The organism is Erythrobacter sp. JB3-1 (genome assembly GCF_057364995.1).
In genome coordinates this window covers 706852-1161048 of the sequence record NZ_CP200289.1, presented here as the reverse complement: position 1 = coordinate 1161048, position 454197 = coordinate 706852, and the positions used below count along the sequence as shown (strand labels likewise).

425 protein-coding genes, 4 tRNA genes and 5 pseudogenes (2 of these 434 cut by a window edge) are annotated in these 454197 nt (G+C 58.8%); 209 read left to right on the top strand and 225 right to left on the bottom strand.

Annotated elements, in window-relative coordinates:
- From wecB to AC0V6M_RS05450, 10 genes and pseudogenes are all read right to left on the bottom strand, one after another.
- Window positions 1–1077: the 5' portion of a non-hydrolyzing UDP-N-acetylglucosamine 2-epimerase gene (gene wecB / locus AC0V6M_RS05495; RefSeq protein WP_486137841.1), read on the bottom strand. It extends 75 nt beyond the left edge of the window; only the first 1077 of its 1152 coding nucleotides appear in the window; it begins with the start codon at window positions 1075–1077; the stop codon falls past the left edge of the window.
- A 192-nt stretch (window positions 1078–1269) separates the two neighbouring features.
- Window positions 1270–1887 (bottom strand): hypothetical protein, encoded by a 618-nt coding sequence (locus tag AC0V6M_RS05490; RefSeq protein WP_486137840.1) that lies wholly within the window; start codon window positions 1885–1887, stop codon window positions 1270–1272.
- 76 nt (window positions 1888–1963) lie between these two features.
- On the bottom strand, window positions 1964–2485 hold the full coding sequence (locus AC0V6M_RS05485) for a demethoxyubiquinone hydroxylase family protein (protein ID WP_486137839.1): 522 nt from the start codon (window positions 2483–2485) through the stop codon (window positions 1964–1966).
- Window positions 2482–2958: a disulfide bond formation protein B gene (locus AC0V6M_RS05480; RefSeq protein WP_486137838.1), complete on the bottom strand. Its 477-nt coding sequence runs from the start codon at window positions 2956–2958 to the stop codon at window positions 2482–2484. Before AC0V6M_RS05480 ends, AC0V6M_RS05485 begins: the two co-directional genes overlap by 4 nt.
- Before the next feature lie 21 nt (window positions 2959–2979).
- Entirely contained in the window at window positions 2980–4323 is a 1344-nt protein-coding gene (locus AC0V6M_RS05475) for a S41 family peptidase (RefSeq protein ID WP_486137837.1), read from the bottom strand.
- Window positions 4324–4653: 330 nt separating this feature from the next.
- On the bottom strand, window positions 4654–5718 hold the full coding sequence (locus AC0V6M_RS05470) for a murein hydrolase activator EnvC family protein (protein WP_486137836.1): 1065 nt from the start codon (window positions 5716–5718) through the stop codon (window positions 4654–4656).
- 21 nt (window positions 5719–5739) lie between these two features.
- A complete protein-coding gene (locus AC0V6M_RS05465) occupies window positions 5740–6159 on the bottom strand; it encodes a 23S rRNA (pseudouridine(1915)-N(3))-methyltransferase RlmH (protein ID WP_486139573.1) in 420 nt (139 codons plus the stop codon).
- 146 nt (window positions 6160–6305) lie between these two features.
- Entirely contained in the window at window positions 6306–6653 is a 348-nt protein-coding gene (gene rsfS / locus AC0V6M_RS05460) for a ribosome silencing factor (RefSeq protein ID WP_486139572.1), read from the bottom strand.
- 132 nt (window positions 6654–6785) lie between these two features.
- Window positions 6786–7440, bottom strand: a pseudogene (locus tag AC0V6M_RS05455) (nicotinate-nucleotide adenylyltransferase).
- A 16-nt stretch (window positions 7441–7456) separates the two neighbouring features.
- Entirely contained in the window at window positions 7457–8740 is a 1284-nt protein-coding gene (locus AC0V6M_RS05450) for a glutamate-5-semialdehyde dehydrogenase (protein WP_486137835.1), read from the bottom strand.
- Window positions 8741–9049: 309 nt separating this feature from the next.
- Here AC0V6M_RS05450 and AC0V6M_RS05445 point away from each other — a divergent pair, with 309 nt between their 5' ends.
- Genes AC0V6M_RS05445 through AC0V6M_RS05435 form a run of 3 tightly spaced genes read left to right on the top strand, consistent with a single transcriptional unit; the run spans window position 9050 to window position 10662 of the window.
- Window positions 9050–9463, top strand: coding sequence for a DUF5930 domain-containing protein (locus tag AC0V6M_RS05445; protein WP_486137834.1), 414 nt, complete (start codon window positions 9050–9052; stop codon window positions 9461–9463).
- A 1-nt stretch (window position 9464) separates the two neighbouring features.
- A complete protein-coding gene (locus tag AC0V6M_RS05440) occupies window positions 9465–10220 on the top strand; it encodes a M23 family metallopeptidase (RefSeq protein ID WP_486137833.1) in 756 nt (251 codons plus the stop codon).
- A gap of 28 nt (window positions 10221–10248) precedes the next feature.
- The gene (locus AC0V6M_RS05435) at window positions 10249–10662 is read left to right on the top strand and encodes a bactofilin family protein (RefSeq protein WP_486137832.1); all 414 of its coding nucleotides are present in this window, start codon (window positions 10249–10251) and stop codon (window positions 10660–10662) included.
- A gap of 111 nt (window positions 10663–10773) precedes the next feature.
- Here AC0V6M_RS05435 and AC0V6M_RS05430 read toward each other — a convergent pair whose 3' ends face one another.
- The 4 genes from AC0V6M_RS05430 to AC0V6M_RS05415 form a co-directional block, all read right to left on the bottom strand.
- Window positions 10774–12477: a long-chain-fatty-acid--CoA ligase gene (locus AC0V6M_RS05430; RefSeq protein WP_486137831.1), complete on the bottom strand. Its 1704-nt coding sequence runs from the start codon at window positions 12475–12477 to the stop codon at window positions 10774–10776.
- A 182-nt stretch (window positions 12478–12659) separates the two neighbouring features.
- Entirely contained in the window at window positions 12660–13472 is an 813-nt protein-coding gene (locus AC0V6M_RS05425) for a cell cycle transcriptional regulator TrcR (RefSeq protein ID WP_486137830.1), read from the bottom strand.
- 187 nt (window positions 13473–13659) lie between these two features.
- A complete protein-coding gene (locus AC0V6M_RS05420) occupies window positions 13660–14289 on the bottom strand; it encodes a glutathione S-transferase family protein (RefSeq protein ID WP_486137829.1) in 630 nt (209 codons plus the stop codon).
- Window positions 14282–15304 carry an NAD(P)H-quinone oxidoreductase gene (locus AC0V6M_RS05415; RefSeq protein ID WP_486137828.1) on the bottom strand — a complete coding sequence of 341 codons (1023 nt, stop codon included), beginning with the start codon at window positions 15302–15304 and terminating at the stop codon, window positions 14282–14284. The genes AC0V6M_RS05420 and AC0V6M_RS05415 overlap by 8 nt, the downstream gene beginning before the upstream one ends.
- Window positions 15305–15440: 136 nt before the next feature.
- On the opposite strand from AC0V6M_RS05415, the gene AC0V6M_RS05410 reads away from it, so the two are divergent.
- The 4 genes from AC0V6M_RS05410 (at window position 15441) to AC0V6M_RS05395 (ending at window position 20940) form a co-directional block, all read left to right on the top strand.
- Window positions 15441–15644 (top strand): DUF1192 domain-containing protein, encoded by a 204-nt coding sequence (locus tag AC0V6M_RS05410; protein ID WP_486137827.1) that lies wholly within the window; start codon window positions 15441–15443, stop codon window positions 15642–15644.
- Between the two features lie 175 nt (window positions 15645–15819).
- On the top strand, window positions 15820–18246 hold the full coding sequence (gene clpA / locus AC0V6M_RS05405) for an ATP-dependent Clp protease ATP-binding subunit ClpA (RefSeq protein WP_486137826.1): 2427 nt from the start codon (window positions 15820–15822) through the stop codon (window positions 18244–18246).
- 66 nt (window positions 18247–18312) lie between these two features.
- A complete protein-coding gene (locus AC0V6M_RS05400; protein WP_486137825.1) occupies window positions 18313–19344 on the top strand; it encodes a ligase-associated DNA damage response exonuclease in 1032 nt (343 codons plus the stop codon).
- Window positions 19345–20940, top strand: coding sequence for a cisplatin damage response ATP-dependent DNA ligase (locus AC0V6M_RS05395; protein WP_486137824.1), 1596 nt, complete (start codon window positions 19345–19347; stop codon window positions 20938–20940). It begins immediately after the preceding gene.
- On the opposite strand, the gene AC0V6M_RS05390 is transcribed toward AC0V6M_RS05395, so the two are convergent.
- The 5 genes from AC0V6M_RS05390 to AC0V6M_RS05370 form a co-directional block, all read right to left on the bottom strand.
- Window positions 20937–21509 (bottom strand): gamma carbonic anhydrase family protein, encoded by a 573-nt coding sequence (locus AC0V6M_RS05390; protein ID WP_486137823.1) that lies wholly within the window; start codon window positions 21507–21509, stop codon window positions 20937–20939. The genes AC0V6M_RS05395 and AC0V6M_RS05390 overlap by 4 nt on opposite strands.
- Entirely contained in the window at window positions 21506–22063 is a 558-nt protein-coding gene (locus tag AC0V6M_RS05385; protein WP_486137822.1) for a GNAT family N-acetyltransferase, read from the bottom strand. The genes AC0V6M_RS05390 and AC0V6M_RS05385 overlap by 4 nt, the downstream gene beginning before the upstream one ends.
- Window positions 22056–22613, bottom strand: a complete 558-nt coding sequence (locus AC0V6M_RS05380; RefSeq protein WP_486137821.1) for a GNAT family N-acetyltransferase — start codon at window positions 22611–22613, stop codon at window positions 22056–22058. Before AC0V6M_RS05380 ends, AC0V6M_RS05385 begins: the two co-directional genes overlap by 8 nt.
- Complete coding sequence (gene hemB, locus AC0V6M_RS05375; protein ID WP_486137820.1) at window positions 22606–23601, bottom strand: porphobilinogen synthase; 996 nt, start codon at window positions 23599–23601, stop codon at window positions 22606–22608. Before hemB ends, AC0V6M_RS05380 begins: the two co-directional genes overlap by 8 nt.
- Window positions 23602–23691: 90 nt before the next feature.
- The gene (locus AC0V6M_RS05370) at window positions 23692–25056 is read right to left on the bottom strand and encodes a peptidoglycan DD-metalloendopeptidase family protein (RefSeq protein ID WP_486137819.1); all 1365 of its coding nucleotides are present in this window, start codon (window positions 25054–25056) and stop codon (window positions 23692–23694) included.
- Between the two features lie 668 nt (window positions 25057–25724).
- Between AC0V6M_RS05370 and AC0V6M_RS05365 the strand changes: the two genes are divergently transcribed.
- From AC0V6M_RS05365 to AC0V6M_RS05335, 7 genes and pseudogenes are all read left to right on the top strand, one after another.
- Entirely contained in the window at window positions 25725–28337 is a 2613-nt protein-coding gene (locus AC0V6M_RS05365) for a helicase-related protein (protein ID WP_486139571.1), read from the top strand.
- Window positions 28337–28438: pseudogene (locus AC0V6M_RS05360) on the top strand (S4 domain-containing protein); the annotation flags it as partial. The gene AC0V6M_RS05365 and the pseudogene AC0V6M_RS05360, both read left to right, overlap by 1 nt.
- Before the next feature lie 3 nt (window positions 28439–28441).
- Complete coding sequence (locus AC0V6M_RS05355) at window positions 28442–28594, top strand: hypothetical protein (RefSeq protein ID WP_486139665.1); 153 nt, start codon at window positions 28442–28444, stop codon at window positions 28592–28594.
- A 47-nt stretch (window positions 28595–28641) separates the two neighbouring features.
- The gene (gene fdxA, locus AC0V6M_RS05350) at window positions 28642–28980 is read left to right on the top strand and encodes a ferredoxin FdxA (RefSeq protein WP_486137818.1); all 339 of its coding nucleotides are present in this window, start codon (window positions 28642–28644) and stop codon (window positions 28978–28980) included.
- 295 nt (window positions 28981–29275) lie between these two features.
- Window positions 29276–29812, top strand: a complete 537-nt coding sequence (locus AC0V6M_RS05345) for a CarD family transcriptional regulator (RefSeq protein ID WP_472643741.1) — start codon at window positions 29276–29278, stop codon at window positions 29810–29812.
- A 152-nt stretch (window positions 29813–29964) separates the two neighbouring features.
- A complete protein-coding gene (locus AC0V6M_RS05340; RefSeq protein ID WP_486137817.1) occupies window positions 29965–30765 on the top strand; it encodes a head GIN domain-containing protein in 801 nt (266 codons plus the stop codon).
- A 52-nt stretch (window positions 30766–30817) separates the two neighbouring features.
- Complete coding sequence (locus tag AC0V6M_RS05335; protein WP_486137816.1) at window positions 30818–31162, top strand: hypothetical protein; 345 nt, start codon at window positions 30818–30820, stop codon at window positions 31160–31162.
- On the opposite strand, the gene AC0V6M_RS05330 is transcribed toward AC0V6M_RS05335, so the two are convergent.
- Window positions 31159–32091, bottom strand: a complete 933-nt coding sequence (locus AC0V6M_RS05330; protein WP_486137815.1) for an L-threonylcarbamoyladenylate synthase — start codon at window positions 32089–32091, stop codon at window positions 31159–31161. The two genes, AC0V6M_RS05335 and AC0V6M_RS05330, sit on opposite strands and share 4 nt — an antisense overlap.
- A gap of 91 nt (window positions 32092–32182) precedes the next feature.
- Here AC0V6M_RS05330 and AC0V6M_RS05325 point away from each other — a divergent pair, with 91 nt between their 5' ends.
- Window positions 32183–33925, top strand: coding sequence for an acyl-CoA dehydrogenase family protein (locus AC0V6M_RS05325; RefSeq protein ID WP_486137814.1), 1743 nt, complete (start codon window positions 32183–32185; stop codon window positions 33923–33925).
- A 73-nt stretch (window positions 33926–33998) separates the two neighbouring features.
- Here AC0V6M_RS05325 and AC0V6M_RS05320 read toward each other — a convergent pair whose 3' ends face one another.
- Window positions 33999–35480 carry a PQQ-dependent sugar dehydrogenase gene (locus AC0V6M_RS05320; protein WP_486137813.1) on the bottom strand — a complete coding sequence of 494 codons (1482 nt, stop codon included), beginning with the start codon at window positions 35478–35480 and terminating at the stop codon, window positions 33999–34001.
- 66 nt (window positions 35481–35546) lie between these two features.
- Here AC0V6M_RS05320 and AC0V6M_RS05315 point away from each other — a divergent pair, with 66 nt between their 5' ends.
- Together AC0V6M_RS05315 and AC0V6M_RS05310 are read left to right on the top strand one after the other, a co-directional pair.
- The gene (locus AC0V6M_RS05315) at window positions 35547–36041 is read left to right on the top strand and encodes a GAF domain-containing protein (RefSeq protein WP_486137812.1); all 495 of its coding nucleotides are present in this window, start codon (window positions 35547–35549) and stop codon (window positions 36039–36041) included.
- 191 nt (window positions 36042–36232) lie between these two features.
- Window positions 36233–37192 (top strand): glycine zipper 2TM domain-containing protein, encoded by a 960-nt coding sequence (locus AC0V6M_RS05310; RefSeq protein WP_486137811.1) that lies wholly within the window; start codon window positions 36233–36235, stop codon window positions 37190–37192.
- Between the two features lie 236 nt (window positions 37193–37428).
- Here the strand turns inward: AC0V6M_RS05310 and AC0V6M_RS05305 are convergent, their stop codons facing one another.
- The 6 genes from AC0V6M_RS05305 to AC0V6M_RS05280 form a co-directional block, all read right to left on the bottom strand.
- Window positions 37429–38442, bottom strand: coding sequence for a ParB/RepB/Spo0J family partition protein (locus tag AC0V6M_RS05305; RefSeq protein ID WP_486137810.1), 1014 nt, complete (start codon window positions 38440–38442; stop codon window positions 37429–37431).
- A complete protein-coding gene (locus tag AC0V6M_RS05300; protein ID WP_486139570.1) occupies window positions 38439–39215 on the bottom strand; it encodes a ParA family protein in 777 nt (258 codons plus the stop codon). The genes AC0V6M_RS05305 and AC0V6M_RS05300 overlap by 4 nt, the downstream gene beginning before the upstream one ends.
- 130 nt (window positions 39216–39345) lie before the next feature.
- Window positions 39346–39987 carry a 16S rRNA (guanine(527)-N(7))-methyltransferase RsmG gene (gene rsmG / locus AC0V6M_RS05295; protein WP_486137809.1) on the bottom strand — a complete coding sequence of 214 codons (642 nt, stop codon included), beginning with the start codon at window positions 39985–39987 and terminating at the stop codon, window positions 39346–39348.
- Window positions 39984–41849: a tRNA uridine-5-carboxymethylaminomethyl(34) synthesis enzyme MnmG gene (gene mnmG / locus AC0V6M_RS05290; RefSeq protein WP_486137808.1), complete on the bottom strand. Its 1866-nt coding sequence runs from the start codon at window positions 41847–41849 to the stop codon at window positions 39984–39986. The genes rsmG and mnmG overlap by 4 nt, the downstream gene beginning before the upstream one ends.
- Window positions 41850–41970: 121 nt before the next feature.
- Entirely contained in the window at window positions 41971–43248 is a 1278-nt protein-coding gene (gene mnmE / locus AC0V6M_RS05285) for a tRNA uridine-5-carboxymethylaminomethyl(34) synthesis GTPase MnmE (RefSeq protein WP_486137807.1), read from the bottom strand.
- 37 nt (window positions 43249–43285) lie between these two features.
- On the bottom strand, window positions 43286–43561 hold the full coding sequence (locus AC0V6M_RS05280) for a DUF6489 family protein (RefSeq protein ID WP_486137806.1): 276 nt from the start codon (window positions 43559–43561) through the stop codon (window positions 43286–43288).
- A 159-nt stretch (window positions 43562–43720) separates the two neighbouring features.
- On the opposite strand from AC0V6M_RS05280, the gene AC0V6M_RS05275 reads away from it, so the two are divergent.
- Window positions 43721–44125, top strand: coding sequence for a nuclear transport factor 2 family protein (locus AC0V6M_RS05275; RefSeq protein WP_486139569.1), 405 nt, complete (start codon window positions 43721–43723; stop codon window positions 44123–44125).
- 18 nt (window positions 44126–44143) lie between these two features.
- Here the strand turns inward: AC0V6M_RS05275 and AC0V6M_RS05270 are convergent, their stop codons facing one another.
- The 5 genes from AC0V6M_RS05270 to hemE all read right to left on the bottom strand — a co-directional run bounded on the left by AC0V6M_RS05270 (window position 44144) and on the right by hemE (window position 48113).
- On the bottom strand, window positions 44144–44548 hold the full coding sequence (locus AC0V6M_RS05270; protein WP_486137805.1) for a BLUF domain-containing protein: 405 nt from the start codon (window positions 44546–44548) through the stop codon (window positions 44144–44146).
- A gap of 119 nt (window positions 44549–44667) precedes the next feature.
- Window positions 44668–45060 carry a BLUF domain-containing protein gene (locus tag AC0V6M_RS05265; RefSeq protein WP_486137804.1) on the bottom strand — a complete coding sequence of 131 codons (393 nt, stop codon included), beginning with the start codon at window positions 45058–45060 and terminating at the stop codon, window positions 44668–44670.
- 15 nt (window positions 45061–45075) lie between these two features.
- On the bottom strand, window positions 45076–46341 hold the full coding sequence (gene rho / locus AC0V6M_RS05260; RefSeq protein WP_486137803.1) for a transcription termination factor Rho: 1266 nt from the start codon (window positions 46339–46341) through the stop codon (window positions 45076–45078).
- Between the two features lie 269 nt (window positions 46342–46610).
- Window positions 46611–47054, bottom strand: coding sequence for a CopD family protein (locus tag AC0V6M_RS05255; protein ID WP_486137802.1), 444 nt, complete (start codon window positions 47052–47054; stop codon window positions 46611–46613).
- 42 nt (window positions 47055–47096) lie between these two features.
- Window positions 47097–48113 (bottom strand): uroporphyrinogen decarboxylase, encoded by a 1017-nt coding sequence (hemE, locus tag AC0V6M_RS05250; RefSeq protein WP_486137801.1) that lies wholly within the window; start codon window positions 48111–48113, stop codon window positions 47097–47099.
- A gap of 383 nt (window positions 48114–48496) precedes the next feature.
- On the opposite strand from hemE, the gene AC0V6M_RS05245 reads away from it, so the two are divergent.
- The 10 genes from AC0V6M_RS05245 (at window position 48497) to AC0V6M_RS05200 (ending at window position 55148) form a co-directional block, all read left to right on the top strand.
- A complete protein-coding gene (locus AC0V6M_RS05245) occupies window positions 48497–49342 on the top strand; it encodes a pyruvate, water dikinase regulatory protein (RefSeq protein ID WP_486137800.1) in 846 nt (281 codons plus the stop codon).
- Window positions 49339–49941 carry a Maf family protein gene (locus AC0V6M_RS05240; RefSeq protein WP_486137799.1) on the top strand — a complete coding sequence of 201 codons (603 nt, stop codon included), beginning with the start codon at window positions 49339–49341 and terminating at the stop codon, window positions 49939–49941. Before AC0V6M_RS05245 ends, AC0V6M_RS05240 begins: the two co-directional genes overlap by 4 nt.
- A complete protein-coding gene (gene aroE, locus AC0V6M_RS05235) occupies window positions 49938–50795 on the top strand; it encodes a shikimate dehydrogenase (protein WP_486137798.1) in 858 nt (285 codons plus the stop codon). Before AC0V6M_RS05240 ends, aroE begins: the two co-directional genes overlap by 4 nt.
- On the top strand, window positions 50792–51391 hold the full coding sequence (gene coaE / locus AC0V6M_RS05230; RefSeq protein WP_486137797.1) for a dephospho-CoA kinase: 600 nt from the start codon (window positions 50792–50794) through the stop codon (window positions 51389–51391). Before aroE ends, coaE begins: the two co-directional genes overlap by 4 nt.
- A gap of 106 nt (window positions 51392–51497) precedes the next feature.
- Window positions 51498–52211 carry a DNA polymerase III subunit epsilon gene (gene dnaQ / locus AC0V6M_RS05225; protein ID WP_486137796.1) on the top strand — a complete coding sequence of 238 codons (714 nt, stop codon included), beginning with the start codon at window positions 51498–51500 and terminating at the stop codon, window positions 52209–52211.
- 63 nt (window positions 52212–52274) lie between these two features.
- Window positions 52275–52841, top strand: coding sequence for a ribosome hibernation-promoting factor, HPF/YfiA family (gene hpf, locus AC0V6M_RS05220; protein WP_486137795.1), 567 nt, complete (start codon window positions 52275–52277; stop codon window positions 52839–52841).
- A gap of 130 nt (window positions 52842–52971) precedes the next feature.
- Window positions 52972–53433, top strand: a complete 462-nt coding sequence (locus AC0V6M_RS05215) for a PTS sugar transporter subunit IIA (protein ID WP_486137794.1) — start codon at window positions 52972–52974, stop codon at window positions 53431–53433.
- Window positions 53434–53440: 7 nt separating this feature from the next.
- Window positions 53441–53944 (top strand): PaaI family thioesterase, encoded by a 504-nt coding sequence (locus tag AC0V6M_RS05210; RefSeq protein WP_486137793.1) that lies wholly within the window; start codon window positions 53441–53443, stop codon window positions 53942–53944.
- A 1-nt stretch (window position 53945) separates the two neighbouring features.
- Entirely contained in the window at window positions 53946–54281 is a 336-nt protein-coding gene (locus AC0V6M_RS05205; RefSeq protein WP_486137792.1) for a DUF1491 family protein, read from the top strand.
- 204 nt (window positions 54282–54485) lie between these two features.
- Complete coding sequence (locus AC0V6M_RS05200; protein WP_486137791.1) at window positions 54486–55148, top strand: cell wall hydrolase; 663 nt, start codon at window positions 54486–54488, stop codon at window positions 55146–55148.
- A gap of 154 nt (window positions 55149–55302) precedes the next feature.
- On the opposite strand, the gene xth is transcribed toward AC0V6M_RS05200, so the two are convergent.
- From xth to AC0V6M_RS05185, 3 genes are all read right to left on the bottom strand, one after another.
- Window positions 55303–56112 carry an exodeoxyribonuclease III gene (gene xth, locus AC0V6M_RS05195; protein WP_486137790.1) on the bottom strand — a complete coding sequence of 270 codons (810 nt, stop codon included), beginning with the start codon at window positions 56110–56112 and terminating at the stop codon, window positions 55303–55305.
- 38 nt (window positions 56113–56150) lie between these two features.
- Window positions 56151–56480: an iron-sulfur cluster insertion protein ErpA gene (gene erpA, locus AC0V6M_RS05190; RefSeq protein ID WP_486137789.1), complete on the bottom strand. Its 330-nt coding sequence runs from the start codon at window positions 56478–56480 to the stop codon at window positions 56151–56153.
- A gap of 63 nt (window positions 56481–56543) precedes the next feature.
- Window positions 56544–56975, bottom strand: coding sequence for a CBS domain-containing protein (locus AC0V6M_RS05185; RefSeq protein WP_486137788.1), 432 nt, complete (start codon window positions 56973–56975; stop codon window positions 56544–56546).
- Window positions 56976–57141: 166 nt separating this feature from the next.
- On the opposite strand from AC0V6M_RS05185, the gene AC0V6M_RS05180 reads away from it, so the two are divergent.
- Window positions 57142–57456 carry a hypothetical protein gene (locus tag AC0V6M_RS05180; protein WP_486137787.1) on the top strand — a complete coding sequence of 105 codons (315 nt, stop codon included), beginning with the start codon at window positions 57142–57144 and terminating at the stop codon, window positions 57454–57456.
- Window positions 57457–57472: 16 nt separating this feature from the next.
- Here AC0V6M_RS05180 and AC0V6M_RS05175 read toward each other — a convergent pair whose 3' ends face one another.
- From AC0V6M_RS05175 to AC0V6M_RS05155, 5 genes are all read right to left on the bottom strand, one after another.
- A complete protein-coding gene (locus AC0V6M_RS05175; RefSeq protein WP_486137786.1) occupies window positions 57473–57892 on the bottom strand; it encodes a (2Fe-2S) ferredoxin domain-containing protein in 420 nt (139 codons plus the stop codon).
- Window positions 57889–60060 carry a S9 family peptidase gene (locus AC0V6M_RS05170; protein WP_486137785.1) on the bottom strand — a complete coding sequence of 724 codons (2172 nt, stop codon included), beginning with the start codon at window positions 60058–60060 and terminating at the stop codon, window positions 57889–57891. The genes AC0V6M_RS05175 and AC0V6M_RS05170 overlap by 4 nt, the downstream gene beginning before the upstream one ends.
- Window positions 60061–60135: 75 nt before the next feature.
- Entirely contained in the window at window positions 60136–60642 is a 507-nt protein-coding gene (locus AC0V6M_RS05165; RefSeq protein ID WP_486137784.1) for a DUF2497 domain-containing protein, read from the bottom strand.
- Window positions 60643–60710: 68 nt separating this feature from the next.
- Window positions 60711–62174 (bottom strand): TolC family outer membrane protein, encoded by a 1464-nt coding sequence (locus AC0V6M_RS05160; protein WP_486139568.1) that lies wholly within the window; start codon window positions 62172–62174, stop codon window positions 60711–60713.
- A gap of 36 nt (window positions 62175–62210) precedes the next feature.
- Window positions 62211–62795 carry a protein-L-isoaspartate O-methyltransferase family protein gene (locus AC0V6M_RS05155; protein WP_486137783.1) on the bottom strand — a complete coding sequence of 195 codons (585 nt, stop codon included), beginning with the start codon at window positions 62793–62795 and terminating at the stop codon, window positions 62211–62213.
- A gap of 145 nt (window positions 62796–62940) precedes the next feature.
- Between AC0V6M_RS05155 and fumC the strand changes: the two genes are divergently transcribed.
- From fumC to AC0V6M_RS05140, 3 genes are all read left to right on the top strand, one after another.
- Window positions 62941–64368, top strand: coding sequence for a class II fumarate hydratase (gene fumC, locus AC0V6M_RS05150; RefSeq protein ID WP_486137782.1), 1428 nt, complete (start codon window positions 62941–62943; stop codon window positions 64366–64368).
- 140 nt (window positions 64369–64508) lie between these two features.
- On the top strand, window positions 64509–65738 hold the full coding sequence (locus tag AC0V6M_RS05145; protein WP_486137781.1) for a sensor histidine kinase: 1230 nt from the start codon (window positions 64509–64511) through the stop codon (window positions 65736–65738).
- Window positions 65731–66486: a LytR/AlgR family response regulator transcription factor gene (locus AC0V6M_RS05140; protein WP_486137780.1), complete on the top strand. Its 756-nt coding sequence runs from the start codon at window positions 65731–65733 to the stop codon at window positions 66484–66486. The genes AC0V6M_RS05145 and AC0V6M_RS05140 overlap by 8 nt, the downstream gene beginning before the upstream one ends.
- A gap of 149 nt (window positions 66487–66635) precedes the next feature.
- On the opposite strand, the gene AC0V6M_RS05135 is transcribed toward AC0V6M_RS05140, so the two are convergent.
- On the bottom strand, window positions 66636–66944 hold the full coding sequence (locus AC0V6M_RS05135) for a UrcA family protein (RefSeq protein WP_486137779.1): 309 nt from the start codon (window positions 66942–66944) through the stop codon (window positions 66636–66638).
- 209 nt (window positions 66945–67153) lie between these two features.
- Between AC0V6M_RS05135 and AC0V6M_RS05130 the strand changes: the two genes are divergently transcribed.
- The 3 genes from AC0V6M_RS05130 (at window position 67154) to AC0V6M_RS05120 (ending at window position 68592) form a co-directional block, all read left to right on the top strand.
- Window positions 67154–67441, top strand: coding sequence for a hypothetical protein (locus AC0V6M_RS05130; RefSeq protein WP_486137778.1), 288 nt, complete (start codon window positions 67154–67156; stop codon window positions 67439–67441).
- Window positions 67442–67504: 63 nt separating this feature from the next.
- Window positions 67505–68260: a metallophosphoesterase family protein gene (locus AC0V6M_RS05125; RefSeq protein WP_486137777.1), complete on the top strand. Its 756-nt coding sequence runs from the start codon at window positions 67505–67507 to the stop codon at window positions 68258–68260.
- Window positions 68261–68391: 131 nt separating this feature from the next.
- On the top strand, window positions 68392–68592 hold the full coding sequence (locus AC0V6M_RS05120) for a hypothetical protein (protein ID WP_486137776.1): 201 nt from the start codon (window positions 68392–68394) through the stop codon (window positions 68590–68592).
- Between the two features lie 126 nt (window positions 68593–68718).
- Here AC0V6M_RS05120 and rpsI read toward each other — a convergent pair whose 3' ends face one another.
- From rpsI to AC0V6M_RS05095, 5 genes are all read right to left on the bottom strand, one after another.
- Window positions 68719–69246, bottom strand: a complete 528-nt coding sequence (gene rpsI, locus AC0V6M_RS05115; RefSeq protein ID WP_486139567.1) for a 30S ribosomal protein S9 — start codon at window positions 69244–69246, stop codon at window positions 68719–68721.
- 53 nt (window positions 69247–69299) lie between these two features.
- Window positions 69300–69779: a 50S ribosomal protein L13 gene (gene rplM, locus AC0V6M_RS05110; RefSeq protein WP_486137775.1), complete on the bottom strand. Its 480-nt coding sequence runs from the start codon at window positions 69777–69779 to the stop codon at window positions 69300–69302.
- 238 nt (window positions 69780–70017) lie between these two features.
- The gene (locus tag AC0V6M_RS05105) at window positions 70018–70740 is read right to left on the bottom strand and encodes a hypothetical protein (RefSeq protein ID WP_486137774.1); all 723 of its coding nucleotides are present in this window, start codon (window positions 70738–70740) and stop codon (window positions 70018–70020) included.
- 21 nt (window positions 70741–70761) lie between these two features.
- Window positions 70762–71112: a divalent-cation tolerance protein CutA gene (gene cutA / locus AC0V6M_RS05100; protein ID WP_486137773.1), complete on the bottom strand. Its 351-nt coding sequence runs from the start codon at window positions 71110–71112 to the stop codon at window positions 70762–70764.
- A gap of 27 nt (window positions 71113–71139) precedes the next feature.
- Window positions 71140–72219 carry a COX15/CtaA family protein gene (locus tag AC0V6M_RS05095; protein WP_486137772.1) on the bottom strand — a complete coding sequence of 360 codons (1080 nt, stop codon included), beginning with the start codon at window positions 72217–72219 and terminating at the stop codon, window positions 71140–71142.
- Window positions 72220–72397: 178 nt separating this feature from the next.
- Between AC0V6M_RS05095 and AC0V6M_RS05090 the strand changes: the two genes are divergently transcribed.
- The 3 genes from AC0V6M_RS05090 to AC0V6M_RS05080 all read left to right on the top strand — a co-directional run bounded on the left by AC0V6M_RS05090 (window position 72398) and on the right by AC0V6M_RS05080 (window position 74749).
- Window positions 72398–72769 (top strand): MerC domain-containing protein, encoded by a 372-nt coding sequence (locus AC0V6M_RS05090; protein ID WP_486137771.1) that lies wholly within the window; start codon window positions 72398–72400, stop codon window positions 72767–72769.
- Window positions 72770–72890: 121 nt separating this feature from the next.
- Window positions 72891–73883 (top strand): sulfur carrier protein ThiS, encoded by a 993-nt coding sequence (thiS, locus tag AC0V6M_RS05085; protein WP_486137770.1) that lies wholly within the window; start codon window positions 72891–72893, stop codon window positions 73881–73883.
- Between the two features lie 335 nt (window positions 73884–74218).
- The gene (locus tag AC0V6M_RS05080) at window positions 74219–74749 is read left to right on the top strand and encodes a hypothetical protein (RefSeq protein ID WP_472645780.1); all 531 of its coding nucleotides are present in this window, start codon (window positions 74219–74221) and stop codon (window positions 74747–74749) included.
- 74 nt (window positions 74750–74823) lie between these two features.
- On the opposite strand, the gene AC0V6M_RS05075 is transcribed toward AC0V6M_RS05080, so the two are convergent.
- The 4 genes from AC0V6M_RS05075 to AC0V6M_RS05060 form a co-directional block, all read right to left on the bottom strand.
- Window positions 74824–75579 (bottom strand): hypothetical protein, encoded by a 756-nt coding sequence (locus AC0V6M_RS05075; protein WP_486137769.1) that lies wholly within the window; start codon window positions 75577–75579, stop codon window positions 74824–74826.
- Between the two features lie 100 nt (window positions 75580–75679).
- Window positions 75680–77521: an AMP-dependent synthetase/ligase gene (locus tag AC0V6M_RS05070; protein WP_486137768.1), complete on the bottom strand. Its 1842-nt coding sequence runs from the start codon at window positions 77519–77521 to the stop codon at window positions 75680–75682.
- 140 nt (window positions 77522–77661) lie between these two features.
- Window positions 77662–79392: a gamma-glutamyltransferase gene (gene ggt / locus AC0V6M_RS05065; protein ID WP_486137767.1), complete on the bottom strand. Its 1731-nt coding sequence runs from the start codon at window positions 79390–79392 to the stop codon at window positions 77662–77664.
- Between the two features lie 10 nt (window positions 79393–79402).
- Window positions 79403–80449, bottom strand: a complete 1047-nt coding sequence (locus tag AC0V6M_RS05060) for a quinone-dependent dihydroorotate dehydrogenase (RefSeq protein ID WP_486137766.1) — start codon at window positions 80447–80449, stop codon at window positions 79403–79405.
- Window positions 80450–80718: 269 nt separating this feature from the next.
- Between AC0V6M_RS05060 and AC0V6M_RS05055 the strand changes: the two genes are divergently transcribed.
- The 14 genes from AC0V6M_RS05055 to AC0V6M_RS04990 all read left to right on the top strand — a co-directional run bounded on the left by AC0V6M_RS05055 (window position 80719) and on the right by AC0V6M_RS04990 (window position 91505).
- Window positions 80719–81648: a helix-turn-helix domain-containing protein gene (locus tag AC0V6M_RS05055; RefSeq protein ID WP_486137765.1), complete on the top strand. Its 930-nt coding sequence runs from the start codon at window positions 80719–80721 to the stop codon at window positions 81646–81648.
- Between the two features lie 73 nt (window positions 81649–81721).
- Window positions 81722–83569, top strand: a complete 1848-nt coding sequence (locus tag AC0V6M_RS05050) for a DUF885 domain-containing protein (RefSeq protein ID WP_486137764.1) — start codon at window positions 81722–81724, stop codon at window positions 83567–83569.
- A 150-nt stretch (window positions 83570–83719) separates the two neighbouring features.
- Window positions 83720–84130, top strand: a complete 411-nt coding sequence (locus AC0V6M_RS05045) for an SUF system Fe-S cluster assembly regulator (protein ID WP_486137763.1) — start codon at window positions 83720–83722, stop codon at window positions 84128–84130.
- Window positions 84131–84177: 47 nt separating this feature from the next.
- Window positions 84178–85638, top strand: coding sequence for a Fe-S cluster assembly protein SufB (sufB, locus tag AC0V6M_RS05040; RefSeq protein WP_486139566.1), 1461 nt, complete (start codon window positions 84178–84180; stop codon window positions 85636–85638).
- On the top strand, window positions 85635–86015 hold the full coding sequence (locus tag AC0V6M_RS05035; RefSeq protein ID WP_486137762.1) for a hypothetical protein: 381 nt from the start codon (window positions 85635–85637) through the stop codon (window positions 86013–86015). The genes sufB and AC0V6M_RS05035 overlap by 4 nt, the downstream gene beginning before the upstream one ends.
- Complete coding sequence (locus AC0V6M_RS05030; RefSeq protein WP_486139663.1) at window positions 86012–86134, top strand: hypothetical protein; 123 nt, start codon at window positions 86012–86014, stop codon at window positions 86132–86134. Before AC0V6M_RS05035 ends, AC0V6M_RS05030 begins: the two co-directional genes overlap by 4 nt.
- On the top strand, window positions 86134–86826 hold the full coding sequence (locus AC0V6M_RS05025) for a hypothetical protein (RefSeq protein ID WP_486137761.1): 693 nt from the start codon (window positions 86134–86136) through the stop codon (window positions 86824–86826). The genes AC0V6M_RS05030 and AC0V6M_RS05025 overlap by 1 nt, the downstream gene beginning before the upstream one ends.
- A complete protein-coding gene (locus AC0V6M_RS05020) occupies window positions 86823–87332 on the top strand; it encodes a DUF559 domain-containing protein (protein WP_472643811.1) in 510 nt (169 codons plus the stop codon). Before AC0V6M_RS05025 ends, AC0V6M_RS05020 begins: the two co-directional genes overlap by 4 nt.
- 42 nt (window positions 87333–87374) lie before the next feature.
- A complete protein-coding gene (sufC, locus tag AC0V6M_RS05015) occupies window positions 87375–88151 on the top strand; it encodes a Fe-S cluster assembly ATPase SufC (RefSeq protein ID WP_486137760.1) in 777 nt (258 codons plus the stop codon).
- Window positions 88148–88906 (top strand): SufD family Fe-S cluster assembly protein, encoded by a 759-nt coding sequence (locus AC0V6M_RS05010; protein ID WP_486137759.1) that lies wholly within the window; start codon window positions 88148–88150, stop codon window positions 88904–88906. The genes sufC and AC0V6M_RS05010 overlap by 4 nt, the downstream gene beginning before the upstream one ends.
- The gene (locus AC0V6M_RS05005; protein WP_486137758.1) at window positions 88903–90147 is read left to right on the top strand and encodes an aminotransferase class V-fold PLP-dependent enzyme; all 1245 of its coding nucleotides are present in this window, start codon (window positions 88903–88905) and stop codon (window positions 90145–90147) included. Before AC0V6M_RS05010 ends, AC0V6M_RS05005 begins: the two co-directional genes overlap by 4 nt.
- Complete coding sequence (locus AC0V6M_RS05000) at window positions 90144–90656, top strand: SUF system Fe-S cluster assembly protein (protein WP_486137757.1); 513 nt, start codon at window positions 90144–90146, stop codon at window positions 90654–90656. Before AC0V6M_RS05005 ends, AC0V6M_RS05000 begins: the two co-directional genes overlap by 4 nt.
- Window positions 90657–90870: 214 nt before the next feature.
- A complete protein-coding gene (locus AC0V6M_RS04995) occupies window positions 90871–91146 on the top strand; it encodes a GNAT family N-acetyltransferase (RefSeq protein WP_486137756.1) in 276 nt (91 codons plus the stop codon).
- Complete coding sequence (locus AC0V6M_RS04990; protein WP_486137755.1) at window positions 91143–91505, top strand: HesB/IscA family protein; 363 nt, start codon at window positions 91143–91145, stop codon at window positions 91503–91505. The genes AC0V6M_RS04995 and AC0V6M_RS04990 overlap by 4 nt, the downstream gene beginning before the upstream one ends.
- Window positions 91506–91562: 57 nt before the next feature.
- Here AC0V6M_RS04990 and AC0V6M_RS04985 read toward each other — a convergent pair whose 3' ends face one another.
- The 3 genes from AC0V6M_RS04985 to AC0V6M_RS04975 all read right to left on the bottom strand — a co-directional run bounded on the left by AC0V6M_RS04985 (window position 91563) and on the right by AC0V6M_RS04975 (window position 93728).
- Window positions 91563–92504 carry a hypothetical protein gene (locus tag AC0V6M_RS04985; RefSeq protein WP_486137754.1) on the bottom strand — a complete coding sequence of 314 codons (942 nt, stop codon included), beginning with the start codon at window positions 92502–92504 and terminating at the stop codon, window positions 91563–91565.
- An 83-nt stretch (window positions 92505–92587) separates the two neighbouring features.
- Window positions 92588–93016, bottom strand: coding sequence for a hypothetical protein (locus AC0V6M_RS04980; protein ID WP_486137753.1), 429 nt, complete (start codon window positions 93014–93016; stop codon window positions 92588–92590).
- A complete protein-coding gene (locus AC0V6M_RS04975; protein WP_486137752.1) occupies window positions 93009–93728 on the bottom strand; it encodes an EI24 domain-containing protein in 720 nt (239 codons plus the stop codon). Before AC0V6M_RS04975 ends, AC0V6M_RS04980 begins: the two co-directional genes overlap by 8 nt.
- A 145-nt stretch (window positions 93729–93873) precedes the next feature.
- Here AC0V6M_RS04975 and AC0V6M_RS04970 point away from each other — a divergent pair, with 145 nt between their 5' ends.
- Window positions 93874–94878, top strand: coding sequence for an adenosine kinase (locus AC0V6M_RS04970; RefSeq protein WP_486137751.1), 1005 nt, complete (start codon window positions 93874–93876; stop codon window positions 94876–94878).
- A gap of 919 nt (window positions 94879–95797) precedes the next feature.
- Window positions 95798–95998, top strand: a complete 201-nt coding sequence (locus AC0V6M_RS04965) for a KTSC domain-containing protein (RefSeq protein ID WP_486137750.1) — start codon at window positions 95798–95800, stop codon at window positions 95996–95998.
- A gap of 32 nt (window positions 95999–96030) precedes the next feature.
- Here the strand turns inward: AC0V6M_RS04965 and purD are convergent, their stop codons facing one another.
- On the bottom strand, window positions 96031–97314 hold the full coding sequence (gene purD / locus AC0V6M_RS04960) for a phosphoribosylamine--glycine ligase (protein ID WP_486137749.1): 1284 nt from the start codon (window positions 97312–97314) through the stop codon (window positions 96031–96033).
- On the opposite strand from purD, the gene xseA reads away from it, so the two are divergent.
- From xseA to AC0V6M_RS04940, 4 genes are read left to right on the top strand one after another with little or no spacing between them, the layout of a single operon-like run.
- Window positions 97313–98824 (top strand): exodeoxyribonuclease VII large subunit, encoded by a 1512-nt coding sequence (gene xseA / locus AC0V6M_RS04955; RefSeq protein WP_486137748.1) that lies wholly within the window; start codon window positions 97313–97315, stop codon window positions 98822–98824. The two genes, purD and xseA, sit on opposite strands and share 2 nt — an antisense overlap.
- Before the next feature lie 23 nt (window positions 98825–98847).
- Window positions 98848–99051: a DUF2093 domain-containing protein gene (locus AC0V6M_RS04950; protein WP_472643826.1), complete on the top strand. Its 204-nt coding sequence runs from the start codon at window positions 98848–98850 to the stop codon at window positions 99049–99051.
- A complete protein-coding gene (locus AC0V6M_RS04945; protein WP_486137747.1) occupies window positions 99048–100022 on the top strand; it encodes a M23 family metallopeptidase in 975 nt (324 codons plus the stop codon). Before AC0V6M_RS04950 ends, AC0V6M_RS04945 begins: the two co-directional genes overlap by 4 nt.
- A 32-nt stretch (window positions 100023–100054) precedes the next feature.
- On the top strand, window positions 100055–101110 hold the full coding sequence (locus AC0V6M_RS04940) for an esterase-like activity of phytase family protein (protein WP_486137746.1): 1056 nt from the start codon (window positions 100055–100057) through the stop codon (window positions 101108–101110).
- An 85-nt stretch (window positions 101111–101195) separates the two neighbouring features.
- On the opposite strand, the gene rpmB is transcribed toward AC0V6M_RS04940, so the two are convergent.
- Window positions 101196–101486, bottom strand: coding sequence for a 50S ribosomal protein L28 (gene rpmB / locus AC0V6M_RS04935; protein ID WP_472640163.1), 291 nt, complete (start codon window positions 101484–101486; stop codon window positions 101196–101198).
- Between the two features lie 152 nt (window positions 101487–101638).
- On the opposite strand from rpmB, the gene AC0V6M_RS04930 reads away from it, so the two are divergent.
- Entirely contained in the window at window positions 101639–102094 is a 456-nt protein-coding gene (locus tag AC0V6M_RS04930) for a nucleoside deaminase (protein WP_486137745.1), read from the top strand.
- Window positions 102095–102123: 29 nt separating this feature from the next.
- On the opposite strand, the gene AC0V6M_RS04925 is transcribed toward AC0V6M_RS04930, so the two are convergent.
- From AC0V6M_RS04925 to AC0V6M_RS04840, 18 genes and pseudogenes are all read right to left on the bottom strand, one after another.
- Window positions 102124–102630: a hypothetical protein gene (locus AC0V6M_RS04925; RefSeq protein WP_486137744.1), complete on the bottom strand. Its 507-nt coding sequence runs from the start codon at window positions 102628–102630 to the stop codon at window positions 102124–102126.
- A 416-nt stretch (window positions 102631–103046) separates the two neighbouring features.
- Window positions 103047–103637 (bottom strand): hypothetical protein, encoded by a 591-nt coding sequence (locus AC0V6M_RS04920; RefSeq protein ID WP_486137743.1) that lies wholly within the window; start codon window positions 103635–103637, stop codon window positions 103047–103049.
- Between the two features lie 90 nt (window positions 103638–103727).
- Entirely contained in the window at window positions 103728–104240 is a 513-nt protein-coding gene (locus AC0V6M_RS04915) for a SixA phosphatase family protein (protein WP_486137742.1), read from the bottom strand.
- Window positions 104241–104267: 27 nt separating this feature from the next.
- Entirely contained in the window at window positions 104268–104978 is a 711-nt protein-coding gene (locus AC0V6M_RS04910; RefSeq protein ID WP_486137741.1) for a ribonuclease T2 family protein, read from the bottom strand.
- Window positions 104962–105408, bottom strand: coding sequence for a hypothetical protein (locus AC0V6M_RS04905; protein ID WP_486137740.1), 447 nt, complete (start codon window positions 105406–105408; stop codon window positions 104962–104964). The genes AC0V6M_RS04910 and AC0V6M_RS04905 overlap by 17 nt, the downstream gene beginning before the upstream one ends.
- A gap of 13 nt (window positions 105409–105421) precedes the next feature.
- A complete protein-coding gene (gene nadC / locus AC0V6M_RS04900) occupies window positions 105422–106282 on the bottom strand; it encodes a carboxylating nicotinate-nucleotide diphosphorylase (RefSeq protein ID WP_486137739.1) in 861 nt (286 codons plus the stop codon).
- A gap of 288 nt (window positions 106283–106570) precedes the next feature.
- Window positions 106571–107368 (bottom strand): LytR/AlgR family response regulator transcription factor, encoded by a 798-nt coding sequence (locus AC0V6M_RS04895; protein ID WP_486137738.1) that lies wholly within the window; start codon window positions 107366–107368, stop codon window positions 106571–106573.
- Window positions 107365–108624 carry a sensor histidine kinase gene (locus tag AC0V6M_RS04890; RefSeq protein ID WP_486137737.1) on the bottom strand — a complete coding sequence of 420 codons (1260 nt, stop codon included), beginning with the start codon at window positions 108622–108624 and terminating at the stop codon, window positions 107365–107367. Before AC0V6M_RS04890 ends, AC0V6M_RS04895 begins: the two co-directional genes overlap by 4 nt.
- Before the next feature lie 229 nt (window positions 108625–108853).
- The gene (locus AC0V6M_RS04885) at window positions 108854–109804 is read right to left on the bottom strand and encodes a M48 family metalloprotease (protein ID WP_486137736.1); all 951 of its coding nucleotides are present in this window, start codon (window positions 109802–109804) and stop codon (window positions 108854–108856) included.
- A 71-nt stretch (window positions 109805–109875) separates the two neighbouring features.
- Complete coding sequence (locus AC0V6M_RS04880) at window positions 109876–110589, bottom strand: DsbA family protein (RefSeq protein WP_486137735.1); 714 nt, start codon at window positions 110587–110589, stop codon at window positions 109876–109878.
- Window positions 110590–110646: 57 nt separating this feature from the next.
- Window positions 110647–112038 (bottom strand): M48 family metalloprotease, encoded by a 1392-nt coding sequence (locus tag AC0V6M_RS04875; RefSeq protein WP_486137734.1) that lies wholly within the window; start codon window positions 112036–112038, stop codon window positions 110647–110649.
- A 10-nt stretch (window positions 112039–112048) separates the two neighbouring features.
- Window positions 112049–113005 carry an alpha/beta hydrolase gene (locus tag AC0V6M_RS04870; RefSeq protein ID WP_486137733.1) on the bottom strand — a complete coding sequence of 319 codons (957 nt, stop codon included), beginning with the start codon at window positions 113003–113005 and terminating at the stop codon, window positions 112049–112051.
- Window positions 113006–113150: 145 nt separating this feature from the next.
- A complete protein-coding gene (locus AC0V6M_RS04865) occupies window positions 113151–114494 on the bottom strand; it encodes a hypothetical protein (protein ID WP_486137732.1) in 1344 nt (447 codons plus the stop codon).
- A gap of 88 nt (window positions 114495–114582) precedes the next feature.
- A pseudogene (locus tag AC0V6M_RS04860) lies at window positions 114583–115179 on the bottom strand (PAS domain-containing protein); the annotation flags it as partial.
- A 244-nt stretch (window positions 115180–115423) separates the two neighbouring features.
- Window positions 115424–115867 carry a DUF2141 domain-containing protein gene (locus AC0V6M_RS04855; RefSeq protein WP_486137731.1) on the bottom strand — a complete coding sequence of 148 codons (444 nt, stop codon included), beginning with the start codon at window positions 115865–115867 and terminating at the stop codon, window positions 115424–115426.
- An 11-nt stretch (window positions 115868–115878) separates the two neighbouring features.
- On the bottom strand, window positions 115879–116625 hold the full coding sequence (locus tag AC0V6M_RS04850) for a sterol desaturase family protein (protein ID WP_486137730.1): 747 nt from the start codon (window positions 116623–116625) through the stop codon (window positions 115879–115881).
- Window positions 116626–116708: 83 nt separating this feature from the next.
- Window positions 116709–117230: an MmcB family DNA repair protein gene (locus AC0V6M_RS04845; protein WP_486137729.1), complete on the bottom strand. Its 522-nt coding sequence runs from the start codon at window positions 117228–117230 to the stop codon at window positions 116709–116711.
- A 63-nt stretch (window positions 117231–117293) separates the two neighbouring features.
- Window positions 117294–117701 (bottom strand): hypothetical protein, encoded by a 408-nt coding sequence (locus tag AC0V6M_RS04840; RefSeq protein ID WP_486137728.1) that lies wholly within the window; start codon window positions 117699–117701, stop codon window positions 117294–117296.
- Window positions 117702–117839: 138 nt separating this feature from the next.
- On the opposite strand from AC0V6M_RS04840, the gene AC0V6M_RS04835 reads away from it, so the two are divergent.
- A tRNA-Arg gene (locus tag AC0V6M_RS04835) sits at window positions 117840–117916 on the top strand.
- A 122-nt stretch (window positions 117917–118038) separates the two neighbouring features.
- On the opposite strand, the gene AC0V6M_RS04830 is transcribed toward AC0V6M_RS04835, so the two are convergent.
- From AC0V6M_RS04830 to AC0V6M_RS04750, 17 genes and pseudogenes are all read right to left on the bottom strand, one after another.
- On the bottom strand, window positions 118039–118530 hold the full coding sequence (locus AC0V6M_RS04830; protein WP_486137727.1) for a hypothetical protein: 492 nt from the start codon (window positions 118528–118530) through the stop codon (window positions 118039–118041).
- Between the two features lie 154 nt (window positions 118531–118684).
- Window positions 118685–119155: a hypothetical protein gene (locus AC0V6M_RS04825; protein WP_486137726.1), complete on the bottom strand. Its 471-nt coding sequence runs from the start codon at window positions 119153–119155 to the stop codon at window positions 118685–118687.
- Window positions 119156–119180: 25 nt separating this feature from the next.
- Window positions 119181–119951 (bottom strand): TIGR04255 family protein, encoded by a 771-nt coding sequence (locus AC0V6M_RS04820; RefSeq protein WP_486137725.1) that lies wholly within the window; start codon window positions 119949–119951, stop codon window positions 119181–119183.
- A gap of 83 nt (window positions 119952–120034) precedes the next feature.
- Window positions 120035–120193 (bottom strand): annotated as a pseudogene (locus tag AC0V6M_RS04815) (hypothetical protein); the annotation flags it as partial.
- Complete coding sequence (locus tag AC0V6M_RS04810; protein ID WP_486137724.1) at window positions 120126–120818, bottom strand: hypothetical protein; 693 nt, start codon at window positions 120816–120818, stop codon at window positions 120126–120128. The pseudogene AC0V6M_RS04815 and the gene AC0V6M_RS04810, both read right to left, overlap by 68 nt.
- Complete coding sequence (locus AC0V6M_RS04805) at window positions 120815–121591, bottom strand: hypothetical protein (RefSeq protein ID WP_486137723.1); 777 nt, start codon at window positions 121589–121591, stop codon at window positions 120815–120817. The genes AC0V6M_RS04810 and AC0V6M_RS04805 overlap by 4 nt, the downstream gene beginning before the upstream one ends.
- Window positions 121592–121594: 3 nt before the next feature.
- On the bottom strand, window positions 121595–121777 hold the full coding sequence (locus AC0V6M_RS04800; protein ID WP_486137722.1) for a helix-turn-helix domain-containing protein: 183 nt from the start codon (window positions 121775–121777) through the stop codon (window positions 121595–121597).
- Between the two features lie 100 nt (window positions 121778–121877).
- On the bottom strand, window positions 121878–122702 hold the full coding sequence (locus AC0V6M_RS04795; RefSeq protein WP_486137721.1) for a hypothetical protein: 825 nt from the start codon (window positions 122700–122702) through the stop codon (window positions 121878–121880).
- Complete coding sequence (locus AC0V6M_RS04790) at window positions 122695–125532, bottom strand: DNA methyltransferase (protein ID WP_486137720.1); 2838 nt, start codon at window positions 125530–125532, stop codon at window positions 122695–122697. Before AC0V6M_RS04790 ends, AC0V6M_RS04795 begins: the two co-directional genes overlap by 8 nt.
- 200 nt (window positions 125533–125732) lie before the next feature.
- Entirely contained in the window at window positions 125733–126368 is a 636-nt protein-coding gene (locus tag AC0V6M_RS04785; protein WP_486137719.1) for a tyrosine-type recombinase/integrase, read from the bottom strand.
- A 706-nt stretch (window positions 126369–127074) separates the two neighbouring features.
- Window positions 127075–129243, bottom strand: a complete 2169-nt coding sequence (locus AC0V6M_RS04780) for a hypothetical protein (protein ID WP_486137718.1) — start codon at window positions 129241–129243, stop codon at window positions 127075–127077.
- Window positions 129240–131258, bottom strand: a complete 2019-nt coding sequence (locus tag AC0V6M_RS04775; RefSeq protein ID WP_486137717.1) for a hypothetical protein — start codon at window positions 131256–131258, stop codon at window positions 129240–129242. Before AC0V6M_RS04775 ends, AC0V6M_RS04780 begins: the two co-directional genes overlap by 4 nt.
- Window positions 131255–132118, bottom strand: coding sequence for a hypothetical protein (locus tag AC0V6M_RS04770; RefSeq protein ID WP_486137716.1), 864 nt, complete (start codon window positions 132116–132118; stop codon window positions 131255–131257). Before AC0V6M_RS04770 ends, AC0V6M_RS04775 begins: the two co-directional genes overlap by 4 nt.
- Window positions 132115–132900 carry a hypothetical protein gene (locus AC0V6M_RS04765; RefSeq protein WP_486137715.1) on the bottom strand — a complete coding sequence of 262 codons (786 nt, stop codon included), beginning with the start codon at window positions 132898–132900 and terminating at the stop codon, window positions 132115–132117. The genes AC0V6M_RS04770 and AC0V6M_RS04765 overlap by 4 nt, the downstream gene beginning before the upstream one ends.
- Window positions 132897–135458: a poly-gamma-glutamate biosynthesis protein PgsC/CapC gene (locus AC0V6M_RS04760; protein WP_486137714.1), complete on the bottom strand. Its 2562-nt coding sequence runs from the start codon at window positions 135456–135458 to the stop codon at window positions 132897–132899. The genes AC0V6M_RS04765 and AC0V6M_RS04760 overlap by 4 nt, the downstream gene beginning before the upstream one ends.
- 12 nt (window positions 135459–135470) lie before the next feature.
- The gene (locus AC0V6M_RS04755; protein WP_486137713.1) at window positions 135471–135878 is read right to left on the bottom strand and encodes a response regulator; all 408 of its coding nucleotides are present in this window, start codon (window positions 135876–135878) and stop codon (window positions 135471–135473) included.
- Complete coding sequence (locus AC0V6M_RS04750) at window positions 135878–138517, bottom strand: hypothetical protein (protein ID WP_486137712.1); 2640 nt, start codon at window positions 138515–138517, stop codon at window positions 135878–135880. The genes AC0V6M_RS04755 and AC0V6M_RS04750 overlap by 1 nt, the downstream gene beginning before the upstream one ends.
- A gap of 434 nt (window positions 138518–138951) precedes the next feature.
- Between AC0V6M_RS04750 and AC0V6M_RS04745 the strand changes: the two genes are divergently transcribed.
- From AC0V6M_RS04745 to AC0V6M_RS04715, 7 genes are all read left to right on the top strand, one after another.
- Window positions 138952–139719: a response regulator gene (locus AC0V6M_RS04745; RefSeq protein ID WP_486137711.1), complete on the top strand. Its 768-nt coding sequence runs from the start codon at window positions 138952–138954 to the stop codon at window positions 139717–139719.
- The gene (locus AC0V6M_RS04740) at window positions 139716–140693 is read left to right on the top strand and encodes a hypothetical protein (protein ID WP_486137710.1); all 978 of its coding nucleotides are present in this window, start codon (window positions 139716–139718) and stop codon (window positions 140691–140693) included. Before AC0V6M_RS04745 ends, AC0V6M_RS04740 begins: the two co-directional genes overlap by 4 nt.
- 231 nt (window positions 140694–140924) lie before the next feature.
- Window positions 140925–141491: a hypothetical protein gene (locus tag AC0V6M_RS04735; protein WP_486137709.1), complete on the top strand. Its 567-nt coding sequence runs from the start codon at window positions 140925–140927 to the stop codon at window positions 141489–141491.
- A gap of 81 nt (window positions 141492–141572) precedes the next feature.
- Window positions 141573–141950, top strand: coding sequence for a hypothetical protein (locus AC0V6M_RS04730; protein WP_486137708.1), 378 nt, complete (start codon window positions 141573–141575; stop codon window positions 141948–141950).
- A gap of 161 nt (window positions 141951–142111) precedes the next feature.
- Window positions 142112–142684, top strand: coding sequence for a C39 family peptidase (locus AC0V6M_RS04725; protein WP_486137707.1), 573 nt, complete (start codon window positions 142112–142114; stop codon window positions 142682–142684).
- Window positions 142684–143196, top strand: coding sequence for a hypothetical protein (locus AC0V6M_RS04720; protein ID WP_486137706.1), 513 nt, complete (start codon window positions 142684–142686; stop codon window positions 143194–143196). The genes AC0V6M_RS04725 and AC0V6M_RS04720 overlap by 1 nt, the downstream gene beginning before the upstream one ends.
- Before the next feature lie 37 nt (window positions 143197–143233).
- Window positions 143234–144697, top strand: coding sequence for a transporter (locus tag AC0V6M_RS04715; RefSeq protein ID WP_486137705.1), 1464 nt, complete (start codon window positions 143234–143236; stop codon window positions 144695–144697).
- Between the two features lie 123 nt (window positions 144698–144820).
- Here AC0V6M_RS04715 and AC0V6M_RS04710 read toward each other — a convergent pair whose 3' ends face one another.
- On the bottom strand, window positions 144821–146071 hold the full coding sequence (locus AC0V6M_RS04710) for a M20 metallopeptidase family protein (protein ID WP_486137704.1): 1251 nt from the start codon (window positions 146069–146071) through the stop codon (window positions 144821–144823).
- Between the two features lie 214 nt (window positions 146072–146285).
- On the opposite strand from AC0V6M_RS04710, the gene AC0V6M_RS04705 reads away from it, so the two are divergent.
- Together AC0V6M_RS04705 and AC0V6M_RS04700 are read left to right on the top strand one after the other, a co-directional pair.
- Window positions 146286–147335, top strand: coding sequence for a diacylglycerol/lipid kinase family protein (locus tag AC0V6M_RS04705; protein WP_486137703.1), 1050 nt, complete (start codon window positions 146286–146288; stop codon window positions 147333–147335).
- Window positions 147332–148246, top strand: a complete 915-nt coding sequence (locus AC0V6M_RS04700) for a hypothetical protein (RefSeq protein WP_486137702.1) — start codon at window positions 147332–147334, stop codon at window positions 148244–148246. Before AC0V6M_RS04705 ends, AC0V6M_RS04700 begins: the two co-directional genes overlap by 4 nt.
- Before the next feature lie 3 nt (window positions 148247–148249).
- Here the strand turns inward: AC0V6M_RS04700 and AC0V6M_RS04695 are convergent, their stop codons facing one another.
- Window positions 148250–148756, bottom strand: a complete 507-nt coding sequence (locus AC0V6M_RS04695; protein ID WP_486137701.1) for a DUF2141 domain-containing protein — start codon at window positions 148754–148756, stop codon at window positions 148250–148252.
- A gap of 284 nt (window positions 148757–149040) precedes the next feature.
- Here AC0V6M_RS04695 and rpe point away from each other — a divergent pair, with 284 nt between their 5' ends.
- From rpe to AC0V6M_RS04645, 10 genes are all read left to right on the top strand, one after another.
- A complete protein-coding gene (gene rpe / locus AC0V6M_RS04690) occupies window positions 149041–149703 on the top strand; it encodes a ribulose-phosphate 3-epimerase (protein ID WP_486137700.1) in 663 nt (220 codons plus the stop codon).
- Entirely contained in the window at window positions 149703–151649 is a 1947-nt protein-coding gene (locus tag AC0V6M_RS04685; protein ID WP_486137699.1) for a heparinase II/III family protein, read from the top strand. Before rpe ends, AC0V6M_RS04685 begins: the two co-directional genes overlap by 1 nt.
- Before the next feature lie 19 nt (window positions 151650–151668).
- Window positions 151669–153291, top strand: a complete 1623-nt coding sequence (gene purH, locus AC0V6M_RS04680; RefSeq protein WP_486137698.1) for a bifunctional phosphoribosylaminoimidazolecarboxamide formyltransferase/IMP cyclohydrolase — start codon at window positions 151669–151671, stop codon at window positions 153289–153291.
- Window positions 153292–153715: 424 nt separating this feature from the next.
- Window positions 153716–153901 carry a hypothetical protein gene (locus tag AC0V6M_RS04675; protein ID WP_486137697.1) on the top strand — a complete coding sequence of 62 codons (186 nt, stop codon included), beginning with the start codon at window positions 153716–153718 and terminating at the stop codon, window positions 153899–153901.
- Window positions 153901–154581: a peptide-methionine (S)-S-oxide reductase MsrA gene (msrA, locus tag AC0V6M_RS04670; protein WP_486137696.1), complete on the top strand. Its 681-nt coding sequence runs from the start codon at window positions 153901–153903 to the stop codon at window positions 154579–154581. The genes AC0V6M_RS04675 and msrA overlap by 1 nt, the downstream gene beginning before the upstream one ends.
- Before the next feature lie 37 nt (window positions 154582–154618).
- The gene (locus tag AC0V6M_RS04665; protein ID WP_486139565.1) at window positions 154619–155089 is read left to right on the top strand and encodes a Fur family transcriptional regulator; all 471 of its coding nucleotides are present in this window, start codon (window positions 154619–154621) and stop codon (window positions 155087–155089) included.
- 115 nt (window positions 155090–155204) lie between these two features.
- Complete coding sequence (gene dxs / locus AC0V6M_RS04660; RefSeq protein ID WP_486137695.1) at window positions 155205–157157, top strand: 1-deoxy-D-xylulose-5-phosphate synthase; 1953 nt, start codon at window positions 155205–155207, stop codon at window positions 157155–157157.
- A gap of 63 nt (window positions 157158–157220) precedes the next feature.
- Window positions 157221–157514, top strand: a complete 294-nt coding sequence (locus AC0V6M_RS04655; protein WP_486137694.1) for a hypothetical protein — start codon at window positions 157221–157223, stop codon at window positions 157512–157514.
- Window positions 157515–157598: 84 nt separating this feature from the next.
- Window positions 157599–158396, top strand: a complete 798-nt coding sequence (locus tag AC0V6M_RS04650) for a crotonase/enoyl-CoA hydratase family protein (protein ID WP_486137693.1) — start codon at window positions 157599–157601, stop codon at window positions 158394–158396.
- Window positions 158397–158402: 6 nt separating this feature from the next.
- Window positions 158403–159233: an alpha/beta hydrolase gene (locus AC0V6M_RS04645; protein ID WP_486137692.1), complete on the top strand. Its 831-nt coding sequence runs from the start codon at window positions 158403–158405 to the stop codon at window positions 159231–159233.
- On the opposite strand, the gene AC0V6M_RS04640 is transcribed toward AC0V6M_RS04645, so the two are convergent.
- Window positions 159230–159904 (bottom strand): NnrU family protein, encoded by a 675-nt coding sequence (locus tag AC0V6M_RS04640; RefSeq protein WP_486137691.1) that lies wholly within the window; start codon window positions 159902–159904, stop codon window positions 159230–159232. The two genes, AC0V6M_RS04645 and AC0V6M_RS04640, sit on opposite strands and share 4 nt — an antisense overlap.
- 61 nt (window positions 159905–159965) lie before the next feature.
- Entirely contained in the window at window positions 159966–160418 is a 453-nt protein-coding gene (locus tag AC0V6M_RS04635; protein WP_486137690.1) for a PaaI family thioesterase, read from the bottom strand.
- 113 nt (window positions 160419–160531) lie between these two features.
- Between AC0V6M_RS04635 and AC0V6M_RS04630 the strand changes: the two genes are divergently transcribed.
- Window positions 160532–160885 (top strand): winged helix-turn-helix transcriptional regulator, encoded by a 354-nt coding sequence (locus tag AC0V6M_RS04630; protein WP_486137689.1) that lies wholly within the window; start codon window positions 160532–160534, stop codon window positions 160883–160885.
- Window positions 160886–160904: 19 nt separating this feature from the next.
- Here the strand turns inward: AC0V6M_RS04630 and AC0V6M_RS04625 are convergent, their stop codons facing one another.
- Genes AC0V6M_RS04625 through AC0V6M_RS04610 form a run of 4 tightly spaced genes read right to left on the bottom strand, consistent with a single transcriptional unit; the run spans window position 160905 to window position 165789 of the window.
- On the bottom strand, window positions 160905–161408 hold the full coding sequence (locus AC0V6M_RS04625; protein ID WP_486137688.1) for an FKBP-type peptidyl-prolyl cis-trans isomerase: 504 nt from the start codon (window positions 161406–161408) through the stop codon (window positions 160905–160907).
- 3 nt (window positions 161409–161411) lie between these two features.
- Window positions 161412–162707, bottom strand: a complete 1296-nt coding sequence (locus AC0V6M_RS04620; RefSeq protein ID WP_486137687.1) for an amidohydrolase family protein — start codon at window positions 162705–162707, stop codon at window positions 161412–161414.
- On the bottom strand, window positions 162704–164095 hold the full coding sequence (locus AC0V6M_RS04615; protein ID WP_486137686.1) for an amidohydrolase: 1392 nt from the start codon (window positions 164093–164095) through the stop codon (window positions 162704–162706). The genes AC0V6M_RS04620 and AC0V6M_RS04615 overlap by 4 nt, the downstream gene beginning before the upstream one ends.
- A gap of 41 nt (window positions 164096–164136) precedes the next feature.
- Window positions 164137–165789, bottom strand: a complete 1653-nt coding sequence (locus tag AC0V6M_RS04610; protein WP_486137685.1) for a peptide MFS transporter — start codon at window positions 165787–165789, stop codon at window positions 164137–164139.
- Window positions 165790–165997: 208 nt separating this feature from the next.
- Here AC0V6M_RS04610 and AC0V6M_RS04605 point away from each other — a divergent pair, with 208 nt between their 5' ends.
- From AC0V6M_RS04605 to AC0V6M_RS04565, 9 genes are all read left to right on the top strand, one after another.
- The gene (locus tag AC0V6M_RS04605; RefSeq protein ID WP_486137684.1) at window positions 165998–166345 is read left to right on the top strand and encodes a GntR family transcriptional regulator; all 348 of its coding nucleotides are present in this window, start codon (window positions 165998–166000) and stop codon (window positions 166343–166345) included.
- 235 nt (window positions 166346–166580) lie between these two features.
- Window positions 166581–166862, top strand: a complete 282-nt coding sequence (locus AC0V6M_RS04600) for an integration host factor subunit beta (protein WP_486137683.1) — start codon at window positions 166581–166583, stop codon at window positions 166860–166862.
- 186 nt (window positions 166863–167048) lie between these two features.
- Window positions 167049–167134 (top strand) — tRNA-Leu (locus tag AC0V6M_RS04595).
- Between the two features lie 148 nt (window positions 167135–167282).
- Window positions 167283–167834 carry an RNA polymerase sigma factor gene (locus AC0V6M_RS04590; protein WP_486137682.1) on the top strand — a complete coding sequence of 184 codons (552 nt, stop codon included), beginning with the start codon at window positions 167283–167285 and terminating at the stop codon, window positions 167832–167834.
- A 32-nt stretch (window positions 167835–167866) separates the two neighbouring features.
- Entirely contained in the window at window positions 167867–168817 is a 951-nt protein-coding gene (locus AC0V6M_RS04585) for a FecR family protein (protein WP_486137681.1), read from the top strand.
- A 495-nt stretch (window positions 168818–169312) separates the two neighbouring features.
- On the top strand, window positions 169313–171295 hold the full coding sequence (locus AC0V6M_RS04580) for a TonB-dependent receptor (protein ID WP_486137680.1): 1983 nt from the start codon (window positions 169313–169315) through the stop codon (window positions 171293–171295).
- 130 nt (window positions 171296–171425) lie between these two features.
- A complete protein-coding gene (locus AC0V6M_RS04575; protein ID WP_486137679.1) occupies window positions 171426–172808 on the top strand; it encodes a vanadium-dependent haloperoxidase in 1383 nt (460 codons plus the stop codon).
- Window positions 172809–172812: 4 nt separating this feature from the next.
- On the top strand, window positions 172813–173853 hold the full coding sequence (locus AC0V6M_RS04570; protein WP_486137678.1) for a hypothetical protein: 1041 nt from the start codon (window positions 172813–172815) through the stop codon (window positions 173851–173853).
- Window positions 173854–174195: 342 nt separating this feature from the next.
- The gene (locus AC0V6M_RS04565; RefSeq protein ID WP_486137677.1) at window positions 174196–174828 is read left to right on the top strand and encodes a PilZ domain-containing protein; all 633 of its coding nucleotides are present in this window, start codon (window positions 174196–174198) and stop codon (window positions 174826–174828) included.
- A gap of 24 nt (window positions 174829–174852) precedes the next feature.
- On the opposite strand, the gene msrB is transcribed toward AC0V6M_RS04565, so the two are convergent.
- The 4 genes from msrB to AC0V6M_RS04545 form a co-directional block, all read right to left on the bottom strand.
- Window positions 174853–175359, bottom strand: a complete 507-nt coding sequence (gene msrB, locus AC0V6M_RS04560) for a peptide-methionine (R)-S-oxide reductase MsrB (protein ID WP_486137676.1) — start codon at window positions 175357–175359, stop codon at window positions 174853–174855.
- A gap of 98 nt (window positions 175360–175457) precedes the next feature.
- Window positions 175458–176813 carry a cytochrome P450 gene (locus tag AC0V6M_RS04555; RefSeq protein WP_486137675.1) on the bottom strand — a complete coding sequence of 452 codons (1356 nt, stop codon included), beginning with the start codon at window positions 176811–176813 and terminating at the stop codon, window positions 175458–175460.
- Between the two features lie 92 nt (window positions 176814–176905).
- On the bottom strand, window positions 176906–178195 hold the full coding sequence (locus AC0V6M_RS04550) for an ABC transporter permease (RefSeq protein WP_486137674.1): 1290 nt from the start codon (window positions 178193–178195) through the stop codon (window positions 176906–176908).
- Window positions 178195–179178, bottom strand: coding sequence for an ABC transporter ATP-binding protein (locus AC0V6M_RS04545; protein ID WP_486137673.1), 984 nt, complete (start codon window positions 179176–179178; stop codon window positions 178195–178197). The genes AC0V6M_RS04550 and AC0V6M_RS04545 overlap by 1 nt, the downstream gene beginning before the upstream one ends.
- A gap of 46 nt (window positions 179179–179224) precedes the next feature.
- Between AC0V6M_RS04545 and queG the strand changes: the two genes are divergently transcribed.
- Window positions 179225–180283: a tRNA epoxyqueuosine(34) reductase QueG gene (queG, locus tag AC0V6M_RS04540; RefSeq protein WP_486137672.1), complete on the top strand. Its 1059-nt coding sequence runs from the start codon at window positions 179225–179227 to the stop codon at window positions 180281–180283.
- A 10-nt stretch (window positions 180284–180293) separates the two neighbouring features.
- On the opposite strand, the gene AC0V6M_RS04535 is transcribed toward queG, so the two are convergent.
- The 9 genes from AC0V6M_RS04535 to AC0V6M_RS04495 all read right to left on the bottom strand — a co-directional run bounded on the left by AC0V6M_RS04535 (window position 180294) and on the right by AC0V6M_RS04495 (window position 191393).
- On the bottom strand, window positions 180294–181448 hold the full coding sequence (locus AC0V6M_RS04535) for a CaiB/BaiF CoA transferase family protein (protein WP_486137671.1): 1155 nt from the start codon (window positions 181446–181448) through the stop codon (window positions 180294–180296).
- Between the two features lie 45 nt (window positions 181449–181493).
- Complete coding sequence (locus AC0V6M_RS04530) at window positions 181494–182723, bottom strand: NAD(P)/FAD-dependent oxidoreductase (RefSeq protein WP_486137670.1); 1230 nt, start codon at window positions 182721–182723, stop codon at window positions 181494–181496.
- Window positions 182724–182793: 70 nt separating this feature from the next.
- The gene (locus AC0V6M_RS04525; protein ID WP_486137669.1) at window positions 182794–187527 is read right to left on the bottom strand and encodes an NAD-glutamate dehydrogenase; all 4734 of its coding nucleotides are present in this window, start codon (window positions 187525–187527) and stop codon (window positions 182794–182796) included.
- Window positions 187528–187648: 121 nt separating this feature from the next.
- The gene (locus tag AC0V6M_RS04520) at window positions 187649–188644 is read right to left on the bottom strand and encodes an LLM class flavin-dependent oxidoreductase (RefSeq protein WP_486137668.1); all 996 of its coding nucleotides are present in this window, start codon (window positions 188642–188644) and stop codon (window positions 187649–187651) included.
- 13 nt (window positions 188645–188657) lie between these two features.
- Window positions 188658–189515 carry a tetratricopeptide repeat protein gene (locus AC0V6M_RS04515; RefSeq protein ID WP_486137667.1) on the bottom strand — a complete coding sequence of 286 codons (858 nt, stop codon included), beginning with the start codon at window positions 189513–189515 and terminating at the stop codon, window positions 188658–188660.
- A gap of 12 nt (window positions 189516–189527) precedes the next feature.
- Window positions 189528–190259, bottom strand: a complete 732-nt coding sequence (locus AC0V6M_RS04510; RefSeq protein WP_486137666.1) for an alpha/beta fold hydrolase — start codon at window positions 190257–190259, stop codon at window positions 189528–189530.
- Between the two features lie 143 nt (window positions 190260–190402).
- Window positions 190403–190594, bottom strand: a complete 192-nt coding sequence (locus tag AC0V6M_RS04505; RefSeq protein WP_486137665.1) for a helix-turn-helix transcriptional regulator — start codon at window positions 190592–190594, stop codon at window positions 190403–190405.
- Complete coding sequence (locus AC0V6M_RS04500; RefSeq protein ID WP_486137664.1) at window positions 190591–191220, bottom strand: hypothetical protein; 630 nt, start codon at window positions 191218–191220, stop codon at window positions 190591–190593. Before AC0V6M_RS04500 ends, AC0V6M_RS04505 begins: the two co-directional genes overlap by 4 nt.
- On the bottom strand, window positions 191217–191393 hold the full coding sequence (locus AC0V6M_RS04495; RefSeq protein WP_486137663.1) for a hypothetical protein: 177 nt from the start codon (window positions 191391–191393) through the stop codon (window positions 191217–191219). Before AC0V6M_RS04495 ends, AC0V6M_RS04500 begins: the two co-directional genes overlap by 4 nt.
- Before the next feature lie 97 nt (window positions 191394–191490).
- Here AC0V6M_RS04495 and AC0V6M_RS04490 point away from each other — a divergent pair, with 97 nt between their 5' ends.
- From AC0V6M_RS04490 to AC0V6M_RS04480, 3 genes are all read left to right on the top strand, one after another.
- Entirely contained in the window at window positions 191491–191676 is a 186-nt protein-coding gene (locus AC0V6M_RS04490) for a hypothetical protein (RefSeq protein WP_486137662.1), read from the top strand.
- Between the two features lie 84 nt (window positions 191677–191760).
- The gene (thrS, locus tag AC0V6M_RS04485) at window positions 191761–193791 is read left to right on the top strand and encodes a threonine--tRNA ligase (RefSeq protein ID WP_486137661.1); all 2031 of its coding nucleotides are present in this window, start codon (window positions 191761–191763) and stop codon (window positions 193789–193791) included.
- A gap of 21 nt (window positions 193792–193812) precedes the next feature.
- Entirely contained in the window at window positions 193813–194556 is a 744-nt protein-coding gene (locus AC0V6M_RS04480) for a sulfite exporter TauE/SafE family protein (RefSeq protein ID WP_486137660.1), read from the top strand.
- Here the strand turns inward: AC0V6M_RS04480 and AC0V6M_RS04475 are convergent.
- From AC0V6M_RS04475 to AC0V6M_RS04460, 4 genes are all read right to left on the bottom strand, one after another.
- Entirely contained in the window at window positions 194553–195311 is a 759-nt protein-coding gene (locus tag AC0V6M_RS04475; RefSeq protein ID WP_486137659.1) for a DUF1223 domain-containing protein, read from the bottom strand. The genes AC0V6M_RS04480 and AC0V6M_RS04475 overlap by 4 nt on opposite strands.
- A gap of 78 nt (window positions 195312–195389) precedes the next feature.
- Window positions 195390–195524, bottom strand: a complete 135-nt coding sequence (locus tag AC0V6M_RS04470) for a hypothetical protein (protein ID WP_486137658.1) — start codon at window positions 195522–195524, stop codon at window positions 195390–195392.
- Between the two features lie 55 nt (window positions 195525–195579).
- Complete coding sequence (locus AC0V6M_RS04465; protein ID WP_486137657.1) at window positions 195580–196563, bottom strand: agmatine deiminase family protein; 984 nt, start codon at window positions 196561–196563, stop codon at window positions 195580–195582.
- Between the two features lie 37 nt (window positions 196564–196600).
- Window positions 196601–198310 carry a M28 family metallopeptidase gene (locus tag AC0V6M_RS04460; protein WP_486137656.1) on the bottom strand — a complete coding sequence of 570 codons (1710 nt, stop codon included), beginning with the start codon at window positions 198308–198310 and terminating at the stop codon, window positions 196601–196603.
- A 124-nt stretch (window positions 198311–198434) separates the two neighbouring features.
- On the opposite strand from AC0V6M_RS04460, the gene glnE reads away from it, so the two are divergent.
- The 8 genes from glnE to AC0V6M_RS04420 all read left to right on the top strand — a co-directional run bounded on the left by glnE (window position 198435) and on the right by AC0V6M_RS04420 (window position 208917).
- Window positions 198435–201152 (top strand): bifunctional [glutamate--ammonia ligase]-adenylyl-L-tyrosine phosphorylase/[glutamate--ammonia-ligase] adenylyltransferase, encoded by a 2718-nt coding sequence (glnE, locus tag AC0V6M_RS04455; protein WP_486137655.1) that lies wholly within the window; start codon window positions 198435–198437, stop codon window positions 201150–201152.
- Window positions 201149–201622, top strand: a complete 474-nt coding sequence (locus tag AC0V6M_RS04450) for a peroxiredoxin (protein WP_486137654.1) — start codon at window positions 201149–201151, stop codon at window positions 201620–201622. The genes glnE and AC0V6M_RS04450 overlap by 4 nt, the downstream gene beginning before the upstream one ends.
- A 6-nt stretch (window positions 201623–201628) precedes the next feature.
- On the top strand, window positions 201629–202420 hold the full coding sequence (locus AC0V6M_RS04445) for a ferritin-like domain-containing protein (RefSeq protein WP_486137653.1): 792 nt from the start codon (window positions 201629–201631) through the stop codon (window positions 202418–202420).
- Window positions 202421–202503: 83 nt separating this feature from the next.
- Entirely contained in the window at window positions 202504–203202 is a 699-nt protein-coding gene (locus AC0V6M_RS04440) for a M23 family metallopeptidase (RefSeq protein ID WP_486137652.1), read from the top strand.
- A gap of 232 nt (window positions 203203–203434) precedes the next feature.
- Complete coding sequence (locus AC0V6M_RS04435; RefSeq protein WP_486137651.1) at window positions 203435–204982, top strand: acyl-CoA synthetase; 1548 nt, start codon at window positions 203435–203437, stop codon at window positions 204980–204982.
- The gene (locus AC0V6M_RS04430; protein WP_486137650.1) at window positions 204982–206274 is read left to right on the top strand and encodes a cytochrome P450; all 1293 of its coding nucleotides are present in this window, start codon (window positions 204982–204984) and stop codon (window positions 206272–206274) included. The genes AC0V6M_RS04435 and AC0V6M_RS04430 overlap by 1 nt, the downstream gene beginning before the upstream one ends.
- A gap of 141 nt (window positions 206275–206415) precedes the next feature.
- Complete coding sequence (locus tag AC0V6M_RS04425) at window positions 206416–207114, top strand: YqiJ family protein (protein ID WP_486137649.1); 699 nt, start codon at window positions 206416–206418, stop codon at window positions 207112–207114.
- 36 nt (window positions 207115–207150) lie between these two features.
- Window positions 207151–208917: a flotillin family protein gene (locus AC0V6M_RS04420; protein ID WP_486137648.1), complete on the top strand. Its 1767-nt coding sequence runs from the start codon at window positions 207151–207153 to the stop codon at window positions 208915–208917.
- Window positions 208918–209038: 121 nt separating this feature from the next.
- On the opposite strand, the gene AC0V6M_RS04415 is transcribed toward AC0V6M_RS04420, so the two are convergent.
- Complete coding sequence (locus AC0V6M_RS04415) at window positions 209039–209935, bottom strand: UTP--glucose-1-phosphate uridylyltransferase (RefSeq protein WP_486137647.1); 897 nt, start codon at window positions 209933–209935, stop codon at window positions 209039–209041.
- A gap of 102 nt (window positions 209936–210037) precedes the next feature.
- Here AC0V6M_RS04415 and murA point away from each other — a divergent pair, with 102 nt between their 5' ends.
- The gene (gene murA, locus AC0V6M_RS04410; RefSeq protein ID WP_486137646.1) at window positions 210038–211318 is read left to right on the top strand and encodes a UDP-N-acetylglucosamine 1-carboxyvinyltransferase; all 1281 of its coding nucleotides are present in this window, start codon (window positions 210038–210040) and stop codon (window positions 211316–211318) included.
- A gap of 13 nt (window positions 211319–211331) precedes the next feature.
- Here murA and AC0V6M_RS04405 read toward each other — a convergent pair whose 3' ends face one another.
- On the bottom strand, window positions 211332–211748 hold the full coding sequence (locus AC0V6M_RS04405; RefSeq protein ID WP_486137645.1) for a GNAT family acetyltransferase: 417 nt from the start codon (window positions 211746–211748) through the stop codon (window positions 211332–211334).
- A 1-nt stretch (window position 211749) separates the two neighbouring features.
- The gene (locus AC0V6M_RS04400; RefSeq protein WP_486137644.1) at window positions 211750–211983 is read right to left on the bottom strand and encodes a ribbon-helix-helix domain-containing protein; all 234 of its coding nucleotides are present in this window, start codon (window positions 211981–211983) and stop codon (window positions 211750–211752) included.
- A gap of 98 nt (window positions 211984–212081) precedes the next feature.
- On the opposite strand from AC0V6M_RS04400, the gene AC0V6M_RS04395 reads away from it, so the two are divergent.
- Together AC0V6M_RS04395 and AC0V6M_RS04390 are read left to right on the top strand one after the other, a co-directional pair.
- Window positions 212082–212687, top strand: a complete 606-nt coding sequence (locus AC0V6M_RS04395) for a DNA-3-methyladenine glycosylase I (RefSeq protein ID WP_486137643.1) — start codon at window positions 212082–212084, stop codon at window positions 212685–212687.
- A 77-nt stretch (window positions 212688–212764) separates the two neighbouring features.
- The gene (locus AC0V6M_RS04390; protein WP_486137642.1) at window positions 212765–213496 is read left to right on the top strand and encodes a DUF4019 domain-containing protein; all 732 of its coding nucleotides are present in this window, start codon (window positions 212765–212767) and stop codon (window positions 213494–213496) included.
- 7 nt (window positions 213497–213503) lie between these two features.
- Here AC0V6M_RS04390 and phbB read toward each other — a convergent pair whose 3' ends face one another.
- Together phbB and AC0V6M_RS04380 are read right to left on the bottom strand one after the other, a co-directional pair.
- Window positions 213504–214226, bottom strand: a complete 723-nt coding sequence (gene phbB, locus AC0V6M_RS04385; RefSeq protein WP_486137641.1) for an acetoacetyl-CoA reductase — start codon at window positions 214224–214226, stop codon at window positions 213504–213506.
- 131 nt (window positions 214227–214357) lie between these two features.
- Window positions 214358–215125 (bottom strand): hypothetical protein, encoded by a 768-nt coding sequence (locus AC0V6M_RS04380; protein ID WP_486137640.1) that lies wholly within the window; start codon window positions 215123–215125, stop codon window positions 214358–214360.
- 352 nt (window positions 215126–215477) lie between these two features.
- Here AC0V6M_RS04380 and AC0V6M_RS04375 point away from each other — a divergent pair, with 352 nt between their 5' ends.
- The 5 genes from AC0V6M_RS04375 (at window position 215478) to AC0V6M_RS04355 (ending at window position 221606) form a co-directional block, all read left to right on the top strand.
- The gene (locus AC0V6M_RS04375) at window positions 215478–215954 is read left to right on the top strand and encodes a DUF3576 domain-containing protein (RefSeq protein WP_486137639.1); all 477 of its coding nucleotides are present in this window, start codon (window positions 215478–215480) and stop codon (window positions 215952–215954) included.
- Between the two features lie 24 nt (window positions 215955–215978).
- Window positions 215979–218525, top strand: coding sequence for a leucine--tRNA ligase (leuS, locus tag AC0V6M_RS04370; protein WP_486137638.1), 2547 nt, complete (start codon window positions 215979–215981; stop codon window positions 218523–218525).
- On the top strand, window positions 218525–219058 hold the full coding sequence (gene lptE, locus AC0V6M_RS04365) for an LPS assembly lipoprotein LptE (RefSeq protein ID WP_486137637.1): 534 nt from the start codon (window positions 218525–218527) through the stop codon (window positions 219056–219058). The genes leuS and lptE overlap by 1 nt, the downstream gene beginning before the upstream one ends.
- Entirely contained in the window at window positions 219055–220095 is a 1041-nt protein-coding gene (gene holA, locus AC0V6M_RS04360; protein ID WP_486137636.1) for a DNA polymerase III subunit delta, read from the top strand. Before lptE ends, holA begins: the two co-directional genes overlap by 4 nt.
- A 107-nt stretch (window positions 220096–220202) precedes the next feature.
- Window positions 220203–221606, top strand: a complete 1404-nt coding sequence (locus tag AC0V6M_RS04355) for a sugar transferase (RefSeq protein WP_486137635.1) — start codon at window positions 220203–220205, stop codon at window positions 221604–221606.
- 7 nt (window positions 221607–221613) lie between these two features.
- Here the strand turns inward: AC0V6M_RS04355 and AC0V6M_RS04350 are convergent, their stop codons facing one another.
- The 3 genes from AC0V6M_RS04350 to AC0V6M_RS04340 are packed head-to-tail and all read right to left on the bottom strand — an operon-like array spanning window position 221614 to window position 223484.
- Entirely contained in the window at window positions 221614–222180 is a 567-nt protein-coding gene (locus AC0V6M_RS04350) for an LptA/OstA family protein (RefSeq protein ID WP_486137634.1), read from the bottom strand.
- Entirely contained in the window at window positions 222177–222842 is a 666-nt protein-coding gene (gene lptC, locus AC0V6M_RS04345; RefSeq protein ID WP_486137633.1) for an LPS export ABC transporter periplasmic protein LptC, read from the bottom strand. The genes AC0V6M_RS04350 and lptC overlap by 4 nt, the downstream gene beginning before the upstream one ends.
- 24 nt (window positions 222843–222866) lie before the next feature.
- Entirely contained in the window at window positions 222867–223484 is a 618-nt protein-coding gene (locus AC0V6M_RS04340; protein WP_486137632.1) for a ribonuclease D, read from the bottom strand.
- Between the two features lie 82 nt (window positions 223485–223566).
- On the opposite strand from AC0V6M_RS04340, the gene ung reads away from it, so the two are divergent.
- The 3 genes from ung to AC0V6M_RS04325 all read left to right on the top strand — a co-directional run bounded on the left by ung (window position 223567) and on the right by AC0V6M_RS04325 (window position 224755).
- Window positions 223567–224253: a uracil-DNA glycosylase gene (ung, locus tag AC0V6M_RS04335; RefSeq protein ID WP_486137631.1), complete on the top strand. Its 687-nt coding sequence runs from the start codon at window positions 223567–223569 to the stop codon at window positions 224251–224253.
- A gap of 188 nt (window positions 224254–224441) precedes the next feature.
- The gene (locus tag AC0V6M_RS04330; protein WP_486137630.1) at window positions 224442–224642 is read left to right on the top strand and encodes a hypothetical protein; all 201 of its coding nucleotides are present in this window, start codon (window positions 224442–224444) and stop codon (window positions 224640–224642) included.
- Complete coding sequence (locus AC0V6M_RS04325) at window positions 224618–224755, top strand: TraR/DksA family transcriptional regulator (RefSeq protein ID WP_486139564.1); 138 nt, start codon at window positions 224618–224620, stop codon at window positions 224753–224755. Before AC0V6M_RS04330 ends, AC0V6M_RS04325 begins: the two co-directional genes overlap by 25 nt.
- On the opposite strand, the gene AC0V6M_RS04320 is transcribed toward AC0V6M_RS04325, so the two are convergent.
- The 6 genes from AC0V6M_RS04320 to AC0V6M_RS04295 all read right to left on the bottom strand — a co-directional run bounded on the left by AC0V6M_RS04320 (window position 224752) and on the right by AC0V6M_RS04295 (window position 236259).
- A complete protein-coding gene (locus AC0V6M_RS04320) occupies window positions 224752–225576 on the bottom strand; it encodes a hypothetical protein (RefSeq protein WP_486137629.1) in 825 nt (274 codons plus the stop codon). The two genes, AC0V6M_RS04325 and AC0V6M_RS04320, sit on opposite strands and share 4 nt — an antisense overlap.
- Window positions 225563–226663: a carbohydrate porin gene (locus tag AC0V6M_RS04315; protein ID WP_486137628.1), complete on the bottom strand. Its 1101-nt coding sequence runs from the start codon at window positions 226661–226663 to the stop codon at window positions 225563–225565. The genes AC0V6M_RS04320 and AC0V6M_RS04315 overlap by 14 nt, the downstream gene beginning before the upstream one ends.
- Window positions 226664–227225: 562 nt before the next feature.
- Window positions 227226–228662 (bottom strand): glutamate synthase subunit beta, encoded by a 1437-nt coding sequence (locus AC0V6M_RS04310; RefSeq protein WP_486137627.1) that lies wholly within the window; start codon window positions 228660–228662, stop codon window positions 227226–227228.
- A 16-nt stretch (window positions 228663–228678) separates the two neighbouring features.
- The gene (gene gltB, locus AC0V6M_RS04305; RefSeq protein ID WP_486137626.1) at window positions 228679–233331 is read right to left on the bottom strand and encodes a glutamate synthase large subunit; all 4653 of its coding nucleotides are present in this window, start codon (window positions 233329–233331) and stop codon (window positions 228679–228681) included.
- Window positions 233332–233825: 494 nt separating this feature from the next.
- The gene (locus AC0V6M_RS04300) at window positions 233826–235001 is read right to left on the bottom strand and encodes a hypothetical protein (RefSeq protein ID WP_486137625.1); all 1176 of its coding nucleotides are present in this window, start codon (window positions 234999–235001) and stop codon (window positions 233826–233828) included.
- Window positions 234994–236259 (bottom strand): TIGR04063 family PEP-CTERM/XrtA system glycosyltransferase, encoded by a 1266-nt coding sequence (locus tag AC0V6M_RS04295; RefSeq protein ID WP_486137624.1) that lies wholly within the window; start codon window positions 236257–236259, stop codon window positions 234994–234996. Before AC0V6M_RS04295 ends, AC0V6M_RS04300 begins: the two co-directional genes overlap by 8 nt.
- A 112-nt stretch (window positions 236260–236371) precedes the next feature.
- Between AC0V6M_RS04295 and AC0V6M_RS04290 the strand changes: the two genes are divergently transcribed.
- The 4 genes from AC0V6M_RS04290 to AC0V6M_RS04275 all read left to right on the top strand — a co-directional run bounded on the left by AC0V6M_RS04290 (window position 236372) and on the right by AC0V6M_RS04275 (window position 239874).
- Window positions 236372–236590, top strand: coding sequence for a hypothetical protein (locus AC0V6M_RS04290; protein WP_486137623.1), 219 nt, complete (start codon window positions 236372–236374; stop codon window positions 236588–236590).
- Complete coding sequence (locus AC0V6M_RS04285) at window positions 236591–238012, top strand: DUF5935 domain-containing protein (protein ID WP_486137622.1); 1422 nt, start codon at window positions 236591–236593, stop codon at window positions 238010–238012.
- 109 nt (window positions 238013–238121) lie between these two features.
- On the top strand, window positions 238122–238571 hold the full coding sequence (locus tag AC0V6M_RS04280; protein ID WP_486137621.1) for a MaoC family dehydratase: 450 nt from the start codon (window positions 238122–238124) through the stop codon (window positions 238569–238571).
- Between the two features lie 121 nt (window positions 238572–238692).
- Entirely contained in the window at window positions 238693–239874 is a 1182-nt protein-coding gene (locus AC0V6M_RS04275) for an acetyl-CoA C-acyltransferase (protein WP_486137620.1), read from the top strand.
- A 202-nt stretch (window positions 239875–240076) separates the two neighbouring features.
- On the opposite strand, the gene AC0V6M_RS04270 is transcribed toward AC0V6M_RS04275, so the two are convergent.
- The gene (locus tag AC0V6M_RS04270) at window positions 240077–241081 is read right to left on the bottom strand and encodes a DUF1176 domain-containing protein (RefSeq protein ID WP_486137619.1); all 1005 of its coding nucleotides are present in this window, start codon (window positions 241079–241081) and stop codon (window positions 240077–240079) included.
- Between the two features lie 78 nt (window positions 241082–241159).
- On the opposite strand from AC0V6M_RS04270, the gene AC0V6M_RS04265 reads away from it, so the two are divergent.
- Window positions 241160–241750 (top strand): DUF4126 domain-containing protein, encoded by a 591-nt coding sequence (locus AC0V6M_RS04265; protein WP_486137618.1) that lies wholly within the window; start codon window positions 241160–241162, stop codon window positions 241748–241750.
- A gap of 95 nt (window positions 241751–241845) precedes the next feature.
- On the opposite strand, the gene AC0V6M_RS04260 is transcribed toward AC0V6M_RS04265, so the two are convergent.
- Together AC0V6M_RS04260 and AC0V6M_RS04255 are read right to left on the bottom strand one after the other, a co-directional pair.
- Entirely contained in the window at window positions 241846–242238 is a 393-nt protein-coding gene (locus tag AC0V6M_RS04260) for a RidA family protein (RefSeq protein ID WP_486137617.1), read from the bottom strand.
- 116 nt (window positions 242239–242354) lie between these two features.
- Complete coding sequence (locus AC0V6M_RS04255) at window positions 242355–243602, bottom strand: polyhydroxyalkanoate depolymerase (protein ID WP_486137616.1); 1248 nt, start codon at window positions 243600–243602, stop codon at window positions 242355–242357.
- Between the two features lie 373 nt (window positions 243603–243975).
- Between AC0V6M_RS04255 and AC0V6M_RS04250 the strand changes: the two genes are divergently transcribed.
- The 4 genes from AC0V6M_RS04250 (at window position 243976) to AC0V6M_RS04235 (ending at window position 249336) form a co-directional block, all read left to right on the top strand.
- The gene (locus tag AC0V6M_RS04250; RefSeq protein ID WP_486139563.1) at window positions 243976–245706 is read left to right on the top strand and encodes an ABC transporter transmembrane domain-containing protein; all 1731 of its coding nucleotides are present in this window, start codon (window positions 243976–243978) and stop codon (window positions 245704–245706) included.
- 271 nt (window positions 245707–245977) lie between these two features.
- On the top strand, window positions 245978–248176 hold the full coding sequence (locus AC0V6M_RS04245; RefSeq protein WP_486137615.1) for a M13 family metallopeptidase: 2199 nt from the start codon (window positions 245978–245980) through the stop codon (window positions 248174–248176).
- Window positions 248177–248217: 41 nt separating this feature from the next.
- Window positions 248218–249063 carry an undecaprenyl-diphosphate phosphatase gene (locus tag AC0V6M_RS04240; protein ID WP_486137614.1) on the top strand — a complete coding sequence of 282 codons (846 nt, stop codon included), beginning with the start codon at window positions 248218–248220 and terminating at the stop codon, window positions 249061–249063.
- A gap of 21 nt (window positions 249064–249084) precedes the next feature.
- The gene (locus AC0V6M_RS04235; RefSeq protein ID WP_486137613.1) at window positions 249085–249336 is read left to right on the top strand and encodes a hypothetical protein; all 252 of its coding nucleotides are present in this window, start codon (window positions 249085–249087) and stop codon (window positions 249334–249336) included.
- Between the two features lie 139 nt (window positions 249337–249475).
- On the opposite strand, the gene phhA is transcribed toward AC0V6M_RS04235, so the two are convergent.
- A complete protein-coding gene (gene phhA, locus AC0V6M_RS04230) occupies window positions 249476–250414 on the bottom strand; it encodes a phenylalanine 4-monooxygenase (protein WP_486137612.1) in 939 nt (312 codons plus the stop codon).
- Between the two features lie 64 nt (window positions 250415–250478).
- Here phhA and ppk2 point away from each other — a divergent pair.
- The 3 genes and pseudogenes from ppk2 (at window position 250479) to AC0V6M_RS04215 (ending at window position 252450) form a co-directional block, all read left to right on the top strand.
- Window positions 250479–251253: pseudogene (ppk2, locus tag AC0V6M_RS04225) on the top strand (polyphosphate kinase 2).
- A gap of 56 nt (window positions 251254–251309) precedes the next feature.
- On the top strand, window positions 251310–252227 hold the full coding sequence (locus AC0V6M_RS04220; protein WP_486137611.1) for an SPFH domain-containing protein: 918 nt from the start codon (window positions 251310–251312) through the stop codon (window positions 252225–252227).
- A gap of 22 nt (window positions 252228–252249) precedes the next feature.
- Window positions 252250–252450 carry a type II toxin-antitoxin system antitoxin gene (locus tag AC0V6M_RS04215; RefSeq protein WP_486137610.1) on the top strand — a complete coding sequence of 67 codons (201 nt, stop codon included), beginning with the start codon at window positions 252250–252252 and terminating at the stop codon, window positions 252448–252450.
- Window positions 252451–252457: 7 nt separating this feature from the next.
- On the opposite strand, the gene AC0V6M_RS04210 is transcribed toward AC0V6M_RS04215, so the two are convergent.
- From AC0V6M_RS04210 to AC0V6M_RS04185, 6 genes are all read right to left on the bottom strand, one after another.
- Window positions 252458–253309 (bottom strand): HTD2 family dehydratase, encoded by an 852-nt coding sequence (locus AC0V6M_RS04210; RefSeq protein WP_486137609.1) that lies wholly within the window; start codon window positions 253307–253309, stop codon window positions 252458–252460.
- Window positions 253309–254535, bottom strand: coding sequence for an acetyl-CoA C-acetyltransferase (locus AC0V6M_RS04205; RefSeq protein WP_486137608.1), 1227 nt, complete (start codon window positions 254533–254535; stop codon window positions 253309–253311). Before AC0V6M_RS04205 ends, AC0V6M_RS04210 begins: the two co-directional genes overlap by 1 nt.
- 103 nt (window positions 254536–254638) lie before the next feature.
- Complete coding sequence (locus AC0V6M_RS04200; RefSeq protein WP_486137607.1) at window positions 254639–255871, bottom strand: CoA transferase; 1233 nt, start codon at window positions 255869–255871, stop codon at window positions 254639–254641.
- Window positions 255872–256076: 205 nt separating this feature from the next.
- The gene (locus tag AC0V6M_RS04195; RefSeq protein WP_486137606.1) at window positions 256077–257264 is read right to left on the bottom strand and encodes an acyl-CoA dehydrogenase family protein; all 1188 of its coding nucleotides are present in this window, start codon (window positions 257262–257264) and stop codon (window positions 256077–256079) included.
- Window positions 257265–257299: 35 nt separating this feature from the next.
- Complete coding sequence (locus tag AC0V6M_RS04190) at window positions 257300–257608, bottom strand: hypothetical protein (protein ID WP_486137605.1); 309 nt, start codon at window positions 257606–257608, stop codon at window positions 257300–257302.
- 8 nt (window positions 257609–257616) lie between these two features.
- Entirely contained in the window at window positions 257617–257970 is a 354-nt protein-coding gene (locus tag AC0V6M_RS04185) for a hypothetical protein (RefSeq protein WP_486137604.1), read from the bottom strand.
- Window positions 257971–258161: 191 nt separating this feature from the next.
- Between AC0V6M_RS04185 and AC0V6M_RS04180 the strand changes: the two genes are divergently transcribed.
- Window positions 258162–259103: a right-handed parallel beta-helix repeat-containing protein gene (locus AC0V6M_RS04180; RefSeq protein WP_486137603.1), complete on the top strand. Its 942-nt coding sequence runs from the start codon at window positions 258162–258164 to the stop codon at window positions 259101–259103.
- Window positions 259104–259114: 11 nt separating this feature from the next.
- Here the strand turns inward: AC0V6M_RS04180 and AC0V6M_RS04175 are convergent, their stop codons facing one another.
- The 3 genes from AC0V6M_RS04175 to AC0V6M_RS04165 all read right to left on the bottom strand — a co-directional run bounded on the left by AC0V6M_RS04175 (window position 259115) and on the right by AC0V6M_RS04165 (window position 261491).
- Window positions 259115–259615, bottom strand: coding sequence for a GNAT family N-acetyltransferase (locus tag AC0V6M_RS04175; protein WP_486137602.1), 501 nt, complete (start codon window positions 259613–259615; stop codon window positions 259115–259117).
- Window positions 259612–260610, bottom strand: coding sequence for a GTP cyclohydrolase II (ribA, locus tag AC0V6M_RS04170; protein WP_486137601.1), 999 nt, complete (start codon window positions 260608–260610; stop codon window positions 259612–259614). The genes AC0V6M_RS04175 and ribA overlap by 4 nt, the downstream gene beginning before the upstream one ends.
- 77 nt (window positions 260611–260687) lie before the next feature.
- The gene (locus AC0V6M_RS04165; RefSeq protein ID WP_486137600.1) at window positions 260688–261491 is read right to left on the bottom strand and encodes an exodeoxyribonuclease III; all 804 of its coding nucleotides are present in this window, start codon (window positions 261489–261491) and stop codon (window positions 260688–260690) included.
- Window positions 261492–261626: 135 nt separating this feature from the next.
- Between AC0V6M_RS04165 and AC0V6M_RS04160 the strand changes: the two genes are divergently transcribed.
- Window positions 261627–263081, top strand: coding sequence for an alkaline phosphatase (locus AC0V6M_RS04160; protein ID WP_486137599.1), 1455 nt, complete (start codon window positions 261627–261629; stop codon window positions 263079–263081).
- Between the two features lie 343 nt (window positions 263082–263424).
- On the opposite strand, the gene AC0V6M_RS04155 is transcribed toward AC0V6M_RS04160, so the two are convergent.
- From AC0V6M_RS04155 to pabB, 5 genes are all read right to left on the bottom strand, one after another.
- The gene (locus AC0V6M_RS04155; RefSeq protein ID WP_486137598.1) at window positions 263425–264096 is read right to left on the bottom strand and encodes a LolA family protein; all 672 of its coding nucleotides are present in this window, start codon (window positions 264094–264096) and stop codon (window positions 263425–263427) included.
- Window positions 264097–264319: 223 nt separating this feature from the next.
- The gene (rpmG, locus tag AC0V6M_RS04150; RefSeq protein WP_472639973.1) at window positions 264320–264487 is read right to left on the bottom strand and encodes a 50S ribosomal protein L33; all 168 of its coding nucleotides are present in this window, start codon (window positions 264485–264487) and stop codon (window positions 264320–264322) included.
- Between the two features lie 157 nt (window positions 264488–264644).
- Window positions 264645–265061 (bottom strand): alternative ribosome rescue aminoacyl-tRNA hydrolase ArfB, encoded by a 417-nt coding sequence (arfB, locus tag AC0V6M_RS04145; protein WP_486137597.1) that lies wholly within the window; start codon window positions 265059–265061, stop codon window positions 264645–264647.
- On the bottom strand, window positions 265054–265779 hold the full coding sequence (locus AC0V6M_RS04140) for an RluA family pseudouridine synthase (RefSeq protein WP_486137596.1): 726 nt from the start codon (window positions 265777–265779) through the stop codon (window positions 265054–265056). The genes arfB and AC0V6M_RS04140 overlap by 8 nt, the downstream gene beginning before the upstream one ends.
- 14 nt (window positions 265780–265793) lie before the next feature.
- Window positions 265794–267665, bottom strand: a complete 1872-nt coding sequence (gene pabB, locus AC0V6M_RS04135; RefSeq protein WP_486137595.1) for an aminodeoxychorismate synthase component I — start codon at window positions 267663–267665, stop codon at window positions 265794–265796.
- Window positions 267666–267812: 147 nt separating this feature from the next.
- Between pabB and AC0V6M_RS04130 the strand changes: the two genes are divergently transcribed.
- On the top strand, window positions 267813–269399 hold the full coding sequence (locus AC0V6M_RS04130; protein WP_486137594.1) for a helicase HerA-like domain-containing protein: 1587 nt from the start codon (window positions 267813–267815) through the stop codon (window positions 269397–269399).
- Window positions 269400–269515: 116 nt separating this feature from the next.
- On the opposite strand, the gene AC0V6M_RS04125 is transcribed toward AC0V6M_RS04130, so the two are convergent.
- From AC0V6M_RS04125 to AC0V6M_RS04095, 7 genes are all read right to left on the bottom strand, one after another.
- Entirely contained in the window at window positions 269516–270598 is a 1083-nt protein-coding gene (locus AC0V6M_RS04125) for a glutathione S-transferase family protein (protein ID WP_486137593.1), read from the bottom strand.
- 28 nt (window positions 270599–270626) lie between these two features.
- Window positions 270627–272126, bottom strand: coding sequence for a sensor histidine kinase (locus AC0V6M_RS04120; RefSeq protein ID WP_486137592.1), 1500 nt, complete (start codon window positions 272124–272126; stop codon window positions 270627–270629).
- Window positions 272123–272866 carry a response regulator gene (locus AC0V6M_RS04115; RefSeq protein WP_486139562.1) on the bottom strand — a complete coding sequence of 248 codons (744 nt, stop codon included), beginning with the start codon at window positions 272864–272866 and terminating at the stop codon, window positions 272123–272125. Before AC0V6M_RS04115 ends, AC0V6M_RS04120 begins: the two co-directional genes overlap by 4 nt.
- A gap of 97 nt (window positions 272867–272963) precedes the next feature.
- Window positions 272964–273695 carry a hypothetical protein gene (locus AC0V6M_RS04110; protein WP_486137591.1) on the bottom strand — a complete coding sequence of 244 codons (732 nt, stop codon included), beginning with the start codon at window positions 273693–273695 and terminating at the stop codon, window positions 272964–272966.
- Window positions 273696–273973: 278 nt separating this feature from the next.
- Window positions 273974–274369 carry a cupin domain-containing protein gene (locus AC0V6M_RS04105; RefSeq protein ID WP_486137590.1) on the bottom strand — a complete coding sequence of 132 codons (396 nt, stop codon included), beginning with the start codon at window positions 274367–274369 and terminating at the stop codon, window positions 273974–273976.
- Between the two features lie 21 nt (window positions 274370–274390).
- Window positions 274391–274771, bottom strand: a complete 381-nt coding sequence (locus tag AC0V6M_RS04100; protein ID WP_486137589.1) for a VOC family protein — start codon at window positions 274769–274771, stop codon at window positions 274391–274393.
- 120 nt (window positions 274772–274891) lie between these two features.
- Window positions 274892–276709 (bottom strand): aminopeptidase P family protein, encoded by a 1818-nt coding sequence (locus AC0V6M_RS04095; RefSeq protein ID WP_486137588.1) that lies wholly within the window; start codon window positions 276707–276709, stop codon window positions 274892–274894.
- Between the two features lie 132 nt (window positions 276710–276841).
- Between AC0V6M_RS04095 and AC0V6M_RS04090 the strand changes: the two genes are divergently transcribed.
- Genes AC0V6M_RS04090 through AC0V6M_RS04075 form a run of 4 tightly spaced genes read left to right on the top strand, consistent with a single transcriptional unit; the run spans window position 276842 to window position 281033 of the window.
- A complete protein-coding gene (locus tag AC0V6M_RS04090; RefSeq protein ID WP_486139561.1) occupies window positions 276842–279085 on the top strand; it encodes a S9 family peptidase in 2244 nt (747 codons plus the stop codon).
- A 6-nt stretch (window positions 279086–279091) separates the two neighbouring features.
- Window positions 279092–279364: a hypothetical protein gene (locus AC0V6M_RS04085; protein WP_486137587.1), complete on the top strand. Its 273-nt coding sequence runs from the start codon at window positions 279092–279094 to the stop codon at window positions 279362–279364.
- Window positions 279361–279765 carry an acyl-CoA thioesterase gene (locus AC0V6M_RS04080; RefSeq protein WP_486137586.1) on the top strand — a complete coding sequence of 135 codons (405 nt, stop codon included), beginning with the start codon at window positions 279361–279363 and terminating at the stop codon, window positions 279763–279765. Before AC0V6M_RS04085 ends, AC0V6M_RS04080 begins: the two co-directional genes overlap by 4 nt.
- Complete coding sequence (locus AC0V6M_RS04075) at window positions 279765–281033, top strand: NADH:flavin oxidoreductase/NADH oxidase family protein (protein ID WP_486137585.1); 1269 nt, start codon at window positions 279765–279767, stop codon at window positions 281031–281033. The genes AC0V6M_RS04080 and AC0V6M_RS04075 overlap by 1 nt, the downstream gene beginning before the upstream one ends.
- Here the strand turns inward: AC0V6M_RS04075 and AC0V6M_RS04070 are convergent.
- On the bottom strand, window positions 281030–282742 hold the full coding sequence (locus AC0V6M_RS04070; RefSeq protein WP_486137584.1) for a GGDEF domain-containing protein: 1713 nt from the start codon (window positions 282740–282742) through the stop codon (window positions 281030–281032). The two genes, AC0V6M_RS04075 and AC0V6M_RS04070, sit on opposite strands and share 4 nt — an antisense overlap.
- A 290-nt stretch (window positions 282743–283032) precedes the next feature.
- Between AC0V6M_RS04070 and AC0V6M_RS04065 the strand changes: the two genes are divergently transcribed.
- Window positions 283033–284406, top strand: a complete 1374-nt coding sequence (locus tag AC0V6M_RS04065) for an OprO/OprP family phosphate-selective porin (protein WP_486137583.1) — start codon at window positions 283033–283035, stop codon at window positions 284404–284406.
- Between the two features lie 114 nt (window positions 284407–284520).
- Entirely contained in the window at window positions 284521–285585 is a 1065-nt protein-coding gene (locus tag AC0V6M_RS04060; protein ID WP_486137582.1) for a substrate-binding domain-containing protein, read from the top strand.
- An 81-nt stretch (window positions 285586–285666) separates the two neighbouring features.
- On the opposite strand, the gene AC0V6M_RS04055 is transcribed toward AC0V6M_RS04060, so the two are convergent.
- The 4 genes from AC0V6M_RS04055 to AC0V6M_RS04040 form a co-directional block, all read right to left on the bottom strand.
- On the bottom strand, window positions 285667–287289 hold the full coding sequence (locus AC0V6M_RS04055) for a saccharopine dehydrogenase family protein (protein ID WP_486137581.1): 1623 nt from the start codon (window positions 287287–287289) through the stop codon (window positions 285667–285669).
- Window positions 287286–287711: a thiol-disulfide oxidoreductase DCC family protein gene (locus AC0V6M_RS04050; RefSeq protein ID WP_486137580.1), complete on the bottom strand. Its 426-nt coding sequence runs from the start codon at window positions 287709–287711 to the stop codon at window positions 287286–287288. Before AC0V6M_RS04050 ends, AC0V6M_RS04055 begins: the two co-directional genes overlap by 4 nt.
- A gap of 11 nt (window positions 287712–287722) precedes the next feature.
- Window positions 287723–290098, bottom strand: a complete 2376-nt coding sequence (locus AC0V6M_RS04045; RefSeq protein WP_486137579.1) for an FtsK/SpoIIIE family DNA translocase — start codon at window positions 290096–290098, stop codon at window positions 287723–287725.
- A 123-nt stretch (window positions 290099–290221) separates the two neighbouring features.
- A complete protein-coding gene (locus AC0V6M_RS04040) occupies window positions 290222–290782 on the bottom strand; it encodes a thiamine phosphate synthase (RefSeq protein WP_486137578.1) in 561 nt (186 codons plus the stop codon).
- 35 nt (window positions 290783–290817) lie between these two features.
- Between AC0V6M_RS04040 and AC0V6M_RS04035 the strand changes: the two genes are divergently transcribed.
- Both AC0V6M_RS04035 and AC0V6M_RS04030 read left to right on the top strand, forming a co-directional pair.
- The gene (locus AC0V6M_RS04035) at window positions 290818–291483 is read left to right on the top strand and encodes a YggS family pyridoxal phosphate-dependent enzyme (protein ID WP_486137577.1); all 666 of its coding nucleotides are present in this window, start codon (window positions 290818–290820) and stop codon (window positions 291481–291483) included.
- A gap of 5 nt (window positions 291484–291488) precedes the next feature.
- Complete coding sequence (locus AC0V6M_RS04030; RefSeq protein ID WP_486137576.1) at window positions 291489–291965, top strand: hypothetical protein; 477 nt, start codon at window positions 291489–291491, stop codon at window positions 291963–291965.
- A 27-nt stretch (window positions 291966–291992) separates the two neighbouring features.
- On the opposite strand, the gene AC0V6M_RS04025 is transcribed toward AC0V6M_RS04030, so the two are convergent.
- Complete coding sequence (locus tag AC0V6M_RS04025; RefSeq protein WP_486137575.1) at window positions 291993–294773, bottom strand: [protein-PII] uridylyltransferase; 2781 nt, start codon at window positions 294771–294773, stop codon at window positions 291993–291995.
- Window positions 294774–294798: 25 nt separating this feature from the next.
- Window positions 294799–296505, bottom strand: coding sequence for a class I adenylate-forming enzyme family protein (locus AC0V6M_RS04020; RefSeq protein WP_486137574.1), 1707 nt, complete (start codon window positions 296503–296505; stop codon window positions 294799–294801).
- Window positions 296506–296711: 206 nt separating this feature from the next.
- On the opposite strand from AC0V6M_RS04020, the gene lgt reads away from it, so the two are divergent.
- Window positions 296712–297596 (top strand): prolipoprotein diacylglyceryl transferase, encoded by an 885-nt coding sequence (lgt, locus tag AC0V6M_RS04015; protein WP_486137573.1) that lies wholly within the window; start codon window positions 296712–296714, stop codon window positions 297594–297596.
- Window positions 297593–298654: a class I SAM-dependent methyltransferase gene (locus AC0V6M_RS04010; protein ID WP_486137572.1), complete on the top strand. Its 1062-nt coding sequence runs from the start codon at window positions 297593–297595 to the stop codon at window positions 298652–298654. Before lgt ends, AC0V6M_RS04010 begins: the two co-directional genes overlap by 4 nt.
- Before the next feature lie 134 nt (window positions 298655–298788).
- Here AC0V6M_RS04010 and AC0V6M_RS04005 read toward each other — a convergent pair whose 3' ends face one another.
- From AC0V6M_RS04005 to AC0V6M_RS03995, 3 genes are all read right to left on the bottom strand, one after another.
- A complete protein-coding gene (locus tag AC0V6M_RS04005) occupies window positions 298789–300324 on the bottom strand; it encodes an ABC transporter permease/substrate-binding protein (protein ID WP_486137571.1) in 1536 nt (511 codons plus the stop codon).
- On the bottom strand, window positions 300321–301079 hold the full coding sequence (locus AC0V6M_RS04000; RefSeq protein WP_486137570.1) for an ATP-binding cassette domain-containing protein: 759 nt from the start codon (window positions 301077–301079) through the stop codon (window positions 300321–300323). The genes AC0V6M_RS04005 and AC0V6M_RS04000 overlap by 4 nt, the downstream gene beginning before the upstream one ends.
- 115 nt (window positions 301080–301194) lie before the next feature.
- Entirely contained in the window at window positions 301195–302697 is a 1503-nt protein-coding gene (locus tag AC0V6M_RS03995) for a sensor histidine kinase (RefSeq protein ID WP_486137569.1), read from the bottom strand.
- Between the two features lie 160 nt (window positions 302698–302857).
- Here AC0V6M_RS03995 and AC0V6M_RS03990 point away from each other — a divergent pair, with 160 nt between their 5' ends.
- The 6 genes from AC0V6M_RS03990 to AC0V6M_RS03965 all read left to right on the top strand — a co-directional run bounded on the left by AC0V6M_RS03990 (window position 302858) and on the right by AC0V6M_RS03965 (window position 308311).
- Window positions 302858–304024, top strand: a complete 1167-nt coding sequence (locus AC0V6M_RS03990; protein WP_472644018.1) for an isovaleryl-CoA dehydrogenase — start codon at window positions 302858–302860, stop codon at window positions 304022–304024.
- The gene (locus AC0V6M_RS03985; protein ID WP_486137568.1) at window positions 304024–304695 is read left to right on the top strand and encodes a TrmH family RNA methyltransferase; all 672 of its coding nucleotides are present in this window, start codon (window positions 304024–304026) and stop codon (window positions 304693–304695) included. The genes AC0V6M_RS03990 and AC0V6M_RS03985 overlap by 1 nt, the downstream gene beginning before the upstream one ends.
- A complete protein-coding gene (locus AC0V6M_RS03980; RefSeq protein WP_486137567.1) occupies window positions 304692–306335 on the top strand; it encodes a carboxyl transferase domain-containing protein in 1644 nt (547 codons plus the stop codon). The genes AC0V6M_RS03985 and AC0V6M_RS03980 overlap by 4 nt, the downstream gene beginning before the upstream one ends.
- 8 nt (window positions 306336–306343) lie before the next feature.
- Entirely contained in the window at window positions 306344–306820 is a 477-nt protein-coding gene (locus AC0V6M_RS03975; RefSeq protein WP_486137566.1) for a hypothetical protein, read from the top strand.
- An 89-nt stretch (window positions 306821–306909) separates the two neighbouring features.
- The gene (locus AC0V6M_RS03970) at window positions 306910–307548 is read left to right on the top strand and encodes a lysophospholipid acyltransferase family protein (protein WP_486137565.1); all 639 of its coding nucleotides are present in this window, start codon (window positions 306910–306912) and stop codon (window positions 307546–307548) included.
- A gap of 124 nt (window positions 307549–307672) precedes the next feature.
- Window positions 307673–308311: a hypothetical protein gene (locus AC0V6M_RS03965; protein ID WP_486137564.1), complete on the top strand. Its 639-nt coding sequence runs from the start codon at window positions 307673–307675 to the stop codon at window positions 308309–308311.
- Here the strand turns inward: AC0V6M_RS03965 and AC0V6M_RS03960 are convergent.
- From AC0V6M_RS03960 to AC0V6M_RS03945, 4 genes are all read right to left on the bottom strand, one after another.
- Window positions 308308–309090: a M50 family metallopeptidase gene (locus tag AC0V6M_RS03960; RefSeq protein ID WP_486137563.1), complete on the bottom strand. Its 783-nt coding sequence runs from the start codon at window positions 309088–309090 to the stop codon at window positions 308308–308310. The two genes, AC0V6M_RS03965 and AC0V6M_RS03960, sit on opposite strands and share 4 nt — an antisense overlap.
- A complete protein-coding gene (locus AC0V6M_RS03955) occupies window positions 309090–310292 on the bottom strand; it encodes an AI-2E family transporter (RefSeq protein WP_486137562.1) in 1203 nt (400 codons plus the stop codon). Before AC0V6M_RS03955 ends, AC0V6M_RS03960 begins: the two co-directional genes overlap by 1 nt.
- Window positions 310293–310405: 113 nt before the next feature.
- Window positions 310406–310528 (bottom strand): hypothetical protein, encoded by a 123-nt coding sequence (locus tag AC0V6M_RS03950; protein WP_486137561.1) that lies wholly within the window; start codon window positions 310526–310528, stop codon window positions 310406–310408.
- A gap of 25 nt (window positions 310529–310553) precedes the next feature.
- On the bottom strand, window positions 310554–312953 hold the full coding sequence (locus tag AC0V6M_RS03945) for a DNA gyrase subunit B (RefSeq protein WP_486137560.1): 2400 nt from the start codon (window positions 312951–312953) through the stop codon (window positions 310554–310556).
- A 218-nt stretch (window positions 312954–313171) separates the two neighbouring features.
- Here AC0V6M_RS03945 and AC0V6M_RS03940 point away from each other — a divergent pair, with 218 nt between their 5' ends.
- From AC0V6M_RS03940 to AC0V6M_RS03900, 9 genes are all read left to right on the top strand, one after another.
- Window positions 313172–314719, top strand: a complete 1548-nt coding sequence (locus tag AC0V6M_RS03940; RefSeq protein ID WP_486137559.1) for a class I adenylate-forming enzyme family protein — start codon at window positions 313172–313174, stop codon at window positions 314717–314719.
- Window positions 314720–315182: 463 nt separating this feature from the next.
- Window positions 315183–315512: a hypothetical protein gene (locus AC0V6M_RS03935; protein ID WP_486137558.1), complete on the top strand. Its 330-nt coding sequence runs from the start codon at window positions 315183–315185 to the stop codon at window positions 315510–315512.
- Between the two features lie 226 nt (window positions 315513–315738).
- On the top strand, window positions 315739–317313 hold the full coding sequence (gene guaA, locus AC0V6M_RS03930) for a glutamine-hydrolyzing GMP synthase (protein WP_486137557.1): 1575 nt from the start codon (window positions 315739–315741) through the stop codon (window positions 317311–317313).
- 3 nt (window positions 317314–317316) lie between these two features.
- Window positions 317317–317868 carry a hypothetical protein gene (locus tag AC0V6M_RS03925; RefSeq protein ID WP_486137556.1) on the top strand — a complete coding sequence of 184 codons (552 nt, stop codon included), beginning with the start codon at window positions 317317–317319 and terminating at the stop codon, window positions 317866–317868.
- A gap of 7 nt (window positions 317869–317875) precedes the next feature.
- Complete coding sequence (locus tag AC0V6M_RS03920; RefSeq protein WP_486137555.1) at window positions 317876–318418, top strand: metal-dependent hydrolase; 543 nt, start codon at window positions 317876–317878, stop codon at window positions 318416–318418.
- Window positions 318396–319103, top strand: coding sequence for an endonuclease III domain-containing protein (locus AC0V6M_RS03915; protein ID WP_486137554.1), 708 nt, complete (start codon window positions 318396–318398; stop codon window positions 319101–319103). The genes AC0V6M_RS03920 and AC0V6M_RS03915 overlap by 23 nt, the downstream gene beginning before the upstream one ends.
- Window positions 319100–319954 (top strand): DMT family transporter, encoded by an 855-nt coding sequence (locus tag AC0V6M_RS03910; RefSeq protein WP_486137553.1) that lies wholly within the window; start codon window positions 319100–319102, stop codon window positions 319952–319954. Before AC0V6M_RS03915 ends, AC0V6M_RS03910 begins: the two co-directional genes overlap by 4 nt.
- Window positions 319955–320080: 126 nt before the next feature.
- Complete coding sequence (locus AC0V6M_RS03905; RefSeq protein WP_486137552.1) at window positions 320081–321058, top strand: NAD(P)H-dependent flavin oxidoreductase; 978 nt, start codon at window positions 320081–320083, stop codon at window positions 321056–321058.
- Window positions 321059–321346: 288 nt separating this feature from the next.
- Window positions 321347–322009 (top strand): hypothetical protein, encoded by a 663-nt coding sequence (locus AC0V6M_RS03900; protein WP_486137551.1) that lies wholly within the window; start codon window positions 321347–321349, stop codon window positions 322007–322009.
- Between the two features lie 12 nt (window positions 322010–322021).
- Here AC0V6M_RS03900 and AC0V6M_RS03895 read toward each other — a convergent pair whose 3' ends face one another.
- Together AC0V6M_RS03895 and AC0V6M_RS03890 are read right to left on the bottom strand one after the other, a co-directional pair.
- Window positions 322022–322456: a hypothetical protein gene (locus tag AC0V6M_RS03895; RefSeq protein WP_486137550.1), complete on the bottom strand. Its 435-nt coding sequence runs from the start codon at window positions 322454–322456 to the stop codon at window positions 322022–322024.
- Between the two features lie 137 nt (window positions 322457–322593).
- On the bottom strand, window positions 322594–322854 hold the full coding sequence (locus AC0V6M_RS03890; RefSeq protein WP_472639917.1) for a zinc-finger domain-containing protein: 261 nt from the start codon (window positions 322852–322854) through the stop codon (window positions 322594–322596).
- A gap of 118 nt (window positions 322855–322972) precedes the next feature.
- Between AC0V6M_RS03890 and AC0V6M_RS03885 the strand changes: the two genes are divergently transcribed.
- Window positions 322973–323917 (top strand): ABC transporter ATP-binding protein, encoded by a 945-nt coding sequence (locus tag AC0V6M_RS03885; protein ID WP_486137549.1) that lies wholly within the window; start codon window positions 322973–322975, stop codon window positions 323915–323917.
- Between the two features lie 27 nt (window positions 323918–323944).
- A complete protein-coding gene (locus tag AC0V6M_RS03880) occupies window positions 323945–324949 on the top strand; it encodes an MBL fold metallo-hydrolase (protein WP_486137548.1) in 1005 nt (334 codons plus the stop codon).
- Here the strand turns inward: AC0V6M_RS03880 and AC0V6M_RS03875 are convergent.
- On the bottom strand, window positions 324946–325470 hold the full coding sequence (locus AC0V6M_RS03875) for a hypothetical protein (protein ID WP_486137547.1): 525 nt from the start codon (window positions 325468–325470) through the stop codon (window positions 324946–324948). The two genes, AC0V6M_RS03880 and AC0V6M_RS03875, sit on opposite strands and share 4 nt — an antisense overlap.
- A 122-nt stretch (window positions 325471–325592) precedes the next feature.
- On the opposite strand from AC0V6M_RS03875, the gene nadB reads away from it, so the two are divergent.
- The 5 genes from nadB (at window position 325593) to AC0V6M_RS03850 (ending at window position 331137) form a co-directional block, all read left to right on the top strand.
- Window positions 325593–327179, top strand: a complete 1587-nt coding sequence (nadB, locus tag AC0V6M_RS03870; protein ID WP_486137546.1) for an L-aspartate oxidase — start codon at window positions 325593–325595, stop codon at window positions 327177–327179.
- A gap of 152 nt (window positions 327180–327331) precedes the next feature.
- Window positions 327332–328366 carry an alpha/beta hydrolase family protein gene (locus tag AC0V6M_RS03865; RefSeq protein WP_486137545.1) on the top strand — a complete coding sequence of 345 codons (1035 nt, stop codon included), beginning with the start codon at window positions 327332–327334 and terminating at the stop codon, window positions 328364–328366.
- A 47-nt stretch (window positions 328367–328413) separates the two neighbouring features.
- Window positions 328414–329163 (top strand): hypothetical protein, encoded by a 750-nt coding sequence (locus tag AC0V6M_RS03860; protein WP_486137544.1) that lies wholly within the window; start codon window positions 328414–328416, stop codon window positions 329161–329163.
- Between the two features lie 25 nt (window positions 329164–329188).
- Complete coding sequence (locus tag AC0V6M_RS03855; protein WP_486137543.1) at window positions 329189–330154, top strand: TraB/GumN family protein; 966 nt, start codon at window positions 329189–329191, stop codon at window positions 330152–330154.
- Window positions 330155–330228: 74 nt separating this feature from the next.
- Window positions 330229–331137 carry an alpha/beta fold hydrolase gene (locus tag AC0V6M_RS03850; protein ID WP_486137542.1) on the top strand — a complete coding sequence of 303 codons (909 nt, stop codon included), beginning with the start codon at window positions 330229–330231 and terminating at the stop codon, window positions 331135–331137.
- Here AC0V6M_RS03850 and nrtS read toward each other — a convergent pair.
- Window positions 331134–331355 carry a nitrate/nitrite transporter NrtS gene (gene nrtS / locus AC0V6M_RS03845; protein ID WP_486137541.1) on the bottom strand — a complete coding sequence of 74 codons (222 nt, stop codon included), beginning with the start codon at window positions 331353–331355 and terminating at the stop codon, window positions 331134–331136. The genes AC0V6M_RS03850 and nrtS overlap by 4 nt on opposite strands.
- Window positions 331356–331901: 546 nt before the next feature.
- On the opposite strand from nrtS, the gene AC0V6M_RS03840 reads away from it, so the two are divergent.
- From AC0V6M_RS03840 to AC0V6M_RS03815, 6 genes are all read left to right on the top strand, one after another.
- On the top strand, window positions 331902–333959 hold the full coding sequence (locus tag AC0V6M_RS03840; protein WP_486137540.1) for a ribonucleoside-diphosphate reductase subunit alpha: 2058 nt from the start codon (window positions 331902–331904) through the stop codon (window positions 333957–333959).
- Window positions 333960–334140: 181 nt separating this feature from the next.
- On the top strand, window positions 334141–334470 hold the full coding sequence (locus AC0V6M_RS03835; RefSeq protein WP_486137539.1) for a hypothetical protein: 330 nt from the start codon (window positions 334141–334143) through the stop codon (window positions 334468–334470).
- 87 nt (window positions 334471–334557) lie between these two features.
- Complete coding sequence (locus AC0V6M_RS03830; protein ID WP_486137538.1) at window positions 334558–334905, top strand: PilZ domain-containing protein; 348 nt, start codon at window positions 334558–334560, stop codon at window positions 334903–334905.
- Window positions 334906–334941: 36 nt separating this feature from the next.
- Complete coding sequence (locus AC0V6M_RS03825; RefSeq protein ID WP_472644056.1) at window positions 334942–335145, top strand: hypothetical protein; 204 nt, start codon at window positions 334942–334944, stop codon at window positions 335143–335145.
- A gap of 2 nt (window positions 335146–335147) precedes the next feature.
- Window positions 335148–335333: a hypothetical protein gene (locus tag AC0V6M_RS03820; protein ID WP_472644057.1), complete on the top strand. Its 186-nt coding sequence runs from the start codon at window positions 335148–335150 to the stop codon at window positions 335331–335333.
- Complete coding sequence (locus tag AC0V6M_RS03815; protein ID WP_486137537.1) at window positions 335330–335620, top strand: hypothetical protein; 291 nt, start codon at window positions 335330–335332, stop codon at window positions 335618–335620. Before AC0V6M_RS03820 ends, AC0V6M_RS03815 begins: the two co-directional genes overlap by 4 nt.
- A gap of 32 nt (window positions 335621–335652) precedes the next feature.
- On the opposite strand, the gene AC0V6M_RS03810 is transcribed toward AC0V6M_RS03815, so the two are convergent.
- Complete coding sequence (locus tag AC0V6M_RS03810; RefSeq protein ID WP_486137536.1) at window positions 335653–337101, bottom strand: GGDEF domain-containing protein; 1449 nt, start codon at window positions 337099–337101, stop codon at window positions 335653–335655.
- A 265-nt stretch (window positions 337102–337366) separates the two neighbouring features.
- On the opposite strand from AC0V6M_RS03810, the gene AC0V6M_RS03805 reads away from it, so the two are divergent.
- Both AC0V6M_RS03805 and AC0V6M_RS03800 read left to right on the top strand, forming a co-directional pair.
- On the top strand, window positions 337367–338416 hold the full coding sequence (locus tag AC0V6M_RS03805; protein WP_486137535.1) for a ribonucleotide-diphosphate reductase subunit beta: 1050 nt from the start codon (window positions 337367–337369) through the stop codon (window positions 338414–338416).
- An 11-nt stretch (window positions 338417–338427) separates the two neighbouring features.
- Window positions 338428–339321: an AbiTii domain-containing protein gene (locus tag AC0V6M_RS03800; RefSeq protein ID WP_486137534.1), complete on the top strand. Its 894-nt coding sequence runs from the start codon at window positions 338428–338430 to the stop codon at window positions 339319–339321.
- A 296-nt stretch (window positions 339322–339617) separates the two neighbouring features.
- Here the strand turns inward: AC0V6M_RS03800 and AC0V6M_RS03795 are convergent, their stop codons facing one another.
- The 3 genes from AC0V6M_RS03795 to AC0V6M_RS03785 all read right to left on the bottom strand — a co-directional run bounded on the left by AC0V6M_RS03795 (window position 339618) and on the right by AC0V6M_RS03785 (window position 341343).
- Window positions 339618–339971: an endonuclease domain-containing protein gene (locus tag AC0V6M_RS03795; RefSeq protein WP_486137533.1), complete on the bottom strand. Its 354-nt coding sequence runs from the start codon at window positions 339969–339971 to the stop codon at window positions 339618–339620.
- 102 nt (window positions 339972–340073) lie between these two features.
- A complete protein-coding gene (locus AC0V6M_RS03790) occupies window positions 340074–340358 on the bottom strand; it encodes a hypothetical protein (RefSeq protein ID WP_486137532.1) in 285 nt (94 codons plus the stop codon).
- A gap of 34 nt (window positions 340359–340392) precedes the next feature.
- On the bottom strand, window positions 340393–341343 hold the full coding sequence (locus AC0V6M_RS03785; RefSeq protein WP_486137531.1) for a hypothetical protein: 951 nt from the start codon (window positions 341341–341343) through the stop codon (window positions 340393–340395).
- 123 nt (window positions 341344–341466) lie between these two features.
- On the opposite strand from AC0V6M_RS03785, the gene AC0V6M_RS03780 reads away from it, so the two are divergent.
- Window positions 341467–341955, top strand: coding sequence for a hypothetical protein (locus AC0V6M_RS03780; RefSeq protein ID WP_486137530.1), 489 nt, complete (start codon window positions 341467–341469; stop codon window positions 341953–341955).
- A gap of 185 nt (window positions 341956–342140) precedes the next feature.
- On the opposite strand, the gene AC0V6M_RS03775 is transcribed toward AC0V6M_RS03780, so the two are convergent.
- From AC0V6M_RS03775 to AC0V6M_RS03755, 5 genes are all read right to left on the bottom strand, one after another.
- On the bottom strand, window positions 342141–342890 hold the full coding sequence (locus tag AC0V6M_RS03775) for a hypothetical protein (protein WP_486137529.1): 750 nt from the start codon (window positions 342888–342890) through the stop codon (window positions 342141–342143).
- A 39-nt stretch (window positions 342891–342929) separates the two neighbouring features.
- The gene (locus AC0V6M_RS03770) at window positions 342930–343403 is read right to left on the bottom strand and encodes a thermonuclease family protein (RefSeq protein WP_486137528.1); all 474 of its coding nucleotides are present in this window, start codon (window positions 343401–343403) and stop codon (window positions 342930–342932) included.
- 195 nt (window positions 343404–343598) lie between these two features.
- Complete coding sequence (locus AC0V6M_RS03765) at window positions 343599–343997, bottom strand: DUF4870 family protein (protein ID WP_486137527.1); 399 nt, start codon at window positions 343995–343997, stop codon at window positions 343599–343601.
- Between the two features lie 99 nt (window positions 343998–344096).
- Window positions 344097–344564 carry a thermonuclease family protein gene (locus tag AC0V6M_RS03760; protein WP_486137526.1) on the bottom strand — a complete coding sequence of 156 codons (468 nt, stop codon included), beginning with the start codon at window positions 344562–344564 and terminating at the stop codon, window positions 344097–344099.
- A 169-nt stretch (window positions 344565–344733) separates the two neighbouring features.
- Window positions 344734–345066 (bottom strand): BufA1 family periplasmic bufferin-type metallophore, encoded by a 333-nt coding sequence (locus tag AC0V6M_RS03755; protein ID WP_486137525.1) that lies wholly within the window; start codon window positions 345064–345066, stop codon window positions 344734–344736.
- A 249-nt stretch (window positions 345067–345315) separates the two neighbouring features.
- Between AC0V6M_RS03755 and argB the strand changes: the two genes are divergently transcribed.
- The 5 genes from argB to AC0V6M_RS03730 all read left to right on the top strand — a co-directional run bounded on the left by argB (window position 345316) and on the right by AC0V6M_RS03730 (window position 348944).
- The gene (gene argB, locus AC0V6M_RS03750; protein ID WP_486137524.1) at window positions 345316–346218 is read left to right on the top strand and encodes an acetylglutamate kinase; all 903 of its coding nucleotides are present in this window, start codon (window positions 345316–345318) and stop codon (window positions 346216–346218) included.
- Between the two features lie 108 nt (window positions 346219–346326).
- Window positions 346327–346620, top strand: a complete 294-nt coding sequence (locus tag AC0V6M_RS03745; protein WP_472640829.1) for a YggT family protein — start codon at window positions 346327–346329, stop codon at window positions 346618–346620.
- A 31-nt stretch (window positions 346621–346651) separates the two neighbouring features.
- Window positions 346652–347545, top strand: coding sequence for a bifunctional methylenetetrahydrofolate dehydrogenase/methenyltetrahydrofolate cyclohydrolase FolD (gene folD, locus AC0V6M_RS03740; RefSeq protein ID WP_486137523.1), 894 nt, complete (start codon window positions 346652–346654; stop codon window positions 347543–347545).
- Window positions 347542–348300 (top strand): hypothetical protein, encoded by a 759-nt coding sequence (locus AC0V6M_RS03735; protein ID WP_486137522.1) that lies wholly within the window; start codon window positions 347542–347544, stop codon window positions 348298–348300. Before folD ends, AC0V6M_RS03735 begins: the two co-directional genes overlap by 4 nt.
- A 5-nt stretch (window positions 348301–348305) precedes the next feature.
- Window positions 348306–348944 carry a MarC family protein gene (locus AC0V6M_RS03730; protein WP_486137521.1) on the top strand — a complete coding sequence of 213 codons (639 nt, stop codon included), beginning with the start codon at window positions 348306–348308 and terminating at the stop codon, window positions 348942–348944.
- Window positions 348945–348973: 29 nt separating this feature from the next.
- Here AC0V6M_RS03730 and AC0V6M_RS03725 read toward each other — a convergent pair whose 3' ends face one another.
- The gene (locus tag AC0V6M_RS03725) at window positions 348974–349603 is read right to left on the bottom strand and encodes a TetR/AcrR family transcriptional regulator (RefSeq protein WP_486137520.1); all 630 of its coding nucleotides are present in this window, start codon (window positions 349601–349603) and stop codon (window positions 348974–348976) included.
- Between the two features lie 177 nt (window positions 349604–349780).
- Here AC0V6M_RS03725 and AC0V6M_RS03720 point away from each other — a divergent pair, with 177 nt between their 5' ends.
- Entirely contained in the window at window positions 349781–350863 is a 1083-nt protein-coding gene (locus AC0V6M_RS03720) for a serine hydrolase domain-containing protein (RefSeq protein ID WP_486137519.1), read from the top strand.
- 47 nt (window positions 350864–350910) lie between these two features.
- Here AC0V6M_RS03720 and AC0V6M_RS03715 read toward each other — a convergent pair whose 3' ends face one another.
- Together AC0V6M_RS03715 and AC0V6M_RS03710 are read right to left on the bottom strand one after the other, a co-directional pair.
- On the bottom strand, window positions 350911–351519 hold the full coding sequence (locus tag AC0V6M_RS03715) for an LON peptidase substrate-binding domain-containing protein (RefSeq protein ID WP_486137518.1): 609 nt from the start codon (window positions 351517–351519) through the stop codon (window positions 350911–350913).
- A 7-nt stretch (window positions 351520–351526) separates the two neighbouring features.
- Window positions 351527–352453: a tetratricopeptide repeat protein gene (locus AC0V6M_RS03710; RefSeq protein WP_486139560.1), complete on the bottom strand. Its 927-nt coding sequence runs from the start codon at window positions 352451–352453 to the stop codon at window positions 351527–351529.
- A gap of 262 nt (window positions 352454–352715) precedes the next feature.
- On the opposite strand from AC0V6M_RS03710, the gene AC0V6M_RS03705 reads away from it, so the two are divergent.
- A tRNA-Gly gene (locus tag AC0V6M_RS03705) sits at window positions 352716–352790 on the top strand.
- Window positions 352791–353018: 228 nt separating this feature from the next.
- Window positions 353019–355187: a TonB-dependent receptor gene (locus tag AC0V6M_RS03700; RefSeq protein WP_486137517.1), complete on the top strand. Its 2169-nt coding sequence runs from the start codon at window positions 353019–353021 to the stop codon at window positions 355185–355187.
- Window positions 355188–355282: 95 nt separating this feature from the next.
- Here AC0V6M_RS03700 and AC0V6M_RS03695 read toward each other — a convergent pair whose 3' ends face one another.
- Complete coding sequence (locus AC0V6M_RS03695) at window positions 355283–356458, bottom strand: saccharopine dehydrogenase family protein (protein ID WP_486137516.1); 1176 nt, start codon at window positions 356456–356458, stop codon at window positions 355283–355285.
- Between the two features lie 157 nt (window positions 356459–356615).
- Between AC0V6M_RS03695 and AC0V6M_RS03690 the strand changes: the two genes are divergently transcribed.
- Complete coding sequence (locus AC0V6M_RS03690; RefSeq protein ID WP_486137515.1) at window positions 356616–357503, top strand: hypothetical protein; 888 nt, start codon at window positions 356616–356618, stop codon at window positions 357501–357503.
- A gap of 51 nt (window positions 357504–357554) precedes the next feature.
- Here the strand turns inward: AC0V6M_RS03690 and dcd are convergent, their stop codons facing one another.
- Window positions 357555–358109, bottom strand: a complete 555-nt coding sequence (gene dcd / locus AC0V6M_RS03685) for a dCTP deaminase (RefSeq protein WP_472644081.1) — start codon at window positions 358107–358109, stop codon at window positions 357555–357557.
- Window positions 358110–358373: 264 nt separating this feature from the next.
- Between dcd and AC0V6M_RS03680 the strand changes: the two genes are divergently transcribed.
- Window positions 358374–358877 carry an SMI1/KNR4 family protein gene (locus AC0V6M_RS03680; protein WP_486137514.1) on the top strand — a complete coding sequence of 168 codons (504 nt, stop codon included), beginning with the start codon at window positions 358374–358376 and terminating at the stop codon, window positions 358875–358877.
- Between the two features lie 141 nt (window positions 358878–359018).
- Here AC0V6M_RS03680 and AC0V6M_RS03675 read toward each other — a convergent pair whose 3' ends face one another.
- The 4 genes from AC0V6M_RS03675 to AC0V6M_RS03660 all read right to left on the bottom strand — a co-directional run bounded on the left by AC0V6M_RS03675 (window position 359019) and on the right by AC0V6M_RS03660 (window position 364475).
- Window positions 359019–359546 (bottom strand): hypothetical protein, encoded by a 528-nt coding sequence (locus AC0V6M_RS03675; protein WP_486137513.1) that lies wholly within the window; start codon window positions 359544–359546, stop codon window positions 359019–359021.
- Window positions 359547–359572: 26 nt separating this feature from the next.
- A complete protein-coding gene (putA, locus tag AC0V6M_RS03670; RefSeq protein WP_486137512.1) occupies window positions 359573–362719 on the bottom strand; it encodes a bifunctional proline dehydrogenase/L-glutamate gamma-semialdehyde dehydrogenase PutA in 3147 nt (1048 codons plus the stop codon).
- A gap of 112 nt (window positions 362720–362831) precedes the next feature.
- The gene (gene mtnP, locus AC0V6M_RS03665; protein ID WP_486137511.1) at window positions 362832–363704 is read right to left on the bottom strand and encodes an S-methyl-5'-thioadenosine phosphorylase; all 873 of its coding nucleotides are present in this window, start codon (window positions 363702–363704) and stop codon (window positions 362832–362834) included.
- Window positions 363705–363770: 66 nt separating this feature from the next.
- Window positions 363771–364475 carry a glutathione S-transferase family protein gene (locus tag AC0V6M_RS03660; RefSeq protein WP_486137510.1) on the bottom strand — a complete coding sequence of 235 codons (705 nt, stop codon included), beginning with the start codon at window positions 364473–364475 and terminating at the stop codon, window positions 363771–363773.
- A gap of 175 nt (window positions 364476–364650) precedes the next feature.
- Between AC0V6M_RS03660 and AC0V6M_RS03655 the strand changes: the two genes are divergently transcribed.
- Window positions 364651–366078 carry an aldehyde dehydrogenase family protein gene (locus AC0V6M_RS03655; RefSeq protein ID WP_486137509.1) on the top strand — a complete coding sequence of 476 codons (1428 nt, stop codon included), beginning with the start codon at window positions 364651–364653 and terminating at the stop codon, window positions 366076–366078.
- Between the two features lie 42 nt (window positions 366079–366120).
- The gene (locus tag AC0V6M_RS03650; protein ID WP_486137508.1) at window positions 366121–366891 is read left to right on the top strand and encodes a M48 family metallopeptidase; all 771 of its coding nucleotides are present in this window, start codon (window positions 366121–366123) and stop codon (window positions 366889–366891) included.
- A gap of 404 nt (window positions 366892–367295) precedes the next feature.
- Here AC0V6M_RS03650 and AC0V6M_RS03645 read toward each other — a convergent pair whose 3' ends face one another.
- Window positions 367296–368636: an alpha/beta hydrolase family protein gene (locus tag AC0V6M_RS03645; RefSeq protein ID WP_486137507.1), complete on the bottom strand. Its 1341-nt coding sequence runs from the start codon at window positions 368634–368636 to the stop codon at window positions 367296–367298.
- Between the two features lie 94 nt (window positions 368637–368730).
- Here AC0V6M_RS03645 and AC0V6M_RS03640 point away from each other — a divergent pair, with 94 nt between their 5' ends.
- The 4 genes from AC0V6M_RS03640 (at window position 368731) to AC0V6M_RS03625 (ending at window position 375468) form a co-directional block, all read left to right on the top strand.
- Entirely contained in the window at window positions 368731–370077 is a 1347-nt protein-coding gene (locus tag AC0V6M_RS03640; RefSeq protein ID WP_486137506.1) for a phosphotransferase, read from the top strand.
- Window positions 370078–371364: an acyl-CoA dehydrogenase family protein gene (locus tag AC0V6M_RS03635; protein ID WP_486137505.1), complete on the top strand. Its 1287-nt coding sequence runs from the start codon at window positions 370078–370080 to the stop codon at window positions 371362–371364.
- Window positions 371365–371388: 24 nt separating this feature from the next.
- Window positions 371389–372075 (top strand): hypothetical protein, encoded by a 687-nt coding sequence (locus tag AC0V6M_RS03630; RefSeq protein ID WP_486137504.1) that lies wholly within the window; start codon window positions 371389–371391, stop codon window positions 372073–372075.
- A 66-nt stretch (window positions 372076–372141) separates the two neighbouring features.
- A complete protein-coding gene (locus tag AC0V6M_RS03625; protein ID WP_486137503.1) occupies window positions 372142–375468 on the top strand; it encodes an amidohydrolase family protein in 3327 nt (1108 codons plus the stop codon).
- 3 nt (window positions 375469–375471) lie between these two features.
- Here AC0V6M_RS03625 and AC0V6M_RS03620 read toward each other — a convergent pair whose 3' ends face one another.
- Window positions 375472–376212 (bottom strand): sigma-70 family RNA polymerase sigma factor, encoded by a 741-nt coding sequence (locus tag AC0V6M_RS03620; protein WP_486137502.1) that lies wholly within the window; start codon window positions 376210–376212, stop codon window positions 375472–375474.
- Window positions 376209–377135 carry an FHIPEP family type III secretion protein gene (locus tag AC0V6M_RS03615; protein ID WP_486137501.1) on the bottom strand — a complete coding sequence of 309 codons (927 nt, stop codon included), beginning with the start codon at window positions 377133–377135 and terminating at the stop codon, window positions 376209–376211. The genes AC0V6M_RS03620 and AC0V6M_RS03615 overlap by 4 nt, the downstream gene beginning before the upstream one ends.
- Here AC0V6M_RS03615 and fliD point away from each other — a divergent pair.
- Together fliD and AC0V6M_RS03605 are read left to right on the top strand one after the other, a co-directional pair.
- Window positions 377124–378245 (top strand): flagellar filament capping protein FliD, encoded by a 1122-nt coding sequence (fliD, locus tag AC0V6M_RS03610; RefSeq protein ID WP_486137500.1) that lies wholly within the window; start codon window positions 377124–377126, stop codon window positions 378243–378245. The two genes, AC0V6M_RS03615 and fliD, sit on opposite strands and share 12 nt — an antisense overlap.
- Window positions 378246–378255: 10 nt before the next feature.
- Window positions 378256–378669: a hypothetical protein gene (locus AC0V6M_RS03605; protein WP_486137499.1), complete on the top strand. Its 414-nt coding sequence runs from the start codon at window positions 378256–378258 to the stop codon at window positions 378667–378669.
- 20 nt (window positions 378670–378689) lie between these two features.
- Here AC0V6M_RS03605 and AC0V6M_RS03600 read toward each other — a convergent pair whose 3' ends face one another.
- The 15 genes from AC0V6M_RS03600 to AC0V6M_RS03530 form a co-directional block, all read right to left on the bottom strand.
- Entirely contained in the window at window positions 378690–379559 is an 870-nt protein-coding gene (locus tag AC0V6M_RS03600; protein WP_486137498.1) for an alpha/beta fold hydrolase, read from the bottom strand.
- A 24-nt stretch (window positions 379560–379583) separates the two neighbouring features.
- Window positions 379584–380792, bottom strand: a complete 1209-nt coding sequence (gene nhaA, locus AC0V6M_RS03595; protein ID WP_486137497.1) for a Na+/H+ antiporter NhaA — start codon at window positions 380790–380792, stop codon at window positions 379584–379586.
- Window positions 380793–380913: 121 nt separating this feature from the next.
- The gene (locus tag AC0V6M_RS03590) at window positions 380914–381591 is read right to left on the bottom strand and encodes a cytochrome b/b6 domain-containing protein (RefSeq protein WP_486137496.1); all 678 of its coding nucleotides are present in this window, start codon (window positions 381589–381591) and stop codon (window positions 380914–380916) included.
- An 80-nt stretch (window positions 381592–381671) separates the two neighbouring features.
- A complete protein-coding gene (locus AC0V6M_RS03585; protein WP_486137495.1) occupies window positions 381672–382178 on the bottom strand; it encodes a c-type cytochrome in 507 nt (168 codons plus the stop codon).
- Window positions 382179–382527: 349 nt separating this feature from the next.
- Entirely contained in the window at window positions 382528–383313 is a 786-nt protein-coding gene (locus AC0V6M_RS03580; RefSeq protein WP_486137494.1) for a hypothetical protein, read from the bottom strand.
- 3 nt (window positions 383314–383316) lie between these two features.
- Complete coding sequence (locus tag AC0V6M_RS03575) at window positions 383317–383655, bottom strand: hypothetical protein (RefSeq protein WP_486137493.1); 339 nt, start codon at window positions 383653–383655, stop codon at window positions 383317–383319.
- 48 nt (window positions 383656–383703) lie between these two features.
- Complete coding sequence (locus AC0V6M_RS03570) at window positions 383704–384225, bottom strand: LuxR C-terminal-related transcriptional regulator (protein WP_486137492.1); 522 nt, start codon at window positions 384223–384225, stop codon at window positions 383704–383706.
- A gap of 204 nt (window positions 384226–384429) precedes the next feature.
- Window positions 384430–385806: a transporter family protein gene (locus AC0V6M_RS03565; protein ID WP_486137491.1), complete on the bottom strand. Its 1377-nt coding sequence runs from the start codon at window positions 385804–385806 to the stop codon at window positions 384430–384432.
- 49 nt (window positions 385807–385855) lie between these two features.
- Entirely contained in the window at window positions 385856–386449 is a 594-nt protein-coding gene (locus tag AC0V6M_RS03560) for a peptidoglycan-binding domain-containing protein (RefSeq protein ID WP_486137490.1), read from the bottom strand.
- Window positions 386450–386477: 28 nt separating this feature from the next.
- On the bottom strand, window positions 386478–387329 hold the full coding sequence (locus AC0V6M_RS03555) for a hypothetical protein (protein WP_486137489.1): 852 nt from the start codon (window positions 387327–387329) through the stop codon (window positions 386478–386480).
- A 27-nt stretch (window positions 387330–387356) separates the two neighbouring features.
- Window positions 387357–388088 carry a C39 family peptidase gene (locus tag AC0V6M_RS03550; protein WP_486137488.1) on the bottom strand — a complete coding sequence of 244 codons (732 nt, stop codon included), beginning with the start codon at window positions 388086–388088 and terminating at the stop codon, window positions 387357–387359.
- Window positions 388089–388231: 143 nt separating this feature from the next.
- Entirely contained in the window at window positions 388232–389269 is a 1038-nt protein-coding gene (locus AC0V6M_RS03545) for a hypothetical protein (protein WP_486137487.1), read from the bottom strand.
- Between the two features lie 23 nt (window positions 389270–389292).
- Window positions 389293–389904 (bottom strand): hypothetical protein, encoded by a 612-nt coding sequence (locus AC0V6M_RS03540; RefSeq protein ID WP_486137486.1) that lies wholly within the window; start codon window positions 389902–389904, stop codon window positions 389293–389295.
- Entirely contained in the window at window positions 389901–390401 is a 501-nt protein-coding gene (locus AC0V6M_RS03535; protein WP_486137485.1) for a hypothetical protein, read from the bottom strand. Before AC0V6M_RS03535 ends, AC0V6M_RS03540 begins: the two co-directional genes overlap by 4 nt.
- 336 nt (window positions 390402–390737) lie before the next feature.
- Window positions 390738–391388 (bottom strand): helix-turn-helix transcriptional regulator, encoded by a 651-nt coding sequence (locus tag AC0V6M_RS03530; RefSeq protein WP_486137484.1) that lies wholly within the window; start codon window positions 391386–391388, stop codon window positions 390738–390740.
- Window positions 391389–391964: 576 nt separating this feature from the next.
- On the opposite strand from AC0V6M_RS03530, the gene AC0V6M_RS03525 reads away from it, so the two are divergent.
- The 11 genes from AC0V6M_RS03525 to AC0V6M_RS03475 all read left to right on the top strand — a co-directional run bounded on the left by AC0V6M_RS03525 (window position 391965) and on the right by AC0V6M_RS03475 (window position 422896).
- On the top strand, window positions 391965–393713 hold the full coding sequence (locus tag AC0V6M_RS03525) for an alpha/beta fold hydrolase (RefSeq protein WP_486137483.1): 1749 nt from the start codon (window positions 391965–391967) through the stop codon (window positions 393711–393713).
- Window positions 393714–394085: 372 nt separating this feature from the next.
- On the top strand, window positions 394086–398099 hold the full coding sequence (locus AC0V6M_RS03520; RefSeq protein ID WP_486137482.1) for a beta strand repeat-containing protein: 4014 nt from the start codon (window positions 394086–394088) through the stop codon (window positions 398097–398099).
- A 446-nt stretch (window positions 398100–398545) separates the two neighbouring features.
- Complete coding sequence (locus tag AC0V6M_RS03515; RefSeq protein WP_486137481.1) at window positions 398546–400756, top strand: type I secretion system permease/ATPase; 2211 nt, start codon at window positions 398546–398548, stop codon at window positions 400754–400756.
- Complete coding sequence (locus AC0V6M_RS03510; protein WP_486137480.1) at window positions 400753–402252, top strand: HlyD family type I secretion periplasmic adaptor subunit; 1500 nt, start codon at window positions 400753–400755, stop codon at window positions 402250–402252. Before AC0V6M_RS03515 ends, AC0V6M_RS03510 begins: the two co-directional genes overlap by 4 nt.
- A gap of 276 nt (window positions 402253–402528) precedes the next feature.
- Entirely contained in the window at window positions 402529–403362 is an 834-nt protein-coding gene (locus AC0V6M_RS03505) for a hypothetical protein (RefSeq protein ID WP_486137479.1), read from the top strand.
- 44 nt (window positions 403363–403406) lie between these two features.
- Window positions 403407–417092: a putative Ig domain-containing protein gene (locus tag AC0V6M_RS03500; RefSeq protein WP_486137478.1), complete on the top strand. Its 13686-nt coding sequence runs from the start codon at window positions 403407–403409 to the stop codon at window positions 417090–417092.
- Window positions 417037–417429 (top strand): hypothetical protein, encoded by a 393-nt coding sequence (locus tag AC0V6M_RS03495; protein WP_486137477.1) that lies wholly within the window; start codon window positions 417037–417039, stop codon window positions 417427–417429. The genes AC0V6M_RS03500 and AC0V6M_RS03495 overlap by 56 nt, the downstream gene beginning before the upstream one ends.
- Before the next feature lie 424 nt (window positions 417430–417853).
- Window positions 417854–418780: a zinc ribbon domain-containing protein gene (locus tag AC0V6M_RS03490; protein WP_486137476.1), complete on the top strand. Its 927-nt coding sequence runs from the start codon at window positions 417854–417856 to the stop codon at window positions 418778–418780.
- Between the two features lie 255 nt (window positions 418781–419035).
- Entirely contained in the window at window positions 419036–419572 is a 537-nt protein-coding gene (locus AC0V6M_RS03485; protein WP_486137475.1) for a hypothetical protein, read from the top strand.
- Window positions 419573–421807 (top strand): type IV secretory system conjugative DNA transfer family protein, encoded by a 2235-nt coding sequence (locus tag AC0V6M_RS03480; protein ID WP_486137474.1) that lies wholly within the window; start codon window positions 419573–419575, stop codon window positions 421805–421807.
- A gap of 120 nt (window positions 421808–421927) precedes the next feature.
- On the top strand, window positions 421928–422896 hold the full coding sequence (locus tag AC0V6M_RS03475; protein ID WP_486137473.1) for a replication-relaxation family protein: 969 nt from the start codon (window positions 421928–421930) through the stop codon (window positions 422894–422896).
- 494 nt (window positions 422897–423390) lie between these two features.
- Here the strand turns inward: AC0V6M_RS03475 and AC0V6M_RS03470 are convergent, their stop codons facing one another.
- A complete protein-coding gene (locus AC0V6M_RS03470) occupies window positions 423391–423690 on the bottom strand; it encodes a hypothetical protein (protein ID WP_486137472.1) in 300 nt (99 codons plus the stop codon).
- 163 nt (window positions 423691–423853) lie between these two features.
- Window positions 423854–424207 (bottom strand): helix-turn-helix transcriptional regulator, encoded by a 354-nt coding sequence (locus AC0V6M_RS03465; RefSeq protein WP_486137471.1) that lies wholly within the window; start codon window positions 424205–424207, stop codon window positions 423854–423856.
- Window positions 424208–424561: 354 nt separating this feature from the next.
- Here AC0V6M_RS03465 and AC0V6M_RS03460 point away from each other — a divergent pair, with 354 nt between their 5' ends.
- Both AC0V6M_RS03460 and AC0V6M_RS03455 read left to right on the top strand, forming a co-directional pair.
- Window positions 424562–425719, top strand: coding sequence for a type IV secretory system conjugative DNA transfer family protein (locus tag AC0V6M_RS03460; RefSeq protein ID WP_486137470.1), 1158 nt, complete (start codon window positions 424562–424564; stop codon window positions 425717–425719).
- Window positions 425720–425915: 196 nt separating this feature from the next.
- On the top strand, window positions 425916–427466 hold the full coding sequence (locus AC0V6M_RS03455; RefSeq protein WP_486137469.1) for a recombinase family protein: 1551 nt from the start codon (window positions 425916–425918) through the stop codon (window positions 427464–427466).
- Between the two features lie 434 nt (window positions 427467–427900).
- Here AC0V6M_RS03455 and AC0V6M_RS03450 read toward each other — a convergent pair whose 3' ends face one another.
- A complete protein-coding gene (locus tag AC0V6M_RS03450; protein WP_486137468.1) occupies window positions 427901–430024 on the bottom strand; it encodes a hypothetical protein in 2124 nt (707 codons plus the stop codon).
- A gap of 282 nt (window positions 430025–430306) precedes the next feature.
- Between AC0V6M_RS03450 and AC0V6M_RS03445 the strand changes: the two genes are divergently transcribed.
- Window positions 430307–432073 carry a bifunctional helix-turn-helix transcriptional regulator/alpha/beta hydrolase gene (locus tag AC0V6M_RS03445; protein ID WP_486137467.1) on the top strand — a complete coding sequence of 589 codons (1767 nt, stop codon included), beginning with the start codon at window positions 430307–430309 and terminating at the stop codon, window positions 432071–432073.
- 387 nt (window positions 432074–432460) lie between these two features.
- Here AC0V6M_RS03445 and AC0V6M_RS03440 read toward each other — a convergent pair whose 3' ends face one another.
- The 4 genes from AC0V6M_RS03440 to AC0V6M_RS03425 all read right to left on the bottom strand — a co-directional run bounded on the left by AC0V6M_RS03440 (window position 432461) and on the right by AC0V6M_RS03425 (window position 435324).
- Window positions 432461–432814, bottom strand: coding sequence for a potassium channel family protein (locus AC0V6M_RS03440; RefSeq protein ID WP_486137466.1), 354 nt, complete (start codon window positions 432812–432814; stop codon window positions 432461–432463).
- A gap of 22 nt (window positions 432815–432836) precedes the next feature.
- On the bottom strand, window positions 432837–433274 hold the full coding sequence (locus AC0V6M_RS03435) for an SRPBCC family protein (RefSeq protein ID WP_486137465.1): 438 nt from the start codon (window positions 433272–433274) through the stop codon (window positions 432837–432839).
- A 126-nt stretch (window positions 433275–433400) separates the two neighbouring features.
- Window positions 433401–434414 carry a hypothetical protein gene (locus tag AC0V6M_RS03430; RefSeq protein ID WP_486137464.1) on the bottom strand — a complete coding sequence of 338 codons (1014 nt, stop codon included), beginning with the start codon at window positions 434412–434414 and terminating at the stop codon, window positions 433401–433403.
- 385 nt (window positions 434415–434799) lie between these two features.
- Window positions 434800–435324, bottom strand: coding sequence for a hypothetical protein (locus AC0V6M_RS03425; RefSeq protein ID WP_486137463.1), 525 nt, complete (start codon window positions 435322–435324; stop codon window positions 434800–434802).
- Window positions 435325–435435: 111 nt separating this feature from the next.
- Between AC0V6M_RS03425 and AC0V6M_RS03420 the strand changes: the two genes are divergently transcribed.
- Both AC0V6M_RS03420 and AC0V6M_RS03415 read left to right on the top strand, forming a co-directional pair.
- On the top strand, window positions 435436–435810 hold the full coding sequence (locus AC0V6M_RS03420) for an RcnB family protein (protein WP_486137462.1): 375 nt from the start codon (window positions 435436–435438) through the stop codon (window positions 435808–435810).
- A gap of 241 nt (window positions 435811–436051) precedes the next feature.
- Complete coding sequence (locus AC0V6M_RS03415; RefSeq protein ID WP_486137461.1) at window positions 436052–436996, top strand: hypothetical protein; 945 nt, start codon at window positions 436052–436054, stop codon at window positions 436994–436996.
- Between the two features lie 89 nt (window positions 436997–437085).
- Here AC0V6M_RS03415 and AC0V6M_RS03410 read toward each other — a convergent pair whose 3' ends face one another.
- The 7 genes from AC0V6M_RS03410 to AC0V6M_RS03380 all read right to left on the bottom strand — a co-directional run bounded on the left by AC0V6M_RS03410 (window position 437086) and on the right by AC0V6M_RS03380 (window position 446755).
- On the bottom strand, window positions 437086–438759 hold the full coding sequence (locus AC0V6M_RS03410; protein ID WP_486137460.1) for a putative bifunctional diguanylate cyclase/phosphodiesterase: 1674 nt from the start codon (window positions 438757–438759) through the stop codon (window positions 437086–437088).
- Entirely contained in the window at window positions 438716–439474 is a 759-nt protein-coding gene (locus tag AC0V6M_RS03405; RefSeq protein WP_486137459.1) for a hypothetical protein, read from the bottom strand. Before AC0V6M_RS03405 ends, AC0V6M_RS03410 begins: the two co-directional genes overlap by 44 nt.
- A gap of 234 nt (window positions 439475–439708) precedes the next feature.
- Window positions 439709–441979: an nSTAND3 domain-containing NTPase gene (locus tag AC0V6M_RS03400; protein ID WP_486137458.1), complete on the bottom strand. Its 2271-nt coding sequence runs from the start codon at window positions 441977–441979 to the stop codon at window positions 439709–439711.
- A gap of 127 nt (window positions 441980–442106) precedes the next feature.
- Complete coding sequence (locus AC0V6M_RS03395) at window positions 442107–443963, bottom strand: ATP-binding protein (protein ID WP_486137457.1); 1857 nt, start codon at window positions 443961–443963, stop codon at window positions 442107–442109.
- A 228-nt stretch (window positions 443964–444191) separates the two neighbouring features.
- Window positions 444192–445328, bottom strand: a complete 1137-nt coding sequence (locus tag AC0V6M_RS03390) for a tyrosine-type recombinase/integrase (RefSeq protein ID WP_486137456.1) — start codon at window positions 445326–445328, stop codon at window positions 444192–444194.
- Window positions 445329–445464: 136 nt separating this feature from the next.
- A tRNA-Leu gene (locus AC0V6M_RS03385) sits at window positions 445465–445551 on the bottom strand.
- Between the two features lie 118 nt (window positions 445552–445669).
- Window positions 445670–446755, bottom strand: a complete 1086-nt coding sequence (locus AC0V6M_RS03380; protein WP_486137455.1) for a zinc-ribbon domain-containing protein — start codon at window positions 446753–446755, stop codon at window positions 445670–445672.
- Window positions 446756–446828: 73 nt separating this feature from the next.
- On the opposite strand from AC0V6M_RS03380, the gene ftsE reads away from it, so the two are divergent.
- Genes ftsE through AC0V6M_RS03360 form a run of 4 tightly spaced genes read left to right on the top strand, consistent with a single transcriptional unit; the run spans window position 446829 to window position 449753 of the window.
- Window positions 446829–447563, top strand: a complete 735-nt coding sequence (ftsE, locus tag AC0V6M_RS03375; protein ID WP_486137454.1) for a cell division ATP-binding protein FtsE — start codon at window positions 446829–446831, stop codon at window positions 447561–447563.
- On the top strand, window positions 447560–448504 hold the full coding sequence (locus AC0V6M_RS03370) for a cell division protein FtsX (protein WP_486137453.1): 945 nt from the start codon (window positions 447560–447562) through the stop codon (window positions 448502–448504). The genes ftsE and AC0V6M_RS03370 overlap by 4 nt, the downstream gene beginning before the upstream one ends.
- Window positions 448501–449046 (top strand): YdcF family protein, encoded by a 546-nt coding sequence (locus AC0V6M_RS03365; protein WP_486137452.1) that lies wholly within the window; start codon window positions 448501–448503, stop codon window positions 449044–449046. Before AC0V6M_RS03370 ends, AC0V6M_RS03365 begins: the two co-directional genes overlap by 4 nt.
- Before the next feature lie 11 nt (window positions 449047–449057).
- Entirely contained in the window at window positions 449058–449753 is a 696-nt protein-coding gene (locus AC0V6M_RS03360; protein WP_486137451.1) for a lysophospholipid acyltransferase family protein, read from the top strand.
- 145 nt (window positions 449754–449898) lie between these two features.
- Here the strand turns inward: AC0V6M_RS03360 and AC0V6M_RS03355 are convergent, their stop codons facing one another.
- Entirely contained in the window at window positions 449899–450810 is a 912-nt protein-coding gene (locus tag AC0V6M_RS03355) for a prephenate/arogenate dehydrogenase family protein (protein WP_486137450.1), read from the bottom strand.
- Window positions 450807–451907, bottom strand: coding sequence for a histidinol-phosphate transaminase (hisC, locus tag AC0V6M_RS03350; protein WP_486137449.1), 1101 nt, complete (start codon window positions 451905–451907; stop codon window positions 450807–450809). Before hisC ends, AC0V6M_RS03355 begins: the two co-directional genes overlap by 4 nt.
- Before the next feature lie 84 nt (window positions 451908–451991).
- Here hisC and metX point away from each other — a divergent pair, with 84 nt between their 5' ends.
- From metX to metW, 3 genes are read left to right on the top strand one after another with little or no spacing between them, the layout of a single operon-like run.
- Entirely contained in the window at window positions 451992–453119 is a 1128-nt protein-coding gene (gene metX / locus AC0V6M_RS03345) for a homoserine O-acetyltransferase MetX (RefSeq protein WP_486137448.1), read from the top strand.
- On the top strand, window positions 453112–453543 hold the full coding sequence (locus AC0V6M_RS03340; RefSeq protein ID WP_486137447.1) for a GNAT family N-acetyltransferase: 432 nt from the start codon (window positions 453112–453114) through the stop codon (window positions 453541–453543). Before metX ends, AC0V6M_RS03340 begins: the two co-directional genes overlap by 8 nt.
- Window positions 453540–454127, top strand: a complete 588-nt coding sequence (gene metW / locus AC0V6M_RS03335; protein ID WP_486137446.1) for a methionine biosynthesis protein MetW — start codon at window positions 453540–453542, stop codon at window positions 454125–454127. The genes AC0V6M_RS03340 and metW overlap by 4 nt, the downstream gene beginning before the upstream one ends.
- Before the next feature lie 39 nt (window positions 454128–454166).
- Here metW and AC0V6M_RS03330 read toward each other — a convergent pair whose 3' ends face one another.
- Window positions 454167–454197: the 3' end of a VOC family protein gene (locus tag AC0V6M_RS03330; RefSeq protein ID WP_486137445.1), read on the bottom strand. The gene runs 359 nt beyond the window's last position; only the last 31 of its 390 coding nucleotides appear in the window; its start codon lies off the right edge, out of view — the gene reads right to left on this strand; the stop codon is at window positions 454167–454169.

The window sequence follows — 454197 nt, the reverse complement described above, 5'->3', positions numbered from 1 at the left end:
ACCATAAGGATTGTGCGCGCGCGCCATCACATCATAGGCGTCTGTATTGTCCAGCAGAGCCGTCACCTCGTCCACGATCAGCTGCGCATCTGTGCCGACCAGCTTGACCGTCCCAGCGTCCACCGCTTCGGGCCGCTCGGTCGTGTCCCGCATCACAAGCACCGGCTTGCCAAGCGAAGGAGCTTCTTCTTGCACGCCGCCAGAATCGGTGAGGATTATATCAGCGCGGCGCATCAAATGGACGAACGGCAGGTAATCCTGCGGTGGGATCAGCGTCACCCGGTCTAAAGCGCCGAGGCTTTGTTCGACCGGACCTTTTACATTTGGGTTGAGGTGCACCGGATAGACAATCTGGATGTCTTCGCGCTTAGCCAATTGTGACAGCGCATCGCAGATCCGCTGGAAACCATCGCCAAAGCTCTCCCGCCGATGGCCAGTCACTAAGATCACGCGGCGATCGGGATCAATTCCGAATTCCTGATCAAACGCCTGACCGATTGCTGGGTCCGCGCCCAATTTCGCTGACACCTCAACCAGCGCATCGATCACCGTATTGCCCGTTACGTGAATGTGATCGGGGTCCGTGTTTTCCGCGAGCAGGTTCTGTTTCGACTGCTCGGTCGGGGCAAAATGCAAGCGCGCAATTGTGCCCGCAACCTTGCGGTTTATCTCTTCTGGCCAAGGCGAGTAGATGTCGCCAGTGCGCAATCCGGCCTCAACATGGCCAACCGGCACGCGCTCATAATAGGCGGCAAGCGAAGCAGACAGCGTAGTCGTGGTGTCGCCGTGCACCAGCACCAGATCAGGTGAAGCTTCTGCAAGCACACCCTTCAACCCCAACAGAGCGCTGGATGTGATCTCGAACAACCCCTGTCCCGGCTTCATCAGATTGAGGTCATAATCCGGCTCAATTTCAAACAGTGCGAGGACTTGATCGAGCATTTCCCGGTGCTGCGCGGTGACACATACCTGGGCCTCGATCTGCGGCGCTGCTTGCAGTGCTTTGATGACAGGGGCCATCTTGATCGCTTCCGGGCGCGTGCCGAAAACCACCAAGACTTTGATTGTTTTTGCCATTTTCGCCGCTTGAACCTGCCAATTGCGCATGAGTGTCGATCATCTGGCCACTCCCACTTTAATTGGAGCAGCCGAGAAGGTCGCTTGGTTAACACCGCGCGCCTAAAAAGTAATTAAACCAGATTTTTAGCGACAAGATTTGCGGCTAGGCAGAGCAAGCGTAGTTCGCCGGGTAACCGCTCACTAACGAACTCAGCCCTGCGGTGCTTCCTCAGCAGGTGTGTCAGCCGGCTCGGGCTCAGTCAAAGCGGGTGGTCCGTCTTCGCCTGGCAGCGACTGCGAGCGTTCTCGCTCGAGCCGCTCCAGATATTCGCGTTCGATCTGTTCAACCCGGCGCTGCTCGGCGGCGGCATCGACGTCAATGTTCGACAAGCGCTCTTGCCGCGCTTGCTCGATCAGCTCGCTAAAACGGACATCCTGACCTTCGGCGCGGTCCTTGTAGGCATCGTTGATGAGCTGCTGCGTGCAACCAGTCAGCCCGCCCGCGCCAGTTGGACTGCACGACAGAGTGCCAAATGCGCCAACCAATTCAAGGCTTTCAACCCTGCGTGACCATGCCGTGTTTTGTGGATTGTCCGAAAAGCGCAAGGCAGGCGGAATGCGGAACCGGTCGTCTTCCGGCAGGCGCGCGATCACGCAAATCGTACCCTCTGGGCACGGCGGCGCGTCATCATCGCCGTAAACATAGGCGGTTTGCACATCATCAGGCAGCGCCTCATCTTCCTGAGCCGAAGCAGGCACAGCAGCAAGCATGGCAGAGGCGCCGAGCGCGAGACTTGCGATCAGGGTCTTACGGGGCAACGACGTCATCGGATGTTCCTCACATGAATTTCTAAGCTTCATATCACACCATCGGCCGTGAACCATGGCTGAAGAGCCGCGCGGGCTAGATCCGCTCGCTGATCTTGATCGCCGCGCGGCAACCCAGCCGGATCGCGCCGGAGAGCAGACCGTAAGCGGGCGCTTTTTCCGCGCCGTGGGTAATCGCGGCATCGTGGTGCTCGCGCTCTTCCTCACGGAATTTCTCAATCATTTCAGCCAGCTCTGGGTCGGCATTGTCCGCTTCTAGCTCGTCGAGCTGATCCGAATAATGCTTGTCGATCTCGGTTTCGACCGCTGCGGTGCAGGCCATCGCCGCCTCTGGGCCGAGCAAAGCTGTGCCAGCGCCCAAGGCATAACCAGCCATTGACCAAAACGGTTGCAGCGCGGTCGGGCGAACGCCGCGCTTTGCCATAAGCGCATCGAATTTCTCGCGGTGGACCTTCTCTTGCTCGGCCATGTGGGCGATTTCTTGGCTGTGCGGTCCGCGATCGCCCATGACTGCCAGCCGGCCTTCATAGATCCGCGTCGCGCCGAATTCGCCAGCTTGGTCAACCCGGATCATGCGGTGGATGTCTTCGCGTTTCATGCTCGCTCCTGCTTGGCTGTCAGCCCCAAGATGGTGATCCCACCGAGGCATGAAAAGAGGAAATTCCAACCCGCCAGCGAAATGCCAAACAGGCTCCATGGCGCAGCATCACAGCGTACCAGCGGCATGCTGGTGTCCATAACGGAGGCCGCCGCTCCCGGTCCCGAAGGAATGGTCGCGCAGCCGGTGATGCCTTCCCACCAGCCATATTCCACGCCTGCGTGAAATCCACCGATCAAGCCGGAGACGATCACCGCCAGTCCGGCGAGAGTGAGCCAAAGGCGCTTTGGCGCGGCAAAAAGTCCCAGCACCGCAAAACCAAGCGCGGCGAAATGCGGCCAGCGTTGCCACCAGCACATTTCGCATGGGAACAGATCAAAACCATATTGCGACACATACGCACCGCCGAGCAAGCCCGCCGGGAGCGCAAATGCCAGGGTCTGAGCGGCCTTCAACCGTAAGAAATCAGCCATAACGCGCCCGCTTTAGGCAGCTTAATCGCGCAGCGCCACCGAACTTGCCGTCGTGCGGCGCAAAGTTTCCAACGCATAGTGCAGTTGGAAATCCTCAACGCCCTGTTCTTCCAGCTGTTCAGCGGTGAGTTTAAAGCGCGGATCATCGATCTTATCGCCCTCAAGCTCATCGTCCTTAAGGCCCAGTTCGTTGACCAGATGCCCGCGCAAATCGCTCTCACGCGTCACATATTTGCTGCGCAGCGCGTAGTCCGGATCGGACAATTGCGGCACGGTGATATCGGGCTTAATCCCGCCTTCTTGCACCGAATGACCCGACGGCGTGTAATAGCGCGCCGTGGTCAGTTTAAGCGCGGTGTCACGGCCCAGCGGGAGCAACGATTGCACGCTGCCTTTGCCAAAGCTGCGATCGCCCATCACCAGCGCCCGGCGGTGATCTTGCAAAGCGCCTGCGACAATTTCAGAGGCTGAGGCAGAGCCCGCATCGATCAGCACGATTACCGGAGTGCCCTCTGCCATATCGCCGCGGAACACAGTTTCGGCATCATACAGCAGGGTTTCGCCGCGAGCGCGGCCTCGTTGTGAGACGATCCTGCCCTTGTCGAGGAACAGGTCGGACAGAGCGACTGCTTCGTCCAGACTTCCGCCCGGATTGGAGCGCAGATCAAGGATCAATCCGCTGACCCGTCCGGTCGCTTCGGTTTGGATGGCTTGCCATGCGTTGAACACGTCCTGGCCAACATCGGCGGAGAATTCGTTGACCGAAATCACGCCGACATTCCCGGCTTCCAGCTTATGCGTGACCGGCTCCAGCTCGATCACGCCGCGTGTCACGGACACTTCCAGCGGCTCCTCGCGCCCGGCCCGGAAAATGGTCAGCTCAATCGAAGTGCCAGCCTGGCCGCGCATACGCGCAACAGCATCATCCAGCTCGCCGCCATAAATCAGCTCACCATCGAGGTGCGTGATGAAGTCGCCCGCCTTGATACCCGCTTCTTCTGCGGGGCTGCCGCGAAATGGTGAGATCACCTTTACCGCGCCATCTTCCATTACCACAGACAGGCCAAGACCAGAGTAATTGCCGTCAATCATGGTGTTGAGGCGCTGCAGGCTGCTGCCATCGAGATAGGCGGAATGCGGATCAAGCGCCGCCAGCATCCCGTCAATCGCACCGCGAACCAGAACCTCGTCCTCGACATCCTCCACATAACTCGCCTTGATCCGTTGATATGTGGCGAACAATTTCGAGAATTCTGGACCGGCGCGGCCTTCCACCTGAGCCATGCTGGCCGTGGCGGTCGGGATAAGCGCAATGGTGGTCACGAGCGCTGCACTTTGCAGCAATGCGAAAAACTTCTTGGGCACGCAGGGCTCCTTTAGCGTAATATGCCATGTGTATCGCGCAAACTGTCTGAATGCCAGATGAGAGCGACCACATGAGTTTTGTGCATCAGAGTGTGCGGTTTTACGCGGGGCGCGGTATCTGGGAGGCAGTATTTAGGTCGGCCGGCGCGCCTTAGTTTCTAAAGGAATTGCAGCGGGTTAACTGGCTTTCCAGCGCGGCGAAGCTCAATCGTTATCGCCGGATTCTGACTTGCGGCGACCCCCAAAGGACTGCCGCTGACGAGCTGATCGCCGACCTCCGCATCGCTGGTCGCGAGCCCTGTGACGAGGCTGATCCAGCCATTTTCGTGCTCAATAATGACGATCTCGTCCGAACCCGCGATAGGGCCCAGAAAACGCTACACGGCCAGCAGCGGGGGCGATCACTTGCGCTCCTGCAGCGGGCGCAATCACCACGCCGGTGCTGCGCGACCCGCTATCGCGAAGTGCGCCAAACCCAGCAACTGTCCGGCCTTGCACTGGAAGCTGAAAATCTGCTGGCGGAATCACTTCATTCGCGGCCTGTGACGGAGTCGCCGAAGGTTCGACCGACACTTGCGATGCGCTTGGCTGAGCAGGCCGAAGGACCGGCCCCGATAGTGCCGCTAGCTCCCTGCGCAATTCACTCGCATTGCCTAGCTCTCCGATCAGTCCATCGAGATCGCGCGCATCCTCGGCCAGGGCGAGCGCGCGTTCATTCTCACGCGCGGCGATCGCACGGGCTTCGCTGGATGCCTGTCGCTGGCTCGCCTCCAACCGCGCGAGAGCTGCTCTGCGTTCCTGCAAGACGCCTTCGCTGCCGCGCAGATCTGCGAGCGATTCGCGCGCCTGATCCTCCAGCGCACGCCCCTCGTCCAGATCGCTGCGCAAGGCGGCGGTGCGCGCCCGCACTTGCGGCACGGCGCTGTCGAGGACCGCGCGCACATAGACGGTTTCTCGCAAGGAGCCTGGTTGCAAAGCAGAAAGTACCAGTGGCCGGCGAGACATTGCCTGCAGCGCGCCAGTTAGACGGACCAGCGGCTCTTGCCGCTCCGCCAAGCGGGCACCGAGCTCTGCGCGGCGCGTTTGAGCCAAGGAATAGCGCGCCTGAGCCGCTGCAATCTCTGCCTCGGATTGCTGGACCTGCGCCGCCAAGGCCGCCGCCTCGCTCGCAGTCTTCTCTGCCGCCAGCGCGGAGTTCTCTGCTCTTTCGGTCAATTCAGCGGCGCGTTTCTGCGCATCCGCCGCTGCTCGCTGAGCGCGGGCCAATTGCTGGCGCGCTTCAGCCGGATCGAGCAGAGCAATATCGCGCTGCGCATTGCCATCAGGGATAAGCGCCGCAAAGCCAGCAATCGCCAGGGTCATAGCGCCTGCGGTAGCTAGGATTTGCCTCTTCATGTGCGCCCTTTTGCCCGATCATTAAGAGCGATGATAGGGGTGACCTGCAAGAATGGTGGAGGCGCGGTAGAGCTGCTCCATCAACATCGCGCGGGCGAGCAGATGCGGCCATGTGGCCGGGCCAAACGCGAGCAAGAGATCCGCCTCAGCGCGCTCTTCGCGGCTGTGCCCGTCCGCCGCGCCCAGCACAAAGCGGGCCTCGCGAATGCCGTCATCACGCCAGCGGCCCAGTAGCGCCGCGAAATCTTCTGAACTCATGGTTTTGCCGCGCTCATCAAGCAGCACAGTCTTCAGCGGGGCCTGAGGATCAGGAATTTTCCCGCCGGTTTCCGGCAATTCGGTGAGTTTGACCGGCCACGTCAACCGCTTTTCATAGCGCGCAACCAGCTCCGCCTCTGGCGAGCGGGCGATCTTTCCGCGAGCGATGACGTGAAGGAGAATGGTCAGAACTCCATTTGCTAGCGCTGGTTCGGTTCGCAAAGCGGACCGCAAGGCCAAATGGCCGCCCGCAGCGATGCGATCTTTGATCGCGTGAGCGAGGATAGCCGAGGCGGCGGATGCCGCCGCTGGCGCTTGAAGCTAGAAAACTACGCCTTACCCATGCCGACTTCGCCGTCGAACGCCCACATCCGTTCCAGATTATAGAAACTGCGCACTTCGGGGCGGAACAGATGCACCACCACATCACCGACATCGACCAGCACCCAATCGGCCGCTGGCAGTCCTTCGATGCGCACGGGGCCATGCCCGGCCTGCTTGACCGTTTCAGCCAATTTCTGCGCGATAGCTGCCACTTGCCGGGTCGAACGACCCGATGCGATCACCATGTGATCGGCAATCGAGCTCTTGCCCTCAAGCGGGATCGAGACGATTTCTTGCGCCTGATCATCGTCCAGCCGACGCATCACCAAATCGTGCAATTCGTGGCTAGCCATGTCGGCTGCGCCGCCTGCTGGCGGGGCCACATTGGCATTGGACGCGGAAGTTTGTGCCTGATTCATAGGCGACCATAGAACTCCAGATACTGGGGTGGGTAAATGCAGGAATTGAAACGCCAAATATGCGCCTCATACTCCCTCCGATGTCTGAATCCGTCTGAACGTCAGCCGGTCTCGCACGCCTGTTTGCGAATATTGCGCCGCCCAATCCGCATTGGCACGGCGAATTGCCGTGGCCGAACGCGTGTCAGGATCGAAACGCAATAACACCAGTGCAGGTGCGCTCCATCGCCCCCGTTTTTGAAAGCTGGCGGCGGGCACTCGGTAGCGCCTGAGCCAGGCCATAGCGGGGCTCGCCATAGCCTGACGAGTATAGCCGGGCCTTGCGATCACCGCAATCGGCATTGTGCGCGCTATATCGCGCCAGGCCTTCCACCGGTGGAACTCAGCCAGATTGTCCGACCCCATCAGCCAGATAAACTCACGTTTGGGATAGCGGCGTTTCAGCGCGCGCAGAGTATCAAGCGTGAAGCGCGTGCCGAGTTGTTGTTCGATAGCCGTGGGCACAATCCGCGCGCGGCGCGCCTGCTTTTGCGCCGATTGGACGCGAGCCGACAGCGGCGCCATGCCCTTGCGCGGCTTTAGCGGGTTGCCGGGCGAGACCAACCACCAAGCCTCATCGAGGCCCAGCGCATCAATAGTGAACAAAGTGATCTCGCCGGTGCCCGCCATGCGCAGGATTGAAACTGCCGCCCAGCAGCCCCGTTCGCAGGCCTCTCTGCATGACGCGTGCGATCGGCTTAGGGCCGCGCTTGACCAGTGCCGCGCACCAGCCATTTGTAAGTGGTCAGCCCCTCCAGCGCGACGGGTCCGCGAGCGTGCAGCCGCCCGGTCGCAATGCCAATCTCTGCGCCCAGGCCAAATTCCGCCCCATCGGCAAATTGCGATGAGGCATTGTGCATCACAATCGCGCTGTCGACGCTGGTAAAAAACCGCTCTGCCGCTGATTGATCTTCGGTGATGATCGCATCGGTGTGCGCGCTCGAATGCGCCGCAATATGTGCCAGCGCCTCCCCCATATTGTCGACGATTGCCGCGGAGACGACTGCATCGAGATATTCCGTGTCCCAATCCTCTGGCTCAGCGGGTTCGACACGCGGATCAAGGCTCTGCGCCCGGCCATCACCGCGCACTTCACAGCCGGAAGAAAGCAGGGCTTTGACAAGCCCCGCAGCCTTGGGAAAGCGCGCGTCGATCAGCAGCGTCTCCATAGCGCCGCAAATCCCTGTGCGCCGCATTTTTGCATTCAGGACAATCTCTTGCGCCATCTCGGGGTCCGCATCAGCGTGAACATAGGTGTGGCAAATACCGTCAAGATGGGCGAGCACGGGAACGCGTGCATCGGCCTGAACCCGCGCGACCAATCCCTTGCCGCCGCGCGGCACGATCATGTCGATCAAGCCGCTGGCAGTCAGCATCGCACCGACCATCGCCCGGTCTTGGGTTGGCATGATCTGTACAGCCCCCGCTGGCACGCCGCCTTGGACAAGGCCTGACGTCATTGCGGCGTGGATCGCGTGATTCGAATGAACCGCCTCGCTCCCACCGCGCAGCAGGGCCGCATTGCCAGCCCGCACGCACAGCGCCGCCGCATCAGCCGTCACGTTGGGACGGCTCTCATAAATCAATCCAATGACGCCAATCGGCACGCGTATGCGCGACAGTTTCAGCCCGTTGGGCCGCTCGCTGTTGTCAATGATTTGACCCACCGGATCAGACAGCCGCGCAACCGCATCCACCCCGCCTGCAATGCCCTCGATCCGCGCCTCATCCAGCGCCAGCCGGTCAAGCATTGCCTCGGGCAGTCCTGCAGCTTTTCCGGCAGTAAGATCCTTCGCATTCGCCTCCAGGATTGCGCTGACGTCGCGGCGCAATTGATCCGCCGCATGATGCAACGCCGCGGCGCGCGCTTCGCTCGGCATTGAGGCAAGCTGTCGTTGAGCCGCGCGGGCGGTTTGGGCCAGCTCTGTGACGCAATCAGCGGCGCTGGCTGGCTGAGGCAAAGTGGGAGAAATTGCAGTCATAATCTGACGGCAATAGCACCGAGAAACAGCCCTGTCAGTCCTGATGACGTCAAAGGTAGAGACAAAGCGAATCGGGCGCTCAAAATTCCCTGAAACTGCCAATTTGAGCAATTCTCTCAGCATTAATCCCTAGGCGCAAACCCTAAGAAAATCGCCGCCTAGCGGACATATTTCTTCAAGATGAACGTTTCATCGCGTTATGTTCACACTTCGCCCGGCCTATTAATCTTTGGATTCGACCTCACGCACCCCGCTTGTTAGCTCCATAATCAATAAATTTCGGGGCAGAGAGAGATAAAAGGGTTCGCCTTGCCAAATGCAGGTTCCACCGCCAGCTGGCGTGACCAGCTGGAGAAGTGGTTTCCTGACCGTGAGTTTTTTATGCGCTCACAGGGTCAGGTCCGCTTCATCACATTCACATCGCGCATGCAGAAGATTGCGGCGGCAACGATTGTCGTGCTCGTCGTCGGCTGGGCAGTGACGATGGGCGCGATGGCGTGGTCTAAATATCAAGCGGATGCAGACCGGCTCTCCCTACTCGAAAACGCAGCAAAAGTGGCCACGGCGCAGGAGCGCTTAGACACTTATGGCGATGACCTGAGCGCTGTTGCAGAGGATCTGACTGCTCGGCAGAATTTCATCGAGCAAATGACCGAAGCGCTGCCTGCTGATGTGAAAGACACCAGCGGCACGGTGACCGATCTCGACCACCGAAACCGCTGAAATGATCGAAAAAGTCAGCGCCTCCTTCCCAGAAGCGGCGTCTCTAGCCAAAATCGAAGCGCGGCAGCTTGCTTATGTCGAGCGGGTCACCCGCTTTGCCGATGACCGTGCCAAGCGCGCTGAGACTGCGCTGCGCAAACTTGGCTTCGACCCCAAATCCATGGTGGAAAGCGCTGACATGTCAGCCGTCGGTGGTCCGCTGGAAATTCTCGCGACCTCTGCTGATGGCAGCATCGATCCGCGTTTTGAGCGCCTCGGCCTCAGCCTCGCCCGTATGGCGGCGCTTGAGCGGGGGCTTGAATCCGTACCGCAGTTCACGCCAACCGATCTGTCGAAGACGACGGTTTCATCCGGCTTCGGCTATCGCCGCGATCCGTTCAATGGCGGCGGCGCAATGCATGGCGGCCTGGATTTCAAAGGACCGACCGGAACACCAATCTTTTCAGCCGCCAAAGGCGTGGTCACATTTGTGGGCCGCAAATCTGGCTATGGCAAAGTCGTCGAAGTAAGCCATGGCAATGGCGTGACGACGCGCTATGCTCACATGTCGCGGTTTGACGCCGTCGAAGGCAAGCAAGTTGTCGCTGGCGAAACCATCGGCGCAATCGGCAGCACTGGCCGTTCGACCGGACCGCATCTGCACTTTGAAGTGCGTATCAATGACCGCGCGGTAAACCCGCGCCCTTTCCTGGAGACCGCCCCCGATGTTCTCAAAGAAGCCCGCGGAGCCGAACCAGCCCGCACCGCCTCAAACTAATCCCCAAGACAAGCCCCGAGGAAAATCCATGCCATCCAATTCTTCAACATTCTCGGTGATCGGTTCTGACGTTTCGATCAAAGGGAATGTTTCCGCCTCTGCCGACCTGCACGTTGATGGTTCGGTTGAGGGCGACATCAAATGCACCTCTCTGGTTCAAGGCGAGACCTCGCTGGTAACCGGCGGGATTATGGCAGAGACCGCACGCCTTTCTGGCCGCGTAACAGGCTCTATCAATGTTCGCGAATTGGTGATCCTGAAGAGCGCGCAGATCGAAGGCGATGTGCATTATGATGCGCTGACCATTGAGCAAGGCGCTCAGGTGGATGGCCGTTTTGCCCCAAACGATCGGCGCAAGCCTGAGGCGAAGCAAGCTGCTCCCAAAGCGAGCGGCGCGAAGCCAAACGGCGATGAAGAGCCGCAGCTGAAGATCGCGCAATAGCGAGCAGCGACACGCTCAGAGTATAAGAATAAGAAAGGGCCTCGGATTTTCTGGGGCCTTTTTGTTTGGCAAGACTTGAACTCGGTTCGCGCTCGGTGCGCGCGCGAAGGCTCAGGTGATCACTTCAGCGCGCAAAGCCTTGCGGTCGAGCTTGCCAATCATCGTCTTGGGCAGCTCATCGCGGATGACGATTTTGTCGACCCGCTCGTGCTTGCCGACCCGGCCATTCAGCCAATCGCGCAATTCCGCCGCCGCTTTCTCCCGATCAGCGCCCGTGTCCGCCAACGTTACAAAGGCGCGCGGCACCTCGCCTTTGTAATCGTCAGGCATGCCGATTACGAGCGCCTCCTTCACTGCATCGTTTTCTAGGATCACGTCCTCAACCTGGCTCGGGAACACTTTAAACCCGCCGACCGCGATCATATCCTTGATCCGGTCAACGATCTGCAGGAACCCGTCCTCGTCAAAGGTCGCGACATCGCCAGTGCGCAGCCATTGCCTGCCATTGTGCTCAATGAATACGTCGGCCGCCGCCTCTGGCCGGTTCCAATAGCCGCGCATGATCTGGGGACCAGCAATGGCGAGTTCGCCGGGTTCGCCCGCCGGCGCGAGTGTGGCCGGGTCTTCCTTGTCGAGCAGCAGGATCTCTGTGCCTGCGACAACCTGGCCGATGGTCCCGCGCTTGCGGGTACCGGCATAGGGATTAACCGAAACAACGCCAGAGCTTTCGGTGAGGCCATAACCCTCGACCAGGCGCACGCCCGTAACCTCTTCAAACTTGGCGTGCACCGGGGCCGGCATCGGCGCGCCTCCGGAAATGCAGACCTTGAGCGAGGACACGTCGGTCTTCGCAAGATCAGGATGATCGAGCAGCGCCTGAAACATGGTTGGAACGCCGGGAAAGCCCGTGGTCTTATATTTCTGGATCGTTTGCAGCACCTGCTTGGTTTCAAACCGAGGCACAATCGCAATCGAGGCGCCGCTCGCAACCGCGTGGTTGAGCAAGGCGGTGTTGGCAAAGACATGGAAGAACGGCAGCGCGCCCATGAACACCTCATCAGAGCCTTTGCCGAATGGGTTGATCGCGGCGACTTGCTGAGCGTTCTTCACAAGCTGCGCATGGCCCAGCATCGCGCCTTTGGGCCGCCCGGTCGTGCCGCCAGTGTATTGCAGCAGCGCCAAATCTTCGCCTGCGTCAATCGCAGGCAGGCTAGATGCCGCTCCCGCTTCCCAACCGCTCCAATCCCAATCCCCCAGCGTTTCGGCCCAGCTTTTCACATTTGCGCTGAATTGGACTTTCGCGAGCTTGCTACGCCCGAGGGTTTTTAGCGCGAAGCTCTTCAAGCCAGGCAGCATATCGGGCAGCGAGCCGACGATCAGCGTTTCGAGCGCAGAGCCGCTGAGGACTTTGGAGGCGGTCTCATAAAGTTCTGGAACGCCGAGCGTTACCAGTGCGCGCGTGCCCGAATCCTCAACCTGCCAGGCGAGCTCTTCCACCGAATAGAGCGGTGAGAAATTCACGACGATCGCGCCCGCCATCATCGCCCCGTAATAGGCCGAGGCGTAAATCGGGACATTGGGCAGAAACAGGCCAATCCGGTCGCCCTTTTCGATACCCATCGCCTGCAGGCCGGCCGCGAACCGCTGAGCCTCGGTAAATATCTCGCGATAGGAAAACGTGCGGCCCAGAAAATGCAACAAAGGCGCGCCGGGATCGCTGCGCACTGAGCGTTCGAGCAAGTCCGGCAGGCTCATCAGCTCAAATTGCGAGTCCCATGGGGCGGGATGGTGATACGGCGCGTTATTGACATTCATGTCAGTAGAATGGCGTATCCCTCCGCAAGTCACAAGCGATTCTGCGTCCCGCCTCATATCTTTTTGCGCCATTTTGGTCGCTGCTGCGCGAAAGGCATGAAAATACGAAAAGGCCGCCACACAGGTGATCCTGCAGGCGGCCTTTCAATATGGCTTGAACTGAAACGCCAAATGGCCCGGGATCAGTCGTCTTTAGTCTCTTCGTCCTCGGCTGCGGGAGCTGGCTCTGCTTCCGGCTCAGCTGTCGGCTCTTCTGCATAACCTGGCACCGTCTCCGCAATGTCGCCGCTCTCTTCCGCTTCGCGCTTGGCCGCCAGCCATGCTTCGGCTTCGGCCTCTTGCGCGGCTTCTGCGGCGGCTTTTACATTGGCGTCGCGCTCTGCGCGCAACTCTTCAATGAGCTTTTCCTTGTCGCTGCGATCATCGCCGTCGGTTAGCACTTCTTCCGCAACCACGCCGGCACGCTTGGCCGCTTTGGCAACAACCGCATCAAGCTCGCGCTGCGAACACAGCCCCAGGGTCACTGGGTCTTTCGGCTGGATGTTCTGGATGTTCCAGTGCGAACGCTCTTTAATCGCGCCGATCGTGTTGCGAGTCGTCCCGATCAATTTTGAGATTTGTGCATCAGACACCTCAGGATGGCTGCGCAGGATCCAAGCGATACCATCAGGCTTATCCTGACGCTTCGACACTGGGGTGTAGCGCGGGCCCTTGGTCCGGGTCACTTCAACCGGGGCCTTTTGCATCACCAATGCGTAATTGGCGTCCGCCTGACCTTTGTCGATCTCTTCCTGGTTCAACTCACCGGCGTGAACCGGATCGCGGCCAGTGTATTTGCTGCCCGCAAGATCATCAGCCATCGCTTGAACTTCGAGAATGTGCAGGCCGCAAAATTCAGCGATCTGTTCAAACGACAAACCCGTGTGATCAACCAGCCAAGTGGCGGTCGCATGCGGCATGAGCGGCTTGGGTTGTTCCTTTGGCGCTTGGGCCATGAGGCAAACTCCGTTAAAAATTAAAAGGGCCGCCCCTTGCGGAGCGGCCGTTGCGAGACTGTAGATAGGCAATTGCGCGGCATTGAGCAAGCGAGTTCAGCACATGACGCCGCATGACACGCAATTCCGCCTGCAATTCTTGAAAATATGGCGCCGGATTGAGCGCGAGAACGCGCCCACCAGTGGCTCAAGCCATGGGCGTGAAGCCTGGCAATCCCTCGATGCGGTCAACCCAGGCGCACACGTTGCCGAAACCTTCAAGATCAATCCCGCCCTGATCCGCAACATGGGTGTAGGGGAACAAGACAATGTCCGCCAAAGTCACTTCATCGCCGCATAGAAATGCCGAATCGCCCAGCTGTTGATCCAGCAGCGCAATCGCCGCCTCGCCAGCCGCCCTTTTGGCCTCAATTTGAGCGGATTGCTCTGAAGACAGATTGGCCTCGCCCACAATTGCCAGCCAAAACCGCAGAGTCGCGACATTGGGCTCGTGGTTGTATTGCTCAAAGAACATCCAACGCAGCATATCTGCCTGCGCAAAGCGGTCTTGCGGGATGAACGGTGAGCCCGACGCCAAGTACCAGCACGCCGCATTACTCTCTGGTAAAAAGCGCGCTCCTTGGTCTCCGCCGATTTGAAGAACCGGGATGCGGCCATTGGCGTTGATGTTCTGAAGAAAGCTTGGCGTGCGTGTTTCACCTTGCAGAATATCATATTGAGTTGAGGTGATCTCGTGCCCGACCAGCGCTGCGGTCAGCTTGATCTTATAACAATTCCCGCTGCGAGGGTCCTCGTGCAGGTGATAGGTTTCAGCCACCGCATACCTCTAGCACAATCTTGCCGATGTGATTGCCTGCCTCCATCCTTGCATGGGCTGCGGCGGCCTCTGCGAGTGGAAAGGTTTGATCCATGATCGGGGCGAGTTCTTCGCTCACGAACAATGGCCAGGCATGACGCGTGATCTCTTCAGCCAGCGCCGACTTGAACGCATCAGAGCGCGGGCGCAGCGTCGATCCGGTCAGCACCAAGCGGCGCATCATCACAAACGCCATGTTGATCTCTGCCTTTGCGCCGCCAAGAATGGCAATCGTCACATGCCGCCCATCCTCCGCCAAGCATTTGAGATTTCGCGGAACGTAGCCGCCAGAAACCATGTCGAGCACGATGTTCACGCCCCCTCCATTGGTGTGCTGCTTGATCACATCGACAAAATCTTGCGTCCGGTAATTGATCGCCAGATCTGCGCCAATCTCGCGCGCGGCGGCGCATTTCTCATCATCGCCGCAGGTCACGATCACTTCCGCGCCAAACGCCTTGGCCAGCATGATCGCCATGGTGCCAATGCCAGAGGTGCCGCCGTGAACCAGCAGTCGCTCGCCGTCGCAGGCTAGCCCGCGCTCAAACACATTGTGCCACACCGTGAACAAGGTCTCCGGCAAAGCCGCAGCTTTTTCGAGCGGCATGTTATCGGGCACGGGCAGGCAATGCTGCCACGGGGCGGTGCAATATTCCGCATATCCGCCGCCCGGCGTCAGCGCAGCAACGCGATTGCCGAGCATCTCAGGCGGAACTTCAGTCCCCACCGCCACAACTTCGCCCGCAACCTCCAGGCCCAGAATCGGCGAGGCCCCAGCAGGCGCGGGGTAATTTCCCGCGCGCTGAATACAGTCAGGCCGATTGACTCCGGCAAAAGCCACGCGGATCAGAACATCTTGCGGACCGGGCTGCGGAACGTCCGCTTGCTCCAGAACCAGAACGTCGGGTCCGCCCGGCGCCGTGAAACCAATCGCCTGCATATGCTGCGGAAGTGCCGCCGAATTGTGATCGACCATCGTGTTCGCCCCTTGCCACGCTTCATTGGCCTACCCCTTGCCCCGGGGTCAGACGCGAGAAACTTCGGTAGTGGTGGCGATTAACGATGGCGCGGATTGACAGCAAGCCGTTCTGCTTGCGATGTTGTGAACCAATATGGAAGACGACGACCAGCCACGCGCAAAAGGAGACGCGGCGAGCAAGCTCGCAGCGGAGGATTTGGCGCCCTATTCGCAAGACGAATTGGACGAGCGAATTGCTCTGTTAGAGGCTGAAATCGCTCGGGTTTCTTCGCATTCTGCGAAAACCGCCGCGCATATGCAGGCAGCCGATGCCCTGTTTAAGAAGCCGGGCGGATAGTCTTATCCCACAGCCCGCCGCCCGATTTATGCCGTCTTGTGGGTTTAGCCCATGTGCAGAGTCGCAATTGAGAAAGGGCGTCCCATATATGCTGAAAGCGCCCAGGTCAGCGCATCCGCGCGGACCAACAGCCAGCCACACTGAATAAAGCCCAAAGCCAGAGACAATCAGACCCATGCCCAGTTTTGCCCAGAACCTAGAAAAAACGCTGCACCACGCACTTGGCCATGCGTCGGAGCGTCGCCACGAATATGCCACGCTGGAGCATTTGCTGCTCGCGCTGATCGATGATGAAGACGCAGCCCAAGTGATGGCTGCATGCGGGGTCGATCTGGCGGAGCTTGGCGAGGTTGTAAAACAGTATCTTGATCAAGAATATCAATCACTTAAGACCGAGGAAGAGGCTGATCCGCAACCAACCGCTGGGTTCCAGCGGGTGATTCAGCGCGCTATTTTGCATGTGCAATCCTCGGGCAAGGATACGGTCACAGGCGCCAATGTGCTGGTCGCGCTGTTCTCTGAACGTGACAGCTATGCCGTCTACTTCCTGCAGCAACAGGATATGAGCAGGCTCGATGCGGTGAGCTATATCAGCCACGGCATTGGCAAGGGTGGCCGCCAGCTGGAGGCAAAATCTGCGCAGGGCTCTGAGGAGCCTCAGCCGGAAGGCGGCGAGAAGCCTGCTGAGGCGGCGAAGAAAGAAACCGCGCTCGATCAGTTCACCGTCAATCTCAACGCCAAGGCGGAGGCCGGCAAAGTCGATCCGCTGATCGGCCGCGGTCCCGAGGTTGATCGGACAATCCAGATCCTATGCCGCCGCAGCAAGAACAATCCGCTCTATGTCGGTGATCCCGGCGTTGGCAAAACCGCGATTGCCGAGGGGCTCGCGCGCAAGATTGTCGAAGGTGAAGTACCAGAAGTGCTGAACGAGGCGGTGATCTACTCGCTCGATATGGGCGCTTTGCTGGCGGGCACGCGCTACCGCGGCGATTTTGAGGAGCGTTTGAAGCAGGTTGTGACCGAGCTTGAAGGGATGCCGCATGCGGTGCTCTTCATCGATGAAATTCACACCGTTATCGGCGCGGGCGCGACCAGCGGCGGAGCGATGGACGCCTCCAACCTGCTGAAACCAGCCCTATCCGGCGGCACCATCCGCTGCGTCGGGTCGACCACCTACAAGGAATTCCGCAATCACTTCGAAAAGGATCGCGCGCTGCTGCGCCGGTTCCAGAAAATCGATGTGAATGAGCCAACGGTCGAGGACACCGTGAAAATTCTCAAAGGCCTGCGCAGCGCCTTTGAAGAGCATCACAATGTGAAATACACACCAGACGCGCTGAAAACGGCGGTCGAGCTGTCCGCGCGATACATCAATGATCGCAAATTGCCGGATAAGGCCATCGACGTGATCGATGAGGTTGGCGCGATGCAAATGCTGCTGCCGCCAAGCCGCCGCAAAAAGAAGATCACTGCGCGCGAGATTGAGCAAGTGATCGCGACAATGGCGCGGATCCCGCCGAAATCGGTCAGCAAGGACGACAAGAAAGCGCTCGAGAACCTCGAACGCGATCTCAAACATGTCGTGTTTGGCCAGGATGAAGCGATCCACCGCTTATCGACGGCGATGAAACTGTCCCGCGCCGGTCTGCGAGATCCAGACAAGCCGATTGGCAGCTTCCTGTTCAGCGGTCCTACCGGTGTTGGTAAGACCGAGGTTGCGCGTCAGCTTGCCTCGATCATGGGCATTGAGCTGAAGCGTTTCGACATGTCTGAGTACATGGAGCGCCACAGCGTTTCGCGCCTGATCGGTGCACCTCCGGGCTATGTTGGTTATGATCAAGGGGGCCTTTTAACCGATGCGGTTGATCAGAACCCGCATTGCGTCCTGCTTTTGGATGAGATTGAGAAGGCCCACCCAGACCTGTTCAACATCCTGCTTCAGGTGATGGATAATGGCCGTCTGACCGATCACCACGGCAAAACGGTCGATTTCCGCAATGTTGTGCTGATTATGACGACCAATGCCGGCGCATCCGACATGGCGAGCCAGGGCATCGGCTTTGGTGACGTGTCCAAGGAAGACGCAGGCAGCGAGGCTGTGAAGAAAATGTTCACGCCGGAATTCCGCAACCGCTTGGATGCGATCGTGCCATTCGCCTATCTCGGCAAGAGCACTGTTGCCCGCGTGGTCGACAAGTTCATCCTGCAGCTCGAACTGCAGCTGGCCGAGCAAAATGTGCATATCCAGTTTGACGGTGATGCGCGCGATTGGCTGGCTGAGAAGGGCTATGACAAGCTCTATGGCGCGCGGCCAATGGGCCGTCTGCTGCAAGATAAGATCAAGCAGCCGCTCGCCGAGGAACTGCTATTCGGTAAACTGACCGATGGCGGCGAAGTGCATGTCGGTATCAAGGACGGTAAGCCAACTTTCGAGCTCACCCCCGCCCCGCCCAAGGCCAAGCCGAAGCGCAAGGCCCCGGCGAAGAAAAAGCCCGCCGCGAAAAAGGCACCGCCCGCAAAAGATAGCGGCGACTCTAAGCCCGAGGCCTCTGGCAGCGATAGTGGTGGCAGCGACACGGGAGGCGGCGATAGCGAGAGCTAAGCCTACCAAACCAAAGAAAAGGGCGCGCGCCAGCATACGGTTCGCGCCCTTTTTCGTATCTAACCCATGAGCGCCCCATTTTCCTGGATCCGGCCCGAGCCATGGGGCGTGCAGATCGTCCCTGCAGATTGCTGGATCGATCCAGGGCGCACCGTCGACCGAGCGCTCGTCACCCATGGCCATGCGGATCACGCGCGCGGCGGGCATGGGGAGACCATCGCCACGCCAGAAACCTTAGCGATCATGGCTCTGCGCTATCGCACTGGCATTGAGAACGGCGAGGGCGAAAGGCCCTCAAAGGCCACGCCAGTGCAATATGGCGAAACGATCAGCCTACCCGGCGGCGTGAAGGCGACTTTTGCCCCGGCAGGCCACGTGCTTGGCAGCGCGCAAATCCTGCTGGAGCACGCAGGAGAGCGGGTGGTAATTACGGGTGACTACAAGCGGCGTCACGACCCCACCTGCGCCCCCTTCGAAGTGGTGCCGTGCGACATGTTCATCACCGAGGCGACCTTTGGCCTGCCCGTGTTCGTGCATCCGCCGATTGAACAGGAAATGGACAAATTGCTCGGTGTGCTTGCCGCCAATCCCGACCAATGCGTCGCAGTGGGCGCCTATGCCTTAGGCAAAGCGCAGCGGGTGATCGTGGAATTGCGCGCAGCGGGCCATCACCAGCCGATCTACCTCCACGGCGCGATGGAGAAAATGTGCCGTCTCTATGAGGAACACAGCGTGGATCTGGGCGAACTGCGGCTGGTCGCCGATGCGGACAAGGATGATATGCGCGGGCGCATCGTCATCGCGACGCCGGCTGCGCTGAGCGATCGCTGGTCTCGCCGTTTGCCCGACCCGATCACCGCCATGGCGAGCGGCTGGATGCGGGTGCGCGGCCGGGCTCGGCAACGCGGCGTTGAATTGCCGCTTATCATTTCTGACCACGCCGATTGGAATGAGCTGACCAGCACCATCGAAGAAGTGAATCCGACCGAAACCTGGATCACGCATGGCCGCGAAAAGGCGCTGTTGCGGTGGTGCGAGCTGGGCCAGCGAAAGGCGCGTGCGCTCGCAATGGTTGGGCGCGAGGAAGAGGCGGAGTAGGTGGAAGAATTCGCCGCCCTACTGAATGCGCTGGTCTATACGAGCAGCCGCAACCGCAAGCTGGCCCTGATCGCGGCCTACTTGCGCGAGACGCCCGATCCCGATCGCGGTTGGGCACTGGCGGCGCTAACGGGATCGGTCGATTTCCAAGCAGTGAAGGCAAACACCTTCCGAAATCTCCTAAAGGAGCGCGTCGACCCGGTGTTATGGACGCTCAGCCGCGATTTCGTCGGCGACACGGCGGAAACGGCGAGCCTGCTGTGGCCAGAAGGCAGTACGTCATCGGAAAATTCACCCAGCATCGCCGAAGTGGTAGAGACACTCTCCGCCCTAACCCGAGCCAGCGCGCCCACCGAACTGCCCAAACTGCTCGATCGGCTCGATGAGAATGGCCGCTTTGCCCTGATCAAGTTCGCCACTGGCGGCATGCGGATTGGCGTGTCTGCCCGGCTTGCGAAGACCGCCTTTGCGCAGAGCTTTGATGTCTCAGTCGAAGAGGTAGAGGAATATTGGCACGCGCTGGTGCCGCCCTATGCGGAACTGTTCGCCTGGGCCGCCGATGGCAGCGATCCGCCAGATGTCACGAACCGGCCCATGTTTCGCCCTTTCATGCTCGCCCACCCCCTCGAGGACGAGGAGTTGGACCTGAGCGACTACGCGGCGGAGTGGAAATGGGACGGCATCCGTGTGCAATTGGTGCGCGTGAACGGGCAAACCCGGGTCTATTCCCGCTCTGGCGACGACATTTCCGCGACATTCCCCGAATTGCTCGATGTCTTGCCGATTGATGCCGTGGTGGATGGCGAATTGATGGTGCGCGGATCAGTCCAAGGCGGGGAGACTGGCGGTGCGGCCAGCTTCAACGCCTTGCAGCAGCGCTTGGGCCGCAAGAAGGTGAGCAAGAAGATGCTCGCCGAGCTGCCGGCCTTCGTAAGGCTCTATGACGTCTTGCTGCTAGAGGGTGAAGATCTGCGCGAGCTCGGTTGGGAGCAGCGCCGCGCGGCGTTGGAAGCGGTAATGCCGCGCCTACCTGATAGTCATTTCGACATCTCCCAAATAGTTGCGGCGCGCGACTTTTCACACCTTGCCGAAATCCGTGAAGGCGCGCGCGAAAATGCCATTGAAGGCCTGATGCTGAAGCGCAAGGACGCACCCTATATCGCCGGGCGTAAGGTCGGGCTGTGGTACAAATGGAAACGCGATCCGCTGCTGGTGGATTGCGTGCTGATGTATGCGCAGCGCGGCTCTGGCAGGCGGTCGAGCTTCTATTCCGATTACACCTTTGGCTGTTGGGACGGCGATCCAGACGCGGGCGCGGAACTGCTACCCGTGGGCAAGGCCTATTCGGGGTTCACCGATGCGGAACTGAAGAAGCTCGACAAGCTAGTGCGCCAAACCACCCTAAACCGCTTTGGGCCAGTGCGCGAGGTGGAGCGAACGTTGGTGTTCGAGGTCGCTTTTGACAGTGTTCACTCAAGCAAGCGCCACAAGAGCGGCCTAGCCATGCGTTTCCCGCGCATCCACCGCATTCGCTGGGACAAGCCAGTGCATGAGGCGGATCGGTTGGACAACCTAAGGTCGCTCATCAGGGACTAAAGCGCCTCTCCCACGGCCTCAGCATGATGTTTCGCATTCTCTGCATAATGCGCGACCCCCATCCGCATCCCCGCAATTGCTGCATCGTTTAACTCGCGCAGCGGCTTAGCTGGGCGGCCCGCCCACAGCATGCGCGGCTCCATCACCTTGCCCTCGGTCAGCATTGCGCCCGCTGCCAGCATGGCGTCGGATCCGATCACGGACCTGTTCATCGCAATCGCGCCCAGCCCCACAAAGCCGCGGTCCGCAATCGTGCAGCCATGCACCATCGCCATATGACCGATCAGCACGTCATCCCCGATGATCAGCGGACAGCCATCTGGATCGCCCGGCTTTGGCCCGTCGCAATGCAGCACGCTGCCGTCTTGCACATTGGTGCGTTCACCAATGCGGATTGCCGCGACATCCGCGCGCAGCACGCAATTGTACCAGATCGAGCTGCCCGCCCCGATTTCGACATCGCCGATGATGGTGCATCCGGGCGCGATAAACGCGGTTTCGTGGATCTTGGGCGTTTTGCCGTGGATCGCGATGATATTGGCACCGGGGTGCGGCTGGGCGGAGCTCATCTATGGTTCTCCCATTGCTCGCGGGTGAGCGAGAATTGAATGGTTGGATTGTGTTCGGGGGCGAAAAACGGATCGTCAAAGTCGAGCTCCGGGCGGCGCTGCATGCCGAGCTTTTCCATAAGTTTCCAACTGCCAATATTGCTCTCGCTGGTGAGCGCAACCAGATGCGGGGCGTTATGCGTGTCAAACGCCCATTGGATCACGGCGCGCATCGCTTCTTCGGCCAGGCCCTGGCGCCAGCGATCTTCGCGCACGAGCCAGCCGATCTCATGATCGCCGATATTAGGCGCGAGCGGATTGGAAACGCGTTTCATCCCGCAATGCGCGACTAGCTCGCCGGTCTTGCGGTCGCGCGCAAACATAAAGCCAAACCCATCCTGCGCGAAACCAGCTCGCGAGGCCTCGTGCTTCTCCGCCAACTGCTCAGCCGTGCGCGGACCGCCGAGCTTGGCCATCACAGCCGGGGAATTGAGATGCTTTAAGTGCGATTCAAGATCATTTTCACCAATCTGGCGCAGGTACAATCGCTCGGTCGTCAGCACAATCTCACCCATTTTGCGCTTCCCAATCGTGCTTCTCGATACGGTAGACGATTATGTTTTCGCCTTCCGCCCAAGAGACCGTGTCCGGGAAATCCATATCGGGCCGGCGCTGCATCCCGAGCTTTTCCATAAGGCCCCAGCTTGCAATATTGCCCTCCACCGTAAGAGCGATGACATGGGGCGCACCAAATTTGCGAAAGGCGACCTCAAGCGAGGCCTGAGCCGCTTCTTTCGCGTAGCCCTGGCCCCATGCGCTTTCACGCAGACGCCATCCGGCCTCCATATCGCCGATCGGGCCCTTGGGTTCGTTGCATCGCTTTAAGCCGCAAAATCCGAGGATTGCTCCGTCTGATTTGCGCTCAACCACCCAGAATGTATGCCCGTGATCGGCATGATACCCCTCTAACCGCCGGCGCGCACTGTCCTGACTAGATTCGTCGATTACGCCGCCCAGCCATTCCATCACCGCTGGCGTGTTGGTGCCTTCCCAAAACTCAGGCCAATCCTCTTCCCGCCAATCGCGTAGGATGAGCCGCTCTGTCTCGTGGCGAAAGTCAGCCATTAAGAAGGCGCGCAGCGTGCGCGGCATGATAGGTGAGTATTCCGGAGCATCCTGCCCGCTTGAACGCCAGCAGTGTCTCCAGTACCAGCGCATCGCGGTCTCCCGCACCCGCCGCCACGGCGGCCTCGATCATCGCATATTCGCCGCTGACCTGATAAGCGAATACGGGAACGCCAAATTGGTCCTTCACGCGTGTTGCAATATCCAAATAGGCGATACCGGGCTTCACCATTACACTGTCGGCGCCCTCCGCCAGGTCAAACTCCACCTCGCGCAAGGCCTCCAGAGTGTTAGCCGGATCCATCTGATAGCTTTTCTTATCACCCTTTAGCAGACCGCCAGAGCCAACCGCGTCGCGGAACGGCCCGTAAAACGCGCTCGCATATTTCGCGGCATAGCTCATGATCTGGACATTGGTGTGCCCGCCCATTTCCAGCGCCATGCGGATCGCGTGAATGCGCCCGTCCATCATATCTGATGGAGCGATAATATCCGCGCCTGCCTCCGCCTGATTCAGCGCCTGATCGACCAGCATCGCGACCGTTTCGTCATTCACGACATAGCCCGCATCATTGAGCAGGCCGTCCTGTCCATGCGCGGTGTAGGGATCGAGCGCGACATCGGTGAGCACGCCGATCTCATCGCCGCATTCTGCCTTGATCGCGCGGATCGCACGGCACATCAGATTGTCGGGATTATGCGCCTCTGCGCCATCATCGCTGCGCTTATCCACCTGAGTGTTGGGGAACAGGGCGATCACCGGAATACCCAGAGCGATCGCCTCTTTCGCGCGCTCGACGATGCCGTCGACCGACCAGCGCGAGACGCCGGGCAGCGTAGCAATCGGCTCTTCCACTCCCTCGCCATCGGTCACAAACAAAGGCCAGATCAAATCCGCCGAAGTCAGCATTGTTTCGCGGTGCAAGGCGCGGCTCCATCCAGTGGAGCGAGTGCGGCGAAGGCGGGTGTTGGGATAGCTGCCAGTCATGGGCAACCTGTTGCCGTAATTTTGGAGCGCGTGCAATCACGACGCAATTTCCGGAGCTTGGTGGAGGAACAGCCACGCCAATGAGGCGGGCTATTCCACCTCTTTGACGCTGTCGAGCTTCTCGATCTCGCGCAGCGGCGCTTCCACCTCTTCGCTGGTCGGGGCCAGGTCTTTCAGCGCAAGACCCGGCTCAACCGTTTTCAAACGACCAAGGGCGGCGCGGAATTTCTTGAGTTCTTCACCGGACAATTGCGCCCGGGTGACGAATTTGACGCTGGCCGGATTAATCGCGCGGCCGCCGCGGTACATTTCATAGTGGAGGTGAGGCCCAGTCGAGAGGCCAGTTGAACCAACATAGCCAATCACTTGCCCGCGCCGGACATTCTGCCCTCGGCTCACCGACATTCGGCTCATATGGCAATAGCGGGTCGACAGATTGCCGCCGTGATCGATCTTCACCGCATTGCCGCAGCCGCCGGCGCGGCCAGCCGACGTCACGCGCCCATCGGTAACAGCGACAATCGGCGTTCCGTGGCGAGCACGGAAATCCATGCCTGAGTGCATCCGGCGATAGCCAAGAATCGGGTGGCGACGCATGCCAAAGCGCGAGGAAATCGGGCCAGGCACAGGGGCGACCAATCCGCCCCGCTGTTCACCCACACCAGAGGCCTCGTAAAAACGGCCATCTTCGCCCCAGCGCATCAATTGAGTCTTTGACGCTCCGCCGCGATCAACACCGGCATAGAGCAATTTGCCCGCCTGGCGTTCGCCCGTGGCGGCGCGGCGATATGAGATGATCATGTCGAACTCGTCGGTCGAGCGAACCTCGCGGTCCATATCGATCTGCTCATCAATCGCCTTGATGTATTCTTGCACGGCGCTGGCCGGAGCGCCCGCTGCGCGCATGGAGCGGTAGAGGCTGTCTCCGACAATCCCGCGAATGCGCAAAGGTGTCTCATCCACGCGAATGATGTTGCGCTCTAGCGCCAAGGCGCCGCTTTCCCGAGTGATCGCCAATTCCAAGTCGAACCGAGCGCGGAAGGACAGCTCATCGAGCGGACGAGGCGCACCATCCGCTTCGCGCCGGCCCAAGATAATGTCCATTTGCGTGCCAGCACCAATCTCGCTGAGCGGCATTGCGCCAGACACAAGCTCGCTCACCCGGCTAACGTCGCTGGAGGAAAGGCCTGCGCGGCGGAGCATGCTTTGGAAGCTGTCGCCTTCCGCCAAAGTCGAAACGAGCTCAATTTGTGGGCGCTCAGGCGCGCTGGCGAGCGGAATAACCTCAGGGGTTGGGCTCATCCGGCGGCCGGAATCGGCACCCAGCGCCAGCGGCATAATCATCTGACTGCGCAGCTCATCCTGGGCGGCCCCATCGATTTTCATGGCTGGCCGAGCCTCAAGCGGGCTCATATCCGGCCAGAATGCGAGCGCCACAGCGGCGAGGCCGACCATAGTGCCAAACCCGCGGAGCCACCTGCGACTGCCGATATTGCTCGCCAAATCGGGGGTAAGATCAATCGCGGCGAGGCGATCTTCAACCGAATGCTTCCATTCGTCATAGCGATCACGCCAAGTGCCTGCGCGCGTGAGCGAAACCTTGGTCGACAGGGAGGTGCCAGTGTCGTCCGTTTCCGGAGTTTTGTCGCCAAAATAGCCAAACAGGTCCGCGTCATCATGCGCTTCACACGCGCCCGCATCGGGAGCGGCAAGATCTCGCGTCAGCCACGTCCATCAGATCCGCAGAATCTGCAGAGCTGGCGATTTCGCCATCAGCAATGTCTCGTGCGTGATCCAACTCGCATCCTAAAACTGGCAAGGCTTGCTAATCTGCGCGCCTGACCCGAATCTGGCGGCGCATTACCTCTATTGGCGGATTTCCTGCACGATTAAAGTAAACGCCGCCTTAACTCACGACCAAAGGACTCGCCCAAGCGGTGACTTGTGGAGAACCTGTCTAAGGGATTGGCCCTAGGACATTGCAGCAGGGCGGTCGCAGTGACACAAGCGAGGACGTGACTGCCCGACCCTCTTGGAACCCCAGCCAGAATCACGGCGACGGCCGCGTTCGAGCGGTCCTTGGACCGACCAACACTGGCAAGACGCATTTGGCGATTGAGCGGATGTGCGCCCATTCCAGCGGGATGATGGGCTTTCCGCTGCGGCTGCTGGCGCGGGAGGTTTATGACCGGGTGCGCGCAATCAAAGGCGATGCGCAAGTCGCGCTGATCACCGGTGAAGAGCGGATTGAGCCGGCAAACGCGCGCTATTTCTGCTGCACAATGGAGGCGATGAACCGCACAGGCGGCAACCACGCCTTTGTCGCGATCGACGAGGCGCAGATCGGCGCAGATCCAGAGCGCGGCCATATCTTTACAGACCGACTGATCAATGCGCGCGGCCGGGAAGAGACGATGATCCTGGGTTCGGCCACGCTGGAGCCGATCGTCAAACAACTGATCCCGCGCGCTGAGCTGGTCGAGCGCCCGCGTTTCTCCACCCTCACCCATGCCGGACAGACGAAATTGTCCCGCCTGCCCCCGCGCAGCGCGATCGTCGCCTTCTCTGTCGAGCAAGTGTACGCGATGGCGGAAATGCTGCGCCGGTTTAGAGGCGGGGCAGCGGTGGTGATGGGCGCGCTCTCCCCACAAACCCGCAATAAGCAGGTCGAATTGTTCCAGAACGGCGAAGTTGACTACATCGTCGCCACCGATGCGATTGGCATGGGCCTCAACCTCGATCTGCATCATGTGGCCTTCGCCGCGCTGAGTAAGTTTGATGGCCGCCGCAAACGCCGCCTTACCCCTGCTGAGATGGCGCAGATTGCGGGCCGCGCTGGGCGGCACCAGACCGACGGCAGCTTCGGCACGCTCACAGGTGGCGGCACGCGCAATGGCGCACCGCTCGAATTTGCTGAGGAAGAGATTTACGCGATTGAGGAGCATCAATTCGCGCCACTGACCAAGCTTTTCTGGCGGGAGGCTGAGCCGCGCTTTGACAGTATTGGCACCTTGATCGGGGATCTGGAGAACAAGCCTCAAAGTGATGTTTTGACGGCAGCTCCAAGAGCGATTGACCTCGCCGTTCTAAAGCGTCTGGCCGAGGATGATCTGGGCCGCACTGTTCGCGGCAGCGGTCAGGTCCGGCGGTTTTGGGAGGCCTGCTGCCTTCCTGATTTCCGCCAAATCGGCCCCGACAATCATTCCCGTTTCGTCGCGCGGCTCTGGCAAGATATGGCCGATGGCTATATCGGCGCAGACTTTGTCGCTGCGCGGATTGCAGAGCTGGACCGTACGCAAGGCGATATTGATACATTACAGGGTAGGATCGCCGCGATTCGATCCTGGGCCTATATTTGCCAGCGGCCCGATTGGGTGCTGGCGCGAGATGAGATGGCTGCGCGCGCCCGCGCGGTCGAAGCAAAATTATCGGATGCGCTGCACGGGCGGCTCACCGAGAGGTTCGTCAATCGGAGGACGACAATACTTATGAAGTCGCTGGGACAGGATGCCGACGCATTGCCAGTAACGCTGGAGCCTGATGGCCAAATGTGCGTTGAGGCTGAGCCGATAGGCAGGCTCGATGGGTTCCGCTTTGTGGTTGACCCCAATGCCACAGTTGCCGACCGCAAAATGTTGCTCGCTGCTGGAGAAAAGGCGCTGCCGACGATCCTAACCCAGCGGGCCAATTGGCTGCTGGCCGAGGGGCTTGGCGAATTGGAACTCTCTCGCGGAGCGATCCGTTGGCAGGATCGCACTTTGGCCGAGATCAGCTTTTCAGCCAATTCCGGCCCAGAGGATTTTGCAGCGCCGCGCCTGATATTGGCTCGCGATATCTCGACCTTGCCAGAAGCGCCCAGGACCGCGCTCGAGGCTGGGCTGACTCAATGGCTGGCAGGGCAGTTGGAACCGCTTGAGCCATTGCGCAAGCTGGCAGAGGCAGCGCGTGATCCAGAGGCTGGATCGCAAGCGCGCGCATTGCTGCATATCCTGATCGATGCACGCGGCGTTGTGACGCGCGAAAAGGCTGGGCTCGAACATCTGCCCAAGGAAATGCGCCCGTTCCTGCGCAAATTGGGCGTGACTTTCGGCGCGCTCGACATTTTTGCTGCGCCGTTGCTTAAGCCAGCCCCACGGCAATTGCTGCATGCGCTGGGCGTGGACAAGCGGCCGCTGAACCCCTCCATGTTGCCGGTGATCCCCGAGGCAAAGGGCCTGCCTGCTGGATATCGCCCAGCCGGCGCTCAAGCGATCCGGGTTGATCTGGCGGAGAAGATTTTTCGCGCGGCCTTCGATGCCCGCGCCAAAGCTCAAGAAAAGGCGGGCAAGCAGCGCAATCTGAAATTTGCGCTCGATCTGGCGCTGCCGATTTCAATTGGTCTGGAAGAAGACAATGCACGCCGCCTGCTGAGTGCGGCTGGTTTCCGGGTCCAGCGCGCCCGCACACTCGCCGAGGGGGCATTTGGACCTCCCGCGCCGGACAGCCGGACCTGGCGACCCAAGCGCGCTAGCGATGACCATCCGCGCCGACGCCGCCCTAATACCAACGGCAACGAGGCTGGCGCAGACAACAAGCGCGAACACGGCAAACGCAAGGGCGCAAAACACGGCAAAGGGGGCAAAGGCTCACCGCAAGGGCGGCCACAGGGCAAACCGCAAAACCGCAGCAAGAAGCCCGACACTGGCCCAGCCAAGGCTAGCGGCGCCTTTGATGCTTTGGCGGATCTCCTGCGCTAATGCGGCTCGACCGGCTGCTGGTCTATCTCAGATTCGCGCGGACCCGATCCCGGGCACAAAAGATGATCGCAAGCCGCTCTTTACGTTGCAATAGAAAGCATGTGATGCGCGCGTGCGAAGATGTTGTAGCAGGCGATGTGCTGACTTTAGCAATCGGTAATGAAGTACGCGTAGTTGAGATCATCTCGTTGCCAATGCGGCGCGGGTCGCCCGACGAAGCACGCACGCACTACCGCGAGCTTGACCGCGCTGGGTAAAGCGCACTAGCAGCGCTCGAAACGGTATCGAAAGAAAGCCTTACCTCATGACTTACGTCGTCAACGACGCTTGTATCAAATGTAAGTACACCGATTGCGTCGAAGTGTGCCCGGTCGATTGCTTCTATGAAGGCGAAAACATGCTGGTCATCAATCCCAGCGAGTGCATCGATTGCGGCGTGTGTGAACCGGAATGCCCGGCAGAAGCAATTCTGCCTGATACCGAAGACGGCCTTGAGAAATGGCTGGAGATCAACACCAAGCTATCCGCTGAATGGCCGAACATCACGAGCCAGAAAGAACCGCCTGCTGATGCCGATGATTTCAAAGGCGTCGAAGGCAAGTTCGAGAAGTACTTCAGCGAGGCACCCGGCGAAGGCGATTAACGCCTGAAGTCCGGCCCGAGCGAGAGCGCAACAAAGAACCTGCTGGAGCATCCACTCCCATAGCTCAAAACGCTGACAGGCGACCAATAGAGTTGCGATTCGCAATTTTGTTGCAGTTGTGCTATGCGATGACGCAACCGCGTTGGTTGGTCCCGGCGCCGGGTCGAAAAACAGGAAGGTTTCAGACCAGTAGCAACAGATCTGGCAATGAATAGACGGCGTTTGCACATTGCAGCGCCGCTCAAAGACATGCCAGCTATGTGCAATTGAACTGAGCCAATTGAAAGGAACACGCATGGCAAGCAATGTGCCTGCATTTACCGTTGGCGACTATGTCGTTTACCCCAAACACGGCGTTGGCCGCGTGATCGAACTTCAGAACGAAGAGATCGCCGGCATGCAGCTCGAATTGTATGTGCTGCGCTTTGAAAAAGAGCGAATGACCCTGCGGGTGCCCACCAATAAGGTCGAAGCAATCGGCATGCGCAAGCTGTCGAGCGACAAGACTTTGAAAGAAGCGATGGAAACGCTCAAAGGCAAGCCAAAGGTCAAGCGCACCATGTGGTCGCGCCGCGCACAAGAGTACGAAGCGAAGATCAATTCTGGCGAAATCGTGCTAATTGCTGAGGTTACTCGCGATCTGTTCCGCCCTGAAGATCAGCCGGAGCAGAGCTATTCTGAGCGGCAGATCTTTGAAGCAGCCTCCAGCCGCCTGGCGCGGGAACTCGCCGCGATGGAAGAGACCGACGAGCCGACCGCGCTTGAGAAGATTCTCGACGTTCTGCGCGAACATGCGCCGCAATATTACGATAATCCGGACGAGGAAGGCTAAACCCTCCCTTACTATTGCAACGTTCTAAAGGGGCTGCCTGACCAAGGCGGCCCCTTTTCATTTGCCCGCCAGCAACGAACCAATGCTTGAACCTTCGTATCTAGTGTATTATATCACTAATACGCCATTCAAATACTCTTGGAGGATCCCCCATGCTGACACCCATTTCGAAACGCATCGCGCCCATCTTCGCCCTCGTACTGGGAGTCGGCCTGTCAGGCTGTGATGTGGACATCAATGTAGGCGGTGACGGGGTGCCATTAGCCGAACTCGAAATGACCGGAGCAGCACCCGACACGCTATCCATTGCTGGACCGGACAAGGTCATCATCACGGAGGGCGAGACGCTCGACATAACGGTCAAAGGCGATGGGGAAGCCGTCGAGACGCTGCGCTTTGATCTCGATGGCAGCGATCTCTCCATTTACCGCGAAGACGGCTGGGACAGCGGCGGTTCGACAACCGTTCGCATCACCATGCCTGCCCCGCGCGATATCAATATCGGCGGCAGCGGCAATGTCGAAACCCCGGTTATGGCGGATAGTGCATCGATCAATATCGGCGGATCGGGCAGCGTAAGCGTTGCTAAATTCGATGCGAGCAAGCTGGACGTAAACATTGGCGGATCAGGCACGGTGAACGGTGCGGGTTCTGCCAGCCGGTTGGAAGTGGTGATTGGCGGCAATGGCAATGTAAATCTCGATGACCTGATGACCGAGCGCGCTAGTGTGACAATTGGCGGCTCGGGCGATGTGGCTTTCTCATCTGATGGCACAGTCGAGGCCACAATTGCCGGGTCAGGCGATATCAACGTGTTCGGCAGCGCCAAGTGCGAGCTCAATTCGGTTGGCTCAGGCGACCTCAATTGCGCGCCGCGCTCAGCCGCAGAACCGGCCGCAGATGAGCCAGCAACAGAAACAGAAACACCGCAAGACGAGGCTGACGAGAGCTAATCCGGCGCATCCCTCACTTGCCAAGCCGCAGGATGCGCGCAACAAGGGTGACATGCGCGTACCTTCCCCTGCCTCGACCCTGGCCCTCGCCCTTATTTCAAGCATCGCTTTGAGCGGCTGCCTTGCCCGCACTGCGCTCGACGTAGTGACGGCGCCGGTCAAGGTCGCTGGCAAAGCGGTGGATGTGGCAACCACCAGCCAATCTGAGGCTGATGAGAACCGAGGGCGGGAAATTCGTCGCCGTGAAGAAAAACTCGGCAAGCTTGAGCGCCAGTACGACAAGCAAATCGAGGAATGTCGTGAAGGCGATGATGCGGCATGCGATGAGGCTCAGGCGACCTATGCTGAGATGCAGGAAATCCTGCCCACTGTCCCGCTGGAGCCGGAAGACGATTAGTCGGGCGGAGTCGCCGCTCTGCGTAATCTATCATTGATGGCAAAACCAATGCCGTCCTCTGGGATGGGTGCAATGGCGATGCGCGGCTTGTCGGAAGCGGCGCCCCGATGAAGGCAATCATAGAGGCGGGAGGCTGCCTCGGTTAAATCGCCTACCGCTGACAATGTGCAATCGCCCAATACGGCGCTGAACCCGATAAGAAACTCATCCGCCTCTGCGTGAGCAGCGTTTAGACGCACTGGTTTGCCCGGCGCATAATGGCTGGCGAGCTGACCGGGGGCCTCAATACCTTTTGCCTCGGCTCGATGCGCGCCCGCCATCATCACCGGGCCTGGCCGCAATTCTTCTAAACCGCCATCGCCGCGAACCGCGACAATCGTCGATTCAACCCCGGCCTGGGTCGGCCCGCCATCGAGCACCAGATCAATTCGGCCATCGAGCGAGGCAAGCACATGGTGTGCACTCGTCGGGCTGATAAACCCGCTGCGATTGGCAGACGGTGCGGCAAGCGGAAAATCCACCGCCTCCAACAGGGCTTGCATCGCAGGGTGAGCGGGCGCTCGCAGCGCTACCGTGGGCAGACCTGCCGTCACTGCGCCAGCGAGCTTTGCCTCCGGCCTGCAGGGCAAAACCAATGTCAGCGGGCCCGGCCAATGCTGATCGGCCAGCGACCGCGCCGTATCTGAAATCTCGGCCAGCTCACCCGCTTGCTCTATGTCACGCACATGCACGATCAGCGGGTTGAAATCGGGCCGCCCCTTGGCCTCATAGATCTTCGCGACAGCCTGCGCGCTATCAGCGCGCGCTGCCAGCCCGTACACGGTCTCGGTCGGCACTGCGACAAGTCCGCCCGAATCGAGAATCGCTGCCGCACGCGCAATCCCCTGCGCATCCGCATCCAGCACTTCCGTAAGGTTCTTGTCGCTCATGCGATCTGCGCTATATTCAAGCGCAAGCCCTGCCAAGAGGCAGGCGGCCTCCAGCCGAGAAATGCACCCAATCAAAGGACGACCCACGCCCGTGACCCCTTACACGCCCCCTACCCAAGACCAATTGCTCGCCATCCGAGTGAACGCCGGGATCGAAGAGCTGGCGGAAAGCGAGCGCTTTGCCAATGCAGAGGCCGATTTGGTCGAGGCGATTGTCGATGGCGTGGGTCAGTTTGCCGCTGGCGAGTTTGCGCCGCTCAACCGCGTGGGGGATCTTGAGGGTGCGAAGCTGGAAAACGGCGTGGTGCGCCTGCCAGAGGGATTTGAACCCGCCTACCACGCCTATGTCGAGCAAGGCTGGAACGCAATTGCGTCACCAGAGGAATTTGGCGGCCAAGGCCTGCCCTTCACTCTGTCTTGCAATGTGCTGGAGAACCTCGGGTCCGCCAATATGGCCTTCACGCTGCTGCCGATGCTGTCGGTCGGCGCGATTGAAGCGATTGGCCACCATGGCAGCAAGGATCAGCAGGCAAAGTATATGCCCGATCTGGTCAGCGGCAAATGGTCTGGCACCATGAACCTCACCGAACCGGGCGCAGGCAGCGATGTGGGCGCGCTGCGTTCTACCGCAGAACCGATCAAAGAAGGTGAACACGCCGGGAAGTACAAAATTGCGGGCCAGAAGATCTACATCACCTGGGGTGAGCACGACCTGGCTGAGAACATCATCCATCTTGTGCTCGCACGACTGCCTGATGCACCTGAAGGTTCACGCGGCATCTCGCTGTTCCTCGTCCCTAAATATCACGTCAATGACGACGGATCGCTCGGCAATCGCAACGATGTGCGCTGCGTCAGCCTGGAGCATAAGCTCGGCATCAACGCCTCGCCCACTTGCGTGATGAGCTATGGCGATAATGGTGAGTGTATTGGCGAACTGGTCGGTGCGGAGAACCGCGGCCTGATGGCCATGTTCACGATGATGAACAATGCGCGGATCAATGTCGGCAACCAGGGTGCGCAAATCGCTGAGCGGGCGACGCAGCAGGCGATCTATTATGCAATGGACCGGGTGCAATCGGCCCGCGCTGGTTCGCCTGACAAAACCCCAGTTGCGATCATCGAGCATCCCGATGTGCGGCGCATGATCCTGCGCATGAAGGCCCTGACCGAAGGCGTTCGCGCCCTGCTCTATTACTGCGCCGGCCAAGTGGATCGCGGCACGATTGGCGATGAAGCCGCTGGTGAACGCGCCGAAGTGCTAGTCCCGCTGGTCAAGGCCTGGGGCACAGACATCGGCGTCGAGGTGTCGGGTATCGGTATCCAAGTGCATGGCGGCATGGGCTTTGTTGAAGAGACCGGCGCGGCGCAGCACTGGCGCGATTCCAAGATCGCTCCGATCTATGAAGGCACCAATGGCATTCAAGCCGCCGATCTGGTGACGCGCAAGCTCGGCATGTCGGGCGGCGAAGCTGTCATTGGCTTGTTTGAAGAAATCGCCCGAGACGCGAGCGACGAAACAGGCCTTGCTGGGCTCGCGAGCGATTGCGCGAATATCGCCCACTGGATGCGCGATGAGGCAAGCCTTGACGATCGCTTAGCTGGCAGCACCGCGTTCTGCACCATGGCTGCGGTCGCGGTCGCCGGGTGGCAAATGCTGCGCCAGGTTCGCGCCGTGGCCGAAGGGGCCGCGCCTGCTCTGGCGGAGACCAAGCCGGTGACAACCCGCTTCTTCCTCGATCATATCGTGCCAGAAGCCTCTGGCTTGAAGGCCAGCGCGATCAGCGGCTCAGACCTGCTCTACACCCTGAGCGCAGACAAACTCGCAAGCTAAACGGTGCGGTAGGTCCACGTGGCAAAGTTGCGCCGTGCGACTTTTGCGCGAAGCCCCCGTCTGTACCTAGGCGTTAATCGGCGGGCTGGATGCGAGCATAGTCGTCTTCGCCAAAGCTTGCGGTGGGGCTACCGCTGAGCTCGCGTTGAGGCTCCAAACGGCGCCCCTGCAAACGTTCGATCCCCGCACCGGCTGCTGCGCCGGGCGCAACAGCGCGCCAGATGATCCCCGCAGTGTCGTCTGACACCAACAAAGAGCCATCACCACCCCATTCAACCCAAGTTGGCCGGCCCTTTGTCGTGCCGTCCTCGTTCAAAAAGCCGGTCAGCACGGGCACAGGCTTGCCGGTAGGATTTCCGCGCTCGTCAAAGGCGACATAGACAACGTCATAGCCAGATGGCGGCTTGCGATTCCACGAACCATGGCGCGCAATGAATGCGCCGCTGGCAAATCCATCCCCCATGCGGTGGCCTTCCTTAGTGAAGACCAGACCCAGCGCAGCGACATGCGGACCAAGCGCATATTCGGGATAGCGCGCATATTCCATCAGATAGGCCGGCATCGGTGCCTCAACCCGGCGATCGATGTTGGTGCGATAATACAGCCACGGCCAGCCATATTGCGCGCCAACCGGCACATTCGTAAGATAATCCGGCACCAGGTCAGAACCAAGCATGTCGCGCTCATTCACCGTGGTCCATAGCTCGCCCGACCACGGGCTAAAGTCGAGACCATTGGGATTGCGCAGACCGACGGCAAACTGGCGTTGGCGCCCAGCCGTCAGATCATATTCCCAGATCATCGCCCGGCCTTCTTCGACCTCCATCCCACTTTCGCCGATATTGCTGACCGAACCGACCGCGACATAGAGGCGATTGCCATCCGGATGCAGCTCCATATTGCGCATCCAGTGCCCGCCGCCCGGCGCGAGATCCATCAGCTTGGTCGGCTCACCCGTCACCGCATCCGCACCCAGCTCATAAGGGAACGCCAACACGGCATTGTGATTGGCAACGTAAAGCGTACCATCGTTCCAGCTCATGCCGGATGGGGAATCGAGCCCTTCCGACAGGATCACGGTCTGCTTTTCAGCAACGCCGTCACCGTCCTCATCGCGCAGCAGAACAATTTGGTTCGGCGAATCGCCCGCGGCGCCCGCTTCTGAGAACAGATATTCTGCGACCCATCCGCGAATGCTGGCCATGATACCACCGTCGCCATCATCCTCCGCCTTGGGCGCCCGGGTCAAAGTGACCAGCACATCGCCATTCGGCAGGCCATAGAGTACGCGGGGATGGTCCAGGCCTTCGGCAAAGCGCGTCACAGCCAGCCCCTCAGCCGCCACTGGCAATGCGCCCTCTTCCCAGCCGACCGGTTTTGCAATCTGCACTGTCGGGAAACTCTCCGGATCGGGCTCTTCCAAGGTTGGATCCGTGCCCGCGACCTCGTCAACCGACAGCTCAGCGGTGTCGCCGCGCGTCAAAAAGAAACCGACAATGCCCAGGATCACAAGCAGGACGACCAAAGCGATGAGAATTTTGCGAATAATAGCCATAGGTGTCCGCGATATAAGAGCGTTGCCCTTGCGGCAATGGGGGAAGCGATTAGACAGCCAAGCGCCATGTATGATTTCAAACCAGACGAAACCCTCGCGCCAGCCGAACTTTATCGGCAATTGGGCGATGCCGCCGACGCCCTTACCATCGGAGAAAGCGATGGCATTGCCAATATGGCGAATGCTGCGGCGCTGATCTGGGAATTTGTACCCCGCCTCAATTGGGCAGGATTTTACCGCGTGGTGCAAAACGGGACGAAAAAGGAGCTGGTGCTTGGGCCGTTTGTCGGCCGCCCGGCCTGTATTCGCATTCCTTTCGGCCAAGGTGTGTGCGGCGCCGCGGCGGCAACTGGCGAAACCCGGCTGGTGGAGGATGTTCACGCTTTTCCCGGGCACATTGCCTGCGATGCTGCCAGCCAATCCGAGGTTGTCGTGCCTGTGATGCGCGATGGCGAAGTGATCGCAGTGATCGATTGCGACAGTCCGGAGGCTGCGCGCTTCACGCGAGAGGATGCTCTTGGGTTAGAGGCCCTTGCCGCTTTATTGAGCGACCGAATTTAACCCTCTTTCAACTTAAATCTTCGTCTGGTCACTCAGACAACGCACGCAATCGCCCCGAAAAGAGACAGTTCCGCTGTTTATCTGGTTTGGTGTGTTAGTTGATAGTAACTAACAATCTGCCATGGGCTCGGCGTGCGAATCGCACAATATCGTGCCGCATGATCGCTCTATAAGCACAGGGGAAACTTTTGATGTCGACACTCCATTTCGCGCTTCGCAGCCTCAGCGCTCCGGTCGCTGGACTGGCTTTGGCCAGCGCTGCACCTGCTTTGGCACAGGCCGAGGTTGTGATGACCGAGGGAGAGATTCAATCGCTCCCGGCTGATCTTCAAACCGCGCCAGCCCCAATGCCAGAAACCTCGATCGCCCCTGCGCAGACCGGTGGGCGGACCCTGGGTGAGACGGAAGAGATCATCATGGGCGAAGACGGGGTCGAAACCGTCATTCGCACGCGTTATATCACGCCGCGCACGGCAACCCGCTCAATTCCCCCTGCAGACACAGGTTTTGGCCAGCCCGCTCCGGTTCAATATTACCAAGCGTCTCAGCCAGTGGTGTTTGAACGCGAACAATGGCTGGCCGAATGCCGCCGCCGCACCGACGGCCGCGATGGCAAGGAAAAAGGCGGTATCATTGGCAGTCTGCTCGGCGCGATCACAGGCGGTATCATCGGTAACCGCGTATCCAGCGGCGAGCGTCTGGCTGGCACCTTGATCGGTGCGGGCACAGGCGGCTTAGCTGGCCTGGCTATCGGCACCCTGATTGGCGATGGTGACGATGATGATGGCTATGATTGCGAGGCAGCACTCAACGATTATCTTCAGCAGAACAACGGGCTGGTCTCTGCACCGCCTCAGCGTTTTGCCAGCAGGACAATCGCTGCGCCAGCTTATGCGTATCCGCAATATGCACCTGCACCCGTCGCCTATGGCTATCGGGGCTGCAACTGCTACCAAGCACAACCAGTACAGCAAACGGTCCTGGTTCCGGTACAGACAACTCAACGCCAGCGCGTGATCGTGCGTGAGAATGTCCGCGAGGAGTTTGTGCCAGAGCCAGTGCGTGAGCGCACAATTCCGGAGCCACAAATGATCAAGCAGCCCACACGGGTTGCGCCGGCACCGCGCCCGGTCAAAATGATCAAGAATTAAGGTGGCAGAGCGGGTTTAGCCGCCGCGAAATACCGATATATCAGCGCGCGGGACTCTCAGTGGGTCTCGCGCGTTTCTGTTTAGTCGTCCGCAAACGAAAGAGCGTCCAACAAACCTAGAAAAGGGGTGCGCAGTTGCGCGGCGCAACTTTAGGACACAATCCAATCGCGCTATGAAAGCAGTTCAAAGCATTGATTTAGTGGTTTTTTTAAGAATGACTTGCAGCGAAATTGGCCTTAGATATCGCCACCGGTCAGCCTCTGGCACACCAAATCCAATTGATCGAGCGTCCGGTAGCGGATCGTAACCGCACCGGAACGCGGATCCGCGTCGGCCTTAATGCGCACAGTCAGGCCCAGAAATTCCTCTAGGTGGCGCTGGACCGCTTCGATATCGGCATCATTCGCCGGATCGCGCCCGCCCACCTGCGCTTTTGGAGCCTTGTTCGCCACTTTGCCAGCGACCTTGCGCACCATACGCTCAATCTCACGCACGGAGAGATTGTCGTTCACCGCCTGCTGAGCGAGGCTTGCGGCATTCTCCTGCCCAATAAGCGCGCGCGCATGCCCCATCGACAGCCTGCCGGTCTCGACAAGATCAAGCACAGCGCTCGGCAGGCCCAAAAGACGCTGAAAGTTCGCCACATGACTGCGGGATTTGTCGACCATGCGAGCGATTTCCGCCTGGGTCATACCCTCACTGTCGGCAAGACGCTGATAAGCGCGCGCTTCCTCTACGGGATTGAGATCTTCGCGCTGAATATTCTCGATCAGCGCAAGTGCCATCACCTCGCGGTCATTGAGCTCGCGAACAAGCGCTGGAATCTCATGCAAGCGCGCCTTCTGCGCGGCACGCCAGCGGCGTTCGCCCGCGACCAATTGATAGCGGCCCTCGCCGCGCGGCCGAACGATAATCGGTTGGATCACACCACGCGCCGCGATCGACGCCGCCAGCTCTGCAAGCGCCGCATCATCAAAATGCTTACGGGGCTGCCCTGGCAGTGGACTAATGGATGCAATTGGCAATGCAGCTAGCCCAGAAACGGGCTGTGCATTTCCATTTTCAGCCTTTTTATCAGAAACTTGCGATGCATCACCTCGGACGAGCGGCTCCTCACGCTGAGTTTCGCCCAATAACGCTCCCAGACCCTTGCCGAGCTTTTTCTTCCGGTCGCCAGGTCCACGGTGCGGTACAGAGAATTCGATTTTCTCGCCAGATGGGTTCGGGTTTTGCTTCACATTGCGGCTCATGCGGCTTTCCTTTCTGGCGGGAATCGTCCGATTAATTCGCGGGCCAGCGCGATGTATGCTCGGCTGCCCGTACAGGAATGATCATAAACAAGCGCTGGTAGCCCATGGCTGGGCGCTTCCGACAGACGGACGTTGCGCGGAATAACAGTTTCAAACACCAAATTACCGAGGCAATCGCGCACATCGTCAGCGACTTGATCAGTCAAACGGTTGCGCCGGTCGAACATCGTGAGCGCAACACCGATAATGCCCAGATTAGGATTGAAACGCTGTTGAATACGTTCGACCGTCTGAAGCAATTGGCTAAGACCCTCGAGCGCGAAGAACTCACATTGCAGTGGCACGAGCAGAGTATCCGCGGCGCATAGAGCGTTGAGCGTTAGCAAACCCAACGACGGTGGACAGTCGATAAAGCAAATATCGTGCTCACCGTGATTGGCCAGCGCCGCCTTGAGCCGTCCGGTCCGCTCTTCGACAGAGACGAGCTCAACCTCAGCCCCGCTCAAGTCCACTGTAGCTGGAACCAGATCCAAGCCGGGTATGCTGGTTGGTACGACCGCATCTTCCAGAGCAATTTCATCAACTAAGAGGTCATAACTCGACAGGCCGCGATCGTTCGCATCGACACCCATGCCCGTCGACGCATTTCCCTGAGGATCAAGGTCGATCAGGAGTGTCCGCCACCCCGTTGCCGCCATCGCTGTTGCAATATTGATGGCAGTGGTGGTCTTCCCAACCCCTCCCTTCTGGTTTGCAATTGCGATTGTCAGCATCTTTACGCGTTCCTTATTCATGCTCGAACCGGCAAAACTCTAAGCACAACGACCGCCCATTGTCGGGGATTTGCGCTCAAGCGAGTCCAAAATCGCTGTAACCGAGGCCATTCGACGCCGCGATCTCAACTCACAAACTGACGATGATACCTGCGTCGCGATCGGTCAATGATTGTTCCACGTGGAACTTCCGCCGATTACGAGCTTTTAGTCCCGCCAATTCATCCGATGCAGACCGGCCTTTGGGGAGAACGTAACGGGTATGCGCGGTGCAAAACGGGTGCGAAAGGCGAAGGAGCTTGTCCAGCGGGGCAAAGGCGCGTGCGGTTATCACATTGACGGGAAATGGTTTTATCTTTTCCAAACGCTCACCAACCACGCGGCATCGCTTGAGGTCTAGTTCGCTGACCACACGCTCCAAGAACTCAACGCGGCGGGCCCGAGATTCAACCAAAACCATTGGGATGTTAGGTAACAAGCTAGCCAAAATTATCCCCGGAAAGCCTGCGCCTGTTCCTAGATCGAGCCAAGGAGTTCCGCTGCGGTCTTCGCGTGTTTCACGTGAAACATGCTGTAAGAGCTGTACGCTATCGGCGATATGGCGTTGCCAAAGCTGACTTTCTGAAGGCTTCGAAATCAAATTTTGTTGTTTGTTTTCAGCACGAAGGAGCGTTGAAAAGCGTTCTAATCGCTCGATTGCTGCAGCGTCAGCCCACTCAGCAACAAACGCACGTGCCTGCTCTTCAGTCTCAATGATGGCGCGATCGCTCATGCAGCGGTTTGCCACCGGCGTGCGTAAACCAGCAAAGCCGACAAAGCTGCCGGCGTGACGCCGGGCACACGGCCCGCAGCGGCCAATGTGGGAGGACTGGCAGACGTCAGCCGTTCGATCATTTCTGAAGAGAGCCCGGGAACCTCAGCAAATGGGAAGTCCCCTGCAAGCGCCAGGTTCTCACTGGCACGCAGGTCTCGCAGTTCCGCATCCTGACGCGCGAGATAGGGTTCATAAGCCGCATCCTCAGCCATCTCATCGGCCAGGTCTGCATTCGCATGAAGCGCCTCGGCAAGTTCAGCATCAACCCAAGTGAGCAGGTCTGCAAATTCGACACCGTCATGGCGAAGCCACTCGGAGACGGGCTTTTCGCCGCCATCACGCCGAACCGGTAGGCCTGCGTCTGCCAGATCTTTCGAATGGAGCTTTTGCGCGAACAGAGGCGCCAACACCTCTCGCATAGTTTCACGTTGCTCAAACCAATTCGAACGCTCGTCGCCAACGCACCCAGCATCAGTGCCCAATCCTGTTAGGCGCGTGGAAGCATTGTTCGCCCGCAACCGTAAGCGGTATTCAGCGCGCGAGGTGAGCATCCGATACGGCTCGCTCACCCCTTGCAGGGTGAGATCGTCCACCATCACCGCGATGTAAGAGTTCGCGCGATCCAAGACAGGAGCTTCGCGGTCAGTCTCAGCAGCGGCTGCGTTAAGGCCTGCGATCAGGCCCTGCGCGGCCGCTTCCTCATAACCCGTCGTCCCGTTAATCTGACCGGCGCAATAGAGCCCTGGGATAGCTCGCAACTGAAGATCAGGTGTCAGCGCACGTGGGTCAATGTGGTCATACTCGACGGCATAGCCGGGTTCGACGATTTCCGCGTTAGACAGACCCGCCATTGCCCGAACCATGTCGTGCTGAACATCGACCGGCAGCGAGGTGCTGATCCCATTTGGGTAGACCAGATGCGTGTTGAGGCCTTCCGGCTCCAGGAAAACCTGATGACCGTCGCGATCACCAAACCGGTGGATCTTGTCCTCGATTGAGGGGCAATAGCGCGGGCCCGCTGCATCAATTGCTCCCGAAAACAGCGGAGAGCGATGCAGGTTCGCGCGAATGGCGTCATGCGCTGCTTCCGTGGTCCTTGTGATCGCGCAAAACACCTGAGGGTTTACCCGCTTCTTGGTGAGCGCCGACATAGTCCAGCTCTCATCGTCGGAGGCTTGCTCTGGTAAGGCAGCCCAATCAACCGTGCGCCCGTCGATACGCGGCGGCGTCCCTGTCTTGAGCCGCGCCATTGGCAGGTCGGCGCCGCGCAATTGCTCGGCTAAACGCTGAGCGGAATTTTCACCAATGCGCCCGCCGGTAAATCGCTCTTCGCCGCGAAACAAAGTCCCACCGAGGAAAGTACCGGTGCAAAGGATAACCCGCGGCGCATCCAGCGCCGTCCCATCAGCCAGCTCTAGGCCGACAACACACCCACCCTCTAACCGGAGCGCAGCAGCCTCTCCCGCTATTAACGTCAGATTCGCTTGCGCTTTAACGATCCGTTGGACCTCAGCTTTGAAGAGCACACGGTCAGCCTGAACACGCGGGCCCCAGACGGCGCTACCCTTCGAACGATTGAGCATCCGGTAGTGGATGGCGCCCGCATCTGCTGCGCGGCCAATCACGCCGTCGAGCGCATCGACTTCGCGAACCAGGTGGCCCTTGCCCAACCCGCCAATCGCCGGATTGCAACTCATCGCGCCAATGGCTCCGAGATCGAAGCTGACCAGCCCAGTGCGCGCACCCATGCGGGCCGCCCCACAGGCAGCCTCCACACCGGCGTGACCGCCGCCAATAACCAGGACATCAAAGCTATGCATTCTGCGCCAAATAGGGTGTCACGCCGCTTGGGTCAAAGCTGTTTCACGTGAAACACCGCTCGGTTTGACTGATTTGTTTTGAGGTACGCCACTATCGAAGGTCTTTCTCCGCCGAGAAAGCCTACTTCCCGATGCAGAAGCGCCCAAACAGCGTGTCCAGCATATCTTCCGTAGTTGCACGGCCAATGAGCCTATCAAACGCGCTCCGGGCCTGTCTCAGCTCCTCAGCGCACAATAGCGGATCGCGTTGACCAATCGCTCCGTGCAGCGCCTGAGCAGCGTCTGATAGGACCGAATGCTGCCTCGCGTTCAAAGCCGCTTCACCGGGCTTTGGCAAAGCCGCCCTCGCCGCCGCGACCAGACCCTGTTTTAGCACATCGACACCGGTACCTGTTGTTGCCGAAAGCACGTAATCGGCAGAGGGCTTCGCCTCATAATCATCCGAGTCGCTCTTGGCCGCCACTTCCCAAGCCCCATCCGGGCCTTCGCCTTCAGCCCCAAGCCACAGAACCGTATCCGCCCGTCCAAGCTGTTCACGAGCGCGGTCGATACCAATCCGCTCGATGGCATCCTCACTCTCTTTCCTAAGGCCTGCCGTATCGACGAAATTAAACGGGACACTCGCAATAGCTACGTTGCGCTCAATCACATCACGCGTAGTGCCGGCAATGTCCGACGTTATCGCCGCTTCGCTCTCAATCAGAGCATTAAACAGCGTGGATTTTCCGGAATTGGGCGGCCCGGCGAGCACCACTCGGTAGCCCTCGCCCAGTTTCTCGGCTCGCGCGCGGCTTAGCCACCCATCCAGCTCTTGTGACAACACCTCGATGCCATCGGCAAATTGCGGGGGCAATTCTGACACATCGTCTTCATCCGAAAAGTCGAGCGCTGCCTCCAATTGCGCGGAAAGCCGCAAGACGGATGTGCGCCATGCCTCTACCTGGGCTGAAAACGCGCCGCCTGCCATTTGGATCGCGGCGGCTCTCTGAAGCTCTGTCTCAGCGCTAAGCAGCTCGCCCAGACCCTCCGCTTCGGCCAAATCAATCCGCCCATTGGCAAATGCGCGGCGGGTGAATTCGCCTGCTTCTGCTGCTCGAAGGCCTGGAATCGCCCCTAAAGCATTCGAAACAGCGGCCAAGACCGCCCTGCCCCCATGGCAATGCAGTTCTGCCAAATCTTCGCCTGTCGCCGTCCCTGGCCCGCGGAACCATAAAACGAGTGCCTGATCGAGTGGCCGACCGATCGCGTCTCGCAACGTCGCAAGTGATGCGCGGCGCGGCGTGAACTCACGCCCAGCCAGTTTGCGCAAGGCATCACCTGCTTCAGGACCGCTGATCCTGATGACCCCAATCGCAGCAGGGGGCGCACCGCTGGAGATCGCAAAGATGGTGTCACTCATTCAATGCAGGCCTAGGTAGTTGTTTTCATTCAATGCTTTAGTCGTCTGATTTGTCTTTTTTAGAACGCGACGATCCGCCCATCGTCCCTGCCCGCATGCCATTCTCAACAAAGTTCTGGAACATCTTTAGCCCCATCTGACCCATCGGCGCCAAGGCCTGAGCATATTCCTGCAATTGATCTGGGCTGCTCACGCCCTTCATCGCTTTGGTGATGTTATCGACGTAGGCGTTGTTGGCTTCCGTCACATCGGGCAAGCCCATGAAGCTGCGCGCTTCTTCTGGCGTGCAATCAATCTCAATATTGACCTTCATTAGGTGTTCTCTCCATCCTCACGGGGCTCATCGCCCATGGCATTTATGCTCTGCTTTGCGCTGTAACATTTGGTTTGGCATTGGCGAAGCGCAATGCATAGTATCAACCGGACACCAAACGAAATTAATGATCCCGGGACGCCTTCCGATATGACAAGCATGACCGCCCATGAGGCACTCAAAAAGTGGCATCAAATCGCCGAAAACGGTAGCAAAGCGTCTGAATTAGCCAGCATCATGCGCGACGATGCCGTATTTCACTCCCCGGTCGTGCACACGCCGCAAGAAGGACGTTCAATCGTCGTCGCCTATCTTTCGGCTGCCGGGCAAACACTCGGCAACGCCAGTTTTCGCTATATTCGCGAAGTTGTTAGCGACAACACAGCAGTGCTTGAATTCGAGACCGAAATGGACGGTATCAAAGTGAACGGCATAGACATGATTACCTTCGATGAGGAAGGAAAAATCAAAGATTTCAAAGTTATGGTCAGGCCGCTAAAGGCCGTGAACAAGGTCTGGGAAATGATGGGCGCGCAATTGGCGGCCCAAAAGGCGGCAAGCTGAACGGACGAAACCTCGCGTCTATGCTGCTTTGGCTGAGGCCGTTCCCAAGAAGTCTTCAACAAATGGCAAAATGCCGGCGTGCCGAACGGGTTCTTCCAAGGCCCCAAGACTGGCCGCCCAATCATCATCACTTTGGACGGCAATCCGCTGCATAGCCCAGCGATCAAAATGTGTCCTCTGAACAGATTGATCGCACAACACCTCGATCTTCTCATGGCGAGGATCTTTGCAAATTATTTCAAAGACATCGCTTACCGCATCGCCCGGCCCTTCAAGGACCTGAAAAAACGATCGGCCTGAATATATGAGAAAGCCGCGTAGCTCTTTTGCAGTGTTGTTGCGCACGGACGTCTGGATAATTTCAAACACACCGCCTTCGCCAAGTTCAGGCGTTTGGACACTGCTGTAGATGATTTGACGCACGGCTTCTTTCCCCTTATTTGGGCGCCGAATACCGTCTTAGTGAAAACGATCAGTTAACACAGGTAAAACGGTTTGCCGCTGACAGTGTCTATAAAAACACCAGCTTTGGCAGCCGGAAGTCAGTTCAAAATCGCGAAATTGACGATCAATTTGCGCATTTCAGGCTGCAAATCTTGCGGAAGCTCAGCCTCGAGCAAGCGCTGACGCTCTTCAACAGGTTCTGCGATCAAAATCCGCTTCATCGCCCAATCCGAGCATGACCTCTGAGCAATATCGCGCCGATCAAGCAAGGAAACGCCGGAATGGCGCGGATCATAAGAAATCCGCAGCATCAGATCGACCAGCTCCGCCTCTTCCCCCTCAAGCAGTTGGAGGAAGTTTCGGCCGTTATACAGCAGTAGGCCCGTCACCCCACGCGCGGGATTGTTACGAGTGCTGCTGTTTAAGATCGACTCCACTTCCTCACGCGAAAGGCTCGGCGCGGTGCTGATGTAGAGATATTGCCGCAGCATATCGCCAGCCAGCTTCTATTGGTTCATCGTTTCGAAGAAATCTTCGTTGGTCTTGGAATCCTTCATTTTGTCGAGCAGGAATTCCATCGCATCGACCGTCCCCATTTGCATCAGGATCCGGCGCAGCACCCACATCTTGGAGAGCTTGTCCTTCTCGACCAGCAGCTCTTCCTTACGCGTGCCGGACTTACCAACATCGAGTGCTGGGAAGATGCGCTTATCGGCAACCTTACGGTCCAGCACGATTTCAGAGTTACCGGTGCCTTTGAATTCTTCAAAGATAACCTCATCCATCCGGCTGCCGGTGTCGATCAGCGCGGTCGCGATGATGGAAAGCGAACCGCCCTCCTCAATGTTACGAGCGGCACCAAAGAAGCGCTTAGGGCGCTGTAGCGCGTTGGCATCCACACCGCCGGTCAGAACCTTACCAGAGCTTGGCACGACCGTGTTGTAAGCCCGGCCAAGGCGCGTGATGGAATCGAGCAGGATCACCACGTCGTTCTTATGCTCGACCAAGCGTTTTGCCTTTTCAATAACCATTTCAGCGACTTGCACGTGTCGATTGGCTGGTTCGTCAAAGGTCGATGAGATCACCTCCCCCTTCACGCTACGCTGCATGTCGGTGACTTCTTCCGGGCGCTCATCGACGAGCAGCACCAGAAGGTGCACTTCAGGATGATTGTCGGTGATCGCCTTGGCGATGTTTTGCAGCAGAACCGTTTTACCCGTCCGAGGCGGCGCAACGATCAATGCGCGCTGGCCCTTACCCTGAGGTGAGATGATATCGATCACCCGGGCGGATTTGTCTTTAACAGTCGGATCGGCCTGGTCCAGCGTCAGCTTTTCATCCGGGTAAAGTGGTGTCAGATTGTCAAAATTGGTGCGCATCCGCACCTTTTCGGGGCCTTCAAAGTTGACGCTGGTGAGATCAGTTAGAGCGAAATAGCGCTCCCCCTCTTTCGGCGCGCGAATTTGCCCCTCAACGGTGTCGCCTGTACGCAGGCCCCATTTGCGAATTTGGTTCGGCGAAACATAGATATCGCCCGGACCAGCGAGGTAATTCGCCTCCGGCGAGCGCAAAAAACCAAAGCCGTCCTGCAGCACTTCGATCGTGCCGATCCCCATAATGTCTTCGTTGTATTCTTCGTCCTCAGCGAGCTCGCGCAGAATGCTGAACAGCAGATCTTGCCGGCGCATAGTTGAGGCACTTTCAACGCCCAATTCTTCGGCCATCTGGACGAGTTCAGCGGGGGTTTTCAGTTTTAAGTCTTTAAGATGCATAGTAATTTAGGTTCCGTCTTGGAGATGACCGGCGGGTCAGTGCCTCTTTTGAAAAGAGGTGCCAGATCGCAGATTTGCGAGCAGGCTTGGGCTTGGAGAAAGCAGACCTGATAACGCGATTGCCGCGCCATCAAAGCCGGGTTAATGAATTGCAAAATATGAGAGCGACGCGCTCAGGTCAATTGCCGAATTGCCGCTGGTCTGAAAAAGGCAAGTGTAAGACGCCGGATAAGTCTGAGGAAAACCCGACCAAGCAACAATCGCCGCGCTTAGAACGGCCGCGTGTAGACCAGCACCACGACCACAACGAGGATCAGACCGGGCACCTCACCGAACATGCGCAATTGCTTTTCAGTGAGCGGTCGCTCGCCCCGAGCCATCTTTTTCGTCTGGCCCACCAGCCAGCCGTGATAGCCCGTCAGCACCAGCACCAGAGCCAGTTTCGCGTGGAACCAGCCTTGCGTGAATGCGCTGGTGGAATAGGCCAAAGTCAGCCCCAAAACCCATACTATTATCAGACTGGGGGTCATGATGATTTTGCGCAGCTTGCCCATGCGCTCGGCCCATTTCGCCTCGCCTTCAGAGCCGCTGGCGTGGTCGAGAATGTAGATGCATTGGCGCGGCAGCATGAACAGCCCCGCCAGCCAAAACACCATGAAAATCACATGGCCTGCTTTGAGCCACACGTACATCAACGAAAGAGGATCCTGCATGCAGCCTGTGTAGGGAGACTTGGCGTGAATTTCATCCCCTGATCAGCCCCGAATAGTTTCAAGCAAGCTTTCAACATGCTCGATCGGCGTGAATTGGCCAATGCCGTGTCCCAGATTGAAGACATGCGGACGCTCGGCGAAGGCGCGAAGGATCAACTTTGCTCTTGCGCCAACGGCCTCGCCGCCCGCCTCGAGCAACAATGGATCAAAATTGCCCTGAACCGGCATTCCATCGGGCAAAACCGATTGGACCCAGTCTGGATCCAGCGTCTCATCCAACCCGATCGCATCAACCCCGGTCTCGCGAGCATAGCCGGGCAGTTTCGCACCCGCCCCCTTCGGAAATCCAATAATCGGCGTGTCGGGATGGGATTGCTTCATCGCTGCAACGATCTTCGCGTTCGGCGTGATAACCCAGCGCTCAAACTCATCTGGCGCGAGACTGCCTGCCCAGCTGTCGAACAATTGAACCGCCTCTGCCCCAGCGTCGATTTGGCCGCGCAAATAGCCGATGGTCACATCGATGATCGCGTCTAAGATCGCCTGCATACGGGCCGGATCGCGGTACGCGAGCAAGCGCGCTGGTCCCTGATCTTTGCTACCCTCGCCAGCGATCATATAGGTTGCAACGGTCCACGGACTGCCCGCAAAACCGAGCATGGTGACCTCATCGCTGATCATGCCGCGTGTCAGCCGCACGGTCTCATAGATTGGATTAAATCGCTCTGGTGCCGCAGTGAAATCCTCAAGTTTCGCCTCCAGCAAAGTGGGGCTCAGTTTGGGTCCCTCGCCTGCGAGAAATGCGAGGCCTTGGCCCATAGCATGGGGAACGATCAGAATATCGGAAAACAGGATGGCCCCGTCAAAGCCGAACCGGCGAATGGGCTGAACCGTGATCTCAGCCGCTGCTTCGCTGTCGTAAACAAGCTCCAGAAAACCACCCTTTTCGGCACGCAACTCCCTGTATTCGGGTAAATACCTACCGGCTTGCCTCATCAGCCAAATGGGAACCTTTTCCTGTTTGGTTCCTTTAAGAGTATCGAGCAAAATGCCCGGCATAGAACGGCTCCAATCAATAAATATATATATTTATATAAGGTTTGTAGGAGTTTGTTGGCCCTGTGGAAATCGGGAATTACCAGCCTCTGCCTGATTTCTCCGGCTCTGAACAGACCCAAAGGAGAACGCGAATCTAGGTATTTATGCGGTCAAGCCATTCTTATCCCCGCTCTCCCCAGCCTGTTTAAACTTGCTGTCCCGTGTCGACAAATGGGCAGCCCCAAGCCTGTCACTGGGCATGAATCCCATCCCCGATCTTGTCGACCGTTTTCTCCCGTGGTTTATACCTATGTCTATCAACATGCTCTCGCTGCTGATAAAGCATAGCGACCAAGCAGCATGAAATTGGCACTGCGCCGACCAGGGATCAAACACCAAACGCTATGAACCGGCTGAATCTGCATCTCGTATCGGATTCCACCGGCGAAACCTTGGAGATGATCGCTAAGGCGGCTTTGGCTCAGTTCGATGATCCCGAAGTAAACCGTCACTTTTGGCCTATGGTGCGTTCGCGCAACCATCTCGACCGGATTGTACCTGACCTGGCCAATAATCCTGGCCTGGTCCTGTTCACACTCGTCAATACGGATACCCGCACCCGGCTTGAGGAGCATTGCCGCCAGCTTGGATTGCCAGCGGTTCCTGTGCTGGATGGCGTCACGGCGGCGCTAGAGGCACAATTGGGCGAAGAGGCGCACGGACGCCCGGGCCGCCAGCACCTCATGGATGAGGCCTATTTCAAGCGGGTTGAGGCGATCCAGTTCACCATCGCACATGATGACGGCATTGGCTGGGAAAATTGGGAAGAGGCGGACATTGTCCTGGCCGGGGTCTCGCGCAGCTCAAAGACACCGACTAGCATCTATCTCGCTAACCGCGGCTATAAGGTCGCAAATATCCCACTGGTCGTGGAAAGCCCCCCACCCAAAGCGCTGTTTGGCCTGCGGCATCCCTTGGTCGTCGGCCTTACCACAGCGCCAGAGCGTTTGGTGCAAATCCGGCGCAACCGCCTGCTGTCGCTCAATGAGGGCACAGAGACCTCCTACGTTGATGGCGACCGGGTAAAGGATGAGCTGCAATTTGCCCGCCGGATGTTTGCCGACAATGGCTGGCCCGTGATCGATGTGACGCGCCGCTCGATTGAGGAAAGCGCGGCAGCGATTATTCGACTGGTCCAAGAGCGGGAGCGCCGCGATCGACCGGTTGATGGGACGGCAAAACCGATATGAACGCGCCTTCCCCGAAACTCATATTGGCTTCTAAATCGGCCTCTCGCCGCGCGATGCTCGATGCGGCGGGTGTAGAGTATGATGCGATCCCGGCGAATATTGATGAGCGGGCAGTGGAGCGGTCGTGGAACGGTGATGAGCAAGACCATGTCGTTGCAGGACTGTCCGCGGCAAAGGCGCTGGCGATTGCCTCGAAGACTGATGCAGAGTTTGTCCTAGGTTCGGATTCTCTGGTCATTGTGGAAGGCAAGCGTTTCGATAAACCAACATCGCGAGAAGAAGCGGCAGATCACCTGCGCTTCTTTTCCGGCAAAACGTTAGAACTTTATGCGGGTGCTGCACTCGCCCGAAATGAAACTTTGAAGTGGGACAATTGGGATTGCGCTAGGCTTCAAGTCCGCGATCTCAGTGATTTATTTATCGAGAATTATCTCGACCAAGAATGGCCTGCTGTTTCCGGATGTGTGGGTGTCTTTCGGATCGAAGCAATCGGGGTGCAATTGTTCGACTCAATCGAAGGATCGCATTTTACAATTCTGGGAATGCCTCTGATGCAGGTGCTTTGGGCGCTGAGGCAGTTTGGTGTTATCGAGAGATGAGCATTAAGTATGCCGAGGTGATTGGCGATCCGATTGCGCAGTCGAAATCGCCTCTGATCCATGGGTTTTGGCTTAAACAGCTTGGGATTGAAGCAGATTATCGCTCTCACCGGGTCACCAGCGCTGATCTGGCCAGCTATATCGCTGAGCGCCGCGAGGATCCGGCCTGGCGTGGCTGCAATATCACCATGCCACTGAAACAAGAGGTGATCCCGCTCCTTAACAAGGTGGTGGGTGATGCGCAGAAGATTGGCGCGGTCAATACGGTGTATCGCGGTGACAATGGAGAGCTGATCGGCACCAACACCGATGCGGTGGGCTTTACAGAGCCCCTGCAGGATATTTTGGCCAGCGAGCACCTGTTTCGCATGGCGCGCATCATTGGGACCGGCGGAGCGGCCAGGGCGATCATCACTGCCCTCACCGCGCATGGCTTCACCCTCGTGATCGCCGCGCGCAACCAGGCGAAGGCAAAGCAATTGCTGAAAGAACTACACCCTGAGGGTGAGCATTACATCGCCCCGCTCGATCATTTCGCGGAGCCCACAGACTTTGCCTTTGATGACCGCGACAGGTGCCTTGATCTGGTGGTGAACGCATCACCTTTGGGCATGCGGGGCAGCCCCGAACTGGTGTTTGACTGGAGCCATGCGCCGCCCGGAAGCATCGCCTATGATATTGTCACTGACCCGGTTGAAACCCCGTTTTTGCAGCGCGCGGCCAAGGCAGGATTTCCGACAATTGATGGGCTATCCATGTTGATTGGACAGGCAGCAGCGGCGTTTGAGAAGTTTTTCGGGCAGGCCCCGCCACGCGATCACGATGCACAGCTGCGCGAGGTCATATCTCAGTGAGCAAACCCTTTATCCTCGGCCTCACCGGCTCAATCGGTATGGGTAAGTCGACCGTAGCCGCCATGTTTGAGGCGCAAGGCGTGCCCGTATTCGATGCCGATGCGCAGGTGCGCGCGATGCAGGGCCCCGGCGGATCCTTGCTGCCTGCTATTGAGGCCGCCTTTCCCGGTTCAACTGGCCCAAATGGCGTTGAGCGAGAGGCGCTGGGCAAACTGGTGTTTGCTGAGCCGGAAAAGCTGCGGCAGCTAGAGGGCATTGTGCACCCGGCGGTTGGTCGGAAACGCGCCGAGTTCCTGCAAGACAATGCTGGCGCTCCGCTGCTGGTGTTTGACATCCCGCTCTTATTTGAGGGTGGCGGCAATGAAGCGGTTGATGCCGTTATGGTTGTCTCCGCCCCGGCCGAGACTCAGCGCGAGCGGGTGCTTGCCCGCCCCGGCATGACGGCGGAGAAATTTGAGCACATTCTCGGCCTGCAAGTGCCCGATAGAGAAAAGCGCAAACGCGCCGACTATGTGATCGGTACAGGCACTTCGCTGGAGAAAACTGAGGCGGCGGTGAGCGATTTGATTGCGCAGCTTACCACTAACGCCGCCTGACGCGCCGCGCGCCTTGGACTAACCGCCACCTAATGGCACCAATTTGGGTTAAGCTGCTGCAATTGACCTCTTGCGCCTTCGCAATCTTGGTCCGATAGTACTGCAAATGCGCGAAATCGTCTTTGATACTGAAACCACCGGCCTTGATCCTAAGACAGGCGACCGGATGGTCGAAATTGGCTGTGTTGAGATGGTGGGGCGGGTGCCAACGGGCGCCAGCTATCACGCCTACTACAATCCTCAACGCGATATGCCCCAGGCCGCAGAGGCGGTTCATGGGCTGTCGATTTCTTTCCTCGAGACAAAGCCCTTGTTCAAAGACACGGCGGGCGAATTGCTGGAGTTTCTGGGCGATGCGCCGCTCGTTGCGCACAATGCCAGCTTTGACTTTGGCTTTTTGAACAATGAGCTGGTGCTGATCGGGATGGAGCCGATCTCATTGGACCGGATGGTTGATACGGTTGCACTGGCGCGTAAGAAACACCCTGGTTCCAAGCTGTCATTGGATGCACTTTGCACGCGTTATGGCATTGATCGCAGCCACCGGGTGAAGCACGGGGCGCTGCTCGATGCGGAACTGCTGGCGCAGGTCTATGTTGAGCTAACCGGTGGCCGCCAAATTGGCTTGGGGCTCGCAGCAGACGCAGGATCTGACATGGCAAGCGGCCGGGAAGATGTCAGCGTGCCAGCGGCAGCTTTGGCCGCAGCGGCAAAGCGGCGCGATCGCCGCGAACCGCGCCCGCATGCAGCTACGGCAGGGGAATTGGCGCGGCACAAGGCGTTCGTAGACGAAATTGAAAAGGCAATCTGGGCGCGTTGAGTTCTCTCACATCATAACGCGCGTAGTGCATTTGGGTCGAAAACAACAAAGGAGACAGCCACAATGGATATCCGGGTTTCAGGGCATCAAGTGGAAACTGGCGCGGCATTGCAGGAGCATGTCGAAGACCGTTTAGGCGGCATCGTCGATAAATATTTCGACCGAGCGATCTCCTCTCATGTCACTTTTGGCAAAGCGCCAGGCGGCGCATTCTCATGCGACATTGTGACGCATGTGATGCAGGGCCTGATCCTGAAGGCTCGGGCGGATGCGCATGACGCCCACCAAGCGCTGGATAATGCCGCGGCCAAGATTGATAAGCAGCTGCGCCGCTACAAACGCCGTCTCAATGACCGGCATGAACAAGCCGACCATGCGAAGCGTGAAGAAGAGGCGGCCTACACTATCTTTGCTGCCTCCGAAGAGCCCGAAGAAGAGGTTGTGGCGGACGCGCCGCTGGTGGTCGCAGAAACCAGCACAGACATCCCATCTTACAGCGTAGCGGACGCTGTTATGATGCTGGATTTGCGCGATACGAACGCATTGTTCTTCAAAAATGCTGGCACTGAGAGGCATAATATGGTTTATCGACGCTCAGATGGCTCAATCGGTTGGGTTGAGCCGCGATAGGGCAGCGCAGCACACCTGCTGACAGAATTGCCCCTTCATGACCGCAGGAGAAACGCCGCGCAGAACAGCGGCAACCCCAGTGATGTGGTTATGACATGCGAGTGACTGAATTAGGATCACGATTTTTGCGATGGATGTAAATCTGAGATTGCTGCCCGAGGCGGTTGCCTCGGCTCGTTTGGAAACGCGCCAGCAAGTCCTGAGCCAGATTGCCGAGATGTTCTCGGAGGTTCATGGGCTTGATCGTGTGGATATCCTAGAGCGTTTGGAAGAGCGTGAGGCGCTTGGTAGCACCGGCTTTGGTCGGGCTGTCGCGATTCCGCACTGCCGCTCCTCTGAGGTCAAGCGCCCCACTGTTGTTTTGCTACGCCTGGAACAGCCCGTCGATTTCGCTGCGGCTGATGCCATGCCTGTCAGCCTGATTTTCGGCCTGGTATCGCCAGAAGATGCGGGCGCGACTCACCTGCATGCTTTGGCGACTATTTCGCGGTTGATGCGCGATGATGCGATCCTAGATGCTGTGCTAGAGGCGCCGGATGCTGACGCGCTCTATTCTGTTCTGACCAACCAATTCCTGCGTGATGCCGCCTGAGGATCATATGAGTGAGCCTGCGACGGGTTCGGGCGCAGAGGCTTCTTCGGGAGGCGCTGAGCGCCATTACCGCGCGCTCGAAGGGCTGTATAACTCAGCCCCGATCAACGCTAAGTTCGCCTCTAAGCTTGCGATTGTCGAAGAAGGACGCTCGCGCCTTACCTTCACCATCACCGACGATGTGTTTCACGCCGCAGGCGCGGCCCACGGCACGATCTATTTCAAAATGCTCGATGATGCGGCCTTTTACGCGGCCAACACGCTGGCAACCGACCGCTTTTTGCTCACGACCAGCTTCAACCTGCATTTCACCAAGCCTGTGCGGACGGGCGAAGTTGTGGCTGAGGGGCGCTGGGTCAGCGGAAAGCGCCGGGTGTTTGTCGCCGAATCGCGGCTGGTCGATGCAGAGGGCGATGAGATTGGCCGCGGCACGGGCACATTTATGCGCTCGCGGATCGCGCTGTCCAGCCTGCCTGGCTACACTTCTGACCAGGACAGCTCAGGTCAGTAAAATGGACGCGCGGCTGCCCGCCCATATCGAAATCACCGGTTTGATCCGCGCTGCCGAGGCTGAAGGCGGCACGGCAATGGTCCTTTCGAAGGGAGAGAGGGACGCTGGAACGATCCTCGTGGTAACCATGTATCGCGGTGAAAACGCAACACTTTATGAGCGGATGCCGCAGCTAGACGGGTCACGCTCTTTCGTTGCGACAAAGGTTCAAAATATTGAAAAACCTTATGAATTTACCGAATACTTGGATCGGCGAGGCGCGCAAGACCCCGATAATTGGATCCTAGAGGTGGACGTCGCGGACCCGGAACGCTTCGTCGCATCCAACCTCCATTAACTTGACATGGTTGCAGCTGTGACTATTTGCCCCGACAGCTTCCAAGAGCGTAGGCGGTTTGACGCGGCGATACGGCCGGCGGACCAGCACGCAGACGGGGGGCAGCCGGTAGGCACACTAGACCCCTCTCTTAATCCGCGAACACACTCGCAACAGGTCTAAGCCTGCGTCGGAGCTTGCTCACCGCACAGAATGTGATTGTTCATGAGTCGTAAGACTTATTCTTTGAGTGCAGCCGCGGTTGTCGCGATTGGCACCATCAGTTTCTCCAGCGCCGACATGTCCGGTGCTGTCGCTCAGGAAAGCGACGCCGAAGTGGTGTCCGTTCCTGAGGTCGCTGAGAGCAGCGAGGCCGTCTTCATTTCGCAGGAGGTGGTTCAACCACTGGCCGCTGAGACACTGGAAGACGACGACAAAGCTTCTTTGATCCCTCAAGCGGCACCAACAGCGGACTCGTTGCGCCAGCTTGTCGGTCAAATCGATACCACTGGCACACTATCCGAAGAACTGCGCTGCCTCGCTGGCGCGGTTTACTTCGAAGCGCGCGGTGAACCACTTGCTGGCCAGCTCGCCGTTGCAAAGGTTGTAATGAACCGCGCAGATGATCGCCGCTTCCCGGCAAGCTATTGCGGCGTTGTATACCAGCGTGCGCAATTCTCCTTCGTAAAGGGCGGACGGATGCCAAACATTCGCACCGGTACCGCTGCATGGAAGCGCGCCAAAGCGATCGCTCAAATCGCGCATGACGCGATGTGGGAGTCCGAAGCGGACGATTCGCTCTATTTCCATGCGAAATATGTGCGCCCCTCATGGAGCCGCAAAAAGACGCAGCGCGCCTCGATCAACACCCATATTTTCTACCGGTAGTTTGATCTTCAAAAATTTAGCAGGCCCTCGCTAGAAACAGCGGGGGCTTTTGTTTTGGAGAACCACCGCCACGTGCGCCCTCCATCCTTCCCCCGGAGCCTACCGGACACTATTCCGGGCGGAAGGGTGGAGGGCGCGGGTGGCGAGGTCGAGGCTAAACCAAACTGGCCCAGACAGGCGCATGATCGCTGGCCTTCTCGCGCCCGCGATGTTCCTTATCGACGCCCACAGCACTTAGGCGATCCGCCATCTCCGGCGAGAGCAGGATATGGTCGATCCGGAAGCCATGGTCGCGTTGCCATGCGCCGGCTTGATAGTCCCAATAGGTCCACACGCCGCCGCGCGGATTAAGCGTGCGCACCGCATCGGTCCAGCCATCGCCCAGCAATCTGGCATAGGCGGCGCGCGATTCCGGCTGCATTAGAGCGTCGCTGGCCATTGCTTTGACCGCGAACACGTCATCATCCTCTGGGATCACGTTGTAATCACCCAGCACCGCAGCAGGGACTTCCTCAGCCCAGATTTCGCCCATGCGGGCCCGCAGTTTTTCCATCCAGGCCAGTTTATAGTCGAACTTCGGCCCGGGCAGCGGATTGCCATTTGGCAGATAGAGACACACGATCCGGGTTGTGCTTCCGTCCTTGTCCGTTATGTCGGCCTCAAGATAGCGCGATTGCTCGCCCTCGCCGTCCTTTGGGCCATCAATGCCGAGGCCGCGCTGCACTTCCTTTGGCGGTTCATAGCCGGCTTTGCCATCGGTCAGGATAGCAACGCCGTTGAAGCTCTTCTGGCCATGCCAGATGGCGTGATAGCCCAGCTCTTCAAACTCGCTCGCTGGAAAGCCTTCATCCTGGCTTTTGATCTCTTGTAGACAGGCCACAGAGGGGCGTGTTTCAGCGAGCCATTCCTTTAGGCGCGGCAGGCGGGCTTTGATCCCGTTGATATTGTAGGTAGCGATTTTCATGAAAGCCGTAATGGCCCAAAGTGCCGCGCGGGTCTAACTCAAATCCCGAAGCTGGAGCCGCAGCCGCATCCGGCCGCCGCATTGGGGTTTTCGACCTTAAATGCCGCTCCGCCCAGTGATTCGACGAAATCCACCACGCTGCCGCCGACAAGATCAAGGCTGACCGGATCGACGACCAGCTTCACGCCGTCTGTCTCGCTCACGCTGTCGTCATTGTCAGGCGCATTAGCCAAATCAAACTTGTACTGAAAGCCAGAGCATCCCCCACCCTCGACGGACAGGCGCAGAATAGCGGGCGCTTTCTGCTTCTGCGCGATCAGCGCAACGCGCTTCGCAGCGGAAGGTGTGAGTTTGAGTGTTTCGGCCATTATATGTTCAATTTAGGCGGCCTTGCCCCATTCCTCAAGCACTACCGGGCCACCGGCCCTGTATTAGCTGGTTTGGATATAGGTCCGCAGAGCCTCTGCCTCGTGTTCAACCTCGTCAATTTTGCTCTTCACTAGGTCGCCGATGGAGATGAAGGCGCACAGCGCGCCGTTGTCGATCACTGGGAAATGGCGGAACCGCCGCCGGGTCATCAGCGCGAGGGCATCGTCGATTGTTGTCGAAGGCTCAACCGTCACCGCAGGTGAGGTCATGATTTGTCCAACCGTTCTGCTGAGACAGTTCGCACCTTCTTCCGCCATGCGGTAAATCACGTCTCTTTCGGAAAGAATCCCGGCGACCGCGCCATTATCGAGCACTGGCAAGGCCCCGATCTTTTTGCCTGCCAGCATCGCCACTGCTTGCGAGACCGGCGTATCAACATTGCAGGCAATGATATCCGAAGCGGATCGGTTGGGTATGATTTTGGCGATGGTCATGTTGCGCGGCCTCCTGTGACGACTTGCAAAACATGCCACTTGAATCGCAAAAAAGCGAATCTGGTGTGTCACTTAGGGCGCGGGAAAGGCGTGAGCCGCCTCAAACAGCCTTCAGGTCCACCGCAAGCCTATTGAATCCTCCCCGGCCCCGGCGCATGTGGGGGCCATGGTCAACAAATCCCCGCTCGACGATCCAGAAAACGCCGCTTACGCTTGGGCGCGCTATCGCCGCATCATGCGTTTGCTGATGGGGGTGACGATTGGCGTCGTGGTGATCGCGCTGGCGCTCTTGTATAAGTTCAACGGCGCAATTTCTGTCCATTTTTACATCGCGGTGGCGCTCGGCATCAGCTTCACGATGCTACTCGGCGGCGGGCTGATGGGGCTGGTGTTCCTGTCCAATGGGACGGGGCATGACGAATCGGTCGACAACAAACTGCCCGATCCTGATGAGCTGTGGGGCAGACGCGACGAGGATTGAGCGCTAGCTCAGCTGGCTAAACCACGCGCGGTGCTGGCTGCAGGCGGAATTCTTCGACTGGCTCTCCGCCGATCAGATGCTGAGTGATGATCCGCTCCAATACGGCTGGCGAGCAGGAGTGGTACCAGACCTCATCCGGCCACACGACGGCAATTGGCCCGTGGGAGCAGATCTGCAAACAATCGGCTTTGCTTCGCTGAACACCGCCGCCCGGCCCGCGCGGATGCTCTGACGTACGCTTGGGTCCGATCAGGCCAAGCTCTTTCATCCGCGTTTTCAAGAAGGTCCAGGCTTCCTCGCCTGCCTCTGGTGAGCAGCACTTTTGCTTTTCGCTGAGCGCGCACAGGAAGATATGACGCTCAGTCTCAGCACCGTATTTCTTGGACAACGCGGTTTGCGCCGCGAGCAGGCTCAGTTCGTTCGGGCTTTCCGTCATTCTTTGACTGTCTCGACGTTCTGCACCAGCCATTGGTCGAGCCAATTGAACACGGTGCCATGCCATTGCAGCGAGTTTTCAGCGCCCAGAACCCAGTGGTTCTCATCCGGGAACACCAGCAATTGTGAGGGGATGCCGCGCTCTTGCAGCGCGGTGAAGCTCTGCAGGCCTTGGCTGTACGGCACCCGGTAGTCTTTCTCACCCGTGATCACGAGCATCGGCGTTTGCCATTTATCGACGTGATTGACGGGGTTCCAGCGCTCATAGGTTTCGCGCGCTTCGCTGTATGATCCGCCGAAATCCCAGCGGGGGAACCACAATTCTTCCGTAGAGTAATAGAAGCTGCGCATGTCGAACAGGCCGTCATGCTGGATCAGGCAACTGAAGCGATCTGGCCAATTTCCAGCGATCCAATTGACCATATAGCCGCCGTAGCTCGCGCCCATGGCGCAGGCATTGCCGCCATCGATTTGACGGTCGAGTTTCAGCGCTGCTTCAAGGCCCAGTTGCAAGTCTTCCAGTGGTTTCCCACCCCAATCCTTGTTGATCGCATCCATGAAGTCCTGGCCATATCCTGCGGATCCATGGAAATCGACCGAGATTACTGCGTAGCCCTGGCTTGCAAGAACGCGCGGGTTCCAGCGGCTGGACCATCCATCGCGGAATGTGCCCTGCGGGCCGCCGTGGATGTAGAGGATCGCCGGGATGGGGCCGGTCTGCTGCTCCAACCGGGTGATCTGGCCCCAGACAGTCTCACCGCCTGCACCGGGAAAGCTGAAACGCGTGGTCACCGTTGATGCCATCTTGCCCGTGCGGGTGGTGGCGACATCGGTCAGTGGCCGGGCCTGCCCATATCCGTCTGAAAGGAACAATTCCGCAGGCGCGCCAATCGAATCGCGCGTGAACAGCAAACGGTTATCGGGCAGCGGCGTGACATTGCCGATATGCGCCTCATTGCCGGCCATCAGATCAAGCTTTTCGACCACGCCGGTCTTTGGATCGATCCTGAACACAGGGGTGTCGAGAACATCGGCGGCGGTGGCTAGAATGGCTTTGCTGTCTGGCGTCCAGGATAACCCGCCAAAGCTGCGATCATAGTCCTGAGTGAGTGCGCGGGTCTCGCCGGTCTTGAGATCGCGAAGATGCACGACCGTGCAGTCAGATTCGTAGCCTGGCCGCGCCATGGCGACATAGGCCAGATATTTGCCATCAGGCGATGGCACCGGGCCGGTATCGACCGCTTGGTTTGCGGCGGTCAGCTCGCTTGGCGCTCCGCCCGAAAGGTCAGAGAAATAGATGTCGAGATCGGTCGAGGCGGGCTCTGCCGCGCCGCTCTTTCGGGCAACGAAATAAATGCCCGACCCGTCCGGCGTCCAGACAATATCCTCGCCCCCGCCAAACGGCATAGTGGGCGTGTTGCCGGTGAGACCGGTTTCCGGATCAATGCCGTCAATCGGAACGCCGCCGATTACCTGTCCACGGTGAATATCGAATACGAACACGCGGTTATAGGTGCCCGGCGTCGACCAAGTGTCCCAATGGCGGAAGAACCCTCCATCGCCCTCGTAGAGCCTACCAGTGCCCGGTCCGGGCAGATGGGCTTCACCATCACCTTCGCAGCCAAATGTCGGACAATCACGAGCGATTGGTGCCCACAGCGCGATCCGGTCGCCATCGGGCGACAGTTTGAAGCCGTGAATATCGGCGAGCGGCATGTCGGCGACCAAACTCGGGCCAGTGACATTGCCATCAGCCTTTAGTGCGACCTTCCATACGCGGCTGCGCTCTTCCTCGCTTTCGTCTGTGTGCTCAGAGGAGAGAAAATAGAGGTTGTCGTCGGAGCCGAAGGCGAGCGAATTGGCCGAGAGCCCTAGCTCCAGAGAAACAGGAGCCTTGCCCGGCTCTTTCAGGTCCAGCAGGTAGAGGCTCGGCGTGCGCTCAAAACTCTCCGGATCGGTGCTCGTGACCTGGTAAATCGCAAAGCGCCCATCATTCGTCACGATCGGCCCGCCAAGACGCGGCGTAGAGATTAAGTCCTCCGCCGACATAGGGGCGGTTTCCACTCCCGGAATGACCTTGGCATGGTCATCAGCGGCGGCGGGCGAATGCGTGAAGAGAGCGATGCAAAGCGCAGCAAAAGCGGCGCTGCTGGGCATGAATTTCGTCATGGACACGGGGCCTAACGCCTCGCTTCGTCTCTGGCTAGAGTTTCACGCGCGGCGAAGCGCGCGCAGACGCACAAATTAGCCGCGCTTGCCAGCGATCCGTGCGATTTCAGCTTGGACGAGCTTCTCAACGATTCCGGGCAGGTTTTTCTCAAGCCATTCGGCCAGCATTGGACGCATCAGATCGCGGGTCAGCCCCTCGAGTGAGGTCTCGCCAGAGCGAACGATCTGCGGCTGAGCGCCGGGCTCGGCCAGCATGGCCAAGGCTTCCAGGTTTTCGCGCATTGCGCCGCGCACGGCCTCATTGGTCGGCTGCGGATCGTGATCTTCGCTTTGGCTGGCGCTCAGCAAAAACTCACCATCGTCGCCCGCCTGATCATCGGCATCCACGTCTTCAACAAATTCCATTTCTGCCAAGTCGAGCACTTCGTCAGCGTCTTCAGCAACAGTGGCTGTATCTGCGCGCTCAGCCTCTTCCTCGCGCCGACGGCGCGCTTCCAGCGCACCTTCGCGGTTGTCGCGGGCGATCACCTTCTTGATTGATTCGAGGATTTCCTCGACCGAAGCTTCGTTATCTTGCGCCATTTTGTGCTCGTAGCTCGCTGATACTGTTAACTAAGTTTCAGACGCAGTTACGGATAGTTAGCCGCGTGTCAATTGACTTCGTCTGAATCCAATGTGGGCCCGATTGTCGCGTCGGCTGCCGGAATGTCAACGGTTCTGGTCGAATTTGGCGAAGGTTCTGGGTCGCGGTCAAAGTCCCAGATCTTACCGCGCACCCGCTCATAGTTAACTTGCGGATCGTAAAGCACACCGCCAGTATCCAGGTTAAGATCGCGCGCTTCGGCCTGCCCCATCAAGGCGAGCAGGGAGAAGCCAGCGACATAGGCGTTGCGCCGTGCGGTCACCAATTGCGCTCGGGCAGAGAGCAATTCCTGTTCAGCATTGAGCACATCGAGGATTGAGCGATTGCCAATCGAATTTTCCGCTTTCACGCCTTCCAGGCTGAGCTCAGCAGCCTCTACGGCCACTTGCGAGCTTTCGATCACCGCGTTGGCGGCCTGCCAATTGGAATAGGTTGAGCGGGTTTCCTGGATGACGCTGCGTTCAGAGGCGATCACCGCCTCTAGGGCCGATGTCTCGCGGGCGCCCGCTTGACGTTGCCGTGCGGCGGTCTGTCCGCCCTGAAAGATCGGGATCGTGACCCGGACGCCGACATTTGCGGTCTTCTCGCTTTGTGAAAAGTCGGATGAAACCGGACCGCCGAGTGTTCCGAAGAAATCGCTATAGTCGCCATTGGCGAACAGGCCGACGGTGGGAAGACGCCCGGCGCCAGCAACCTCAGTATCGTATCCAGCAGCCTCAGCGCGTTCTTTCGCGGCGATCAGATTGGGGTTGTTCTCAAGCGAGGCTACGATGGCCTCTCCAACATTCTGAGGTAGTCCAGGCAGCGGCGGCGGCGCCATCAGCGTGCCGGGCGCTTTGCCAACCAATTGGAGATAAACCTCGCGCGCGGAGATGACATTGGCCTCGGCCAGTCTCAGATCGCCTTCGGCCAGCGCCAGCCGCGATTGCGACTGTGCGACGTCCGTGCGGGTCAGATCGCCGATCTCAAAGCGGTCGCTGGTCGCCTCGAGATTGATGCGCAGCACTTCGACCTGATTGGCACTGAGCGCAACCAGCGATTCGGTGCGCAGTACATCCATATAGGCGGCAACGACTTGGCTGAACACGGTGCTCTCGGTGTTTCGCAAAGTGGCTTGGCCAGCGGCCACTCGCTCTTTCGCGGCGCGCACCGCATTGCGCACTGCACCGCCGGAATAGACCGGGACGAGCAATGCCGCATTGACGCCAAGGTTGCGTTCCGGCGCAGTAAACGAGTTGGCGGAGCGGCGCACAAACTCGATATGCGTCGCTGTTACTGTCGCGGTGGGCAATCCGTTGGCGCGATTGATTGGCACGTCTTCATCGGTCGCGCGCTGATCGGCTCGTGCGCCTTGCAGCGTGGGGTTGGTGTTATAGGCTTCTACCAAGGCATCGCGCAGCGTATCCGCCTGTGCCGGCACAGCTATCGCCCCGGCGGCGAGCGCTGCAGCAATACTGGCCAGAGAGCTCATTCGGCGGATGTTGGGCAGGCGCGCGCGTGTCATGCGTTAAAAGCTCCAGCTTTTCGCTTGGTCAAATTCGTGCAGGACCGGGATCCCGATATCGTGCACCGCTTGCAGGGTAACTGCACCAGCCACTTTGCGGCCCGATGCGATCCGGGTGATGCCGTTCTCAACGATACCGGTAACGATCCGGCCATTTTCCGCGAGGCGTTTGGCAAGCCCATCTGGCAAATGCTCAATCGCGCCATCGACCACGACCAGCGAGAATGTCTTGCGCGAATTCTTGGCCAAAGCCTCTTCGGCGGTGATTTGCTGCACGTCTGCTACCAGCGGTCCGATTAGCTCCGCAAAATATTGCGTTCCGCATTCGACCACCAGAACGCTGTCGTTCTTGGTCGGTGCGGCCTCGGTCAGCATCATCCCATGCACGACCGGCGATGAGAGATAGCGGCCATCGCCCAGCGGTACTGCGCGGTCCATATAAGCAATGGGACGCGCCTCAGCCGGCACGAAATTCTCGCGCGGCACGGCATTCATGCGCGCCAGCACATATTCTTCATTCACGCCGCTGGTCCGCAGCTGACTGTCAATCATAGCCTTGCGGGCGACAGGTGCATTTAACTCAGTCATGTTCACTCCACGAGAGCTGTATTACTCCAGCAATACAGCGCGTCAAGACGTTTAGCTGTTCGCACCGCTAGCGCCAAGGGCTTTGACGTTCACGATTAGCAGTGCTTATGGGAGCCTAAAATAGACCGAATGGAGTATGTCTTCGATGAGCGACGTTAAAAATATGGGTGCAGCAGGGGAAGGCGCAGTGCGCGTTGAGACCGATTCGCTCGGTGAGGTCTCTGTTCCGGCTGACAGCCATTGGGGCGCGCAAACCCAGCGCAGCCTCGCAAACTTCGCAATTGGCGATGAGATTATGCCTGCGCCGTTGGTAAAGGCGTTGGGTATTCAGAAGAAATCCTCAGCGCTCGCCAATATGGAGCTGGGCGTGCTCAATGCAAAACTGGGCGAGGCGATCGTCGCGGCGGCTGATGAAGTGATTGATGGCACTTTGGCCAATCAATTCCCGCTTTCTGTCTGGCAAACCGGCTCTGGCACGCAGAGCAATATGAACGCCAATGAAGTGATCGCCAGCCGCGCGAATCAAATTCTAACCGGTCAGCATGGCGGCAAAGAGCCGGTTCACCCCAATGACCATTGCAACATGGGCCAATCCTCAAACGATACCTTCCCCACGGCGATGCATATTGCCGCGGCGAGCGAAACGGTGGAGCAGCTCATACCGGCGCTCGGAGCGCTTCACACTGCGCTTGACGCCAAGGCTCAGGCGTTCGCGGATATCGTCAAGATTGGCCGCACACACTTGCAAGACGCCACCCCGCTGACCTTGGGTCAGGAATTCTCAGGCTACGCGAAGCAGGTTGAATATGGCATCGCCCGGCTCGAAAACGCTCTGCCGCGCGTTTTGGAACTCGCCCAAGGTGGGACTGCGGTCGGGACCGGGATCAATTCTAAGGCCGGCTTTGCGGAGAAATTTGCGGCTCATGCAGCGAAATTGACCGGGCATGATTTTGTAACCGCAGCGAACAAGTTTGAAGCTCTGGCGGCGCATGATGCGCTGGTGGAGCTCTCTGGTGCGCTGAACTCAATCGGCGTCAGCCTGATGAAAATCGCCAATGACATTCGCCTGCTCGGCTCTGGCCCGCGTAGCGGACTTGGCGAAATTGCCCTGCCAGCGAATGAGCCAGGCTCTTCGATTATGCCGGGCAAGGTCAACCCGACTCAGTGCGAGGCGCTGACCATGGTCTGCGCTCAGGTGATGGGCAATCACACGACGGTTAGCATCGCGGGATCGAACGGGCATTTGGAGCTCAATGTCTTCAAGCCGGTCATGATCTACAATGTGCTGCAATCGATTCGTCTGCTGGCCGATTCGGCGCGCAGCTTTACCGATAATTGCGTGACCGGGATCACCGCGAATACTGATCGGATCGATAAGCTGATGAACGAGAGCCTGATGCTCGTTACCGCGCTCAATCCGCATATCGGCTATGACAATGCGGCCAAAATCGCGAAAAAGGCTCATGCTGATGGCACGACTCTGAAGGAGGCGGGCATGGAACTTGGCCTGCTTACCGAAGAGCAATTTGCGCAATGGATCGTGCCTGCGGAAATGATCAAGCCAAGGGCATAGTGATTGCGCTGTCGCGGGAACTCTGGTCCGAATGCCGGTTTTAAGAGGCGATCCGCTTAGACTGGCATTCGACCAATGCATGACCATGTCCGACGAGAAATTGGCCATACTTTCCCGCGCGCGCTATCTGCGCAAGTCTAATGATTATCTCTAAAACTTTCGAAAAGCGGCCCACCGTGCCTTTCCGCATGGTGCTGCTGTCGATGATCGTGATGTGGGCGACCTATTTCGTCCTCATCACCATGCGCAGCTTCGTCATGGACTACGAGCTCCAGGTTGAAATGGCGTGGCGACGCGGCATCGTGACTATGGTGGGCATAGCGCTGACGATTGCCCTGTGGGGCATGCTGCGCCTGTTCGATCACAAAGCGGTATGGATCAAGGTGATGGCTGCGATCATCCTGTCGGTTCCGGTTGCGATTGCGATTGGGAAAACCAATCATCTGGTTTTCCAAGACATGCAGGAAGTGGAAGAACGAAAATACGCTGAGAAGAACGGCATCAATCTGCGCCGTGATGAGGCGGGAAATCTGATGGTTGATGTGCCGGTGACGCGCGTAGCGCCAGATGGTGCGAATGGCGCCGATACGATCCTTGATTCCGAAAGCGTGATCCTGGTGCCTGCGCAAACCAGCGCGGACGTGTGGAAGGCCGTGTTCGATATTGCGCTGGGCCGCTATTTCCTGCTGCTTGCCTGGGCGTCGCTCTATTTCGCTATTCTAGCGGGGTATCAGGCGCGGGCAGCGGAGCGGCGCGGGCAGGAATTCAGGTCCGCTGCAGAGGCGGCCGAGCTGCGATCTCTGCGCTATCAGGTCAATCCGCATTTCCTGTTCAACACGCTAAACTCGCTATCCGCTCTGGTGATGACCGGCAAGGCAGAGCGTGCGGAGCGCATGATCCAGACCATGTCGCGGTTTTATCGCCACAGCCTAGCGGACGAGCCAACCTCTGACGTTCAACTAAGGGACGAATTTGACCTCCAGCAGCTCTATCTTGACATTGAGGCGGTGCGCTTCCCAGAGCGGTTGGTCTGCGATTTTGACCTCCCTGATGATCTTGCGGATGCGCGCGTGCCGGGCATGATCTTGCAGCCTCTGGTTGAAAATTCAGTCAAATATGCGGTGTCCGCCGTAAACCGACCGGTGACCATTACGGTCAAAGCGCGCGAAGAGTTTGATCGGCTGGTTGTGACAGTTAGCGATGATGGACCCGGCGTTCCTGAAAATGCAAGCCACGGCTTTGGCATCGGTCTTGCCAATGTCCGCGACCGGTTGGAGGCGCGCTTCGGTTCAGACATTGTTCTAAGCTCAAGCCCTATTGAGGGCGGATACAAAACAGAACTGCGGATACCACTGACCAAAAATGGCTGACAACGAAGAAACCAGCGGTGCCTTGCGCACCCTCATTGTCGATGATGAGCCTCTTGCGGTTGAGCGCATTCAGGTGATTTGCGCTGAACTTGGTTCAATCAATGTGGTTGGCACGGCCAGCGATGGGGCTGCGGCCTTGCGGCTTGTCGAGGCGCTGACCCCGGATTTGATCTTGCTCGATATGACCATGCCAGAGCTCGACGGCCTTGGGGTCGCCAAGAAGCTCGGCAAAATGAAAAATCCGCCCGCGGTTATCTTTGTCACGGCGCATGATGACTTTGCAGTTGAGGCTTTTGACCTCGAGGCGATCGACTATGTTCTGAAGCCCGTTTCTGCTGACCGTTTGGGCCGCGCGATTGAGCGCGCCGTAGCCCGCCACGGCGAGACGGGTAAGAAGGCCAGCAAATGGCTTGATGAGTTATGGGTTCCGCATCGCTCCGAATTGCTGCGCGTCGCGGTTAGCGAAGTCCATCAGATCGATGCTGAGCGCGATTATGTGCGGCTCCATATCGGCACTGACGAAGCGCCTCAGTCTTATCTATTGCTCCAAACGATCGCTGGGCTGGAAAAGCGGTTGGATCCCGATGAATTCATCCGCATTCACCGTTCGACCATTCTGCGGCGCGATAACATTCGCGGCCTGCGCCATGATGGTTTGGGAGTTTGGTCTGCCGAGCTTCAGAACGGTGACGCCTTGCGGATTGGCCGGACCTATCTCTCGAAAGTGAAGGGTATGGCGGGGCGCTAAGGTGTCTTTCGTGTGATGCAGAAGTGATTCTGGGCAGCCCCTTTGTCGATACTAAAAGACGACTCGAACCCTGGGACTGGATAGGGTCCGAGCCGTCATCTATGGACCTGAATTCAGGCTCATAGGGGTCTTGCTATGGTGTTTGCGGATCAACCGCCGCGTTGCTGCGCTTCCACTAGAGTGGCGACTTGCTGTTCGGCGCTTTTCATCGCCTTGGCATAGCAACGCTTGCTGTCCATTGATGGGATCCGCGAGCCAGAGCGGCGTTTGTTCACTTCACAAATGCTTTGCGCGGCTTTCCTCACGCGGCGATCGAGCTGTTTTTGGCCTTCCGGAGTGCCAAGATTGATATCTGCAATTGCAATTTCAACGCTCGGAACATCAGTCGGGCCAGCGAGAGCGGGGGTTGATACGACTGCAAGGCCAAGGGCCGCAGTGGTCAAAGTAGTCTTCAGCATAGTTTCCTCCATTTGCAAGAAGCGGCTCGGTTCGAGCGGGGGTTCGAATGGGGGTGCCGAAACCGCCCTTGCACAATCAGAAATAGGAAAAGCGAGGCGCTTGGTCATTCGATGCTCGTTCGCCGCAGAATGCCGCTCGACTGGTGCGGCGTGTTCCAGACAGATGGGATAAACTGACCGACGAATGACCCTTTCCAGCAGACCAGCGTTTGCGCCATAGTGCCGCTGTGCTGCCTGTGATCATCATTTTTGCCCTTGGCGTGGGAAATTTCGCTTTGCATCAGGCGGTGCTGAAGAGTGGCCACCCAATGCTGGGGCAAATGCCTTGGTTTGTGCATATGCTCGGCGGAAAGCTAACGCTTGCGACCGAATTTATGGTTTTGCTCGCCGCGATGATGCTGGCTGCCAATGGCTGGCCCATGCTCGTCTGGGTCTATCTAGGGTATAGCGGTCTCAATGCGCTGGCGGCGTGGTTGATCCTGTCCGATCAGATCTAAGGGGTAGACCAAAGACAGATTGGGCTTGCGCTTTTGCCGCAATCCCGCTTGTCACTTTGGATTATGGCGACGCGGCTCTTTCATATCAGCGATGTGCACTTTGGTGTTGAGGATCGCGGTGCGCTGAGCGCAGTGGCCGCTGCGGTAGAGCAAGAGCGCCCCGATGCGGTGGTTTGCACAGGCGATCTGACCCAGCGGGCCAAGCACAGCGAATATGCCGATGCCGCGCAGTGGTTTCGTTCACTCGGCGTGCCGACAGTGTTGCAAGCCGGCAATCACGACATGCCCTATTACAATTTGTGGGAGCGTTTTACCGATCCCTATGGGCGCTATCGCGCGCTGAATGATCAGGCTGGCGCACAGCTCAAGTCTGATGATGTTGTGCTTGTTCCTCTGGTCTCCACCGTGCGCGCGCAGCCACGATTTCCATGGTCAGATGGGTTCGTGCGTAAGCCGCCCTTGGCCCGCACGGTAGCGCTTCTCGAAGAGTTGAAGGGCGATCCGCGTACGAAGATCGTGATGTGCCATCATCCGCTGCTCGGACCAGAGAATGCGGGCGGCAATCCGACGATTGGCGGTGATGAAGCCTTTGCCGCTATCGCCACTGCCGGCGCGCATGCCGTGATATCGGGGCATGTGCACACGCCGTTTGACGAGGTGCGTTCTCGCGGTGGGCATTCCATGCGGATGATCGGCATTGGTACGCTCTCGACCCGCCTACGCCACGGGGCACCCCCATGCTATCAAGTGTTGGAGTGTGAGCCGGGCGGATCAATTGCGGTGGAATTGCGCGTGGTGGGCGATCCTCCAGCGGCCTAACTGAGCGCTGCGCTTGGTTTGCCAATGAACGTCTTGGAAACCAGATGTTAGGCATATCTCGCTAGTCCTTCGGCGAACCGCAGAATTGCGGCACTATGGATCGTATGTGATTTGGCTGAGGAGTGGTGGTCATGAATGCTATCAAAGCGATGATTTTGGGCGGCGTGCTGACTTATGTTGTTGCGCTGGTGATTGGCTCACAAGGGACCAGTGGGGGTTTTCTGGCCATCCACAATATGCGCATGGGCGACTATGCCGTCTTATGGTCTTGGCCGCTGTTCTTGGCTGGCACTGGTCTCGCTTGGGCGATGACGCTGCTGCAACCAGAGTAAATGATTGCTGAGCGGTGGTGATCGGATAGGACTGCGCCTTCACTAGTTATTATATAGCGCAAAGAAAAAGGGCGGCCCTCCCATCGGAGAGCCGCCCTTTTCGTATTTGGTTCGCAGTGAACGCGATTAGCGTTTCGAGAACTGGAAGCTCCGGCGGGCTTTCGCGCGGCCATATTTCTTACGCTCAACCACGCGGCTGTCGCGGGTGAGGAAGCCAGCAGCTTTCACCGTAGAGCGCAGCGCAGGCTCATATTTTGTCAAAGCCTGACTGATGCCGTGCTTCACCGCACCAGCTTGGCCGGACAGGCCGCCGCCGCGAACGGTAGCAACGATGTCATACTGGCCTTCACGCTCAGTGATTGAAAACGGCTGGTTGATGATCAGACGCAGGGTCGGGCGTGCAAAATACACTTCTTGCTCGCGGCCATTGATCGTTACCTTACCTGTGCCAGGCTTCAGCCAAACGCGGGCAACCGCGTCCTTACGACGGCCAGTGGCATAAGCGCGGCCATATTGGTCAAGCTCCTGCTCGCGCAGAGGCGCAGCCGGGTTCTGAGCGATTTCCGCGGCATCGGCTGCAGGAGCATCACCAGCGATGTCTTTCAGATCTGCAAGATCAGACACGGTTTCCGTCGCGGTTTCCGTTGCTGGCATTTCAGTCGCAGCTTCTGGCGCGGTTTCGGTTTCGGTGTTCTTTTCATCGGCCATTATGCAGAGACCTTATTCTTGCGGTTCAGGGATGCCACGTCGAGCATAGCTGGGTTCTGCCCATCATGTGGATGCTCGGTGCCGTTGTAGAGGTGCAGCGCACGCATTTGCGCACGGCCCAACGGGCCACGCGGGATCATACGCTCGACAGCTTTTTCAAGCACGCGCTCAGGAAAGCGACCTTCCAGAATCTTGTTCGGGGTCGTTTCTTTAATACCGCCCGGGTGGCCGGTGTGCTTGTAATAAATCTTGTTGGCCATCTTGTTGCCGGTGAATTTCACCTTGTCGGCATTGATGACGATCACGTGATCGCCGCAGTCAACGTGCGGGGTGTAGCTCGGCTTGTGCTTGCCGCGCAGGATATTGGCGATGAGAGAAGCGACACGGCCAACGACCAGTCCTTCGCCATCAATAATATGCCATTTCTTATCGACCTCGGCCGGTTTGATCGACCGGGTCTGCTTGCTGAGCGCCTTCATGGGCTTTTCCTTAAACCAAAGGCCGCCATTCGGGAGAAAAGAGGCCTGAAAAATCAAAACAGCCGGGCGTTTGGGCCGCGGCTGCGAATCGAAAGGCGCGCGTTGGAGCGCATCCCCATCGATATGAAGCGCGATTTGTCGCTAAGACGGCTCAAAGTCAAGCAAAACCGGGCGTTTCAAGAGAGGTAAAATAATACCTCTGTAACTTTGCATCGGCTGAGAAGGGCTTGGCTGCATGCTAAGCGTTCAGGGCCCAGGTCTCGCTGGAGCGGCGTTCATCATCCCCAATACGGGTAATTATTTGTCGCTTGGCATGCGCAAGCCAGCGCTCGCCCGGCGCGCAGCGGGCCAAAAAGCTAAATTCAAACTCGCCTTGTGAGCCATCGGGTAGATTGACTGGCTTTATCGAATGAACCTTCTCTTCGCTGGGGCAAAAGAGATCGCGCGGCATTTGTTCAAGCAAGGTGCCGCCAGCTTGCTGCAATTGCGCCAGATGCGCCATGCGCTGTGCCTGCTGCGTGGCGGAGCTGCTGGTCCGCTTGATCATCGATTCGGCCTCTTTGATCGCCGCATCCATATCTTCCTGCTTGGTTGATATCCCAGCGGCTAGGATTTCTCCGGCTCCGCCCAGCATGATTGGAAACATGCTGTCGGTTGAGCGCGCTTCTTCGATCGCGGCGAGTTGAGCCAGCTGCTGCGGTGCATCGACCCTCGCGAATATCTGCTGGCCATTGATTACAATGCCGCGGCCTTGCGGGGTAAAGTCCACCTGCCATTCACGGGTTACGGTCAGCATTCGGCCATCGCGCAGTTCGCGCTCAATCCTCCGCATAAGCCGCATGGAATTTGCTGGGATTGTTAGACGCCCTGCTGCCATTGCTGGCACGCCAAACGCGGAGGCCCCCACCACACACGCTCCGAGCGCCGAGCCTAGCGCGGTCCGGCGAGTAAAGTTAGTCATGATCCCCCGTCCTAATTCGTTCTAGACTGGCCCAAGAGCAGCCAGCCATAAATCCGTTTTTTCGTGAGTCGCATCACAATTCCAGCCAAGTATTGCCGGGCTATCATAGGGATGCAATACACCAAGTCGCTCAATAGTGCGATCGAGCAATCCGCTGCGTGTCTTTAGCAACACTGCCACTTCGGCGCTGGTCTCGACTTTATCTTGCCATTTGAAGATCGATTCGACACCGTCAATGATATTCGCGCAGCCAATCAAGTCCTCTTCCAGCAATATGCTCGCTGCGCTGCGCGCTGCGTCGCGATCAGAGAATGGGCACCATATGAGTGCAGGTGAACTGTCGGAGTTTGTGTTGGGCGTTCGGTCAGTCATTGACCCCGTGTAGCGAAATTTTAAACGCTATGCGCGCGCTCTTGCTAGTGCATTCTGGCCGTCGCTGTGCATCGCCCAGGCAAGGCTGGCGACCAGTAGAGCCCCAGTGAGTTGGTGGGCGACCGCAATCCAAAGCGAAACCTCGCTGAGCACAGTGGCAATGCCAAGCAGCACCATAACGCCGAATGTGCTATGCACGGCAACGGATGCTATACGGTGCGTCTTGCGCACGCGGCGCGCGATCCAAACGAGCGCTGCAACGGCTATCCAGGCCCACCAGCGGTGCAGCCAATGCAGCAGAAACGGATCATGGGTTAGGGTCCAGAGCACACCTTGTGAGAAATTGACCTCAGGGATCAGCTTCCCGTTCATCAACGGCCAATCGTAGGCGGCATGGCCAGCATTAAGTCCTGCAACCCATGCGCCGAGTAGCAATTGCACGAACAAAATACCGGCAACGATCATCGCTGGGCCGGTAAGCGGCGCGGGCGTCGCCTGCGGATCGCGCGCCAAAGCTCTCAGATCAAGCGCCGTCCACACCAATCCTCCCAGCAAGAAGAAGGCGGTGAGCAGATGCGCTGAGAGGCGAAAATGGCTGACATCGGTAAGGTCCGTGCCCACGCCCGATGACACCATGTACCACCCCAGCGCTCCTTGAAAGCCAATCAAGGAAAGCAGCGCGAACAGGCGGCCCTTGTATCCTGTAGGGATCGCACCTTTGATCCAGTACCACGCAAGTGGGAGCGCGAACGCCATCCCAATCAATCGCCCTAGATTGCGGTGGAACCACTCCCAGAAATAGATGAATTTAAACGCTTCCAAATCCATGCCGGCCGGGCCGCTTTCAAAGCGGTATTCGCCCGTTTGGCGGTACAGCTCAAACTCAGCCTGCCACGCCTCTTCACTCAGTGGCGGGAGCACGCCGGAGACCAAATCCCATTGGGTAATTGAGAGACCGCTCTCTGTTAGGCGCGTGATACCGCCGACCATCACGATGATCACAACCATCGCAGCAACAACCATCAGCCAGCGCACAAGCGCCAATGGGCGGCCTAACACAATGCCGAGTGCTGGAGAGGATGGTGCAGGATGAAGCGAGGATGCCATTTCGAGCGCCTAACTGTCCCGCGAGGCAGCGAAGTGCAAGCCTGTAGATCGCAAATGACCTTGCGCGCGCTGCAATTAGAGCAGTGCAGCTCCTAAAGTTCATCTGACGCTTCTTCAGATCTTCGGAGGTTGCGCTTGCAGAATGGTATAATGTTACATACATAGCGCACGGTTGCCCATGAACGACACCAACACCTCGATTCGCGGCCGGTTTGACCGGGCCGGCATTTGGCTCTCGGGCCTATGCGCGCTGCATTGTGTCGCAACAATTTTCATCGTATCCGGTCTAGGTGTGGGCGGGCAGTTCTTGCTTGCGCCTGAGCTTCACCGTTTTGGCCTCGCGATCGCTCTAATCGTGGCAGCGGTGGCAATTGGTTGGGGCGCGCTTAAACACCGCCAAGCTGCTCCCTTTGTGGTCGCTATGACGGGTCTTACATTCATGGGCGGGGCCTTGGCCGTACCGCATGGCATTCAAGAAGCCGTGCTGACGATTATTGGCGTTTCGCTTGTGACCTGCGGACATGTGCTCAATTTACGGCATGCCCACTAATTGAGCAGTACCGCAATAGCATACTGATTTCGCTGCTAATTTCTGTCATCACAGAGCATCCCCGACGATCCAATTTGCGCTTATGCTTGCGCCGCGCGGCGATGCCATTATCTCGGCGCGCATGACTGCACAAAAAAGCATCACCCTCAATGGTGACACCCGCCAGACCAGCGCCAACACAATCGCGAACCTTGTGCGCGAATTGGAGCTGTTGCCTGAAAAAGTGGCAGTGGAGCGCAATGGCGAAATCGTGCCGCGCTCAACCCTTGAACAAGCGGCGTTGGCTGATGGGGACACCCTAGAAATTGTGCATTTCGTCGGCGGCGGTGAGCAAAGCACCTCTGGCGATGACAGCCGGAGCGTGGCGGGCCGGACCTTCCATTCGCGGCTGATCGTGGGCACGGGCAAATACAAAGATTTTCAGCAGAACGCGGATGCCTTGCAGGCAAGCGGAGCGGAAATTGTCACCGTTGCCGTCCGCCGGGTCAATGTGAGTGATCCTAAAGCGCCGATGCTGACCGACTTTATCGATCCGAAGGTCACCACCTATCTTCCCAACACCGCAGGCTGCTTCACCGCGGATGATGCGATCCGCACGCTGCGCCTGGCGCGCGAGGCGGGCGGTTGGGATCTGGTGAAGCTCGAGGTACTGGGCGAAGCGCGCACGCTCTACCCGGATATGCGCGAGACCCTGAAAGCTACCGAAGTGCTGGCCAAAGAGGGCTTTCAGCCGATGGTTTACTGCGTTGATGATCCGATTGCGGCCAAGCAATTGGAAGAAGCGGGCGCGGTGGCGATCATGCCGCTCGGCGCGCCAATTGGCTCTGGCCTCGGCATTCAAAACCAGGTGACGATCCGCCTGATCGTTGAAGGCGCAGGTGTGCCGGTCCTGGTCGATGCCGGGGTTGGCACGGCGTCTGATGCGGCGGTCGCGATGGAGCTCGGCTGTGACGGAGTGCTGATGAACACCGCCATTGCTGAGGCGAAAGATCCGATCCGCATGGCGCGTGCGATGAAACTGGCGGTCGAGGCCGGGCGCGAGGCCTATCTGGCGGGCCGCATGGGGCGGCGCAAATATGCCGATCCCAGCTCGCCTTTGGCAGGGTTGATCTAAGAACCGCCGATCTGGTTTAGCGTGCCATAGCCACCCGCGCCCTCCACCCTTCCACCCGGATAGTTTCCGGTAGGCTCCGGGTGGAAGGGTGGAGGGCGCGGGTGGCTTGGCCTCTGTTGTACTAACTGACTGGCTTGGTCGCGGAGCACGGTTCACGTTAGTGAGTCGCAAGGCCGACGGGCCGCCCGCAGCGATGCGACCTTCAGGTCGTATGAGCGAGGATAGCCAAGAGAGCGAATGCGAACGCCGGCGCCTGAGGCGTAAAAAAATGCCTACAGGTTACTACCTATTAACCAAGTTCCGCGATGACCGTCTTCAACGCAGAGGAGACTTTCATGGCGACCGTGGGCAGTACATCAATGGCAATCGGCGAAATGCGCGAGTTCGCAGGCTTTAGCGCCGCTGAGCAGCGCTACATCAAGTGCAGCCTCGACATTGGTCTGAGCCGCAAGGACGCCTTTAAGCTGTGGGCCCGCGATGCGCGTGAAAACGCCGCAATCCGCCGCCAATATGTCGCCTATCAGGACCTAAAGTCTCTGCGCGCGCTGATCCCTGCCCAGCACGGCATGGCCGATACCGAAGTCTTCATCGGCAAGTTGATCCGCATGGCGACCTTCGACCTGCAAGCCGACGCGATCACCAGCTTTTCAGCGTTTCGCTTCCTCTACGAGCGCTTGCTCGGCGCAGAGGCGCGCCCGTTTCTGCCCGCTGCCTTCTGTGCTGCCAGCGCTCTGCCGCAAATTCAGCCGGAACGCCGCAAGGTCCTGTTGCAATCCTTAAGCGAAGCAGCAGCAACCGCGCCAGCATGGTCAGATGAAACGCCGAGCTTCTATCCGGAATATGTCGAGGAAGCTGAACTGGTTTGAGGCAACCGTCCAATAAAGACTAATTAGCACAAGAGTTTAGAACTCACTCGCCACTCTATCGGCTTGCGCGCTTCTCAGTTAAAATTCCATTCGAGAAGATCAATCCGCCCAAGCGACGCTTCAAAGTCAGGGTGTTGATGAGCAAGGGCTTTGGCCGCCTTTCTTAGATCCTTGCGCAGGTGAGGTTTGAGCGAGCGTTCAGCGGCATCGAGCGAATATCCATGAAGCGCTGCGAACATAGCTGTAGCAGTGACACGTGCTTGCTCAGATAAATATCCGGCCGTCCAGCTACGCCAACCAAATCCGGCCACATCGACAAAATTCTCAGTCTGCCTTGCAGAATTCGCGAGTATTACTCCAAACCCTAGATAGATTGCCGCACAGTCAGTTGAGTGCTCCATCAAATCCGGCCCTCCCGGTGGATCGCCAGCGTGGGCAAGAAGATAATGACAAAGCTCGTGAGCAAACGTGCCTGCCAATGCGTCCGGCTGCTTCAGCATGTCAGACCTGTAACGAATAACTGCCCGACCATTCTCGACGGAGAATGTTCCCGTGGCACCACAATTCTCAACAAGCTGTAAGTCCGGTGCGTCCTCCCGAGCCGTCACCAACTCAAGTTTGCAGTCCCAATCTTGCATTCCAGCGAAACCGCGAACTGCGTCAAAAAGCTCTGGTCCGGTCTTTGCCGAAACCAAAGACTGATGATCTGGTGTTACAAGTTCCGGTCTGATGTCACCATCATCTAGGACTGTACGGAGCCATGCGAAACAAGCATGTAACCAGTCAAACTCATCCTGATCGATTGGCGGCTTTGGACGGAAAAATAACATGCTTGCAAAGTGGCTTAGGAGCTAATTTCCGTCAATCTATCTTCTTTCAGTATAGAGCATCTAGGGTGCTCAACTCCAGCTCAAGAGCCGACCACGAAGCTCACCCCCGATAAAGCCCATTGATTTTATCCTGATAGCGATCGCGGATCTTATGACGCCGGATTTTCATGCTGGGTGTCATTTCCTCGTTCTCGATTGAGAACGCTTCGTCAGCAAAGGTGAATTGGCGCACCTTCTCGATCACGGACAAATCCTTGTTCACCCGGTCAACCGCTGCGCGAACGGCGGTCTTGAAGGCGGGTAGGTCTTGTAGGGCGGCCATGTCGAACTTCTCGTCATTGGCGCGTGCCCATTCCACCGCCCATTCCGCATCCGGAACAATCAGGCCCACGACATAAGGCCGCTTGTCACCGCTCACCATCGCCTGCGCGATTTCCGGTTGCAGGGTCAACATGCCTTCGATCTTTTGCGGGGCGACATTGTCACCCTTGTCGTTGACGATCATGTCCTTCTTGCGGTCGGTGATGACGATCCGGCCCGCTTCATCGAGATGCCCAATATCGCCAGTGTGCAGCCACGGCGCACCATCGGGATCACCTGGATCTTTCATAAGCGTGCGCGCGGTTTCGGCGTCATTCTGCCAATATCCATGCATCACCAGCTCGCCGCGGCACAGGATCTCGCCATCATCAGCGATCTTGATCTCCACCCCACGCATCGGCGGGCCAACAGTGTCCATCTTCAGGCCGGTCGCCGGGCGGTTGCAGCTGATCACGGGGCCGCTTTCGGTTTGGCCATAGCCTTGCAGCATGGTGAGGCCCATCGCCTCAAAGAATGTGCCAACGTCCGGGTTAAGCGGCGCTCCGCCAGACACCATCGCTTTGATCCGACCGCCAAATTTGTCGCGGATTTTCGGGCGCAGAGTGCGCTCGACGATGAAGTCCATGGGCTTATCGCGCTTGCGCTTGTTCCCGCGCTCGGCGGCTTTCTCACTAATCGTCAGCGCGCGGTCCATCAGGTAATTGGCGAGCTTGCCTTGCTTTTGCACCTGCTTGAGGATCCGGCTGCGCAGCACCTCGAACAGGCGCGGGACGACGACCATGATGCTCGGGCGCACTTCCTCGATATTGCTGGCGAGTTTCTCCAAGCCTTCGGAATAATAGATTTCTGCCCCGACCGAGATTGGCAGATATTGCCCGCCAGTGTGTTCATAAGCGTGGCTGAGCGGCAAGAACGACAAAAAGCGTTCGTCGGAGATGCCAAAGTCATTAATCAGGATTTCCGCCGCGCCGCTCGCATTGCACAGGATTGCGCCGTGGTGCTGCTTCACCCCGCGCGGCGCGCCGCCGGTGCCGCTGGTGTAGATCAGACATGCGGTGGTGTCCCGGGTGATGCCCTTCAGGCGCTCTTCCACGGCTGCGCGGGCTTCAGCCGGATCGCCCGCGAGCATGCTGTCCCAGTTGTGATACTCAAAGCCGCTTGATTGCTTGCGGTGCAGGTCTTCGATGTCAATCACATGGTCGGCAATACCGGTCGACTGGATCGCGCCATGCACCGGGGCGAGCAGCTTTTCGGTCGAGACGATCACCGCGCGCGCGCCAGAATTGTCCAAGATGTGGCAATGATCGCGTTCGGTGTTGGTGATGTAGGTCGGCACGGTGATGCAGCCTGCGGCCATCACGGCGAGGTCAGAAATGCACCATTCGGGACGGTTTTCTGACACCAGAGCGACGCGGTCGCCGTCTTTGAGGCCAATCCGGCGCAGACCCTCCGCCAGCAAGCAGACTTGCTCTGCCACTTCGCGCCAGCTTTGCGTGGTCCATTCCCCATTGGCTTTGCGGCCCAGAAACGGCGCATCGCCTTTTTCATCCGCGCGTTTCAGGAACAATTCGACGAGATTGTTCGCATTATCGATGTCGTTGAGATGCGTGTCTTGCGGCACTGAAATTTGGCTCCCCCACCAGTATTCTTGTTTTGCGCAGATTAGGCGCGCCCAGCGTTAGCGCAAGCGCCAAAGGCGCTCGCGGGTGTGGAGAGGTAATGCACTGGCGGTGAGCCGAGTTCCCCAGCCGGGCGAAAGCCCTAGCGGGTGTAGACCAGCTTCGGCGCGATGCGCGGGTCGGTGGCCACTTCCCAGCCGTCATTTGTGCGGCGCAAGGCATTGGCTTTAAGCGGCGGGCCAAAGGCGCGGATTTGCGAATGACCCAGCGCGGTCAGCTCGTCCTGCATTTCCTCCAGCATGGTGCCTTGCTCGATCACAGCGGTTTCGCCGAATGACATGATCAGCGGCAGGGCCAGCGCATCCTGCGCGCTCAGTCCAAAATCCACCACGCCGATTATGGACCGTGCGACCTGCACTGGAATGGTCGGTCCGCCTGCCGCGCCGATCACCAGAACGATCTCGCCGTTTTGATCCAAGACGATTGTTGGCGCCATGGAGCTGCGCGGGCGTTTGCCGCCCTCAACCGCATTGGCCACGGGCTTGCCATCGACCACTGGGGTGGAGCTGAAATCGGTAAGCTCGTTGTTGAGATAGAACCCGCCAAAGAACAGGCCTGATCCAAAGGCGCCCTCGACGGTTGAGGTGTAGCTGACCGCATTGCCCTCGCCATCTACCACGGAGAAATGGGTCGTGCCTTGCTCGAGCGGCTCGTCGCCATCTGCTCTGGCGAGCGGCGCCCCCGGAGGCGTGCCTGGTTTGAGGTCGGTGATAGTGGCCGTCGGGCTGATGAGCGCGCTGCGGCTCGCGACATAGGTAGGATCGACTAGCCCTTTCACCGGCACGCTTACGAAATCGCTATCGCCAATGTAGAGCTCACGGTCGGCATAGGCGACGCGTTGGGATTCCAGAAAAAGGTGCAAGAATGTGGGGCTTTCTGGGCCAAGCGCGGCGATATCAAAACGTTCTAGCTGCCCCAGCATTTGCGCAACGGCAACGCCGCCCGATGATGGCGGACCCATGCCGCAGATCTGATATTCGCGGTACGGCGCGCACACCGGATCGCGCAGTTTGGAATGATAGCTGGTGATGTCCGCCGTGGTCATCTTGCCATCTTGCGGGGTCTTTTCGGCGATATATTCCGCTAAATCCTCTGCGTTGCGGTCATACAATGCCTCTGCGCCGGTTTCTGCCAAATCGGTGAGGGTCTCCGCCAGCTCGCCATTGCGAACCATTGAGCCGACTGGCAGCGGTTCGCCGTCCGCGCCAAAAAACACGGCGCGCGCTTCCGCAGTCAGCCCAGCACGCCCCTTGTTGCGGCCAGACAGCGATTCGTTGAGCCGCACATTCATGCGGAAACCATCCTCAGCCAGTGCGATGGCTGGCTCGAACAGATCGGCCCATGGCAGTTTGCCGTGCGCCGCGTGAGCTTTCGCAGCGAGCGCCAGATTGCCTGGCACACCCACACTGAGACCGGAAAGAACACGCAATTCGCGCGGTAAGCGTTCGCCGTTTTCATCAAGGAAGCGCGTGCCAGTCGCCGCAGCAGGTGCGGTTTCGCGGCCATCATAGGTCAGTAAATCTCCGCCTGCGCCATCTGCCCGGACCAGAAATCCGCCCCCGCCAATGCCGGAGCTTTGCGGTTCCACTACGGTCAACGCCAGCATCACTGCAATCGCGGCGTCGGTGGCAGAGCCGCCTCTGGCCAGGATCGCCTCGCCAGCGGCGGTTGCGCGCGGATCGGCACTGCTCACTGCGCCTCCGCGTGAAAAATCAATATTCTCGACACCCTCCAGCGGAACGGTCTGTTGTGCGGTCGAACAACTGGAAAGGAGAAGGGCTGAGGCGAGACTTGCAGAAAGGCGTTTGATCATGGCGCCTTCGCTATTCGGTTCCGACCGCCTCTTCAAGCCGCGTGAAACCATCGCGCTGCATAAGCTGATCAATTCCGCGCGCAATCTGAGCGCCAAGGCCCGGGCCTTCATAGACCATGGCGGAATAGAGCTGGACCAGACTGGCGCCGGCGCGAATGCGCTCCCACGCGTGCTCTGCGCTGGCAATGCCGCCAACACCGATCAGCGGGATGGCACCGCCGGTCGCTGAACGGAAATCGCGCACGCGCTGCAACGCCAGGTCGCGCAACGGTGCGCCTGACAATCCGCCGGTTTCGCCTGCATGGTGTGAACGCAGCGCTGGCCGCGAAATGGTCGTGTTGGAGACGATCAGCGCGCCAAGCTTCTTGTCCAGAGCGATCCGGGCGATTGCATCAATATCATCCTGCATCAGGTCAGGGGCGACCTTCAGGAAAATCGGCGGCAGTTTGGGAAGGCTTGCGCCCGCCTCTTCGCGCGCTTCTATCACAGCGTCGATCAATGCGCTGAGCGCGCCCTCATCTTGTAGAGCGCGCAGCCCTGGAGTGTTGGGGCTGGAAACATTCACTGCCAGATAGCTGGCGAGCGGTGTCATCATCCGCGCCATCGCCGCATAGTCGGCAATGCGGTCCTCTGAGTCTTTATTCGCGCCGATATTTATGCCGACGATCCCGGGTCTGTCTTTGCGCCGCTCAAGCCTTGCAAGCGCCGCTGCGCCGCCACCATTGTTAAAGCCCATGCGATTGATAACCGCCTTATCCTCGACCAGACGGAACAGGCGGGGCTTTGGATTGCCAGCTTGCGGGCGCGGCGTGATCGAGCCGACTTCGGTAAAGCCAAAGCCAAGACCGAGTAGCTGATCGGGAACCTCTGCATCCTTATCAAAGCCCGCCGCCACACCGACCGGATTGGGAAAATGGAGCCCTGCAATCTCGATTGCGCCGGGACCTGTTCGCGAGCTGGCACGAAGCGGCGATGCCTTCAGCGCGGCGACACCGAGTCGGTGAGCCTGTTCCGAATCAAGCGAGAAAATTGCGGGGCGTAAAAGGCGAAACAACATAACTGCGCGCTATCGCAATATTCGTGTTCTTGTCGAGGGCACTTGCGCAATAGAATTCAGAAAAATTTTGGGAGAGGCGGCAATTTGTCGTTTGCATACAATTATTCGCCGCATTTCTATCCTACATAATGCGTGCGACCCGAAGGGCTCGGAGCAGCAATGCGAAGAGTTCCTCAACTTCAATAGGGCGGTTCTCGTTTGAGAGCCGCCCTTTTTTTGTGTTAAATCATAGGGGAAGCGGCTAGGCCTGCGTCCATGAGGCGCTCGTAATGGTTGACCATCACTTTTCAGCAGCGGGTCAAAGCGAGCCGGATTTTGGTGAGACCGATTCCGAGTTTGCGCTCACTCCGGCATCACTTATCTCTATCGACTATATCGCGCCGCCATCCGCGATCAGTGATTTTGTGACGACTCTTTATCATTTCCGCTGCGAAGAAGCGGAGATCCGGGACATTCAGCCTGCCTCGATCGGTCATCTCTCGCTGTTCCCCTATGGCAAAGGCGAAATGCTGTTTGCCAGCGGAAGGCGTGACCCCAATCCAGAAATCGCGATGCTTACACCGCTCTCAACCGCGACGCCGATTGTTGTTGACGGACCGTTTCATGTTGTCGGCGCGGCGCTCACGCCGCAGGGCTGGGGCGCGCTCACCGGATTGCATGCGGGCGAGCATCGAGACCGGATGATCGAGGCGCGCACTGTGCTGGGCAGCGAAGTTGTCGCCTTGGGCGAACGCCTGAATGCCGGATACCGCGCGGGCAAATTTAGCGGCCGCGAATGTGCGCTGGAACTGGGCGTTTTCATAGGGGGCCGTGCGCGGCCGCTCAACGCACGCCACAATGAGCTTATCCGAACTGTTAATCAGTGGCTGGGCGCATCGCTCAATCCCGATTTGGCGGACCTAATGGCGGCGGCATCCTATTCTGAGCGGCAGGTTCAGCGCCTGGTTGAGCGATACTTTGGCCTCCCACCACAAGCGCTCGCGCGCAAATATCGCGCCTTGCGAGCCGCGGCATGGCTGTCATTCCCGCAGCTTACGCCCGAATATGAAGCGCAATTGGCCGATGCATTTTTTGATCAATCGCATATGATCCGCGAGATTCAGCGGTTTGCCGGACGCACACCGGCGCGGCTGAGCGATGATGACAGTCCGTTCTTGAATGAAATGATCGACCTGAAGAATTTTCGCGAATTGGGTTAGGAACTGGCGGTGATTTGCACCGCGATGCCCGCTTCCGGCAATACACTATGAATTTAGAACCATGAGGATATCTATGCGTCGCTCCGCTATCGTGATCAGCTCCACCCTTGCACTGGCCGCCGCTGCCTGCGCCCCAACCGCTCAGCAACCGCTCGCCAGCGCAGATAAGCCCGCGCAGGCCGCCGAGGCCCCACCGGCGATGAGCGTGTTTTTCAAGCAGTATGATGCGGAGCAATTGGCACTCTCGCCTGAAGGCAAGGCATATCGCGGCATCCGCGATGCATCTTATGGCGAATGGGATGATTACAGCGATGCGGGCGCGGTAGCGCAGCAGCGATTGCTGCAAGACGCCGTCAATGAGATGCGCGACACCTACAATCTCGAAGGTTTGCGGGGCGATGATGCGCTGTCTTTCCGCCTGTTTGAGGCGATGGCAGAGCGCAGCGCTCGCACATATAAATACCGTAAGAATGTCTATCTGTTCAATCAGATGCGCGGCGCGCAGAGCGGTTTACCAGCGTTCCTGATCAATATTCACCGGGTCTCATCGCACGATCATGCCATGGCTTATGTCAATCGGATTGAAGGCATGGGGGCTGTGCTCGACACGCTGACCGCGGAGGCGCGGGAACGGGCCGAAAATGGCGTGATGCCTCCCAAATGGGTCTATCCTTATGTCATCTCGGATATTGAGAACCTGCTGAATGCCGGTGATGAGAACGCGGTCTTAGTCGACTTCAAAGCCAAGGTGGCAGGGCTACCGGATGTTGATCAAAACAACGCTGCCGAGGCCGCCGAGGCATCCATCCTTTACGAACAAGCGCGCGATGCGTGGAAGGGTTCTGCTGAGTCCGCACTCCAGCGCCTGCTGGTTGAAATGAAACGCCAGGAAGCGATCGCGCCAACCGATGACGGTGTGTGGCGTCTGCCAGAGGGCGCCAATTATTACAGCGCCCTACTCAAGAACTACACCACCACCGATCTGACCGCGGATGAGATCCACAATATTGGCCTCAGCGAAGTGGAGCGGATCCACGGCGAGATGCGCGCGATCATGGCCAAGGTTGGGTTTGAGGGCAGCCTGCAGGACTTCTTCAAATTCACCCGCAATGATGACCGTTTCTTTTACACCAGCCGCGAAGATTACCTCGCCGATGCGAATGCGGCGCTGCGCAAGCTAGAGGCCAAACTGCCAGACTATTTCGGCCGCTTGCCCAAGGCTCCCATGGTGATCAAACCGGTTGAGGCGTTCCGCGAAAAAAGCGCGGGCAAGGCTTTTTACCAAAGCCCCGCGCCGGACGGATCGCGCCCTGGCACCTATTACGTGAACCTCTATAATCTGCGCGATATGTCTAAGAACGAGCTGGAGGCTCTGGCCTATCATGAGGGGTCGCCCGGCCACCATCTTCAGCGGGCGCTTCAGACCGAAATGGGCGACCTGCCGCCCTTTCGCCGCTTTGGCGGGGTGACCGCCTACACCGAAGGCTGGGGCCTCTATTCTGAAGAGCTGCCGAAAGAGATGGGTTTCTACACCGATCCCTATTCCGATTTTGGCCGGCTTGGCATGGAGCTGTGGCGGGCCTGCCGCCTCGTGGTCGATACAGGCATTCATGACAAACGCTGGAGCCGCGAGAAGGCGATCCAATATCTCACCGACAATACGCCCAATCCCGATGGTGACATTCGCAAGGCGATTGAGCGCTACATCGTCTATCCGGGCCAAGCGACCGCTTACACCATCGGCAAGCTGAAGATTATGGAGCTGCGCGAGCAGGCCAAGACCCGGCTGGGCGTTCAGTTCGACATCCGCGAATTTCACGACGTGGTCTTGGAATCCGGCCCGGTTCCGCTCGATCTTCTAGAAGAGAATGTTGAGGGCTACATCAACAAACGCTTGGCAGTTACGCCAGACGGGTCCTGATCAGAGGCAAAAGGCGCGCCAGGCGCTAACGACTCGCAACAGGCGCATTTGCGTTGAATTCGGACAGTTTCGCTCCTAATTGCAATTCGGAACGAATCTGTCCGATTAAGAGTTTTGGCTCTGCCAGTACTCTGTAAAACGTAGCGAGCCATGCGCCTTTCAAACCTTGCCGATTACGCTGTGATTATCATGCGTCAGGCCGCCAGCCATTGCGGCGATGGGCGGGTGAGCGCGGCTGAATTGGCGAAGGAATCGGGCCTTCCCGTGCCCACGGTTCAGCGGCTCGTATCAAAGCTTACGGCTGCGCATCTGCTGCGCTCGGTTCGCGGCGCGCATGGCGGATTGCAATTGGCGCGCCCGGCCGCCGCGATCAGCGTGGCCGACATCATCGAAGCGGTCGAAGGGCCGATTGCCCTTACCGCCTGTATTGATTCCAACGATTGCGACTTTGAGGCCGCTTGCGAAATGAAACCGCATTGGCCGATCATCAACACCGCATTGCGCGGCGCCTTGGCGGATATCCCGCTGACGCAGCTGGTGCATGCAGAGGAACTGGCATGAGCGATAATCTCGATATTCAGGAAAACCCACTTTCCGACGCGCCCGAAATGGACGCCGAGGCCAAAGAGGCAGCGGCCAATGCGGCGGAATATGAGCATGGCTGGTCGGCGGAAATCGACACCGAGTTTGCCGAAAAAGGCCTCACTGAGGATACCGTGCGGTTTATCTCGGGCAAAAAGGGCGAGCCGGAATGGATGCTCGATTGGCGGTTGAAGGCGTTCCGCCTGTGGGAGCAGATGGAAGAGCCGGATTGGGCCAAGGTTGGCTATCCAAAAATCGACTATCAAGACGCCTATTATTACGCCGCGCCGACCAAGAAGGTTGAGCTGGATTCGCTCGATGATCTCGATCCCGATATCAAGGCGGTCTACGACAAGCTCGGTATTCCGCTGGGCGAGCAAGAAGTGCTGGCCGGGGTCAAAGGCGCGAAAAAGGTCGCGGTGGACGCCGTGTTTGACAGCGTCAGCGTTGCGACAACCTTCCGCGAAGAGCTACAGAAGGCGGGCGTCATCTTCCTGTCGATTTCCGAGGCGATCAAAGAATATCCCGAGCTGGTCAAAAAATGGCTCGGCAAGGTCGTGCCTCAGCGCGACAATTACTTCGCGACGTTGAACTGCGCGGTCTTTTCTGATGGCACCTTCGTCTATGTGCCAGAGGGCGTGCGCTGCCCGATGGAGCTCAGCACCTATTTTCGCATCAATGCGGAGAACACCGGCCAGTTTGAGCGGACCCTGATCATCGCTGAAAAGGGCTCTTACGTCTCCTATCTCGAAGGCTGCACCGCGCCGATGCGCGATGAGAACCAGCTGCACGCCGCGGTGGTCGAATTGGTCGCGATGGAAGATGCCGAGATCAAATATTCGACCGTGCAAAACTGGTATCCCGGCAACAGCGAAGGCGTGGGCGGGATCTACAATTTCGTGACCAAGCGCGGGCTGTGCCAGGGCGACCGCTCCAAAATCGGCTGGACGCAGGTTGAAACCGGCTCTGCTGTGACGTGGAAATATCCCTCCTGCGTGCTCAATGGCGAAGACAGCGTGGGCGAGTTCTATTCGGTCGCCGTCACCAACAATTTCCAGCAGGCCGACACCGGCACGAAGATGATCCACAATGGCAAGGGCTCACGCTCGACCATCATCTCCAAAGGTATTTCGGCGGGCAAATCGAACAACACCTATCGCGGCCTTGTGCGGATTGGCCCCAATGCCGACGGCGTGCGCAATTTCACACAGTGCGACAGCCTGCTGCTTGGCGATGAATGCGGCGCGCACACGGTGCCCTATATCGAGGTGAAAAACCCCGGCGCTCAGATCGAGCACGAGGCGACCACCAGCAAGATCAGCGAAGAGCAAATGTTTTACGCGCAGCAACGGGGGCTGGACGAGGAAGAGGCTGTGGCGCTGATCGTCAACGGCTTTGCCAAGGACGTGCTCAAAGAGCTGCCGATGGAGTTTGCCGTTGAGGCGCAGAAGCTGCTGGCGATCTCGCTTGAGGGGAGCGTGGGGTGATCGAGCTTCTAGCCGCCGTCCCAGCCACCGAAATGCTCAATCGCCCCTTGTTGCAGTGGCGTGTCCATGAGTTTGTGGGCTATGGATACGTGGCCGCTGTCCTTGCGCTACCGTTTCTTGCTGGTTTTCTTCACCACCGGAATTGGAAAGCATGCGCTGCATGGTCGTTCTGTATCGCGAGTGTTGTCAGCTTTTGGTTCGTGGGAACCGAGATTACCGAGGCTCGATTTCATGAATATGGTATTGATGAATCTGACATGCTGTTGGTCGCGGTCAAACGTGCGCTTTTGCCATCAATAGGTGCAACGTTTGGCGGTATCGCGGTTGGCACCCTGACCTTTCGAATCTTCAAGAATAAGGCGGAAGCCACTACATGACCGACCGCAAAACCCTAGGCCTGCGCGAGCCCTCTGACGAAGCCCCCGAGCTGCCGATGGAGTTTGCGGTTGAAGCGCAGAAGCTGCTGGTGATCTCGCTTAAGGGGAGTGTGGGCTAGTGAGTCTTTGCTACGAAGTGGCTGTCCCGCAGGGCAAATGGCCGAGCTTTGGCCAGATGAATGCGGCGCTGCAGCAGCGCGGCTACCCTTTGCGTGTGCTGCTTCAAGGCGATCAAAAACTCGATGATCCGATGCAGGAATTTGACGGCTTCCTCAGCTTCCATGTTGAGTTCATGGGCGAGCATCAGGAGATGGAAGTTTACTGCCAGCCCTATGGCCCCAAATTTCCGGATCACCGGGTTACTGAAGACACCAACGAACATCTCGAAGAGATCGGTTCTGAATTTCGCGTCAATGATGGCGATCACAATATGAATGTCGGCTTTGGCCCTCGCATTCCGCAAAAATACTTTGCGCCCTATTGCCTGCTTATGGGAACTTTGGTGCGCGATTTTGGTGGTTATGGCTATGAAGGCCAAGGCCCGTCTTTTGGGCAGATGGACTGGGCGCAGGAGCTGCTTGATAACGCCGAGAGCACCATTGAGTACGAGCGCACGCAGGCTGCCAACGCTGCTGCAAAAGCACGAGAAGACGCCGATGCCGCTTTGGTCGCACAGACAAATGCGCAAGCCGCCGCCCAGCAGAAAAAGGGCTTTCCGCTATGGCGCACTTTGGCCGTAATCGTGGTCATGCTGCTGCTGGCCGAATTCGTTGACAAGAACATCTACAATTTCACTGGAGCGGGCGCATGACCGAACGAAAGAAACTCGCCCTCAAGCCTTCTGACGAGGCGATTGATCCTGAGACCCTCAACAAAAAGGGTCGCGGGTGGAAAATCTCGGACAAGCGTCTCGACGCGCTGCATGATCGTGCGCGCGAAATGCGGCGCTTCGCCTCGCCCGCCAACAAGGCGCTCGCTAAGCGGTTCGCGGAAGCCGACATGGGCAAATACACTTTCAAACGGTTCGCCGTTGTTGGCAGCGCGATTGTCGACTTCAACTGCCACAATTTGGGCATGGCGATCATCATCGAGGAAGAAGATGATGATCTGGCGATCTCCAAGCGCCGCGACAAAAGCCTGGAGGCGGTCGGCATCCGTGTGATGCGGATCAAGGCTGAGCATATCCTGGAAAATATGGATAAGGTGCTGGAACGCATCACGATCGGCATGCGGATGCGCATTGGCGATAGGAAAGACGCCGCGCGGGCCCACCGCGAAGAAAACCCCAACCAAGATTACCCCCGCCGCCGCGATTGAGCCGGGCTGGCGACCAAATATTTTGCAAAGAGAACAATTCCAATGCTGAAGATTGAAAACCTCCACGCCGAAACCGCCGGCAAAGCGATCCTGAAGGGGCTGAGCCTCGAGATTCGCCCTGGTCAGGTGCATGCGATTATGGGCCCCAATGGCGCGGGCAAATCGACGCTCGCCAATGTGCTGGGCGGAAAGCCGGGTTACGAAGTGACCGGCGGCAGCGTGGAATTCATGGGCCAAGACCTGCTTGATCTGGATCCGCATGAGCGCGCCGCCGCTGGCCTGTTCCTCGGCTTCCAATATCCGGTTGAGATCCCCGGTGTTTCCAATGTGCAATTCCTGCGCGAGGCGCTGAACGCTCAGCGTAAAGTGCGCGGCGAAGAGCCTTTGTCTGGCGGCGAGTTTCTGAAGCTCGCTAAGGAAAAGGCAGGACTGCTTGGCATGGATATGGACATGCTAAAACGGCACGTGAATGTCGGCTTTTCCGGCGGCGAGAAAAAGCGCGCTGAAATGGTGCAAATGGGCATTCTCGCCCCGTCGCTAGCGGTGCTGGACGAGACCGATAGCGGCCTCGATATTGATGCGCTGCGCGTTGTGGGTGAGGGCATCAATGCCATTATGCGCCCACAAGGCGGCGCGGCGGATAAGGGCGTGCTGCTAATTACTCACTACCAACGTTTGCTTGACGTCGTGAAGCCTGACCTCGTCAGCGTGCTGGCCGATGGCCGCATTATCGAAACCGGCGGTCCAGAGCTGGCTCTACGGCTTGAGAACGAAGGTTATGACGCGGTTATGGCCGAAAACCTTGGGGCGGCGGCGTGAGCGAACTGGCCACTCTTCCAACCCGGCACGATGAGGCCTGGCGCTATGCCGATATTTCAGCGGCAGAGGCGATTGGTGCTGAAGCGCTGAACGCTTGGCGCGAGGTTTCGGTGGCCGCGGGCGAGACCCACCGCGAGACCTTTGTGCTGGACGGCGATGCGCCTGCGGTTACGCGGCTTCGCGTGGCGCTGGGCGAAGGCGCGCGGGCAGAGTTCTTCGCGGTCAACGCAGCCAGCGGCTCAGCCCGGCTAGAGATCGAGGTGACATTGGCACGCGCGGCGCATTTCGAGTTTGGCGGCGTGACGATTGGCGGCGGCGATGCCACCCGCGAGTTCGTAACCAAGACCATTCATGCAGAGCCCGATGGGACCAGCAATCAGACCGTGCGCAGCGTGCATTGGGGCACCGCCTCGGGCAATTTCCTGGGCGAGATCAACGTCGCGCGCCATGCGCAAAAGACCGATGCGGCGCAGGACTTCAAAGCGCTGCTGCTGGAAAAAGGCGCGAGCGCAAACGCCGTTCCTCAGCTTGAGATTTTTGCCGATGATGTGAAATGCGCGCACGGCGCGACCATGGGTCAGCTCGACGAGAGCGCACGCTATTATATGGCCGCACGCGGTATTGCTCCTGATGTGGCGCAGCGGCTGCTGGTGCAGGCCTTTCTCGGCGATGCTCTCGTCGCAATGGGCGACTCTAATGCGCAGGGCGAACTGCTGGATGTGGCGCTGGCTGCGTTGGAGGGGAGTGCGCTGTGAACGCGCCCGCTTCTTTGACCCGCGACGCTGGCGATCTGCGCCGCGCTGACTTTCCTGGCCTGGTTGGCCGGGACGGTGCGCCATGGCATTATCTCGACACGGCAGCGACCTCGCAAAAGCCGCAGGCAGTGATTGATGCGATGGCCCGCGCGATGGGTGAGGATTATGCGACCGTTCACCGCGGCGTCTATGCGCGCTCAGCGGAAATGACGGCGGCCTATGAAGGCGCGCGGCGCACGATTGCGCGCTTCATTGGCGGTCAGGAAAACGAGCTAGTGTTTACGCGCGGCGCGACCGAGGCGATCAACCTTGTCGCGAACACCTGGGGCGAAGCCAACATTGGCGCTGGCGACCGGATTTTGCTGTCCCAGCCGGAGCATCATTCCAATATTGTACCGTGGCAAATGCTCGCCGAGCGTGTCGGCGCGCATATTGATGTGTGCCCGCTGACCGATGATCACCAGATTGATCTGAACGCCGCCGAAGCGATGCTGACTGAGCGGCACAAGCTCGTCGCGTTTGGCCATGTCTCCAATGTTTTGGGCTCTGTTCTGGACGCGAAACGCGCTGCTGATCTGGCGCACAATGTCGGCGCGAAACTGCTGCTCGATGGTTGTCAGTCGGCCCCACATATGCCGGTCGATGTCGCGGCGCTGGCTTGCGACTTCTACGTCTTCTCCGCGCATAAACTTTACGGCCCGACCGGGATCGGCGCGCTGTGGGCGAGGGCGGACATTCTGGATGCCATGCCCCCGTGGGAGGGCGGCGGCGCAATGATCGACCGCGTGACCTTTGAAAAGACAACTTATGCCCCTGCGCCGCAGCGGTTTGAGGCAGGCACGCCGGCCATTACGGAGGCGATCGCCTTTGCGGCAGCGGCTGATTATGTCAGCGAAGTGGGCCTACACCACATCCACGCGCGAGAAAGCGCTTTGGTCGCGCGGCTGCGCAACGAGCTGGGCGCGATGAATGATGTGCGCCTGTTCGGCCCTGCGGACAGCGCGGGCATCGTCAGCTTTGCGATCGACAATATTCACCCGCATGACCTCGGCACGATCCTCGACGAGGCGAATGTCGCGATCCGGGCGGGACACCATTGCGCACAGCCGCTGATGGAGCATCTGGGCGTGCCAGCAACAGCGCGGGCCAGTTTCGCGCTCTATTCGAATGATGATGATGTTGATGCGCTGCTCGAAGGCATTGCGCGGACGCGTCGTTTGTTTTTGGGAACTTCGCAATGAACAAGCCAGAAAATGACACCGAGTTTGTCGCGGCCCCTGCGCCGAATGAAGACGTAATAGTTAATAAGCCAAAGCGCGCACGGGTGGACGATGCGATTGATCCCGATGCTGAGGCTCAGGCGGCCTCTGACGAGCCGCGCAAGCGCGACTATCTAGAGGGCTTTCTGGCTAAGGCACCGGCCACCGGCGAAGTCGGCGGCGCGGGTAGTGATCTGCAACAGGCGGTCGTCAATGCGCTCAAGGAAATTTACGATCCTGAGATACCCGTGAACATCTATGACCTTGGCCTGATCTACGGCGTGGAGGTCGATGACGAGGCCGATGTGACCGTCACCATGACGCTGACGACGCCGCATTGCCCGGTTGCCGAAACCATGCCGGGTGAAGTGGAGCTGCGCGCTGCCAGCGTGCCGGGCATTCGCGATGCCGAAGTTGATCTGGTATGGGATCCGCCTTGGGGCCCGGACAAGATGACGGATGAAGCGCGGCTTGAGTTAGGAATGCTGTGATGAGTGCAGTGACAATCAAAAAAGCCGACTATGCTGACCGACAGGATGCCGCAGACCTGGTTGATTTGCTGGGCTATTATGCGCTCGATCCAATGGGAGGAGGAGCCCCCCTCGATCCCGAAGTTCGCGCGAATCTTGCTGCGCGTCTGCAGGAGCAACAGAACGCTTTCTCCCTGATAGCGTATTGCGATGGGGAGCCCGCAGCGCTGGCAAATTGTTTTTTGGATTCTCTACGTTTTCGGCAAGGCCACTCGTCAACATTCACGATATTGTGGTCAAAACGGCCTATCGCGGGAAGGGCTTGGGCAAAGCATTGTTTGCCGAGATTGAGAGTATCGCAGCCAAAAATGGAGCGTGCAAAGTTACGCTGGAAGTTCTGAGCGGGAATGAGCCTGCCAAGGCCTTATACGGCTCTTTGGGTTACGGCGATTATCAACTGGACCCAAACAAAGGCCATGCTTTGTTTTGGCAGAAGGAGCTGGTGGCATGACCGACACCAAAACGAAAACGCGCAAAATCCCTGCGGCTGTCACCCTGACCAAGGGCGCAGAGGCCCGCGTGGCCGAACTGATGAGCAAAGCGCCGGAGGATGCGATTGGTGTGAAGTTGTCGACGCCGCGCCGCGGCTGCTCAGGCCTTGCCTATTCGGTTGATTACGTGACCGAAGAGGTCGCAATGGACGAGAAGATCGAGACACCCGGCGGCACCTTCTACATCGACGGCGCGAGCGTGCTCTATCTGGTCGGCTCAATCATGGATTGGGTCGAGGATGACTTCACCGCTGGGTTCACCTTTGAGAACCCCAATGCCAAAGGCGCTTGCGGCTGCGGCGAGAGCTTTATGGTCTAGGCTGCGCCAGGGCCGGCTGCAAAAGCAGCTTGCCTGAGCTTCTCCAAAGCAGGGCGTTTAACCTTCTTCGCTCAGGCGTTTGATCAGGGCTTGTTCAAGCGCATCTAATTCGCCGTCTGCATCGACCATAGCTTGGAGCCAGGCGTTCTCGTTTTCAGTCACGATATTGCCTTCTGCGGCGCGTGCTTCGAACTGAGAATTTGAACCCTTTTTGCCGAACACTTTGCCAAAATTGTTGGCGACGTCTGGCGCTGCTTTCGCCATTCTGCCCATGAAGCGGCCGACATTCGCTTTGTTGTCGGCGATGAATGCTTCGAGCTCTTTGGCACGTTCGTGGCTGATCTGAGCATGGGCGAGGTGGAAGCCTTTGAGATAGTTCGCGATGCCATCGACGAACAGATCGGCCCATTCTGGCGCGTTCGCATCGTCTTTGGTCGCGTCTTTCAGGCGGAACAGCATCTCTGCGTCAAACCGGGTGACGGCCGCTGTGCCGTGGCCGCCGCTGGCAAAGATCAGGCGGCGCAGGATCTTGCATTCGGAGGCGCTGATATGTGTATCCGACAATTCGCCGCCATCGCGGGTAGGGCCAGTGCCGGTCAGCACTTCGTTTTCAACCTGCTTCAGCGCATAGTGCTTGAGCGTGTCAGGCACGTTTTGCGCGCGCTCAACGATGCGAGCGATCGCTTCGAGCTCGGCCATGCTGTTGACTTTGCCGTCATGATCGATCTGAGAGATCAGCCATTTGGCTTCGTTTTCATCGCACATCAGGCGCGGGTCGGTGCCATTGAGGACAAATTCGCCAATCGCCTCCACGAAGAAGTCGGTCCATTCCGGGCTAGGGTTTTCGACCACATTGTTGATCGCGAAAATCGCTTCGGCTTCTGCGCGGTGGATGATGCCGTCGCCCCAGCCAAGCTGGCGCAAGGAAAGCAGTTCCTCAGCAGAGATGTGCCCGTCTTCACTGGCACGGCGGGCGAGATCGGCAAATTGGGTTGTCATGGCGTGTCAAAGTCCCTTCGCAATTGCGCGAATTCTTACCGCAAAAGTGCTTAAAGTCGGGTTACCATAGTGCTCGGGGGCCGTTAGCGGCGCGCCAAATCGCGCACGCAGCTCGCCTCATCCACGCTGGTGCCGCCCTCGGGGTTGCGCGCCTCAACATAGGTTGCTGTTGGCGTTTGCCCTGGCTCCAACGGATAGAGGAAGACGTCGAGCACACAGCCTTCGCCTGCAAATTGCAGCTTGCGCGCATCCCCTTCGACCAGGTCAATGCGGGCATCGCCAAAGCTGGCGGTGAGCTGTTCTGCGCGTGCACCGATTACGCCGCCCAGATTGCCGGCATTTTGCACCGTCGGCGGTCTGAACCCGCCGCCTGCCGGCTGATCTCCGCCGCGTACTGTGGTGGTGAGCGGCCCGGTGCGGGTGACGCCCGGCGTGTGCGTGGCTCCGCCGCTGGAAGTGCTGGCGCAGGCGCCAAGCAGCAATGTTGCCGCAAGGCCAAGCTCTTTACGCATCAACGGCATCCCTTTGATTAAGGCCCGTGCGACCGCGAGCATGGTGGGTCAAATGGGTTCCTGCAGCGGCGCCCAGAATTGGGGCAAGCAGATTTGCAAAAGGCACCAGCATCAATCCCGCAATCACACCGCCCAGCGCCAATCGCTGAAGCGAGCCCACCGGAGTGCCGGTATCATCCGGCTGACGGTGCCGAAGCCACGCCATATCAGTGAGTTCGCGCCCCAATAGCACCGCGTTGACGATTAGGAAAACCAAGGCGGGACCAATGGCTGTGAACAACAGGATGATCGCGACGGGTAGGGCAAGCAGGTTGAAGCCCAAGGCTCGGCCAATCCCGCGCAGACTGTTGCTGAGGTCTTCTCGAAACGGCAGATCGCGGGCAGTGCTGGCGGCGTCTGGATAGTGGCGCTGCTCCACCGCGCGCACGATCTCATCGGCGAAGAACTGCAGCACGGCGAAGGCGACGATCCTGAAGGTGAGCCAAAATGCGATAAGCCATAAAACCACGGCTAAGAACGCAGCAGCTGGGCCCTCAAACCCTTCTGGCAAGATGGGTAGCAGTGCCCATTCCAGCGCATCCATCAAGAACAGCCACATCACAACGCCGATGCCGCCGAAGATCAACAGGGTCACTAGAAGGCTTTTGACCAGAACACGCAGAATGGCCGGATCGCTTAGCTGCGCGAAGGCTTTGGCAAGGGATGCAATCACAAGACTCATCGCCTTTGCGATGCGGGGTCAGTGCGATCAAGTCAAATGCTGATGCAAGCGCGCGCTCCACAGGGCTTGGCCTGCGCCCTCAAGCGGGCTAGGCGCTGCGGCGCAATTCAGACTTTTAGCCAAACAGGACTTTGCTGTGCCAGAACCCGTAAACGAGCCGCGCTATGATGTGATCGCCATTGGCAATGCAGTGGTGGATGTGATCGCCGCTTGCGAAGAGGAGCTGATCGAGGAGCTGGGTCTCAATCGCGGCGGGATGACCTTGGTCGACGAAGCGCGCGCCGATGAGCTGTACGAGGCGATGCCACCTGCGCGTGAGGTGTCTGGCGGATCAGCGGCGAACACGCTCGCGGGGCTTTCCACTCTGGGCATGCAATGCGCTTTTATCGGCCAGGTTGCGGGTGATCAGCTGGGCAAGGTGTTCCGCCACGATATGCGCGCCACCGGCATCGATTTCGACACGGCTGCGCGCAGCGGAGAGCCTGCCACGGGGCGCGTCCTCATCTTCGTAACGCCGGATGGCGAGCGGACGATGAACACCTTCCTTGGCGCAGGCCAGTATCTGCCGGCCTCAGCGCTCGATGAAGAGCTGATCGCAAGCGGTGCGATCCTCTATCTTGAGGGCTATCTGTGGGATCCGGAAGAGCCGCGCCGCGCGATGCGCCGCGCGATCGAGGTCGCGCGCGCAGCGGGCCGCAAGATCGCCTTTACCGCGAGTGAGAGCTTTGTGATTGATCGCCACGGCGACGACTTCCGCGAGATGATCGAGGCGGGCCTGATCGACATCCTGTTCGTCAATGAGAGCGAGCTTGCGACGCTAACCGGCGAAGCTGAGTTTGAGGCGGGCGTCGCCGCGGTTGCTGGCAAGGTGCCGGTTCTGGTCGCCACCCGCGGCGAGAAGGGCGCTATCGCGATTGCGCATGGCGAGCGCGCTGAGATCGCCGCTGTGCCGATTGACAAGGTCGTCGACAGCACGGGGGCTGGCGATCAGTTCGCGGCGGGCTTCCTCTCTGGCTATGCCAAGGGTGAGCCGCTGACGCGCTGTCTGAAACGCGGTGCGATCACCGCTGCGGAGGTGATCTCTCACTATGGCCCGCGTCCTGAGGCGGACATGAAGGCGATGATGGACGAGAGGCTTTGATTTTGCGCAGGTCCATCCGGACCTGCGGTTTCCTCGCTCATGCGGCCTAAAGGCCGCGTCGCTGCGGGCGGCCAATGCGGCCTTGCGAACCCTGTAGGGTTCGAACTGGCTCATGGTAGCACGACTGGGGAGCCTTACTCCATTCACCGCTGGTGAGGCACGCTTGGAACGGCTGGAACACAGTCCTGGGCCGAAAGTGCATTCGATTAATGCAGGCGCGTATGATCGGATTTTTCGATCAAAAGTGGCTGGGGTCTGACAATGTGAAAGAGCGCGGGCTACCTAGCAAAGCCGACCTGAGTAGGAAAATTCACCACGAGCCGTCGCCTCCCAGATCTGGGGGCAGCTACAGAGAATCGCTGCTTTTATGAAAGTCGATTTTGACCCACGGGAGTCAAGATTTAGCTTACTTTGAAGACCCTCAAACGAGGCATCGTTGCGGCTCCCCTGTGGACAATATGACTTATCCACCGGAAGTGACAAAGCGGCAAAAGGTTCGAGAGTTCAGGATTTCAAACGAGTCGCGCCATTCGCATACGATCCCAAAATGTTCGATCGCCTTTTTCCGAGATATCCCCGAAGTTACACCTCTTGCGTCCAATCGTGAGGTTATTCAACATACTGATTGACAGCGAAAAGCCGGACCCCAAAAATGAGGCCCGGCCTATCGTTTGCCGGGGTAGTTTCGAGGCCACCCGGTGCAAAGCGGCTGTGTCTAGCAGCATTCGCAAACTGCGGATGTTACCTGTTTTGGTCAAGGTCTCTTTTTAGAAGGAGCCCTTACTATGGGACAAAAAATAAGGCGCCAGACAGCGCATCGTAGCTCTGTAAACGGTCAGTTTGTCACAGAGAATTATGCCAAAAGAAACCCACGTGAAACCGAGAAAGAGCGGATCAAGCGTCCGGACTGGAAGCGCTAATGCTGTCCGCCTCTTTCAATTCGTCGGCTATTTCTAGCGCGACATACAGTCCGGCCAATGGTGACCTGCACATCGTGTTCACTAGTGGAAGAGGTTATGACTTCTGCGGTGTCCCAATGCGCGTTTGGCAGGGGCTTTGCTCCGCAGGTTCAACTGGCAGTTATTACAACGCTGTTATAAAAGATAACTATCAGTGCTGAGACAGTGGTGGGGGCGACTTAACTCGCTCCCATCATTGCCCCTCCCGCTCAACCTCACGCCAGCCAATATCCCGCCTGCAAAAGCCGCTCTCAAAATCCAAAGCATCAACCGCGCCGTAAGCGGTTTTCTGGGCTTCGGTGGCGCTCATGCCTTTGGCCGTTACGTTCAGCACGCGGCCGCCATTGGCGACCAGCTCCCCATCGACCATCGCCGTGCCCGCGTGGAAGACCTTGGCCGCGCCGCCATCGCGCAGTGCCTCTGCCAGGCCCAGATTGATCTGCCCGCCTTTTTCCGGCGTGCCGGGATAGCCCTTGGCCGCCATCACCACCGTCATCGCCGTGGCGGGTGAGAAGTTTGCCTCGCATCCCGCCAGCTCGCCCTTCGCGCAGGCCAGCATGATCTCGGCCAGATCGCTGGTCAGCCGGGTCATCAGCACCTGACATTCCGGATCGCCAAAGCGGCAATTGTATTCGATCAGCTTTGGCCCCGCCTCGGTCAGCATCAGGCCCGCATAGAGCACGCCGGAATAGGGCATGCCCTCCGCCCGCATGGTCTCAACCGTGGGTTTGATGATCTCGTCCATCACGCGCGTTTGAAGCTCTGACGTCAGCACGGGGGCCGGCGAATAGGCGCCCATGCCGCCAGTGTTGGGCCCGGTGTCGCCTTCACCCACGCGCTTGTGATCCTGAGCGGTGCCAAACGGCAGGATCGCGGTGCCATCGGTGATCGCGAAGAAGCTCGCCTCCTCGCCGCGCATAAACTCCTCGATCACCACCTCTGCGCCCGCCGCGCCAAAACGCCCGCCGAACATATCGGCCAGCGCCGTCTCCGCCTCTGCGCGGGTTTCAGCGATCACCACGCCCTTGCCCGCCGCCAGCCCGTCGGCCTTCAGCACGTATGGCGCGTCAAATTTGGCGAGTGCAGCTTCCGCCTCATCCAGCGTGGTCGTGCGGACATAGCCAGCGGTGGGGATACTCGCCCGGTCGCACAGCTCCTTGGTAAAACCCTTGCTGCCTTCCGGCTGAGCGGCGGCGGCAGAGGGGCCGAATACGGCGGTGCCGCCTTCGCGCAGGCTATCGGCCAGGCCATCCACGAGCGGGGCCTCTGGCCCGATCACCACCAGATCAATCGCCTTTTCCGCGCAGAACGCGGCGACCGCCAGATGGTCTCTGGCATCGAGCGTGACCAGCTCTGCTTCCTCGCCAATGCCGGGATTGCCGGGGGCAGCGTATAGCTTTGTGCATGACGGGGATTGCGCCAGCTTCCACGCTAACGCATGTTCGCGCCCGCCCGACCCAAGTAAAAGGATATTCATGGCTTCCCCGCCGATTGATAGTGACAAACAGGCCAATCTCGTAGCGCGAGAGCGGGAGGGCGACAACGCTCAGCCGCTGTCGATCACCGAGATTTCTGGTCTGCTGAAGCGCACGGTTGAGGATCGCTTTGGCTATGTCCGGCTGCGCGGGGAAATGTCGGGCGTAAAGCGCGCGGCCTCGGGCCATATGTACCTTGCGCTGAAAGACGAAAAGGCCGTGATCGACGGGGTGATGTGGCGCGGCAACACGTCGAAGCTGGCGTTCAACCCGGAAGATGGGCTGGATGTGATCGCGAGCGGCAAGCTGACGACCTATCCGGGCCGCTCAAAATACCAGATCGTGATCGACAATCTGGAGCTGGCGGGCGAGGGCGCGCTGCTGGCGCTGCTGGAAAAAACCCGCGCGAAACTGGCGGCAGAGGGCCTGTTTGCCAGCGAACGCAAGCGGGCTTTGCCCTATCTGCCGCGCGTGATTGGCGTGGTGACGTCGCCCACCGGCTCTGTGATCCGCGATATTCTGCACCGGCTGGCAGATCGTTTTCCCAGCCACGTGTTGGTGTGGCCGGTGTTGGTTCAGGGGCAGGGGTCTGCATCGCAAGTCGCGGGCGCGATCCGGGGCTTTTCAGAAATCGAGCAAGGCGGTCCAACCCCGCGTCCCGATCTGCTGATTGTGGCGCGCGGCGGCGGCTCAATCGAAGATCTATGGGGCTTTAACGAGGAAGAGGTGGTGCGCGCGGTCGCCGACTGCTCGATCCCCGTAATCTCGGCGGTCGGGCACGAGACCGATACGACGCTGGTGGATTATGCGGCGGATCGGCGCGCGCCGACCCCCACGGCGGCGGCGGAGATGGCCGTGCCTGTGCGGGCAGACCTTGCCGCGACCCTCTCTGACTTTGCCACCCGTCAACGCCGCGCGGTGCACCGCCCGGTGGAGCTGGGCCGCGAACGGCTGGAGGCGCGCGTTCAGCGCCTGCCGCTGCTGGAAAACCTGCTTCAGCCGCAGACCCAGCGGCTCGATGATTTGGCTGACCGCCTGCGGCGCGGCCTGACGATGAGCGCGGGCCAAGGGCGAGAGGCGCTGGCTGGGGTTTCGGCGCGGCTGTCGCCTGCCATCTTGCGGCGCGGGGCGCAGGATGCGCGGCGCAGGCTCGATCAAGTGCGGCTCGTGCCAGCCCTGGTGGTGCAGCCAATGCAGCGAAAGCGCGAGACTTTGGATGCGCTGGCGCGGCTCGCCAGCCAGTTTCATCCCGAAAAACCGCTGGAACGCGGCTATGCGATTGTTCGCGACGCAGCCGGGCGGGCGCTCACCGGCAAAGCGCAGGCGGAGCAGGAAACAGCGCTTAAGCTTCAATTCAAGGACGGCGAGCTAGGGGTGAACACAGGCGGTGAAGCTGACCCCTCTGCGCAGTCTGCACCGCCACCTGCACCGCCGTCCGCGCCTAAGCCTGCAAAACGGCGCGCGAAACCGTCTAAACCCGGGAACGCGGCGCAAACGGATTTGTTTGATTAACGCGTCATGCTAGAGAAAAAACCATGTTGATGTCATCGGGCGATAACGCCGCAAAACTCCATTACGGCCCCTCCACCTTTCGGGTTCTGAGGCCCGGCAAGCACGTGCTGTGCGCGGTGAGCGGTGAGGCCATTCCGCTCGAAGAGCTGCGCTATTGGAGCGCGGATCTGCAAGAGGCTTATGCGACTTGCGAGATCTCAACCAAGCGTCTGCTGGGCGAGATATGATCGCGATGCTGGGCATCCTTCGGGGCGCTGGCCTCGCTGCGGCGCTTGGCCTGCTCGGCTGCGCCTCGGGCGAGGCGAGCACGCCGGAAACGGCGGGCGCTGAGCCAGCCAAATCGCAACCAGCCTACACCGCGACCATCGAAGACGCGCGGCCGCAGCCGAAACCGGCCTCTGAGCGGATTGGCACTGCACCGGCCTCTGTTATGGCGAAGACCAAGCCGCAGGTGACTTTCTCAGGCGAGCTCACCCAAGGCGGCTATATCCGCGGGCGTTTGCCTCGCGGGACGGTGTCGGCGACCTTGGGTGATCAGCCGCTTAGCATTGGCGAGGGCAGCGGCAATTTCTTCGCCGCTTTTGACCGGGACAGCCCCGGCAATCTGACTTTGTCCGCGACCTTGGAAAGCGGCGAGACCGTTACCGAAGAGCTGACCATCTCTCCGCGCGAATGGGAGATCCAGCGCGTCAATGTGGCGCGCGGAACGGGCCGATCGAGCGAGGCTTGGTGGAAAAAGCGTGAGCCGGAATGGCTGGCGATCAAGGCGGCGCGGGAGAAGGTGACCGGCGCTGAGGGCTGGAAGCAGGACTTTATCTGGCCGGTGAAGGGGCGGATTTCGGGTCTATTCGGGCGTCAGCGGATTTATCGCGGTGAACCGGGCTCTTATCACTCCGGGATTGATATTGCACCGGGGGGTGGCGTGCCGTTCGTCTCCCCCGCCGATGGCGTGGTGGTGCTGGCGCGCACCGGCTTTAGCCTGGAGGGCGGCCTGATCATTATCGACCACGGCGCAGGGCTCAACAGCGCGTTTCTGCACGCCTCCAAGATCGCCGTGCGCGAAGGGCAAGCGGTCAAGCAAGGCGAATATATCGGCAATGTCGGCGCCACCGGACGCGCGACGGGTCCGCATTTGCACTGGGGCCTGAAATGGCATGACACCCGCCTCGACCCGCTGCTGTTTACTGGCCCGCAGTAAAGCGGCTCAAACGGCAAGGACATTCAGCCACAATGGGGCGCAAATTCCTGATATTAGCGGTGGCGCTTGGCCTTGCGCCGGGCACGTGGCTGCGCACCAATCTGTCGACCTCGTTCGATACGCCGATTGAAGTGATCGACATTGATCAGCGCTCCGGCGTGACCGGGCCACTGAGGATAACTGGCGCGTGGCAACTCGATTCGCAAAACGCGCATTTCGGCGGCTATTCCGCGCTCATCTTGCTGGGCAATGGTGACTTGTACGCAGGCAGCGACCGCGGCCGGATCATGCAATTGCGGATGGTCGATGGTGCACCGGTTTCCGAGGGCACAGTGCTCGATTTCCCGCCGGGGCATGGCGAGGTGCGGCGCGGCATCGCCGACCTAGAGGCGTTCACCCGCGATCCCGAAACCGGCACAATCTGGGCGGCCTATGAGCATGGCAATGTGATTGAGCGGATCACGCCCGACGGCACCATTACGCGCGCCAAACCGGCGCAAATGGCCAGCTGGTCACGCAATAGCGGGCCAGAGACCATTGTTCGGCTGGATGACGGGCGCTTTCTGGTTCTGGGTGAGGCTCCGGAAGGCGAGGGGCGCACCAATCGCCCCGGTCTGCTCTTCTCCGGCGATCCGGTCGACGGGGCCGAGGCGATAGAATTCCGCTTCTTCACGACGCGGGGCTATTCACCGGTCGATGCCGCGCTGCTGCCGGATGGCGATGTGATCATTCTGGAGCGCCGGGTCGAATACGCCTTCCCAGCCAAGTTCTACGCCCGCCTCGTGCGCGCTGACCCCAATGAGATCGCCGAGGGTGAAGTGTGGGGCGGCGGCGTGCTGGCAACGCTTGGCCGGGCCTATTGGGGCGAGAATTTTGAAGGCATCGAGTTCGTGCCCGATCCCACCCTTGCAGAAGATGCCGAGGATGAGGGCGCAGCCCAAACCGGCTCGCTCTATCTCATCGCCGATGACAATGTCTCCGCGTTTCAGCGCACCTTGCTGCTAAAGCTGGCTTGGCCTCCGGACGAACCGCAAGGCGACGCGGCCCGCCCGCAATCGGGCGAAAGCGAATCTACCGCAGACAAATGAAAAGGCGCGCAAGGCCTTCGCCCGCACGCCTTTTTCATAATCCGTCAAGGAAACGCAGCCGGTAAACCCGGCCCGCCTGCCAGCCTTAAGCGGCGGCTTTTTGCGCCTTGACCAATTCACGCTTCACTTTGCGTGCATTGGCAGACAGCTTGTCGTCCTTGGTCTTCAGCAGCCAATTGTCGAGCCCGCCATTGTGCTCAACCGAGCGCAGACCGTGGGTCGACACGCGGAATTTAAAGCCCCGCTCCAGCGTTTCGCTAAGCAGAGTGACGTGCTGCAGGTTCGGCAAGAACACGCGCTTTGTCTTGTTGTTGGCGTGGCTAACGTTGTTGCCAGTCAAACGACCTTTGCCGGTCAGTTCGCAAATGCGCGACATGATATCTCTCGTCTGTTCACAGTGACAGGTGGCCAAGTGATTCGGCCGCCTAAAAAGTTCGGGTGTTCCCGGAAAGGCGCGCGGATAGCCTTCACAATGCGAGATCGTCAAGCAAAGTTGCGCCTATTCGCCGCGCCGTATAGCGACCGCTTATGACTCGCTGGCCCATTCCGCAACCGATGATGCGCGCTCTAGAGGCAGCGCGCGAGGCCGCACGCGCAGGCGAGGTGCCGGTCGGCGCGGTGGTGATGCAGGGGGACACAGTGATCGCAGTGGCGGCGAATGCGACGCGCGAGCCGCCCGATCCCACCGGGCATGCAGAGATCCGGGCCTTGCGCGAAGCCGCGACAAAGCTGAGGCAAGACCGGCTGGACTCATGCGATTTGTACGTCACTCTGGAGCCATGCGCGATGTGCGCAGGCGCGATCAGCCACGCGCGAATTGCGCGGGTCTATTACGGCGCGAGCGATCCCAAAGGCGGCGCGGTGGAGCACGGCGCGCGCGTGTTTGAACATCCGCAATGCTTACACCGGCCCGAGGTCTATTCCGGCATGGGCGAGGCAGAGGCGGCGGAACTGCTCCGCGCGTTTTTCAAGGAGCGACGGTGAGCGCCTGTGTTTGCCCCTAGGAATTGAATTCAAAAATCCACGTTAGGTTTTGACGCAGGTTTCTTGTTTCGATCATCCAAATACTCTGCGCCATAGACGTCCATTCTCAATGATCGCTCCCTGAGAACTAGCTTGCCTGTACGAAAGCACCAAGTTTGCTCTATGGAAGCGAACTCTCCACCTCTGCGATTTTTCACCGCTTTCTGCTCTATCTTACAAGGCTGGCCGTATTTTGCTTCAAAGGCTCTGCTTACTGCTGGCCAGCCGCTTCTGTCACCGTAAAAGAATATTCGCGACAAGCGTGCATTGTAAATTTCATACCCAGAAATAAGCGTATTCGTACCCGCAACCACGGGGAATGCTCGATCACATGTAACACCATTTGGTTCGGTGCGCTCACAGTTGCGTTGGTTGAAAGCCTCTGCTGACATGTCAAAATTGGCGTTGGATTTAAATTCCTGAAATTGAAATTCTGGCAAAGCGGCATTGCCAGCTTGCGCCATGAGTAAAAGCATAACAAAGTTTGAAAATTGCATCTAGACCCCCGAATAAAAAGACGCTTCTCAGTTTACTTGAATAATTAACTATCTCAATACGTAACTTGCTCGTATGACAGCCCGCATCAGATCTTCGCGCGTACCCTTGGACTTTAGCAGGGATGCATTTGTTGCAGCGAACCGCCTACTCTACTTCAAACTCACTCACATTCCCCGCCTCATCCACCACAAACAGCGTGCCGTATCCTGCTCGGTCAGCTCTGGCGCGGAGTTGCCGCCGAAACGTGTCACTAGGTCGCCAACGGTGTTGCTATGGCCGACCACCAGTACTGACCCTTTGCCAGCGGCAGAGGCGAATCGAGCAAAATACGTTATGCCTCATGGGACAAAGAGACCAATAATGAGAAAGAGCCGCACTAGCGGTTAGCGGCGAAAAGCTTATAGTGCACCGAAAGTTAACTAGACATATTGCCACTATTATCGAAATAATTGTCCGATGGCTGCAATCGCAATGTCGATACTATCCCTGGACGCGCAAGTGGTGTCGATTTGGTCTTTCTCGATCTGACAACAGCCATTGTCTCGTTATCACTCGCTTCGCAAACAACGACAGCTTCGCCCTCACGAAGAGTGTGCAGTCTGTTCTCAGTTGCCACTAGATCAACCGGCCCAAGTTTCTCGCATAGCTCTTTCAACGAAACCAATTCATTTTCCACGGTCCGAGGCGATTCTGACAAGGTCAAGTTTACCGAAAACACTCGAATTGAATCCGTTTTACCGTCGCTATCATTATCCCAATGGGAAGAAGCGATGGTCGTACCGCCATATGAGCCACCGCTCTTGATGATCGCTAGGTCGCCCCCTGGCAGCGAGACTTTTACGTCTAGAAATTCGTTTGTGCCCCAAAAATCGCTTGTGTCTTCACGAAGCCTACCGCCTTCACCTTCAACCACAGCGTTTTGATTGAACTGAGACACAGGCATTCCCACGTAAACTTCAAGGTCTCTAGATGCGGTCATACAAGCAACTAAAAACATAAGGGCCATAAATGAAAGAAAAGCTCTCCTAGGTCTCATTTCGTGTCACCCTCATCGCCCGTGTCAGATGTTCATATGCGTCTGTTCGCAGCGAGCCCACTACTCCACCTCAAACTCCCTCACATTCCCCGCCTCATCCACCATAAACAGCGTGCCGTAATCCTGCTCGGTAAGCTCCGGCGCAGTGTTGCCGCCGAAACGCGTCACCAGGTCGCCAACGGTGTTGCTATGGCCGACCACCAGCACTGATCCTTTGCCAGCAGCAACCTCAGCGACCAGAGCATCGGGATTGCGGGGATCGTACGGTGTGATTTGGGCGCCAGTCTGGCCCGCGAGCGGTGCGCCCGTCTCCATCGCGCGGCGCGTGCGGGTGGCGTAGACCGCGGTGATGTTTGCGTCCGCCAGCATGGCGGCAAGGCGCTGAGCGTTTGCGGCTCCCTCGCTTGTGAGGACTGGATCGTCGCCTTTCGCCTTTTGCAGATGCCTGATGATGTAAACCGCGCTTGCATCTGTGTTGGATGCGCTTGCATCCAAGCGGCCCGATGAAGCCGGCGCCATGCATGCTCCCAGCGAGAGCACCAAAAGCAAGAACATCGCTCGCAATTTGGTCATAGCATGTCTCCGTTTTGCTGGGCACTCTTACAAGCCGCGCCAGATCTTCGCGCGGACCCCGTCCTTTGCGCCGTAGCGGCTCGATGTGCAGCGGGCCGGGCGGAAGCGTTTGTTGTAGCACAGGCGGATTTCCTCCAGCCAGCCTTGGCGGTTTAGCTTTACGCCGACTTGGCTGGCGCTCCACCCGCCATTGGCATCGGCGAATGCTTGGCGGATGCGCCCGGCGGTGAGGCCATCCTCGCGGCTGATCCGGTCATAATCGGGAATGCGCAGGCTCTCCCACAAAATCCGTGTGACCTTGAAATAAGTGTCGGGCCGCTTGGTCATGCGGCTGCCGTGTTTCGCCCATTGCCGTGCGACCAGCCGGGCGCTGGGCATCATGCACATATTGCGGCGCGTTTCGGTGGGGGTCAGGCGGCCCTGTGTCGGGCACCATTGCGGCCATGTCCGCCCGCTTTCCGGCCACAGACCGTGGACGATCAGGCCAAAACTGCCGTTGTCTCCGCTGCATTGCGTGGCGTGAGAGCGATTGTCCTGCCGCGTGCGGCAAAAGGCCGGGGACCAGCTCAGCGCCATAGTGTAGCCCGTGATCGGCAATGTGCGCGTTTGTCCGTTCGCCGAGACTTGCGGCACGCTGCTGATCCGGGGCATCTGGCATTGATAGGCCTGGGCGCTGGCCTGAGCCGGGAGGAGGGAGAGCAGCGCGCCAGTGCAAAGGGCGCTAGTCAAATACCGCAAGATCAGGCTCCTTAGTTTGGCGAAACCAGCGATTGGCGCTTGGCGTGAACAGCATGATGAGCGCGAGCGCAATCAAGACTGGTTCGCGCAGATACATGATATTGATGTATGGGTCTGAGACCCACAGCATGAACATTCGCGGGAAGCTTAAGAGTTTGAGCAGTGAGAACCCGGTAACAAGCCAGCGCGCCACCCGGCTCGCGCGCAGATAAATCCATGCCACAGGAATGAAAGCAATGGAAAGGATCGCGGACAGGGCAACGATCGTCCAATCTTGTGACCAACCCGGCCAGGGAAGATAGAGCGCAAATATCTCTTGCTGGATCGGCAGATTGGTCAAATTCAGGACATAAGTCGATATCGCTGCGGTCAGGAAGAACGCCGCAAACAGCTTGATGGATAGCGGGCGGGGGCCTTGCGCCAGTTTCATCGCTGACCCTGCCTTAAACCGGCTTGAAATCGAGACCAATATCCGCCGCAGGAGCGCTTTGTGTCAGGCGCCCGACCGAGACGAATTGCACACCAGTGGCTGCCTTCGCCTTGATCGTGTCGAGATTGATCCCGCCCGATGCCTCGCACGGCACGCGGCCATCGACCATCGCTACCGCCTCGCGCAGGGTCTCTGGCGGCATGTTGTCGAGCAGCAGGTGATGCGCGCCCGCTTGTAGGGCCGGGCCAATCTGGTCGAGCCGGTCGACCTCGCAAATGATGTGTTCCACGCCTGCTTCCCATGCCCGGCGCACCGCTTCTCCGACAGAGCCCGCGACGGCGACATGGTTGTCCTTGATCATCGCGGCATCCCACAGACCCATGCGGTGATTGCTCGCCCCGCCCATGCGGGTGGCGTATTTCTCCAGATGGCGCATGCCTGGAATGGTCTTGCGCGTGTCGAGCAGGGTGCAATCGGGGTTATCCATCGCGGTCACATATTCGCGCGCCATGGTGGCAATGCCGGAGAGATGCTGGACCGTGTTGAGCGCGCTGCGCTCTGCGGTGAGGAGGCCGCGCGCATTGCCGGCAAGCCGCATGAGGTCGGTGCCCGGCTCCACCGCATCTCCATCTTGCACGAGCAGTTCGATCTCGATCTCTGGCTCCAGCGCGCGGAAAAACGCCTCGGCAATGGGCAGGCCGGCGACAACGATCGCATCGCGGCTGTCCATTACGCCGGCAAAGCGGGCATCAGCGGGGATCACGCTTTCCGAGGTGACGTCGCGCCCACCGCCGATCAGTCCTTCGCCCAAGTCCTCTGCCAGCGTGCTGCGGACGAATTGGTCGAGATCGAAGCCAGGGATGGTGAACGTCATTAGGTATCTCCGTTCGCCCTGAGCCTGTCGGAGGGCAGTTTTTCAACTTATGCACGAAGCTAAGAGGAAAAGCAGTGCTTCGACAAGCTCAGTACGAGCGGTTTTGCAAAAAAGGGCCTTAAAACCTGCCCTTGCGGTGCGGCGCGCCGAGCTCCGCCCTCAAGCTAGCTAGCTCGCGCCGGTTCGAACCCGATTGGGTTCGCAAGACCGACTGGCCGCCCGCAGGTGCACCGTAGCGAAGCGGAGAGACTGCAGCGAGGAGTTCGCCCGGATGGGCGGACACAAAAATTAATGCACAAACCGCGCGACGACATCGCGGTAGCTGCGGCTCACCTTCACCTCAGCACCCGAATCCAGCACCAGGAAGCATTCGCCATTGGTATGCGGCTTCACTTGGCGGACCTGATCCAAATTGACGATGGTGGAGCGGTGCACACGCTGGAACTTGCGCGGGTCAAGACGGCGCTCCAGATCCTTCATCGTCTCGCGCAGGATCAGCGAATTGTCGCCGGTGTAGATGCACATGTAATCGCCAGCCGCCTCGATGTGTTCGATCGACTCGACCTCCACGCGGAAGATCTGTCCGCGATCTTTCACATTGATCAGTTTCTCAAAGCGTTCAGCGGTCTCCGCTGCGGCTTCGCAGAACTCATCGGCTTTGTCGGGGGCGACTTCGGCCAGAACGTCTTTCAGCTTCTCGGCCTCTTCCGCCGATTTCTTCTCTGTAATGCGTTGGCGCACCCGCTCCAGCGTATCGGCGAGCTTATCCTCGTCGACCGGCTTCATCAGGTAATTCACCGCATTGGTCTCAAACGCGCGGATCGCGTGTTCTTCAAAGGCGGTGACGAACACGAAAAGGGGCGGTTCGATTTCCATCACGCCTTTGACGACAGAAAATCCGTCGAAGCCGGGCATTTGGATGTCGAGAAACACCAGATCGGGCTTTTGCGTCTTGATTTTGCGAATGGCTTCGCGGCCGTTTGAGCAGGTGTCGATAATTTCGACATCGTCAAACGGCTCGAGCCTCAGTTGCAGGCCTTGAATGGCCAGTTTCTCATCGTCGACTAGGATTGTGCGTATGGTCATGCAGCAGGTCCAATGGCGCGTCTGGGATTAAGGGTAATCACCGACGCTGGCTGGGGGTTGGTGCCGGGGGCGGCAGAATTGGCATCCGCGGGGTCGGAGCCGGTTGCGCTTGCGCCTTGAGCATCAGGGCCAAGTGCAAATTCGTCTTCCATCTGGAAGGGGATTTCAATCGTTACGGCAAAGCCGCCGCCGGGATCAGAGTGGGTCTCAAACTTATGATCCGGGCCGTAAGCCTGCATCAGGCGGTTGCGAATATTGGCCAGCCCCACGCCGGTGGAGACTGGCTGGTTCGCTTTGTCTTGCTCATAATCGAGCAGCTCGTGCCGAACCGGGGCATCGGTGCCGGGGCCAGTGTCTTCCACCATGATGCGCAAGCGCCCGGCCATGATCCGGGCGGACAGAGTGATCTGCGCGCCTTCTTCCTGCGCAGACACGGCGTATTTCACCGCATTTTCGACCAAGGGTTGAAGCAGCATGGAGGGCAGGCGCGCATCCATTGCGTCGTCTTCGATGGCGAATTTGGTGCGCAGCCGCTCTTCAAACCGCATCCGTTCAATATCGAGATAGAGTTGCAGCGTTTCGACCTCTTGCGCCAGGGTCACCTGACTGCCGGGTTCGCTGACCAGAGTGTGGCGCAGGAAGCTGGAGAGGCGGGTGAGCATCGCATTGGCGGGCTCGGTCTGTTTCAGCAGCACCAAAGTGCTGATTGAATTCAATGTGTTGAACAGGAAATGCGGATTTAGCTGATAACGCAGCATCGCCAGCTGAGCGCTGGTCGCTTGCGCCTCGAGCCGCTCTAGCCGGTCGGCCTGTTCTTCAACGGTGAGGAAGTAGCTGATCGCGTAATACAGCGCGCTCCACCCGCCCAGCAGGGTCAGTGGGATGAAGGAACTGCCGATCAGGCGCTGTGCGAAGCTCGTCTCGCTCGCGCCGCCGATATAGAGGTTTTGCACCCAGGCATCGATCGAGGCGTGGATCATAACCGCCACGAACACCGCGACAGCCGTTGTTCCCCAGGTGACGATGGGCTGGCGCCCAATCGGCTGGCGATAAATCACCGACAGCACCAGCGTAATGGAAAAGCCAGTAATGGTCGTCAGCAGCAGCAAGACCACCAGATCGAGCGGCTGATCATTGGCCACCGCGACAACGGTTCTCAGCAGAAAATACCCACCCCAGCCGGAGAGCTGGAGAGTCCAAAACGCTCTGTTCTTGCTGGCAAAGAACGGCGTAGGCTGAATAGGTAGCATTGCCATGGCCGACCCTTGTAGACGAATTGTGCGATGGATGGCAGCTAGTTTTGCTTGCGGGTGATCGCGTTGGCCGCACTTTCTGCCCCGGAAAACCGCCGATTGCGCAGAGAATTGAGCGGTTTGGCCTGCCTAAAGGTTAGTCAGTTAGTCGCTTTGCGGGTGGCCTTGATGTGGGTGCTGCCTGAAAATTGGGCACACCGTGAGCTGCGAATTGCAGGATTCCGCACACTGCCTATTTCTTAGGCGCAGAGCCGGGATCAATTTCGCGGCGGAAGCCTGTTCGCCAATCGGCGCCTTCAATTGTGGGTGATTGTTGCAAGGCTTCAATCAATTCGACCTCTGTCTGAATGAACTCGGCGCGCTCGTCCCAGCCGTCATGTGTGCGCCCGCGAAACAGCCCGCCATCGTGCTTTGGCCCCCATCGCAGCATAAACCGATGTGCCGCGCTCGGCTCATAGCCTGCATTGGCGAGCAGCCACGGCATTAGCCGGTCGGCCTCGCGCTCTGTCAGGCGCACATTCTTGCGCCCCCGGCCATTGGCATCGAGCCATGCCCGGTGGCCCAGCAGATTGTGCGCCAGCTCATGCGCAACCGCGGCGGCGAATTCCTCCTCCGCATAAGCAAAGCCGACAAATTTCGAGCCTATGACAACGCGCGACCCCTCTGCCAGCGCGCGCTTGCTGCCGCCTGCAAGTTCAAAGCGGGTGGCGCAGACTTTTTCTGATGGGATCAACAGATCGCCGCCGCCCGCCAGCCTGATCGCGATCTTTCCATCCTCGGCGAGCACGGCATCAATATAGTCATGCGCGCGGGTCAGGCGCTGCCAATGGGAGCTATTTTCCGCGGGCCACTGATTGATCTCTTGCGCGTTCAGCCGCGTGATTTCTCTGCCAAAGCTGAGGCCCCCTGCATTGGAGGCGGGCGATCCGCGAGCGGCCGTCTGGACTGCGAAATCGCCGGTAAGGCCAAGGGCAGCGCGCGGTTCGCTCGGCTTTTTAAAGGCGACCATATCCTGCAATTGCAGACCGATCGACTGCACAGTTTTTGAGCAGTAATCGGCATTGCCGCGCACCAATTTCCAGCCAACATCCTGCAGCCTTTGGTCGAGCGCGTGATATTCTTGGAGTGCGGTCAGTTTTGCGGAAGGCTTCAGCTCGAAAGATGCGACCTCATTCTGCGCCAAGCCCGGCGTGCCTAGCAAACAGGCAGCCAAGCCAGCCAGCGCCCAGCGCCGAAATTGACCCTGCCTAAGCATTAGGCGCCAGAGGTATATTGCGCTTCTGCGCCGGCCTCGCTCAGCGCTTCTTTCAGCCCGTCATAGCCGACCGCGCCGCCGATCACTTGATTGCCGGTCACCCAAGCGGGCGTGCCGGAAAAGCCAAGCTGCTGAGCAAGCGAAAGATTGCGGGCCAGCTCTACGCTGACCGGATCGGAAACCGCGTCTGCTTGCGCCTTTTCCCAGTCCAGTCCCGCTTCGCGAGCGGCCGCTTCAACCGTTTCAGGCGTTGCCGGGCCAAGGCGGAACATCGCCTCGTGAAAAGCCACGTATTTGCCTTGCATTGCCGCGGCCAGCGCCATGCGCGCGGCGCCTTCGCTGCCGTCAAAGATCGACCATTCGCGCACGACGACTTTCAATTCCGGGTCTTCCGCGACCAGACGGTTCACATCCTCAAGGCTCGCCTCGCAATAAGGGCAATTGTAATCAGTGAATTCGACCAGAAGCTTGCTGCCATTGGGATTGCCGATCACCGCGCCGGGGAAGGGGGTGACCACTTCTTCGCGGACATCGGCCAATTGCTCGGCGGATTCTTTATTGCGCAGCGCCTCGACCATTTCAGGCAGCATTTCGGGATTTTCCATCATGAAAGCCCGGGTGCGATTGTCGGCAAGTCCGGTGTAGGACCAGATCGCCGCGCCCAGAAAGCCAAAGACGAGCGCCAGAAACGCGGTTGCGAGTGTCTTGATCAAAATGCTGTTCCCAGTGTTTGCGCGGCCAGCAAAAGCATGACCGCTCTTGGCCGCGCTTTAGCGGCTATCGCGCAGGCGTTCCAGTTCGCTGCGCGCTTGTAGCGAAATGTCCTGCGCTCTGATCCAATCGGGCGTGCCTACGGGCAATCCTGCCTCGGCGGCCTGCGCGCTGCGCAAGGCCTCAGGGTAGCGGCGGGTCATCACCTGCTGCTCTGCGCTGGCGAGGCGCGCACGCGGCATGTCTCCACGCGCGGCATAGACCACGCCCAGTTGATACCAGGCGAAGGGATTGAGCCGGTCGCGCGATACGGCGGCGCGCAGCACGCGCTCTGCCTCGGCAAAGTTCGCCTCATCCTCGGTCGCGATGAGAGCGTGGCCAAACATGGAGGCGATCAGCGGTTGGTTGAGCGTGATATCGGTCGCGCGGCGCAGCGGGATCAGCGCCTCTTCCGGCTTGCCGGATTCGAGCAGGATTTGCCCCTTCACTTCGAGGAAATACGGGTTGTCTGCGTTGATCGCGAGCAAGCCGTCAGCCTCCGCCAAAGCGCGTTCGATTTGCGCATCCTTGTGATAGGCATAGGCGCGGGCATAGCGCGCCGCGACGCTGGTGTCGCTCTCGGGGAAGCGGTTCAGCGTGCGCTTGGGATCTTGCAAAAAGCCATAAAGCTTGGCCTTCACGCGCTCGAACCGGGCTTGAAGCGCCGCGTCGTCGGGTGTGTCCCACGCGGGATCAACCGTGTAGACCTCGCGCAGGCGGGCGATGCGATTGCTGGACAGCGGGTGGGTGCGGGTGAATTCGGCTTCGTCATCGCGGGCATAGCCATAACGGCGCGCCTGACCTTGCAGCTTTTCAAAGAATGCGATTGAGCCGCGGCCCGAAATGCCCGCTTCTGAGAGGTAACGTGCGCCCGCGGCATCAGCGGCGCTTTCTTGCACTCGGCTAAACGCGAGGAACCGGCCGAGTGCTGCGCGCTGGCCCGCCATAATCGCACCGATCGCGGCATCGCCGGCCCCGGCCAGAGCCGCGCCAACGCCGATCAGCAGTGAAAGGATGGAGATGTTGCTCGCCGCGGTGGTGCCTTCGTTAAAGCGCACAATGTGCCCGCCTGTGATGTGGCCGAGCTCGTGCGCGATCACGCCCTGCACTTCGTTGGCGGTGTCCGCCGCGTCGATCAGGCCGGAATGGATGTAGACCACCTGCCCGCCCGCGACGAAGGCGTTGATCGAAGGGTCATTGATCAGGACAATATCGACATTGCCCGGCTCCAGCTCAGAAGCCTCAATCAGCGGTGCTGCCATGTCGGCCAGCAGGGCCTCGGTCTCGGCATCGCGCAGGATCGATTGCGCAGAGGCGGTCTCTACCGCCAGCGCAAAACTGGCAATCAGCGCAAACGCTGCGGCCGCGAGGCGAGAGGAAGGCTGGGCGAAAGGGTGCAAAAGCGCGCGCATGCCCGCAGGACTAGCGCGATTCGTCCTGAACCGGAACTGAAGTCTTCGCCTGCGCGGCAACTTCTTTCGCAAATTGCGCGATTGTATCGTCCACATCGCGCGAATTTCGCCATGGTGCGGCCACCGACACCAGCGGGGCGGTGTGGTCCATGTCTGGGTAGAATTTGGTCTGCACGCTGCCGCCGGCTGCCGTAATCCGCTTCTCCAGCTCGCGGGTGTTACGCGGATAGACCACCGTGTCCGCCTCCCCGTGGATCAGCAGCATGGGCGGGGCATCCCCGCGGATATGATTGACCGGCTGGGTCGCTTTTGGGTCTTCAGCGGGGCCGAAGGAATTGATCGTCGAATCGCTGTCGAACGGATAGAAGTCGTAGGGGCCGGACAAGCCGACCACACCGGCGATGTCGCTAGCGGCCAGCCCGCGCGCGCCGAGCCATTGCTCCTCCAGCGCCGCCATCATCACATTGTACGCTCCGGCGGAATGGCCAGCGACCACGATTTGCTCTGGATCGCCGCCAAATTGCTCAATCTCCGCCTTGGTCCAAGCGATTGCTCCAGCGGCGTCTTCCAGCATGGCGGGATAGACCGCCTCTGGGTGCATGCGGTATCCGGCCAGCACGACGACAAAGCCCTTGGGGACGAAGGCGCGGCCGATAAAGCCATAATCCGCTGGATCGCCGGAGCGCCAGCTGCCCCCGTGAACGAACAATAGAACCGGGCGCTTCGCTGCGTCCTCGGCCGCATTTTCAGGGCCCCAAACAAACAGGTTTTGTGCCTCGCTCTCGCCGAAAGAGGCCTCGGTTAGCAGCGCGACATTGTCTGTGCCGCCGGTCAACCGGTCAACCACGGTCAGCACGGCGGGGCCATTGCGCGAAATCGCAAATTGCAGCGCCAACCCGCCCACCAAAACCAGCGCCACGATCGCGGCAAGCACCCACAGCATAACGCGCACCTTCTTGCTCTTCATTGCATGCCCCAAAAGGCCTTTGGCGCCGCTATCGTGCCAAGAGGCTCTCGATTGAATTGAGCGCGCGCGATAACGCCTCCGACCCTATGCGTATAGGGCCGAAGGCGTCAAAAATTCGCGAGGCTGTAAGTTCGCTCTGGCGGTGTTAGCCGACCAGCTTGCGGGCAGCGCGCTCGATCATTGGAATGTCTTGCTCGATCTCGCCCAGCAGCTCGACTTCGCCGAGCTCATTGCGGCGGACCATGACCAGGCCAAATTCTGGCCCTTCATGTCCCAGCGCTTCCAAGGTGAGAGCTTCGAGCTCACGCAGCTTGTCGGCCAGCTCAGCGCGGACCTTGCCAGCGTCTTCAACCGGCTTGCCCGCTTCTTCGCGGCGCAGACGGCGCTCTGTGCTGACGACGCCTTTGAGGCCGCCGTCCGCTTCGCGCAGGAAGCCAGCGAGGCTGCCCCGTTCCAGACCAACGCGGTGCGCATGGGTCAGGACGGTGGCATATTCGGTGAGACGCGTTTTGTCGTAATCGCTGCCAAACACCAGTTTCACAACCGGGGTCATCGGCGCGCGTTCTTGGACGGTTAGGCCGCTTTCCGCGATCAGGTCAGCATAATCCTCTGGCGCATCCTTAGCGGCGAGCGAGAAGTCATAGGCGCGGCCAACAGCGGCATACAGTGCCTGGCGGCTGCGATCTTCTGAGGCGTTTGCGGTCTCAGCGAGTTCGCGCGCTGAGGCGAGGCAATCGTAAAGGCCTGCGTCTTCTGGCAGTTCGTCGGCAAGGCTGATCGCATCGGCCACTGCGTCGAGCGAAGTGGTTTGCGGCACTGCGGGTGCGGCTGGTGTTTCTTCCGCCGCTGGAGCAGGCGTTTCAGCCACAGTTTCGGCTACTGGCTCAGGCGCTGCGATCTCTGGTTCTTCAGCGATAGCCTCTTCAGCCACAGGCTCAGGCTCGCTGACAACAGGTGCCGCAGGAACAGGATTGAGCGGACGCAAGTCATTTGCTGGCTCATCATGCTCTGGCTCTGCGTGATCATCGGCGTAATCCGCCGCATCATCATTGCCAGCATTGTATTCTGCCGGAGTGAAATCGCTCGGATCGTAATCGGCTGGATTGTAATCGCCCGAACCCATCTCAGCGTTTTCGCTTTCGAGCTCGTCTGGATCCATTTCCAGCGCTTTCGCCTTTTTGGTCGGCGCTTCGATGTAATCGGTCAGCGAGGCAAAGCTGTAATCGGCTGAGGAATCTTCTTCCTCGTCCTCTTCTTCCGGCTCGTCGAGCCCGTATTCGCCAAAGGCGGGCATGGGCAGGTCTTCGCTGTCCTCTTCGCCGTAGTCCTCGTCTTCGTCGTCATAGTCGTTCGTAGAACCTACCGCGCCGCCAATGGAGGCCATGCTGGCAAATTCACCGAGGTCGAGCGGTGACTTTTTCTCTTCAGCCGTCTTATTCAGCTCCAGCACTTCTGGTTCTGCAGCTTCGGCGTTTGCAGCTTCGCTCATTTCGGTCGCAGGCAGAATCGGCCCATTCGGACAGAGCGTCGGCAGCGTGCTTTTGCGGTTCATCCGCTTCGGCTTCGATTTCTTCTTCGCTTTCCAGAGCCTGATCAATCTCAAGCAGCAGCTCATCGGCTGTCACTTGGTCGGCCATTTCCTTCCAATTGATCACGCCATAGATGAAATCGATGGTGTCATCATTGCTGGAAAACGGCAGCAGGATGCCGCGATACAGGATCGCAATGCCGCGCTGGTTTACAAACTCTGCTTCAAAACCAATCGGGGCCTGATTGGCGAGAATTTGCATGTAGTGATCGGTGATCCGGCTCAGCAAAGAGCGCGGCGGAACATCGGAAAGCTGCGAGATATGGCCTTCTGCGCCGCATTCTTCAGCGAGCAGGCCGCCCAGAAAACGCACAGCGGGATCATCAATGCCGCCCGAGAAATCTAGCACGACGGAATAGGGCCCGAAATCTGGCAGGTTTTCCGGCTCTAGCGAATCAATCGCAGGGAAATTGCGCTCGCCCAGCAGGCTGGCCCAGTGATTATAGGCGCGCACTTGCATGCGGCGCTCATCCTGGCCGATCGAATCCGGCGGCAGGTCGCGTGCGTCCTGCTCTTCACCAGTATCCCAATCCTGATTGTCGTCGGCTGGTTCCGTAGAATCGAAAGCGCCCCGAAGATTGTCCATGGCCCGTATTTGCCCCTTGTTAAACGGTTCTTGGAAGCGTTTTGAAGGTGCATGGTAAACATGTCGTTAAGTTGCGCGGGAAAGTTGTGCCGTCATCAAATTTGACATCTTCGCGCGGGATAGCCGCCGCTTTGCTGGATTGACGTCGCGGGGTTTTACCTAGTCTGCGGTTAAGATTGGGCCGCGCCCTAATGCTTTTCCGGCGCGTTGGCGTCAGCCAGCCAATTTTCCGTGCCTCACCGGCTCACAGCATATAGCGCATCTTGATCGTCATCGCCTGCTTGGCGGTGCCATGCTCAAACACGGCGTCCTTATATTTGGGCGGGCCCATGCGAACCTTGGCGTCGCGCGAAAAGCCGAACCCTTCCTTGGGCATCATGCCAAGCGCTCGGTCTGCTTTGCCATTGTCATTCTCATCATGCAGCAGCGCGATCGCATAGCTGCCCGGTGCAACGCCAGTGAAGCGGATCTTCGCATTCTTGGTGGCGGGCACGACCACGCGCAGGGCGTTCGGGTCTTTGCGGCAATTGGGAAAGCTCTGTTTCTGCTTGGTCAGGCAGGCCCGCACCACGCCCTTGGTCGAGCGCATATTGGTGACCGAAATCTCCACCTCGCTCGCCTGAGCCGGGGCGGCCATGCCGGTTGTCGCAGTGCCTGCGATTAGGCCGGCGGCGATGATCCGGCTCATACCGGCGCGCGTCAGGCCTGTTCGACTATGCGGCGCGACAATCCGGAATCGGTTTTGCAAATTCTGTCCCATATTCTGAAATAAAGCCCGAAATTGCATCGATAATCCTCATGATGTCGCTCGTGATGGCTGGCTGTTATCACCCAATTCCCCAACGCAGAGTGAACAACCCAGCGCGGAAATATCTCCCAACCCATGTGATTGGTCACCCCCATCACCGTCATCACGGTCAGGACAATGCCCAAAGTCACGACGTGAATGGGGATCACAAACATCAGCAGCGGGATGATCACCGCGCCGCTCACCGCCTCAATCGGGTGAAAGCTCATCGCGGTCCAAGCGGTCGGTGGGCGGCTGTCATGGTGGATGCGGTGCGCCAGCTTGAACCAGCGCGGACGGTGCATCAGCCGGTGGGTCCAGTAAAACCAAGTGTCATGCGCCAGCAGGTACAGCATCAGCGAGACCGGCAGATACCACAGCGGATAATCGCTCACATCGCTGTAGAGAAGTGTGAGGCCGTGATGCCGCCAGCTCCAAATCGCAGCGGCGGCGGGTACGCCGAATATTCCAGCCGACAGCAGCGACCAGCGTATCTCGCGCGCGATCTGCTTTCCTTGGCCATCATAAAGGCCAGGCCGCACCTTGCGGGTTATGAGGTCAAACAAACCGCTGGTCAGCAGATAGCGCAGGGCAATGATCACCGTCACCGCCGCGCTGCCCAGCGCAATCGTCACCGGGATGCTGTAGCCTTCAATCATAAACCGTGCCCATTGGCGCGAGTATGACCGAGAATAGCCGCTTTGCCTATCAGCTTATGCGGCCCGGTCTGCTGCTTACGGGGCTAGCCGAGTGCCAGATCACTGCAATCAGGATCGAGTATCGCAGTGTGCCGCCGCATCGCCGCTCTGGCCAGGCGTTCCACCTGCGCTTTGCGGCGCGCAGGGGCGAGCGGCTGTAACGGAGCATGGCGCAGGATTTCAGCGTCATATCCATCGGCAACGATCACGCCGCAGACATCGGGTTGATAGGCCTCATTGTCCAGCGGGCTGCGATCCAATCCGGGGGCAAGGCCCCAGAAAAAGCGGTCGCAAAAATCTAGGTAATCGGGCCATTTGCTATCGCCGAGCAAATCACTGCGCGCGACCTTGATCTCGACGATTACAATCTGCCCCTTGGCATCGACCCCCATCAAATCCGCGCGCTGCCCGTTTTTGAGCGGCATTTCCGGCAGACACCAAATACCATTGCGCGCAAACAGCCGCATGATCCCGCGCGCCGCGTCTTTGGCGGTCACAGGAGGCGGGCTGGCCGCCGCGCCACCGGGGCGCCGCGAATCGATAATGGTGGAGGTCTCACTGGTCATTCAGCGAAACTGGAACATAGCAAGAACTTGGTCAAGCCTCTTGCATCATATTCGGCTCAATTTTCAGGCGGCATTGCGCCCGATAGCGGCGCCGCGATCTGCGCCGGTCAGACGCAGGATCGCGCCGCGAGCGCAATGAAATTCACGCCACAGCGCCAGCGCCGGTACGGACGCATCTTGGCCGCGCGCGGTGATCGTGCGCAGAGCCGTCAGCCCGGGTTGCAGCATTGCATCAATGTCCTCGGTCCCCTGCCAGGCGAGTTCTTGCGCTACTTCACCAGCATCACAGAGGTGACCGGGGAATGCGGCAATCTCGCCCACGAACTTCTCGCGGGACAGCCTGGCAAGCTCCGCCACTTCGCCAGCCTGTTCGTGCAGACGCTGCCAATCTTGCGCAAATTGAGCGTGTGGCTTGGGCGCGGCGGCGGTGCGGCACATGGCGCGGGCTTGGTCGGGATAGAATGCTGACATAAGACCATCAGGACTAGCTTGCGCGAGTTGCCGATCGGTTAACCGCGCGCGGCCAAATACGCGCTAGCACGCGTTTTTGGGTGGTGCGGCGCTGAGGAGCTTGCTAGAGGCGCGCCCCAGATGCCATGAGGCGTCGCGGCACCCGTAGCTCAGCTGGATAGAGCGCTGCCCTCCGAAGGCAGAGGCCAGAGGTTCGAATCCTCTCGGGTGCGCCATTATTTCAATGGGTTAGAGAAGGCACTTTCTGCTCGTACGGAAAGAGTATGGAAAACAAGGGGGCGTTTCCAGTGGCGGTTGCTACGCCAAACATGTGGACTCTTGTCCTTTGTGAACTAGCCTAGGCGGCGGAAAGATCGGCCCTAATCTGGTCGGCTGCGACCCTGGCATCTTGGAATTGAACTGGCCAAGGAGCAGTAGCTGCGGCGCCGACGATTTCATCTGGCCTAACTCTTTTCGCGCCAACGCTTTTTTCGACAAGAGAAATGTGCTCTGAGCTCGCACGGCCACGCAACGGCCTCAATATGGATTCTTGCCATGCCTTATCATCTTCCCGTTGAGGCCACGATGTGAAGTCGATGCATTCAAATCCGTATGTACGGAAGGCGGCTACGACAAAAGTTGCGCAAGTTAGCCCCGTTCCCGGCGGCGCATTCGATAATTCTCCTGTGTTGCGATCAAAGCAGATGCCATCAAAATTGAAGGCATAAGGAACGCCGGAGTCGCCTCCTGCCACCTTCGATAAGAATACGGCGAACACCAGCTTATTATCCTCATCGAGACTAATGTCCGCCCATCTAACCGGAGGTGCGGCGACCTCATCTGTTAGCATATGATGGAATCTCAAGTGCAAGAAGTGGGTGGGCTCTTGGCCCCTCTGGTAGACCAACCCACAATGGAGCTGGCCCCCTCGTGATTCCTGCACTCCAACACCTACGTGGTCCAGACTGTCGAACGGCTCATCCGGCCCTCGAAGCAATGGCATGTTACCCGATAAGCCCGGCCAAAAGCTTCGGAGAATCTAGTCCACGACTTTGGAACACCTCTGCAGTCTTTTGCACAAAAGGGCGCCACCGGGGCAGCTTCCAACGAACGGGGTAGGTGCCCCGAGCCAATGCAAGTAGAATATGGCGACTCATGGTACTTGGGTCTGCGTTGCCCAAAACTCGATCAATGAATCTGAAAGATTCTTTCGCGATTTGGTTATTCAGTCCATCGACGACGGCATCGAGATATTCAACACCATCCTCGTCAGTTGCCTTCATCGCATCAAAAACCCATCCATCATCATGAGGTTTAATCTCAGCCGACCTCTGGCTAGTCGCGAGAATGTGACAGGTGATCTCCGTTGCTCCGGTTTCCTCGACAGTCCAGGTCGGGAAATGTGACATTCTCTGCGGGTCTTCTTTCTCATACCAGCCGCCATGACGAACTATTTGACCGTCGATTACCAGCAAGCCAGAGCCTTCCGCAGCCCCTGTGTCACTTTGGAGTCGTGGGACCCAGCGCGTCATGCAGTCTGTCGAGAATGATCCAACGGAATGCCTGTCCGGCTTGTCGATTAAATCTGTCGCATACATCGATTGCATCTTTTATTCCTTTGTCCGGCTCGACTTCGAAAAAGTCGCAATCAAAAAGAAACAACAAGTCACCGCTAATTTCATCATTCTTGGCTATTCCTGAACGAATTGCAACTTGTCCGCCTTGGTCCAAACCCAAAACCGTAGCTGATCTCAATTCAGTTACGCTTCCCGTTGGCACGTCGGACTCTGCAAAAAGACCAAGTGCAGATGCGCGGATTAGTTCATTCCATTTGACGCCTTCAAGCTTCAGCTTTTCCCTCGAAATAAGGTCGATATACCTTAAGCCGATTCTGGCGACCTTCGCTACTGCATAAGAAGTTTCAAGAGCTCCAAGAGCCGTAACAATATGCGGCTTAAATTGCTCCCAACAAGCGTATTCCTCGGTTCGTACTGAAACATATTCACTGCATAGAGTGATGCTGACGTGATCATCTTTGGACTTGAAAACGTAATGTGTCTGCGCTGACGGCGCGGTTTGATCTCCCAGCCCAACCGAAAACTGCGTCACATTTTTTGTCTCAACGAAAGGATAATCGGTACCGAGCGTTTCTTGGAACCGCACCGGCAACTGCTCATCGATTGCTAGAATGCGCGGAAAGCGGATCTGGCAAACAACCTCGACAAGTGGATTCTCTGTATAAATTACTCGATCGAAATCAGGAAAATTCATCCGTTACCTCCGAGAGACGGGGAGTTAGTATTCCATTGTCGGAACGTCTACCCTGACGAACAAGCTTGCCAACACTGAAGGGTTTAAGTGTTGTGGGCAAGTGCCTCCTGAAGCGCACGTAGTCGGTTAATTGCCAGCCGCATCTCAGCGGACCTCGCACCATGCTTCCAAGCATTACGATTTCCCTTCGGTGCTCCGCCGCCCTTGCCGCCGTGCATTCTGCACCTTTTCTTCCCCCGTAGCGCGGGAGCTTGGCACTCCGTTCCCTTGCGTGTCCGGGCTAGACAGCGAGCCGCCTTCGCCGGCTGCTCCGGTTGCATGGGGTTGTTTGCTGCTTTTTCCATTTTTTTCACCCCCAGTGTGTTGGTGGAAATTGTCAGCCACGACGGCCTGCCCGCCTTGATTGACATGAACATGCCGCACAGTTTGCTCACGTGGTTGGTGGAGCTTTGCCAATGACTCCAGTGCAGCGCGGCTGTTTGACTGTGCTTTAAATGCAAGCCGTGCGTAACGTTCCGCTGCCAGCGGATAGTCGCCAAGGTTTATCGTCGCGCGCCTCAGCAGTTCAGTCATCATGGCGTCGAGTGTTAGAGCCTGTGCGGTCAGCAATTCGCTCGCCAATGTTAAGTCGCCTTGCCGGGTCCTCGCCGTTTTCGTTTTCAGGACATCGCCAAAATCATCAAATCGCGGTTCACCTGGTAAATCACCAACGGCTTTTTTCGCCAGATCGGCTCCTACAATTCCATGCCGAAAATATGGATCGACCATCAAACGGGCCATTGTGACCGCATTCGTTTCGTCTCTCTCGGCTTTGACGCTCAACGGTCTAGGTTTGTTCTTCTTCGCGTTCTTTGCAGGTTTGCTCATGCCGCCCTTCCTTGCGCGCAGGTGATGCGCAAAGGCGATGCACCCAGTGAAGCTGAATACGCCAAGGCCATCATGGAGGAGGTCCAATCCGGCTGCCACCATCCAGTTACATAGCCTCGTGATCCATTACCCATGGTAACAGCCGTATGTGTGGCGAAATCCGGAATGCGGCTGTTTGGCAGATTTCTGCTATTCTCTGGGTTCAGCGTATTGGTATCCAGTACCGTTCCGGCTGGCCTATCTGTTACTTTTGGCTCCATCGTATTGCCATCCAATACCGGGAAATGACCGCTCCCTTTCGCTTGACGATAGGCTTTCAGTGACCGCAGCCCGCGCTCCATTCGCTTTCGAGCTTGGGTTTTGGATTCCGGCTCTCGCTTCAGGAATTCCATGGAAGGGCCTTTGCGCCCGGGGCCTGCAAGCCATGTTAAGCGCCAACATCTCGCACGCGATTGGTCCGACGCTTTGACTCTGAAATACGCGTCCTGCGTCATTTCGATAAAGCCCAGCTCGGTCAGCTCATTAAATGCTCGGGTTGCCGCTGTCAGATCGGCTACGCCCATTCGGTGTGCTCCATCACGGACGCTCAAATAGAGACTCCCATTGTTTTCGCCGTTTTCAAGCGAAGTCAGCTCCACGAGCAGCGAGCGGGCATTGGGTGTCAGGCCGCGATAGGCATTGCTATGCAACAGACGGAAATCCAGCCGTGCAAAGCGGCTTGTCTGGTTCCGGCCTGTCGCGTTGACTCTGTTGCGTTTGCGTCGTCTGCTCATGGGTTAGCCTTCGCCCATAATCAAAGCGCGCAGCGAAGCGGCTGGTATGAGGGTCCGTTTGCCCACCTTGCGGGCCTCCAAGCGTCCTTCACCAATAAGCTGGTAAAGCCGGGTGCGGCCTAAAGTCGAGACTCGGCACGCCTCATTGATTGAGTAGACGAGTGGTTCAGGTGGAGTAGTATTCACAGTGCAATCTCCGTTCAGTTGCGAACGGGTGCATTCTGCGTCGGTTGGCTTCGGCTGGTCAGCCGGAAAGGGTCAGAAACCAGCAGCAACCGGGTTTCTGTTAGTCGCGCTCCCAAGCTCTAAATGCCTCAAATATCGGCTTTGCGTGGTTTGCGAGCGTGGAATCTGACGGGTGAATATCAGTCTCTGCCAAATAGGCTGCCAGCTCACGTTGAACGTCCGCTTTGGTGGCGGGCTTGAAATCGCCCTTGTAGTAGCGGCCTGCCAGCTCAAGCGCAGCTTGCTCCCAATTTGCGGCTGGTGGTCGACCGCCTTTGTCATGGTCAGAAGCTAGTTTTCCCGGCGGAAATTGGTCCAGATCGTTTATGTCGCTGTAGTCAGTAGGCATGTAGATTTCTAGGTTCGTAGCTGAATACGTTTCCTCGAAATATTCTGGTTTAAAGCGGCCCGCATCACTGCTCTTTTGAAGGGTCGAAAATTCTCCTTGGTAATGGTCCCAACTGAATGCGGGCCATTCCCCGCTTCCAAGCATGGGCAGGACTACTTTCGGTAATGGCTCATCAAGTTTTGACAGCCGCCTTTGGCTCTCTTCCATTAGATCAAACAACACTCGCCATCTAGCGGGTGGCACATCGGCAGCGCTGCCGCTCAGTTCGTAGTGCTCGCCATCGGAAAACTTGCGCCATAGGTAATCCCCGCGTGCGCGAATCTCGCCACTGCAAAGCAACTTTAGAATGTCCTGCTTGGGCGCTGCCTGCCCTTCCATTGCTAGGCGGTTGACCAATTTGCCCAAGCTCATCGAATCAGAGACTCTTTCGCCATCGGGATCGGAATAGCCCCACTGCCACTGCCGCATGATCGAAAGCGCCGCGTTTGCCGTTTTATCGTCCGGGTGAACCGGTATAGGTTCATTGCTGTCAGCCATCGCTATCAGTTTTCGCCTTCGCCTTTCGGCTTACCCGCTTGTTCTTGGCTGCGCCCAGCCGCTCTAGGGGGTTCACAAGGGCCTCGTAGCGGCCAAATAGGTGTTCTACGCGGTCACGGTCCGTTTCGAAGGGCGCGGCGCGGTAGAGGCGGTCTACGGCCTTATCCAGCGCATTGTGAGCGCGGCGCAGATCGGCTGGCATCGTATCGGGATCATATAGGTCGGCTAGACTGGAGGTAGAATGCGCGGCGCGGGCATCCAAGACAGCCTGCGCCAAGGTTTCGATCTTTGCGCGCTTTGCAGGGCTGGCATCGGGCCATGGGAATGTGTTGTAGACTAGGCCAATCGAATAGCGAAAATCGCTCTTTAGTCGCCCGCCCATATGAGCGAGCCACGCCATATGCGCTCGGCTAGTCAGGACCCCGAACTCATGCTTGCTTGCTTCAGTGAGCAAAAAAACCAGATCACTTGGAATGGTGGGGGGGCCAAGATAACCAAGCGGGACATAGTCGCGTCTCTCGGAACTAACCTTCGGAACCACTAGAAAGTCTGTTTCGGGAATGACGGACATTCCAAATTCGGCTGGGTTTTCTGCTGCCCGTAGAGTGCTTTTGCGTTTGCTCCTTGATCGGAAATCACGAACAGCCCTTATCCGTTGAAGAACCATTGGCATCGCTCTTAGATCGGCTGGCGATGCGTTATGCAGTGATAACACCCAGCGCTCACCGCCGTTTATAAAGTCCTGAGCCGCCAAATATGGGTGCAGAAACCTTGAAGCGTTTGGCTCATCTCGAAGAAACTGCGCCTTATCTGCGGCGCTGAGGATGTAGTTGCCATCGTCTATTGGCTGACTGCCAGTAATGATACGGGCGGCGCCATTGATAGGTTTGCGTTCTTCTCTCACTACTAGGTGTCTGTTGGTTACGCCTTTGGCATCGAACAAATAGGCTGTCAGCGCCCTATGCCGCGTCTCGACTGGATCGCTTTTAATGTCGGGGTAGGAGAACAAACGTTTTTCAGTAGGCTCGTGATCACCGTGGGCGAGCCCAATAATTACCACATGAACTTGGGCCTTGCCGCGCGCTTCGCTGCCCCATGCAAAAGTGCGATGGGCGAAGGCGATTTCCAGCTTGTAGCGGTCAAACAGGATCGGCCAGAGTTGCGCTACCTGTTCGCCTTGTGTGATCGAATTGGTGGACACAAATGCCAGCCGGATGTGGGCATTAGTTTGTAGAAACTGCCCTGCCTTAATAAACCATGCTGCGACATAATCGAGCGTTCCGCCACTGCCACCTAGGTTGGCAATGCGACGCACCTGCGCACGCTGTTCTGGGCTTTGAAATTTAGCGCCAATGAAAGGCGGATTGCCCATAATATAGCTGCATTTCTCTGGCGGTAGTAGATTGGACCAATCCGTCTCCAGCGCATCGCCATGCAGAATATGGGCGCAGTCTTTCAGCGGGATTCGCGCGTAGTTTAGCGAGAAGCTCTCATTCAGAGCATTGTTAGCGATGTGGTCCATCATCCACATTGCGACCTCAGCAATCCGGGCCGGAAACTCCTCATATTCGATGCCGTAGAACTGATTAACAGTCACACGGGATAGCAGGGCAGGGTCCAACACCCCTTGCCTACGTTCGTCTCCAATGTCAGTCATTGCCTTTGGCCAGCGAGCTTCCAAAGCCGCCAGTTCCAGCCGCCGGATTTCGCGATAGGCAATGACCAGAAAATTGCCGCAGCCGCAGGCCGGATCGAAGAACGTCAGTTGGCTCAGTTTGGACAGGAACCTGTCCAGTTCCTTGTCGCGTTCAGTCTTACGCCCGATAATTTTGGCCAGTTCGGCCCTCAGATCGTCCAAAAACAGCGGCTCAATAACTTTGAGGATATTATCCTCCGAAGTGTAGTGCGCGCCTTTCGCGCGGCGCTGCTTGGCATCCATGACGGATTGGAACAGCGAACCGAAGATCGCAGGGCTAACGGCTGACCAATCATGGCGGCAGGCATCAATCAGCGCCTCACGCATGTCCGTGTCGAATTTGGGAATGCGCAGCCGCCCTGCAAACAGCGCGCCGTTCACGTAAGGGAAGGCATCAAGCTCCGCGTCCGTGCCTGTCAGCCGCTTTCCTTCCGGCGTGTCGAGAATATCGAACAGCTCGCTAAGCTTGCGGCCCATATCGCTGCCATCGGGCGTTGTGTCGTTTTCCAGAAATTGCAGGAAAATGTCTTTCGGCTGGAATATGCCGGTGTTGTCGGCAAACAGGCAGAACAGGGTGCGGACCAGGAATTGTTCCAGATCGTGTCCTATGTATCCCGACTCTTCCAGCGCATCATGAAGCTTGCCCATCAATTCGGCAGCTTTGATAGTTACGTCAGCTTGCGTTTCGAACGTGACCTTGCGGCCGAGCATGAAGTCAAACGCAGTAATGTGTTTGTGTAAGTCCTTCAGGTGGAACTTGAGTTCCCGCCCAGACCCCAGATCAAGCAGAACCCAACGCTGAAAATCGCAGGTCAGCACGTATTTCGGCTGTTCAGTGGGGTGAATGCCTTCCACATAGTCGAGTGCCTGCCCCTGCGCCTTTCGAAGGTCCAAGCGGCTGGATTTCTGCTCGACTAGCAGGGTGCGAGGCCAGAAAAGGTCAATGAAACCGTGCTTGTCAGACAGCAGCTTCACTCGCTGTTCGTAAATGGCCACCTGTTTACGTTTGATGCCGAAAAGTTCAAAAAATTCATTGTAGAAGGTTTGCGTTTCGCCCTTTTCGTAGTGGGCGTCTTTCCATTCCTGGCTGAACGTCTTGGCGCGCCGTTTAATTTCATCCCAGCCAAGCCGCATCGCAATCCCCTTTTCCGCGCAGAGACTTAACTAGCGAAACAGACTTCGCCAAGCGGTTCCGTGGTTTGATGGTTCATGCGCAGGCCTTTCGCTGCCTCGCGCGGGCGAAAAACTGTATTAGCGTATGAGTTGGCGTTTGGGACTGGTTTGCCCGTAAAGGGCCGCAGAGATTGGACCGCCCCGCGCTTAGCTGCCCATAGTTATAGCGCCAATGTCTCCAGCGCTTTCACGGCCGCTTCGCTAGCAAGGTGGCCATAATGCCTTTCAACCATTTCCGCACTGGTCCCTGAAATTTGCGCAATGGTTAGCAATGGCAGCCCAGCGCTCACAAGATCGGTGATTGTGCTGTGGCGCAGAGTGTAAGCAGTTGCGCCGCTCGGGAGGTTTGCCGCTTTGACCGCTTCCGCAATCGGCTGTTTCCATGAATCTTTAGTCCAAGGCTTTCCGTTCGACCGCATAAAGAGCGGAGCATTTGGTAGCTTGTCTGCACCCTGATTTTCTAAGAGCTGACATGCGTTATCTGGCAATTGAATGCGTCTGGGCTTCCCAGTCTTGTCTTTGCCGATATTTAGCTCTGCTGTTCGTCTGTCAAAATCGCCAACCGTAAGTGCGGCCATCGCGCCGGGGCGAAGAGGCAGCAAGCACAACGCTTGCACAAAAGGCAGGGCTTCTGTGGCAATGTTTTCAAGTAATACACGGCGTTGCTCACGGTCGAGGTAAAGTGTCCGTCTGCCGTTGGCATTGGGAATGGATTTCAAAGGCTCCTGCCAAGCCGCTTCGCTATTCGGCGCGCCCGGAGAAAGCACCTTAGCCAGCGCCGCCCGCAAAACAGCCATATCGCGGTTCACTGTCGATGGTGCGCGTTTCCGCACGCGCTTCTCCCCTTTTTGCGTCTGCTAACGAGAGATGGGGTTTCTTCTAGCCGTTTGCGCCACTCTGCCACATGTCGCTTTCGCAGCTTGGCCAACTTCACTTTGCCCAAAGCATCACCGTAAACATACCGCTTGAAGCGTTGTTCGGCCTCTGGGCGCTCGCTGGCATAGTCTCGACACGCATCGGCAACGGTTTCAATCTTGGCGCGAACCTCTCCGCCGGCTTCTACCAATTCGGCTAGTGCCTCAGCTCCTTTCTTTGCCGCCCCAAAACGCGCGTTGCCAGCCAATGCCCCGAAATCGCCAAGTGACTTGATTTGGTATTTTCCAGCGTCCTCATCGTAGACGCGCGCAATCCAAGTTCCGGCCCCGCCCCGCTTCGAGGGACGGAAGCCCAGAAAGCAACCGGCCCTTAGTCGGTGCCAATGCGGCTCTCTGCGTGCCTTCAATCGCTCCCGCTCACCAACCCTGCTCAAATCACACGCCATAACCAGCCGCCCATCAAAAGTATGTAATGAGTACGGAATACGTTATCGACTAAGTACGAACAAGACTGAACAGATAGTTTATATTTTTCAGAGGGTAGATTGTTCGAATGCAATCATTGTTGTCCCCAAGCCCTGCACTCCGAAGGCAGAGGCCAGAGGTTCGAATCCTCTCGGGTGCGCCATTAAGCCGCTTTCTTAAACGGCAGCAGCTTCCCGCTGCGCTTCTTGATCGATTTGGACAGCCAGCCGCCTTTTTGCCGTGAGGTGATTTCTTTGAGTTCTGCGGCGGCGCGTTGCAGGGACACTTGCTCTGCAATCAGCGCTTTGTAGATCTTGTCAGAGGTGCGGCGGCGGCGCACGGCATCGCTGGGGTCGATAAAACCCTCGGCCATGTTGATCAGGCGGTCGGCGGCTTCTTTGAGAGCGCTGCGCGTTTCATCATCGCCGCCACCTTCATTCGCATCGACCGGATCCTGCGCGCGCACTTGCTTGTCGAGCCGCGCGGTGAGAGCGTCCAATTGCGCAGGCGAAATGCTCGGCACGGAATTGAGGTGCGCGCGGGCCGAGTCGATGCTTTCCAGCACGGCGCGCTCGCTCAAAATGCCGAACTCCTGGAAGCTGGCAAGTGCGCGGTATCCGCGCTCGATCTCGGCTGGTTCGTCAGAGGCGAGCTGCTTGCACGCCTTGGCGACCGTTTCCCACGCCTGCCAGCGGTACACCCAATCAAGGCCGGTGCCTTTGATGTTTTGCATGCCCATGATGCGGTTGGTGAGACCCGGCGGGGTGCTGTCAGCGACCAGACGCACAATCGCCTCGCCTTTGGTGTAGGTGTCGCGCACTGGCAGCAGCTTGGCCTTGAAGGCCTTGCCCAGAAGCGCGCGCATTTGCGCATCAAGCGCGGCAGATTCGCCGCCCTTGGCGACCGCTTGCCGGAGCTCAGTGAGTACGCGTGTGTTTTCCGCCATGGCCTCGTAATGCGATAGGATGGCCTCGTGATTTTGAACCCTGGCGCTGCTCAAGGTTTCGGCAAGCTGACCAGATTTAGCCGCGGTGATCGCGTCTGCTGCGCTCAGCACATCGGCCTGCGGGGCCAGCATGGCGGCGAGTAGCCCGTTGAGGCTCGCTTGGTCTTGAGCGATGCGCTGATGCTTGGTCAGGGCTTCCAACTTTGTCAGTGGCTCGGTGCCCTCTTCAAACAGGGTGAGGTTGGCTGCATAGGCCTCCCATTCCTCGTTGATGAAGCCGATCAGCCCCTCCACATTGGACCCGATCAGCACGTGGCGATCGGCTGCGACATCATGAACCAGCATGCGCGCAAACACGCGGCTGCGCGGCACGCGGTCGGCGCGGTTGTTGACGACGGTGCTGATGAAGATCTCCGGATCGTGAGCAAGGTCATGCTCGGCCATGCCCATCCGGTCCCAATTGCCCATCGCGCCAAAGCGTTCATTGGCCGACATGCCCATGATAAATTCCAGCGTGCGGCCATTGATGGTGGAGCGCGGATAGGTCTTCAGCACGCCCAAATCGGCCACCACCCGGTCTGACATTTCGCGCACGCAGTAATCGTGTTCGAGGCCGAGCTCATCGCCCATCGCGGTTACGAGAGCGATGTTATAGGGATGCTCTTCATAGGGGAAACGGTCGAGCAGATCCTGATGCACCAGCCCGGCCTCTTTCCAGCCGACGGTGCGCATCTCGGTCTGACCTTTGGCCGCGCCCTCTTGTAGGATCGGAAGCATTTCTTCTTCGGTCGTGAGCGGCTGTGATCCGTTCGGGATGAACTCGCACATGACCTCTGGGATGTTGCGTCCAGCCGGGCCTTGGATATCCTCATGATCGGGATAGGTGTTGGTAATGGTGCCGATATCATCGCGCATCCAATCCTGCTGCAAGACGCGGACATAATCAGGGTTGAGGCCCATGCATTCCCACAGGAACACGCGGGTTTTGAGGCCCTTGGAGGTCTTCATCAGGTTGAACTGTTCCCAGATTGTCGCCTTGTCGTAAGGGCGGAACAGGAACATTTCGGTTAGGCCGCCAAAAGGCGTGCCGATGAGGAACATCGCCTCGCAGCCCGTGGTTTTCGAGACGATGGATGGGCCCACCGCATTCATTAGGCCCGCCTTCAGCCGCTCTGTGCCGGATTTGCCGCGTGTGCCCCAGCCGCCGAGCACCAGACTCAGCGATTTGCGCAGGCGCCGGGCGTACCAACCAAGCACAATGTGCCGGGTGAAGAACCACAGGCTGGCAGCAGCGAGGAAGATCGCCAGCTCGATGAGATTGTTCTCATAAACGGTGGAGGCATAGACAAAGGCTTTGTCGACCAATGGGGAGAGCGTATCAATCATGCTGGCTCCTCCGCTCTGAAGAACTTGGCGATTTCAGGATTGGCTGGCTGGTCCGCATCATAGCCGCGGAACGCGGTGTCGATCCCATGGCCGCGCAGAGCTTCAAGGAATTCCGCAGGCTCTCGGTTGCGCTGATTGGCGAGTGACGCAAATTCGCGCGAAATGCGCCAGAATGCGCGCGCTCGGCGGTAAATGCCAGTGGGCGGGGTCAGAGTTGTGATCCCAGCGCTGGTGAAGATCTGGAGCGGCTGGCCTTGGTCGAGCGCGGCCAGCACCATATCGATCAGTGGCAGGTAATTGCGCCAGCCGCCCTCGCTGCTTTCAAACAGGGGTTCGCCCGGCACTTTGGTCGGAGCGAGTTCGGCCATGCGCGCGCTTGGGGCCAGCACCGCGCCGAAATAATGCCGTCCGGTGGTGTGGATATGCGCCTGGCGTTTGTCGGTGGCGGAATTGCGCCCCTCGAACAGGACGCGCCACAGCCGCCGCTTGATCCACTCGCCGCGCTGAATGCGCGGACGGCGACCATTTTTGAGCGAGAGGCCAAAATCGTTTTGCGCGAGCACAGCCATCACCCGGCCCACCCGCTCGCTATTCTCGGCAAGCCAAGGTTTGAGCGGTTTGATCGGGCGGATATCTGCCTCCCGCTGATCACGTGTGACCTCCCGGATCGCTTCGGCAATTTCCAGCGCGTCCAGGTCGGACATCAGCCATGCGCGCTCAGCCGCTTCATCGGCCCAGCGCAGCAGCTTAGGTGACCGGCGGCGGCCCTGAAACGCCGTGATGTGCTGGCGGATTTGCGCGATGGTCCGGTCGGATCCCAGATCGCCGGACTGGCGGCAGAAGGCCGCAAGCGCAGAGGCTGCGTCCAATGTGATCCGCAGCACAAATTCATCGCTGTCATGGGCTAGGACATGGCCGATATGCGCCGCATAGCCGTCTGGTGATATTGCACGCAGCATGCGCGGCACATCGGCAAAGATCGCGGCGCGAACTTGCTGGTCGCTGTCATCGCGCAGGGCGACGAACGTCTCCGCTGCGACAGACTTTGGCAGCAGGTGCAGCGTATCCGCGAGCGATTGGCGCACGGCGCCGCTTTCATCTTCGCCGAGCTTCTTAAGTAGCCGCGCAAACGCCTCATCCAGCGCGAAATTTGCGCTGAGCAGGCGCACCAAATGGCGGCGCAGGAACAGTTCGTTGTCTGCCGCGCGCGCAGGCTTGGCCGAGAGCGGCTGTTTGAGCCGCGCGTTCACAGCGGTTGCGATGGATTTGGGCGACAGCGCGAGCAATGCGTCAAAGGCAGCGCATTGCACCCATACATCCTCGCTTTCATCGAGGCACACCCGGCGCGTTGCGCTCAGCACGGCCTCCAGCCACGCGCCGAATGGCCAATGGTCGATTTGTTTGGCAATGGTCGCCAGGCACGTGTGCGCGGCGCAGCGGATGCGCGCATCCCCGCGCCGGCTGCGCATGGCGTCCAGCAGATCGTCGAACAGATCGACGAAGAAGGCGGTGTGGACCATCATCGGATCAGCCGCGACGGCATCGGCAGCGATCAGGCCCAGCCGCTCAACCGCATGGGCCAAAGCGCGCTCGCGCTCACCGACGCGCTTGTGGAAACGCTCGACGGCAGCATCGGCATCGAAATAGACATCAAACGCCTTGCGGTCGCTGTTCAATTGCTTGCGGTCCGCGCCCAGTGCGCGGGCGAAATCGAGGATCGCAGCGTGCTCTTCGGCTTGGTCGATAGCGTTGGCGTGGCGGGTCTGAAATTCGCGCTCGGCATTGGCCAGCGCAGCGATGGAATCGCTTTGCCTAGCGCAATATTGCGCCAGCAGCTCGGCATGTACGCGCGGATCGGCAAATTCGCTTTGCTTGTCGGCCAGCGCTAGAATTTCGGCGTGGACGTCCTCGAACACCGGGCGCATTTTGGGCGCGAGCCCGACGGTCAAACGGTCGGCCAGCAGGCGTTCCTGCGGCGCGGCGAGCCCGGCATCAATTTTGGTGTGGACGCTCATGTCGCGGCCTCCACCAGGCATGCGCCGAGTTTTGCTTTCAGGGCGCCATCCTCGATCATGGCTGCGCGCAGGTCGGCAGAGATTTCGATATGGACGAAGCCGTCGAACCCGGCCTCGCGCAGCAATTGCCCCTGAGCGTTGGACAGCGCGCCGAGCTCGCCAGTGTCGCCGGGATAGACGAGCACGGGAACGGGCGCGAAGGCCATGCTGAGGCAATCCGCCAGATCGAGCAGGCGCTCGCTTGGCTCTTCGGTGCCATTGCTGAGGATCATGCCAGCAGTTTGAGCGGCCACGCTGTCTCGGCGATCCCCGTCAAAGCCGTGCGGCTGCACATTCAGGCCATTTGGCGCGGCCTCTGCAAAAGCAAGCGCAAAGGCGCTGAACAGGTGATCCTTGGTGTGCGCCAAATCGAGTGCATGCTCGCACCCGCTGGTCTTGCGGCGCGGCGCAGAATTCCACGCGGCTGCCTGCGCGCTGGTCTCTAGGAACAGAGCAGAGGCGAGGCTGCCGGTGTGACGGTCTGAACCGCGATGCGGCGCCGTGATCGCCAGTGGTGGTGCGGCCCCTTCGCGCACCCAATAAATCCCGCGTGCCTGACAATCGCCAGCGCCTTCGCTTAGCAGCATAGCGTCCTCAGCGCCGGGCACAGCCGACGCCATAAGGTCCAGCTCTGCAAGGTCGGCCAAGCGATCCTTGTTGCCGGTCAGCAGCTCAGCAAAGGCGCTTCGCGCGCGGGCCAGCTCGGCATTATCGGCGAAGGCTGTGCCTTGAACCCCGCCAAATGGGGGGAACAGATAGGCTGCGCCGGCGAGAATCGCTGCGGCTGCACCGCCCGCTAGGATTGGTTTTGCCCGGCTCATGGCGCGCTTTCCTCGCCAAAGCTCTCGGAAATATCGTCGCGCGATGCCTCATACAGCACCAGCATGGTGTAATCGCGCCCGCTAATGCCCAGCGGACCCACCGCCCGCCATTGGTTGCGGCCCAGGTAAAAGCGCTCTTCACGGGTCAGCATTTCGGTGGGAAAGGCATTGGCCTCGGTCAGGCGGTCACGCGTCTCATCGCTTAGCCGCCGATACGCTGCGAGCGATTGCGCGCCGAGATAGGTGCGCTGTTCGAACACCTGCACATCCACGCCGACAATGCCGCGCTCAATGTCGAACATTTCCAGTTCCAGCCGCGCGGCGGGCACGGGGCTTTCGACCAGCAATTGGTCTTGCTCGGCGACCAATTCGGCCTGAGTACGGAAGAACCGCCAGGTGTTGCCTGAGGCAAACACCACGTCCGGCGAATCCGCTTGCAGATAGGCGTCATGGACGGAAATCTCTTTGCCGTTCGCCCCGATCCAGCGCATCCGCAGGCCGTAGACAAAGCCCTTTTCGAGCCCGCGCACATCCTCCGTTACCGAAGGAGCGAGCAGGATCTTGGCTTGGGTCACCGGCTGAGAGAAGGTGAAGGCCAGCTTGTCATTTTCTGGGATGCGGTAAACGATGGAGCGTTTTGAAATGCGGGCGTCGCGCGCGGTGATATCGCGCACATCGGTGAGATAGTTTGCGAGCGGGATTGCATATTCGCGCCCGGCCCAGCCAGAGGCCAGCGCCAGCACGGCAAACACCAAAGACTTGGCGAGCATGGACAAAGTCATTCCGCGCGCTCCCCGATGCCAGGGAACATCAACCAGCCAAAGGCATAGCGCCGCTCGCTGGTGCTCTCGATGTAGCGCATCGACATGCTGGGGCGAGCCTCCATGCCCGCCTGATTGTGAGCATTGGTGACTGTTTCAGCGCGCAGCCCGGCGCTGCGCAGGGCAGAGATAACCTCGCCAAACGCAGGCTGTTCTGGCCCAATGCGGTCCTTCGCCACCAGCACATCAACGCCGCCGCGATAGTTGACTGCTTCCCGTGGACGAGCTCGCAATTGGAAGACCATCGGATCCTCCACGCCTTCTTGGCTGCGGACCCATTCCTGCCATGTGACATCAAAGATCGTGTGCGGATCGCGCAGGAAACTGTCGCTTCGGGTGGCGACAAACAAGGCGTTTGAACCCCATTTGCCATGCACCGCCACGCCAATTCGGGCGGGCAGGACGCCGCGTGAGTTTTCAAAGGTCAAAACTGCCTTTTGCGGCTCTTGCCCCTCGGCGACGAAGATATTGCCTTCATCGCGCCCAGCCGCCGACAGGCTCCAGTGCGTTTTGGAGCCGAAGCGGCAGCGAGTGATGTCCATGCCGGCCATTTGCGCCCCGGCGCTGGCAATTTCTGGTGTTTCACCGGCGCGCACGCGCTCGATCATAGGGGCGGCGATTTCGAACCGGGCAAAGGCCAGTTGAGGCAGGTCGTCCCAATGGCTGCCCTCCTCCGCGCTGCGGGAAAGGGTGCACACCTTTGGTTGTTCAGTCGGCTGTGCGGGCGTGGTCAGTCCGGCGATATGGCGCAAAGACGCCTCGCTCAACTCCAAGGTCGCATAGTCACCGCGCAGCCCGCGTCCTTCGCCAGCCAGGCTGACTTTGAGGTCGGGCGCGACTTGGCGTAAAGCCGCAACGTTGGCGGCGGCGGCTGCGCCATCGGCAAAGGCAAAGCGCGATCCAGAGTCCGGGCCCGCTGCGCTGACCACGATATGCGCAGTCTGCGTTGCATCGATAAAGATCTGAGCGATATTGCTATCGCTAGTGCGTCCGGCTGGCGCGGGCGCAGCAAGCACGAGCCAGCGTGCATCCTGATTGCGTTGCAGAGCGAGTGCGGCATTGGCGAGGCCTGGCATGGCTGTTGGGTCAGGCAGGATGATCGCCTGATCGCGTGCAGCATTGGGGTCAAAAACCAGCAATTCTGCGCCCTTGTCGTCATCGCGGATAATCGCGAGACGACCGTCCTCGATCCGCAGCAAACGCCAACCGCTGGCGCGTTGATGAAATTCCGGCGCTATTTCAGGCACGCCTTCTTCGATCAGTTCAACCAGCCGCGAGAGGGTGCGACGGCCCTCGTTCGACAACGGCTGAGCCGCGCCGCGCATCACGCGGGTGTGGGCATCGCCGACCGCGTTCACGATCAGCGCGTTGAGCTGAGGCGAATTGCCAGACCGCAGGCCCTCAGCCTGAACCGGGCCATCGTTCCACGGCGCGCGCGCGGTTGCAGCCGTGAGCGTAAAGCCAACGAAATTGCCGATCACCGCGCCAGCCAGACTGACCTGCAAGGTGGAGCGGGCAACGCGCGGGAAGATGTCTTTATCATGCGCTTTGATCGCGATCAGCGTGGAGAGCAGATAACCAAAGCCGAAGAAGTCGGTCGTCTTTACGTCGATCCCCTGCCACACGATGAACCAGCCCAGCGCCATTTTCCAAGCGAAACTGATGTTGAAGAAGAGCAGCAATTTGCGCCCGCCCTCCAGCGTGACATTGGCCATAAATGGCGGCTGCAGGATCATCCGCGCGATGCAATAGATCAAGATCGCCTCACCGAACGAGGTCAGGATTTTGGTTGGCTGATACCATTGCAGCGCGATCAGCGCCGGGATCAGAATGCCGGAGAAATCCCAGCCATATTTGACGTTGTAATGGCTCGCGATCAGCGCTGTCAGTGTCAGGATGATATAGGCTTTGGGGCTGGCGAGGATCGAGCTTGCAAGCCCTTCATAGAGGTAGAACACGCCGCTGATGCGGAAATTGGTGATCTCCATCAGGCCGTAGCGCACGATGAGATAGGTCAGACCGATGGTGACGCAGGCCATTGGTAGGCCGCGCTTCAATCCCGGCTTCCAAAACTGGTTCGCCATCAGTGAGATGATAACGAGGCCGAAGCTCTGCAGATTGTTTTCCCAATCGATCCGCCGGTCAAAATTCTCCTCCAGCCAGCCGGAAAATTCCGGCAGTAGCAGGCCATCAAACGACAGCCGCACCGCGATGCTGGCGAGGATCAGACCCATAAAGCGGTCACGACCAAACAGGCTGGGGAAGCGGCCCGGCGCAATCTTTTGCGAGAACACCCAGACGATCAGGTAAGCGACGATTGCCTCAACGCTGATCACGAGCGCCGCAAACGGCTTCACGATCATCAGCGGGACGAGATAGCCCGGCACAACCAAACCCGACAGGACCCAGCCATAGCGCAGGTTGAAAAAGCACATAACGAACACACCGACCCACACGGTCGTGATGATCGATCCGGCCAATCCGCCTTCAGGAAATATGGTGAGAGGAAAAAGGTCCACGGCGCGCTCGTCTCAGCCCTGCTCCGCCGCTGGCTCAGCCGATACCGGCGCGCTTCCACCCGCCAGCGCGCGGGCTGCGCGTTTGACCAGTTCAGCAGGCTCCACCGGCTTTCGAGCGATATCGACCACGCCCAGGGCATGGTACTGCTCGGTCAGCTTCTCTTCGGTTGCAGAGGACACGATCATCACTGGCGGGCGATGCTCGCCGCTTTCGGCCAGCAGACGCAGGAATTTGATCCCGTCAATTTTCGGCATAACAAGGTCGAGCAGGATCAGGTCAAAGCGCGTTGCTTTAACCTGTTTGAGGCCTGCATCTCCGTCGCTTGCGACATCGACTTCATAGCCTTCGAGCTGCAGCGTCAGCTGCAACAGCCCGGCCAGAATGGGATCGTCATCGATCACCAGAATACGCGCCGCCATCAGCCGACCCCCCGCAAATCTACATTAAATCCAAAGCCATTGGACTGGCTGCCCCAATAGGAAACGCTGGCTGACCAGCGCGTGACCTTGGCCATGCCCTCGCCGATCACGCGGTATTCGCCGACTGCGCCTTCTTCGTAATTGGCGATCAGCCACAACAGCCGGTCAAAGCCGATTCCAAAGCCGCCAGAAATTCGGATGTGCGTGCGTCCCTGCAGCTCCTCGAGCTTCAGTTTGACCACGCCGTGCTGCGGCGTATCGGCGATCACCACGCGCAGCATCGCGACCAGCATGTCAGCCAGCGCATTGGGCTCTGCCAGAGTGAAGCCGCTGACGCTTGGGTGTTCCGCTTCGATGACAACGCCAAGCTCGTCGGCGAGGGCCGAGGCGCGCGCGATTGCGTCTTTGGCAACGGCGGCGGCGTCTACTGGATAGCAAGCCTCGGTAAGATCGCGCGTGTCAGAACGGATTAGGCCAGCCACCTCGTCCAAGCGGCTGGTCGCGCGGCGGGCGGTCTCGCTAATGCGCTCAACCACGCCGCGCACTTGCTCGCTGGCCAGCCGCTTGTCACTGGCGAGCTGAGAGCCGAGCAGGATCGCTTCAAAGTCATTGCGCAATTGCAGATCGATGAATTTCGCCACCGCTTTGCGCAGGTCAGCGGCGCGGTTTACGTCGCGCATATCAATCGCTTCGAGCACCAGAATCCGGTCTGCCCCGTGCGCATGGCTGACAGGCGCGGCGAGCCGCAGCATCCGTTCGCTTTGGCGATTGCCATCACCCAGATCGCGCATTGGCATGCGCATTTCAGAGCCGTTTAGCATTAGGTCTTCGATCAGCGCCTCAACTCGCTCTGCGTCGAGCTCTGTCAGCGCGAGCAATGCCTCGGACAGAGAGGTGTCGAACAGGCCTAGCCCAGCCTCACGGTACAGCTCCTGCATCGCTTCATTGGCGTGCAGGGGAGAGCCGATAAGGTGGAAAATGATGACGGCGGTGTCGATTGTGTCGAACCCGCGGCGCACTTGCTCAGATTCGTTGGCGACCAGCGCGATAGCGCTTGCGACCTTATCATCAAGCGGCAGATAGCGGCTGTCCTGGCTGGCCCGCGCGTTAAGCTCAGCGCGCCAGCGGAACAGCTCGCGGAAACTCGTGACAATGGCGCGCACCAGATGCGCCGATTTGCCCGGTGTGGCGGTATCGGGCCGGGTGTGGAGCCAGAACAATTGCTGATCGCCCGCGCCAACCCAACCGATCCGCGCTTCGCCTGCCCGGCTGGGTACGATGTCGGCGGCATCGCGCACGGCAAAGGTCGCACGCAGGTCTTTCAGGATCGCGGCGAGTTGCTTTGGTGCAATGGCGATGTCTTCGATCGAGGCATTGTTTGCCGCGACCGGCTCCAGTTGGCCATTGGGCAGCAATTCGACCAGCAGGCTGCGCTCAACCCCGGCATATTGCGCGGCGGAACCGAGCAGCCGCGGCAGGCGCGCGCCTTCACGCAAGGCCGAGCGGTTAAACGAGGTTTGCACCGCGCGTGAGGCGGTGCGTTCCAGGCGGCGATCTTGCGAGGTTTCGCGCTCGATCACGCGCTGGAAGGTGATGATCCACGGCGCGAGCATTAGCGCGGCGACGGGCAGCAGGGTATTCGTAAACAGCAAAACGGCCCAGCAGGCCGCGGCGATGAGCAGACTGAAACTGATCGGTACCAAGACCGCCAGCCGCTTGGGGTCCGTCTCTCGGTAGACCAGCGACAGCAGCGCGCCGAGTGCCAGCAACATTACCCAAACCTGCCAATCGCGGGCGTAATAGCTGATTTGATCCGTTCTCAGCGCGTTCACCGCATGGGCACGGAAAATTGCTTCGCTGGTGGAATGATCATTTGGGCTGAGCGGTGTGCTGAGCGAACCGCGCAGCGCATCAGGCCGCACCACCATTGCGACCAGACCGGCCAGTTCGCCCGGCTGGATCTCGCCGCTGGTTAGCTGGCTAGCCTTGAGGATCGGAATGCTCTGCCGGCTTGGCATTGGCACCAGAAACTCGCCGCGCGCTGGGCTTTTGCCCGCGAGCGCAGCGTCAAACACAGGAATGCTTTCGCTGCGTCCCGGCAGAACCGCCGATTGCGCGCGGTTGATGCCATATTGCGCCGGAGCCAAGGTCCGCGCCGTTGGGATCGCTGATCCCACTGTGCCAGTGGCCTCCAGTTCCCAGCTTTCATTTTCGGGCAATTGCTGCGCTGGCAGGCCAACAATGATGGGAACAGAGCTTGACGCCACGCCGCCGCGATCAGCGCCGAGATAGCCGATCCGCTCAACGCCCAGATTGGCAAGCGAGCGCTCCAATGCGGCAAATTGCGCTGGGTCTTGCGCGGCAAATCTAGGATCGCGCTCAATCACGACCACGCTGGGCTGGCTGCCCGCTTGATTGACGGTGACGGAATCGAAGAAGCGTCCATCCACTTGTGCAAAGGCGCCCAGCTGATGGAGGACGGCCAGCGCAATGGCGACCAGCAGCGGTCCGAGCCATTGTCCTAGCAGCTCTCGCCGGATAGCGCGCATGCGCCGCGAGCCGCGCGAGTTCGTGCGCGCAGCTGCGGGGATTGATTGCTTGCTGTCTTCCAGCGCAGGTGTAGGCGAAAGCGCGGTCACGATGTGTATGGGATCAGCAGATGATGGCGCAATGCGGCCTCACTCGCCCTTGCCGCGATGCGGACAGATACGAGAATGACGGCAATGCTTACCCAGCTGCCAATATGCCCCAGACCCCCTTTGTTTTCCCGCCCAAGCTGGCCGTTTCATCGGCCATGAATGGGTGGGCGCGGCCGCAATGATCCGGCCAAGCAGCCAGCAAAGCTGCCTTTCATGGTTATTACTCAGGGTCTGGCGCTAAGGAATTATCCCTAATTAACCGTTAATCATCACAGGCTTGTCTATTAGGGGGCTGCGCGGCCTGCGCAGGAAAGGTGGCTGCAGAACGCGCGAGATGTAAAATGACGTCACGAAGGAGTGAACGCACTGTGAGCCCAACGGCTTAGGTAAACATCGTTAGCTCCGTCTTAATCATATTCTTACATAAGCGCCGGGTGAAAGAAGCATCAAACACCCAGTGGGCGACCGCCAAAGCCCGTGCCAGCGGGAAAGCGCTGCGCGTTCTGCTGGCCGAAGACACGCCGATCAGCGCCGAGGCGATGCGGGCCATGGCTGAGCATTTCTCGGTCGAGATGGATATTGCCGCCAATGGGCTGGAAGCGATCGAGATGGTCGAGGCTGCAAAAGCCGAAGGACGGCCCTACTCGTTGATGCTGGTCGATGTGATGATGCCGATTTTGGACGGTGTTGAGACCACCAAGCGGCTGCGCGCTCGCGGGTTTGACGCCGATGCGCTGCCGATTATTGCGGTCACCGCCGCCACCAGTTTTGACGAGATCCGCTCTTACCGCGCCTGCGGAATGCAGGCTTTCCTGGCCAAGCCAGTCGCACTCAAGGATTTGGGCGCCACTTTGGAGGCCTGGGGCCACAAAGCGGATAAACGATCATCAAAACCAGCCTCCACGATTGAGCCAGCGCTTATGGAGGCGCTGGAGCAGCAATTTCGAGACCGCAATACGCGCACGCTGAAACTGGTCGAGACTGCACTGAAAAACGCCGATTTCAGCGAGGCAACCATCGATGAAATCAGGCACTTGCTGCATCAAATCGCTGGGACCGCGACCACGTTTGGCGACCCCAAGCTGAGCGAAATGGCGCGCCGCTATGAGCATGCGCTGATCGAAGCAGAAATGAATGAGGAGGAGCTCAAGGAGCGCCTCCAGAAGGCTGCGACAAGCCTCAAAGAAAGGATCAAGCCGTGAAGTTTCCATTTGTGACGGCCATGCCGCAATGCATGAAATGGCTCGGCCCGGCTCTGGCTTTAGCCGTTCTCGGCTCGCCAGCGGGCGCGCAGGTCACCGGCCCTCAAGAAGATGTGGCCGCCGAAAACACCGCCACTGAAGCCCGCGTCCAGTTCGACGGTCTGGTCGAAATTCGCGGCGTCGAATCCGATCTCGATTTTGACCAAGGCGATGCGATCGACAGCTCCGGCGTCGGCATCCGCGCCCGGCTTGGCGTGACATTCGACCTCAGCGAGACGACCAGCGTCCGGGCTGAGGCCGAAGGACGCTTGTTTGAGTTTCGCGATGACGGCCGCGACGGCCTGGAAACGGCGGTTGGACGTCTGCACGTGACGCATCAGGTTTCCGACGAGGTTCAACTGCGCGGGCATTTGCGCCGTTATGAAAATATCGCGGTTTTGGAGGCGTTTAGCGCTGATCAGACCAGCATCGGCGCGCGCGTGCAATGGCAGCGCGGCAACGACCGGGTCCGCGCCACCGCTGAATATCGCGAGCGCGAATATGACACCACTGTGGGCGGTGATGGCGATGGTTATCAGGTGACAGCGCAATACAATCGCCGCCTTGGCCCCTATCACTGGGTTCGCTTGGATGTTCGTCAAGAGGACATGCAAAGCGATAATGAGCCGCGCCGCAGCTTTGAACGGCAAAGCGCGCGGGTGAAATACAGCCTCCCGATTGCCAAGCGTCTGCGGTTTCGCCCGTCGCTCGAATATCGTCAGTGGGATTACGACGCCCGCGTGGCTCAGGGCGATCCCAACGGCGCTCTGCGTGAAGACAGCTATGTCGCGCCCGCGGTGGAGCTTGCCTGGGGACGCGCATCGCGCGGTCTCTATGCCAATGCCAGCGCTGAATACCGTCTCAAATCCTCCAATGACGAGCGGTTCGACGATGATGCAATCCGGGTCGGTGTGCGGGTAGGCTATCGCTTCTAAGCTGGACTGAAGAGCCCCTCAGCGTCGCCTGATCGGCCCATGGCGACGATTCGCTTTGCCGTGATCGGCCTGTGCAAATTAAGGGGTTCAATATCTGCTCTACCGGGCGTGAAAGCCCGAAAATTAACTTCCTTTTAGGTACATTGGTTTCCTTTTTCTAACGAGGTCTATGCGTATTGTTACTGAGCGATGGGCACATCAGTGTCCATGATTCGTTTAGGAGACCAAATAATGAAAACCGCATTGATTGCCGCTGTTGCCGTGCTCTCGGCCAGCACCTCAGCTTTCGCTCAGGACGCGACCAGCACAGACACCGACGTAACCGTCGATAACGATCTGGTTGATGTCGATACTGACGTGACCATCGTTGAAGACAGCTTCGACGACAACACCGACAACTTTAACGATAGCTTCGACGATAACTCGGACAACAACAGCTTCAACGACAACTCAAACCGTGAGTTCAACGACAGCTTTGATGACAACCGCGATTACGTTGACAGCTTCGACGACAATTCGGACAATATCGCCCAGGGCGTAGGTTCGAACAAAAACTACAACTTCAACGGCGCTGCAATCGTTGCAGACACCGCTCTCTCGAACGTCGTAACCGGCGTAGACGTTGACTACGGTGATCTTGGAGACACATCTCGTCTCAGCAACAATCTCGTCAACCGTGGCAGCTCTTTCCGCAATTATGCAGGCAACAATGCGCTGAACCAGAACACTGGTGTGGGCGCATCGCAAAATGCCAGCGTTACCATCGCCGTATCAGGCGACAGTTTCGGCGGAAACTAAGCTGTATTTCAGGTCTGCCTCGCGCCGCCTTCCCGCATGGGCGGGCTGGCGCAGGCACCTGAAAAACAAGGAGTCTAAGCTATGACTAAGATCAGCATGGCATTTGCACTGGCTGCCGCTGCGGTTGCTTCTCCGGCACTTGCCGAAGACGCGAAACCAGCGCTTGCAGAGCAAAGTGCGCCTGCGGCAAAGTCAGTTTTTGCTGATGCCACTCCGGTGGACGAAGGCAAGCTGGCGAAAATCGCTGGTAAAGAAGATCTCACCCAGCTGACCAATTCGGATCAGACGAACAGCGTTGGCGGCAATAGCGTCGGCGACAATTCGAACACGGGTACGATCTCAATCAGCGATAATGCCTTTAACAACATGAATGGCATGACCATTCTCAATGCCAACACCGGCAATAACGTTGCGATCAACGCCTCTATCCAGGTGAACATCGCGCTTCCGGCGCAATAAGCCGGTATTGCACTATGGCATTTCGCGGCGTCTCACGAATGATCACGGCAATGGCAGGGGCTATGCTCCTGCCGGCTTGTGCCGCTGTGCCCGTCGATGACCGCGGGTTTCAGCTCACAACGCATGTCGGCTCGCTGGCGCTGGAAAACGCGCCGCGCAGCATGGTCGAGACCCGCTATGATACTGTCGTTCGGCAGCAATTTGATTTCAGCTGCGGTTCTGCCGCGCTGGCAACGCTGCTGACGTATCATTACGGCCGCGAGCAGGGCGAAGGCCTGGTGTTTCGCGGCATGTGGCGTGATGGCGATCAGGCGGCGATTCAGAAGCAGGGTTTCTCCCTGCTCGACATGAAACGTTACCTTGGCGCTCAGGGAATTGACGCAAACGGCTATAAAGTTTCGCTTGACCAAGTTCGCCAGGCTGAAACCCCGGGCATCGCGCTGATCGCGCCGAATGGCTACCGCCATTTTGTGGTGGTTAAGGGCATTGAAGACGGCTTCGTCCTGGTCGGAGATCCCTCGCTGGGACTACGCCGGATGGACCGCGAAGAATTCGAAGAAACCTGGAACGGCGTCTATTTTGTCGTGACAGGTGGAGCAAATATTAACCATCTTGCCTTTAATGCAGACGCGCAATGGGGCCGCGTCGCAGCATTTGGGGCGGACCAGGGCATGTTCCAGCCGGTGAGTCAGCAAGTGCTGAATCTTACCGCGCCGGGCTACGGGGAATTTTAATGACGCGATTTATTCGCTATCTTGCTGTGATACTTGCCTTTGTGGCTGCACCTGTCGCTGCGCAATCGCCATTTGGCGCGGTTGCGGCGATGGATGACGCTGCTTTGGCTGGTGAGCGCGGCGGATTTATTCTTCCCGGTGGCATCGATCTGGATATGGCCATCACCCAGGAAACCAGCATTGATGGAGAGCTCGTATTGCGCTCGTCCTATGTGCTGGCTGAGGGCGGACCCGTTGTATCGATTGAGCAAGTGTCTCAGGACGTGTCGGTGGAAACCGATGGCGACGATACAGGTAGCCGGATAACCATTTCGGTTCCTCAAACTCAGGTTGTTCACCTAGCAGGCCGGGCAACCGGCAGTATCATCACCAATTCCGCCGATGATCGCACCATTTCGACCGTCACCACCGTTGATCTCGACCTGTCGAGACTGGCAGTTGGTCAAATTGGTTCGCTTATTCCGTCTCTGGGTACGCTTGCTGAGGATGCAGCAAACTTCAGTTTCGACTGACCTCAGTCGCGACTGTCCGGACGGATGGTAGTACACAATGCGCAACGCATTTCTGAGCTTCGCTCTTATGGGCGCCGCTTTGCTCGCAGGGCCCGCAGCGGCCCAAGACGCAGGGCAAGGCGCTGGCACGCAGACGCGCGAAATCGAAATGGTTTCGCGGCCCGTGGTGCAGCCTGTTGGCGCCCGCTCTGCTGAACCAGCGGTGCGCGTTGCTACAAACCCGGACACACAAACTAAAACTCCCACAAATGCAGCCGAACTCGCGCAATTGCGGGCGGAAGTGTCAGCGCAGCGGGATTCGATCGCCCAGCAGATCAGCGCGCTTCAAGCTCAACAAAACCAATTGGACGCGATGGAGCGGCGCTTGGCGCTCGCGCTGGGCGAAGAGCCAGCGGCTCGCCGCGCCGCCGCTACACCTTCTCAGGCTCAGCCTGGGGCCGCGCCGCGCCGTGTTGCCTCTGCCGCTCCACAAGGTACTCAGAATGCGCCAGCGGGCGGTTCTCAGGGCCGTCCACAGGGCGCCGTGGGTGTCGCACCGGACGATGCCGATCGCCAGCCAGAAGTTGCCGCGCTGGGCCGTCAGGGCAGCGCGATCACCCAAAAGGGCAAGTTGAGCGGCGAGGTTGAGTGGAGCTATGCTCGCGCTGACCGCAACCGCGCGCTGTTCCGCGGCGTTGAAGTGGTCGAATCCGTCCTTGTTGGCGTGTTTGACATCAATGAAAGCCGCCAGGACGTGTTCACCCAAAAGGTTGGCCTGCAATATGGCCTGACCGATGATCTCGAAATTGGTGTCGATGTGCCGTTTATCGCCCGCTGGGACACCTCTGTCCTAACGCCGGTCGCTGGGCCTGATGCCAATGGCGAGACGCGCGAGATCGACAACAGCGCCAACGGCTTTGGCATTGGCGATGTCGAAGTGCTGCTGCGCAAGCAATTGCACGCTCCCAAGGGCTTTGGCGCCTATTTGATCGGCAACCTGCAGGTTGATATTCCAACCGGAAAAGGCCCTTTCGAACTCACTCGTAACCAATTTGGTGAAGCGAGCGAGGCGGCAACTGGATCAGGCTTCTGGGGTGTAACACCGGGCATCACCGCAATTATCCCAAGCGATCCGGGCGTTCTGTTCGGCAGCCTCAGCTACACCAAGAACTTCGCGCGTGACGTCAATGCGGTATTGCCGCCAGTGCAGATCGAGCGAGTGGATCCCGGTGACGTCATTTCCTTCAGTGCTGGCGTAGGCCTTGCGCTCAACCCGCGCCTGTCGCTCAACTTTGGATATGCACACAGCTGGGGCTTTGGAACTGAGACAACCACACGGGCTCTAACTGAGGGTGCCGAAGCGGTTACTCAAAGTTCACGCGATCTCCAGATTGGACGCTTCCTGTTTGGCACGACCTATAAGATCAATCCGAAGACGAGCGTGAATTTCGGGATCGAAGCGGGCCTCACCGATGACGCCACCGATATGCGTGCGGTCATTCGCTTCCCGTTCGTGTTTTAGGGCGCATTGCTTTTCGGCCATAGCCACCCACTCCCTCCGCCCTTCCACCCGGATTGTTTCCTGATAGGTTCCGGGTGGAAGGGCGGAGGGAGTGGGTGGCGTGGTTCGCTTTAAAGACTCAAATCACGCCCAACCGTTTTCGAGAAACTCCAGCGCACAGCCTGCCAGCATCGCTGCGCCCTTCGGCAGCGCGCTCTCGTCAACATGCATGCGCGGTGAGTGAATGGCGCAGCGGCTGCTCCAATCTTCTCCATCCGGCGCCACGCCGAGGAAGAACATCGCGCCCGGCACCTTTTCCAGCACGTAAGAGAAATCCTCTGCGCCCATGATCGGGTCGGTGAGGTCACGCCAGGCGTCCGTTCCATTGTCACTAAGCGCGCTCGCGACCTTGCGGCCCAGCTCCACCGCGCGGCCATCGCACAGCGTCACGGGAAAGCCCGGTTCGATCTCGCAAGCCGCTGTGACGCCATAGGCCGCCGCCGTCCTCGAGGTGACGTCAGTCATCAGGCGGTGCACTTTCGCCCGGTTTTCTGCGGTTAGAGTGCGGATTGTGCCTGACACAATGGCGTCATCTGGGATGACATTGTGCGCCGTGCCAGTGTGGATTTGCGTCACGGTCACCACGACGGCGCTGGCGGCATTGAAGCGCCGCGTCACCATTGCTTGCACAGCGCCGACGATGGCGGCGGCGGCCGGTACAGGATCCTCGCAATCATGCGGCATAGAAGCGTGGCCGCCCTTCCCCGTCACGGTAATCGTGAATTGGTCGGCGGCTGCCATCAGCGGCCCCGGTTTGCCCGCGACCACGCCATACGCAGCGTTCGGCATGATGTGCAGCGCAAAGGCGGCATCTGGCAAAGGGCGTTCGCCCACGCCTTCGCCGCCAAGCAAGCCATCTTCCAGCATAAAGCGCGCGCCGTGATATCCTTCTTCGCCCGGCTGAAACATGAAATCGACCTCGCCTGCGATATCGGCGCGGCGCGCATCGAGCAGCTTGGCCGCCGTCACCAGCATGGCGGTGTGTGTGTCATGGCCGCAGGCGTGCATTCGTCCCGGGATAGTGGAGGCAAACTCGAGATCGGTTTTCTCCGCCATCGGCAAAGCGTCCATATCTCCGCGCAGGACAACCCGTTCGCGGCCCGGCGTGCCCGGTTTTGCGCCTTTCAGGGTCGCGACCGCTCCGGTGCAAGACGTGCCGATGCGCCATTCAAGGTCCATGTCAGCAAGTGCCTCGCGCACTTTCGCCAGCGTTTTGGGCGTCTCAAGGCCCAATTCCGGTTCGGCATGGATCGCGCGGCGCAGCGCGACAAGGCTAGGGCCAAGCTCCTCGGCAGAGGCGGCAAGATCGGGCGAAATGAGCGCGGATGTCAGCATAAGGCGCAGTCTAACCCTGCTCACCCCCTGCGGGCCAGCCCGAATTGGGCGCGCCGTGCCGTATCTGGTGCACAGGTGCCTCCGCTGGTCGCAAATCTGGGCTTGCCATGGATAGTTTAGCCCCGATGTAACCGGCCGCGCCCGCCAACCGTAACGTCAGCAGGGCGAGAAATTTCTGGCAGACTAACCCCGTTTGCCGCTAGGAGCCGCAGTTATGGGCACGTCGATATACGAATTTCCGCAAAGTTCGGAGCCGGATGCTGCGTGCGGAGACGTGTCTGCGCCGCGCTCTGGTCCGCGCCGCACGCGCGCGCCAGGTGAAGCGCCGACTGTTGGCGTGATCTACAATCCGCGCAGTCACCGTAACAAAGGCCAGGACTTTGACTGCGGGATCAGCCCGGATGTTTTCATCGTTCAGCCCGGCGATCGCAATCAACTGCCCCAGGCGCTGTCCAGTCTCGCCAAGCGTGGGATTGATTTGCTCGTCATCAATGGCGGCGATGGAACCGTGCGCGATGTGCTGACCTGCGGACAGAGTATTTTTGGTGATGATTGGCCGCCGATTGCGGTCTTGCCGAAGGGTAAGACTAATGCGCTGACGGTTGATCTTGAAGTGCCGCTCGATTGGACGCTGCAAGGCGCGATTGATGCGCTCGACAATGGCGGACGGATAATGCGCCGCCCAATGGCGCTCACTGCGCTGACTGGACCCAAGTCACGCGTTCTGGGCTTTATTATGGGCGCTGGCGCCTTTGCCCGGGCAACCACGCAAACTGGCCAAAGCGCGCATCGGCTGGGCGCCTTCGATTCCGTTGTCGTCGGCCTCACTACCGCTTGGGTTATTCTCCAGTCGTTACTGGGTTCGACCAAGAACGTTTGGCGTCGAGGCACCGAAATGGACCTCAGGCTCGGTCCGAACAGTGCATTGATGGAACATAGCGGACACGGCGATCCCAAACGGCGGCAATTGCTGTTTGCTTCCACCTTGGAGCGTTTGCCTGCCGGCCTTAAGCCATTTGGCAAGCTCACCAAGGGCTTGCGACTGGTCGCATTGGATCAAATCACTCGCCGCACCGCTGCTTTGCTGCCGATTTTGACGCGCGGCTGGACGCCCAAGAATCTTCGGGAGCGCGGCATTCACCAGGTCAGCGCACCCAGCTTTACGCTCGATATTGATGGCCAGGTGATTTTGGACGGTGAGGCATTCCCGGCCGGGAAATACCGGATCGAGCAAAGCCAAGAGCTGGAATTCGTAACCCCGTGAACGCGCAGGAGCAGGCGCTAGCGGCGCTTGAGGCGCGCATCACCACACAATTGGCCGTGCTGATTGGCGATGAAGTGCGCAGCTTTGCAGCCGCTCTGGGTGAGGCTGCGGGTGCGCGGGCGGTGCTGTTCTACGGCTCCAACTTGCGCACCGGATCGCTTGAGGGCGTACTCGACTTTTACGTCCTGCTGCCCGGTGATCAGATCGAGCGGATTTGGCCGCGCGTCAGCTATCATGAGCGAGAGATTGGCGGCGGCGTCACTCTGAGGGCCAAGGTCGCGACTATGTCTTTGATCGCTTTTGCGAAAGCCGCCGCAGGGGAGCTCACCGACACCACGATTTGGGCGCGCTTCGTTCAGCCGAGCGCGCTGATCTGGACCAGTGATGACGCCGCGCAGGCTGACGTCACGGCGGCTGCAGCCCAAGCGGCGATGACGGCGGCACGGCTGGCCGCTGCGCTAGGGCCTAAAGCTGGGCGCACCGAGGATTATTGGCGCGCACTGTTTCAGGCGACTTACAAAGCGGAATTCCGGGTCGAAAAAGCGGGACGCGAGAACGATATTCTCTCGGTCAATGCGGAGCATTTTTCCGGCCTCTTGCCACTCGCTCTCGCCGCACAAGGCATTGAATTTGATAGAGATGCTGAGCAATTAACGCCGCACCTCCCAGAGGCCGAGCGTGCGCGCATATTGGCCTGGTGGAACAAGCGCAGACGGCTTGGTAAGCCGCTCAATTTCCTACGGCTGATCAAAGCCAGCACAACCTTTGAGGGCGCAGCGCGCTATGCCGCGTGGAAGGTTGAGCGCCACACCGGAATGCCGGTGGAAGTGACGCCGTTTCGCGAGAAATACCCTTTGCTCGCGGCGCCCGGCGTGCTGTTTGCACTGTGGCGGCACCGCCGTCAGAGCTGAGCCTTAGCTGAAATACTTCATCTGAATGGCAATCGAGCTGACGCCCGCGCCGGCGTTAAAGCGTGTTTTGCTGACGCTTGGCTTGCCCAGATTGAAGATATTGATGGATGGGTTGCGCGACATCGCGCCGCCATCCTGACGAATATCGGTTTCGCCATTGCCATTGGCATCGTGGCGCGCCGCAATCGCATAGCTGCCGCTAACGGGCACGGGGACGCAGAACGTCATATTGCCCTTGCGCGCTGGCACTTCGATCCGGTTGAGCCAGCGCCCTTTGGCCAGCCATTCGGCCTTTGTGCCGCGGTACAGCTGCACCCGAACCTTGCCGGTTGCGCTTTTGATGCCGGACACGGTCACGCGCACAGCGGGCCCTTTGCCAGGTGCGCATTTGCGCATGTCATTGGAGATTTTCTGGCGATATTCGCCCTGCGCGGCGGCTGGCGTGGACAGCGCAGCAGCGCCTGCCAGCGCCAGTCCAAGCGCGCCAAATCCTGCGAAAATAGTCTTCATACTAACCTTCAATCTGTCTTTTGCCCCCGCTGCGCCGTTTTGATACGCAGCGATTCTGGCCCATTGCTGGGCCTGTACACCCACGCTTATGGCCGTGCCGCGCTGAATTGCGGCTGAATTTGTCTGATTTGATGCGTTCAGGCTTGGTAGAGGCGCAGCTCGGCTTAACTCCCGTGGAAAAGGGCAGAACGGCGGTTGTTCGCCGATTCGCAGACCCTTACTTCGGCATTAACCTGGCATAGTGCAAATTTCGTGTCGCTAGGACACACGGCAATGGACCCGTCATGGCAGCACCGCTGATTTCTCCCTCTATTCTATCGGCTGATTTTTCGCAGCTCGGCGCAGAAGTACGCGCGATCGACGAGGCGGGCGCTGATTGGATCCACATTGATGTGATGGATGGGCATTACGTGCCCAATATCACCATTGGTCCTGATGTGGTGAAGGCGCTGCGTCCGCACACGGCCAAGACGTTCGATGTGCATTTGATGATTTCGCCGGTCGACCCCTATCTTAAGGCTTTTGCTGAGGCGGGCGCGGATATTATCACCGTTCACCCAGAGGCCGGGCCGCATTGCCACCGGACATTGCAGGCGATCCGGGCGCTGGGCAAAAAGGCGGGCGTGGTCTTGAACCCCGGCACGCCGGTCGATGTGCTGGATAATCTGATTGACCTTGCCGATCTGATCCTGGTGATGAGCGTCAATCCTGGCTTTGGCGGGCAGAGCTTCATCCATTCGCAGTTGGCCAAGATTGAGCGCATTCGCGCGATGATTGATGCGACGGGCCGCGATATTCACTTGGAAGTGGATGGCGGGGTGAACCCGGAAACCGCTCGGCTGTGCGTGGATGCCGGGGCCGATGTGCTGGTTGCCGGGTCTGCCACGTTCAAAGGCGGGCCAGATCATTACGCTGCCAACATTTCTGCGCTGAAGGGCGAGGGGTAATGGACTCGCTGTTTCGCGACACTGAGGGGGAGGCCCGCGATGAAGCCGGGACAAATGCGCCTGCTCAGCCTAGCGAAACAGAAACGGATGAGCGCCAGCCCAGCCTCGCGATCCCGCTGCCCGATGGTGATGAGCGTTTGATTGCGCCGGCGGGCGACGGCTCTGACGGCCCGCCTGAATATGGCGAGACGCCTGCACCCTTGGCGGCTGACCGCGCGCTAGCGCTAACCGATGTGATTGCCCCGCGGGCCAGCCCGGGCGAGGCGATGCTTCGCTTTGCGTACCGTCTCGGCGTGCCGGGCCATGCTCTGTCCGCGCCGTTCCGCCGCCCGCGCAAAACGCGCGTTTTGGCAACGGTCGACAGCCCTCTGAAGGGCGATCGGTCCTCTGGCATTGCGCTGAGGGCGGGGCATTTCCTGATCAATGGCGCGAAATTGCCCATTGCGCGGGTTGAATTTGATTCCTCTAATCGTCTGGGGCCGGTGTTTGATCAGTTGGTTCACGGCTTTGGCTGGCTGCGCGATCTAGCGTGCAGCGCGCCGCGTGAAGACTGCGTCCCTGTGGCAGAGCGGATCACCCGCGCCTGGCTCAATTCCTGCCCATCGACCGGCAAAGGCCGGGCTTGGGACGTGGAGCTAGCCGGGCAAAGGCTGCTCGCATGGCTGGTCCATGCGCCGCTGGTGCTGGCGGGCGGCGATCCGAAGCTTAAGGCGCGTCTGCTCAGCGTGATCGATGGCACGGCGCGCTGGCTTGACCGCAATGTCTCAACCAGCGGCGTCAGCGGGCTGGGCCAGCTTGCCGGCTGGTCCGCGATCACTGCTGCGGGATTGTTGCTGCCAGAGGGCCGCCCTCGCCGCGTTTATGGCGAGGCTGGCCTGATCCGCGCATTGGGCGATCTGGTCGCGGAAGATGGCGGCGTTTTGTCGCGCTGTCCCGATGCCCAAATGCTCAGCCTCGCGCTGCTGATCGATCTTGATGCTTGCTATGAAGCGGCGAATATCGAGCCTCCGCAAGCCTTTGGCGTGATGCGCGAATTGCTCGTGCCGCCGCTTTTGACCTTGCGTCACGGCGACGGGGCGCTGGGCAATTGGCAGGGCAATGGGGCGATCAGCGCGGACCGAGTCTCGGCTCTGATCGCGGCAAGCGGCATTCGCGCGCGTCCGCTCAAATATGTCGAACATTGGGGCTATCAGCGGCTGCGCGGCGGCCAGACGGTGGTGCAATTTGACGCGGCCCCGCCGCCGCGTGCGCGCCACACCCGCTGCGGCTGCGCCTCTACTTTGGCGTTTGAAATGTCAGACGGGCCTCAGCGTCTGGTCGTCAATTGCGGCGGCTCTGCGCTGGCTGGCGGGCAAATCCCTGCCCGCATTCGCCAGGGCCTGCGCGCAACGGCGGCGCATTCCACTTTGGTGCTAAACGATGCCAATTCCACAGCGGTCAAACTGCACGGTAAGCTCGGCAAAGGCGCGGAGCTGGTCGAGGTTGAGCGGCGGCTGATTGGAGAGGGCGGTTCTGGCAAAGGCAGCCATGCGGCGACTTTGATTGAGGCAAGCCATGATGGTTATGCCGCCCGCTTTGGCCTCACGCATCGCCGCACATTGGCGCTGCGCAGCGACGGCACTGAGCTGTCTGGCCAAGACGTATTGTTGCCCGCATCGCGCAAGACGAAGCGCGGCAAGATCAGCTTTGCCATCCGTTTCCACCTCGGGCGCGGGGTTGAGGTGCATTTGTCCGATGACAAGCGCGGGGCGAGCCTGCTGCTGCCCGATGGCGGCCTGTGGCAATTCCGCATGCGCGGCGATGACGAGACGGCCACTTTGAACTGCGAAGACAGTCTGTGGGTCGACGGCGCCGGCGCGCCGCACGCGACTGAGCAATTGGTTATCGAAGGTATGACATCGCGCAGCGGAGGGGAATTCTCCTGGCTGCTTAAGAAAATGGGGTAAGGCCCAAGGGCCGACATCTATGGCTGATAAATCGATCAAACGGGCGTTGCTTTCAGTGTCCGACAAAAGCGGATTGGCAGAGCTGGGCAAGGCCCTGGCGGCGCGCGGGGTTGAGCTGGTTAGCACAGGCGGCACGGCAAAGGCCCTGCGCGAAGCGGGTCTGGACGTGCGCGATGTTTCGGAGCTTACGGGCTTTCCAGAGATGATGGATGGCCGGGTGAAGACCCTGCATCCAACCGTACACGGCGGATTGCTCGCGCTGCGCGACAATGACGAACACGTTGCAGCGATGAATGAGCACAGCATTGGCGCGATCGACTTGGTTGTCGTCAATCTCTATCCGTTCGAGGCAACCGTTGCGAAGGGCGCGGACCGGGCCGAGATCATTGAGAACATCGATATCGGCGGGCCAAGCATGGTTCGCTCTGCGGCGAAGAATCACGGTTTCGTGACGATCATGACCGATGCCGCCGATTATGCAGAGCTGCTGGAAGAGCTAGACGCCAATAATGGCGCGACGTCAGACGCGTTTCGCATCCGTATGGCGGGCAAGGCCTATGCCCGCACGGCAGCCTATGACGCGGCCATCGCCAATTGGTTTGCGTTCGGCGATGCCTTCACCAATCCTTTGGGCGCAGAGGCGCTCAAAGCGACGCCATTTGTGGACACCATGCCACTGGCGTTCAAACGTTCAGACACTTTGCGTTACGGCGAGAATCCGCATCAGCAGGCAGCGGTCTATGTTCCGCAATCGGTTGGCGCAGCAGGCGTTCCGCAGGCGGAGCAATTGCAGGGCAAGGCGCTCAGCTACAACAATTTGAACGATGCCGATGCGGCGCTTGAATTGGCCGCAGAATTCGCGGGCAGCGACCCAGCGGTCGTAATCGTCAAACACGCCAATCCTTGCGGTGTCGCCCAAGGGCCTAGCCTGGTTGAGGCATGGGATGCAGCGCTCAAATGCGACAGCGTTTCTGCTTTTGGCGGCATTGTGGCGGTCAACACGGAGCTCGACGGCGCAACCGCAGAACAGATCGCCAGCATCTTCACCGAAGTGATCATCGCGCCCAAAGTGAGCGCCGAGGCGCGCGAAATCTTCGCCAAGAAGAAAAACTTGCGCGTCCTGGAATGCGGCGCTCTGCCGGATCCGCGCCGCGGCGGCTTTATGATGAAGACCATTGCGGGCGGCATGTTGCTGCAGATGCGCGACAATGGTGCGGTGCTGCCGGATGACTTGAAGGTGGTGACCAAGCGCGCGCCCACGGAGCAAGAGCTAAAGGATTGCTTGTTCGCCTGGACCGTCGCGCGGCATGTGAAGTCCAACGCGATTGTCTATGCCAAAGACGGCGCGACCGCTGGCATTGGTGCAGGCCAAATGAACCGGCGCGATTCGGCCCGGATTGCCGCGATCAAAGCAGCGGAAGCGGCTGACACCTATGAATGGGATGCGCCCCGCACTCAGGGCAGCGCCGTGGCCTCAGACGCCTTCTTCCCATTTGCCGATGGCTTGATCTCTGCCGCTGAAGCGGGCGCGACCGCCGTTATTCAACCGGGCGGATCGATCCGTGATGAAGAAGTGATCGCGGCCGCTGACGAGGCGGGCCTGGCCATGGTCTTCACCGGGATGCGGCACTTCAGGCATTGATCTCTTACGAGGGCGCATCCGCGCCCTCGTCCTCGGCGATGCTCCTCCGCTTCGCTACGGATCACCTGCGGGCGCCCGGTCGGGCTTGCGACGCCTGCGGCGTCGAACCAGTACTATTCAGATGGCTTGGTCGCGGAGCACGGCGCGAAGCGCCGCAAGGGCGACTGCCCGCCCGGAGCGCTGTGCGCGGAGGATAGCCAAGTGAGCGGATGCGAACGCCGGCGCTTGAGGCGAAACAAAAATCCCGAGGATTTCGCAGCACGGAGGTGCTGCGGAAACCAAAAGAAGCAACTTTTTTGCGTGCCCATGCGTAACTTTTGTGTCTGATCCAACGAAACACAGTCTGAAGCCATCGTTCACCAGTTGGAAAGCGCCGGGTGTTAAAGACCCTCGCCAACAACAATCAAACTGTAAGAGAAACCCCATGGGACTGTTCAAATCTGACCTGTATCGCAGCTTCGCCGTCGGCTTTGCCGTTGGTGCTGTTCTGGTCGGTTTGAGCGCGACCGACGGGCTGAGCGGCGATTTCGCTAGCCCGGCTCAGGCGGCTGAAATGCAGAAATTTGATCCGGTGCAAGCTTCGAGTGAGTTTATCATCGAGAGCGAATAATGAAGTCTTTTGCCATTCTAGCTGCCAGCGCGGGCCTTGCCCTGGCTGGTTGTTCTTCTCCCGCTGAGGCGCTTGAAAAACCGGTCAATGCGCCCGCTTCCAAGACTATCGCCAAAGAAGGCGCAGGCTTGAAAACCGCCGTCTTTGCTGGCGGCTGTTTCTGGGGCGTGGAAGGCGTCTTCAGCCATGTCAAAGGCGTGAAATCGGCCGTCTCCGGCTATCACGGGGGCAAAGCTTCGACCGCGAAATACAACACCATCATATCTGGCATGACCAATCACGCCGAAGCGGTGCGGATCACCTATGATCCCTATGTTGTGCGCTATGATGAGCTGTTGCAGATTTTCTTCTCGGTCGTGGCTGACCCGACCCTAAAGAACCGCCAAGGCCCTGATGTGGGCGCGCATTATCGCTCTGCCCTGGTCCCGCAAAATGCCGAGCAGCGCCGCGTCGCGCGCGCTTATCTCAAGCAGATGGGTGCATCGGGCAAATGGCGCGGACCGATCGTGACGAAGATTGAGAGCTATAAGAAGTTCTATCCGGCTGAGCGCTATCATCAGGACTTCATGCGCAAGAACCCGCGCCACGGGTATATCGTGCGCTGGGACGCGCCAAAGGTGCGCGCGCTCAAATCCATGTATCCTTCGCAATATCGCGCATCGTTCCTCAGCGACGGCTGACTAGCAACGCAAGTCAAAGGCGCCTATATTGCTACGCATGGCAACAGCGCACGATCACCACTCGCATGAAGAGCACTCTGGCGAAAACCTGATTGAGGCCGCTCAATCGGCGTTGATCGCGGCTGGCGAGCAATGGACCAGCATGCGCGCGGCGGTATTCACCGAGCTTGCCAAACATGAACGGCCAGCCTCGGCCTACGATATTGCCGACAATCTTTCTGCCTCGCGCGGCAAGCGCGTGGCGCCCAATAGCGTATACCGCATCCTCGACCTGTTCGTGAGCAACAATCTCGCGCTTAGGGTTGAAAGCGCGAACGCCTATCTTGCGAACACCCATCCGGGCTGCGCGCATGATTGCATTTTCCTTGTTTGTGATGAATGCGGCGATACCGCGCATATTGATGATGATGAGGTCAGCCGCACTGTTCGAGGCTTGGCCGGCGCCCGCGATTTTCAGACGCGCCGACCGGTGTTGGAGATTCGCGGCCTGTGCCGTGCATGCACCTAAATTGCGGGCAAGCGACAAAGCGTTGCATTTGTCGCATCGAGCGACGATGAAGCGTGCCTCACAAGCGATAAAGCGTTCATCGACAGTTTTGTTTTGAAGGTGTAAGGCTCTTCAAATGACATCTAAGCCCGACACTCCGCTACTCGATACGGTCAACAATCCCGCGCAACTTCGGGAGCTTAAGGCCGAGCAACTCCGCCAACTATCTGACGAATTGCGCGAAGAGATGATCGATGCGGTCAGTGTCTCTGGCGGGCATCTGGGTTCGGGTCTTGGTGTGGTCGAGCTGACCGTGGCGATCCATTATGTGTTCAACACACCGGACGATAAGCTGGTGTGGGATGTGGGCCACCAATGCTATCCGCACAAAATTCTGACCGAGCGGCGCGAGCGCATCCGTACCTTGCGCAGCGGCGGCGGCCTGTCTGGCTTCACTAAGCGGGCGGAAAGCGAATATGATCCGTTTGGCGCCGCGCACTCCTCTACTTCGATTTCAGCCGCGCTAGGCTTTGCCGTGGCGAACAAGTTGAAAGGTGAGCCAGGTCGCGGAATCGCGGTGATCGGCGATGGGGCGATGAGCGCTGGCATGGCCTATGAGGCGATGAACAATGCGGCTCAAGCCGGCAATCGCCTGGTCGTGATCCTCAATGACAATGACATGTCGATTGCGCCGCCGGTTGGCGGGCTGTCGGCCTATCTCGCGCGCATGGTCTCCTCCAGCGAATATCTCGGCCTGCGCAGCCTTGCGAGCCGCGCGGTCAAGAAAATGAGCCGCCGGATGCATCAAGGCATTCGCAAGGCCGAAGAATACACGCGCGGCATGGTGACCGGCGGGACATTGTTTGAAGAGCTCGGCTTTTATTATGTTGGCCCGATCGATGGCCACAATCTCGACCACCTCATCCCAGTGCTGGAAAATGTGCGCGACACATCCGAAGGTCCGGTTCTGATCCATGTGGTGACCACTAAGGGTAAGGGTTACAAATTCGCTGAGGAAAGCGCCGACAAATATCACGGCGTGCCGAAATTTGACGTGGTCACCGGCGAGAAGAAGAAGGGCGCGGCTGGCCCGCCTGCATACCAGAACGTGTTTGGCGACACTCTGGCAAAGCTGGCCGAGACGGACGAGCGCATCTGCGCGATCACCGCTGCGATGCCATCGGGCACCGGGGTAGACCGCTTTGCCACCGCCCATCCAACACGCAGCTTTGACGTCGGTATCGCCGAGCAGCACGGCGTCACCTTTGCCGCTGGTTTGGCGGCGCAGGGAATGCGGCCTTTCGCCGCGATTTACTCAACCTTCCTTCAGCGCGCCTACGACCAAGTGGTGCATGACGTCGCGATTCAGAACCTGCCCGTGCGCTTCGCGATTGACCGGGCCGGTCTGGTCGGGGCCGATGGCGCGACCCATGCGGGCAGCTTCGACATCACCTATCTCGCCACCCTGCCGAATATGGTGGTGATGGCGGCAGCCGATGAGGCTGAGCTCGCGCATATGACCTACACTGCGGCGGAGTATGACGAGGGGCCGATCGCCTTCCGCTATCCGCGCGGCAATGGCGTCGGCGTGCCGATGCCAGAGACACTTGAGAAGCTGGAGATCGGCAAGGGCCGGATCGTCCGCGAAGGCACCAAGGTTGCGATCCTCTCGCTCGGCGCACGCCTGGAAGAGGCGAAGAAGGCCGCCGATCAGCTCGAGGCGAAAGGGCTTTCCACCACAATCGCCGACATGCGCTTTGCCAAGCCGCTCGATGAGGATTTGATCGCCAGACTGATGCGCACGCATGAAGTTGTGGTGACGGTGGAAGAAGGCGCGATTGGCGGGCTGGGCGCGCATGTGCTGACCTATGCCAGCGATGAAGGCCTGACAGACGGCGATAGCGGCACGGCTTTGAAGGTCCGCACGTTGCGCCTGCCCGATACGTTCATCGATCAGGATTCCCCGGACAAGCAATATGACGAAGCAGGCCTCAATGCTCCGCAGATCGTCGATTGCGTGCTGAAAGCGCTGAAGCACAATTCGGCAGGTGTTGCCGACAGTGAGGCAGAAGCAGGCGTGCGGGCTTAGGATTGGTTGGGTTGTCTTTTCGGCATGGCCTTGCTGCAAATAGCTAAGACGTGCGTCGCCTAAATGAAGTGGTTTGGTTCTTTGCTCGCAATCATTCTGCTGGTGGCGGGAACCTATTTCCTATTTTTCGCTGATCGCAAATTCAACTCGTACGACGGCGCAGAATTGGGCATGCTCAGCGGAACTGCTCTCAGCAATCTCGAAGAAAATGGTTGGTCGGCTGTCAACGAAGAAAGCTGTCCAGGGACTAATAGCCTCGTTAAGTTTCGAAGCCCTGACTATGTGTTACTGATCACAACTGACAGCGAATGTCTGATTGAGCGCATAGAACGTCGCCGACGCAAGATCGAGCTTTGACGTCGTTGCTTCAAGATCGATCAAAGTTGTCGATGAGCAAATGCATTGGTGACGACAAGCCATAGATAACGCTAAGGTTTCCCAATGACCCTCCTCCAAACCACCCGCGACGGTCCCGTCACCACCCTCACCATTGACCGTGCGGATACGATGAACCCGCTTGGCGCGCCCGGCGATGGCGATGAATTTCGTGCCGCTTGCGATGCAATCAACCGCGATATGGATGTGCGCTGCGTCATCCTGACTGGGGCGGGCCGCGCCTTCTCGGCGGGCGGCGATATCAAGGCGATGCAGAGCAAGACCGGCACGTTTGGCGGGTCGCCGCCAGCCATATCGGACGGTTACCGCGACAATATCCACCTCATCCTGCGCGCGCTGTACGGCCTGCGCGTGCCTGTGATCACGGCGGTCAATGGCCCGGCGATCGGGCTCGGCTGCGATGTCGCATGCCTTGCCGATATCCGCATCGCCTCCGAAAAAGCAAAATTCGGCGTCACTTTCCTCAAGCTCGGCATTATTCCCGGAGATGGCGGCACGTGGATCCTGCCGCGCGTCATCGGGCAGGCCCGCGCGTCTGAGCTGTTCTACACTGGCGATGTGATCGGTGCGGCCAAGGCGGAAGAGTGGGGCCTCGTCAGCCGCGTTGTCGAACACGATGCCTTGCTGGACGAGGCGCGCGCTCTGGCGAGTAAGGTCGCGGCCATGCCGCCCCATGCCCTGCGCCATGCCAAGATGCTGCTGCGCCAGGGGCAACAGGTCAGCTATGACAGCGCGCTCGAAATGGCGGCCAATACGCAGGCGCTGATGCACACGACACAGGATCACGCAGAGGGTGTGGCCGCCTTGATTGAGAAGCGCTCGCCTGAGTTTAAAGGCGAGTAGCCCGCCATGACGGCTATCCTGATCCGCTTGCTGGTGGTCGGCGCGGCGCTGTATCTGGCGCTGATCATCCTGCTTTGGACCATGCAGGCCAAGATGATCTATCCTGCGCCGCAGGACGCCGCACCGCTGATCCCCGGCTATGAAGAGGTCTCGCTCACGACTGAGGATGGCTTGGCCCTGCGCGCGTTCTATCGTTCCGCGAGCGGCAACCTGCCAACGCTGGTGTACTTTCATGGCAATGGCGGTTCGCTGACCGGGTCGGGCGTGGCCAATGCTGCGCTGGCAGATCGCGGGTTCGGTGTGCTGATGGTTGAGTACCGCGGCTATGGCGGCAATCCGGGTGAGCCATCTGAAGAAGCCCTCTATAAAGACGGCGATGCGGCCATCGCTTGGCTGCGCGCGCTCGGCATACCGGCGGCGCAAACCGTGATTGTCGGCAATTCCATCGGCGGCGGCGTGGCGACAGAAATGGCTCTGCGCCATGATCCCGCAGCGCTGATCCTGGTCTCGCCGTTCACATCCCTGCCAGAGGCAGCAGCGGCGAACCTGTGGTGGCTCCCGGCAAAGCCACTGGTCCGCGATCAATACCGCAATCTTGATAAGATCACGCAGCTCAGCATGCCGGTGCTGGTGCAGCACGGAACGCGGGATGGCCTAATCCCCCAAAGCCAAGGGCGCGCTTTGGCAGAGGCGGCGCCTGATGCTGAGTTTCAGTCTTTCGATGGGTTGGGGCACGAGCTGTCGTTTGTGCGCAGCTCTGGCGAGGCGCGGGCTGATTGGATTCTCAAATTGGAATTGGCGGTTTCTGACGCTAAAGCGGAACCAGTGCTGCCTTAAAACCAGCGCCAGATCCCGGCGGAAATTCCGCCCAGCGGCGTGTGCAGCCAGCTAAGGAACACGAACAGGATCAGCCCGGCGGTCCATGGCAATGCGCCTGCGCCGAGCAGCTTACCCCAACGCGGCCAATAGCTCGTCTTGCTCTCCCACTGGATCCAGGCATCGCCCATTAGAACTTGCTTCTTGCGGTCCTGCATTTTCGCGCCGACCAGCGCCAAAAACCCCATCGACAGCGCGACGATCATCGTGCGCCAAGACCAAAACAGTATGATGTGAGAAAGCGCCCACAGCGCAAAGCTCCACATCATCGGATGGCGCGTGACCGCGAACACACCCCCCGGCTCAGCGCGCGCTTGCTCTTCGGCCATAGGCGTCGGCAAGGCAGGATTGCCGATGTAGGAACCGGCGAATAGGACCAAAGCTGGCAAGGTCAGCGCCGTGGCGATGACCCATCCGATCTCGCCTGATCCGGGCAAACCGCCGCTCGGCGCATCGACAAAGGCGAAATATACCCAAGCGAGCGTTGCCGCACTCACCAGCGAATAGAGGATTTGAAAGCCGACCTTCCCGGTCATGCGCATGAGCCCCGCGCGCAGCGGGTGCGACATGGCAAAATGCGTGCCGACAAAGGCGGCGTTCGCGGCGGCAAGTTCAACCAGAGCGCTGTTCATGCCTCAGAGCCTAACATCGAAACAGCGCGTGCGACAAATCGCCTTATCTATGAGGTGAGTGTCACGGCACAGTTTGTGAGAGTATGCCGGTTGGAATGATGGTCGCTTGCGCTGTGGCTACGTGCTGCGCCTCCTCGCCGCCTTCGCTCCAAACATCCGCGCGAACAACCACTTGACGTTTCCCGGGCTTGATCACCATGCCTTTCGCGCGCAGCCTTGTACCTTTGGCCGGGCGCAGGAAATTGATCGTATAGCTTCCGGTGACAACGTCGCCGACGACAGAAGCCCCCGCCCACGCGCAAGCATTGTCTGCCATCAGTCCGACGATGGCTCCGTGGGCAAAGCCGTGATGCTGAGTCATGTCAGGGCGCAGTTCTAGCGTCAGCTCGCTTTCACCCTGCCACACTTTGATCGGCTCCACGTCCAGCCAATTGCTGAAGCCTGATTTCTTGACTGCGACCGCTTTCATATATGCGATGGCGGCTTCGGGGCTGTCAAATCGGCTTCGGCTCACAGGGCTTCTCCATCATTAAGTCTGTAAAACAGATGTTATGTGCCACTTGCTATGATTTCACGCAAGTCTGATATACAGACGCATCACTGACACCGGCTTTGGGGAATGCCTGTATGAAGACATATCGTGCCTCCCGCGCTCCATGCCCAATTGGCCGTGCAGCGCGGCTGTTGGGAGACCGCTGGATTTTGCTGATCCTGCGAGAGGCGTTTTTAGGCGCTGAAAGATTTGAAGAATTCATTGCCCGGCTTGGCATCAACCGGGCCGCGCTGACGTCGCGCCTTAACATACTGCAAGAAGCGGGGCTGATCACCCGCGAACCCGCGACTGGGAAGCGCGCAATCTACCTGCTTACCGAGAGCGCTTGCGCCTTAGTGCCGCTTTATGGCGAGATGGCCAAATGGGGCGCAGAGCACCTGTTTGATGATGGCGAAGCGGCGGGAAAATGGCCCACTCCATCTGCCTGATTTAGCCGAACGAAATCAACTATTCAGCAATGCCGATCAGCTCTATTTTGAAGATCAGCGTCGCATTGCCCGGAATAGACCTGCTACCCCGAGCGCCATAGGCGAGGTCAGCAGGCACCGCGATTTCAATCGTCTCACCCACTGCCATTTCTGGGATAGCAAGCTGCCATGCCGGGATCAGCCGTGCGAGCGGGAATGTCGCTGGCTCGCCGCGCCGATAGGAGCTGTCAAACACCGTCCCATCGATCAGCGTGCCTTCGTAATGCACCGTAACTGTGTCTGAGACGCTGGGACGGTTCTCGCTGCCATTGTATTCGAGCCAGCGCCAGCGGATGCCGCCGTCGATATAGCGCCACCCATCGGCGGGTTTCAGGCCCAGCAGATATGTTTGCTGCGCGGTGTGCCATGACAGGCTTTGCGCGTCGTCAGCGGCGCTGGTCTCTGGCGCTTCGCTTTGCGCGAAAGCTGGCATAGCGATGAGGAGTGAGGCGCACAGAGCGGCGCTAGCAAGAACCCGGCTCACCAGTCATACGCCTTTGGCAGTCTGGCTCTCATCAAGATCGAGATAGCGCTTGGCTAGCTCGCTCTGATGATTGTCCAGCGGTTGTTCGATACCAGCAATGAACACTCGGCTTGGCACGGAATCGACCTCCAAGGGGTCGCCGTCCCAGATCACGACATCGCCAATTGCGCCTGCCTTCAGGACGCCGAACTTGCCGCCGTGTCCGGCGATCTCTGCCGGAATGGAGCTGATCGTGGCGAAAGCCTGACCCCAGGACAGCCCGCTCGCGCCGGGCACTTTACCCAAAGCCACGAGGTTACCGGCAAATTGTGCGGCGCTGCGCGGATGGCCATCGGTGCCCCCGGACATGCGCCCGATTGCGACCTTTACGCCCGCTGCTGCCATGCGGCCGACATTCGACTGGGTCGCGCCCAATTGTTCAAAGCTTGCAGGCAGATCGTCGAGCGCATCAGCGATCACCGGCACGCGCGCGGCGGCAATTTCACTCGCCACCAGCCAGCCTTCACTTACGCCGACCAGCACCAGATCAAGCTTGGGATAGGTCCGTTTAAGGCCCAGCACATTGCGAATATCCGCTGCGCGTTCGACCTCGACATAGAGCTCCTGCGAGCCATTGATCACCGGCACCAGAGCGGCGGCATCGGCGCGGGTCAGCAGAGTTTCCTCGCCGTCCCACGATCCCCTGGCAAAGGCTCGGGCTTCACGCAGCGCGTTTTCCAGCTCCACATAAGCGGCGGTGCGGCTGCCCCCCGATAGACGCGCGCCTTGCTCGCCAAGGTTGGCCATTTGGAAGGCTCTGGCCTCCATCACCGCATTGGCGTCTGCTCCCAAGTCAATCACTGCGCCTTGTCCGGCAAACAGCGAATTCCCGTGCGCTGGCGTAATCAGTGCGCGGGTAACGCCGCCAGCGCGGCTGACCTTTATGTGCTGAGAGCTGGGGTTGATCGCAGGCGCCACATCGAGCGCGGCATTAAACCGTGCATCGCGCGCAGACCTGTCATTGCTCGCGCCGACCGCGCCTACATCATAGAGGCCTAGGTCGGTGACCGCAGCGACAATGCCCGGGGTGACGAACGCGCCCTGTGCGTCAATCAAAGTCTGGGTTTCAAAGGTCCGGCCTTGGGCCGTGCCCGCATAAACGACTTTGCCGTTTTCAATGACGACCGCGCCGCTTTCGATGGGTTCGCTGCCATCACCTACAACGATTTTTGCATTGTAGATTATCACGTCTTGCGCTGCGGCAGGAGCGGCAAATGCGACGGCGGCACAGGCCACGCTGGTCAAAAGACGCTTCATCATTTCACATCTCCTGCACCGGGCTGGCCAAGTTCAAAATCGCTCACCGGCCTGCGTTTTGGATCATTTGCATCGTAGAGCAGAGCGCCATCAACCCAGACTTTCTCGGGCCGTGAATAGACACTTAGCGGGTCGCCATTCCACAGCACCACATCGGCCATTTTGCCGGGCTCAAGGCTGCCGGTCATATCGTCAATGCCCATGGCTTTCGCCGCGTTTAGAGTGATCCAGCTGATCACGTCAGCATCGCTGATATTGACGCCCATTCGCGCGCCAGCGGCCTGCGCTTTAGCGGCCTCTTGGTTCAAGCGTTGGATTGAGTTTTCATCGTCTGAGTGGATGACCACGCAGGCGCCTTCGCGTTGCAGATAGGCGGCGTTTTGCGGAATGCCGTCATAGCTTTCCATTTTAAAGCCGTACCAATCGGCCCAGATCGCGCTGCACACGTCGTTTTCGCGCAGCAGATCACCGATCTTATAGGCCTCAACCGCGTGGTGAAACGCGGTGACTTTATAGCCCATTTCCTTGGCCATATCCATCACCAGCGCCATCTCATCCGCGCGGTAGCAATGGTTGTGAACCAAGATATCGCCGTTCAGCACGCCGACCAGCGTTTCCTTGCCAAGATCGCGCTTGGGATCATCATTTTCAGCGTAAGCGATCGCATCGAGCCAGGTCTGGCGATTGACCGCGAAATTGCCCATCCGGGTCGAAGGCTTACGCCCGCGCCCGCCGTAAACCCGCTTTGGGTTCTCCCCGCAGGCCATCTTAAAGCCGTAAGGCGCGCCGGGGAACTTCATGCCCTGCACGGTGCGGCTCGGCACGTTTTTGAGCGTGACCGAACGCCCGCCCATCAGATTGGCAGAGCCCGGTAGGATTTGCAGGCTGGTGATCCCGCCATTGGCCATTGCGCGGCTGAAGCCGGGATCTTGCGGCCAGACCGAATGCTCGGTCCACACATCCGGCGTGGTGGGCGCGGTGGCTTCATTGCCATCGCTATGCGCCGGGACGGAAGGGGTGGGATAATCGCCCAGGTGTGAGTGAATGTCGATGATGCCGGGAGTTACGAACTTGTCCGAACCATCCACGACATTGGCGACCTCTGGCGGCGCGGTGGTTGGCCCGCCAACGCTGACAATCTTACCATCGCGAAAATGCACCCAGCCATTGTCGATCCGCCCGCCTGCACCGTCAAAAACCGTAGTCGGGATGATCAAAGTGTCCGCGCCGGGATAAGCGCGGTAGGTCGAGGGGAAAGGCACATTGCCGTCTTCGCCCAAGAACTCCGTGCGCGTATCGCCGGTATTGGCGGCCGAGGCCGATTTAACCGAGCTATCGCCCGAACCGGCCGCCGTGCAGGCGCTGAGCGCAAAAGCGCCCCCCACACCCATGAGAAGCGCTTTTGCTCGCATCATATTACCCCGTTTTCCTATTATTCTGCCGGACGCGTGGCCGGACGAATGCCTGCCTCTTGCGCCTCAAGACCGGCTTCTGCTGCGCCTTCGAGCACAACGTCATCCTGCAATGTATCAAGGTGCATCAAGCGTTTGACCAATGGCGAAATGACCATGACGGCGACGCCAATCCCAACAGCATACCAACCTACAGTTGAGTACACATCCAGCACCAGCTGCTTGCCCGCTTCTTCGCCAACGCCATCGCCGCCTGTCGCTGAAGCGATCAGGCCTGCTGCAAAGTTGCCGGTGGCCGAGGCAAAGAACCAAGTACCCATGATCAGCGATGCCATGTGGCCCGGTGAAAGCCGGTTCATCGCCGACAAGCCAACCGGGCTGAGGCACAGCTCACCAGTGGTGTGTAGCAGGTAAATCAAGAAGATAAAGATCACCGGCGTTGGCACATTGATGCCAGCGGTTTCCGCGCCCCATACAAGCACGAGGAAGCCAAGGCCGACCTGAATAACTGCGAGACCGAACTTCATTGGCGTTGATGGTTCAGCGCCTTTCGATGCGAGCCCTTGCCAAAGCATAGCGAAGATCGGCGCAAGCAAGACGATGTAAATCGCATTGATCGATTGGAACATCGAGGCGTTGACTCCTTGGGTGTCAACATGGCGGTCAGTGAAGACGTTGAGCGACGATCCTGCTTGTTCAAACAAGGCCCAGAACACGATCGACACCAAGATTAGGAACATGGCCGCAAAGATGCGATCGCGCTCTTCTGGAGCCAATTTCGCGACCGCCGTATAAAGCACGTAAAGCACGAGAGCACCACCAAAGATGCCTAGCACCGCGCCAACCAGATCCTGATATTGGATGGCGAGCCAGCACAAGCCTACCATCGCAAGGCCGGCGCCATAGATGGCCCATTCTTTCCCACCAGCAATCTTGGCCGGGTCTTTTGGTTCGCCTTTGCCAAGCAGAAGCGGTTTGCCGACGATGAAGAAAATAAGGCCGATAAGCATACCGACACCTGCGAGACCAAAGCCGTATTCCCAGCCATAGGTCTGGCCTAGGAAGCCGCAGATGATTGAGGCAGTGGCGGCGCCAACATTAATGCCCATGTAGAAAATGGTGTAAGCTGGATCGCGCCGGATGTCCGTGCGCTCATAAAGCTGCCCCACGATCACAGAGATGTTTGCTTTCAGGAAACCTGAGCCGACGATGATCAAGGCTAATGCAAGCCAGAAGACATTGATCATGGGATCATCCTGTCCCCCGCCCCCTTCGAAAGCCATGAAGAAGTGACCGATCGTAAGCAGGACCGCTCCAAACAGCACGGCTTTACGCTGGCCGATGAACTGGTCAGCCAGATAGCCGCCCACAACCGGCGCAATGTAAACCAGCGCGGTGTAGGCGCCGTAGATGACGTAGGCCTTGTCTTCTGCAAACATCCAATGCTGAATGAGGTAGAAAATCAGCAGAGCGCGCATTCCGTAATAGGAAAAGCGCTCCCACATTTCTGCCATGAACAGCAGAAACAGACCCTTTGGATGGCCGATGACCTCCGCCTCGGGGCGAGTGATCAAAACCAAGCCGCCCAGCAGAAAGCCCGCCAAGGCGACTACGGCGATCCAAAACGTCCACATCTCGAACGCAGAATCGAATGTGAAAATTAGCTCATGCATTAGCCAGAGGCCCCTTTGCTTAAATGGTCTAAGCTCCCCCTCCCAAGGGCGCTTCAAGCGGCGCACCCTAGCGCCTGTTTCTCGCCTGTGAAGCCTTAGTTACACGCAAAAGCGGCGCGGCTGGCCGCAAAATTGCAGCGAAAGCGGATTGTTCGGGAACTTGACGCGCATGAGTGTATTATGTCACTGATGCACCTAGCGAGGACCTATGAGCCAAAGTCGACCCGTTTATCTTAAGCTGCGCGATCAAATCGCCGCCGCCATTATCGAAGGCAAATACCCGGAAGGGGAGATGTTGCCATCGGTTAGAGCGCTCGCGGCGGAGCAGGGGGCCAACCCGCTGACAGTCGCCAAAGCCTATCAGCAATTTCAAAATGACGGGCTTGTGGAGGTCCAGCGCGGGGTCGGCATGTATGTCGTAGCTGGCGCGGCCGGGCGGCTGTGTTCGAGTGAGCGCGAGCAATTTTTGCGCGAAGAATGGCCGGAAATTCGTAATCGGATGGAGCGGTTGGGCATTGACCTTGCGGAACTCGCGGACACCTTAGAGGCAAATTAAGCAAATGTGGGGCGAGTGTTTGCTTGCAAATACAATATATTAAACGCTTTAGACTCGCCCATTGAGCAGTTTTGGACTATTCAGTTCGGTAATATTTTGGTGCTGACTTGCAGGAATGGCTCCGCTCTGCCAGTGTGCGTTGCATAGTTCGCAACCCAGCGGGTCGGGGTTAGGCAATAATTTGGGGGAGACCCCGCGGGCGGCGTCGCAAAAAGACGTAGGCCAGGAGTTCGACATGATCAGATCCGAATTGCTCCAAGCGCTGCACAAGGACAACCCTGAGCTGCGCGCTGAAGAAATTGAGCAAGTCGTCGACATTTTCTTTGATGAAATCTCGCAGAGACTCGCCGAAGGCGGCCGGGTCGAGCTGCGCGGGTTCGGGGCGTTTTCCACCCGCGAACGCGAAGCACGTCAGGGTCGCAATCCGCGCACTGGCGAGTCCGTGAGTGTCCCTGCGAAACGCGTGCCCTATTTTAAGGCAGGCAAGGAAATGCGCCGCCGCCTCAACGGCGAGTAAGCAACCACCGACATTGACGGTGTGATGGCCTGCGCTGCTGCGCTGCGCTTCATGCTGCGTCCTGCATTGTTTCCGTTGGAAATTTGCTCTGCAATGCTCGGCGCTTTGCTGGCGCAAGACGCCGTTGATGCCCATGGCTGTTCGCGCATTGCAGCGCGTCAAATCTCTCGCTAGGGCAGCGGCCAAGCGGGTGTGGCGGAATGGTAGACGCCGGGGACTTAAAATCCCCTGATCTTGTGATCGTGCGGGTTCGAGTCCCGCCACCCGCACCACCAAAAATCTCGAAATTTTTGGTTTTAGGCTTTTGGTCGATGACTTCTTCGATCTCCAAGGCGGCTCTGAGTTTGATAGTGCTTTTGCATATTGTTAAAGCCGCGCTAGCTGGACCAGAAATGATGTCCCTAAATCGGAGTTGGATGGTTGGATCGTGAGCAGACCGAAAATTCGGAAGATGGGCTGCTCGCTACATTAATTGAGCACGAGGAAAGCCTTCTGCGGTTCTTGATCGCTCGTACTCGAGACCGTGATCTGGCCGAGGACTTGATGCAGAATGCGCGGGTAAAGCTGCTTGAAAAAGTGGACGATCAGAGCGTTTCTGATCACTTGCCCTATCTCTACCGGCTGCTTGAAAACCTGGTCCGCGATTATCGACGATCCGAGCGGACCCGCGACCAGCGCAACCAAGATTGGGGAGACGGCGGAGAGGGCATAACCGCCCTACGCGCAGACCCAATAACGCCCGAACGCGCTGCAATGGAGCGGGACTATCTCGACCGGGTCCTTGCCGAGTTGGATCACCTGCCTGACCGCACCCGGAGTATCTTTCTGGCTTACCGCGTTGAGGGTGAAAGCCAGAGAGACATTGCCGCTCAAACCGGCATCAGTTTGAGCGCCGTCGAGAAGCATTTGCAACGCGCCTATCGCTTAGTGATGAAGCTGCGTGAGAAATTTGATGCGGGAGTTGGCCGATGACATCGTCTTATGAAGTAGGGGACAAGTCGGCAATGCAAGAAGCGCGTATGCAAGATCAGGCCATCAAATGGCTGCTTAAACAGTCTGACGGCACCATGAAAACTGCCGATTGGGAGGCGTTTACGCTCTGGCTGGAGGAAGACGATCGCCACGCAGCCACTTTTGATGCTGCGGTTGAGGCGGACCAAGATTTGAAGGCGCTTTCCGATATTCAGCACATCGAAGAACCAGAGTTTGCCGAAAGCCCGGTTGCTGCAAATGACAATCCGATTTCTCGTATTCTTCCTTGGGCAATGGTTGCTGCTGCCGTAATGGCAATGGCTGTCTTTGTTTCCCCATTTGGCAGCGGCACCCCGCAGGCAACACTTGTTGCGACAGCGCCGGGTGAAATGAAGACTCTGGCTCTGACTGACGAAATATCGGTCACATTGAATGGGGCCAGCGAAGTCACAATTACCGAGGGAGAACCCACGATTGTGGTCGAACGGGGTGAAGTGGCGTTCGCCATTGATGCCGCCGAACCCACCCGGCTCAGAGTTGAAGCTGCTGACCTCGTGCTCACTGATTACGGAACTGTCTTCAATGTTTCGCTCGACGATGACAACCTGACCGTGTCCGTTGCCGAGGGGATCGTTATTGTGAACCCCGATGGGGATGGCCTTCAGGTCCAGGCAGGCGAGGCAATTGGCAAGTCGCTGGGCAGTGCAGAACTGACCTATCGAGATGTTGAGGCAGAGACTGTCGGTTCATGGCGTGAGGGCCGATTGGAGTTTGATGATACTCCTCTTACGCAAGCGCTTTCACAGATTGAGCGGAGCACCGGATTGAAGATCGAAGCTTCGTCTAGGCTTGCGCAAGCTCGATTGACCGGATCGATCTTGATTCCTCAAGACAGCGAGGCAGAGGCAGGTTTTGTATCTTCGATTGCCAGCTTTGCGGGCGGCAGCGCGAGGCGTGTGCAGGATGGCTGGATCATCGAATAGCTGCTGACGGCAGGTCATCAGGCCAGTCTTGCTTGCAAGATTGCGGTGATTTACTGCGCGGTGATGGGCACCTGGAAACGATTTACTGCGCTTCAGCTGCGGGCTGCAATCGCGACCGCGACCGTGCCGACCATGTTGATGGCGACGCTCGGCGCGCCTCCTGCCGTTGCGCAGGCGCGAGGTCAAATTCAAGTCGATATTCCCGCAGGCCGCCTTTCTAGCAGCATCAGAATTCTCGCTAGGCAATCGGGCCTTAGCATCGCAACGAGTGACAGCGAGATCCGCCGGGTACAAGCTCGCGCTGTTCGTGGCCGCATGTCCCCGGACGAAGCGCTGCGCCGGCTGCTTGACCGAACGCCCTTTCGCGTTGTTTCAATTCGCGGTGGGTACAGGATTGTCCGGCGGCCCGCTATCCAGCGGCCAAGCGCTTCGCCCGCCCCTAGGGTTGCTCCCGTTCAACCACCACCCCCGCCTCCGCCCCCCAAACCCATTATTGTGGAAGGCACGAAAAGAGCGTTTTCCGCTGCCGACTATCCAGGTGGCATCAAATTGGTGGCGACTGACGCACTCGGCTCGCAAGCCGTCGGGCAGACCCTTGATGAGGTTCTTGCAGATGTGCCTGCCGTCAATGGCACAGCGCTGGGATCAGGACGCAATAAGGTGTTTATCCGGGGCATCGCGGACAGCAGTTTCAACGGGCCGACCGAGGCGACTATAGGGCTTTACCTGGGCGAACAGCGGCTGATCTTCAGCGCGCCTAACCCGGATCTTCGGCTCTATGATGTCGAAACGGTCGAATTGCTGGAGGGGCCGCAAGGCACACTATATGGGGCCGGGACGATTGCCGGACTGTTGCGGATTAATCCGAACAGCCCTGACGCTTCGGGTGTCGAAGCAGAGGGCTGGGTGCGGGCAGGAACCACAAGCGGCGCAGGAGAAAGCTGGGAGATTGGAGCCGTCGGCAACCTTCCCATCAGTCAAGATGCCGCTATCCGAGTTGTTGGTTATGGCGGCGAAGACAGCGGGTACATCGACGACCCTTCGCGGCGCATCAGCGATATCAACCAAGAGAAACACTATGGCGGGCGAGCAGCCATCGCTTGGGAAATCGGGCCAGACTGGCAAGTAGAATTAAGCGGATTTGGCCAGCACGTCGAACACCGTGATGGCCAATATATCGACGGCGCGGTTCCGGGTTTGGCGCGCACGGATCTGGTGGGTCAGCCATTCATGGGCCGCATCTATGGCGGCAATCTGACTGTTCGCGGTTATTTGAACGATGCAGAACTGGTCTCTACCACGGGGATCGTTGATCACTATTTGCGCACGGCCTTCGATTCTTCGGCGCTCACAGATGACATGTCGCGTCAGACATTTCGGGAAACCCGGAAAATCCGCCTCCTCAGCCATGAGACCCGGCTCTCTGGCGGCGATACCAGCAGCTTGAGCTGGCTGGTGGGTCTGGGTGCGATCAGCAATCGTGATGGCATGAGCCAGTTGATCGTCAATCTTAATGGTGCCGATCCACCGCCATTCGCCCGGCTTACCTATCGGCTAGACGAATTCGCAGCATTCGGAGAGGCAAGTTACAGCTTCGCATCCGATTGGTCACTTACCGCGGGCGCACGCCTGCTCTACACCGATGCTAGCGCAGAGCGCTCTTTCGCAGATGACGTCGTAAGCGAACCCAGTGATGGCCCGGTCCGCGTGCTGCCAGCGCTTGCAATATCCTACTCGCCGCGTCCCGATTGGATCACTTATGCGCGGTATCAGCAGGGCTTTCGCACAGGCGGCGTCACGATTGAACGGGACGACAATCGCGATCCGAGCAGCACCAGTTTCGATCCGGATCGCGTGCGATCTTATGAAGCCGGTTTTCGCGGCCAGTTTGGGGAATTGAGCCGGTTGCAGCTTGCAGCGGCTGTCTACCACACCAATTGGCGCGATATTCAGGCGGATTTGCTCAATCTAGAAGGGTTTCCGCTCACCCGGAATATCGGAGATGGGACCGCGACCGGCGTTGATGCGAGCGCCACTCTCGATCTTCGTCAGGACTGGCAACTGCAATTCGCAGGGACATGGACCGACACGCAAGTGGATCGCATTCTGCCCGAAGGCCAAACCGTGGAAGTCCAATTCCCCAATGTCCCAGAGTTCTCAGCCTTTGGCGAGGTGTCCAAACGCTGGCGGGCCCGGGGAGACGATGAATTCGGGCTTTCCCTATCTGGTCGATATGTTGGGCGATCCTTCCTGGATATCGATCAGCAGGTCCGCATCGAACAAGGCGACTTTGGTTCGTTAGATGCCGCGGCGTGGTGGACTGGAAAGCACATGGGTGTGCGCTTGGAAGTGCTAAATATGACGGATGCCCGGGGCAATCGCTTTGCGTTTGGCAATCCCTTCACTGTCCGACAAGAAGATCAAGCCACTCCACTGCGGCCCCTTACCGTCCAAATTCAATTCAGCCTGCGCCGCTAAATTCGGCGCTTTTTTTCGCTACTTGTAAATAGTTTGCAAAAAGACGTGCGGGTTTTCGCGCGCAACTCCGTCTCATCATTAGGGCTCCCACTTTCGGATCAACCGCGAGCCCACGAAGACGGAGGATTAGATGCAAATTTCAAGGCGCAATATGATGGCCGGCGCAGCGGCCGGGATTGCGATGACCGGACTGGCGGGCTGCGCGACAGCTTCGTTTGGCAGTCGTTCAAGCTATCTCACCAACATTGTTAATCCGCAAAACAACAACACGGTCTATCATTGGGTCGATATCATCATGCAGCAAGTGCGCGACCAGCGTGTTGCGCCGCCGCGTGCTGCCTACAATTTTGCAGCGCCCATGGTGGCTGGCTTTGCCGCTGCCAACGCCATCATTGGCCGCTATGATATGCCTTACGATTTTGGCGAGGCGCCTAAAGGGGCCGATCCTGAAATCGCCTATGGAGTGGCCTTTGCAACAGCGGCTTCGGAATGTTTCCAGCAGCCATTCTTGTGGGAGCGCAACAGCTTCAAAAACCGCTTCCCAGATGGCGAAGCAAAAGAGCTTGGCATCAAATGGGGGCGCCATGTTGGCATCGCTATCAACAAGATGCGCACCAATGACGGGGCGGAACCGAACAAGGTCAATTACTACCTCGGCCGCTACCCGCGCCGCAAGGATGAGCTAAAATGGACCCCAACCGGCCCATCATATAGCGCCAATCCCGGCCCACAGGTCGGCGCCTATGAACGCGGCCTGTTCCCCGGTCAAGGCGATATCAAGCCTTGGACGATGACCAGTTCATCGCAGTTCCGCGTGCCGGATTTCCCCGATGTTGGGAGCCCGGAATTTGCAGAACAGTTCGAACTCGTCCGTAGGCTGGGTGGAAAAGACAGCACCACTCGCACGGCTGACCAGTCGGAAATCGCCCTGTTCTGGGAAGATGGCCCTTGGGGCATCACGCCGCCAGGTCACTTCCTCTATATCGGGCTGCAAGTGATGCAGGATCGCGGCTTTGATTTCCTCGACCATGCACGCAACTTTGCGCTGATGGGTGCGACCCAGGCGGACGCGTCAATCCAGGCATGGGACAGCAAATATCATCACGATATTGTCCGACCGGAAACCGCGATCAAATTCCGCGGCGAAAGCTTTGGCAATAACGATCCGCGGGTTGCGGCGCAGTCGAATTGGGAGAGCTTTATCCCCACGCCGAACTTCCCGGCCTACACGTCTGGCCACTCAACCTTCGGTGCAGTGGGCGTGGAGATGATCAAATTGCTGATTGGCACAGACGCTGTGACATTCAGCCATGAGAGCCCCGATCAGGTCTTGTGGCCAACCCTCACTGGCAAGGCGCGTCACTTTACCAGCCTCGATCAGGCCGCGCATGAAAACGGTTGGTCCCGGCTTTATGGCGGCGTGCACTGGCTCGAAGATCACGACCAAGCAGATCGCGCCGGACGTCTTATCGCCCGGCACGCGTTCGACAACATGTTCAAAAGAAAGGCTTAGTTTCATGAGCCGAATGATGAAAATCGCGCTGACCAAAGGGTCGGCCCTGACACTGCTTTGCCTGTTTCCAGCCAATGCAATGGCTCAGGACGTTAATCTCAACTATGATCGTCTGTCCTCGCTTGAGGAACCGATCGCATTTGACCTGGGCGATGTCACAGTCGAGGTAACGGGGATTGTCGATACGCCGGTGATCGCCGAGTTCGACAATATCACCGATACTGACAGTGTGGATGTCGAATTCGTCGGCAACTTCCAAATTTCGGCGCAGACTCAATTGGCCAATCGCTGGACAATCGGTGCCGCCTATTTTGGACAATACGCAACGGGCGCAGTCGATGCCTTCGATGGAAGCGATGGCTACACCGACAATGTCGCGGCATTTGTCGGGACAAGCGTCGGAACTGTCCTTGCCGGCAATGTAAACGGGCAGGTGCGTGAACTCACTCGCCGACAACGCGGGGTTGGCAACGGTGTTCTCGCTTTTGACGACTTCTATGGCCAGCTAGACGATTGGGGCGGTGCCTATGTTGGGCGTTTTGGACCATCGGTCATTGGCGCTGTCGTCGATGAAAATGGCGACTTTGAAGTCGGTGCTGCGTTCCAGCGCCCCATCGGTGAGCGGGATATTCGCTTCTCGGGCAGGGTGCGACGATCGAGTTTCCTTGCTGGAGATGGGCTGACCGAATTTGATAGCACTGGTATCGGCGTCGTTGGCGAGCTGGTTTATGGCAGCAGCATCTTCGATCTTGGCGCAGGTTACGAACGGCTCGATAGCGATGCTGTCGATTTGAACCGCTGGTACCTGTCTGCTGGAGCGCAAACCCAACTCGGCCCAGTCCGACTTTCGGGCGAGGCTCATTACGGACAGGCTGCTGGCGATGACGAGATATCCGCTTCTGTGGGCGCGGCCTATGATATTGCGCGGGGTCTCTCCCTCAACCTCGGGCTCAATTACGCGAAAGCGACCGTCGAACAAGGCGGAGTTTTTCTGGTCGAAACCGATGAAGTCAAAGCTATTGCTTCCCTCCGCTTTAGCTTTTGATCAGGGTTGACCAGTTGGAAGCGGGCACCGCCCATTGCCCGCTTCCACTTTCTTCGCTGTCACATATGTGATCAGGCGTCTGGATTGGAATTGGATAAGTAGTCCAATCATTAAAATAGCAGGAACTAAGCTCTGCATCTCATGAGATTTGAGCGTTTAATGCGCCCGCAGCGTGCAACAATGCGTGCCTCTGATTCCCGTTGATTAGGCCCTCGTCGAGGGACCCCTTATGACAACGTTATCCTGCTCTTAACCTGATTTCATCTATCGAGATATTCAGAGCCGCTCCGTGGAAGGGGCAGGCAAGCCAGATGAACTGGCGGACAAGGTCGGAAGCGCAGCATGGATAACGCGGCAAAAACGCCTGAATTTGACGAAGCCACTCCAGAAGTGGTCGATGACCCACGCCGTGCGCAGCGGGTGACTATTCTCATTCGCGCCGCGAAACTGATTTCCGGTCAGGGTGAATTCGTCTGCGTCATTCGTGACGTCTCTGAAATCGGCATCAGCGTCCGTATGTTTCACCGACTTCCCTCGTGTGAGACAATGGAGCTGCATATGCCAAGCGGCGCGATCTATGAGATCCGCACCATTTGGGAACGCGGCAATGAAGCCGGGTTTGAGTTTGCTCATCCAGTCGACGTGGAAAAGCTGGTCGAAGAGGCTGGCGAATATCCCAAGCGGGGTATGCGTCTGGGCATGTATTTCCCGGTCGATGTGGCGACGCTTTCAGGCAAACACGAGGCCTTTGTGGAGAACCTGTCACAGCAAGGCGCACGCTTTGAATGCGAAGGATTGTTCGCAATTGATCAGACTGTGACTCTGGTCGGCGAAGGCCTGAAAGAGGTGCGCGCAAAAGTACGCTGGCGGCGCGACAACCATTATGGCGTCGTGTTTGACGACACTTACACTCTGGGTGAATTCGCGCGTCTCGCCGCTGAACTGCAAGCGCCTGTTCTTCTCAAGCACGACTAAATTCGCGCTACCCCAGGGTTCATATCAGGCCGGGACAAAATCCATCGCAACGCCGTTGATACAGTGGCGCTTGCCGGTGGGTTTTGGCCCATCACCAAAGATATGGCCCAAGTGTCCTCCGCAATCGGCGCAGTGCACTTCGGTGCGCGGATAACCAATCTTGTAATCAGTGGAGGTTCCAACGGCTCCGGGGAGGGCCTTCCAAAAGCTCGGCCACCCGGTCTTGCTGTCGTATTTGGTGGCCGAGGAATAAAGCTTGTTGCCGCAGCCCGCGCAAACGAAAGTGCCTTTGCGCTTTTCCTTGTCGAGCGGTGAAGTGAAGGCGCGCTCCGTGCCAGCCTTGCGCAGAATACGGTATTCTTCGCGGGTCAGCTTCTTGCGCCACTCAGCATCGCTGCGCGTGATGGGGAAGCTTTTAGCTTGCGCTGGCGCAGAACCGCAAGCGGCCAGCACCGGCATTGCCGCGCCTAGGCCGACTAGGCCGAGGAACGTGCGGCGGTGAGAGACAAAGTCTTGTCTTATGTCAGTCATGGCTAAACTCGTCCGATCTAAGAATTGCATCACATTTAGATACGCACGCAGGCGGCAAAAGGTTACATTTCTAGCGAAAAAATCCGCCTAAAATCCGCCTAAAATTCGGTGATTTCGACCTCCAATTTGCGGAAGCCATGGACGAAGTTTGCGCGTACCCGCTCCACATCACCAGCGACATGCACGCGCATGCGGCGTTTGTGCATTTCTTCCAGCAAAACCTTCAGTTGCAATTCGGCCAGGCGCGCCCCGACGCAGCGGTGAATGCCGTAGCCAAAGGCGATGTGCCGCCGCGCATTATCGCGCGTGATATCGAGCTTGTGCGGGTTCTCGAACACGGTTTCTTCGCGGTTTGCGCCGAGATACCACAGGACGACCTTGTCGCCTTGTTTGATGGTCTGACCGAACACTTCGGTGTCCTCGGTGCAGGTGCGGCGCATGTGCGCCAGCGGCGTTTGGAAGCGGATGCATTCCTGCACTGCATTGGGGATCAGTTCGGGCTGTTCTTCGAACAATTTGCGCTGATCAGGAAACTTATCGAACGAATGGACAATGCCGCTCATCGTGTTGCGCGTGGTGTCATTGCCGCCGACGATCAGCAGCACCAGATTGCCCATGAATTCCTGCGGGCTCATCTGGTTCATCGCATCGGAATGGATCATCATCGAGATCAGATCATCGCCGGGCTCTTCTTGCGTTTTTCTGACCCAGAGCTGCTGAAAATAAGCCGCCATTTCGTGCAGGATACCGCGCCGGTATTCGTCGAGCTCGCGGATTGAACCCAGCTCTGTATCGCCTGACCAGTCCGACCAGAAGGTCAGCAAGCGGCGGTCTTCCCATGGGAAGTCGAACAATAGCGCGAGCATGCCTGTGGTGAGCTCAATCGAAACCTTGTCGACCCAGTCAAACACTTCGCCGCGCGGCAGCGAATCGAGCAGTTCGCCCGTCCGCGTGCGGATATCGGTTTCCATTGCGGTCATTGCGCTGGGCGTGAATTTTGGGGCAACTGTGCGGCGCTGTCCGGTATGCTTGGGCCGGTCCATGGCGATGAACATCGGCAGTTCAAACCGCTCTTCCTCAGGCTTCGCTTCTTCTTCTTCTTCTTCTGGTCGTTCCAGAATGGTGATGCCGCCATATTCCCGGCTGGAGGAAAACGCCTCGGGCAGGGCCTCAATGTGCTGGATCGCCTTGTGGCCAACCACCGCCCAATAGGGGCCGTAAGGGCTTTCCGGGATGTAATGCAGCGGGCCTGCGTCCTGCATTTCCTTGAAGATCGGCTGCCAGCGGTCTTCGTAATAGATGTCGGATCGGCTGACGTCCCATTTATGCGGATGCCGCGGACGTTCCTCGGGATGCTTGGCAAAATGCTCCATCAGCGCGTCATGCGCGGTGGGCGACGTGCGCCATTCAGGTGCGGAATTCTGATCGTTCACTGGCGGCGCAATGGTTGCCATGTCTCTCTCCTGTCCGGCGGCTTTGGCCGCTCTGGTGAGGCGCATGGTGCCTTAACTGACAGCAGTGTCAATAGTCGGTTGCGATAAGGAACCTATTCAGCAGGCTCAGCCGCTGGCGGTTTGCGTTGCCAGAACCGGCGCTTTTTCGCGCCGCCTGGCCCCGACTTCATCACACGCTTGCGGAACAGGGTGGAGCCGCCTTTGATCAGGATGAACACCGCGAATGCCTGCCAAACGAGTGCGACCGCGTGCGTCCAAAGCGTCTCTTCCAAAGCGGCTCTGGCCATCATGGCGAAGGGCGAGGAGAGCGGGAAGACCACCGACGTCAGTTCTAGCGGTGTGCCGGTTTGCCCGATGTTTGCCGCCGAGAGGAAGAACACCATGATCTGCAGCATGGTGACCGGCATCGACATGGTCTGCACTTCGCGCACGCTGCTGGCCATGGCGCCAATGGTAAGGAACAAAGAGCCGAGCAGCAGATAGGCCATCGAGAAATAGATAATGCCAAGCGCGATGAACATCGGCCAGCCAATCGCCGGGCCGGGAAGCTCGCGGAAATTGGTCTGCGTGACAGTGACAATGGCGTCTTCGGCGACCGCCCAGAATGCCCACCCGGTTGTGCCCCACACTGCAATTCCGACAAAGGAAACGCCCAGCATGGCGAACAATTTGCCCATAAACACCGCATCCATTGGCAAGGCTGCGGCGAGGATTTCGATGATCTTATTGCCTTTTTCTTCGGCAAGGTTGGACAGCACCATGCCGCCCAGCAAAATGGTCAGCAGGAACAAAACCATTTGTGCAGCCTGCGCTGTGCGCACGCGGCTATACCTGTCGGATGCGCCGCTGGAGACGACAATCTCGCTCACCGCATCGGGATAGCGGCTGGGCGCAGAGGCGCTGGCCGTGGCAGCGAGCAGTTCAATCCGGCCTTTCCAGCGATCGACCTGGCTTTGCGTACCAACCAGTTTGGGTTCTTCTAAGGTGCCTGTCAGGATCGCGACATAGCTGCGTCCGCCGCTGTCGAGGAAGGCGCGTGCGTCAAAATCACCGGCGCTTTCAGCCTCGGGCACGCGCTTAAGTACAGGCGAAGCGCCGCCCAATTGTGGGCGGAGTGTTTCGGCGGCGGCCTCCATTGCGGCGTTGTCTGCCGCGCTCATTGCCAGACCGATTTCAACGCTATTGGCCTGCTGTGATGTGGTCTTGCCGATGCTGCCAGCCAGTCCGCCGATCAGCACTGGGAACAGTGGCCCGATCAGAAAGAACAGGAATGCGCGGCTGAAAAGGACCGCGACGAAATCGCGCCGAGCCACAACCCATGCCGCCTGAAAATAGCTTAACCGAGGTTTGGCGGCGATTGCTGCTTGATCAAAATTGCTCATCAGCTTGGCTCCCCGCCAGCGGCATCCACTTCGAGCTGCCGCGCAGCTGCTTCGCCCGCGATATGGACGAAGGCATCGTGCAATCCGGCCCGCTCAATCGAGAGCGAAAGAATGCCTGCCTCGCCTTCGATCAATGTCCGCAGCAAAGGTTCAACCCCGCTGTCGGGCAGAGAGAAGGTGAAGAAATCACCCGTGCGCCGTGTGTCATCTGGCAAAGCAGCGGTCCAGCCGCCTTCGCGCGCGCGTGTTTCCAGCCTGACCTGCGCAGGGATGCGGTCGCGGGCGGCCTCAACACTGCCAGCATAGGGCACTTCGCCCCCGGCGATGATCGCCACGCCTTCGCAAAGGCGCTCTGCGTGGTGGATCACATGAGTGGAGAAGATTACCGTCACCCCGTCATCGGCCAGAGCGCGGATCATCCCCTCCAGCTTGCCTTGGTTGATCGCATCGAGCCCGGAAAACGGCTCATCCAGAACAACCAGGCGCGGCTGATGCACCAGCGTGCCGAGCAATTGCACAGTCTGCGCCATGCCTTTCGACAGCTGGCGAATTTGGCGTTCGGCGGCATGGCCCAGCCCGTGGCGTTCGAGCAGTTCCAGCCCGCGCACACGTCCTTCGGCCAGCGGCAGGCCGCGCAATGCGCCCATAAAGGCAATTGCTTCGATCGATTTCATCGCCGGGTATAGCCCGCGTTCTTCAGGCAGATATCCGATCAGGCGGCCAATATCGTGCGGTTGGTCATATCCGAACACGCGGCGCACGCCTTCGTCGGGGTCGATAATACCCAGCAGCATGCGCAATGTCGTGGTCTTGCCTGCGCCATTGGGGCCGAGCACACCATAGATCGCGCCTTCAGGCACTTCGAGGTCGACTCCGCCCACGGCCAAGGTGCCGTCAAAGCGTTTGACGAGCCCGCGCGCCTCGATTGCGAGAGGTTTCTGCTCATTGCTCAAGACTGTTTGATCGCTTACCGCCATATCCATGGCCCGCACCGTTAGTGGACGGGCCTAAACGGGAGCAACCCTAAGCGTGGTTAACGCAGGCGCAACACTTGATCTTGGCAAACGCCTTGAAAACAAAGCGCGCGAGCTTGGCTTTGTCGCCATTGGAGTGACGAGCGCGGCGGAAGATCCGGTTCGCGCAGAGCGGCTGGAGCAATGGCTGGGCGAGGGGCATCACGGCTCTATGGAGTGGATGGAAACCCGCCGGTATCACCGCCGTTCGCCGCAGGGCCTGTGGCCAGAGGCGCAGCGGGTGATTGCGCTGGGCATGAGCTATGCGCCAGCCCAAGACCCCTTGGCTTTGGAAGCGCATGGCGAGCGCGCGCGCATCTCTGTTTATGCGCAGGGCAAGGATTATCACGATCTGGTCAAGAAGCGCCTCAAGGCGTTGGCGCGTTGGCTGGTGGCAGAGGCGCCGGAGGCTGAGGTTAAAGTGTTCGTCGACACCGCTCCGGTGATGGAAAAACCCCTCGGCGAAGCGGCCGGGATCGGATGGCAGGGCAAGCACACCAATCTGGTCAGTCCGGAGCATGGCAGTTGGCTTTTTCTCGGCGCGATCTACACGACGTTGGGCCTACCCTTAACCGAGCCTCAGCGGGACCAATGCGGATCGTGCCGCGCGTGCCTCGATGCCTGTCCGACCGACGCCTTTCCCAGCCCCTATCGGCTCGATGCGCGGCGCTGCATTTCCTATCTTACCATTGAGCACAAAGGCCCGATTGCGGAGGAGTTCCGCGCGGCGCTGGGCAATAGGATCTACGGCTGTGATGATTGTCTGGCGGTGTGTCCGTGGAACAAGTTTGCGCAAATCTCCCATGCTGCGCGCGAATTTCTGCCGCGCGCTGAACTCGCTGCGCCGCGTTTGGCTGAATTGCTTGCGCTTGATGACGCTGGTTTCCGCAGTGTTTTTTCCGGCTCTCCGATTAAGCGGATTGGCCGCAATCGGTTTGTGCGCAATTGCCTTTATGCGGCGGGCAATAGCGGGGATGCCGCCCTGCGTGCTCCGGTGGAAACGCTAATAAACGACGAGGATCCGGTGGTGGCGGATGCTGCTCGCTGGGCTTTGGACAGGCTACCCGCTGGCTAGCGCTAAGGCTCTATCTGTCAAAGCCGTCCGAAGCATCGCCCAGATTGGGCGCTGGTCGCGGGTTTGATGGGCTCCATTCAGAGAACCGCGTCGGTTCGCGCAGGTTCAGCACCGTGCCCTCGGTCGGATGCTCGCTGCGCTGGAAAAAGCCAACGGCGTCCAAATGTGGGTCGGCTGTCATATCCTGCATATCCCGCACTGGCATGGCGGGCATTTGCGCCGCACGCATGATTGCCAGCACTTCGCCGGTCGTCTTTTGCGCGGTCAGCTCGCCAATGCGGCGATAGATGTCGGCGCTGCCTTGGACGATCCCTTTGACGCTTTGGAACCGTGCTTCTCGTGCGAATTCTTCATCACCCAGAAGCGCCACAACCTTTAGAAAATGGTCGATCTGATAGGGGACGATGGAGATATAGCCGTCGCTGGTCGGGAAAGGCTGGCGGTCCGGATCAATCTGGCGGCTGTAACAGGCTGGCCCGACCGGCGGATCGAATGTCAGCCCGCCCAGATGCTCTTTCAGCATGAAATTCGAAAACGCCTCAAACATCGGCACCTCAAGGAACTGACCCTTGCCCGTGCGCAGCTTGTGGATCATCGCCGCCATCGAAGCATAGGCGGCATGCAATCCGGCGACCTTGTCGGCAATCAGCGAAGGCAGATAGCGCGGCTTTGCATTGCCATCGACGCGGGGCAACAGAGTGGCCGCGCCGCTCGCCGCCTGGATCACATCGTCATAGGCGTGCAACCCTCCATACGGGCCGTCAGAGCCGAAGCCGACGCAGTGGACATAGATGATTTCGGGGTTGAGCGATTTGGCCGCCTCATATCCAAACCCAAGCCGCTCGATCGCTTCGGCCCGGATATTGTGGATCAGCATATCTGCCTCCTCCACCAGCTTGCGCAATTGCGCTTTCGCCTCGTCGTCTTTCAGGTCCAGCAGCAGTGATTTCTTGCCGCGATTGAGCGCGAGAAAGCTTGGCGCCATGCCGTTTGTCTTGGCAGACTTAGCCGAATATCTCAGCGCATCGCCGCCCGGCGCCTCAACCTTGATGACGTCGGCACCAAGATCAGCGAGAATTTGCGTACAATAGGGGCCAAACACGACCGTTGTGAGGTCCAGCACCTTCAGACCCTGAAGCATGGAGCCGCCATCGCCTGTTTGCATGAAAATGCCTCTTTCTGAATTCGCGTGCCGAGTGCCGATAGGGCTTTAGAGCAATTCCTTGAGCGGCGTCGCAGGGTCGGCGAGTAAAGCTTTATCAGCCGATTGAATGCCATTTTCCAGCAATTTGCGCCCTTGGACATAGTCCTTCATCGCATTGACGCAGTCGAAGGCAATCGGTCGGCCTTCTTTCAAATAGATGATCGAGAACTTGCGCGCGGCAGGGTCGCCGCGCAGGATTGTCTCGTCATAGTCGAGACTGAGGCCAGCGGTTTGCAGCTTTAGGTCATATTGATTCGACCAGAACCATGGCAGTGCGTGATAGGGCTGTTTATCGCCCATGATCGCGCGCGCGGCCGTGTTCGCCATATCATGCGCGTTCTGGACCGATTCCAGGCGGATCACCGCGCTATCGGCAAAGTCATTGGCGTGGGCGGCGCAATCGCCAATTGCATAAATGTCGTCCAAGGTCGTGCGGCAATAGACATCAACGTCAACGCCGTTTGATCCCGCTGCGCCTGCCGCGATCAATGGGGCGACCGAGGGGATGATGCCGATTCCGGCGACCACCATATCGCATTCGAGCAACTCGCCGCTTTCGAGCAAAACGCCGCTGGCCTGGCCGTCTGTTTCCGATATTTCTTGGACGTTCTCGCGGAGCCGAATGTCGACCCCGTGACTGCGGTGCACCTCGGCGTAAAAGTCGGATAGTTCCTCGCCCGCGACGCGCGCCAGCAGGCGGGATTGAGTCTCTAGCAAGGTCACCTCGACGCCAAGTTTGCGCAGCACAGCGGCCGCTTCTAGCCCAATATATCCGCCGCCGATCACAACCGCGCGTCTCGCACCGCCCTCTATCGCGGCCATCATCGCATCGGCATCGCGCTTGTCTCGCACGTAGAAAACACCGTGCAGATTGGCACCGGGGCATGGGAGCCTGCGCGGGTCGCCGCCGCCTGCCCAAATTAGTTTGCGATAGCCAATCCGGCTGCCATCCATCAGCACAATTTCATGCGCCATCCAGTCAATCTCGGTGACCCCCTGGCCGAGCTTCAGGGTGATATCCTTGTCTGCCCAAAACTTCTCAGGCCGAATCAAGATCCGCTCAAACGGCTTGTCCCCGGCGAGATATTCCTTCGACAAAGGCGGGCGTTCGTAAGGTGGAACGGCGTCGCGCCCAACCAGTAGAATCGATCCCTCATGCCCCTGTTGGCGCAGAGCAATGGCTGCTTGTGCGCCGCCATGCCCGGTGCCCACGATTACGATATCCGCGCTGTCCATGGCACAGACGCTTGCCCCAAATTTGGCTCAGGTCAAGCGTCTTGCGCGCATTGGACGGGGTGATGACGGCTTAGGGATCGAGCAGATTGCGGGCCTGGCTGGCAATTTGCGCGAGCACTGCTGGCGCCACTGGCGTGTGCGCTTTCGCTCGGCCCACCATCGCCTTAAACTGGCGGATTGCAGGGGCATTGTCGCTGGCCCATTGCTCCACTGCATTTGCTGGATCAGCTTTTCCTTTCTTGCGCCGCACCAAGTGACGCAGAAAATCGAGCCGCATCTGTTGATAATCGCGCGCCAGGCCAGCGACCAGCAAGCGCTCCCAAACATCGGAAGGCTCCATCAGCGCAGCTGTGGCCTGCGCCCAATCGAGACCCAGACGCACGCCCATATCGGTGAAGGCATCGGTCAGCTGCAGCGTCGCCACATCGGCATCGCGCGCGAGTTTTGCCAGACCAATCGCGCCGTCCATTTCGAACAGATGCACGACCTTTTTAGCCAGCGCTTCGGGCGCGCCCGCTTCGACCAGCTCGCTGAGCATTTTGTCTGACTGTTGGCGCGATTCGCCGGCCAGCAGAGCCTCGGTGGCATCGTGCAATTCTTCGACCCCGCCGCGCAATTCTTCGACCAATTCAGCGGGAGGCCGCTTAGCCGCGCCAGCGCGCAGCAGGTCTGCCATGTGTCCTCTTAGACCGATGGCGACCCGCTCAAACAGCATGATGCGCGTTGTTTCGCCCATCTTCGCTGTGTCGAGCTCTTCCCAAATCGCGCGCATTCCAAACAGTCGGTCGGCGGCGACGAAGGCGTTGGTTACCGCTGCCAGCGATGCGCCTTCTTCTTCGGCGAGCTCGAATGAGGCCAAGATGCCCATGCGGTTGATGATGCGATTGGCGAGCTCGGTCGCGACCAGCTCGCGGCGCAAGCGGTGCTGCTTGATCTGTTTCGCATAGTCCTTTTGCATCGGCTCTGGGAACATCGCGATTAGCGCGTCCTCCATCGCCTCATCGCTGGACAGTGGGCTCTCCTCGATCGCATCTTGCAGGGCGAGCTTGGCCGAAGACAGCAGCACCGCGAGCTCTGGCCGGGTCATGCCTTGGCCCTCGCCCGCACGGCGAATCAGCGCTTCGCTTGAGGCCAGGCCCTCTGTTTTGCGATCAAGATCGGCCATGTCTTCGAGCGTCTCGATCAGGCGCGTGTAAGACGCGGTTGCGTCGCAGCCGCCTGCATCCGCAATCGACAGCGCAAGCGCTTGCAGCCGGTTATCCTCCAGCACGATTGCTGCAACCTCGTCGGTCATCGCTTCCAGCACGGCAACGCGCTTCTTCTCGGGCAGCTTGCCATCGCGCTTGGCTGCCGCGAGCGCGATCTTGATGTTCACCTCGTTATCGGAGCAATCCACACCGGCCGAATTGTCGATGAAATCGGTGTTTATGCGCCCGCCGTTGAGCGAAAATGCGATCCGGCCCGCTTGCGTCACGCCAAGATTCGCGCCTTCGCCGATCACTTTCGCGCGCACTTCGGCGGCGGTCACACGCAGGCCGTCATTGGCGGGATCGCCCACGGCTGCATCGCTCTCGCTTTCAGCTTTGATGTAAGTACCAATTCCGCCGAACCAGATCAGATCAAGCTCTGCCTTAAGGATCGCCGTCACCAGATCATCGGGCGCAATCTCGGCGTCTTCAAGCCCCAGCATTTCGCGCGCCTTTTTGGGCAGCTTGATGCTCTTTTGATTGCGCGCAAACACACCGCCCCCGCTCGAGATCAGCTTGGAATTGTAATCTTCCCAGCTGGAGCGCGGCAGATTGAACAGGCGATTGCGCTCTTTCCAGCTTTGCGCCGGATCGGGGTCTGGATCGATGAAGATGTGCCGGTGGTCAAACGCCGCGACCAGCTTGATCGCTTTCGACAGCAGCATGCCATTGCCGAACACATCGCCCGACATATCGCCGCAGCCTGCCACGCGGACGCTGTCGCTTTGCACGTCGATGCCCATTTCGAGGAAATGCCGCTGGACAGAGACCCACGCACCGCGTGCAGTAATGCCCATCGCCTTGTGGTCATAGCCGTTGGAGCCGCCGCTGGCGAAGGCATCATCGAGCCAGAAATCGCGGCTTTCCGCGATACCATTGGCCACGTCAGAGAAGCGCGCCGTACCCTTATCGGCGGCGACCACGAAATAGGGGTCTTCGCCATCGTGCACCATCACATCTGCTGGATAGACAACCTCGTCCTTCACGATGTTGTCTGTGATCGACAGCAAGGTACGGATGAAAATCTCATAGCTCGCCCGACCTTCTGCGGCCCAGGCATCGCGGTCTTTCGCAGGCGATGGCAGTTGCTTTGGATAAAAGCCGCCCTTCGCCCCGGTCGGCACGATCACAGCGTTTTTGACGCGCTGCGCTTTCATCAGGCCTAGGATCTCAGTGCGGAAGTCATCGCGCCTGTCCGACCATCTGAGGCCGCCGCGAGCGATCACGCCAGCGCGCAGGTGAATGCCCTCTACCCGGCGCGAATAAACGAAAATTTCGCGCCATGGCACGGGCTTTGGCAGGTCGGGAACCTGCGCAGAATCCAACTTAAACGCCAGCGCTTCATCCGCGGCATCGGCAAACGCATTGGTGCGCAGAATCGCGCCGATAACTGCATTGTAGAGCCGCAGCAGCCGGTCATCATTGATCGCGGAAACCTTTGCCAGCCCGCGCGAGAAATCGCTGCGAGCCTTCTTCTCGGCCTCTTCGCGATTGCCCTCAAACTTGGGATCATGGCGCGCGGTAAACAGCGCGATCATCGCCTTGGTCACTGGCACAGCAGCGGCCAGCGCATCGACGACGGTGTAGATCGTAAAGCCCATGCCGGTCTGACGCAGGTAGCGATAGAAGGCGCGCAGCAAGTTGGCTTCCTGCGCGCTCAGGCCCGCTCCGATCACGAGCCGGTTGAACGGGTCATCTTCGGCACTGCCATTGAGCACGGCGGCGATGGCCTGTTCGATAACGCCTGCACGCTCCAGCAGCGGCGCGGCCTCGTCCCCTTCAGGTAGAGCGAGGGTGAAATCATGGATCGAACCAAGCGCGCCATCATCAAGCTCGGTCGGGATTTCGGTGATCACACGAAAGCCGAAATTCTCCAGTGCGGGCACGGCATCGGACAAAGGCAAAGCGCCGCTGCTTTGATAGACTTTGAGCCGCAGATTATCGGTCGCATCGCTATCGAGATGGTACAAGCGCACATCACGCTGGGCCGCGTCATCTTCACCGCTGGTGCGGGCGCTGAGCGCGCGAATCCGGCGGATGTCAGTCGCCGCCTCTGCAGTGCCATAGAGCAGCCGGTAATTGGCCGGAAAAGCGCCAGCAAAACGCGCCGCAATCGCCATGGCGCGCGCGGGGTCTTCTCTCTTGGCAAGGTGGCGCTCGACCCCCTCGCCCCAACCGCGCAGCATGTCTTCGAGGCGACCTTCCAGCTCCGCTGCATCCGGCATGGCTTTGGCTTCGCGAACATCGAGCACGAATTGCAGCATCGCCAGATTGCCGCCTTCAACCTCCAGGCTCCAATCGAGAACTTTCGCATCCGCCTCTGCGGTCAGAAGCTCCTCAATTTGCAGGCGCACCTGGGTGGAGAGCAGATCGCGCGGCAGCCAAACAAATGCAAACACATGCCGGTCTAGTTGCGAACTGGCGAGCGACAGGCGCGGGCGCGGGCGGTCAACCAGGCTCATCATGGTGGTAGCGAGGCGGCCAATATCTGCGCGATTGAACGCAATCAGCAGATCATGCGGCAACGCGGTAAAGGCATGGACCAGCGCTTTGCCGGTGTGCCCTGATGGGTTGAAGCCAAGCTCTTTGGTCAGCGCATCCAAGTTTTCGCGCAGATGCGGCACGTTGGCAGGCGCAGAGGCCAGTGCGGCGCTGGTCCAAACCCCGGCATGAACCGACAGGGCCTCCACTTTGCCTTTTTTGCGGATCGCCACGATAAACAGGTCGAGCGGCACGCGGCGGTGAACCTTGGCGGTATGGTTCGATTTGATGATCAGCAGTTCGCGCGTGCGGCCATCAGGGCGTTTCTGCCCGAACCATTTGAACGCTTTGTCATAGGACGTATCGGCCAGCAAGGAACGCGCGCTCTTACGGCAAATTCCCAAGAGGCCAGACTGGCTGCCATCGCGGCGGCGGGTTACATGGCCCGGCTGGGTTAGCATACCGCTGTTGAGCCAAGTCAGCAGGTCTTTGAACTCCGGTTCCTCGACCCGTTCTATGTCCGCTTTCATCGCGGTTTGCACTTTGGGCCAATCGTTCACGGCGGCGCGGACATCGCCCAGGGTCAGCCGCAGTTCTTTCAATAATTCGCGGCGTTGGCGCGCATCAACCCGCGGCGTCTCGATATAGATCATAGACTCGCGCGCCTTGCCAGAGCCGAGCTCGGTAAGTTTGCCCGGCTTGTCGCGTTTTACCGCAATGATCGGATGGACCAACCGGTCAATCGTGACCCCTTGGGCGGCGAGCGCAGAGGCAACCGAATCGACCAAAAACGGCATGTCATCATTGACCAAAGCGATGCGCATAATGCGCCGCTCATCGGTTTCAGTTTCCATGACCAGCGAGGCGCGGTCTGTCTCGCGCTGCTCAGCGGCGGCCAGCAGGAAGGCGGTTGCCTCTTCCAGCGCTTGCTTTGCAAAGGGGGTGTCACCGGGCAGGATCGCATCGGCGAGCCGCTTTGACAGAGCGGTATGATGCTTGCTTCGGCGCGGGGCGCGCGCCGTTTTTTGCTTGGCTGAAGCTTTTCCTGCGAGCTTTTTAGCGGGTTTCGAAACCATCCTCGCCCCTTTGAAACAATATTATTCTTGAGCGTTCTTATGCGTCGCCGATAGGCCTTGTGGATACGTGTGCGCAACCGTGTTCATTATCTAGCTGCGCGTTTTTTGGTGCAGCTTGGCGTTAAGTGGTGAGCGCGCCGGTGAGCGCTTGCATGGTGATCTCCAGCGAGCGAATTCGCGCCGCTGGATCATAGGCCGCGCCGCACAGCATGATCTCATCCGCACCGGTTCGCTTGATAAAATCGCCGACTTGGTTTGCCACTATATCAGCGGTGCCGATGGCTGCGGCTTGGCCGATATGATCCAGCATGGCGCGCGCAGGCGCAGGCAGGGTGGAGATGTAGTCTTCAATTGGCGGCGGCAGCTTGCCCGGATTGCCGCTGCGCAGGCGGACGAAGCTCTGTTGCTGGCTGGAGGCAAGCAGGCGGGCCTCTGCTTCGCTTGACGCCGCAAAGACATTCATCGCCACCATCACATGCGGGCGGTCAAGCGCGTCTGATGGCTCAAAGTCCCTGCGGTACACTTCCAATGCGGCGTCCAAATGATCGGGCGCAAAATGCGCTGCGAAGGCATAGGGGAGGCCGAGCTTCGCCGCGAGCTGAGCGCCAAACAGGCTGGAGCCGAGCATCCACATCTCCGGCTTTGCGCCGAGGCCTGGTGTGGCGGCGATGGGCAGGTCGAGATCACCGGTCAGAAGCGCGCGCAGTTCCGCCACATCCTGGGGAAAATATTCAGCCGCCTGATGCAGGTTCTTGCGAAGGGCGCGCTGCAATTCTGGACCAGCGCCCGGCGCTCTACCCAGCCCGAGGTCGATCCGGTCAGGAAACAAAGCGTCGAGCGTGCCGAATTGCTCCGCGATTTGAAACGGGGTGTGATTGGGCAGCATGATGCCACCAGAGCCGATCCGGATCCGGCTGGTCGCATTGCCGATATGGGCGAGCACAACTGAGGTCGCGCCGCCCGCAATGCCATCCATCGCGTGATGTTCTGCCACCCAAAACCGCTTACAGCCCACTCGCTCTGCCGCGCGCGCAAGCTCTGTCGCATCGGCCAAAGCCTCTACCACGCTCCCGCCTTCGCGAACCGGGATCAGATCAAGCACGGAAAATTCGGTCATGGCAGCCCTCTTACTATTGGGCTGGCGTAGCAGGCCCGAGCTGTTTCAGATAGCCGCTAGCGGTCTTTGCCTGCGGACTATCAGGCGCAGTGTCGATCACCGATTGCCAGCTGGCGCGTGCGGCATCATCGCGCGCATCCAGCACGGCGATAACGCCCGCCTCCAGCCCGATTTGCGGATCCAGCGGCGCAAGACCCGACGCCTTTTCAATCGCCGCTTGCGCCTCTGGCAATCTGTCTTCGCGCCGTAGCAGGGTTGCTTTGAGCAGCCACGCCTCTCTATTCGTAGGTTCTAGTCGGATCGCGGTCTCCAGCGATTGCAGCGCAAATTCTGGCTCATCAATTGCCACCTGCGCGCGGGCCAGATCCGTCGCAGCCAAAGCCTCCAGCGTGGCTGATGAGGCTTGCTGGGCAAGAAATTGCGCCTGAGCCAGAATCCCGCTCGCGTTCATCGCATCGCCTGAGGCGAGCGCGGCATTGCCGGCCATCAGCGAAAATCGTGCCCGCGCTCGCGGCTCATCCGCCGGTGTCTCATCGCGCGCCGCAGTGAAGGCAGCAATCGCGTCCTCCCATAGGCTCAGCTTAGTCGCAGCCAGCCCCAAGCAGTGATTGGCGATAACCCTCGCTTCGCCTGTGGTCTGGTTGCGCTCAATCTGCGCTTTGGTGTGCGCGCGGGACGGAGCGCTCTCGACCAGATCTAAGCAATCGGCCAGCCAAATGCTGAGCGGATCGGTCGGCTGCGGCGGAGCAATTTCATTGGTGGTGCGCGGCGGGCGATTGAGCAGCTCGTCGGGTGCACCCTGGATCGCGCCAGTGCTCGGGTTGGGGCCGACCTGAAGCAGCATAAGGATGAGCGCGCTGGAAAAAGACACGTGGGTGTTCGCCTAGTAAAATTGATCGACTGTCGCTTGCAGCAGCGCAATATCATTCTCGCGCGACAAGCGGTGATCGCCGTCTTTGACAAAGGTCACCTGTACATTGTCCGAACGTATAGCCTTGGCGAGGCGCAGGCTGATTTCCCATGGCACATCCTCGTCCTTTTGGCCGTGCAGCAGGCGAACCGGGCAATCAATCGCGATCTTGTTGTCCAATTTCAGATTGGCCTCGCCATCCGTGAAAAAGCCGGGATGCGTCGGTGTTGGCTCTGGCCCGTAGGGATTGTCTTCATGCAGCACTTCACCCGCCGCCATCTGCGCGCGCTGCTCGTGTGTGAAGCCCCAAGTCGTAAAGTCGGGGGCAGGCGCTATGCCGATCATCCCGCTTAGCCGCTCGCCCAACGCTTCGCCCACCATCAGCATCAGCCACCCGCCCATGGACGAGCCAATCAGTAGGACGTGGCCATCGACATGAGCCTCGACCAAGGTGAGCACTTCATCGCGCCAGCGGGACAGCGTGCCATCGGCAAAATCGCCATTGCTCCGCCCGCAGCCGGAATAATCGAGCAGCAGGCAAGCGCGCCCCATTTCCTCGGCGCGGGCGAACATGGCGGACGCCTTGCCGCCGTCCATGTCCGACATATAGCCGGGCAGAAAGGCCAAGGTCGGCCCTGTGCCCGTCGTGTGGCGAAAGGCGATTTTGCGCCCATCGCCGAATTCGTGAAAGTGTATCTCGCTCATGCGCGCCTTCATGCCTGCAGGCGGCGGGTGCGCGCAAGAGGGCTTACGCAGCAAATGCACGCCCCGCTCGGCGCGCTGGGGTCACGCGCAACCGGGCGAAGCGGGATCTGATGCGATCGGAATGGCTCAGCGGCGAGCGGGGCTTAGTCGCGGCTGAATACTTCCTCAATCGCAAGGCCGAAAACGTCAGCAATCTTGAATGCGAGCGGCAGGGACGGGTCGTAGCGGCCCTTCTCAATCGCATTGACGGATTGGCGCGAGACGCCGAGCTTGTTGCCAAGGTCTTGCTGGCTCCAATCGCGCTCTGCGCGCAGCACTTTGAGGCGATTGTTCACACTGCACCCCAAGCGCCGTACTTCATGCGATTGGAAACTGCGCCGATACCGAGACCAGCAAACCATAGGACGGCCCACCAATAGGCGTCGGCATGCGGAACCGCGTCGGCAATCTCGAGGAATCCCCAGACGCTTGCGATGCTGAGCGTGATTGCGGTTGCGATCAGCGATTGGCGGACCACAAGCATGCGAATGAACTCATCTTGTTCTTCTACGATAAGCCGGCCGATGGCCCAAAAGACACCGATGATCGCAAGACCCGGAGGGATGGCCGCAAGAATGCGCCACGTATCGGCGACACCTTCTGCATTTTCCGTAAAGACAAGACCGGCCATGGCGAGCATGTAAATCGAGGTCGAGATCGCCACGCGCTTCAAATACCGCTTTTGCGCCTCGCCCTTGGCAAAGCAGGCGTTGCCGCCGGCATCGACCCGGCGATTGGCTGATTTGATCAACGGGACCATCATGACCATCGGCACGAGCATTAGGATTAATAGTGCTGTGCCTTCGATCGCTCCGGTTCCCGCCAGACCGCCAAGCGCCGCATAGGAGATGCCCATAAGCGCACCCCAAAAGGCAGGACTGCGGCCCATCACGGATGCGTTCTTTGCCGTGTGCTCATTCATAACAGGCACTTTCTGCCAGCTTTGCAGCCGCCGTTGAGCATACCCATCGCTGCGCCGCTCAGTCCGCCGATGACCCCAAAGGATGCGCCATTGCTGAGCTCGCTTGCGGAGAGGAACAACGCGGCGGTGATGATGATAACTGCCCATAGAATCGCCTTGTTTCGCAGTGTCATTAGTAAAGCTCCCTTTCAACTATGGAAAGCATACTTGTCATTGATTCGTGTGTTTGTCAAGCGAACTTTCCATAATGGAGCGGGTGCTTTCCGATTGATGCTGCGAAACACGGGTAATGACATCGCCATTCGCCGCGCCTATATCTGCGCTTATGGCCAACCGTGTGACTATCACCACCACTACCACCACCCCGGATTTCCGGGGCCGGTTGCTGTTGGTCTGATCCAGCCACACCCGTGCCCCGAACTTTCGGTTTCGGGCGGCGCGGTGTCAGCCTCCTGAAAAAGCTGAAAATACCAAGACACCGCTCTTCAAGCGCGCGCATGAGTGTGTCATGGGCGTGAACGCAAATGAGACGGAAGAACGATGACCGAACTGCTCAAAATCAGCCTGCCCGATGGCACAATGCGTGAAATGCCCGAAGGCAGTACACCGGCAGACGTTGCCGCCGCGATTGGCCCTGGCCTGGCGAAGGCCGCACTGGCCGCGCGCGTCAACGGTGAGGTGCGCGATATTGGCCGCCCGTTTGAAGGTGATGCTGAGCTTGAGCTGATCACCAGCCGGGATGAGGCCGATGCGTTGGAGCTGGCGCGCCATGATTTTGCTCACGTTCTGGCAGAGGCGGTGCAGGCGCTCTATCCCGGCACACAAATCACCTTTGGTCCCGCGACCGATGATGGCTTCTACTATGACGTGATGGCCCCGGCCGATCGCGAGCCATTCAGCATGGATGATCTGCCCGCGATTGAAGAGAAAATGCGCGAGATCATCGCCGCGGATAAGCCTTTGGTGCGCGAAGTATGGTCGCGCGCTGATCTGATCGCGAAATGGGAAGCGGACGGCGAGGCGTTTAAGGCTGAATGGGCCAAAGAACTGCCTGAAAACGAAGAGCTGACCGTCTATTGGTCAGGCGAACCACACAGCGACGGCGCGTGGTTGGATATGTGCCGCGGGCCGCATTTGGCCTCTACCGGCAAGCTTGATCCGGCGGCGTTCAAGCTGATGAGGGTGGCGGGCGCTTATTGGCGCGGTGATCAGCGCAATGCGCAGCTGACGCGGATTTACGGCACGGGCTGGCTCAACAAGAAACGGCTGAAGCAGCACCTGCACCGGCTGGAAGAAGCCGCCAAGCGCGACCACCGCAAGCTGGGCCGCGAGATGGATCTGTTCCACCTTCAGGAAGAAGCGCATGGCAGCGTCTTCTGGCACCCCAAGGGCTATCGGATCTGGCGCGAGCTGGAGGCCTATATGCGCCGCAAGATGGACGGCGGCGGCTACCGCGAGATCAAGACGCCCCAACTGATGGATATCCGGCAGTGGGAGCAATCCGGCCACTGGGGCAAATATGCTGAAAACATGTTTGCCGTGCCAGATATGGTGCCCGAATTGGACGAAGACGGCGATGGCCCGGCCAAACCTGCGGTTGAAAAAGACGCCGACTGGATGGCGATTAAGCCGATGAACTGCCCGGCCCACGTGCTGGTGTTTAAGCAGGGCATCACATCTTATCGCGATCTGCCAATCCGCCTGGGCGAAATGGGCTGCTGTCATCGCAACGAGCCGCATGGGGCGCTGCATGGCCTAATGCGGGTCCGCCAGTTCACTCAGGATGACGCGCATATTTTCTGCACTGAAGACCAAGTGGTCGAGGAAGTGCGCAAGTTCTGTAAGCTGGCAGCGGATGTTTACGAGGATTTCGGTTTCAAGTTTTCGATCAAACTCGCGCTGCGCCCGGAAAAACGGCTGGGCACTGATGCTGATTGGGACAAGGCCGAACAGGAATTGCGCGACGCTGTAGAAGATGCGGGCATGATGAACGAAGAGTTCGGCTGGGAAGAGCTGCCGGGCGAAGGCGCGTTTTATGCGCCAAAGCTCGAATGGCACCTGACCGATGCGATTGGCCGGACCTGGCAAGTTGGCACGATCCAGGGTGACCGCGTCCTGCCCGACCGCCTCGATGCGACCTACGTCGGCGAGGATGGCGGCAAGCATCGCCCCGTGATGCTGCACCGCGCGATCTTCGGCTCTTACGAGCGCTTTATTGGCATTCTGATTGAGCACTATGCCGGGCGTTTGCCCGCGTGGCTTGCCCCTGTTCAGGCTGTGGTCGCCCCGATCGTGTCGGATGTTGACGGCTACGCGACCAAGGTCATGGCCAAGCTGGAGGCGGCAGGCATCCGGGTGGAAGGCGATCTTCGCAATGAGAAGATCAACTATAAGGTGCGCGAACACTCGTTGGCGAAGGTTCCGTATCTGTTTGTGGTTGGCAAGCGCGAGGAAGAAGAGGGCGCGATTGCTTTGCGGACCTTGGGCGAGAAGGACCAGCAAGTGCTGTCTTTGGATGATGCGCTGTCGCTGATTACAAAGGCCGCCGCCCCGCCCGACCTTAGCGCCTGACTGCATTTGACCGAATAGTTCATGGACTGGCTGGCCGGGCTTAACGCAGCGCAGATTGCGGTGGCGTTCGCAGCGACCATTGGCGCGTCTTTCGTGCGCGGGCTGGCCGGGTTCGGCATGGCGATTTTGCTGGTGCCGGTTTTGGCGCTCGCTTTGACCCCGGTTGAGGCGGTGATGATCGCCAATTTCCTGATGTTGTTTATAGGCATGTTGGAGATCCGCCGTCTGGTGATGGGCGCAGAAAAATCCGCTTGGGTGATCAGCGGCCTGGTTGCGGTCACCACTGCGCCGGGATTGCTGCTGCTGTCCGTGACGCCGCCTGATCTTGCGCGGCTGCTGATCGCGATGGTGGCTTTGTCAGCTTTCGCGCTTGTACTCCTGCCTCAGCGTTCTGCGAGCGTCCCCGGGACGCTCCAGACCGGGGTAACGGGCGTCATCAGCGGCATTCTCACAGGCTTTGCCGGGATGCCGGGGCCGCCGGTTGTGCCCTATTATGTCGGCCGGGCGATCCCGCGCGATACGGCCAAAGCATCAATGCTGCTGATCTTCACGATTGCTGCAATTGCTGCGATTGTCTCCGGGTTTTTCACCGGCGTGATTGATCGGCGCGTTGTGCTGCTTTCGGCCGGGTTGTTTCCCGCTGTGCTGCTCGGCAATTGGCTCGGCGGCCTCGCTTACGGCCGGGTCAGCGATACGGTCTGGCGGAGTTTTGTCGGCCTCGTGCTGTTCGCCGCGGCATTTGCCGCCCTTACTCGTCTGTTCTAGCGCAGCCAGCGCGCGGCAAGGACCCGTCCGCCGTTCGGCTCTCGCAGAACCAAAGCATGCGCATCTGCGTCCGGTGTGGTTAGCCTGTCCTGGCGCAGCTCAACGCTTGCTGTGCCGCCGTCCCAGCGGGCGAGTACTTTTTCATCAAGCAGCACATTGGTGTAGGAAATGCGGCGGCCGCCGTTTTCGCCCCGACCAATCGCAACGCTTTCCTCGCTTGATACCGCCATCAGAACCAGCTCAGCAGGTTTCTCCGCCGTGCCGCTGAGGCCAATTCCATAGCCCAGTCCGCCCGCTGGTTTAACGCGGATAGCGGCGCTTTGCGAACCGCGCGCCAGCGCTATGTGTCGGCGGTTGACGCGCTCATCGGAGCCGACTTGGCCAAGCTCTCCATCGACCACCAGTTGCGGGGTGTAGACGCCATTATATCCGGCGAGGCCGCGGCGGGCATAGTCACGCTGCAGGCTGGTGTTGTCCTCGCGTGCGAGCGTGTCTTTCCAGCCCAAACGGTCCCAATAGGTGACCGGACGAGCGATTACGACGAGGCCCTCTTCGCGGGCGAGCTTGGCTGAAAGCCGGTCCGCTGGCGGGCAGGAAGAACAGCCCTGACTGGTGAAGAGCTCGAGCAGGACAGGCTCGCCGAGCGTGCCGGTTTGCTCAGGCGGGCTTTGCGCTTGGCTGAAACCTGGCGCAGCAACGGTCGCGATGGCCAGCGCGGCGGAACCGATGGCCAGACCGACTAGAGTTTTTGTCATTCGCGTCCTTCACAAGCATCCGTTGAGCATTGCAGGGATATTCGCGCCAGAACGCCGTTTGGTTACAGCGAGGGCCGCTTAGAGTGGGAGTGGTTGCCCGGCAAAGATCAGCGCCGCGCCGCATGCCAGCACGATGACTGAGCGGGCGATATCGGCCGGATGGGCCGCTGCAAGCTGCAAAGGCTTGCGAGAGATGGCGATTGCTTTGTCCATGAACCGCACGTTCGCGGGCAAATGCTAACAGGTCGTTAAGATTAACCAGGATCGCCTAAATTAGCGCAGCGGGCATCTGCTGGCTAGCGCAGTGAAATCCGCCGCCTCCGGCCAGGACAGCATCCGCTGGAAGGCCGATGGTCTGCCGATCCGGGAACAGAGCAGCGATCGCCGCGACGCCCGCCGCATCATGGACCGAGCCAAAGGTCGGCACCGCCACCAGATGCGTGGTGATGGCGAAATTCACATAGCTTGCCGGTTCGATCTCGCCATCGCGCAGGATCAAGCCAGGTGAGGGGATCGTCACCACCTCCACGCCAAATGCTTCGGCGCGCCGCTTTGCATCTGCATAGATCGCCGCATTGGGATCATCATCGCCCGTGGCCTTAGGAACAACTAGCAGGTTCGGACCGACAAAGCGCGCCAGATTGTCGACATGGCCGTCGGTGTGATCATTGATCAGGCCATCGCCCAGCCACAGAACCCGGTCAAAGCCGAGCGTGTGCTTAAGCTCCGCATCGATCGCGGCGCGCGGCATACCCGGATTGCGGTTCGGATTGAGAAGGCATTGCTCGGTCACTGCGCACAGTCCCGTGCCATCGCCATCAACCGCGCCGCCTTCCAATATCATTGGCGACGTTTCGAGCGGCAAACCCGCATTTCGCGCCAATTCTGCGCCAATGCTCTCATCACCCGCCATCCGATATTTGCCGCCCCAGGCATTGAAGCCAAACCGGCGCGCGACGCGTTCGCCATTGCTCGATACGATCAGCGGCCCGGTGTCGCGCAGCCAAATATCGCCGTAGACCCGCCGCCCCAATGTCACTGCCTCGCTCACCAGAGCGCGCGCGCGCGCTTCATTCGCTTCATCGCGCACCAGAAGGCGCACGGCCTGTCCGCTGTCAGCAACAGCATTGGCAAAGGCTGCGATTTGTTCTTGCGCCGCCTCAAGAAAGCCCGGCCATTCCTCGGCCAAATGCGGGAAGCCGATCCACAACCAATCCTGCGGCGCCCATTCAGGAGGCATCAGGACGGTCATGACTCGGCTTTCAATTCATCAGCTAACGGATACTGGATCAGCAGCCCGTCTCAGCGCTGGCGCAGCTTTCGTCACGAGCGGCTTTAAACTCATCGCCCTCGTTCCAATTCGGCCAGCTGCTGCTTTCTGCCATCATCCGGCCAATGCGGTAGAACAATTGCAAATCGCTCATCACGCCGGACCAGTCCCACTCTTCGTTGAACTCGTCCTTCGGACCGTGGTAGCGATTGTCGCGGTAGTCTTTTGATACGGCGGCGCCTGCATCGCGTCCACCCTCGACCAAATCTTGCCCGCCATTGATGTATAGCATTGGTACGCCCTGTTTGGCGAAGGCGAAGTGATCAGAGCGGTAATAATAGCCCGCCTCTGGATTTGGATTGGGTGTCATGGTGCGGCCATCGGCCTCAAGCGCGCCCATCATAAAGGCATCAAGCTGAGACTTGCCGGGGCCAACCACGGTCACGTCTTTGGCAGGGCCAGCCACTTGGAATGCGTCCATGTTAATCCCGCCAACTGTCTGATCGAGCGGGAACACTGGGTTTGCGGCGTAATAATACGCGCCGAGCAGACCGGATTCCTCAGCCGTCACGGCCAGAAACACGAGGCTGCGCTTAGGCGCGCCAGCTTTCGAATGCGCTTCAGCCAAGGCGACCAGAGCCGCCGTGCCGGTGGCATTGTCGACCGCGCCGTTGCAAATGTCATCGCCATCGGGCGCTGGTTTACAACGGCCAAGGTGATCCCAGTGCGCGGTGTGAATGATGTATTCGTCTGGCGCTTCGCTGCCTGGCAGAATGCCGATCACATTTTGCGATTGGAATTTGCGAATGTCATTTTCAAAGCTGGTGGAGGCGGACATGCCCAGCTCAACCGCTTCAAATTCTTCCGTTTTTGCTGCCGCGGTCAGCGCATCGAGATCTTGCCCCGCTGCGGCCAGCAATTCGCGGGCTGCCTCTTTCTGGATCCAGCCATTCATCGTGGTAAGCGGCGGCGGGTTGTCACCGCGAGCAGGATAGGCTTGCGGGCCGGACCAGCTACTTTCAACCACGTTCCAGCCATAGCTTGCCGGTTCGGTGTCATGGACGATCAGAACGCCTGCTGCACCTTGGCGCGCAGCCTCTTCATATTTGTAGGTCCAGCGGCCATAGAATGTCATCGCGCGGCCGTTGAATTTCCCTTCAAGGCCAGATGTTTCGTAGTCAGGATCATTGACCAGCACGACCACCGTCTTGCCTGTGACATCGACGCCTTCGTAGTCGTTCCAATCGCGCTCTGGCGCATTGATGCCGTATCCGACGAACACCAATTCGCTGTTGGCGAGCTGCGTTTGCGCATCTTCGCGGTAGGTCACGCCGACCCATTCGCTGCCGAAATCATAGACCAGATCGGTCTCGCCATTGGTAATGGTCAGCGGCGCGAAGTTCTTACCGGTGATTTCCACCAGCGGCACTTCCTGCACCCAGCTCTCGCCATTGCCGGGCTGAAGGCCAGCGGCCTCGAACCGTTCGGTCAGCAGAGCAACAGTCAACTCCTCGCCTTTGGTGCCGGGCATGCGGCCCTCAAACTCATCGCTGGAAAGCGTGCGCGTGATGTCGATCATCGTCTCTTCAGACAGCTCACCTGCCGCGACGTCGGGAATATCCATTCCGTCCATGCCCGTGTCGCCGCCGAGCGAGCCCATCGCATCGCATGCCGTCAGCGCGAGTGCGCAAGCGGCCAATCCGCCAAGCTTCAATGCTTGCTTGATCATTATCGGTGATTCCTCTCATCCAAAATCATTGCGCGCACCTTTTGCAGAGCGGAGCGCGGCTCGCAAGGCGGATTGATAGCCAGGGCGCTTGCGAGACAAGCACCAGCGCGGCATGGAGGCAGAGATGGCGCAGGCAAATTCGCATGACTGGGATGGAGCACTGGCGCGGGCGCGGGCCGAGGCGCCGTTTCTGGCACGCGGACTGGAACGGATGCCGCCGCTCGCCGAATTGCTAGGCAGCGGAGATGAGGAGGGCGCTCTCGCATGGGCTAAATCCGCTGGCGATAGCGCGGATGATCTGGGTGCAGCTTTGCGGCGAGAGCGGACCGCGCTTTCGGTGGCGCTCGGTGTTGGCGATCTGGCCGGAGCCTTCTCGCTAACCCGCGTGATGCAGGAATTGTCCGATTGCGCCGACCGTGCGCTAGACCGCGCTATTACCCACGTCATTGCAGAGCGCACCGATGGGGAGGTCGCTCAGGGTCTTTATGCCTTGGCGCTGGGCAAACAGGGCGCGAGGGAGCTCAATTACTCCTCCGACATCGACCCGATCCTGCTTTATGATCCAAAAACGCTGCCACGTCGCGCGAAGGATGAGCCGGGCGAAGCGGCCGCGCGCTATGCCCGCCAGATCGTGCAATTGCTGTCTGAAAACACCGCTGATGGCTTTGCCTTCCGGGTCGATCTCAGGCTGCGACCCGCCAGCGAGGTAAGTCCGCTGGCTGTGTCTGAAGGCGCGGCCCTTTCGCATTATGAAAGCGCCGCTTTGGCGTGGGAACGGGCGGCCTTTATCCGGTCGCGCGCGTGCGCCGGCGATATTGCCGCTGGTGAAGTGTTTCTTCAGCGGATCCAGCCTTTCGTATGGCGCTCCAGCTTGGACTTTGGCGCGATCGAAGAAATCCGCAAGCTCACCGCGCAAATCCGCGCCAATCATGATGGCCCGCGCCGCCCCGGCCCGGGTTTTGATGTAAAGCGCGGCCGCGGCGGCATTCGCGAGATCGAGTTCTTCGCGCAAACGCATCAGCTTATTCACGGCGGGCGCGATCCCAGCCTGCGGGTGAAGGGCACGCGCGCGGCGCTCGATGCCTTGGTCGCGGCTGGCCGGGTGGATGGCGATGAGGCCGCCTTGCTGGGCTCGACCTATGACCAGCTGCGCGTGATTGAGCACCGATTGCAAATGGTGAGCGATCGCCAGACGCATATCTTACCAAAAGGCGCAGCGCTCGATGCGGTGGCCCGGCTGGACGGCTTGGCAGATGGCGCGGCGCTGATCGCAGAGCTGGACGGCCTGACGCAGGCGGCAGGCGCGGTTTATGACAAGCTCATCGGCGATAATGTGAGCGCCTCCCCGCCTATGCCAGAGCCGCCGCAAGCTGAGGCACTGACAGAGCAATTGAGCAATCTGGGCTTTGCTGAGCCCGATGCGTTGGCGGCGCGGATCAAGGGGTGGCGCGAGGGGCGCTATCAATGTCTGCGCACCCCGCAGGCGCTTGCGGCGTTTGATGCGCTGCTGCCGGACTTGATCGCTGCTTTTGCCGGGGCAGATGACCCAGCCCGCGCGCTGAACCGGTGGGAGAGTGTGCTTGCCAATGCACCCTCCGCGATCAACCTGTTTCATTTGCTGTCTGCGCGTCCGAGGCTGCTCGCGCAATTGGTGGGTGCGCTCACATTGTCGCCGATGCTGGCCGATGAGCTTGGCCGGCGCCCGGAATTGCTCGATATTCTGATCGATGAAAGCGCGTTGGAGCTGCCCGACTCTGCCTGCGACATCGCTGAAGATATACGGCGGATCGCGGCCCGCGACGATTACGAGGCGCAATTGGACGCCATTCGCGTGGTCACGGGTGAGCAGCGCTTTGCGCTCGGCGTGCAGCTGATCGAGGCGCTGAGTGATCCGATTGATATTGCCAGCGGCCTCTCGCGCGTAGCCGAGGCGGGACTACAAGTGGCAAAGGATGCTGCCGTGCGCGAATTTGAGCGTGTGCACGGAGAGATCACAGGCAGCGAGGTCTGCGTCTTAGGGCTTGGGCGATTTGGTGGCGGGGCGCTGACTCATGCTTCCGACCTTGACATTGTCTATTTGTTTTCAGGAGATTTTGATGCGCAGTCTGATGGTGATCGGTCGCTTGGCGCTACGCTCTACTACAACCGTTTGGCCAGCCGTATTGGCGCAGCTCTATCTGTCCCCACGGCGCAAGGCGCGCTCTATGAAGTGGACACTCGGCTGCGGCCGCAGGGGAACCAAGGCCCGCTCGCAGTATCGCTTGAGGCCTTCGCCAAATATCAGCGCGAGGCGGCCTGGACTTGGGAGCATATGGCGCTCGCAAGAGCGCGGGTCTTGATCGGGTCGGAGGCGGCGCGCGCGCAGCTCAATGACATCATCACCGGGGTGCTGTGCAAGCTGCGTGATCCGGCGGAGTTGCGGACAAATGTGCTGACCATGCGCAGCGAAATGGCGCAGCATAAGCCTGCTCGCGGACCGCTGGATGTGAAGCTCCTGCGCGGCGGCCTGGTGGATTTTGAATTCCTCATCCACTTCCTGCAATTGCGTGATGGCAAGGGGCTGGACCCGGACCTTGGTACGGCGATTCCTATGCTGGTGGACGAGGGCGCTCTGCCGCGGCCGCTGATCGCGGCCTATGATTTGATGACCCGTATTTTGGTCGCCGGACGCTTGCTGGCGCCCGCTGGTAAGGAGCCTCCATCCGCTGCCGCTGATGCGCTGGCGCGGGCCTGTAAGGCCCAGAATTACACTGGCCTCTTGCGCAGCCTCACCGAGGCGCGGCATGAGGTCGCCAAAGCTTGGGAGACGATTCTCGAGCACCAATTGGAGATTGACGAATGAGCGATTTTGCAAGCGTTGGTGACGCCCTGCCCGATATCGAAATGGGCACCCCTGATGGCGGCACGGTGAAGCCATCGGATTTCCACGGCAAGAAGCTGGTGCTGTTCTTTTACCCTAAGGACAACACGCCGGGCTGCACCACTGAGGCAAAAGACTTCACCGCGCTCAAAAGCGAATTTGATGCGGCGGGAACGGAGCTGCTTGGCGTCAGCAAGGATAGCGCGAAAAAGCATCAGAACTTCATCGCCAAGCATGATCTCACGACCCCTCTCGCGACCGATGCGGAAGAGGGCGGATTGTCCGACGCGCTCGGCGTTTGGACTGAAAAACAGATGTACGGCAAGACCTATATGGGCATGGTCCGCACCACCTATCTGGTCGGCGCAGACGGCAAGATTGCGCAGGTCTGGAACAAGGTGAAGGTAAAGGGCCACGCCGAAGAAGTGCTGGCCGCCGCAAAGGCGCTCTAAGCCGATATGCCATCGCCGATGCCATCCTTAGCCTCCGCCATTCGCGGCGCATTGCTGACCGCTCATCCGCGCGCAAAATGCTTCGCGACGCGCGACGTCGTGCGCAGCCGGAACAAGGGCGCGCTCGCATGGCAGTTTGACGTCACCATGCCAGATGAGCCTGCGCGGCCCAGCGAGCCTGAGCTGTTGGCGCCAAGCCAAATGCCCAAGCGCGGCAAAGGCGGATCAGAGCGAGGAAGGATCGCCTTGTGGCACAGCCTGGCGCACATAGAGTTCGTCGCGATTGATCTTGCGCTCGACATGGCGGGCCGCTTTGGCGAGCAGATGGGCGCGGAATTCGTCTCAGACTTCTTGAGCGTTGCCGCCGATGAGGCGATGCACTTCGCTCTGCTCGACCGCAAGCTCAAGACGCTGGGCAGCTATTATGGCGCGCTGCCGGCCCATGGCGGATTATGGCAGGCGGCGGACGAAACCAAGCATGAGGTCCTGGCTCGTCTTGCGATTGTGCCGATGGTGCTGGAGGCGCGGGGATTGGACGTCACGCCAGCCACCCTGGAGAGGGTTCGGGCCGCGGGCGATGAGAATGGCGCAAAAATTTTGACGCGAATCCTTGACGATGAAATTCGCCATGTCGCATTTGGCACCAAGCACTTTATCGCATTGGCCGATAAGGCGCAGGAAGAGCCCGAATCAACGTGGAAAAGGTTAGTAAAAACTTACTTTCGGGGCGCCGTTAAGCCGCCATTTAACGACTCAGCCCGTCTTGCAGCCGGTTTATCGCGGGAGTTCTACGGTTAAGTTGCTCTTTAAGAATTGAGCCCGAATAAGTCGGTTCGACATGAAATCGGGCGCCATCGCGCCGAAATTTAGGGCATCATTTGATGACAACGCTTACTAAGCGTCACATTGCCAAAGCCGCTTTAAGCGCATTTGGCATCGCGGCAATTGCCGCTGCAGCGCCAGCTTCAGCTAACAGTTCAGCTAACGCTGCTGTTGATATTAGCGAACCGATCCGCGCGGCTCAGGATGACAATCTGACGAGTGGCGACGTGCAATTCCGGCAGCTGTTCGCCAATTGGCAAGCGCTTGATAGCGCAGGGCCAAATGCTCCGACTGAGCAGCCTAGCATCGCTATTCCGTCGCGTATGCCGCTTGATGGCGGGCGTTTGAGCAGTGGTTATGGCATGCGCAATCACCCAGTGCTGCGGAAGCGCAAGCGGCACAACGGTGTCGACATCGCCGCGCCGACGGGCACCCCGATTTTCGCAACCGCTGACGGCATCGTTGGCAAGGCGCAGTGGTTCTCTAGCTACGGCCTTTACATCCGCATTGATCATGGCGCTGACCTTGAAACGCGCTATGCTCACATGTCGAAACTGGCGGTTGCCGCTGGTGAGCGTGTGAAAAAGGGCGACATCATTGGTTATGTCGGCTCAACCGGCCGCTCCACTGGTCCGCATCTGCATTATGAAGTCCGGATCGACGGGGTTGCGGTCAATCCAATTCCCTATATGGTAGAGACACAGGCCCAGCAGCAGTTTGATCGCCAAGCTGTCCTTGAAGGACGCGGCGGCGAATAAGCCCTCAGCGGCTTAGCGCGCGTTTAAGAGTTTCCCCGCTGAAGGCGGGATCGAACATTGGAGAGGGTGTTCGAGCATAGGCGGCGGGTTTTCCCGCCGCCTTTTTTCTTGTCGGCTCCCTGCTCGTTCAACGGCACCCACTATTTCTGCGAATTGACTTGCGGGCTGCGCCGCACAAGCTAGGTTTCGTCTCGCAACTGACGTCCTCAATGGCCGCATGGGAGAGATATCGATGAGCCTACATCCAATTGCGCATGCGCAAAACCGCCCTGACCAAGCCGCCGTGATCATGGCGAGCAGCGGCCAGACCGTGACCTTTGGCGAGATGGAGGGCATTGCCAACCAATTTGCGCATCTGCTGCGTGCGCGCGGCGTGAACCCAGATCAAGCCTTCGCGGTTCTGCTGGAAAACCGGATGGAGTATTTCACCATCATCTGGGGTTCGCAGCGCGCAGGCACGATGCTGGTGCCAATCTCAACTCGGCTGACCGGGCCAGAGATCGCCTATATCTTACAGGATAGCGAGACCAAGCTGTTGATCACCTCGGGCGCATTTGCCGATGTGCTGGAGACAGTGCGAGCGGAATGCCCCGAGCTGGACATCCTGATCGTGGACAGCGGCGATGCGCAGGATTTCGGTGCGGCATTGAGCGCACAAAGCACCGAGCCGCTGGCTGAGCAGACGGCTGGTCTGGTGATGCTCTATTCCAGCGGTACCACTGGGCGGCCCAAGGGCGTGCGACCTGCGCCGCCAGAAGATCCTGATCCGCAGGCGCCCAATCCGCTCATGGCGCTGGGCATGATGGGTGCAGGTATGCCGGCGGATGGCTCGATGATCTATCTCTCGCCAGCGCCGCTCTATCACGCTGCGCCCATCGGTTGGTGCTCAACCGTGCACCGCCTGGGCGGGACGGTCGTCTTGATGGAGAAGTTCGATCCGGAAAACGCGCTTGCCGCGATTGAGAAATATAAGATCACCGACAGCCAATGGGTGCCGACCCATTTTGTGCGCTTCCTGAAATTGGATGAGCAGACGCGCTCGAAATACGATCTATCCAGCCACCAGCGCGCACTGCATGCCGCCGCCCCGTGCCCTGTGCCGATTAAGCGCGAGATGATCGAGTGGTGGGGCCCGATTGTGAATGAATATTACGCGGGCAGCGAAAGCATCGGCATGACTTTGGTGAAGGCGCCCGACTGGCTGACTCATCCGGGCAGCGTTGGCCGCGCAATCCATGGCAAGCTGCATGTCTGCGGGCCGGACGGCGAGGAAGTTGGCGCTGGCGAGGACGGTCTGATCTATTTCGAGAACGACATCTTGCCGACCTATCACAACGACCCAGACAAGACCGCGGAGGCGATGCATCCCAAAGGCTGGATGACATTGGGCGATATTGGCCATGTCGATGCAGACGGCTTTCTCTATCTGACCGACAGGAAGAGCCACATGATCATTTCTGGCGGGGTGAATATCTACCCGCAGGAGGTCGAAAACCTGCTGCAAACCCACGCCAAGGTGATGGATGCCGCGGTGATTGGCGCGCCTTGCCCCGATTTGGGCGAGAAGGTTGTCGCCGTGGTGCAGCCGGTCGACATGGGCGATGCGGGCGAGGCGCTGGAGGCGGAATTGCGCGAGTTTCTCGCACCCAATCTTGCGCGTATCAAAATGCCCAAGCTGTTCGATTTCCGCCCCGATCTGCCGCGCGAGGCCAATGGCAAGCTCTATAAGCGGGAGCTGCGCGATGAGTATGAGGCCAAAGCAAAAGCGGGCGCGGCCTGATGGGAAGCGCACCAGTGCTGGACGCGGCGCTCGCCAGCGCGGTTATTGACCCGGCGAGCTATGCGGAATGGGGCAGTCTGCTCGACCGGTTCGATGCAATTCGGGCGGAAACGCCAGTGGTCAGGATTGAAGGAGAAGAGGGCATTCACCGGCCATTCTGGCTGGTGACCAGCTATGATGCGGTGATGCAGGTGTCGAAAGACAATCAGACCTTCCTCAACAACCCGCAAACGGTCGTGTTCTCGCTCGATGAAGGGATCGAGTTTGCCAAGGCCATGACCGGCGGCAGCGAGCATATGGTTGCTAGCCTCGTGACCTTCGATGCGCCAATCCATATGAAATATCGCAAGCTGACGCAGGAATGGTTCATGCCAAAGAACCTGCGAACGGTGGAGGCGGAAATCCGTAACTTGGCCCAGCGGACGGTCGACCGGCTGATTGCGGCTGGACCAGAGGCTGATTTCGTAAAGCTCGTCTCCGCGCCCTATCCATTGCATGTTGTGATGCAGATCCTCGGCGTACCGGAAGAGGACGAGCCGCGCATGCTGGTGCTGACCCAGCAGATGTTTGGCGGGCAGGATGATGATCTCAACCAGTCAGGTATGGCGAATATGACGCCGGAGCAGATCACGCAGCTGGTCGCGGGCGCGGTGAAGGATTTTGAGGCCTATTTTGCCGGGATTACCGCGCAGAAGCGAGCGGAGCCGACCGGTGACGTCGCGAGCGTCATCGCCAATGCGACCGTTGATGGCGCGCCGCTGAGCGACCGCGATATGATGGGCTATTATATCATTCTGGCGGCGGCTGGGCATGATACGACCAGCGCGTCCACCGCGGGCGCGATGATCGCGCTGGCCCATGATCCAGAGCAATTTGCGCGGGTAAAGGCGGACCGGAGCTTACTGCCGGGTATCGTTGAGGAGGCGATTCGCTGGACCTCTCCGGTGCAGCATTTCATGCGCACAGCGGCGGAGGATGTGGAGCTAGGCGGGCAGACGATCCGTAAAGGCGATTGGCTGATGATCAATTACGTCGCGGCCAATCATGATCCGGCGCAGTTTCCTGACCCTCGGCGCTTTGATGCTGGCCGCTCGCCCAATCGGCATCTCGCCTTTGGCGCGGGCGCGCATCAATGCCTCGGCTTGCATCTCGCGCGTCTTGAAATGCGCATTCTGTTTGAAGAATTGCTCGACCGGATTGAGAGTGTTGAGCCAGCAGGAGAGGCGAAACGCGCCAAGTCGACTTTTGTCGGCGGTCTAAAGTCCCTGCCGCTGCGAATTACGACCTCCTAATCCCCTCATATGGAGAGCGTTTGCAATAAAACAAGGTCTGTATAACAATATCGATGGTGTTTGCGCATCAATCAGACTGTGCTCACGATTTTCCTGTTATTTGCTTGCAACATGTGTTAACACTGCGTTCATGGGAAAAACTTGGAACAGAGGCGTTGCTATTGGTGCAGCGACGGGCCGTTGAGCCTGCTTGAGACACACAACCTGCCATTTGCGATTGCACTAATGCTGCTGGCAATCATTGCCGTCGCGCAAGTGGTGGGCGTGGCGGATATGTTTGATGGGTCCGATGTCGATGTCGATTTAGACCTCGATGTTGATGTCGATGCTGACGGGATCGAAGCCATCACGTCCGGCGGATTTATGGACGGATTGCTCAGCCTGCTTGGGTTTGGCCGAGTGCCTTTCCTGATCTGGCTGGCGGGCCTGCTGCTAGTTTTTGCGTCAATTGGCGTGATTGGTCAGTCCGTGATCGCAGGTTTGCTTGGCGCACCGTTGCCCGCATGGCTTGCCGCGCCGCTTGCCGGTATTGCCGCTGTGCCCACCAATGCTGCATTCGTCAGGCCGGTCGGGGCACTGCTGCCTAAGGACGAGACGAGCGCGGTCGGGCTGAGCAGCTTGATCAGGCGTGATGCGATCATCCAGACGGGCACGGCGCGCGCCGGTTCGCCTGCGCGGGCCAAAGTGCTTGATCGTTTCAAACAACCTCATTTTGTCATGGTTGAGCCCCATGATCCGAGCGCGGAATTGCGCGAAGGCGAAACAGTCCTACTGGTGCGCCGCGAAGAAGGAACGTTTTTCGCCATTCGCTATGAAAACCGCTTGCTCGAATTGAACTAGGCCCAGCCCAAAAATTGAAACCTCATAGGAGAGAAAATGCCAGAATTTTTTGACTTAGCTATACTCATAGGCGCAGGCCTGCTGTTCTTCATCATCGTGATCGGTTTCCTGATGCGGCTTTACCGCAGGGCGTCGAAAGAAATTGCCTTTGTGCGGACCGGCGTTGGCGGCGAGAAGGTCGTGATGAATGGCGGCGCATTGGTGCTCCCGATTTTCCACGAGACCATGCCGGTCAATATGAACACTTTGGTGCTCGCCGTGGTTCGCCGCGATGGAGAGGCGCTGATCACTCTCGACCGCTTGCGGATCGATGTGAAGGCGGAATTCTACGTCCGCGTCCGTCCGGATTCCGAAGCGATCGCGATGGCCGCGCAGACCCTGGGTCAGCGCACCATGCAGCCAGAAATGCTCAAAGATCTCGTCGAGGGTAAATTCGTCGATGCGCTGCGCTCGGTCGCGGCGGGTATGAGCATGAACGAATTGCACGAGCAACGCGCGGATTTCGTCCAAAAGGTGCAGCAAGTCTCCTCAAACGATCTGGCGATGAATGGTCTGGAACTCGAATCGGTCTCGCTGACCGGCCTTGACCAGACGAGCATTGAGCACTTCAACGCCAACAATGCGTTTGACGCGGAAGGTCTCACCAAGCTGACTGAGCAAATTGAAGCGCGCAAGAAACTGCGCAACGATATTGAGCAGGACACGCGGGTTCAGATGGAAACGAAGAACCTTGAGGCCGACGCTAAATCATTCGAGATTGGCCGTGATCAGGAATATGCACGGCTTGCTCAGGAACGTGAGGTTGAGGTGCGCCGCGCGGCTCAAATGGCGGAAATCGCCCGCGAACAGGCAGAGCGCCAGCGCGAAGCCGATGCAGCAAAAATCGAAGCGAAAAAGCAGGTCGATGCGCAGCAGATTGAAGCGGATCGCTTGGTCGAAGAGGCCCGGATCGATCAGACCCGAGCGCTCGAGATTGCTCGCCAAGAGCAACAGATTGCGGTTCAAAACAAGAGCCGTGAGGAAAGCCAGGCTAAGGCAGAGGCCGACGCAGCCCGCGCCAAAGCGGTTGCTGCTGAAGAGCAGGTTGCAACCTCTCGTGAAAGCGAGATCGCAGAACGTCAGAAGAAGATCGAGCTGATCGAAGCGGCGAAAGTTGCTGAGCGTGAAGCGATTGGCATCAAGGTTGAGGCTGAAGCTGAGAAAGATGCGGCGACCAACCGCGCTGAAGCAGCCCGGCTTGAGGCGAAAGGCGACGCGGATGCCGAAATCCTGCGCGCTGAGGCCGACCGGGTCCGCTTTGAAGTCGAAGCAGCCGGTCAGGAAGCGATCAACGAGGCGGCCAATATCCTCTCGATGGATCAAATCAGCCTGCAGACCAAGCTGGCTCTGCTCAAGGTTCTGCCTGAGGTTATCCGTGAGAGCGCGAAACCAATGGAAGCGATCGATTCGATCAAGATCGTTCAGGTCGATGGGCTCACCAATGGCGGCTCTGGCAATGGCGCGGCCAATGATGGCGGCGGTTCAGGCAATCTTGCCACCGATGCAGTTTCTGCGGCACTGGCCTACCGCGCTCAGGCCCCGGTGCTTGACGGGCTAATGAAAGAGTTGGGCCTCAATGGCTCCTCGCTCGGATCACTCGTCGAAGCGGCTGCGCAAGAAACCGGCGACGGGGATACGCCAACGCTGACTGAAGTTCTCAGCGACGTTAAAGAGCAGGTTATCGAAGCAGAGGCGGATCACGGGTCCAGTCCCGGCGCCTCGTCGGCTGGCAGCAGCGGCGCAAGCCCCGAGCCCGCTGAATAATCTCGATCAAGAAGGCTTCTCGGTCTTCACGAAATCGCATGCCTCCCGGTCGGCTTCACGCTGATCGGGAGGTTTTGTTTTTGGTGTGTCTAGGGTCCAGGGCCTATTGCAAAGCCGAGGACTAGCGCAGCAAGCGCTCCGCCATTGCCCGCACTTCCTTGCCCATATCTTCGCGCTCCAATGCGAGCGCTAGGGTTGCCTCAACAAAGCCCAATTTGCTGCCGCAATCATAGCGCTTGCCATCGAATGTCACCGCATGGAACGGCTGCGAGCCGATCATTCGCGCCATCGCATCGGTCGGCTGGATCTCGCCGCCTGCGCCTTTACCCTGCGTCTCCAGCGTGCGCATCACCTCCGGTTGGAGAATGTAGCGGCCTGAGATGATCTTGTTCGACGGTGCTTCGTCAACTGGTGGTTTCTCAACCAGCCCGCGCACTTCGGTCAGGGCCCCCTCCTCCGCGCCCGGATCGATCACCCCGTAACTTGAGACTTCATCGCGCGGCACTTCCAGCACGCTGATCAGATTGCCACCGGTCTGCTGATACGCCTCGACCATTTGCTTCATGCAGCCGCTGCCGCCTTGTTTGCCGATCATCAGTTCATCGGGGAGGAAAATCGCAAATGGCTCATCGCCGACAATCGCGCGCGCGCACCAGATCGCATGGCCAAGCCCCATTGGCACTTGCTGGCGAACGGTGATGATGTCGCCGGGGATGGCGCGGGTCGGCTCCAGTACAGCCATATTCTTGCCTCGGTCACTCATCGTGCTTTCGAGCTCATAGGCGACATCAAAATGCTCAACGATTGCCGTCTTGCCGCGGCCGGTGACGAAGATCATCTGCTCAATGCCTGCTTCGCGCGCCTCGTCCACCGCATATTGAATGAGCGGGCGATCAACGATGGGCAGCAATTCCTTCGGGATCGCTTTGGTCGCAGGCAGGAAGCGTGTGCCGAGGCCGGCAACGGGGAAAACCGCCTTCTTAATCGGCTTTGGCGGGGTCGTGTTGTGATTGGTCATGCGCCAAGGGATACGGACGCATTGCGAGCCGCGTCAACTGGCGCGTGTATAGCGGGCGGAGATGCCGTTTGCGCGCCACGTGTTTTTGGCTAAGGCATGGCGATGGACAAATTGCTTATTCGGGGCGGCAATCGCCTTTCAGGAACTCTTCCAATCTCTGGCGCGAAGAACGCGGCGCTCACGCTGATACCGTGCGCCTTGTTGACCGAAGAGCCGATGACCTTGCGCAATTTGCCGCGGCTTGCCGATATTGACGGGTTCCAGCATTTGATGGGGCAATTCGGCGTCTCGGTGAGTATTCAGGGCAAGCGTCCTGAGGATTTTGGCCGGGTCGTCACCTTTGAGGCTCAGCGCCTGACTTCTAATGTCGCGCCTTATGATCTGGTCCGTAAAATGCGCGCCTCGATCCTGGTGCTCGGGCCGATGCTGGCGCGCGCGGGCGAGGCGACCGTTTCGATGCCGGGCGGCTGCGCAATCGGCAATCGCCCGATTGACCTGCATCTCAAGGCGCTTGAAGCATTCGGCGCAGAAATTGAGCTCGCGCAAGGCTATGTCAAAGCGATCGCCCCTGATGGCGGATTGCCGGGCGGGGACTTTGATTTCCCAGTGGTTTCTGTCGGGGCGACAGAAAACGCATTGATGGCAGCGGTGCTAGCCAATGGCACGAGCCGCCTGTTCAACGCAGCGCGTGAACCAGAGATTGTCGACCTGTGCAATCTGCTCACCGCGATGGGTGCAGAGATCGAAGGCATCGGCACATCCGATCTGACCATTCACGGCGTCAAACGCCTTAACGGCGCCACCTATAAAGTGATGGCAGACCGGATCGAAGCAGGCTCCTATGCCTGCGCGGCGGCGATCACGGGCGGCGAAGTGCGGCTGGAAGGTGCCAATGCCAGCGAGATGACAGCGACCAATAATGCGCTGCGCAATATCGGGGTCGAGATCGATGAAGACGCGCGCGGTATGACGGTGCGCGCCGACGGCCCGCTGAAAGCAACTGACCTCACCACCGCGCCCTATCCCGGCCTCGCCACAGATATGCAGGCGCAATTGATGAGCCTGCTGTGCAAGGCGCATGGCACCAGCGTGCTGAAGGAAACGATCTTCGAAAACCGTTTCATGCACGTGCCAGAGCTGTCCCGGATGAGCGCAGATATTGCGACCGAGGGCCGGACGGCGATTGTAAAAGGCCCCTCGGAGCTGACCGGCGCCGAGGTGATGGCAACCGACCTGCGCGCATCTATGAGCCTGATTATCGCGGCGCTCGCAGCGGAAGGCGAGACGACAGTGCGCCGGATCTATCACCTTGATCGCGGCTATGAGCGGCTAGAGGAAAAACTTCAGCTGGTCGGCGCGGATATTGAGCGGGTGGACGACTGATATTGGCAAAGAGCTAGAGTTCCCGGCCCATGCTCATGCGTTCTTCGACCGAAAATCCAAGGTGCCGATAGAATGCCGCAACCGGTTCGTTTCCGGCGCGGATCTGTAGGTTCACCTTGTTGCAGCCGCGCTTGCTTAGCTCTGCCAGAGCATGATTGACCAGCTTAAGGCCAACCCCTTGGCGTTGGCAATTTGGGTCGACAGCAACCGCGTATAGCCAGCCTCGGTGCCCGTCCCATCCGGCCATGATAGAGCCGACGACCGAGCCTAATTCATCTTCAGCGACCCAGAACAGTTCATCGCCTAAGGCGAGCTTTTTGGGAATGGCAGAGCTGGCTTGATTGCGAGGCGGAACGCTGGGAAAGACAGTGCGCCATAGTTGATCCACACCGCTGAAATGCTCTTCGCCATAGGTGACGACTTTGATCATCCTATCGGCTCCCACTCACCAACCAAATGCGGATCGCTCCGGCGAGGCCTGGCGGCGTCTCAGCCTTGATTCGCTCTTCATCGATCCGCCCGACCAGCGCATTGATTGGGACACCTTCTGCCTCGGCTGCGCGGCGTAGCATGTCCCAGAACACCGGCTCCAGGCTGATCGAGGTCTTGTGCCCGGCGATCTCGACCGAACGTTTGACCGGAGGGTGATAGGGTGTGTCCGCCATAGCGCGGTCAGCGATAGCGCACCGACTGCGTGTTGCCCATTGGCGATTGACGTGTGCTGGGCGATCTGGTGCTCTCGTTCCGTAGTTTGGAGGGTGGAATGGTCGAGATCGTCACAGGCGAAGATGGGGTTGCACGCTGCGGATGGTCGAGTGCGACACCGCAATACGAGCAGTACCACGACAGCGAGTGGGGCTATCCGGTTGGCGATGATCGCCGCCTGTTTGAGAAGATCTGTCTGGAGGGTTTCCAATCAGGGCTAAGCTGGCGCACGATTCTGGAGAAACGCGAGAACTTTCGCGCTGCCTTTCATGATTTCGATTTTCACAAAGTGGCTGATTTTGACGAAGATGATGCCGAGCGCTTGCTTCAAGATGCAGGCATTATCCGTCATCGCGGCAAGATCGAGGCGACGATTAGCAACGCCCGGCGCGCGCTCGAATTGGTCAAGGGCGAAGGCTCTCTGGCGGCCTATTTCTGGCAATATGAGCCGTGCGATCGCCTGTGGGATGGCAAGAACATGCCAGGCTTCACAGAGGCGTCCGCGGCGCTTTCCAAAGATCTAAAGAAGCGCGGATGGAAGTTTGTTGGCCCGACCACAGCCTATGCCTTCATGCAAGCAATGGGTCTGGTGAATGACCATGCCCCTGGCTGCGCGGTGCGCGACAAAGTTGAAGCAGCACGGCGAGATTTTATTTTGCCCTAGACACCATACAAGAAATTCGGGGTGGCCGCCTTTGGTAGTGCGGCTAGATTACGGTCATGAATAGTGGACTCGACACTTTGACTGGCAAGGAAAAGGACACCCTTCGACTGATCTTTCGCGGGCATGATGCGAAATCGGCTGCTCGCGCGCTCGACCTTTCGGTGCATACGATCAACGAGCGTCTTCGCGCCGCGCGGCGTAAACTTGGTGTCACCAGTAGCCGTGAAGTTGCGCGATTGCTCTACGAGTGTGAGGGGCGACCCGACGAAAATGTTGCATACAAAGAAATAGGGGATGCCTATCCGCACGTTCCTCGCGACGATCCTTCTATCCCGCGGCCGGTCTGGAGGCAGGCCATTTGGATTGGAGGAATTATGATGTTTTCTATTGCACTTGCGGGCATTCTTTCGGTGTCAGCTTCTGGTGACGCCTTCCAGGAAGATGCTGCTGACAAAGGCCTAACGGCCGAACTCGCGAGCCGAGACGAAGCTCACGTGCAGATTGCGAGTGATTGGCTCGCATTGGTTGATACGGGCGAGTGGGAAAACAGTTTTGAGGCTGCAGGGACGAGTTTTAAAGAGCTCAATACGTTGGAGCGATGGCAAAGTGCGTCCGAGCAGGCGAGGGTCCCACTCGGCGTAGTGATTAAGAGGGAAGCCATCGCAGTCGATCACCTGAACGCGCCCCCGCGAGGCTATATCAGGGTGCGCTTTCTGACGGCGTTCGAAAATTGTGAAGCGGCGATCGAGGACGTAACTATGGAGCGCGAAAATGGGGTATTCAAAGTGGTAGGCTACGTTATCGAGTAGACCGACCTCAATACATATGCTGGCCGCCGTTGATGCTCATGGTGGAGCCGGTGGTGAATGCGCCGTTTTCCGAGGTGAAGAAGGTCACGCCGCGCGCGATCTCTTCTGCTTGACCCAGACGGCCCACGGGGATCTTGGCGACGATCTTTTCCAGCACCGGTTCCGGCACGGCGGCGACCATATCGGTGTCGATATAGCCGGGCGCGATAGCATTGACGGTTACGCCGAACTTGGCACCCTCCTGTGCCAGCGCTTTGGTGAAACCGTGAATGCCGGACTTGGCCGCGGCATAGTTGACCTGGCCATATTGGCCGGCCTGCCCGTTGATTGAACCAATATTGACGATCCGGCCCCAGTTGCGTTCACGCATGCCAGGGAATGTCGCCTTCGCCATATTGAAGCAGCCGCCCAGATTGACGCGCATAACGTCGTTCCAGTCTTCAAAGCTCATCTTGTGCAAAGTGCCATCGCGCGTGATGCCGGCATTGTTGACGACGATATCGACCGCCCCATGTTCTTCAGTCACTTTGGCGCAGCCTTCGAGGCAGGCTTCGTGATCGCCTACGTCCCATTTCATGGAAGGGATACCGGTGGCCTCGGTAAAGGCCCGGGCGCTTTCATCATTGCCCCCGTAATTGGCGATGACAGTATGGCCTTGGCGCTTAAGCCGCTGGCAAATGGCTTCTCCAATGCCGCGCGTGCCCCCAGTGACGATTGCTACTTTGCTCATATGCCTGTCATCCCTCTGAGTCGTTTTATCCTTTTCAGGGATAGACTTGCCGTAACGTCAGGCAACAAAAAACCCCGCGAAAGCGAGGTCTTGCATACGAATTTCTCTTACTCGAGTGAGCAGGAGGTGGGTCAGAACTTAAACTGAGTTCCGACGTAAACGGCCTGATTGTCCTGATCGGCATTGGTAAGCGGGTCCAAACGGTCGCGCTCCTGCGACAGCCGCACACCGGCAGTCACATTGAGGTTGCGCGAAATCCGGTAAGCGCCGCCTACATCGATAGTCTGTCGCTCAAGCGCGCCCAGAGTATTGGGCGAGCTGCCAGCGGCTTTGTCGCTTTCAAGTTCAATGCGCGGCTGTAGACGGCTTGGCTTGTCCTTGGCGGTCGGGCCAGCAGGCTCAAACGTTGCAAGGTCAGGCATCGACAGATTGCGGACCGTATCAGGCAGCGCCACAGGGCGCGCAAAACTATCATAGCCGCGCGCAATGCCGAGATTGTAACGCGTTGGCTGAACGGCTGCGATGCCGCCGCTAACGCCGGGCGCTGCGTCAATTGCAGAGCGCACTGAGATTGCTTCAGCAATATCGCTGTCCACTCGAACAGCGACGGTCACCGTGCGGTCACCATTGCCAGCGTTTGCGGCGCCAGCCGGAGTGAAGCGCATGCCGTCACCGCCAATCTCGCTTGCGAACATCGCCGCAAGTTCTGGATCTACCGATGCAGGTGTGAAAATGTCGAGAGCTGAGCCCTCTAGCCCAGGCACGCTCTCTGTCAGGCTTACCAAGGCGAGGCCTGTCGAAGGAACGCCGAGGGCCAGCGCACCAGCGGCAAGTACCAGCGGCAGCTTGCGCTGCGCCTTACTTCCAATCTGGTTAGCCTTGCCTGACATGGCGTTCATTCAAATCCTTTGATCACTATCGTCTTGATCAAAGCATCCCCTGCCTGAATATTGGCTGAGTTTGCCCCAAAACGACTCGCCGCTTTTATGCAGCATTCGGAATATTAGAACCATGAGTCGCCACTAGGCAATCCTCCGGAGGCTGAATCCCGCCTAACCCTAACGTTTTTGGCAAGACTCTCGCGAATCTGTTGCATTGTGCACACAATTGGATTTGCAGAATGTTTTTCCCTCTGATGCCGCAGTTCAGCCGCCATAAAGGCGCATGCAGCGCTAGAATACGCGGATAATTGGCCCCGAATGGCCGTGTGACCGCTTGCCGCGCTGCTACGCGAGGCTATAGAGGCACTTAATGATGCAAAAGGAATTTATTGCTGTGACCCGCGCTCAAACTACGCTTTCTCGTTCGTTCCGCGTTCTGCTTGCTGGATTGGGAGCGGCTTCGCTTGCTGCATGTGGGGGCAATGAACGTCCCAAAGCGGATATGGCCGCCTCTCAGGTCAACACGATTGGCGTCAATTCTTATCTCTGGCGTGCATCGCTAGAAACCGTCAGCTTTGCACCGCTGCTTCAAGCGGACAGCGCGGGCGGCGTGATCGTTACCGATTGGTATGCGAACCCAAGCAATCCGAATGAGCGCGTGAAAGTAACCGTGACCATTCTCGATCAGGACTTGCGGGCCGACGCGCTTCGCGTGGCCGCCAGCCGTCAGGTCGCTCAGGGCGGCGGATGGGTCGATGCGCCGGTGCAGGCCGCGACCGTTCAGAAGCTGGAAGACATTATCCTGACGAAAGCGCGCGATCTGCGCCGCAAAGCTGTAGCCAGCTAAGCCAAATTTCCCTAGCGGGGTTTCATGACTGATACGCGTTTTGATCCGTCCAGTGCCGACGGGCGCTGGCAACGTGCGTGGAGCGAGGCGGGCACTTTTACCGCTGACAGCTCTTCGTCCAAGCCCAAGAGCTTCATCCTTGAGATGTTCCCCTATCCCTCTGGCCGCATCCACATGGGGCATGTGCGCAATTACACGATGGGCGACGTGCTGGCGCGCTATAAGAAAATGCGCGGACACGAAGTGCTCCACCCGATGGGGTGGGACGCATTCGGCATGCCGGCTGAAAACGCGGCGATGGAAAAGAAGGTCCATCCTGGCAGCTGGACGCGGGCAAATATCGAGGCGATGAAGGCGCAATTGCAGCGCATTGGCTTTGCGCTCGATTGGACGCGAGAGTTTGCGACCTGTGATCCGGAATATTACGGTCACGAACAATCGCTGTTCATCGATATGTATGAGGCCGGGCTGGTTTACCGCCGCAGCAGCGAGGTGAACTGGGATCCAGTCGACATGACCGTGCTCGCAAACGAGCAGGTGATTGATGGCAAGGGCTGGCGCAGCGGCGCCGAGGTTGAAAAGCGCAAGCTCGATCAGTGGTTTTTGAAGATCACAGATTTTGCCGGCGAACTGCTCGATGGGCTGGCTGAGCTCAAAGATTGGCCCGAAAAGGTCCGCCTGATGCAGGAAAACTGGATCGGCAAATCCACGGGTCTTGAGTTTTCATTTGAGCTTTCAAACGGCGATAAGCTGCCGGTCTATTCGACCCGTCCGGACACGATTTTCGGCGCGAGTTTCTGCGCCGTCGCAGCCGACCATCCACTGGCGCAGCAAGTCGGCGCGAGCGATCCGGCAGCAGCGAGCTTTATCGAGGAATGCAAGCGCGGCGGGACGACCGCGGCGGAGCTGGAGACCGCTGAGAAGCTCGGCTTTGATACCGGCGTGACGGCAAAGCATCCCTTTACGGGCGAGCCTCTGCCGGTGTTTATCGCCAACTTCGTGCTGATGGATTACGGTACTGGCGCGGTGATGGGCGTGCCGGGCCATGACCAGCGTGACTTTGAATTCGCGACCAAATATGATCTGCCAATCGCGCGCGTTGTCGCCAGCGATGTGAGCGAAGCGGACGCGCCATTGGAGGGCGAAGCGGCCACCGGTGACGGCGTTATCGTCAATTCGGATTTCCTCAATGGCATGAGCGTCGAAGATGCGAAGGCGGAGGTGAATAAGCGCGCAGAAGCAGACGGCTGGGGCGAGGGAACCACTGTCTGGCGGCTGCGCGATTGGGGCGTCTCTCGCCAAAGATATTGGGGCACACCGATCCCCTTTATCCACTGCGAGACTTGCGGCGTTGTGCCCGTGCCGAAAGATCAGCTGCCGGTTACTCTTCCTGAGGATGTCGATTTTGAGACACCGGGCAATCCGCTAGAGCGCCATCCGACTTGGAGCAAAACGGCTTGTCCCAAATGCGGCGGCGATGCTCGGCGTGAGACCGATACGCTCGACACTTTCACCAATTCCTCGTGGTATTTCCTGCGCTTTGCCAGCCAGCCTGTGGATGCGCCCTTCGACGCGGAAGAAGTCGCCAAATGGATGCCGGTGGAGCATTATATCGGCGGGATCGAGCATGCGATCCTGCACTTGCTCTATGCCCGGTTCTGGACCCGCGCGCTCAAGCATATCGGCAAAATCGATGTGGCGGAGCCGTTCGCTGCGCTCTTCACTCAGGGCATGGTGACGCATGAGACGTATCAGCTTCCAGTTGAGGTTGTTGTAGGCGGGGAAGTCCAACAAACAATCAAACCTTGGCTGAGCCCGGACGAAGTCGAAAAACGCGATGGGATCTTCGTCGACAAAGAAGGTGGAAGACCAGTAGAAGTTGGCCGCGTCGTCAAAATGTCCAAGTCGAAGAAAAACGTCGTAGATCCAGATGGCATTATCGATGATTACGGCGCGGACGCCGTGCGCTGGTTCATGCTGTCCGACAGCCCGCCAGAGCGCGATTTGCCATGGTCCGAGGCAGGCATTGAAGGCTGCGGTCGGTTCGTTCAGCGGCTTTGGCGCTTGTTCGAAAGCCTCGATCCGGCCGCTTCAGGTGAGGACAAAGCGCTCGCTCGCAAGGCTCATCAGGCCATTGTTGCAGTCGCTGAAGACATTGAAGCGCTGAGCTTTAACAAAGCGGTGGCGCGCATTTACGAGCTTACCGGAGCGGCGGAAAAGGCGGCCCCGAGTGAAAGTCGCAATTTCGCGGTCCGCACCATTCTGCATCTTGTCAGCCCCATGATGCCGCATCTGGCTGAAGAGATCTGGTCGAGGCAGAATGAAAGCGGCCTGATCGCCGACGCTGCTTGGCCTGCACATGACCCGGCTATGCTGGTCGAGGATGAAGTGACCATCGCGGTCCAGCACAAGGGCAAGCTGCGCGATACGCTGACCGCGCCCAAAGGGGCTGCGAAAGAAGACCTCGAAGCGCTTGCGCTCGCGAGCGAGAAGGTCCAGCGTTCACTCGATGGAGCGGAGATACGCAAGGTGATCGTGGTGCCTGATAGACTGGTGAACATCGTTACGTGATGCGCCGCGCGCTTGCCTTGCTCGCGTGTTTCGCGCTCTCGCCAATGCTGGCGTCCTGCGGTCTGCAACCGCTCTATTCGAGCGATGGCACCAATGCCGGGGTGACCAATGGATTGGCCGCCGTCCAGATCCCGACCATACCCGGACGCGGCGGATGGCTGCTGCGCGGAGAGCTTGAAGATCGCTTGCAAGTCTCAGGCGCTGTCGCCCCGCGTTACCGTCTTGATGTGCGTCTCGATGATGCGCTGGAAGCTCTGGGCGTGCTCAATGATGACACGATCAGCCGGGAGCGCCGGATCCTGCGCGCGCGTTATCAATTGATCGACATCGCCAGCGGCGAAATCCTGCTCGACGCAACCGCCGGAGCCGATGCGGGTATTGATGTGGTCAGCTCCGAATATGCGACCATTGCCGCAGAGCAGACCGCGCTTGAAAATCTCTCCAAAGAGGTGGCGGACCGGATGGTGACCCAAATCGCCCTCACTTTGCGCACGCAAGCCAGCGCGGCGGACAGCGCGCCAGCGGGCCAATGAAGGCAACCCAGCGGGACTTTGCACGCGGCCTCCCCAGCGGCGCGGCCAATTGCTCCATCTTCTTTTTCTGCGGACCCGACGAGGCAGGGGCCTCTGCCGCAGCCACCAAGATTATCGAAGGCCTGCCCGACGCGGGCGAGCGAATCGAAATATCCGGCGGCGACCTCAAACGAGACCCGGCGATGCTGGGGGACGAGGCCCGCTCTGGCTCCTTGTTCGGCGATAAGCGCCATTTGTTTGTCCGCGCCAATGGCGATGAAGCCCATGACGCGGTCAAAGCTCTGATCGAGACGAATGATGCGGGCGCGGGCGAGGCGGCTCCGGTGCTGATCGTCGCCACCTCCGCAACGGACAAAGCGCGCACAGCCAAGCTGATCGAGAAACGCAAAGACGGCATGGTGGCGATGTTCTGGCCGCCGGACCTGTCTTCTGTGGCGGTCTCTGTGCGGGCGATGGCCGATGCGGCCGGCCTGCGATTGGGCGGCGATTTGGCTGAGCGCATTGCGCGCGCCGCAGGCCTGGATGTGAGGCTGGCGCAATCAGAAGTGACCAAGCTTGCGCTTTATTGCGGTGCTGATCCGCTCGAGCCGAAGACTGCCTCGATCGAGGACTATGGCGAGATTGGCGCGGCGACCGAGGAAGACGGGTTCCAACCGCTTGTGAATGCGGTGATGGGCGGCGAGCTGCCCCGGATTGACCGCGAAATCCGCCGGATGCGAGAGCTAGGCCTGAACCCGGTCGGTTTGCTGTTGGCGATAGAACGGCGCGCGGCGCAATTGGCTCAGATCACCGCGAAGCTCGGTCCGCGCGGCTCACTCGACAATCTGGGCAAGGGCGAAAAGGCGCAGCTCGGCATATTTTGGCGAGAGGAGCGCGACATTCGTCAGCAACTCACAAAATGGCATGCGCGCAAGCTGGACCGGCTGATCCCGCGCCTGATCGAGATGCACAGGTCGCTGCTGTCGAACAGCCAAGCGGCGGAGATGCTGCTGGCCCAAGGACTGGCTGAAATTGCCAGATTTGCTGCCAAGCGTTAGCTCTTGGGGCTAAACAATTCTCAATACAATTCGCATTGCGGGATCAGTTGCATTAGGCTCTGCCTAGGTAGTAATACCGGGGTCGTAGAAATGTTGCTGATGGGATCATGAATAAGCTGCCTGGATCGATTGTCGCTAGTGCACAGTCGCAAAAGACACAGCAGCAATCGGCGCCTTCATTAGAGCGTCGGCGACTTCGCGCCTATATTGCGATGCTGCTCATCGATCTGATTTTATTGCATTTCGGTTTTGTATTCGCCGCGTTTGCTTATGAAAATGTGTGGTGGGAGCCGCGCGCGGTGCTGGCGGCGGCGACGCTACTGCCGATCTATTTCACGGTAGCGCTCTACAACACGAGCTATTGCGCAAGGGCGCTGACCGATTGGGGGTATGCGGTCAGAAAGTTGGCGGTCGCTCTGGTGATCTCGGTGGGCCTGCTCAACTTTCTCGCCTTTTTTGCCAAAGCCAATGCGGAGTTTTCGCGGGTGGCCATGTCGCTGGGGTTGATCCTGTCCTTTACCCTGATGGCGCTGGCGCGGCGCGGATTGGTAGCCTTTATCGCCCGGTTCTGGGGCGGGAAGATCCGCAACTATCTCGTCATTGATGATGGCGGGCCGGCTTTCTCACTGCGCGATGCGACCGTGATCGATGCGCGTAAAATGGGTCTCGATCCCGGCAGTCACGATCCGCACATGCGCGATAAGATTGGGCAATTGCTGCGCAACCAGGACAATGTGATTATTTCCAGTTCTCCCCTACGGCGCCAGCAATGGGCGTTCCTGCTCAAATCAGTCGGGGTGTTCGGCGAGATTGTGAGCGAGCCTGCCCAACGTTTGGGGGCAATCGGCGTGCAGCGATATGGTGGGTGGGACGTTACCTCCCTAGTTGTGTCAATTGGCCCGCTTGGTCTGCGCGCGCGGGCAACGAAGCGGTGTTACGACATTGCTTTGGCATTGGCAGGTCTGATTGTTTTGTCTCCAATGCTCGCTGTTTTTGCGCTGCTCATCAAGCTGGAGGATGGCGGGCCTGTGCTGTTTGCTCAGCGGCGGGTTGGGCGCGGCAATGCGTTCTTCAACATGCTCAAATTTCGCAGCATGCGCGTCGAAAGCGGAGACGAGAGCGGTGAGCGGTCAACCGCGCGCGATGATGACCGTGTCACTCGCATTGGCCGCTTCATCCGCTCAAGCAGCATTGATGAGCTGCCGCAGCTCTGGAACGTTCTGCGCGGAGAGATGTCGATTGTGGGGCCTCGTCCACACGCGCTTGGCAGCCAGGCGGGCGATAAGCTGTTTTGGGAGGTTGATGGCCAATATTGGCGGCGCCATTCGCTCAAACCCGGGCTGACCGGATTGGCGCAAGTTCGCGGATACCGCGGGGCGACTGAGCAGGAATCCGACCTCATCGACCGCCTTCAATCCGACCTTGAGTATATCGCGGGCTGGACCTTGCGCCGCGATGTGGAGATCACTTTGCGCACCTTATCAGTGCTGCGCCACGACCGCGCCTTTTGAGCGCTGTTTACTCGCCGTCTTGCGGGACGGAGAAGCTGCCTGTGACCCGTCCGTCCGCGCCTTCGGTTGTGCCGGCTGGGCCGCCTGAGGCCCGGCCATCAACACTGGATAGCCCGGTTCTAAGGTCGATCACCAAGCGCCCGCCGTTCAGCCTATCGCCCCCGCGTGCAAGGCGAACATTGCCCGACATGGTAATGATCCGGCGGCCAAAGTCATAGATCGCAACGTCGCCGCTCGCCCGCTCATTCCCGCGCGACACGGTAACGCCGCCGGTTGCGGTGATGCGCTGGATATCGAGCGATCCGCTGTCACTGTAGTTCACCAGCATGCGGCTCGATTGCACGGTGAGGCCAGCCTGACGCACGATCACATTGCCTGACAGCGCAACGCGGTTTTCCCGGTCCTGAAGCTCAATCCGGCCTGCGTCGAAGTCGACCGGAGCGCGGCTGTTGTGCGCAGCAATACCCTGAGCGCCAACCTGGATCGCACCCATAAAGGCAGCGGTGCCGACCAATCCGGCGAGCGCCCAGCGAGCAGCAGTGCGGGTCAGCGAAGGGGGTGCGGTGTGCGTCATGGTATCCTCAATTCGCCCGGTATCATGGACAGTTTGGCATTGCCTTCCAGCGTGATGGTGCGCGCCGATAGGTCCGCTCTCAGCGTATTTGCGCTGAACGTGCCGGCAGGCACGGCGCCTTCGACCCCGTCATCGCCGCGCATGGCGCGTTCTTCAAGATCAACGGAGACCCCGCGCGCGGTCATGGTGTAGCCATCGGCGGCGCGCAGGCGCACTGCGCCGTCGACGTCGACGACCTCTTCGTCAATGTCATAGGCCCCTCCGGGAGCGCTGATCCGGGCAGGCCCTTCTGGCAGCAGCGGCTGCGCGATCAGATCGTCCATCCGCACGATGCCTTCTGCGCTAGACCGCTGCACGGCCTCGCCCGCTTGGATCGAGAATGGCCGGCCGCGTTCATCGCGGCCGCGGTACATGGCGTTATCGACGCTCAGCCGCTCGTTGATCATCGCCACTTTGTTGCGGTCGAGCAGGAACGAGATTTCGCCGCGTGGGCTGAGCGGTGTGATGATCATGAGCGCCGCCATAATGCCAACGCCCATCGGCAAAGCGCGCGCGAGGAACCCGACGAGCTTGTCATGCGATCCGCCAGGCGCAGCAAAGTCCTGGCGCTTGCCGCGAAGCGCCTTTGCTTTGTTTGTTTCGATGCGCCGTTTGGTGACCATAAGAGTGCTTTGCCCAGCTTCGCCTTACATGTGGCTGAAGATGTCGTGCTCTGACCAGCCGGCCATGTCGAGCAGCGCGCGGGTCGGCAGGAAGTCGAAGCATGCCTGAGCAATCTCGGTCCGCCCTTCGCGCTCGAGCCGCTTGATCAGCTCCTCGCGCATGGCGTGGAGATAGCGCACGTCAGAGGCGGCGTATTCGCGCTGAGCCTCGCTCAGCTCCGGTCCGCCCCAATCGCTCGATTGCTGCTGTTTGGAGATTTCTGCGCCGAGCAGCTCATGCGCAAGGTTCTTCAAGCCATGCCGGTCGGTGTAGGTCCGCACCAGCTTGCTGGCGATCTTGGTGCAGAACACCGGCGCGGCCATCACGCCGAGGTAGTAATGGATCGCAGCCAGATCGAAGCGCGCATAGTGATAGAGCTTTATCCGTGCAGGGTCCGCCAGCACCGCCTTTAGATTTGGCGCGGCATAGTCGCTGTCCGGGCCAAAGCGCACCAAATGCTCATCCCCTTTGCCATCGCTGATCTGCACCACACACAGCCGATCACGGTGGGTGATCAGGCCCATGGTTTCAGTATCAACGGCCACGGGGCCATCGGCGAGCACGCCTGCGGGCAGGTCTTCTTCATGGAAATGGACTGTCATAGGCTCAGTCTCCTAGAAGCATTGGGGAAAGAGGGGAAGGGGACATGGCGCTGGGATGCGCTGGCAGTGTAGCTTTTGACAGATGAGCAGTGATCCTATCCCCGAAAGCTGGCGCGCCGCGCTGGAGCCGGTGCTGGCCAGCGCCGAGGCACGTAAGCTTGGCGGATGGCTGCGTGCGCAAGAGGACGCGGGCAAGGTGATCTACCCTCCGCGCGGGGAGCGCCTCGCCGCGCTCGCCATGACCCCGCTGGAGGATGTGCGCGTGGTCGTGCTGGGTCAGGATCCCTATCACGGACCGGGTCAGGCGCATGGCCTGTCGTTTTCGGTTAAAGACGGGGTGAAGCCGCCCCCCTCGCTTGCCAACATCTTCAAGGAGCTGGAGAGCGATCTGGGCATTCCGCCGCCCGCCACCGGTAATCTCACTCCTTGGGCCAAGCAGGGCGTGCTGCTGCTCAACAACACGCTGACGGTTGAGGCCGCGCAAGCGGGTAGCCATGCGGGGCGCGGCTGGGATGCGATCACCGATGCGTGCGTCGCGGCGGTGGCGGAGCGCGCTAGTCCGTGCGTGTTCGTGCTGTGGGGCAGTCACGCGGCGAAGAAGGCGGGCCGGGTGAAGGCCCTTGGCGGCGGCCCGCATCACCTGGTGCTCACCAGCCCGCATCCCAGCCCCTTGTCGGCCTATCGCGGCTTCTTTGACTCCAAACCCTTCAGTCAAATCAACGCCTTCCTTGAGAGCCACGGCCTCACACCGATTGATTGGGCGCTGTAGCGGCGTGGAACACAGATGCGATTTTCGAATCTGTGACTTTTGGTGGAAACTCACGCAATTACAGCGCCCTACTGCCATTCGGGCGCGGCAAAGTGTGACTTTTGAAATGTTGGAATTGCGGCGCGGCGCAGCGGAGTAAATCATGCCCTAAACTTGCCTCAAACCGCGTGCTGTAGGAAAGTCTGATCATGACCCAGGATGAGGCCCGCACCGCTCTGCTCAAACGGCAGGAAGAGCTCGCAGAGGAAGACCGCATCAGCACCGAAAGCCGTGAGCCAGTGACTTTGCAGCAGGACAGCGTTGGCCGGCTAAGCCGGATGGATGCGATGCAGCAGCAGGCGATGGCGCAGGCGAGCGCACGCGTATTGCCTCCGCGCTTCAGCGCTTAGACGCGAATGAGTGGGGATATTGCGCCACCTGCGGCGAGGACATCGCCAAGGCGCGCCTGCGCCACGATCCCAGCGTTTCGACCTGCGTCAAATGCGCGGGCGGCGGGGATTAGTCAGCCTGCGCCGACTCCGGGCGAGGCGTCACTTTACGCAGCTCCAATTGGCCCAAGCGCGGGTCTGAACTGGGGCTTGGCGCGAATTTGAGGACATTGCCCTCTAAAACGCCGACCATGCCGGTGAAATCCGCCACGCCCAGATCATTGCGTTCAAACGCAAAGGTTATCGTGCTGCCCGGTTCCCAGCCCAGATCTTCCACGCGATGCGTCGCGGATTGCACATCGTAAATGCTCTCTTCCAGCTTCAATGAGACGGGTTTTGGGCATTCGCCTAGTGGGGGCGACCAGCCTTCTGCTGGGACTTGATCAACCAAGCGCGTGCCATCCTCGCAATCCAACATCACAGTGGCATATTGGAAGGGTTTTGAATTGCTCGCCCAGACCACCTTTACCATGGGTGCGCCGGGATATGTTTCGGAACCGAGCCAGCTGAATTCAGGCGGCACAGGCTTGGGTGTGGAAGTGAGGATGACAAATTCGCCTTCCTGATCCCAAGTGCCGCGCGCCCGCATGTCGAGCGCGCCAACAGACAGGCCCCATCCGAACGTCCCATCAGCGGCGATTTCCATGCCCATCGCGGTCTCGAAAGAGCCGCCATTATATCGCCCAATGAACTTGGAATTGGGATCGGGCTTGGCTGGTTTTGCGGCTGGCGGCGAGGAGGGCGAAGTTTCCTGCGCGGCGGATATGGCGCTCGCCTGTACCGGAGTATCGCCCGTCACTGAGCCGCCATTGGCACAGGCGGACAGGCCAAGCGTCAGTGCACTGAGCACGAAAATCTGACGCTGTTTCAAGCGCCGCAATTTAGAAGGTTGCATTCAGCCTCATCCCCAACAGCACGCCTGTATCGCGCGCTGCGACCGCGCTGTCTATAATCTGAGCGTTGGCGGTGACTTCGAATTTGTCGGCGACGCCCACTGTGTAGAACAGCTCCACGCCGCGCTCGTCTTCCAGGCCTAGCCGAGTGGCGAGCACGCTCACCAGCTCGTCGGTCAGAGAATATTGGAACACCGCCGCGCCAAATCGGTCCTGCGGGCGGCCGCGCGGATTGCCGGAAACACCGATAAAGCCGCTGTAATCAAGAAAAGTCGGATCGCCGAGCGAGCCATACACCTGGCCGAAAATGCCCCAGCCTTTGCCCGGTGCCTCGGGATAGACATCCAGGAATTGATAGCCCGCAAACACGGCCGCAAACTCTCCGCGCGTATTGCCAAAGCTTGATCCCGGCGCCGGGATCAATGCGGCTGGTAGAGAGCGTGCATTGATATCGTTACGGGTCGAGCCGGACAGTTTGAGCGCGTAATAGCCCGGCTTGCCGCCAATCTTTACTGGCACCGTAACCGATCCGAGAAATCCGACGCCGCTGCCAAAGGCGGTTTCAAATCCGGTCCGCTCAAACTGCGAATCCGGGTCGAACACCCACAGGCGGTAAAGCGCATTGTCGGTCGGCACCTCCAGCAGCGCGCCGGTGAGCGTATTGGCGATGATCGCGGACGGCGGCAGAGCGACGCTGAGGTTTTGAAAGCCGTGGTGCCCATTGCTGCCAACCACAGGCAGCTTACCGCCTAGGTCGAGCACATTGACCTTGCCCACGGTCAGCTTGGTGCCCGATTTCCAGCGTTTGGAGACACTGGCCGAGAGGTCAAAATCGCCCGCTCCCTCGCCGCGAAACAGGGCCGTATTGTTCGGGATCAGGCCGATTACGCCATTGGAGTCCTTGCCCCAGGTGAACTCAGGGCGCAGCGTGAATGTCCAACTGTCATCGAGGCCGAGTGTGCTGCCCTGAACGTCGATATAGGCATCGGCTCGGCCGCTGTAACGAAACGTGCCAGACGCGTCGCCAGCAACCGGAACATCGACGAATTGTGAGATCGAAAGCTTGGTCTCAACCGGCTTGGAGGGCACCGGAGCTTGGGGGCGGCGACCGGTACGAGCACAGGGAGAGGCGCGGGTGCTGGGGCGCTGCTTTGCGATCCGCCCGTGGGAGCGGTCCCGACATCGACGCTTGAATTGTCGTGCGCCGAATGAGCGGCTGGCGCTCCCGTCACTGAGCCAGAGAACACGGCGTCAAATTCATCCTGAAGCGTGGTTCCAGCGGCGACTGGTTGCGCGGCGGCGAGCATGCCTGCGCTGATTGCCGCAGTAATAGCGGCCAGGCGCGCCAAGTGAGGCTTGTGCGAACTTTTCGGTGCGACCCGCATAGTGTTTCTGTGCAATCCGCCGTGCCACCGCACCGCCAATCGCTTCTCTCCCATCCTATTGTGGTTGGGTGCCCCACAAAAACAGGCAGGTCAAGCGCTTGGCTTCGACTTGGAGTTGCGTAACAATAAGGCCTATGACTTGCCAAATTGTTGGCGGCATCAAGACTTCACTGGCAGATCAGCAGTAATGCCTGATCCTACTTGCGCGCCTAGCCAAGCAAAACTGCGGGTGGCTTGGAGATTCTGAGCCTGCTTTACGCGTTTTCTTAACGCGGCAGCGAGCTCGTACCCATCAGAGCTTCATCGACGCTGCGTGCACATTGGCGGCCTTCGCGGATTGCCCAGACGACCAAGCTCTGGCCGCGCCGCATATCGCCGCAGGCATAGACCTTCTCCACGCTGGTAGCGTAATCGTCTTCGTTCGCTGCGACATTGCCGCGCGTTGTCAGTTCGACTGCTGCTTGGTCGAGCAGGCCGGTTTTCTTCGGACCGACAAAGCCCATCGCCAGCAGGATCAAATCAGCGGGGATTGTGAACTCGCTGCCGACGATCTCGCGCATCCGGCCATCAACCCATTCGACCCGCGCGCATTCAATGCCGGTGACTTTCTCGCCGTCGCCAACCACGCGCTTGGTCAGCACCGCCCAATCGCGGTTTGCTCCTTCTTCATGGCTGGAGGAGGTGCGCAGCTTAAGCGGCCAATCGGGCCAGGTCAGGGCTTTGTCTTCCTTCTCTGGCGGCTTGGGCATGATCTCTAGCTGGGTCACGCTCTTCGCGCCCTGCCGGTTGGAGGTGCCAACGCAGTCAGAGCCGGTGTCACCGCCGCCGATCACGACCACGTCCTTGCCGGTCGCGAGCAGGCTGCCGCGAGGGGCGGCGCGCAGTTCGTCGTCGCCAGCATTGCGCTTGTTTTGCTGGGTCAGGAATTCCATCGCCAGGCGCACACCGTCCATTTCCGCACCGGGAATGGAGAGCGCGCGGGCGTCTTCGCTGCCGCCGGATAGGACAATCGCATCGTAATTTTCATTGAGGCTCTGGAACGAGACATCAACGCCAACCTCTTTGCTGGTTTTGAACTCAACCCCTTCGGCCTCCATCTGGACGCAGCGGCGGTTGATCGGCTGCTTTTCCATCTTGAAGTCAGGAATGCCGTAACGCAGCAATCCGCCGACCCGGTCGCTTTTCTCAAACACGGTGACGGTGTGGCCAGCGCGCGCCAATTGCTGGGCGCAGGCCATGCCTGCGGGGCCTGATCCAACCACAGCAACGCGCTTGCCGGTCTTTTGGGCGGGGACTTGCGGCTCGATCCAGCCCTCTTTCCATCCGCGATCGACAATCGCGCATTCGATCGATTTGATCGTCACGGGCTGGTCGACGATATTGAGCGTGCAGCTCGCCTCGCATGGGGCGGGGCAGATGCGGCCGGTAAACTCCGGGAAATTGTTGGTCGAGTGCAGGACGGAAAGCGCGTTCTTCCAATCATCCTCGTAAACCAAGTGATTCCAGTCCGGGATCATGTTGTTTACGGGGCAGCCGTTGTGACAATAGGGGATGCCGCAATCCATGCAGCGTGCCGCCTGATTTGACAGCGTCGCATCATCGGGCTGAACCACAAACTCGCGGTAATTGTTCAGCCGTTCCTTGGGGTCGAGATAGTCGCGCTCGCGCCGCTCGATTTCGAGAAATCCGGTGTCTTTGCCCATGGTGTCTACTCTGTTTCTATTCTGCTGCGACCGAGGCGGCTTCTTCGCGTTCAGCTTCGAGAGCCTTTAGCGCGCGTGCATAATCGCTCGGCATAACTTTCACGAACTGGCTCAGCGATTGCTCCCAATTGCCAAGCAATTCGCCAGCCTTGGTGCTGCCCGTGTGCAATTGGTGGCGCTCGATCAAGATCTTGAGCCGCTCTGCATCATGGCGCAGCATGTCGCCCATGCCGAAATCATGCACGGAGCTGGCGCGCTGCGCCGGGCGTCCGGTGCCGTCTTCGGCGTCAGGCTCTGCGGAGATTGGCAGCAGGTCGACCTGCGCCTTGTTCACCAGGCTTTCGAACGTGCCATCCGGATCATAGACGTAGGCCACCCCGCCGCTCATCCCTGCGGCAAAGTTGCGGCCCGTCTTGCCCAGCACAACGACAACGCCGCCGGTCATATATTCGCAGGCGTGATCGCCCGCGCCCTCGACCACGGCGATCGCGCCGGAATTGCGCACGGCAAAGCGCTCGCCCCCGACACCGCCGAAATACGCCTCACCCGCAATCGCGCCGTAAAGCACGGTGTTGCCGACGATGATGTTCTCGCTTGGGTCGCGGTTTGCCGTATCTGGTTGGCGCACGATGATGCGCCCGCCTGATAGACCCTTGCCGACGTAGTCATTGGCATCGCCTGACAGATCAAGCGTGACGCCGTGCGCGAGCCATGCGCCAAAGCTCTGGCCAGCCACACCGCTCAAATTGATGCGGATCGTCTCTGGCGGCAGGCCTTCATGGCCATGCGCAGCAGCGATCCGGCCAGACAGCATCGCGCCAGCGGTGCGGTTTTTGTTGGCGATCTCATAGGTCAGTTGAACCGGCTTCTTCGCTTGGATCGCCTCTGCGCAATCCGCGATCAGCGCATTGTCGAGCGCGGCGCTAAGGCCGTGATCCTGACCCTCGGTGTGCTGCAATGATGCGCCTTCCGGCAGCTCTGGCATGTGCAGCAACCGCGAGAGATCAATTCCGCTCGCCTTCCAGTGGCGGTGCATCCGGCTCATATCGAGACGGTCGGCGCGGCCAACCATTTCATCGACCGTGCGGAAGCCCATTTCAGCCATGATCTGGCGCAGCTCTTCGGCAACGAAGAACATGTAATTGACCACATGCTCTGGCTGGCCGGTGAAGCGCTTGCGTAGCTCTGGATCCTGCGTGGCGACGCCAACGGGGCAGGTGTTGAGGTGGCATTTGCGCATCATGATGCAGCCCGCCGCGATCAGCGGCGCTGTGGCAAAGCCGAACTCGTCCGCGCCCAGCAGCGCGCCAATGGCAACGTCGCGCCCGGTGCGCAGGCCGCCGTCGACCTGCACGGCGATGCGGCTGCGCAGATCGTTGAGCAGCAGGGTCTGCTGTGTTTCGGCGAGGCCGATTTCCCAAGGGCTGCCCGCATGCGTCAGGCTGGTCAGCGGCGATGCGCCGGTCCCGCCGTCATAGCCGGAGATGGTGATATGGTCCGCGCGCGCTTTTGAAACGCCAGCGGCCACGGTGCCCACGCCCACTTCGGACACCAGCTTGACCGAAATGCGCGCCTCTGGCTGCACGTTTTTCAAATCGTGGATCAGCTGAGCGAGGTCTTCGATCGAGTAAATATCGTGGTGCGGCGGCGGCGAGATCAGGCCAACACCCGGCGTCGAATGGCGCACCGCGCCAATCCGTTTGTCGACCTTGTGACCGGGCAGCTGACCGCCTTCGCCGGGCTTTGCGCCCTGCGCCATCTTGATCTGGATATCGTCGGAATTTGCGAGATATTCCGTCGTGACGCCAAAGCGTCCCGAGGCCACCTGCTTGATCCGGCTGCGCATGGAATCGCCATTGTCCAGCGGCGTGAAGCGGAACGGTTCCTCGCCGCCTTCACCGGTGTTGGAGCGCCCGCCAATGCGGTTCATCGCGACCGCCAGGGTCGAATGCGCTTCGTGGCTGATCGAGCCAAAGCTCATTGCGCCGGTGCTGAAACGTTTGACGATTTCGGATGCTGGCTCAACCTCGTCGAGCGGGATCGCCTCGTCGGCTTTCTTGAACTCCATCAGCCCGCGAATGGTCAGCAGGCGTTCGGATTGCTCGTTCACGCTCTTGGCAAATTCTTCGTAGTTTGAAGGATTGTTGCCGCGCACGGCGTGCTGAAGATCGGCAACGTTCTTTGGTGTCCAGGCGTGCTCTTCGCCGCGCAGACGGTATTGATAGATGCCGCCCACATCGAGCATGCTCTCATAGATCGGGTTGTCGCCATAAGCCTGCGCGTGGCGGCGCACGCTTTCCTCGGCGACTTGGGCCAAGCCCACACCTTCGATGGTGGTCGAGGTGCCGGTGAAATAGGCTTCGACAAACGGAGTGGACAGGCCAACCGCGTCAAAGATCTGCGCGCCGCAATAGGATTGATAGGTCGAGATGCCCATTTTGGACATGACCTTGCGAATGCCTTTGCCGATGGCCTTGATGTAGTTTTGTTCAACCTCGCGCGGGTCCAGCTCAAGGTGCTTCTTGCGGCGAATATCCTCCAGCGTTTCAAACGCCATGTAAGGGTTGATCGCTTCGGCGCCGTAACCTGCGAGTACGCAGAAATGGTGCACTTCGCGCGCTTCGCCGGTTTCCACGACCAGGCCGGTCTGCATCCGCAGGCCTTGGCGCACCAGATGGTGATGCACAGCGGCCGTGGCGAGCAAAGCGGGCATGGGAATGCGGTCCGCGTTCTGAGCGCGGTCTGACAGCACCAGGATGTTGTGGTCTTGCAGCACCGCCTCGGTCGCGGCCCAGCACATTTCCTTGATCGCCAGCTCAATGCCTTCGACGCCTGCCTCAGCGTCCCAAGTCATATCGATCGTCGCACAGCGGAACGCGCCGTCCAGCGCGGTTTCCACCGTGCGGATCTTGGCCAGATCATCATTGGTCAAGATCGGCTGTTCGACCTCAAGCCGCTTATGCGTGCCGGCCTCCCGGCCAAGCAGGTTCGGGCGCGGTCCGATCATCGACAGCAGGCTCATCACCAGCTCTTCACGGATTGGATCAATCGGCGGGTTCGTGACCTGCGCAAAGTTCTGCTTGAAATAATCGTAAAGCAGGCGCGATTTGTTCGACAGCACAGCAATCGGTGTGTCAGTGCCCATCGATCCCAGCGGATCATCGCCCTTCACCGCCATCGGCTCGAGGAAGCGCGAGATGTCTTCCTGAGTGTAGCCGAACGCCTGCTGGCGTATTAGCAGCGAATTGCCATCGGCCTCATCGCGCTCAACCACTTCGGACAGTTCCGGCTCGATATCGGCGATATCTTCCAGCTTAAACTGAGCCTTCTTGAGCCAATCGGCATAGGGCTCTGCGCCCGCCAGATCCGCCTTCAGCTCGTCATCCTCGATGATCCGGCCTTGCTCCAGATCGATCAGCAGCATCTTGCCCGGTTGCAGGCGCCACTTACGGGTGATGTCTTCTTCTGCGAACGGCAAAACGCCGCTTTCTGAGGCGAGGCAGACGATGTCGTCTTTGGTAACGCAGAAACGCGCCGGGCGCAGACCGTTGCGATCCAGCGTTGCGCCAATTTGGCGGCCATCGGTGAAGGCGACGGCTGCGGGTCCGTCCCACGGCTCCATCAATGCTGCGTGATATTCGTAGAACGCGCGCTGGTCGGGATCCATCAACTCGTTCTTGGACCACGCCTCGGGGATCAGCATCATCATCGCGTGTGCGAGTGAATATCCGCCGGCGAGCAGCAGTTCGAGCGCATTGTCGAGGCAGGCCGTGTCAGATTGGCCATGCGGAATGATCGGCCACATCTTATCGAGGTCAACGCCCAGCAGGTCGCTTTCCATCGTGCGGCGGCGGGCGTTCATCCAGTTCACATTGCCGCGCACCGTGTTGATCTCGCCATTGTGCGCAATCAGGCGGAACGGGTGGGCCAGACGCCAGCCGGGGAAGGTGTTGGTTGAGAAACGCTGGTGCACCAGGCCAAGCGCGGAGACGCAGGCCGGATCGCGCAGATCGTTAAAGAAGCTGCCGACCTGGTCACACAGCAGCAGGCCTTTGTAGGCGATCGTGCGGCTGGAGAAGCTCGGCAGATAGAGCTCGGTGAGGCCGGGCAGATCGTGCTTTACCGCCAGCTTTGCGAGCGGGTTTTGCACCTGCTTGCGAATCACCAGCAGCTTGCGCTCAAACGCGTCTTGATCGGCGCAGTTTTCGCCGCGTGCGATCACCGCTTGCTGGATCACCGGCATCGAATCGATCACCGCTTTGCCCAGGCCATCAAGTGTGGTCGGGACATCGCGCCAGCCGACAAAACGCTGGCCTTCTTTGGCGGTGAATTTCTCAAATTGTTCGGTCACAAACGCGCGCGCTGCGGCGTCTTGCGGCATGAAGCACATTGCCACCGCATAATCGCCCGCCGCGGGCAGATCATGGCCAGCTTCATCGGCCCAATTGCGGAACAAAGGGTCTGGAATTTGCAGCAAAATCCCGGCGCCATCGCCCAGCAACGGGTCCGCGCCCACTGCGCCGCGGTGGTCGATCCGGTTCAGAATCTCGAGCGATTGCTCAATGATGGAGTGGCTTTTTTCGCCTTTAATATGCGCGACCATGCCGACGCCGCAGGCATCGTGTTCGTTTCGAGCGTCATAAAGGCCTTGGGCCGCGGGCTGTCCCATCGAAAAATCCATTCTGTCAGATGCCGGCACTGGCGACAGGCCCGGTGGGCTTGTGGCCGGCAGAATTGCCTGCAGAGCGGCCCATGCGGAGCGCGATCTGCATCACTTCAAAGCCTTTTGCCGACAGAATCGCAATTTTGCAACCGCGAAGAACGTAGCATTCTTTCGCATAGCTATGCCTGAGCTTTAGCGCGATTGCGCACCGCTCAACTAAGCCGGGGTTTTGTTGCGTTTTTGTTTAGCCTCAAGCGCCGGCGTTCGCATCCGCTCCCTTGGCTTTCCTCGCTCATGCGACCTGAAGGTCGCGTCGCTGCGGGCGGGCACAAGGCCCTTGCGACGCCTGCGGCGTCGAACCAGCGCCCTCTATCTGGCTTGGCCGCGGAGCTCGGTCGGCGACCAGCCGACCGCAAGGCCCTTGTGGCCGCCCGCAGCAGCGCGGACTTGTCCGCAAGCTGCGAGGAAATCGCGCGCCCGGATGGGCGTGCGGAAAACAGTTACGCAGCGCCGCTGAGCTTTTGCAGTTTCGCCAGCGCATCGCGCAGTTCGCGCTCGGTCTTTTGGGCACGCTCGGAAAAGCCATTCGCGCCAAGCGCGGCCGTGCCTTCAAGGCTTGATCCATCGGCCACCGCAGCGGCGGCTGGGATTTGCGCCATCTTGGCCTCGCCTTCGGTGAACAGCGACAATGCGCGCAAAGCCTCAGCCAGAGCCGCATCGCGGCGCGGCTGGGCGCCTTCGCCGTGGATCGCCTGATGCGCATGCAGGGCAGCGGCAAAGCGCTCAACCATCTGCATCAAGCTAAGTTCGTCTTTGGGGATCTGACGCAGGCTTTCCAGCGCGGCTCCGCGCAGGAAGTCTGGCGCATCCTCTGGCAGAGGTGGCGGGGCCTCCACCAGTGGCTCTGGTGCTTCGGTCTCTTCTGAGAGCTCGAGAACTTCGGTGTCGAGCACCAGTTCGTCCTCAGGCAGCACCTCGGCGATCATGGCCAGATCGAGTGGTTCGTCCTGCGGTTCGGCGGTTGCTTCCCCGGTGAATTCGTCAGCCGTGAATTCTTCGGTCGGAACTTCAACCTCAGCTTCGAATGCCTCGGGCTTAAATTCTGGTTCGCCTAGCTCGTCTTCAAACTCTTCCGTCTCAGCGGCAAATTCGGCTGCAAGCTCTGGATCAATCGGCGCATCGAGGCTTTCGCTGCCCAGCTCTGCGCTTGGATCAATCGGGCGAACCCGGTCGTATTCGCTGTCGAGCGCGGCGGCGCTGTCAAAGCGGCTTGATGAGGCTGAATTGCTCCACACGCGTGCAATCGCGAAGGCGATCAATCCGCCAAACAAAGCCGCAAGCAATGCGAGCACAATTCGGCCAGCGCCGCCCAAAACGGTCGGCTGAGCGGTTTGCATGATGCCCGTGATATTGGATGCGGGTAGAACCGCGACCATCAGGCCAGCCAAGGCCGCGCCCCAACCGGCGAGCAGCGGGACAAACGCCTTATGCGCAGCGATCGACGCCTTCGACGCGCGCCGCTTTTTCGCAGGCTTATTCTCGCTGCGGGCTTTCGGTTTCAGCCGCTCAAACAGGGATTGGCCCGCGCCGCGTGCCTCCGCGCTCGCGAGTTCAGCGTGTTCACGCGCAGCTTCTCTTTTGCTGTGCAAGTCTTCGCGAAAGCCCATCTTACCCATTCGCCCCAAGTTTGTTCGCGCCGACGCCGTCCATAGCGTTTGGCGCTTCGTCCCGGCCTGCTAGCAAGCTTTGGTAAACGTCCCGATAACGTTTGGCATTTTGCGCCCAGTCGTGGCTGCTGCGGACATGCTTTAGCCCGCGCATCCGCACGCCGTCCCAGCTTTCGCGCGCGCTCAGCATATTGGCCAGTGCATCAGCGCAGGCGGCGGGATCGTCTGGCGGGAACAGAAAACCGGTTTCATTATGCGTGATCAATTCGCGGTGGCCGCCCACATCAGAGGCGGCGACGATCCGCTGCTGCGCCATGGCCTCGAGTGGTTTTAGCGGCGTGACAAGATCGGTGAGGCGGCTGTGCTTGCGCGGATAGGCCAGCACATCGATCAGCGAATAATAGCGCTCAACCTCAGAATGCGGCACCCGCCCGGTGAAGATCACGGCACCCGGATCAGGCAGCTTTGCAGCCTGCTCGCGCCACTCGGCCGCCATTTCGCCGCCGCCCACCAGCAGCAGCCTGATGCCCGGATGCTGCTCTCGCAGGCGGGGCATGGCGGCGATCAGGTCGTCCAGCCCCTCATAGGCGTAGAAACTGCCGATAAAGCCGATCACTGGCGAATCAGCGCTGATGTTCAGCTTGCCCGCCAGCCGCTCATCGCGCGGCGGCGGATCGCCAAACATGGCCATATCCACGCCGTTGCGCATAATCCCAAGCTTGCCCGGATTGATTCCGCGCCGGACCAGATCGCTGCGCAGGCCGTCGCAAATGGTGAAGACTGCATCTGCGCGGCGGACAATTTGCGTCTCCAGCGCGCGGGTCATGCGGTATTTGATCGATCCCTCACGCCCCGTGCCATTGCCGACCGCTGCATCTTCCCAAAAGGCGCGGATTTCATAGACGAGCGGGACATCCAACGCGCGTGATGCGCGCCAGGCGCCGCCGCCGCACAGCGCCGGGGAATGGGCATGGATGATGTCGGGCCGCCACTCTTTGGCGAGCTCCTGAATGGAGAGCGACAAATGCGTCATCTCGCGGATTTCGTTGATCACCGGCGGCCCGCTGGCCAAGCCGGTGCTGCGGTGGAAGGTCAGTCCATCGACCACTTCTGGGTCGGTAAGAGCGCCCTCATCACTGTGGCGCAGGCCCGTGATCCCGCGCACTTCGATCCCCATCGCGGTCTGCGCCTTCAGGATCGCGCGCGTGCGAAAGGTGTAGCCGGAATGGAGCGGCAGCGAATGGTCGAGAACGTGAAGGACGCGCATGATAAGGGCGCTATGCCTGATTGTCCTTAACGGGACGTCAACTGCGTTTGGTTAGAGCGCCTGATTGTGGGCGATTGTGCCTGCCATAAATCATGCGGGAACCACGCGTAGAATGATCGACTATTTCGCCCTTGCTCTCGGCCATGGCTTGCTCGCCATTGTGCTGCTGCGCTTGGTGTGGCGCGATGATCTGGACGTGGATCCGGCGATTGCCGAAAATCAGGCGGCGGAAGAACAGCGGCGCAAAGACGCGCTGGCGGCCCGCAAACAGGCCGCGCGTGGTGAACCGGCCAATCCCGCCCCGCCTGCGCCCGATGAGACAGCGGTCTAAATGCTCGATCTCATCTTTCTCGCCTTTATCGGCTTTGTCCTGCTGCTAGGCCTCAGGCGCCCCTATTTGTGGGTGCTGCTGTATGTCTATATCGACATTCTCGCACCGCAGCGGATCGGCTATTCGATCATCACCTCGATCCCGGTGTCCTTCATCGCGTTTGGCGCGGCCTTTGGCGGCTGGCTGCTGCTGGATCGCAAAGAGGGTGGGCGCTTTTCCGTGCGTCAGGGCCTGATGCTGGCGCTGCTCGTCTATTGCTGGTGGACGACGCAAAATGCCGATTTCCCTGAGGCGGCACAGGCGAAATGGGAATGGGTTTGGAAAGCATTGCTGTTTGCGATCTTCATGCCGCTCACCATCACCACCCGGCTGCGGCTAGAGGCGCTGGCCTTGGTCATTGTCCTGTCAGTGGCAACGATTGTGATCGGCACGGGGATGAAAACTGTGCTGGGCGGCGGCGGATATGAGAACCTCAATTTCTTCGTCAATGACAACAGCGGCCTGTATGAAAGTTCCACCCTCGCAACAGTTGCGATTGGCCTGATCCCTCTGGTCTGGTGGCTGGTGCGGTTTGGCACGATCCTGCCCAAACATTGGTCGGCCAATGTGTTCGCCGTAGGCCTTACGTTCGCTTCCTTGCTGGTGCCCATCGGCACAGAGGCGCGCACGGGCCTCGTTTGTATTGCGGTGCTGGCCTTGCTGCTGCTGCGCTATGTCAAACGGCGTTTGCTGTTCATGGCCGCTGGCGGCGTGCTGGGCGTGATCGCCCTGCCGTTTTTGCCGCAAAGCTATTACGAGCGGATGGCCACCATTGCTCAGCCGGGCGGGGATGAAAGCGCCTCTACCCGTGTGGCGGTGTGGACCTGGACTTATGAATACGCGTCGAAAAAGCCGTTTGGCGGCGGGTTCAATTCCTATCTTGGCAATTCATTCACCTACGAACTGCCCGTGCGCGAAGAGGTCGGCAACACGACTTCGGTTCAATACCGCGATGTGACGGATGAGGCGCGCGCTTTCCATTCCTCCATCTTTGAAATGCTCGGCGAGCAGGGCTGGCCCGGCCTCATAATCTGGGTGTGGCTGCAAGGGCTGGGCGTGTGGCAGATGGAGCGCATCCGCAGCCGCTGGAAAGATGTGGGCCACGAACGCGAGGGGTGGATTGCGCCCTTGGCCGTCGCCTTGCAGCTCGCCAGCCTGATTTACCTCACCGGCGCTCTGTTCCAAGGCATTGCCTATCAGCCAATGTTTTATAAGCTGATCGGCCTTCAAATCGCCCTTTATTCCTACTGCCGCAGGCTCGATTCGAAGCGCTTCAAAAATGGTCCGGAAAAGCCGCGCGAAATCGGCGCCACCGCGCGGCGCAAGGCGCGGGCCAGCGGACAAAGCAGCGCCGCTGGTGCCAATGCCGTAACGGCAAGTTGACGTTTACGGAAACCTCATTGCGCTTCCTGCAATGATGCGCCATTACTCCGCCTAAGCGCCGCGCCCGGATTCGGGCGAGAAGCGCGTAATTTTGGCAGGAGACACGAGTATGACCCCCCAAGATCTGGCCGCAAAAGTCGGCGAAAATATCGGCACCAGCGAATGGGTCGAGATGAGCCAGGAAAAGATCAACATGTTCGCTGACGCGACCGGTGATCACCAGTTCATTCACATCGACGAAGAAGCCGCCAAAATGACGCCGTTCGGCGGCACCATCGCGCATGGCTTTATGACGCTTTCGATGATCCCTTACCTGTCCGCCAACTCGGATATGCCGAAGATCGACGGCGTGAAAATGGGCGTGAACTATGGCGGCAACAAAACCCGCTTCATCAACCCAGTCCGCTCTGGCAAGCGCATTCGCGGCCATTGGAAACTGACTGAAATGATCGAAAAGCGCCCGGGCCAGTGGCAGCAAACTTCTGAAATCACGATCGAGATCGAAGGCGAAGAAAAGCCCGCTCTGATCTGTGAATGGATCACAATGCTGTTCGTTTAAGTTTTAACCTCGTCACCCCGGCGAACGCTGGGGTCTAGAGCCACAGAGCAAACTTCGCTGCCCGAGATTCCGGCTTTCGCTGGAATGACGCAGGTTAGCTATTGAAAATAAGGAATTCTCCATGTCACGTGACGCAGTCATCGTCTCTACCGCCCGTACTCCAATTGGCCGGGCCTATAAGGGCGGCTTTAACGCCACCCCTGGAGCCACCCTTGGTGCCGCTTCGTTCAAACCCGCTGTAGAGCGCGCCGGTATCGACGCCGCTGAAATCGACGATGTGGTTTGGGGCGCAGTTCTCACTCAGGGCACGCAGGCCGGCAACATCGCCCGTCAGGTCGCCCTTCGCGGCGGCGCGCCAGTGTCGGTCGCTGCGCAAACCATCGACCGTCAGTGCTCTTCGGGCCTGATGGCGATCAGCACGGCGGCGAAACAGATCATCGTCGACAATATGGATGTGGTCGTCGGCGGTGGTCAGGACTCGATTTCAATGGTCCAGACCCCGGAAATGCGCGTCGCGATGGATAAGTCGCTGCTCGCGATGCACGGCAATGTTTATATGCCGATGCTGCAAACCGCCGAGACGGTGGCCAAGCGTTATGACATCAGCCGCGACGTGCAGGATGAATACGCACTGCAATCGCAAATGCGCACCGCCGCTGGCCAGGAAGCTGGCAAGTTCGACGACGAGATCGTCCCTGTCACCACCACGATGATGGTCAAGGACAAGGAAACCGGCGAAGTTTCCGAAGTCGAACACACGATGACCAAGGATGAGGGCAACCGTCCGACCACCACTTTGGAAGGTCTCCAAGGTCTTCAGCCGGTGATGGGTCCGGGCAATGTCATCACGGCCGGTAACGCATCGCGGCTGTCCGACGGCTCGTCGGCTTCGGTTCTGATGGAAGCGAAGCTGGCTGAGCAAAAGGGTCTCCAGCCACTTGGTCGCTATGTCGGCATGGCGGTTGCGGGCACCGAGCCTGATGAAATGGGCATTGGCCCGGTCTTCGCGATCCCAAAATTGCTCCAGCAAACCGGCGTGAAGATGGACGAAGTTGGCCTGTGGGAGCTGAATGAAGCTTTCGCAGTGCAAGTGCTTTACTGCCGCGACAAGCTGGGCATCGACAACTCAATACTTAACGTCAATGGCGGCTCAATCTCCATCGGCCACCCTTACGGCATGACTGGCGCACGCTGCGTTGGCCACGCGCTGATCGAAGGCAAGCGGCGCGGCGCCAAATATGTCGTCGTGACCATGTGTGTCGGCGGCGGTATGGGCGCAGCGGGCATGTTTGAAGTGTTTTGATTTGTGAGACGGGGAGGTCATCCGGCTTCCCCGTTTCCTAGCCACCCGCGCCCTCCACCCTTCCACCCGGATTATCACACCGGGTTAGTATCCGGGTGGAAGGGTGGAGGGCGCGGGTGGCTAGGCCCAAAGGCAAGATAGTGAGGCGGCGCCAGGAGTGATCCTGCGCCGGCTTTTCTTTGCGCGGACTCAGCGACCGTGCCTATGGACGCGGATCGTTCTTAGTCTGCCATTGGGGGAGCCACTCACCCGGCGGTCCGCCCCGGCATTCGTAGAGAGACGAATAAGAAGCGAGCCTGAACGCTTCGCCATCCCACACCCAAGACGCGCTCATCCCGCAATCGGTTAGCCCGCGTCCTTTTGCGAATGTGCTAAGTAGATATCGCTCTTGCGCATAGCTTGCCGTTGCGAGGGACGCGGCGTCCCACTCTCCGGCTCCCTCTCGCGCAGGCCCGGCTTGCTCGATTGGTGCCCGCGACCAGTTGCCGCTTTCATCAATCAAAACTGCGACGGCGAAGCCCTGATAGGCGCCTAAGCCGCATGCGATCAACCCGAGTGTGTACGCATCATCTAGGCGGAAAAACTCATGCTTATTGGAGGTTGAAAAGCAATCCGCGCGCTCCCTGATCGTTGCGATATGAGCCTTGCTGAGCACGACTGGACCGGCGCTTGAACGTTTGGGCGTTTTGATTTCCGGCAAGACTGGGAGAGCGGGCATCGCGTTGGCCAGTTTAGCCCCCTTCGCGATCAACGCGGAAACGGTGCCCACACGCTTCTGCCGATCATCAATCCAACGCAGCGCGGCCGATGCCCCATTGACCGCAAGGCTGCCGACAACTTGTTGGTCCGCATCAATGATGTCCGCATGTCGTGCCTTCGCCATCGCCTTCAGGAACAGCGCAGGGTCGCCAACCAGATTGCCGATAGCGTCGATCCCGAAATCGCTTACGCGGCCATCAAATCTTACTTTTGTGGCCGTTTCCGGAACATCGAAGGCCGGGAAGAGTGAAACTGTGGGACTGCTTGATGGCGTCCCGTCCCGCGCTATGCGCACCACCCATCCGCTGCCTGCAAAGCTATCCTGCGCCGCCTGCGCCTCGCAATAGCGCATATTGTCGCATGATGTGGTCCAGTCTTGGAATGTCACCGGCTGCGGAATGTCGGCCACAAGCGCGGATGCCGCACTAAGAATTGCAATGGTACTCATAGGTCACTCCTGCCAGTTCGCGGATGAACGGACATTGCATAGTAAGCGCAACTGCCGCAAACTCCGAACATGGGGATCATGGAAATCATTGGGATTGCGGGGAGCGTCAGCCTTTTGAGCGGCTGGCGACTCTATTTGTGCGTGTTTGCCACGGGGCTGGCGATGCGGCTCGATGCGATTCCGATCCCAGAGCATCTTGCCAGCCTTGGCGTGCTTGAAAACCCATGGGTGATGGGCATTGCCGCGCTTGGTGCGCTGGCGGAGTTCTTTGCCGACAAGGTGATGTGGCTCGATTCCATCTGGGATACGGTGCACACCTTGGTGCGGCCAGTTGGCGGGGCCTTGCTGGCGCTGGCGATTGTCGATCCTTCTGACCCGGCGATGCAGGTGGTTGCGTTTCTGCTGGGCGGCGGGGCGAGCTTTTTGGCGCATGGCGGCAAGGCGAGCGCGCGGGCCGTGGTCAACACCTCACCCGAGCCGGTCAGCAATGTGATGGCCTCCAGCGCAGAGGACGTTGCGACCGTGGGCCTGCTCTATGTCGCTTACGAATATCCGCTGGTGGCGGGCGGGATCGCGCTGGTGCTGCTGGTGCTGGTGGTCTTGCTGCTATTGTGGGGGCGGCGGGTCATAAAGCGGCTGTTTTTCAGAACGCCGAAGGTTGAGGGTTGAGCAACAACGCCAACTCACCGCAAAAGACAGCTTTGGGGGTGGGGAGCGGAATGTCCGCTTTGAGACAGTCTGAAAAGAGAAGCTTCCGTTCGATATCAACTGGCTGCGATTGCTTCGACCTCCACCAGTATGTCTGGGTGAGTGAATGCGGTTACGACAGAATAGAGCGCCGCAGGGGCGTGCCTTGCGATCCTCTCATCTCGAATCTCTCGATAAGCCTCGACTGCTTCATCGTCAGCGACGGCTGAGAGAACAGTAAGCTTGACCAAGTTGTCAGTCGTCATCCTAGCCTCCGATAGGACGGCTTCCAAATTGATCATCGCCTGCTCAAACTGGGCTCGAAAGCCTGCGAGAAATACTCCCTCACTGTTGAGGCCAAGCTGCCCAGAAACGAAAAGCATTCGCATTCCAGAATCAACGGCGATGGCATGCGAGTAGTTGGAAAATGGAGGTGCAATCGACTTAGGATTGATCTGAGCAAGTGGCATAGCCCGACCATCTTAAAGTCGGTGCTGTCTGACAAGAGATTTCCGCTTCAGAGCGCGGATTAACGAACGATCTATGTCTACAATTGGGCCGAAAGCGGACATCGGGGCCGCAATCACTACCCATGCGCCGCCACAAACTCTTCCACTACCGGCGCAACCTTGGTGCGCCAGCGGCTGCCGTTGAAGATGCCGTAGTGCCCGGCGCCTTCGGCCATGTAGTAGCGCTTCTTTTTCTCGGATAGGCCGGTCGCGAGTTTCAGCGCGGCCTTGGTTTGGCCGATCCCTGAAATATCATCGCGCTCGCCTTCGATGGCGAGCAAAGCGGTGTCGGTGATCTGGGTCAGATCGACGATCTCGCCTTTGTGCTCAAACGTGCCGTTCGGGAGCGAGTGCTTCTGGAACACTTCTTCGACCGTCTGGAGGTAAAACTCCGCCGTCATGTCGCATACTGCGCGGTATTCGTCGTAGAAGTCTTTGGTCGCGTTCGCGCTGTCATCATCGCCAGCGGTCAGATGTTTGAACATCTCGTAATGGCTCATCATGTGGCTTTGCAGGTTCATGCTCATGAAGGCGGACAGCTGCATAAAGCCGGGATAGACCTTACGCCCTGCGCCGCGATATTTCATTGGCACGGTGGCGATCACAGAATTGCGGAACCATTCGATCGGGCGCTTCATCGCGTGATCATTGACGCTGGTCGGGCTTTCGCGCGTGTCGATTGGCCCGCCCATCATGGTGAGTGTGGCTGGCGCAGCGGGGGATTTGTGCTGGTTCATCAGCGCGGTCGTCGCAAAGGCGGGGACCGAGGGCTGGCAAACGGCGAGCATATGCGGGCGCTGGCCCGGCTTTACCGCCTCGATGTATTCCAGGAATTCGGTGAGGTAATCGATATAGGTGTCGAGGTCGAAATGCCCCTCGTGCATGGGCACGGTCTTCGCATCGGCCCAATCGGTTATGTAGACCTCAAACTTCTGCAGCATCCGCTCCACCGTGCCGCGCAGCAGGGTGGCGTAATGGCCGCTCATCGGGGCGACGATCAGCATTTTCGGACGTGTGCTCTCTTCGGCATTGTCCACACCATCGAGGCGGAAGCGCTTAAGATCGCCAAACGGGCGGTTGACCACGGTGGCCTCGATCACTGGCCACACCGTGCCGTCCACATCGACCTCGGTGATGCCAAACGCAGGCTTGCCATAATCCGCCGTCGCATGGGCGAACACGTCGAGCGCATTGGCCGTCATCGACATCATGCCCATTTTGGCAAACGGATTGGCTGGATTGGCCATGACCGATGAGCTGATGGATGCGATTGAGCTCACTGAATTCATCCGGCTGCGCTGCAATTCATAGGCGTGGTAAAGCAAGTCGTTCCCCTGTTGTGGCTCAGCGCGAGCGTCGCTGCTGAGATCGCCGGGTCGTCCAGAACCCGTATCAAAAAGGCGCCTCTTCGCCGGGCGCTTACCGGGTATAGGTGGGCCTTTATGAACAATTGTGCAATGCACAATATTTTACGATTCCACCAGTTTTGGGTGGTTTCGGTGGGAATGTGCGATTTTTGCACGTGAAAACCCGCCGGTTTGTCCCTAGATGAGCGGTTCGATGGACGGGGATCTCACACAATCAGACGAAGCGCCGCCGCAAAGGCGCGGGCTGTTTGGACGCGGGCGGAAAACGCGCGCGGATGAGGGGGCTGGCGAGCCCGCCGAGAAACCGGCAAAATCCTTGCGCCCGCTGCGCATGATCTATTCAACTGCCGCGCAGTACCCGACGCAAGTCGCATTGGCGCTGATCGCATTGTTGATCACAGCCGCGGCAACATTGGCCATTCCGTGGCGCTTCAAAGTGATCATCGATGAGGCGTTTGGCGGCGGGGCCACGAATGCCCAGATCAATTCTGCGTTCCAATATCTGCTGATGATCGTCGTGGTTCTGGGCATTGGCACGGCGCTGAGATTTTATTTCGTCAGCTGGATTGGCGAGCGCGTGGTCGCTGATATCCGCCGCGCGGTTCAGCGCAATCTGCTGCGCCAGGCACCCAGCTTCTATGAGGCGAACAGCCCGAAAGAAATCTCCAGCCGGATGACGTCGGATACGGCGGTGATTGAGCAGGTTGTCGGAACGACGGTGTCGATCGCCTTGCGCAACACGCTGATGGCGATTGGCGGTACGGCGCTGCTGTTTTACCTCCAGCCGCAAATGACGATGGGTCTGATGCTGGTGATCCCGGCAGTGATCATCCCGATCACCGTGTTCGGGCGGCGGCTGCGCAATGTCTCGCGCACCAGCCAGGACCGGGTGGCTGATGTCGGCGCGATGGTGACCGAAGTGCTGGCGGGCATGAAGATCGTTCAAAGCTTCAATCAAGAGGCGCGCGAGGCGGATCGGTTTGGCGAGGCGGTAGAGGCGACATTCGCCACCGCTAAGCGGCGGATTATGATCCGCGCGGCAATGACGTCGGTCATCATTATGCTGATCTTTGGTGCGATCACTTTGTTGATGTGGCGCGGCGCAATCGCGGTCAGCGACGGCTCTATTTCGGGCGGTACGATCTTCGCCTTTGTAATCACTGGTGGCCTGGTGGCGGGCGCGTTTGGCGCGCTGACAGAGGTGTATGGTGACCTATTGCGCGGGGCAGGCGCGGCGAGCCGTCTTGCTGAATTGCTCGATGCAAAGCCCACCATTTCCAGCCCAGAGCGCGCGCAGGCCCTGCCCGCGCCGCCGCGCGGCAATCTGTCGTTTCGCAATGTGACATTCCGCTATCCCAGCCGCCCAGAGGTGGCCGCTCTGCATGACTTTACCTTGGAGGTTGAGCCGGGCGAGACGGTCGCGATTGTCGGCCCATCGGGTGCGGGCAAGTCAACCATTTTCCGGCTGGTTGAGCGGTTTTACGATCCGCAGTCTGGCACCATTCGCTTGGACGGGATTCCCCTGACCAAAGCTGATCCTGCTGACCTGCGCGAGCGGCTCGCCTTGGTGCCGCAGGACGGTGTGCTGTTCAGCGGTAATGCCCGCGATAATCTTCGCTATGGCCGGTGGGATGCCGATGACGAGGCGATTTGGGAGGCCGCGCGCGCTGCCAATGCGGAAAGCTTCCTGCGCGATCTGCCGAAGGGTCTCGATACGGATCTGGGCGAGGGCGGAACGCAGCTGTCGGGTGGTCAGCAACAACGCTTGGCGATTGCGCGTGCGCTTCTAAGGGATGCGCCGATCCTGCTGCTGGATGAGGCGACCAGCGCGCTCGATGCCGAGAGCGAACAATTGGTTCAGCAAGCGCTTGATCAATTGATGGTTGATCGCACGACATTGGTGATCGCTCACAGGCTGGCGACCGTGCGCAAGGCGGACCGGATCATCGTGCTCGATGAGGGCAAGATTGCCGAGCAAGGCACGCATGATGCCTTGGTGAAAGCGGGCGGTCTCTATGCGCGGCTCGCGAAGCTCCAGTTTGCGAGCAACCAAGCGGCGTGACCTTAAGGACATCCTAGCCACCCGCGCCCTCCACGATTTCTGTTTCACGACCGTAGCCGCCCACCTCCCCACCAGGCCACCATATTCTGGTGCTTACCATTGGTGACCGGGTGGGGAGGTGGGCAGCGCGGTTCGAACACAAACACTTCCCCCAACCTCAATTAATCGACCAATTGCGACCGCAATCGGACAAACGTCGACTCTGCTTGCCCGCGCGGTTTAAAGAGAATGCCGGACAATTTTGAACAACGATAACCACGGGACTGGTATTATGATCAAACGAACAGCTCTTCTTAGCGCTGGGCTTGCTGCCCTGATGTGCGCCAATCCGGCCCTTGCAGGCGGCGCGCATGACGCAAATGCGGACACTGGCATCGAAAGGCTGCTGGACGAGACAGCGGCTGAAGGCGCAGCGGACGCAGCGCAAGAGCCCAGCACGCCGACCATGAGCTTTGGCTCTTGGGGCGTTGATCCTCAGCTGATATCGACCGACGTTGATCCCGGTGATGACTTCTTCAAATACGTCAATCAGAAATGGCTTGATGCGAACCCACTGCCAGCGGAATTCAGCCGTTTTGGCGCGTTCAACCTGCTGCGCGAGAAGAGCACTACCGATGTGAAGGCTCTGATTGATGAGCTGGTCGCCAAAGACCCGGCTACGCTCAGCAATGACGAGCAGCGGATTGTGAATGCGCACAACGCGTTCCTCGACACTGCAGCGATTGATGCCGCTGGCCTTGCTCCGGCGCAGCCTTATTTTAACAAGATCATTGCGGCGAGCTCGATGGATGAGCTCGCAATGCTGTGGGCATCGCCTGGCTATGCATCGCCAATCGGCGGGTTTGTAAACGTCGATGCGAAGCAGCCCGATCGTTATGTAGCCTATATCGGCATGGGCGGGATTGGTCTGCCAGACCGCGATTATTACACCGACACCAGCGAAAAAGGGCTTGAGACGATCAAGCTCTATAAGGACTATCTCACCTTCCTGTTTGGCGAGGCCGGCTATGCCGACCCAGCGGGCGCAACCGCAGCCGTTTATGCGTTCGAAGAGCGGCTCGCAAAAGAAGTGCTGTGGGACCGCACCGTCAGCCGCAACCGCGACCTAACCTATAACGCCGTGACCAAGGAAGAAATGGCCGCAATGGCGGGCGATATTCCGGTGGGCGCGATCATGGACAAAATCGGCCTGTCAAAATCGCCGATTTATGTCGTGGGCACCATCCCGCCGAGCGAAGAGCGGATCAAAGAGCTGGGCCTGGATGAGGCGACCGTTGCCAAGATCGGCAAAGGCCTGCCCGGCATGTTTGAAGTGCTGTCTGAAACCGATTTGGCGACGCTTCAGGCGTGGACGATCAAAGAATTCCTCTCGGACAATTCCGCCGTTCTGCCGACCCGTTTTGACACGGCGAGCTTTGAATTTTTCGGCAAGAAACTGCGCGGCACGCCAGAGCAGCGCCCGCGTTGGAAGCGCGCGATTGATGCCACCGAGGGCGCCTTGGGCGAGCTCGTCGGCAAGAGCTATGTCGAGCGATATTTCCCGGCTGAAAACAAAGCCGCGATGGACGAGCTGGTCGCCAATCTGCGCCTCGCCATGGCGCAATCCATCGAAGAAATCGATTGGATGGGCGCGGAAACCAAGGTCGAGGCCAAAGCAAAGCTCGATAGTTTCGATCCCAAGATCGGCTACCGCGACAATCTGGAGACCTATCCCGGTCTTGAGATGACCGCTGACAAACCGCTGGAAAATGCGATTGCGGCGGGGGCTTGGAACCTCGCTGACAACATCGCCAAGCTGGGCGGGCCGATCGACCGGACCGAGTGGTTTATGACCCCGCAAACGGTCAATGCTTATTACAACCCGACCAAGAACGAGATCGTGTTCCCGGCGGCTATTTTGCAGCAGCCATTCTTTGGCGTGAGCGCGGATATTGCAGTCAATTATGGCGCGATTGGCGGGGTGATCGGTCACGAAATTGGCCATGGTTTCGACGACCAAGGCTCCAAGTCTGATGGCACCGGCAAGCTGCGCAATTGGTGGACCGACGAAGACCGCGCCGCCTTTGACCAGCGCGGCGATGCTTTGGTTGCGCAATACAGCGCGTTCTGCCCGTTCGATGAAGGCGAAACCTGCGTAAACGGCCGCCTGACGCTGGGTGAAAATATCGGCGATGTTGGCGGGCTGTCGCTTGCTTACCGTGCTTATAAGATCGCCACTGCAGGCAAAGACGTGCCGGTGATTGACGGCTTTACTGGCGATCAGCGGTTCTTCCTCGCCTGGGCGCAGGTCTGGCGCTCGGCGCAGCGTGAAGAGAACTACCGCCTGCGTCTGCGCACCGGCGCGCACAGCCCAGAGGAATACCGGGTGAACGGCGTCGTGCGCAATCTGGACGCTTGGTACGAAGCCTTTGGCGTCACCGAAGACAACGCGATGTATATCCCACCAGAAGAGCGCGTGAAAATCTGGTAGAGTGTTGACTTGGCCCGCGGTTCAGTCTTGGACCGCGGGCCATGACTTTCCTTCAATTACTCCTGATCGCGGTTGTCCAGGGAATCACGGAATTCCTGCCGATTTCTTCGTCAGGTCACCTGATCCTGATCCCCTATCTGACCGACTTTTCGGATCAGGGCCCGCTGATCGATGTGGCGGTCCATGTCGGGTCTCTGCTCGCCATCATCGTCTATTTCTTCAAGGATGTGGTCGTGCTCGCGCGCGGCGGATTTGCCAGCATTGGGATTGGGCAGGCCCCAGAGGCGCGCAAATTGTTCTGGTGGATTGTGCTGGGCACGATCCCGGCGGTCGTGTTTGGCCTGTCGATCAAGATGGGCCTGTTCAATGGATTTGCGGAAAGCGTGTTTGGCGTCACCATTGTTGATGGTGATTTGATGGCCTCGATCCGCTTCACTGATCTGATCGCTTTCAACCTCATTTTCTACGGTATGCTGCTTGGCGTCGCCGACTTTTTTGGGCGCGAGGATAAGGTGTTTGAAAACATGACGTGGCGCGACGGCTTGCTTGTTGGTCTCGCGCAGGCGCTGGCGATCATACCGGGCACGAGCCGGTCGGGCGTTACCATGACGGCGGCCCGCGCTCTGGGGTACAGCCGGTTTGAATCGGCGCGCTTTTCCTTCCTGCTTTCGATCCCTGCGGTTGCGGGAGCCGGTGTGTTGATTGTGCCGGAGATTTTTGAGGCTGGGGCAACGCTGGCGTGGGACGCGCTGATTGCCGGCGTTCTCACATTCATCGCGGCATTTTTGACAATGGCGTTCCTGATGAACTTCCTGAAAAAGGCATCAATGCTGGTCTTTGTGATCTATCGCATCGCGATGGGTGCTGCATTGCTAGCGCTGTTTTAAGCGGACCAGAGGGAGCGACTAATGGCAATTCTCATATTGATCGTGATGGGCGCGCTGCTCGGCTGGTTCGCCTCAATCCTGGCCCGCACAGAGGACGCGGGCGGCATTTTCCGGAACATCGGGTTGGGCCTGCTGGCGAGCGCGATTGGCGGGCTGGTTATGAATGGCGGCGCGCTGTTTGGGGCGCTCGGCTGGCTGGCGCTGGGCGTGGCTGCACTCGCGGCGCTGGTCGTGCTCGCGGCGTATAACCTCATCTTCGTGGTGAAGTTTTAGAAGAAGGTTCTCAGCCGAGAGGGATTTCGCGAGCCGAAGGCGAGTGCAAGGGTCTTGAGCCCGCCCGCAGCGACGCGACCTTCAGGTCGCATGAGCGAGGAAAAGCCAAGGCTGCGGATGCAGCCGCCGGCGTTTGAGGTTATATAGGACTCGCATTGCTCCCGCGCCCGCCGCGCAGGTGGTATTCCTGTGATCCGCGGTTCACCACATTATCGACATCGATCACCGCGCTGTTCGCATAGGTGAAGCTGGCAGCTAAGCTGCGATAGAGCCGGTCAAAATCGCGCTCCACCGTCTGGCGATAGAGGTCTTCGAAGCTCTCGATCACAAAGTATGTCGGCTGCAGATCGCTGATCACATAATCGGTGCGCATGGCCCGGTCGACATTGAGCATGATGCGGTTGGGGCTCTTCGCTTCGGTCGCAAACACCACCTCTGTGGGGCCGGACAATATACCAGCGCCGTAAGCCTTGATGCCGTCCGCCTCTTCGAGCAGCCCGAACTCAACCGTGTACCAATAGAGCGCGCCCAGCGCCTTTAGGCGGTTGTAGCGCATCGCCTTCCATCCGGCGCGGCCGTATTCCTGCATGTAGTCGGCGAACACCGGGTCGGTCAGCAACGGCACATGGCCGAACACATCGTGGAACACGTCGGGTTCCTGGATGTAGTCGAAGGTCTCGCGCGAGCGGATGAAATTGCCCGCTGGAAAGCGGCGATTGGCGAGGTGCCAGAAGAACACGTGATCGGGGATCAGCATCGGGACCGGCACAACTGTCCAGCCGGTCAATGCATTCAATTCCTCTGACAATTTGCCAAATTCCGGTACGCCGCCGCGCCCCAGATCGAGCTTTTCCAGGCCCGCCATAAAGGCGCTCGCCGCGCGTCCGGGTAGCACCTTCATCTGGCGCGCAAACAGGTCGTTCCAGATCGCGTGATCTTCTGATCGGTAATGCGCCTGCACCGGCTCAATCCAATCCTCACCCAAATGGTCAGGTTTCTTTAGCGGCGCGGTAAAAACATCCTCCGGCAGTTCGGGGAGGCGCGCAAAATCGGTTTCAGGTTCGCTTAGTGTAGCCATAGCCTTCAGATTTGGACTACCACCGGGATAGTGCAAGGGTAAATCGCTCAAGAGAGGCAGGCGCATGAAGGGTAAGAAATTTCGCGAGGCGCTGGAGCCGCTGACCGAGGAGCTGGTTGGAATGGCGCGCTGGGCGCGCACAACAGGCGCGCGGATCGTGGTGTTGTTTGAAGGGCGCGACACCGCTGGCAAGGGCGGCGCGATCCGGGCGGTTCGAGACAAGCTCAACCCGCGCCAATGCCGCACCGTCGCGTTGAGCAAGCCGACCGAGGAAGAGCAGACACAGTGGTATTTCCAGCGCTATATCGCGCATCTGCCCTGCGCGGGTGAGATCGTGCTGTTCGATCGCGAGCTGGTACAACCGCGCGGGCGTGGAAGATGTAATGGGCTATGCAAACAAGGCTCAGGTCGCCGCCTTTTTGGAGCAGGCGCCCGTGTTTGAAAAAATGCTGACCGATGATGGCATTCTGTTGTTCAAATATTGGCTGACAACGGACCAGGAGCGGCAGGAGGAGCGTCTGGCTGAGCGGCTGGAAGACCCGCTCAAACGCTGGAAATTGTCGCCGGTCGATCTGGCCGCGCGCGAGAAATATGATGATTATACCCGCGCCCGCGAGGCCATGCTGCGCGCAACGCATACCGATCATGCGTCATGGACCTTGGTGGATTTCAACGATCAGAAGCGTGGGCGGCTCACACTGATTCGTGATCTGCTCGACCGTTTGCCGGATACGCATGTTGAGCCGCCAGAGATCGACTTTCCGGCGCTGAGCCGCGCGCCCAAGGTGGAAAGCTACGGCGTGATCGAGCCGATTGCCGACTTTCCCGATTCAGATTGACAAAATTGCTTGATGATATAAATATGATATTGTAATTATATCAGAGGAGGCATGAAATGTCCGACACACCCAACATTATGACCCGCAGCAGCGAGCGAGCGGGATCGGCCTATAGTGGCTACGTCATGCTCGCGGTGCTGGCTGCGGTTACGGCCTTGGTGCTCTTCGTCATCTTTGGCGCCGTGCCCGAAAGCGGCGCGACCAAGCCAGAAAAGCTGGCGTTTGTCGGCACAATCGCGCTGGGAATTCTAGTTGTACTGATTGGCGCAATCGGCTTTTTCATGATCCAGCCCAATCAGGCAGCGGTGATCACCCTGTTTGGCGAATATCGCGGCACCGTGCGCAAAGAGGGCCTGCAATGGGTCTGGCCGTGGATGATCAAGAAGAAAGTCAGCGTGCGCGCGCACAACATCCACTCTGAGAAGGTCAAGATCAACGATCTGCGCGGCAACCCGATTGAGGTTGCTTGCAATGTCGTGTGGCGTGTCTCCGACAGCGCGCAGGCGGTGTTTGATGTCGATGATTACAAAGAGTTTGTGAACATTCAGATCGAGGCAGGGCTGCGCACCGTGGGCGCGCGCCATCCCTATGATGATATGTCGGATGAGGACGAAACGACCCTGCGCGGCAGCGCCGATATCGTGAACGCGGAACTGCGCGAGGAGCTCAATGAGCGGCTGATCGTTGCCGGGATTATCGTCGATGAAGCGGGCCTGACTCACCTCGCCTACGCGCCGGAAATCGCCGGTGCCATGCTGCGCCGTCAGCAAGCCGATGCGGTGATCGCTGCGCGCAAGAAGGTGGTGATCGGCGCGGTCGGCATGGTTGAAGATGCGCTGTCCAAGCTCTCTAGCGATGGCATCGTTGAACTCGATGATGAGCGCCGCGCGGCGATGGTGTCCAACCTGATGATTGTCCTGTGCGGTGACCGCGAAGCACAGCCAGTCGTCAACGCCGGTACGCTCTACCAATAAACCGTGACAACGGGAGGCAGCCATGGCTGCACCGAAGAAAAAGGCTTTTGCGCTGAGACTCGATCCGGCGGTGCATGCGGCGATAGAGCGCCTCGCTGCCGCCGAATTGCGCTCGGCCAATGCCGAGATTGAAATGCTCCTGCGCGAGGCTTTATCAGCACGCGGGATTAAGCTGGAAAAGAGCGAGCCGCCCCGCCGCGGGCGGCCGCCGAAGCAGGACTAGGGCGGGCTTAGGTGCTCGCCTTGGCCTTTGTGACTTGGCGGCCATCGGCGGCAAAGGCGCCCATTTCATAGCCATCATCAGATCGCCGCATCACAAGGTGTAGCGGTTCATCCGCGACCGCTGGCGATGCCCCGCGAAAGTTGAAACTGCGCAGCTTGTTTTCACCCAGCTCGCGCGCCGCCAATTGCAATAACAGTGACGCGGTTAGCGGCCCGTGCACGACCAAACCGCGGTAACGCTCCTGTGTCTCGGCATAGGGCGCATCATAGTGAATACGGTGCGAGTTGAAGGTCAGCGCGGAGTATCGAAACAGCAGCCGCGGGTCCGGCTTTAGCTCCCGGTGCGCTTCCCACTCAGAAGGATCGAATGCGCCTTCGCCAAGCGGCGGCGGCGAGAGCGGTGCATTTGCCGGTGCCGCCTCGCGGAACACCAAGGTCTGCGTTTCGCTAACGGCGAGCGTGCCGTTCGCGCTCGTCTCGTGTCCGACGTTGACGAACACTAGCTCGCCCGACCCGCCCGATTTTGCATCGACTGATAACACTCGGCTGGTGCGCGCAATGCTCGCGCCAAGGGGAATCGGCGAGACGAATTTGATCGCGCTGGAGGCCCACATCCGGCGCGGCATTGGTACCGGCGGTAAGAAGCTGCTCGCGCTGTCATCACGGGCGGGATGGCCATCTTCGCCCAGGCTCGCGGTTGGCGCATCGGGCGTACACAGCGCCAAATGAATGCCTTGGGGCATCAGCGCAGGCTCTGGCTTTGGCAGATCAAATGTCGCCAGCCAGCGCGCGGCCAGCCCCTCGTCAAGCCGGTCAGAGCTGCGCTGCTCGCGCCCGATCCATGCGTTCCATTCGCTCATCAGACTGCTCGCTCAAATACGGCAGCGATGCCTTGCCCGCCGCCAATGCACATCGTCTCCAGCCCGTACCGCGCGCCGCGCCGATGCATCTCTGCGGCCATGTCGGCAAGAATGCGTCCGCCGGTCGCGCCTATGGGGTGGCCGAGCGAAATGCCCGAACCATTGACGTTGAGGATCTCGCGGCGGTTGTCATCCTCGGACCAGCCCCAGCCCTTGAGCACTGCCAGCACTTGCGGCGCAAAGGCCTCGTTTAGCTCGACGAGGTCTATGTCGTCCCAGCCGTAGCCGCGCCGTTCGAACAGGCGCTGCGTCGCTGGAACGGGGCCAATGCCCATGCGGCTCGGGTCACAGCCTGCCGCCGCCCATCCGCCAAACCATAGGCTCGGCTCTAGGCCCAATTCCTCAAGCTTGTCCTCGGCCACAACCAGACACGCCGCCGCCGCGTCGTTTTGCTGACTGGCATTGCCAGCGGTAACAATGGCGTCCGGATCACGCTTCAGGTCAAGCGCGCGCAATTTCGCGAGGCTCTCTTCTGTTGCATCAGCGCGGAAACCTTCGTCGCGCGCGACCGTCACGGGGTCGCCGCGTCGCTGCGGCACATCGACTGTCACCAATTGCTCATCGAACTTGCCGGCCTCCCACGCGGCGGCGGCGTTTTGGTGGCTGCGCACCGCAAAAGCGTCGGCCTGCTCACGGGTGATTTCATAATCCTTGGCGAGGTTTTCGGCCGTCTCTATCATGCCGGTGATCACGCCAAAGCGTTCAATGGGCTGGCTCATCAGCCGCCCGCGGGACAGGCGATCATGCAGGGTGATGTCGCCCATGCGCGCCCCGCCGCGCCCTTGGATGGTGTAATGCTCCACGTTCGACATGCTCTCGCACCCGCCCGCAACCACAACGTCGGCCATCCCGGTCTCAACCATCATCGCCGCATTGGCGACTGCTTGCAGGCCAGAGCCGCAGCGGCGGTCGAGCTGATATCCCGGCACTTCGAGCGGCAGGCCCGCCGCGAGCCAGGCCCAGTGACCAATCGCGGGCGCTTCGCCATTGCCGTATCCTTGGGAGAACACGACGTCGTCGACGCGGGCCGGATCAACCCGGCTGCGGTCTATCAGAGCCTTGAGAATGACTGCGCCCAATTGCCCGGCATCGAGGCTGGAGAGCCCGCCCAGAAATTTGCCCACGGGGGTGCGAAGGGGGGAAACGATGGCTGCTCTTCTCGACATTCAAATCTCCGTTTGCCCTGAGCTTGTCGAAGGGCTGCTCTTCACTTTGTGCACGCAGCTAGAAGAAAGTGCAGTGCTTCGACAAGCTCAGCACATGCGGTTTCTAGGCGCGGTCTTTATCTGAGAGGGCCACAGTTCCTGCATCCACCAGCTTAGCAATAGCGCCTGATGATAGGCCGAGCCGCTCAGCGAGCACCTCTTCGCTGTGCTGTCCAAGGAAAGGCGCAGGCGCGGGGTCTCCGGCCTCATGCTCCGGCATGTTCGCAAAGCTGCGGGTCGCCGGATATTCGAAGCCCGATGGGTTCGCAGGCGATGGTCCGAACAGCGGATTGTCGTCCACCAGTACCGGGTCGGTTGAGGCCTCATGGTGCGAGCGGTATTTCTCAAAGGTGCAGCTCTCGGCCGCCATGCGGGCAGAAAGCGCCGCATAGTCTTGGGTTTCCGCTGCACTTTGGAACAGGTCGAACAGGCGGTGGCGGTTCTCAAACCTAGGCCGGTCACCGGCGTTGAAATCAAGGCCCAACTCAGTCTCAAGCGCGGTGATTTTCGCCGCCACATCGAATGCCTTGACCAGGCCAGTCCATTGCTTGGGTGTGAGCGCCGCGACCATAAAGCGGGTGCCGCATTTGGTCTGAAAATCGCGCCCAAACGCGCCCCAGATTGCATTGCCCAGCCGCTCGCGATCCGATCCGCGATAAAGCATTTCGGCAAGAGTGCCCGAATTCGCCATCGTCCCAATCGCGACATCGCCCAGGGGCACGCGCATTTCTGCGCCTTGCCCGGTCGCTGCGCGATTATGGAGCCCCGACATCAAAGCAAAGGCCGAATAGGCACCGGTGATAAAGTCCCATGCGGGCAAAGGCTGGCTAACCGGCGGCGCGGTCTTGGCATCCCATTCTTCCGGTCCCGTCATCAGCGGATATCCAGCGGCGGCGTTGACGGTAAAGTCCATTGCCTGCCTGCCATCGTGCCAACCCATGATGCGCACGCTGATCATATCGCCACGCTTCGCCTGCATCGCGGCGTGGCTGAGGAAGCTCTTTTCCGGCAGATTGGTGATGCACTGCCCGGTTTTCGCGGCCAGCTCGACGCACAGCTCGCGCCCTTCGCCAGAACGCAGATCGAGCGCGACCGATTTTTTGGCGCGGTTGAGGTTCTCCCACGACAGGCTGCGGCCTTCCTCGGTCAGCATGTAGCGATCATAATCGAGCCCGCCCGCCTTGTGATCGACGCGGATCACCTCGGCACCCATTTGCGCGCAATACAGGCCAGCGGTTGGCGATGCAACGAAGCTGGAGACTTCGACGATCGAGAGGTCGTTGAGGAGTTGGTACATATGAGTGTCTTATCGCGGTGCGGGCAGGATATCCATCCTGCCCTTGGCCAAGCCGCCCACTCCCTCCACCCTGCCACCCGGAACAGTTTCGGATACGATCCGGGTGGCAGGGTGGAGGGAGTGGGCTGGTGCAGAAGGTTTGGGCGGATGCCCAAACCGCATATGAAACAATCCGTGGAGGGCGCGGGTAGCTACGGCACGCGGATCAAGAAGCTGCATCCCACTCGCGCAGCATATGCTTGGCAATCTGAAGCTGAAGAATTTGCGTGGTGCCCTCGTAAATCCGGTAAATCCGCGCATCGCGGTAGAAGCGCTCTGCGTCATATTCAGCGAGGTAGCCCGCGCCGCCATAAATCTGCACGACCCTGTCGACCACACGGCCGCACATTTCCGAAGCGAAGACTTTGAATGCGGCCGCCTTGGTGATGATATTCTCACCGCGGTCCGCGCGTTCGGTCACATCGCGCATCATGCATTCGGCGGCGTAAATTTCGGTTTCGCTGTCGGCCAGCATCGCTTGGATCAATTGGAAGCGGGCAATTGGCTCGCCAAAGGCTTGGCGTTCATTGGCATAGCGCAGGGCGGAATTGAGAGCGCGCCGGGCATATCCTGTCGCCGCCGCGCCCACTGAAATGCGGCCATTGTCGAGGCTCTGCATCGCAAAGCGGAAACCCTTGCCGGTTTCTCCGCCTAGCAAAGCATTACCGGGCACTTTCACATCATCGAGCATGATGTCGGAGATATGGCTGCCGGACTGGCCCATCTTCTTGTCCGGCGAGCCGGTTGAAATTCCTGGAGTGTCCATCGGCACCAGAAACGCGCTGACATGGGCGTTTTTGGGCAGATTCTCTTTTTCGGTCCGCGCCATGATCAAGGCGACATCGGCATGCGGCGCATTGGTGATGTAGCGTTTAGTGCCATTCAGCACCCAGCCATTGCCATCGGGATCAGGGGTCGCACTGGTTTGCAGGCCGGCGCTGTCGCTGCCCGAGCCCGGTTCGGTCAGGCCAAAGCAAGCGATCTTGCCTTCGACCAGTTTCGGATACCATTCGGCCCGCTGCGCCTCGGTGGCGCCGTTCTTGAGTGCACTCGCAAACATCCCGACATTGATTGAGAAGATCGATCGATAGGCGGGCGCAGCGTAGCTCATCGCGTTGACGACGCGGGCATATTGCCGGGTGTTGAGGCCAGCGCCGCCATATTCTTCGGGTACGGAAATCCCGAACAGGCCCATATCGCGCATTTCATCGACAATCTCTGGCGGGATCGCATCGTTTTCGATGACGTCGTTTTCCGCCGGGATGAGGCGCTCTTTGACATAGCGGTCGAGTTGCTCGGCGAATTGCTCAAACGTGTCGTGATCCATTCCAGCGTTGGCTTGGCCTGCACTCATTATCGGTATCGTCCTTTTGCGCTTATGCGGGGGAGCTATTGCGGATTGTCGCTTGTGCTTTCTTCTGCGTTTTCGCCGGTTGTTTCAGATGGGTCTGGAACGACGGGCGCAGCTGTGGGCAGCACCTCTGGCGGCAGGCGCCGCTCATCCAGCATTTCAGCGGCTTCATCGAGCGCTTGGGCCTCGCCTTCGCTCACTGCTCCGGGGCCCGTATCACTGCTTCCGCCGCCGCAAGCAGCCAGAACCAGCGAGATCGGCGCGCCTATCGCGGCGCGCAAAAATGGGAAGCGGGCGGCGGCGCGGCTGTTTTCGCTGCGATCTGCCAATGCCCGCTTCCCGATCATTGAGTGGATTACTCGGTAACGGCTTCAGCAGCATTTTCCGCCGCGTCCACGACTTCATCCAGGCTCGAGCTGGCCGCTTCGGCGGCTTCGGCTGCGGCTGCTGCTTCGTCGGCAACCACTGCGGCTGCATCTGCTGCTTCGGTGGCGGTTGCCTCGTCAACGGCAGTGTCCGCTGGATCAATGTCTTCAGCAACCGCTGCGGCGTCCTCAACCGGCTCGTCTACGATTGGCTCAAGCGCATCATCCGCTGGCATTTCAACCGTATCAGCGGTCGCATCCACCGATGCATCGTCCGCGCTGCCGCAGGCGGCGAGTGCGAGAGTGGCTCCAGCCACAGCGATCATGCTTGTTAGTTTCTTCATGGGTTTTCCTCCTGAGTGACCCTGATTTGTTTTGGTAGGGCGTGTCCCCACCCTTGCCCGGCGCTGGTGTAGCCGCCTGAGGCCCCGAACGCCAAGCGCGAATTCAATATTCTGGCCGATAGTTGTACCGCGCAGGGACGTTGGGCGATTGCTCAGCGGCGCGGGGCCAAGGTGCTGCTATTATTGTGTTCATGAACAAAAAACTCGCTGCATCTGCCCTCGCCCTAGCAATTTGGGCTCCTTCCGCTGTCGCTCAACAGGGCGGCGGAGATTTCACCATTGTCGAGACCGGACGTTCCTATGGGTCGCTGCAAAGTGCTGTAAGCGCGGTCGGATCGGGTAAGGCAACCATATCAGTGGCTCCGGGCACCTATCGCCAATGTGCGGTTCAGCAAGCGGGCGTGATCACTTACACAGCGGAAAAGGCGGGCAGCGCCGTTTTTGAACGCACCGCCTGTGAAGGCAAAGCGGCGCTGGTGCTGCGCGGTGTGGGCGCGGAGATTCGCGGGATTACATTCCGCGGCATTTCTGTCGGTGATGGCAATGGCGCTGGGATCCGGCTTGAACGGGGCAGTCTCAACATTGCCTATTCGCGCTTCGAAGACAGCCAGCAAGGAATCCTCACCGCCGATGATGCGCGCGGTTTCATCTATATCGCCCGCTCAACCTTTAGCGGGCTTGGCACTTGCGAGCATTCGGCTGGCTGCGCGCATTCGATCTATGTCGGCAATTATGGCGAGCTATCCGTGGTCGACAGCCGCTTCGAACGCGGAACGGGCGGGCATTATGTGAAGGCACGCTCGGGCAAGGTGACGATCCGGGGCAATTCGTTCGACGATGCGAGCGGGCGCGGGACCAATTATATGATCGACCTGCCTGCCGGTGCGCGCGGCACGATCACCGGCAATTGGTTTGTGCAAGGCCGCGATAAGGAGAACTATTCCGCCTTTATTGCGCTAGGCGCAGAGACGGTAATCCATCCATCCGATGGCTTGCGGGTTCAGAACAATGAGGCGCGCTTTGTGCCCGGCCTCAGCCGTTCCAGCGCGTTTTTGGCCGATTGGACCGGATCAAAAGTGGTGATGTCGGGCAACCGTTTGATGGACGGCGTGACGCAATACCAACAGCGCTAAGTCTCTAGGTCTCACCCAAATGCGGGCGCGTATTTGACCTCGCCTTTGGGCAATTCGCCTTCCAGCAGCAGACATTGGAAGTACTCCGCAGGTCCGCCTGCATAGGTCGGCTGCGGCTTATGTTTGAAGCCGAAGCGCGGATAATACTCCGCGCTGCCGATCAGGACGATGCCGCTCGCGCCAAGCTCCCGCAAATTGGCAATCCCGCGCCGGATCAGCCGTCCACCAATATCCTGCCGCTGCAATTCTGGTCGAACAGCGACCGGGCCGAGGCCATACCAGCCAGTGGCGCCGTCCGCGATGGTCACCGGCGAAAAGGCAATATGGCCGACGATTTGCGCGGCATCCTCCGCGACCAGGGACAGCGTTAGATCGCCCTCTTCGCGCAATTGATCGATGATGCCGGGCTCGCTGCCATTGCTGAACGGCATTGGGCGAAAGGCAGCTTCCGTGATCGCATGGATCGTGCCTTCATCTCCGGACACCTCGGGCCGGATCGTGATTGCTGTCATTTCAGCAAATGCCCTGATTTGTCGCGCTTGGTCGCCAGGTAATGCGTGTTGAAGGGGTTGTCGGGCAGCTGATGTTGCACGCGCTCGCTGATAATCACGCCCGCTGCGGTCAGCGCCTCAACCTTGCGCGGATTGTTGGTCATCAGCCGGATGGCGCGCGCACCCAGCAGCTCCAGCATTCGCGCGGCCACAGGAAAATCACGCGCTTCATCGGGCAGGCCGAGGCGTTCATTGGCCTCCACTGTGTCAAACCCGGCGTCTTGCAGGCTGTAGGCGCGCAGCTTGTTGATGAGGCCGATGCCGCGGCCCTCTTGCCGCAAATACAGCAGTACGCCCCAACCGCCCGATGCAGCCTCGTCGGCCATGGCGGCCAGCGCGGCGTCAAGCTGAGGCCCGCAATCGCATTTGAGGCTGCCGAGGATATCGCCGGTAAGGCATTCGGAATGGAGGCGGACCAGCGGCTGTTTGTCGCCGTTTTGCGTGCCAATGATCAGGGCCACATGCTCGCGCGTATCGGCACTGGAGCGGAAGGCGACAATCTCCGCTGTTTCACTCGCGCTCACCGGCAGCCGCGCCCGGGTCGCGATGCTGAGCGCGCCAGTTTCGGAATAATGGGCAAGGTCGGTCGCGGCGATGCTTTGCGCCTCGCCGGCATTGTCGGGATTGACCAGAAAGGCGGGCAATATCCCCGCGATCCGCGCCAGCTCAAGCGCGGCGGCGGCGGTCTCTTCCCAGTCTAAGTCTTCTGCGCGAAAGGGTCCCTTCAGAGGATTGCGCAGATCCAGCGCCGGGTCCGCAATCGGCAATGCCTCGCGCAGGCCAAAAGGCTCCCCGCCGCAGATCAGCACTGGGGCATGCGGGACAGCGGCGGCGCGCTGATTGGCAAGCTTTAAGGTCGCGGCCCGTGCCGCTGAAATCAGCATTTGCGGGGCGGTGGCCTCCCGCGCGATCGCGGTTTCTACTGGGAGCAGGACCGGCCCGCCGACAAAGGCCAAGGGCCAGCCATGGCGCAGGGCATCGACCGCTTGCGCCGCGCGCCGAGCGGGTGAAGGATCAGAGGCGGGCGCCTCGCTCAGAGCGAAAACTCTGTGATCAGCGGAATGTGATCAGATGGCTTTTCCCAGCTGCGCGCATCTTCCACGATGCGGTGGCCGGATGCCTTGGCCGCGAGCGCTGGGCTGGCCCACATGTGATCAAGCCGGCGCCCGCGATCATTCTTGCGATAATCGGGGGAGCGGTAGGACCACCAGCCGTAATAGCGCTCTGGGTCTTTGATGAACTCGCGCCCAACATCGACCCAATCGTGGGCCGCCCTGAACTTGTCCAAAGTATCCACCTCCAACGGGGTGTGGCTGACGACTTTCAAGAGCTGTTTGTGCCCCCACACGTCGCTTTCCAGCGGAGCGATGTTGAAATCGCCGACGATCATTGTCGGCTGCTCAATCGAGCTTGCCCAATCGGTCATGCGGGCTAAAAAATCGAGCTTTTGGCCAAACTTTGCGTTCACTTCGCGGTCGGGCACATCGCCGCCAGCGGGCACATAGACATTGTCGAGGCACATCATGGCGTTGCCATCTGGCGCATCGAGCAGCTCAACCCCGACATGGCGTGCCTCACCATTGGCCTGCCAATCGTGCCGCGAATATTCGCGCAGTGGCACCCGGCTGACCGTAGCCACCCCGTGATAGCCCTTCTGCCCGTGCACAGCGATGTGCTCATAGCCCAGCTTCGCCAGCGCATCGGCGGGAAATTGATGTTCCTGACATTTGATTTCCTGCAGGCACAGGACGTCTGGCGAATGCTCGGTCAGAAAGCGCTCAACCTGGGGCAGGCGCAGGCGGACAGAATTGATATTCCATGTGGCGATAGAGATCATGCGATTGCTTTAGGTTCGCACATATCGCCTTAGCAAGCCGCGATGAGAGAAAAGCGATGGATCATGCTGTAGTTTCACTTTCCTGTAGCATCAGATGCGGATAGCGAGGACGTATTGTTTTTCGGAGGCCCAATTATGACACTCACGCGCCCTTTCGGCTTGATCCTCGCTGGGACGGCGTTGTCCCTTGGCGCATGCACGAATGCAGAAAGCCGCCAAGGCGTGGCGAGTGCTTCGACGTTGCCACCGCCATCAAACCAGGCAATCGCGGCCGAGAAGAAAGCCAAAAACGTCATCCTGTTCATCGGTGATGGCATGGGAATTTCAACAATCACGGCGGCGCGGATCTATGCCGGTCAAAAGCGCGGGCAATCGGGCGAGGAATATGTCCTGCCGTTTGAAAAGTTTGACAATGTCGCGCTGGTGAAGACCTACAACACCAACGCGCAGGTGCCCGATAGCGCAGGCACGGCCACAGCGATGCATTCGGGCAAGAAGACCAAAATCGGCGTGCTGGGGGTTGGGCCAGAGGCGGAGCGCGGAGACTGCGCATCCGGCTTAGCCAACCCACTGCCGTTGCTCGGCGAAGAAGTGAAACAGCGCGGCCTTGCCCTGGGCATTGTCTCCACCGCGCGGATCACCCATGCGACACCGGCGAGCGTCTATGCCCGCAGCCCCGACCGCAATTGGGAGGCGGATGCAGCCATCCCAGAAGATGAGCGCGGAAAAGGGTGTGAGGATATCGCCTGGCAGTTGGTCAATTCCGATTGGGATGTCGCGCTTGGCGGCGGATTGGGCGGGTTTTTTGGTAGCGATACTGGGGGACGACGCGCCCAAAACAACGCGGACCTTCCCGGTCTGTGGACCGGTCGCACCGGTGGCACCTTTGTAATGGACCGTGCGGCATTGGCGGGCGCACCGAAGGACAAGCCTGTGCTGGGCCTCTTTTCGCCCAGCCACATGACCTACATGGCAGAGCGCATGGACGGCAGTAACAAAGGCGCGAGCGAACCGACCCTGACCGAGATGACCAGCCAAGCGATTGCTCGGCTCAAAACCGATCCTGATGGCTATTATTTGATGGTCGAAAGCGGCCGGATTGATCACGGCCACCATGCGGGCAAGGCGGGCTTTGCATTGGAAGAAACGGTCGAGTTTGCCAATGCGATCCAATATGCGATCGAAAATACGGACCCGGAAGAAACGCTGATCATGGTGACGGCGGATCACAGCCATGTGTTCACCATCTCTGGCTATCCGCGGCGTGGGAATGACATTCTCGGCCTCGTCGTTCCGCCAGAAGGTGATATTTCCAACCCAGACGAGCCCACGCTTGCAGAGGATGGGAAGCCTTACACAACATTGGGGTATTGGAACGGCCCCGGCGCGCTGCATGACCACAGTGAGCGACCCGCGCCGGAAACCGGCGTAAATGCACAGCAACAAGCGGCAATTCCGCTTGGTAGCGAGACGCACGCTGGCGAAGACGTGGCGCTCTATGCCCAAGGCCCCGGCGCGGACAAAGCGCGCGGCGTGATTGAGCAGAATGTGGTGTACGATATCATCCGCAGTGCGTTTGGCTGGAAATGAGCCGAACAGATATTTGGCTTAGGCGCTAGCGAGAATTGTAAGCCGTTGGAACCGGCGCGCAGCGCACTTTTGTGCGTGAGCACCGGAAGTCGAACGGTTTGAAATTCGCAGCAAGCTAAGGCGAATATACAACAAAAAACCCTCACCCCGGGGGCAATGGGGCGAGGGTTCCATGTGAGCGTTCGTCACGCTTGTACAAATCAGTCTGAACGAGGGTTGGGGCAACAGGGGGAAACCCGCCCTCAACCGACTTGCAGAAGAAAATTACGCCTATTCGCCTTACAGGTAAATGAATATGTGCCGGAGTTTGTCGTATTCCTACAACTAAAGGCGGTTAAACCGTTCAACCTGGCCGACGAGATGATTTGCGCGGATCTCTGAATCGAAAAGCGCTGTCGGCGACCGACATTCCATAGCGATGATTCTTTAGCCGAACGGTGGTGCGGTGATTCTGCGAATCAAGCGCCACCCAGTGCGTCAGCTGCCATCCACCAGGCGCCGTGCCATCGCGCACAAAGATCATATTGATCACGCCAAATTCGGGCCGCTTGGGATCGCGCACTTCAACGCTGATCACATCATCATTGCCAGTCGGCATCATCTTGCCGAATTTCTTCACATCGCGGGTGGGATCAAGCAGCGCGCCGAGCGGCGAGTTCTGGATCGGCCAGCGTTCAACCTGATCAACAGTGTAATCGATCAAATAGAGTGATTTGCCGTTGGAGACGACAAGCAGATCGGTCCCCTTCTCATATTCGAAGCGGATCTTACCCGGCCGTTTCAGCGTCATTTCGCCTGCGATCACATTGCCCTGACGATCAATCTGCGAGAAATCGGCCTTCATGGTCGAGATCGCGCGCAATGCGCCAGCAGCCACGTCCAGATCATTCGCCTGCGCATAGGCAGGCGGCGCGGGGGCAAAGCTGGTTTCTGCTGGCAAGCCAAAGGCTGCAGCAATTGCGGCTGCGCTCGCGGCGGTGGCGGCAAGCGGCTTTGAAAATCTAAAAAGGTTCATGCTCATAACCTGTGCGATTAATGCGTTGGCGTTGAACTGCGGCTGAACTGAGCGTTTTGCAAGGGGTTAAGCAGGCCGTGTGCAGCGCCGCCTGCGCCATACAACGCAAAACCGCGCCGAAGCGCGGTAGTGGACGCCATATGCGGGGCGCATCCGCTGAAATTCTGGAGTTCCGCAGGCAATCTGCCGGGCCAAGGCCCGCTGCAGAGCTGCGGTCAGAAGCTTACTTGATTTTGGCTTCTTTGAATTCGACGTGCTTACGAACAACCGGATCGTACTTACGGAACACCATCTTTTCGGTGATGTTGCGCGGGTTCTTTTTGGTCGTGTAATAAAAACCCGTGTCGGCGGTCGAGACGAGCTTGATCTTGACGGTTGCGGGCTTCGCCATCGCGTTATCCTAATTCTATCTGGTGGGCCCACACAACTAAGCGCGTTTGAGCCGAAAAAAATCAGGCGACGCGCGGAGCATCGCCTTGCAAGCCGCGCCATTTATCGAGTCACCGCTCAGAGTCAAGCAAATCTGACTATTCGGCGCGGGCGTGAGCCTACCAATCAGAGCGGCTGGGTTTGCCGCGATTGGCCTTCACCGTGCCGCGCGCTTTCTTCGATTTGAGGCGCTTGGTCTTGCCCACCCGGTTGATCCGGGTTTTCGCCCGGCGTTTGGGCTGCTTATGGGCCTCCTCCAGCAGGTTCTCCAGCTTCTCTCGCGCAAGGCCGCGATTGGCCTCTTGAGTGCGGTATTCGCGCGCCGTGATCAGCAGTTCGCCCGCCGCTGTCAGCTTGCTGCCCGCTAGCGTTCTGAGCCGTGCGAACACGGGAGGCGGCAGGCGCAGCGCATAGATATTGACGCGTAGCTGCACCTCGGTCGCGACCTTATTGGCGTTCTGCCCGCCGGGGCCGGAGCCTGCGAGGAAGCTCTCCTGCGCCTGAGCGTGCGCGCGTTCGAGCAGGTCTTTATCCATCGTCCTGTTCGGCGCTGATGGTGGGTTCGGTGACCTCTGGCGGCTCTGGTGCGGTCAGGCCCGCGCGCACGAAATCCTCTGGGAATGGAGCATGGGCGGTGATTGTCGGCTTGGTACTGCGCGCGACCCCAATGGTTTCAGCGTGCAGCATGGTGCGGCCAGCGCCTTTGTTCTGACCGCGCACCGGGCCGTAAACCGGATCGCCCAGCAATGGCGCGCCAAGGCCCAGCAGCGCATGAACCCGCAATTGGTGCGTGCGCCCGGTCTCTGGGCGAAAACGGATCAGTGAGCGCTGTTTGTCGCCCTCGCCAATGGTCTGCAGTAACTCCCAATGCGAGATCGCAGGTTTGCCCTTTTTCGCCGCGATCATGCGCCAGCCCTTTTCCGCTGAACTGATCTTGGAGAGCGCCAGTTCAATCGTGCCAGAGGTTTCTGCTGGCACCGCGTCGAGCACCGCCAGGTAGGTCTTGGATACGGCGCGGTTTTCAAACGCCTTATTGAAGCGTTTGAGCGCCTTGGGATTGCGAGCCAGCAGCAGGCATCCGCTGGTGTCTGTATCCAGCCGGTGAACCGCATGCGGCAGCCGCTGAAACCCCAGCTTCAGCTCATCGAGGTGATCGAACAGGCAGGGTCCGCCGCGCCGCGGACGATCCACTGGCAGGCCGGCAGGCTTATCGATCACGAGAGCCTCGCCATCTTCGAACAATATCGGGAGCATTGGGCAGGGCGCCTTTATGAAAGTTTGAGCCGGGCTCGATTTAGCCCGCGCAAGGCATTGCCTAGCACAAAACCATTTTCTAGGTCGGCAAGTTTGAGCTGCGCTTCGACCGCGCGGCCTTCAGCGATCAGGTGTTGGCGCAGAATGCCGGGCAGCAGACCGAGCGTGGCGGGCGGGGTCAGCAGCATGCTATCCTTATCGCGTGCGTCTTTCGCCACAAAAATATTGCTGAAGCTGCCCTCTGTGACGAGGCCATCGTCGCGCACAAAGATGGCTTCATCCGCGCCGTGGGTGCGCGCAGCCGACAGCCCGTCTTCGTAAAAGCTGCGATCAGACGTTTTGTGCGCCAATCGCCAATCGGACGGGTCCAGCGGTAGCGGCAGAGCGATGCACTCAAAGCCATTGTCTTTAGGCTCAGGCAGCGGGCCTGTTTCCAAAGCGAGCGAACCGAGCCGCGAGACCAGCAGGCGAACCTTGCACGCCGCCTCCAAATCAAAGCACAGCGCTTGAATCTGATTGCGCGCCGCGTGGCGATCAAACGAAAAGCCAAGCGTCGCCGCGCTTGCTTTCATGCGGCCCAGATGCAGCTCCAGCAGGTCGATCCCGCTTTCCGGTTCAAACCGCATGGTCTCAATCAGGTCCACCTGCGGCGCGGTGTGATCGGGCGAGGCGCGCCTTACAAATCCGGCTTTGACTTCGCTCTCGCGCCGCTCAGCGATCATCTCGCTGTCGGCGACAATCGCTGAGCCTACGCCCAGCACGGCATTGCCTTGCGCGTTTTCTATCGGGGTCAGGCGCAGGGTGCGAATGGCGACATTGAAGGCCGCCGAGCCATCCGCGTCAATCCGGCCAATCGCGCCGCAATAGGGCCCGCGCGCATCGCGCTCATAATCACCGATCAGTTCCATCGCGCGAATTTTCGGCGCGCCGGTGATCGAACCGCAGGGAAACAGAGCGCGCACCAGATCAACCGGGCCATTGTCCGGGGTCAGCCGGGCGCGGACGGTGGAGACCATTTGATGCAATGTCGGATAGCTCTCAACCGCAAAGGGCTTGTCAACGCGCACGCTGCCGGGCTCTGAAATGCGGCTGAGATCGTTGCGCATCAGGTCAACAATCATCAGGTTTTCCGCTTTGTCCTTCTCCGACGTCGCCAGATCATCCGCCAGCGCCGAATCGGCGGCCGCATCAGCCCCGCGCGGGCGGGTGCCCTTCATGGGCTTGGCTTTGGCGTCTTTGCCATCGAGCGCGACGAACAGCTCTGGCGAGAAGCTTAGCAGCCAGTGCGAGCCGTCAAACACGATCCCGCCATAACCAGCGCTCGCCGCGCTGCGCAGCCGGGCATAGATCGCCAGCGGATCGCCGCGATATGACCCGGCGAGCGGATAGGTGAGATTTGCCTGATAAATATCGCCCGCGCGGATCGCCTCTTGCAGGGCCTCGAACGCTTTGGCGTATCCTCCGGGGGAAAGCTGAGGGTCGAGCGGGCCGATGGAAGATGCGCCCGCGCTGCCCGCGTCTGTGCCGCTGTCCTCAGCGCGCGCCGCTAGCCAGCCCGGCACATTGCCAGCGGGAATTTCTTCGGCCGCATCAAACAGACCGAACCACACCAGCGGACCGTTTGCGCCGCTGCGGCTGGCGGCGAGTTCTGCGAGCTTTGGCTCTAGCGCTAGGCCCGCTTCATAGGCGATGTAGCCGGCCAGCTCTCCGCCGTGCTCAGCCTGCGCAGAGCGCGCATCAGCTAAAGCGCGTTCCACCTCGTCTGGGCGGTGGGCGGCAAAGATTTGTCGTGGGTTTTCATACAGGCGCGCAGGCGCAGCGGCGGCGCTGTCAGCAGTTTCCTCGCGCGCATCGTCCAGCAGAATAAACGCAGTCACCTCACCCATATGCCCAGCCTTTAGAGCATCCACGCTTCAAGTCGACCACCTATGTCGCTGCATACGTTGCCGCGTGCAAGCGACACCTTGACCGCTTGGCCCTGTCACTTCACACCTTCGGCAAGACAAAATGATAAAAAAGGGCGTTTTGCGAACATGAGCGATAAACCGGGCGAAATCTTTCTGGGGCTGGGCAGCAATGGCGAGAACCAGCATCTCGCGCTCAGCCGGTCAAACCGTCACGGGTTGATCGCAGGTGCGACCGGCACGGGTAAGACGGTCACCTTGCAGGGGCTGGCCGAGAGCTTTTCCGCCAATGGCGTGCCGGTGTTCGTTGCCGATGTGAAGGGCGATCTATCCGGTATCGCCATGCCCGGCAGCGCAAAGTTCAAGCACGCCGACAAGCTTGAAGGCCGGGCCAAAGAGCTTGGCATGGACGACTATGATTATTCCGATAACCCAGTGGTCTTCTGGGATCTGTATGGCGAGCAAGGCCATCCGATCCGCACCACCATTTCTGAAATGGGGCCGCTGCTGCTTGCCCGCCTGCTCGATCTCAACGACACGCAGGAAGGCGTGCTGCAAATCATCTTCCGCCATGCGGACGATAATGGCCTGCTGCTGCTCGATTTCGGCGATCTGCAAAGCATGCTGCAATGGGCCAATGAAAACGCCAAAGAGCTCTCGGGCAAATATGGCAATGTGTCGAAGCAATCGGTCGGCGCGATCCAGCGCCAGCTGCTGAGCTTTGAAGCGCAGGGCGCGGATTATTTCTTTGGCGAGCCAGCGCTCGAGATCGACGACTTTCTACAATGCGATGAAACCGGGCGCGGCATCGTCAATGTGCTGGCCGCCGACAAATTGATGCGCAGCCCGAAGCTCTACGCCACCTTCCTGCTATGGCTGCTGGCGGAGCTGTTTGAGAGCCTGCCCGAGGTGGGCGATCCGGAGAAACCAAAGCTCGTGTTCTTCTTCGATGAGGCGCACCTGCTGTTCGATGATGCTCCCAAGGCGCTGGAGGAGAAGATTGAGCAGGTTGTTCGCTTGATCCGTTCAAAAGGCGTTGGTGTGTTCTTCGTGACGCAAAATCCGATCGACATTCCTGAAGAGGTTGCAGGCCAGCTGGGCAACAGGGTGCAGCATGCCTTGCGCGCCTTCACCCCGCGTGATCAGCGCGCGATCAAGGCGGCGGCGGAAACCTTCCGGATCAATCCTGACCTCGATGTTGAGGAAGCCATCACAGAGCTGAAAGTGGGTGAAGCGCTGGTATCTACCCTCGACGAAGACGGCGCGCCGACCATTGTACAGCGCACTTTGATCAAGCCGCCGCGTTCGCGCCTTGGCCCGGTCACCGCCAAAGAGCGCGCGATCATTCAGTCGATCAGCCCGTTTGAGAACAAATATGACGAGGCGATCGACCGCGAGAGCGCAGAGGAAATTCTGGCCGCGAAAAGCGCCGATGCCGCTGAGACAGCGCAAGAAGTCGAGGAACAAGGCGAGGAAGAGGTGCGCAAACGCCCACGCAAGACCAAGAGCATGTGGGAAAAGGCTCTTTCACGCGGAACCAAAGTGGCCGCAGGCGGAATGGCGGGGGCTGCAGCGTCTGCGATCCTCGGCAAAAAATCGCGCGCCAACCCAATGCGATCCGGGATCACATCAGCGGCTGGTTCCATCGCCACTGATCTGGCCGGACCAGTGGCTGGGCGGTTTGTGAGGAACCTCATCGGCGGCCTAATGCGCTGATCACGGGGCTTTGGCCCGCATGCTTGCTGCAAATCGACCCGTTCTGTGCTTCCGGTGCTCACGTGCGAACCAAATCTCCCGCGATCAGATTGGGGCTAAAAAGCGATGCACTGGCCTCAAACGCTCAAGAAGTGGTTTTCAAACTTCAGCCGCGCGGGCATTTTGAAATCGAGCAGCGCTTCGCCGCCGGCTGAGCGCAGCATCGCTTCGCAGGCCTCGCGGTCTGTGCCGTCAAGCGAGGCGAGATAGTCGAGCCCGTGCTGCAGCATCCACAGGCTGAAGGGTGCAGCGATGCGCTGACCCTTGGTGCTCTCAATCGTGAAATCGGCCATGCCGACCGCGCGCGGGATCTCTGTGTCCGGATTGGTGGTCAGCCACTCACCAAACATGCCGGCTACTTTCGCAAGATAGGGCACTTGCTCGCTCATCATTCGCGTCAGCACCGGCAGCAGCGTCTCGGGAATTTCGTCATTGGGGAGGAACTCACCCGAAAGCGGGGCCTTCACATCGACCATGCGGCGGACCCATTCGGCCACGCGCGGAGCCAATCGCTCCATAATCTCGCCAGATGCCGGGTCCCGGTAAAGGTGGGCATAGAGCGGCCCGATCAGGCCCAGATCACCGATCGAAGGCCGCGATCCCAATAGGAAAGGATGTACCGTGAAATGCGCGTCCAAATCGGCCAACAGAGCCTCATAGCTCGCCTCAATTGCCGGGATTGTCGCCTTATTGATACCGAGCATGGGGACGAAGCCGCGGAACATGCCGCCGCGCTCTTTGCCAGTCGCATATTGCTCCTCTGGAGTGCCATCCGGCAGCGCGGTTTTGCCAAATTCGCCGTAAACCCACTCCTCGTTGTAATGCCAGCGGTAATGCATCGCCGGGATCACCAGCCATTCATCGCCAAAACATTCCAGCAGCAGCGCGGCAAGACGCTGGCGCGGCGTATCAGGATAGACCGACGGCCCGCCTTCACTGGCTTCGAAGTGATCGATGATCAGCGTGGTGTCTTGCAGGATCGAGCCATCATCTTTCTGCATCACCGGGATAACCGGGCGTCCGACATTGGGGATGATGATCTTCGCATAGACATCGGGGGTGGAGAGCACCTCCGTGTAATCCACCTGCTTCCAATCGAGATAGCTGCGCGCCTTGCCGGAATAGAGCGAGAGCGGGGCGGCGTAGAGTGTGTGGGGCAAGGGGGAACTCCGATTGTGCTGTGCGGCGCTACCCTTGCCCGGTGCTGTCGCCCTTTGGAAGCGCAATCTCTCCCCGCAGGCCAGTGACCGTTTCGCCCTCGCGCAGATTGGAAAGTGTCAGCGTCCCGCCGTGCTGCTCAGCAATGGCGCGCGCCAGCGTGAGGCCTAGACCCGCGCCGCCTGTTGCGCGGTTGCGTGAGGCCTCTCCGCGGGTGAAGGGCTCCATCATCGCCTCAATATCGCCTGCCGGAATTCCGGGGCCTGTGTCATCGACGCGTAAGATGATCGCCTCACCCTCTTCGAGGAGAGAGACCTTTGCACTTTCACCATAACGCAGCGCATTGCCGATGAGATTGCGCAGCGCTCGCTTTAGCCAAGTGACTTGCGCGCGCGCGACAATACGCGCCGGGTCATCGAGCGTGATCGGCTCGCCCAGATCTTCGAATTCTTCCGCCACGCTGGTGGTCAGCGCCGCCAGATCAACATACTCAAAACCATTGTTCACTCGGCCAACTCTGGCCAGCACCAGAATGTCGTCCAGCGTCTTAGTGATGTCTTCGATGCTATCCGCCATGCGCGCACGCTGTGTGTCGTCAGGCACGCTTTCAATCCGCACGCGAAGGGCGGCGAGAGGCGTCTTAAGGTCATGGCCAATCGCACCGAGCATCACGTCCTTTTCGTCCAGCAAGGCTGCGATGCGCGCTTCCATTGTATTATGCGCCGCGATCAATCGCCGCATGTCGCCGGGCCCGCGTTCTTCCAGTTTCACCGCTCGGTCGGGCTGCCGAGAGAAGTCCGTGACACGCGTTGTCAGCGCCGCCAGAGGCTGTGTGATCCGCCGCAGCACAAAATAGAGCAGCGCGAACAAAATGGCGAAAATGACGGCGGTTTGCAGCAGGATGGTGCCAATTGCATTGCGCGGCGTACGCGGATCGGTGACACGGGCGATCAGCCATCCCGCTTGATCGGCGCGCTCAACGGCGGCGACCAGAATTGTGCGTTCTTCCCGGCTGGCTGGGCGCAATCTCGGCCGATCTTGCACGCGCTCTCTTACGAAAGGATCATCGCCTGCGTTCCGCCGGGCGATTACGATATTGCCTGCCTCGACGTCTTGCTGCGCCAGAATTTCGCGCAGTGCGTTTTCGTAATCAGGCAGCCGCGTCTCGCGGGAGCCAATTGGCAATTCCTCATTGTATTCAATGCCTAGTCTAAATGGCCGCGCGAATGGACGGCCTCCGGGTCGGCCTTCGCCGTCAGCGCGGCGGTCTCTTACTGGCAATCCGCGCGCAATCCGGTCCGCTCTGCGCGCTTCGCGGCGTTCGGCCCGGCGCGCCTCTCTCTCTGCCAGATCAGGACGCCCACTTTCCGCCACCAGTTGAAAGGCAAGCTCGCTGACGAGGCCGATTTCGCGGCGCTGCTCGGCTGCGCGGTACAGCAAGGCGGCGGATATCGCTTGGCCTGCCATCAGGCCAATCGCCAAAACCAGCATCACTTGGCCCAGCAGGCTTTGAGGCAGCAGGCGCTTCATTCCGGCGTATCGGGTGCAAAGCGAGTGACCTGAGCGGCAAAGCGGTAGCCTCCGCCGCGCACGGTCAGGATCAGTTGCGGGTTGCGGCTGTCGGCTTCAATCTTGCGGCGCAGGCGGCTGACTTGATTGTCGACCGCCCGGTCAAACAAATGCGCCTCTCGCCCCTGGACCATGTCGAGCAATTGATCCCGGTCCAGCACGCTGCGCGGATGATCGAGCAAAGCGCGAAGCAGGCGGAATTCGGCGGTGGAGATGGGGACAGTGACACCCTCTGGATCAATAAGCTTGCGCTTTAGGGGATCGAGAGACCACCCTTCAAAGCCATAGTGCAAATCTTGGGCTTCAGTGGGGGCGGCGGGCCCGCGATGCGCGCGGCGCAGGACAGAGCGAATGCGCGCCACCAGTTCGCGCGGCTCGAACGGTTTGACGACATAATCATCGGCGCCCAGTTCCAGCCCGACGATCCTGTCGGTCGGTTCCCCGCGTGCGGTCAGTAGGATGACCGGCAATTGCTGGGTTTCAACCAGATGGCGGCACAGTGAGAGGCCGTCTTCGCCGGGCATCATAATATCGAGCAGGACGATGTCAGGCTTTGCTTGAAGCAGGGCCGCGCGCGCGGCGGCGGCGCTTTCAGATTCGGTAACGGCGAACCCCTGACCGGTCAGATATTCGGCCAGCGGTTCTCGCAGGGTCGCCTCGTCATCGACGAGCAGGATTGAGGTGTGGGCCGGATCGGTCATAGTCTGTGCGGGCATGGCGTGCGCCGGCCCGCTGCGCAACTCGTAAGTGAGCGGCGAGCGGGCCGGGCCTCGTGCTTTGGCTTAAGCCGCGGCGCGATCAACGTGATCCGCGGCGTTCCTTACGCTGTTCGCGGCGAGCGTCGCGTTCAGCCTTGCGTTCTTCAGCCGTGATCGTGCCAGACCCATCGGTGTCTGTCCGGGCGAACCTGGCCTCTACCGCAGCGTCATATTCGGCGCGGCTAACCGATTGGTCGTTATTGGTGTCGGCCTGACGCATCATACGCATCATGCGGTCGCCGCCTTTGCGCCCGCCGCGCCCGGCCTTATCACCGCCGCGCCGGTCACCGCGCCGTGCTTCGCGGTCGCCGCCGCCGCGTTCACCGCGGCGCGCTTCACGCTGCTCGGCACCAGCCGCCAATTCCGCTTCGCTCAGGCCGCCGCTGCCATCGGTATCAAGCCGGGCAAAGCGTTCTTCAGCGCGGTTGCCGCGGCGTTCGCCTCGACGTTCTTCGCGTTCTGCCTGACGAGCCTCACGTGCTGCAGCCATTTCAGCTTTGGACAGCTCGCCATCATTGTTGGTGTCGGTGGCGGCAAAGCGCTGTGCGCGTTTGGCAGTGCGGTCTTCCGCGTTCAAAACACCGTCAGAATTGGCGTCCATCTTGGCAAATCGCTCTGCGCTCTTCGCCTTCATTTCCTCTAGCGAGACGACACCGTCGCCGTTGGCGTCTGCTTTGCCTTTGCTACCGTGGTGGTCTGCCAAGGCAGCGCCTGCGCCGCCAATGCCAAGTGCCAGTGCTGCAGCGGACAATGTAAGGGTGATCTTTTTCATTTTTTGTTCCTCTTGAATAGTTTATCAAAAGAGTTGCGGCGGCGCACAGGCTAGGCGCTTCAATGGGAGGGTTCAAAGGCCTGCCATAAGCCAGTCTTAGGGGAGAACTTGGCTTATCATGCGGGGGTATGTCGCTTTGCACGTCCACCGCAACTCACAAGACCCCTTCTAGACCGCTTGTGTCGCAGGATTATCTCGGATCGGCCCTAAATTGTCGCGGTTTGTATCAAGCAGACATAGGCGTTCATCTTGATGAAAGCCGCGTCCAAACCGCTGGCTTAGCGAGGGCGGTGCTCAGTGCCCTCTCCAGCGGTGATGAAGATCGCGGTGGCTTCGCTTGTCACGTCTGCGGTGTGCCAGACACCCGGCGGATTGATCGCATAATCGCCCGCACCAAGCGGCACTTTTGCCACCTTCCCATCTGGAAACTCCTGGGTCAGCACCATTTCACCAGCGGTGCAGATCACCACTTCGCTGCCCTTGGGATGCATCTCCCACACGTCCCAGCTTTCAGCAAAGCTGTACTGCGAGACGAGCCGCCCCTCCGGCCCGTCCTCGCCATGCCGCGCGCCGTAATCGGCATACCATTCCATTCCAGTAAAGGGTGGCTGGGGATGCGCGCTTGCGCGCAGTCCCAGATGGATAAAGCTATCGCTCAATTTGCGCGCGGTCATGATGTGCTCCTCCGGCCGAATTTAGCCGCCTTGGGTCATGCAAAAGACGTTGAGCTTATTGCCGTCAGGATCGCGGAAATAGCCCGCATAAAAGCCATCATCGCCGCGCGGCCCAGGCGCGCCTTCGTCGCTGCCGCCTTTCGCCATCGCCACGTCATAAACGGCCTGGACCTTCTCCGGCGTCTCAACTTGCAATGCCACCATAGTGCCATTGCCAGGGGTGGCTTCTTGCTCGTCAAATGGCTTGGTCGCGGCCACGCCCGGCGCGCCGCCCATCGCGCCCCAGGCGATGAATGTCTCAAATTCCATCATCCGGCCAACGCCAAACTGCTCTGCAATGGCGTCATAAAACTCCGCCGCGCGCGGCAGATCATTGGTTCCCAGGGTTACATAGCCGATCATAATTGTTCCTCCTCAAAAGCGCGCGCATCGGCTCTGTGCCAGTGCGACTCGATGGGCGGAACATTATAGGAACATAGTGTCGCTCGCAAGCGCGCTAAATTCGCCTTTGCATACCGCCAGTTAGAGCGGCGCGCATTCCCGTTTCAGCCATGCAAGGTCTTCACCATCCGGCTGCGGCGCTAGCAAGGCGCGCACTTGCTCGTGATAGCTGTCGACCCATTCGATCTCGCTTTGTGTCAGCAGCGCCTTGTCGATCAGCTTGCGATCGAGCGGGACGAAAGTGAGCGTTTCAAAGCCGAGATAGGTGCCCTCTGCGCGCTCAATTGCACGTTCCTCGACCAGCACCAGATTCTCGATCCGAATGCCAAAGGCATCGGGCTTGTAATAGCCCGGCTCGTTGGAGAGGAACATGCCGGCGTGCAGCTCGTGATTGGTGCCTGCTTGCCCGCCCAATGGCTTGGCAATGCGCTGAGGCCCCTCGTGCACGGCGAGGAAGCTGCCGACGCCGTGGCCAGTGCCGTGGGCATAATCGACCCCGGCCTCCCACAGATATTGCCGCGCGAGCACGTCCAATTGTCCGCCGCTGGTGCCCTGCGGGAATACCGCCTGCGCAATCTGGATATGCCCTTTCAAAACGCGCGTGTTGCGGTCGCGCATTTCCTCGCTCGGCTGAGCATTGCCATCGGCGGTGCCGATCCACACCGTGCGGGTAATATCGGTGGTGCCGTCGGAATATTGCCCGCCGGAATCGACCAGATAAATGCTGCCCGGCGGGATGGTGATATTGCTGTCCTCATCGACCTTATAATGCGGCAGAGCGGCATGTCCGGCGGCGGCTGAGATGGTGTTGAATGATAGGTCGCGCAGATCGCCGTGCTGGCGGCGAAACTCTTCCAGCTTTGCTGCTGCGCTGAGCTCATCCACCTCGCCGCTAGGCGCTGTCACCTCCAGCCAGCGCAGGAAGCGGGCAACCGCCGCCCCGTCGCGGGCCTGAGCATCGCGGTGCCCCTGCTGCTCGACCGGGTTCTTGATCGCTTTGGCGAGGATTGTCGGGTCGGCTTTCAGCGCCACTTTCGCGCCCGCCTTGCTTAGGGTCTGGGCAATGGCCGCCACCCCGAAATTGGGGTCCACGCTCACGCTTTTGCCGCCCATTTCGCTGAGCGCCGCGCTAAACTCATCGCGCGCGCGGATCGTCACCGCATTGCCTAGGTGCTGTGTCAGCTCCGGGGTGACCTTTTCAGGCGCAATAAACAGCTCTGCGTGGCCATCCGCATGGGCGACCAGATAGGACAATGTGACCGGCGTATGGGTCACATCTTGGCCGCGAATATTGAGCAGCCAGGCAATCGAATCGAGCGCGGAGACGACCAGCACATCATGACCGTTCTCTTTCAGCCAATCGGCGATTTGCGCGCGCTTTTCCGCTGAGTTTGCGCCCGCATGGGCATCCTTGTGCACCAGCGCGGGGGCGAGCGAGGGCTCTGGCTGATCCTGCCACACGGTATCAATCGGATTGCCGTTGGTGGCGACGAGTTCCAGTCCGCTGTCTTTTAGCTGCGCGCCGGTCTGCTTCGCCCAGCCTGCCGTATGCAGCCACGCGTCATAACCGATTTTCGCGCCTTGCTCGGCGTGTTTGGCCAGCCATGCGGTGAAGCTGTCGCCCGGAATGCTGCAATATTCATACAGCGCGCCGTCGACCTGGTCGCGGACCTGCACCGTATATCGGCCATCCACGAACATTGCGGCATGATCCAAAGTGACCACCGCAAACCCGGCCGATCCGCCAAACCCGGTGAGCCAGGCTAGCCGCTGAGCATAATCGCCGACATATTCGCTCATATGCTCATCGGAAATGGGCACGACGAAGCCAGCGAGATCGTGGCGCTTCAATTCCTCGCGCAGGGCAGACAGGCGGGCTTCGTGGGTTTGCATCAGCATTTGGTCGTTTCCTAACAGGCCATGCGCTTGCGACGCGCAATCGTTCGGCTATGACAATAGCATAGTGTGCAGCGCGCGGTGTTTAAAGCGCTGCGATAATTTGGCAAAGGATCGGCTCAACCCATGGCAAGCATGCGTGTGCCCTCGCTTTCGAGCGTGTCAGCCTGCGGGCTTACGCTGGCAATCGCACTGGCCGCCGTGCCGATCCAAGCCGCCCAGGCCCAACCTACTCAGGCAATTACCCAAGAGGACCAATCCAACGTGACCAGTGAAACGGGCAAGGCGGCCCCTACCTCTCCGCCGATAGCGGAAAAGCGCGAACACACATTCACCCATCACGGGATCACCGTTTCTGATCCCTATCACTGGCTCAAAGACCAATCCTATCCGGTGATCGATGATGAGGACGTGCTGGATTATGTGAAGGCGGAAAACGCCTGGTTCGAGGCAAATATGGGCTCGCAAGCGGGCCTGACTGAGGCGCTGTTCACCGAAATGCGCGCGCGCATCAAGGAAGACGACAGCACGGTTCCGCAAAAGGATGGCGACTATCTCTATTGGTCAGAGTTTGAAGAGGGCGCGCAATACCGCAAGCATTACCGCAAAGCGGTGGCTGATGGGGACTCGGCAGAGGCGCAGCTCATTCTCGACGAAAACGTGCTGGCCGACGGGCTGGAATATTTCCGCCTTGGCGCGGCCTCGATCAGTCAGAATGGCCGATACCTCGCCTATTCCACTGACACCAGCGGGGCAGAACGCTACACCGGGCGGATCAAGGATTTGCAGACCGGCGAACTGCTCTCCGATGAAATCCCGAACCTGCGCAGCGGCCTGACTTGGGTCGCGAATGACACGGCGCTGGTCTACGGCCCTTCGAGCGAGGAATGGCGCACGCTTGAGGCGAAATTGCACGTCATCGGCACGCCATCGGATGATGACGTTGTGCTCTACAAGGAAGCCGATGAGAGCTTCTCTGTCGGCACAGGCTTAACCGCGCAGGAAGACTGGCTGGTGATTGCCAGCGGCGATAATGAGACCAGCGAAGTGCGGCTGGTACGCGCAGACAATCCGACTGGCGAGCAGATCCTCGTAAAGGCGCGGCAAAAGGGCGTCGAATATTCTGTCGATGTTCGCGATGGCGAGCTGTTCATCTGGACCAATGATGAGCACATTAATTTCCGCTTGGCTAAGGCGAGCATTGATGCGCCGGGCAATTGGGAAACAGTGATCGCGGGCTCCAACGAGTTTTACCTCACTGATTTTGAGCTGTTTAAGGACTTCTTCGTGACCGAGGGGCGTTTAAACGGCCTCGATCAGATTCAGTTGCGGCAATATGATGCGCCGACGGTGGTCAAACCAATCGCCTTTCCCGAAGCGAGCTATAACGCGGGGCTGTCCAACAATCCTGAGTATGATGTGTCGAAACTGCGCCTGTCATATGAGAGCATGATCACGCCGGATTCGGTCTATGATTACGATGTGGCGAGCGCTGGGCTAACTCTGCTGAAGCAGCAGGAAATCCCAAGCGGTTATGACGCTAGTCTCTACGCAACAGAGCGGCTGGAAGTTGAGGCCCGCGATGGCACGATGGTGCCGGTCAGCATCGTCTACCGGAAAGACCGCAAGGATCTGCTCGCCGCGCAAGGAATGGAAGGCCCCGGCCCGCTCCACCTCTATGCCTACGGCGCCTATGGCTATGCCGTGCCGCCGGGCTTCTCAACCACGCGCCTCAGTCTGGTTGATCGCGGTTTTGCCTATGCCATCGCCCATATCAGAGGCGGTGATGACCTCGGGCGGCGCTGGTATCTTCAGGGCAAACTCAATGAGCGCACCAACACCTTCAACGACTTCGTCGACGTCGGCCGCGGGCTGATTGCTCAGGGCTACACCGCAGAGGGCAAAGTCACCGCCAGCGGTGGTTCCGCAGGCGGCGAATTGATGGGCGCGATCATCAATCAGGACCCGGCCCAATATGGCGCCATCGTCAGCCATGTGCCGTTCGTCGATGTGCTGAACACCATGCTGGATGAGAGCCTGCCTCTGACGCCTGGCGAATGGCAGGAATGGGGCAACCCAATCGAGAGCAAGCAGGCCTTTGCCTATATCCTCAGCTACTCACCCTATGATCAGGTGACGGCTCAGGATTACCCTCCCATGCTGGTGACCGCCGGCCTCAACGATCCGCGCGTCACCTATTGGGAGCCAGCCAAATGGGTCGCCAAGCTGCGCGACGTGAAGACCGACGACAATGTGCTGCTGATGAAGACCAATATGGGTGCAGGCCACGGCGGCCAATCGGGCCGGTGGAATTCCCTGCGCGAAACGGCGGAGGAGTTTGCCTTTATCCTGTGGCAGATGGATATGGCTGAGGAGTAGGGCTGTTTGGGTATCACCGTCCGCAGTATTTCGACTATCCTTGCGGTTATGGCTGCGGGATTATTGATTGCAATCGGCGTATTCATGGAACTTTGCGGCGAGGGCTGGATGATGACATTCGCTCTCTGGCAACTCTGTCTTTTCGGTCTGATTGCTGCGGCTATCGCGCTTGCAAAAGGCGCATCGAAGCTGCTGCTTCTGACCTTGCCGTTTTTTCTCGTTCCAGCGGGTATTGGCGCGATGATCATTTATGCTTGTAGCCAAGGCGACTGCCTGTGACCAATCGCTTCAACAAACTCTTCACCGCCAACCCGGAGCACATTGACGAGCTTGGTCATGTGAACAATTCGATCTGGGTCCAATGGATCCAAGACCTTGCAACCACGCATTGGGAGGCGGCGGCTGACCCTGCGCATGTCGAGGCGTTCTTTTGGGTCGTGATCCGGCACGAGATTGATTATCGCGGCAACATTGCCGAGGGCGAAAGCTGCGAAGGCACCACTTGGATTCCCGATGGAGCCAAAGGGGCGAAGTCGGACCGCCTGGTCGAATTTTGTGATAGCGAGGGCAAGCTGTTAGTTGCGGCTCGCACCACATGGGCCATGCTCGACCGCGAAAGCCAGCGACTTGCGCGGGTCCGCCCAGAAATTATGGCGCCATTTCAACCGGAAAATATCTAATGACATCTGCACTTTTTGAACCTTTGACGCTGCCGAATGGCACAGTCCTGCCCAATCGCATTTGCAAGGCAGCGATGGAGGAGAACCTGGCGGTCCAACCCTGCCAATCGCCGGGTGAGAAGCTGTTTAGTTTGTATCAGCAATGGGCCGATGGCGGCTCGGGCCTGATCCTATCGGGCAATGTCATGGTTGACCCATCGGCGCTCACCGGACCAGGCGGCGTTGTCCTGCAAAAAGGGACCGATCTTGCCCCGTTTAAGCATTGGGCAAAGCTGGCGAAATCAGGCGGCGGTCAATTCTGGCTTCAGATCAGCCATCCGGGCCGCCAGCTGTACAAAAGCCTTGGCGAAACCGCCGTCTCGCCGTCAGGCGTGGAGCTTAATCTAGGCAAGTTTTCCTCATTGTTTGCGCCAGTTCGCGCGCTCGAGGCGGATGAGATAACGGCGATCATCACTCGCTTTGCCGACACCGCAGAACTGGCCGAGGCGGCGGGCATCGACGGCGTTCAGATCCACGGCGCGCATGGCTATTTGGTCAGCCAGTTTCTCTCACCGCTGACCAATCAGCGCAGCGATGAATGGGGCGGCAGTTTGGAGAACCGCGCGCGTTTTCTACTCGCAATCGTCGATGCAGTCCGCGCGCGGGTGAGCAAAGGCTTTGGCGTCGGGATCAAGCTGAATTCAGCAGATTTTCAGCGTGGCGGGTTTGAATTCGAAGATGCGCGGCAGGTTGTCCAATGGCTGAAAGGGCGCGGCATCGACTTTGTAGAGCTGTCCGGCGGCTCTTATGAAAGCCCGGCGATGCAGGGTAATCCGCAGGAAGAAGCGCCCAGCAGCTCGACCGAAAAGCGAGAGGCCTATTTCGTCGACTTCGCCCGCGATATTGCGAAGGTCGCTGACATGCCGATCATGGTGACGGGCGGGATCACAAAGCTGGACGTGGCAGAGGCGGCGCTGGCGCTGGACGATAATGGTTTTGGGGTGGAGCTGCTCGGCATTGCGCGGGCGATGGCTGCTGATCCGGCTTTGCCCAATCACTGGAAGGCGGAACAGAACTTTGATGTGACTTTGCCAGAGGCCAATTGGTCGAACGATACGCTGAAAGCGCTGGCGACAATGGCGCTGACCAAGGCGCAATTGGAAAACATGGCCAAGGGTACGCCGCCGGGCGATGGCGGTTGGCCGGTGAAGGCATTGCTGGCCGATCAATGGCGTGCGGCGCAGCGGGCCAAACGCTACCGCGCTTGGCGAGCATCGAGCGCCACTTAAGCCGCGCTCTGTCGGGTGCGTCGTTTTGGCGAGCCAGCAAACAGGGTCAGCCGCTCATAACTCATGCGGTTTCGGCCCGCAGCCTTCGCTTCATACAGCAATATGTCCGCGCGGGCGTACATGTCGTGGAAGGTCATCATGGTCGTGTCATGGCGCGGCAATTCGATCAGGCCCATGCTGGCGGTGACCGGCATATCCAGCCCCTGAACCTCATGCATGATGCGCACTGGAATGGCCTCGCGGAATGCCTCGGCACGTTGGCGCGTGTTCTTGCCGCGCAGCAGGATCACAAATTCCTCGCCGCCCAGTCGCACCGCGATGGAATCGCGGTTTTCTCCGCCGCGAATGGCCTCCGCGCAGGCGATTAGAGCGGCGTCGCCGATCTGGTGACCAAACTTGTCATTGACCAGTTTGAAGCGATCGAGATCAAGCAAGGCGAAGGTGTCAAAACCCTGCTCGCGCAGGTCGTCAAAGCGCGTTTCCACCGCTCGGCGGTTGAGCAGACCGGTCAGCGGGTCATGCTCTGACAGGTGGGTGAGCTCGCGCGCATCACGCAGCGCGCGGTCGCGTTCGCGGCGGATTTGCAGGAAGCGGTCGGCTACACCCAGCGCCGTGCCGATGCCCTCTGACAGGATGCCAATGTAGAAAATCGGCAGCGCGTCTTGCTGCACGCCGAGCGGGAAGACGTGGGTCACGATCTGGATGAAGGTGGCCAAGAACATCGGCGCCCAACCCAGCAATTGGAACTTTACCGAGCGGCTGCCGCGGCGCCACGCATCGATCAAGGTCATGACCAGAACGATGATCGGTATGGCCATGCTGAAGGAATGGAAGTTCCCGCCAAGTGGCCGAAGCACGTCGAAAGATGCGGCGTGGATGATGCTGACCGCAACCGTCCAAACTGCTGCATAGGGAATGATGCGATGGAGCTTGGCCGAGATTTTGCCCGGCTCGATAAAGCTGCGGGTGAACATCAGCGCCACCGCCACTCCCAGACCCATGCTCATAATCAGGCTGACGCGCAGAAACTCCGCGCTCATCGGCATCAGCAGGCCAAACAGATTGGCCCGCGTCGCGATCATCACAGCGAACACGACCGAAAGGGCAATGTGCCAGGCGAGGAAGGATTGGCGCAGAACCAGCAAAAACGCACCGTCGAGCGCGATTGGGATCAGCAGCACGCCGATCAAGGCGGCCAACGCCAGCAAGACTGCGATATCGCTCTCGCTTAGGCCCGGCGCTTCATCAATCAGCTTCGCCCGGGTCAGCGTTGGCCCATGACCATTGCCAGTAAAGGCGGCCAACACTTGGCGCGGCGGCGCGGCGCTGCTTGGGAGGTCGGTGTAGATATATGGAGAGCCAATCGCGCTGTGCATATCAGCGAGTGTTTTCGTCTCATATGTCCACTGACCGCAGGCATCTTGCACTGCCAGATCGAGCTGATCAAAATGGCCGAGCCGGGTGTAAAGCACTCGCGGAGCCTGTTCGCCATCAGCGATATCGAACCGCAATGTCCAATCGCCGCCAGCGGGCTCATTGGTTAAGGGTTTGCAATTCCAGTTCTGCTTGTTGTGCGCAGCGGCGTTAACCTTTGGAGCGTCGCCAGACGCGTCAACCAACACACCTGAAACAATGCAGGGCGCACGCGTTTCCGCCGCTACGGCAGGGGATATGCCCAGCGTAGCGACCAGCGCAAAAATCAGCGCCAACAGAAAATGATTAACACCCACCCGCATTATGCCACGTTAACTACGGTAAAACCCCTTAGAGCAGGTTAAAATCTTGTAAGAAAATCCGACGTTTGTTTGAGCGCCCAGAAATACTCGCGAGTGTTGGTTCGGTAGCTTTGTGACCGAGGTGACGTGGGGCGCTTGCTACAGTCACCTACACCGCACCACCGCATCATTCGCCCTGTTGAAAAGTTACGACGCCGTTTGTCACTAATCCGTCGCATAATAGTCATAGAGGCGTCTCGAATCTGTAAAGGTTAGGGAACCCGATGATACGTAACGTTTCACTTATTGCACTCGCTGGCGCCATGGTGGCCTCCGTCCCTGCCAGCGCTCAAGACAGCGGTGATTTGCGCGAAGAAATGGCGCAAATGCGTGCGCAAATGGCGGCAATGGCCGCTCGCATTGATCAGCTCGAAGGCGAGCTGGAAGATGTCGAGGCAGAGGCTGTTGCGGCAAAGGCTGAGGCGCAATCTGCCGGAACAGCGATCGCTGCGGTTCAAGAAACCCAGAAAGAGCAAGACGCAGCCAGCATCGAATTTAAAGGCACACCTCAGATTCAGGCCGATGGCGGCTGGAGTTTTAAGCCGCGTGGGCGCCTGCAATATGATGCCGGGTTCATTAACGCACCGAATTCAACCGGAGCCGAAGAAGGCTTTGGCAATGATGTGCGCCGCGCGCGTCTCGGCATTTCTGGCGATATGCCGGGCGGGTTTGGCTATAAGTTCGAAGTCGATGTCGCCAACAGCGACCTCACCGTCACCGATGCGATCATCTCATACGAAGCTGGCGACGTTGATATTCAGGTCGGCCAGTTCAACAATTTCCAAGGTCTGGAAGAACTGACCAGCAGCCTGCACACCTCATTTATTGAGCGTGCGGCCTATACCGATGCGTTCAACTTCATCCGCCGGGTCGGCGTTGGCGTCACTTATGGTGCTGGCGATGTTTTGGTTCAAGGCGGTGTGTTCACCGACAATATGGACCGCCTCTCCACCCAAAATTGGAGCGCCGATGGCCGCGTGGTGTATATGCCAAAGCTCGGCGATGCTCAGCCGCACCTTGGCGGATCGCTGCATTATCGCTCTTATGAAGATGACAGCACGGTTCGCTACCGGCAGCGTCCGCTTGTTGGCTTCACCAGCGAACGCTTCATCAACACCGGCAATCTGGACGCAGAGAGCGAGACTGGCTTTGGCCTAGAAAGCGCAATCATCTCTGGCCGTTTCCACGCGGTCGCAGAGGGCTATTGGCAGAACCTTGAAATGCCAACGGGCATGGATGACCCAAGCTTCTTCGGCGGCTATGCTGAGGTTGGCTATTTCCTGACCTCCGGCGACACGCGTGGATATAAGGGCGGCAAGTTTGACCGCACCAAGCCCGTCAATCCGGTTGGCGAAGGCGGCATGGGCTCGCTCCAGATTAACGCCCGCTATGACCGGCTTGATCTCAACAACAGTGGGATCTTTGGCGGTACGCAGGACGGGTACTTCCTGTCGCTGGTGTGGAAGCCAACCGATTACACCATGCTGCTCGCCAATTATGGCCGCCTGCAGTACAATGATGCCGTTCTGCCAACGGCAACGGGCGATACGTCTTACGGGGTCGATTCCTTCGGCGTTCGCGCTCAGATCGACTTTTAATTTCGCGGCGGCGGCATGGCGCGGCGCGCATCTGCGCTTCGCCTGCCGTTGTCATAAGCATGTCACACAGGCAGCATAGCGCGCCTTTGAATTCTTCTATCAAGGACTATCCTGATGAAACTCACTAAAACAATTGCATTCTCTCTTATGGCTTCGGTCGCAGTCGCTGGTTGCAGCGAAAGCGGCGGCGGCGCTGGCGGCTCGCGCGATTCAATCCGCGCGGTTGGCTCTTCGACGGTTTATCCGTTCGCTAAGCAAGTGGCTGAAAGCTTCGCTCGCTCGAACCCTGATTACAAATCACCACTGATCGAATCCACCGGTTCTGGCGGCGGCATCAAGCTGTTCTGCACCGGCGAAGGCGCCGACACACCGGACATGGTCAACGCATCGCGCCGCATGAAGGTCAGCGAGTTTGAAACCTGCGCATCGAACGGCGTCAATGACATCATCGAACTGCAAGTTGGCCTCGACGGGATTGCTTTTGCCGCTGCGCAAGACGGTATCTCGCTGAACCTCACGCCAAAGATTGTGTACGAAGCGCTGGCGAAAAACCCATATGGCGGCGAGCAAACCGCCAAAACCTGGGCCGATGTTGATCCATCGCTGCCTGCGGAACCTATCCTCGTTTACGGCCCGCCATCAACCTCTGGCACGCGCGACGCGTTGAAGGAATTGGTGCTTGAGGCTGGCTGTGACAGCAATCCAGAAATGGACGCGCTGAAGGCAGAAGACGAAGACAAGCATCAGCAAGTGTGCACCGAAGTGCGCAGCGACGGCGCCTATGTTGACCAGAGCGAGCAGGACAATCTGATCGTTCAAAAGATCGAAAATGATCCCGGCGCGGTTGGCGTGTTTGGCTTCTCTTACCTCGAAGAGAACGCCGACAAGGTCAAAGGCCTGCCGATGAACAATGTTGATCCAACCTATGACAACATCGCGAGCTTCGCTTATCCCGGTGCGCGTCCGCTCTATGTTTACGTGAAGAAAAACCACATGAACGCGATCCCAGGCCTCGACCTGTACCTCGCTGAATGGGTCAAGAACTGGAAGGCTGACGGCCCGCTTGCCAAGATCGGCCTGGTCGCATCGCCAGCCGACACGATGGCAGCAAACGAAGCGCGGGTGACCGACCTTCTGACACTGACCAAGGCTGAGCTGGAAGCGCCAGCAGGCGAGTAATCATCGACACAATATGCGCTTGGGGGCGCGGTCTGGCAGGACGCCGGGCCGCGCCCTTTGCTTTTGGGGGTGGAGCGCCTCTTAGATCGGCCGCAGCCGCCCTTTGTAATGCACGAGATTACCGATCAGCGGCAGGGCCATTGCCACATCGAAAATGAAGTCTTCGCCATCTTGGGTCTCGCTGGCCTTTACGCGCGGCGCAAGCATCATTGGCATGGGAATGCCAAAGGCGGTCCAGCGGATGATCTGCATCTCCAGCCCTTGGTCGCTGACCGGTAGGTCGAAGGTGAACCGCATAGGGCCAAAGCGCTCGGTTAAATGGTCGTCCACCTCGGCCAGAACGCTGTGAAAGCGGCGTCCACTGAAATCGCGGATCCATTTTTCGCGGCCATGATCCTCGCGAAATTCAAGGTGCGGCTGGTGTTCTCCGGCCGCTGGAAAGCGGATGATTGCTGCAATCATCCGGGCGAAAATGTTTGTACCGCGGGTGACCGTGGCGCTGCCCTGCGCGCCAGCATCTCCGCAAACCATATGCAGGTCTCGCACGGCCTTGGGCAGATGCTCGAAGCTATCGCCCAGCACTCGTTTGTAGAGCGGAATGTAGCGCTCTGCGCTGGTGTCCGTCTCCAGATCAAGCTCGCTAAACAGCGGCTCAAATTGCGCTAGGCTTAGCTCTTCGTTGGCCGCTCTTGCGCCAGCGGGAACTTCTCCATCTGCCATTGCATTGGCCAGCAATTGCGTAGCGAACACCGGGATTTCCGGCCCGTTTCCGTCCCGTGCAATCAAATGCCAAGCGCGTTTCTCAAAGCCATCGGAGCTTTTGACGCACGCGCGCACTGTCATAAAGCTGTTGCCGTCAGAAAACGGCTGGGTGAGCTTTTGCAGCGGCAGCAACAGCCCGCGCAGTCCGACCAAAGAACGCAGCCAGCCCCAGCGCACCGTCCAGCCGAGCAGCCACATGGCAATCACCTGAAAGCTGAACTCCGGCCCGGCGCTGAACCGCGTCGCGGGCTTTCGGGGCAGAGAAGAGGGGACGAGGTCAAGATCGGGCACATCGGCCAAAGCCACCAGCCGCGAAATGGTTGAGCCGTCCTTCCCCTTAAGTCTTATCCTCTCCACCTGCTGCCAGCCATGTGAGGTGCCCCACCGCTGGCCCTGCCAGAGGCACAACCTCTGACCCACGTAAGACAGGATTGCGGAAGCGACCGAAGTGCCTGCGCTAGCCTTGTCAGAAGCGCAAATCGCCATGTCGACCCGCATCACCGCATCGCAGTCTTGGGTGAGATCGCGCAGCACCGCGCCAGACAGCGCGGGAACGCTGGAGGCCCCTGAAATCACGGCGACGCCCGCATCCCGCGCTCGCGCGTCCATCGAACTGATGCTGGTCACAAATGCGCGGGCATCGGCAAGGTCGAGATAGTGCACGCCGAGAGCGCAGCAGGCCTCGGGCACCCGGTTGTCACTGTCTTGAAAGGGCCCGGCTGCGTCTATGAGCAGAAAGGGGCTGTGCGCTTTAAGGCTTGGGGCAACGTCGCCATTGCGATCAAGCTGAACTCCATTGGCAGACCGTAAAGTGCTTGCCATCGCATCGGCTTTCTCGGCGCTCCTACCCGCAATGATGAGGTGCCAACCATCTGCGTCCAATCGGCGCGCGAGTCGCGCTCCAAACCCGCCATAGCCGCCGATTATCAGCGCGCTCTTCACAGCATGCGGTCCCGCAAATGCTCTGGCGGCAGCCAGCAGGTCTCGCGCTTCCCGAAAATCTTATAGCGATTGCGCGCGATCAGGCGGTAGACCGGATCACGCAGCGCGCGCGGGAAAATACGCAGCACTGTTGCGGCCTTCCAGGGCCATCCCAGCCCTTCGTAAATGGCGATTACCGCATCGCTGTCGCGCCGGGCTGTGTCCCCTTCGACCACGATGATTGTGTCGGGATCGGCGGGGTCAATGCCGAAGCGCCGAAACAGATCAGCGCCAACATCGCTTTGCATGGAGGCGAGGCGGAAGTGAGCCGCGTGATCGAACTTCAGGACGAAACGCGCATTGGCCGAACACAGCACGCATTCAGCATCAAACAGGATGATCGCATGGTCGCGCTCGCCCGGCTGCATGGTCTCATCGGGCATGGCCAGCCGTCCTAGAGCGGGTTGCCGTCCTGATCGCGGTAAATCTCACGCCGGCCGACATGGTTTGCCGGGCCGACCAGGCCTTCGCTCTCCATCCGCTCGATCCATTTCGCCGCCGTGTTGTAGCCGACGCCCATTTGCCGTTGCAGCCACGAACCGCTCGCCTTTTGCGCTTCAAACACCGCTTGGCAGGCCTGGCGATATTTGCGCTCGGCTGGATCGTCGCTGGCGGTCATCTCGTCTTCAAAGGCAAATCCGCCGCCGTCTTCCGGCTCTTCGGTGACGGCGTCGACGTAGTCCGGCTTGCCCTGAGCGCGCCAGAAGTCAGCCACCGCTTCAACCTCTTCGTCCGACACAAACGGACCATGGACCCGGATCATCGCACCGGTGTTCGGCTTGTAAAGCATGTCGCCTTTGCCCAGCAGCTGCTCCGCACCTTGTTCGCCCAGAATGGTGCGGCTGTCGATCCGGCTGGTGACCTTGAAGCTGATGCGGGTTGGCAAGTTGGCTTTGATCACGCCGGTGATAACATCGACCGATGGACGCTGCGTTGCCATGATCAGGTGGATACCGGCGGCGCGCGATTTCTGGCTGAGGCGCTGGATCAGAACTTCGATCTCTTTGCCCACGGTGACCATCAAGTCAGCCAGCTCGTCGACGATCAGTACGATCAGCGGCAATGGTTCGTAATCGAGCTGTTCTTCTTCATACAGCTCTTCGCCGGTTTCTGGATCAAACCCGGTTTGCACGCGGCGGCCCAGCGGCGTGCCTTTGGCGGCAGCCGCGCTGACCTTCTCGTTGAAACTGCCGATATTGCGGGAGTTGACAGAGGACATCATGCGGTACCGGCGCTCCATCTCCTCAACCGCCCATTTGAGCGCGCGCACGCTCTTATGCGGCTCTGTCACCACGGGGGATAGCAAGTGCGGGATGTCGTCGTAGCTCGCCAGCTCCAGCACCTTTGGATCGATCAGGATCATGCGGCATTCCGCTGGGGTGAAGCGGTAGAGCAGCGAGAGCAGGATACAGTTGAGGCCAACCGATTTACCCGAGCCGGTGGTGCCTGCGACCAGCAAGTGGGGCATGGCGGCAAGGTCGGCGATGATCGGCTCACCAGCGATATCCTTGCCCAAGATCATCGGCAAAGCGCCCTTGCTTTCGGCAAAGTCGGCGCAGGCGGCGAGCTCTTTCAGCATCACCATCTGGCGGTCTGCATTCGGCAGCTCGATGCCCATCACGGTCTTGCCTGGGATCGGCGAAACGCGGGCTGAAATGGCTGACATGTTGCGCGCGATATCTTCGGCAAGGCCAACCACGCGGCTGGCCTTGATGCCTGGGGCAGGTTCCAGCTCGTACATGGTGACGACGGGCCCTGTGCGAACGGCGGTGATCTCGCCCTTCACATTGAAATCGTCGAGCACGTTTTCGAGTAGGCGCGCATTGCGCTCCAGCGCCAGCTTGTCGAGCTTCGGCGCGAAATCCTCTGGCGGCGGGGTAAGCAGATCGAGACTTGGCAGGTCGTAAGTCGCGAACATGTCGCGCTGCTTTGTCTTGGCCATGGCCGCGCGCTTTGGCGGGGCGGAGGGATCGGTGATCTCTGGTGCGCGGCGCGGGGACGGCTCAATGACCGGCTCGGCTTTGTCTTTACCCTTGGCTTTGGCCTTTTTCGGCTCTCCAGAAAGCTTTGGCAGCGACAGATCCGACCCATCGGGCAGAGCTCCAAAGCCGGGCACGCGCGCCAGCAATTTGCCGCGCACAAAGTCTGGCAGGGTCAAGAGCGCCCGCCAATCAATCGCGAAAATACGGGTGAGCAGCGCAACACCGGCGGCGAGCGAGGCGAGCGCGAGGCCGAGGATAACCCAGCCTTCTGCGCCTTCGCCAAATCTTGCCGCGACGGCCTCGATTGCGGAGGCTCCGAGCAAGCCGGAAACACCGCCCAATTGCGCGGGAAAAGTGCCGCCCGTGCCATCAAAGGCGAGCGAGAGCACGGTCGAGAGCAGGACCATTGCGATCAGCAGGAGGCCGGTTGGCAGCCACCAGCGCGTGGTCTCTTCTTCATCGCCATTTTCAACATCGAGCCACAATTTGCGCGCCGAGATATAGAGCAGTGGCAATAGCAGGATTGCGGTGAGGCCGAATGCGAACAGCACCCGGTCGGCCGCCCATGCGCCCCACACGCCCATCCAATTGCTGACTTCATTGGCAGCGGCGGCGGTGGAGGGGCTGGGGTCGGTTTGCGTGTAGCTGGCGAGCGAGAGCGAGAGAAAGCCGAGCGTCCCGATTAGCGCGGCGGCGCCTGTCATCTGCGCAAAGCGGCGCATCGACCGGCGGAAAGCGGCTCGCCAGTCTGGATTGGCTTTTCTGGTATTGATGGCCCGTGTCGCCATATTCTCGCGTCCTTTGAATTGGTGCCCTAAGAATCGCAGAGCGGGGACTCGGGGTCAAGCCAAGAGCGATAGTGCGGTGAAACTGCTGGAGCGCGCGGGCGTCGGAGGCCAGCGGCTAACGCGTCAAGATAGCCCGTCGATCGCGGCCCAGCGGACCGGGTGATTGCGGCACGTGAGCCGCTTTGCGCGCTGAGCATTCATTCCGCCGAGCGCGATGACGGGCGCTTGGCAATACTGGCTAAGGCGCTGAAAACGAGCTGTTCCAAGCACTTTGCCGCCGGGATGAGAGCGGGTTGGAAACACTGGGGAAAGCAGCACCGCGTCCGCGCCAAAGCGGTTCGCAAGGCCAATTTCATGGAGATCATGTGCGGTGGCGAGATGCAGCATATCTGCGCGGCGCGGAGTCAATGAACGGGGCGGGCCATAGATGCCATCCGCGCCCCATTCCCGCGCAGTTAGAGCGCTCTCGGCCAAAATGACCACATGCCCGCGCGCCTTTGCGGCTTTGCGCAGCGCGCAAAACCGCGCCCACCGGGCCGGATCATCCAAGTGATAATGGCGATAGATAAACCCGCTGCCGCGCGGCAATGCGCGCAGGGCCTGCTCCAGCCCAGCGTCATTGCGCGCATCAGAAATGAGCCACAAATTGGGCAAGCCGGCAGCGATGGTCTGGTGTGTCGCCATGGCTCCGCTATAGCGCGGGCAAAGGACAAGACGATATGGAAATAGCTCAAACACCGCTTGGCGAAGTGCAGGCCAAAATTGCCAAGATGTGCAAGATTGCCCGGCGCGAGACCGAGGATGTGACCCTGATCGCGGTCAGCAAAACCCATCCGGCAGCGCGGATTGTGCCGCTGCTGGAGGAGGGCCAGCGCGTGTTTGGCGAAAACCGCGTGCAAGAGGCGCAGGACAAATGGCCCGCCTTGCGTGAGCAATATCCTGATGTAGAGCTGCATCTGATCGGCCAATTGCAATCGAACAAGGCAGAGGATGCGGTGGAGCTGTTCGACTGTATCCACGGCCTCGACCGGGCAAGCCTGCTGAAGGCTTTGGCCAAGGCGATGGATAAGACGGGCAGGAAAGTGCCGTGTTTTATTCAGGTCAATATTGGGGCCGAAGAGCAAAAGGGCGGCTGCGCCATTGCCGATGTCCCGGATCTGCTTGCCAAGGCGCGAGAGGCGGACATTCCGGTCGCGGGCCTGATGTGCTTGCCGCCCGCCGATATTGAGCCCGCGCCATTTTTTGCGCTGCTCCATAAGCTCGCGCGGGACAATGACCTCGCTGGTCTCTCTATGGGGATGAGCGGCGATTATGAGACGGCGGTGCAATTGGGCGCGACGCATGTTCGCGTTGGCACGGCCTTGTTTGGCGCGCGCGGGGGCTAAGCTCCATGAATGCCGCAACGCCCGACGAATTTGCCGAGCTAAAGGCCTTTGGCGCCGACTGGCTGAAGCCGCTTGGCGCGCAGGCGGATGTCCGTTTTGAATATGCATCGCTTGAGGAATGCTTCGATGCACCGAGCGTGATTGCGGACAGGTTCATCGCTCAATTTGGCTTCAAACAAATCGGCTTCAACTGGGAAATGCTCGATGCAAGCGCGGAGGCCAGCGGAGCAAGAGCCGCGATCACAGTGATGTCCGGCGCGTTTGAGCGCGAGATGGTTCAGCGGCAAAACTGGCTAGGCGCAGAGCGGGCGGGGGCTTGTGCAAATGCTTTCATCAATGCCTTTGAACCAGCGCAGCGCACGATCCTGAGCAATCGGTTTGATGGGCTATGGAACCCGATTTCTGATGCGACCTTTGAATGGGCTTTCGTCGGTTTTGATAGCCGCAAGATCGCAATGCTATTGGTGATGGCGCGCGGTTAGTTTGGTTTGGCCCGCAGAACACCCCCTTCAAACCTTTTCCAATTCGCGCTGTTTCTTATCGCTGGCGGCTTCCAGCAGGGCGCTGCGAATTTCATTCAGCCGCTCTTTCGCTGTCACCTTCGCGCCGGTCAAATCGGTCACGTAGAACGTATCCACCACCCGCTCGCCATAGGCGGTGATATGGGCTGATTGGACAATCAGGTTCGACTGATACAGCGCATGGGCCAAGCGGTTGAGCAAAGCCGGGCGATCGCGCGCGGTCACCTCGATTAGGGTGAAGCGGCCAGAGGCTTCATTGTCGAAATTGACGCGCGGGGCGACAGAAAACGCCTTGGATTGGCGATGCGGCAGCGGGCGAGCGGCGAGTTTTGGAACCAAAGAGGTTTTGCCGGTCAGCGCATCGGTGATCGCTGTCTTCAAACGGGCAATTTGCGTCTCTTCGCTAAACGCTTGGCCATGCTGGTCCTGAACCAGGAAATTATCGACCGCATAGCCGCTTTTCGCGGTGTGGATGCGGGCATCGATGATGTTTGCGCCAGCTAGGTGAATGCCGCCAGCAATGCGGTAAAACAGGCCCGCATCATCGGCTGCGATCACGCTGACGAGGGTCGCACCGCGTTTCTCATAGACCTCGCAATGGATCGAGAGGTGATCCTCGATTTTGCGAGCCATGTCATATTGCACCAGATTGAGCGCGATGATGTCTTCCGGCTCTGCTATCCAATAGGCATCGCTCAGCAGATCGCCGACTTCCTCGACCAGCGCCGATTTTTCACTCAGCAATTCGCTCGCCGCTGCTTTCTTGGCCGCGACGCGTTCCTTGCGGCCATGGCGCATATGGCCCAGCCGCAGGCGCTCTTGCGCCCCGTCAAACAATTCGCCGAGCAGCCGGCCCTTCCAACTGTTCCAAGTGCCAGGGCCAACCGCACGAATGTCGACTGCGGTCAGGATCGCGAGATTGCGCAGACGCTCCAGGCTTTGCACTTCGGCCACGAAGGTCTCGATGGTCTGCGGGTCGGTGAGGTCGCGCTTCTGCGCGGTGGAGCTCATTAGCAGATGTTGCAGCACCAGCCAGGCGACCAGCTCGGTCTCTTCCTCATCCAGGCCAAAGCGGGGGCACAGCTCTTCGGCGACTTCCGCGCCCAGCACCGAGTGATCGCCGCCGCGCCCCTTGGCGATGTCATGCAGCAGCACTGCGACATAGAGCGCGCGGCGCGATTTGAGCTTGTGAATGATCCGCGTGGCGCGCGGATGGTCATCCTTCAGTTCACCCTTTTCGATCTTATTGAGCAGGCCAATCGCGCGGATTGTGTGCTCGTCGACGGTGTAATGGTGATACATGTCGAACTGCATCTGAGCATTGACCCGGCCAAAATCGGGCACGAAGCGGCCAAAAACGCCCGCCTCATTCATCCAGCGCAGCGCAGTCTCAGGATCGTTGCGCCCACCGAGCAGCGACAGGAACAGTTCATTGGCGCGTTTATCCCGGCGCACCGCACGATTGATCAGGCGGCTGTCCCGGTCGGCCTGACGCATGGTTTCGGGATGAACCTCAAGACCCTCAGCCTCCGCCAGTTGAAACAGCTCAATCAGGCGCACCGGATCATCGCGGAACCACTTGTCGTTTGGGGCCTTAATCTTGCCGCCAAACACAGTATAACCTTTGAGCGTACGGGACTTTTGACCCCATCCAGCAAAGAAGCCGCTGGCGGCGCGCTTTTTCGCAAATTTCTGGTCGAGGTGAGCGAGGAAGACGCCGGTCAGGCTGCCCACGCGTTTTGCCTGCAGGAAATAGAACTGCATGAAGCGTTCAACCGCGCTCTTGCCCGGCCGATCAGCGAAATTCATTCGCTCTGCCACTTGGCGTTGCAGATCAAAAGTTAGCCGGTCCTCGGGCCGGTCGGTGAGGTCGTGCATGTGGCACCGCACCGCCAGCAGGTACCCTTCTGCACGGCGGAAACTGCGGTATTCTTGCCGCGTCAACAGGCCGACATCGACGAGGTCGGCGGCGTTGCGAGCGCGGTGAATATATTTGCCGATCCAGTAGAGCGTTTGCAGATCGCGCAGGCCGCCTTTGCCCTCTTTGATATTCGGTTCCACGACATAGCGGCTGTTGCCCATCCGCTTGTGCCGCTCGTTGCGTTCGTCGAGCTTTTGCGTGAGGAATTGCCGCTCGCTGCCGCTGACAACCTCGCTCCAGAAACGAGCGCTGAGCTCATCATAAAGTTGCTGGTCGCCCCAGATGAAGCGCCCTTCGAGCAACGCGGTGCGGATCGTCAGATCCTCTTTTGCCATGCTCATCGTGTCGGAAATGGTGCGGCTGGAATGCCCGACCTTCAGGCCGAGATCCCACATCAGATAGAGAATTGCCTCGATCACCTGCTCGCACCAAGGCGCGCGTTTCATCGGGGTGATGAAGGCGATGTCGACATCGGAATGCGGCGCCATTTCGGCGCGGCCATAACCGCCAACCGCCAAGATCGAGAGGCGCTCTGCGGTGGTGCGATTGGCGATCGGATAGACATGGACCGTCACGTAATCGTGGATCACGCGGATCAACTGATCGATCAGGAACGAATGGCCATGAACGCATTCATATCCGGCAGAGGGTTTTTGCTTCAGCCGCTCAGACAGCTCCGCCCGGCCTGCGTCCAAGGCGCTGCGCAGCGCCTCGACAATCTGCATGCGAGCATCGGCGCCGTGCTCCTGAGCCAGAGCAGCGATCTGCTCCGCCAAAAGACGGCGATCGGCGATCGCGCGCTGCCGTGGAACGCGCGGGTTCTTCGCGGGACCGGGCGCGGCCGTCATGTTTTATGCAGCGTGCCCGGCGCCCTCATGCTTGTTCCATTTGCGCAGTGAATTGCTCGCGCAGGCTCTTCTTGTCGATCTTCTGCGTGCCAAGGCGCGGGAGTGCGTCGGCGGAGATGAAGATATGCTCTTCCAGCGGCACCTTGAACGGCGCAATCCGGCTGAGCAGGAACTCGCGCAGTTGTGTCTGGCTCATCGCTGCTGCGCCGTCTTTCACACGGAAAATCGCCGCTGGCACTTCGCCCATGCGCTCGTCTGGCAGGCCGAAGACAGAGCATTCTGCGATATCGGCATGGGCATAGATCGCATCTTCCACTTCGATACAGGTGATGTTCTCACCGCCGCGAATAATGATGTCTTTCTTGCGGTCGACAATGAAGAGATAGCCGTCTTCATCGAGATAGCCGAGATCGCCAGTGCGGAAGAACTGATCGTCGGTAAAGGCGGCGGCGGTTGCCTCGTCATTGTTCCAATAGCCGCGGAAATTCGCGACCGAACGGATGCACACCTCGCCGATGTCGCCTTGAGCCAGTTCAGCGCCGTCATCATTGAGGATGCGCAGATCAACCAATGGCAGGCTGGCTTTCCCGGTTGAGCCGGGCTTTGCCAGATAGTTCTCGTTGAAATTGCCGCAGCCGACCGCGTTGGTTTCGGTGAGGCCATAGCCGAGCAGCGGGAAGCCCTCTGGGAAGGCTTCTTTGATCTTGTTGACGTGTTCAACCGGGCGCGGCGCGCCGCCAGCGGCAAAGCTCTTACACGCGGTAAGATCATAGCTGCTGCGGTTCGGATGGGTCGCAATCTCATAGCTCATCAGCGGAACGCCGACGAAATAGGTGACTTTTTCCGATTCCATCAGGCGCAGCGCTTCTTCTGCGTCCCATTTCGGCATCAGCACCAGCTTGCGCCCAATCGCATAGGATTGGAGGAACAGCGGGATTTCACCAGTAACATGGAACAGCGGCACAGCGATCAGCGCGCATGGCTGATCCGTCAGTTCCTGACCCTGGCTTTCCAGCAGCAGCTTGGCCATCGCGCTTTGCGCGACATAGCTCATCGTGCCGCTGACAACGCCTAGGTGATCGGACCAGGCGCCTTTCGACTGGCCGGTCGATCCAGAGGTATATAGAATGGTCGCGAGATCATCTGCGCTCAGCTCGCCGAGCATCGCCATGGCGGTTTGCCCTTCGGCCCAAGCCTCTTTGAGGCCTTCTGATGGCGCGCAATCGTGCTCTATCATGATCAGCTTCGCGCTGTGATCGGTGCCTTCCAGACGTTTCGCCCGGCCCGCATCAACCACCACAGCTTTGCATTCAGCCAGGCGAACACCATAGGCTAGCTCATCACCCGACCAGAAACCGTTGAGCAATGTTGCGCAGCCGCCCGCCATGATGATGCCCATATAGGCGATCATCCAATTGGCGGAGTTGCGCGCGGCAATCCCGATCCGGTCGCCTTTCTGCACGTCATGCTGGGTCGCGAGACCATGAGCGACATGGGTCGCGGCATGCCAGCATTCGCCAAAGGTCAGGCGCAGATCACCATCGACCAGAAACTCGACGTCTTTGTGCTCGTTACAGAAATGCGCGAAATAATGCGCCAGGGTTGGCGGCGCACCGAGGAACGCGGGCATTTCCACTCCGCCGCGTTCGACCTGTTTGGTGACAAATGGCTGACCTTCTTTGGTCATCGCTGCGATGATCGCGTCTAGTGCAGTGTCCAACTGTGTGGGCATGCGAATCTCTCTCCTTAGATTTTTTATTCTTTTTAGGTGAGCGCCAGCGTGCGGCAAGCGCAAACCGACCTGCGTTTTCCTCTCACTTGTAATGCGCGCCGATAACGGAGGGTTCCCCCGGACCATCCGCTGTGCCAAAAGCCGCGCATCAAGGGCGCATCATCTGCGCTTTGAAGTCTCATTTGCGTGAATAAGAGGTTCGCTTCGTGCTGTCACTACTCGCCGCCAGCGGCGCCGCCGACCCAATCTATTGGGCAGAGCTTGGATTTACGCCGGGCATTGATCTGGGCTTCTTCACCTTGCGATATTACTCGCTGGCCTATCTGCTGGGCGTGATCTTTGCCTATTGGCACGTCTCCAAAATGCTCAAACAGCCCGGCGCGCCGATGGCTCAGCGGCATGCCGATGACCTTTTCTTCTATTGCACACTCGGCGTGATCCTCGGCGGGCGATTGGGCTATGCGATGTTCTATCAGCCTGAACTGTTTACCGATTTCAGCGGTGAAGGGTTTGTCGGCTGGAAGCTGCTGCGGCTGTGGGATGGCGGCATGAGCTTCCACGGCGGCTTGCTGGGCGTGATGCTGGCGATGGGCTGGGTGTCTTGGGCGGGTAAGCTCGATTTTATCCGGGTCACGGATTACGTCGCCACAACAGTGCCGATGGGCATGTTCCTTGGCCGGCTGGCGAATTTCAACAATGGTGAGCTGTGGGGCCGCCCCACAGATGTGGCTTGGGGCATGGTCTTTCCCGGCGGAGGCGATGTCGCTCGCCATCCCAGCCAGCTCTATCAAGCGGGGCTGGAAGGTCTGCTCCTACTGATTATCCTGCTGCTGCTGTTCTGGAAAACCGGCGCGCGCTATCGCCGCGGCTTGCTGGTTGGCGTCTTCCTGCTCGGCATTGGCGCTGCGCGTTTCATCAATGAATTCTTCCGCGAGCCCGATGCTCAGCCGGCCTACCGGGTTGCTGAGACCGGCCTTAGCCAAGGGCAGTGGCTCACTATCCCTGTGATTCTGGTCGGCCTGGCGGTCACCCTGATGGCGGTCATGAAAAAGCCTGTCGGCACCGGCGGGAGCGCATCGGCCTCCGCATGAGTGAGCGCGCCACTGGCGAGCTGACGGCCATGTTTCGCCGGTTGATCCGCGAGACCGGTCCGATAAGCCTGCTGCAATTCATGGGTGAGAGCAACGCGCGCTATTACACCAGCCGCGATCCGCTGGGCAGTGCTGGCGATTTCATCACCGCGCCTGAGATCAGCCAAATGTTCGGAGAGCTTGTCGGCCTGTGGCTGGCGGATTTGTGGTCGCAAATGGGCTCGCCAGAGCGGGTTCTTTATATCGAGCTTGGCCCAGGGCGCGGCACTTTGGCCGCTGATGCGCTGCGCACGGTGGGCCGTTTTGGACTCAAGCCTGAGGCGCACTTTGTGGAAGGCTCGGAGAGCCTGCGCGCAGTTCAGCGCGGGGCTGTGCCGGGCATCACGCATCATGATGATGTCAGCACCCTGCCTGATGACGCGCCGATCTTGCTGGTGGCGAACGAGTTTTTTGACGCTCTGCCGATCCGGCAATTGCTGCGCATGCCGGGCGGCTGGCGCGAGCGGATGGTCGGGCTGGAGGGCAACAACCTAGTCTTCGTTGCCGGAGATAAACCAATGGATGCCGCTGTCCCAGAGCAATGGCGCGGCGCCGATGAAGGCACATTGATCGAAACCTGCCCTGCCGCCGCGAGCGTTATGGCCGAGATTGCCGAGCGGCTGGCGGGCCAAGGCGGCGCGGCGCTGGTGGTGGATTATGGCGCGGCTCGGCTCAGCCCCGGCTCAACTCTGCAAGCGATCCGGGCGCATCAAAAGGTCGATGTCTTCGCGACGCCGGGTGAGGCAGACCTCACCGCGCATGTCGATTTTGGCCAGCTGAGCGAGACTGCGGCGCAGCACGGCGCGCATGTCATGGGGCTGACGACGCAGGGGCAATGGCTGCGCGCGCTTGGGATAGGCGCGCGGCTAGAGGCTTTGCAGCGGAAATCGCCGGACAATGCAGCGAAGCTTCAGCGGCAGCGGGACCGGCTGGTGGAGGCTGAGCAAATGGGCGAGTTGTTCAAAGTGATGGGACTATCGGGTAGCGGCTGGCCAAAACAGGGCGCGGGTTTCGGATGAGGGCGTCCTTTTGCCGTTTTTAGACCAGTGGACACTCGATTGCATTGCAATCGCAAGGCCGCATGGCCGCCCGCAGCGACGCGATCTTTGATCGCATGAGCGAGGAAATCGCACGCCAGATGGCGTGCATCAAACTAACGCCCGATATTATCAGCCAATTGCTCGGCCGCCTCTTTCGGGCTGAGCTTATCCTCTTGCCGGTCGACCGCGAAATTCGCCTCGCGCATCGCGTCCACACTGATCGCTCCAATCAGCGGTTCCAACACCGCGATCAAAGCCGCATCATTCGCGCGGCGCGGGGAAATCATCAGCATCGCATCATAGCTGGGCAAAGCCTCGCGCGGGTCCTCCAGCACCACAAGCCGGTCCGCCGCAATGCGCCCGTCGGAGGTGTAGGCGCTGATCACATCGGCCTCGCCAGAAGTCAGCGCATTGTACATGAAGGTGGGGGAGAAATTCCGGGTATCGCCAAAGCGCATACCGTAGGCATCGCGCACCGCGATCCATTCGGGCCGCTCGAAGAATTCAGGATCCCCGCCCACGGTCGGCTGCGGTGCGACACGGACCAAATCCTCCAGTGACGTGAGGCCCAATTCTGCCGCGCGGTCTTGGCGCATGGCAAAGGCGTAGGCGTTCTCAAACCCGAGCCGCCCGAGCACGAGCACACCGTTCTCCTGCGCCTCCCAGTCCTTGATGGTCTGATACATCGCCTCGCGTCCGGGATTGTCGGTGCGCTTTAGATTGTTGGTCCAGATCGTGCCGGTGTAATCGACCGAGATATCAATTGCAGAGCTGGCGACCGCATTGTGGACCACCGCCGAGCCAAGACCGTCGCGGTATTCCACGGCATAGCCCGCCGCCTCCAGCCGCGATCCGATCAATTGCGCGAGGATATATTGCTCGGAGAATTGCTTCGAGGCGATGATGATCGTGTCTTCTTTTGTCCCGCCAAATTGTACGCTGAGTGCTGCGATGATCCCGGCGGCAACCGCGATCAGCCCGCTGCCCCACATGACCTTTGATCGGCGCGCGAGACCGCGCTCAATCAGGCCCAGCAAATTGTCCGCGATCAGGGCTAGAGCCGCGCTGGCGAAACAGCCGGCCAGCACCAGCGCCCAGTTTTGCGTTTGCAGCCCGGCAAAGATCGGATCGCCCAGGCTCGGCTGGCCAATCGTAGTTGAGAGTGTGGCCGCGCCAATGGTCCACACGCTCGCGGTTCGAATGCCTGCCATGATGAATGGCGCGGATAGTGGGGCCTCAACCAGGCGCAATTTCTGCCAGTTGGTCATGCCAACGCCGTCTGCGGCCTCCAGCACGCCGGGGTCGAGATTGGCCTGCGCGGTCACCGCATTGCGCAGGATCGGCAGCAGCGCATAGAGCGCAAGAGCGAGCAGCGCGGGCAGGAAGCCGAGCGTGGGCAGGCCTTCGCCAAACACGGCGCGAAGGCTCAGCAGGATCGGGAAGAACAACGCGAGTAAAGCCAGCGCGGGAACGGTCTGCACAAGGCTCGCAAAGCCCAATGCGACCCGCGCAACATTGCGTGAACGGCTGGCCCAGACCGCGAGCGGCAGAGCAACCGCTATGCCAAGGCCAATCGCGCTGGCCGCGAGCAAAATATGCGCGGTCAGCTTGTCGCCGAGGCCGGAGAGTATGCCTAGAAATTCGCTCACGTTGGCCCGCTCGCCTCCATCGCCGCGAGCTTTTCTGCTTGCTGGCGCGGCACAGCGACGAGGCCTTGAGCAATGTCTCCGCCTTTGCCGGCGAGCAGGGCGTGTGGCGTTTCATCGGCGACTATCGCGCCCGCTTCCATCACCAGCACTCGGTCCGCCAGCAGCAGAGCCTCGGCCATATCGTGGGTCACCATGATGGTGGTGAGGCCAAGGCGCTTATGCAGCTCTTTCACCGTTTCGCCCAAAGCATCGCGTGTAATCGGATCGAGCGCGCCAAATGGTTCATCCATCAGCAGCAGCTCAGGCTCAATCGCGAGTGCGCGGGCGACGCCGACCCGCTGGCGCTGACCTCCAGACAGTTCATCCGGCATTCTGTCCGCCATTTCGCCTTCCAGCTCGACCAGCTCCAGCAGCTCGGTGATGCGCTCAGCGCTCAATGTCTCGCCCGCAAGGCGCGGTCCGATCGCGATATTCTCTCCTACGCGCAAATGCGGGAACAGGCCGATCCCTTGAAAGACATAGCCGATCCGGCGGCGCAAAACGGCGGGCGGCTGGGCGGCGACATCATCGCCCGCGAACAGCACTTTGCCGGCGCTCGGCACTTCTAAAGTGTTGACCATTTTGAGGAGCGTCGATTTGCCGGACCCGGAGGCCCCGACCAAAGCGACGAAGCTGCCTTTGGCAATTTCAAGGTCGACCGAGCCGACCGCGATCACATCGCCATATCGGCGGCTGGCGCCTTCAAATTTCAGCAAGGCCTTTGAGGTGATGGCTTAACCCTCGTTCGCTGATGCGTAAGTGGCAGGCGGCAAAGCGTTGGTGCCTGCAAAGGGGCTAAACCTGCGGGATCGTGAAAGCATGGCGGCAAGCCTACTGGGTTAGGCGCTCTCGCGGAACCCTTATGGTGATGATCAGGCCGCTTTTCTGCCAGTCTTGGGTCATAGTGCCGCCCAATTGATGATTGATGGCCATGCTGATCAAGCGCGAGCCAAAGCCGGTGTCTGGCGGCTCAGCGGTTTCTGGTCCGCCGCTTTCGCGCCATGTGATCACGACATCATCGCCCGCCTCAGCGATATCAATCGCAACCCGGCCAGTGGGGACACTCAGCGCGCCATATTTGGCCGCATTGGTTGCCAGCTCGTGGAATATCAGCGCCAGCGGAATGGACGCGCCGCCGCCGAAACTCACATTGTCGCCCGTGATGCTGACTACGTCAGAGCTGTCTGCGCCATATGGGGCCATCAGCACCCGCAGCAGATCGGCCAGTGTTTCGCCGCGGCTGCCGCTGACCGGCATAGCGAATTCCTGAGCCCGAGCGAGCGCGCGAAGATTGGTGTTGAGCTCTTCGGCGAATTTCTGATTGGCGTCATCCCCGCGTGATCGCAGCGAGATCAGCCCGGTGATGACAGAGAAAATGTTCTTGATCCGGTGCGCTAACTCGCCCGCTAGCAATTCGCGTTCCTGCGACATCCGATAGCGATCGTCGATGTCGGTCAGCGTGCCAAACCAGCGCGCCGTGGCTGGATCATCGGTTGAGGGAACCGCGCGCGAGATAACATAGCGATACGAGCCGTCGGCCTGGCGCAGGCGCCATTCATCGGCAAATTCGCTCGCGGTCGTTATGGCTTGCTCAAACTTGGCCAAGGACGCCTCAAAGTCGTCGGGATGAATGAACGCGCGCCAATCATCCACGCTGCTGGGCGGCGCGCCTCCGGTCACTTCGGTGAAGCGCGCGTTGAAATTGTCGAACACGGGGCCGGGCGCCGCCGACCAGGCGATATCGGGCACGCCGTCGAGGATGAACTGCACCCGCTCCGCGCTTTCCTTAAGTTCGAACACGGCGAGATGCGCTTGTCGATGCGCTTCCAAGCGGCGCTTTACCGCATCGGCCAGCACGATCAGCCCGTCTCGCTGAAACTCTGACAACCCCTGAGCGCGGGCCTTTGTGTCGGTCACGCATAGGGCGCCCATCGGCGCGCCTTCGGAAGAGATTAGCGGCGCACCAACGTAATAGCGCAGGTGCGAGGCCTCACGCACCAAAGCGTAGTCTTGGAACCGCGCGTCACTGGCAGCATCGAGCACTTCCAACAGATCATCGCCGAGCATGGTTTGCGCGCAAAAGCTGGTCGAACGCGGGGTTTCGGTGATGTCGAGCCCTTCGCTGGCGATAAAGCGCTGCCGCTCTTCTTCGACCAGGCTGACGGAAGCCGAGGGCGCGTCACACAATTTTGCGGCAAATCTGACCAGGCGAACCAATTCTGGATCGCCGCTGACGCCGTCGAGATCAAAGCTCGCCAGCACGCGCAGGCGGCTGCGTTCGTCGCAAAATTCCTTTGCGGGCGACTGGTCAGATGGCCAGGGGGGCGAGTCCAAAAGTGTCAGAGACTTGGTCCTTTCAGGCCTGCCATACATGAAACGCGTCCGAGCTCAAATTGAGGATGAGCACCGAGATAAGGGCACTGAGAAAGTTTGCGCTTGGCCTGCGCAATGATATGGCGGGCGGAACATATTATTTCACGCAAGGTAATGAAAAATGCGCGCTACTCCAGACTTTGACTTTCAACTCGGCGAAGCGGCTGAGATGATCCGCGACAGCGTTGGCCGGTTTGCCGATGAGCAGATCATGCCGCTGGCAGAAAAGGCCGACCGCGAAGACTGGTTCCCGCGCGAATTGTGGAAGCCGATGGGCGAGCTTGGTCTGCACGGGCTGACCGTGGATGAGGCCGATGGCGGCCTAGGCCTGGGCTATCTGGAGCACGTGATCGCGGTTGAAGAGGTTAGCCGGGCATCGGCCAGCGTTGGCCTGTCCTATGGTGCGCATTCCAACCTTTGCATCAATCAGATTCGCCGTTGGGGCAATGAAGAGCAAAAGGCGAAGTATCTGCCCGGACTGATCAGCGGTGAGCATGTCGGATCGCTGGCGATGAGCGAGGCGAGCGCTGGCTCTGACGTCGTCTCGATGAAGCTGAAGGCCGAAGCGGTGCAGGGCGGCTATGTGCTCAATGGCACGAAGTTCTGGATCACTAATGCGCCAGAGGCGGACACTTTGGTGGTCTATGCCAAGACCGACGGCAATGCAGGCTCGCGCGGGATCACGGCGTTCCTTATCGAGAAGGACGATGAAGGTTTCTCGATCGGTCAGAAAATCGACAAGGTCGGTATGCGCGGATCGCCCACGTCAGAGCTGGTGTTTGACGATTGCCATATTCCAGAGGACCGTGTGATGGGGCCGGTCAACGGCGGGGTCGGCGTGCTGATGAGCGGGCTCGATTATGAGCGCGTCGTGCTCGCCGGGCTGCAACTCGGCATTATGCAGGCCTGCCTTGATTGCGTCATTCCCTATCTTCGGGAGCGCAAGCAGTTCGGCAAGCCCATCGGCAGCTTCCAATTGATGCAAGCCAAGGTTGCCGACATGTATGTCGCGCTGCAATCGGCACGCGCCTACACCTATGCCGTGGCGAAAGCGTGTGACGGCGATCAGACCACCCGGTTTGATGCAGCGGGCGTGATCCTGCTCGCGAGCGAAAACGCGTTTCGCGTGGCGGCTGAAAGCGTGCAGGCGCTGGGCGGCGCAGGCTACACCAAAGATTGGCCGGTGGAGAGGTACATGAGGGACGCGAAGCTGCTTGATATCGGTGCGGGTACGAATGAGATCAGGCGTATGCTTATTGGTCGTGAGCTGATTGGGGCGGCGGGATAATGCCGGTAGTTGCAGGCGAAGAAGCGCCAAAGAAATCCAAGCCATCGGTTCGCCAGCGCGCTGACGCTATCAGGCCATTTATTTGTAAGAATTTGATCGCGGTGATCGAGTCTCCCTCTGACATTAAGAATATCGGAACGGTCATCCGCAACGTGAATGCGCTTGGGTGCGAGAAAGTCTATGTAGTCGATCCGCGCAGAGCTTTGCCCGACGATTGGCAGGAGATGCGCGAAAAACCGTCACTGTCCAAGACATCCGTTTCAGCAGTCAAATGGAGCTTCATTAAGCGTTTCGATAGCTCCGATGATTGCTTCGATCATCTTGAGAGGAACAATTTTCATTCAGTAGTTACTTCGCCTCATGTGAAGGGAGAGACAAACATCTGGCTGCACGAAGGTGACTTTACAGAGCACACCAAACTTGCCGTCTGGTTTGGCAACGAAAAGCGCGGGATTAGTGACCGTGCTGTCGAACGGAGCGATGCTTGTGTGGCGATCCCAATGTTCGGAATGATTGAAAGCCTTAACTTGGCCACTTCGTCAGGTATAGTCCTCTATGAGATCACAAAGCAGCGCCGCGAATATCAAAGCAAATATCGAAAAGGCCGGAAACGGAGCGAGCGAGCGGAACCGCTGCCGACCGTGATGGGACGTGAGGACGCGCAATCATGACCGCACCTGTGCTCACCAGCAAACTCGACATTGAAAGTCCGGAGGCCAAGGCACGCGCTACGCATAATAAGGCGCTCGCCGCCGACCTGCGTTCGACGGTGGCAACAGCTGCCCTTGGCGGTCCCGAGCGCAGCCGCGAGCGGCATGTCTCGCGCGGCAAGCTGCTGCCGAGGGAGCGGGTGGAGCGCTTGCTTGATCCTGGCTCGCCGTTCCTTGAGATTGGCCAGCTCGCCGCCAATGGTCTTTATGACACCGACATTCCCGGCGCGGGCATGATCGCAGGGATCGGACGCGTGTCCGGCCGCCAAGTCATGATCGTGTGCAATGATGCGACTGTCAAAGGCGGCACCTATTATCCGATGACGGTGAAGAAGCACCTTCGCGCGCAAGAGATTGCGATGGAGAACCGCCTGCCGTGCATCTATCTGGTCGATAGCGGCGGGGCCAACCTACCGCATCAGGCCGAGGTTTTTCCAGACCGCGATCACTTTGGCCGGATATTCTTCAACCAAGCCAACATGAGCGCGCAGGGCATTCCACAAATCGCCTGCGTCATGGGCAGCTGCACCGCAGGCGGCGCCTATGTGCCGGCAATGTCGGACGAGACGGTGATTGTGCGCGAGCAGGGCACGATCTTCCTCGCAGGGCCACCGCTGGTGAAGGCGGCAACGGGCGAGGAAATCACCGCAGAGGATCTGGGCGGCGGCGATCTGCACGCCAAGAAATCGGGCGTGGTTGATCACCTGGCCGAGAATGACGAGCACGCGCTGACGATTGTGCGCGATATCATTTCGCATTGCGCCCCCGCGCAGGCGGGGGCCTCCCTCGGATTGCACGAGATCCCCGCCTCCGCGGGGATTCACTCAGGCATCAAAGACCCGCGCCCGCCGAAGTTTGACGCGGACGAGTTGTACTCTGTCGTGCCCGATGACGTGCGCGCGCCCTATGATGTGAAAGAGATCATTGCGCGGCTGGTCGACGGCAGCGAGTTTCACGAATTTAAGGCGCATTATGGCAGCACTTTGGTGTGCGGCTTTGCCCATATTTGGGGCATGCCGGTCGCGATTCTGGCCAATAATGGCGTGCTGTTTTCGGAAAGCGCGCAAAAGGGCGCGCATTTCATTGAGCTCGCGCAGCAACGCCGCATCCCGCTGCTATTCCTGCAGAATATCTCCGGCTTTATGGTCGGCGGAAAATATGAGGCGGAAGGCATCGCCAAGCATGGCGCGAAGCTGGTGACGGCAGTTGCGACCGCGACAGTGCCGAAGATTACTGTGGTGATCGGCGGGTCTTTCGGCGCGGGCAATTACGGCATGTGCGGGCGGGCGTACTCTCCGCGCTTCCTGTTCACTTGGCCCAATGCGCGCATTTCCGTGATGGGCGGAGAGCAAGCCGCAAGCGTGCTCGCCACGGTTCACCGCGATGCTGACAAATGGTCGGAGGATGAGGCCGAGGCGTTCAAGGCCCCGATCCGGCAGAAATATGAGGACGAGGGCAATCCCTACTACGCGACCGCGCGGCTATGGGATGATGGGGTGATCGACCCTGCGCAGACGCGCGACGTGCTGGGCCTGGCCTTTGCGGCAACCCTCGAAGCGCCAATTCCAGAGCGCCCAAGCTTTGGCGTGTTTAGGATGTAAGGAAAGCTATGTTGAAGCTCTACAATTTAACCGATGAATCAAAGCGCTACTGGGAAACTTGGGATGACGCACCCGGCCAAAGTACTGTTCATTGGGGTGAGCTTGGAACGACTGGGGAAACAAAGACAGTCAAGTCGGGTTTCCTAAGGCCAGCTCACAAAGCGATCCAAAAAGAGATCGATGGCTTGGTGCAAAATGGGTTCGCACCTATTGATTTCGAAGACCACGCTGTCCTGTTGATTGAATATCAGGTTGAGGGAATGGGGACGGACTTAGATCTGGACAAGAGGCACAGGCTAGAAGCTCGAATGAACGAGACACTTGGTTGGTCAGGATTGGGCATGTGCGATGGCGGGAGCATTGGTAGCGGAACCATGGAAGTGTGTAACTTTGTCGTGGATTTTGAAGTTGCCGAGAAGGTAATTCGCGAAGATCTGCAAGGCACGGAGTTTAGCGATTTCATAAGAATCTATCGTGAGGACTGACTGCCCAACTGAAACCCTCATCCCTACCCTTGCGTAACTGTCTACAATAAGGGCACAACGCCCTCACCCACTTGCTGGGGGAGAGAGAATTGACCGAAACCATACCGAGCGAAGAGCCGCGCAAACCGACGATCCTCTCGCGGATCGTGCGCCGCATAATCTTGACGATCTATAAATTCCAGGGTTGGAAAATCGACACCAGCCTGCCCAAAATACCAAAGTTCGTCATTGCGGGCGCGCCCCATTCCTCAAATTGGGATTTTGTGTTTTTTGTGGGCGCAACAGCTGCCGAAGATGTGCGACCCAATTTCATGGGCAAACACACGCTGTTCCAAGGGATATTGCGCAATTTCATGCTCGATATGGGCGGCGTTCCGGTTGACCGGCGCAAGGCCAACAGCGCGGTGGAGCAAGTGGCCGACGAATTTGCCAAGCGCGATAAGCTCGCGTTGGTCATGGCGGCGGAGGGGACACGCAAATCCGATGGCAAGTGGAAATCGGGTTTCTATCATATTGCGGAAGCCGCCAAGGTGCCGATTGTGCTGGCATGGGTCAGCTGGGAAAAGCGCGAATTGGGCTTTAGCGAGCCGATGATCCCCAGCGGCAATTATGGCGAGGACTTGGCGAAAATTGCCGCTTGGCTGCGCTCAAAACGCCCCGACTATCCGCGCTACAAAGTGCTGGAAGCTCAGGCTCAGGCGATCATCAACGGGACAGAAGCGGTCTAGCACGGCCGAATGAAATGGCCCAGCGGGTGGTTTATCAGACCAGAGCTGAAAAAGCGCTGCATTATGCCTTTAACACGCCTCGCCGCGCCCCTACATGAGCGTCAGGATTAGGAGGGTGGCGCAGATGCCGTTGACCAAGCATGCAATTGAGAGCGAGCGTGAACGGATCGCGCAGCTTGCGCTTGATCTGGTGGACCAGCGCGGCAGCGCGATCGAGATGCAGACCGTGATCGGTGAGAGCGGCCTGTCGCGCGCGCGTTTCGATGAGATTTTTGAGAACGAAGACGACTTCTATGATGCCGCGGCCGCGCATTGGCTAAAGCCGCATAATGATGTGATGGAAGAGGTGATGGCGAGCGACCTGCCGCCCAATCGCAAGATCTACGAATTCTTCCGCCGCCGGTTTGTCATCTCGCGCGATCGCTACCGTGAAAACCCGGTTTATTTCGCGATCCTGTGCCGCATGGGCACGGACAATTTCGAACGCATCCGCTCCAACATCGACCTGGCAGACCACTATCTGTGCGAGTTGATTGCAGAGGCTCAGGCTGAAGGTTTCTTTGCCGGGCTGGAGATTGATCAGGCGCTGTCACTGATCAATCAAATGGTCAGCATCTATACCCTGCCTGATGCGCTGGTGATGATGGGAGATAAGCTGACCGAGGAGAAACTCGCGCAGATTGTCGATACCATCTTTGCGGGACTATCGGGCGAAACGGGAACTAGCTCTGGCGGGGTAAACACCCTGCGCATCGCGACTTAATCCTTGCGATCCCTAAATTGCAGCACATTGTTGGGGCGCGGCAGCGGGCGGCGCGGTTTGCTTTGATCAGACAAAGCGTACTTCAGGCTCGCGCCGATCATTAATGTGGATGTGGCGATCAGCGCCGCGGCCCAGAACCAATGCGGCAGCCACAGCGCCGCTTCAATCGCGCCGGTATCCGACAGCATGGAATTGCCGCCGATCACTGCGCGCTCGGTAAACAGATAGTCGAAATCGCGCAGCATACTCATCGCCGCCAGCATCCCCAGAAACTGCAGCGCAAAGCGGGCCAGCCCATCGGGCGCGCGCCACGCAATCACGCCGATCAGCATGCCGACTAGCGGCAACATCGCCAGACCCACGCCGGAGCGGACATAGAACACGGTGGAGATCGCAATCGCCCCGGCCAGCACGAACAGGGCAGGCCGCCAATATTTCGCATTGGCACTAGCGAGGATCAGCGCCGCTCCAACCACGCTGGGTGCCAGCGGACCGCCAGCGGCAATCGCGGCTTTGGTAAAGGGGCCGGCATCGCCGTCTAGGCGGCTCTCGGCAACGCCCGATCCATCGGCATAGATCAGCAAGCGCTCAAATTCCTGACCAGTCAAAATCGCGGTCATCCCGTGCCCCATTTCGTGGAACCATGTGGTTAGGATTGAGAACGGATAGATGATGTAATTGCCAAACGGCAAAGCGGGGATGAACAGGATCACCACGACGGCCAGGATGAGCCGCCCGACCTGCTCGGCCTGACTGCCGGGTTTGACCATAGACTGCATTACTGGGGGCTACCCGATGTTGTTTGGCTGTCTCTCACCCATCCAACATGGGCAGGACGAGCGAGTTTTTCAATCCGCCAACGGATCGGTGCGGCCGTGAGTGACCTGCAGATCAGGATGCAGCAGGAACGCTTTCCTCGCCCTCGGCGCGTTGTTCCTGCAGGATTGACCAGCTCGGCCAAGAACAGTCCTGCGACCAGCGGGCCCAGGACAATGCCGGAAAAGCCTGCAAAAGCTATCCCGCCCAATGTCGTCACCAGAATGATCCAATCAGGAATGCCGGTGTCGCGGCCCACCAATATGGGGCGCAGCACATTGTCGGCCATGCCGATCACCAATGCGCCGGAAAACAGCACGAACAGCCCCTGCCATATATCGCCCACTGCGAGCAGATAGAGCGCCGCGGGCAACCACACCAGCGCCGTGCCCACCGCTGGGATCAGCGATAGGATCGCCATCACCACTCCGAACAGGATCGCAGAGGGTATGCCCGCGATCCAGAATGTTGCCGCGCCCAGCGCCCCCTGAACCAGACCGACAACCAGTGAACCTTTGATTGTCGCCCGCACGATGGAGAGAAATTTCTCGGCCAGACGGTCTGCAATCGGGCGCTCCAATGGCAAGCTGGAGAGGATCGTCTCGCCCACCCGCTTGCCATCGCGGATCAGGAAGTATGTGACATACAGGCCGATGGTGAAGCTGAGGAAGAAGCCGAGCGCACCTCCGCCCACGGCGACCGCTTGACGGGCGATGATCCCGGCGCTTTCGCCGATCACTTCCTGTGCGCGGGCTTGAAGATTGGAAAGGTCGGTCCAGCCTGCGGCTTCGAGGGACTCCCGGATCGACAGCGGCACAGCGGCATAGATGGTGTTAAACCAGGCGGCGATATCGATCTCGCCATTTTGGAAGGCTGCGACCACGGTGGCCGCCTCGTCAATCACCAATCCGCCGATAAACATCGCAGGCAGCAACACCGCAAAGGTGATGATCAGCATGGTGATCCCAGCCGCCGGGTTCATCCGTCCGCCAACCCGCGCCAGCACCCAGCGATGCAGCGGGCGGAACATCACCGCGGCTAGTGCAGCCCACAGCAGCGGGTTAAAAAACGGCCAGACAATTACCAGTAGCAAGACGGTGACAGCGGCGACCAGCAATAGGAAGCTGGACTGCTCTAGCGGGGTTTTATGATGGACTTCGCTCATAGCGTTCCATCTCGGCTAAAACACGGGCGGTTTCAAGAGTCTCCGCGCCATAAGGCCCGCCCGCGCTGACGGATGGGTAAGGGGGTGGAGCCGCCAAGCGGCCCGCCTAGCCCTTACACATCAAGGTTCGCGACATTGAGCGCATTGTCCTGAATAAATTCGCGGCGCGGCTCCACCACATCGCCCATCAGGCGGGTGAAGATTTCGTCCGTTACGTCCGCATCTTCGACCTTCACTTGCAGCAGTACGCGCGCCTCTGGATCAAGCGTGGTCTCCCACAGACTGCTCGGCGTTCATCTCGCCCAGCCCCTTATAGCGGCTGATCGAGAGGCCTTTGCGCCCAGCCGCCAGCACCGCATCGAGCAATTCTGTCGGGCGGGTGATCGCATCATCACCGCTGGCGGCGACCGGCGCATCATCGCTGCTTTCTTCGCCTGCGTCGTCGCTATCGCTGGCGGTGGATTTCACCAGCACATTGGCCGTGTCATAGACATCCGCCTCTTCGCCGGCGACGCTGTGCATTTTGCGGGCCTCGGCGCTTTCGAGGAACTTCGCCTCAAACAAATGCGCATCGGTGACGCCGCGCCACAGGCGCTCAAAGGCGATGCTGCCATCTTCCGTGCGGCGCGCGCTCCATTTCGCATCGGCATCGCCTGATTGCAGGCGCGCGGCGGCTTTATTAAGCGCTTCGGCAGAGCCGAGATCATCGGGATTGAAGACGCCAGCAAGCGCCATCGCCTCGATAATGGCGGAGTTATAGCGGCGCGGCGCAAAGGCGATGAGGTTGCGCATGCGAAGCGCGTGATCGACCAGTGCCTCCAGCTCATTGCCGCTGCGCTGCGCGGCTCCGCTGTCGAGCACGCGGCCCTGCAATCCGCCTTGGATCAGATAGCGATCAAGCTCGCGGTCATCCTTCAGATAAACCTCGCTGCGGCCTTTCGCGACTTTATACAGCGGCGGTTGAGCGATGAAGAGGTGCCCGGCTTTCACGATCTCTGGCATTTGCCGGTGGAAGAAGGTGAGCAGCAATGTGCGGATGTGCGCACCATCGACGTCAGCATCGGTCATGATCACGATTTTGTGATAGCGCAGCTTTTCAAGGTCGAATTCATCGCGAATGCCGGTGCCCATCGCCTGGATCAGCGTGCCAACCTCTTTCGATGAGATGATCCGGTCAAACCGCGCGCGCTCCACATTGAGGATCTTACCTTTGAGCGGCAGGATCGCCTGGGTCTTGCGGTCGCGCCCCTGCTTGGCAGAGCCGCCGGCGGAATCGCCCTCCACCAGGAACAGTTCGGCCTTGGTCGCGTCGCGTTCCTGACAATCGGCGAGTTTACCGGGGAGGGATGCGACCGACATCGCGCCCTTGCGGCTCATCTCGCGGGCGCGCTTGGCGGCTTCGCGAGCGGCGGCGGCATCGATGATCTTCTGGATAATGATCTTTGCCTCGGCCGGGTTTTCCTCCAGCCATTCGGTCATCTTTTCGCCCATCAGCGATTGCAGCGGCTGGCGCACTTCGGAGCTGACCAACTTGTCTTTGGTCTGCGAGGAGAATTTGGGATCAGGCAGTTTGACACTGACGATGGCGGTCAGCCCTTCGCGCATATCTTCGCCTGACAGCGTCACCTTCTCTTTCTTGAGCAGGCCGCTGGACGCAGCATAATTGTTGAGCGTGGTGGTCAGCGCCGCGCGGAAGGCCGCGAGGTGCGTGCCGCCATCGCGCTGAGGAATGTTATTGGTGAAGGTGAGGACGTTCTCGTAATAGCTGTCGTTCCATTCCAGCGCGACGTCGATCCCAATGCCCTCCTTCTCAGCCGAAACAGAGATCGGATTGGTGATCAGCGCCTCTTTATTGCGGTCAAGATAGCGTACGAATGCGGCAATCCCGCCTTCGTAGAACAGGTCATGCTCCTGCACTTCCTCGCCGCGATTATCGCGCAGGAGGATGCGGACACCGGAATTAAGGAAAGCAAGCTCGCGGTAGCGGTGCTCCAGCTTGTCGAAATCGTATTCGGTGACGTTTTTGAACGTGTCGTTCGAATGGTGGAAGGTGACGCGCGTCCCCTTTTTAAACCCGTTGTCGTCCGGGTTTTGATCCACCTTGGGCGCATCACCCAGAATTTCGAGGCTTTTCACCGCCTCGCCGTGTTCAAAGCGCATCCAGTGCTCTTTGCCGTCGCGCCAGATTTTCAGCTCGAGCCATTCAGACAGCGCGTTGACCACAGACACGCCCACGCCGTGCAGGCCGCCAGAAACCTTATAGGCGTTGTCGTCAGAGGTGTTTTCAAACTTACCGCCCGCGTGCAGCTGGGTCATGATGACCTCTGCGGCGGAGACACCCTCTTCCTTGTGCATGCCAACAGGAATGCCGCGGCCATTGTCCTCGACGCTGACGCTGCCATCGGCGTTCATCTCGATCAGAACGAGGTCGCAATGCCCCGCGAGCGCTTCGTCGATGGCGTTGTCTGACACCTCAAACACCATGTGGTGCAAGCCCGATCCGTCATCGGTGTCGCCGATATACATGCCAGGGCGTTTGCGCACCGCATCAAGGCCTTTGAGAACCTTGATCGAATCGGCGCCATATTCGCCCTGTTGTTTTTCCGGCCTAGAGCCAGTTTCAGGAGTGTTTTCGGGTGTTTCTGAGGTGTTGTCGTCCATGCCCATCATATAGGCGCTCTGCGGGCGAACCCCAAGCGAATGCAGGGTAGAGTTCGAGGTTTTCCACTGTCCGCCTGAATCCGGATTTTCGGGGGCGGCTCGGCGGGGGTTTTGCCGCTGTCGCCGCGCTGATATTTGCGTGGTGAACGCTTGCGCAGCAACTGCGTTGCCGGCTTGAAGCATTGCGCGGCGCGCGCTGACCATTAGGGTCCACCGATATGACAATCGACACAATGCTTGCCCGTCTGACGCAGCCCTATGGTTCGTTCTCCGAAACCCTCAGCGCGTGGGCTGAAATTCAGCCTGATAAGCCCGCATTGCTTGATGAGCAGGGCTCGGTCACTTGGGCGGAACTGGATGCGCTGACCGCAAGGCTGGCTGCGCGGCTGGTGGAGACGGGGCTGGAGCGCGGGCAATCTGTCGCGATCCTTGGCACATCCTCCATCCATTACGCCTTGGTCTTTTTGGCCGCCGTACGCGCGGGCGGCGTGGCTGCGCCGCTGACGACCAGCGCATCGCCGGAGCAATTGGCGGGCATGGGACGGGATTCGGGCGCGCGGCATCTGTTTATTGACGGCGCGAAGGCGGATGAGCTGGGCGCGGGGTTCCTGCCAGAGCTTGAGCATGTCCCGCTTGAAAATGTGCGCAGCTGGATGGCGCCCGCTGGTGCGCCTGCGCCTGAGTTCGAGCCTGATCCCAAAGACGCCTTCAACATCATCTATTCCAGCGGGACGACCGGCATTCCCAAAGGGATCGTCCATTCGCATCAAATGCGCTGGCGGCAATTCGCGACCACCGCTGCCTCTTATCTGGAGGCGGAGCTGGAGGTTCGCTCGCTCGCCAGCACGCCGCTCTATTCCAACACGACTATGGTCGCCTTTCTGCCGCCACTGCTGGCGGGCGGGACCGTGCGCATTATGGGCAAATTTGATTGCGAACGCTGGCTTACCCACGCTCAGGCGGATCGCAGTAATGTGACCATGCTGGTGCCGGTGCAATATCAGCGTTTGATGGATTTTGCGCAGTTTGACGATTTTGATCTCTCGTCGCTTGCACTCAAATATTGCACTTCCGCGCCGTTCTCTGCCGAGCTGAAACGCGAAGTGCTTGAAAGAATGCCGGGCGGGCTGATCGAGATATACTCGATGACGGAAGGCGGGGTTGTGTGCCTGCTCGCCTGTCACGAATTCCCGGACAAGCTGCACACGGTCGGGCGCCCCGCGCCGGGCAGCGAGCTTAAAGTGCTGGATGATGAAGACAAACCCGTGCCCGCCGGCACGCCGGGCAATCTGATCGGGCGATCCCACACCATGATGGCGGGTTACAAAAACCAGCCTGGCAAGACGGCAGAGGCCCAATGGAGCGATCCCGCGAGCGGCGAGGCCTGGATGCGAATGGGCGATATTGGCCGCGTTGATGAGGATGGCTTTGTCGAGCTGGTTGGCCGGGCCAAAGACATGATCATCTCTGGCGGGTTCAACATCTACCCCAGTGATCTGGAGGCGGAGCTGGAGAAAGAGGCCGACGTGCTCGAGGCCGCGGTGGTCGGCATTGCATCAAAGCAATGGGGCGAGACCCCGGTTGGCTTTGTGGTTCTGGACGCGGGCGCACGCGATGTCGCCGAGATATGCGGCGCGGTGAACGCGCGTCTGGGCAAGACTCAGCGATTGTCGCGCCTGCACAGAATCGCGGAAATGCCGCGCAGCCACATTGGCAAATTGCTGAAGACTGAGCTTCGCGAGCAGGCAGAGGCGCTCGCCGAATAGGCTGAGCGCTGCAAACTCAAAGCGCTTTTTGGAAGAGGGGGATGCGCGGCCACCAGCCTTTCAGGGGGGGTCAGGGGGTGAGCCGGTGACCGCGCATTGTGTTGGCTCAAGTCAGGGTGGTCTTGAGCGTACACTATGAAGTTCGCGGGGTTTGCCGATTGGGTTACAAGCGCCTGCGGACTTTTTTCATTTCTGGCATCTTTTCCATCAGGGATTTGAAAAGATTGGGAAATTATTTTCAGATTTTAGACGAGAATAGCCTGAAGCGAAGCGCCGCTAACGGCGAGGGCAACGGTCAGGGCGAGAATTTTCTCAGAGATAATACGCATTTTGAATTCCTTTAAATGGGGTCGTGAACTTGGTGTCAGCGGTTAGTTCGCAAGGGTCGCAATAAATTTACATGACGCCATGCGTTCATTACGCATCTTCGATCACATATGTCGGAGGCGGTCAGGCGCAGTGGATGCATCGCGCCGCATATGCGCCGCAATTTGAGGCCGCCCCGGTCAATATGCAGATCGCAGGCAATCGAGCAATCGAGACGCGGCCGCCAGTTGGGCCGAGGGGAGGCCCTGAGGGAGGACAAGCCGGCCGCGTCTCTTATGCCTGCTGGGCTTATCGCCCCCTTCGCACGGGAAGGGAGGGTCCGCATTATGCGCCTGAGGTAGAGCGCTGGCGGGCGGGCCGGGTCGGGCTGGGCCGTGCGGCGCGATTGCTCGCGCCTCAGGCCTTTCGCGTCCGCTGGCTCGCTTGGCCCCGTACCGGGGGCGATAAGCAGGCTGGCGATGGCTAGCGGGGGAAGCTGTGCCAACGCCTTTGCGACAACGAAAGGAGCGGGAGAGGAGGCTCGTTTCGTTGTTGCAAGAGCCAAATGGTGTTTCATGCAATCGAACACAAATGCCAAAATTCGCAAAACATTTGCGTTTTTTGCAACATAACTGATGCACGCTTCGCATGATTGCGCAAAGCCGCGCGCGCGCCACTAGACTTGGTCGCAGCCGCTGCTTAACCCGGCCCGCATGTCAGACACCCATACGCCCGATTCCATCCTGATCGTCGATTTCGGCAGCCAAGTGACCCAGCCGATCGCGCGCCGCGTGCGCGAGGCCGGGGTCTATTCCGAAATCGCCCCCTTCACTCAGGCGGAGGAAGCCTTTCACCGGATGAAGCCGAAGGGCATCATCCTGTCAGGCTCGCCAGCGGGTGTTCCCGACGAAGGCAGCCCGCGCGCGCCAGAAATCTTGTTCGAGGCGGGCGTGCCGATCCTGGGCATTTGTTATGGCCAGCAGGTGATGTCGCATCAGCTCGGCGGCGAAGTGCGGCGGGGGCACGAGACGGGCGAAGGCGGCGAATTTGGCCGCGCGTTCCTAACCGTGACGAAATCCTGCGCTCTGTTCGATGGCCTATGGGCTGAGGGCGAGCGGCACCAAGTGTGGATGAGCCACGGCGACAAGGTCACAAAATTCGCCCCCGGCTTTGAGATTGTTGCTACCAGCGACGGCGCGCCCTTCGCCGTCATCGCCGATGAGCAGCGGCAATATTACGGCACGCAATTCCACCCAGAGGTCGTCCACACGCCCGACGGCGGCAAGCTGCTGGCAAACTTCGTGCACAAGGTCTGCGGGCTGGCTGGCGATTGGACCATGGCCGCTTACCGCGAGACAAAGATCGCCGAGATCCGCGAGCAGGTTGGCTCTGGCCGGGTTATCTGCGGCCTATCCGGCGGGGTCGACAGCTCCGTTGCCGCAATCCTGATCCACGAGGCAATCGGCGATCAGCCGACCTGTGTGTTCGTCGATCATGGCCTGCTGCGCCTCAACGAGCGCGAGCAGGTCGAGAGCCTGTTCCGCGATCATTACAACATTCCGCTGGTCGTGGTGGACGCGGAGGAACGCTTTATGGCGGGCCTTGACGGCGTCTCCGATCCAGAGGCGAAGCGCAAATTCATTGGCGGCGAGTTTATCGCCGTGTTTGAGGAAGAGGCCAACAGACTGGGCGGGGCCGATTTCCTCGCGCAGGGCACGCTCTATCCCGATGTGATTGAAAGCGTCTCTTTCACCGGCGGGCCATCGGTGACGATCAAGAGCCACCACAATGTCGGCGGCCTGCCAGAGCGGATGAAGATGGAACTGGTCGAGCCGCTGCGCGAATTGTTCAAGGATGAAGTGCGCGCGCTGGGCCGGGAACTGGGCCTCGACGAGCAATTCGTGGGCCGCCATCCTTTCCCGGGTCCAGGCCTCGCGATCCGCATTCCGGGCGAGGTGAACAAAGAGCGCTGCGATATCCTGCGCAAGGCGGATGCGATCTATCTTGAAGAGATCCGCAACGCCGGATTGTACGATGCGATTTGGCAGGCGTTTGCCGTGCTGCTGCCGGTCAAAACCGTCGGCGTGATGGGCGACCACCGCACCTATGACAATGTCTGCGGCCTGCGCGCGGTGACCAGTACCGACGGCATGACGGCAGATGTCTATCCCTTCGACGCCAGCTTCCTAACCGGCTGCGCGACCCGCATCGTCAACGAGGTCCAAGGCATCAACCGTGTGGTCTATGACTACACCAGCAAACCGCCGGGCACGATTGAATGGGAGTAACCCTTGTCCTCCCGCTGTGAGCAGATAGCAGCTGCAGTCGAACGGCTGGACTCAAGCGATAGTGCTGCGCAGCATACTGCTTGGGAGGATCTACGCCCCCTTGGCTTTGGTGTCGTTGGCCCGCTACATAATGCCTACAAAGGCTTCCGCACATGGCAGGGCCGCGCCGCTTTGGTCTACTATGCGACCCGCTACGCGCGCGTTTCCGAGGATGCTGTGCCACTTGGCCTAATGGCGCTGGGAGACCGGTCTTACATGGTGCGGTATCGTGCTTGTGGTTTGCTCGCCTACTCGCTGCGGGATGAAGTGCTGCCGCAACTGGAAGCGCTGGCTAGCTCTGATAAGAGGGAATTCGTTCGCCTCAACGCCCAGACTGCGATCAATGCCATCAAGGCCCGAAACCATCATCTCTGGGCCGATTCATCGCTTTCAGGTCGTACGAGCTGGCGCGTGAATCCCGGTGACATCGACCTGCATGATAGACCGCCGGAACCTCCAAACTGGCTTCAGCGAAAACGGCTTGGGATCAAACCTGTCTCCTTCTCGTCTACTTGAGACACCCATGCCCACCATCTTCACCCACGCCATTGTTCCGCTAGCCATCGCCGCTGCTGCGGGGCGGGGGCGTATTTCGCCTAAGCTTGCCATTGCCGGGGCCGTCTTTGCGATCCTGCCGGACGCCGATGTCATCGGCTTTCCGCTTGGGATCGATTATGCGCATGAATGGGGCCACCGCGGCGCGACGCATTCGCTCGCCTTTGCCGCATTGTTTGCCGCCGCCACCGCGCTGATCTGGAAAGAGGCGCGACATTTGGGCGCATGGGCGTTCCTCACCTTCGCAATGGCCAGCCACGGGCTGCTCGACACGCTGACCAATGGCGGATTGGGCGCGGCCTTGTGGTGGCCGTTTGATAACACGCGCATCTTTGCGCCCTACACGCCGGTGCGCGTCTCGCCGATTGGGGCAAATTTCTTCTCCGAGCGCGGGGTGGCGACACTGGCTTCTGAGCTTAGATGGATTTGGCTGCCCTGCATTGCACTTGCGCTTGCCGGGTGGGGTCTGCGGCGCGTATCGCGGGACAATGCAACTCGACCTCGGCTCTGATCCGCGCACCGAAATTCTGCGCCGTTTGCAGGCGGGGCTGACCGCGACTTTCGGACGGATCATTCGCCCGGATGATAAGCGCCGCGATCCTGTGTGGGTGCTGGTGCACGGGGTGATTGGGGCGCAGACCAAGACGGCGGCCTCCAACGCATCGACCGACGCCTTGCTGGCGGAATATGGATCGTGGGAAGCGGTAGCGGAGGTGGACGGAGCGGAGCTGGAGGCGCGATTACAGCGCCAAACCTTCCCCAGCGTTGCGGCCAACCGGCTCAAGCAGTGCCTGAACGCGATCATGGAAGAGCGCGGCTCGGTCGATTTGCGGCATCTCTCCAACCTGCCCACCGAGGAGGCTATGGCGTGGCTGGAGACGCTGCCCGGTGTCGCGCGCAAGAACAGCGCCGGGGTGATGAACGCCAGCACCTTCAACCGCAAAGCGATGGTGATTGATGGGCATCACCGGCGGATCATGCAGCGTATGGGGATTGTCCCGGCCAAGGCAGACACCGCGCGCACCTATGATGCGCTGATGCCGATTGTGCCGTCTGAATGGAGCGCGCAAGATATGGACGGGCATCACCTGCTGCTCAAAAAATTGGGTCAGACTCATTGCCGCCCGCGCAAGGCGGCGTGCGATGGCTGCCCAGCGCGCGACAATTGCGACACAGGCCGGGCGGAGCGGCCATGAAGGCGGGCGCGCTGATGACGGCCTTGCTCGCTGCGCTGGCGGTCGCCGCCTTTGCGGGCAATTCGCTGCTGGCGCGGGCGGCTTTGGCAGATGGCGCGATTGAGGCGGGCGCCTATTCTGCAATCCGGCTGGCGTCCGGCGCTTTGGTGCTGTTGCCGTTTCTGGGCGCGCGGCCATCTGGTCGCGATCTGCCCGGAGCGTTTGCGCTTGCCGCCTATGTCGCCGGGTTCTCGCTAGCATATTTGCACCTAGGGGCGGGAATCGGGGCGCTGATCCTGTTCGGCTTTGTCCAAGCGACGATCATCACCATCGGCGTGGTGCGCGGCGAGCGATTGATCGCGCGCGGCTGGCTCGGCCTGATGATTGCGCTGGGCGGATTGATCTATGTGCTCGCGCCGTGGGAGGCGGGGCGCAGCGCAGCGGGCCTCTTGCCCGGACTGTTGATGGCGGGCGCGGGCATGGCCTGGGGCGTGTACACTCTGATCGGACGCGGCTCTGGCTCTGCGCCGGGCGGGGCAACGGGCAGCACCGCGCGATATTTCCTAATCGCCAGCGTAATCGTAGCGCCCATGCTCTTGCTCGACAGCACCATGCCGCGCTGGGACGGCGCGCTGCTGGCGGTGGTCTCTGGCGTGGTCACATCGGCGCTGGGCTATGTCGTTTGGTACAAGGTTGCGCCAAAACTCGGCCTGGCAACCGTTGCCAGCGTGCAATTGGCAACACCGGTCGTCGCGGCCCTGGGCGGGGCATTGTTCCTGGCCGAGGCGCTGATAATGGGCGTCGTCATTGGCGGCGCGCTGATCTTGGGCGGCATTGCATTGACGGTGAATGCGGCGCGCGCGGCTAGCTGATAAAGGAGCCCACCTTACGCTACGACGCGCTCCGTTTCACCGGTCCGTTCATAAAAGCGTGCTTGCAAGCGGTGCGATTCTTCGTAATCCCGTGCCCGCACGAAAACTATTGGGAGAACCACAGCCATGAAAACCGCAATCACCGAAATGTTCGGCATCCAGCACCCGATTATTCAAGGCGGGATGCATTATGTCGGCTTTGCTGAAATGGCGGCGGCTGTTTCCAATGCGGGCGGGCTGGGCATTATCACTGGCCTGACGCAAAAGACGCCGGCGGATCTCGCGAATGAAATCGCGCGCTGCAAGGATATGACGGACAAGCCGTTTGGTGTGAACATCACCATCCTTCCGACGCTGACCCCGCCAGACTATCCGGCAATTGTGAAGGCCGTGATCGAAGGCGGTGTAAAAGTGGTGGAGACCGCTGGGCGCAATCCCGTCGATTTGCTTCCCCCACTGAAAGATGCCGGGATCAAAGTGATCCATAAATGCACCAGCGTGCGCCACAGCCTGAAAGCGCAAGAGATCGGCTGTGATGCCGTAAGCGTCGATGGCTTTGAATGCGGCGGCCACCCGGGCGAAGATGATATTCCAAACTTCATCCTGCTGCCGCGCGCCGCCGATGAGCTTGAAATTCCGTTCGTATCCTCTGGCGGTATGGCGGATGGCCGTTCACTCGTCGCCAGCCTGGCAATGGGCGCGCAGGGCATGAATATGGGCACGCGCTTTATCGCCACCCAAGAAGCGCCCGTGCACGAAAACGTGAAGAAGGCGATTGTCGCCGCCTCCGAACTCGACACCCGTCTAGTGATGCGCCCGCTGCGCAACACAGAGCGCGTGATGACCAACGCCGCTGTTGAGCGCTTGATCGAGAAAGAAAAGCGGCTTGGCGATGATCTCAAGTTTGAAGACATCCTTGAAGAGGTCGCAGGCGTCTATCCGTCGATCATGATGGAAGGCGACATGGATAAGGGCGCGTGGAGCTGCGGCATGGTGGCCGGCCTGATCAATGATATTCCGACCTGTCAGGAATTGATGGACGGCATCATGAGCGAGGCGGAAACGATCCTGGCGCGCATGAACGGGCAAATGGCCGCGGGCTGATTTTGGATCGCTTAGGCGGTGCCGAGTCGCTGTTGACTCGCTGTTTTGCGGGCGGCGCCGCTGCGTAAATTCCCTTATGGGTTAACCATTAGTGCGGGCCTGCAAGGGCGCGCGCGGCAATGCCGGTGTCCAAATCCTTACCGCGCATCTGAGTAGTCAACCGAATGAAAAAAGCGGAACCTTTCGGGTAGTTAGGTTTTACAGCGCGCCGGAAACGGCCTGCTGCGGGATCGACAACTTGGAAACGCTGCACCGGCGGAGGAGCTGGCGCATAATCGGGGACTGCCCATGCAGGAATTTATCGCACTTGAGTTTTGGATTTTAGCGATTGCAGCGCCCTGCATTCTCAGCTGGGTCCTCGGAGAAGTTCACGGCGCCGCGCGGGTGCGCAGCTATATGGAGCAGCGCCTGCCCACGGTGGAAGAAGCAGCGAGCGTTGCCGGCACACCGGGCAGTTTCACGATGCAAAGCCGAGCTCTTGCAGTAGCCCAAAAGCCCGGCTCTGTTGCGCGGCCGGGTCGCGGCCTTGCCGCCGCCAATGCCGCATTGGGCAGCGCAATCGACGCCGCCCTCCGCCCGCAGCGGGTTATTGCCGCAACGCGTGATCTATCGGCCAGCGAGCGCAGCGCGCTTTACAAGGAAATGCCAACGCGGGCCCAGCGCAGCGAAGAGGCCGATTGGCGTCGCAAGGAACTGGCCGCTCTGTTGGGCGAGAACGAAGGGCGATTGGCACCAGTGGCCGCCGAAGTGCTGAGCCAATATAAGGTGTCGGTGACGCAAATGGCCCAGGCCAATATCCAGAAAGATCTGGATGACGCCTTGGCTGCATTTGCGCCGCCGATTGATGAACCGCGCCCGCGCAGCCGCGCTTACTGCGACGCTTTGGAAGAACGCTACAAAACTGAGGTGCCGGAACAGACTGCCTGCCCCCCGCGCTCAGCGAATGCTTAAGGCCTAGGCCCCTTAGCCGTCGGCGTTTTCGGGGTTCTTGACGCGGGTGTAGGGAACAAAATCTTCAAAGAAGACCGCGCCAGTGAAGAAACCGCTGAACCGATCAACCGTGGTGATTTGATCCAGGCGGCACAGCTGAGATGAGCCGAACTTGCGGATCACCAGAATGTCATCATCATCGATGCTTTCCGGGCGCCGGGTGCGCTGAACATAGATCGTGTTGCCACTGCCATAGACATAGGCTGTGTCGTTGATCGTGCGCATTCTGCGGTTGGCTTGCTCGCGGATGCATCGCACCGGTTCACCGGCGACGCGTCCTTCGAGCATTTTTTGAAGTTTCTCTTCGCCGGTGGGCTTGTCTTTGGCCATCACAGCGGGGGCGCCAAACGCAGCAGCACCGGCCAGGCTGGCGGCTGCAAGGGCGAGAAATTTAGACGAGCGAACCATAAACATTCTCCTACGCTAAGACCCTTAAGCCTAGCGGATAAAGCGTGTCAGGTGAACGATGGCTGACTCTGTAAAGCGAGGCGCCGAGGCCGCGAAAATGCTGCTGGCTGCACCATGATTAGGCGCAGTGCACAAAATTACCTGTGGCCGGGATCGCCGCCTTCGGAAATGTCGGGCAGGCTCGCTTGATCCACGCCGTCAGCCGGGCCGCCTTTCAGGACAAAGCGCCGGTCGCAATAGCCGCAATCGACATAGCCGTGCTCGTCAATCTCCAGATAGATGCGCGGATGGCCCAAGGCGGCGGGGCGATAGTCCTTGCCGCCGCGAATGCCGCTGGCCCCGTCACAGCTTACGCGGCGGGTTTCAACGATCAGGACTTCTGGTGGAGCGGTATTCATAAGCACGCGCGATAATCGCGAAGCGGCGCAAATTCAATCTTTCGTTTGCACGTTTTGGCGGATGACAGGTTGGGCGCAAGGCTTGCACCAATGCAGCGCTTCTTTATGGCTTGCGCGCATGAGCAACGAACCCGCCATTTCGATCCGCAATCTCACCAAAAGATACGCCGCGCCCAAAGGCGCGACAGGCGCAGATGCCACCGGCAAGCTGGCGCTGAATGATGTTAGCTTTGATGTGCCGCAGGGCCAGATCTTTGGTTTGCTTGGTCCCAATGGCGCTGGCAAATCCACCCTGATCAACACGCTCGCCGGGCTGGTGAACAAGACCAGCGGCAATGTGAACATCTGGGGCTTTGACATTGATAGCCAGCGCCGCAACGCCAGCCGCGCGATTGGCATTGTCCCGCAGGAAATCGTGTTTGACCCGTTCTTCACGCCTTACGAAGTGTTGCAAAACCAAGGCGGGTTTTATGGCATTCCGGCCGCCGATCGGCGCAGCGAGGAATTGCTCGGCGCCGTCCGCCTGGCTGACAAGCGTGATGCCTATGCCCGCACATTGTCGGGCGGGATGAAGCGGCGGCTGCTGGTGGCAAAAGCCATGGTGCATTCGCCGCCGATCCTGGTGTTGGACGAGCCGACCGCCGGGGTTGATGTGGAATTGCGCCGCCAGTTGTGGGAGCTTGTTACCCAGCTCAATGATGACGGCGTCACGGTCGTGCTGACCACGCACTATCTCGAGGAGGCAGAGGAACTCTGCGACCGGATTGCGATCATCAACCACGGCGAGCTGATTGCGGACAAACCCACTCGCGAGCTGGTGGACATGGCGCGCGAGAAAATCGTTGCCGTCACAGTGGAGGCCGACCTTACCGAGGCGCCCTCGCACGAGGCCTTCACCAAGGTGGAGCTCGCCGGGACACGCGGGGTCGAGGTGACGTACGACAAAGACGAGCTCAACGCAGGCCAGGTGCTGGCGATCCTGCAAAGTCAGGGCCTGACGATTGAGGATGTGACCACGCGCGAGGCGGACCTGGAGGATGTGTTCGTCCAGCCGACGAGCTAGGCTGGCCGCGAACAAAGGAGAGCCGGGATGCAAGCACTGAAAACGACCAGCACTGCATTGGCGGCTCTCGCGCTCAGTGCATGCTCATTGGCCAGCATCGGCGGCGATGCGCAGGCTTCCACCGCTGACACAGAGGCTAACGTGGCCGCAAACATCCCTCGCGGTGAGCAGCCCGCCAAATGTCCGAGCGAAGGCGCGGCCCTGCAAGTGCTGGGCAGCGGCGGGCCGATTGCCGAGGCGGATCGTGCGGGCACCAGCTATCTGCTGTGGATCGATGGTAAGGCGCGGCTGATGATCGATGCAGGGTCGGGCAGCTTCCTGAGGTTTGCGCAGGCGGGCGGTACGGTGGCGACGCTCGATGCAATATTCCTCACGCATCTTCACGCAGACCATGCTGGCGATGTCATCGACATCCTCAATTCAGGCGGTTTTGAGGGCCGCAGCGAACCTTTGGCCGTGGTCGGCCCCGATGACGCGCCGCGCTTTCCCAGCACCAGCGAATTCTTCGCGCGCTTGCTCAGCAAAGACGGCGGCGCATTTGCCTATAACGGCGGATATGGCGATGGCTCGGAGGGCAAGCCAAAGCTCGACATCCGTGATGTCCGCTCGTTTGAGGGGGATGGCGATGTGACCCCGCTTGATGTGTCGAATGATTTTTCCGCCTTCGCTTATCCGGTGGCGCACGGCGTTGTCCCGGCGTTGGCGTATGAGGTGAAGATTGGCGAGAAGGCCTTTGTGATCACCGGGGATCAGAACGGGCGGACAATGTTTAACTTGATCATGGACGAGGCGAAGCCAGATATTCTGTTCGCGCATCATGTGATCAATGGCCAACCGGGCCAACCGCGCGGCCTGCATCGCACGCCGCAGCAGATTGGTGAGCTGGCGGCTGCGATGAAGCCAGCGCGCGTGGTGCTGACCCATAATATGAAGCGGTCACTGGATGATCTGGACAATGGCCTGTCCGCGATTGCCCAGAATTACACTGGCCCGGTTAGCGTCGCGCATGATTTGGACTGCTACGCGCTCTAGCCCGCTTTCAAGCGGTCGATATCCTGCCGCAGCCGGCTCTTGCGAAAGCCGCCGCCTGAGATGAGCCGCTTAAAATCGGCGAGATGATCAAAATGCTGCAATTGCCGGTGGTAATAATTGATATATTCGAGCACTGAAAAAACACTGGCGAAGGTCGCGGCCCAGCGGTCGGCTGTGCCCACCGCGAAGCCCGGTGCTGCCCAAGCGGCGACGGCAGTGGCGGCCGCGACAACGCTGGCAATCGCCAGCGGTAAGTCGAGCGCCGCGATCCGGCGGATCGTTTCATCCGGAGACGTGCCGCGTTCAATCTGGTGCAGTTTCGCACGCCAATAGACCGCCCCAATCGCCAGCAGAGCCATCATCGGAAGCATTGCCAGCAGCGAGGCAATGCCAAGCTCACCCTCGGCCAGAAACACCATAAACACGGGTATCACTAAGACATTGCCCGCCTCCAACTTCCAATAGCTGGAGAGGCGCGCGGTCAGGCCTTGCCGTGATGTGGGTGGTGTATGTTTCGCCATGCAAACGGATTGGCGCGCGCTTCGTTGCCTGGCAAGCCCGACCTTTCAAGAGCGACCCCTGCGCGCCAGCAATTCGCGCAAGGACGCTTGCCCGGCTCACAGCTTCGCGGCATGAGGCCCGCATGACAGACGCACAACACGACATTATCGTTATCGGCTCAGGCGCGGCGGGTCTCACTGCGGCGCTGGCCATGGCTCAGACCAAGCGCGTGCTGGTGCTGGCCAAGGGTTCGCTGACCGGCGGATCAACCGCATGGGCGCAGGGCGGGATCGCCGCCGTGCTGGATGCGGGCGACACCTTCGACAATCACGTGCGCGATACGATGGTGGCGGGTGCGGGCCTCAACGACCGCGAGACGGTGGAATTTGTGATCGAGCGGGCCCCGGCGAGTATCGACCGGCTGGTGGAGCTGGGCGTGCCGTTCAATCAGGATTCCGGCGATCTGCATCTAACGCGCGAAGGCGGGCATTCGCATCGCCGCATCGTCCATGTCGATGATGCGACCGGCTGGGCGGTGCAGGAGGCGCTGCTCAACGCTGCGAACGCCAATCCGAAAATCACCATGCTGGCTGGGCGGACCTGCATCGACCTCATCACCGATCGCCACCGCACCAGCTATTCCGGCGCGGGCCATGTCTGGGGCGTCTATGCTCTGAACGAGGAAACCGGCGAGGTTGAGAGTCACGTTGCGCGGGCCACCGTGCTGGCGGCGGGCGGCGCGGGGCGCGTCTATCAATTCTCCACCGCGCCGCGCGGAGCAACCGGCGACGGTATTGCGATGGCATGGCGAGCGGGCGCGCGCGTTTCCAACATGGAGATGATGCAGTTCCACCCGACGTGCCTGTACAATTTGGAGGTCAAAAACTTCCTGATTACAGAGGCGGTGCGCGGCGAAGGCGGGCATTTGCTGCACCCGGAAACCGGGCACCGGTTTATGTCGGATTACGATGCGGAGCGGATGGAGCTGGCCCCGCGCGATGTCGTGGCGCGCGCGATTGATGATCAGATCAAGCGCGATGGCCTCGACTATGTCCATCTCGACATCAGCCACCAGCCGCCGGAATTTGTGCGCGAGCATTTCCCGACCATCGACGAGAAGCTGACCGGGCTGGGGATCGATATGACGAGCCAGCCGATCCCGGTTGTCCCGGCGCAGCATTACACCTGCGGCGGGGTGGTCGTGGGGCTGGATGCAAGCACCGACCTGCCCGGCCTTTGGGCAGCGGGCGAATGCACCGAAAGCGGCCTGCATGGCGCGAACCGGCTGGCGTCCAACAGCCTGCTGGAATGCTTTGTTTATGGCGAGGCGGCGGCCTCTGACATTCTGTCGAAATGGGACGACCTGCCGCCGCCGCCTGCGATCCGCGAGTGGGATGCGACCCGCGTGGCAGACAGCGACGAGCAAGTTGTGATCAAGCAAAACTGGACCGAGATCCGCCGCTTCATGTGGAACTATGTCGGAATCGTGCGCACCACCAAACGGCTGGAGCGCGCAGCCAATCGGATCGATCTGCTGAGCCAAGAGGTTGAGGATTATTACGGCAGCTTTGTCGTCACCACCGACCTCATCGAACTGCGCAACCTGCTGCAGGCGGCCAAGCTGATCGTAAGGAGCGCCCTGGCGCGGCATGAGAGCCGGGGCCTGCACTACACGCTCGACTATCCGGAGATGGACGAAGTGCCGCAGGATACGGTGCTGGTGCCTTGACCAGGCGTCGAGATTGATTAACTACAGTTGTAGTCGATCTTCTCTTGCCTCAGGATCCACCCTCTATGATCAGCCGTTATCAGTCTTTTTTGGCGACAGGCCTTTGGGCGCGCATTAGCCTGGCCTTTGCGCTTTTGGCCGCTTCTTTTTTGGTGACGACGTCTTCTGCCGATGCTCATGCAAAGGTCGAGCCTCTGCAATTTGAGGCAAACGGTTTCCAATTGTCCGGCATCCTCACCATTCCCACAGAAAGGGAACCGCAGGCACTGGTGGTGCTGGTCCATGGATACGGTGCGACCAATGTGGTGGAGGAAAAGTGGTATTTTGAGCTCAGAACCCGCTTGGCAAAAGAAGGGGTGGCAACATTTGTCTGGGACAAGCCGGGGTGCGGGGCGAGCGAGGGCGTTTTTGATCCAAACCAATCGGTGGACAGCAGCGCATCTGAAGTGCTTGCAGCTATGCAGCATTTGCGCAGCATAGAGGCGCCGGGCATCACAAAGGCGGGCCTTTGGGGGGTTAGCCGCGCTGGTTGGATTGCTCCTTTAGCGATGGCTCAGGATCCTGAGATTGGCTTTTGGATTTCGGTAAGCGGTGTCGATGCGCTTGAGAGCTTTGGCTATTTGCTGCGTTCAAACTGGGCCATTTTGGGCTATTCTGAGCAGCGTATCGAACAGCTTTATGCGCAGTGGCAGGCGGGCAACCGGATCACGCGTGAAGGCGGAACGCATTCTGACTATTTGGCGGCGACCAAGGAGCTGAGAGCGGACGCGTTTTTTGGCTATATTTCCCCCGCAAGCGTTGAGGTTAGCAAAGAGCAATTCGAAGCGTCTGTTCAATCGGTTCAAGCATTGGCGCAGCCTGTCGATCCGCAAACCAGTCTTGCGGTTTATGTCGATGATTTTGAGGCGATATTGAGCGGGCTAAATGCCGATGTTTTGGCAATTTTCGGCAGGCGCGACAGCATTGTCGATTGGCGCTCCACGCGGGCGCTATATGCCTCAACCATTGGCCAAAACACCGACGCGACGCTGAGTATTGCCGTGTTTGATGATGGCAATCACAATCTGCATCAAAGCAAGACTGGCGGGTTTGAAGAAATGATCGAGATCCTCGCGCAGCCGCAAATGGTAGATGGCTATTTTGAGGAGATCATCGGCTGGATGCGTGGGCAAAGCATCATCAATTGACGCCGTTCATGGACCGATGCGGGAATGCGCAGTAGGGTGGCGCGCCTATGACTATTCTAAAGGCCTTTTTTGCGGTGTTTTGTGCCAGCGTGTTGGCATTGGCTAGCCCCGCCCACGCAACCCCGCCCGATGTTATCGACATTCGCGAGGAGCCGTTTGGCGTCAGCGACACGTATCTGTTTGTCACCCGCACATCGACCGACAATCTCGGCCTGTACGAGTACCGGCGGGCCGAGAGCCATCTGGTGCGGATCGACCTTGAAACGGGCGAAGAGACGAGCTGGGTGCTCGACCGGGTCACGCAGTTTCACGACTATGACGATGAAGGCGATCAGCTTGATTTTGTGACCAAGCGTGATGAGGGCCTAGAACCTCCAAACCCTTATGCAATTTTGATTGAGCACGGCGCGGTGCCTTGGGCTGCTGCGGCGAGTGATGGATGGATCACGCCACAGATTATCCCGGGCGAAGACGCCATCTCGGTCAGCTATGGCGCAGACACGGATTATCGCGTCACGCTGGACGAAGTGGCGAAAGCTCAGTCCAATGTGGTTGAGTTCATGGCGCGCAGCGTCGCCGATTATCGCCGGATGTCGACTGTATCGACGCGCGCAATGTTTGCAGACCGGAAATTGCCGGTGTCGTACTGCACGGCCGATGAAGTGCTCCACTACTTCACCATGGGCCGGGGGCCGGGCCAGCTGATCCGGGTCAATTGCACCAGCGGCGAGGACGACGGCCTGACTTCATTTGTTGTTCAGCTGAAGGCTGTTGATGTGTCCGATATCAGCGAATAGCCGCGTCATTTAGAAGGCCTTCAATATGCAGCGTATTGCCGGATCGGCAGCGTGTTTCGCTGCGCTTGCCGCGATCGCCGGCGCGCCGCTTCAGGCACAAACGCCGGAGACCGCCGCTCAGCAGCCTGCCGCCAGCAGCACGAACTCTATCGTCGTCACCGCTCAGCGTTCCGGCGCGCCGATGTGGACCATCGAAACCGCCACCGGCACCATCATTCTCGTCGGCGAAATTGCCGCTGTGCCCAAGGCGACGCCGTGGCAGCCCGACCGATTGAAAGAAGTCGCGGGCGAGGCGCAGCGCGTCATCCTGCGCGCCCAGCCCAAGGTGTCGCCGGGCGATGTCTTCCGCCTGATCTTCAGCGGCGGGAGCTTTACCAAGCTGCCTGAGAAAACCGTCGCCGCCGATTACCTTGATGAGGCGCAGCTCGCGCGGCTGAGCGCGCTGGAGGCGGCCTATGACAAGGATTATGCGCGCGGCAGCTTCCTGATGACTTCGTTTGATCTGCTCGCGCGGCGGCTCAATTTCGATGATGAGACTACCAAAGGCGCGACCGATATCGTGCGCAAGGCGGCGGATAAGGCCGATGTGCCGATCATCCGCCCAGAGCGGTTTCGGGGCGAAGATTTGCTTGACGATCTGGCTGCGGCACAGCCTGCCTCGCACATCCCGTGCCTAGAGTCCGCGATGACGGCGACCGAGATCGGGCCAGAGCTGATTGAGAAACGCGGTGATGATTGGCGCAGCTTCGATGTGCCCGCCGTGATGGCGAACCCGCTGGAGATTGCGCTGGGCCGATGCTGGCCGTGGGCGGACCAAGAGCTGGGCACGGAAATCCGCGATCAGTGGACCGGTATGATTGCTGATGCTGGCCGCGAGGCGGGGGTGACTTTGGCTGTTGTTCCCTTGCGGGTACTGGCTGAAGAGAACGGCGTTCTCGATCAGCTGGAGGCAGAAGGCATGCCGGTCGCTGGGCCTGACTGGCGGCCTTGATACCTTCCCTTACGTCACCTTGCCGGTTTGCTTGCTCGTGGTAAGGCATGGGCAAAGACGAGAGGAAACCGAACGTGCCACATATCACCGCCAATGGAATTGAGCTGTTTTACGAGGAACATGGCGATGCAGGCGATCCGCCTGTGCTGCTGGTGATGGGGCTTGGCGCGCAGATGACATTATGGCCGATTGAGCTGGTCGAAGCTCTGGTGGCCAAGGGCTTCCGCGTGATCCGCTATGACAACCGCGACATCGGCCTGTCTCAGAAATTCGGCAGCGTCCGGGCGCCCAAGGTCATTTGGCAGGTGCTGCGCGCCAAGATCGGATGGCCGGCGAAGGTGCCCTATACGCTAAAAGATATGGCCGATGATGGCGCGGCCTTGCTTGATGCCTTGGGCATCGGCCAAGCGCATGTGGTCGGAGCCAGCATGGGCGGGATGATCGCGCAATTGATGGCGGTGCATCACGGGCATAAGCTGCTGTCGCTGACCTCGATCTTCTCAACCACGGGCGATCCCAAGCTGCCTCAGGCGGATAAGGCAGCGATTGAAACGCTCACCGCGCCGCTAACCTCTATGGAGGAAGACGATCTGGTCGCGCACGGCATGAAAGTGGTGCAGGCGATTGGCTCGCCCGGCTACCGCGCCGATCCCGATTGGCAGCGAGAGCGGGTGCGCGCCGGTGTTCAGCGCAGCGTCTATCCCGCTGGCCTGCCGCGCCAGCTTGCCGCGATCATCGACGATGGCGACCGGACAGCGCGCCTTGCGAAAGTCAGCACGCCAACCTTGGTGCTGCACGGCGAGGATGATCCGCTGGTAAAGGTCGAAGGCGGCCGCGCAACCGCAGCAGCTATTCCTGGCGCAAAGCTGGTGACGATCCCCGGCTGGGGCCATGACCTGCCGATGCCGTTGATTGATCAGATCGTGGGCGAAATCGCCGAGCATGCAGCGTCAGCCAGCGCGAGCGCAACAGTCCCGGCTTAGTCGATTTTCGCTGCAAAGGCGGCGTAGGCGCCGTATGATGCGACGACGAAGGGCACCAAGTACGTCAGCGCGACTTTGACGAGGTCGGGAGCTTCTCCGGCTAGAATAGCATCGCCGTGATTGATCGCGGTCAATGCGGTGCCGACCACTGCCGACACACCCAAAGAGCGCTTCAGCACCGATCCGCTAAAGCTGCGTTGGAGCGCTGATCTGTTCATTGCGTCTTGCCTGCCCTCATGATCAGGTAACGCCTGTGTCATTTTGCGCGTCTGCGCTCAAGCATATTCAAAAATTGCGCGGCTCGATTCGAATGATTCAAAGGGCCTTCACCACGGTTTTGCCCGCAAAAATTTTTTCGCAGATTCATTTTAGGGCTTGCGCGTTTGACGAGCCTAGCATTTCCGGCGCGTCGCGGCGTTGCAGTGATATAACACACCAGCGGTTTGAGCCGATCTGGATGGTAAATTTACATTTACCCTCTTGCGTCTGAGGCCCCGCTGATTCAGTATTTAGTGGTCCTTACCGCAAGGACACCCACAAGACCTAGTTAAAGTCAGGCGCAGACATCATATCTGCGATGGGGGCAGATTCGGTCTGAAGATGGGTGAAAATGCGGCCAGGGCTGTGGGTAGCGGGGATAAGTAATCCGCGCCCCGGGAGACAATTAATGCTAGGTGAGGGACATCTCGCCGAGTCGAACACATAAAGAACATCGCATGGGTACGGATAAAACCAGTGCGAGGCATAAGCGGGGCTAGGATATAATGGATTTTCGGAACGGAGATGATGCAGCCATGGGTGTGACCGACGGTCTCGACCAACAGACTGATGTGGCCCCAACAGAGGCCAAAACAGGCGAAGGCAGCACAACCGAAAAGCAGGCGATTGACATGCAAGCAGACGATAGAGGCAGCGAAGAACTGGTCGCCGCAAAAGCGGGCGAGGCCTTGGCTGGTGCAATGACAGAAGCGGCAAAAGCTGCGGTTGAGCCTGACAGCAAGAAGGTCAACGATCGCCGGTTCGACGTGAAAACCGATTCCTCGCGCGATGACAATCTGACCGAGTTCGGCAAAGAGACGCTGATCGATCGTTACCTGCTTCCCGGTGAAAGTTTCCAGGATCTGTTCGCCCGCGTGGCCGATGCCTACGCTGATGATCAGGACCACGCCCAGCGTCTGTATGACTACATTTCAAAGCTGTGGTTCATGCCTGCGACCCCAGTGCTGTCGAACGGCGGCACTTCGCGCGGCCTGCCGATCAGCCGCTATTTGAACTCCGTTTCAGACAGCCTCGACGGCATCGTTGGCACTTGGAACGAAAACGTCTGGCTCGCGTCAAAAGGCGGCGGCATTGGCACCTATTGGGGCAATGTGCGCGGCATTGGTGAGCCGGTTGGCCTCAATGGCAAGACCAGCGGTATCATCCCCTTCGTACGGGTGATGGACAGCCTCACTCTGGCGATCTCGCAAGGCTCGCTGCGGCGCGGTTCGGCGGCGTGCTATCTTGACGTATCGCACCCGGAAATTGAGGAATTCCTCGAAATCCGTAAGCCATCAGGCGACTTCAACCGCAAGGCATTGAACCTGCACCACGGCGTGCTGCTGACCGACGAATTCATGGAAGCGGTCCGCGCAGGCGACATGTTTGATCTCAAATCGCCTAAGACCGGCGAAGTGCGCGGCGAAGTCGATGCCCGCAGCCTGTTCCAGAAACTGGTTGAGACCCGCCTTGCCACTGGCGAGCCGTACATCGTGTTCAGCGACACAGTGAACCGCATGATGCCAAAGCATCACCGCGATCTCGGCCTCAAGGTTTCAACCTCGAACCTGTGCAGCGAAATCACTCTGCCAACCGGCATTGACCACCTTGGCAATGACCGCACCGCTGTGTGCTGCCTGTCTTCGCTCAACCTTGAAAAATGGGATGAGTGGAACGGCGACAAGCAGTTCATCGAAGACGTGATGCGCATGCTCGATAACGTCCTGCAGGATTATATCGACCGCGCGCCGGACGAAATGGCCCGTGCCAAATATTCTGCTGAGCGAGAGCGCAGCGTGGGTCTGGGCGTCATGGGCTTCCACTCTTTCCTTCAGCAAAAAGGTCTCGGCTTTGAATCGGCCATGGCTAAGGCGCTGAACCTGAAAATGTTCAAGCATATTCAGGCCAAAGCGTCTGAGGCGAGCATGCTGCTGGCGCAGGAACGCGGGCCATGCCCAGATGCGGCCGACATGGGCGCGATGGAACGCTTCAGCTGTAAGATGGCGATTGCGCCAACCGCGTCGATCTCGATCATTTGCGGCGGCACATCGGCCTGTATCGAGCCGATCCCGGCGAACATTTACACGCACAAAACCCTGTCGGGCAGCTTCATCGTGAAGAACCCGTATCTGGAAAAAGTGCTGCGCGAGAAGTCAAAGGATTCCAACAATGTCTGGAATTCAATCTTGGAAAAGGGCGGCAGCGTCCAACACCTCGACTTCCTGACCGACGAAGAAAAGGCATCGTTCAAAACCAGCTTTGAAATTGATCAGCGCTGGCTGCTCGAATTCGCCGCTGACCGCTCGCCTTATGTCGATCAGGCGCAATCGCTGAACCTGTTCATCCCGGCCGATGTTGAGAAATGGGATCTGATGCAGCCGCACTTCCAAGCGTGGGAGAAGGGCATCAAATCACTCTATTATCTCCGCTCTAAATCAATCCAGCGCGCAGGCTTTGCCGGCGGAGTGGAGGCGGACAACACCGCTAACGCACCAGAGATTGAGCTGAAGGCCGATCTGGGTGTGCCAGAAACAGATTATGATGAGTGCCTGAGCTGCCAGTGATTAGGCAAAATCTAAGACTTTCTGGCGGGGAGATTCCGTAAGAAAAAGGCCCGGTAGCTTTCGCTAACCGGGCCTCCGAACTGAGAGTTTCCCCTCAGCACTTTTGCACCCCGGTAATGCGCCGGGTTAGATCTGAAATCAAGGATACTCTCAACGTTTCACCCCAAAAGAGGGTAGCTTGATGAATAACTTGACGAATTTTCGATGCAAAAATGGACTATCATTTGCGTTCCGACGCAAACATCCCAAAGAGAGTTTTACTGGCTTACCAGGTGTCTATGCCTTGACAGCTATTGTGGATTTCCAAGTTGAGGCATTTGGCTTTCGTGCCACAAACGACCTGTCAGTAGCTGACCAAAGTCAAATTTCGAATGATCCGCTCTTTGATGAATGCCTTGAGTTTGGGCCGGTCGGTGTCTCGGTGTTCATCATGCCGAAATCAACGGCTGCTGACCGTGCGAAACTTGCCAAAGCGTTGAACGATAGTCTCGACGAATATGTGGCAGCATAATCACTAGTAGGCGAGCGCCTGTGATCTTGCTCAATTGCGTATAGGGGGTTTTCTTTGCGTCAAAGTCATGGTTGAATGTCTAACGCTATGAAAACTCGGCAATCTACACGTGTCCCTCTCAACGCCACCGGGTCATACCGCACATCGCGCGGGATGCAGTGGGACGTTGATCTGGAGGATTTGTCCGCTGGCGGCTGTATGATCCACGACCGGCACGGGCGGCTCAATCTCGGCGAATATGTCCGCCTCTACATCGCGGGCACGGGGCCGCATCTGGCCGAGGTCGCCTGGCAGATCGGCGGCAATGCTGGCTTAGCTTTTACCCGGCCCCTGCCGGACCGGGTCTTTGCCGCGCTGGCGGCGGCCGATTGGAACGCAGCGGCAAAAGCATACAGTGATGAAAGCAGGGGCGGATCGGCCCGCCGTTTTGTCTAAGCGCCGCCTGACGCTCTCGACCCACGCGAGGCTCACATGACTCTGGACATTGTGCTGCCCGGAATTCTGCTCTTCATCGCGATCACGGAAGTTCCGATCTTTATGTTCATGCGCGCGCGCGGAATGGTGGGCAATAACGCCGCCAATCTGATGATGCTCGCCTCAGCATCGCTTCCCTTGCTGGCCTATGTTATCTTGAAGTTCCTCTTGCCGGATATCGGCGCAATCGAGGTGTTTTAGTGATGCAACCACAGATCTGGATCGGAATAGCCGGGACGATTTTTGCGCTCGCTTTCATCTTCAATGGTTGGCGCAGCAGCCGCGGCGATCAGTCCGGTCACGCCGCCAATGCTGGGCGGCTGCACATTGTGATGGGCCTAGTCTTCCTGCCGTTCTTGTGGGTTGCGATTGTGGCGACGATGTCATGAGCCCGCTGCGTATCATCACCGCCGCCGGATTGATTGTGCTTCTGTCGGCCTGTGCCAGCCAGATTGATGCCGGGGTCGCGGCCGAGGAAGGCACGCCGGGTTTCCTATGGGGACTTTGGCATGGGTTCGTCTTCCCATGGGCCTGGATCGGATCGCTCTTCAATCCAGAGATTGCCGTCTACGCCGTGCCCAATAAGGGCGCGTGGTATGACTTTGGCTTTTTCCTCGGCATTACGGTGCTGGGTGGGGGCAGCTTCTTTGGATCAAAAAGCCGCAGCTCTGGCTAAGCGCGCCGCTATGCCCGCTATGCCCGCAGGCCTCAAGCGCTGAGGCGCAGCGGCTTTTCTACCTCGACCACTTCGACCCGGTCCCGGCCGCCGCGCTTCGCATTGTAGAGCGCGGCATCCGCCATTTCGATCAAATCTTCGCGTGGCAAGGCCGCCTTTGCTGGTGCCAGAGCAACGCCCACAGATGCCGTTATCCGCGATGCGCTGTTCACATTGGCGGGCAGTTTCATCGTCGCCACCGCCTCGCGAACGTCTTCGGCCAGGCGCGCGGCATCGCCGGGTGTGCGCTCACAGATGGCGGCGACAAATTCCTCCCCGCCATAGCGCGCGACGATCCCTTCGCTGTCGCTGAACACGCGCTGCAATGCGCGGGCGACCAGTATCAGGCATTGATCGCCCGCCTGATGCCCATTGGTGTCGTTGAACAATTTGAAGCTGTCCAGATCGATCATCATCACGGCGGTTCGCCCGCGTGACAGCATGGCGCCGGCATCATCACCCTTGACCGCCAGTGCAACCTTCTTGGCAAAGGCTTGCTCAAAATGGCGTCGGTTGGCCAATCCGGTGAGCGGGTCTCGCTCTGACAGTTCTCGCAGGGCGCGGTTCGCTACGGTCAGCTCTCGCGAGGTTGCCGAGGCGCGCAAATGGAGGAGGAAATTGTGCTGGCGCAGCCGCTCGAACCGGTATGCCAGCGGCACGGTCGACGCGGTCACCACGCACAGCAGCGCAAGATAGTCGAGGTAGGCAAGATAACTATACTGTGCGGTCAGGATCACGGTGCCGAACGTGGCGATGATAAAGGCGGCGTTGAAGGCCAAAAGCTGGCGGATCGAAAACGGCAGGATGACATTGGCAATGCCAACTATCAGCGCTGTCGTGGTTAGAAAACGGGCGGTGTTTTCCGCCGACATTTGCAGGCCCAAATAGGCCATGATCACGGCGAAAGCGACCGGTGCTGCGCCCAGGCAAACCGACATAACGCGGTGCCATCCACGCGCGCCCGCCACCAGGCCGAGCACGGTGATCGGCAGGATCGTAAACGCCCTCAGCCATGCGCCCGCCACAGCCATTTCCGGGTGCATCATAAAGTCCAACACAATCGTGAGGACCGTGACTAGAAAGCCCAACACTAGCAGAAACTGATGATCCGATTTTTGCCGGGCCATGGTCTCACGTACATAATTCTGGCGGATCGCCAATGGCCAGGCATGTTTCGCAGCGCGATTGCGGATGACCGTGTCGAGCGCGGCAGAATCAAGGTGCGGTCCGCTGGTTTCCATGCCCTCAGCCTGCGTATCGCCGGTCTCGTGGATGGGCGCAAATAGGGCGGATGAGAGCGCTTGCGGCGTCAGGTCTGGCGTCAGATCAGGCACGCGGGCCGCCGCTGCATCCACGCGGCCGCTCGCATCCGAGCCATCAGTCTCGCGTGACGCTTGCGCCAGCGCGTCATGCGCCGGAAAAAACTGCTGTAAAACTCCCATTACCGCGCGCCTAGCAAGAGGTGCTTAATTCTGGGTTAGGATCGCATCATATGCTATGCCCTTGGTGCGCGCAGATGGTGACACTTGCGCCAGACGCGCGTGTGCTCGTTGCATGGTCTGCAAGACTGCGGAAAGCCCTTAAGCGCTCGCACGGTTCGACTCACATTTTGCACGGTTTATCCCCGGCGTTGAGTCCATCCTTGCCTTCGTTTTCGTAGTTTGATTCCCTATAAGAGCTCAAGAACACCAATCTAAGGAACACCACATGTCGTTGCTCGAAGCCCGTAAGACCTACAAGCCGTTCGAATATCCGTGGGCTTACGACTTCTGGAAACGTCAACAGCAGATCCACTGGATGCCAGAGGAAGTGCCGCTGGGTGAGGATTGCCGTGATTGGGCGCAAAAGATCACCGAGCACGAGCGCAATCTGCTCACGCAAATCTTCCGATTCTTCACTCAGGCTGACGTCGAAGTGCAGGATTGCTATCACGACAAATATGGCCGGGTGTTCAAGCCGACCGAGATCAAAATGATGCTCACCGCATTCTCCAATATGGAGACGGTGCATATCGCGGCGTACAGCCACCTGCTCGACACGATCGGCATGCCGGAAAGCGAATATTCCGCCTTCCTCGAATATGAGGAAATGGCCGACAAGCACGATTACATGCAGCAATTCACCGTCGACACCGACGAGGATATCGCCCGCACGCTCGCCATGTTCGGCGGCTTTACCGAAGGGCTGCAATTGTTCGCGAGCTTCGCGATGCTGATGAACTTCCCGCGCTTCAACAAGATGAAGGGCATGGGACAAATCGTCAGCTGGTCCGTGCGCGACGAATCGCTGCACTGCGAAGGCATCATCAAGATGTTCCACACCTTCGTGGAGGAACGCGACTGCCTGACCAAGGCGGTGAAGGAAGACATCGTCGATGTCTGTCAAAAGACCGTACGCCTCGAAGATGCGTTCATCGACCTCGCGTTTGAAATGGGCCCGGTCAACGGGATGAGCGCGAAGGAAATCAAGAAGTACATCCGCTACATCGCCGATTGGCGCCTGGGCCAGCTGGGCCTTCAACCGATCTACATGATCGACGAGCACCCACTGCCATGGCTCAGCCCGCTGCTGAACGGTGTTGAGCACGCAAACTTCTTCGAAACCCGCGCAACCGAATATTCAAAAGGCGCGACCAAGGGCGACTGGAACACCGTATGGTCCAGCTTCGACAACCGCCAGAAAGCCAACGCCGCAAACGAAGTGGCCGCGGACAGCGATGGCCCGGATATGTTCGGAGAAACCGAAGCGGCGGAGTAGCACGACTAAAAATGGGCCTTGTTCAAGAGCTTCAAGAGGCTTGTGTTGATCCTAGTGTGCCGGTCCCGACAATTTTGCGGCGTGCGAAGGTGCTCGCATCGAAACTCGACCTCAATGATTTGCGGGTTTGGTTGGATGCTGAACTAAGCGGATATGAATGCTCTCCGAAAGAACTGCCAGCGCATAGAACAGGGGCGGGTCAGCCGAAAGTTTTCAATCCGTATCACGGATGGCAGCCCATCCACACAGGAGATGATTGGTTCGGAAACATCCTAAGAACAGTCTACTTGAACCAGTCCGTTACTGAGCTTGAGCATATGGTCAGTTCTTCCGAAGGCAGTGGTCTTATGATGGTATATAATCCTAAGATTTCGGAAGAAGTTCAAAAGCAGTTACCTGCAAGGATGGATGTTGCTCTTCACTTCTCGGAAGCAGAGGCCGTCGCAGCATTGGACTTTGTTCGTAACAAGATGCTGGATTGGTGCCTTGAACTGGAGCGGCTAGGCATCTCTGGTGATGGTCTGACCTTTGGAAATGACGACAAGAGAGAAGCACGGATGGTGACTAACAATATCTATGGGGGAAATATCGGAGTCCTCGGAGATGTCAGTGGACGGGCCGAAGCAGCAAATTTCACCTCGATTTCGGGAAATATCTCTGCCGAGAAAATTGAAGCGTTTGCCACACAAGTTTCTGATGCAGTTCCTGCTCTACCTACTGAGTGCCAAGCAGAAGTGCGCAATTTAGTCGAAGAGTTGGAAGGCGAAGCGGCCGAGAACGAACCATCTTCTCAGAAAGTCAGTCAAATCTTCAATTCTCTGAGAACTGTTCTCGAAGGGGCATCTGGAAACCTCGCTGCTCAAGGTATCATTGGGGCAATGACAAATCTCATTAGCTCCACCTAATCAAAGTGCCGTCATGTGAGCGTAACCTCGACTCATTTGTCGATGGGACTTTCTTGCTTGAAGCCAGAAAATCAAACCCCGCTCAGCAGCACCTTAGAATACCACACATGAAACGGAATCGCGGCTTTGACGAGCGGGCGGTCGGGCCGGGTTAGCCGGCTGCCGGGAGGGCGAAAGCCTAACTCTACCGAGTCCCCCTACCGTTTACGGGAGGGGTTAGGGGTGGGCGAGGCTTGGTCTGATCGCACCCGAGGCACGTCTAGCTCCGGCAAGGCTCTGTCCTCGAGCAAAAACGCTCACCCTTTAAGACGCGCGATTTCCTCGCGGACAGCCATCACCACCCCATCATCATTCTCAAGCACCTCCGCATTGGTAAATCGCAAGACATTGTATCCCTGTGCGACCATCCACTGATCGCGGGTCTCATCGCGCTGTGGACTGACATCGTGGCTATGCCCATCGAGCTCGATGACGAGCTTCAATTCGCGACAGAGGAAATCCGCGAAATAGGGGCCAACTGGCATTTGCCGACTGAACTTCACGCCAAGTTGACGGCGCGACAGGCGCTCCCATAAGGAGCGCTCTGCTGGTGTCGCTTCATTGCGCAAGGTACGGGCGCGTTTGGTATTGCGAGGTTGCCAATTGGGCATGGTGTTCTTTTGCCCACCCCCAGCCCCTCCCGCAAGCGGGAGGGGAGTAATTAGAGTTAGCGACTGCAAGCCTCGCGGATGCGCTTGCGCAGCACGAAAAAATCAAACCCCGCCCAGCAGCACTTTCGAATACCACACATGAAACGGGATCGCGGCTTTGACGAGCGGGCGGTCGGGCCGGGTTAGCCAGCTGCCAAACATCAAAACCGTGCTGCCCTCGCCGGGCCCAATCGACAGCCAGCTTGCGGTTGCGCCAGAGAAATCGCGCAGGAGGATTTGGGGGTTTGTGTATGTTTGAGCCTCAAGCGCCGGCGTTCGCATCCGCTCACTTAGGCTATCCTCGCTCACGCGACCTTCGGTCGCATCGCTGCGGGCGGGTGCCCTCAACTCTTGGCGCCCTTGCGGCTCGCTAATCTCTCCCCTAGCGAAATTCCCCCTTTTCATAGGCGGTCACGACGCCGGGGCTGGGCACTCGGCATGTGCTGGGGGCGTCGAAGAAGTACAAACACGCCGGGCGGCCATCGCGGTAGGTCACGCGAACATTGCCATTGGCGATCTGGCCCAGCTGGTTAAACCGGTAACGCGCGCTGATCGCGGTGGGGCGGCCAGCGGCATCGGTGCTCGCCACGGACACGCCCGACACGCTGCCCCCGACATAGCGGTTCATCATCCATCCGCGCGCGTTCTCCCGGATCAGCGCATCGACCAGCTTGCCGTAATCGGATTTCACATAGGCCGCGCCGCCGCGCGTGAAGGCGAGGGTCGCTTTGTTCGCGAGCTGCAAGGGTGCTTTACCTGTTCCGAACCGCTCCAGATTGGCTTGAAACCGCTTTACCGCCGCGCTGCTGCAGCTGTTCTGGCCCAGCAGCGCATCCATATCGCCCTTTGCCGCGAGTGCGATATCGGTCATTCGGCGTGCGGTGGCGGCGGGATCATTGCCATTGGGGATGATACTGCCCAGGATTTCGCGCGATTGCTTCGCCTCAAGATTGCTCGATATGCGCAGCAGGGCCGGATCGGCAAAGCGCCCGGTCCCGTAAGTCTCCGACTGAGAGCAGGTGCGGCTGATCTCTGTGCCCCAGCCATCACGAGTCACCGTTTCTCGGACACAGCGGGTGGCCATGATCTCCACTTTATTGGCGGGCAATTGCGCCGGGCATCGCCGAGAGAACGCGTTGATATATTCGTTCAGCAGAAACGCATAGGCATTGCCCTCTGGCTGCATCCGCGCATTGGCAAAATCACCCAGATACAGCGCGGTGACTTCGCTTTCGTAATTGAGGCCGCTCGCCTTCAAACTGGCCGGGGTCAGGCCCGATTGTGCCGCCACCGCGACCGGCGCGATCATCGCCAGCGCCGCGCCAAGTTTCATGGAAAATCGCATAGTCTTCACCCCCCATTTCAAACAAGCGAGACAATATATATCATTTCTTTTGGGAAAATCTCAGGCTTTATTCTAGGGTCTCATGCAGCGACTTGAGGGGGAGACAATATCATGCGAGTTCTGACCAGCAGCGTTCTGGGCGTTTTGGCATCGGCGATGCTGACCGGATGCAGCACCGGCGATGACAGCCGCGTTGCCTCGGCCAGCGCGGCGTCCGATGCGGATGCCGATGTTCTGGCGAGCATGCTGGCGGGCAATTCTGCCACGAGCGGCGCTGAGCTAGAGGCGGCTATTGAAGCGGCCAGTGCGTACCCGCTGGGCTCGGCAGAAAATCCGGTGCGCGCGCATATGCCGCCGGGCCAGCGCGCCTATCTCTCGCGCCTGCGCTGCCAGGATCTTTCGCGGCCCAAATTTTACCGCGTAAGCAGCATGGGCATGTCGCCCTATGGCAATATCGTCGATGGATATGCGGTGACCTGTGAGGGCAGCGAACCGGCCGAAACGCTGGTGCATATCGACATGTACCACCGCGGCCATATTGAAGACCGCGCGATCGAAGGCTTCGGCATCACCGGCGGGCGCAGCGACGGCAGCGAATAGGGATTTGAGGTGGTGATGGGCGCGCGCGGTCAGTGGCCCGCATCGCTTTCCTACAGAGCCCATGCGCGGGTATATGGCGCGGATGGACCACGCGCAGCTTCAATCGGAAAAAGCGATCAATACGCCGTTTTGTGATCGATTGGATTTAAGCGCTAAGACTGTGTTCCAGGCGTTCCAAGCGTGGCTCAGCAGCGACGAACCGAGTGCGGGCGCGGCGTGCGGCTACACCTGGCCCCAGGCGGGGGCGGGGCCTCCACCTCATTGGCGAGGTCGAACTCGACCCGGAAGGTGCGGCCCGTGTAGCGGGCCTCGCACGAGCCATCGTCGCTTTTGGGGCGGCCCATGCGGATCGGGCGGGTGAGAGTATAGGCGAAGGTGGGCGTCTCACTGCCCGCTGGGTCGACCTCGACGCTCCACGTGTTGACGATGGAGGCGCAGTAAGCGCCCTCGAACTCAGGGCGTTCAAACAGGGCGATGCTCTCGGCGTCGACGGGGAACTCCTGACGGATTGCGGTGCCAGCATCGGCTGTGTCGCCGCCATACATGGTGACCGCATCCTCCTCGCCGTCCTCATGGCGGTGGTCATGCTTGAGGCGCAGGCCGGCGTCGGTCTTGGTGATCAGCCAGGTGCGTGATCGGTCCCATACGCCGGGCTCGGTCTCGATCTGAAAGGGGATCGCGATGCGCGTGTCGCTGCATTCGCGGACCTGCATGACCATGGCCTTGCCGACGAAGTCCGCATCCGCTTCGTCCTCGCTGGTGAGCTGGCCGGCATAAGCCTTGCCGCAGTGGCTGGAGAGCGCAGTCCAGAACTCAGCCTGAGTGTCAGCGCCCGCCGCTGGCGATGCGGCGGTGTTGTCGGCTGGCTGGGTGCAAGCGGCGGTGAGGGCAAGGGCGGCGATGCCAGTGGCGGCGAATCTGAGGGATGTGATCATGCCGCTTGGTATCAGCGCGGCCTGCCTCGCGCCACCCGCTCAGCACCAGTCGATGCGCGGCCCGCCCCACTCCTCGGCAAGGCCCTCGCGAACCAGCGTCATGCCCAGGCTCTGCCCGCCGCGTGTTACGACCCGGAGCGCGCGGCCATAGCGGTCAGCGGTACGGCCATCGGCGCTGGGCTGAAAGCTGAAGGGGCCAGCGTTAAGCAGCGCCTGCATGCGGACTGTTGCCTCATCTCCGAGCCGGGCCTCGCGCTGGCAAGCGGGTCGGGCGACCTCTGGCGTGTCGATATCGGCGATGCGGATCTTGGTCCCTTGATACCAGATGGTGTCGCCATCGACGATGCAGGTGATCCGGCCGACGCCAACACACACCGGGAAGCGGGCGCGTTCGGTATCCGCCGCTTCGCTCGCATCGGCTTGGGTGTGCAGTGGGGTGAACGCGGCGGTGATGAGCGCGGCCAAGGATGCGAAGATCAGAGGCAGGCGGAGGGAGTAGGTGCGATGAGTCATCCCCGGGCAATGGCCGGGCGAGGCTCAAGACATCATTCGCTACAACCCCGAGGGTTGCTACCTATCGAGGCACTGCGGAAAGGCGGGATCAGTGAACGGCATCACAGCCGAGCACCAGAACGCGAAAAGGGGCCAGCGCATGGCCGGCCCCGATCGTGGGTCAAGCGCTGCCAGCAGCGCGGTGTTAGGCGAGCCTTAGAACGCCAGCGTCTCTGGGTCTGGCATAGGCTCTTGCTTCTGCGCTTTGAGGAAGCTCATTACGCTGCGCACGCCAACCCAGACGGCGATGACTGGCAGCAGCAGCAAGCCGATCAGCACGAAGGTCAGCAGACCTGCGACGATCGAGGCGGCGAAACCAATCCAGAACGTGCGGATCAGATAGGTGTAGTGCGAAGCCATCCACGGCTCTTGATCTTCGCCCTTCCACACATGGGCGAGAACGATGCCAACAAGGCCGGTGATTCCGGTCACAAAGCTGGCGAGATAGAGCAGGCTGATGATAGTCGGACGGTTGGCGTCGAAGCCGCCATTTTGCGGCGCAGGTTGGCGATTGCCAGAGCTTGGCTCTGGGCTGTTGGTGTTCGTATCGTTCATTGCATGATCCCCATAAGATGCGTTTACGTGTCCCTACGTAACGTAACGTGCGTGTTGTGCAACTGCTCCCATCCACAGCACGGCGCCGCGTCCTCGCGCTCACTCGCACCAATCGCGTGGGGCTGTGCCCCAGCCCGATGCGGCGGCGAGATCGCGTTCGATCATCGTATCGGCCAAATATTCATAGCGATTGCCTGGCTGCTTGCGCCGCACCTCGCGCAGCTCGCGGCCATATTGGTCATAGGGCGGTTCGTCCGCGCCGCTCCACTCAAACGCGCCCTCGCTGAGCCATGCATGGAGGAAATCCCGAGCCTTGATGGCGCGGGTCCGCTCCGCACCGCAGGCTCCGTCCAGCTCGGGTGCGTCGTACCCGGTGAAGCGGATGCGGCGGGCCTCCTCGTCAAAGCCGATGGCCAGCGTATCGCCGTCAATCACACAGCCTCGCACTGGGCTGTTGCCGCGAACGCCGCACAATCCGTAGTCGTTCTCGACCGCGATCCATTCGCCTGTCGCAGTGAGCGGGCGATACACAAACCACCATAGCCCGGTGACGACGGCGGCCAGCACAATCACGCGCGCCGATGCCCACCAGCTTCGTCGCCGTTTGCGTGCTCGTCCTTTGAACATGGCGGGCGTGTAGCAGTCTCCAGCGCGCCAAAGCAAAGGGCCGCTAAGGATTGCTCCCAGCGGCCCTTTATCACTTTAGATCCGGGTCAGCGCCCGGATGTCCGCCAGCTTAAGCGGTGATTTCGGTCAGCGAACCGTTGCCGTTTGGCGTTTCGATGTCGACGCATGTGCCAGCATCAACATAGGTCCAGGCGTTGCCTTGATAGTCTTCGGTGCTGGTGCCAGCACAGCTTGTGCCTGGGCCCGCTGCACAGTCGTTCTTGCCAGCGAGTGAAACGCCAAAGCATTTCTCTTTCTCGCCGCCACCGGCCGCTGCCAGAGCTTCTGCTTCGGTGCTGGCTGCGCCGTCTTCGGCTGGGGCCGAGCCACCGCCTGAACATGCCGCCGCAAGGCCTGCAGCGATTGCGAGAGTGAAAGAACCTTTAGTGCGAGTAGTGATCATAATGTCCTCCAAAAAATCCAATCGGCGGTGGTAGTGCACGCACCGCCCACTGAGCAGTTCGCAGTCCGCGGCGGAAAGGTTACGCGCCGATGCAATTCAATTGCAAGTCTGCGCGTGCAATTTGACGTGAACGCAGCTCTGCACAGCGCTTTCCAGCGAGCGAGTTAGCCGCTAAGCGCTGCGCTCAGCGTCCGGGCCATCACAGCCTCGGGCGCGCCCGCAAAGTTTGAGCAAAGAAGAGCGCTATCCATGACCGCATCCAGCGAGCCGCAAGCCCAAGAGATCGCCAAAGCGCAGGTCTTGATCGAGGCACTGCCCTATTTTCAGCGTTACGCCGGGCGCACTTTTGTGGTGAAATATGGCGGGCATGCGATGGGCAATCCTCAGGCCGCGCGCGACTTTGCTGAGGATATTGTGCTGCTAAGGGCGGTTGGGATTAACCCGGTCGTGGTGCACGGCGGCGGCCCGCAAATTGGCGAGATGCTGGAGAAGCTGGGCGTTGAGACCACCTTTGTCGATGGCCTGCGCGTCACCGATGAAGCGACCGCAAAGGTTGCAGAGATGGTCCTGTCCGGCGCGATCAACAAACAGCTGGTTGGCTGGCTGGCCGAGGCGGGCGGCAAGGCGCTGGGTATCTCTGGCAAAGATGGCGGGCTGGTGCGCGCACGCAAAGTGGAGCGGACCACGCGCGACCCGGAAAGCCACATCGAACAAGTGGTCGACCTCGGCTTTGTCGGCGAACCAGCAGAGGTCGATACCAGCGTTATCGACACCGCGGTTACCGCTGGAATGATCCCCGTGATCGCGCCGATCGCGGCGGGAGAAGACGGCGCGACTTACAATATCAACGCGGACACGATGGCCGGCGCGATTGCCGCCGCGCTGGGGGCAGCGCGCCTGTTTCTGCTCACTGATGTGGCGGGCGTGCTCGATGCAGACGGCGAACTTTTGACCGATCTCAACCCGGCGCAGATCGGGACCTTACGCGACAGCGGCGTGATCAAAGGTGGCATGGTACCCAAGCTGGAGACCTGCGTAACGGCGGTCGAATCCGGCTGCGAAGCGGCGGTTGTCCTGGATGGCCGGGTGGCGCACGCAATGCTGCTCGAATTCTTCACAGCACGCGGCGCTGGCACGCTGGTGCGCGCGTGAAACCGCTGTTAATGCTGGAATGAAGCGTATTAGTCGGGTAATACGGCCTTAGGGACTTCAACCGAGTGGTGCAGCAATTGCCCCACCCACCAATGAAAAGACCAAACGATGCAAGGATTATACGCCGTTTACGACATTGTCTCGCTGCTCACGAGCGCGCTGATCATGCTCATCATCATCCAATTTGTGATTGGCCTGCTGTTCGCCTTTAACGTGGTGAGCCCATCCAATCAGTTTCTGATGTCGTTCTACAATTCGATTAACAGCCTGCTGGACCCGGTGCTGCGCCCGATCCGCAACATCATGCCAGCAACCGGCGCGATTGATTTCTCGCCCTTGGTGCTGATCATCACGCTGCAAATCATCCTCATCATCCTGGGCGCCGTGATCAACAGCGTCTGACCTCACGTAAATCAATGGGAAGTCTGCCAGAATGACCGCCACACGAATTGACGGAAAAGCCTTTGCAGCCAAATTGCGCGAGCGTGTTGGCGCATCGGCGGCGGCATTTGCCGAGGCCGCCGGGCGCAAGCCGGGCCTCGCCGTGGTGTTGGTGGGAGAGGATCCGGCGAGTAATGTCTATGTCCGTTCCAAAGGCAAGGCGACCGTCGCTGCCAATATGGAGAGTTTTGAGCATCGTCTGCCCGCAGACACCAGCGAGGCGGATTTGCTGGCGCTGGTGGATCAGCTCAACAATGATGATGCGGTCGATGGCATCTTGGTTCAACTGCCGCTGCCCAGCCATCTCGATGAACAATCGATCATCGCCTCGATCAGCCCGGACAAGGACGTCGATGGCTTTCACGTGATCAATGCCGGTCGGCTTTCGGTCGGCCAATCGGGTTTTGTCCCATGCACGCCGCTGGGCTGTATGATGCTGCTGGCTGACCGGCTGGGCGATCTTTCCGGTCTGGAGGCGGTTGTGATTGGTCGCTCCAACATCGTGGGCAAACCGATGGCTCAGCTGCTGCTGGATGCCAATGCCACGGTCACCATCGCGCACAGCCGGACCAAGGATCTCGCCGGGGTTGTTAAGCGCGCGGACATCGTCGTTGCCGCAGTTGGCCGTCCAGAGATGATCGGCAAGGACTGGCTAAAGGATGGCGCAACTGTGATTGATGTAGGCATTAACCGGCTGCCGCCAGAACCCGGCGCAGAGAAGGGGCGGCTCGTTGGCGATGTGGCCTATGACGAGGCCAGCGAAGTGGCCGCTGCGATCACGCCCGTGCCCGGCGGGGTCGGCCCGATGACGATCGCTGTGCTGCTGCGCAACACTTTGGTTGCCGCGCATCGCAACGCGGACCTCGCCGTGCCGGAGGGGCTATGAGACTGATCGCAATTGCCGCGATGACAGCGGCGCTCGCTGCCTGTGCAGCCCCGCAGCGCGGCCCATCAAACGATGTTATCAACCGCGTTCTCATTGGCGTGCCGGGCGAGGCTCAGCCAAGCCGCATTGTTGCGACTGAGGTTGCCTTTTCCCGCACCGGCCAAGAGCAAGGCGTGCGCACAGCGCTAAGGCAATTCGCGACTTTGAGCGGCCAGATCCATCTTGGCGAAGGGGTGGTCGATGTCGCCAGTGCTGGCGGCTTTAACAACGACCCAAATGAAGCCCCGGAATTCGGCACGCGCAGCGTCTGGATGAGCTGCGATGGGGCGACCGCCGTTAGCCAGGGCCGCTTCCGCGACAAAGACGGCATTGTCGGCAATTACACCGCCGTGTGGGAGCGTCAGGGCGTTAGCGACTATCGTTATTCCTATTTTGTATTCGGCCCAGACAACCCTCAGCCGCCGCGGCGCGAGGCGCCGCAAGAGGGCGATATTGTGGTGACCGCGCTCGATACTATTCGCGCCGATGTGGCCGATTGTTCGCGGCGCGGCGAGACCATTCCCTCGCCGCCGCCCGTCACAATTGGCGAAGGCTACACCGAGGGCGGCAAGCTGTCGCGCGATGGCACTTTGCGGTGGCGCTGGGTCCATTATGACGACACGCGTCGGCGGTTTGTGCTCGATTATCTCAGCAAGGGCAGCCGGAAAACGGCCTATGATGAGTTATTCAATCTGGCGCTTGAGACAGAGGAATAGCAGCAATGCTGCCAGAACTTTTCGTCTCTGCCTTTATCACTCTGTTTGTGGTTATCGACCCGCCTGGCTGCGCACCGATTTACGCTGGCCTGACCAAGGGCGCAACACCTGCTCAGGCCCGAAATATGGCGCTGCGGGCGAGCGGTATTGCGGCGATCATTCTGGTGATTTTTGCGTTCTTTGGCGAAGATCTGCTCTCCGCACTGCACATTGAGCTCAACTCCTTCCGGATTGCGGGCGGGCTGATGCTGTTCTGGATTGCGTTTGAGATGGTGTTCGAAAAGCGCACACAGCGCCGCAATGAACGCGCCGATAAGGTTAGCGCTGCCGAGGTTGAGGACGTCTCTGTCTTCCCGATGGCTATGCCGATGCTTGCCGGACCCGGTGCGATCGCTGCGGTCATGTTGCTGATGAACGAGGCGGACGGGTTTGAAGAAACCGCCGAAGTGTTCGCTGCGCTTGGTCTGGTGCTGGCAATCACCGCGATTGCGCTGGTTGCCGCCGGTCCGTTGATGCGCATTTTCGGCGACAAGGTGGAGGCGGTGATCACCCGATTGCTCGGTGTGCTGCTTGCCGCGCTCGCCGCGCAATATGTGATCGACGGCCTGCGCGGCGCCTTTGCGATCAGCGGTCCAGCGGCTTGATCAAGCGGAGCCGAGGCTATGGCCTAGTCTCAACTAGTGATTTCAGTTTCAGGATAGCCGATTAGGTCAAGCGATGCGCGGCCTGCGTCGAGGACACGTGTCGGCTCTGATGCCAAGCGCGCCGAAGCAAATGCGCCGTGAAGCAATTGAGCGAGCGTGCGCCCGAGCGCCTTGGGGTTGCCCTTTGCATGGCCGGAGGCGATGGCATCCGCTGCAATTTCGCACATATGTGCCTCGATTGCGTCAAATACTCGCGCTGCTTCCAAACGCACCTCGGGCATGTCTTGGCCAAGCTCCAGCGCAAGACCAACAATCGGGCAACCATGCACATCCCCTTCTTCATCGCAGGTGTCGGCATGGACTTGATAAATATGGCGATAGATCGCCGCGAGCCGGGCCTGAGGCGCTTCATGGTGCTCCGCGCTAGACCGGAAAACCCTATCTAGAGTTGCGGCTCCATGCTGCTTAACAACCGCCAGAGCAAGGTCACGCTTATCGGCGAAATAGCGATAGATCGTCGCCTTGTTCACCTCCGCAGCGCTGGCCACCTCGTCTACTGCAACACCGTGAAAATTGCGGCGCCAGAACAGGCCAGCGGCAACGGAGATGATGTGGGCGCGGGTGCGCTCACCGCGCGTGGCAAAGACCTGTACGTTCATAAGTAACCGTTTAGTTCGGTTGGTGGCGGTCCGCCAGCCTTGAGCTGCGACGCGGGGTTGCAGAAGCCGTTGGGTGGCATGTTCAAATGCCACCTGCTTGCGTTTCTACTCCCTCTCATTCCGCTCATATTCATGCTTTCGACGTCAGTCTTTGGCCGGAATTGTCTTGGAGGACGCGTGATTCATTTAAAAAAGTCTTTGCGGGCGGGGCTCGCTCGCGTTTCGCCAATTGCGCTGGCTTTGGCGTGCTCGATACCTTCACCCGCCGCCGCCCAATCCCGCAGCGAACCCTTGCCCGACATGACCTTGGAAGAGGTTGAGGCCGAGATCGAAGCGGGCGAATTGGGAAAAATTCGGGTGCTGTCTGCCGAGCAGTACGGCCAAACCGTCTACCGCAAGCGCTTTGGCAAAGGCGAACTGGGCGACCGGGTCGATATCAAATCGGCAGGCAAATCGATAACGGCGCTCGCCGTGGGCGCGGCGATTGCGGATGGAAAGCTCGCCGGGGTCGATATGAAAGTCTGGCCCTTTCTCGGATCGCCTCGCGAAGGGCCGCACAGCGCGATAACCATTGGCGACCTGTTGTCGATGTCATCTGCGCTCGATTGCAACGATTGGGAGCGCCGTTCGCCCGGTCAAGAAGAAAAGATGTATCGCACGCGCATCTGGCGCGATTTTGCGCTTGGCCTGCCCGCTCGCGAATACACTCGTGATGTGGACGGCGACGGGCCATTTTCCTACTGCACGGCGGGCGTGTTCCTGCTGGGCCAGGTGGTTGAGAAAGCCGTGGGCGAGCGGTTTGATCTGTATGTTCAGCGGCGGCTGTTTGATCCGCTGGGTATAGATGGAGCAGGTTGGCGCCGCTCGAGCAGCGGCGAGGTGCAATCCGGCGGCCAGCCGACGATCAGCGATACGGCCTTGCTCAAGATTGGCCGAATGGTGCTGAACATGGGTGTTTGGGAAGGCGAGCGGATTGTCCCGCGCGAATGGATCAAATCCATGCTGACCCCGCGCCATCAACTGGGCGAACATGTCTATTATAGCCAGTTGTGGTGGGCCATGCCGCTGCGTTCTTCGCGGGGGTTTGAAGCGGCGTGGATGATGAAGGGCAATGGCGGCAATATCGTCGCGGTCGTGCCGAACATGGACGCCGTGCTGGTTGTGCAGACCGAGAATTACAACAAGAGCAATGCCGAGCGCCGGGCGTTTGTGGCGCTGACGGCTTTGCTAAAGAGCCTGCCGGTTCCGGAGGAGAAATAGCTGCTAGTCGGCGCGGTGCGCGCCGCAATGCCAGGTCAGAGCCCGCGCTATTGCAGCGTCATAATCTCTTCGCCGCCATCGCCGCGGCCAAAGAATTGCATCGGCTGGATCAGCAATTCGCAGCGCGCGTGGATATTCTCCGCCTCCAGCAACGCTTGCTTCGACGCAGGATCAAACGGCGCGATTTGCGAGACGCCGTTGATGAGCGAGAAATCATCGAGCCGTTCGACCGAATCCCAATCTACGCTGTAGCCCTGCGCGCTCGCGAAGCGGCGGGCCTCTTGTTCAAAGCCTGCGCGCTCAATCGCGCTCAGCACGTCGTTCTCATCGTCTTCGATCAACTCGCCCTCGACCTGGCGAAAGGCGGTGGCGACATCCAACTCGCGGATCAGCTTAAATCGTGCCTCCCCCTCAAGGATGAGGTTGTATCGGCCATCTTCCATCGCCTCGACTTCGCCAATGCGCCCGACACAGCCGATCGTATAAAGCGGCGCGCCGTCGATCGAGCGCTGCGGCTGGATGAGAGCGATCTTGCGGTCCCGCACCAAGGCATCTCCCACGAGCGAGCGATAGCGCGGCTCAAAGATGTGCAGCGGCAACTGCAATCCCGGAAAGAGGATCGCGCCGGGCAAAGGGAAGATGGAGAGGCGGGTCATTCTGAGCTTAGCCAAACAGGATCTTTGACAGGCGGCGGCGCGTGGTCACGACCCACTCGTCTTCGAGGCCAATGGCTTCAAAGATTTGCAGCAGTTTCGCTTTCGCCGCGCCGTCGTTCCATTCGCGGTCTGCGGTGACCATAGCGAGCAGCGTGTCCGCCGCTGCGTCGCGCTCTCCGCCAGCAAAGGCAGCCTCGGCATAGGCGAGCTGCGCATCCATATCCTCTGGAGCTGCCTTGGCGGCGCTTTGCAATCCGGCCAGCTCGCTGTCGTCTACTTGGGTGCCAGCAAGCTCTAGCGCGCTTCTCGCCGCGGCAATGGCTGGGTCCTTGGCAAGGTTCTCGTTTTCTTCGATCGCGGCCAGAACTTGGGCCGCTTCCTCGGTCTTGCCCAATTGGATCAGCGCCCGGACCAGGCCGGAATGCGCAATCCCATGGTTGGGGGCAAATTCCGTGATCTGAGCAAACATGCCGGCTGCGCGGTCAGCATCGCCTTCCATTAGCGATTGCTCGGCCATGCCGATGGCTTGCTCGATCTCTTCTGGCGAGGGGCCTTGCGGCTCGCCATCGGCCGCGCCTGCCTGGATCGGCAATTGCGAGAGCAGTTGATCAAGCGCGGCCTTGAGCTGCGATTCGCTGCGCGCGCTGGTCAGGTCAGCCACTGGCTGCCCCTGGAACATTGCATAGACGGTCGGGATGGATTTGACCTGAAACTGTCCGGCGATGAATTTCTCTTCATCGACGTTGAGCTTTGCCAGCACCACGCCCTTGTCGGCGTATTCAGCGGCGACCTTTTCCAGCATCGGGGCCAGCGCCTTGCACGGCCCGCACCATTCCGCCCAAAAGTCGAGGATCACCAGTTTCGTCTGTGATGGCTCGACCACTTCGGTGCGGAACCGATCAACCGCTTTTTGCTCTTCGAGATTGAGACCCATGCTGGCCAAGGGTTTGCTCCTGTTTGTGCCGCGCGTTTGCGCGCAATTGCTGTGACATCACGCAATGTGGGGCGCGGGGCGGTGAATGTGAAGGTCTGAGTTTTGCTGGCGCGAGCACGTTTGGCAATCGATCAGTTGCCAAAACATGAGACTTTTTGCGGCAAATGACTTTTAGGCTTGCAGGCCTGCGTGCTCGCTGCTAGCTGCCCACCTCCCCGGCGAGGAATAGCGAATCTATCGCATCCACGCAGAGCGTCAGTGAGCGGGCGTAGCTCAGGGGTAGAGCACAACCTTGCCAAGGTTGGGGTCGGGCGTTCGAATCGCCTCGCCCGCTCCATTTCTTTCAATTTGCGAATGTATCCCCCTCGAGGGAGGCACGTGTGATCGGCATGGCGTATTCGCTTGTGTGCTCGCCTTGTGCTGGGCGAAGTGCAGGTCACAGTGCCGCTCATCGGTCATTCACAGCGATTCGTCGAACCACAAGAGAAGATACTTGCAAGCGTGAGCGCCTCTGCTAGTGGCGTGATACGTTATCACATTCAACTACTCTCGATCAGGGACGATCATGAAACCGACAACCTCTCATTTGGCGCTTGCCACTGCTCTTTCGCTTGGGCTGATTACAATCCCCGCCGCCGCACAGGCACAGGCGGAGCCAGACAGCGATCAGGCCGAAGAACGCCTCGCTGATGATCTGCACAATCGCCAGGTCGATGCGGAAGGCAATATTATCGTCAGCGCCGCTGGTCTGGCGCAATTGGACGTGCTTGCTGGCACGTCGGTGCTCGAAATTGAGGACATACAGAAAAACCTCAACGGACAGATCGGCGAAGTTCTCGCCAAATTGCCCGGCGTATCCGCCACCAGCTTCTCTCCCGGCGCATCACGCCCTGTCCTGCGCGGCTTCCAAGGGGAGCGCGTGCGCGTATTGGTTGATGGCCTCGGTACGGCCGACGTCTCCAACACCTCGGCTGACCATGCGACCACGATTGAACCGCTGACAACCGAGCGGATCGAAGTTCTGCGCGGCCCGGCTGTGCTGTTGTTCGGCAGTCAGGCAATCGGCGGCGCCGTCAATGTCATCGACAAGCGTATCCCGCGCCGGATGCCAGACGAAGCGCTGCATTTCGATGCGATTGTGGCGGCGGACACGGCTAGCGACCTGCGCAATCTCGGCGCGTCGCTCGATCTTCCGCTCGGCAACAGCTTCGTGTTCCACGTCGATGGCAGCTATCGCAACACCAATGATCTAGAGATCGGCGGTTTCCAAATCGCGCCGGAACTGCGCGCTCAAATCCTCGAACTGGCCGACGAAGAAGAGGCCGAGGGCGAAGTTGAAGAGGCCGCAGAACTGCGCGAAGCAGCCGAAGCGCGCGGCGTCATCCCGAACTCCGCAACCGAAACCTGGACGGCCAATGCCGGCCTCAGCTTCATTTCCGGCAACAACGTCTTTGGCGCCTCGATCGGCTTTTACGACACCGATTACGGCGTCCCCGGCCGCCCTGGCACCGAGCACGCCCACGGCGAAGAAGGTGAAGAAGAAGAAGGCGAGGAAGAGGGTGAGGAAATCGTCACCATTGGCCTTGAGCAATTCCGCGCAGACTTCCTGGCTGATCTCGACCTTGGCGATGGCTTCTTCGAGCGGCTGAAAATCCGCTTTGGCTATTCCGATTACACCCACACCGAATTTGAAGGCGACGAAATCGGCACCGTATTCGATTCTGAAAGCCTTGAGGCACGGGTCGAACTCTTGCAAAGCGAAACCGGGCCGTCGCGCGGCTCGATTGGCCTGCAATACACGTACCGTGATTTCCAGGCGATTGGTGAAGAGGCCTTTGTCGCCCCTAACGTTACCGATCAGCTCGCTCTGTTTGCGCTGCAGGAATTTGGCCCTGGTCCGATCCAAGTTGAGGCCGCTGGCCGCGTCGAATTCACCGATGTCTCCTCGCAGGAGCTGGGCGTCTCGCGTGATTTCACCAATTTCTCAGGTGCACTGGGTCTGGTCTACGAGGCTGACGATGCCTTCCGCGCAGGTGTGAACGTCTCGCGCGTCGAACGCGCTCCTGCGGCAGAAGAATTGTTCGCCAATGGCCCGCACATTGCGACCCAGCAATTTGAAATCGGCGACACCACGCTTGCGACTGAAAGCGCATGGGGCGTTGAAGCCTTTGCGCGCGGCCAAGTGGGCCCGGCGACATTCAGCCTTGCGGTCTACAACCAATGGTTCGACGACTACATCTTCCTGTCCGGTACGGGTGAAGAAGAGGACGAGCTGCCCGTGTTCGTCTTCCTTCAGGATGATGCGAACTATTTCGGCATCGAGGGCGAGGTTCAATTCCCGCTGTTCAAAAACGGCGGAATGGAATTGCTGGCGGACCTGCGCGGTTCCTACGTTCAGGCAGAGCTTGACGATGGCACCGCTGTCCCACGCATTCCGCCGATTGAATTGCTTGGCGCGCTAGAGCTGCAAACCGATGCATTTGACGCGCGTGCGGAAGTGCAATGGTTTGGCGAGCAAGACGATGTCGACGCCTTTGAAACAGAAACCGATGCGTTTGCGTTTGTGAACCTGTCCGTGGCTTGGCGCCCTCTGCCTAGCCGTGAGAACGTGACCCTGGTGGTCGGCGTCGACAACCTGTTTGATGTCGTTGGCCGCCGCCATGCAAGCTTCACGAAGGATTTCGTGCCGCTCGCCGGACGCAATCTGAAAGCGAACGTTCGCTTCAGCTTCTAACTCCGCCGCTTAAGCGGGAACGCAATAAAAAGGGCAGGTCCGGCGAATGCCAGGCCTGCCCTTTTTGCGTGCTTATGTTTGGCTTTGGCTGGGGATCAATTCTCCAGAGCAAACGTCAGGTCGGCATGCTCCTCGAGCCGCTTGACCAGATCCTCGCCCATGAACGAACCCGGCGTGCCAATGCCGCCTTCCGCCTTGCAGCTAAGCAGGCCAATCGCGGTTTCTGCGATCATCCGGCTGGTTGAGCCATAGCCCGGATCATATTTGCCTTTGACGCCGTAATGCAGGCTTTCGCCATCGGGCATATCGGCCACAAACAGCACGTCGTAAAATCCGTTCTCTCGCTCTTCCTTGCTGGGGCCTTCACCTGGCTTGGGCGGTTTTGCGCCGAACGGGTTCTTCATCATTTCAGCCGCCGCATTGGCCATCTTCTTGCCCGCATCACCCGGGCTGGTCAGCACCATTTCATCATAGACGAAGTCTTCGCCGTAAGGGTGGCCGAGCAGGAAGTTCGTGCGGTGCACATTCTTGGTGTTGATCGCCGCCATCACAAACGGGGCGGCCCATTTGTCGAGGTCTTTCTCATAGGTTGGAACCATGCCGGAGGGCTGGCTTGGCCCCTCAAAGCCTGGGGTCAGGCCGAAGGAGCTGCGCAGTACGTTGATCAGCTTGGGGTTCTTGGCCACCGCCTTCATCGTTTCAGTCATGCTGGCAACCGTGCCGCCTGATGCGCCGCCCGCCATCGCGCGCACGCGTCCGCGGATTTTCGGTGCGGGCTTGCCAAAGCGCTTCATCGCTTCTTTCTGAGCCATCAACACGCCGAGGTCGAAGGGAATAGAATCGAACCCGCTGGAGAAACAGATCCGCGCGCCGCTGGCCTTGGCCGCATCGCCGAACTGGTCGATCTTCTCCCGCATCCAAGTCGGCTCGCCGCACAGGTCGGTGTAATCCGTGCCGGTTTTGACGCAGGCCTCGACCAAATTGTCACCGTAAAGCTGGTACGGCCCAACCGTGGTCAGCACGACTTTGGTGCGCGCGCACATTGCCTCTAGGCTGGCCATGTCATCGGCATCAGCCACCACCAAAGGCGTGCTGGCCGGCGCGCCAATTTCGTCGCGCACCGCCTCCAGCTTTTCCAGGCTGCGGCCGGCCATCGCCCAGCCGGGCCCATCATCGCGGCTGCCATAGTGATTGCTCAGGTGCTCAGCAACGAGCCGCCCGGTAAACCCGGTGGCGCCATAGATGATGATATTGAATTCGGTCTTAGCCATGTTTTGTCTCCTTTGACCCGTTCAATGCGCTTCGCATGTCTGAGAGTCAAAGCCGCTACGGCAGCTCCGGTTCCAAGATGCCGCTATGCGAAACCCTTGTTGGTGATAGACAATGGTTCTTCTAAGCCTGTGTCAAAACAAGGAGTGATTACGCGGCATGACAATGGACAACATGGTCTTTCTATCGGGGGTCGAACTCGAAGACGGAACGCTTATGGTTGCCGCGCAAAACGGCGAGTTTGATATCCGGGAAACGCCGCACACCATCATCTGTGATCGTACGCCAGATGGCGAATGGCGGCACGCTGCGCACACCAGATGGGTGACGACCGGGATTGCGCCCAATCTTGCCAAAGATGGCATTGCGATCCTCTCTCCTCATTCGGATTTTGTCCAATTTGCGCGATCGGGGCATGGCAAGATAAACGTGCTTGAAGAGGACGGTGATTGGTCTCCTACATTCCGGTGTCTCGAAGCGATTGGTGAGCGACTCTATGCAGGAGCCACAGACAACCACCTCTTTGAGTTTGGCGGCTCACACTGGTCACAAATCGTCCAAGAAGCGACTTCGGAAGCTGAACGGATAAAGAGCTTTGATGGCGTAACCGGCTTTAGCTCGGAAGAGCTTTACGCGTTTGGTTGGTCAGGATCGATTTGGAGCAATGTTGGCGGGGCCTGGCACCAGGCGAAGTCACCCTCAGATCGAATGCTCTCCGCCGGGACGGTCACAGATGATGAGGTGTTTATCGCCGGTCAGCTCGGCACCATCTGGAAAGGGCGAGGGAGTGATTGGGAACTGGTCGATAATGACGGTTTCAACATCGACATCTGGTCCGCTACTGCTTTCGAAGGTGCTGTCTATTTTGGCACAGCGCAAGGCATCTTGCGGTTCAAAGATGGCAAGATAACCCCGTTCAAATCTCTTTCAGCCGATATGCGAACCTGCATGTCGGTCTTCACTGGGCCAAGCGGGCTTTGGTCGATTGGCTCCTCAGACATCGCACTGTTCGATGGATCGGACTGGCATTCGATACTTCAGACCTAAGATCAGGTTGATGGCCTTGCTCTGAAACCGAAGCTTTGAACTTTGCTGACTCTACAACCTCGGTAAGGTCACGCCGCGTTGGCCCATATATTTGCCGGCGCGGTCTTTGTAGCTCGTCTCGCAGCGCTCATTGCCCTTCAGGAACAGGAACTGGCACGCACCTTCATTGGCGTAGATTTTGGCGGGCAACGGCGTGGTGTTGGAAAATTCCAGCGTCACATGCCCCTCCCAGCCCGGCTCCAGCGGGGTGACGTTCACGATGATCCCGCAGCGCGCATAGGTGCTTTTGCCGAGGCAGATCACCAGCACGTCTTCGGGCACGCGGAAATATTCGACTGTGCGAGCGAGCGCGAAAGAGTTTGGCGGGATGATGCAGACGTCGGTCTTGCGGTCGACCAAGCTGCCCGCGTCAAAGCTCTTGGGATCAACGGTGGCTGAGTTTACATTGGTGAAGATTTTGAACTCATCCGCGACCCGCGCGTCATAGCCATAGGATGAGAGGCCATAAGAGATGACGCCCTCGCGCCGCTGAGCCTCAACAAAGGGCTCAATCATGCCCTCATCTTGCGCCTTGGACCTAATCCACTTGTCTGAAAGAATCGCCATGCAGGATTAATTCCCGAACGAGCGCGCGGGGGCAAGCGCGGCCAGGGTTTTAGGTGTGGGAATGACACGGACGCTGAAAGGCGAATGTGTCACTCAATTGTCCAGAGGATCTCTTGCATTACAGGCCGTCGCTGCAGCTCTTCGTCAATTCGGATATGCCTCGCTTGTTAGCGCCTGAAGCTGTGACTTGCTGCTCAAAAAGGTTGAACAGGCGTCAAGCACAGTTAGGTATGTGGTTAAGACAGGCGGCCTGCGGAGTACGACATGGAACTTACATGGAGAGAGACTTGGCGCAAAGAGCCGCCCGTGCCCCTCAATTTCAATATCGATGGCTCTGTTTCATTTGGTAGCAAAGTCGGCGATGTTATTCTGCCTGATGATTATAAATCCTATCTCAGTCAGGGCAGCGATCTCACGTGCTTGGAAGACGACAACTTTTGCTTTGCGCACTACTCTGATGAACCTGAACCGATAGTCCTTGAGTACCTTAGCAAGTTTGAGTCGGTTATCCTGGAAACGCAATCGCTGTATGATAGCATTTACCATGATGAAGCAAACGTGCCGCCAAACTATGTGTCCTTCGGCACGGGCGAGCTGGAAAACTTTCTCATGAATGTCGATCCCAATAGTGACGATTACGGGAAGGTCTACGCTTGGGAGCGTGCGGGAGACCCTTGGGGGGAAGGTGATAACACACGGGGCCTCGGCTGGATCGCCAACAGTTTTAATGAATTCATGAATGGCCTTACCAGAGAGGACGCCCTTTAGGATTTTCTATCTATCGGAATAGGCCTGGGTTCGATTTCCCGTTAAACTCTGCGCTCAGCGCTCCTAATCGCCCCGATGTTCATCTTTTGGAGGCCTCGATTACTGCTCTAAGCTGATCGACATGGGTTGTTTCGCGGCTCCCTACTTAACCGCCTTCGCCCGCAGCGCCGGGTTAAGCCCGGTCACATGGTTCAGCCATTTCTTCGGCCGCCTCAGCATATTGTCGGGGTAGTTCACCTTTAGCCCCGCGATCTGCGCCATTGCGCCAACGAAATGGATGCAATTGCGGGTGTCGAGGTCGTAATATTTGCCCGGCGCATTGCGCCATTTGCTCACCTCGGCCTTCACCCGCTCATATTGCGCATCGGTCAATCGCACGCTGAAATGGCGGTTGGTTTTCTTGAGGTATTTCGGCTTCTCAACGCTGATGTCGTGCACCACCGGCCCTTGCAAAATCGCAGGCGAGACCTTCTTGGCGGTGAAGCCATAATTCTCGTTCACCACCTTGCCTGATCCCAGCGTCCCCTCCAGCACGATGAAGGTGTGGGGATAGCGCCCAAACAGCACCGATCCGTTGAAGCTGTGAAAATGCATGGTCACCGCCGCAAAGGCGGGCCCGCTCCAGACGAGCGCGAGCAGAGTGACGATGAGGGTTGCGATCCGTTTCATAGGCGGCGTGATAAATCGAAGCCTGCTTAGTTCGCAAGGGTTGGCGCGGCGGGCTGCCCCAAAAGGCTGGCATTGCCGCCTGCCGCCGTTGTGTCTGTGCAACTGACGCGTTCGGTGGCGAAGCGCGCGAGGTAGTGCGGGCCGCCGGCCTTCGGCCCGGTGCCTGACAGGCCTTCACCGCCGAACGGCTGGCTTTCCACCACCGCGCCGATTTGATTGCGATTGACGTAGAAATTGCCGACCCGCGCGGCGGCTTGCACGCGCTTACGGGTGTTCTCAATCCGGCTGTGGAGGCCCAATGTCAGGCCAAATCCCGTGGCGTTGATGTCGGCAACAACTTGGTCGAGTCCGCTTGCCGCGAACCGCGCGACATGCAGGACGGGGCCGAAATTCTCCCGCTTCAGATCGAGTATGGAATCGATCTCGATAATCGTCGGCGCGACGAAGCAGCCATGCTCTGTGCCGCTGGGCAGCTCGCTGCGCCAGACGGTGCCGCCCAGCTGCTCTCGCCGGGCCACATGGCGTTCCAGCGCAGCCTGCGCATCGGGATCAATCACTGGGCCTACGTCGGTGGAGAGCAGGTGCGGGTTGCCAATGCTCAGCGCATCGAACCCGCCGCGGATCATGGCCAGCATTTCGTCGGCAACGTCCTCTTGCAAATAGAGCACGCGCAGCGCCGAGCACCGCTGCCCCGCGCTTTGAAATGCGCTGGCCAGCACATCGCGCACGACCTGCTCTGGCAGGGCGGAGGAATCGACGATCATCGCGTTTTGCCCGCCGGTTTCCGCGATCAAGGTGGCAATCGGGCCATCGCGGCCTGCCAGCGCCAGGTTGATAGCGCGCGCGGTCTCTGTGGAGCCAGTGAAGGCCACCCCGGCAATACGCGGATCGGACGTGATCATTTGCCCGACATCGCCCGCACCGGGCAGCAATTGCAGCGCCTCTGCCGGGATGCCCGCTTCGTGGCACAATTTCACCGCCAACGCCGCGATCAGCGGGGTTTGCTCAGCAGGCTTGGCGATCACGCTGTTGCCAGCGGCCAGCGCGGCGGATGCCATGCCGATGAAGATGGCGAGCGGGAAGTTCCATGGGCTGATCGTGGCAAACACGCCGCGCCCATGCAACGAGAGCAGGTTCTCCTCCCCTGTGGGGCCGGGCAGAACGGTCGGCTGCGCAAATTGGCGGCGCGCCTCGTACGCATAATAGCGCAGAAAATCGACCGCTTCGCGCAGCTCCAGCACCGCATCGGGCAAGGTCTTGCCCGCCTCACGCTGGCATAGGGAGAGGAACTCCGCCGAATGCGCCTCAAACAGATTGGCCGCTTCATCGAGCAGCGCAGCCCGGCTTTCCCCGCCCAGTGCATCCCAGCCCGGCTGGATCGCGAGCGCGGTGGTGATGGCGTAATCGATCTCTCCCGCTGTGGCGTCGCGGCGCGTGCCCACCTGGCTGCCAAGATCGTGCGGCATGGTGATCGGCGCGATCTCGCCCGGTTCTTCGCTGACAAAGGTCGGGCTGGCGTTCCATTGCTGTGTTGCCAGCTCGGTTAGGCGAAGCTCCAGCGGGCCGCGCACCAGCGGGTCTGACAGATCGATTCCTGCGCTGTTTGTGCGGCCCTCAAAAATGTCGGCGGGCAGGGGAATGTTCGGATTGCGAAGGGGTGAGCATCCTGCCGGCTGCGCAACCGGGTCTCCGGCAAGCTCAGCAGCCGGAATATCGGCATCGCCCATTCGGTTCACGAAACTGGTGTTGGCGCCGTTTTCGAGCAGGCGGCGCACGAGATAGGCGAGCAATTCCTTGTGCCCGCCAACCGGCGCGTAGATGCGCACGGGCGTGCGGTTGTTGCCCTCCAGAGCGCCGAGCGCATCATACACCTCCTCGCCCATCCCGTGCAGGCGCTGAAACTCATAGGATTTGCCCTGACCAAGGCCTTTAATCGCGGCGATGGTGTAGGCGTTGTGCGTCGCAAAGGCGGGGCGGATCACATCGGCGTGCTCAAACAATCGCGCGGCGCAGGCGAGGTAACTGACATCGGTGGCGAGCTTGCGGGTGAACACCGGATAATCGCTGAGGCCGCCGACCTGGGCGAGCTTGACCTCGCTGTCCCAATAGGCGCCTTTGACGAGGCGGACGAACAGCTTGCGGCCATGGCGGCGGGCGAGCTTAGCGGCCCAATCGCACAGCGGCAGGCCGCGCTTTTGATAGGCTTGCAGGGCGAGGCCAAACCCCTCCCAGCGCGATCCATCGGCGCGCACGAACAGGCTGTCATCCGCCATCAGCGCCTCGATGATGTCGAGCGAGAGTTCGAGGCGTTCGGCCTCTTCGGCGTCTATGGTGAAATGGATGTCGGCATCGCGCGCCTTTTCGGCGAGGCCGCGGACGATGGGCACAAGATCATTGCGGGCCTGATCAGCGTGCAGAAAGTCGTACTTGGGATGCAGGGCTGACAGTTTGACGGAAATGCCCGGCGAGGGGGCAACCCCGCCCTTGGCTTCTTTAGCGAGCTGATCAAGCGCGCCCTCATAAGCCTCGCGGTAGCGCGCGGCATCGGCGAAAGTCATCGCCGCCTCGCCCAGCATATCGAAGCTATGCGTCAGGCCACGCGCGCGTTCCGGCTTGGCCCGCTCCAGCGCCTCGTCAATGTCGCGGCCGAAGACGAATTGCCCGCCCAGGATCTTCATCGCTTGCAAAGTTGCCTTGCGCACCACTGGCTCGCCGAGCCGGTTGACCGCGCGTTTCAGGCTGGAGCCCATGCCGCGTTGATGCGCCTCAGGTGGGTCTATCACTTCGCCGGTAAGCATCAGCGAGAATGTCGCCGCGTTGACGAAGGTGGAGGCGCTTTCGCCCAAATGCTCCGACCAATCGATCGCGCCAATCTTGTCCTTGATCAGCGCGTCAGCCGTGCTGGCATCGGGTACACGCAGCAGCGCCTCGGCCATACACATCAGGGCAATGCCCTCTTCGGTGTCGAGCCCGAATTGCTGTAGGAAGGCATCGATCCCGCTCGCCTTTTTTGCGCGCGCGCCCTCGATCAATTGGGTCGCCAGTTCAGCCGAGGCCTCGTGCATGCGCGAGGAGGGGGCGGCCTGCTCAATACGTTCTTGGATGCACGCGTTCTCTTCGGCGCGATAGGCGCGGCGCAGGTCAGATCGGTCGAGCGGTTGAAGGTTCGTCACGGCTTGCGATTCGCACCTTGAATAATTGCACTGATCCAGTGATCTGAACCCGGATGGATCGCCGCGCAAGCCCTTGTGACATGGGCGAATGCGAGCGCCGCTGGGCGCGAGCTTAGAGCGGCCCGATCAACCGGGCTGCAACCGCATCCAGGCGGGCGATCAATTCCGGATCATGCTCATCAGGTGCGGTGATCACTGCATCATCCAGCGCGGTGTCAATCGGTGAGGGTTTGCGCCCATCGGGCAGCGCATTGATCAGGCGCACAATCATCTCGCGCGCCAGATCGCCATTGGCCTGCATCTGGGTGACGACTTGGGACACATCCACCGCATCGCCTTCGCGCCAGCAATCATAGTCCGTGACCATGCCGACCAGCGCATAGGGCAGCTCCGCCTCGCGGGCGAGCTTTGCCTCTGGCATGGCGGTCATCCCGATCACATCCGCGCCCCATTCGCGGTACATCTGGCTTTCCGCGCGGGTGGAGAATTGCGGACCTTCCATCGCCAGATAGGTCGCTCCGGCGGTGAATTTGCCCTTTGCCTCGGTGATTGCATCAGTGGCCATTTGCGATAGCCGCTCGCACACCGGATCAGCCATGGAGACATGGGTCACAAAGCCTGAGCCGTAATAGGTTGAGGGGCGGCCTTTGGTCTGATCAATGAATTGGTCGACCACCACGAAATGGCCCGGAGGCAGCTCCTCGCGCAGTGATCCAACGGCGGAAATGGCCAGAATGTCGGTGCAGCCTGCGCGTTTGAGCGCGTCGATATTGGCCCGCGCATTGACCTCGCTAGGGCTGATCGGATGGCCCCGGCCGTGGCGCGGCAGAAAGCGCACGCGCACATCGCCGATCCGCCCGCACAAAATCTCGTCCGATGGCTCGCCCCAAGGGGTTTCAACCGCGATCCATTGCTGCTCTTTCAGCCCCTCGATATTGTAGAGGCCAGAGCCTCCGATGATCCCGATTGTCCATGGGCCGGCCATGCGTGTCATCCTTTGAATATTGCGCGAAAGAGCATGCCCGATGCGGGCTGAACCGCCAAGAAAGCGTTAAGTCAGATCAATGCGTTCCGGCAAGCCTTTGCGAACAGCCTTATCAGCCTGAGCGAATGGTCCGGCAATCGATGGGCGCACCCGCATCCGCTCAAAATGCGCGGCAAAGCGTGGCCATTTATCGAGCGGTGTTTCCGCTACCAGCGAGACTTGCATCAAGCAGCACGCAATCGAGATATCGGCAATCGACAGAGTGTCGCCTGCGAAAAACTCATTCTCGCCCAGCGCGCCTTCAAGATAGTCAAACACCGGCGGCAATTTGGTGGCCCAGGTTTCGCGCGCGGTCTCCAGATCGGGCGCCTCGCCTTTGGTGATCGCAAAGAAAATCGGGCGAAAGATGCCGAGCCCCCCGGCGAGCGCCAGCGTGGTGTCGGCATATTCCTCAAAACTCAGCGCGCGTCCGTAGGCAAAGGGTTCTGCCGGGTACAGCGCTGTCTCAGGATGCTTGGCCTCAATGTAGCCGCAGATTGCAGAGGAATCTGCGATGGTGCCATCAACGCCTTCGGTGGCGATTGAGCGATCGCGCAGCACGGGAATGCGCTTCATCGGAGAGATGTCTTTGAACCATTGCGGCGGGTCGAACACGTTGACCGGCTCAACGTCAAAGCCAGCGCCTTTTTCCAGGCACACGGCGGCGACTTTGCGCACGAATGGGGAGATGGGGCTGCCATAGATGACAAGGTCGTTTGGAGCGTCGGACATATCGTGTTCCTCTTGCGGGCCGGGGCCAGATTTTCGGTTGCGCTGTGCAATTGATCGCGGTCGCTGGCGAGCGCAAGCATTATCGTGCGACCTGCAAATGCAATTGAACTTTGCTGGTCAAAGGTCCACCTAGCTTGGCGTGAGCAATCAAAAAAGATTCGAGAGAGGCATTTCCATGGTCACCCAGTACAAAAATCTCATCAATGGCGAGATGATTTCCACCACCGACATGCTCGACGTGGTCAATCCAGCCAATGAAGAAGTCATCGGCCAGGTGCCAGCTTGCGGCCAGGCGGAGCTCGACCAAGCGGTCGCCGCCGCAAGCGCTGCGTTCAAGACATGGAAGAAGACCCCGTTGGAGGATCGCCGCGCGGCGATCATGGCAATCTCTGGCGCGATCAAAGAAAACGCCGACGAGCTGTTCCGCTTGCTGACCAGCGAGCAAGGCAAGCCGCACCAGCAAGCGAAGGGCGAGATCTACGGCGCTGCCGCGATTTCTGCGGCGCAATCCACGCTTGAGCTGGAAGATGAGATCAACGAAGACAGCGATGCCCGGCTGAGCCGCACGCGCCGGGTGCCTGTCGGCGTGGTTGGCGGCATCGTGCCGTGGAACTTCCCAGTGATGATGGCGATCCAGAAAATCGTGCCCGCGATGCTTTCCGGCTGCACGATTGTGCTGAAAACCTCGCCGTTCACCCCGCTTACCACCCTGCGCATTGCAGAGCTGATCGCCGACAAAGTGCCAGCGGGCGTCGTGAACATCATTACCGGCAATGATGACCTTGGCCCGATGATCACATCGCATCCTGATATCGACAAGATCACTTTCACCGGCTCAACCGCGACGGGCAAGAAGATCATGGAAGGCGCGAGCGCTGATCTTAAACGGATCACGTTGGAGCTGGGCGGCAATGATGCCTCCATCGTGATGCCGGATGCCGACCCTAAGAAGGTGGCAGAGCAATTGTTCTGGTCCAGTTTCCAGAACGCGGGACAGGTCTGCATCGCGGCCAAACGCATATATATCCACGAAGATATTTACGACGAGCTGTCCGCTGCGATCGCCGAATATGCGAGCCAGGTGAAGGTCGGCGACGGCGCTCAGCAGGGGACCGGCGTTGGGCCGATCCAGAATAAGAAGCAGTTTGACCGCGTGGTTGAGCTGATCGAGGACGCCAAAGACAGTGGCTATAAATTCCTGGTCGGCGGGGAAACCGATCCATCGGGCTCTGGCTATTACGTGCCGATCACCATTCTCGACAATCCTCCGGAAGACGCGCGGATCGTGGCTGAGGAGCAGTTTGGCCCGGTTATGCCGCTAATGAAATTCTCGACCGAGGAAGAAGTGATCGAGCGGGCGAACAATTCAGAATATGGCCTGGCGGGCGCGGTCTGGACGGCTGACCCTGAAAAGGGTGTCGAGATCGCAGAACAGCCGGAAACCGGCACTGTCTGGGTCAACGAATTCATGCATCTGTCGCCGTTCGCCCCGTTTGGCGGACACAAGCAATCCGGCTTTGGCGCGGAATACGGCAAGGAAGGCCTGAAGGAATTCACCTATCCTCAAGTAATTACTGTAAAGAAAGACAATGTTCCGGCATAATCGGTGTGCTGGAAGTGTGATTAGTAAGAGGGGGCGCAAACCATGGCACTCAAATTTTCTAAGTCGCGCGGCATCATGCTGGCAGCAGTAGCTGCTGTTGCAGGGCTGGGCGCAGCAATGCCTTTGCAGGCACAATTCAATGTCGGCAACGTCGTCAAATCCGCCAAAAAGGTGGCCGAGGCAGCGAGCTATTCTGACGAGGAAATCGTCGTTTTCTTCAGCCAGATGTCTGAGGAGATGGACAGCCAAAACCCGGTTGCCACAATGGACGATCCCTATGGCCAGCGCCTCGCTGCGCTTACCGAAGGGCTCGACAGCTATGATGGCCTTGACCTCGATATCAAAGCCTATCTGGTGAAGGATGTGAACGCTTTTGCCATGGGTGATGGCACTGTGCGTGTCTTTGCGGGCCTGATGGACAAGTTCGATGATGACGAGCTGCGCTGCGTGATCGGTCATGAGATCGGCCACGTGAAGCTGGAGCATGGCAAGAAGCGCATGAAGCGCAGTTTGCAACAAGACGCGGCGCTGAGCGTGGCTGGCACGGCGAGCAGCGATGTGCGCCGTCTGGCAAACTCAGAGCTCGGCAAAATGTTCGGGAATGTGATTACCGCTCAGCACTCGCAAAAGGCAGAGCGCAATTCGGACGACTATGCGCTCGAGTTCATGAAGGCGAACAATTACAACGCTGAGGCGTGCATCACGGCGATGGAAAAGCTGGGCACGATGAGCTCTGGCGGCGGAATTGATTTGCTCAAGACGCACCCTAGCCCGCAGTCGCGCGCGAAGCGGATGCGTAAGAAGCTGAGCTAAATGCGCTTTAGCTTTTCAAGACATTTGCAGCGGCCGCTCAGGAGACTGGGCGGCCGTTTGCTTTTGTGCATATGTCCGCAGGCGCTCATAAGGCCGTGCGGTTTTCCTACTCGCGGGCCTGCGGGTAGGTATGGCGAAGCTCTTTGAACCGTCTATTTCCCCACGTGTCCCTGTGCGTTTTCACTCGGCAAAGGCGCGCATTTGCGTCGAATCTCTCAAAAGTCACACTTTGCGCGATGCGATCTGCCCTAAGGTGCTGAAAGTATGAAGCGTTCCGCCAAAAGTCACACTTTCGAAAACGCGAAACGTGTTCCCAACGCCGACCAAACTCTAGTGTATGGAAGCACCGCGATTTCAGACCAAAGACGACTGTCTGGAACGACTACCTCGGCTTGAAAAGACGCCTATTTGCCCGCTGGTTTGCTGAGTAACTCCAGGCCCACGGCCCAGCGGCGCTGGAACCCGCGCCAATGCTCTGCTTCGTCCGGTCCGGCAAACTTGCCATTGAGCTGTTCGCCAAAGCTGGTTTCCCAGCTGCTGTCGTTGGAGTTCGGCGCTGGCACGTCGAGATAGCTCGCTTTGTCCGCATCGCCCTTCAAATGCAGGTCGAGGAATGCGGCGACGAAATGCTGGTTGATGCCGTTGATGCGATCTTGTCGCCACACCGGTTCGGCCAGGAACTCTGCGACGCGGAACGGTGCGTCGTCCGGAACGACGAAGTCATTGCCCACGGTGTTGTGACGGGCCTCGCGGTAGACCAGCATGTGCCGAGCCGTCCCGCTCAATTGGTCGAAAATCCAGCCGATCCCGTCCGCGTAGTTGGAAACGTCATCCTCGCTGCCAGCCACCAGCAGCACAGGCGCAGTGATCTGGCCGAGCGTCTCGGCGCTCCATACGCGGTTGTCTGGTTGCCCGCCCCATGGGGCAAAGGCGACGACGGCATCCACGTCTGCGTCTTCGCTCGCCGCCTCGCGCAGTTGCGTCAGCGCATCCTCGGGCACTTGGCCGAAGGTATCGCTGTCATAGTCATAGTCGCCGCCCGCCGTTGCCAGTGCGCCATAACCGCCCATGGAATAGCCGATCACAGCAACCTGCTCAGGGTCAATCAGTCCAAACAGTCCTGTCTGGTCAGAGGCGCTGCGCGAAACCAGCTGGCTCAAGACCTGGCGCTGATCGAGAGAACGATCGACCAGAACCTTGGTGAACGAGTAAACGAAGTCGGTCACCCCCTCGATCCGCATGTCGCCGTGATCGATAGAGGCGACGACATAGCCGCGCGAGGCGATGTGTTCCGCTAGATTGCTGAATTGCGTGCTCCAGCCATTGAAGCCGTGGCTCATTACAACCAACGGGAATTGCTGGTCTGCCACCGGCGCTGCGCCTGCAAAAGCGCGCCCCGTATACTCCAACGGCACGGGCTCCATAGCAGGTGGCATCATGGTGTGCTCGTAAGTGATTGGCTCCGCGCCGGACGCTGCGCTGGCTGGATAGAACATGCGGACTTTGAGCTCGCGCGTGTGCTCCTCCACCTGTCCGCTTGCCAGACCAAGCTTTGTGAAGGTCAGTCGGCCCGGCAGGCTAAACACGCTCTCCTGCGTCCCCACCTGATACTCACCATAGCGCCCAAGCTCCGGGGTCTCGCCATCCATACCCTCATGCACGGTTGGGCTGGCGACAAAGGCCGCGGTGCCTGCGCCAATTCCAAGCAGGGCGAGCGCGCTCAGCGCTACGTATCGTTTCTTCATTGCGGTCGCCGTCTTTCCATTGCGAGTAAGCAAGAGCTTGCCGTCGCGCATATCTGCGTGCACTCCTGACAGGGAATGAACGCGAGGGGAAGTGATGACATTGAGCGCCGATGATCTGAGAGAGGGGCTGAGCCGGGTTTTGGCGCGCGCTGGCATAGAGGCTCCGGCCGGGCTGGAGCGGTTGACCGGCGGCGCGACCATGGAAAGCTGGCGGTTCTCCAGCGGCGGCGAGGCGTTCGTGCTGCGACGCGCGCCCAGCTTGGAGTTCATGGCGGACCGCCCTTTTGGTCACGATACCGAAGCGGCGGTGATCGAAGCAGCACGGGCCGCCGGTGTGGCGGCGCCTGAGGTTCTGGCGGTGTTGGAGCCGGAGGACGGGATCGGCAGCGGCTTTGTGATGCGCGCACTGCCGGGAACGCCGAACCCCAAGGACATCCTCGCGATGGAAGAACCGGACCGGCTTCTATCGGAATGCGCCGCGAATTTGGCGCGGATCCACTCGCTTGGACGCGGCGACGTGCCAAAGGCTGTGCCGGTGATGGATTACCGCGGGGCCATCGCGGACCTGCGCCAGCAATTCGAGGAGGCAGGCGGCGACCGTCCGATCATCGCCCTTGGCCTCAAATGGATGGAGGACAATTGCCCCGATCCCATCGAGCCTGCGCTAATCCATGGCGATTTCCGCATGGGCAACTTGCTTGCACAAGATGGCTCGCTAACCGGTGTGCTCGATTGGGAGCTGGCGCATTTCGGTGACTATCACGAAGACTTGGCGTTTGGTTGCATGGCGGTGTGGCGGTTCGCGCGGTATGATCGTCCGGCTCTGGGTCTGGGCGATCAGGAAACCTATTTCGATGCGTATGAAGCGAATGGCGGGCGCAAAGTGGACCGCGAGCGATTCAGATATTGGCTGATCCACCGCACCGTCTGGTGGGCGCTGGGTTGCCTCAAAATGGCGCAGATCTGGCGCAGCGGCGAGGACCGGATGCTAGAGCGGGTTGTGATCTCGCGCAGGACAAGCGAGCAGGAGCTCGACTTGCTGATGCTGCTGGAGGAGGATGCACCGGAGAAGGAGAGACGCCGGGAAGCGGGCGGGCCTTTCGACGACTCTATTGGCTATGGCGAAGCCGAGTGCGCAGAGATGGCGGATGCCATCTTCGAATGGCTCGAAACGATCAAGGATCAGATGACAGGACATGATCGTTTCCAGCACGCGGTTGCACGCAACGCGCTGGGCATAATCGCACGTGACTGTCGGTTTTACCCGCAAACATATCGCGCTTCGGGTCTTGTTTCTGACATCATGGACGGAACATCCGATCTTGGAGAGAAGCGTCTGTTGATGGACTTGAAGGACAGTGTCTTAGAAAAGGTGGCTGTCGATTCGCCTAAGTACCCCGCGCTCGCCGTGGCACGTAAAAAGTGGACTGGAGAAAACTAAATGGACTTCGCAATTCCCGCAGACCTTCAGGCCTATCTTGACGAGCTCGACGCCTTTATCGAGGCTGAGATCAAGCCGCTGGAGCAGCAAGACGACAACATCCGCTTCTTCGACCATCGGCGTGAGGATGCGCGCACCGACTGGGAGCGTGAAGGCCTGCCCAATCACGATTGGGAAGAATTGCTGAAAGAGGCCACTCGCCGTGCGGACGCGGCTGGTCACTGGCGCTTCTCCGCGCCTGCGCAATATGGCGGCAAGGATGGCTCCAACCTCTGGATGGCGGTGATCCGCGATCGCTTCGCTCAGCGCGGTCTTGGCCTCCACAATGATCTGCAAAACGAACACAGCATCGTCGGCAACTTCCCCTTCGTCGCCATGTTCGACACCTTCGGCAAAGAGGCGCAGAAAAAGGAGTTCATCACTGGCGGCTTTGAACGTACGCGCCGGGTCGCCTTTGGCCTGACCGAAGCAGAGCACGGCTCCGACGCGACCCATATGGAAACCCGCGCGGTCAAGGAAACGCGCGATGGGGTGCCGGGATACCGGATTGACGGCGAGAAGATGTGGATCACCGGCATGCATGTCGCCACGCATTGTGCGCTGTTTGCGCGGACCGATGGCGAGGCAGGGGACGCGCGCGGTATCACCTGCCTGCTCGTGCCCAACCCCACCGACGGCCTAAAGATCGAGGAATGGATGTGGACCTTCAACATGCCCACCGACCATCCGCGCCTCTCTCTCAGCAATGTCTGGGTGCCGGAGAGCGCAATGCTGGGCGAAGAAGGTAAAGGCCTCGCGCTGGCGCAGAGCTTCGTTCACCAGAACCGCATTCGCCAAGCGGCGTCTTCGCTAGGCGCGGCGACCTATTGCGTGGAGGAAAGCGTCAAATATGCGCGCGAACGCAAACCCTTTGGCGAGGAGCTCGCGAAAAATCAGGCGATCCAGTTCCCGCTGGTGGAGCTGGCGACGCAGTGCGAAATGCTGAGGATGCTGATCTACAAGACCGCTTGGCAGATGGACAATATGCCGCACAAGGAGATTGAGCGGAGCATCTCGGACAAGGTTTCGATGTGCAATTACTGGGCAAACCGGCTGGTGTGCGAGGCCGCCGACCGGGCGATGCAGGTGCATGGCGGGATCGGCTATTCACGCCACAAACCGTTCGAGCATATCTATCGCCACCACCGCCGTTACCGGATCACCGAGGGTGCAGAAGAAATCCAGATGCGCAAAGTGGCGGCCTATTTATTTGGCTATCTGGGGCCGAAGCGGGGGACGATGGGTTGACTCTTGAACAGAAGGAAAATTCCAGTGTTTGAGTTTTTGAACGCAAATGCGGCGGCGGTTACAGGCCTCGCGACGGCCGCACTTTTGCTAGTCACAGCCTTTTACGCGGTGACAACTCATAGGCTGTTTAAGGAAGCTAGGATAAGCAGATTACAAGCCAACCAGCCCAGGGTTGTTGGTTTTTTGCGCGCTAACGAAACGCATATGACAATCGCTCAATTGCATATCGCTAATCTTTCAGGGGCCGCAGCTACTGAAGTTTCCGCGGAGCTAAAACGGGTTACCGATTGGCCAGCGAAATTCCACTTTGAGGACTCTAAAGTCCTGAGCGATATATCGTTTCTAAGACCTCACGAGGTTCTTAAGTTTGACTTGGGCGTAGGTCCCGACCTTTTCCGAGATGGTACTTCGGCAGTGTTCGAAATCAAGATCGCTTACCGCAGCACTGATGGTAGAACTTTCGAGTTTTCTGACCAACTGCACGTTTCAAGCATTGCTGGCTTCTCCAACTTTCAAATCTATACCATTGACGATGTAGCTCGTCGCCTGAAAGAAATAGCTAAAACCTTGGAGAAATTTGGTGGAAACAAACGCCTAAAAGTCGATAACTATTCAAACCTTGACCGTAAGATGGAACGCGAAGAAAACGAGCGCTTGCGAGCAGAGAGAGTAGCAGCGCGAGAAGCGAGAGCGGACGTGACCGAACAGTGATGCCTACCCCCCTAGCAATATCCTTACGCCGCGTTAGTCTGGGCCCCAACAAAGGGAGACATATCCATGCGCTGCTTCGCACCGCACTTCACCGCAACCCTTCTCGCCGGTTCTATGCTCGCAATGCCCAGCGCGGCCTTCGCGCAGGATGACGCAGATGAGAAATGGGACGTAGAAGCACCACGCGGAGCCACCATCGAACAAGTGCCAATCGAGACCGATGAGGGCACGTGGATGGATGTCGATGTTTCGCCGGATGGCCGCACCATCGCCTTCACTATGCTCGGCGATATCTACACTCTCCCGATTACCGGCGGGACGCCTAAGCGCATTGCCGAGGGGCTGAGCTGGGAAGTGCATCCGCGCTTCTCGCCCGATGGTACGCGCATCGCTTTCACCTCTGACCGGGGCGGGGGCAACAATATCTGGCTAATGAATGCCGATGGCTCTGACAAGCGCCAGCCGACCAAGGAAAGCTTCCGCCTGCTGAATCAGCCGACCTGGTCACCCGACGGGCGATTTGTCGCCGCGAAAAAGCACTTCACTACACAGCGTTCGCTCGGCACAGGCGAGATTTGGATGTACCACATCTCAGGCGGCGGCGGGGTTCAGGTGGTGAAGCGCGCCAATGAGGCCTTGCAGAAAGAGCTCGGCGAGCCGGTCTTCGCGCCCGATGGCAGCGCGATCTACTACACTCGCAACACCACGCCGGGGAACACTTTCATCTATGCGCAGGACTCCAATGCGGGGATCTTCGCGATTGAGCGGCACGATCTGGAAACAGGCGAAGTAACTACGGCGGTCGATGGCTATGGCGGGGCAGTGCGCCCGGCGCCTTCGCCCGATGGCACAGAGATCGCGTTCGTGCGGCGCGACAAGGACACCTCTCAGCTGTGGGTCAAGGAGATCGCCAGCGGGCGCGAGCGGATGATTTACGACGCGCTTGACCTCGACGTGCAGGAAACCTGGGCGGTGACCGGGGTCTATCCCAATATGGATTGGACGCCTGACAGCCGATCCATCGTGTTCTGGGCAGGCGGTAAGCTAAACCGGGTGAACCGCGATGGGTCGGGCCATGCAGTGATCCCATTCACCATTAGCGATACGCGCGGCATTGCCGATGCGCCGCATCCTGAGATCGAGGTCTCGCCCGATCGTTTTGCTACCAAGATGGCGAAGTTCGGGACACTCTCGCCAGACGGCACGCGCGTGGTGTTTGAAAGCCTCGGGCGGCTCTACACCAAGTCTGCGCAGGGCCGCGATGCTCCACGTCCGCTGACCGGTGGCGGCGATGATGCGGTCGAGGCGTTTCCAGCGTTCAGCCGCGATGGATCGCGGATCGCATTTGTCCGCTGGACCGATGAGGGGCTGGGGCAGATCGTCGTCGCCAATGCTGACGGTTCAGGCGCGCGTGTGATCTCTGGCCAGCCGGGGCACTATGCCAATCTCGCTTTCTCGCCCGATGGCCGGATGGTCGCCTATGAAAAGCGCAGCGGCGGCTATCTCACTGCGCCGGAATTTTCCGAGAACACAGGGATCTATCTGCAGGCAATTAGTGGTGGCGCACCCAAAATGGTCGCGCGTTCGGGTTCGCGCCCGCAATTTGGCGCAGAGAATAGCCGCATTTTCATGATCGGCCGTGATGGCGACAAGCTGGCTTTGATGTCGGCTGATTTTGATGGCGAGAAAAAGCGCACTCATGCAACCGGCACTTTGGTCAATGATTTTCAGGTTGCGCCGGATGGCAAAACCATCGCTTTTCGCCAGAATTACGAAGTGTTCGCCATGCCGGTCATTCCGGGCGGTAAGCCGGTCGATGTGAATGAGACCAAGGGACCGGTTCCTGTCACCAAAGTTTCTAGTGGCGGGGCGGACTACCTCGGCTGGGCGCGCGGGGGAGAGATCCTGTTCTGGTCGATCGGGGCGGAGCTGAAGCAAGCGCAGGTTAGCGACTTCTTCCGCAACGCGCCGAAGGGGGATGATGACGCGGATGGCTATGAAGAGCCCGACAGCGGCATTTCGATGGCTGTCTCGGTTACCGCCCAAAAACCTAGCGGCACTGTCGTAATCACTGGCGCGAAATTACTGACCATGGCTGTCGGGCTCGATGCCGGGGACGCAGGCATGATCGAAGACGGCGTGATCGTGATTGAAGGCGACCGGATCGCGGCAATTGGCGCGGCGGGTGATGTCACCATCCCCAGCGGCGCCACAATGGTCGACGCCAGCGGCAAGGTGGTGATGCCCGGCTTTGTCGACGCGCACCATCATGGGCCGCATGGCACGGGCGATCTTGTGCCGCAGCAGAACTGGAGCCTGGTGCAAGACTTGGCGCTGGGCACCACGACGACGCACAACCCCTCGAGCAATTCCAGCCTGATCTTTGCTTCAGCAGAGCGGCAGATGGCGGGCACTTTGCTCGCCCCGCGCATCTTCTCTACCGGCGAGATCATTTACGGCGCGAAGGCTCCGAGCGTGTATGCGCGGATCGACTCTTTCGAAGATGCGCTCGCGCATGTCCGCCGGATCAAAGCGCAGGGCGGCATTTCGGTAAAGAACTACAACCAGCCCCGACGCGACCAGCGTCAGATGGTGGCGCGCGCGGCGGCCGAGGAGAATATGCTCAACGTCGCTGAAGGCGGATCGCTGTTCGGGATGGATATGAACCTGATCGCGGATGGCAATTCTACGATCGAGCATAATGTGCCGGGCGATGTGTTTTACGAGGACGTGCTGCAATTCTTCGGCCAGTCGAATTCGAATTACACCCCGACGCTCAATGTGACTTATGGCGGGCTTGCCGGTGATCCGTATTGGCGGCAGGCGACCGATGTGTTCGATCATCCGCTGATGATCCACACCCCGCCCAAGGTCCTGCTCGCGGCCACGGCTCGGCGCACGAAAGCGCCCGAGTGGGCGTTTGTTGACGACAATGCGGCGCGCGAGGCGAAGAAGATTGCCGATCGCGGCGTAAAGGTCTCTATCGGCGCGCACGGGCAACAGCCTGGCATCGGCGCTCACTGGGAAATTTGGACCTTTGCACGCGGTGGCATGAGCCCAGTTGAAGCGCTCAAAACCGCGACAATCTGGCCTGCGGAATCGCTCGGCATGCAAAAGGACGTGGGCAGTCTCGAAATCGGTAAGCTCGCAGATTTGCTCGTGCTCACCGCCGATCCAACCGCCAATATTCGCGACACCGACAAAATCGAAAGCGTGATGATCGGCGGGCGGATGTACGACACCGCGACCATGCAGGAAGTCGCAACCGGCACTGGCGGACGCCGCGCCTATTGGTGGGAAAGCGGCCAAGGCGGCAATGCGGGCGGATCAGAGGCGGCAACCCATGCGGGCGGCGGTCACAACCACGGCGATGGTGACGGGGGCAGCCAGTAAGGCCTATTCGGCCTCGATCAGGGCGCGCAAATCCTTCAGAGCCTTGGCTCTGAGTTGGTGCACGCGCGGGACGCTGACCTCCAAAACCTCGGCGATCTCGGTGAGGTTCATTTCCTCAACGAAGAACAATTGCAGCACCAGTTTCAGGCGGTCTGGGAGTTCAGTGATCGCCCGGATCAATTGCTCACGGTCTTCCATCTCCGACAGGACTTCGAATGGGTCGGGATCATCGCTGGCAAAGGCGGTGCTGGTCTCGTCATATTCCTCTGAGATTGAGGTGACTGTGATGCCGGACGCCTCAATTTCGAGCAATTCGGCGTCGGATATTTTCAGGCGATCTCCGATTTCTGCGCGGCTGGGTTCGCGTCCCAGCTCTGCGCGCAATTCGCTCAGCGCAGCTTCGTAATGGACACGCTTCTTTCGCGCCGTGCGGCTGTCATTCATCAGCTTGCGGATCTGATCGAGCATGGCTCCGCGCACACGGATTTTCGCATAGGCGGCAAAGCCATCTTCAGTCGGGCCGGAATGGCGCATGGAGCATTCGGTCAGCGCGATGACGCCGACCTGCATCAGATCTTCAACCTCTAGCCCCTCGCGGCCCATTCCATAGACATGCCAAGCGGTGCTGCGGACGAGCGGCATGAAGCGGCGAACGCGGTCGTCTATCTCTGCCCGGTTTGAAGCGCCATAGCCCGCCGCCCCGCTGGGCGCGGTTCTCGCAAAGCTGCTGGGGTCGTGTTTCATGCGGCCATTGCTCCTGGCTCGTCTTGGGCGGCCCTCGCCGCTGTTTCATCTGGTAACGCGGCGGCGGACTCAGCCTCTCCACCAATCACGCCAACCACCTCAACCGGCTGGGTCGCGGGCAATTCATTGATCGACAGGACCAGACAGCGCGGAACCCGCTGGCTGAGCAGAGTGGCAATCGAACGACGCACAGGCGGCTGAACGATCAGCGCGATTGGCTCGCCCTCTGCTTCCAATATCTGGGTCAGGGTTTCAGCGATCATGCTACCACATTCCGGCTCGATCAGCGGCTGGCCCGTCGCCGGATCTGGCACACTGCCGAGGATCGCGGCCTCAAGGTTTGCATCCAGAGTGGCTACTCTTAACCGCGCGCCGGGCTCACAAATGCGCGCGATCAGTTTCGCGCCCATATCGACGCGCACGGCATCCACCAGCAGGTCAAATTCCTGAGTGCGTTGCAGGGCGAGAGCGAGGCTGGTGAGGACCGCCTGCGGATGGCCCAGACCAATGCCATCGGCGATCAAGGCGCGGAAAATGCGGGTGATCGCGGCCAGTGACAAAGGCTCTGGATGGACGGTTTCGACCAGGCTGGGTGAGCTCTCTTTGAGCGCATCGAGCAGCTCGCGCACTTCCTCTGGTCCGAGGAGTTCGTGCGCCTGCGCGAGCAGCGCTTGATTGGTGTGGGTGGCGATGACTGTGCTTGGGTCGACCGTCAGGAAGCCTTCCGCAATCGCATGGTCACGCTCGCGCGGCTCAATCCAAATTGCCGGGCAATCAAAGCTGGGGTCGCGCGTCGCCTCGCCGGTTAGGCCGTGGCCTTGGCGAACATCGCCTGCGTCAATCGCGAGCAATCGGTCGGGGCGAACTCTGCCGCGAGCGAGGCTGACCCCGCCCAGCAGCACTTCGTAGTCTTGAGCGCCCATTTCGAGCTCGCGCAGGAGCAATTGCTCACGTCGGGCGCCTTTGCCAGCGGCGAAGACAGCGTCGGAGAGGGCACCCTGCGGTTCCGCTTCGGCACTATTGATGGCGCGAGTTTCACCGAAGACACGTCGAACACGCCGCTCGAAATAGCGGTCGAGGCGAGCGACACATTGGAGAGCTTGGCCGGTAAGATCACCAGCGCCAGCGGAGGCGTGCTCACCGCCTATGTCGCCGAAGGCACCAATGGCGCGCAATTGGTGATCAAGGGCGAAGAAGGCGCGGCCAATGGCTTTGTGATTGAGGGCGAGAGCAGCGCAGCTTCACCGACTGCCACGCCCGGCGATTTGAGTTACCTTTCGTGGAATCCAGCCACTGACAGCGGCGAGCTGCGCCAGTCTTCGCGCGATGCGCTTTTCTCGCTCGATACTGTCGAGATCAGCAGCGCCAGCAACACCGTGACTGGCCTGCCAGAGAACATGACGCTGGAGCTGACCGCGACCAATGTCGGCGAGCCCACTACCATCAGTTTCTCGAACAACACCTCGGCGATCACCGGCGTGATGGGTGATTTCGTATCCGCTCTTAATGAACTGGCCCAGCAATTAAACGAGAGCGCCAATGCGTTCAGCGGCGAGCTGGGCGCGGACCCCGGCGCGCGTGAGCTGAGGCGTGATTTGGGCCGTTTGAGCAGCGAGATCGTGATGCCAACGGCGCTCGAGGGCGAGCCGCGAACGCTCGGCGACATTGGCCTCTCGCTCAACCGCGATGGCACATTCCGTTTGGATACGGAGCGTTTGAACGAAACCTTGGCGGCCTCGCCAGAGGCAGCGGCGGCAATGTTCACCACTGGTCCATTTGGTCTGTTTGCGACCATGGACAATCTAACCCGCGCCAACACGACCAGCGGCGATCCGGGTTCACTTGGCGGGTCGGTGGCTCGATATCAAAGCCAGATTGAAAACAATGAAGATCGCCTGATCAAAATTGCCGAGCAGCAAGAGCGTCTGCGCGAACGTCTCTCTAGCAATCTCTTGGCCGCTGAACGCAGCGTCACCGCATCACAGTCGACACTGGACTTCCTGCAGGCGCAGGCTGACCTCAACCGCAATTAGGAAATAGGATATGAGGCCATTTTCTCAAAATCCCGCTGCGGCGTATCGCAAGGTCGACCTTGATGCCCGGATTGAAGCATCCGGCGGCGATGACCTCACGAGGATTTGTCTGGAGGAGGCGGTGACAGCTTTGCGCCAGGCGGAACTTGCCTGCGCTGTAGGCGGGTCAGCCGCACGCGATCCTTTGTCCCGCGCGCATGGGATCACCTTGTGGCTGTGCCGCGGGGTCGCTTCTGACAATCCATTGCGTGAAGCACTGGTGCAATTCTACGGCGGGCTAGCTGCGCAGATCCGGCGCAATTTGGCCCGGCCGATACTGGACGAAATCGTGGCCGTGCGCGGAGATCTTAACGATCTCTTGGAAGCGGCACGATCGGTTGGTGTGCCGGGCCACGTCAACGGGAGCGTCCCCGAGGCGGCATAACCACGATGCGCTGGCGGGAGCTAGTCGAGCAGCGCCTCGGCGATAATCCGCGCGGCATCCTCTGGGTCTTCCAGCGGGTGAAAATGCGTGCGGTCCGGCCTATGCATGTCGGTCGCATTGGGCATCGCTGATGCCAGCCCCGGCCAGGTCGGCGAGGATTTGAAGTCGCTGAGCCCGGTCTGCTTTGCCCGCACGATCAGCACTGGGATGGTCACCTTGGTAGTGGCCGCATGAATGCCGCTATTGCTGCGGCTGCTGGCATAGACACCCGCCTCCACCTCTGGCGAGCATGCCAGCTCCATTCCGTCGCCATTCTCAGCAGGCACCAGCCCATATTGGCAATAATCGGCGAACACACGGCGGTCGAACAGGCTGTAAGGCTCGCGGTCCTCAAACCGCTCCATCATCGCCTCAGCCGAGGCAAAATCGCGCTTGCGCCGCACCGCGGGATGAGGGTTCTCGGCAGTGAACAGGTCTTGTCCCAGCTCATAGAACTCAGGCGGCAGCACGGTTGGATCAAACAGAATGTGCTGCTTGAAGAGATGCAGATGGTCATGCGCCGCCTGCAATAAGGCGTGCGCGCCCATCGAATGCCCAATGCCGACCACCTGGCTCAGGCCAAGATGGGCGAGCATGACCGCGATATCATCGGCGATTTCAGCCCAATTGGCGATCGGACCGCCTTCAGACCGCCCATGCCCTCGCAGGTCAAAAGAGATGATCCTGCGTTTCGGAAAGCGTTCAATGATCGGATCAAACACCCGGCCATGGAAGCCCGTTGCATGCGCAAAGACAAGCGGTGATCCGTGAGCCTTATGGGTGCCGTCCCATTCCCAGTAGGCGAGCCGGCGGCCCCCAATTTCGATTGTCTTCAGCGCGGGTTCTCTCATGCCCTGTGCTGTAAGGCCCTCAAATCAGGACGCAACACTTGCTGCTTCTGCCGGAGCCTGGGCAGGCTCTTTGGGCAGGGAAATCTTCAGCAAGAAGAAGCCTGCCAGAGCCGACACCAGCGACCCCGACAGCACGCCTAGCTTGACCGCATCAACCTGTGCCGGGTCTGCAAAGGCTAGGTTGCCGATGAACAGGCTCATGGTGAAGCCGATGGCTGCGAGCAGAGACAGTCCGTGGATCTGGCGCCAGTTCACGCCCTCAGGCAGCTTGGCGATGCCTGCCTTTACCGCGACAAAAGCGAAGCCGAAGATGCCGATCTGCTTGCCGATCAATAGGCCGAGCGCGATGCCGAGCGGCAGCGGCGCCGCAAGATCGGCTGGTGAAATGCCGGTCAGGCCGACGCCAGCATTGGCAAAGCCGAAGATCGGAATGATCATGAACGCAACCCATGGGTGCAAGGCATGCTCCATCCGCAGCAGCGGCTCTGAGCCGTCCCGCGCCGTGAGCGGAACGGTCATCGCAGCGGCGACACCTGCCAATGTTGCGTGTACACCGGATTTCAGCACAAAGACCCACATCACAATGGTCAGCAGCACGTACGGAATGCTGGACCCAATCCGCATGCGGTTGACCGCTATCAGGGCGGCAAAAGCGGCCGCTGCACCGATCAACATATCGGTGTCGAGCGTGCCCGAATAGAACAGGGCGATAATCGCAATCGCGCCAATATCATCGATCACCGCAATCGCGAGCAGCAGAGCTTTCAGGGCCACAGGAACCCGAGGGCCAAGCAGCGACAAGATACCGAGCGCAAAGGCAATGTCCGTTGCCGCTGGGATCGCCCAGCCAGCTTGGTTTGCCGGTGTACCGGAATTGATCGAGAGGAAGATCAGCGCTGGGATCGCCATGCCGCCAATCGCCGCAACGAGCGGGAGCGAGGCCTTGTCCCAGCCGGACAGCTGGCCTTGGATAACCTCCCGCTTCACTTCCAATCCAATGAGGAAGAAGAACACCGCCATGAGGCCATCATTGATCCACAAGATCAGAGCCTTATCGATGGAGAAACTACCAACAGCAACGGTTACCTGCGTGCCCAAGCCATCGAAATATGCGGCGGCAAAAGGCGAGTTTGCGGCCAGCAGAGCCAATGCCGCCGCCGCAATCAGGACTATGCCGCCTGCGCTTTCCTGCTTGAGGAAGTCGCGTAGGGCTTCGCTCACTTTGTTAATCACGTGTCAGTTCCTCGGGTCAAAATGTGTATTTCGTTTCTGATCCAACGCTTGACGGTGCCGCTGTTTCCCGAAAATCAGAGCGAATACGTCTTATTTAGCTGAAGGTACTGAGATTGCCGGGTTATCCGCCAAGCCAACGCGCGGCTATGCCGGTGCCGATTGCCGCCGAGATGCCTCCGGCCAAACCCAGGCAAACGAGCGCTCTAAGTGTTGATCCGCCGCTATTGCCTGCCACTGGCCTGTCAAACTTGCGTGAGCCCGTGATCATCGGGCCGATGAGATTGCGCTTGCCGAGGAACTGGTATCCAAACACCGCGACCAAGTGCAGTGCGATCAAGGCGACGAGCACCCAGAAGCCGGTCTCGTGCCAGTCGGTGAGCCAGTCCGCGGTCATCACGCCCACCAGTGAGTTGAGCGGTCCGGTTGCGCCATCATAGGGGTCTCCAGCGAACAGACCCATGCTGGCCTGAGCGAGTATAACGAGCAGCAAGGCGGCAACGCTCCACCCGCCCGACGGGCTGTGACCGATCGCCAAAGGGCTGCGTTTGTGACGGCCTATGAGGTCTTGCAGGCCTGCGATCGGTGAGCGGAGAAAGCTGGCAAAACGTGCCGTCTCGCTGCCGACGAGGCCCCACAAAATGCGGAACAGTACGAGCGCGAGAAGCACAAGGCCAAGGCGCATGTGCCAGCCCATCTCGCCATTCTCTGCGGTCCACCACATAGCGGGGACGAGCAGGACAAAGCCCCAATGCGAGAGCCGCACCGGCCAATCCCAAATCGGTGTTTTCTTCGGCAACATGGATCACTCCTGAGCCGGTTCGAGAGATGCTCTTGCCGCGCGCAGCACGCTGACCGCGCGGCTTAGCCAGAGCGCCTCAATCAATCCTTGTCGAGGCGGAAGTTGTCGTGGCAGGCTTTGCACGACCCGCCCATGTTCTTCACGCCCTCACCCACAGCGGCCATATCGCCTGTGCTGGCGGCGGCTGCCAAAGCGGCGCTGGTGTCGACCAGCTTTTGCGCAGCGGATGCGAACTCTTCGGGTTTCTCCCAAATGCTTTCCAACGCTTCGGTGTCTGCGCCGGAATCCACACCGGTCCCCTCGGGGAAGTGGTTCGGGATCTCTTGAGCATTGGTATTGATCGTGTTGGCGTTTGCTTCGATCAAGCTGAAGTCAGGCGCATCGGCTTCGAGCTGGCCGCGGATCGCCTTGAACGCGTCGCCGATTTCCTCAAAGTTGTTCTGCCGTACCTCGATGATGGAGGCGTCTTCACTGGCGACTTCTACCGCCTCGGGCGCTGCTGTATCGTCAGCGGTTTCGCCGCAGGCTGCCATTGCGCCGATCATTGCGAAGGCCAAAACAGGGCGGGAAAGACGGTAGGACAACATAGAGCGGCTCCTTTTGCGAGGGTATGATGGCAAGGCCTCTATCACGTTTGTGGCTGAAATGCCTCGATAACTTTGCAAGAGCTTTGTGAAGGGCATGTTCTGCTTGGAACACCTATGCGATTTGCAAAAGTGTGACTTTTGAGTTTTTTCGCTTAATAATAGAGGCTTAAGGCCCTTCCGGCTGTAGGATGTGTGACTTTTGCTGGCTTGGTGTTCCAAGCCCAGAAACCAGCCATCAAAATGGCGCTTTGCGAAGATCGGCATGGTGGCTGAAATATCAAAGTGCAGACACGTAGGAAAATCTGCGATGCCTAAGCCGCGCCTTGCAAACGCGTAAGCCAGTCTGGCTTCAGGCGGCGGCGGATTGCGGCATGGGTACGCCGAATTTCCATTTTTCGCGGAATGCCTTGGTGTCGGCTACGTACCGCGCCGTTTCGCGTTGATGCAGCCATATTCCGCCAGCAATTGCCGCGATGCCCATGGCTGACAAAGCGGTCACTGTGCCGACGGCAATTTCCGGGGTTTCCGGTATCGTCAAAGCGCTGACGCAGTAACAAATCACTAGCACTCCGCAACACGCAACAGGCGCTCCAATCCAGCTTCGTGAATATGCGACCCTGTGCTCCTCAATATATTGCTTGGATGGGGCTCGCCACAATTCTCGCCACAACTCAAAATCAGCCCAGGGCAGGTCCTCGCCTGATTTCTTGAGCCTGCGTTGATGGAAAAATGTGCCCATGATCAAGAGCAACAAAACGAGCGCGGTAGGGACAGCTTTCATTGTGACGTAGGCCAATGCAATGACTTCATCTTCGACTTGTCTCGCAAAGTGGGCTGAAAGGCTGATCAATTGTAGGCCAGCGGCAAACAATGGCCAAATCCTTCTTGCATTTAACGCGATCGCTCCGAACCCTACAAACAGGATCGAGTCGCCGAGCAATGCTACTGGGTCCACTTCCCAGAACCTACTTGAGACAGAGCTATAGGCGATGCTCTGGATGAATATCATCCAAACCATGAAAGAGGCGCCGGATTTCTCCGGCGCCCCGCCTCGCCAAAATGACAACACGGCAGCCAAAGCTAGCATACTGAAAAACAGTACAACGCTCGGCTCGTTGAAATCTGGCAATGCCAAGTTTTATCTCGCGATCTTCAATACCGGAGCAGGCTGCGTTTCAGAGGCCCGATCAGGACACCGCCAATGGCCATCTGCTTGTTCTTGGATGAGCTTATCCATGGCTGAGTGTGCCAAGGCAAGGCTCTTGCGTGCTTCGGCGACACTGCGCATCGCGTCAGTAAGATGACTGATCGGGCGCTGGCCGTCAATGACATCAACATCCATCTCGATCCGGGCTTTGGTCGCCAGGCTGAGCAGTTCGCCGATCTGGCCCAGATTGGTGTCGGTATCGGCTGCGAGCAGATGATTGAGTTCGCTGATTTGGTTGGCGAGCTCGAAATCTCGTGCTGTCATTTTCATAATATTCTCCATGCGCACCATCGTGCATTAAGGGGGTTGCAGGCATGGTTAGAGAATATTGCCTATTGTGACGCTGATTGCGGTTACAACCAGGGCTGTTGCGGCGACAGCGAAGGCGATCATGAAAATCACCAGCAACCGCCACCAGGGGCCGTATTTTCCATCCAATACCTCAAGGCGCGATGGCGGAAAATCGAGCGACGAATAGTCATCAGCGGCCAAATCGGGCTGCGCTGGTCGATTGTCTTGAACCGCGTCTTGACCACGTAATTGGTCAAGTACCGGCTCGGGATCGAGATGGGAAAATCCATATGTGGTTTGGCCGCATATGGCGCGCAGGCGCACATATTCGCGGATGGTCGCTGCGCGGTCATTGGTTTGGAGCTTTGCCTTCACATATTGGAAGCGTTGCTCAATGGTGCTCGGTGATAGGCCGAGTTTGCGGGCGATTTCTTTGTTCGGCAAATGGGCCGCGGCATGCTCCATCACCTCTGTCTGACGGTCAGTCAAACTGGCGAGCAAGTCGGCTGCGTGTTGCCGTTCGATTGTCAGGGGGTCTGGATTTTTCACGTACCGTGGTTAACGGAATCGCTCGATTCGGGCAAAATCACATTGCCAGAAATTCGTCCAGATTTGATCAGATATGACTGTGCAGCGGCGATAATTGCCAGTTTTCAAGTGGATGAGCCGTCCCCGGCTTTTCCGCTAAAATGGTCATTTTTACGTAGTTCGATGCTAAGACATTGGCGTCCTCCGGCTCGTGCTGCGCTGGATTCAGAAGCGATATGGCAGCCGCAGGCCGACCACCATATCTGGGCTGTCATCAGTCAGACCAATGCCGACAGTCGAAACCAGCGAGAGCTGCTGTCCTAAAGAGAACGTAGCGCCCAAATTGACCAGCCCAACATTGGCTTGGCTACCGACGATGCGTTGCCAGTCCTGGCCATCCAATCGGACACGCGATCGGGCCACGACGCGCTGCGAATAAGACATCGAAATGCTTGAGCGGTCATTGAGCGCAAAGGCCAATCCTGCGCCCAGCTGAACTGCATCGCCAACATCGACCCGGCCAGGCTGCGGGCCAGGGCCTTCGTCAATATCGCCAAAATTGCGTTCAAAATTGTGGAAGTAATTGACGCTGCCGAACACAACCAGCGGATCAAGCGATTTGAGCACCGAAACGCCAAGCGAGGCGCCATAGACGCCGCTGCCCGTGGCGAGCTTTTCTGGCACTTGCAAATTGCCTTCGCTGCCGACGACTTCGACAAAATCAATCCCGAACGGTTCTTGCCCGGTCGGCACTTTGAGCCGGCCGCTCAGCACGACATTCGGGCGGCGCAATGTTTCGGAGAGCAATTGATAGCTCGCCCCAACGCTCATATCGCCGAGCCCGCCATCGCTCACGGTGGCCTCCACCGGCGTGTTGGCCGCGCCGCCTGCCCCGCCGCTGCGGAAGGTTGAGGTGCGATAGAGGAAGGGCGCGCTGGCATCGAGGAACAGCTTGTCACTGACGCCGTAGCGCAACGTCGCCTCACTGGTAAAAATGTCTGCGTCCACTTCATCAATGCTGATCGTGCCGAGGAAGATTGCATCCAGAGCCAGGAAGCCATCGAGATTGATCCGGGCATCGCTAAAGCGGGAATAGCTGACCGCAAGATCCGCGCCCCACCGACTGGTCTGGAGGCCCTGTTGTTCCTGCACGATGTCTTCAACAGCGGCGGAGGCATCAGGCGCTTTCTGGACGCTCTCCTCCTCTGGCTGATCGCTCAGTCCGGGATCTTGGGCCGCGTCTTCTGCCTGCTGGATCTGCACCAGCGTCGCTTCGCCTTCGCGGGTCAGTGCTGGATAGGCGCCGCGGAAATTATCCAGCGATGGATTGAGCGTCATCGGCCGGGCTTGGGCGGGTACGGCGCGGCCTCTGATGGTCAGCGCTTCGTCCGGTGAAATAGGCTCCGCCTCGATGCGCAGCAGCCGGGCTTCTAATGCGTGCAAGCGGGCATTGGCGCGTGCCTCTCGCTGTTCCATCTCGGCAACTTGCGCGCGCAATTGCTCAACCTCAGTCTCAAGGTCCTGTGCCGATGCCGAAAATGGCAGTGTGAGCGCGGCTGCGCTGCTCGCGATCAAGGCGGCTCGTATATATGTGCGGTCCATGACTTTCGTCCCCTTACCTGACGACCCGTCTGGTTAAGCTCATCCGTGGTTACGGATTGAGCAGCGTCCAAAGCGTGGCCGGATCGGGCACGCCGGTTTCAAAAAGATCACTCTGTTTCTGGAATGCGAGCAGCGCGTCGCGCATTTGCGGCGAGTAGCTGCCGTTTTCCTCGCCCTCATACAGCCCGCGCGAACGCAAGGCCGCCTGAGTGCGGCGCAGGATGGTTTTGTAAACAAAGGCGCGGTTTTCGCCCGCGCCGACCTCAACCATTGGCGAATAATCGGCAACGCGCACTGGGCGCAGGGCCGAGACCATTTTCTGCGCGACACCGACGATTGTGTCCTCAGGATTGTCGGTGCAGTGTTTCTCCAGGATCAGGTCAAATGCCGCCGCATTGTGCCACGGTGACAGATCAAAGGTGTTGGGCTCATAGCGGTTGGCCGCGCTGAGATAGCCCTCGACAAAGCCGATGAGGCGCTGGAATTCTGCTGAGCCTTTGTCGCTGCGCGCATCGGTGAAAGCGGCGCAGTTCAAGCGGCCCGGTCCTTCAACGGCGAATTGCCCGCTGGCGTTTTCGGCCTGGGCCGGGGCGGATGCCGCAAATACAGCCGCTGCTAGCGTGATGAGAGATAGATTTTTCATGGCCTTACCACCTTTGAAAATTGCTGCGTTAAAAACCGTGGCCGCGCATCACGGACAGGGCCTCTGTCGCGCGCACGGCGTTGAATTCAGTCGATCCTATGTCCGTCCCGATGATGATCGCAGCGGTGTTGCCGACCAGATTGCCATCGCTGTTAATCGTGGTTTGCTGCAGCATCCGGCCAAGATCACCGCCGACGCTTTGCAGCGCGCTGTCGCTGCCGCCATTGCCTGACAGAGCGAGCGCGAGCTCATTGGTGCCGACGCGGAATTCCAGCGTGTCGCCGTCCGCAAAGGACGTGCCGGTGGTCTCGGTGATCGGGGTGAGACCATCGGTGTTGAGCGCTGCGATGTCTGAAGACGGGACCAGAGCGATCTGCATGCCATTGATCGCGGAATTGTCTGCGCCTGCGATAATGTTCGCTTGCGCTGCGCCTTGCGTGCTGCCGAGCTCACCTACGGGTAGCACTTCCTGCGCTGTGATGACCGGGGTGTAGCCGGAATGGCTATCGGTCACATCCATCTCCGGATCGCCCTCACGCGTCCAACCCACCAGCAATTGCGGAGACGGATCGCCGCCGCTGCCATTGTCCAGAAAGCTGACGTTGAACATCAGCCGCGCGGTCGTGGTGATGCCGCTTTCATCCTGCCAGCCGGTCACCATGGAAATGCCAAAGAACGACACTTCGCCTGGCCGGATGAACTTGCCGCGCACCTCGCCAAGCTCCTCATCATCCACCGGCGCGCCAAGATCGCTGAGCACGGCAAAGTGGTCTTTCGCTGCCGCCGGAACAGAGCCCGCGGCGTATACGAGGGAGACGGAGAGCACCGCTGCTGTGACACTCGATTTTAGAGCCGTTTGTCTGGTTGTTGGCGTGCGCATGGCATCCTCCTTGGGGGCCGTAGGGGGTTAAAAATCATATCCGGGAGAGAAGCCGTATTCGGCGGCTTCGGTGGCGGGCAGGCTGGCGGTTGTCATAAGCAGACGCCGCGCAGACAAAGGTGAGGGCGGGTCGACCAGAACGCTGTCCGGGTCATAGCCTTCGCCCACGACGACAAACGCGATGCCGTTCCAGGCGCTTTCGAATTTGTCGCGGGTCATGGTGCGATTGCCGAGGGCCGGGTCACCGATTGCGATCCTGTCTCCGAAGACCTTGCGAGCGATGACGAAATGTTTGTAGCCGCGCACATCAATCAGGACGATGGCGGGAAATTCTAGGCTGGCGAGCTGATCATAGCTGATCCGATAGCCTTCTGCGCTCATCCCGAGAGATGTCGCATAGGTCTTCATATCGAGCAGCGAGAAACCCTTTTGCCGCACAAGGTCAGGATCCGCGATCTTGAGCATGTTGACCAGCACCTGCCGCTCGGTCGTGTCGTAGCCATAGGCATAGTTGAAAATCGTCGCGAGCACCGCGGCGCCGCAGCTAAAGTCGGCCTCTTGCCGCACAAGATGATCGAATTTCTGCGCTTTCCGGCTGCGCGGCTGCGCGCTGATCACTGGGGAACCCGGGGAGATCTGGCCGAGCCAGACCGGGGTCTTTCCAGCCGGAGCGGTGCTGCAGGCGGAGAGTATCGCCGCGCACACGCCAACCAACGCTAGGCAGCGTATTTTTGACCGGAAGAGTGAATTCTGAGACATTATAAACCTGCTCCATGCTTCGGGCAGAGGGCTCCCCTCGCTTTTGCGAGCGGGGGACCTTCCCCACGCCGTTTGCGCGGCTGGGGAAGGTGGGGGAGGGGAGAAGGTAAGGTCTCCTCTCCCCCGCCCGCGCGGGCAATTGATCAGCTGCCGTCGCCAGGAGCGCCGCCGCCGCCGGCGTCACCGCCGCCTTGCGATGCTGCGATCGTCAGCGAGTTGGTTTGCTGGTTGCCGACACCAGCGGCGAAGTTCACGCCGATGTTGCCTGAGGCACCGCTGATATCGAGACCAGAGATCGAGTTGATGCTGTCTTGCTGTTCAACCCGGCTGAGCAGAGCGGTTTGAACCAGACCAGCATTGGCCTCTGCCAGATCGGCATCGTTTGCGGTGGCCAGCGTCATCAGGTTGGATTGCTGATTGAGGCTGCCTGCCGCCACGTTGACGCCGATATTGCCTGATCCCGTGATCGTCGCACCAAGAATGGTGTTGCGATCGCGGAAGTTGTTGCGGCCGCCGCCTGCTTCGGGATCATCCTCGTCGAGGAAGTCTTCAGAGGCGAATTGTGCCACACCGATCAGCGATTGCAGTCCGGTTGTGGACGCTTCCGCCCAGCCGCCTGATGCTTCAGGATCGCTGTTTGCCGACACAGAAATCGACGCGCTGTTCATTTGCTGGTTGAAATAACCAGCCACCAGGTTGACCCCGATGTTACCCGAGGAATCGACGTTGAATTCATCAACAGTGTTGATGATCGGTGCGAAGAAACCAGCGCGAATTTGTGGCTGCAAATCACCATCGAAGAAATCTCCGATCAGATCGCCTGGCTCACTATAGCCGGGCCCATAGACAGCGTCGACAAAGCCGTTTTCGCCGTTGAGCTCGTTTTCCTCGCGGTAGTTTACCACTACACCGGTGAGGAATTGCTTCGCATCAGTGACCGCAACAGCCGAGCTGTCGACGTCGATGGTTCCCCGGAGACGAACGGCACCGCGAAGGGCGACGTCTTTCTCATAGGTGACATCGGTGGTCACGCTGGTGTCGATGTTGTTCGCATAGCGAAGATCAACTTCAAGGCTGGATTCGCCGTCTTGGCCTCCAACTTCGCCGCCGTCTTGTGCCATGGCGGGGGCAGTTACGGCCAAAGCCGAAACCGCCACCGTAGCTAGCATTACCTTTTTCATAGTCCTTACTCCATTGCTTCGGTTCAAGGTTTGCCCCCGGCCGAGATGTTCAGCGCGAAGGTGTTGGCAGAGGAATTCCTCTCGCCTCCGACAACATTCACCTGCACAAGCCCGCTGTTCCCAGCGAATGCGGCGTCATCGATGTCGATGCGATCATTGCTGGTCGTGAGGGCTTGGGCTGGTGAACCCGCCGGATCCGTGGGAGCGCTCGACTGGGCGAGCATCTGGTCAGAGACCACTCCATTGTTTCCTAAAGCCAGTGCCGCCAAATTGGCTGACTGGTTATGTGTTCCGGCGGTGAGATTGAGGCTCACCATGCCGGTGTTGTTTGACAGCGCGCCTGCGCCAATCGCGATCGAGGTGGCGCGGTCAGCGCCGTCGGGCGCGTCCATCAATTGCTCGGCGCTGTGGCCGGTGATCGCGACGTCACCCATGGCCACGATGGCGCTGCCCAATTGTTGGTTGCCATCGCCAGCGGCAATATTCACCGCCACGCGTCCGCTATTGTCGCTGAACGTTTCTGCTGCGATCTCGATGCTGTCTTGCTCTGTCTCGGCCTCTTGCGCCGATAGCGGCGCCGCCAGAACGGGCAGCAGCAACGCAGCGCTGCTAAGAAGATGGTGCGCGGTTTTCATTGTCCGCTCCCCGCTGCGCGAGAGATGACGCTGAGCGCAGATGGCAGCACGCTGAGGCCGCTCCTGACAATGCCGCCAGTGGAACTCGCGCCGCTTTCAGAGCGGGTGAATTCGCCAGAGCTTTGCGGCCCTGTGATAGGGGTTAGCCCGATGCTGACCGCTTGGTTCGCCACATTCAGGGTGCGGGAGAGTGGGGCTGTGACACCAGCTTGGTCAGCATCGGACATCGGCTCTAGGCCGATAAGCATTGTTTCGAGGATCAGTTTGGATTGATCAGGCGCAACCGTGCTGGCCTGATCTTGGGAAATACGCCGGGTCGCCGTGCCATATGGCACATCGCGAGAGTAGACGATCTCGCCAGGGTGCTGATCTTTGTTGGAAGGAAACTCGCCTTCCTGCCCAGCGGCAGGGACGGCTGTGATCGCCAGAAGGCTGGCACCAGCTGCTAGAATATTAGCGCGGGCGGCAAAGCTTGGCAGTGTTTGTAGAATATACATGTCGCCTATCCCTGTTCAATACAGTGGTTCATCAAGGCATACGCGGCATGTTTGCCGTCAAACCAAGACGAAGGAGCGATTGCTCCAGGCGACCCGTTCATCGAATATGATTGAGGGTATAAGCCGATTCGTTTTCGGCCGCATCACACAGGTTTAGTAGTCAAATGTGACTATGGAAATTTGTAAAAAGACGACACGTTTCAATATATTACTGTATGATTTCGGAAAAATAACCGCCGTGTACTTTGGGGGTCAGTTTTTAGTCATACCGAAATGTCGGGCATGGAGAACCGCCATGGCCCATGCGATTGATGCGGCCTGTGGCGGACCCTGCTCCTAGATTTGGTACGGCGCGAGTGTCTGCCACAACTCTTCGCGCGAGCTTACGCCCAGCTTGTCATAGCAATGACGCAGGTGCGCACGCACGGTGTGGACCGAGATATTCAGCTCTTCGCTGATCTTTGACGGGCCGTGACCGCCCAGCAGCAGCTCGACCACATGGGCCTCGCTCGGGGTCAGGCCAAATGCCTTGGTCAAATCGACCAGCTCAGCACCTTGGCCGGGGCTGGCGATATGCAGGCTGAGCAAAATGGTGTCTTGGCAAAGCCCGGTTGCGGACAGCAAAACATGGCCGCCCACAGTGCTGCATGGGACAATCGCGCTATCGACCGCGCCTGTTTCCAGCTTCAGCATACGGTCCAGCGGTTCCTTGGCGTCGGTCCTATTGGCGACCAGCTGGCGGTCTCTGATGGAATAGCAGCACAGCTCCGCGATGCGGGACTTGGCCCGTTCACCAATGGCGAGTATCGCGCCGGTCCGGTCGAGCATAATATGGGTGCGTTTGTTCAGCCGCTCTTGGGCAGAAAGGATCGCATCGGTGCCGTGCATGGCTGCGCCAATCGGCGGGAAGGTGGCTGGCGGCGTAAGGACGCGGCTGAGCGTGTGCCCGCCGTCAATTAGCGCCTGCGTGTCAATTTGCTTCATCATCTGGCATTGCCCCTCTGCGGCCGGCAGCAGCCGACCTCACGCGCACCTTACCTCACGCATTGTCTTCCAAAAATTCCCCATGCAGCCAGAATTGCAACATGCCTTACCGCATACCGAAACCTGACCCGATGGTTTTGTTTTTATCTAATTGCCCTGCCTTAAAGGTTCAGGGATTGTAGCTTGCTTGCGCCCAAAGCTACGTGCGCTGATGCGAAATCAAAGCACTCACAAAGATTGCGCCCGTTTTGAATTGCAGTCAACGCAACTCACCTTGCATTTATGGCTGTTCATCTCAGAATTCCGGGCCTGAGCGGCCTTTTCTGGTTAACAACAATGTTAATAGGCAGCAGCGATTTTTCCGAGAATCATGGCTGGTTTTGGGCTGGATTGGCGGGTTGTCTCCAATCTGGGGCGGCGCGAAAACGGCCTCTGATTGACGCGGGCGCAGATGGCTGAGCGATCGCGCAATTTTGCTCACTAGAAAATCGCCGTTCGCGCGCGCTTCGCGCTTGTATTTACACGGCGGCGTTATACTCTCGCCGTATGAGGGTCAAAGCCAGTAATCACAAAGACTTGTTGGCGGAGCTCGACATTGCTCTGGTCTCTGCTTTTTACCGCGCTGCGGGCGAGCCGGATGCGCTCGACAATCTGGTCGCCACACTAGAGCGCCGCTACAACTCACAAAGCCCTGTGCTCGGCGAGAGCCTGCGCGATGCCGTGGTCCGGGAGCTCGATACAATCGAGACCATCGTCGAAGGGCAATCGAGCAGCCTGTCGCGCGACCCGCTGGAACGTGCGGTCGAGGAAGTGCCGACCGCGGCAATCGTGATCGATCCGTTTGGCAAGGTCATTCTCACCAATGAATATGGCGCAGAATTGTTCGGCGCCCGGCCCGGTCAAAGCTTCGATTTTGAGATGATTGACCCGGCCTATCGCACCCAGTTTCGCGATTTCACCGCCAGCGCTCGTTTGCGCGGCAATGGCCGGCGCATCATCTTGCGGCTCGACAGCCTGGGGGACACCGAAGACGGCAATGCACCGGGTCCGCTGCAATTGGCCGAGGCGATCATTGTCGAAACCACCAATCGCGATCATGGCTGCATCGCCCTGCGTATGCTCGATATCCCGTGGACGGGCACGGTCGATTTGCAATTGCAGGAAGCCTTTGGGCTTACTCGGGCCGAGTGCGAAATCTCCCGCCAGTTTTACGAGCTGCGTGATACCGGCGCTGTGGCCAATCACCGCGGCACCACATTGGCGACGGTGCAAACGCAGCTGAAGTCAGTCTTTGGCAAGACACAATCGGCCAGTCAGGCGCAATTGCTCCAGATCCTCTCATTGCTGTGCGCCCGCGCCGCGATCGACAGCAAGTCTCGGCTGGCCAGTTGGTCCAATCCGATTGGGCGAGAAGCCACATTCACGCGCAGTGATGGCCGGGAGATCGCCTACGGCTGGCAGGGCGCGCAGGACGGCAAGCCGGTTCTGTTTATCCATGGGCATACTCTAGGCCACATCTTCCCACCGGAGGCAGAGCGATTGTTTCGCGATGCTGGTCTGAAGGTGCTGATCCCCTCGCGCCCCGGATTTGGTCATAGCGAATATGATCCCGAGCTCAGCACTGCGGATGACAGCGCTTTTGCGATCACCGAGTTTTGCGAGCATCTGGGGCTGAAACAAGTGCCCGCTATCACTGCGAGCAGTGGTCTGGTTTCCCTAAGCCTGGCGGTGGAGCAGCGCCCTGATCTGATCAGCTCGCTGACCAGCCTGGGATACATTTGGTTTGCGCATCTGCCACTGGAACCCAGTATGCGCCACTACCAACGAATGGTGTTTCGGGTGTCCCACCGCGCCCCGCGCCTGTTCAAGGCGTTCAGCCGCATCGCCTATCGCAATATGCAAAGCGTGGGGGTGGATTGGTACATCGACAAGCTAATGGGCGAGGACGGCGTTGACCGGGCATTCTTCCGCAGCGGCAAGAACGCTGGCCTGATCCGCGCGGCCTCGCACCATCTGCTGGTGCAAGGGCCGGAGGTCTACACCCGGGAGCTCACCATTTCGCGCGATCCGATCCTGCGCTGGCTTGAGCAGGGGCATTGTCCGGCTTTGTTTCTGGTGCCGGATCAAGACCGCGTGCACCCGTTTGAAGATTTCAAACGCGGTCTGAGCTTTGGCAACGCGGCGCAATTTGCTGAGCTGCCCGATTGCGGGGAGATGTATTTCTACAAACGTGCAGAGGACATCGCCCAGCGCGTGATCCAGCATATTGAGGCCAGCTGCCCTGGCTACATTTCCGCCCCTGTGCCGGCCCACGCAGCCGCCGACTAGGGCAGCCACCAAGGTTCAAAAAACTACGGGAAAATACGCGCATACACCATCTGGTGTATGACAGCGCCCGCCGCGCGCTCCAATTGGCATCCCCACAAAACAAGGTCGTGATCCATCACATTGTTCAGGGGAAATACCGATGAAAAAGACTGTATTGTTCGCCAGCACCGCGATGCTGGCTGTTGTAGGTTCCATGGCCGTCGCGCCGAGTGAAACTAGAGCTGAGAGTGCAGAATCAGACTCTGCAATCAATGCTACCAGTTCGAATTCTGCCGTAGGCGAAGATGCACAGCCGGGCGCCGTGACAGGCCCCCCACCGAAGGTCAGCCAGAAGGGGCAGGTGTGGCGTGTCAAACGCGGGACCTCACGACAGTGGCGTTCAGCACACTGGAATGTGGTATCGGATCAAGCACCGGCTCGGCAAATGCCGCAACTGCCGTCGGATCGGATTCGCAGGCGACGGCTTTTGGCGCATCCGCGTTCGGGCGGTCTGCGCAGGCTACGGGCACGGAGTCGGTGGCTGTCGGCTATTTTGCCGGGGCCAGTGGCGTGAATTCAGTTGCTGTTGGGGCGGAATCTGACGCCGATGGTGATGGCTCAATCGCAGTTGGTGCCGCCAGTCTGGGCAACGGAGTTCAAGCGATTGCAATTGGCGAGGCAACTCAAGCCAACGGGATCAGCGCCATCGCAATTGGCGGCAATGCCGGTGATGCGAACGCGAGCGGTGCGATTTCCGTAGGCGAATACGCTCTGGCTCTTGGCGCGGATTCGCTTTCGAGCGGCAACCGGTCTGCGGCGATTGGACATTCTGCTTACGCGTTAGGTGTTTCGGCCCTCGCAGTGGGCGACGACGCTGAAGCAACCGCCAATTTCGCGACTGCGGTGGGAAATGGTGCTGTCGCGTCTGATGACAACGGGTCAGCATTCGGTCGTGCATCGGAAGCGAGCGCAGCAGGTGCAACGGCGCTTGGGGCAACTGCCCGTGCAAACGAACTTTTCGCCACCGCGGTCGGCACAGGCGCGCTTGCCTCGGCCGCAAATTCCACTGCTTTGGGCCGGTTCTCACGCTCTTCCGGCAGTCAGGCGATTGCTATCGGACCAAATACGATTGCCAGCGGAGCCGCAGCAATCGCGTTGGGGGGCAATGGCGCAGATTCCAACACCGATGGCGCACAAGCCACGGGCGGGAACTCGATTGCGATTGGCACAGATGCAAACGCTGCCGATGATGAAGGCGTTGCAATTGGTGCTTCTAGCATTTCCGAAAACGGTTCGGTCGCCCTTGGGGCAGGCGCTCAGGCGTCGGGGGCAGCGCCAGGCGGTTCCGTAGGATCAATCGTATCTTCAACCGCAGTTGGTAAAGGAGCGATCGCGAGCGGCGGCGATCCGCTTACCGGGGAAGGTTCAAGCGCTTTCGGCTTTGGCGCAACGGCGACGAGTCCAGGGTCGACGGCAATCGGTGAAGACACACTAGCCTCAGGTCGCAATGCGTCGGCTGTGGGAGTTAACACTCTGGCTTCAGGCGAGGCGTCAATCGCGATTGGCGGCAACGACTTCACTCTCGGATCATCTGGTGCGGAGGCGACCGGCAGCAATGCAATTGCAATTGGTGCCGATAGTGAGGCGTCCAGTTCTGGAACCGTGGCTGTCGGAAACAGCGCTTTGGCCGACACTGACTTTGCCTTCGCTGCAGGGTTCAATGCAAGCGCCTTGAGCATCAGCGCCACGGCGCTTGGCGCAGGTTCAGAAGCGCTAGGCGTTCGCAGTACAGCGGTAGGGGCCGGCTCCGAGGCCCGAGCACAGGAATCGACTGCGCTCGGCAATGCTGCCACGGCCATAGGCGTCAGCGCCGTTGCGATCGGCGATGCAGCGATTGCTGAAACCGATCAATCGCTGGCATTCGGAAACGGGGCGCGAGCGGAAGGGCTCGCCGCAATCGTAATCGGTGGGGCGTCCATTGGTGAAGGCGAGAATTCCATAGCAATTGGCGGCGATGCCGGCGACGGTGACAATATTGGCGCACGCGCAACACGGTTTGGTGCTGTCGCATTAGGAGCTGACGCGGTTGCCGGCACCAATGACGGGATTGCAATCGGTCGCGAGGCTGAGGCTGTCCAAGGGCTGGGCAGCGGCAATATCGCAATCGGCGTTCAGTCGGATGCCACGGGCCTTGGGGCGACCGCAATCGGACTGGATGCCCTTGCATCCGGCAATTCGGTTGTCGCAGTGGGGCGAAACTCTGAGGCATCGGGTAACCAAGCAAGCGCTTTCGGTGATCAAGCGGTCGCAAGCGGAGCAAATACGACGGCACTGGGAAGGAGCAGCAACGCATTGGCTGATGCTTCCGTGGCTCTTGGAACGAATTCAGTCGCAGACGAAGCCAACACCGTCTCGGTGGGCAGCAGCACTCTGCAACGCCGGATTACCAACGTCGCTGACGCCGTCGATGACAGCGATGCTGTGACGCTGGCTCAGCTCAACTCGGCGATTACCGGGGTTGGAGGCGGCTCACTCTCGCTTATCGCCGTGAACGAGGATCAAGCAGGCGCTGCCGCATCGGCCACTGGTGTGGGCGCCATCGCCATCGGCGGGGACAGCGATGATGCCGGTACAGTGGCCGCGCGCGCGATGGGCGAAGGCTCTGTGGCGCTAGGCCGTGATGCCAGCACGGGCATGAACGCCAGCGGCGGTGTGGCGATTGGCGATGCTGCCAATGCTGGAACCACCCGTACGATTGCGATTGGTCAAACCGCGAGTGCCACTGGCACCTCCGCGATCTCGATTGGCTCAGGCGCAAGCGCGGCGAATGGCAATGCCATGGCCCTTGGCGTGAACTCGGTGGCGGGGGGCAGCGGCTCTATCGCGCTTGGAAGAACCAGCTCGGCCCAAGGCATCGAAGCGATCGCCATTGGTGCTCAGGCCGAAGCTGATGGTCAAGGTGCAACCTCGGTCGGCGAAAACAGCGAGGCAATTGGGGTATTCGCAACCTCGCTGGGCGCGTTTGCTATGGCCAGTGCTGATGATGCGACCGCGCTCGGCAAGTTCGCGCAAGCCAGCGCAACTGGAGCAGTCGCGCTGGGCGGTGATGGTGATGACCTGAACAATGAAGGCGCGCGAGCGACTCAGGTGGATTCGACCGCTCTGGGCGCCGACGCGCTGGCGGGGCACCAGAATTCGGTCGCGCTTGGAGCGGGTTCTACCACCAACGGTATTGACGTGGTGTCGGTTGGCAATACCGGGCTTAAGCGCCGGATCACCAATTTGGCGGCCGGTGTGGATGATAATGACGCCGTGACAGTGGCCCAGTTGACCTCTGCAATCGCCGGCGGTGCTGGACCAGACCAAATCGCCCGCGACGCAGCCGCTGCTGCGCAGTTGACGGCTGATACGAACACAGCGAGCATTGCCACAAACACCAGCGACATCGCTGCGCTGCAATCATCGGCGTCTGCCAATGCCGCTGAATTGGCCTATGTGGCGGTGAACTCGACCGGGGCAGCTGCATCGGCGAGCGGGGTCGATGCAGTTGCGCTGGGCGGCGGGGCGAATGCCCAGCAAGACAACGGCATTGCAATTGGTTCAGGCGCGAGTGCGACGCGGGTGAGCGCTTTGGCTGTGGGTGCAGGCGCTTTGGCTGAATCGGCTCGGGCAACCGCGCTTGGCGAGGATGCTGTGGCCCGCGGTGATGATGCCTTTGCATTGGGGAACAGAACCTTTGCTCGCGGTGCGAATGCAACCGCGATTGGCGGCTCGGCCCGTGCAACGATTGCCGGCGCGACAGCGATTGGCGCTGGCGCACGCGGGCAGGCCGCGAATGCTCTGGCGCTGGGTAACGGCGCGCTGGTCAATCAAGAAGGCTCGACCGCGATTGGGGCTGGGGCGACCACAACAGCGGCCAATCAAGTAACGCTGGGCGGGACAGGTTCATCGGTGCGGATTGGAGACATTGATGCGAGCACGGCGGCTCAGGTTGGCCCTGTTGATGCGGTGACAGTGGATGCCAATGGCACTTTGGGCCGTCAGAGCGTGGCCACCGCCGCTTCGGTCGACAATGTGCGGGTGGCGCTAAATGCCGTTGCCCAAGTCTCCACCGCGCAGTTCGATGCGCTGTCAGGGCGGGTCAACACTCTGTTCGATCTCACCAACACCATCGACCGTGACGCGCAGCGCGGCATTGCCTCGATCGGGGCCCAAGCAGCGCCGCATTTCCCCAGCGAAGCGGGCAAGACCAGCTACGCCTCCAACGTCGCAACCTACCGCGGCGAGGTCGGCTTCTCCGCTGGCCTGATGCACCGGTTCGAGGGGGACTTCGCCATCACCGCGGGCGTTACCTACGCAGGCGGCAATTCCACCAGCGTGCGCGCAGGCATCGCGGGCGAGTTTTGAGGCTGGCTTTGAATCGAGATGAGAGCGGGCACGAAACAGTGTCCGCTCTCGCTTCCGCAAATGAGCATCCAAATGCCAAACCGCTTGCGCGAGCTGGCACGGTGCAGCGCATTGAGAGCAGGCGTGCACAACGGCGCCGAGCGACCTAATTGCTGGGCGGTGGACAGCCTTAGTTGGAAATTGGGACTGTTTGGTGCGGTCGAGATGCACAGAGAAGAGATAAAAGTATCTGATAAATAGAATTTAAAAGTCTATTCTGAATTTTAAACCACCTATAAAACCACCCAGAAACTGAACGAGGCTCAGAGAATTGGCGGAGGCCTGTCTTCTTATCTCAATCCGCTCTTAGCTCCGTTGCATGATTTCACCAGATTGCAGAAATTTACCAGTTCTTGTTGCCTCAAACGTAATTCCCCGTAATCGTTCAACTGGGGACGCAGAGATCAATGTCAGATTCGAGCAGCAATACTTCGGCGGATACCGTCGATCCAGTACTGGCGAGCTTTGTTTTGCTCGCGCAGTTTCTGGGTGTGCCTGCTGAACCGGCGCAGATTCACCACGACCGAGGCCAGGGCGATAACCCGTACAATTTCAATGACCTTATTCGGATCGCAAAGAAACTTGATCTGATTGCGCGGCGCAAAAGCTGCGATGTGGCTGAGTTGGCGAAACAGCCATTGCCGGCTCTCGTTTCTCTGAATGATGGCAAAGCTGCCATATTGCTCAAGATTGATGAGAACGCCGATACGGGCGATCGCTATATGATCTTGTTGCCCGATGGTGAGCGTCCAGAGATCTGGGACCCTGACAAAATCGCCAGTGAGTTCGACCTCTCGAGTGGTAAAGCTGACCTGCTCTTGATGACAAGCCGCGAGCGGATTGCGGGTGAGAAACGCGCGTTTGACATCAGCTGGTTCATCCCGGCCTTGGTTAAGTATCGCAAAGCACTGCGCGATGTATTGATCGGCAGCTTCTTCTTGCAATTGGTGGGGCTTGCATCGCCGATCTTCTTCCAGCTCGTAATCGACAAGGTGCTGGTTAACCAGGCGATGACAACGCTGGAAGTGCTCGCGATTGGCCTTGCGACCGTGCTGGTGTTCGAGACGATGCTGTCGGCGCTTCGAAACTGGCTGTTCGCGCACACGTCTAACCGGGTCGATGCAGAGCTGTCGGCCTCGCTGTTTAGGCATTTGGTGGCCCTGCCGCTGAGCTATTTTGAAGCCCGCCGGGTCGGCGACAGCGTGGCGCGCGTTCGCGAGCTGGAGAACATTCGCAACTTTCTGACCAGTAATGCAGTGACGGTGGTGATCGATCTGTTCTTCACGCTAGTCTTCTTTGCGGTGATGTATTTCTATTCGCCAATGCTAACGTTGATCGTCGCGCTGACGATCCCGCTTTATGTACTGATCTCTGTCTTTATCACGCCGCCATTGCGCGCGCGTCTCGACGAGAAGTTTAAGCGCGGCGCCGAAAATCAGGCGTTTCTGGTTGAGACTGTGACGGGCATTGGAACCCTGAAATCGATGGCGGTTGAGCCGCGCATGCGGGACCGCTGGGAGAAGCAATTCGCGGGCTACATCCAGACCGGCTGGGACGTGACAGTCCTGTCCAATTGGGGCAGCCATCTCATCCAGCTTGTCAGCAAGCTGACCACTGTCGCAATCCTCTTCTTTGGCGCGCAAGCCGTAATTGCGGGCGAGCTGACCGTGGGCTCGCTGGTCGCATTTAACATGCTGGCTGGGCGCGTTGCGCAGCCGATCCTTCGCCTCTCGCAATTGTGGCAGGATTTTCAGCAGGTGCGCATCTCGGTCGACCGTTTGGGCGATATCCTCAACGCGCCAGCCGAGCCAGACCACAACCCCAACCGGGCGAGCCTGCCGCCGATTACCGGCCAAGTTGAGTTCGACAAAGTGCGCTTCCGCTATCGACCTGATGCGCCAGAGGCTTTGCGCGGAGTTAGCCTGGAAGTGAGCGCGGGTGAGATGCTGGGCATCGTCGGTCCGTCCGGCTCGGGCAAGTCGACGCTCACCAAGCTCGTACAGCGGCTCTATGTGCCGGAACAGGGCCGCGTGCTGGTCGATGGCACCGATCTCGCATTGGTCGATCCGGCTTGGCTCAGGCGCCAGGTGGGCGTGGTTCTGCAAGAGAACATCCTGTTCAATCGCACGGTTCGCGAAAATATTGCGCTCGCCAATCCTACGATCGCCATGGAGAAGGTAATTGCGGCGGCGGAGCTGGCCGGGGCGCATGAGTTTATCCTCACTCTCCCGCACGGCTATGACACGATTATCGAAGAGCGCGGCAGCAACCTCTCCGGTGGTCAGCGTCAGAGGCTCGCGATTGCCCGCGCTTTGATCACGGATCCGCGCATCTTGATCCTGGACGAGGCAACCAGTGCGCTCGATGCGGAAAGCGAAGAGATCATTCAGAACAACCTCGCGCGCATTGCGGAGGGGCGCACTGTGATGATTATCGCCCACCGTCTGTCGGCTGTGCGTCCATGTGACCGGATTATCACCGTGGAAGCGGGTGAGATTACGGAAGCCGGCAGCCATGAAGAACTGATTGCCGCTGGCGGCCGCTATGCGCAATTGCACGCCAAGCAAACCGGCATGGGCGGCGCTCCAAGCGGCGGCAACGAGGTGGCTCCGGCATGAGTTGGTTTAGCGATAAGTTCCCGACTTTGGCCAAGCACGCGGGCGTCCTGCGTGAAAGCTGGGGCGCGCAAACAGAAGCGGACAAGGCCTTCAAACCCAAGGAAGAGCACGAGTTTCTTCCCGCCGCGCTTGAGATCATGGAGAAGCCAGCAAGCCCCGGCCTCAGATGGTTGATGCTGCTCACCTGCGCGCTGTTCGTGATTGCACTGATCTGGGCGATCTTTGGCCGGATCGACGTGGTTGCGACTGCCGCTGGCAAGACTGTACCCGGCGGCAATGTGAAGATCGTCCAGCCTATCGAGATCGGCGCGGTGCGCGCGATCCATGTGCGCAATGGCCAGTTTGTGAAGGCTGGCGATCTCCTCATTGAACTCGACCCGACGCTTGCGAGTGCCGACGAGGCGCAGAGCGAGCAATCGCTAATGTCTGCGCAGATCATTCAGGCGCGCAACGACGCTTTGCTGGCCCACCTAGCTGGGCGTCCTGCGCGTTTTGTAGCGCCAGAGGGAACCTCGCCAGATACAATTCGTACAGAGCAGGCCTTTGTCCGCAATGCCGTGGCGCAGTTTGAGGCTCAGCGCAGCGCTCTGTCTCAGCAGCGCGCGGAAAGCGAGGCGGAGCTCGCCGGGGCCAATGCCGAGATTGCGAAGCTTGAAGAGGCGCTGCCATACATCACCCAGCAGCTCGAAGCGCGCGCCGAGCTCGCAGAGAAGGGCTTCTTCTCAAAGCTGCGGCTACTCGAATATGAGCAACTCCGCGCGGAGCATCTGCGCAATATCGAAGTGCAACAGGCCAGCAAAATGCGCGCTGAGGCCTCCATCGGCAGGCTGGAGGCGGAGATGCGCAATTTGCGCGCCAGCTTTGGCAAGACAGCCGTCACGGACCTGGCCGAGGCGAATGACCGCGCGACCATGGCGGGTGAAGAGCTGCGCAAGGCAGAGCGTCGCCGCCGCTATCAGGAACTGCGGGCGCCCGTCGATGGGGTGATCCAACAGCTCGCGGTGAGCACGGTGGGCGGCGTTGTCCAGCCCGCTCAGCCGCTGATGGTGGTGGTACCTTGCACCTCAGGCGATGCGAGCAATGCGAACAATTGCAACAGCGGGATTACGGTCGAGGCCTTTGTCCAGAATAAAGACATTGGCTTCATCCACGAGGGGCAGCGCGTCGCAGTAAAACTCGAAGCGTTCAACTTCACCGACTTTGGCCTGCTCGAAGGCACCGTTACCAACATCAGCCGCGATGCGATCGACCAGAGCCAACAGCCTGCGGGCAGCACACGCGATGCCAATGGCCGCCCGGTCCAGCCCGGCCTAGTCTATGCCGCGCGCATTGAACTCGCCTGCGAGCTCGACAATCCAAAGCGTCATGCACTGTGCGACCGGGTCCAGCCCGGCATGTCCGTCCAGGCGGAAATAAAGACCGGCAAACGCCGCATCATCCAGTATTTGCTCTCACCAATTAGCAAGGCTTTAGATGAAGCAGGCCGCGAACGTTGAGACTGGATTGTTAATATTGGTAAACGGTCCGATAAAATCCCAAGAAAAGTTGGCCCGCGCGGTATATTTGCGATTCTGACTGTTGACCTGAATCTTCTTTTTTGGTCCTGTCAGTACAGGGAAATGGGGGAATCTGAGCAGCGCAAGTTGCGCTCGCTTAAGCGCCAAGTCCTCGGACGGGGCTGCGCGCTAAAACACGGCTCTCTGTTTCATTTGTATTTGTAATGCTGCCAGCGGCGGATACGCGCGCTCGGCGGCTTTTGTCAGGGGTTCGCTATGACGAAAGTTGGTGATGTGTGCATCTCAAACCATGCGGGCCCGTTCGGTTTGAGGCATTTGGCCAGCTTGGCTTTTGTGTCCTTGATGCTTTCTGCTTGTGGTCCGGCCGAGGGGACAGTCCCAGTAGACATGCGGGTCGGTTATGATGCGACAGTTGATATGGAGCCTGTCCAGGTTAAACTTTATGAATACGCTGAGGGTGATGCGGGAACAAAGAGGTTCGAGGTTACCGGGGCGGCTCCGCTCACCTTTGTGTTTCCAGCGGCATTCTACGCAAATCGTCCAAGTATAGACGGCGGTCCAGTCGCGCGTCTCGACCTTGCGTTTGACCGTGACACCTGGCGGCCCTTTTCAACGTCTGCCCCCCAAAGGCTGAGTCGTGACCTGCCCATGGCTGCGAAACAGAACAGGAATCGTCGGCTCCGATTTTTGCATGTAAGTATCTATTCTAACATTTCCCAAAGTGGCTGGGCTCCCGGTCGAACGTTGGCAACACTAAAGCGGTTTCGCGGCCCCATTAAAGAAATCGGTACCTTCAAGGGTTTTGAACTTTATTCTTATGAGCGCTCTAGCGATCAAGCTGTAGAGGCTTTGCCGCCGTTGGTGCTTGATGGGACTAACTTCAACGGAAACAATACAATTGTCGGAATTTTCAGCAAGGGTGGAACAGAGGCAAGTAGTTTTGAATGCTTCAAAATTGGTCGATGCCGTTACCATTTTATTTATGCGGGTCGCCATGTTCAAATGACGATAAACAAATCTGAACTGCCGAGAATTTTTGAATTTGAGTCGAAGTTGGTCGAACTGCTCGACAAACATCGTGTTAATTGACATCTAGGGGCGATAATTACGTGTCAAATCTCATAACAGACAGTATGAAGTCTAAACTTTCAGGCAAAGAACTTGCCTATCTAAGATCGTTTCTGGATGCGGGTGATCGAGCAGGTTTTTATGTCGCCTACTACGCTATGGTGTCGACGGATGACTCATTTCTTGTGCCGCCCTTTTCTGGCGGTGACTCCGATATCGGTAAGGATGAAGCCAGTCTACAAGCCAAAATATCGAGCTTTAGTGATCCAGTGGGGGCATCGGCGTATCTGGCAAACCGTTTGTTGCAGGACATTCGGCAAGGCGAGTATCCCGGCATCTATTTTATTTCTCAAGAGGTGGCCGATTCCGCTTACAGGGCTATCGAAGACGATGTAAACATCGCGGGTGGCACCGGCCTCATCAGTGATGAGCGCTTTTTCGAGTCAGCAGATGCGGCGTGGAGCCTTCCTGAAGTAAATCTTCCAGCAGAATTTCCAGGACTTCTACTTGAAGATGGAGTGCCGCAACTTATTGCTACTACGGCTGAAATTGTAGTCGATCTCTTGTGGGCGCTTCAAATCGACCGTATTTCCCTCGACCGAGACGAAATTATCGACTTTCTCGACAATTATAATCGTGACGGTGACTTCACCGACAATAGCAATTGGAACGGTCAGGTTGTTCTGTCCGCCAACAGGATCGGGGAGACCGCGGCCGCTTTGTCAGGGCTCTATGTTTTCCTTGCGGAAATCGAAGGGAAAGAGTCGATTGCGGCCGCGGACCGTGTTGTAAGCCCTGATGGCGCTCAGTCCATCACCGTCGATGATTCTGGAAAAGTTACTTCCGTTGAGCTCAATTCCCTCTTTACGCCGAGTGGCTCAAAATTCGAGGTCATCGACTCGATTAATGAATTGATTTTCTCTGTCGTCACTACGGCATTGCAGCCGATACTTGGTTTAACACCTGTCGCAATTCGCGAGCTCGCTGAAAGTGCTTTAGGTCTGCTGTTTAAGCAGTATGTGCCCAACGATTGGGCCTCAATCAATTACCCAAATGGCGAAGGGGATCCGAATGCTCGGACCACTGCAAATGGGGTGCCGGCGACTCCATTTTCAAGTTCGGCAAGCAATGAGAGTGAAACGCTATTCGGCACAAGCGGGATACTACCTATCCTGGATAACGATTCAATTGATGGCCTTGGTGGGAATGACGCAATTTTTGGAGGTGGCGGAAGTGACACTCTGGATGGCGGTGCTGGCAGTGACATAATCTGGGGGCAAGAAGAGAATGACGAACTTATCGGTGGAGATGGCGACGATATACTGCGAGGTGGCGAGGACGATGATACACTAAAACCGGGAGCAGGCTCCAACACAGTAGATGGTGGCTCGCCAACACTGCTAATTGCAAATAACGGTACCGATACCGTCGATTACTCCGACATCTCAGAAGATATAACAATTTCAATCACAGGAGTTTCGGAAAACGAACCGTCAGGCAGGATATTTACAGTCTTTAAGGATTCGGGCGCAGATAGTGTCATCGGCGTGGAGCGTGTAATCGGCACAGACCAATCGGACGTTTTGTTTATTGAAAAACTCGATCCAGACCAAGTCGATTTTATTGAACAGATCGATCTTGGGGCCAACTCGGGCTCTATCGCGGATACGATCAATGTGTCTAGGTTCGCCAACGGCGTCACTATTGATCTACGGACCCTCTCGCAGCGTGTTAGCGACAACAACGGAGATGGAGTCTTAATCGTCAGGGGCGCCGAAGGTGTTATTGGAAGTGATTTCAATGACACTCTTATGGGTTCCTTTTTCGTAGGCGTTGCACTGGAGGGTGGCGACGGAGAAGATACAATAATTGGCGGGCAAGGCTCAGATAACCTCTATGGTTCTAGGAGAGATGGACCCGATGATGGCGTTAAAGATACGCTGAGTGGTGGTCGCGGTGCCGCCGACAAATTCTACGTGGGCGATAACGACGTCATCAAAGATCCTGAGCGGGGCGATAAGATCTACCTTCGTGGGACGTTGCTGACTGGCGGCGAAGAAACTGGTGAGGGGACGCGGGTCTATGAGTCAGTTGATGGAGGGACTTATAGCCTGGCTTCGGACGGATCGCTCTCCTTTGCGATCAACCCGACGATTACGATCCAGAATTTCCGGAATGGAAAAGCTGGCATCCGATTGATTGATGCTGAGCCTGACAAGGACGATGCCGAAGAGCTTCGTGATCCTCTCATAATTGATCTTGACGGCGATCGGAGTGTTGTTTCGGCGCTTTCCACTTCAACTGCATATTTCGATCTCGACAATGATGGGTTTGCAGAGCGTGTCGCCTGGTCGAATGCGGCAGATGGCTTTTTGGTCCGAGACATCAATAATGACGGAGCCATCAACAATGGCTCTGAGATGTTTGGTACCGGCAATGTCAATTCCGAGGGGGGCGAATTCCGCCAGTTTGGCGAAGACGGTTTTGCAGAACTTGGATTGCTGGATAGCGATTTGGACGGCGCTATCACTGCTTCTGACGACCAGTTTTCGCACCTAAAGGTTTGGATCGATGCGAATGCAGATGCACAAACTGATGAAGGCGAACTTGTTTCGTTGAGTTCGCTTGGGATTGTTTCGATTAGCCTTGCAAACTTTGAAGCCGATCATGCTGAGATCGTGGACGATGCTTCGGTAGTTACTCGCGCCTCTACAGTCGAGCTTTCCGATGGTAGCACAAAGACAGTCTACGACGCCTATCTTTCGATTGATCAATACGATGCGCGAGAGATCCTTGGGGATTTCACAATTGATCCAAGCGTGGCTGAGCTTCCGTTTTTGCTCGGGACTGGAGCTGTGTCGGACCTCGACATCGCTATGACCCGCGATCCCGGATTAGCGGATCTCGTTCGAGGATTGTCGGATCTAGAGATTGGCCAAGCGAGCGAAATTTTGTCTCGTACTCAGCAGATATTGTTACGCTGGACGGGAGCAGATCGAGTTGCGCCTGACTCGCGTGGCCGATACATCAATGCTCAATGGCTAGTTGCAATTGAGGCAATAACTGGCAGTGACTTCGTTCAAGGACCGATCGGCTCAAATCCGAGGCCTGACGCAGCGGAAATCTTGATTGCCGAATGGCGTGAGATTGTTGGGCGCACTGCGGCGAAACTGGTCGGCCAAAGTGCATTGGGAACGATGGTGACGCCTGGACTGTCTTTCAAGGCAGCAGCATTCTTCGAAGCTGAGGACGCGAGCACCATTGGCAGTGTTCTCGACGAGGCGGTCGCAAATCAGCCTGTGGATGCAGCGAGTGCAATTGCATATTGGGCAGGCATGATTGCGATCGTAGATCAGTATCGCGATGCGCTTAACGTTTCGGCCGATACGCTTGATCAACATTTCAATGTGACGTTGGCGCAGCAAGGCATTGATTTTGATGCCGCCGAACTGCGTAAGCTGGTAGTTGTCGATTCAGCAGATGGCTTCGTCGTCGGACAATCCAGGCAGGACTTCAATGATGTTTTCTTGATTCAAGGCGATGCTGGGCGCGTCGATGGCTCCTTGGGTAGTGACACCTATGTGGTCGGCGCGGAGGGTGGCAACGCGGATATTCTGGAATCTTCTAGTATCGGTATCGACCGCCTTTATTTCACTAATCATAATGCAGCGGATATCCGGGTTACGGCCACAGTAGAAGAGGGACGCGACTGGCTTCGAGTTTCGGATACGGCGGGCTCACTAAACCTGCGTATTGGAGCTCGTATAGGTGCAACAGGAGTTCGAACAGACATCGAGAACATCCGCTTTGCCGATGGAAGCATTTCGGGAATTCTGGAGCTTGTCGAGCAAAGCGAGCTAGGTAATGGCGTCGTGCTGGGCGGAGAAAGCCCCGTCGCTATTGTTGGTACCACCAGTGATGACTTGCTTATCGGTCTAGGCCGCGACAACGACTTCGTATTTGGACCGGACTCTGGTTCAGACACTATCTCAGATCTTTCCGGAGCGAACGACCGGCTAATTATAGATGCTGATATCGCCGATGTAACATTCACTGTCGATCAGAGCGGTATCTCTGATGATTTGATTGTGCATTTGGGCGGCACAGGACAGACGCTCCGGATTGTCGGCCATCATTCGGACGCCGGCAAGTCGATAGAGAATTTCCAATTCAACGACGGTACGTTGACGATTAGCGATGTTGACCAGTTATTAAACACCGGCAGTTTGGTCGATGATGAGATTTTCGGATCGCGGCGCGATGATGTGATTGAAGGTCTGGCAGGAAATGATATTCTATCAGGCGGGGCCGGCACAGACACATATCGTTTTGGTTTGGGATGGGGCAACGACAGTCTGATCGAGCGAGACGTTGGCAACAATGTCGTTTTCGGCGATGGTATCTCAGTTGACGATGTTGCGGCAGAACGTGGGCTCAATGGAGACTTAGTGCTCCGGTCCACTGCTGGCGACACTTTGACGATCGTCGGCGGCCTTCGAAGTGCACTTATCACGAGTTTTGCATTTACAGATGGCGCCACCAAGACCCTAACTGACTTCGTGGTCGAGGTCTCGGAAGGTGAGGACAATTTGATCTCCGGCACTGCGGCCGATGACACGCTGACTGGGACTGAAATGTCCGAAACGTTCATTGGAAATGGAGGGAGCGACACATTTGTTGGTGGAGGCGGCATAGATCTCTACGAAATTGAGACCGGGGTAACGCGGATTGTTGGCAGCGCCGTTGGTATCGATACTCTACTTGCCCCGTCTGGAGCAGAATTAAGTGAGCTGCGTTTTTATCAGCGCAATGGTTTCCGCTTCGACTTCGGGCAAGAAAGTGCATCGGTCGTCTTAGCGGACTCGAACCTAGATTTTGTTCAATTCGAAAACGGGTTCCTGATTGGCCTAAACGACGCAATTGTAACAACTGGAAGCTCCGGTGATGATTTTCTTTATCACACGGGAGGCGAGATCGCGACTTTCCGGGCTGGTGCGGGCGATGATGTGCTCATCGGTAGTACTTTTGAGTCTGGCCGCGATATCTACGAATTTGAAGTGGGTTTTGGTCAAGATGTAATCTACGATCTTGGAGGTCGCGCAGATGAGGTCAGGTTCCTTGGTAGTGAACTGTCATTGTCCAATGCGGCTTTTGAAAAGGACGGCAACAATCTAGTTATATCGTTTGCATCGGGCGACACACTAACAATTGAAGGGCACTATTGGAATCACCCATACGATGCGAGCACCCAGTTTTTTGGTGAGGCCTCCGGTGTAATTGAAAGTTTTCAGTTTAACGGACAGTTCTTGAGTTCTGTAGGTGTTAACCTGCGAATCTCATCGGAAACAGACGGTGATGATCTCGTTATGTTTGGCGGAATCGGAGGAAGCCGTAACGGCGGCGCTGGCGACGATGTTCTGCTGGGAGGACGCGAGCAAAACAGGTATGTTTTTGGGGCCGGATTTGGTCATGATCTCGTTAAAGATGGCGGCGGGAGCAGTGATAGTGTTCGTTTCCTCGGGCTTGAGATTGGTGATGTTACCGTCTCGCGTGATCTAATCGATCCTTTCTCAATCGTCTTTACTATCAATGCCACTGGGGAAACGCTTACGATTGATGGCACGCCGAGTGATGGCTTTTTAGCCGACAGGAATGGTGCGAGCACTCTGACGTCAGGAAGGGTTGGGATTGAGACGTTTCAATTCGAATCCACCAGCCTCTCTGATGACGAAATTGTCCAAATTGTTCTCGCGGGGGCCGGCACTGACGGGGACGATGTGATCCTTGGTCTCAATTCAAATGCCACGATTGATGGCGGCCAAGGTAACGACCGGATTGAGATAGGCAACGGCCGCGAAACAGTGGTGATTGGCGCAGGTGGCGGCGATGACGTGGTCACATTCTTTGGCGATGGTTCACAGCCTGGGTTCGGTGGTGCCGGTTTCAAGGTGCGCTTTGATGATGTTTCGCGCGATGATCTTATCCTAACTGAGGTTAATGAATTCGATGGGCAGATCGGTCGGCATTTGCGGGTCGATGGAGGCGACAGTTCTGTAACGATCATAAACGGTCTGGATGCTCGGTTTAATCAGTTCTTTAGTGAAGCCGGGCCGTTGCTTAGGTTCGGATTGGAAGCTCAAGATGGACCGGTTTTAGAGTCCTTTGGCTCGTCCCCAACGATACGCCTTGGGCGCCAGTCTGCGCTTACACAAGGAACGGCCGGCTCTGATATTCTCCAAGGTTCCGGAAACTCTGACCCTGGGTCTACACTTGTGGATCCACTAGCTGGCGATGACCTCATTCTTGGCACTTCGAGCACGGATCGCGTTCGTTTTGATATTGGTTATGGCGCCGACCGTTATGAAGCGAATGGCGGATCTCTCGTTGTGGAAATGGGCGCTGGGCGCGCTGCTGATGACATTGCGCTTTCTTGGTCATTGAATGAGCCGGGATTGGTGGAACTTAGAATTCTTGGCACTGAAGACACGCTGGTCTTCGCGGCCGACGCCCTATCAGCGATTGAGTTGGAGAACGACACTCTCACGTTTCAACCGGTTGAGCCGTTTGATCCAAGCACACTTCCAACCAGCACCGTGGGTCTCGGATCAGAATTGGATACTGTGGCGGGTGACCAGCAGATCATCGCCACAGATGGCGATGCTAGGGTCGTTGTCACGGACGAATTGGGCCAAGATTTCTTTGGGGATGCGCGCTTCGAAACTGCGCTGGCTGGTTCCGGAGATCTGACCGGTTGGAGCCCGAACGAGATTGCTCTTGATGGTATTGATGACCTCAATGAGGTCAGGTTTATTGTTGAGGAAGGCACGCCGAATGATCTGATCATTGAAATGCCTTCTGGCGAGCGCCTGACCATAATCAATCAATTCGGCTTCGGCATACCGCAGGTCATTGGCGGCTGGGTCTCTCCTGATATTGACGGCGATGGTACCCCGGATTGGGGGACAATAGACCTAAACGACGATGGAACTCCTGACTTTAACCGCCTTGATGCGAACGGCGACGGCACACCGGACTTTGCAACAGCCGACTTTAATCTCGACGGGGTCAGTGACTGGCAAGACACTATCGAAGCAGAGGTGACCTTTTTTGGCGGCGAGGCATTTGCTGAAGACTACAATCTCGATGGGAATTTCGACACCTACTTTATTGAGACGACCAATGCTGCGGTCGCTTTGCGTGATGTCGATGGCGACGGTGTCGCAGATGAATACCAGGACAGCTCTGATCAATGGGTCGCCGCACCTACCGATGAGAATGGTTTGGCAGATTGGTCGCTGCTGGATCTGAACAATGATGGAATTTCGGACCTTCAGGGCTTCGCCGATGGAAGCGGGCCTACATGGCTAAGTGATTGGACGCCGGAAAACGGTGATCCACGCTGGCAGGTGAGCCGGTTCGGGAGGCTTGAAGACACAGATGGAAGCTTTGTCGCAAGCCGTGAATTCGATTTGGATGTTGGCTCAGTCACGTACGTCGTGCCCCATGGCTTCGGGTTCCTTTCGAACTTGTCCTTTCTTGCCCGCGATTTAGATGGTGACGGACGAATCGACGAAGTTGGGCTCGATACTAATTTCGATAATTTGCCGGACGTATCAATCGTTCCTGGCACGCCGACAGTGGTCGAAACCGTCTTCTTTGGCGGCTTCAGCTTATTCAGAAACGAATATCGAGAATCTGCCTCGATAGCTGATATTTTGCCCTTGATTGAGTACGTTCCCCTACGCCCGGTCACATTGATTGATTTGGAGAGCCTTAAACCTTCTGCGTCGATCGGCGCTGATGAATTGCTCTTGGGCACTGGTCAAGAGATCGACAGCTTGGCTGGCGATGATGTGATCACCAGTCATGGCGAAGGCGGCACGTTCCGCTGGTCAGCGGGCGATGGCAATGATCTCTTCCGGAGCACATTCCGGCTTCCGGGAGCGGCGTATGACCCATCAGACAGCCGCTCTACATTGCTTGACGTTGTACAATTTGACGGGATTAGCGATCCGGGCCAGTTGCTCTTCTTTGCGTCAGCGGAGAACCCTGCTGATTTGGTCATCGAAATTGCTGAAACAGGCGAGCGGCTCACGATCGAAGGTCAACTCGGCGCTCGCAGCGCAGGAAATGAGGCAACGCCGCCTGTTGGATTGTTCGTGTTCGAAGGCGGTCTGGAACTCTCAGCGGGAGCAGTGGCATTGCGCGCGCGCGGCGAAGTGGTCGCCGACCAAACCGAACAAAGAACCGATGACACTGGCGGATTGCTCGATGGCGGTGCTGATGGAGAAACGTTTAACACACTGCGAGGCGGTGCTGGCGACGACATCTATCTTTTTGGCCGTGACTATGCCGAAGATACGATTGTCGATGCAGGCGGTTCGGACACCGTCCAGTTCGGCGAAGGTATCACCCCAGATGATCTGTTCTTCTCACGTACAGGCGAGGATGGAGAAGACCTTCTTGTCGAAGTGCTTGGGCTTGACCGTCTTACGCTCACTATTACCGGGCAATTCGGTGATGCAGCGAACCGCATAGAGAGGTTTTCTTTTCAGGATGGTGAGCGCCTCACATGGGAGAGCGTTCAGCAAATCATTCTCGATCTTGCAGAAACATCTGCTGATGACACAATCACTGGCTTTTCCAGCGATGACATTCTGCGCGGTGGGTCGGGTAATGATGTCTTTGTCGGCGCTGGCGGCAATGACCAGGTGTTTGGCGGCGAAGGTCGAGATCAGTTGGTCCTGTCTGGCACAAGCAGTGAGTATACAGTCACTGTAGATGGAGGCGTGACCACAGTTGTCGACAATGTGGCCGGAAGAGATGGCACGATTACGCTGGAATCGATTGAGGATCTTCGGTTCCTTGGCGACGATACTACCACGCTCCTTGCGCCTGAGAATATTGCCCCTGAGGTTGGTGATCTGCAATTCGAAGTAGACGAAGATGGCACGATCATTATCGATCGCGCCCTACTCCTTGCCAGCGGTGTCGACCAAAATGGCGATACACTTCAACTTGGGGATCTGAGTGCATTTGAGAACGGCCAAGCTTGGGTAGGAGCTGATGGCAACGTCCGCTTCCGAGCGGATCGCGACTATGCAGGCGCAGCCGGATTTAGCTTTGCCCTTATTAACGGCAATGGCGGCATTGCGACGGCCCGGGTTAACGTTTCGGTCCTGGCTCAGAATGATGCGCCAATCGTATCGATCAATGCACAAACGTTCACCGCGTTTGAAGACAGCGCTATCGATTGGCTTCTTCCTGCTGATGCGGTTGCCGACCCCGACGGAGATCAGCTCACAGTCGAGGCGCGCCTCGCTTCGGGAGAGGCGCTTCCTGATTGGCTGAGCTTCGATGGCCAGCGCTTTACTGGAACACCGCCGTCTAACTTCAACGGCTTGCTCGAACTGGAACTCGTCGCAAGCGACGGCATCGTTTCAACTGTTTCGGCGCTTCAGATCGACATTCTTCCGATTAACGACGCACCAACGCTCGTAAGCGATCCTAGCGATCTTGTGCTGCGTCCAGGAGAAACGTTTGCCTTTTCGGTGCCTACAAGCACGTTCGAAGACGTGGAAGGTGACGAGATCACTTTCGAGATCGTTTCGGCTGATGGCGGAGACTTGCCCGCATGGATAACGGTCAACGGGCTTCAACTGTCCGGCACAGCGCCTGCGGACTTTGTAGAAGCGCTAGAAATTGCGATCGTTGCGAGTGATGGGCGGGCCGCAAATGTGGCGACCTTCTCGATCGCTCCGCTCGTTAATTCTGCACCGGTGGTAAATGAACCTCTGCAGCCGGTTACAAGCGATGAAGATACCGCGATCAGCTATACAATTCCATCATCCGCATTTGCTGATGTCGATGGAGACACGCTAACCCTATCAGCGACGCTGGATGACGGCAGTGAGCTGCCCGCGTGGCTAACGTTCGACGGGACGACGTTGACGGGAACTCCGCCGACCGACTTCAACGGTGTGCTGGGCATTGCCATCTCGGCTAGCGATGGCGAAGAGAGCGTCAGCGATAGCTTTGATCTGACCATTACAGCGGTGAATGATGCGCCAGTTGTCGTTGCTCCGATCAGCGATATCTCGACCATCGAAGATGCACCATTTGCGTTTGCGATCGATCAAACAAACTTCGCCGATGTTGATGGTGACACGCTTACATTGAGCGCTACCCAGGCAGACGGATCTGAGCTCCCAAGTTGGATAATGTTCGATGGCACGAGCTTTACCGGCACCCCGCCGCAAGACTTTACAGGCACTGTTGAGCTCAGCGTAACAGCTAGCGATGGAGAGCTGACGGCGACCGACAGCTTTGTTCTGACCATAGATCCGCTCAATGATCCGCCGGTATTGCTTCAGCCGCTGGCTGAAATCTCATCCTTGGAAGATCAGGCAATTGCGTTTGCTATCCCTGAAGGCACCTTTGCAGATGTGGATGGCGATGCGCTTGTACTTTCGGCAGCGTTGCTTAGCGGTGCCGCATTGCCGGATTGGTTGAACTTTGATGGCACGACCTTCACTGGAATACCGCCGCAAGATTTCAATGGCTTCTTGGATGTGACGGTAACAGCTAACGATGCTGAGGACTCAGTGTCTGACAGTTTCCGTGTCACGATTGATCCCGTCAATGACGCGCCCATAGTCGTTCAGCCACTGACCGATATTGCTTCACCAGAAGACGAGGCAGTCTCGATTGCTATTCCGACAGATGCCTTTGCTGATGTTGATGGCGATGCGCTGACGCTAACGGCAACACAGGCCGACGGTTCGGCGTTGCCGACATGGCTCAGCCTCGATGGCGATGCTCTAACCGGAACACCGCCGCAAGATTTCAATGGCGAATTGGCTCTTGAAGTGACGGCAAGCGACGGCATTGAGAGCGTATCGAGCGCCTTCACGCTGACGATTGATCCCGTCAACGATGCGCCGGTTCTGACGCAGCCGCTGGCTGACCTTGATCTGCTCAGCAGTGATAGCGCCTCGATTGACGTATCGAATGGTGTGTTCTCCGATGTTGACGGAGATGATCTGACGTACTCGGCTGCGCTGGCTGATGGGGCTCCACTCCCAGGCTGGCTTCAGTTTGACGGTACAGTGCTCACAGCCTCCGGCCTTCCAAACGAGGATACAGCGCTCAGCGTGGTGGTAACCGCGTCGGATGGGACGCTTTCAGTCTCGGATGAGTTTGCGATCACTATCGAGGGCGAAGACACAGATACCGGCGATTCTGAGGGCTTCAGCTTCAGCAGCCTCAACGACTGGTACGATCTAGCCTACGGCGGCGGCTACAATGTGACCTTTGAATACGAAGTGCAGCCAGAGGCTATTGCTGAAGGCGAGCTGCGCGCTTGGGATATCCTGGCGACTTATGACGGCCCGGGCACGATTGTTGGCGGATATGTGAACGGCTTCCCCGGACCAGCTACCTTCGAGATCACTCCAGAAGGCGGGAAGTTCTCTACCGATGGGCAGGACTATCAGCCTGATCTGGCCGAAGGGCAGACCTTCCAGATCACTGTTCAGGTCGATGGTGCGCCGTACACGCCAGGTGAATTTGGGTTTGCGATCTTTGACCGCGATCCAGAGTTCAATCTGGCTGATGATCAAGATAGCGTTCTGACAGTTGCGCCGACCAGTGATTGGGGCGGCGGGCTCACTCAAGATGTCTCGTTCACCAACACGAGCGACGTGGACATCGATAATTGGCAAATGGTGCTCAGCGTTCCCGATGGCGTCGATCTGTCGATCACAAACGTCTCGGGCGCGAGTGTCACTGAGCTCGCAAACGGCGACATCCTGTTTGAAGCGCTTAGCTGGAACGAAGAGGTCGCCGCAGGAGGTCAGGCAAGCTTCGGCTTCACGGCCAATTACACTGGCGTCAGCAATCTTACTTTCGGCCCCGAAGACTTCAGCTTCACCGATAGTGATGCTCGTCAATTCGATGTTGTGCTTGCCTCAATTGCAGACGCGAATGGCGGCGCGAACTGGTCTTATGGGACCGCGCAGGATGATGCTTTGACTGGCAGCAATGCTGCAAGCAATCGCATCTTTGGTGCGCTCGGAAACGATGAACTTACCGGCGGGGCGATAGGCGATTGGCTCGCCGGTGGCTCTGGTGATGATATCTTGAATGGCCTTGAGGGCGATGACGTCTTTTGGGGCGGGCATGGCAACGACATGCTCTATGGCGGGCTTGGCTTTGACACCGTTCAATTGCTTGGTGAGCGAGACAGCTATTCCATCGTTACACAAGGCGGCGCGCTTGGCGTGCAGATCAATGACCTTTCAGCGATCGCGCATGGTGATGATGGCATGGACCATCTCTCATCCATCGAGCAGCTTGCCTTCCGCGGCGGCGAGACGCTGAACATTACCTCGCCGATCATCCTTGATCTGGCTGGTGATGGGATCACCACACTGAGCGCTGCTGAAAGCGATGCTCTGTTTGATTTGGACGGCGATGGCCTTGCCGATGATACGAGCTGGATATCGGCCAATGATGCCTTCCTGTACCTAGACCGTGATGGCAATGGCACCGTCTCTGGCGTTGCAGAGATCAGCTTCATTGACGACGTAACCAACGCTGCCACGGACCTTGACGGTCTCACCGCATTCGACAGCAATGGCGATGGCGTGCTCAATGCCGACGATGAACGCTTTACAGAGTTTGGCGTTTGGCAGGATGCCGATGGCGATGGGGCTGTGGACGCTGGCGAGATCGCAAGCCTAGCCCAGGTTGGCATTGCGTCGGTCGACCTCACAGGCACTGCGGTGAACGGTACCGTCGAATTTGGTGAGGTGGCTATTGCCAACACAGGCACATTCACGTTGGTGAATGGAGTGAGCCAAGAGTTTGCCGATGCGGCGCTGACCTACTTCTCGGCTGCTACCAATATGGCTGACATGAGCGTGACGAACTATGATTTCGGCCGCAAAGCGAAGAAGTACCGCATCCATATCGGTGATGGCATTGTGTCAGTCGACCGCAAACGACGCCGCTCCGATAGCGCTGCCGGTGCAGGGCAACTGGGCGCGAACACTCTTCTGACATTCGGTAACAAGACCTACGGCCGCTTTGCGCCTGTTGTCCTCGATCTCGATGGTGATGGCGTTGAGCTGGTCAAGCGCAGCAAATCGAACGCTGCCTTTGACTATGATGGCAATGGCGGTGCTGATGACACAGGTTGGATTTCGGGCGACGATGGCTTCTTGGTCATCGACCGCAACAGCGACGGTTTGATCACAGAGGCGTCCGAACTTTCACTCGCGGCAGAAAACGATGACGCGCGCACCGGACTTCAGGGCCTCGCGGCTATGGATAGCAATCGTGACGGTGTGATCGACACGGACGATGCAAGGTTTGGTGAGCTGCGTGTTTGGCAAGACCGCAACGCCAATGGCCGTACAGATAGCGGCGAGCTGATGACGCTGGAAGAGGCCGGAATTGTTTCGGTCTCGCTGGCTGTCACTGGCCTTCAGGACCGCGTTAAGGTGACCAAGAATGTTGTGACCGCGACTTCGAGCTTTACCCGCTCAAATGGCACGACCAGCACGGTTGCCGATGTATCGCTGGCCTATCAGCCTGGTGCTGGCGTTAGCGCCGCAGCAACAACGGATCTTGGTGCGCAGGCTACGTTTGCGAATATCCAAAGTCAGTTCTACGCGGACCTGTTCGAACCCCATGCTCAGTCTGCCAACCAACGACGAGATCTTCGATCTGCTGCGTTCGGGCGGTGATGACGCTCTAACGCGCTTGTTTGGTGCACCTGAGCCCTCGCAAGCTCCAGTGGGAAGTGTCTCTGTATCGGCCAATCAGACATTGCTTGCTGGCTTGCAGTTCACCAGCGAGGCGAGCGAAGCCCAATCATTGCAGATTGCCCCATATGAGCGTGCCCTGTTGCAGGAGCTAAACCAAGCTGAGTACAATCCAGAGCTTGAAGAGGCACGCGCCAACTTCGCGCGAAGGCTGATGATGATCAACCAAGATATGGCAGTGTTTGGCGCCCCATCGGCAATGGATGGCGTAAGGCTTGATCCAAGATCGGCCTACATTCCAGAACTGTTCGTGGCCTAAGCCACGGAGTTGATAGAAATGATGCTCTGCATCAGTCTTCACCGTGCTTGGATTATGGAACGTCAAATCTTGTAATTGTAGTTTACTTGACTAACCTCGGATTTACTCGAGGTATTGTCGTAACCCCGAGCATCGCGATGCTCTTCTATCAAGGAGAAATCGTGATGAGGATTTTGTCAAAGCGTCAGGTCAAGGAGCTTGTTCTGTATTCACCTCAGCACATCGCACGCCTGGAAAAGGCAGGCCTATTCCCCAAGCGGGTACAGTCTGGGCCTAAGCCGGGTCGGATGGGTTGAGGACGAAGTTCTGGATTGGCTCCAAGAACGCCTAGAAGCCCGAGACGAACCTGTCCGGCACTCCTGTTAAAGGAGCGGGTGATCGGGTCTGCAGAACTCGGTCACCCATTTTGCTTTGGGGGAAGCAGATGCAAAAATGTACATCATGCGGGGCAGAGCTCGATTTTCGCGAGACCTTTTGCTCAAAATGCGGTGAGGTAACCGAGCGAGGCATGGGCGCGGGCCAACTCGCAGGCCGCTATGTCACAGAGCTTGGTACAGGCTTGGGCAAGCTCATCTCAGCGGCGATTGCCTACGCAGCCAACCCGCAAAACCGAACGAAGGTCATTGCAGGAGCAAGCGTGTTAGCCTTGCTGCTCATCACAATTACCAGCAATCCCATCACGCGCGGCATCGGATCCTTGTTTGAGGAAACCACCGAGGCACCGCAGCTCACCGCAGATGGCCTGCCAGACCTTGCCAATTATGAAGACGTGTTTGTCGGGGAAGAAACGGAGTTTTTTGTCACTGGGCCTGCAAACGTCCGCGATTTTCCAACCAGTGAAGGAACGACTGTCATCCGGACCTTGAATGAGGGCGAGACAGTTATGGCGCGTGAAGTCAAAGCGTTCGATCCGACTTCGCGGTGGCTCAAACTAGCGGGCGGCGGATATGTTTGGGGCGCCAATCTTTCGCGCGGCGAGAAGATGGTTAGCGAGGACGGCTTAGTGTTCCCGGCTAAGCTAAGGGGGCTTTGGTCAGACCGCGCATCCTGCGATGGGATCAATCCAGACGCAGTTGTTGTTCTATCGGAGACGGAAATCGACTTTGGGACGAGCCGCTACGCTCTAACCAACATCCTTGAAGCTGGCGAGGAGTTGCCTGCCTACCAATTGAGCGGCGTTGGAGGTGACATGCTGCCAGGCTCGAAGGTCACAGTTTCTGAGGATGCAATGTGGCCAATTCTTTGGATTGCGAATGGCGACCAAATCACGGGTGAAGAGTTTCGGTATTTCCCACGTGATCTTGCCTGCGCTGAAGTCGATGCAATAACTCGGCAAATGACTGGTATGTGATGGGGATACGAGAGCGGCTTACTCTATCCCCATCCCGTGCTGTTTCCGATCCCTATCCATAAGAGAACATAGGTTTTCACTGCAGTCCATTTCCAGATGGGGACGCAGAATGACTTCAAGATATTTCTTCATTTATAGTGATAGAAATAATCTTGAAGTCGCTCGCGCCCAGACAAGTGTTACGAGCAGAAAATTGTCTTGACCCTTCGATTGGAAAAGCCATGCTTGTTTCTCTTCATTTGGGGGTGAAGCACTATGGATATTTTGTTCAAACGAGAACAGCACCAGAAAAATTTTGGTGGAGCTACTTTTCGGCTGTGGGCTAAGGCTGAGTTTACTGATGACGAGCGCGCTTTGGTCGATCGCTACGGCTTTCGCGGTGCCTTGATTTTAGACGCCGATGATACCGATCTACGCCGCATTGCTGGCGGGATTGGCATAACGGCCGCAATCGCCGCCTTTATTGCGCTTGTGATTGTGTTTCGCGATACCTTTCTGCTCTTTGATTATATGATCGCCCTGGGCCTTAGCCTTTTGGTCGGTATTGGCGCTGGGTATTGGTGGTTCAATGAGAAGCGCGAGCGCTTGTTCATGGATGATTTGCTCTTTGGCCGCCGCTTCAAATGTCGCAGCGTGATCGACCTTGCCAAGAAAGAAGCGGAGATTGAGAACGTCTGCAGTGTGCTTCGCCAAGTGCTCGAAACTGCCAAGCATTGGGATGGGGTCGAGACGATCCCGATACCTGTCCTGCCGCATAATGAGGCCAAAGAAGTCGTTCTAGGGATCAGATAAATGGCCTCGCGGTTTGGCGCTTGGTTGCACAGCCTCGTGCATGGTCTGTTTCGGCCAAGCGAGAAGCAGCTCGTCCAGCAGAAATGGAACGAAGTCGCCTCGGCTTTTGATCAGCTTGGTATTCGGACAGTTAAAGGACGCGAAGGCGTCATCGCGAATATCGCGACCAAGGTGCGTTTTTCGCTCTACGACGACGTGCCGATAAACGATCAAGATGCGGTCGTCCTCAGCCTTGTCTTGGAGCTCTTTGACTACGACGGTCTGTTTGTCCTTCCCGAAGTCGATTGGGAGCAGGAGCGAACCATCGCTGAGCTATGGGAAATCCGGGAAGAGCTCAGCCGCCAGCAGGCATTGGTTCGAAATTTTGATGCAAATGTCGAGCTCCTCACTCGCGCAGCGACGGCGTTTCTCTTGCCGCTCTACAAGGCCTGTCCGGCTCTACTCGATATCGCAGAAACCCGGGACGGGATTTCGGTGCCAACTGACCTGCTTCGTAGCCTAGGAGATGTTAGCGCTGTCACAGAAGAGTTGCTCGATATCGGTCTGGCCGATGAGCTTGCCGAAGCGGGATTGCTACCCAATCTGCACAGCCGCCTCGCCTACAATCTGATCGCAGCCTCAGGCGGCAACCCGGCTGATCCAGCGAGCTTTAAGCGCGCGCCCAAACTGCCTTCCCAGTTCGATGCCAAGACGCCGGAACAGGTGGTCGAGACCTATCTGAGCGGAACACCATTGCTCAGCTTGTTCGATCAGGAGCTGAGTTTCACCATTCCGACCAAGTCTCGCTTCGAGCATCAGCACATTGTTGCAGGCTCGGGACATGGCAAGACGCAGACATTGCAATATCTCATCACGCAGGATTTGGCCGCAATCGGCGCTGGGAGGCGTTCCATCATCGTTCTCGACAGTCAGGGCGATTTGATCCGCAACATCGCTCAGATGGGCATTTTTGCCCCTGGGGAGCCATTGCACGACCGAATTGTGATCATTGATCCTAGCGACGTCGAATATCCGGTCTCCCTCAACCTATTCGATGTCGGGCAAGAACGGCTTGCAGGCTACGCGCCGCTTGAGCGCGAGCGGCTCACCAACTCAATCCTTGAGCTCTATGACTTTGTGCTCGGCACGCTGCTCGACGCGCAGATGACCCAAAAGCAGAATGTCATCTTTCGCTATGTCACCCGCCTAATGCTGCATATCCCCGATGCGACGATACACACTTTGCGTGAGCTGATGGAGCCAAAGAGCGAAGTGAAATTTGCCGAGCACATCGCCAAGCTCGAAGGCACCGCCAAGCACTTCTTCGAAACCGAATTTGCTAGCCGCGAGTTTGAGCAGACCAAGAAGCAGGTGCTGCGCCGCCTGTGGGGCATTCTCGAAAACCAGACCTTTGAGCGAATGTTCGCGCATCCGCGCTCCAAACTCGATCTGTTTAGCGAAATGAATGCTGGCAAAGTGATCCTGATCAACACCGCCAAGGATTTGCTCAAGGAGCAAGGCACCGAGATATTCGGGCGGTTCTTTATCGCGATGATCGCGCAAGCTGCCCAGGAACGCGCAACGCTCCCCAAAAGCGAACGCGTGCCGACCATGGTCTATATCGACGAGGCGCAGGACTATTTCGACCGCAATATCGGTCTGATCCTGGCCCAGGCGCGCAAATACAATGTCGGCATGGTGCTGGCGCATCAATACTTGGGCCAGCTTGAGCCAAAACTGCAGGAAGCCTTCGCGGCCAACACTGCGATTAAGTTTGCAGGCGGTGTCTCAGCTAAAGACGCGCGCAGCCTTGCACCCATGCTCTACACCGATCCCGCCTTTATCGAAGCCCAGGGCAAAGGCAGCTTTGCCGCCCATATCCGCGGGATCACCAAGCACGCTGTGCCGCTGACATTCCCTTTCGGGCTAATGGAGGCCCTTCCGGTCATGTCAGCAGTTGAGCGTGATTTGCTAAGGAACAAGATGCGCGATCGCTATGCGGTGCATCATTCTGAGATTGGTGCGGAGGATGATGACCAAGGCCCACAAAGTGGTGACGGTGATGATCCAGGCGATGGGCAATCTGGGCCTGATGCTCCCAAACCAAATGGGCTTAAGCCCTCTGGTGGAGGTCAGTCCGGCTCGGGTGCATCGTCACATGCTAGTGAAAAGCACGCGAAGTCTAAAAAGGAGCCGGGTTCCAGGGCTGCAAAAGGCAAGATCGACACCGATCCCGGGGAGCAAGAAGGTTTTTAAAGCGCTGAACATTGCGGCTCGCTGCTGACCTTGCCCGCTCACTTCTGACAATACCGCACGGTTACAGGCTTGATTTACGTGCATAAAAGGGCGGTCCTTTAGCAATCATGAGGACAATCCATGCCCCAAAAACCAAAGCGCGATGCCCTTGGCCGCCGATGCCGCACCAAGCCAATCTCAACCGGCAAGCGCATCACCCCGCAGCCGCGCGACCTGCTCTGGTTTGAAAAACTGGCCGAGCACGGCCCGCTGCCATCCTCATTTCTACTCGCCTTTGCAAAAGACACTCATGCTAGCGAGAAACGCGCCAAGGAGCGGCTAACCGATCTGTTCAATGAAGATCGGACACCTGACAAAGGAGCCTACCTCACACGTCCAGCGGAGCAATTCCGCACGATCGATGCCCGTTACAATCAGCTCGTCTACGATCTCTCGCCAGCATCCATCAGTGCCTTGAGAAAGACCGGGTGCCCCATACGTCCCACAAGGTCTGGGCCGTGGTGGCACAGCCTGATGGTGAGCTGCATTACCGCGTCGTTTGAGCTCGCTTGCCGGGCTCGTGAAGATGTGAACTACATTCCGCAATCCAAGATCCTGGCCCGCGCGGATGCGAGCTTGCGCTGGCAGGCTGAGATCTGCGATCCAGATAGCGGCGCGACTTACACAAAGGGCTTGCTCCCCGATGCCGTGTTTGGGCTTGAATACACAAGCGAAGCTGGAAAGCGGTTCCGCTTCTTCGCGCTGGAAGCCGACCGAGGCAGTGAACCGCTGCGTTCGAGCGAAATCCACCGCAAGAGCTTCGTAAGGCATTTGCTGCAATATGAGGACTATGTCGAGCTAGGCGGATACCGCGATCACTTGAGCCTCACCGCACCAATGGTTGTGCTCAATGTGACGACCAGTCACGTGCGAATTGAGCGGATGCTGGCGGTCGCTGATGAGCTTTTTCCTGAGGGAAACAGCTACCAGCTGTTTCGGACATGGGAGGCGTTTGGAACGACACCTAGCCCGCCGTCACCAAGTTTTGGATTGCTTTCGCATGATTGGAAGCGCGCTCAGTTTTCCGATCTAACCATCGCTCGTTGCTGATGCTGAACGACGAGCTTGATTCGCGTCTGCATCCGTAATCGGTGCAATTATTCTCATTGTCCGTTCGGTATGTTCACCTATGTTCCAATATTTTTAGTCTATTAAAAACAATTATTTACCCTAGTTTAATTGACGGCAATTTCGCTGAATTCAAGAGGAGAATCTGAAAATGGCACGCCGCAAAAAAGAACGCTTAGGAGTTGTTGAAATCTTGGGTGCTGGGCTTCTTCGCGAAGGTCTCGCTTTGGGTAAGACCGCCACGCGCGAGCTAGTCGAAGCCACGGACATCATGAGTGGACCAAAGAGGAACCGCCGCGGGCGCTACCGCTAAACGTCAAATGCAATTCGTGTGAAAAGGGCGCCATAATTTGGCGCCTTTTTTGTTTTGAGCATTAAGGCGGCCTGTCTTTTTGAAGGCAACTATTGGTTCTGGCGCTGTGCGGCCACAAAAAGCAGCGCCTCTTTGCGCTGCTTTGGTAACGTACTTATTGATCCTACATCTCTTGTGCGAGCAACATCGCTCCACCTTCAACGGCTTGCCGCGCCAACGCGGCAGCTTCGAAAAGCACAGTGTGATGCGGCTCCTTCTCGAAGAACTTTCTTGTCGGCACTTTCTCCCGCAATTCGGGATACTTTAGAGCCAAACTGGCAGCTTCATCATAGCGTGTTTGGTGCAAGTGCTCGCGCGACAGCTTGATGACTTGCACGTCATGGCCCGGCAATATCGCAGCGATGGCATGCAGCAGGACGAGAGCTTTCTTGCCCTTCCGCGTCCCCGCTTCAAAATCTTCCATGACCACAACGTTTGGACGAAGCAATTCGATAAACTCGGCTGCGAAGCGCACAGCGCTGACGACATCTCGCGCCGCCTTGCACGAGGTCTGCCAAGTGGCGAGTTGTTCGTTTTCGATCAAAACGAAGCTAATTCGCCGGTATCCGACTGCAAATGCCAGATAACTAACCGCTCGCATGTTTCTGGGTTAAGGCGGCAGTCAGCTCCTTATCCAGTCGTTTCAGTGTGTTGTCTCTGTTAAATTCGGCTTGAGGATCGCCGCTGCACTCCGGCAAATCAGGCAGGCTGCGAAACAATGCCTCACGCGCGGATCGCATCAATCCTTCATAGTGCGGAGCGAAGGAGCGCTTGTAGATGATCGATAATCGGCACAATTGCTCGATCGTTGGTTGGACGATGCCGTCTTCAAGTGCGGCGACGTCCTTACTGCCAACTTCAAGCAAGATGCACAGGTCGCGCTGGGACAGGCCCGACTTCTTACGAGCTGCGCATAGATCATGCGCAAATTGTGTGTTCATGACTTGTGTTTGGTTAAACTGATAAGTCCACTATCAAGCATATCTCACAGTTCGCAAATGCGACCAGTCCGCTTGAGATTCCCAGTCCCCATATTCGTGACCAGATGTGTGACAAGTCTCCCAGTAATTCCCTGACCAACCCGCGTTGAATGGGCCGCACATACAATGCACGGAAAGGCTGTCACCTTTCCGAACATACAGCCCATTCATCGCGGGCGGTAATACTGCGCTATCTTGTCCGAAAAGGAGCCTAACGCGCCACTGCCTGGCCTGACTAGTCCGTTCGGCACCACACCACATGGCATGATGCCAAGCGGACTTCATTTACAGTCTCGCGCATAGCACTCTGTGCCAATGTCTGCATTCATAGCCCTGGGCAACGCGGATACTCGCCGCGGGCCGCAACCTTTTGGCCTCGAGCTCAAAGATCGCCTCAACCATCAGTACATTATCGGTCAAACCGGAACGGGTAAGTCTACTCTCCTTGCTCGCATGGCGCAGCAAGACGCCATTCTTGGCAATGGCTTTTGTCTAATTGATCCCCATGGTGATCTGGCCACTGAACTCTCCACATCGTTGCCGTGCAAGGTCATCCATTGGCGCCTGGGAGACCCATCCTGCCCATTCGGCTATAATCCGCTCACTCGCGTTCCTCGGTCAATGAGGCCTTTGGTTGCCTCTGGTTTCATTGAAACGCTCAAGAAGCAGTGGAGCGGCGGCTGGGGGCCAAGGATGGAGCATCTGCTTAGACAAGCCGCCCTCACTCTGCTTGATCAGCCAGAGGCGCAATTAAGCGATATCGTGCCGCTTTTCACAGACAAGGAATTTCGTCAGCGGGCGATCACGCACATTTCCGATCCACAATTGGTGATGTTCTGGCGCAGCGAGTTTGTCAAGATGAACTACCTCTCGACAATGGATGGCGTCGCACCGATTGCGAACAAGCTCGGCGCTTTTCTTGCAGACCCAATTGTCCGCAAATCGGTGAGCACGCCCGATCAACCGCTCCGGTTTCGGAGGATCATGGATGAAGGACAAGTGCTTGTTGTGGATCTTGCAAAAGGCCGCGTTGGTGCTGACATCGCCAATGTGATTGGCGGGCTCATCGTCACCAATATCTTCAACGCGGCTCTATCGCGTTACCAGCAGCCACTGGAACAACGCCGTCCCTTCTTCTTCTACATTGATGAGTTCCACAATTTCACCACTTCCACCGTCGCTGACTTGTTCTCTGAGGCGCGTAAGTACGGCTTAGGGATTTGTGCCGCGCATCAGCACCTTGGCCAGGCGGACCAAGCAATCATCGATGCCGTGATTGGAAATGCCGGAACGCTCATCTCCCTGCGCATTGGCGCACAGGATGCGCCCCTGATCGCGCGCCAGTTCGGTCAAATCGAACCGCGTTATTTTGCTGATCTGCCCAATTATCGCGGCTTTGCTCAGCTTATGCGCGGAAATTCCAAGCAGCGGCCGTTCTCCTTCAGCACCACACCGCTCGTCACGAATATGTGAATTCGGCATCGTGAGCGGACTAGATTGAACCGCAGCGGCTTCTGTAAATTGAAAGCATGGACGAGCGACTTCAAGAATATCTAGAATTATGCCGACGAACCTACGAACGACATGCGCGCGAAGGCACTTGGCCTTGGCCCTTGGATTCGACGAATTCTGAGGATGTGGTAGATTCAGATCAATCAAATGACGACGTATGAAACGGTACTACGCCTACATCCGCGTCTCCACTGCACGCCAAGGTGAAGGTGTGTCGCTGGAGGCGCAAAGAGAAGCCATCACGGGTTTTGCGAGTCGCCATAACTTGCCAATTTCGGACTGGTTTACCGAGAAAGAAACCGCCGCCAAGCGCGGTCGAACCCAGTTCAATGCGATGGTCAGGCAGCCGCAACGCGGACAGGCGCAAGGGCTCATCATTCACAAGATTGACCGGTCAGCGCGCAATCTCGCGGACTGGGCTCGCATTGGCGATCTCGCTGATGTCGGGATTGATGTTCGCTTCGTAACTGAAAGTCTCGATTTCGGTTCTCGTGGAGGCCGGTTGGCAGCAGACGTGCAGGCGGTGGTCGCTGCAGACTATGTGCGCAATTTGCGCGAAGAAACCATCAAAGGGATTACGGGCCGACTAAAGCAGGGGCTTTATCCGTTCCGTGCGCCTATTGGCTATCTCGACAACGGCAAGGGGCAGGTCAAAACTCTCGATCCTGCGCGGGCACCTTTGGTGAAGGAGGCGTTCAAGCTGTACGGCGCACGGCAGCATTCGTTGCGCACGCTTCTGACGCATCTGCGAAGCCGCGGGCTCACCAATCGGTCTGGGGGACAGCTTTCGATGTGCGGGCTGGAGACCATGCTCAACAACCCGTTTTACACCGGGGTCATTCATATCAAACGCACTGGCGTGACCTACAATGGCGCTCACAAACGTCTGATCACTCCCGCATTGTTTGAGCGCGTACAAGCTATCAAATCTGGAAAGTCTGGGCCAAAGGTGACGCGGCATAATCACACCTATCAAGGTGTCTTTCGTTGCGGTTTGTGTGATGGTCCAATGGTGCCTGAGCGGCAGAAAGCCCATGTCTACTACCGCTGCAAAACAGCCGAATGCCGCACCAAGTCCATGCGAGAAGATCAGTTGACGGATGCCGCGCGTGGCTTTCTCAAGAGAGTTCAATTGACCGATGCAAACTTCGAAGAAGCACTCCGGCAGATCAACGAATGGGTTAGAGAGCCGCGAGATGGAGATGCGGAAAAAGTATGGGCCTTAAAAGCTGCGAACATAGCAGATCGCAAGAACCGGCTAACGGATGCATTGATTGATGGAATGATCGACTGTGATGCCCACTCCGTGCGGATGAAAGCACTAGCGATCGAGGAAGAAGCGCTTCGGGCCGAGCAGCAGGAAGCGCAAGATCGCGAGGCGCAGGCAGCCAGCCTACGTAATATGGCCGAACTGGCAAAAAACCTTTGTTTGAGCCACGATTTGGCTTTCGGACAAGATAAGCGCCGGATCATCGAATTGGCCTCGCCGAACCCGCGAGTGGCCGAAAAAGAGGTCTATTTTGAGCCATATAATTGGCTTGAGGTTATGAAAAATGACATGGGTGTCCTCTCTGGTGCCCCAGCCCGAGACAGAGATCGAACATTTTCCGCCGTCCTCTCGGGGGTGCCCGAAAAAGAAACAGTGGCCGAACTGCTAAATATGCAAAATGCTGTTGAACCGAAGGCTCGTTTTGGGAAGGCTGCTTAAGCCGTCCTCTCTGGTGCCCCAGCCCGAGACAGAGACCGAACATTTTCCGCCGTCCTCTCGGGGGTGCCCGAAAAAGAAACAGTGGCCGAACTGCTAAATATGAAAAATGATGTTGAACCGAAGGCTTGTTTTGGGAAGGCCGCTTAAGCTGTCCTCTGTGGTGGGCCAAAACGAGACAAAGACCGAACTCACTCCGCTACACAGAATGACGTAACAGGTGGTCGGATAAAGACTCTTCGAACAGTTATCGTCTAGTAGTGATTTTCTTGAATTGGGTCGATTGCGGAGTGTCCAGTTCTTGCCTCTGAGGTCGCACAATCAGACATTCCGCCAACGACCCACTAGTGGCCATTGCCCAAAACTATACCTTTGGCGCAAATCCAAACCGATCTCGACGGACAGTATTTGACGACGTAGAAGCCAGACCGAACCGATCAAGATGGCGGAGTTTCAATGGTAAGGAGTCCTTTGTCGGTCGGATCAGCAACCAACATTTTCATAAGGTACGAGAAGGCCCCAATCCGATTAGTTTCAATATCTCCAGTATGAACCATTCTATAAACATCGACTGGTTGTGGGCCTGCATCCATACTTTCGCGAAGCCTCTGATCAAGAGCGTTTGATCGCGCAAGATCAGCAAAGGACTTCCCAATTCCAGCGGCCAAAGCAAGCGAAATGCCAGCGCCGATCAGGACCGCCGAACTGGCAGCCAGCGGTGTCAATCCGATACTGGCTGCTGTTGTTTTGGAGACAACTCCAGCGGCGACCGCTGCCGCCATTGTTGAGCCTTTGCCAATGCCATTTGCAATCACAAATGCTGGAGTGACCACTGCGGTCAACTTTACCCCGCCAGAGACCCCCAGTGCGACTGTTTGCCCAAGAATTGCAGAGGAAGTGAGTCCGATGGCAGCGCCTGCAGTGGTGATCGTTGTACCAACCCCAACGGCCGCACCAATAGCAGCAAGATCGGCTCCCATCTTGCCAAAATCCGAATTCGAGTATTCGGGCAAACTCGCCGCAGCGGCTGGCGCTAGCAATGCTTTAATCGCTACGAGACCCTTCGCCGAAATCTGCATCGGGTTGGAGTTTTGTGATTGAAATTCATCGACGCTTGGAATGACAGGAAGAAAGTTCGCAGCGGTCGCACCATAACCATATCCAGGCGGAGGGGAATATGGATTTTGCCCATTGAATTCGCGCCAACGGTCATAGGTGATGCCATCAACGCGATAGCGTTCATAGCTCATATAAAATTCGAACACTTTACGAAAATTCATCTGCGAGGTACTCGGCTCGCTCGCTGCCAACGCAGTGTATGCGACCCCAAGTAGGTGCGGGATGAACTCATATCGCGCAATTGGATCAGATCTGAGTTTGTCTAATCGGGCATTGACCGATTGCGCGGACACCGCCTGCCCCTCATCCTTTAGCTGCATCGATGCCGCTTCTCGCAAGATGAGTGCATCGCCGAGGCCGAAGAGCGCTTTTGCTGGATGCTGGTCAGAGATATCAGAGCTCCAGAAATTGCCCGGAATTGGCCGCTCGATCGATTGCCATCCTGATCCACCAGCAATGGTACCGTTTACGCCCGTAGGTATGGGAGCAGGTCCGCCATTGTTTGATTTCCAAGGAGAACCGTATTGCGCTCTATGCGGAATTACTTGCACCCGATTAGCCGCAGCCTCTTCAGCATAATAAAACCCCTCAGTTGCTGAGACATATTTTGGATTCAAATTTAGTGTCCTGTCCCGCGTAGCCTCGACCCTGTTTCCTCCGGCTGCGACCCCAGATTGGTTGGGAGCCAATCGGCCCGAACTGACATTGGCTTGCAGTTCTTGCGGAGTCGCCAGAACCCATGCCCGCTCTCGTGCAGCAACCATGGCATCCGACTGGGCACTGCCAAAACGCAAGAAGGTCTCATGGAACTTAACTTCCGGACCGCATTGAATGGCTGGACCATTTGGGAGATAGTCGAATTGTCCTGCCGGGCAATTGCCAATGTGGGGTGTTATTGTCGCAGTGCCGGCCTGGAAAATCTCGATAGGAGGCGGGTTAGCACCGGTTGTCGCAACGGTTGCTGACAAGGCGTTTGAGTCAGGAGCGTTTGCATCTACGTAGAGAATGCCTCTAACAAGAAAGTCTGGAAGGTCTCGGCTTCGGAAATTTATGCCGCGCTTTGTCAGCCCAATAGGGCTTTGCAATGGTATGGCGTTCGTTCCATCAGACAATCTAAAGGCCACGCCGCTGACATGAAGCCCTAGTTTCCCCCACGCGTTTTCGACTTCTTCAGGGGTTGCGAGCCGCCATCCATTCTCTTCCAGGACACGATCGACTTCTTCTTGACTTGCGACTGACATCTTATGTGCTTCTACGACGTTGAAGCAGCCACCGGAGTCGCTTGTAGCTTGTCCGGCTGGGCAATCATCCACAATGGTCAGCGTACCCTGCGCCAAGTCCTGCTGGGCGCTCGCTGCAGTGCCTGTTCCTGCAAGTACCAGTGCTGTGGCCATCGCTGAAAAAGAAATGTGCGTGAAATTGAGTTTGCGTGAATTGGTCATTTTTAGCCCCCAGAGCTGCTACGCAGCGCAAAAAATCAATATCTGGGCGAACCTGAAATGCCTGCGGCAACGGACTCACCAGACGTAAAGATCAAGTTAACCACCGCCGCACAAGACCGCATCATCCATATGAAGGATAAACCAAAAAGAACTGGCCTTTGGCCCTGAATGTGATCAGAGTTAGTTCGATTTTGGGCCTAAATTTGAGTGCGTTGACATTCTAAAGTTGAGGGCATTTGGGCAGTCTCCTGCTAATTCGCCATACGGCTTGGATGTGGGCAAATGTTGAAAGCGGGACTTGGCATGAAAGCGGATGGCACAGAGAACGAGTTCGATGTTACCGACCTCTACAATCTGGTGTCCGAACCAGATCAGTATGACGCTTTCATGCAGTCGCTTTTGACCAAGTTGGATGCTCTTCAGCAAGGTAAGAATGAAGCTCAGGGCCAGCCGCTTGGAAGCCATTGGGGCAAAGCCTCGTTGCTGCTGGATAAGGTTACGCCTTGGCGCAACGAGACGAAAAGTGAGCTCGACGCATTTCTCGCCGGAAAAATGCAAGCGATGCTAGCCATCGATGGAGAAGGAAGCATCGTTGGCGCCAATTCTGCAGCCCGGAGCCTTTATGATTTGGGCCCCAGGGCACGGCTTCAAGACATGCCCCTTTCCAGCGCTGATTGCGCTACTTTGCAGAAACTGATCAGCAGTATCATCGCCGGCTCGCGGCGCGGGAACAGTCCAAATAATGTGCGACGTTTCCAGAACCAGCGGACTGAGAAGCCCTTATTGATGACATTGGAGCGTCGCCATGATGAATATGAGGATCGCCATCTCACGATCATAATGACGAACGACATTTATTGGCCAACTTTCCTTGGCCCGATCTTGCAGGATCTGTTCAATCTCACGCTTGCGGAAATAGAGGTCATCCGGTTGATGCTGGGCGGCCATAGGGCGAAGGAGATAGCCGAGGCGCGAATGGCTTCGATCACTACCGTTCGCAGTCAACTACGTGCTATTTTTTCCAAGACAGACACCACGTCGCAAATTGAATGTGTCCGGATGGTCATCGGTTTGGCGCTGATGCATGATCAGGATGATGGCAATTTGATTGCCGCGCGCCTGCAAGCTGAGGTTGAAACAGCCCATTACCCACGTGAGAGCCAGCGGCGAATCTTCAAATTGCGAAACGGACGCCAAATCGATTATTCGATCTTCGGGGTTGAAGATCTGAACAAGCGGAAGGGAACGGTTCTTTTTTACCATGATCAGGCTCTAGGCGACACATGGTTCAAAGAAGCCGTAGCAGCGGCGACGCGCGCCGGGTTGCAGATCATTGCGCCGCTGAGGCCCGGTTTTGGCAGGACCACAATTTATCAAGGCGAAGCGAGCGACCCAAAGGTCTTTGCTCCAGACATAAAGCTGCTGCTAGACCATTTGAAGGTTGATAAGACAGCTCTGATGACTTTGCGGTCTGGCTTGGTCCACGGCCTTGCCGCTGCACAGATAATGCCGGAACGCATAGCCAGCGTTACTGCGGCCAACCCGATCTTGCCTGCTATATGCGATGCAGATTTGGAGGGGACGAACGGGTACAATCTTTTGATACCCAAGACCCGGTTGCACTTCCCTCAGGCCTTGCGCTTTTTATGCAAAGCGGGGTTTGCCTTTGTCACAACCAAGGGACCAGAAGCCTTCGCTAGGGCAGTTGTGAGAGATTCACCGAGAGATTATGAATGGGTAAGCCGCCCTGAGATATTACCAGTGATCATTTCTGGCCTCCCCGTTCATCGTGAGCAAGGTTATGTCGGAAACTACGGTGATATTGCTTATGCCGACGACTGGACCGACTTGTTGCGCGGCACACCTGTCCCCGTCCGATTAGTAATCGGCGAGCATGACCGCAACGTCCAATGGACCGCTGCGCGCTGCTGGGCGGGCGCACTAGATCATGTTGAGCTGCACGTGCTTCCCGACAGCGGCTATTTTGTGCAACATCAACAGCCTGGCCAATTTTTGGCGTGGTTGAAGCAAGACCTGGGAGTCTTTTAGGTTAAAGAATCGCTGGTCATAGGTGATTTCCCGAGCATTGAGTGGTGCGACTTATTCTAAGTGCTAGCGACGTCCGCTTCCACCCCCAGAATGCGATGTTTGGTCTTGTCCATAACTGGGCCGTCAACAGACGGTCTGACTTTGGCGATCGGGCGTACAAGAGCCAACCGAATGGGAAACCGGTTTACGGGTCCGTACCCTAGTCAGATTTGCGGGTTGCAACCCGTACAAGCGAAGTTCGCTGTTTGCGCAGAAAACTTGACATTTAGAAACTACGGACTGCCCACAAATCCCATAACCTTGTCGTCAGTTACATAGTGAAAAGCAACTTATGTGGTCGGCCGGTGTACGCCATTGCTTGGGAAAACACGCAATGGATCGACAATATTACTTCTTCGTCCTGTCCTTTTTACGCTTAACGACCGGGGTTTTAATGAGCGATGTCGCAATTTGGGTCATCAAGGCTACAAAGACGCCGATGCTGATTATGGCATAGAATATCGTAAAAATCCGCGAGATTGGCGTTGTTGGGCTCAGGTCACCGAATCCGATCGTCGCGGCTGTCATGACACTAAAGTAGAAAGAATCCACCCAGCTCCATCCTTCGACAGAATGGTAGAAGGACGCCCCGGACAAAAGGATGATAGATGCGAGCAAAAGCGTCGCCCTGAAATCCGGGTTTGTCCACGAGAGTGCGATCCCTTTTAGCAACCGCGCGAAAGTCAGTCCAAATGAAAGCATCAGTTTCGGTGTCCTCTTGTAGTTAAAATTCCAGGATTACCTTTAGCCGCTCCAAATACCCTTTGACCCAGTGCGAATAAAGCTTCTGTGTAAAATATGTTGCGAAAGTCGAGCCGTCATATTCAGTGTCCAGCCTGTACTTCAGCAGCGTTTGCTGTTCCTCAATCTTTACGACTTCGCGCCGACCCATCAGAGGAAGGTCGGCCCCTTCCGTTGAGACGAACTCAAAACACTTATCCGGTTCATGCACAGTTATTACGCCCGGAGTGTTCAGCCTTCTTCTTTTGAAAAAGAGTGACTTTTCCATCATATTCATTCCGACTGCCATTGGGCCATCAACGTCCATCCGGACGACTTCGGAGCGCCAAGTGGGATCGAGTGTCAAGTTCGAGATATACGAAAATACGGCCTCGGATGGGCGACTGATTACGATTTCCTCGGCTATATTGATCATGCTCATCGAAATTCCTTCTTGATAGTTCGATCCATATTGCGGTCGCACAATCCAAATATTTGGCGACCCTATAAAAGCAGTAGTTGGCACGACCCGCTTTCATCACACCGTTCTCGACTTCTGTGTCGCCCCTTAACCGTCATCGTACCCCTGATATTGGTCATCTTCGCGTATGGTGAAGACTATTTCGTGCAGTGCCTTTGTTTTGAACTCCTGCGTTTCGCCAGCCTTGGTGATCCGGATGGTTTCATTGCCGATGTAGCGGTAGGCGGGTTCCCCATTGGGTGCGCATTCTCTCAAGGGCCGCTCGACCATAACAAGGTGATCTTGATCTATCTGGAACTCGATCTCGAAATCGCCCTGAGAGGCGTTCATTTTTAGGGTTTTCCCATAGGGTAACCCCAGCTCACTCTCGCTCGCGGGGACCATATTCTCAACCGATCCCGTCATCACCAGGCCTTCGCGATTGAAGACCGGATCAATAACTGCGCCATCTTTCGAGAAGACAAGACAACTTAGCTGTGGGTCGCCTTCGCGCGGGATCATGACCGAGTAATCCACGGAGTATTCAGGTGTGTGCAGCTTGCCCCAATACCAATTGCGTTTCCCGGCGGACACCGGGACCTTGCCCCAGTTATGATCGCGGTAGCCGCTTCCTTTGACCGTCGTCTCGACCCCGTCCTTGATAAGTGTCCCTTCGACGCGCCCTTGCGGCACTGCGATGGTCCAGCCCATGGCGGCCATCGCCATTTCTTCGGGCGTTTTGCCAACTACCCAAGATGGAAAGTCTTTGTAGAGTTTCAGGTGAACCCCGTGACCATTGCAGAGAGCCTTAAGCGAAAAATGGTCACCTTGATCGATGCAAAAGTCATCGCCGATATGGACTTCGCATTTTTCGTAAGACAGGCTGACTTGATCGTCAGAATAGCGGACCAACTCACTTATTTCGCGACCGTCGGGCGCGAAAATGTTCAGGCGGACAGTCGGCTGTCGCGGCGATACGCGGGTATCATTGGTGGACCACATCACAACGACATGATCGCCGGTGTCCAGCTCAGCATCGAAATACCACCATTCGAAATCCGTCTCCCGATTTTCCATCGGGAATTTCAGGTGCATCGCGTCGTGTTTTAGAAAATTGGCCATATCTGCCTCCAAGTTTTGTGCGTCATTCGGCTAGGTTTGATCAAACCCGCCCGATACATAGATGTAAGTTCCGCAATGTTTACCCGTTTGGAATCGGGGAAACGAGTGAAAAATTCGTCCCGGAACACCAACACGATCTGGCATGACTTGAACAATGATAGGTTCAGCGGGATCTTTGCAATCCCTGCTAGAAAACCGACGACCAGGAAGCGCCCGCTCCTGCTCATCGAGTGCTTCAGACTATGGGCCTTGAGGAACGAGGCCCATTTGCGTGTGATAGAATGGGAGCCCCGATCGGCCGATTGGCGGCTTTGGACCAAGCGGTTTGTCAACACGGCCTGACCTTCGGGCAGAATCTGAAACAGTCGTTGGCCGGAACGTGCCCTTATCTGTCTGGCCTGCGGGCCGCACCGAAGTACATCTGTTCCCAGAGCGCCGGATCCTCGAAGCTTTGCACGAATTCGCGGTTTGCACGCTTCTCGAGCGACGCCGTGCCTTGGAGCCGAATATGCGCGGAATCGATGCCCATAGCTTTCGCAATCTCGCGTTGTTTCAAGGGCGGGCCATCAGTAAAAACGTGCTGAACGATGGCTTCCTCATGTTTGAACGCGATCGTGTATTGAGTGTCGCTGTCCGTGTAGGTGTAGGTCGAGAGGCCTGCGATAGGCTTGCCTGTTTTGTCGTCTGTGAAGTTGTTGGCTGTCGAAAACTCGACCTTCAAATGGTCGTCAACAGTTTCTTCAGCGAAAGCCATAGCGTGGCCGATGCCAACAGCCTGACGCTGGACAGCTATCCGTCCGGCTTTCTCGATCCGCCAGGACGCACTTTCGAGATCAAATTCCGAAAGATTTCTTAGACCGCGTCGCGCGGCATCGTGCCAGATTGAAGTTCGTTTTCTGGCTGGAGCCACAGTGCATCCACAATCGCATGCTAGATCACAGATTGTCTGACTAACTAGTTGTTTTCAGATCGATCGTCGCTCCAGTAGGGCCGGTAAAATATCAGATGGAAGGATAGAACCATGCGTAGTCTTATTTCAGGAGCCTTAGCCCTCGCGCTTGCATTCCCCACCGTAGCAATTGCTCAGCAACGAAACGATCGGCAGGCGCAAACCGAGCATTCGGAGCGCACGATGCAGGCACAGCAATCCAGACAAAGCAGTTCCGTCCGTCAGGGCGAAACGAATAGACAGCAAACTGTCAAAGCGCACAAGTTCACAAAAGGCGAACGATTCGACCGCTCGCGCGCGCAGAACTATCGCCGTATAGATTATCGCAGCCATGCCCGCCTCTCGGCTCCATCGAGCGGGTTTGTTTGGGTTCGCTCCGGCAACGACGCGTTGCTGGTTCGTTTGAGCAACAATGTGGTGGCGCGGGTCGTAAGCAACGTTTTCTAGCTGAAGTCAGGATTGTTCCCGCATCGGAGATAGCAGCAACTGCTTTTCGATCGCTCGGGCGGTTGGCATGCCGCCGTTTGGTGGCGGTCGTATAACGCTAGAAAGTGGGCCGACTGCTGACAGTCCGCTCCTAACCGATCGACCTTCAAGAGCTGACCTTCCGCTACCGACCCAATTGCGGACATTGAATGTGACAGCATACTGATCCATAGGCATCGCCTAAGATCGCTGGGAGCCGAAGTTGAAATACAAACTCATTATGGGATTGGGCGCGGTTGCTCTGACACTTTCCACTCCAAATGTCGCAGAAGCGCAGTTTGGTGGTTTGATCCGAGATGCCTTGCCATCAATAAAGCTTCCCAATCCATTTGGGCGTAAGCAACCGATCTCCACTTCGATCAAAGATGCGGTTTACGCCGATCCGTCCCGAGATGATTTTGATCCGGGTACAGCGCAATCAATGACCCAATTGCCGCGATCGAGCGAGGGAGGGTTTGTGCTGGAGGCGGGCTACTACAGCATGATTGCCCAAACCTATTGCCTACGAGCAGGAACATACGGCCCGACTGGCGGTGATGGTTATCTGTATGCTCCAATGAAGGGATCGGCACGTAAGATCGTAACCTCAATCCTGCAAAATTCAAACGATCACCCAGACATCGAGCAGCGAGACATTCAAGTCTTGCTTTGGGCTGTTCTTTCACGCGCGAAGTTCGAGAATTTGAATACGCGGCTCAAAGTTATTGCGGCCCGTCTTTTGTCTCAGCGTCAACTCGCGTCAATGAACCGCAACGCTATCGATGTTTTGACCAGCAATGAAGTATCGCGCCTTGTCGGTGGCATGCCAGCGCCGATCGCAAAAATTGCCCGGGCGGAGGCTGACATGCGTCGCATGCTTTCCGGCGGATCAAGCTATAGAGAACTAGAAGCCGTGGCCGTTCTCGCCGGAATGGCGCCAATTGGTCCAGGTAGTATTGATGTCCCGGCAAATCGCTGGAGCTTGCACCCAGATGGCTATTGGGTCCGCTATGATCCATCGGGTTACAGCAGAACGACGGTAGAGATCTTCGTAAATCCTGAAAGCGATGGAGTTGGGGAGGTGTACGATCCAGCTAAGTCTGTTGCCGTACCGGGGAACACATCTAAGCAGCGCATTGGCCAATCAGGACGGCTTCACACAAGCTAAGAGTTTGGATCGCAAGCAGAATAGCGGCTTTTTGAAGATCGGGCCCTAACATCAGACTTGCGGATTGCGGAGGCACTGTCGCTTTGATGCTACTTTGTTGCGCGATGGCCCTCTTCGCGACCATTGTCGCCAAAGTCATCTGATGAGAGCGATAACTCGGGATCAACATCGACATTAGCGGCTGGAAGTAACGTAACATCAGAGCCTTTTGGGGCATTGGCTTTCATGCGCAGGTCGGTGAACTGCGAGGTCTGGCCAGGGCGAGCGAAGAGATAGCCTTGGGCTTCGGTGCATCCCTCACCACGTAGCAATTCCAGTTGCCCCTCTTCCTCAACTCCCTCCGCTGTTGTGACCATCCCGAGATTTGAAGCAAGACCTGTGACAGCACGGACAATCGCCTGACAATCGGGATTATCGGCAAGACCTGACACGAAACATTTATCGATCTTGATCTTGTCGAATGGGAAGCTGCGCAGATAGTTGAGGGAAGAATAGCCAGTGCCGAAATCATCAAGAGATATGCGCACGCCGAAGTCTCGCAGCTTATGAAGGGTTGCGATGTTTACGGCGCTATCATGAAGCAACACGTTCTCAGTGATTTCGAGTTCTAGTCGCTGCGGATCAATCCCAGCATGCGCAACCGCACCGAATACTGTGGGGATCAGATTTGTTGACCGCATTTGCGCTGGCGATAGATTGACCGAAACGTGCAAGTGCTCAGGCCATTTCGCAACCTCTTGCGTAGCATTCCTAATCACCCACTCACCAAGCTGAACGATCAATCCAGATTCCTCGGCAATTGGAATGAAATCGTCAGGCATGACCACACCGCGCGTGGAATGATTCCATCGTATTAAGGCTTCATACGACACAGTTTGGCCTGTGCCGATGTTCACCAACGGTTGGAAGTGTAGCTCAAATTCGTTGAGTGAAATGGCAGCGCGCAAGTCCATTTCAAGCTCGCGCCGCTCCTTCGCAGCCTTGTCCATGCCAGGCTCAAAGAACGCGAAGCGATTGCGGCCATTTTCCTTCGCTGTGTAAAGTGCAAGGTCTGCATGGGTCATGAGGACCGTTGGATCGACGCTCTCGTTAGCGGAGCAAGCAATTCCGATGCTGCAAGATGTGATCACTTGCTGTTCGTCAATCAAGCAAGGCTCACCGACACTCTCGAGAATGCGTTCGGCAATTCGTTCTGCTCGAGCGCTCGCATTCCCACCTTGAAGCAAAACGGCGAACTCATCGCCGCCCAGTCGCGCGACTAAGTCCTCACCGCGCACGACTTTCTCCACTCGCCTCGCAATCTCGCACAATAGCTTGTCACCGATTGGGTGGCCCAGTGAATCGTTGATTGATTTGAAGCTATCTAGATCGAGGCAAAGAACGGCAACCTGGCCATTCTGACCTCTACGTTTCAACGAACGTCGAAGCGTATCGTTGAACAGGAAGCGATTGGCTAGATCTGTCAATCCGTCATAGTGCGCCATGTAGCTGACGCGCTCCTCGGCGCGTTTTTGCGCCGTTACATCAGAGGCTACACCGCGCATGCCGCCATTGGCAGTTGGTTGGCCCGATAAAGTCCACCACCTCGGCGCGCCATCGATCACCAATTTGAGAGTAAGATTGCGAAATCCGAATGCGCCGTAGATATGCTCATTGAGCATGTCTCGCTCTTTGGACTGAATAAACAGAGTCTCGAATAGGGCGCCTGCGAGCAGGGCTTCAGCTCGCCCGAGCTGCTTCACCAAACCGCTTGGTTGGCTCAACAACATTTCCACCTTGATCGACTTGCCAGAGCCAGTCGGCTGATTGCTCTTCAAAATCATTCAAAAGCAGTTTGACAGTTTCGTTGCTCGTCGCGAGCTCCTCCCGCGCCTTGATCCGAGCGCAGAACCTTCGTTCTCTGACCTTCGCGCTGCGGATAAGAAGCACACAATAGCATGCCAGAAGCAATGTTCCCGAAATAGCTGGAGCCGACGGATGAACCCATAGTGAGGCTAGTCCGCCAATTCCGAGCGGAGCGATAAACATAATACCTGCGCGCGCCATCGACGTATATGTTGTAACTGATGCTCCCATCATCCCACTGCAGATCATCAGCAGCAACATGTATTGGGTGGGACTGGCAATCTGCGTGAACATAACTGTTCCCGCGCCCCATGCCATGCCGTTTATCAAAGCCACAGCCTCGATCCGCCGCGAATGAGTTGTAGCACGGACTCGTTGCAGTCTGTCGCGCTTGTTTTCGCTCAGAGCCCAGAAGCGCAGCGCTGTGCCAAGCAGGATCGCGCATGCCCAGCCAACTAAAGTAAGAGCTGTTTCAGACGACCACATCACTGCTGCTAAAATTGCAGCGTTGACCAGTCCCCCAACCGATGCGGCTGTGGCAAATCGGAAATTTTCTGCGACTTGTTCGCGCAGCACCGGATTTCTGTCGCAATCGGTATCAATTGCGCGCGAGTTTTGCCTCGTTTCTGTCATTTTTCGACCCTGTTTTTTAACGAGGCAACTAGGTCAAAACCTCTAACTCATAGTTAAGGTGTCGATATCTCTTAACTTTTGGATATCGAGTGATTGAAGGATGACCAAAGGAAACTCGATGGAGCGCCCGCTTTCACCCCCAGTTGCAGACATTGAACTGCGTCTCGAACTGGGCCGATTGCGGACCTTCCGCATTTGGGTTGGCGCGCCACGAAAGCAGCCGCTGACCTTAGCCTACTGCTTAAGGCCAGAAAACAGCGCGTCCATCGCTTCATCAGAGAATTCTTCTTCATACGAACTTGAGGGTGAGAAGCTTGGAGAGGTCGACGACATAGTTTCGTATTCCTCAATTTCGGCAATCCGCTCCTCGATTAAGTCCAATGCCGAGGATAGGCTCCAATCCGACACATCAGCGCGCGGTCCAAGCATCTTCAACGCCTCAGCTTGGTCGGAGAGATGGGAACTTGAGTCCTGATCTCGGCAATAACTGTCTACGTTGTCGATTTCATTAATGATCGCTGCTTTCAACGCGCTCTCGATTTCCGGACTTACCCCCTGGGCCTCTTCCACAGTATCAGAAACAGTTTTCAGATCTTCTGCCCACATTCCCCTCTTGAGCAACGTGACAATGGCACCCTCGAGCTGGGCCTTTAACTCGGGCATGTCCGAATGATCGCCGAAGTAGTCTCCGTCATCGATCTTGCCGATCAACTCGATCAACGCGTTGGCATCTCTCCACGCGTCAAAACCTTGCGGAGGATCACGCACAATATCGACGGCCGCCTTGAAGAACGTCTCGTTGGAGGTCTCTGACCACCATTCCAGCAATAGCTCTACACGAGCCGAGTTACTGGAGTCGGCGAAGACTATGCTATTACCATCGACAAGCCTTTGATATGGCCGCGACTTCAGAACTTCTGTTACGCCATGGAACTCTCGGGCAACGCTCTCCTTCGCGGGCGACAAGAGAAATTTTCTCTTGGTGAACTCCCAAACGGCAGATGCGAATCTGGCGGATTGCGAACTGGCTGCAGCCGCTGCGAGTAGCCCGGCATCAATCAAAAAGTCGGCAAGAAAGTCTCGGACCGAGGGATTTATGAAGTTGACTGTCGTGTCTTCGATATCGACGAAGCTACCTTCGAGGGTGCGAAGGGAATCTTCGAAATCCTGCAAGCCTCGAGGCAGACCAAGCTTGGAGCAAAGTGACTCATGAAGAGCCTCGAAAGTCTTTCGGAGCTCCTCAATCTCCTCGCCGAATGATCCAGAAAAGAAGAGCGCAATCAACAAGTGTCGACAGGCGTCGTTGATATGGCTCTTGAAAGCCACCTCCCATATCTTTTGTGGGTTGGCGAGAGCATGAAGAAATGTCTTGGGGTAATCTGCCGCTTCGAAACTTCCAATTTGGATGGCATCAGTCATCCATTCCACAATACGTGGGCTATAGTTCTTATGATCAACAATCTGAGGAATTTGACCGCTGTCGACCAGTGCATTGATGTGGGTTTGTGGCGTGTTCCCGACAAGAAGGTGGTTGTAGAGGATCCTGGCACGGATAGCGCGAGTATATGAATCGAGATCCAGAACATACGTGCTGATCCCGACGCGATCATCCGCCAGTCGGTCCGAGACACTTCGCGCCTCGTTGAGAATGTAAGCTCTGGTCGTCAAAACAAAACGCGCATTCGGGCTATTGCGTATGCGATTCATAAACTTGGCTAAGGCAGAATCATTGGCTGCAAGTGATTGGCGATCCAAGGCAATGGTGCCGAGAAAATCGTCGAAGAAGAAAATCTGCTTCTGCGAGTCCTTTATCCGTGCGAACCCATCCTCGAGGCTACGGATTGCGATGAATTCCCAACCATCGCCAATATGAGCATAAGCCAACATCTCGGCGAGCGTAGTTTTGCCAACACCCGGCGGACCAGAGACAATCAGGACATGGTTCTTCTCAAGTATCGATTGCGCATCAGCAAGGCTCGGATTTTGTGCGTACACTCGCACTTTTGACTCAATCTCAGCCATTGTGGTTGCGCTAAAGGCATGCGAACTGGCATTAACGACAGCATCAAGGACATGACTACTAGACAACCAGAGTTTGAGATGGGCACGTTCGACATCACCGTGACTTTTCAACAGTGCATTCAGTTCATCAGGACCCACGATGTCGCTTGGTGATAAGAGTTTTGGTCCTATAATCTCTGCGAGTTTTTCCTTTCGAGGAGGTGTCAGCGGGCAGGATGTCGCGAGTATGTATCGATCCATTTCTAGCGCATCGATGGCAGCGCGTTCCTTCTTCATTTTCGATTTCAGGGCAGAGAATCCGGAATCAATGTAGTGCTTTGCCTGAAGAATCGTATTGGCTTCGCTTGTAGCGTGTCGACCATCAACGCCGCCATCGGCGCCCTTAGCGAACGCCTCAAACTGGATGCCAAGGCTCTTGCCGATAAGGTCGCGGGATAAGTCTTCAAAGTCCGCCGGAAGAAGGGTTCGAAAATCGTAGGTCAATTCATCCTCAATTACTCGCGCCGCGTCCGCGAGCGCTTCTGTCTTATCTAAGCTTCCTATTGGGGTGATGCCTCAAGCACATATGAGTTACTAGGAGTTGGAGAACCGAACGAAGCACTCAGTTCGCTCACGTCACTCTTGCTCGAATAGCCTCCATCCATTCCCTAATCTCACCTTGTCCATCTCGCTGCTCAAGGTCGGCAGCCGACATCCGGTCCATGACGACCGTATTGAGGCGTTTCTTCGCCCTACTTTCCTTTCTACCTTTTAGCTCCTCGGACAGTACAGCCCATGCATTCGGCGAGCCAGATTGCACATGCACTTGCTCCGCGAACAGCATGGGCACGTCACTCCAATCCGTACATTCCAATGCAACTCCGAGTTCATCTTCTATGGCAGTTGGGTGAAGGTAGTTTTCCATTTCTCGCTTATTGGTCAGAAAGGCGACAGAATTGTCTCCTCTAGCATTAACGTTATCTACCTGGACTTGGTACTTGGGATCATCCTGATCGTCTCGGTCATAGATATGCACTTCAACCAATTGGACATTGGCTAGGTATCGCTTGTCGACCCAGTGCTTCAAATTTCCGCCGCCGGTTACAACCCAAGCGATACGATGATCCTTCTCAAGGTCGATCAATGTCGGATCAATCTGGCGCAGTTTCGCGCTCGCTCGAATGAGAAACTCATAGTCATGAGGCCCCTCAATATAGATCGCAATTTGTGCGCGCTTATCGGGAAGCAAGCCAAGAGATTCGACAGCTTTTTCATAGGCGTCTTCGGTTCCTTGCTCGATAATCGGATACCCATCTTGGTGGCGTGTAACTAACCGGATGCTTTCAACGGGAATCTGAGCAGCAACCGCAGGAACGTGCGTGGTTAGTAGCACTTGGGTATGTGGGTCGACGCTGAGCTCCAACAGGGCCCGTATCAGCATCGCTTGATTGTCTGGATGTTGGGAGCTTTCAGGTTCCTCAACTGCGTAAATGACTCGCCGTGAGTCTGCTGTCTCCCGACGGCGTTCAGCTTCCGCCCGGAAGAAGTTGAGCAGGATGAGCCGCCTTACTCCACTACCCCTCTTGTTGATGGGGATGTCATTGTCGCCAGTGAGGGTTAGCTTGAATCCGTCCCACTTAGGCTCCGCCTTAAATGTGGGATTGAGCTGACCAGCTAGCTCGCTGTCCATTTCGGTAAGTTTGGCGATGGTGCGTTGCGCCACTTCCATGACACTGATCCGGACTTTCTCGCGAACCGCCTCCAACTCATCTTCTATATCCTTGATCGCAGCCTGAACGGCGATCTTCATCGGGTCAGAGACCTCTGGGTCGTCATCCTTGCTTGGACGATCGGCTTGGAAGAGCGCGAATACGGGCAATCCTTTCTGGATCTGGTCCCAAACCTTCTTTCCATCATCTTCCTTGAGGGGTATCTCGCGTCCAGCAAGGGCAAGATCACCAAGTGCATCTCGAATGGCTTGTCGCAACGACACATTCGATCTTTTATCAACATCGGCTAGGTCGGCTCCCACTTCGCCAGCGCGAGTTTTGAGCTGCGCATTTTTGAGTTGGAGCAGGTCGGCAGCTCCTTCCGTTACCGGATGATGAGCCCTAGCAAAGATCTCGGCTTTGGGGGCTGTCCGCAATCCGCAATTGTATCGCTTGAGGATTTCTAGATCGCCATCAGCATTCAGCAAATGTTCCTCAGACCAAGTCGTCTCGGCATGGGCGTCAATGGTCAATCTTGTGGGTAGGCTGTCGAAGATGCATGCAATCTCTACGAATTTGTCATCTTCAGTTGCGTGCACACAGCAGTCGCCAGAATCTGGTTTTACCAGCTCGGAGTTGAAGAAAATTTCCAATGCTTCGAGCAAACAGCTTTTGCCGACATCATTCCGCCCGAGGATGGCAGTTAAATCGTCCAAGAAGAGCGTCGTTTCGGCTTGGTAGGCTCGAAAATTTCTGATTTTTACTGCTTTAAGTCTCATGGCAACCTTCTTCGTACTCAGAAATATTCATACGAATAGCATGACGAACTTGAGCGCAGAAGGGCGAGCCGGGCTAGAAAACACACCCCGAGCAAACCGAATGAGTCTGAAAAGCTATGAGCCTGTTGCTTTAGCCCCGACAAGCGCAAAGGTAATTAACGGCAGCTCTTAGGCCCTTGTGGGATTAGTGTCTGTGTCCGAGAATTGGGGCGCAAAGCTGACGATCCCTCAAGTCAACCAGTCAGCCCATTCTTTGACCACACGACCGCGCTGTTCCAGACGATCAGAACGCTGATAGGCTCCGACCACACCGCTATCCACGTGATGTCCGAGAGCAGCTTCCTTAACTTCAAACGACGCGTCAGTTCGTTCCTCCAGCCAAGTCCGAAATGAGGAACGGAATCCGTGAGGTCTTGCCGCAAGTCCGCGGTCGCGCATGAGCTTCGACATTGCTGCGTCAGACAAAGGTTTGCCGCGATAGGCGGCAAACAGATACTCATTGCTGGACCGCTCTGCTGCGACTGCGACGACCTGCAGAGCTTCCTCGCTTAGAGGGATCTTATGTTTGCGACCGTTTTTCGTGCGCGCCTCATCGAGATTCCAGACGCCATCTTTGATTTCCTCAAAAGTGGCTAGTCGCACTTCGCTTGTCCGAGCAGCCGTGAGGATAAGGAACCTCAAGCAGAGCGCTGCCACACTCTCCTCGTTTCGTAGTGATTGATAGAATGCGGGAACGTCTTGATACTGCATGGCAGGGATATGCTCGACCTTATGACGCTGCTTGCCGAGCAGTGCTTTGGTTTTCATGCAGGCTTGCAGGTCGACATCAAGGCCGAGCGCTGCCGCATGCTTCAACGTGAGATTTAGGCGGTTGAGCGCTTTGGAGGCTGCCTGTGGTTTCTGATGCCAAATGGGACCCAGCAGCTCTCTCAGCATATGCTGGTCTACATCTTCGATGGCCTTAGGGCCGATTTTTGGAATGACGTGCACCTTGAGCGGGGACATCCAGCGCCCCGCTTGACCATCCCCCTTGAGCTCAGCCTTGCGAGCTTCAAAACACTGCTCAATCGCTTGTTCGACAGAGAGCCGATCAATGCGGCGGCGCAGTTTCGCGCGTTCTTCGATGGGGTCTACACCGTCGCGGAGCTGACGCCGCGCTTGGGCAGCACGCTCGCGGGCCTCACCAATCGACACGTCTGGCCAGCGGCCCAGACCCATTTCGCGGCGCTTGCCATAGACAACGAGTCGCAACATCCAGCGACCGGCGCTCTTTTCACGCTTGATAAGCCATAAACCCTGGCCATCGGCGTGTTTGCCAGGCCCGAGATTTTTTGCCTTCATTTGCGTGAGCGCACCGAACTTCATGAGCCACCTTTCTAGCCACCCTGATATGTGAGAAATAGTGGTATTTGATGTTCTGCCATGCGTCAATGCAGGAGCCCAAAATCCCAGATATCCTGGGGTTTTGGTGGTGTTATGTTCACATATGAGTAGAGAATAATGGTGCGGTCGAGAAGACTCGAACTTCCACGGGCGTTAGCCCACAACGACCTCAACGTTGCGCGTCTACCAGTTCCGCCACGACCGCACACAGTCTGCAGGGGTAGGCAGCGCCTCTCCCCTCGGTAGGAGCGCGCCCCTAGCAAGGGGTATCGGCCACGGCAAGCACTTTGCTGTGTCGCGGCAAAATTGCATCGAAAATGCGCCTAGTTCGGAGCCCAGCCGATTTCTGCAAAGCGGGCGGTGGCGGGCACATCGGTGATCGCTTCGGTCACTGTCATGGTCTCCCCTGGGGCGAGCTGTGATTGCGGCGGGGCGACATTCCAATCGAACACGATCCGCTCTCGCTCATCGCGTAGGACAATGCGCAGCGCGGGCACATCAACTGTTTCGCGCCCGGTATTGGTGATGGTGCCGCGCGCGCGGAAAATCTCTGTGCCGCTAGGCAGGGTTTCAGTGCGCTGCTCAGCAGCCGGAAAATCCAGCTTTAGGTCGGACTGCCCAATCCCAAACACGGGCCGGTTGAACGGTGCCCAATCGGGCATGCCGTAATAATTCACAGCTACGATTGTGCCGCCGGCAAGCAATGCGAAAATCGCCGCGGCTGCTGTCCACATTTTGAGCGGGTTGCGGCGCGCGGTGAAAGGCGGGCGGTAATCAAAACGCGAGCCTTCGTCGCTGTCATATTCTTCCGCCTCAGCGGGCCCAGCGGCATCCTCGCTGTCATAGCTGCTCTCGCTGTAAGACACAGCCGGGCCGATATCGGTATTGGCGCTTTCTTCAGCGAAGTCCTCGGCGGCGTCACTTGGCACTGCTCGATCATCGAACTCCTGCTCTTGGCCGAGCGGTGTGCGGTCTTGATGAATGGCTGAAGCGGCTGAGGCCGCCGCTGCGCTGACGGCGTCTGTTGCGGCAGCGGGGCGGTCGCTGGTGCGCCAATGGTTGATCGAAGGCGCGCTGGGGGCTTCTTCCGCATCTGCCTCAGGTTCTGGAGCAGGCGGTGGTGGGGCCGGAGGCGCAGCGGGTGGAGGTGGCGCAGGCTCGGCAACTGGCTCTGGCGCGGCCACCTCATTCTGCGGCGGCAAATCGAACACCGCCTCTTGAAACCAGCTGTGCTTGCACTTCGCGCAGCGCACAGTCCGCCCGTCATCGCCAATGGCGTTGTCTGGGACAACATAGCGTGTGTTGCAGGCGGGACAGGCTATAATCATGGTTAGAACGGCAATACGCGCCCGTAAGTTGCGCACAAGTGCATCGGGGCCTTTGGGCCGCAAATGTTGGCTTTTTTCCACATTGATGCGCTTGTTTCGCGCGTTGAGCACTATGGGCTTTTCCCCTCGGCGGGCATGGGATAGGGGCATGGCCATGAATGAGCGCGCAGGCGATACGGTGAATTTCGACAATGTCGGGCTGCGCTATGGCACCGAGCCTGAGGTGCTGAGTGATCTCAGCTTCACGCTCTTCCCCGGCAGTTTCTACTTTCTCACCGGGGCCAGCGGGGCGGGAAAGACGAGCCTGCTCAAACTCCTATATCTGGCTCAGCGTCCCTCGCGCGGCGGCATCCGCATGTTTGGTAAGGATATGATCACCCTGCCGCGGGAACAATTGCCGACTTATCGCAGGCGGCTGGGCGTGGTGTTTCAGGACTTTCGCCTGGTAAAGCATTTAACCGCCTTCGATAATGTTGCATTGCCGCTGAGGCTGGCCGGTGTGCCGGAAAGCGAGCTGCAAAAGCCGGTCGATGATATGCTTGATTGGGTCGGGCTTTCACACCGAGTGAAGGCTCGCCCAGCGACAATGTCTGGCGGAGAGCAGCAACGTGTTGCTATTGCGCGCGCGGTGATCGGGCGGCCCGATATGCTGATCGCTGATGAACCAACGGGCAATGTTGATCCGGAAATGGCGCTCAAGCTGCTGCGATTGTTTGAGGCGCTGAACCGGCTCGGCACTACAGTTGTGGTCGCCACGCACGATGTGCACTTGCTCAAAAAAGTGCCGGAATCGCTGATTATGCGGCTCAATAAAGGTCGCCTTACCGATCCAACGGGCGCGCTGAAGTTTCCTCCGCGCAGCACTGGACCGATGGGGGCCAGGCAATGAGCACGCCGCCATTTGCAACAGAGCTGGCCGATAGCACACCAGCAAAAGCGCCGGGGCGGCTGAAGGGCAGAGCCGCTGCGCTATTGGTGCCGCAGGCGCGGCTGTCTGGACCGATCCCTTGGGTGATTGCGATTATGATTGCTCTGGTCGTGATCGCAGCCGCTGGCGGGCTGGCCTTGAACAATCTTACAGGCAATGCTCGGGCTGAATTGTCAGGCGCGGTTACGATCCAGATCACTGAGGCGAATGAGACGCTGCGGAACCAGAAGGCGGCGACAGCGGCCGAAGTGCTGACCGCTCAAGACATCGTGGCGAGCCTTAGGGTGGTGCCAGAAGAAGAGCTGGATGAGATGCTACGCCCCTGGCTGGGCGATGGTGCGGGCAGTCAGGATTTGCCGATTCCGGCGCTGATTGACGTGCAATTGAGCAGCGCCAGCGGGCCAGAGGAAATCGAGCGGCTGCAGGCGGCGCTCGATGCCGACGTGCCGGGCGCCCGCGTAGATGCGCAATCAGACTGGCTGCAGCCGGTTTATTCGGCGCTGTCTTCGCTGCAATATCTTGCGCTTGCCCTGATCGCTTTGCTGACCTTTGCTTGCGCCGCAGCGGTTTGGCTGGCCGCTCGCAGCGCCTTTTCCAACCACCGGGAAACGGTTGAGATCATGCACCTGTTGGGCGGAACCGATGCTCAGATCACACGGATATTCCAGCGCTCTGTGGTGCGCGATGCGGCCTTTGGCGGGCTTGTGGGCTTAGGGCTGGGCGCGGGCGCGGTTTGGCTGCTCGGGCGGCAATTTGCCGCTTTGGATAGCGGCATGGTCGCGGGCGGCGTTCTGGGTATGAGCGATTGGATCATCATCGCGCTGATCCCATTCGCGGGCGTTGCATTGGCCCTCGTCACTGGGCGTTACACCATTCTGATGGCCTTGCGGAGGATGCTGTGATCAAACGCATTCTTTCTGCGGTCTTCCTGTTTTGGGCGATTGGGTTTCTGGCCTTCGTGACAACCCTGCCGCAGCCGTCCCCGGTAACCGGCGATGTGGCTGCCAAAACTGATGCGGTGATTGTACCGACCGGGGGCGCAGGCCGGATCGCGCGCGGGCTAGAAGTGCTCGACAGCGGGGCGGCGGAAAAGATGCTGGTCAGCGGGGTCGACCGCGAAGTGAAGCCGGCAGAATTTGCAGCAGAGTTCACCGTTGATGAAGCGCGCATGGAATGCTGTGTCACGCTCGGTTTTGCCGCCGTTGATACGCGCAGCAATGCGTCTGAAACGGCGCAGTGGGTTAAAACTAACGAGATCAAATCCCTGCGGCTGGTCACAACCGATTGGCATATGCGGCGCGCGGCAGGCGAATTGTCGCGCAAGCTGCCCGACGGCGTCGTCGTGGTACGCGATGCGGTGACCTCCAACCCCAGCCTTTCCAGCCTATTTCTTGAATATCACAAGCTGCTGGCGAGCTGGGCTGCAGGTCTGGTCAATCTCTAACGAGCGTGGCGATGTTTAAGAGCCTTATCAGCGCATTACGCAGCATGGTGTTCTATCCCGTGTTCTATGGGGTCAGTGCGATGCTGGTCGTGGCCGCGGTTCTGGCGCTGACATTCCGGCAAGAGGCCCTGCGCGGCATTGTGCGGCGCTGGACCGATTGGCACCGCTGGTGCCTGCGCGTGATTGTTGGCATCACTGTTGAGATCGAGGGCGAGCTCGCGACCGGCCCCGTGCTTTATGTGATCAAGCATGAGAGCTTCTTTGAAGCGATTGACACACCCACATTGCTGCGCTGGCCTGCTGTGTTCACGAAGCGGGAGCTGTTCGACATTCCTGGCTGGGGCCGGGCTGCGATAATCTATGGTCTCATCCCGGTTTCCCGCGACGGCGGAGCAAGCGCTTTGCGCAAGATGCTGAGCGCGGCCAAGGGAATGGTGGCGGAAGGACGTCCGCTCGTGATCTTTCCAGAGGGCACCCGCGTGCCGCATGGAGAGAGCCCGCCAATGCGCGCGGGCTTTGCGGGCATCTACAAAATGGTCAAATTGCCGGTGGTGCCTGTCGCTGTGAACAGCGGGCCGCTTTACCATGGCTGGATCAAGCGCTCTGGCGTGATCACTTATAAAGTCGGTGAGATGGTCCCGCCCGGCCTACCGCGCGAAGAGGTGGAACAGCGGGTTCATGCTGCGATGAATGTGTTTAATCTTTAGGGCCTCAAGCGCCGGCGTTCACATCCGTTCACTTGGCTTTCCTCGCTCACGCGATCGAAGATCGCATCGCTCCAGGCGGGCACAGGGCCCTTGCGACGCCTGCGGCGCCGAAGAATCGCCGGTCGACAGGCGCTATTGAGAAATATCAGAGCTGATGATCTTCGCGCCCGAAATCGGGGCGATCATCGTCCTGACCTTCTTCAATAATCTTGCGCCGGATTGTCCGCGTTCGGCTGAACAATTCCTCCAGCGTTTCGCCATCGCCAGATCGGATTGCGCGCTGTAATGCGGTTAGGTCTTCGCTGAAACGCCCTAGCATTTCGAGCACGGCGGCTTTGTTGTTCAAGAACACATCGCGCCACATCACCGGATCGGATGCGGCAATTCGGGTGAAATCGCGAAAACCACCGGCGGAATATTTGATCACTTCGCCGCGCGTCACCTCTTCCAGATCGCTTGCGGTGCCGGCGATCGTAAAGGCGATAAGGTGCGGGATATGGCTGGTCACGGCCAGCACCAGATCGTGATGCTCGGCATCCATGATCTCGATCCGTGCGCCCAGCTTTGTCCAAAAGCCCTTGAGAGCCTCCAGAGCAGCCGCATCCGCGCCATCAGGCGGAGTGAGTATGCACCAGCGATTGGTGAACAGCGAAGCAAAACCGGCTTCCGGCCCGCTTTGCTCAGTCCCGGCAACGGGGTGAGCGGGGATGATCGTGTGGCCGGGCAGTGCTTCGGCGAGATCAGCCAGAACGCTGGTCTTGGAGGAGCCAACATCGCTGATGATCGCATCCGGTTTGAGCGCACCGGCAAGAGCTTCTGCGGCGCTCGCCATCGCGCCGACGGGCACACATAGAATGACGAGATCGGCGCTGCGCACGGCGTCTTCGGCGCTGTCGCAAACTTGGTTGGTTAGGCCGCGCTTGCGGGCGGCGTAGCGCACAGCGGGGTCTGCATCATAGCCGAAGGTTGTGATCTCTGGCGCATGCTCGCTTACCGCGAGGCCGATAGAGCCGCCAAGCAAGCCAAGGCCGATTATAGCGACCGATTGAATGGTCATGCTGGCTCTCCGCACAACGCGCGCAGAGTGGCGACAACCTCTTCCATATGCTCCTCGCTGCCAATCGTGATGCGCAGCGCATTGGGCAGGCCCTGGCCTGGCATGTGGCGCACGGCATATCCCGCTTCGCTGAGGGCTTCGAGGGCGCTTTCGGCGCTGACGTCGCCTTCAAACAGGACCAACATGAAGTTGGCCTGGCTTGGAATTGCCCGCAGGCCGTGATTGCCAAGCGCGGCGATTGCGTCTGCCAGTTTCGCTCGGCCCGCTGCATTCACTTCGCGCGATTTTGCAACGAATTGCTGATCCGCCAAGGCCGCAATCGCGGCGTTTTGCCCTTGGGTCGAAACGTTGAAGGCCCCGCGCAAACGGTTAAGCGCATCAATCAGGTTGGGCGCGCCCGTGGCCCATCCGATCCGCAGGCCGGCCAGCCCATAGGCCTTAGAGAATGTGCGCGTCACCAGCACGTTGCTTGCGCTTGCTGCCAGCTCTAGACCGCCATCATCCATGTCGTCCTCGACATATTCGCCGTAGGCTTGGTCCAGCACCAGCAGCACGCTGGGCGGGAGGCCTGAATGCAGGCGGCGCACTTCGTCCCGGCCAATTGCGGTGCCGCCCGGATTGTTTGGATTGTCGAGTAGGACGACCTTGGTCTTGTCGGTGACGCGCTCAAGGATTTGGTCGACCGATGCGACAAAATCATCATCCTCGACAAACACGGGTGCCGCGCCAATTTTGCGCGCGATCAGCGGGTAGAGCGAGAAAGAGTATTTTGAGAACAGCACTTCATCGTCCGGTCCAGCAAAGGCCTGAACCGCGCAGTGCAGCAGCTCTCCAGAGCCGGTGCCGCAGACAATCTGAGCGGGGTCAATGCCGTGCAGCTTGCCAATCGCATCGGTTAGAGCAAGCGCGCCGGGATCAGGATAAAGCTCTGGATGGCCGGGCGCACGCAGAGCCTCCAGCGCGGCCTTGCTGCATCCTAAAGGGTTCTCATTGGCGGACAGTTTGATCAGTTCGCGCCCGTCGTCGGCCTTGGACTTGCCAGGCACATAGGCGCGGATTTCGTTGATCCAGGGCTTCAGTTCGGGTTGCGTCGGCATAGTAGCCGCGCGCATAACCGCTCTTGCAGATAAAAAACAGCGCAATTGACACTCGCGAGCTGCTCGCCCAATCCCCGCAGCCCAATGGCCACACCGCCCGCCTCTAAGAGCTTTGCGCTCCCCAATGATCTGCCGCTCGATTGCGGGCAGGCGCTGAGCAATGTTGAGATTGCTTATGAGAGCTATGGCGAGCTGGCGGCGGACAAATCCAACGCGGTTCTGATCTGCCACGCGCTGACCGGCGATCAATATTTGGCGAGCCCGCATCCTGTGACTGGCAAGCCTGGCTGGTGGGAGCGGATGGTTGGCCCGGGCAAACCAATCGACACGGACCGGTTTCACGTCATTTGCGCCAATGTCATCGGCAGCTGCATGGGCTCAACGGGGCCGATGAGCGAAGGGCCAGACGGCAAATCTTACGCTATGCGGTTTCCGGTCATCACCATTCGCGACATGGTGCGCGGCCTTGTTGCTCTGCTCGATGGCATGGGCGTTGAGCGGCTGCATACGGTGGTTGGCGGATCAATGGGCGGGATGCAGGCGCTCAGCCTTGCCGCCAACTGGCCGGACCGGGCCGAACGCGTGTTGGTAATTGCCTCAACCGCGCGGCATTCGGCGCAGAACATTGCCTTTCACGAGGTTGGCCGCCAAGCGATTATGGCTGACCCAGCGTGGCAGGAGGGCGACTATTATGCGAGCGATACCTCGCCCGATAATGGCCTCGCCGTGGCGCGGATGGCGGCGCATATAACCTATCTTTCCGAAGAAGGCCTGACCGCGAAATTTGGCCGGCGCTTGCAAGACCGCTCTTCCAAAAGCTTCGGGTTTGATGCGGATTTTCAGGTGGAAAGCTATCTGCGCTATCAAGGTAGCGGCTTTACGCAGCGGTTCGATGCCAATTCCTACCTCTATATCACCCGCGCGATGGATTATTTCGATCTCGCGGAGGAATTCGCGGACACGCCGGGCAACGGCAAACTGGCGGATGCTTTTGCCGGACATGCGATGGGTGAGGGCGCTCGTTTTTGCCTCGTCAGCTTCGACACTGATTGGCTCTACCCTACCGCGGAAAGCCGTCATATCGTTCATGGGCTGAACGCGGTTGGCGCGCCAGTGAGTTTCGTCGAACTCAGCGCGCCCTATGGCCATGACAGTTTCCTGCTCCCACACGAGCCATTAGACCGTGTAATAAAAGGGTTTACCGATGGATGACTTGGTTTCACCATATGTTTTGGTGGAGGGAAGCAGCCAAATTGATGCTGCGGCTGCCCATGCGTTTCTGTCAGAGGCCTACTGGTCAAAGAACATCCCATTGGAGACGGTGCAGCGCGCCATATCCAACAGCATATGCGTTGCTGTGCGGTTTGAAGACAGGCAGGTTGCGATGGCGCGCGTTATCACTGACCGTGCGACGTTGGCCTATCTCGCGGACGTTTACGTAATGGAAGAGCATCGCGGAAAAGGACTTTCGTCCAGTATGCTTGCGCGGCTTCATGATCATCCGGAACTTCAGGGGCTAAGGCGCTGGATGCTTATGACGCTCGATGCACAAGGACTGTATAAGCGGTTTGGTTGGCAGCCGCTTGCCAACCCGGAAATGGCGATGGAACGGCACAACCCTGCAGTTTACCAATGACTTTACGGCCAGATCTTGAGGTCATTGCGACCCATGTCAAACCTTGCACCCGCGTGCTGGATGTAGGCTGCGGCGATGGCATGTTGCTGGCCGAGCTTCAGGCGCGCAGCAATGTAGATGCGCGAGGCATCGAAATTGATGCAGTGCGGGTGGAGAAAAGTGTCGCGCGCGGGCTGTCTGTGGTTCAGGGCGATGCGGATAGCGATCTTGCGAATTATCCCGACAAGGCGTTCGATTACGCGATCCTCAGCCAGACTTTGCAAACAGCAAAGCGGCCTGACTTGATGCTGGATGAGTTGCTGCGAGTTGGCACAAAGGCCTTTGTTAGCTTTCCCAATTTTGCCCATTGGCGCACCCGCGCGGCGTTGATGTTTGGGGGGCGTATGCCGGTGACAAGCGCGTTGCCGCTAAGCTGGTATGAAACGCAAAACATCCACCATGTGACGATTGATGATTTTCGCGAATTGGCGCGGGCCAAAGGCGCGCGGATTGAGCGCAGCCGGTTTTTTGCGGGCGAAAAACAAATCGGCGCACCAGCAGCTAACTGGCGCGCCGAATTCGCTGTGTTTGAACTGAGCCGTTAGTTTCTTCTCGGCGCGGGTGGCCCGGTCAGTCAAAACTTATCATGGCCGATGGATGCCGCAGACCTTGTGG

Excerpts from the sequence above, each read along its gene's own strand:
- AC0V6M_RS04140 (WP_486137596.1), bottom strand. The coding sequence starts at position 265,779 with ATGCTCCCGATATTGTTCGAAGATGGCGAGGCTCTCGTGATCGATAAG.
- AC0V6M_RS05160 (WP_486139568.1), bottom strand. The coding sequence starts at position 62,174 with ATGAGCTCTCTGGCCAGTATTGCTGCAGCGCTCGCCGCCGGGGCGATA.
- AC0V6M_RS04965 (WP_486137750.1), top strand. The coding sequence starts at position 95,798 with ATGCTGTCCGCCTCTTTCAATTCGTCGGCTATTTCTAGCGCGACATAC.
- AC0V6M_RS04095 (WP_486137588.1), bottom strand. The coding sequence starts at position 276,709 with ATGCTGATGCAAACCCACGAAGCCCGCCTGTCTGCCCTGCGCGAGGAA.
- AC0V6M_RS04210 (WP_486137609.1), bottom strand. The coding sequence starts at position 253,309 with ATGAGCGAATGGAACGCATGGATCGGGCGCGAGCAGCGCAGCTCTGAC.
- AC0V6M_RS03770 (WP_486137528.1), bottom strand. The coding sequence starts at position 343,403 with ATGACTCATCGCACCTACTCCCTCCGCCTGCCTCTGATCTTCGCATCC.
- AC0V6M_RS03560 (WP_486137490.1), bottom strand. The coding sequence starts at position 386,449 with ATGAAAAATCTATCTCTCATCACGCTAGCAGCGGCTGTATTTGCGGCA.
- AC0V6M_RS05335 (WP_486137816.1), top strand. The coding sequence starts at position 30,818 with ATGCGCGTACCTTCCCCTGCCTCGACCCTGGCCCTCGCCCTTATTTCA.
- AC0V6M_RS03780 (WP_486137530.1), top strand. The coding sequence starts at position 341,467 with ATGCGAGTTCTGACCAGCAGCGTTCTGGGCGTTTTGGCATCGGCGATG.
- AC0V6M_RS04865 (WP_486137732.1), bottom strand. The coding sequence starts at position 114,494 with ATGAGCGAAGCTGCAAACGCCGAAGCTGCAGAACCAGAAGTGCTGGAG.
- AC0V6M_RS03340 (WP_486137447.1), top strand. The coding sequence starts at position 453,112 with ATGGATGACTTGGTTTCACCATATGTTTTGGTGGAGGGAAGCAGCCAA.
- AC0V6M_RS04105 (WP_486137590.1), bottom strand. The coding sequence starts at position 274,369 with ATGACCGCGCGCAAATTGAGCGATAGCTTTATCCATCTGGGACTGCGC.
- AC0V6M_RS03830 (WP_486137538.1), top strand. The coding sequence starts at position 334,558 with ATGAAAACTCGGCAATCTACACGTGTCCCTCTCAACGCCACCGGGTCA.
- AC0V6M_RS04030 (WP_486137576.1), top strand. The coding sequence starts at position 291,489 with ATGAATGCCGCAACGCCCGACGAATTTGCCGAGCTAAAGGCCTTTGGC.
- rho (WP_486137803.1), bottom strand. The coding sequence starts at position 46,341 with ATGCATCTTAAAGACTTAAAACTGAAAACCCCCGCTGAACTCGTCCAG.
- AC0V6M_RS03430 (WP_486137464.1), bottom strand. The coding sequence starts at position 434,414 with ATGGCCAATTTTCTAAAACACGACGCGATGCACCTGAAATTCCCGATG.
- AC0V6M_RS04770 (WP_486137716.1), bottom strand. The coding sequence starts at position 132,118 with ATGAGCCGGGCAAAACCAATCCTAGCGGGCGGTGCAGCCGCAGCGATT.
- AC0V6M_RS04890 (WP_486137737.1), bottom strand. The coding sequence starts at position 108,624 with ATGGCAATGCTACCTATTCAGCCTACGCCGTTCTTTGCCAGCAAGAAC.
- AC0V6M_RS03515 (WP_486137481.1), top strand. The coding sequence starts at position 398,546 with ATGTCAGATTCGAGCAGCAATACTTCGGCGGATACCGTCGATCCAGTA.
- AC0V6M_RS03640 (WP_486137506.1), top strand. The coding sequence starts at position 368,731 with ATGACATTGAGCGCCGATGATCTGAGAGAGGGGCTGAGCCGGGTTTTG.
- murA (WP_486137646.1), top strand. The coding sequence starts at position 210,038 with ATGGACAAATTGCTTATTCGGGGCGGCAATCGCCTTTCAGGAACTCTT.
- AC0V6M_RS05330 (WP_486137815.1), bottom strand. The coding sequence starts at position 32,091 with ATGAGCGACAAGAACCTTACGGAAGTGCTGGATGCGGATGCGCAGGGG.
- AC0V6M_RS04190 (WP_486137605.1), bottom strand. The coding sequence starts at position 257,608 with ATGATCGGGAAGCGGGCATTGGCAGATCGCAGCGAAAACAGCCGCGCC.
- AC0V6M_RS04165 (WP_486137600.1), bottom strand. The coding sequence starts at position 261,491 with ATGATCTCTATCGCCACATGGAATATCAATTCTGTCCGCCTGCGCCTG.
- AC0V6M_RS03985 (WP_486137568.1), top strand. The coding sequence starts at position 304,024 with ATGCCGGTAGTTGCAGGCGAAGAAGCGCCAAAGAAATCCAAGCCATCG.
- AC0V6M_RS05315 (WP_486137812.1), top strand. The coding sequence starts at position 35,547 with ATGTATGATTTCAAACCAGACGAAACCCTCGCGCCAGCCGAACTTTAT.
- AC0V6M_RS04265 (WP_486137618.1), top strand. The coding sequence starts at position 241,160 with ATGGAAATCATTGGGATTGCGGGGAGCGTCAGCCTTTTGAGCGGCTGG.
- AC0V6M_RS03700 (WP_486137517.1), top strand. The coding sequence starts at position 353,019 with ATGAAACCGACAACCTCTCATTTGGCGCTTGCCACTGCTCTTTCGCTT.
- AC0V6M_RS03495 (WP_486137477.1), top strand. The coding sequence starts at position 417,037 with ATGCTCAGTCTGCCAACCAACGACGAGATCTTCGATCTGCTGCGTTCG.
- AC0V6M_RS03920 (WP_486137555.1), top strand. The coding sequence starts at position 317,876 with ATGCCCACCATCTTCACCCACGCCATTGTTCCGCTAGCCATCGCCGCT.
- AC0V6M_RS04460 (WP_486137656.1), bottom strand. The coding sequence starts at position 198,310 with ATGATCAAGCAAGCATTGAAGCTTGGCGGATTGGCCGCTTGCGCACTC.
- AC0V6M_RS05245 (WP_486137800.1), top strand. The coding sequence starts at position 48,497 with ATGAACCGGCTGAATCTGCATCTCGTATCGGATTCCACCGGCGAAACC.
- AC0V6M_RS04295 (WP_486137624.1), bottom strand. The coding sequence starts at position 236,259 with ATGCGCGTCCTTCACGTTCTCGACCATTCGCTGCCGCTCCATTCCGGC.
- AC0V6M_RS03395 (WP_486137457.1), bottom strand. The coding sequence starts at position 443,963 with ATGAGACTTAAAGCAGTAAAAATCAGAAATTTTCGAGCCTACCAAGCC.
- AC0V6M_RS03860 (WP_486137544.1), top strand. The coding sequence starts at position 328,414 with ATGACTATTCTAAAGGCCTTTTTTGCGGTGTTTTGTGCCAGCGTGTTG.
- AC0V6M_RS04795 (WP_486137721.1), bottom strand. The coding sequence starts at position 122,702 with ATGGCTGACAGCAATGAACCTATACCGGTTCACCCGGACGATAAAACG.
- AC0V6M_RS05240 (WP_486137799.1), top strand. The coding sequence starts at position 49,339 with ATGAACGCGCCTTCCCCGAAACTCATATTGGCTTCTAAATCGGCCTCT.
- AC0V6M_RS04765 (WP_486137715.1), bottom strand. The coding sequence starts at position 132,900 with ATGACTTTGTCCATGCTCGCCAAGTCTTTGGTGTTTGCCGTGCTGGCG.
- AC0V6M_RS04400 (WP_486137644.1), bottom strand. The coding sequence starts at position 211,983 with ATGGCGGACACACCCTATCACCCTCCGGTCAAACGTTCGGTCGAGATC.
- AC0V6M_RS03710 (WP_486139560.1), bottom strand. The coding sequence starts at position 352,453 with ATGGGTCTCAATCTCGAAGAGCAAAAAGCGGTTGATCGGTTCCGCACC.
- AC0V6M_RS05210 (WP_486137793.1), top strand. The coding sequence starts at position 53,441 with ATGAGTGAGCCTGCGACGGGTTCGGGCGCAGAGGCTTCTTCGGGAGGC.
- AC0V6M_RS04605 (WP_486137684.1), top strand. The coding sequence starts at position 165,998 with ATGAGCCAAAGTCGACCCGTTTATCTTAAGCTGCGCGATCAAATCGCC.
- AC0V6M_RS04675 (WP_486137697.1), top strand. The coding sequence starts at position 153,716 with ATGGGACTGTTCAAATCTGACCTGTATCGCAGCTTCGCCGTCGGCTTT.
- AC0V6M_RS04010 (WP_486137572.1), top strand. The coding sequence starts at position 297,593 with ATGAGTGAGCGCGCCACTGGCGAGCTGACGGCCATGTTTCGCCGGTTG.
- AC0V6M_RS03635 (WP_486137505.1), top strand. The coding sequence starts at position 370,078 with ATGGACTTCGCAATTCCCGCAGACCTTCAGGCCTATCTTGACGAGCTC.
- AC0V6M_RS04570 (WP_486137678.1), top strand. The coding sequence starts at position 172,813 with ATGAGCCGAATGATGAAAATCGCGCTGACCAAAGGGTCGGCCCTGACA.
- AC0V6M_RS04285 (WP_486137622.1), top strand. The coding sequence starts at position 236,591 with ATGCTCGATCTCATCTTTCTCGCCTTTATCGGCTTTGTCCTGCTGCTA.
- AC0V6M_RS04435 (WP_486137651.1), top strand. The coding sequence starts at position 203,435 with ATGAGCCTACATCCAATTGCGCATGCGCAAAACCGCCCTGACCAAGCC.
- AC0V6M_RS03805 (WP_486137535.1), top strand. The coding sequence starts at position 337,367 with ATGTCGTTGCTCGAAGCCCGTAAGACCTACAAGCCGTTCGAATATCCG.
- hemE (WP_486137801.1), bottom strand. The coding sequence starts at position 48,113 with ATGCCGGGCATTTTGCTCGATACTCTTAAAGGAACCAAACAGGAAAAG.
- AC0V6M_RS03650 (WP_486137508.1), top strand. The coding sequence starts at position 366,121 with ATGGCACTCAAATTTTCTAAGTCGCGCGGCATCATGCTGGCAGCAGTA.
- AC0V6M_RS04195 (WP_486137606.1), bottom strand. The coding sequence starts at position 257,264 with ATGAGTGCAGGCCAAGCCAACGCTGGAATGGATCACGACACGTTTGAG.
- AC0V6M_RS03655 (WP_486137509.1), top strand. The coding sequence starts at position 364,651 with ATGGTCACCCAGTACAAAAATCTCATCAATGGCGAGATGATTTCCACC.
- AC0V6M_RS03600 (WP_486137498.1), bottom strand. The coding sequence starts at position 379,559 with ATGAGAGAACCCGCGCTGAAGACAATCGAAATTGGGGGCCGCCGGCTC.
- AC0V6M_RS03880 (WP_486137548.1), top strand. The coding sequence starts at position 323,945 with ATGCAAGCACTGAAAACGACCAGCACTGCATTGGCGGCTCTCGCGCTC.
- AC0V6M_RS04755 (WP_486137713.1), bottom strand. The coding sequence starts at position 135,878 with ATGGCGGCGCGTATTCTGGTGATCGATGACGATCCCATTCTGGCCGGG.
- AC0V6M_RS04940 (WP_486137746.1), top strand. The coding sequence starts at position 100,055 with ATGGGGCGCAAATTCCTGATATTAGCGGTGGCGCTTGGCCTTGCGCCG.
- AC0V6M_RS04980 (WP_486137753.1), bottom strand. The coding sequence starts at position 93,016 with ATGCGTAAAGAGCTTGGCCTTGCGGCAACATTGCTGCTTGGCGCCTGC.
- AC0V6M_RS03840 (WP_486137540.1), top strand. The coding sequence starts at position 331,902 with ATGGATTTTCGGAACGGAGATGATGCAGCCATGGGTGTGACCGACGGT.
- AC0V6M_RS03575 (WP_486137493.1), bottom strand. The coding sequence starts at position 383,655 with ATGAAAATGACAGCACGAGATTTCGAGCTCGCCAACCAAATCAGCGAA.
- AC0V6M_RS05340 (WP_486137817.1), top strand. The coding sequence starts at position 29,965 with ATGCTGACACCCATTTCGAAACGCATCGCGCCCATCTTCGCCCTCGTA.
- AC0V6M_RS03980 (WP_486137567.1), top strand. The coding sequence starts at position 304,692 with ATGACCGCACCTGTGCTCACCAGCAAACTCGACATTGAAAGTCCGGAG.
- AC0V6M_RS04310 (WP_486137627.1), bottom strand. The coding sequence starts at position 228,662 with ATGGGCAAAGACACCGGATTTCTCGAAATCGAGCGGCGCGAGCGCGAC.
- AC0V6M_RS04035 (WP_486137577.1), top strand. The coding sequence starts at position 290,818 with ATGGAAATAGCTCAAACACCGCTTGGCGAAGTGCAGGCCAAAATTGCC.
- arfB (WP_486137597.1), bottom strand. The coding sequence starts at position 265,061 with ATGGATAAAGACCTGCTCGAACGCGCGCACGCTCAGGCGCAGGAGAGC.
- AC0V6M_RS03810 (WP_486137536.1), bottom strand. The coding sequence starts at position 337,101 with ATGGGAGTTTTACAGCAGTTTTTTCCGGCGCATGACGCGCTGGCGCAA.
- AC0V6M_RS03555 (WP_486137489.1), bottom strand. The coding sequence starts at position 387,329 with ATGCGCACGCCAACAACCAGACAAACGGCTCTAAAATCGAGTGTCACA.
- AC0V6M_RS04175 (WP_486137602.1), bottom strand. The coding sequence starts at position 259,615 with ATGACAGCAATCACGATCCGGCCCGAGGTGTCCGGAGATGAAGGCACG.
- AC0V6M_RS04735 (WP_486137709.1), top strand. The coding sequence starts at position 140,925 with ATGAAAACCGCATTGATTGCCGCTGTTGCCGTGCTCTCGGCCAGCACC.
- AC0V6M_RS05490 (WP_486137840.1), bottom strand. The coding sequence starts at position 1,887 with ATGACGTCGTTGCCCCGTAAGACCCTGATCGCAAGTCTCGCGCTCGGC.
- AC0V6M_RS04640 (WP_486137691.1), bottom strand. The coding sequence starts at position 159,904 with ATGAACAGCGCTCTGGTTGAACTTGCCGCCGCGAACGCCGCCTTTGTC.
- gltB (WP_486137626.1), bottom strand. The coding sequence starts at position 233,331 with ATGGGACAGCCCGCGGCCCAAGGCCTTTATGACGCTCGAAACGAACAC.
- AC0V6M_RS04350 (WP_486137634.1), bottom strand. The coding sequence starts at position 222,180 with ATGACGCACACCGCACCCCCTTCGCTGACCCGCACTGCTGCTCGCTGG.
- AC0V6M_RS05120 (WP_486137776.1), top strand. The coding sequence starts at position 68,392 with ATGAATGCTATCAAAGCGATGATTTTGGGCGGCGTGCTGACTTATGTT.
- phhA (WP_486137612.1), bottom strand. The coding sequence starts at position 250,414 with ATGGCTACACTAAGCGAACCTGAAACCGATTTTGCGCGCCTCCCCGAA.
- AC0V6M_RS04855 (WP_486137731.1), bottom strand. The coding sequence starts at position 115,867 with ATGAGCCGGATCATCGCCGCCGGCCTAATCGCAGGCACTGCGACAACC.
- AC0V6M_RS03900 (WP_486137551.1), top strand. The coding sequence starts at position 321,347 with ATGCAGGAATTTATCGCACTTGAGTTTTGGATTTTAGCGATTGCAGCG.
- AC0V6M_RS04405 (WP_486137645.1), bottom strand. The coding sequence starts at position 211,748 with ATGATCAAAGTCGTCACCTATGGCGAAGAGCATTTCAGCGGTGTGGAT.
- AC0V6M_RS03490 (WP_486137476.1), top strand. The coding sequence starts at position 417,854 with ATGCAAAAATGTACATCATGCGGGGCAGAGCTCGATTTTCGCGAGACC.
- AC0V6M_RS05055 (WP_486137765.1), top strand. The coding sequence starts at position 80,719 with ATGGTTGACCATCACTTTTCAGCAGCGGGTCAAAGCGAGCCGGATTTT.
- AC0V6M_RS05175 (WP_486137786.1), bottom strand. The coding sequence starts at position 57,892 with ATGACGGAAAGCCCGAACGAACTGAGCCTGCTCGCGGCGCAAACCGCG.
- rsfS (WP_486139572.1), bottom strand. The coding sequence starts at position 6,653 with ATGGCTAGCCACGAATTGCACGATTTGGTGATGCGTCGGCTGGACGAT.
- hpf (WP_486137795.1), top strand. The coding sequence starts at position 52,275 with ATGGATATCCGGGTTTCAGGGCATCAAGTGGAAACTGGCGCGGCATTG.
- AC0V6M_RS03885 (WP_486137549.1), top strand. The coding sequence starts at position 322,973 with ATGAGCAACGAACCCGCCATTTCGATCCGCAATCTCACCAAAAGATAC.
- AC0V6M_RS04445 (WP_486137653.1), top strand. The coding sequence starts at position 201,629 with ATGCCATCGCCGATGCCATCCTTAGCCTCCGCCATTCGCGGCGCATTG.
- AC0V6M_RS04040 (WP_486137578.1), bottom strand. The coding sequence starts at position 290,782 with ATGGCGACACACCAGACCATCGCTGCCGGCTTGCCCAATTTGTGGCTC.
- msrB (WP_486137676.1), bottom strand. The coding sequence starts at position 175,359 with ATGACTGACATAAGACAAGACTTTGTCTCTCACCGCCGCACGTTCCTC.
- AC0V6M_RS04215 (WP_486137610.1), top strand. The coding sequence starts at position 252,250 with ATGGCTGCACCGAAGAAAAAGGCTTTTGCGCTGAGACTCGATCCGGCG.
- AC0V6M_RS04645 (WP_486137692.1), top strand. The coding sequence starts at position 158,403 with ATGACGGCTATCCTGATCCGCTTGCTGGTGGTCGGCGCGGCGCTGTAT.
- AC0V6M_RS05345 (WP_472643741.1), top strand. The coding sequence starts at position 29,276 with ATGGCAAGCAATGTGCCTGCATTTACCGTTGGCGACTATGTCGTTTAC.
- fdxA (WP_486137818.1), top strand. The coding sequence starts at position 28,642 with ATGACTTACGTCGTCAACGACGCTTGTATCAAATGTAAGTACACCGAT.
- AC0V6M_RS03480 (WP_486137474.1), top strand. The coding sequence starts at position 419,573 with ATGGCCTCGCGGTTTGGCGCTTGGTTGCACAGCCTCGTGCATGGTCTG.
- AC0V6M_RS04600 (WP_486137683.1), top strand. The coding sequence starts at position 166,581 with ATGATCAGATCCGAATTGCTCCAAGCGCTGCACAAGGACAACCCTGAG.
- rpmB (WP_472640163.1), bottom strand. The coding sequence starts at position 101,486 with ATGTCGCGCATTTGCGAACTGACCGGCAAAGGTCGTTTGACTGGCAAC.
- AC0V6M_RS04620 (WP_486137687.1), bottom strand. The coding sequence starts at position 162,707 with ATGATGAAGCGTCTTTTGACCAGCGTGGCCTGTGCCGCCGTCGCATTT.
- AC0V6M_RS03725 (WP_486137520.1), bottom strand. The coding sequence starts at position 349,603 with ATGAACGTACAGGTCTTTGCCACGCGCGGTGAGCGCACCCGCGCCCAC.
- AC0V6M_RS03765 (WP_486137527.1), bottom strand. The coding sequence starts at position 343,997 with ATGAACGATACGAACACCAACAGCCCAGAGCCAAGCTCTGGCAATCGC.
- AC0V6M_RS03500 (WP_486137478.1), top strand. The coding sequence starts at position 403,407 with ATGAAGTCTAAACTTTCAGGCAAAGAACTTGCCTATCTAAGATCGTTT.
- AC0V6M_RS04500 (WP_486137664.1), bottom strand. The coding sequence starts at position 191,220 with ATGAATGAGCACACGGCAAAGAACGCATCCGTGATGGGCCGCAGTCCT.
- AC0V6M_RS04250 (WP_486139563.1), top strand. The coding sequence starts at position 243,976 with ATGATCTATTCAACTGCCGCGCAGTACCCGACGCAAGTCGCATTGGCG.
- AC0V6M_RS04575 (WP_486137679.1), top strand. The coding sequence starts at position 171,426 with ATGCAAATTTCAAGGCGCAATATGATGGCCGGCGCAGCGGCCGGGATT.
- AC0V6M_RS04115 (WP_486139562.1), bottom strand. The coding sequence starts at position 272,866 with ATGACCGATCCGGCCCACACCTCAATCCTGCTCGTCGATGACGAGGCG.
- AC0V6M_RS04050 (WP_486137580.1), bottom strand. The coding sequence starts at position 287,711 with ATGCCCGATGAGACCATGCAGCCGGGCGAGCGCGACCATGCGATCATC.
- AC0V6M_RS03390 (WP_486137456.1), bottom strand. The coding sequence starts at position 445,328 with ATGAAGTTCGGTGCGCTCACGCAAATGAAGGCAAAAAATCTCGGGCCT.
- AC0V6M_RS04830 (WP_486137727.1), bottom strand. The coding sequence starts at position 118,530 with ATGCTAACAGATGAGGTCGCCGCACCTCCGGTTAGATGGGCGGACATT.
- AC0V6M_RS03590 (WP_486137496.1), bottom strand. The coding sequence starts at position 381,591 with ATGTTGCCGAAGAAAACACCGATTTGGGATTGGCCGGTGCGGCTCTCG.
- AC0V6M_RS04475 (WP_486137659.1), bottom strand. The coding sequence starts at position 195,311 with ATGACAAAAACTCTAGTCGGTCTGGCCATCGGTTCCGCCGCGCTGGCC.
- cutA (WP_486137773.1), bottom strand. The coding sequence starts at position 71,112 with ATGACTGACCGAACGCCCAACACAAACTCCGACAGTTCACCTGCACTC.
- AC0V6M_RS04790 (WP_486137720.1), bottom strand. The coding sequence starts at position 125,532 with ATGCGGCTTGGCTGGGATGAAATTAAACGGCGCGCCAAGACGTTCAGC.
- sufC (WP_486137760.1), top strand. The coding sequence starts at position 87,375 with ATGCTGAAGATTGAAAACCTCCACGCCGAAACCGCCGGCAAAGCGATC.
- AC0V6M_RS05355 (WP_486139665.1), top strand. The coding sequence starts at position 28,442 with ATGCGCGCGTGCGAAGATGTTGTAGCAGGCGATGTGCTGACTTTAGCA.
- AC0V6M_RS05320 (WP_486137813.1), bottom strand. The coding sequence starts at position 35,480 with ATGGCTATTATTCGCAAAATTCTCATCGCTTTGGTCGTCCTGCTTGTG.
- AC0V6M_RS05205 (WP_486137792.1), top strand. The coding sequence starts at position 53,946 with ATGGACGCGCGGCTGCCCGCCCATATCGAAATCACCGGTTTGATCCGC.
- AC0V6M_RS03755 (WP_486137525.1), bottom strand. The coding sequence starts at position 345,066 with ATGATCACTACTCGCACTAAAGGTTCTTTCACTCTCGCAATCGCTGCA.
- dcd (WP_472644081.1), bottom strand. The coding sequence starts at position 358,109 with ATGGCGATTCTTTCAGACAAGTGGATTAGGTCCAAGGCGCAAGATGAG.
- AC0V6M_RS05090 (WP_486137771.1), top strand. The coding sequence starts at position 72,398 with ATGAACGACACCAACACCTCGATTCGCGGCCGGTTTGACCGGGCCGGC.
- AC0V6M_RS05380 (WP_486137821.1), bottom strand. The coding sequence starts at position 22,613 with ATGGCTGACTTTCGCCACGAGACAGAGCGGCTCATCCTACGCGATTGG.
- AC0V6M_RS05105 (WP_486137774.1), bottom strand. The coding sequence starts at position 70,740 with ATGACTAACTTTACTCGCCGGACCGCGCTAGGCTCGGCGCTCGGAGCG.
- AC0V6M_RS03680 (WP_486137514.1), top strand. The coding sequence starts at position 358,374 with ATGGAACTTACATGGAGAGAGACTTGGCGCAAAGAGCCGCCCGTGCCC.
- AC0V6M_RS04375 (WP_486137639.1), top strand. The coding sequence starts at position 215,478 with ATGATGCAAAAGGAATTTATTGCTGTGACCCGCGCTCAAACTACGCTT.
- AC0V6M_RS03975 (WP_486137566.1), top strand. The coding sequence starts at position 306,344 with ATGTTGAAGCTCTACAATTTAACCGATGAATCAAAGCGCTACTGGGAA.
- AC0V6M_RS04520 (WP_486137668.1), bottom strand. The coding sequence starts at position 188,644 with ATGACCGAATTTTCCGTGCTTGATCTGATCCCGGTTCGCGAAGGCGGG.
- AC0V6M_RS04710 (WP_486137704.1), bottom strand. The coding sequence starts at position 146,071 with ATGCTGACATCCGCGCTCATTTCGCCCGATCTTGCCGCCTCTGCCGAG.
- AC0V6M_RS03485 (WP_486137475.1), top strand. The coding sequence starts at position 419,036 with ATGGATATTTTGTTCAAACGAGAACAGCACCAGAAAAATTTTGGTGGA.
- AC0V6M_RS05215 (WP_486137794.1), top strand. The coding sequence starts at position 52,972 with ATGGATGTAAATCTGAGATTGCTGCCCGAGGCGGTTGCCTCGGCTCGT.
- guaA (WP_486137557.1), top strand. The coding sequence starts at position 315,739 with ATGTCAGACACCCATACGCCCGATTCCATCCTGATCGTCGATTTCGGC.
- AC0V6M_RS04330 (WP_486137630.1), top strand. The coding sequence starts at position 224,442 with ATGACCCAGGATGAGGCCCGCACCGCTCTGCTCAAACGGCAGGAAGAG.
- AC0V6M_RS04045 (WP_486137579.1), bottom strand. The coding sequence starts at position 290,098 with ATGGCGACACGGGCCATCAATACCAGAAAAGCCAATCCAGACTGGCGA.
- AC0V6M_RS04290 (WP_486137623.1), top strand. The coding sequence starts at position 236,372 with ATGATCGACTATTTCGCCCTTGCTCTCGGCCATGGCTTGCTCGCCATT.
- AC0V6M_RS03735 (WP_486137522.1), top strand. The coding sequence starts at position 347,542 with ATGAGACTGATCGCAATTGCCGCGATGACAGCGGCGCTCGCTGCCTGT.
- AC0V6M_RS05280 (WP_486137806.1), bottom strand. The coding sequence starts at position 43,561 with ATGAAGGTCAATATTGAGATTGATTGCACGCCAGAAGAAGCGCGCAGC.
- AC0V6M_RS03550 (WP_486137488.1), bottom strand. The coding sequence starts at position 388,088 with ATGTCTCAGAATTCACTCTTCCGGTCAAAAATACGCTGCCTAGCGTTG.
- AC0V6M_RS04785 (WP_486137719.1), bottom strand. The coding sequence starts at position 126,368 with ATGGCTGTTTTGCGGGCGGCGCTGGCTAAGGTGCTTTCTCCGGGCGCG.
- AC0V6M_RS03875 (WP_486137547.1), bottom strand. The coding sequence starts at position 325,470 with ATGGCGAAACATACACCACCCACATCACGGCAAGGCCTGACCGCGCGC.
- mnmG (WP_486137808.1), bottom strand. The coding sequence starts at position 41,849 with ATGCATAGCTTTGATGTCCTGGTTATTGGCGGCGGTCACGCCGGTGTG.
- AC0V6M_RS03470 (WP_486137472.1), bottom strand. The coding sequence starts at position 423,690 with ATGGAAGATTTTGAAGCGGGGACGCGGAAGGGCAAGAAAGCTCTCGTC.
- AC0V6M_RS05075 (WP_486137769.1), bottom strand. The coding sequence starts at position 75,579 with ATGTTATTTTTCCGTCCAAAGCCGCCAATCGATCAGGATGAGTTTGAC.
- rpsI (WP_486139567.1), bottom strand. The coding sequence starts at position 69,246 with ATGCCAGCAACGGAAACCGCGACGGAAACCGTGTCTGATCTTGCAGAT.
- AC0V6M_RS05145 (WP_486137781.1), top strand. The coding sequence starts at position 64,509 with ATGATTATCTCTAAAACTTTCGAAAAGCGGCCCACCGTGCCTTTCCGC.
- AC0V6M_RS03745 (WP_472640829.1), top strand. The coding sequence starts at position 346,327 with ATGCAAGGATTATACGCCGTTTACGACATTGTCTCGCTGCTCACGAGC.
- lptC (WP_486137633.1), bottom strand. The coding sequence starts at position 222,842 with ATGGTCACCAAACGGCGCATCGAAACAAACAAAGCAAAGGCGCTTCGC.
- purH (WP_486137698.1), top strand. The coding sequence starts at position 151,669 with ATGGCTGATAAATCGATCAAACGGGCGTTGCTTTCAGTGTCCGACAAA.
- AC0V6M_RS03895 (WP_486137550.1), bottom strand. The coding sequence starts at position 322,456 with ATGGTTCGCTCGTCTAAATTTCTCGCCCTTGCAGCCGCCAGCCTGGCC.
- AC0V6M_RS03475 (WP_486137473.1), top strand. The coding sequence starts at position 421,928 with ATGCCCCAAAAACCAAAGCGCGATGCCCTTGGCCGCCGATGCCGCACC.
- AC0V6M_RS04185 (WP_486137604.1), bottom strand. The coding sequence starts at position 257,970 with ATGAAGAAACTAACAAGCATGATCGCTGTGGCTGGAGCCACTCTCGCA.
- mtnP (WP_486137511.1), bottom strand. The coding sequence starts at position 363,704 with ATGGCCGGCCCATGGACAATCGGGATCATCGGAGGCTCTGGCCTCTAC.
- AC0V6M_RS04950 (WP_472643826.1), top strand. The coding sequence starts at position 98,848 with ATGTTGATGTCATCGGGCGATAACGCCGCAAAACTCCATTACGGCCCC.
- AC0V6M_RS03945 (WP_486137560.1), bottom strand. The coding sequence starts at position 312,953 with ATGGACGACAACACCTCAGAAACACCCGAAAACACTCCTGAAACTGGC.
- AC0V6M_RS05400 (WP_486137825.1), top strand. The coding sequence starts at position 18,313 with ATGAGCGCCCCATTTTCCTGGATCCGGCCCGAGCCATGGGGCGTGCAG.
- AC0V6M_RS03445 (WP_486137467.1), top strand. The coding sequence starts at position 430,307 with ATGTTGAAAGCGGGACTTGGCATGAAAGCGGATGGCACAGAGAACGAG.
- AC0V6M_RS04870 (WP_486137733.1), bottom strand. The coding sequence starts at position 113,005 with ATGAAGAGCAAGAAGGTGCGCGTTATGCTGTGGGTGCTTGCCGCGATC.
- erpA (WP_486137789.1), bottom strand. The coding sequence starts at position 56,480 with ATGGCCGAAACACTCAAACTCACACCTTCCGCTGCGAAGCGCGTTGCG.
- AC0V6M_RS04220 (WP_486137611.1), top strand. The coding sequence starts at position 251,310 with ATGTCCGACACACCCAACATTATGACCCGCAGCAGCGAGCGAGCGGGA.
- AC0V6M_RS04420 (WP_486137648.1), top strand. The coding sequence starts at position 207,151 with ATGCCAGAATTTTTTGACTTAGCTATACTCATAGGCGCAGGCCTGCTG.
- AC0V6M_RS04695 (WP_486137701.1), bottom strand. The coding sequence starts at position 148,756 with ATGAAGACTATTTTCGCAGGATTTGGCGCGCTTGGACTGGCGCTGGCA.
- AC0V6M_RS04990 (WP_486137755.1), top strand. The coding sequence starts at position 91,143 with ATGACCGACACCAAAACGAAAACGCGCAAAATCCCTGCGGCTGTCACC.
- AC0V6M_RS04160 (WP_486137599.1), top strand. The coding sequence starts at position 261,627 with ATGACACTCACGCGCCCTTTCGGCTTGATCCTCGCTGGGACGGCGTTG.
- clpA (WP_486137826.1), top strand. The coding sequence starts at position 15,820 with ATGCCCAGTTTTGCCCAGAACCTAGAAAAAACGCTGCACCACGCACTT.
- AC0V6M_RS03730 (WP_486137521.1), top strand. The coding sequence starts at position 348,306 with ATGCTGCCAGAACTTTTCGTCTCTGCCTTTATCACTCTGTTTGTGGTT.
- AC0V6M_RS04200 (WP_486137607.1), bottom strand. The coding sequence starts at position 255,871 with ATGTACCAACTCCTCAACGACCTCTCGATCGTCGAAGTCTCCAGCTTC.
- AC0V6M_RS04415 (WP_486137647.1), bottom strand. The coding sequence starts at position 209,935 with ATGACCAATCACAACACGACCCCGCCAAAGCCGATTAAGAAGGCGGTT.
- AC0V6M_RS04355 (WP_486137635.1), top strand. The coding sequence starts at position 220,203 with ATGAATAAGCTGCCTGGATCGATTGTCGCTAGTGCACAGTCGCAAAAG.
- mnmE (WP_486137807.1), bottom strand. The coding sequence starts at position 43,248 with ATGAGTGACACCATCTTTGCGATCTCCAGCGGTGCGCCCCCTGCTGCG.
- glnE (WP_486137655.1), top strand. The coding sequence starts at position 198,435 with ATGGCGCAGGCAAATTCGCATGACTGGGATGGAGCACTGGCGCGGGCG.
- AC0V6M_RS03775 (WP_486137529.1), bottom strand. The coding sequence starts at position 342,890 with ATGATCACATCCCTCAGATTCGCCGCCACTGGCATCGCCGCCCTTGCC.
- rpe (WP_486137700.1), top strand. The coding sequence starts at position 149,041 with ATGGCAGCACCGCTGATTTCTCCCTCTATTCTATCGGCTGATTTTTCG.
- hisC (WP_486137449.1), bottom strand. The coding sequence starts at position 451,907 with ATGCCGACGCAACCCGAACTGAAGCCCTGGATCAACGAAATCCGCGCC.
- msrA (WP_486137696.1), top strand. The coding sequence starts at position 153,901 with ATGAAGTCTTTTGCCATTCTAGCTGCCAGCGCGGGCCTTGCCCTGGCT.
- AC0V6M_RS04025 (WP_486137575.1), bottom strand. The coding sequence starts at position 294,773 with ATGACGGCCGCGCCCGGTCCCGCGAAGAACCCGCGCGTTCCACGGCAG.
- AC0V6M_RS05385 (WP_486137822.1), bottom strand. The coding sequence starts at position 22,063 with ATGGGTGAGATTGTGCTGACGACCGAGCGATTGTACCTGCGCCAGATT.
- AC0V6M_RS04555 (WP_486137675.1), bottom strand. The coding sequence starts at position 176,813 with ATGGCAACCATTGCGCCGCCAGTGAACGATCAGAATTCCGCACCTGAA.
- AC0V6M_RS04840 (WP_486137728.1), bottom strand. The coding sequence starts at position 117,701 with ATGTCAGCATTCTATCCCGACCAAGCCCGCGCCATGTGCCGCACCGCC.
- AC0V6M_RS03645 (WP_486137507.1), bottom strand. The coding sequence starts at position 368,636 with ATGAAGAAACGATACGTAGCGCTGAGCGCGCTCGCCCTGCTTGGAATT.
- AC0V6M_RS03905 (WP_486137552.1), top strand. The coding sequence starts at position 320,081 with ATGAAAACCGCAATCACCGAAATGTTCGGCATCCAGCACCCGATTATT.
- AC0V6M_RS04725 (WP_486137707.1), top strand. The coding sequence starts at position 142,112 with ATGGTCGAGACCCGCTATGATACTGTCGTTCGGCAGCAATTTGATTTC.
- AC0V6M_RS04380 (WP_486137640.1), bottom strand. The coding sequence starts at position 215,125 with ATGAACGCCATGTCAGGCAAGGCTAACCAGATTGGAAGTAAGGCGCAG.
- AC0V6M_RS04065 (WP_486137583.1), top strand. The coding sequence starts at position 283,033 with ATGATACGTAACGTTTCACTTATTGCACTCGCTGGCGCCATGGTGGCC.
- AC0V6M_RS03460 (WP_486137470.1), top strand. The coding sequence starts at position 424,562 with ATGTCTGCATTCATAGCCCTGGGCAACGCGGATACTCGCCGCGGGCCG.
- AC0V6M_RS03530 (WP_486137484.1), bottom strand. The coding sequence starts at position 391,388 with ATGATGAAGCAAATTGACACGCAGGCGCTAATTGACGGCGGGCACACG.
- AC0V6M_RS05305 (WP_486137810.1), bottom strand. The coding sequence starts at position 38,442 with ATGAGCCGCAATGTGAAGCAAAACCCGAACCCATCTGGCGAGAAAATC.
- AC0V6M_RS04895 (WP_486137738.1), bottom strand. The coding sequence starts at position 107,368 with ATGACCATACGCACAATCCTAGTCGACGATGAGAAACTGGCCATTCAA.
- AC0V6M_RS03605 (WP_486137499.1), top strand. The coding sequence starts at position 378,256 with ATGAGGCCATTTTCTCAAAATCCCGCTGCGGCGTATCGCAAGGTCGAC.
- AC0V6M_RS04235 (WP_486137613.1), top strand. The coding sequence starts at position 249,085 with ATGGCAATTCTCATATTGATCGTGATGGGCGCGCTGCTCGGCTGGTTC.
- AC0V6M_RS04550 (WP_486137674.1), bottom strand. The coding sequence starts at position 178,195 with ATGAGCAATTTTGATCAAGCAGCAATCGCCGCCAAACCTCGGTTAAGC.
- AC0V6M_RS05060 (WP_486137766.1), bottom strand. The coding sequence starts at position 80,449 with ATGTTGTTTCGCCTTTTACGCCCCGCAATTTTCTCGCTTGATTCGGAA.
- AC0V6M_RS05300 (WP_486139570.1), bottom strand. The coding sequence starts at position 39,215 with ATGCTGACAATCGCAATTGCAAACCAGAAGGGAGGGGTTGGGAAGACC.
- AC0V6M_RS03370 (WP_486137453.1), top strand. The coding sequence starts at position 447,560 with ATGAGCACGCCGCCATTTGCAACAGAGCTGGCCGATAGCACACCAGCA.
- AC0V6M_RS05390 (WP_486137823.1), bottom strand. The coding sequence starts at position 21,509 with ATGAGCTCCGCCCAGCCGCACCCCGGTGCCAATATCATCGCGATCCAC.
- AC0V6M_RS05135 (WP_486137779.1), bottom strand. The coding sequence starts at position 66,944 with ATGCTGAAGACTACTTTGACCACTGCGGCCCTTGGCCTTGCAGTCGTA.
- AC0V6M_RS04850 (WP_486137730.1), bottom strand. The coding sequence starts at position 116,625 with ATGATTGAAGGCTACAGCATCCCGGTGACGATTGCGCTGGGCAGCGCG.
- AC0V6M_RS04930 (WP_486137745.1), top strand. The coding sequence starts at position 101,639 with ATGACTCGCTGGCCCATTCCGCAACCGATGATGCGCGCTCTAGAGGCA.
- AC0V6M_RS05020 (WP_472643811.1), top strand. The coding sequence starts at position 86,823 with ATGACCGAACGAAAGAAACTCGCCCTCAAGCCTTCTGACGAGGCGATT.
- AC0V6M_RS04655 (WP_486137694.1), top strand. The coding sequence starts at position 157,221 with ATGAAGTGGTTTGGTTCTTTGCTCGCAATCATTCTGCTGGTGGCGGGA.
- AC0V6M_RS04130 (WP_486137594.1), top strand. The coding sequence starts at position 267,813 with ATGAGCGATAAACCGGGCGAAATCTTTCTGGGGCTGGGCAGCAATGGC.
- rpmG (WP_472639973.1), bottom strand. The coding sequence starts at position 264,487 with ATGGCGAAGCCCGCAACCGTCAAGATCAAGCTCGTCTCGACCGCCGAC.
- AC0V6M_RS04665 (WP_486139565.1), top strand. The coding sequence starts at position 154,619 with ATGGCAACAGCGCACGATCACCACTCGCATGAAGAGCACTCTGGCGAA.
- nadB (WP_486137546.1), top strand. The coding sequence starts at position 325,593 with ATGACAGACGCACAACACGACATTATCGTTATCGGCTCAGGCGCGGCG.
- AC0V6M_RS04810 (WP_486137724.1), bottom strand. The coding sequence starts at position 120,818 with ATGAGCAAACCTGCAAAGAACGCGAAGAAGAACAAACCTAGACCGTTG.
- AC0V6M_RS04845 (WP_486137729.1), bottom strand. The coding sequence starts at position 117,230 with ATGACCAGTGAGACCTCCACCATTATCGATTCGCGGCGCCCCGGTGGC.
- AC0V6M_RS05485 (WP_486137839.1), bottom strand. The coding sequence starts at position 2,485 with ATGAAACGCGAAGACATCCACCGCATGATCCGGGTTGACCAAGCTGGC.
- AC0V6M_RS05185 (WP_486137788.1), bottom strand. The coding sequence starts at position 56,975 with ATGACCATCGCCAAAATCATACCCAACCGATCCGCTTCGGATATCATT.
- AC0V6M_RS04915 (WP_486137742.1), bottom strand. The coding sequence starts at position 104,240 with ATGACCAAATTGCGAGCGATGTTCTTGCTTTTGGTGCTCTCGCTGGGA.
- AC0V6M_RS04945 (WP_486137747.1), top strand. The coding sequence starts at position 99,048 with ATGATCGCGATGCTGGGCATCCTTCGGGGCGCTGGCCTCGCTGCGGCG.
- AC0V6M_RS04875 (WP_486137734.1), bottom strand. The coding sequence starts at position 112,038 with ATGCGCGCGCTTTTGCACCCTTTCGCCCAGCCTTCCTCTCGCCTCGCG.
- AC0V6M_RS04685 (WP_486137699.1), top strand. The coding sequence starts at position 149,703 with ATGGACTCGCTGTTTCGCGACACTGAGGGGGAGGCCCGCGATGAAGCC.
- AC0V6M_RS03435 (WP_486137465.1), bottom strand. The coding sequence starts at position 433,274 with ATGAGCATGATCAATATAGCCGAGGAAATCGTAATCAGTCGCCCATCC.
- AC0V6M_RS05255 (WP_486137802.1), bottom strand. The coding sequence starts at position 47,054 with ATGCAGGATCCTCTTTCGTTGATGTACGTGTGGCTCAAAGCAGGCCAT.
- AC0V6M_RS04110 (WP_486137591.1), bottom strand. The coding sequence starts at position 273,695 with ATGAAAAAGATCACCCTTACATTGTCCGCTGCAGCACTGGCACTTGGC.
- AC0V6M_RS03675 (WP_486137513.1), bottom strand. The coding sequence starts at position 359,546 with ATGAAACGGATCGCAACCCTCATCGTCACTCTGCTCGCGCTCGTCTGG.
- dxs (WP_486137695.1), top strand. The coding sequence starts at position 155,205 with ATGACATCTAAGCCCGACACTCCGCTACTCGATACGGTCAACAATCCC.
- AC0V6M_RS04275 (WP_486137620.1), top strand. The coding sequence starts at position 238,693 with ATGTCACGTGACGCAGTCATCGTCTCTACCGCCCGTACTCCAATTGGC.
- AC0V6M_RS03915 (WP_486137554.1), top strand. The coding sequence starts at position 318,396 with ATGCAACTCGACCTCGGCTCTGATCCGCGCACCGAAATTCTGCGCCGT.
- AC0V6M_RS03450 (WP_486137468.1), bottom strand. The coding sequence starts at position 430,024 with ATGACCAATTCACGCAAACTCAATTTCACGCACATTTCTTTTTCAGCG.
- AC0V6M_RS03420 (WP_486137462.1), top strand. The coding sequence starts at position 435,436 with ATGCGTAGTCTTATTTCAGGAGCCTTAGCCCTCGCGCTTGCATTCCCC.
- AC0V6M_RS04440 (WP_486137652.1), top strand. The coding sequence starts at position 202,504 with ATGACAACGCTTACTAAGCGTCACATTGCCAAAGCCGCTTTAAGCGCA.
- nadC (WP_486137739.1), bottom strand. The coding sequence starts at position 106,282 with ATGACGTTCACCATCCCTGGCTTCGATCTCGACCAATTCGTCCGCAGC.
- AC0V6M_RS04340 (WP_486137632.1), bottom strand. The coding sequence starts at position 223,484 with ATGACAGTCCATTTCCATGAAGAAGACCTGCCCGCAGGCGTGCTCGCC.
- AC0V6M_RS04535 (WP_486137671.1), bottom strand. The coding sequence starts at position 181,448 with ATGCAAACAGGCGATGGCGGCTCCATGCTTCAGGGTCTGAAGGTGCTG.
- lptE (WP_486137637.1), top strand. The coding sequence starts at position 218,525 with ATGCGCCGCGCGCTTGCCTTGCTCGCGTGTTTCGCGCTCTCGCCAATG.
- AC0V6M_RS04075 (WP_486137585.1), top strand. The coding sequence starts at position 279,765 with ATGACATCTGCACTTTTTGAACCTTTGACGCTGCCGAATGGCACAGTC.
- argB (WP_486137524.1), top strand. The coding sequence starts at position 345,316 with ATGACCGCATCCAGCGAGCCGCAAGCCCAAGAGATCGCCAAAGCGCAG.
- AC0V6M_RS03505 (WP_486137479.1), top strand. The coding sequence starts at position 402,529 with ATGACGAAAGTTGGTGATGTGTGCATCTCAAACCATGCGGGCCCGTTC.
- metW (WP_486137446.1), top strand. The coding sequence starts at position 453,540 with ATGACTTTACGGCCAGATCTTGAGGTCATTGCGACCCATGTCAAACCT.
- AC0V6M_RS05430 (WP_486137831.1), bottom strand. The coding sequence starts at position 12,477 with ATGAATGTCAATAACGCGCCGTATCACCATCCCGCCCCATGGGACTCG.
- AC0V6M_RS04245 (WP_486137615.1), top strand. The coding sequence starts at position 245,978 with ATGATCAAACGAACAGCTCTTCTTAGCGCTGGGCTTGCTGCCCTGATG.
- AC0V6M_RS04920 (WP_486137743.1), bottom strand. The coding sequence starts at position 103,637 with ATGGCCCTTATGTTTTTAGTTGCTTGTATGACCGCATCTAGAGACCTT.
- thrS (WP_486137661.1), top strand. The coding sequence starts at position 191,761 with ATGACCGAACTGCTCAAAATCAGCCTGCCCGATGGCACAATGCGTGAA.
- AC0V6M_RS05045 (WP_486137763.1), top strand. The coding sequence starts at position 83,720 with ATGCGCCTTTCAAACCTTGCCGATTACGCTGTGATTATCATGCGTCAG.
- AC0V6M_RS04260 (WP_486137617.1), bottom strand. The coding sequence starts at position 242,238 with ATGCCACTTGCTCAGATCAATCCTAAGTCGATTGCACCTCCATTTTCC.
- AC0V6M_RS04545 (WP_486137673.1), bottom strand. The coding sequence starts at position 179,178 with ATGGATATGGCGGTAAGCGATCAAACAGTCTTGAGCAATGAGCAGAAA.
- AC0V6M_RS04430 (WP_486137650.1), top strand. The coding sequence starts at position 204,982 with ATGGGAAGCGCACCAGTGCTGGACGCGGCGCTCGCCAGCGCGGTTATT.
- AC0V6M_RS03540 (WP_486137486.1), bottom strand. The coding sequence starts at position 389,904 with ATGAAAACCGCGCACCATCTTCTTAGCAGCGCTGCGTTGCTGCTGCCC.
- AC0V6M_RS04090 (WP_486139561.1), top strand. The coding sequence starts at position 276,842 with ATGCGTGTGCCCTCGCTTTCGAGCGTGTCAGCCTGCGGGCTTACGCTG.
- holA (WP_486137636.1), top strand. The coding sequence starts at position 219,055 with ATGAAGGCAACCCAGCGGGACTTTGCACGCGGCCTCCCCAGCGGCGCG.
- AC0V6M_RS03565 (WP_486137491.1), bottom strand. The coding sequence starts at position 385,806 with ATGGACCGCACATATATACGAGCCGCCTTGATCGCGAGCAGCGCAGCC.
- AC0V6M_RS03405 (WP_486137459.1), bottom strand. The coding sequence starts at position 439,474 with ATGACAGAAACGAGGCAAAACTCGCGCGCAATTGATACCGATTGCGAC.
- ggt (WP_486137767.1), bottom strand. The coding sequence starts at position 79,392 with ATGATCAAACGCCTTTCTGCAAGTCTCGCCTCAGCCCTTCTCCTTTCC.
- AC0V6M_RS04020 (WP_486137574.1), bottom strand. The coding sequence starts at position 296,505 with ATGCCCACACAGTTGGACACTGCACTAGACGCGATCATCGCAGCGATG.
- folD (WP_486137523.1), top strand. The coding sequence starts at position 346,652 with ATGACCGCCACACGAATTGACGGAAAAGCCTTTGCAGCCAAATTGCGC.
- AC0V6M_RS05125 (WP_486137777.1), top strand. The coding sequence starts at position 67,505 with ATGGCGACGCGGCTCTTTCATATCAGCGATGTGCACTTTGGTGTTGAG.
- AC0V6M_RS03965 (WP_486137564.1), top strand. The coding sequence starts at position 307,673 with ATGCCGTTGACCAAGCATGCAATTGAGAGCGAGCGTGAACGGATCGCG.
- AC0V6M_RS03715 (WP_486137518.1), bottom strand. The coding sequence starts at position 351,519 with ATGACCCGCCTCTCCATCTTCCCTTTGCCCGGCGCGATCCTCTTTCCG.
- AC0V6M_RS05095 (WP_486137772.1), bottom strand. The coding sequence starts at position 72,219 with ATGGCATCCTCGCTTCATCCTGCACCATCCTCTCCAGCACTCGGCATT.
- AC0V6M_RS05170 (WP_486137785.1), bottom strand. The coding sequence starts at position 60,060 with ATGACGAAATTCATGCCCAGCAGCGCCGCTTTTGCTGCGCTTTGCATC.
- AC0V6M_RS03855 (WP_486137543.1), top strand. The coding sequence starts at position 329,189 with ATGCAGCGTATTGCCGGATCGGCAGCGTGTTTCGCTGCGCTTGCCGCG.
- AC0V6M_RS04530 (WP_486137670.1), bottom strand. The coding sequence starts at position 182,723 with ATGGACAGCGCGGATATCGTAATCGTGGGCACCGGGCATGGCGGCGCA.
- AC0V6M_RS03625 (WP_486137503.1), top strand. The coding sequence starts at position 372,142 with ATGCGCTGCTTCGCACCGCACTTCACCGCAACCCTTCTCGCCGGTTCT.
- AC0V6M_RS03360 (WP_486137451.1), top strand. The coding sequence starts at position 449,058 with ATGTTTAAGAGCCTTATCAGCGCATTACGCAGCATGGTGTTCTATCCC.
- AC0V6M_RS04205 (WP_486137608.1), bottom strand. The coding sequence starts at position 254,535 with ATGTCGAGAAGAGCAGCCATCGTTTCCCCCCTTCGCACCCCCGTGGGC.
- purD (WP_486137749.1), bottom strand. The coding sequence starts at position 97,314 with ATGAATATCCTTTTACTTGGGTCGGGCGGGCGCGAACATGCGTTAGCG.
- xth (WP_486137790.1), bottom strand. The coding sequence starts at position 56,112 with ATGAAAATCGCTACCTACAATATCAACGGGATCAAAGCCCGCCTGCCG.
- AC0V6M_RS05275 (WP_486139569.1), top strand. The coding sequence starts at position 43,721 with ATGACCGCCCATGAGGCACTCAAAAAGTGGCATCAAATCGCCGAAAAC.
- AC0V6M_RS04650 (WP_486137693.1), top strand. The coding sequence starts at position 157,599 with ATGACCCTCCTCCAAACCACCCGCGACGGTCCCGTCACCACCCTCACC.
- AC0V6M_RS04720 (WP_486137706.1), top strand. The coding sequence starts at position 142,684 with ATGACGCGATTTATTCGCTATCTTGCTGTGATACTTGCCTTTGTGGCT.
- AC0V6M_RS03690 (WP_486137515.1), top strand. The coding sequence starts at position 356,616 with ATGACAATGGACAACATGGTCTTTCTATCGGGGGTCGAACTCGAAGAC.
- AC0V6M_RS04565 (WP_486137677.1), top strand. The coding sequence starts at position 174,196 with ATGGATAACGCGGCAAAAACGCCTGAATTTGACGAAGCCACTCCAGAA.
- AC0V6M_RS03835 (WP_486137539.1), top strand. The coding sequence starts at position 334,141 with ATGAATAACTTGACGAATTTTCGATGCAAAAATGGACTATCATTTGCG.
- AC0V6M_RS05415 (WP_486137828.1), bottom strand. The coding sequence starts at position 15,304 with ATGGTCGATCACAATTCGGCGGCACTTCCGCAGCATATGCAGGCGATT.
- AC0V6M_RS03615 (WP_486137501.1), bottom strand. The coding sequence starts at position 377,135 with ATGGGCGCTCAAGACTACGAAGTGCTGCTGGGCGGGGTCAGCCTCGCT.
- fumC (WP_486137782.1), top strand. The coding sequence starts at position 62,941 with ATGAGCGACGTTAAAAATATGGGTGCAGCAGGGGAAGGCGCAGTGCGC.
- thiS (WP_486137770.1), top strand. The coding sequence starts at position 72,891 with ATGACTGCACAAAAAAGCATCACCCTCAATGGTGACACCCGCCAGACC.
- AC0V6M_RS03800 (WP_486137534.1), top strand. The coding sequence starts at position 338,428 with ATGGGCCTTGTTCAAGAGCTTCAAGAGGCTTGTGTTGATCCTAGTGTG.
- AC0V6M_RS05470 (WP_486137836.1), bottom strand. The coding sequence starts at position 5,718 with ATGAAGAGGCAAATCCTAGCTACCGCAGGCGCTATGACCCTGGCGATT.
- AC0V6M_RS05425 (WP_486137830.1), bottom strand. The coding sequence starts at position 13,472 with ATGGCCCAAGCGCCAAAGGAACAACCCAAGCCGCTCATGCCGCATGCG.
- AC0V6M_RS03890 (WP_472639917.1), bottom strand. The coding sequence starts at position 322,854 with ATGAATACCGCTCCACCAGAAGTCCTGATCGTTGAAACCCGCCGCGTA.
- hemB (WP_486137820.1), bottom strand. The coding sequence starts at position 23,601 with ATGACTGGCAGCTATCCCAACACCCGCCTTCGCCGCACTCGCTCCACT.
- AC0V6M_RS05450 (WP_486137835.1), bottom strand. The coding sequence starts at position 8,740 with ATGACTGCAATTTCTCCCACTTTGCCTCAGCCAGCCAGCGCCGCTGAT.
- AC0V6M_RS05050 (WP_486137764.1), top strand. The coding sequence starts at position 81,722 with ATGCGTCGCTCCGCTATCGTGATCAGCTCCACCCTTGCACTGGCCGCC.
- AC0V6M_RS03510 (WP_486137480.1), top strand. The coding sequence starts at position 400,753 with ATGAGTTGGTTTAGCGATAAGTTCCCGACTTTGGCCAAGCACGCGGGC.
- dnaQ (WP_486137796.1), top strand. The coding sequence starts at position 51,498 with ATGCGCGAAATCGTCTTTGATACTGAAACCACCGGCCTTGATCCTAAG.
- AC0V6M_RS04100 (WP_486137589.1), bottom strand. The coding sequence starts at position 274,771 with ATGATCGGCTATGTAACCCTGGGAACCAATGATCTGCCGCGCGCGGCG.
- AC0V6M_RS05155 (WP_486137783.1), bottom strand. The coding sequence starts at position 62,795 with ATGACTGAGTTAAATGCACCTGTCGCCCGCAAGGCTATGATTGACAGT.
- AC0V6M_RS04985 (WP_486137754.1), bottom strand. The coding sequence starts at position 92,504 with ATGACAACCCAATTTGCCGATCTCGCCCGCCGTGCCAGTGAAGACGGG.
- AC0V6M_RS05410 (WP_486137827.1), top strand. The coding sequence starts at position 15,441 with ATGGAAGACGACGACCAGCCACGCGCAAAAGGAGACGCGGCGAGCAAG.
- AC0V6M_RS04495 (WP_486137663.1), bottom strand. The coding sequence starts at position 191,393 with ATGACACTGCGAAACAAGGCGATTCTATGGGCAGTTATCATCATCACC.
- AC0V6M_RS04615 (WP_486137686.1), bottom strand. The coding sequence starts at position 164,095 with ATGGGTGTGGGGGGCGCTTTTGCGCTCAGCGCCTGCACGGCGGCCGGT.
- AC0V6M_RS03660 (WP_486137510.1), bottom strand. The coding sequence starts at position 364,475 with ATGTCCGACGCTCCAAACGACCTTGTCATCTATGGCAGCCCCATCTCC.
- AC0V6M_RS05080 (WP_472645780.1), top strand. The coding sequence starts at position 74,219 with ATGGCGACCGTGGGCAGTACATCAATGGCAATCGGCGAAATGCGCGAG.
- AC0V6M_RS03695 (WP_486137516.1), bottom strand. The coding sequence starts at position 356,458 with ATGGCTAAGACCGAATTCAATATCATCATCTATGGCGCCACCGGGTTT.
- AC0V6M_RS04280 (WP_486137621.1), top strand. The coding sequence starts at position 238,122 with ATGACCCCCCAAGATCTGGCCGCAAAAGTCGGCGAAAATATCGGCACC.
- AC0V6M_RS04300 (WP_486137625.1), bottom strand. The coding sequence starts at position 235,001 with ATGGGTAAGATGGGCTTTCGCGAAGACTTGCACAGCAAAAGAGAAGCT.
- AC0V6M_RS03815 (WP_486137537.1), top strand. The coding sequence starts at position 335,330 with ATGAGCCCGCTGCGTATCATCACCGCCGCCGGATTGATTGTGCTTCTG.
- AC0V6M_RS04510 (WP_486137666.1), bottom strand. The coding sequence starts at position 190,259 with ATGAGCGAGATACACTTTCACGAATTCGGCGATGGGCGCAAAATCGCC.
- ftsE (WP_486137454.1), top strand. The coding sequence starts at position 446,829 with ATGAATGAGCGCGCAGGCGATACGGTGAATTTCGACAATGTCGGGCTG.
- AC0V6M_RS05140 (WP_486137780.1), top strand. The coding sequence starts at position 65,731 with ATGGCTGACAACGAAGAAACCAGCGGTGCCTTGCGCACCCTCATTGTC.
- AC0V6M_RS04450 (WP_486137654.1), top strand. The coding sequence starts at position 201,149 with ATGAGCGATTTTGCAAGCGTTGGTGACGCCCTGCCCGATATCGAAATG.
- AC0V6M_RS04180 (WP_486137603.1), top strand. The coding sequence starts at position 258,162 with ATGAACAAAAAACTCGCTGCATCTGCCCTCGCCCTAGCAATTTGGGCT.
- AC0V6M_RS03620 (WP_486137502.1), bottom strand. The coding sequence starts at position 376,212 with ATGAAACACGACCCCAGCAGCTTTGCGAGAACCGCGCCCAGCGGGGCG.
- AC0V6M_RS04480 (WP_486137660.1), top strand. The coding sequence starts at position 193,813 with ATGGACTGGCTGGCCGGGCTTAACGCAGCGCAGATTGCGGTGGCGTTC.
- AC0V6M_RS03955 (WP_486137562.1), bottom strand. The coding sequence starts at position 310,292 with ATGAGCGAAGTCCATCATAAAACCCCGCTAGAGCAGTCCAGCTTCCTA.
- AC0V6M_RS03795 (WP_486137533.1), bottom strand. The coding sequence starts at position 339,971 with ATGCCCAATTGGCAACCTCGCAATACCAAACGCGCCCGTACCTTGCGC.
- AC0V6M_RS04780 (WP_486137718.1), bottom strand. The coding sequence starts at position 129,243 with ATGATTGATACGCTCTCCCCATTGGTCGACAAAGCCTTTGTCTATGCC.
- AC0V6M_RS04585 (WP_486137681.1), top strand. The coding sequence starts at position 167,867 with ATGCAAGAAGCGCGTATGCAAGATCAGGCCATCAAATGGCTGCTTAAA.
- AC0V6M_RS03785 (WP_486137531.1), bottom strand. The coding sequence starts at position 341,343 with ATGAAACTTGGCGCGGCGCTGGCGATGATCGCGCCGGTCGCGGTGGCG.
- AC0V6M_RS04775 (WP_486137717.1), bottom strand. The coding sequence starts at position 131,258 with ATGAGCGTCCACACCAAAATTGATGCCGGGCTCGCCGCGCCGCAGGAA.
- AC0V6M_RS05310 (WP_486137811.1), top strand. The coding sequence starts at position 36,233 with ATGTCGACACTCCATTTCGCGCTTCGCAGCCTCAGCGCTCCGGTCGCT.
- AC0V6M_RS03935 (WP_486137558.1), top strand. The coding sequence starts at position 315,183 with ATGCATCGCGCCGCATATGCGCCGCAATTTGAGGCCGCCCCGGTCAAT.
- aroE (WP_486137798.1), top strand. The coding sequence starts at position 49,938 with ATGAGCATTAAGTATGCCGAGGTGATTGGCGATCCGATTGCGCAGTCG.
- AC0V6M_RS05165 (WP_486137784.1), bottom strand. The coding sequence starts at position 60,642 with ATGGCGCAAGATAACGAAGCTTCGGTCGAGGAAATCCTCGAATCAATC.
- AC0V6M_RS04705 (WP_486137703.1), top strand. The coding sequence starts at position 146,286 with ATGGGCACGTCGATATACGAATTTCCGCAAAGTTCGGAGCCGGATGCT.
- AC0V6M_RS05265 (WP_486137804.1), bottom strand. The coding sequence starts at position 45,060 with ATGCTGCGGCAATATCTCTACATCAGCACCGCGCCGAGCCTTTCGCGT.
- rplM (WP_486137775.1), bottom strand. The coding sequence starts at position 69,779 with ATGAAGGCGCTCAGCAAGCAGACCCGGTCGATCAAACCGGCCGAGGTC.
- AC0V6M_RS03455 (WP_486137469.1), top strand. The coding sequence starts at position 425,916 with ATGAAACGGTACTACGCCTACATCCGCGTCTCCACTGCACGCCAAGGT.
- AC0V6M_RS04730 (WP_486137708.1), top strand. The coding sequence starts at position 141,573 with ATGACTAAGATCAGCATGGCATTTGCACTGGCTGCCGCTGCGGTTGCT.
- AC0V6M_RS04470 (WP_486137658.1), bottom strand. The coding sequence starts at position 195,524 with ATGGACAAAGCAATCGCCATCTCTCGCAAGCCTTTGCAGCTTGCAGCG.
- leuS (WP_486137638.1), top strand. The coding sequence starts at position 215,979 with ATGACTGATACGCGTTTTGATCCGTCCAGTGCCGACGGGCGCTGGCAA.
- sufB (WP_486139566.1), top strand. The coding sequence starts at position 84,178 with ATGGACGCCGAGGCCAAAGAGGCAGCGGCCAATGCGGCGGAATATGAG.
- AC0V6M_RS05480 (WP_486137838.1), bottom strand. The coding sequence starts at position 2,958 with ATGGCTGATTTCTTACGGTTGAAGGCCGCTCAGACCCTGGCATTTGCG.
- AC0V6M_RS04805 (WP_486137723.1), bottom strand. The coding sequence starts at position 121,591 with ATGAGCAGACGACGCAAACGCAACAGAGTCAACGCGACAGGCCGGAAC.
- AC0V6M_RS05030 (WP_486139663.1), top strand. The coding sequence starts at position 86,012 with ATGACCGACCGCAAAACCCTAGGCCTGCGCGAGCCCTCTGACGAAGCC.
- AC0V6M_RS03990 (WP_472644018.1), top strand. The coding sequence starts at position 302,858 with ATGCGCGCTACTCCAGACTTTGACTTTCAACTCGGCGAAGCGGCTGAG.
- AC0V6M_RS04630 (WP_486137689.1), top strand. The coding sequence starts at position 160,532 with ATGAAGACATATCGTGCCTCCCGCGCTCCATGCCCAATTGGCCGTGCA.
- AC0V6M_RS05370 (WP_486137819.1), bottom strand. The coding sequence starts at position 25,056 with ATGGTCGGCCTCGCCGCTGTGGCGCTCGCATTCTGGCCGGATATGAGC.
- AC0V6M_RS05440 (WP_486137833.1), top strand. The coding sequence starts at position 9,465 with ATGATCGAAAAAGTCAGCGCCTCCTTCCCAGAAGCGGCGTCTCTAGCC.
- AC0V6M_RS04240 (WP_486137614.1), top strand. The coding sequence starts at position 248,218 with ATGACTTTCCTTCAATTACTCCTGATCGCGGTTGTCCAGGGAATCACG.
- AC0V6M_RS04925 (WP_486137744.1), bottom strand. The coding sequence starts at position 102,630 with ATGCAATTTTCAAACTTTGTTATGCTTTTACTCATGGCGCAAGCTGGC.
- AC0V6M_RS05200 (WP_486137791.1), top strand. The coding sequence starts at position 54,486 with ATGAGTCGTAAGACTTATTCTTTGAGTGCAGCCGCGGTTGTCGCGATT.
- AC0V6M_RS04490 (WP_486137662.1), top strand. The coding sequence starts at position 191,491 with ATGCTGCGAAACACGGGTAATGACATCGCCATTCGCCGCGCCTATATC.
- AC0V6M_RS03535 (WP_486137485.1), bottom strand. The coding sequence starts at position 390,401 with ATGTATATTCTACAAACACTGCCAAGCTTTGCCGCCCGCGCTAATATT.
- AC0V6M_RS03940 (WP_486137559.1), top strand. The coding sequence starts at position 313,172 with ATGACAATCGACACAATGCTTGCCCGTCTGACGCAGCCCTATGGTTCG.
- AC0V6M_RS04270 (WP_486137619.1), bottom strand. The coding sequence starts at position 241,081 with ATGAGTACCATTGCAATTCTTAGTGCGGCATCCGCGCTTGTGGCCGAC.
- AC0V6M_RS04120 (WP_486137592.1), bottom strand. The coding sequence starts at position 272,126 with ATGAAGCGCCTGCTGCCTCAAAGCCTGCTGGGCCAAGTGATGCTGGTT.
- AC0V6M_RS04610 (WP_486137685.1), bottom strand. The coding sequence starts at position 165,789 with ATGCATGAGCTAATTTTCACATTCGATTCTGCGTTCGAGATGTGGACG.
- xseA (WP_486137748.1), top strand. The coding sequence starts at position 97,313 with ATGGCTTCCCCGCCGATTGATAGTGACAAACAGGCCAATCTCGTAGCG.
- AC0V6M_RS03960 (WP_486137563.1), bottom strand. The coding sequence starts at position 309,090 with ATGCAGTCTATGGTCAAACCCGGCAGTCAGGCCGAGCAGGTCGGGCGG.
- AC0V6M_RS04320 (WP_486137629.1), bottom strand. The coding sequence starts at position 225,576 with ATGCAACCTTCTAAATTGCGGCGCTTGAAACAGCGTCAGATTTTCGTG.
- AC0V6M_RS04060 (WP_486137582.1), top strand. The coding sequence starts at position 284,521 with ATGAAACTCACTAAAACAATTGCATTCTCTCTTATGGCTTCGGTCGCA.
- AC0V6M_RS05180 (WP_486137787.1), top strand. The coding sequence starts at position 57,142 with ATGGTCAACAAATCCCCGCTCGACGATCCAGAAAACGCCGCTTACGCT.
- ung (WP_486137631.1), top strand. The coding sequence starts at position 223,567 with ATGAGCAGTGATCCTATCCCCGAAAGCTGGCGCGCCGCGCTGGAGCCG.
- AC0V6M_RS03355 (WP_486137450.1), bottom strand. The coding sequence starts at position 450,810 with ATGACCATTCAATCGGTCGCTATAATCGGCCTTGGCTTGCTTGGCGGC.
- AC0V6M_RS04715 (WP_486137705.1), top strand. The coding sequence starts at position 143,234 with ATGCGCAACGCATTTCTGAGCTTCGCTCTTATGGGCGCCGCTTTGCTC.
- AC0V6M_RS04395 (WP_486137643.1), top strand. The coding sequence starts at position 212,082 with ATGGTCGAGATCGTCACAGGCGAAGATGGGGTTGCACGCTGCGGATGG.
- metX (WP_486137448.1), top strand. The coding sequence starts at position 451,992 with ATGGCCACACCGCCCGCCTCTAAGAGCTTTGCGCTCCCCAATGATCTG.
- AC0V6M_RS04155 (WP_486137598.1), bottom strand. The coding sequence starts at position 264,096 with ATGAACCTTTTTAGATTTTCAAAGCCGCTTGCCGCCACCGCCGCGAGC.
- pabB (WP_486137595.1), bottom strand. The coding sequence starts at position 267,665 with ATGGGTGAGGTGACTGCGTTTATTCTGCTGGACGATGCGCGCGAGGAA.
- AC0V6M_RS03545 (WP_486137487.1), bottom strand. The coding sequence starts at position 389,269 with ATGAAAAAGGTAATGCTAGCTACGGTGGCGGTTTCGGCTTTGGCCGTA.
- AC0V6M_RS03820 (WP_472644057.1), top strand. The coding sequence starts at position 335,148 with ATGCAACCACAGATCTGGATCGGAATAGCCGGGACGATTTTTGCGCTC.
- AC0V6M_RS05000 (WP_486137757.1), top strand. The coding sequence starts at position 90,144 with ATGAACAAGCCAGAAAATGACACCGAGTTTGTCGCGGCCCCTGCGCCG.
- phbB (WP_486137641.1), bottom strand. The coding sequence starts at position 214,226 with ATGAGCAAAGTAGCAATCGTCACTGGGGGCACGCGCGGCATTGGAGAA.
- AC0V6M_RS04905 (WP_486137740.1), bottom strand. The coding sequence starts at position 105,408 with ATGAAACTGGCGCAAGGCCCCCGCCCGCTATCCATCAAGCTGTTTGCG.
- AC0V6M_RS04525 (WP_486137669.1), bottom strand. The coding sequence starts at position 187,527 with ATGGTTTCGAAACCCGCTAAAAAGCTCGCAGGAAAAGCTTCAGCCAAG.
- AC0V6M_RS05365 (WP_486139571.1), top strand. The coding sequence starts at position 25,725 with ATGTGCGCCCATTCCAGCGGGATGATGGGCTTTCCGCTGCGGCTGCTG.
- AC0V6M_RS03825 (WP_472644056.1), top strand. The coding sequence starts at position 334,942 with ATGACTCTGGACATTGTGCTGCCCGGAATTCTGCTCTTCATCGCGATC.
- AC0V6M_RS03465 (WP_486137471.1), bottom strand. The coding sequence starts at position 424,207 with ATGAACACACAATTTGCGCATGATCTATGCGCAGCTCGTAAGAAGTCG.
- rsmG (WP_486137809.1), bottom strand. The coding sequence starts at position 39,987 with ATGAGCGATCGCGCCATCATTGAGACTGAAGAGCAGGCACGTGCGTTT.
- AC0V6M_RS03585 (WP_486137495.1), bottom strand. The coding sequence starts at position 382,178 with ATGTTGTCCTACCGTCTTTCCCGCCCTGTTTTGGCCTTCGCAATGATC.
- AC0V6M_RS04820 (WP_486137725.1), bottom strand. The coding sequence starts at position 119,951 with ATGAATTTTCCTGATTTCGATCGAGTAATTTATACAGAGAATCCACTT.
- AC0V6M_RS04465 (WP_486137657.1), bottom strand. The coding sequence starts at position 196,563 with ATGACCGTCCTGATGCCTCCTGAATGGGCGCCGCAGGATTGGTTGTGG.
- AC0V6M_RS03910 (WP_486137553.1), top strand. The coding sequence starts at position 319,100 with ATGAAGGCGGGCGCGCTGATGACGGCCTTGCTCGCTGCGCTGGCGGTC.
- AC0V6M_RS05435 (WP_486137832.1), top strand. The coding sequence starts at position 10,249 with ATGCCATCCAATTCTTCAACATTCTCGGTGATCGGTTCTGACGTTTCG.
- nrtS (WP_486137541.1), bottom strand. The coding sequence starts at position 331,355 with ATGAACAGATCAGCGCTCCAACGCAGCTTTAGCGGATCGGTGCTGAAG.
- AC0V6M_RS03440 (WP_486137466.1), bottom strand. The coding sequence starts at position 432,814 with ATGCTTTCATTTGGACTGACTTTCGCGCGGTTGCTAAAAGGGATCGCA.